General features: G+C 66.5%; 428 protein-coding genes, 4 tRNA genes and 2 pseudogenes (2 of these 434 running past the window's edge). 231 read left to right on the top strand and 203 right to left on the bottom strand.

Features of this window, described 5'->3' with window-relative positions:
• Both Ga0080574_RS20130 and Ga0080574_RS20135 read left to right on the top strand, forming a co-directional pair.
• Positions 1 to 5: the 3' end of an ABC transporter permease gene (locus Ga0080574_RS20130; RefSeq protein WP_076703690.1), read on the top strand. The gene continues 1,378 nt to the left of window position 1, outside the view; 5 of the gene's 1,383 nt are visible here — the last part of the coding sequence; its start codon lies off the left edge, out of view; its stop codon occupies positions 3 to 5.
• Complete coding sequence (locus Ga0080574_RS20135) at positions 2 to 886, top strand: ABC transporter permease (RefSeq protein ID WP_083716912.1); 885 nt, start codon at positions 2 to 4, stop codon at positions 884 to 886. The genes Ga0080574_RS20130 and Ga0080574_RS20135 overlap by 4 nt, the downstream gene beginning before the upstream one ends.
• Here Ga0080574_RS20135 and Ga0080574_RS20140 read toward each other — a convergent pair.
• The 3 genes from Ga0080574_RS20140 to Ga0080574_RS20150 all read right to left on the bottom strand — a co-directional run bounded on the left by Ga0080574_RS20140 (position 864) and on the right by Ga0080574_RS20150 (position 4,127).
• Positions 864 to 1,745, bottom strand: a complete 882-nt coding sequence (locus tag Ga0080574_RS20140; RefSeq protein WP_076703692.1) for a DMT family transporter — start codon at positions 1,743 to 1,745, stop codon at positions 864 to 866. The two genes, Ga0080574_RS20135 and Ga0080574_RS20140, sit on opposite strands and share 23 nt — an antisense overlap.
• A gap of 78 nt (positions 1,746 to 1,823) precedes the next feature.
• The gene (locus Ga0080574_RS20145; protein WP_076703694.1) at positions 1,824 to 2,600 is read right to left on the bottom strand and encodes a DUF533 domain-containing protein; all 777 of its coding nucleotides are present in this window, start codon (positions 2,598 to 2,600) and stop codon (positions 1,824 to 1,826) included.
• 108 nt (positions 2,601 to 2,708) lie between these two features.
• Positions 2,709 to 4,127 (bottom strand): protein adenylyltransferase SelO, encoded by a 1,419-nt coding sequence (locus tag Ga0080574_RS20150; protein WP_076703696.1) that lies wholly within the window; start codon positions 4,125 to 4,127, stop codon positions 2,709 to 2,711.
• Between the two features lie 197 nt (positions 4,128 to 4,324).
• Between Ga0080574_RS20150 and Ga0080574_RS20155 the strand changes: the two genes are divergently transcribed.
• On the top strand, positions 4,325 to 5,257 hold the full coding sequence (locus Ga0080574_RS20155) for a pirin family protein (RefSeq protein WP_076703698.1): 933 nt from the start codon (positions 4,325 to 4,327) through the stop codon (positions 5,255 to 5,257).
• A 9-nt stretch (positions 5,258 to 5,266) separates the two neighbouring features.
• Here the strand turns inward: Ga0080574_RS20155 and Ga0080574_RS20160 are convergent, their stop codons facing one another.
• The gene (locus Ga0080574_RS20160; protein WP_076703700.1) at positions 5,267 to 5,713 is read right to left on the bottom strand and encodes a GNAT family N-acetyltransferase; all 447 of its coding nucleotides are present in this window, start codon (positions 5,711 to 5,713) and stop codon (positions 5,267 to 5,269) included.
• Positions 5,710 to 6,648: a nucleoside hydrolase gene (locus tag Ga0080574_RS20165; RefSeq protein ID WP_076703702.1), complete on the bottom strand. Its 939-nt coding sequence runs from the start codon at positions 6,646 to 6,648 to the stop codon at positions 5,710 to 5,712. Before Ga0080574_RS20165 ends, Ga0080574_RS20160 begins: the two co-directional genes overlap by 4 nt.
• Before the next feature lie 221 nt (positions 6,649 to 6,869).
• Here Ga0080574_RS20165 and zwf point away from each other — a divergent pair, with 221 nt between their 5' ends.
• The 4 genes from zwf to Ga0080574_RS20185 all read left to right on the top strand — a co-directional run bounded on the left by zwf (position 6,870) and on the right by Ga0080574_RS20185 (position 11,459).
• Positions 6,870 to 8,330 carry a glucose-6-phosphate dehydrogenase gene (gene zwf / locus Ga0080574_RS20170; protein WP_076703704.1) on the top strand — a complete coding sequence of 487 codons (1,461 nt, stop codon included), beginning with the start codon at positions 6,870 to 6,872 and terminating at the stop codon, positions 8,328 to 8,330.
• Positions 8,327 to 9,004, top strand: coding sequence for a 6-phosphogluconolactonase (gene pgl, locus Ga0080574_RS20175; RefSeq protein WP_083716913.1), 678 nt, complete (start codon positions 8,327 to 8,329; stop codon positions 9,002 to 9,004). Before zwf ends, pgl begins: the two co-directional genes overlap by 4 nt.
• A 21-nt stretch (positions 9,005 to 9,025) precedes the next feature.
• A complete protein-coding gene (gene pgi, locus Ga0080574_RS20180) occupies positions 9,026 to 10,606 on the top strand; it encodes a glucose-6-phosphate isomerase (protein WP_076703706.1) in 1,581 nt (526 codons plus the stop codon).
• Positions 10,607 to 10,778: 172 nt separating this feature from the next.
• Positions 10,779 to 11,459 carry a PRC-barrel domain-containing protein gene (locus Ga0080574_RS20185; protein ID WP_076703708.1) on the top strand — a complete coding sequence of 227 codons (681 nt, stop codon included), beginning with the start codon at positions 10,779 to 10,781 and terminating at the stop codon, positions 11,457 to 11,459.
• Between the two features lie 92 nt (positions 11,460 to 11,551).
• On the opposite strand, the gene Ga0080574_RS20190 is transcribed toward Ga0080574_RS20185, so the two are convergent.
• Positions 11,552 to 11,986, bottom strand: a complete 435-nt coding sequence (locus Ga0080574_RS20190) for a cupin domain-containing protein (protein ID WP_076703710.1) — start codon at positions 11,984 to 11,986, stop codon at positions 11,552 to 11,554.
• Between the two features lie 106 nt (positions 11,987 to 12,092).
• Here Ga0080574_RS20190 and Ga0080574_RS20195 point away from each other — a divergent pair, with 106 nt between their 5' ends.
• The 6 genes and pseudogenes from Ga0080574_RS20195 (at position 12,093) to Ga0080574_RS20220 (ending at position 17,369) form a co-directional block, all read left to right on the top strand.
• Positions 12,093 to 12,713, top strand: coding sequence for a holin-associated N-acetylmuramidase (locus Ga0080574_RS20195; RefSeq protein WP_076703712.1), 621 nt, complete (start codon positions 12,093 to 12,095; stop codon positions 12,711 to 12,713).
• A complete protein-coding gene (locus tag Ga0080574_RS20200) occupies positions 12,704 to 13,243 on the top strand; it encodes a holin family protein (protein WP_076703715.1) in 540 nt (179 codons plus the stop codon). The genes Ga0080574_RS20195 and Ga0080574_RS20200 overlap by 10 nt, the downstream gene beginning before the upstream one ends.
• A gap of 166 nt (positions 13,244 to 13,409) precedes the next feature.
• Positions 13,410 to 15,379: pseudogene (locus tag Ga0080574_RS20205) on the top strand (heme lyase CcmF/NrfE family subunit).
• On the top strand, positions 15,376 to 15,867 hold the full coding sequence (locus tag Ga0080574_RS20210; RefSeq protein WP_076703717.1) for a cytochrome c-type biogenesis protein: 492 nt from the start codon (positions 15,376 to 15,378) through the stop codon (positions 15,865 to 15,867). Before Ga0080574_RS20205 ends, Ga0080574_RS20210 begins: the two are co-directional and overlap by 4 nt.
• 154 nt (positions 15,868 to 16,021) lie before the next feature.
• Positions 16,022 to 16,522, top strand: coding sequence for a DUF2087 domain-containing protein (locus Ga0080574_RS20215; protein WP_076703719.1), 501 nt, complete (start codon positions 16,022 to 16,024; stop codon positions 16,520 to 16,522).
• A 70-nt stretch (positions 16,523 to 16,592) separates the two neighbouring features.
• Positions 16,593 to 17,369, top strand: coding sequence for an enoyl-CoA hydratase-related protein (locus Ga0080574_RS20220; RefSeq protein WP_076703721.1), 777 nt, complete (start codon positions 16,593 to 16,595; stop codon positions 17,367 to 17,369).
• An 11-nt stretch (positions 17,370 to 17,380) separates the two neighbouring features.
• On the opposite strand, the gene Ga0080574_RS20225 is transcribed toward Ga0080574_RS20220, so the two are convergent.
• Positions 17,381 to 18,595 (bottom strand): MFS transporter, encoded by a 1,215-nt coding sequence (locus tag Ga0080574_RS20225; protein ID WP_076703723.1) that lies wholly within the window; start codon positions 18,593 to 18,595, stop codon positions 17,381 to 17,383.
• 87 nt (positions 18,596 to 18,682) lie between these two features.
• On the opposite strand from Ga0080574_RS20225, the gene Ga0080574_RS20230 reads away from it, so the two are divergent.
• From Ga0080574_RS20230 to Ga0080574_RS20240, 3 genes are read left to right on the top strand one after another with little or no spacing between them, the layout of a single operon-like run.
• Complete coding sequence (locus Ga0080574_RS20230) at positions 18,683 to 19,411, top strand: precorrin-6A/cobalt-precorrin-6A reductase (RefSeq protein WP_076706079.1); 729 nt, start codon at positions 18,683 to 18,685, stop codon at positions 19,409 to 19,411.
• Entirely contained in the window at positions 19,390 to 20,025 is a 636-nt protein-coding gene (locus tag Ga0080574_RS20235) for a DNA-3-methyladenine glycosylase family protein (protein ID WP_076703725.1), read from the top strand. The genes Ga0080574_RS20230 and Ga0080574_RS20235 overlap by 22 nt, the downstream gene beginning before the upstream one ends.
• Positions 20,022 to 20,687 (top strand): alpha/beta hydrolase, encoded by a 666-nt coding sequence (locus Ga0080574_RS20240; protein WP_076703727.1) that lies wholly within the window; start codon positions 20,022 to 20,024, stop codon positions 20,685 to 20,687. The genes Ga0080574_RS20235 and Ga0080574_RS20240 overlap by 4 nt, the downstream gene beginning before the upstream one ends.
• A 285-nt stretch (positions 20,688 to 20,972) precedes the next feature.
• Here the strand turns inward: Ga0080574_RS20240 and mnmA are convergent, their stop codons facing one another.
• A complete protein-coding gene (gene mnmA, locus Ga0080574_RS20245) occupies positions 20,973 to 22,115 on the bottom strand; it encodes a tRNA 2-thiouridine(34) synthase MnmA (protein ID WP_076703730.1) in 1,143 nt (380 codons plus the stop codon).
• A 126-nt stretch (positions 22,116 to 22,241) separates the two neighbouring features.
• Between mnmA and sciP the strand changes: the two genes are divergently transcribed.
• From sciP to recG, 4 genes are all read left to right on the top strand, one after another.
• A complete protein-coding gene (sciP, locus tag Ga0080574_RS20250) occupies positions 22,242 to 22,541 on the top strand; it encodes a CtrA inhibitor SciP (protein ID WP_076703732.1) in 300 nt (99 codons plus the stop codon).
• Positions 22,542 to 22,656: 115 nt separating this feature from the next.
• Positions 22,657 to 23,373 (top strand): response regulator transcription factor CtrA, encoded by a 717-nt coding sequence (gene ctrA / locus Ga0080574_RS20255; RefSeq protein ID WP_076703734.1) that lies wholly within the window; start codon positions 22,657 to 22,659, stop codon positions 23,371 to 23,373.
• 67 nt (positions 23,374 to 23,440) lie between these two features.
• Entirely contained in the window at positions 23,441 to 25,702 is a 2,262-nt protein-coding gene (ligA, locus tag Ga0080574_RS20260; protein ID WP_076703736.1) for an NAD-dependent DNA ligase LigA, read from the top strand.
• Positions 25,699 to 27,789 (top strand): ATP-dependent DNA helicase RecG, encoded by a 2,091-nt coding sequence (recG, locus tag Ga0080574_RS20265; RefSeq protein ID WP_076703738.1) that lies wholly within the window; start codon positions 25,699 to 25,701, stop codon positions 27,787 to 27,789. Before ligA ends, recG begins: the two co-directional genes overlap by 4 nt.
• Before the next feature lie 438 nt (positions 27,790 to 28,227).
• Here recG and Ga0080574_RS20270 read toward each other — a convergent pair whose 3' ends face one another.
• Positions 28,228 to 29,631, bottom strand: a complete 1,404-nt coding sequence (locus Ga0080574_RS20270) for a methyl-accepting chemotaxis protein (protein WP_076706080.1) — start codon at positions 29,629 to 29,631, stop codon at positions 28,228 to 28,230.
• A gap of 54 nt (positions 29,632 to 29,685) precedes the next feature.
• On the bottom strand, positions 29,686 to 30,138 hold the full coding sequence (locus tag Ga0080574_RS20275; protein WP_076703740.1) for an iron-sulfur cluster assembly scaffold protein: 453 nt from the start codon (positions 30,136 to 30,138) through the stop codon (positions 29,686 to 29,688).
• Positions 30,139 to 30,207: 69 nt separating this feature from the next.
• Here Ga0080574_RS20275 and hisI point away from each other — a divergent pair, with 69 nt between their 5' ends.
• Both hisI and Ga0080574_RS20285 read left to right on the top strand, forming a co-directional pair.
• Positions 30,208 to 30,567 (top strand): phosphoribosyl-AMP cyclohydrolase, encoded by a 360-nt coding sequence (hisI, locus tag Ga0080574_RS20280; RefSeq protein ID WP_076703742.1) that lies wholly within the window; start codon positions 30,208 to 30,210, stop codon positions 30,565 to 30,567.
• A 76-nt stretch (positions 30,568 to 30,643) separates the two neighbouring features.
• Entirely contained in the window at positions 30,644 to 30,862 is a 219-nt protein-coding gene (locus tag Ga0080574_RS20285; protein ID WP_156876415.1) for a hypothetical protein, read from the top strand.
• A gap of 19 nt (positions 30,863 to 30,881) precedes the next feature.
• Here the strand turns inward: Ga0080574_RS20285 and gluQRS are convergent, their stop codons facing one another.
• From gluQRS to Ga0080574_RS20305, 4 genes are all read right to left on the bottom strand, one after another.
• Positions 30,882 to 31,739, bottom strand: a complete 858-nt coding sequence (gene gluQRS / locus Ga0080574_RS20290; RefSeq protein ID WP_076703746.1) for a tRNA glutamyl-Q(34) synthetase GluQRS — start codon at positions 31,737 to 31,739, stop codon at positions 30,882 to 30,884.
• The gene (locus Ga0080574_RS20295; RefSeq protein ID WP_076703748.1) at positions 31,739 to 31,957 is read right to left on the bottom strand and encodes a hypothetical protein; all 219 of its coding nucleotides are present in this window, start codon (positions 31,955 to 31,957) and stop codon (positions 31,739 to 31,741) included. The genes gluQRS and Ga0080574_RS20295 overlap by 1 nt, the downstream gene beginning before the upstream one ends.
• The gene (gene trmFO, locus Ga0080574_RS20300) at positions 31,954 to 33,306 is read right to left on the bottom strand and encodes a methylenetetrahydrofolate--tRNA-(uracil(54)-C(5))-methyltransferase (FADH(2)-oxidizing) TrmFO (protein ID WP_076703750.1); all 1,353 of its coding nucleotides are present in this window, start codon (positions 33,304 to 33,306) and stop codon (positions 31,954 to 31,956) included. The genes Ga0080574_RS20295 and trmFO overlap by 4 nt, the downstream gene beginning before the upstream one ends.
• A gap of 189 nt (positions 33,307 to 33,495) precedes the next feature.
• On the bottom strand, positions 33,496 to 33,948 hold the full coding sequence (locus Ga0080574_RS20305) for a type II toxin-antitoxin system RatA family toxin (RefSeq protein ID WP_076703752.1): 453 nt from the start codon (positions 33,946 to 33,948) through the stop codon (positions 33,496 to 33,498).
• Positions 33,949 to 34,029: 81 nt separating this feature from the next.
• On the opposite strand from Ga0080574_RS20305, the gene hpt reads away from it, so the two are divergent.
• The 4 genes from hpt to Ga0080574_RS20325 all read left to right on the top strand — a co-directional run bounded on the left by hpt (position 34,030) and on the right by Ga0080574_RS20325 (position 36,393).
• Positions 34,030 to 34,572: a hypoxanthine phosphoribosyltransferase gene (gene hpt / locus Ga0080574_RS20310; RefSeq protein WP_076703754.1), complete on the top strand. Its 543-nt coding sequence runs from the start codon at positions 34,030 to 34,032 to the stop codon at positions 34,570 to 34,572.
• Between the two features lies 1 nt (position 34,573).
• On the top strand, positions 34,574 to 34,759 hold the full coding sequence (locus tag Ga0080574_RS20315; protein WP_076703756.1) for a hypothetical protein: 186 nt from the start codon (positions 34,574 to 34,576) through the stop codon (positions 34,757 to 34,759).
• 271 nt (positions 34,760 to 35,030) lie between these two features.
• Positions 35,031 to 35,489, top strand: coding sequence for a c-type cytochrome (locus Ga0080574_RS20320; RefSeq protein WP_076703758.1), 459 nt, complete (start codon positions 35,031 to 35,033; stop codon positions 35,487 to 35,489).
• Positions 35,490 to 35,493: 4 nt separating this feature from the next.
• Positions 35,494 to 36,393: a cytochrome c gene (locus Ga0080574_RS20325; RefSeq protein WP_076703760.1), complete on the top strand. Its 900-nt coding sequence runs from the start codon at positions 35,494 to 35,496 to the stop codon at positions 36,391 to 36,393.
• A gap of 121 nt (positions 36,394 to 36,514) precedes the next feature.
• Here Ga0080574_RS20325 and Ga0080574_RS20330 read toward each other — a convergent pair whose 3' ends face one another.
• The 3 genes from Ga0080574_RS20330 to Ga0080574_RS20340 are packed head-to-tail and all read right to left on the bottom strand — an operon-like array spanning position 36,515 to position 38,603.
• Positions 36,515 to 36,994, bottom strand: a complete 480-nt coding sequence (locus Ga0080574_RS20330) for a CinA family protein (RefSeq protein ID WP_076703762.1) — start codon at positions 36,992 to 36,994, stop codon at positions 36,515 to 36,517.
• Entirely contained in the window at positions 36,991 to 37,473 is a 483-nt protein-coding gene (locus Ga0080574_RS20335; RefSeq protein WP_076703764.1) for a phosphatidylglycerophosphatase A family protein, read from the bottom strand. The genes Ga0080574_RS20330 and Ga0080574_RS20335 overlap by 4 nt, the downstream gene beginning before the upstream one ends.
• A complete protein-coding gene (locus Ga0080574_RS20340; protein WP_076703766.1) occupies positions 37,470 to 38,603 on the bottom strand; it encodes a bifunctional 2-C-methyl-D-erythritol 4-phosphate cytidylyltransferase/2-C-methyl-D-erythritol 2,4-cyclodiphosphate synthase in 1,134 nt (377 codons plus the stop codon). Before Ga0080574_RS20340 ends, Ga0080574_RS20335 begins: the two co-directional genes overlap by 4 nt.
• Positions 38,604 to 38,778: 175 nt before the next feature.
• Here Ga0080574_RS20340 and dusB point away from each other — a divergent pair, with 175 nt between their 5' ends.
• The 8 genes from dusB to hflX all read left to right on the top strand — a co-directional run bounded on the left by dusB (position 38,779) and on the right by hflX (position 48,320).
• Complete coding sequence (dusB, locus tag Ga0080574_RS20345; protein WP_076703769.1) at positions 38,779 to 39,762, top strand: tRNA dihydrouridine synthase DusB; 984 nt, start codon at positions 38,779 to 38,781, stop codon at positions 39,760 to 39,762.
• The gene (locus tag Ga0080574_RS20350) at positions 39,759 to 40,844 is read left to right on the top strand and encodes a two-component system sensor histidine kinase NtrB (protein ID WP_076703770.1); all 1,086 of its coding nucleotides are present in this window, start codon (positions 39,759 to 39,761) and stop codon (positions 40,842 to 40,844) included. Before dusB ends, Ga0080574_RS20350 begins: the two co-directional genes overlap by 4 nt.
• Positions 40,844 to 42,217: a response regulator gene (locus tag Ga0080574_RS20355; RefSeq protein WP_076703771.1), complete on the top strand. Its 1,374-nt coding sequence runs from the start codon at positions 40,844 to 40,846 to the stop codon at positions 42,215 to 42,217. Before Ga0080574_RS20350 ends, Ga0080574_RS20355 begins: the two co-directional genes overlap by 1 nt.
• Before the next feature lie 147 nt (positions 42,218 to 42,364).
• A complete protein-coding gene (locus Ga0080574_RS20360; RefSeq protein WP_237219295.1) occupies positions 42,365 to 44,626 on the top strand; it encodes a sensor histidine kinase in 2,262 nt (753 codons plus the stop codon).
• Complete coding sequence (gene ntrX, locus Ga0080574_RS20365) at positions 44,623 to 46,041, top strand: nitrogen assimilation response regulator NtrX (RefSeq protein ID WP_076703773.1); 1,419 nt, start codon at positions 44,623 to 44,625, stop codon at positions 46,039 to 46,041. The genes Ga0080574_RS20360 and ntrX overlap by 4 nt, the downstream gene beginning before the upstream one ends.
• Positions 46,022 to 46,642, top strand: coding sequence for a hypothetical protein (locus Ga0080574_RS20370; RefSeq protein WP_076703774.1), 621 nt, complete (start codon positions 46,022 to 46,024; stop codon positions 46,640 to 46,642). Before ntrX ends, Ga0080574_RS20370 begins: the two co-directional genes overlap by 20 nt.
• 167 nt (positions 46,643 to 46,809) lie before the next feature.
• The gene (gene hfq, locus Ga0080574_RS20375) at positions 46,810 to 47,049 is read left to right on the top strand and encodes an RNA chaperone Hfq (protein ID WP_076703775.1); all 240 of its coding nucleotides are present in this window, start codon (positions 46,810 to 46,812) and stop codon (positions 47,047 to 47,049) included.
• Between the two features lie 17 nt (positions 47,050 to 47,066).
• Complete coding sequence (hflX, locus tag Ga0080574_RS20380; RefSeq protein WP_076703776.1) at positions 47,067 to 48,320, top strand: GTPase HflX; 1,254 nt, start codon at positions 47,067 to 47,069, stop codon at positions 48,318 to 48,320.
• A gap of 58 nt (positions 48,321 to 48,378) precedes the next feature.
• Here hflX and Ga0080574_RS20385 read toward each other — a convergent pair whose 3' ends face one another.
• Positions 48,379 to 49,323: a phosphotransferase family protein gene (locus Ga0080574_RS20385; protein ID WP_076703777.1), complete on the bottom strand. Its 945-nt coding sequence runs from the start codon at positions 49,321 to 49,323 to the stop codon at positions 48,379 to 48,381.
• Positions 49,320 to 51,791 (bottom strand): penicillin acylase family protein, encoded by a 2,472-nt coding sequence (locus Ga0080574_RS20390; protein WP_076703778.1) that lies wholly within the window; start codon positions 51,789 to 51,791, stop codon positions 49,320 to 49,322. The genes Ga0080574_RS20385 and Ga0080574_RS20390 overlap by 4 nt, the downstream gene beginning before the upstream one ends.
• A gap of 116 nt (positions 51,792 to 51,907) precedes the next feature.
• On the opposite strand from Ga0080574_RS20390, the gene Ga0080574_RS20395 reads away from it, so the two are divergent.
• Complete coding sequence (locus tag Ga0080574_RS20395; protein WP_076703779.1) at positions 51,908 to 52,780, top strand: NAD(P)-dependent oxidoreductase; 873 nt, start codon at positions 51,908 to 51,910, stop codon at positions 52,778 to 52,780.
• Positions 52,781 to 52,817: 37 nt separating this feature from the next.
• On the opposite strand, the gene Ga0080574_RS20400 is transcribed toward Ga0080574_RS20395, so the two are convergent.
• Complete coding sequence (locus tag Ga0080574_RS20400; RefSeq protein WP_076703780.1) at positions 52,818 to 53,786, bottom strand: quinone oxidoreductase family protein; 969 nt, start codon at positions 53,784 to 53,786, stop codon at positions 52,818 to 52,820.
• A gap of 105 nt (positions 53,787 to 53,891) precedes the next feature.
• Between Ga0080574_RS20400 and Ga0080574_RS20405 the strand changes: the two genes are divergently transcribed.
• Positions 53,892 to 54,728: a LysR family transcriptional regulator gene (locus tag Ga0080574_RS20405; RefSeq protein WP_076703781.1), complete on the top strand. Its 837-nt coding sequence runs from the start codon at positions 53,892 to 53,894 to the stop codon at positions 54,726 to 54,728.
• A 96-nt stretch (positions 54,729 to 54,824) separates the two neighbouring features.
• Here Ga0080574_RS20405 and Ga0080574_RS20410 read toward each other — a convergent pair whose 3' ends face one another.
• Entirely contained in the window at positions 54,825 to 55,250 is a 426-nt protein-coding gene (locus Ga0080574_RS20410; protein WP_156876417.1) for an OsmC family protein, read from the bottom strand.
• A gap of 514 nt (positions 55,251 to 55,764) precedes the next feature.
• Here Ga0080574_RS20410 and Ga0080574_RS20415 point away from each other — a divergent pair.
• Entirely contained in the window at positions 55,765 to 58,662 is a 2,898-nt protein-coding gene (locus tag Ga0080574_RS20415) for an Rne/Rng family ribonuclease (protein ID WP_076706082.1), read from the top strand.
• Between the two features lie 98 nt (positions 58,663 to 58,760).
• Here Ga0080574_RS20415 and Ga0080574_RS20420 read toward each other — a convergent pair whose 3' ends face one another.
• Complete coding sequence (locus Ga0080574_RS20420) at positions 58,761 to 58,985, bottom strand: sulfurtransferase TusA family protein (protein ID WP_076703783.1); 225 nt, start codon at positions 58,983 to 58,985, stop codon at positions 58,761 to 58,763.
• Positions 58,986 to 59,077: 92 nt separating this feature from the next.
• Between Ga0080574_RS20420 and Ga0080574_RS20425 the strand changes: the two genes are divergently transcribed.
• From Ga0080574_RS20425 to Ga0080574_RS20440, 4 genes are all read left to right on the top strand, one after another.
• Positions 59,078 to 59,830 carry a cytochrome c biogenesis CcdA family protein gene (locus Ga0080574_RS20425; protein ID WP_076703785.1) on the top strand — a complete coding sequence of 251 codons (753 nt, stop codon included), beginning with the start codon at positions 59,078 to 59,080 and terminating at the stop codon, positions 59,828 to 59,830.
• A gap of 164 nt (positions 59,831 to 59,994) precedes the next feature.
• Entirely contained in the window at positions 59,995 to 61,233 is a 1,239-nt protein-coding gene (locus Ga0080574_RS20430; protein WP_076703788.1) for a hypothetical protein, read from the top strand.
• Positions 61,230 to 62,582 carry a cytochrome P450 gene (locus Ga0080574_RS20435; RefSeq protein ID WP_076703790.1) on the top strand — a complete coding sequence of 451 codons (1,353 nt, stop codon included), beginning with the start codon at positions 61,230 to 61,232 and terminating at the stop codon, positions 62,580 to 62,582. Before Ga0080574_RS20430 ends, Ga0080574_RS20435 begins: the two co-directional genes overlap by 4 nt.
• Before the next feature lie 105 nt (positions 62,583 to 62,687).
• Positions 62,688 to 63,581: a fructose bisphosphate aldolase gene (locus Ga0080574_RS20440; protein WP_076703792.1), complete on the top strand. Its 894-nt coding sequence runs from the start codon at positions 62,688 to 62,690 to the stop codon at positions 63,579 to 63,581.
• A gap of 103 nt (positions 63,582 to 63,684) precedes the next feature.
• Here the strand turns inward: Ga0080574_RS20440 and Ga0080574_RS20445 are convergent, their stop codons facing one another.
• Complete coding sequence (locus tag Ga0080574_RS20445; RefSeq protein ID WP_076703795.1) at positions 63,685 to 64,146, bottom strand: RNA polymerase sigma factor; 462 nt, start codon at positions 64,144 to 64,146, stop codon at positions 63,685 to 63,687.
• A 242-nt stretch (positions 64,147 to 64,388) separates the two neighbouring features.
• On the opposite strand from Ga0080574_RS20445, the gene Ga0080574_RS20450 reads away from it, so the two are divergent.
• Positions 64,389 to 64,637 (top strand): EF-hand domain-containing protein, encoded by a 249-nt coding sequence (locus Ga0080574_RS20450; protein WP_076703798.1) that lies wholly within the window; start codon positions 64,389 to 64,391, stop codon positions 64,635 to 64,637.
• A 47-nt stretch (positions 64,638 to 64,684) separates the two neighbouring features.
• Here the strand turns inward: Ga0080574_RS20450 and Ga0080574_RS20455 are convergent, their stop codons facing one another.
• From Ga0080574_RS20455 to Ga0080574_RS20515, 13 genes are all read right to left on the bottom strand, one after another.
• A complete protein-coding gene (locus Ga0080574_RS20455; RefSeq protein WP_076703801.1) occupies positions 64,685 to 65,305 on the bottom strand; it encodes a YitT family protein in 621 nt (206 codons plus the stop codon).
• 215 nt (positions 65,306 to 65,520) lie between these two features.
• Positions 65,521 to 66,735 (bottom strand): NADP-dependent isocitrate dehydrogenase, encoded by a 1,215-nt coding sequence (locus tag Ga0080574_RS20460; RefSeq protein WP_076703804.1) that lies wholly within the window; start codon positions 66,733 to 66,735, stop codon positions 65,521 to 65,523.
• 209 nt (positions 66,736 to 66,944) lie between these two features.
• Positions 66,945 to 68,153, bottom strand: coding sequence for a multidrug effflux MFS transporter (locus Ga0080574_RS20465; protein ID WP_076703807.1), 1,209 nt, complete (start codon positions 68,151 to 68,153; stop codon positions 66,945 to 66,947).
• Between the two features lie 173 nt (positions 68,154 to 68,326).
• Positions 68,327 to 68,698, bottom strand: coding sequence for a potassium channel family protein (locus tag Ga0080574_RS20470; protein WP_076703810.1), 372 nt, complete (start codon positions 68,696 to 68,698; stop codon positions 68,327 to 68,329).
• 18 nt (positions 68,699 to 68,716) lie between these two features.
• Positions 68,717 to 69,370: a DsbA family oxidoreductase gene (locus tag Ga0080574_RS20475; RefSeq protein WP_076703813.1), complete on the bottom strand. Its 654-nt coding sequence runs from the start codon at positions 69,368 to 69,370 to the stop codon at positions 68,717 to 68,719.
• A gap of 76 nt (positions 69,371 to 69,446) precedes the next feature.
• Positions 69,447 to 70,106, bottom strand: coding sequence for a Crp/Fnr family transcriptional regulator (locus Ga0080574_RS20480; RefSeq protein WP_076703816.1), 660 nt, complete (start codon positions 70,104 to 70,106; stop codon positions 69,447 to 69,449).
• 52 nt (positions 70,107 to 70,158) lie between these two features.
• The gene (gene mmsB, locus Ga0080574_RS20485) at positions 70,159 to 71,031 is read right to left on the bottom strand and encodes a 3-hydroxyisobutyrate dehydrogenase (RefSeq protein ID WP_076703819.1); all 873 of its coding nucleotides are present in this window, start codon (positions 71,029 to 71,031) and stop codon (positions 70,159 to 70,161) included.
• A 25-nt stretch (positions 71,032 to 71,056) separates the two neighbouring features.
• Positions 71,057 to 72,088 (bottom strand): enoyl-CoA hydratase/isomerase family protein, encoded by a 1,032-nt coding sequence (locus Ga0080574_RS20490; RefSeq protein ID WP_076703822.1) that lies wholly within the window; start codon positions 72,086 to 72,088, stop codon positions 71,057 to 71,059.
• Positions 72,089 to 72,170: 82 nt separating this feature from the next.
• Positions 72,171 to 73,310, bottom strand: a complete 1,140-nt coding sequence (locus Ga0080574_RS20495; protein ID WP_076703825.1) for an acyl-CoA dehydrogenase family protein — start codon at positions 73,308 to 73,310, stop codon at positions 72,171 to 72,173.
• 215 nt (positions 73,311 to 73,525) lie between these two features.
• Positions 73,526 to 74,671, bottom strand: a complete 1,146-nt coding sequence (locus Ga0080574_RS20500; RefSeq protein ID WP_076703828.1) for a glycosyltransferase — start codon at positions 74,669 to 74,671, stop codon at positions 73,526 to 73,528.
• Positions 74,672 to 74,748: 77 nt separating this feature from the next.
• Entirely contained in the window at positions 74,749 to 75,867 is a 1,119-nt protein-coding gene (locus Ga0080574_RS20505) for a carboxylate-amine ligase (RefSeq protein WP_076703831.1), read from the bottom strand.
• A gap of 63 nt (positions 75,868 to 75,930) precedes the next feature.
• Entirely contained in the window at positions 75,931 to 76,350 is a 420-nt protein-coding gene (locus tag Ga0080574_RS20510; protein ID WP_076703834.1) for a hypothetical protein, read from the bottom strand.
• A 96-nt stretch (positions 76,351 to 76,446) separates the two neighbouring features.
• Positions 76,447 to 76,866 (bottom strand): hypothetical protein, encoded by a 420-nt coding sequence (locus tag Ga0080574_RS20515; protein WP_076703837.1) that lies wholly within the window; start codon positions 76,864 to 76,866, stop codon positions 76,447 to 76,449.
• Between the two features lie 184 nt (positions 76,867 to 77,050).
• On the opposite strand from Ga0080574_RS20515, the gene Ga0080574_RS26050 reads away from it, so the two are divergent.
• Positions 77,051 to 77,221: a hypothetical protein gene (locus Ga0080574_RS26050; RefSeq protein ID WP_156876418.1), complete on the top strand. Its 171-nt coding sequence runs from the start codon at positions 77,051 to 77,053 to the stop codon at positions 77,219 to 77,221.
• A 70-nt stretch (positions 77,222 to 77,291) separates the two neighbouring features.
• Here Ga0080574_RS26050 and Ga0080574_RS20520 read toward each other — a convergent pair whose 3' ends face one another.
• Positions 77,292 to 78,791, bottom strand: a complete 1,500-nt coding sequence (locus Ga0080574_RS20520) for a CoA-acylating methylmalonate-semialdehyde dehydrogenase (protein ID WP_076703840.1) — start codon at positions 78,789 to 78,791, stop codon at positions 77,292 to 77,294.
• A gap of 124 nt (positions 78,792 to 78,915) precedes the next feature.
• On the opposite strand from Ga0080574_RS20520, the gene Ga0080574_RS20525 reads away from it, so the two are divergent.
• The 3 genes from Ga0080574_RS20525 (at position 78,916) to coaD (ending at position 81,019) form a co-directional block, all read left to right on the top strand.
• Positions 78,916 to 79,815: a LysR family transcriptional regulator gene (locus tag Ga0080574_RS20525; RefSeq protein ID WP_076703843.1), complete on the top strand. Its 900-nt coding sequence runs from the start codon at positions 78,916 to 78,918 to the stop codon at positions 79,813 to 79,815.
• Between the two features lie 62 nt (positions 79,816 to 79,877).
• Entirely contained in the window at positions 79,878 to 80,312 is a 435-nt protein-coding gene (locus Ga0080574_RS20530; protein ID WP_076703846.1) for a CBS domain-containing protein, read from the top strand.
• A gap of 215 nt (positions 80,313 to 80,527) precedes the next feature.
• Complete coding sequence (gene coaD / locus Ga0080574_RS20535) at positions 80,528 to 81,019, top strand: pantetheine-phosphate adenylyltransferase (RefSeq protein WP_076703849.1); 492 nt, start codon at positions 80,528 to 80,530, stop codon at positions 81,017 to 81,019.
• Between the two features lie 19 nt (positions 81,020 to 81,038).
• Here the strand turns inward: coaD and Ga0080574_RS20540 are convergent, their stop codons facing one another.
• Positions 81,039 to 81,971: a glycosyltransferase family 2 protein gene (locus Ga0080574_RS20540; protein WP_076703852.1), complete on the bottom strand. Its 933-nt coding sequence runs from the start codon at positions 81,969 to 81,971 to the stop codon at positions 81,039 to 81,041.
• On the bottom strand, positions 81,968 to 83,743 hold the full coding sequence (locus tag Ga0080574_RS20545) for a glycosyltransferase family 2 protein (protein ID WP_076703855.1): 1,776 nt from the start codon (positions 83,741 to 83,743) through the stop codon (positions 81,968 to 81,970). The genes Ga0080574_RS20540 and Ga0080574_RS20545 overlap by 4 nt, the downstream gene beginning before the upstream one ends.
• A gap of 268 nt (positions 83,744 to 84,011) precedes the next feature.
• Here Ga0080574_RS20545 and Ga0080574_RS20550 point away from each other — a divergent pair, with 268 nt between their 5' ends.
• Together Ga0080574_RS20550 and Ga0080574_RS20555 are read left to right on the top strand one after the other, a co-directional pair.
• The gene (locus Ga0080574_RS20550) at positions 84,012 to 84,281 is read left to right on the top strand and encodes a type II toxin-antitoxin system Phd/YefM family antitoxin (protein WP_076706083.1); all 270 of its coding nucleotides are present in this window, start codon (positions 84,012 to 84,014) and stop codon (positions 84,279 to 84,281) included.
• Complete coding sequence (locus Ga0080574_RS20555; RefSeq protein WP_076703858.1) at positions 84,262 to 84,528, top strand: Txe/YoeB family addiction module toxin; 267 nt, start codon at positions 84,262 to 84,264, stop codon at positions 84,526 to 84,528. Before Ga0080574_RS20550 ends, Ga0080574_RS20555 begins: the two co-directional genes overlap by 20 nt.
• 14 nt (positions 84,529 to 84,542) lie before the next feature.
• Here the strand turns inward: Ga0080574_RS20555 and Ga0080574_RS20560 are convergent, their stop codons facing one another.
• On the bottom strand, positions 84,543 to 84,845 hold the full coding sequence (locus Ga0080574_RS20560; RefSeq protein WP_076703861.1) for a hypothetical protein: 303 nt from the start codon (positions 84,843 to 84,845) through the stop codon (positions 84,543 to 84,545).
• A gap of 142 nt (positions 84,846 to 84,987) precedes the next feature.
• Here Ga0080574_RS20560 and tgt point away from each other — a divergent pair, with 142 nt between their 5' ends.
• Together tgt and Ga0080574_RS20570 are read left to right on the top strand one after the other, a co-directional pair.
• Positions 84,988 to 86,115 (top strand): tRNA guanosine(34) transglycosylase Tgt, encoded by a 1,128-nt coding sequence (gene tgt / locus Ga0080574_RS20565; RefSeq protein WP_076703864.1) that lies wholly within the window; start codon positions 84,988 to 84,990, stop codon positions 86,113 to 86,115.
• Positions 86,116 to 86,282: 167 nt separating this feature from the next.
• Positions 86,283 to 87,377, top strand: coding sequence for an alkene reductase (locus Ga0080574_RS20570; RefSeq protein ID WP_076703867.1), 1,095 nt, complete (start codon positions 86,283 to 86,285; stop codon positions 87,375 to 87,377).
• Between the two features lie 75 nt (positions 87,378 to 87,452).
• Here the strand turns inward: Ga0080574_RS20570 and Ga0080574_RS20575 are convergent, their stop codons facing one another.
• Positions 87,453 to 87,659 carry a hypothetical protein gene (locus Ga0080574_RS20575; RefSeq protein ID WP_076703870.1) on the bottom strand — a complete coding sequence of 69 codons (207 nt, stop codon included), beginning with the start codon at positions 87,657 to 87,659 and terminating at the stop codon, positions 87,453 to 87,455.
• Positions 87,652 to 88,698, bottom strand: coding sequence for a hypothetical protein (locus Ga0080574_RS20580; RefSeq protein ID WP_076703873.1), 1,047 nt, complete (start codon positions 88,696 to 88,698; stop codon positions 87,652 to 87,654). Before Ga0080574_RS20580 ends, Ga0080574_RS20575 begins: the two co-directional genes overlap by 8 nt.
• Positions 88,699 to 88,962: 264 nt before the next feature.
• On the opposite strand from Ga0080574_RS20580, the gene lon reads away from it, so the two are divergent.
• From lon to Ga0080574_RS26810, 3 genes are all read left to right on the top strand, one after another.
• On the top strand, positions 88,963 to 91,368 hold the full coding sequence (lon, locus tag Ga0080574_RS20585; RefSeq protein WP_076703874.1) for an endopeptidase La: 2,406 nt from the start codon (positions 88,963 to 88,965) through the stop codon (positions 91,366 to 91,368).
• Positions 91,369 to 91,743: 375 nt separating this feature from the next.
• A complete protein-coding gene (locus Ga0080574_RS20590; protein WP_198039752.1) occupies positions 91,744 to 93,519 on the top strand; it encodes a sensor histidine kinase in 1,776 nt (591 codons plus the stop codon).
• On the top strand, positions 93,516 to 94,127 hold the full coding sequence (locus Ga0080574_RS26810) for a response regulator transcription factor (protein WP_076703875.1): 612 nt from the start codon (positions 93,516 to 93,518) through the stop codon (positions 94,125 to 94,127). The genes Ga0080574_RS20590 and Ga0080574_RS26810 overlap by 4 nt, the downstream gene beginning before the upstream one ends.
• Before the next feature lie 333 nt (positions 94,128 to 94,460).
• Here Ga0080574_RS26810 and Ga0080574_RS20600 read toward each other — a convergent pair whose 3' ends face one another.
• The 4 genes from Ga0080574_RS20600 to Ga0080574_RS26060 form a co-directional block, all read right to left on the bottom strand.
• On the bottom strand, positions 94,461 to 95,303 hold the full coding sequence (locus Ga0080574_RS20600) for a DUF3800 domain-containing protein (protein ID WP_076703876.1): 843 nt from the start codon (positions 95,301 to 95,303) through the stop codon (positions 94,461 to 94,463).
• 325 nt (positions 95,304 to 95,628) lie between these two features.
• Positions 95,629 to 96,600 carry a reverse transcriptase family protein gene (locus Ga0080574_RS20605; protein WP_083716916.1) on the bottom strand — a complete coding sequence of 324 codons (972 nt, stop codon included), beginning with the start codon at positions 96,598 to 96,600 and terminating at the stop codon, positions 95,629 to 95,631.
• Between the two features lie 144 nt (positions 96,601 to 96,744).
• The gene (locus Ga0080574_RS26055; RefSeq protein WP_156876419.1) at positions 96,745 to 97,464 is read right to left on the bottom strand and encodes a hypothetical protein; all 720 of its coding nucleotides are present in this window, start codon (positions 97,462 to 97,464) and stop codon (positions 96,745 to 96,747) included.
• Positions 97,457 to 97,963, bottom strand: coding sequence for a hypothetical protein (locus Ga0080574_RS26060; RefSeq protein ID WP_156876420.1), 507 nt, complete (start codon positions 97,961 to 97,963; stop codon positions 97,457 to 97,459). Before Ga0080574_RS26060 ends, Ga0080574_RS26055 begins: the two co-directional genes overlap by 8 nt.
• 498 nt (positions 97,964 to 98,461) lie before the next feature.
• Between Ga0080574_RS26060 and Ga0080574_RS20610 the strand changes: the two genes are divergently transcribed.
• The 8 genes from Ga0080574_RS20610 to Ga0080574_RS20650 all read left to right on the top strand — a co-directional run bounded on the left by Ga0080574_RS20610 (position 98,462) and on the right by Ga0080574_RS20650 (position 112,172).
• Positions 98,462 to 100,630 (top strand): CHAT domain-containing protein, encoded by a 2,169-nt coding sequence (locus Ga0080574_RS20610; protein ID WP_083716917.1) that lies wholly within the window; start codon positions 98,462 to 98,464, stop codon positions 100,628 to 100,630.
• Positions 100,631 to 100,808: 178 nt separating this feature from the next.
• Positions 100,809 to 101,917 (top strand): IS3 family transposase gene (locus Ga0080574_RS20620; RefSeq protein ID WP_156876303.1). Its coding sequence is split into 2 segments (ribosomal slippage): positions 100,809 to 101,058 and positions 101,058 to 101,917, totalling 1,110 coding nucleotides; the frame shifts between segments, so codons are not numbered across the junction.
• 163 nt (positions 101,918 to 102,080) lie between these two features.
• Positions 102,081 to 102,827, top strand: coding sequence for a sulfate reduction electron transfer complex DsrMKJOP subunit DsrO (gene dsrO, locus Ga0080574_RS20625; protein WP_076703880.1), 747 nt, complete (start codon positions 102,081 to 102,083; stop codon positions 102,825 to 102,827).
• On the top strand, positions 102,827 to 103,936 hold the full coding sequence (nrfD, locus tag Ga0080574_RS20630) for an NrfD/PsrC family molybdoenzyme membrane anchor subunit (protein ID WP_076703883.1): 1,110 nt from the start codon (positions 102,827 to 102,829) through the stop codon (positions 103,934 to 103,936). Before dsrO ends, nrfD begins: the two co-directional genes overlap by 1 nt.
• Before the next feature lie 12 nt (positions 103,937 to 103,948).
• A complete protein-coding gene (locus Ga0080574_RS20635) occupies positions 103,949 to 107,020 on the top strand; it encodes a molybdopterin dinucleotide binding domain-containing protein (RefSeq protein WP_076703886.1) in 3,072 nt (1,023 codons plus the stop codon).
• A gap of 304 nt (positions 107,021 to 107,324) precedes the next feature.
• The gene (locus Ga0080574_RS20640) at positions 107,325 to 108,344 is read left to right on the top strand and encodes an HlyD family secretion protein (protein WP_237219296.1); all 1,020 of its coding nucleotides are present in this window, start codon (positions 107,325 to 107,327) and stop codon (positions 108,342 to 108,344) included.
• Positions 108,345 to 108,348: 4 nt separating this feature from the next.
• A complete protein-coding gene (gene rbbA / locus Ga0080574_RS20645) occupies positions 108,349 to 111,051 on the top strand; it encodes a ribosome-associated ATPase/putative transporter RbbA (protein ID WP_076703889.1) in 2,703 nt (900 codons plus the stop codon).
• A 2-nt stretch (positions 111,052 to 111,053) separates the two neighbouring features.
• Positions 111,054 to 112,172 carry an ABC transporter permease gene (locus Ga0080574_RS20650; RefSeq protein ID WP_076703892.1) on the top strand — a complete coding sequence of 373 codons (1,119 nt, stop codon included), beginning with the start codon at positions 111,054 to 111,056 and terminating at the stop codon, positions 112,170 to 112,172.
• Here the strand turns inward: Ga0080574_RS20650 and Ga0080574_RS20655 are convergent.
• Entirely contained in the window at positions 112,169 to 113,845 is a 1,677-nt protein-coding gene (locus Ga0080574_RS20655; RefSeq protein ID WP_076703895.1) for a chloride channel protein, read from the bottom strand. The two genes, Ga0080574_RS20650 and Ga0080574_RS20655, sit on opposite strands and share 4 nt — an antisense overlap.
• A gap of 73 nt (positions 113,846 to 113,918) precedes the next feature.
• Between Ga0080574_RS20655 and Ga0080574_RS20660 the strand changes: the two genes are divergently transcribed.
• On the top strand, positions 113,919 to 115,292 hold the full coding sequence (locus Ga0080574_RS20660) for an FAD-binding oxidoreductase (protein ID WP_076703897.1): 1,374 nt from the start codon (positions 113,919 to 113,921) through the stop codon (positions 115,290 to 115,292).
• Positions 115,293 to 115,575: 283 nt separating this feature from the next.
• Here the strand turns inward: Ga0080574_RS20660 and Ga0080574_RS20665 are convergent, their stop codons facing one another.
• The 3 genes from Ga0080574_RS20665 to Ga0080574_RS20675 form a co-directional block, all read right to left on the bottom strand.
• Positions 115,576 to 116,157 (bottom strand): retropepsin-like aspartic protease family protein, encoded by a 582-nt coding sequence (locus tag Ga0080574_RS20665; RefSeq protein ID WP_076703899.1) that lies wholly within the window; start codon positions 116,155 to 116,157, stop codon positions 115,576 to 115,578.
• 63 nt (positions 116,158 to 116,220) lie between these two features.
• Positions 116,221 to 116,841 carry a MarC family protein gene (locus tag Ga0080574_RS20670; protein ID WP_076703902.1) on the bottom strand — a complete coding sequence of 207 codons (621 nt, stop codon included), beginning with the start codon at positions 116,839 to 116,841 and terminating at the stop codon, positions 116,221 to 116,223.
• Between the two features lie 112 nt (positions 116,842 to 116,953).
• Entirely contained in the window at positions 116,954 to 118,807 is a 1,854-nt protein-coding gene (locus tag Ga0080574_RS20675; RefSeq protein ID WP_076703905.1) for an ABC-F family ATP-binding cassette domain-containing protein, read from the bottom strand.
• Between the two features lie 220 nt (positions 118,808 to 119,027).
• Here Ga0080574_RS20675 and ndk point away from each other — a divergent pair, with 220 nt between their 5' ends.
• Positions 119,028 to 119,450, top strand: a complete 423-nt coding sequence (gene ndk / locus Ga0080574_RS20680) for a nucleoside-diphosphate kinase (protein ID WP_076703908.1) — start codon at positions 119,028 to 119,030, stop codon at positions 119,448 to 119,450.
• Positions 119,451 to 119,546: 96 nt separating this feature from the next.
• Here ndk and Ga0080574_RS20685 read toward each other — a convergent pair whose 3' ends face one another.
• The 6 genes from Ga0080574_RS20685 to Ga0080574_RS20710 form a co-directional block, all read right to left on the bottom strand.
• Positions 119,547 to 119,894 (bottom strand): TfoX/Sxy family protein, encoded by a 348-nt coding sequence (locus Ga0080574_RS20685; protein WP_076703911.1) that lies wholly within the window; start codon positions 119,892 to 119,894, stop codon positions 119,547 to 119,549.
• A 132-nt stretch (positions 119,895 to 120,026) separates the two neighbouring features.
• Positions 120,027 to 120,422 carry a hypothetical protein gene (locus Ga0080574_RS20690; RefSeq protein WP_076703914.1) on the bottom strand — a complete coding sequence of 132 codons (396 nt, stop codon included), beginning with the start codon at positions 120,420 to 120,422 and terminating at the stop codon, positions 120,027 to 120,029.
• Positions 120,422 to 120,736 carry a hypothetical protein gene (locus Ga0080574_RS20695; protein ID WP_156876421.1) on the bottom strand — a complete coding sequence of 105 codons (315 nt, stop codon included), beginning with the start codon at positions 120,734 to 120,736 and terminating at the stop codon, positions 120,422 to 120,424. The genes Ga0080574_RS20690 and Ga0080574_RS20695 overlap by 1 nt, the downstream gene beginning before the upstream one ends.
• Positions 120,733 to 121,305: an RNA polymerase sigma factor gene (locus tag Ga0080574_RS20700; RefSeq protein ID WP_076703919.1), complete on the bottom strand. Its 573-nt coding sequence runs from the start codon at positions 121,303 to 121,305 to the stop codon at positions 120,733 to 120,735. The genes Ga0080574_RS20695 and Ga0080574_RS20700 overlap by 4 nt, the downstream gene beginning before the upstream one ends.
• A gap of 81 nt (positions 121,306 to 121,386) precedes the next feature.
• Positions 121,387 to 121,692 carry a hypothetical protein gene (locus tag Ga0080574_RS20705; RefSeq protein WP_076703922.1) on the bottom strand — a complete coding sequence of 102 codons (306 nt, stop codon included), beginning with the start codon at positions 121,690 to 121,692 and terminating at the stop codon, positions 121,387 to 121,389.
• A 55-nt stretch (positions 121,693 to 121,747) separates the two neighbouring features.
• Positions 121,748 to 122,164, bottom strand: a complete 417-nt coding sequence (locus Ga0080574_RS20710) for an EF-hand domain-containing protein (protein WP_076703925.1) — start codon at positions 122,162 to 122,164, stop codon at positions 121,748 to 121,750.
• Between the two features lie 218 nt (positions 122,165 to 122,382).
• Here Ga0080574_RS20710 and Ga0080574_RS20715 point away from each other — a divergent pair, with 218 nt between their 5' ends.
• The gene (locus Ga0080574_RS20715) at positions 122,383 to 123,138 is read left to right on the top strand and encodes a heme-dependent oxidative N-demethylase family protein (protein ID WP_076703928.1); all 756 of its coding nucleotides are present in this window, start codon (positions 122,383 to 122,385) and stop codon (positions 123,136 to 123,138) included.
• Here Ga0080574_RS20715 and Ga0080574_RS20720 read toward each other — a convergent pair.
• The 5 genes from Ga0080574_RS20720 to Ga0080574_RS20740 all read right to left on the bottom strand — a co-directional run bounded on the left by Ga0080574_RS20720 (position 123,119) and on the right by Ga0080574_RS20740 (position 128,106).
• A complete protein-coding gene (locus Ga0080574_RS20720; RefSeq protein WP_076703931.1) occupies positions 123,119 to 123,910 on the bottom strand; it encodes a hypothetical protein in 792 nt (263 codons plus the stop codon). The two genes, Ga0080574_RS20715 and Ga0080574_RS20720, sit on opposite strands and share 20 nt — an antisense overlap.
• 113 nt (positions 123,911 to 124,023) lie before the next feature.
• Positions 124,024 to 124,836 (bottom strand): lytic murein transglycosylase, encoded by an 813-nt coding sequence (locus Ga0080574_RS20725; protein ID WP_076703934.1) that lies wholly within the window; start codon positions 124,834 to 124,836, stop codon positions 124,024 to 124,026.
• A gap of 127 nt (positions 124,837 to 124,963) precedes the next feature.
• Positions 124,964 to 125,785, bottom strand: coding sequence for a hypothetical protein (locus tag Ga0080574_RS20730; protein ID WP_156876422.1), 822 nt, complete (start codon positions 125,783 to 125,785; stop codon positions 124,964 to 124,966).
• Between the two features lie 514 nt (positions 125,786 to 126,299).
• Entirely contained in the window at positions 126,300 to 127,706 is a 1,407-nt protein-coding gene (gene glnA, locus Ga0080574_RS20735) for a type I glutamate--ammonia ligase (RefSeq protein ID WP_076703940.1), read from the bottom strand.
• 61 nt (positions 127,707 to 127,767) lie between these two features.
• Positions 127,768 to 128,106: a P-II family nitrogen regulator gene (locus tag Ga0080574_RS20740; RefSeq protein WP_076703943.1), complete on the bottom strand. Its 339-nt coding sequence runs from the start codon at positions 128,104 to 128,106 to the stop codon at positions 127,768 to 127,770.
• 173 nt (positions 128,107 to 128,279) lie between these two features.
• Between Ga0080574_RS20740 and Ga0080574_RS20745 the strand changes: the two genes are divergently transcribed.
• Positions 128,280 to 129,893 carry an NAD(P)H-hydrate dehydratase gene (locus Ga0080574_RS20745; RefSeq protein WP_076703946.1) on the top strand — a complete coding sequence of 538 codons (1,614 nt, stop codon included), beginning with the start codon at positions 128,280 to 128,282 and terminating at the stop codon, positions 129,891 to 129,893.
• Between the two features lie 273 nt (positions 129,894 to 130,166).
• Here Ga0080574_RS20745 and Ga0080574_RS20750 read toward each other — a convergent pair whose 3' ends face one another.
• The 3 genes from Ga0080574_RS20750 to Ga0080574_RS20760 all read right to left on the bottom strand — a co-directional run bounded on the left by Ga0080574_RS20750 (position 130,167) and on the right by Ga0080574_RS20760 (position 133,531).
• Positions 130,167 to 131,594 (bottom strand): TRAP transporter large permease, encoded by a 1,428-nt coding sequence (locus Ga0080574_RS20750; protein WP_076703949.1) that lies wholly within the window; start codon positions 131,592 to 131,594, stop codon positions 130,167 to 130,169.
• A 1-nt stretch (position 131,595) separates the two neighbouring features.
• The gene (locus Ga0080574_RS20755; RefSeq protein ID WP_076703951.1) at positions 131,596 to 132,393 is read right to left on the bottom strand and encodes a TRAP transporter small permease subunit; all 798 of its coding nucleotides are present in this window, start codon (positions 132,391 to 132,393) and stop codon (positions 131,596 to 131,598) included.
• A gap of 76 nt (positions 132,394 to 132,469) precedes the next feature.
• On the bottom strand, positions 132,470 to 133,531 hold the full coding sequence (locus tag Ga0080574_RS20760) for a TRAP transporter substrate-binding protein (RefSeq protein WP_076703954.1): 1,062 nt from the start codon (positions 133,529 to 133,531) through the stop codon (positions 132,470 to 132,472).
• 226 nt (positions 133,532 to 133,757) lie between these two features.
• On the opposite strand from Ga0080574_RS20760, the gene Ga0080574_RS20765 reads away from it, so the two are divergent.
• The 5 genes from Ga0080574_RS20765 (at position 133,758) to Ga0080574_RS20785 (ending at position 138,453) form a co-directional block, all read left to right on the top strand.
• On the top strand, positions 133,758 to 134,246 hold the full coding sequence (locus tag Ga0080574_RS20765; protein ID WP_076703957.1) for a DUF2867 domain-containing protein: 489 nt from the start codon (positions 133,758 to 133,760) through the stop codon (positions 134,244 to 134,246).
• Between the two features lie 176 nt (positions 134,247 to 134,422).
• Complete coding sequence (locus Ga0080574_RS20770; RefSeq protein ID WP_076706086.1) at positions 134,423 to 134,938, top strand: DinB family protein; 516 nt, start codon at positions 134,423 to 134,425, stop codon at positions 134,936 to 134,938.
• Positions 134,939 to 135,060: 122 nt separating this feature from the next.
• Positions 135,061 to 136,053 (top strand): acryloyl-CoA reductase, encoded by a 993-nt coding sequence (acuI, locus tag Ga0080574_RS20775; protein ID WP_076703960.1) that lies wholly within the window; start codon positions 135,061 to 135,063, stop codon positions 136,051 to 136,053.
• A gap of 299 nt (positions 136,054 to 136,352) precedes the next feature.
• On the top strand, positions 136,353 to 136,766 hold the full coding sequence (locus Ga0080574_RS20780) for a universal stress protein (RefSeq protein ID WP_076703963.1): 414 nt from the start codon (positions 136,353 to 136,355) through the stop codon (positions 136,764 to 136,766).
• A gap of 43 nt (positions 136,767 to 136,809) precedes the next feature.
• Entirely contained in the window at positions 136,810 to 138,453 is a 1,644-nt protein-coding gene (locus Ga0080574_RS20785; RefSeq protein ID WP_076703966.1) for a BCCT family transporter, read from the top strand.
• A gap of 132 nt (positions 138,454 to 138,585) precedes the next feature.
• Here the strand turns inward: Ga0080574_RS20785 and Ga0080574_RS20790 are convergent, their stop codons facing one another.
• Positions 138,586 to 139,347 (bottom strand): hypothetical protein, encoded by a 762-nt coding sequence (locus tag Ga0080574_RS20790; RefSeq protein ID WP_156876423.1) that lies wholly within the window; start codon positions 139,345 to 139,347, stop codon positions 138,586 to 138,588.
• On the opposite strand from Ga0080574_RS20790, the pseudogene Ga0080574_RS20795 reads away from it, so the two are divergent.
• The 7 genes and pseudogenes from Ga0080574_RS20795 to Ga0080574_RS20825 all read left to right on the top strand — a co-directional run bounded on the left by Ga0080574_RS20795 (position 139,348) and on the right by Ga0080574_RS20825 (position 148,038).
• A pseudogene (locus tag Ga0080574_RS20795) lies at positions 139,348 to 140,546 on the top strand (aminotransferase class V-fold PLP-dependent enzyme).
• Positions 140,547 to 140,609: 63 nt separating this feature from the next.
• Positions 140,610 to 142,031 (top strand): cryptochrome/photolyase family protein, encoded by a 1,422-nt coding sequence (locus Ga0080574_RS20800; RefSeq protein WP_076703972.1) that lies wholly within the window; start codon positions 140,610 to 140,612, stop codon positions 142,029 to 142,031.
• A 141-nt stretch (positions 142,032 to 142,172) separates the two neighbouring features.
• Positions 142,173 to 142,613, top strand: a complete 441-nt coding sequence (locus Ga0080574_RS20805; protein WP_076703975.1) for a TrgA family protein — start codon at positions 142,173 to 142,175, stop codon at positions 142,611 to 142,613.
• Positions 142,614 to 142,624: 11 nt separating this feature from the next.
• Positions 142,625 to 143,749: an NUDIX domain-containing protein gene (locus tag Ga0080574_RS20810; protein ID WP_076703978.1), complete on the top strand. Its 1,125-nt coding sequence runs from the start codon at positions 142,625 to 142,627 to the stop codon at positions 143,747 to 143,749.
• Between the two features lie 58 nt (positions 143,750 to 143,807).
• On the top strand, positions 143,808 to 144,836 hold the full coding sequence (locus Ga0080574_RS20815; protein ID WP_076703981.1) for a cysteine synthase A: 1,029 nt from the start codon (positions 143,808 to 143,810) through the stop codon (positions 144,834 to 144,836).
• Entirely contained in the window at positions 144,833 to 147,325 is a 2,493-nt protein-coding gene (locus tag Ga0080574_RS20820; protein WP_076703984.1) for a DUF3772 domain-containing protein, read from the top strand. The genes Ga0080574_RS20815 and Ga0080574_RS20820 overlap by 4 nt, the downstream gene beginning before the upstream one ends.
• Complete coding sequence (locus Ga0080574_RS20825) at positions 147,322 to 148,038, top strand: alanyl-tRNA editing protein (RefSeq protein WP_076703987.1); 717 nt, start codon at positions 147,322 to 147,324, stop codon at positions 148,036 to 148,038. Before Ga0080574_RS20820 ends, Ga0080574_RS20825 begins: the two co-directional genes overlap by 4 nt.
• Before the next feature lie 296 nt (positions 148,039 to 148,334).
• Here Ga0080574_RS20825 and typA read toward each other — a convergent pair whose 3' ends face one another.
• Positions 148,335 to 150,155: a translational GTPase TypA gene (gene typA / locus Ga0080574_RS20830; RefSeq protein ID WP_076703990.1), complete on the bottom strand. Its 1,821-nt coding sequence runs from the start codon at positions 150,153 to 150,155 to the stop codon at positions 148,335 to 148,337.
• A 204-nt stretch (positions 150,156 to 150,359) separates the two neighbouring features.
• On the opposite strand from typA, the gene Ga0080574_RS20835 reads away from it, so the two are divergent.
• From Ga0080574_RS20835 to Ga0080574_RS20880, 10 genes are all read left to right on the top strand, one after another.
• Positions 150,360 to 150,929, top strand: coding sequence for a hypothetical protein (locus tag Ga0080574_RS20835; protein ID WP_076703993.1), 570 nt, complete (start codon positions 150,360 to 150,362; stop codon positions 150,927 to 150,929).
• Positions 150,930 to 150,965: 36 nt separating this feature from the next.
• Positions 150,966 to 152,717: a methyl-accepting chemotaxis protein gene (locus Ga0080574_RS26595; protein WP_076703996.1), complete on the top strand. Its 1,752-nt coding sequence runs from the start codon at positions 150,966 to 150,968 to the stop codon at positions 152,715 to 152,717.
• A 112-nt stretch (positions 152,718 to 152,829) separates the two neighbouring features.
• A complete protein-coding gene (locus Ga0080574_RS20845; protein WP_076703999.1) occupies positions 152,830 to 153,954 on the top strand; it encodes an extracellular solute-binding protein in 1,125 nt (374 codons plus the stop codon).
• Between the two features lie 144 nt (positions 153,955 to 154,098).
• A complete protein-coding gene (gene argS, locus Ga0080574_RS20850; RefSeq protein ID WP_076704002.1) occupies positions 154,099 to 155,841 on the top strand; it encodes an arginine--tRNA ligase in 1,743 nt (580 codons plus the stop codon).
• An 85-nt stretch (positions 155,842 to 155,926) separates the two neighbouring features.
• Positions 155,927 to 156,958, top strand: coding sequence for an SPOR domain-containing protein (locus Ga0080574_RS20855; protein WP_076706087.1), 1,032 nt, complete (start codon positions 155,927 to 155,929; stop codon positions 156,956 to 156,958).
• Positions 156,955 to 157,959 (top strand): glycoside hydrolase family 3 N-terminal domain-containing protein, encoded by a 1,005-nt coding sequence (locus Ga0080574_RS20860; RefSeq protein WP_076704005.1) that lies wholly within the window; start codon positions 156,955 to 156,957, stop codon positions 157,957 to 157,959. Before Ga0080574_RS20855 ends, Ga0080574_RS20860 begins: the two co-directional genes overlap by 4 nt.
• Positions 157,960 to 158,757 carry a segregation and condensation protein A gene (locus tag Ga0080574_RS20865; protein WP_076704008.1) on the top strand — a complete coding sequence of 266 codons (798 nt, stop codon included), beginning with the start codon at positions 157,960 to 157,962 and terminating at the stop codon, positions 158,755 to 158,757.
• Positions 158,750 to 159,454, top strand: a complete 705-nt coding sequence (gene scpB, locus Ga0080574_RS20870) for an SMC-Scp complex subunit ScpB (protein WP_076704011.1) — start codon at positions 158,750 to 158,752, stop codon at positions 159,452 to 159,454. The genes Ga0080574_RS20865 and scpB overlap by 8 nt, the downstream gene beginning before the upstream one ends.
• A gap of 71 nt (positions 159,455 to 159,525) precedes the next feature.
• On the top strand, positions 159,526 to 159,732 hold the full coding sequence (locus Ga0080574_RS20875) for a hypothetical protein (RefSeq protein ID WP_076704014.1): 207 nt from the start codon (positions 159,526 to 159,528) through the stop codon (positions 159,730 to 159,732).
• A 134-nt stretch (positions 159,733 to 159,866) separates the two neighbouring features.
• Positions 159,867 to 161,162, top strand: a complete 1,296-nt coding sequence (locus Ga0080574_RS20880) for a diguanylate cyclase domain-containing protein (RefSeq protein WP_076704017.1) — start codon at positions 159,867 to 159,869, stop codon at positions 161,160 to 161,162.
• Positions 161,163 to 161,274: 112 nt separating this feature from the next.
• Here the strand turns inward: Ga0080574_RS20880 and Ga0080574_RS20885 are convergent, their stop codons facing one another.
• The 8 genes from Ga0080574_RS20885 to Ga0080574_RS20920 form a co-directional block, all read right to left on the bottom strand.
• Positions 161,275 to 162,351 carry a 2'-deoxycytidine 5'-triphosphate deaminase gene (locus tag Ga0080574_RS20885; RefSeq protein ID WP_076704020.1) on the bottom strand — a complete coding sequence of 359 codons (1,077 nt, stop codon included), beginning with the start codon at positions 162,349 to 162,351 and terminating at the stop codon, positions 161,275 to 161,277.
• A gap of 131 nt (positions 162,352 to 162,482) precedes the next feature.
• Positions 162,483 to 162,559: transfer RNA gene (locus Ga0080574_RS20890), tRNA-Pro, on the bottom strand.
• A 77-nt stretch (positions 162,560 to 162,636) separates the two neighbouring features.
• Positions 162,637 to 163,734, bottom strand: coding sequence for a MerR family transcriptional regulator (locus tag Ga0080574_RS26600; protein ID WP_076704023.1), 1,098 nt, complete (start codon positions 163,732 to 163,734; stop codon positions 162,637 to 162,639).
• A 6-nt stretch (positions 163,735 to 163,740) separates the two neighbouring features.
• Entirely contained in the window at positions 163,741 to 164,043 is a 303-nt protein-coding gene (gene ihfA, locus Ga0080574_RS20900; protein WP_076704026.1) for an integration host factor subunit alpha, read from the bottom strand.
• 108 nt (positions 164,044 to 164,151) lie between these two features.
• Positions 164,152 to 165,123: a beta-ketoacyl-ACP synthase III gene (locus Ga0080574_RS20905; RefSeq protein ID WP_076704029.1), complete on the bottom strand. Its 972-nt coding sequence runs from the start codon at positions 165,121 to 165,123 to the stop codon at positions 164,152 to 164,154.
• A complete protein-coding gene (gene plsX / locus Ga0080574_RS20910) occupies positions 165,120 to 166,238 on the bottom strand; it encodes a phosphate acyltransferase PlsX (protein WP_076704031.1) in 1,119 nt (372 codons plus the stop codon). Before plsX ends, Ga0080574_RS20905 begins: the two co-directional genes overlap by 4 nt.
• 24 nt (positions 166,239 to 166,262) lie before the next feature.
• Positions 166,263 to 166,469 carry a 50S ribosomal protein L32 gene (rpmF, locus tag Ga0080574_RS20915; RefSeq protein WP_076704033.1) on the bottom strand — a complete coding sequence of 69 codons (207 nt, stop codon included), beginning with the start codon at positions 166,467 to 166,469 and terminating at the stop codon, positions 166,263 to 166,265.
• A 174-nt stretch (positions 166,470 to 166,643) separates the two neighbouring features.
• Positions 166,644 to 167,219, bottom strand: coding sequence for a YceD family protein (locus Ga0080574_RS20920; RefSeq protein ID WP_076704035.1), 576 nt, complete (start codon positions 167,217 to 167,219; stop codon positions 166,644 to 166,646).
• A 128-nt stretch (positions 167,220 to 167,347) separates the two neighbouring features.
• On the opposite strand from Ga0080574_RS20920, the gene Ga0080574_RS20925 reads away from it, so the two are divergent.
• Both Ga0080574_RS20925 and Ga0080574_RS20930 read left to right on the top strand, forming a co-directional pair.
• Positions 167,348 to 167,767, top strand: coding sequence for an outer membrane protein assembly factor BamE (locus Ga0080574_RS20925; RefSeq protein WP_380659261.1), 420 nt, complete (start codon positions 167,348 to 167,350; stop codon positions 167,765 to 167,767).
• A gap of 9 nt (positions 167,768 to 167,776) precedes the next feature.
• Positions 167,777 to 168,544 carry a GNAT family N-acetyltransferase gene (locus tag Ga0080574_RS20930; RefSeq protein ID WP_076704039.1) on the top strand — a complete coding sequence of 256 codons (768 nt, stop codon included), beginning with the start codon at positions 167,777 to 167,779 and terminating at the stop codon, positions 168,542 to 168,544.
• 6 nt (positions 168,545 to 168,550) lie between these two features.
• Here the strand turns inward: Ga0080574_RS20930 and Ga0080574_RS20935 are convergent, their stop codons facing one another.
• The 6 genes from Ga0080574_RS20935 to Ga0080574_RS20960 all read right to left on the bottom strand — a co-directional run bounded on the left by Ga0080574_RS20935 (position 168,551) and on the right by Ga0080574_RS20960 (position 175,535).
• Positions 168,551 to 169,495, bottom strand: coding sequence for a phosphoadenosine phosphosulfate reductase (locus Ga0080574_RS20935; RefSeq protein ID WP_076704041.1), 945 nt, complete (start codon positions 169,493 to 169,495; stop codon positions 168,551 to 168,553).
• 163 nt (positions 169,496 to 169,658) lie between these two features.
• On the bottom strand, positions 169,659 to 170,729 hold the full coding sequence (locus tag Ga0080574_RS20940; RefSeq protein WP_076704044.1) for a glycosyltransferase family 2 protein: 1,071 nt from the start codon (positions 170,727 to 170,729) through the stop codon (positions 169,659 to 169,661).
• Positions 170,730 to 170,843: 114 nt separating this feature from the next.
• Entirely contained in the window at positions 170,844 to 171,539 is a 696-nt protein-coding gene (locus Ga0080574_RS20945) for an FkbM family methyltransferase (protein WP_076704047.1), read from the bottom strand.
• A gap of 2 nt (positions 171,540 to 171,541) precedes the next feature.
• Entirely contained in the window at positions 171,542 to 173,884 is a 2,343-nt protein-coding gene (locus Ga0080574_RS20950; protein ID WP_076704049.1) for a glycosyltransferase family 2 protein, read from the bottom strand.
• The gene (locus Ga0080574_RS20955) at positions 173,881 to 174,513 is read right to left on the bottom strand and encodes a sulfotransferase family protein (protein WP_237219298.1); all 633 of its coding nucleotides are present in this window, start codon (positions 174,511 to 174,513) and stop codon (positions 173,881 to 173,883) included. The genes Ga0080574_RS20950 and Ga0080574_RS20955 overlap by 4 nt, the downstream gene beginning before the upstream one ends.
• Positions 174,513 to 175,535, bottom strand: a complete 1,023-nt coding sequence (locus Ga0080574_RS20960; RefSeq protein ID WP_076704053.1) for a glycosyltransferase family 2 protein — start codon at positions 175,533 to 175,535, stop codon at positions 174,513 to 174,515. The genes Ga0080574_RS20955 and Ga0080574_RS20960 overlap by 1 nt, the downstream gene beginning before the upstream one ends.
• 203 nt (positions 175,536 to 175,738) lie before the next feature.
• On the opposite strand from Ga0080574_RS20960, the gene Ga0080574_RS20965 reads away from it, so the two are divergent.
• Complete coding sequence (locus Ga0080574_RS20965; protein ID WP_076704055.1) at positions 175,739 to 176,647, top strand: AAA family ATPase; 909 nt, start codon at positions 175,739 to 175,741, stop codon at positions 176,645 to 176,647.
• Positions 176,648 to 176,713: 66 nt separating this feature from the next.
• Positions 176,714 to 177,430, top strand: a complete 717-nt coding sequence (locus tag Ga0080574_RS20970) for an RlmE family RNA methyltransferase (RefSeq protein ID WP_076706088.1) — start codon at positions 176,714 to 176,716, stop codon at positions 177,428 to 177,430.
• On the opposite strand, the gene Ga0080574_RS20975 is transcribed toward Ga0080574_RS20970, so the two are convergent.
• A complete protein-coding gene (locus Ga0080574_RS20975) occupies positions 177,427 to 177,672 on the bottom strand; it encodes a hypothetical protein (protein ID WP_076704058.1) in 246 nt (81 codons plus the stop codon). The genes Ga0080574_RS20970 and Ga0080574_RS20975 overlap by 4 nt on opposite strands.
• Before the next feature lie 168 nt (positions 177,673 to 177,840).
• Between Ga0080574_RS20975 and Ga0080574_RS20980 the strand changes: the two genes are divergently transcribed.
• The 4 genes from Ga0080574_RS20980 (at position 177,841) to Ga0080574_RS20995 (ending at position 182,093) form a co-directional block, all read left to right on the top strand.
• Positions 177,841 to 178,476 carry an SGNH/GDSL hydrolase family protein gene (locus Ga0080574_RS20980; RefSeq protein WP_076704061.1) on the top strand — a complete coding sequence of 212 codons (636 nt, stop codon included), beginning with the start codon at positions 177,841 to 177,843 and terminating at the stop codon, positions 178,474 to 178,476.
• The gene (locus Ga0080574_RS20985) at positions 178,473 to 178,922 is read left to right on the top strand and encodes a lipocalin/fatty acid-binding family protein (protein WP_076704063.1); all 450 of its coding nucleotides are present in this window, start codon (positions 178,473 to 178,475) and stop codon (positions 178,920 to 178,922) included. Before Ga0080574_RS20980 ends, Ga0080574_RS20985 begins: the two co-directional genes overlap by 4 nt.
• A gap of 150 nt (positions 178,923 to 179,072) precedes the next feature.
• Entirely contained in the window at positions 179,073 to 180,797 is a 1,725-nt protein-coding gene (locus Ga0080574_RS20990) for a CoA-binding protein (protein ID WP_076704066.1), read from the top strand.
• Between the two features lie 24 nt (positions 180,798 to 180,821).
• Positions 180,822 to 182,093 (top strand): glycerate kinase type-2 family protein, encoded by a 1,272-nt coding sequence (locus tag Ga0080574_RS20995; protein WP_076704069.1) that lies wholly within the window; start codon positions 180,822 to 180,824, stop codon positions 182,091 to 182,093.
• A gap of 37 nt (positions 182,094 to 182,130) precedes the next feature.
• On the opposite strand, the gene Ga0080574_RS21000 is transcribed toward Ga0080574_RS20995, so the two are convergent.
• Complete coding sequence (locus Ga0080574_RS21000) at positions 182,131 to 182,751, bottom strand: nucleotidyltransferase family protein (protein WP_076704072.1); 621 nt, start codon at positions 182,749 to 182,751, stop codon at positions 182,131 to 182,133.
• Positions 182,752 to 183,202: 451 nt separating this feature from the next.
• Between Ga0080574_RS21000 and Ga0080574_RS21005 the strand changes: the two genes are divergently transcribed.
• The gene (locus tag Ga0080574_RS21005) at positions 183,203 to 184,384 is read left to right on the top strand and encodes a histidine kinase dimerization/phosphoacceptor domain -containing protein (RefSeq protein ID WP_076704075.1); all 1,182 of its coding nucleotides are present in this window, start codon (positions 183,203 to 183,205) and stop codon (positions 184,382 to 184,384) included.
• On the opposite strand, the gene Ga0080574_RS21010 is transcribed toward Ga0080574_RS21005, so the two are convergent.
• The 4 genes from Ga0080574_RS21010 to Ga0080574_RS26310 form a co-directional block, all read right to left on the bottom strand.
• Complete coding sequence (locus Ga0080574_RS21010; protein ID WP_076704078.1) at positions 184,341 to 185,666, bottom strand: HlyC/CorC family transporter; 1,326 nt, start codon at positions 185,664 to 185,666, stop codon at positions 184,341 to 184,343. The two genes, Ga0080574_RS21005 and Ga0080574_RS21010, sit on opposite strands and share 44 nt — an antisense overlap.
• A 154-nt stretch (positions 185,667 to 185,820) precedes the next feature.
• A complete protein-coding gene (locus Ga0080574_RS21015) occupies positions 185,821 to 186,747 on the bottom strand; it encodes a site-specific tyrosine recombinase XerD (protein ID WP_076704080.1) in 927 nt (308 codons plus the stop codon).
• Complete coding sequence (locus Ga0080574_RS21020; RefSeq protein WP_237219301.1) at positions 186,744 to 188,321, bottom strand: hypothetical protein; 1,578 nt, start codon at positions 188,319 to 188,321, stop codon at positions 186,744 to 186,746. The genes Ga0080574_RS21015 and Ga0080574_RS21020 overlap by 4 nt, the downstream gene beginning before the upstream one ends.
• Positions 188,311 to 188,460: a hypothetical protein gene (locus Ga0080574_RS26310; protein ID WP_198039753.1), complete on the bottom strand. Its 150-nt coding sequence runs from the start codon at positions 188,458 to 188,460 to the stop codon at positions 188,311 to 188,313. Before Ga0080574_RS26310 ends, Ga0080574_RS21020 begins: the two co-directional genes overlap by 11 nt.
• A gap of 96 nt (positions 188,461 to 188,556) precedes the next feature.
• Here Ga0080574_RS26310 and Ga0080574_RS21025 point away from each other — a divergent pair, with 96 nt between their 5' ends.
• The 3 genes from Ga0080574_RS21025 to Ga0080574_RS21035 all read left to right on the top strand — a co-directional run bounded on the left by Ga0080574_RS21025 (position 188,557) and on the right by Ga0080574_RS21035 (position 190,864).
• Positions 188,557 to 189,126 carry a shikimate kinase gene (locus tag Ga0080574_RS21025; RefSeq protein ID WP_076704082.1) on the top strand — a complete coding sequence of 190 codons (570 nt, stop codon included), beginning with the start codon at positions 188,557 to 188,559 and terminating at the stop codon, positions 189,124 to 189,126.
• A 4-nt stretch (positions 189,127 to 189,130) separates the two neighbouring features.
• Complete coding sequence (gene aroB / locus Ga0080574_RS21030; RefSeq protein WP_076704084.1) at positions 189,131 to 190,243, top strand: 3-dehydroquinate synthase; 1,113 nt, start codon at positions 189,131 to 189,133, stop codon at positions 190,241 to 190,243.
• A gap of 138 nt (positions 190,244 to 190,381) precedes the next feature.
• On the top strand, positions 190,382 to 190,864 hold the full coding sequence (locus Ga0080574_RS21035) for a hypothetical protein (protein ID WP_156876424.1): 483 nt from the start codon (positions 190,382 to 190,384) through the stop codon (positions 190,862 to 190,864).
• 452 nt (positions 190,865 to 191,316) lie between these two features.
• Here Ga0080574_RS21035 and Ga0080574_RS21040 read toward each other — a convergent pair.
• Together Ga0080574_RS21040 and Ga0080574_RS21045 are read right to left on the bottom strand one after the other, a co-directional pair.
• Positions 191,317 to 191,391: transfer RNA gene (locus Ga0080574_RS21040), tRNA-Asn, on the bottom strand.
• An 80-nt stretch (positions 191,392 to 191,471) separates the two neighbouring features.
• Complete coding sequence (locus tag Ga0080574_RS21045; protein WP_076704089.1) at positions 191,472 to 192,386, bottom strand: MBL fold metallo-hydrolase; 915 nt, start codon at positions 192,384 to 192,386, stop codon at positions 191,472 to 191,474.
• A 44-nt stretch (positions 192,387 to 192,430) separates the two neighbouring features.
• Here Ga0080574_RS21045 and Ga0080574_RS21050 point away from each other — a divergent pair, with 44 nt between their 5' ends.
• On the top strand, positions 192,431 to 193,708 hold the full coding sequence (locus tag Ga0080574_RS21050; protein WP_076704092.1) for an ATP-binding protein: 1,278 nt from the start codon (positions 192,431 to 192,433) through the stop codon (positions 193,706 to 193,708).
• A gap of 316 nt (positions 193,709 to 194,024) precedes the next feature.
• Here Ga0080574_RS21050 and Ga0080574_RS21055 read toward each other — a convergent pair whose 3' ends face one another.
• The gene (locus Ga0080574_RS21055; protein ID WP_076704095.1) at positions 194,025 to 194,339 is read right to left on the bottom strand and encodes a DUF1476 domain-containing protein; all 315 of its coding nucleotides are present in this window, start codon (positions 194,337 to 194,339) and stop codon (positions 194,025 to 194,027) included.
• A 159-nt stretch (positions 194,340 to 194,498) separates the two neighbouring features.
• On the opposite strand from Ga0080574_RS21055, the gene purC reads away from it, so the two are divergent.
• The 5 genes from purC (at position 194,499) to Ga0080574_RS21080 (ending at position 199,645) form a co-directional block, all read left to right on the top strand.
• Positions 194,499 to 195,260, top strand: a complete 762-nt coding sequence (purC, locus tag Ga0080574_RS21060; RefSeq protein WP_076704097.1) for a phosphoribosylaminoimidazolesuccinocarboxamide synthase — start codon at positions 194,499 to 194,501, stop codon at positions 195,258 to 195,260.
• Between the two features lie 87 nt (positions 195,261 to 195,347).
• Positions 195,348 to 195,578, top strand: a complete 231-nt coding sequence (gene purS, locus Ga0080574_RS21065) for a phosphoribosylformylglycinamidine synthase subunit PurS (RefSeq protein ID WP_076704100.1) — start codon at positions 195,348 to 195,350, stop codon at positions 195,576 to 195,578.
• A 213-nt stretch (positions 195,579 to 195,791) separates the two neighbouring features.
• A complete protein-coding gene (gene purQ / locus Ga0080574_RS21070; protein WP_076704103.1) occupies positions 195,792 to 196,460 on the top strand; it encodes a phosphoribosylformylglycinamidine synthase subunit PurQ in 669 nt (222 codons plus the stop codon).
• Positions 196,461 to 196,497: 37 nt separating this feature from the next.
• Positions 196,498 to 198,264 carry a sensor histidine kinase gene (locus Ga0080574_RS21075; RefSeq protein WP_076704106.1) on the top strand — a complete coding sequence of 589 codons (1,767 nt, stop codon included), beginning with the start codon at positions 196,498 to 196,500 and terminating at the stop codon, positions 198,262 to 198,264.
• A 46-nt stretch (positions 198,265 to 198,310) separates the two neighbouring features.
• The gene (locus Ga0080574_RS21080; RefSeq protein ID WP_076704108.1) at positions 198,311 to 199,645 is read left to right on the top strand and encodes a sigma-54-dependent transcriptional regulator; all 1,335 of its coding nucleotides are present in this window, start codon (positions 198,311 to 198,313) and stop codon (positions 199,643 to 199,645) included.
• Between the two features lie 327 nt (positions 199,646 to 199,972).
• Here Ga0080574_RS21080 and Ga0080574_RS21085 read toward each other — a convergent pair whose 3' ends face one another.
• From Ga0080574_RS21085 to Ga0080574_RS21095, 3 genes are all read right to left on the bottom strand, one after another.
• A complete protein-coding gene (locus Ga0080574_RS21085; protein WP_076704110.1) occupies positions 199,973 to 202,579 on the bottom strand; it encodes an AAA family ATPase in 2,607 nt (868 codons plus the stop codon).
• Positions 202,576 to 203,706 carry a metallophosphoesterase family protein gene (locus Ga0080574_RS21090; protein WP_076704113.1) on the bottom strand — a complete coding sequence of 377 codons (1,131 nt, stop codon included), beginning with the start codon at positions 203,704 to 203,706 and terminating at the stop codon, positions 202,576 to 202,578. The genes Ga0080574_RS21085 and Ga0080574_RS21090 overlap by 4 nt, the downstream gene beginning before the upstream one ends.
• A 102-nt stretch (positions 203,707 to 203,808) precedes the next feature.
• Positions 203,809 to 203,882 (bottom strand) — tRNA-Gly (locus tag Ga0080574_RS21095).
• A 195-nt stretch (positions 203,883 to 204,077) separates the two neighbouring features.
• Between Ga0080574_RS21095 and tig the strand changes: the two genes are divergently transcribed.
• Complete coding sequence (gene tig / locus Ga0080574_RS21100; protein WP_076704116.1) at positions 204,078 to 205,409, top strand: trigger factor; 1,332 nt, start codon at positions 204,078 to 204,080, stop codon at positions 205,407 to 205,409.
• Between the two features lie 226 nt (positions 205,410 to 205,635).
• On the opposite strand, the gene rplI is transcribed toward tig, so the two are convergent.
• From rplI to rpsF, 3 genes are read right to left on the bottom strand one after another with little or no spacing between them, the layout of a single operon-like run.
• Positions 205,636 to 206,259 carry a 50S ribosomal protein L9 gene (gene rplI / locus Ga0080574_RS21105; protein ID WP_076704119.1) on the bottom strand — a complete coding sequence of 208 codons (624 nt, stop codon included), beginning with the start codon at positions 206,257 to 206,259 and terminating at the stop codon, positions 205,636 to 205,638.
• A 13-nt stretch (positions 206,260 to 206,272) separates the two neighbouring features.
• Positions 206,273 to 206,500, bottom strand: coding sequence for a 30S ribosomal protein S18 (gene rpsR / locus Ga0080574_RS21110; RefSeq protein ID WP_007800837.1), 228 nt, complete (start codon positions 206,498 to 206,500; stop codon positions 206,273 to 206,275).
• Between the two features lie 25 nt (positions 206,501 to 206,525).
• A complete protein-coding gene (gene rpsF, locus Ga0080574_RS21115) occupies positions 206,526 to 206,882 on the bottom strand; it encodes a 30S ribosomal protein S6 (protein ID WP_076704122.1) in 357 nt (118 codons plus the stop codon).
• A 264-nt stretch (positions 206,883 to 207,146) separates the two neighbouring features.
• Here rpsF and Ga0080574_RS21120 point away from each other — a divergent pair, with 264 nt between their 5' ends.
• Together Ga0080574_RS21120 and Ga0080574_RS21125 are read left to right on the top strand one after the other, a co-directional pair.
• Positions 207,147 to 207,386 carry a hypothetical protein gene (locus tag Ga0080574_RS21120; RefSeq protein WP_076704125.1) on the top strand — a complete coding sequence of 80 codons (240 nt, stop codon included), beginning with the start codon at positions 207,147 to 207,149 and terminating at the stop codon, positions 207,384 to 207,386.
• A gap of 137 nt (positions 207,387 to 207,523) precedes the next feature.
• On the top strand, positions 207,524 to 208,099 hold the full coding sequence (locus Ga0080574_RS21125; RefSeq protein WP_076704128.1) for a YceI family protein: 576 nt from the start codon (positions 207,524 to 207,526) through the stop codon (positions 208,097 to 208,099).
• A 176-nt stretch (positions 208,100 to 208,275) separates the two neighbouring features.
• Here the strand turns inward: Ga0080574_RS21125 and Ga0080574_RS21130 are convergent, their stop codons facing one another.
• A complete protein-coding gene (locus tag Ga0080574_RS21130; RefSeq protein ID WP_076704131.1) occupies positions 208,276 to 208,947 on the bottom strand; it encodes a helix-turn-helix transcriptional regulator in 672 nt (223 codons plus the stop codon).
• Positions 208,948 to 209,157: 210 nt separating this feature from the next.
• On the opposite strand from Ga0080574_RS21130, the gene Ga0080574_RS21135 reads away from it, so the two are divergent.
• From Ga0080574_RS21135 to Ga0080574_RS21150, 4 genes are read left to right on the top strand one after another with little or no spacing between them, the layout of a single operon-like run.
• Positions 209,158 to 209,373 carry a twin-arginine translocase TatA/TatE family subunit gene (locus Ga0080574_RS21135; protein ID WP_076704134.1) on the top strand — a complete coding sequence of 72 codons (216 nt, stop codon included), beginning with the start codon at positions 209,158 to 209,160 and terminating at the stop codon, positions 209,371 to 209,373.
• A 3-nt stretch (positions 209,374 to 209,376) separates the two neighbouring features.
• On the top strand, positions 209,377 to 209,859 hold the full coding sequence (tatB, locus tag Ga0080574_RS21140) for a Sec-independent protein translocase protein TatB (protein ID WP_076704137.1): 483 nt from the start codon (positions 209,377 to 209,379) through the stop codon (positions 209,857 to 209,859).
• Positions 209,856 to 210,842 carry a twin-arginine translocase subunit TatC gene (tatC, locus tag Ga0080574_RS21145; RefSeq protein ID WP_076704140.1) on the top strand — a complete coding sequence of 329 codons (987 nt, stop codon included), beginning with the start codon at positions 209,856 to 209,858 and terminating at the stop codon, positions 210,840 to 210,842. Before tatB ends, tatC begins: the two co-directional genes overlap by 4 nt.
• A gap of 41 nt (positions 210,843 to 210,883) precedes the next feature.
• On the top strand, positions 210,884 to 211,681 hold the full coding sequence (locus Ga0080574_RS21150) for an ATP-binding protein (RefSeq protein WP_380659262.1): 798 nt from the start codon (positions 210,884 to 210,886) through the stop codon (positions 211,679 to 211,681).
• Positions 211,682 to 211,834: 153 nt separating this feature from the next.
• Here the strand turns inward: Ga0080574_RS21150 and Ga0080574_RS21155 are convergent, their stop codons facing one another.
• The 15 genes from Ga0080574_RS21155 to alr form a co-directional block, all read right to left on the bottom strand.
• Complete coding sequence (locus tag Ga0080574_RS21155; RefSeq protein WP_076704147.1) at positions 211,835 to 213,040, bottom strand: LysM peptidoglycan-binding domain-containing M23 family metallopeptidase; 1,206 nt, start codon at positions 213,038 to 213,040, stop codon at positions 211,835 to 211,837.
• Positions 213,041 to 213,101: 61 nt separating this feature from the next.
• Positions 213,102 to 213,746 carry a protein-L-isoaspartate(D-aspartate) O-methyltransferase gene (locus Ga0080574_RS21160; protein WP_076704150.1) on the bottom strand — a complete coding sequence of 215 codons (645 nt, stop codon included), beginning with the start codon at positions 213,744 to 213,746 and terminating at the stop codon, positions 213,102 to 213,104.
• A complete protein-coding gene (gene surE / locus Ga0080574_RS21165) occupies positions 213,743 to 214,528 on the bottom strand; it encodes a 5'/3'-nucleotidase SurE (RefSeq protein ID WP_076704153.1) in 786 nt (261 codons plus the stop codon). Before surE ends, Ga0080574_RS21160 begins: the two co-directional genes overlap by 4 nt.
• A gap of 145 nt (positions 214,529 to 214,673) precedes the next feature.
• The gene (locus Ga0080574_RS21170) at positions 214,674 to 215,321 is read right to left on the bottom strand and encodes an SDR family oxidoreductase (RefSeq protein WP_076706090.1); all 648 of its coding nucleotides are present in this window, start codon (positions 215,319 to 215,321) and stop codon (positions 214,674 to 214,676) included.
• A gap of 32 nt (positions 215,322 to 215,353) precedes the next feature.
• Positions 215,354 to 215,617: an amidophosphoribosyltransferase gene (locus tag Ga0080574_RS21175; RefSeq protein ID WP_076704156.1), complete on the bottom strand. Its 264-nt coding sequence runs from the start codon at positions 215,615 to 215,617 to the stop codon at positions 215,354 to 215,356.
• A 154-nt stretch (positions 215,618 to 215,771) separates the two neighbouring features.
• Entirely contained in the window at positions 215,772 to 216,329 is a 558-nt protein-coding gene (locus tag Ga0080574_RS21180; protein WP_076704159.1) for a DUF2199 domain-containing protein, read from the bottom strand.
• Positions 216,326 to 217,795 (bottom strand): amidophosphoribosyltransferase, encoded by a 1,470-nt coding sequence (purF, locus tag Ga0080574_RS21185; RefSeq protein ID WP_076706091.1) that lies wholly within the window; start codon positions 217,793 to 217,795, stop codon positions 216,326 to 216,328. Before purF ends, Ga0080574_RS21180 begins: the two co-directional genes overlap by 4 nt.
• A 243-nt stretch (positions 217,796 to 218,038) precedes the next feature.
• Positions 218,039 to 218,611, bottom strand: coding sequence for a CvpA family protein (locus Ga0080574_RS21190; RefSeq protein WP_076704162.1), 573 nt, complete (start codon positions 218,609 to 218,611; stop codon positions 218,039 to 218,041).
• 39 nt (positions 218,612 to 218,650) lie between these two features.
• Complete coding sequence (gene radA, locus Ga0080574_RS21195; RefSeq protein ID WP_076704165.1) at positions 218,651 to 220,015, bottom strand: DNA repair protein RadA; 1,365 nt, start codon at positions 220,013 to 220,015, stop codon at positions 218,651 to 218,653.
• A 124-nt stretch (positions 220,016 to 220,139) separates the two neighbouring features.
• Positions 220,140 to 220,976 (bottom strand): DNA repair protein, encoded by an 837-nt coding sequence (locus Ga0080574_RS21200; RefSeq protein WP_076706092.1) that lies wholly within the window; start codon positions 220,974 to 220,976, stop codon positions 220,140 to 220,142.
• Between the two features lie 156 nt (positions 220,977 to 221,132).
• Positions 221,133 to 221,564, bottom strand: coding sequence for a paraquat-inducible protein A (locus Ga0080574_RS21205; RefSeq protein ID WP_076704168.1), 432 nt, complete (start codon positions 221,562 to 221,564; stop codon positions 221,133 to 221,135).
• 79 nt (positions 221,565 to 221,643) lie between these two features.
• Positions 221,644 to 222,027 (bottom strand): hypothetical protein, encoded by a 384-nt coding sequence (locus tag Ga0080574_RS21210; RefSeq protein WP_076704171.1) that lies wholly within the window; start codon positions 222,025 to 222,027, stop codon positions 221,644 to 221,646.
• Between the two features lie 7 nt (positions 222,028 to 222,034).
• Positions 222,035 to 222,781: an ABC transporter ATP-binding protein gene (locus Ga0080574_RS21215; protein ID WP_076704174.1), complete on the bottom strand. Its 747-nt coding sequence runs from the start codon at positions 222,779 to 222,781 to the stop codon at positions 222,035 to 222,037.
• A gap of 79 nt (positions 222,782 to 222,860) precedes the next feature.
• Positions 222,861 to 223,643, bottom strand: a complete 783-nt coding sequence (locus tag Ga0080574_RS21220) for an MlaE family ABC transporter permease (protein ID WP_076704177.1) — start codon at positions 223,641 to 223,643, stop codon at positions 222,861 to 222,863.
• Positions 223,640 to 224,677, bottom strand: coding sequence for an alanine racemase (gene alr, locus Ga0080574_RS21225; protein ID WP_076704180.1), 1,038 nt, complete (start codon positions 224,675 to 224,677; stop codon positions 223,640 to 223,642). Before alr ends, Ga0080574_RS21220 begins: the two co-directional genes overlap by 4 nt.
• Positions 224,678 to 224,785: 108 nt before the next feature.
• Here alr and Ga0080574_RS21230 point away from each other — a divergent pair, with 108 nt between their 5' ends.
• The gene (locus tag Ga0080574_RS21230) at positions 224,786 to 225,439 is read left to right on the top strand and encodes a hypothetical protein (RefSeq protein WP_076704183.1); all 654 of its coding nucleotides are present in this window, start codon (positions 224,786 to 224,788) and stop codon (positions 225,437 to 225,439) included.
• Between the two features lie 128 nt (positions 225,440 to 225,567).
• Here the strand turns inward: Ga0080574_RS21230 and Ga0080574_RS21235 are convergent, their stop codons facing one another.
• The 4 genes from Ga0080574_RS21235 to Ga0080574_RS21250 all read right to left on the bottom strand — a co-directional run bounded on the left by Ga0080574_RS21235 (position 225,568) and on the right by Ga0080574_RS21250 (position 230,768).
• Positions 225,568 to 227,052, bottom strand: a complete 1,485-nt coding sequence (locus tag Ga0080574_RS21235) for a replicative DNA helicase (RefSeq protein WP_076704186.1) — start codon at positions 227,050 to 227,052, stop codon at positions 225,568 to 225,570.
• Positions 227,053 to 227,278: 226 nt separating this feature from the next.
• A complete protein-coding gene (locus tag Ga0080574_RS21240; protein ID WP_076704189.1) occupies positions 227,279 to 227,959 on the bottom strand; it encodes an orotate phosphoribosyltransferase in 681 nt (226 codons plus the stop codon).
• Between the two features lie 403 nt (positions 227,960 to 228,362).
• Positions 228,363 to 229,397 (bottom strand): dihydroorotase, encoded by a 1,035-nt coding sequence (gene pyrC, locus Ga0080574_RS21245; protein ID WP_076704192.1) that lies wholly within the window; start codon positions 229,395 to 229,397, stop codon positions 228,363 to 228,365.
• 174 nt (positions 229,398 to 229,571) lie between these two features.
• The gene (locus Ga0080574_RS21250) at positions 229,572 to 230,768 is read right to left on the bottom strand and encodes a cytochrome b/b6 domain-containing protein (RefSeq protein ID WP_076704195.1); all 1,197 of its coding nucleotides are present in this window, start codon (positions 230,766 to 230,768) and stop codon (positions 229,572 to 229,574) included.
• Positions 230,769 to 230,952: 184 nt separating this feature from the next.
• Between Ga0080574_RS21250 and fabD the strand changes: the two genes are divergently transcribed.
• The 3 genes from fabD (at position 230,953) to Ga0080574_RS21265 (ending at position 233,109) form a co-directional block, all read left to right on the top strand.
• Entirely contained in the window at positions 230,953 to 231,897 is a 945-nt protein-coding gene (fabD, locus tag Ga0080574_RS21255) for an ACP S-malonyltransferase (protein WP_076704197.1), read from the top strand.
• A gap of 35 nt (positions 231,898 to 231,932) precedes the next feature.
• Positions 231,933 to 232,670: a 3-oxoacyl-ACP reductase FabG gene (gene fabG / locus Ga0080574_RS21260; protein WP_076704200.1), complete on the top strand. Its 738-nt coding sequence runs from the start codon at positions 231,933 to 231,935 to the stop codon at positions 232,668 to 232,670.
• 205 nt (positions 232,671 to 232,875) lie between these two features.
• Entirely contained in the window at positions 232,876 to 233,109 is a 234-nt protein-coding gene (locus Ga0080574_RS21265) for an acyl carrier protein (protein WP_007800270.1), read from the top strand.
• Between the two features lie 392 nt (positions 233,110 to 233,501).
• Here the strand turns inward: Ga0080574_RS21265 and Ga0080574_RS21270 are convergent, their stop codons facing one another.
• Positions 233,502 to 234,503 carry a Fe(3+) ABC transporter substrate-binding protein gene (locus Ga0080574_RS21270; RefSeq protein WP_076704203.1) on the bottom strand — a complete coding sequence of 334 codons (1,002 nt, stop codon included), beginning with the start codon at positions 234,501 to 234,503 and terminating at the stop codon, positions 233,502 to 233,504.
• Positions 234,504 to 234,584: 81 nt separating this feature from the next.
• Positions 234,585 to 235,397, bottom strand: coding sequence for a nucleoside triphosphate pyrophosphohydrolase (gene mazG / locus Ga0080574_RS21275; protein ID WP_076704206.1), 813 nt, complete (start codon positions 235,395 to 235,397; stop codon positions 234,585 to 234,587).
• Positions 235,398 to 235,460: 63 nt separating this feature from the next.
• Here mazG and Ga0080574_RS21280 point away from each other — a divergent pair, with 63 nt between their 5' ends.
• The 7 genes from Ga0080574_RS21280 to Ga0080574_RS21310 all read left to right on the top strand — a co-directional run bounded on the left by Ga0080574_RS21280 (position 235,461) and on the right by Ga0080574_RS21310 (position 242,322).
• Positions 235,461 to 236,621 carry a M20 aminoacylase family protein gene (locus Ga0080574_RS21280; RefSeq protein WP_076704209.1) on the top strand — a complete coding sequence of 387 codons (1,161 nt, stop codon included), beginning with the start codon at positions 235,461 to 235,463 and terminating at the stop codon, positions 236,619 to 236,621.
• A 39-nt stretch (positions 236,622 to 236,660) separates the two neighbouring features.
• Positions 236,661 to 237,827, top strand: a complete 1,167-nt coding sequence (locus tag Ga0080574_RS21285; protein ID WP_076704211.1) for a M20 aminoacylase family protein — start codon at positions 236,661 to 236,663, stop codon at positions 237,825 to 237,827.
• An 8-nt stretch (positions 237,828 to 237,835) separates the two neighbouring features.
• Positions 237,836 to 238,801, top strand: a complete 966-nt coding sequence (gene speB / locus Ga0080574_RS21290) for an agmatinase (RefSeq protein WP_076704214.1) — start codon at positions 237,836 to 237,838, stop codon at positions 238,799 to 238,801.
• Positions 238,802 to 238,966: 165 nt separating this feature from the next.
• Complete coding sequence (locus Ga0080574_RS21295) at positions 238,967 to 239,371, top strand: DUF1499 domain-containing protein (protein WP_380659263.1); 405 nt, start codon at positions 238,967 to 238,969, stop codon at positions 239,369 to 239,371.
• Between the two features lie 92 nt (positions 239,372 to 239,463).
• Entirely contained in the window at positions 239,464 to 240,513 is a 1,050-nt protein-coding gene (prfA, locus tag Ga0080574_RS21300) for a peptide chain release factor 1 (protein WP_076704220.1), read from the top strand.
• Between the two features lie 55 nt (positions 240,514 to 240,568).
• Entirely contained in the window at positions 240,569 to 241,414 is an 846-nt protein-coding gene (prmC, locus tag Ga0080574_RS21305; protein WP_076704223.1) for a peptide chain release factor N(5)-glutamine methyltransferase, read from the top strand.
• A 224-nt stretch (positions 241,415 to 241,638) separates the two neighbouring features.
• Positions 241,639 to 242,322: a DUF4167 domain-containing protein gene (locus Ga0080574_RS21310; protein ID WP_076704226.1), complete on the top strand. Its 684-nt coding sequence runs from the start codon at positions 241,639 to 241,641 to the stop codon at positions 242,320 to 242,322.
• Between the two features lie 85 nt (positions 242,323 to 242,407).
• Here the strand turns inward: Ga0080574_RS21310 and rsmA are convergent, their stop codons facing one another.
• The 6 genes from rsmA to lptF form a co-directional block, all read right to left on the bottom strand.
• Positions 242,408 to 243,244, bottom strand: coding sequence for a 16S rRNA (adenine(1518)-N(6)/adenine(1519)-N(6))-dimethyltransferase RsmA (rsmA, locus tag Ga0080574_RS21315; protein WP_076704229.1), 837 nt, complete (start codon positions 243,242 to 243,244; stop codon positions 242,408 to 242,410).
• Between the two features lie 84 nt (positions 243,245 to 243,328).
• A complete protein-coding gene (gene pdxA / locus Ga0080574_RS21320; protein ID WP_076704232.1) occupies positions 243,329 to 244,306 on the bottom strand; it encodes a 4-hydroxythreonine-4-phosphate dehydrogenase PdxA in 978 nt (325 codons plus the stop codon).
• Entirely contained in the window at positions 244,303 to 245,535 is a 1,233-nt protein-coding gene (locus tag Ga0080574_RS21325; RefSeq protein ID WP_076704235.1) for a peptidylprolyl isomerase, read from the bottom strand. The genes pdxA and Ga0080574_RS21325 overlap by 4 nt, the downstream gene beginning before the upstream one ends.
• The gene (locus tag Ga0080574_RS21330) at positions 245,526 to 247,712 is read right to left on the bottom strand and encodes an LPS-assembly protein LptD (protein WP_076704237.1); all 2,187 of its coding nucleotides are present in this window, start codon (positions 247,710 to 247,712) and stop codon (positions 245,526 to 245,528) included. Before Ga0080574_RS21330 ends, Ga0080574_RS21325 begins: the two co-directional genes overlap by 10 nt.
• Positions 247,712 to 248,806 (bottom strand): LPS export ABC transporter permease LptG, encoded by a 1,095-nt coding sequence (gene lptG / locus Ga0080574_RS21335; protein ID WP_076704240.1) that lies wholly within the window; start codon positions 248,804 to 248,806, stop codon positions 247,712 to 247,714. The genes Ga0080574_RS21330 and lptG overlap by 1 nt, the downstream gene beginning before the upstream one ends.
• The gene (gene lptF, locus Ga0080574_RS21340) at positions 248,803 to 249,918 is read right to left on the bottom strand and encodes an LPS export ABC transporter permease LptF (protein WP_076704242.1); all 1,116 of its coding nucleotides are present in this window, start codon (positions 249,916 to 249,918) and stop codon (positions 248,803 to 248,805) included. Before lptF ends, lptG begins: the two co-directional genes overlap by 4 nt.
• Positions 249,919 to 250,066: 148 nt before the next feature.
• Here lptF and Ga0080574_RS21345 point away from each other — a divergent pair, with 148 nt between their 5' ends.
• From Ga0080574_RS21345 to Ga0080574_RS21360, 4 genes are all read left to right on the top strand, one after another.
• The gene (locus Ga0080574_RS21345) at positions 250,067 to 251,539 is read left to right on the top strand and encodes a leucyl aminopeptidase (RefSeq protein WP_076704245.1); all 1,473 of its coding nucleotides are present in this window, start codon (positions 250,067 to 250,069) and stop codon (positions 251,537 to 251,539) included.
• Between the two features lie 2 nt (positions 251,540 to 251,541).
• On the top strand, positions 251,542 to 251,949 hold the full coding sequence (locus Ga0080574_RS21350; protein ID WP_076704249.1) for a VOC family protein: 408 nt from the start codon (positions 251,542 to 251,544) through the stop codon (positions 251,947 to 251,949).
• 3 nt (positions 251,950 to 251,952) lie between these two features.
• Positions 251,953 to 252,411 (top strand): DNA polymerase III subunit chi, encoded by a 459-nt coding sequence (locus Ga0080574_RS21355; RefSeq protein WP_076704252.1) that lies wholly within the window; start codon positions 251,953 to 251,955, stop codon positions 252,409 to 252,411.
• A 173-nt stretch (positions 252,412 to 252,584) separates the two neighbouring features.
• Positions 252,585 to 253,136 (top strand): CHAP domain-containing protein, encoded by a 552-nt coding sequence (locus tag Ga0080574_RS21360; RefSeq protein ID WP_076704255.1) that lies wholly within the window; start codon positions 252,585 to 252,587, stop codon positions 253,134 to 253,136.
• Positions 253,137 to 253,357: 221 nt separating this feature from the next.
• Here Ga0080574_RS21360 and Ga0080574_RS25680 read toward each other — a convergent pair whose 3' ends face one another.
• The 9 genes from Ga0080574_RS25680 to cobS form a co-directional block, all read right to left on the bottom strand.
• Positions 253,358 to 254,557 carry a calcium-binding protein gene (locus Ga0080574_RS25680; RefSeq protein ID WP_198039861.1) on the bottom strand — a complete coding sequence of 400 codons (1,200 nt, stop codon included), beginning with the start codon at positions 254,555 to 254,557 and terminating at the stop codon, positions 253,358 to 253,360.
• On the bottom strand, positions 254,443 to 255,882 hold the full coding sequence (locus Ga0080574_RS21375) for an integrin alpha (RefSeq protein WP_076704258.1): 1,440 nt from the start codon (positions 255,880 to 255,882) through the stop codon (positions 254,443 to 254,445). Before Ga0080574_RS21375 ends, Ga0080574_RS25680 begins: the two co-directional genes overlap by 115 nt.
• 363 nt (positions 255,883 to 256,245) lie before the next feature.
• Positions 256,246 to 256,590: a DUF427 domain-containing protein gene (locus Ga0080574_RS21380; protein WP_076704261.1), complete on the bottom strand. Its 345-nt coding sequence runs from the start codon at positions 256,588 to 256,590 to the stop codon at positions 256,246 to 256,248.
• 57 nt (positions 256,591 to 256,647) lie between these two features.
• Positions 256,648 to 258,426, bottom strand: a complete 1,779-nt coding sequence (locus tag Ga0080574_RS21385; RefSeq protein ID WP_076704264.1) for an aminopeptidase P family protein — start codon at positions 258,424 to 258,426, stop codon at positions 256,648 to 256,650.
• A 154-nt stretch (positions 258,427 to 258,580) separates the two neighbouring features.
• Positions 258,581 to 260,458 carry a cobaltochelatase subunit CobT gene (gene cobT, locus Ga0080574_RS21390; RefSeq protein ID WP_076704267.1) on the bottom strand — a complete coding sequence of 626 codons (1,878 nt, stop codon included), beginning with the start codon at positions 260,456 to 260,458 and terminating at the stop codon, positions 258,581 to 258,583.
• Between the two features lie 54 nt (positions 260,459 to 260,512).
• A complete protein-coding gene (locus tag Ga0080574_RS21395; protein ID WP_076704270.1) occupies positions 260,513 to 260,917 on the bottom strand; it encodes a hypothetical protein in 405 nt (134 codons plus the stop codon).
• A gap of 52 nt (positions 260,918 to 260,969) precedes the next feature.
• Complete coding sequence (locus Ga0080574_RS21400) at positions 260,970 to 261,287, bottom strand: hypothetical protein (RefSeq protein WP_076704273.1); 318 nt, start codon at positions 261,285 to 261,287, stop codon at positions 260,970 to 260,972.
• Complete coding sequence (locus Ga0080574_RS21405; protein WP_237219303.1) at positions 261,284 to 261,979, bottom strand: aspartate/glutamate racemase family protein; 696 nt, start codon at positions 261,977 to 261,979, stop codon at positions 261,284 to 261,286. Before Ga0080574_RS21405 ends, Ga0080574_RS21400 begins: the two co-directional genes overlap by 4 nt.
• Positions 261,980 to 261,985: 6 nt before the next feature.
• Positions 261,986 to 262,969, bottom strand: coding sequence for a cobaltochelatase subunit CobS (gene cobS / locus Ga0080574_RS21410; protein WP_076704276.1), 984 nt, complete (start codon positions 262,967 to 262,969; stop codon positions 261,986 to 261,988).
• A 159-nt stretch (positions 262,970 to 263,128) separates the two neighbouring features.
• Between cobS and Ga0080574_RS21415 the strand changes: the two genes are divergently transcribed.
• Both Ga0080574_RS21415 and Ga0080574_RS21420 read left to right on the top strand, forming a co-directional pair.
• Positions 263,129 to 263,686, top strand: a complete 558-nt coding sequence (locus Ga0080574_RS21415) for a sigma-70 family RNA polymerase sigma factor (protein WP_076704279.1) — start codon at positions 263,129 to 263,131, stop codon at positions 263,684 to 263,686.
• Complete coding sequence (locus Ga0080574_RS21420) at positions 263,683 to 264,375, top strand: anti-sigma factor (RefSeq protein WP_076704282.1); 693 nt, start codon at positions 263,683 to 263,685, stop codon at positions 264,373 to 264,375. Before Ga0080574_RS21415 ends, Ga0080574_RS21420 begins: the two co-directional genes overlap by 4 nt.
• A 267-nt stretch (positions 264,376 to 264,642) precedes the next feature.
• Here Ga0080574_RS21420 and Ga0080574_RS21425 read toward each other — a convergent pair whose 3' ends face one another.
• From Ga0080574_RS21425 to Ga0080574_RS21435, 3 genes are all read right to left on the bottom strand, one after another.
• A complete protein-coding gene (locus Ga0080574_RS21425) occupies positions 264,643 to 265,623 on the bottom strand; it encodes an ABC transporter permease (protein WP_076704285.1) in 981 nt (326 codons plus the stop codon).
• Positions 265,616 to 266,653: an ABC transporter permease gene (locus Ga0080574_RS21430; protein WP_076704288.1), complete on the bottom strand. Its 1,038-nt coding sequence runs from the start codon at positions 266,651 to 266,653 to the stop codon at positions 265,616 to 265,618. Before Ga0080574_RS21430 ends, Ga0080574_RS21425 begins: the two co-directional genes overlap by 8 nt.
• A 104-nt stretch (positions 266,654 to 266,757) precedes the next feature.
• Positions 266,758 to 268,464, bottom strand: a complete 1,707-nt coding sequence (locus Ga0080574_RS21435) for a peptide ABC transporter substrate-binding protein (protein ID WP_076704291.1) — start codon at positions 268,462 to 268,464, stop codon at positions 266,758 to 266,760.
• Positions 268,465 to 268,710: 246 nt separating this feature from the next.
• On the opposite strand from Ga0080574_RS21435, the gene Ga0080574_RS21440 reads away from it, so the two are divergent.
• The 6 genes from Ga0080574_RS21440 to Ga0080574_RS21465 all read left to right on the top strand — a co-directional run bounded on the left by Ga0080574_RS21440 (position 268,711) and on the right by Ga0080574_RS21465 (position 275,766).
• Positions 268,711 to 270,531 carry an ABC transporter ATP-binding protein gene (locus Ga0080574_RS21440; RefSeq protein WP_076704294.1) on the top strand — a complete coding sequence of 607 codons (1,821 nt, stop codon included), beginning with the start codon at positions 268,711 to 268,713 and terminating at the stop codon, positions 270,529 to 270,531.
• 257 nt (positions 270,532 to 270,788) lie between these two features.
• Positions 270,789 to 271,955, top strand: a complete 1,167-nt coding sequence (gene argE / locus Ga0080574_RS21445; RefSeq protein ID WP_076704297.1) for an acetylornithine deacetylase — start codon at positions 270,789 to 270,791, stop codon at positions 271,953 to 271,955.
• Complete coding sequence (locus tag Ga0080574_RS21450; RefSeq protein WP_076704300.1) at positions 271,952 to 273,295, top strand: NAD(P)/FAD-dependent oxidoreductase; 1,344 nt, start codon at positions 271,952 to 271,954, stop codon at positions 273,293 to 273,295. The genes argE and Ga0080574_RS21450 overlap by 4 nt, the downstream gene beginning before the upstream one ends.
• Before the next feature lie 79 nt (positions 273,296 to 273,374).
• Positions 273,375 to 274,538 (top strand): M20 aminoacylase family protein, encoded by a 1,164-nt coding sequence (locus Ga0080574_RS21455; RefSeq protein WP_076704309.1) that lies wholly within the window; start codon positions 273,375 to 273,377, stop codon positions 274,536 to 274,538.
• A gap of 160 nt (positions 274,539 to 274,698) precedes the next feature.
• Positions 274,699 to 275,160 (top strand): c-type cytochrome, encoded by a 462-nt coding sequence (locus Ga0080574_RS21460; protein WP_076704312.1) that lies wholly within the window; start codon positions 274,699 to 274,701, stop codon positions 275,158 to 275,160.
• A 9-nt stretch (positions 275,161 to 275,169) separates the two neighbouring features.
• Positions 275,170 to 275,766, top strand: coding sequence for a cytochrome b/b6 domain-containing protein (locus tag Ga0080574_RS21465; RefSeq protein WP_156876469.1), 597 nt, complete (start codon positions 275,170 to 275,172; stop codon positions 275,764 to 275,766).
• Between the two features lie 30 nt (positions 275,767 to 275,796).
• Here Ga0080574_RS21465 and Ga0080574_RS21470 read toward each other — a convergent pair whose 3' ends face one another.
• Positions 275,797 to 276,069 carry a DUF2934 domain-containing protein gene (locus tag Ga0080574_RS21470; protein ID WP_198039754.1) on the bottom strand — a complete coding sequence of 91 codons (273 nt, stop codon included), beginning with the start codon at positions 276,067 to 276,069 and terminating at the stop codon, positions 275,797 to 275,799.
• A 192-nt stretch (positions 276,070 to 276,261) separates the two neighbouring features.
• Between Ga0080574_RS21470 and Ga0080574_RS21475 the strand changes: the two genes are divergently transcribed.
• From Ga0080574_RS21475 to Ga0080574_RS21510, 8 genes are all read left to right on the top strand, one after another.
• Entirely contained in the window at positions 276,262 to 277,062 is an 801-nt protein-coding gene (locus tag Ga0080574_RS21475) for a glycosyl transferase (RefSeq protein ID WP_076704331.1), read from the top strand.
• An 83-nt stretch (positions 277,063 to 277,145) separates the two neighbouring features.
• Complete coding sequence (gene fabF, locus Ga0080574_RS21480; RefSeq protein WP_076704334.1) at positions 277,146 to 278,405, top strand: beta-ketoacyl-ACP synthase II; 1,260 nt, start codon at positions 277,146 to 277,148, stop codon at positions 278,403 to 278,405.
• A complete protein-coding gene (gene mltG, locus Ga0080574_RS21485; RefSeq protein ID WP_076704337.1) occupies positions 278,406 to 279,569 on the top strand; it encodes an endolytic transglycosylase MltG in 1,164 nt (387 codons plus the stop codon).
• Positions 279,570 to 279,686: 117 nt separating this feature from the next.
• On the top strand, positions 279,687 to 280,583 hold the full coding sequence (locus tag Ga0080574_RS21490) for a DMT family transporter (protein WP_076704340.1): 897 nt from the start codon (positions 279,687 to 279,689) through the stop codon (positions 280,581 to 280,583).
• Between the two features lie 210 nt (positions 280,584 to 280,793).
• Positions 280,794 to 282,155, top strand: coding sequence for a cysteine--tRNA ligase (gene cysS, locus Ga0080574_RS21495; RefSeq protein ID WP_076704343.1), 1,362 nt, complete (start codon positions 280,794 to 280,796; stop codon positions 282,153 to 282,155).
• A 147-nt stretch (positions 282,156 to 282,302) separates the two neighbouring features.
• The gene (gene cimA, locus Ga0080574_RS21500; RefSeq protein WP_076704346.1) at positions 282,303 to 283,925 is read left to right on the top strand and encodes a citramalate synthase; all 1,623 of its coding nucleotides are present in this window, start codon (positions 282,303 to 282,305) and stop codon (positions 283,923 to 283,925) included.
• The gene (locus Ga0080574_RS21505; protein ID WP_076704349.1) at positions 283,925 to 284,641 is read left to right on the top strand and encodes a class I SAM-dependent methyltransferase; all 717 of its coding nucleotides are present in this window, start codon (positions 283,925 to 283,927) and stop codon (positions 284,639 to 284,641) included. Before cimA ends, Ga0080574_RS21505 begins: the two co-directional genes overlap by 1 nt.
• A gap of 38 nt (positions 284,642 to 284,679) precedes the next feature.
• A complete protein-coding gene (locus tag Ga0080574_RS21510) occupies positions 284,680 to 285,456 on the top strand; it encodes a squalene/phytoene synthase family protein (RefSeq protein ID WP_076704352.1) in 777 nt (258 codons plus the stop codon).
• A 63-nt stretch (positions 285,457 to 285,519) separates the two neighbouring features.
• On the opposite strand, the gene gltA is transcribed toward Ga0080574_RS21510, so the two are convergent.
• Together gltA and gltX are read right to left on the bottom strand one after the other, a co-directional pair.
• Positions 285,520 to 286,818 carry a citrate synthase gene (gene gltA, locus Ga0080574_RS21515; protein ID WP_076704355.1) on the bottom strand — a complete coding sequence of 433 codons (1,299 nt, stop codon included), beginning with the start codon at positions 286,816 to 286,818 and terminating at the stop codon, positions 285,520 to 285,522.
• Between the two features lie 107 nt (positions 286,819 to 286,925).
• On the bottom strand, positions 286,926 to 288,332 hold the full coding sequence (gene gltX / locus Ga0080574_RS21520) for a glutamate--tRNA ligase (protein ID WP_076704358.1): 1,407 nt from the start codon (positions 288,330 to 288,332) through the stop codon (positions 286,926 to 286,928).
• A 78-nt stretch (positions 288,333 to 288,410) separates the two neighbouring features.
• Here gltX and Ga0080574_RS21525 point away from each other — a divergent pair, with 78 nt between their 5' ends.
• Entirely contained in the window at positions 288,411 to 290,477 is a 2,067-nt protein-coding gene (locus tag Ga0080574_RS21525; RefSeq protein WP_156876425.1) for a ComEC/Rec2 family competence protein, read from the top strand.
• Here the strand turns inward: Ga0080574_RS21525 and lexA are convergent.
• From lexA to Ga0080574_RS21560, 7 genes are all read right to left on the bottom strand, one after another.
• On the bottom strand, positions 290,434 to 291,129 hold the full coding sequence (gene lexA, locus Ga0080574_RS21530; protein ID WP_076704361.1) for a transcriptional repressor LexA: 696 nt from the start codon (positions 291,127 to 291,129) through the stop codon (positions 290,434 to 290,436). The two genes, Ga0080574_RS21525 and lexA, sit on opposite strands and share 44 nt — an antisense overlap.
• Before the next feature lie 83 nt (positions 291,130 to 291,212).
• Entirely contained in the window at positions 291,213 to 292,379 is a 1,167-nt protein-coding gene (locus tag Ga0080574_RS21535) for a molybdopterin molybdotransferase MoeA (protein WP_076704364.1), read from the bottom strand.
• A complete protein-coding gene (moaC, locus tag Ga0080574_RS21540) occupies positions 292,376 to 292,852 on the bottom strand; it encodes a cyclic pyranopterin monophosphate synthase MoaC (RefSeq protein ID WP_076704367.1) in 477 nt (158 codons plus the stop codon). The genes Ga0080574_RS21535 and moaC overlap by 4 nt, the downstream gene beginning before the upstream one ends.
• A complete protein-coding gene (trpC, locus tag Ga0080574_RS21545; RefSeq protein WP_076704370.1) occupies positions 292,849 to 293,652 on the bottom strand; it encodes an indole-3-glycerol phosphate synthase TrpC in 804 nt (267 codons plus the stop codon). The genes moaC and trpC overlap by 4 nt, the downstream gene beginning before the upstream one ends.
• Entirely contained in the window at positions 293,649 to 294,293 is a 645-nt protein-coding gene (locus Ga0080574_RS21550; RefSeq protein WP_076704372.1) for a uracil-DNA glycosylase, read from the bottom strand. Before Ga0080574_RS21550 ends, trpC begins: the two co-directional genes overlap by 4 nt.
• Positions 294,290 to 295,312, bottom strand: a complete 1,023-nt coding sequence (trpD, locus tag Ga0080574_RS21555) for an anthranilate phosphoribosyltransferase (protein WP_076704375.1) — start codon at positions 295,310 to 295,312, stop codon at positions 294,290 to 294,292. The genes Ga0080574_RS21550 and trpD overlap by 4 nt, the downstream gene beginning before the upstream one ends.
• The gene (locus Ga0080574_RS21560) at positions 295,309 to 295,890 is read right to left on the bottom strand and encodes an anthranilate synthase component II (protein ID WP_076706094.1); all 582 of its coding nucleotides are present in this window, start codon (positions 295,888 to 295,890) and stop codon (positions 295,309 to 295,311) included. Before Ga0080574_RS21560 ends, trpD begins: the two co-directional genes overlap by 4 nt.
• A 137-nt stretch (positions 295,891 to 296,027) precedes the next feature.
• Here Ga0080574_RS21560 and Ga0080574_RS21565 point away from each other — a divergent pair, with 137 nt between their 5' ends.
• Positions 296,028 to 297,575: a divergent polysaccharide deacteylase family protein gene (locus Ga0080574_RS21565; RefSeq protein ID WP_076704378.1), complete on the top strand. Its 1,548-nt coding sequence runs from the start codon at positions 296,028 to 296,030 to the stop codon at positions 297,573 to 297,575.
• Between the two features lie 8 nt (positions 297,576 to 297,583).
• On the opposite strand, the gene Ga0080574_RS21570 is transcribed toward Ga0080574_RS21565, so the two are convergent.
• The 3 genes from Ga0080574_RS21570 to Ga0080574_RS21575 all read right to left on the bottom strand — a co-directional run bounded on the left by Ga0080574_RS21570 (position 297,584) and on the right by Ga0080574_RS21575 (position 299,280).
• Positions 297,584 to 298,228: a DUF1638 domain-containing protein gene (locus Ga0080574_RS21570; protein ID WP_076704381.1), complete on the bottom strand. Its 645-nt coding sequence runs from the start codon at positions 298,226 to 298,228 to the stop codon at positions 297,584 to 297,586.
• A complete protein-coding gene (locus Ga0080574_RS26315) occupies positions 298,212 to 298,385 on the bottom strand; it encodes a hypothetical protein (RefSeq protein ID WP_198039755.1) in 174 nt (57 codons plus the stop codon). Before Ga0080574_RS26315 ends, Ga0080574_RS21570 begins: the two co-directional genes overlap by 17 nt.
• 190 nt (positions 298,386 to 298,575) lie before the next feature.
• Positions 298,576 to 299,280, bottom strand: coding sequence for a cobalamin B12-binding domain-containing protein (locus Ga0080574_RS21575; protein WP_076704384.1), 705 nt, complete (start codon positions 299,278 to 299,280; stop codon positions 298,576 to 298,578).
• Between the two features lie 163 nt (positions 299,281 to 299,443).
• On the opposite strand from Ga0080574_RS21575, the gene Ga0080574_RS21580 reads away from it, so the two are divergent.
• A complete protein-coding gene (locus Ga0080574_RS21580; protein ID WP_076704387.1) occupies positions 299,444 to 300,529 on the top strand; it encodes a PA0069 family radical SAM protein in 1,086 nt (361 codons plus the stop codon).
• A 79-nt stretch (positions 300,530 to 300,608) separates the two neighbouring features.
• On the opposite strand, the gene Ga0080574_RS21585 is transcribed toward Ga0080574_RS21580, so the two are convergent.
• From Ga0080574_RS21585 to Ga0080574_RS21610, 6 genes are all read right to left on the bottom strand, one after another.
• Positions 300,609 to 300,839: an N-(5'-phosphoribosyl)anthranilate isomerase gene (locus Ga0080574_RS21585; protein ID WP_076704390.1), complete on the bottom strand. Its 231-nt coding sequence runs from the start codon at positions 300,837 to 300,839 to the stop codon at positions 300,609 to 300,611.
• Between the two features lie 35 nt (positions 300,840 to 300,874).
• Complete coding sequence (bmt, locus tag Ga0080574_RS21590; protein ID WP_076704393.1) at positions 300,875 to 301,891, bottom strand: betaine--homocysteine S-methyltransferase; 1,017 nt, start codon at positions 301,889 to 301,891, stop codon at positions 300,875 to 300,877.
• Between the two features lie 135 nt (positions 301,892 to 302,026).
• Positions 302,027 to 303,094 (bottom strand): methyltetrahydrofolate cobalamin methyltransferase, encoded by a 1,068-nt coding sequence (locus tag Ga0080574_RS21595; RefSeq protein WP_076704396.1) that lies wholly within the window; start codon positions 303,092 to 303,094, stop codon positions 302,027 to 302,029.
• Complete coding sequence (locus tag Ga0080574_RS21600) at positions 303,091 to 303,753, bottom strand: HAD family hydrolase (protein WP_076704399.1); 663 nt, start codon at positions 303,751 to 303,753, stop codon at positions 303,091 to 303,093. Before Ga0080574_RS21600 ends, Ga0080574_RS21595 begins: the two co-directional genes overlap by 4 nt.
• 21 nt (positions 303,754 to 303,774) lie before the next feature.
• A complete protein-coding gene (locus Ga0080574_RS21605) occupies positions 303,775 to 304,698 on the bottom strand; it encodes a methylenetetrahydrofolate reductase (protein ID WP_076704401.1) in 924 nt (307 codons plus the stop codon).
• A 17-nt stretch (positions 304,699 to 304,715) separates the two neighbouring features.
• On the bottom strand, positions 304,716 to 305,024 hold the full coding sequence (locus Ga0080574_RS21610; RefSeq protein WP_076704403.1) for a virulence factor: 309 nt from the start codon (positions 305,022 to 305,024) through the stop codon (positions 304,716 to 304,718).
• A 199-nt stretch (positions 305,025 to 305,223) separates the two neighbouring features.
• On the opposite strand from Ga0080574_RS21610, the gene Ga0080574_RS21615 reads away from it, so the two are divergent.
• Positions 305,224 to 305,922: a sulfotransferase family 2 domain-containing protein gene (locus tag Ga0080574_RS21615; RefSeq protein ID WP_076704406.1), complete on the top strand. Its 699-nt coding sequence runs from the start codon at positions 305,224 to 305,226 to the stop codon at positions 305,920 to 305,922.
• Positions 305,923 to 305,954: 32 nt separating this feature from the next.
• A complete protein-coding gene (locus tag Ga0080574_RS21620; RefSeq protein ID WP_076704408.1) occupies positions 305,955 to 307,067 on the top strand; it encodes a Ppx/GppA phosphatase family protein in 1,113 nt (370 codons plus the stop codon).
• A gap of 87 nt (positions 307,068 to 307,154) precedes the next feature.
• Here the strand turns inward: Ga0080574_RS21620 and ssb are convergent, their stop codons facing one another.
• Positions 307,155 to 307,676 (bottom strand): single-stranded DNA-binding protein, encoded by a 522-nt coding sequence (gene ssb, locus Ga0080574_RS21625; RefSeq protein ID WP_076704411.1) that lies wholly within the window; start codon positions 307,674 to 307,676, stop codon positions 307,155 to 307,157.
• 208 nt (positions 307,677 to 307,884) lie between these two features.
• On the opposite strand from ssb, the gene Ga0080574_RS21630 reads away from it, so the two are divergent.
• Together Ga0080574_RS21630 and Ga0080574_RS21635 are read left to right on the top strand one after the other, a co-directional pair.
• Positions 307,885 to 308,502 carry a lytic transglycosylase domain-containing protein gene (locus Ga0080574_RS21630; RefSeq protein WP_076704414.1) on the top strand — a complete coding sequence of 206 codons (618 nt, stop codon included), beginning with the start codon at positions 307,885 to 307,887 and terminating at the stop codon, positions 308,500 to 308,502.
• Positions 308,503 to 308,614: 112 nt separating this feature from the next.
• Positions 308,615 to 309,763, top strand: coding sequence for a cytochrome-c peroxidase (locus Ga0080574_RS21635; protein WP_076704417.1), 1,149 nt, complete (start codon positions 308,615 to 308,617; stop codon positions 309,761 to 309,763).
• A gap of 232 nt (positions 309,764 to 309,995) precedes the next feature.
• On the opposite strand, the gene Ga0080574_RS21640 is transcribed toward Ga0080574_RS21635, so the two are convergent.
• From Ga0080574_RS21640 to miaA, 3 genes are all read right to left on the bottom strand, one after another.
• On the bottom strand, positions 309,996 to 311,657 hold the full coding sequence (locus Ga0080574_RS21640; protein WP_076704420.1) for an ABC transporter substrate-binding protein: 1,662 nt from the start codon (positions 311,655 to 311,657) through the stop codon (positions 309,996 to 309,998).
• Positions 311,658 to 311,750: 93 nt separating this feature from the next.
• Positions 311,751 to 312,575, bottom strand: coding sequence for a helix-turn-helix domain-containing protein (locus tag Ga0080574_RS21645; RefSeq protein WP_076704423.1), 825 nt, complete (start codon positions 312,573 to 312,575; stop codon positions 311,751 to 311,753).
• A complete protein-coding gene (gene miaA, locus Ga0080574_RS21650; protein ID WP_083716979.1) occupies positions 312,572 to 313,468 on the bottom strand; it encodes a tRNA (adenosine(37)-N6)-dimethylallyltransferase MiaA in 897 nt (298 codons plus the stop codon). The genes Ga0080574_RS21645 and miaA overlap by 4 nt, the downstream gene beginning before the upstream one ends.
• A gap of 99 nt (positions 313,469 to 313,567) precedes the next feature.
• Here miaA and pyrH point away from each other — a divergent pair, with 99 nt between their 5' ends.
• From pyrH to lpxB, 12 genes are all read left to right on the top strand, one after another.
• Positions 313,568 to 314,296 (top strand): UMP kinase, encoded by a 729-nt coding sequence (gene pyrH, locus Ga0080574_RS21655; RefSeq protein WP_198039756.1) that lies wholly within the window; start codon positions 313,568 to 313,570, stop codon positions 314,294 to 314,296.
• 203 nt (positions 314,297 to 314,499) lie between these two features.
• Positions 314,500 to 315,063, top strand: a complete 564-nt coding sequence (gene frr / locus Ga0080574_RS21660; protein WP_076704428.1) for a ribosome recycling factor — start codon at positions 314,500 to 314,502, stop codon at positions 315,061 to 315,063.
• 41 nt (positions 315,064 to 315,104) lie between these two features.
• Positions 315,105 to 315,830 (top strand): undecaprenyl pyrophosphate synthase, encoded by a 726-nt coding sequence (uppS, locus tag Ga0080574_RS21665; RefSeq protein ID WP_076704431.1) that lies wholly within the window; start codon positions 315,105 to 315,107, stop codon positions 315,828 to 315,830.
• The gene (locus Ga0080574_RS21670; RefSeq protein ID WP_076704434.1) at positions 315,827 to 316,615 is read left to right on the top strand and encodes a phosphatidate cytidylyltransferase; all 789 of its coding nucleotides are present in this window, start codon (positions 315,827 to 315,829) and stop codon (positions 316,613 to 316,615) included. Before uppS ends, Ga0080574_RS21670 begins: the two co-directional genes overlap by 4 nt.
• Positions 316,612 to 317,778: a 1-deoxy-D-xylulose-5-phosphate reductoisomerase gene (gene dxr / locus Ga0080574_RS21675; RefSeq protein WP_076704448.1), complete on the top strand. Its 1,167-nt coding sequence runs from the start codon at positions 316,612 to 316,614 to the stop codon at positions 317,776 to 317,778. The genes Ga0080574_RS21670 and dxr overlap by 4 nt, the downstream gene beginning before the upstream one ends.
• A 12-nt stretch (positions 317,779 to 317,790) precedes the next feature.
• Positions 317,791 to 319,134: an RIP metalloprotease RseP gene (gene rseP / locus Ga0080574_RS21680; protein ID WP_076704461.1), complete on the top strand. Its 1,344-nt coding sequence runs from the start codon at positions 317,791 to 317,793 to the stop codon at positions 319,132 to 319,134.
• Between the two features lie 318 nt (positions 319,135 to 319,452).
• Positions 319,453 to 321,816 carry an outer membrane protein assembly factor BamA gene (gene bamA, locus Ga0080574_RS21685; protein ID WP_076704464.1) on the top strand — a complete coding sequence of 788 codons (2,364 nt, stop codon included), beginning with the start codon at positions 319,453 to 319,455 and terminating at the stop codon, positions 321,814 to 321,816.
• Position 321,817: 1 nt separating this feature from the next.
• Positions 321,818 to 322,420 carry an OmpH/Skp family outer membrane protein gene (locus tag Ga0080574_RS21690; RefSeq protein ID WP_076704466.1) on the top strand — a complete coding sequence of 201 codons (603 nt, stop codon included), beginning with the start codon at positions 321,818 to 321,820 and terminating at the stop codon, positions 322,418 to 322,420.
• A gap of 96 nt (positions 322,421 to 322,516) precedes the next feature.
• Positions 322,517 to 322,978 carry a 3-hydroxyacyl-ACP dehydratase FabZ gene (gene fabZ, locus Ga0080574_RS21695; protein WP_076704469.1) on the top strand — a complete coding sequence of 154 codons (462 nt, stop codon included), beginning with the start codon at positions 322,517 to 322,519 and terminating at the stop codon, positions 322,976 to 322,978.
• Positions 322,975 to 323,763 (top strand): acyl-ACP--UDP-N-acetylglucosamine O-acyltransferase, encoded by a 789-nt coding sequence (gene lpxA / locus Ga0080574_RS21700; RefSeq protein WP_076704471.1) that lies wholly within the window; start codon positions 322,975 to 322,977, stop codon positions 323,761 to 323,763. Before fabZ ends, lpxA begins: the two co-directional genes overlap by 4 nt.
• Before the next feature lie 5 nt (positions 323,764 to 323,768).
• A complete protein-coding gene (locus Ga0080574_RS21705; protein ID WP_076704474.1) occupies positions 323,769 to 324,557 on the top strand; it encodes an LpxI family protein in 789 nt (262 codons plus the stop codon).
• A gap of 3 nt (positions 324,558 to 324,560) precedes the next feature.
• On the top strand, positions 324,561 to 325,721 hold the full coding sequence (gene lpxB, locus Ga0080574_RS21710; RefSeq protein WP_076704476.1) for a lipid-A-disaccharide synthase: 1,161 nt from the start codon (positions 324,561 to 324,563) through the stop codon (positions 325,719 to 325,721).
• Between the two features lie 88 nt (positions 325,722 to 325,809).
• Here the strand turns inward: lpxB and purU are convergent, their stop codons facing one another.
• On the bottom strand, positions 325,810 to 326,694 hold the full coding sequence (purU, locus tag Ga0080574_RS21715) for a formyltetrahydrofolate deformylase (protein WP_076704478.1): 885 nt from the start codon (positions 326,692 to 326,694) through the stop codon (positions 325,810 to 325,812).
• A 312-nt stretch (positions 326,695 to 327,006) separates the two neighbouring features.
• Here purU and Ga0080574_RS21720 point away from each other — a divergent pair, with 312 nt between their 5' ends.
• From Ga0080574_RS21720 to Ga0080574_RS21730, 3 genes are all read left to right on the top strand, one after another.
• Positions 327,007 to 328,740 (top strand): sugar phosphorylase, encoded by a 1,734-nt coding sequence (locus Ga0080574_RS21720; protein ID WP_076704480.1) that lies wholly within the window; start codon positions 327,007 to 327,009, stop codon positions 328,738 to 328,740.
• A gap of 732 nt (positions 328,741 to 329,472) precedes the next feature.
• Entirely contained in the window at positions 329,473 to 331,581 is a 2,109-nt protein-coding gene (locus Ga0080574_RS21725; protein ID WP_076704483.1) for an Ig-like domain-containing protein, read from the top strand.
• A gap of 159 nt (positions 331,582 to 331,740) precedes the next feature.
• Positions 331,741 to 332,547 (top strand): class I SAM-dependent methyltransferase, encoded by an 807-nt coding sequence (locus Ga0080574_RS21730; RefSeq protein WP_076704486.1) that lies wholly within the window; start codon positions 331,741 to 331,743, stop codon positions 332,545 to 332,547.
• Between the two features lie 16 nt (positions 332,548 to 332,563).
• Here Ga0080574_RS21730 and trpE read toward each other — a convergent pair whose 3' ends face one another.
• The 4 genes from trpE to Ga0080574_RS21750 all read right to left on the bottom strand — a co-directional run bounded on the left by trpE (position 332,564) and on the right by Ga0080574_RS21750 (position 337,655).
• Positions 332,564 to 334,078 (bottom strand): anthranilate synthase component I, encoded by a 1,515-nt coding sequence (trpE, locus tag Ga0080574_RS21735; RefSeq protein ID WP_076704495.1) that lies wholly within the window; start codon positions 334,076 to 334,078, stop codon positions 332,564 to 332,566.
• A gap of 5 nt (positions 334,079 to 334,083) precedes the next feature.
• Entirely contained in the window at positions 334,084 to 335,931 is a 1,848-nt protein-coding gene (locus tag Ga0080574_RS21740; RefSeq protein ID WP_076704498.1) for a peptidyl-prolyl cis-trans isomerase, read from the bottom strand.
• A gap of 34 nt (positions 335,932 to 335,965) precedes the next feature.
• A complete protein-coding gene (locus tag Ga0080574_RS21745) occupies positions 335,966 to 337,168 on the bottom strand; it encodes an aminotransferase (RefSeq protein ID WP_076704500.1) in 1,203 nt (400 codons plus the stop codon).
• A 67-nt stretch (positions 337,169 to 337,235) separates the two neighbouring features.
• On the bottom strand, positions 337,236 to 337,655 hold the full coding sequence (locus tag Ga0080574_RS21750) for a winged helix-turn-helix transcriptional regulator (protein ID WP_076704502.1): 420 nt from the start codon (positions 337,653 to 337,655) through the stop codon (positions 337,236 to 337,238).
• A gap of 101 nt (positions 337,656 to 337,756) precedes the next feature.
• On the opposite strand from Ga0080574_RS21750, the gene Ga0080574_RS21755 reads away from it, so the two are divergent.
• On the top strand, positions 337,757 to 338,626 hold the full coding sequence (locus Ga0080574_RS21755; protein ID WP_076704513.1) for an NAD(P)H-binding protein: 870 nt from the start codon (positions 337,757 to 337,759) through the stop codon (positions 338,624 to 338,626).
• Positions 338,627 to 338,726: 100 nt separating this feature from the next.
• Here the strand turns inward: Ga0080574_RS21755 and gpt are convergent, their stop codons facing one another.
• Both gpt and fabI read right to left on the bottom strand, forming a co-directional pair.
• Complete coding sequence (gpt, locus tag Ga0080574_RS21760) at positions 338,727 to 339,227, bottom strand: xanthine phosphoribosyltransferase (RefSeq protein ID WP_076704515.1); 501 nt, start codon at positions 339,225 to 339,227, stop codon at positions 338,727 to 338,729.
• Between the two features lie 10 nt (positions 339,228 to 339,237).
• A complete protein-coding gene (gene fabI / locus Ga0080574_RS21765; RefSeq protein ID WP_076704517.1) occupies positions 339,238 to 340,044 on the bottom strand; it encodes an enoyl-ACP reductase FabI in 807 nt (268 codons plus the stop codon).
• A 103-nt stretch (positions 340,045 to 340,147) separates the two neighbouring features.
• Here fabI and pdxH point away from each other — a divergent pair, with 103 nt between their 5' ends.
• The 6 genes from pdxH to Ga0080574_RS21795 all read left to right on the top strand — a co-directional run bounded on the left by pdxH (position 340,148) and on the right by Ga0080574_RS21795 (position 346,828).
• Positions 340,148 to 340,753 (top strand): pyridoxamine 5'-phosphate oxidase, encoded by a 606-nt coding sequence (gene pdxH, locus Ga0080574_RS21770; RefSeq protein WP_076704520.1) that lies wholly within the window; start codon positions 340,148 to 340,150, stop codon positions 340,751 to 340,753.
• Between the two features lie 106 nt (positions 340,754 to 340,859).
• Positions 340,860 to 341,402 (top strand): cold-shock protein, encoded by a 543-nt coding sequence (locus tag Ga0080574_RS21775; protein ID WP_076704528.1) that lies wholly within the window; start codon positions 340,860 to 340,862, stop codon positions 341,400 to 341,402.
• Positions 341,375 to 341,842 (top strand): DUF192 domain-containing protein, encoded by a 468-nt coding sequence (locus Ga0080574_RS21780; protein ID WP_076704536.1) that lies wholly within the window; start codon positions 341,375 to 341,377, stop codon positions 341,840 to 341,842. Before Ga0080574_RS21775 ends, Ga0080574_RS21780 begins: the two co-directional genes overlap by 28 nt.
• 45 nt (positions 341,843 to 341,887) lie before the next feature.
• Positions 341,888 to 341,964 (top strand) — tRNA-Pro (locus Ga0080574_RS21785).
• Between the two features lie 672 nt (positions 341,965 to 342,636).
• Positions 342,637 to 346,284, top strand: a complete 3,648-nt coding sequence (locus Ga0080574_RS21790; RefSeq protein WP_083716922.1) for a vitamin B12-dependent ribonucleotide reductase — start codon at positions 342,637 to 342,639, stop codon at positions 346,282 to 346,284.
• 10 nt (positions 346,285 to 346,294) lie between these two features.
• A complete protein-coding gene (locus tag Ga0080574_RS21795) occupies positions 346,295 to 346,828 on the top strand; it encodes an ImmA/IrrE family metallo-endopeptidase (protein WP_076704540.1) in 534 nt (177 codons plus the stop codon).
• Between the two features lie 157 nt (positions 346,829 to 346,985).
• Here the strand turns inward: Ga0080574_RS21795 and Ga0080574_RS21800 are convergent, their stop codons facing one another.
• Positions 346,986 to 348,497 (bottom strand): class I adenylate-forming enzyme family protein, encoded by a 1,512-nt coding sequence (locus Ga0080574_RS21800; RefSeq protein WP_076704542.1) that lies wholly within the window; start codon positions 348,495 to 348,497, stop codon positions 346,986 to 346,988.
• A gap of 65 nt (positions 348,498 to 348,562) precedes the next feature.
• On the opposite strand from Ga0080574_RS21800, the gene Ga0080574_RS21805 reads away from it, so the two are divergent.
• Positions 348,563 to 349,183 (top strand): helix-turn-helix domain-containing protein, encoded by a 621-nt coding sequence (locus tag Ga0080574_RS21805; RefSeq protein ID WP_076704544.1) that lies wholly within the window; start codon positions 348,563 to 348,565, stop codon positions 349,181 to 349,183.
• A gap of 11 nt (positions 349,184 to 349,194) precedes the next feature.
• Here Ga0080574_RS21805 and Ga0080574_RS21810 read toward each other — a convergent pair whose 3' ends face one another.
• From Ga0080574_RS21810 to Ga0080574_RS21850, 9 genes are all read right to left on the bottom strand, one after another.
• A complete protein-coding gene (locus Ga0080574_RS21810) occupies positions 349,195 to 349,428 on the bottom strand; it encodes a hypothetical protein (protein WP_076704547.1) in 234 nt (77 codons plus the stop codon).
• Positions 349,429 to 349,538: 110 nt separating this feature from the next.
• Positions 349,539 to 350,828 carry a branched-chain amino acid ABC transporter permease gene (locus Ga0080574_RS21815; protein WP_076704549.1) on the bottom strand — a complete coding sequence of 430 codons (1,290 nt, stop codon included), beginning with the start codon at positions 350,826 to 350,828 and terminating at the stop codon, positions 349,539 to 349,541.
• Entirely contained in the window at positions 350,825 to 351,835 is a 1,011-nt protein-coding gene (locus Ga0080574_RS21820; protein ID WP_076704551.1) for a branched-chain amino acid ABC transporter permease, read from the bottom strand. The genes Ga0080574_RS21815 and Ga0080574_RS21820 overlap by 4 nt, the downstream gene beginning before the upstream one ends.
• Entirely contained in the window at positions 351,835 to 352,269 is a 435-nt protein-coding gene (locus Ga0080574_RS21825) for a hypothetical protein (RefSeq protein WP_076704554.1), read from the bottom strand. Before Ga0080574_RS21825 ends, Ga0080574_RS21820 begins: the two co-directional genes overlap by 1 nt.
• Positions 352,269 to 352,631 carry a hypothetical protein gene (locus Ga0080574_RS21830; RefSeq protein ID WP_156876426.1) on the bottom strand — a complete coding sequence of 121 codons (363 nt, stop codon included), beginning with the start codon at positions 352,629 to 352,631 and terminating at the stop codon, positions 352,269 to 352,271. Before Ga0080574_RS21830 ends, Ga0080574_RS21825 begins: the two co-directional genes overlap by 1 nt.
• A gap of 19 nt (positions 352,632 to 352,650) precedes the next feature.
• Entirely contained in the window at positions 352,651 to 353,472 is an 822-nt protein-coding gene (locus Ga0080574_RS21835; RefSeq protein WP_076704565.1) for an ABC transporter ATP-binding protein, read from the bottom strand.
• A gap of 72 nt (positions 353,473 to 353,544) precedes the next feature.
• Positions 353,545 to 354,165, bottom strand: coding sequence for a hypothetical protein (locus tag Ga0080574_RS21840; RefSeq protein ID WP_156876427.1), 621 nt, complete (start codon positions 354,163 to 354,165; stop codon positions 353,545 to 353,547).
• Positions 354,162 to 354,941 (bottom strand): ABC transporter ATP-binding protein, encoded by a 780-nt coding sequence (locus Ga0080574_RS21845; RefSeq protein WP_076704569.1) that lies wholly within the window; start codon positions 354,939 to 354,941, stop codon positions 354,162 to 354,164. The genes Ga0080574_RS21840 and Ga0080574_RS21845 overlap by 4 nt, the downstream gene beginning before the upstream one ends.
• Before the next feature lie 100 nt (positions 354,942 to 355,041).
• Positions 355,042 to 356,229 (bottom strand): ABC transporter substrate-binding protein, encoded by a 1,188-nt coding sequence (locus tag Ga0080574_RS21850; RefSeq protein ID WP_076704571.1) that lies wholly within the window; start codon positions 356,227 to 356,229, stop codon positions 355,042 to 355,044.
• 172 nt (positions 356,230 to 356,401) lie between these two features.
• Between Ga0080574_RS21850 and Ga0080574_RS21855 the strand changes: the two genes are divergently transcribed.
• On the top strand, positions 356,402 to 357,490 hold the full coding sequence (locus tag Ga0080574_RS21855) for a PQQ-dependent sugar dehydrogenase (protein ID WP_076704573.1): 1,089 nt from the start codon (positions 356,402 to 356,404) through the stop codon (positions 357,488 to 357,490).
• A gap of 105 nt (positions 357,491 to 357,595) precedes the next feature.
• On the opposite strand, the gene Ga0080574_RS21860 is transcribed toward Ga0080574_RS21855, so the two are convergent.
• Entirely contained in the window at positions 357,596 to 358,606 is a 1,011-nt protein-coding gene (locus tag Ga0080574_RS21860; protein ID WP_076704575.1) for a GlxA family transcriptional regulator, read from the bottom strand.
• A 196-nt stretch (positions 358,607 to 358,802) separates the two neighbouring features.
• Here Ga0080574_RS21860 and Ga0080574_RS21865 point away from each other — a divergent pair, with 196 nt between their 5' ends.
• Positions 358,803 to 360,176, top strand: coding sequence for a class II 3-deoxy-7-phosphoheptulonate synthase (locus Ga0080574_RS21865; protein ID WP_076706096.1), 1,374 nt, complete (start codon positions 358,803 to 358,805; stop codon positions 360,174 to 360,176).
• Between the two features lie 62 nt (positions 360,177 to 360,238).
• Here the strand turns inward: Ga0080574_RS21865 and Ga0080574_RS21870 are convergent, their stop codons facing one another.
• From Ga0080574_RS21870 to Ga0080574_RS21885, 4 genes are all read right to left on the bottom strand, one after another.
• Complete coding sequence (locus Ga0080574_RS21870) at positions 360,239 to 360,718, bottom strand: GNAT family N-acetyltransferase (protein ID WP_076704578.1); 480 nt, start codon at positions 360,716 to 360,718, stop codon at positions 360,239 to 360,241.
• Between the two features lie 120 nt (positions 360,719 to 360,838).
• Complete coding sequence (gene ggpS / locus Ga0080574_RS21875) at positions 360,839 to 362,356, bottom strand: glucosylglycerol-phosphate synthase (RefSeq protein ID WP_076704580.1); 1,518 nt, start codon at positions 362,354 to 362,356, stop codon at positions 360,839 to 360,841.
• A 3-nt stretch (positions 362,357 to 362,359) separates the two neighbouring features.
• Complete coding sequence (locus tag Ga0080574_RS21880; RefSeq protein ID WP_076704582.1) at positions 362,360 to 363,136, bottom strand: HAD-IIB family hydrolase; 777 nt, start codon at positions 363,134 to 363,136, stop codon at positions 362,360 to 362,362.
• Positions 363,133 to 364,266, bottom strand: a complete 1,134-nt coding sequence (locus tag Ga0080574_RS21885) for an NAD(P)H-dependent glycerol-3-phosphate dehydrogenase (protein ID WP_076704584.1) — start codon at positions 364,264 to 364,266, stop codon at positions 363,133 to 363,135. The genes Ga0080574_RS21880 and Ga0080574_RS21885 overlap by 4 nt, the downstream gene beginning before the upstream one ends.
• 442 nt (positions 364,267 to 364,708) lie before the next feature.
• Between Ga0080574_RS21885 and Ga0080574_RS21890 the strand changes: the two genes are divergently transcribed.
• Positions 364,709 to 365,620: a UTP--glucose-1-phosphate uridylyltransferase gene (locus Ga0080574_RS21890; protein ID WP_076704586.1), complete on the top strand. Its 912-nt coding sequence runs from the start codon at positions 364,709 to 364,711 to the stop codon at positions 365,618 to 365,620.
• A gap of 120 nt (positions 365,621 to 365,740) precedes the next feature.
• Here Ga0080574_RS21890 and Ga0080574_RS21895 read toward each other — a convergent pair whose 3' ends face one another.
• Complete coding sequence (locus tag Ga0080574_RS21895; protein WP_237219399.1) at positions 365,741 to 366,397, bottom strand: PAS domain-containing protein; 657 nt, start codon at positions 366,395 to 366,397, stop codon at positions 365,741 to 365,743.
• Positions 366,398 to 366,693: 296 nt separating this feature from the next.
• Between Ga0080574_RS21895 and Ga0080574_RS21900 the strand changes: the two genes are divergently transcribed.
• Genes Ga0080574_RS21900 through Ga0080574_RS21910 form a run of 3 tightly spaced genes read left to right on the top strand, consistent with a single transcriptional unit; the run spans position 366,694 to position 368,738 of the window.
• Positions 366,694 to 367,572, top strand: a complete 879-nt coding sequence (locus Ga0080574_RS21900; RefSeq protein ID WP_237219305.1) for a YicC/YloC family endoribonuclease — start codon at positions 366,694 to 366,696, stop codon at positions 367,570 to 367,572.
• A gap of 6 nt (positions 367,573 to 367,578) precedes the next feature.
• Positions 367,579 to 368,220, top strand: coding sequence for a guanylate kinase (gmk, locus tag Ga0080574_RS21905; protein WP_076704592.1), 642 nt, complete (start codon positions 367,579 to 367,581; stop codon positions 368,218 to 368,220).
• Positions 368,217 to 368,738 carry a gamma carbonic anhydrase family protein gene (locus Ga0080574_RS21910; RefSeq protein ID WP_076704599.1) on the top strand — a complete coding sequence of 174 codons (522 nt, stop codon included), beginning with the start codon at positions 368,217 to 368,219 and terminating at the stop codon, positions 368,736 to 368,738. The genes gmk and Ga0080574_RS21910 overlap by 4 nt, the downstream gene beginning before the upstream one ends.
• Before the next feature lie 28 nt (positions 368,739 to 368,766).
• Here Ga0080574_RS21910 and Ga0080574_RS21915 read toward each other — a convergent pair whose 3' ends face one another.
• Positions 368,767 to 369,276 (bottom strand): hypothetical protein, encoded by a 510-nt coding sequence (locus Ga0080574_RS21915; RefSeq protein WP_237219306.1) that lies wholly within the window; start codon positions 369,274 to 369,276, stop codon positions 368,767 to 368,769.
• Between the two features lie 409 nt (positions 369,277 to 369,685).
• Between Ga0080574_RS21915 and Ga0080574_RS21920 the strand changes: the two genes are divergently transcribed.
• Positions 369,686 to 370,726, top strand: coding sequence for a sensor histidine kinase (locus tag Ga0080574_RS21920; protein WP_076704600.1), 1,041 nt, complete (start codon positions 369,686 to 369,688; stop codon positions 370,724 to 370,726).
• Between the two features lie 9 nt (positions 370,727 to 370,735).
• Here Ga0080574_RS21920 and Ga0080574_RS21925 read toward each other — a convergent pair whose 3' ends face one another.
• Positions 370,736 to 371,395, bottom strand: coding sequence for a hypothetical protein (locus Ga0080574_RS21925; RefSeq protein WP_076704601.1), 660 nt, complete (start codon positions 371,393 to 371,395; stop codon positions 370,736 to 370,738).
• A 278-nt stretch (positions 371,396 to 371,673) separates the two neighbouring features.
• Between Ga0080574_RS21925 and Ga0080574_RS21930 the strand changes: the two genes are divergently transcribed.
• From Ga0080574_RS21930 to phoB, 6 genes are all read left to right on the top strand, one after another.
• Positions 371,674 to 372,708, top strand: coding sequence for a substrate-binding domain-containing protein (locus Ga0080574_RS21930; RefSeq protein ID WP_076704602.1), 1,035 nt, complete (start codon positions 371,674 to 371,676; stop codon positions 372,706 to 372,708).
• A 91-nt stretch (positions 372,709 to 372,799) separates the two neighbouring features.
• On the top strand, positions 372,800 to 374,272 hold the full coding sequence (pstC, locus tag Ga0080574_RS21935; protein ID WP_076704604.1) for a phosphate ABC transporter permease subunit PstC: 1,473 nt from the start codon (positions 372,800 to 372,802) through the stop codon (positions 374,270 to 374,272).
• Complete coding sequence (gene pstA, locus Ga0080574_RS21940) at positions 374,269 to 375,603, top strand: phosphate ABC transporter permease PstA (RefSeq protein WP_076704606.1); 1,335 nt, start codon at positions 374,269 to 374,271, stop codon at positions 375,601 to 375,603. Before pstC ends, pstA begins: the two co-directional genes overlap by 4 nt.
• 35 nt (positions 375,604 to 375,638) lie before the next feature.
• Positions 375,639 to 376,436, top strand: a complete 798-nt coding sequence (gene pstB, locus Ga0080574_RS21945) for a phosphate ABC transporter ATP-binding protein PstB (RefSeq protein WP_076706098.1) — start codon at positions 375,639 to 375,641, stop codon at positions 376,434 to 376,436.
• A 5-nt stretch (positions 376,437 to 376,441) separates the two neighbouring features.
• Positions 376,442 to 377,179, top strand: coding sequence for a phosphate signaling complex protein PhoU (phoU, locus tag Ga0080574_RS21950; RefSeq protein ID WP_076704608.1), 738 nt, complete (start codon positions 376,442 to 376,444; stop codon positions 377,177 to 377,179).
• A 4-nt stretch (positions 377,180 to 377,183) separates the two neighbouring features.
• On the top strand, positions 377,184 to 377,873 hold the full coding sequence (gene phoB / locus Ga0080574_RS21955) for a phosphate regulon transcriptional regulator PhoB (RefSeq protein WP_076704610.1): 690 nt from the start codon (positions 377,184 to 377,186) through the stop codon (positions 377,871 to 377,873).
• Positions 377,874 to 378,065: 192 nt separating this feature from the next.
• Here phoB and Ga0080574_RS26320 read toward each other — a convergent pair whose 3' ends face one another.
• A complete protein-coding gene (locus tag Ga0080574_RS26320; RefSeq protein ID WP_076704612.1) occupies positions 378,066 to 378,545 on the bottom strand; it encodes a helix-hairpin-helix domain-containing protein in 480 nt (159 codons plus the stop codon).
• A gap of 234 nt (positions 378,546 to 378,779) precedes the next feature.
• On the opposite strand from Ga0080574_RS26320, the gene rpsB reads away from it, so the two are divergent.
• Entirely contained in the window at positions 378,780 to 379,547 is a 768-nt protein-coding gene (gene rpsB, locus Ga0080574_RS21965; RefSeq protein WP_076704620.1) for a 30S ribosomal protein S2, read from the top strand.
• A gap of 96 nt (positions 379,548 to 379,643) precedes the next feature.
• The gene (gene tsf / locus Ga0080574_RS21970) at positions 379,644 to 380,519 is read left to right on the top strand and encodes a translation elongation factor Ts (protein WP_076704622.1); all 876 of its coding nucleotides are present in this window, start codon (positions 379,644 to 379,646) and stop codon (positions 380,517 to 380,519) included.
• Between the two features lie 479 nt (positions 380,520 to 380,998).
• Here tsf and Ga0080574_RS21975 read toward each other — a convergent pair whose 3' ends face one another.
• The 4 genes from Ga0080574_RS21975 to Ga0080574_RS21990 form a co-directional block, all read right to left on the bottom strand.
• Positions 380,999 to 381,766, bottom strand: coding sequence for a LuxR family transcriptional regulator (locus Ga0080574_RS21975; protein WP_076704624.1), 768 nt, complete (start codon positions 381,764 to 381,766; stop codon positions 380,999 to 381,001).
• A complete protein-coding gene (gene aroQ / locus Ga0080574_RS21980; protein WP_076704627.1) occupies positions 381,763 to 382,206 on the bottom strand; it encodes a type II 3-dehydroquinate dehydratase in 444 nt (147 codons plus the stop codon). The genes Ga0080574_RS21975 and aroQ overlap by 4 nt, the downstream gene beginning before the upstream one ends.
• A gap of 72 nt (positions 382,207 to 382,278) precedes the next feature.
• A complete protein-coding gene (locus Ga0080574_RS21985) occupies positions 382,279 to 382,848 on the bottom strand; it encodes a DedA family protein (RefSeq protein WP_076704629.1) in 570 nt (189 codons plus the stop codon).
• Positions 382,845 to 383,171 carry a hypothetical protein gene (locus Ga0080574_RS21990; protein WP_076704631.1) on the bottom strand — a complete coding sequence of 109 codons (327 nt, stop codon included), beginning with the start codon at positions 383,169 to 383,171 and terminating at the stop codon, positions 382,845 to 382,847. Before Ga0080574_RS21990 ends, Ga0080574_RS21985 begins: the two co-directional genes overlap by 4 nt.
• Positions 383,172 to 383,776: 605 nt before the next feature.
• Between Ga0080574_RS21990 and Ga0080574_RS21995 the strand changes: the two genes are divergently transcribed.
• The 6 genes from Ga0080574_RS21995 to Ga0080574_RS22020 all read left to right on the top strand — a co-directional run bounded on the left by Ga0080574_RS21995 (position 383,777) and on the right by Ga0080574_RS22020 (position 390,434).
• Positions 383,777 to 384,670 (top strand): PfkB family carbohydrate kinase, encoded by an 894-nt coding sequence (locus Ga0080574_RS21995; protein ID WP_076704639.1) that lies wholly within the window; start codon positions 383,777 to 383,779, stop codon positions 384,668 to 384,670.
• Positions 384,667 to 385,584: a pseudouridine-5'-phosphate glycosidase gene (locus Ga0080574_RS22000; protein ID WP_076704641.1), complete on the top strand. Its 918-nt coding sequence runs from the start codon at positions 384,667 to 384,669 to the stop codon at positions 385,582 to 385,584. Before Ga0080574_RS21995 ends, Ga0080574_RS22000 begins: the two co-directional genes overlap by 4 nt.
• 80 nt (positions 385,585 to 385,664) lie before the next feature.
• A complete protein-coding gene (locus Ga0080574_RS22005) occupies positions 385,665 to 386,360 on the top strand; it encodes a DUF502 domain-containing protein (RefSeq protein ID WP_076704643.1) in 696 nt (231 codons plus the stop codon).
• Positions 386,361 to 386,534: 174 nt separating this feature from the next.
• Positions 386,535 to 388,151 carry a tetrathionate reductase family octaheme c-type cytochrome gene (locus Ga0080574_RS22010; protein WP_076704645.1) on the top strand — a complete coding sequence of 539 codons (1,617 nt, stop codon included), beginning with the start codon at positions 386,535 to 386,537 and terminating at the stop codon, positions 388,149 to 388,151.
• Positions 388,151 to 388,807, top strand: coding sequence for a cytochrome b/b6 domain-containing protein (locus Ga0080574_RS22015; RefSeq protein ID WP_076704647.1), 657 nt, complete (start codon positions 388,151 to 388,153; stop codon positions 388,805 to 388,807). The genes Ga0080574_RS22010 and Ga0080574_RS22015 overlap by 1 nt, the downstream gene beginning before the upstream one ends.
• A gap of 589 nt (positions 388,808 to 389,396) precedes the next feature.
• Positions 389,397 to 390,434: an extracellular catalytic domain type 1 short-chain-length polyhydroxyalkanoate depolymerase gene (locus tag Ga0080574_RS22020; protein ID WP_076704649.1), complete on the top strand. Its 1,038-nt coding sequence runs from the start codon at positions 389,397 to 389,399 to the stop codon at positions 390,432 to 390,434.
• Between the two features lie 15 nt (positions 390,435 to 390,449).
• Here Ga0080574_RS22020 and Ga0080574_RS22025 read toward each other — a convergent pair whose 3' ends face one another.
• From Ga0080574_RS22025 to Ga0080574_RS22035, 3 genes are all read right to left on the bottom strand, one after another.
• On the bottom strand, positions 390,450 to 390,707 hold the full coding sequence (locus Ga0080574_RS22025) for a YjhX family toxin (protein WP_076704651.1): 258 nt from the start codon (positions 390,705 to 390,707) through the stop codon (positions 390,450 to 390,452).
• 235 nt (positions 390,708 to 390,942) lie between these two features.
• A complete protein-coding gene (locus Ga0080574_RS22030) occupies positions 390,943 to 391,977 on the bottom strand; it encodes a patatin-like phospholipase family protein (RefSeq protein ID WP_076704654.1) in 1,035 nt (344 codons plus the stop codon).
• A 91-nt stretch (positions 391,978 to 392,068) separates the two neighbouring features.
• A complete protein-coding gene (locus tag Ga0080574_RS22035; RefSeq protein ID WP_076704656.1) occupies positions 392,069 to 392,842 on the bottom strand; it encodes a 3-hydroxybutyrate dehydrogenase in 774 nt (257 codons plus the stop codon).
• A gap of 408 nt (positions 392,843 to 393,250) precedes the next feature.
• On the opposite strand from Ga0080574_RS22035, the gene Ga0080574_RS22040 reads away from it, so the two are divergent.
• From Ga0080574_RS22040 to Ga0080574_RS22060, 5 genes are all read left to right on the top strand, one after another.
• Entirely contained in the window at positions 393,251 to 395,083 is a 1,833-nt protein-coding gene (locus tag Ga0080574_RS22040; protein WP_076704658.1) for an extracellular solute-binding protein, read from the top strand.
• A gap of 31 nt (positions 395,084 to 395,114) precedes the next feature.
• Positions 395,115 to 395,228 carry an entericidin EcnA/B family protein gene (locus Ga0080574_RS22045; RefSeq protein WP_076704660.1) on the top strand — a complete coding sequence of 38 codons (114 nt, stop codon included), beginning with the start codon at positions 395,115 to 395,117 and terminating at the stop codon, positions 395,226 to 395,228.
• An 84-nt stretch (positions 395,229 to 395,312) separates the two neighbouring features.
• The gene (locus Ga0080574_RS22050; protein ID WP_076706099.1) at positions 395,313 to 396,014 is read left to right on the top strand and encodes a response regulator; all 702 of its coding nucleotides are present in this window, start codon (positions 395,313 to 395,315) and stop codon (positions 396,012 to 396,014) included.
• A gap of 33 nt (positions 396,015 to 396,047) precedes the next feature.
• On the top strand, positions 396,048 to 397,235 hold the full coding sequence (locus Ga0080574_RS22055) for an FIST N-terminal domain-containing protein (RefSeq protein ID WP_076704668.1): 1,188 nt from the start codon (positions 396,048 to 396,050) through the stop codon (positions 397,233 to 397,235).
• Positions 397,226 to 399,442, top strand: coding sequence for a hybrid sensor histidine kinase/response regulator (locus Ga0080574_RS22060; RefSeq protein WP_076704670.1), 2,217 nt, complete (start codon positions 397,226 to 397,228; stop codon positions 399,440 to 399,442). The genes Ga0080574_RS22055 and Ga0080574_RS22060 overlap by 10 nt, the downstream gene beginning before the upstream one ends.
• A gap of 365 nt (positions 399,443 to 399,807) precedes the next feature.
• Here the strand turns inward: Ga0080574_RS22060 and Ga0080574_RS22065 are convergent, their stop codons facing one another.
• Positions 399,808 to 401,391, bottom strand: coding sequence for a helicase HerA-like domain-containing protein (locus Ga0080574_RS22065; RefSeq protein WP_076704677.1), 1,584 nt, complete (start codon positions 401,389 to 401,391; stop codon positions 399,808 to 399,810).
• 404 nt (positions 401,392 to 401,795) lie between these two features.
• On the opposite strand from Ga0080574_RS22065, the gene Ga0080574_RS22070 reads away from it, so the two are divergent.
• Positions 401,796 to 402,437 carry an invasion associated locus B family protein gene (locus Ga0080574_RS22070; protein ID WP_076704679.1) on the top strand — a complete coding sequence of 214 codons (642 nt, stop codon included), beginning with the start codon at positions 401,796 to 401,798 and terminating at the stop codon, positions 402,435 to 402,437.
• Between the two features lie 69 nt (positions 402,438 to 402,506).
• On the opposite strand, the gene Ga0080574_RS22075 is transcribed toward Ga0080574_RS22070, so the two are convergent.
• Genes Ga0080574_RS22075 through Ga0080574_RS22085 form a run of 3 tightly spaced genes read right to left on the bottom strand, consistent with a single transcriptional unit; the run spans position 402,507 to position 407,457 of the window.
• The gene (locus Ga0080574_RS22075) at positions 402,507 to 403,400 is read right to left on the bottom strand and encodes an endonuclease/exonuclease/phosphatase family protein (RefSeq protein ID WP_076704681.1); all 894 of its coding nucleotides are present in this window, start codon (positions 403,398 to 403,400) and stop codon (positions 402,507 to 402,509) included.
• A 19-nt stretch (positions 403,401 to 403,419) separates the two neighbouring features.
• A complete protein-coding gene (mfd, locus tag Ga0080574_RS22080; protein WP_076704683.1) occupies positions 403,420 to 406,896 on the bottom strand; it encodes a transcription-repair coupling factor in 3,477 nt (1,158 codons plus the stop codon).
• A 33-nt stretch (positions 406,897 to 406,929) separates the two neighbouring features.
• Positions 406,930 to 407,457 (bottom strand): component of SufBCD complex, encoded by a 528-nt coding sequence (locus Ga0080574_RS22085; protein WP_076704686.1) that lies wholly within the window; start codon positions 407,455 to 407,457, stop codon positions 406,930 to 406,932.
• A gap of 102 nt (positions 407,458 to 407,559) precedes the next feature.
• On the opposite strand from Ga0080574_RS22085, the gene hemB reads away from it, so the two are divergent.
• Both hemB and Ga0080574_RS22095 read left to right on the top strand, forming a co-directional pair.
• Complete coding sequence (gene hemB, locus Ga0080574_RS22090) at positions 407,560 to 408,558, top strand: porphobilinogen synthase (protein ID WP_076704688.1); 999 nt, start codon at positions 407,560 to 407,562, stop codon at positions 408,556 to 408,558.
• A 136-nt stretch (positions 408,559 to 408,694) separates the two neighbouring features.
• On the top strand, positions 408,695 to 409,249 hold the full coding sequence (locus Ga0080574_RS22095) for a lipid-binding SYLF domain-containing protein (protein ID WP_076704690.1): 555 nt from the start codon (positions 408,695 to 408,697) through the stop codon (positions 409,247 to 409,249).
• Between the two features lie 167 nt (positions 409,250 to 409,416).
• Here the strand turns inward: Ga0080574_RS22095 and Ga0080574_RS22100 are convergent, their stop codons facing one another.
• Positions 409,417 to 409,686, bottom strand: coding sequence for an usg protein (locus Ga0080574_RS22100; protein WP_076704692.1), 270 nt, complete (start codon positions 409,684 to 409,686; stop codon positions 409,417 to 409,419).
• A gap of 192 nt (positions 409,687 to 409,878) precedes the next feature.
• On the opposite strand from Ga0080574_RS22100, the gene gyrA reads away from it, so the two are divergent.
• The 3 genes from gyrA (at position 409,879) to Ga0080574_RS22115 (ending at position 414,628) form a co-directional block, all read left to right on the top strand.
• Complete coding sequence (gyrA, locus tag Ga0080574_RS22105; RefSeq protein WP_076704694.1) at positions 409,879 to 412,623, top strand: DNA gyrase subunit A; 2,745 nt, start codon at positions 409,879 to 409,881, stop codon at positions 412,621 to 412,623.
• Positions 412,624 to 412,825: 202 nt separating this feature from the next.
• Positions 412,826 to 413,521, top strand: coding sequence for a M48 family metalloprotease (locus tag Ga0080574_RS22110; protein ID WP_076704696.1), 696 nt, complete (start codon positions 412,826 to 412,828; stop codon positions 413,519 to 413,521).
• Positions 413,522 to 413,734: 213 nt separating this feature from the next.
• Complete coding sequence (locus Ga0080574_RS22115) at positions 413,735 to 414,628, top strand: hypothetical protein (protein ID WP_076704698.1); 894 nt, start codon at positions 413,735 to 413,737, stop codon at positions 414,626 to 414,628.
• A 117-nt stretch (positions 414,629 to 414,745) separates the two neighbouring features.
• Here Ga0080574_RS22115 and Ga0080574_RS22120 read toward each other — a convergent pair whose 3' ends face one another.
• Positions 414,746 to 415,075 carry a hypothetical protein gene (locus tag Ga0080574_RS22120; protein WP_076704701.1) on the bottom strand — a complete coding sequence of 110 codons (330 nt, stop codon included), beginning with the start codon at positions 415,073 to 415,075 and terminating at the stop codon, positions 414,746 to 414,748.
• A 198-nt stretch (positions 415,076 to 415,273) separates the two neighbouring features.
• On the opposite strand from Ga0080574_RS22120, the gene thrS reads away from it, so the two are divergent.
• From thrS to Ga0080574_RS22145, 5 genes are all read left to right on the top strand, one after another.
• A complete protein-coding gene (thrS, locus tag Ga0080574_RS22125; RefSeq protein WP_076704703.1) occupies positions 415,274 to 417,223 on the top strand; it encodes a threonine--tRNA ligase in 1,950 nt (649 codons plus the stop codon).
• A gap of 303 nt (positions 417,224 to 417,526) precedes the next feature.
• Positions 417,527 to 417,832, top strand: coding sequence for a BufA1 family periplasmic bufferin-type metallophore (locus tag Ga0080574_RS22130; protein ID WP_076704705.1), 306 nt, complete (start codon positions 417,527 to 417,529; stop codon positions 417,830 to 417,832).
• Between the two features lie 53 nt (positions 417,833 to 417,885).
• Positions 417,886 to 418,734 (top strand): MNIO family bufferin maturase, encoded by an 849-nt coding sequence (bufB, locus tag Ga0080574_RS22135; RefSeq protein ID WP_076704707.1) that lies wholly within the window; start codon positions 417,886 to 417,888, stop codon positions 418,732 to 418,734.
• Entirely contained in the window at positions 418,731 to 419,477 is a 747-nt protein-coding gene (locus Ga0080574_RS22140) for an HvfC/BufC N-terminal domain-containing protein (RefSeq protein WP_076704709.1), read from the top strand. The genes bufB and Ga0080574_RS22140 overlap by 4 nt, the downstream gene beginning before the upstream one ends.
• Positions 419,474 to 420,034 (top strand): DoxX family membrane protein, encoded by a 561-nt coding sequence (locus Ga0080574_RS22145; protein WP_076704711.1) that lies wholly within the window; start codon positions 419,474 to 419,476, stop codon positions 420,032 to 420,034. Before Ga0080574_RS22140 ends, Ga0080574_RS22145 begins: the two co-directional genes overlap by 4 nt.
• Here Ga0080574_RS22145 and Ga0080574_RS22150 read toward each other — a convergent pair.
• Entirely contained in the window at positions 420,031 to 420,351 is a 321-nt protein-coding gene (locus tag Ga0080574_RS22150; protein WP_076704713.1) for an ArsC/Spx/MgsR family protein, read from the bottom strand. The genes Ga0080574_RS22145 and Ga0080574_RS22150 overlap by 4 nt on opposite strands.
• A 224-nt stretch (positions 420,352 to 420,575) precedes the next feature.
• On the opposite strand from Ga0080574_RS22150, the gene Ga0080574_RS22155 reads away from it, so the two are divergent.
• Positions 420,576 to 420,782 (top strand): cold-shock protein, encoded by a 207-nt coding sequence (locus Ga0080574_RS22155; protein ID WP_076704715.1) that lies wholly within the window; start codon positions 420,576 to 420,578, stop codon positions 420,780 to 420,782.
• Between the two features lie 113 nt (positions 420,783 to 420,895).
• Here Ga0080574_RS22155 and Ga0080574_RS22160 read toward each other — a convergent pair whose 3' ends face one another.
• A complete protein-coding gene (locus tag Ga0080574_RS22160) occupies positions 420,896 to 421,801 on the bottom strand; it encodes a LysR family transcriptional regulator (protein ID WP_076704717.1) in 906 nt (301 codons plus the stop codon).
• 130 nt (positions 421,802 to 421,931) lie between these two features.
• On the opposite strand from Ga0080574_RS22160, the gene metF reads away from it, so the two are divergent.
• The 4 genes from metF to eda all read left to right on the top strand — a co-directional run bounded on the left by metF (position 421,932) and on the right by eda (position 425,929).
• Positions 421,932 to 422,798 (top strand): methylenetetrahydrofolate reductase [NAD(P)H], encoded by an 867-nt coding sequence (gene metF / locus Ga0080574_RS22165; RefSeq protein ID WP_076704726.1) that lies wholly within the window; start codon positions 421,932 to 421,934, stop codon positions 422,796 to 422,798.
• A gap of 391 nt (positions 422,799 to 423,189) precedes the next feature.
• The gene (locus tag Ga0080574_RS22170) at positions 423,190 to 423,972 is read left to right on the top strand and encodes an HAD-IIB family hydrolase (protein ID WP_076704728.1); all 783 of its coding nucleotides are present in this window, start codon (positions 423,190 to 423,192) and stop codon (positions 423,970 to 423,972) included.
• Positions 423,973 to 425,193: a glycosyltransferase family protein gene (locus Ga0080574_RS22175; RefSeq protein ID WP_076704730.1), complete on the top strand. Its 1,221-nt coding sequence runs from the start codon at positions 423,973 to 423,975 to the stop codon at positions 425,191 to 425,193.
• 88 nt (positions 425,194 to 425,281) lie between these two features.
• Positions 425,282 to 425,929, top strand: a complete 648-nt coding sequence (gene eda, locus Ga0080574_RS22180) for a bifunctional 4-hydroxy-2-oxoglutarate aldolase/2-dehydro-3-deoxy-phosphogluconate aldolase (RefSeq protein WP_198039757.1) — start codon at positions 425,282 to 425,284, stop codon at positions 425,927 to 425,929.
• 6 nt (positions 425,930 to 425,935) lie between these two features.
• On the opposite strand, the gene Ga0080574_RS22185 is transcribed toward eda, so the two are convergent.
• Both Ga0080574_RS22185 and Ga0080574_RS22190 read right to left on the bottom strand, forming a co-directional pair.
• On the bottom strand, positions 425,936 to 426,352 hold the full coding sequence (locus Ga0080574_RS22185) for a VOC family protein (protein WP_076704739.1): 417 nt from the start codon (positions 426,350 to 426,352) through the stop codon (positions 425,936 to 425,938).
• A gap of 258 nt (positions 426,353 to 426,610) precedes the next feature.
• Positions 426,611 to 427,726: a DUF6456 domain-containing protein gene (locus tag Ga0080574_RS22190; protein ID WP_076704741.1), complete on the bottom strand. Its 1,116-nt coding sequence runs from the start codon at positions 427,724 to 427,726 to the stop codon at positions 426,611 to 426,613.
• 226 nt (positions 427,727 to 427,952) lie between these two features.
• On the opposite strand from Ga0080574_RS22190, the gene Ga0080574_RS22195 reads away from it, so the two are divergent.
• Complete coding sequence (locus tag Ga0080574_RS22195; RefSeq protein ID WP_076704743.1) at positions 427,953 to 428,237, top strand: DUF6477 family protein; 285 nt, start codon at positions 427,953 to 427,955, stop codon at positions 428,235 to 428,237.
• A 42-nt stretch (positions 428,238 to 428,279) separates the two neighbouring features.
• On the opposite strand, the gene Ga0080574_RS22200 is transcribed toward Ga0080574_RS22195, so the two are convergent.
• On the bottom strand, positions 428,280 to 429,824 hold the full coding sequence (locus Ga0080574_RS22200; protein ID WP_076704745.1) for a trimethylamine methyltransferase family protein: 1,545 nt from the start codon (positions 429,822 to 429,824) through the stop codon (positions 428,280 to 428,282).
• Positions 429,825 to 430,134: 310 nt separating this feature from the next.
• Between Ga0080574_RS22200 and Ga0080574_RS22205 the strand changes: the two genes are divergently transcribed.
• The 9 genes from Ga0080574_RS22205 (at position 430,135) to Ga0080574_RS22240 (ending at position 438,531) form a co-directional block, all read left to right on the top strand.
• Positions 430,135 to 431,394 (top strand): OmpP1/FadL family transporter, encoded by a 1,260-nt coding sequence (locus Ga0080574_RS22205; protein WP_076704748.1) that lies wholly within the window; start codon positions 430,135 to 430,137, stop codon positions 431,392 to 431,394.
• A 107-nt stretch (positions 431,395 to 431,501) separates the two neighbouring features.
• Positions 431,502 to 432,359, top strand: a complete 858-nt coding sequence (locus Ga0080574_RS22210) for a delta-class carbonic anhydrase (protein WP_076704750.1) — start codon at positions 431,502 to 431,504, stop codon at positions 432,357 to 432,359.
• Positions 432,360 to 432,515: 156 nt separating this feature from the next.
• On the top strand, positions 432,516 to 433,151 hold the full coding sequence (locus tag Ga0080574_RS22215; RefSeq protein WP_076704752.1) for a DUF2270 domain-containing protein: 636 nt from the start codon (positions 432,516 to 432,518) through the stop codon (positions 433,149 to 433,151).
• Positions 433,152 to 433,161: 10 nt separating this feature from the next.
• Entirely contained in the window at positions 433,162 to 433,440 is a 279-nt protein-coding gene (locus tag Ga0080574_RS26070; protein ID WP_156876429.1) for a hypothetical protein, read from the top strand.
• A 51-nt stretch (positions 433,441 to 433,491) separates the two neighbouring features.
• Positions 433,492 to 435,063 carry a glutamine-hydrolyzing GMP synthase gene (gene guaA / locus Ga0080574_RS22220; RefSeq protein WP_156876430.1) on the top strand — a complete coding sequence of 524 codons (1,572 nt, stop codon included), beginning with the start codon at positions 433,492 to 433,494 and terminating at the stop codon, positions 435,061 to 435,063.
• Between the two features lie 128 nt (positions 435,064 to 435,191).
• Positions 435,192 to 435,464: a putative quinol monooxygenase gene (locus tag Ga0080574_RS22225; protein WP_076704761.1), complete on the top strand. Its 273-nt coding sequence runs from the start codon at positions 435,192 to 435,194 to the stop codon at positions 435,462 to 435,464.
• Positions 435,461 to 436,339, top strand: a complete 879-nt coding sequence (locus Ga0080574_RS22230; RefSeq protein WP_076704763.1) for a DMT family transporter — start codon at positions 435,461 to 435,463, stop codon at positions 436,337 to 436,339. The genes Ga0080574_RS22225 and Ga0080574_RS22230 overlap by 4 nt, the downstream gene beginning before the upstream one ends.
• 105 nt (positions 436,340 to 436,444) lie before the next feature.
• Complete coding sequence (locus Ga0080574_RS22235) at positions 436,445 to 437,593, top strand: OmpP1/FadL family transporter (protein WP_076704765.1); 1,149 nt, start codon at positions 436,445 to 436,447, stop codon at positions 437,591 to 437,593.
• An 80-nt stretch (positions 437,594 to 437,673) separates the two neighbouring features.
• Positions 437,674 to 438,531 carry an ATPase gene (locus Ga0080574_RS22240; RefSeq protein WP_076704767.1) on the top strand — a complete coding sequence of 286 codons (858 nt, stop codon included), beginning with the start codon at positions 437,674 to 437,676 and terminating at the stop codon, positions 438,529 to 438,531.
• A 7-nt stretch (positions 438,532 to 438,538) separates the two neighbouring features.
• Here Ga0080574_RS22240 and Ga0080574_RS22245 read toward each other — a convergent pair whose 3' ends face one another.
• Complete coding sequence (locus tag Ga0080574_RS22245; protein WP_198039758.1) at positions 438,539 to 439,099, bottom strand: hypothetical protein; 561 nt, start codon at positions 439,097 to 439,099, stop codon at positions 438,539 to 438,541.
• A gap of 135 nt (positions 439,100 to 439,234) precedes the next feature.
• Between Ga0080574_RS22245 and Ga0080574_RS22250 the strand changes: the two genes are divergently transcribed.
• The 6 genes from Ga0080574_RS22250 to Ga0080574_RS22270 form a co-directional block, all read left to right on the top strand.
• Positions 439,235 to 440,188 carry a homoserine O-succinyltransferase gene (locus Ga0080574_RS22250; RefSeq protein ID WP_076704771.1) on the top strand — a complete coding sequence of 318 codons (954 nt, stop codon included), beginning with the start codon at positions 439,235 to 439,237 and terminating at the stop codon, positions 440,186 to 440,188.
• Between the two features lie 3 nt (positions 440,189 to 440,191).
• Positions 440,192 to 440,704: an alpha/beta fold hydrolase gene (locus tag Ga0080574_RS26865; RefSeq protein ID WP_335743514.1), complete on the top strand. Its 513-nt coding sequence runs from the start codon at positions 440,192 to 440,194 to the stop codon at positions 440,702 to 440,704.
• A gap of 33 nt (positions 440,705 to 440,737) precedes the next feature.
• Positions 440,738 to 441,142: an alpha/beta fold hydrolase gene (locus Ga0080574_RS26870; protein ID WP_335743515.1), complete on the top strand. Its 405-nt coding sequence runs from the start codon at positions 440,738 to 440,740 to the stop codon at positions 441,140 to 441,142.
• A gap of 51 nt (positions 441,143 to 441,193) precedes the next feature.
• The gene (gene ppk2, locus Ga0080574_RS22260; protein WP_076704773.1) at positions 441,194 to 442,063 is read left to right on the top strand and encodes a polyphosphate kinase 2; all 870 of its coding nucleotides are present in this window, start codon (positions 441,194 to 441,196) and stop codon (positions 442,061 to 442,063) included.
• Positions 442,063 to 442,680, top strand: coding sequence for a TetR/AcrR family transcriptional regulator (locus Ga0080574_RS22265; RefSeq protein ID WP_076704782.1), 618 nt, complete (start codon positions 442,063 to 442,065; stop codon positions 442,678 to 442,680). The genes ppk2 and Ga0080574_RS22265 overlap by 1 nt, the downstream gene beginning before the upstream one ends.
• A 122-nt stretch (positions 442,681 to 442,802) precedes the next feature.
• Positions 442,803 to 442,900, top strand: the start of a protein-coding gene (locus Ga0080574_RS22270) for a sulfotransferase family protein (RefSeq protein ID WP_076704784.1). Its footprint extends 754 nt past the window's final position; 98 of the gene's 852 nt are visible here — the first part of the coding sequence; its start codon is at positions 442,803 to 442,805; its stop codon lies off the right edge, out of view.

Genomic DNA, 442,900 nt, shown 5'->3' on the forward strand with positions numbered 1-442,900 from the left:
AATGAGCGATCTTGCCGACACACGCAGCGGCGCGCCGGCGATCCGCCTGCCGCGCCTCATCAGCGCCGACGGGCTGCTGACGCTCTACACTTGGGCGTTCCTCTGCTTCATGTTCCTGCCGCTGCTGCTCATGGTGCTGTCATCGGTCAACGATGTCTCGCCGCCCTCGGTGACCGACTGGCGCGGCGTCACCGGCAAATGGTACGCGTTCTTCTGGATGCCCGAGGAGGCGCTGCGGGCGGACCCGGTGTTGCGGGCGCTCGACCGCGACCGCTTTGTCGGCTGCTTCGGCAATTCGGTGCTGGTGGCGGCGCTCGTGGTGCCGCTGTCGCTGATGCTGGGGCTGGCCGGCGCGGTGCTGCTGACCCGCTGGCGGTCGCGCGCCAATGGTGTGCTCTGGTGGGTGCTGCTGTCGCCGATGCTGGCGCCGGGGATCGTGCTGGGGCTCTCGGCGCTGGTGTTCTGGGGACGGCTCGGCGTGGATGCGGGGCTCTTCACCATCGTCATGGCGCAGACCACCTTTATCGCCGGCTATCCGATGCTGATCCTGATGGCGCGGCTGCAACGCCAGCCGGTGGAGCTGGAAGAGGCGGCGTTGGATCTGGGGGCGACGCCCTTCCGGGTCTTCCGCCGGCTGACGCTGCCCTATCTGGCGCCGGCGCTGGCCTCGGCGGCGGTGATCGCCTTCATGGCCAGCATGGAGAATTACAACACCACCATGTTCGCCAAGGGCGGCGCCTGCACCTTTGCCACCGAGATCGGCGCCATGGCGCGCAACCCCAACGGCCACCCGCCGGTGATCAATGCGGTGGGCACGGTGATCATCCTGCTGACCGTGGCGGCGGCGGGGCTGCACACCGTCCTCACCCGGCGCGAGGCGCGGTGACCCGCCGGCGCGGCGCGAGGATATAGAGCAGCAGCGCCGCGATCACGATGGCGCCGCCGGCGAGCATGCGCAGGCTCGGCGCCTCGCCGAGGCCGATCCAGACCCAGAGCGGCCCCAGCACCGTCTCAAGCAGCATCAGCAGGCTGACATTGGCCGCCTGCGTGTGGCGCGAGGCGGAGGACAGCGAGAAGAACGAGACCGGCAGGATGGCGAGCCCGGTGACAAGGATCGCCGCGACATTGCCCTCTGTCATCGCCATGGGGCCGGTGAGCGCCACCCCGGTCAGCCCGGCCAGCGCCGCGCCGGTGCCGAGCGCCGGCAGCAGCGGCAGCGCCGGCGCGCGGCGCAGGGTGACGAAGGTGGTGGCAAGGCTCAGCGCCACGCCCAGCCCGCAGAGCGCCCCGGTGAGGGCGGCGCGGTTCACCGCCACATCGCCCTTGCCCGAGACCGCCAGCGCGATGCCTACCAGCACGGCGGCGATGGCGGCCCAGGTGGCGCGGCTGGTGGGCTCGCCCAGCAGCAGCCGCGACAGCAGCGCCGCCCAGACCGGCCCCGTTGCCACCGCCAGCAGCACCACCGCCACCGGCGCCGCCGCGATGCCCAGCGGGAACAGCGTGGCGTTGCAATACTGCGCCAGGATCAGCACCAGCCCGGCGCGGCTCAGCAGGGGACGCAGCGCGCCCGGCGCGCGCCGGCCGAGCAGCCAGCCGCTCCAGAACACCGCGCCGACGCAGAGCCCGCGCCAGCCCAGCATCTGCCAGCCATGCATGCCCGAAAGCCGCATGAGCAGCGCGTCGGGCGTCAGCGCCAGCGCGCCGAACGCCGCGAGCGCGAGGCCGAAATAGGGGGAGCGGGACATGGGCGGTCTCCTGGGGGGTGAACACAAAAAGCCCCGCCCGAAACCGTCCGGGCGGGGGCAAAAGGGCAGGGGATGCCGTCAGGAATAGAGCGGCTGCATCCCCATCTGCATATGGAGCTGATTGACCACCACCTCTGAGAGCCCCATTGCCTTGGCCAGCGTGTCGAGGTAATCGGCCTCCTGCTGGGTGTCGACGCGGATGGTCATCAGCGAGGCGGCATAGACCTGCGGCTTCTGCGCCTCGGGCGTGTCGGCGGCGAGCCCGGCCACATCGACCGGCGCCGCGAGCTGCGCCTTGACGAAGGCGATGTCCTCGGGCGTGGCATCGTCGCCGACGGTTTCGAGGATCTTGGCCTGTTCCGCCTTGTCGATGCCGCCATCGGCCTTGGCCGCCTGGATCATCGCGCGCAGCATCAGGCCGGCGGCCTCCTCTGCTTCGGGCGGGGCGCCGGCGGCGCCCATCTGGTCGAGCATGCCGCCGACCCCCTTGCCGCCGGTCGCCGCCGCGCCGCCCATCATGGCGAGCAGCCCGGCCATGCCGGCGCCGCCCTGACCGCCAAGCGCCGAGAGCAGCCCGCCCTTGTCGCCGCTGCCGCTGCCGGTGCCGCCGAGCCCGGCTCCGGCCATCATCGCGCCGAGCCCGCCCTGCTGCATCTTCTCCATCATCTCCTTAAACTGGCCGCCGCCCAGCATCTGGCCGAGCTGCGCCTGCTGCGCGGTGCCGGGCTCGCTGCCCTTGACCTGCGCGCCGCCGCCGAGCAGGGCGCCCAGGCCCTGACCGCCGGACATCTTGTCGACGCCGCGCGCCGCGGCATAGCCGATGGCGACTTTCGCCAGCGTTCCCATAAGACCCATTTTCCGGTTCCTCCCCTCATCGGTGATCGAGCATCTTGCCGCCACTCTGGCAGAAAGCCGCCCCCCGCGTGAAGGGAAATTTCCCCGCGCCGACGCGGGCTTCGCCGGTCAGGTGCCGCAGAAGGTGGCGGGAACGACTTCGGTAGGCAGCGGCGGGCGGCGCAGCTCCTCGGCCTCTGGCTGATCGTCATAGGGGCGGGCAAGCACGCCGCGCATGTGGTGAAAGGCGCGCTCGTCGCCCTCCACCGCCGCCGAGATCATCTGCTCGATCCGGTGGTTGCGCGGGATGAAGGCGGGGTTGCTGTGTCGCATCAGCGCCTTTGGGTCGTCCTCGCCCTCGATACGGGCACGCCAGCGTGTCTCCCAGGCGTCAAAGGCCGTGGGGTCGGTGAACTGGTCGCGCGCGCCGCCATCGGCAAGCGCGCGGAAGGTATTGGTGAAATCCGCCTGACCCTTGTGCATCAGGTCGAGCAGCTCGCCGATCAGCGCGCCATCGTCCTGCGTCGGCGCGGCGATGCCGATCTTGGCGGCAAAGCGCGTCAGCCATTCGCGGCGCAGCGTGTCGGCCATGCCGTGCACGATCTCGGTAAAGCGTTCGACCGCGGCATCCGCATCGGGCATCAGCGGCACCAGCGCGGTGGCGAGCTGCGCCATGTTCCAGATGATGATATCCGCCTGCGCCGCATAGGCGTAGCGCCCGTGCCGGTCGATCGAGGAATAGACCTGGCCCGGGTCGTAGCTGTCAATGAAGGCGCAGGGGCCGTAGTCGATGGTCTCGCCCGAGAGCGTGCAATTGTCGGTGTTCATCACCCCGTGGATGAAACCGAAGCTCATCCACTGCATGACCAGCGCCGCCTGCCGGTCGCAGACCTGCTGGAGCAGCGCATCGGGGCTGGTGGCGCCGGGATAGTGGCGCGCGGCGGTGTAGTCGAAAAGGGTTTGCAGATCCTCATACTGGCCGCGCGAGGAAAAGACCTGAAAGGTGCCGACGCGGATATGGCTTTGCGCCACGCGGGTGAGGATGGCGCCGGGCAGCGGACGCTCGCGATAGATGTCCTCGCCGGTGCGCACGGCGGCCAGCGCCCGGGATGTCGGTACGCCGAGCGCGTGCATCGCCTCGCTCACCACGTATTCGCGCAGCACCGGCCCCAGCCAGGCGCGCCCGTCGCCGCGCCGGGAATAAGGCGTGGGGCCGGAGCCCTTGAGCTGGATGTCGCGGCGGATGCCGTCGCGCCCCACCACCTCGCCCAGCAGATGCGCGCGCCCGTCGCCGAGCTGCGGAGAGAAGCCGCCGAACTGGTGTCCGGCATAGAGCTGCGCCAGCGGGTCGGCGCCGTCGGGCAGCACATTGCCGGCAAAGACCGGTCCGAGGCGCGGATCGTCGGTGCCGGTGATGCCTAGCTCCTCGGCAAGCGCCTCGTTGAAGGCGATGAGCCTTGGCGCGCTCACCGGGGTGGGTTTCAGCCGCGTGTAGAAATCGCCGGGCAGGCGGGCATAGCTGTTGTCGAAGGGGATGTGCAGGGTCATGGCACTCAGATAATCATGCGTGGCGCGAAGGGAAGGGCGAGGCTTTGGCCTCAGGATACCCGCATTTTCCGTGGCGTCCAATCGGGGGCGGTCACGGCCCTGTGCAAAAACGCGCATATCCCGCGCGAAACCCGGCGGTTTGCGCATGCGCCGATTGCGCTATCTTCAGGTCATAGCCCGAGAACGAGGAGGCAGATATGAGCTGGAACCCCGCGCTTGACCCGCATTGCCCCACCAGAGACGAGGTGGATGCCATCGACACGCTGATCCTGCCGCGCGCCCGCGATCTCGGCGGGTTCGAGGTGCGCCGCGCGCTGCCGGCGCCGAAGCGGCAGATGGTCGGCCCGTTCATCTTCTTCGATCAGATGGGCCCGGCGGAATTCCTGCCGACGCGCGGCATGGATGTGCGCCCGCATCCGCATATCGGGCTCGCCACGATTTCTTACCTGTTCCGGGGGCGCATGCATCACCGGGATTCGCTCGGCACGGACGCCTGGATCGAGCCCGGCGCGGTGAACTGGATGGTGGCCGGAGAGGGCATCACCCATTCCGAGCGCACCGATGACAAGACGCAGGTCGACCCGATGCCGTTCTTCGGCATCCAGACCTGGGTTGCCCTGCCCAAGGATCATGAGGACCGCGCGCCGCTCTTTCAGCATGCGGGCGTGGGTGAGCTGCCGTTTCTCGAAGGCGAGGGCAAACAGGTGCGGCTGGTGCTGGGCGATGCCTGGGGCGCGCGGGCGCCGGTCGAGACCGACTCGGAGATGTTCTATGCCGATGCGGTGCTGGAGGCCGGCGCCGCGATCCCGCTGCCGGACGATCACGAGGATCGGGGCGTCTATGTGGTCGAGGGCAGTGTCTCGCAGGCGGGCACCAGCTATGAGGCCGGGCAGATGATGGTGTTCCGCCCCGGCGACCGGGTGTCGCTGAAGGCCGGGCCGCAGGGCGCGCGGGTGATGCTGCTGGGTGGCGCGACGCTGGAGGGGCCGCGCTATATCTGGTGGAACTTCGTCGCCTCGTCCAAGGAGCGCATCGAGGAGGCCAAGGAGGCGTGGCGCCGGGGCGACTGGGAGAACGGACGTTTTCACCTGCCGCCGGGCGATGACGCAGAGTTCATCCCGCTGCCGTGAGGCCCGGGGTCAGAGGATGCGGCTCATCAGCGTGTAGCCGTCGCGCGGTTTGAAACGGTTGCGCTGATAGAAGCGCTGCAACGGTTCGTCGGTGCGGTCGGCTTCGAGATGCACCGCCTTCACACCGGCGTCGCGCAAACCGGCCACAAGCTGATGCAGCGCCTCGCCGCCCATGCCGCGCCCGCGCACGGCGGGGCGGATGAAGATCTCGTCGAGCACGGCGTCGAGCCCGCCGAATTCCATGCTCCAGCCGAAACTCACGAGGATATAGCCCACCGGCGCCTTGCGCGGCCCGACGAGCCAGATCGCGCCATGCGGCAAGCCGTTCAGAATGGGCTCCAGCGCGGCGCGCACATGTGCCTCGTCGGTGCCGTAGCCTTCTTCCGCGTGAAAGGCCGAGACCATGGGCATCAGCTTTTCGAGATCGCCGCCATCGGCGAGGTGGAGGGTTTTCACAGCCGTGCCAGCCTTTCCGTCAGCAGCGCAAAGAAGCCGTCGGCGTCGAGATCGCCGATGAAGGTGGCGTTGGGGGCGCGGTCGGTGACGCCCCACCAGTCGGCCACGGTCATGCCCCGGGTGAGATCGGAGACGGTCTCGATCTCCACATTGATGAAGCGCCCGGTAAAGAGCTCGGGCGCGAGCAGCCAGGCGGTGACGCAGGGATCGTGCAGCGGGGCGCCGTCCCAGCCGTATTTGTCACGGTCGAAACGCTCGAAGAAATCGGTCATCTGCGCCACCGCCTCGCCCACCGGCGTGCCGAGCGCGCGGAAGGCGTCGTTGCGCGGCTTGGTCACCACCGCCTTGTGGGTCACGTCGAGCGGCATGACGATCAGCGGCGCGCCGGCGCCGAACACGACCGCCGCCGCTTCCGGATCGACATAGATATTGAACTCGGCGGCGGGGGTGATGTTGCCGACCTCGAAATAGGCGCCGCCCATCAGCACGATCTGCTTCACCCGCCCGACGATCTCCGGCGCGCGCTGAAACGCCGCCGCGATATTGGTGAGCGGGCCGAGCGCGCAGAGCGTGACCGTGCCCTCGGGTTCCTGACGCAGCGTGTCGATGATGAAATCCACGCCGTTCTGCGGTTGCAGCGGCATACTGGGCTCGGGCAGCACGGGACCATCGAGCCCGGTCTTGCCATGCACATGCTCGGCGGTGACCAGTTTGCGGGTCAGCGGGCGGTCGCAGCCGGCAAAGACCTTGATGTCGCGCCGGCCGCCAAGCTCGCAGATAATGCGCGCATTGCGTTCTGTCAGCGCCAGCGGCACGTTGCCCGCCACGGCGGTGATGCCCAGAACCTCCAGCTCCTCCGGCGAGGCCAGCGCCAGAAGAATGGCCACGGCGTCGTCCTGGCCGGGGTCTGTGTCGATGATGATACGCTGCGCCATGGTCTTCCCTTCACTCGCTACCCGACAGGGGTGGCACGCAGGCCGGCGGCGTTCAAGCGCCAAGCCCCGACGGCCGCAAAACAGGGCAGCGTCATGCTTTTCCTGCCGCTTGTCATTGCCGGGGCGGGACGGGGTGTTAGACTCGGTCGTGAGATAGGGTTAGGGAAGGGCGCAATTAGCGCTAACATCTGAATATGCAGAGAATCGGAGATACGCCAGAAATGGTTTCCCGCGTCATCCCGGTCGATCCGTTCGACCTCGTTATTTTCGGCGGCACCGGCGATCTGGCGCGGCGCAAGATCCTGCCGGGGCTGTTCCGGCGGTTCTGCGCCGGACAGATCCCCGAAAACAGCCGCATCATCGCTGCCGCGCGCTCCGAGATGGACGATGACGGCTATCGCGATCTGGCCCGCGAGGCGATCGAGGAGTTCGGCCGCAAGAAGGGGCGCGACAAGAAGGCGGTGAAAGCCTTCCTCAAGCACCTTTACTACGTGCCGGTCGATGCCAAGGGCGAGGGCGGCTGGAAACAGCTCAAGGAGCGCCTGCGCGATGACGACGACGTGGTGCGCGCGTTCTATTTCTCCGTCGGGCCGAGCCTCTTCAGCGATCTCGCGGAGGGGCTTCAGGTCAACGGGCTCAGCCACCGCGACGTGCGCATCGTGGTCGAGAAACCCTTTGGCCACGATCTCGAAAGCGCGCGCGAGCTCAACGAGGAGCTGGCCAAGCATTTTCACGAAGATCAGATCTATCGCATCGACCATTATCTCGGGAAGGAGACGGTGCAGAACCTCATGGCGGTGCGCTTTGGCAATATGCTGTTCGAGCCGCTGTGGAACGCGCAATACGTGGATCACATCCAGATCACCGTATCCGAGACGGTGGGCGTGGGCGGTCGTGGTTCCTATTACGACAACGCCGGCGCCATGCGGGACATGGTGCAGAACCACCTGATGCAGCTTCTGTGCCTGATCGCCATGGAGCCGCCGGCGCGGTTCGAGGCCGACGCGGTGCGCGACGAAAAGCTCAAGGTGATCCGGGCGCTCGATCCGGTGGACCCGGACCAGATCGTGCGCGGGCAATATACCTCGGACGGGCAGATGCCCTCCTATCGCGAGGATGCGGAGAACCCGACCTCCAAGACCGAGAGCTATATCGCGCTGAAATGCTATATCTCTAACTGGCGCTGGGCGAATACGCCCTTCTATCTGCGCACCGGCAAGCGGCTGAACGCGCAGGCCTCGGAGATCGCCGTGGTGTTCAAGGACGCGCCGCATTCGATCTTTGGCATCGACGCGGGGCGGCATCGCAATGTGCTGTCGATCCGGCTTCAGCCCAATGAGGGCATGACGCTGGGCGTGACCATCAAGGAGCCGGGGCCGGGCGGCATGCGGCTGGTGGACGTGCCGCTCGACATGTCCTTTGCCGAGGCGCTGGGGCCGGAGGCCGAAGAGGCCGCCGATGCCTATGAGCGGCTGATCATGGATGTGATCCGGGGCAACCAGACGCTGTTCATGCGTGGCGACGAGGTAGAAGCCGCCTGGGCCTGGACCGATCCGCTGATCGAGGGCTGGGAACGGCGCGGCGACTCGCCCAAACCCTATGATGCCGGTAGCGGCGGGCCGGACGATGCGGCCTTCCTGATCAACCGCGACGGCCGGCGCTGGAGGAGGATCCAGACGTGACCTACGAGTTCCGCGATTATCCCGACCGTGAAATGCTGGCCATGGATCTGGCCAACCAGATCGCCGGCGAGCTGCGCGCGGCGCTCGGCCACGAGGAGCGCGCGGCGCTGGCCGTGCCGGGCGGCACCTCGCCCGGGCCGGTTTTCGACGTGCTCTGCGCCGCAGATCTCGACTGGTCGCGCGTCGATGTGCTGCTCACCGACGAGCGCTGGGTGCCGGAAAGCTCGGAGCGCTCGAACACGAAGCTGCTGCGCGAGCGGCTGCTGATCGAGCGCGCGGCCGCCGCCCGCTACCTGCCGCTTTACGCCGAGGCGGCGCGGCCCGAAGATGCCATGGAGGATCTTTGCGCCGCCATCGAGCCGGCGCTGCCGCTGGCGGTGGTGCTGCTCGGCATGGGCGCCGACATGCACACCGCCTCGATCTTTCCCGGCGCCGACCGTCTGCAGGATGCGCTGGCCGATGACGCGCCGATCCTGCTGCCGATGCGGGCACCGGGCGCACGGGAGCCGCGTATCACCCTGAGCGCGCGGGTTCTCGATGGCGCTCTGAAAAAGCATGTGCTTATTTTTGGTCAGGAAAAACGCGATGCGCTGGAAAAGGCGCAGGGCGTGACGCCCGACGAGGCACCGGTGAACGCGGTGCTCGACGAGGCCACCGTGCATTGGGCCGAGTAAAACAATAATGGGATTGTGATCATGTGGGATGAGCTCAAGAGCCTCGCCGCCGAGCGCGACGGGCGCCGTATCGACGCGCTTTTTGCCGAGGATCCGGGCCGCGCGCAGGCGTTCTCCATTGCCAGCGACGGGATGCTCTTCGATTTCTCCAAGACGCAGATCGACGCCGAGGTGAGTGCGGCGCTGGTCGCACTGGCCGAGGGCGCGGAGGTTGCCGCGCGGCGCGACGCGATGTTCGCGGGCCAGAAGATCAACGAGACCGAGGGCCGCGCGGTGCTGCATACCGCGCTGCGCAATCTCGACGGCGCGCCGGTGCTGGTGGATGGCGAGGACGTCATGCCCGAGGTGCTGGAGACGCTCACGCGGATGGAGGCGCTGGCGACGGAAATCCGTAGCTCAGGCATCACCGATGTGGTGAATATCGGCATCGGCGGCAGCGACCTCGGTCCCAAGATGGGGGCGATTGCGCTGGCGCCTTTCCATGACGGGCCGCGCTGTCATTTCGTTTCCAATGTCGATGGCGCCGATATCGCCGACACGCTGAAACGCTGCCCGCCCGAGAGCACGCTCTTCATCATCGCGTCGAAGACCTTCACCACCATCGAGACCATGACCAATGCGAAAACCGCCTGGGACTGGCTTGAAGCGCAGGGTGTGGGCACCGACGGCAAGTTCGTGGCGCTGTCCTCCAATCTGGAGAAGGCGGCGGAATGGGGCATTCCGGAAAGCCGCGTTTTCGGTTTCGAGGACTGGGTCGGCGGGCGTTATTCCATGTGGGGGCCCATCGGGCTCTCGCTGATGATCGCCATCGGTCCGGAGGATTTCCGCACCTTCCTGCGCGGCGGGCAGGCGATGGACAGGCATTTCCGCGAGACGCCGCTGGCACAAAACATGCCGGTGATGCTGGCGCTGGTGGGGATCTGGCACAATCAGATCCTCGGTCATGCCACCCGGGCGGTGCTACCCTATGACAACCGCCTCGCGCGGCTGCCGGCCTATCTCCAGCAGCTCGAGATGGAGAGCAACGGCAAGAGCGTGAGCATTGACGGCGCCGATCTGGCGCGGAATTCCGGCCCGGTGGTCTGGGGCGAGCCCGGCACCAACGGCCAGCACGCGTTTTACCAGCTCATCCACCAGGGCACCCGGGTGGTGCCTTGTGAGTTCATGGTGGCGGCAAAGGGCCACGAGCCCGATCTGGCGCATCACCACGCGCTGCTCATCGCCAATTGCCTGGCGCAGTCCGAGGCGCTGATGCGCGGGCGCTCGCTCGACGAGGCGCGCGACAAGGTGGCGGGCGCGTTCGAGGGCGAGGAGCTGGAACGGCAGGCGCGGCACCGGGTGTTCCCGGGCAACCGGCCCTCCACCACGCTGATCTATCCGCAGCTCGATCCCGAGACGCTGGGCCGCATCGTGGCGCTCTATGAGCATCGGGTCTTTGTCGAAGGCGTGATCCTCGACATCAACTCCTTCGACCAGTGGGGGGTCGAGCTCGGCAAGGAGCTGGCCACGGCGCTGGGGCCGATGGTGACCGGCGACGAGCCCGCCGACGGTAAGGACGGCTCGACCCGGCAGCTTCTGGACTTCGTGCACCGGAACGGCTGAGCGCGCGGTGGGCAAACTGCCCACCGTTCCATACGGTCTCCGCGTTGCGGTTTCACCGAAATTGTTCCCTGACATTAATGTTATGAGCGGGGTTTTGCCCGGGTGGAACGGGTCCGGCACCGGCGTGTTGTGGCTGTATCAAGTCACGAAGACAACACACGGAGGAAAGACCATGAAACGCCTTACCGCAACCGTTGCTGCAATCGCACTCACCGCCGGCACCGCCTATGCGCAGAGTGCCGAGACCGACGAAACCAAGACCATGCCCAAGCAGGAAACCGGGGCAATGGAATCGATGGAGAACAACGCCGACGCCGCGATGGCCGAAGGTGAAGACGCTCTGGAAGAGACCGGCGACGCGATCGCGAACACCGCCGACGCCGCCGGTCAGGCCATCGAAGAAGGCGCCGAAGCGACCGGCGACGCGATGGAAACCGCAGCCGAAGAGACCGGCGATGCCATGCGCAACGTCGCGAGCGACGCGAAAGCGCTCTTCGAAGGTGACGCGGACGGTATGATCCGCACCCGCGACATCACCGGCGGCACCGTCTATGCGATCGACGCCGATGGCGAAATGACCGACTGGGACGACTCGATGGGCTATGACGCCGTGTCCGACCAGTGGGACAATGTCGGTGAGATCGAAGATATCGTGCTGAGCTCCGACGGCGCCTTCGAGGGCATCGTTGCAGAGGTCGGCGGCTTCCTCGATATCGGCGACAAGCACGTCCATCTCACGATGAGCGACGTCAAGCTGGTGCCGGTGGATAACGAGCGTTACGCCGTGGTCACCAACTTCACCAAGGACGAGCTGATGAACATGGAAAATGTCGACGAGTCGGCCATGAACTGATCCGGCGCATCGCCGCAGGATAGAGGCCGGGGCAGCAATGCCCCGGCCTTTTTCGTTGGAATAAGTATTTTATCGCAGGCTATTACGGGGTTTCACGAAATGTCGAAACCAGGCTCGGCGAGGGTGAACCCCTCGAAGCGGAAGCCCGGTGAGACGGTGCAGCTCACCAGCGTCCACTCGCCGGTGCTGCGCGCTGCCTGCCAGTGGTGGTCCGGCACCACGAGCTGCGGGCGCGCGCCGCTCGCCAGATCGGGGCCGAGCATATGGTCGCTGCGCGGGCCGTCCGCGTCCGGCGCCATCGACAGCACCAGCGGCGCGCCGGCATGCCAGAGCCAGATTTCGGCGGCATCCACCCGGTGCCAATGGCTCCGCTCGCCCGCTTTCAGCAGAAAATAGATGCAGGTTCCCGCGGGCCGCGCGCCCTCGGGCGCCTCTGCCACCCAGGTTTGCCGGTAATGCCCGCCCTCGGGATGCGGCGAAAGCTCCAGCAGGGCGATGATCTCCTCGGCGGTGAGGGGCGGGGTCATGGCGGTCTCCGTGCGGTGGTCTGAAACTTGGTTAACCAGTTTCTGGCGAGCTTCGGGAAGGGGGATTTCCCCCGACCCTGAGGCAAAGAGGCGCGAGAGACCAGAGATGACCGCAGAAACAGAGGTTCGGCGGATCGCCGAAGAGATCCTCGCCCGCGAGGGCGGCTATGTGAATGACCCCGACGATCCCGGCGGGGCGACGAAATACGGGGTGACGATCCACACCATGCGCCGGCTGGGGCTGGATCTGGATGGGGACGGCGATGTCGATGCGCGGGACGTGCAGCGGCTGAGCCGGGCGCAGGCGGTGGAGATCTTTATCCGGCATTATTTCGACCGCCCGCGCATCGGCGATCTGCCGGAGGTGCTGCATGCCACGGTGTTCGACATGTATGTGAATGCCGGCGGCAATGCGGTGAAGATCCTGCAACGGCTGCTCAACCGGATGGGCGAGCGCATCGCCGTCGACGGCGCCATCGGGCCGCAGACCATTGCCGCCGCCGGGCGCGCCTATGCCGGCGCGCCGGATCATCTGGCCGACGCCTATGGTATCGCGCGGCGGAATTATTACTTCGCCCTGGCCGATGCCCGCCCGGCGAGCCGCAAATACGCCCGCACCCGCGCCGGCGGCAAGGGCGGCTGGATCCGCCGGGCCGAGGATTTCATCTCGCCACGCTTCCATCTGACGGAGGCGCAGTTCCGCGCCCGGGTGGCGGCATGGGGATGATCGACCGCACCATGGGGCTGCTCTTTGGCGGCGGTAATGTCCTCCGCGACACGGCGGAGGTGTTCCGGGTCAATGCCGAGGCACAGGCGGCACGCGAGGCGGGGCTTCAGGGCAAGGCGCTGGAGCAGTTCGCGGCGGAGTTCCTCGGCCAGCGGCCATCGCGCTTCGACCGGTTCATGGATGCGCTGAACCGCGTGCCGCGACCGGCCATGGCGCTGGGAACGCTGGGGCTTTTCGTCTCGGCCATGGTCGATCCGGTGTGGTTCGCCGAGCGCATGACCGGCATCGCGCTGGTGCCGGAGCCGCTCTGGTGGCTGCTGGCGGCCATCGTGGGGTTCTATTTCGGCGCGCGGCATCAGACCAAGGGCCAGCAGTTCCGCCGCGAAATGGCGGCGACGGTGGCGGCGGTGCCCGAGGTCATGGGGCAACTGCGCGGGCTGGAAGCGCTGCGCGTGGAGGCGGAGCCGGAGGAGCGGGAAGAGACGGCGCCGAATCCGGCGCTGGCGGAGTGGCGCGCCGCGCGGTCCTGAGCGCGGGTCCCGGTCGCCGGAGCGGATTGTGAGTATTTGAGAGAAAGATGAAGGGGCGGGGCGGTTTCAGGGCCGCCCCGTCGCCATATCGGATTGCGACAATGTGAACAGGGCGGTTCCGCGATTTCCGTTGGCCGGGCGGGGGCGGTTCAATATACACAAGGGCATGGTTACCGAACTCGGACATTTCGCCCTGATCCTCGCCTTCCTCGTCGCCTGCGTGCAGGCGGTGGTGCCGATGGTGGGCGCGCAGAAACGCTGGCCCGGCTGGATGGCCGTGGCCGAGCCCGCCGCAACCGCGCAGTTCCTGCTGACAGCGCTCAGTTTCGCGGCGCTGACCCATGCCTTCATCACCTCGGATTTCTCGCTGCGGGTGGTGGTGCAGAACAGCCATTCCGCCAAGCCGATGCTCTACAAGATCTCGGGCGTGTGGGGGAATCACGAGGGCTCCATGCTGCTCTGGGTGCTGATCCTGTCGCTTTTCGGGGCGCTGGCGGCCTGGTTCGGGGCAATCTGCCGCCGACGCTGCGCGCCCGGGTGCTGGGGGTGCAGGCGATGGTGGGGGTGGCGTTTTTCGCCTTTATCCTCTTCACCTCGAACCCGTTTCTGCGCATGGCGGTGCCGCCCTTTGACGGGCAGGATCTGAACCCGCTCCTGCAGGATCCGGGTTTGGCCTTTCACCCGCCGTTCCTCTATCTCGGCTATGTCGGTCTCAGCATCTGTTTCAGCTTTGCCGTGGCCGCGCTGATCGAGGGTCGCGTGGATGCCGCCTGGGGGCGCTGGGTGCGGCCCTGGACGCTGCTCTCCTGGGTGTTTTTGACCGTCGGCATCGCGCTGGGGTCGTGGTGGGCCTATTACGAGCTCGGCTGGGGCGGGTTCTGGTTCTGGGATCCGGTGGAGAACGCCAGTTTCATGCCCTGGCTGCTGGCCGCCGCCCTGCTGCATTCCGCCATCGTGGTCGAAAAGCGTGAGGCGCTGAAGAGCTGGACGGTGCTGCTGGCGATCCTCGCCTTCGGCTTCTCGCTCATCGGCACCTTCATCGTGCGCTCGGGCGTGCTGACCTCGGTGCATGCCTTTGCCACCGATCCCGAGCGCGGCGTGTTCATCCTGGGGATCCTGGTCTTCTTCACCGGCGGCGCGCTGACGCTCTTTGCGGCGCGGGCCAATGTGATGCAGGCCAAGGGCGTGTTCGGCATCGTAAGCCGCGAATCCGCGCTGGTGGTGAACAATATCCTGCTGGCGGTGGCCTGTTTCGTGGTCTTCACCGGCACGCTCTGGCCGCTGGTGGCCGAGATGCTGTTCGACCGCAAGCTGAGCGTCGGGGCGCCGTTCTTCAACATGGCCTTTACCCCCTTCATGGTGGTGCTGGGGGCGATCCTGCCCATCGGCGCCATGCTGAGCTGGAAGCGCGGCAAGCCGGGGCGGGTGATGCGCCAGCTGGCGCCGGCCTTTATCCTGGCACTGGCCGTGGCGGGGCTGTTCTGGGCGATGCAGACCGGGCGCAGCCTGCTCGGGCCGATCGGCATGTTCCTCGGCACCTGGCTGATCGCGGGATCGGTCACCGATATCCTCAGCCGCCTCGGCAAGAGCCGCGATTTCGGCCGGCTGCTGCGCCTGCCGCGCGCCGACTGGGGCAAGGCGGTGGCGCATGCGGGGCTGGGCGTCTGCATGGCGGGCATTGCCGGGCTCATGGCCTGGGAGCAGGAGGATATCCGTGTCGCGCAGCTGAACGAGCCCTTCACGGTCGACCGTTTCGAGATCGAGCTTCTGGGCGTCGAGCGTGTGCAGGGGCCGAACTACATCTCGGATATGGGCGAGGTCGCGGTGCGCGAGGAGGGCAGGGAGATCGCCCATCTCTACCCGGAGAAACGCACCTATCCGGTGGCGCAGATGCCCACCACCGAGGCCGCCATCGACTACCGTTTCCTGCGTGATGTCTATGTGGTGATCGGCGACGCGCAGCAGGGCGGCGGCTGGACCATGCGGGTCTATATCAAGCCGCTGGCCAACTGGATCTGGGCGGGGGCGATCCTCATGGCGCTCGGCGGCGCGCTGAGCCTGTCGGACCGGCGTTTCCGCGTCGCCGCCGGCGCGCGCAAGAGCGCCAAGCTGCGGCAGGGGGTGCCGGCGGAATGAGACGGCTGATTGTCTGGCTGGGCAGATCCCCGGCGCTGCTGACGCTCGCGTTCCTGCTGGTGGCCAATCTGGCTGCCGCCGTGCAGCCCGACGAGATGCTCGACGATCCGGCGCTGGAGGCGCGGGCGCGCGAGATCTCCAAGGGGCTGCGCTGCCTCGTCTGTCAGAACGAGAATATCGACGATTCGAACGCCTCGCTGGCGCGCGACCTGCGGCTTCTGGTGCGCGAGCGGTTGGTCGAGGGCGACAGCAACGAAGAGGTCGTCGAGTATCTCGTTGATCGCTATGGCGAGTTCGTGCTGCTGAAACCCACCTCGGGCGGTTGGAACTGGCTGCTCTGGGCGGCGGGGCCGATCCTCTTCGTGCTGGCACTGATCACGGCGGGATTCTACCTGCGCGGTCGCGCCACCGCGACACCGGCGAGCGAGGCGGGGCTTTCCGACGAAGAGCGCGCGCGGCTGCGGCAGATTCTGGACGAGCAGGGCTGAGCCTGCTAAAGCACGGGCAGGGTCGGCAGTTCACCCAGTCTCCGCCAGTCGCTAAACCTGCATCTTCATCGCTTTTCCTTTCCCCGGCGATACCCGATGGACAAGGGCGGATCTCCACCCCGAGAGGGGCGCGGTATCGGTTCCGGAGGATCTGATGACCCGTGACGTGATATCCCTGACGATCGACGATCTGTCGCATTTCGCCCGCAGCCTGCGCGCCGGGCTCGCCAGCCCGCCCTCGCATCTGGAGATGCTGGGGCAGATCGCCCGCGCGGCGGGCTACCGCAATTACCAGCATCTGCGCGCCAGCCATGCGCCCGCGCCTCAGGCGGATCGCAAGCGGGTCGAGCGCGCGCTGCGGCATTTCGACGGGCAGGGGCGGCTGATGCGCTTTCCCGGGCGCACGCGGATGCAATGGCTCTGCCTCTGGCCGCTCTGGGCGCGGCTCCCCGCGCGGCACGAGATGAGCGAGCGCCAGATCAGCGCCCGTATCGACGCGCTGACCGGGTTCCGCGATGCCGCGCAGCTCCGCCGGTCGATGGTCGAGGCCGGGCTGGTGACGCGCACGGTGGACGGCGCGGTCTATCTGCGCCGCGAGCAGGCGCCACCGCCCGAGGCGCGGGCGCTGATCGCGGCGGTCTCGGCGCGGCTCTGAGGCCGGGTTTGCCTTTGCCAAACCGGTCGGTTCAGTGTTTCATACGCCCGATGCGACAGCGAGGCGGGACATGATTTACGACACGATCAAACTGGAGGAGGCGGAGGGTGTGGCGCTGATCACCCTGTCCCGGCCCGAGGTGATGAACGCGCTCAACACCCAGATGCGCGCCGAGATCGCCGACGCGGTGCGCCAGGCCGGGCGCACGGCCCGGGTGCTGGTGATGACCGGCGAAGGCCGGGCGTTTTGCTCGGGCCAGGATCTCGGCGACCGCGAGACCGCGGCCAATATCGACCTGGAGCGGGTGCTGCGCGACGAATATGCGCCGATGCTGAATGCCATCGTCGATTGCCCGCTGCCGACCATTGCGGCGGTGAACGGCGCCGCCGCCGGCGCGGGGGCCAATCTGGCGCTGGCCCATGACGTGGTGATCGCCACCGAAAGCGCGTTCTTCATGCAGGCCTTTGCACGCATCGGGCTTATCCCCGATGCCGGCGGCACCTGGGCGCTGCCGCGCCAGATGGGGCTTGCCAAGGCGATGGGGGCGGCGCTCTTTGCCGACCGCATCAGCGCGCGGCAGGCCGATGACTGGGGGATGATCTGGGAGGCGGTGCCGGATGCGGAATTCGAGGCCGTCTGGCGCGCCCGGGCGGCGCATCTGGCCAATGGGCCCACGCAGACCTATGCCCGCATCAAGACCGCGCTGCGCGGCGCCTTCGAGAACGATCTCGACACCCAGGTGGAGCTCGAGTCGCGGCTTCAGGGCGAATGCGGCAAGAGCCGCGATTTCAAGGAGGGCGTGGTGGCCTTCCTTGAAAAGCGTCCGCCGAGCTTCGAGGGACGGTAGGCGGCGGCGGGTTACTCCGCCGCCTGTTCCTGCGGGCGCAGCACCAGCCAGATCAGCGCGCCGCCGGCGAGCATCAGGAAGGGCGCCATGGCCATGTTGACCGCCGTCCAGCCCTCCTGCGCGGTGCCGCCCGAGCAGTTCATCAGCCCGCCCGAGGCCAGCGAGGCCATGGTCACGCCGCCAAAGACCAGCAGATCGTTGAGCCCCTGCATGCGGCCGCGCTCATGCGGCTCATGCGCGCCGGCCAGCATGGTGGTGGCGCCGATGAAGCCGAAATTCCAGCCGATGCCCAGCAGCACCAGCGCCAGGAAGAACTGCTCCAGCTCCACGCCCATCAGCGCCACGCCGCCGGCGCAGGCAAGGATGAAGAGCCCCAGTGCGACGACCTTTTCCACCCCGTAACGACCGATCATGTGGCCGGTGAAGAAGGATGGCACATACATCGCCAGAACGTGGGCGGTGACGATATTGGCGGCGTCGCCGGTCTCGAACCCGCAGCCCACCACCGCCAGCGGCGTCGAGGTCATCACCAGATTCATCAGCGCATAGCTCACCATGGCGCAGATCACCGCCACGGCGATGCGCGGCGTGGTCAGCAGCTCCCAGCGGCTGCGGCCCTTGGGCGCGTCATGGGCGGGCACCGGCGGCTTGGGGATGTCGAGGAAGAGGAACATCACAGAGCCCACGAGGTTTACCGCGATCACCGCCGCATAGGTGCCGAGGAAGGGGATGACGAAAGCATTGGCCGTGAGTTTCACAAGCTGCGGGCCGATCACCGCCGCCAGAAGCCCGCCCGCCATCACGTAGGAGATCGCCTTGGGCCGGAACGCCTCCGACGCGGTGTCGGCGGCGGCAAAGCGGTAAAAGCCCTGCGCCGACATGTAGATGCCGGTCAGCAGGCTGCCCAGCAGGAAGATCGGGAAGGAGGCGGTATAGAGCCCCCAGGCGCCCACCGCGCCACCGAGCGCGCCGCCCAGCGTGCCGAGCGCGAATCCCGCGCGGCGGCCAAAGCGCTGCATGAAGGCCGAGACCGGCGTCGCCGCCAGCATCGAGCCCAGCACGATCATCGAGATCGGCAGCGTGGCGAAACAGGGATTTCCGGCAAGCGACTGCCCCGCCAGCCCGCCGATGGTGAAGATCATCGGCATCTGCGCGCCGAGAAGGGCCTGCGCGGCCACCAGCACGGTGACGTTGCGTTTGGCGCGGGAGTCTTGAACGGTATCCATGGAGGCAAGCCGTAGGATGCGGCGCGACCTATCGCAAGGGGGGAATATGTTTGGCAGCGCACAGTCAGGGCGGCTAAGAGGGAGAGGATGAAGGATTTTCACGCCTCTGTTCTGATCGTCGGCGGCTCTGCCGAGGCCCGCGCGCTGGCCATGCGCCTGCCGGGCTGCGCCGTGCGGCTTTCCGCGCCCGAGCGGCTGCCGCGCGCCTGGCCGGTGCCGGTGAGCCACGGGCCGGTGACGCGCGATTGGCTGGCGGCGCAGGGCGTCGGCGCGGTGATCGAGGCGGCGCATCCCTGCGATGACGACACCGCCTTTGCCACCGCGCGCGCCTGCGCCGCGCTGGGGCTGCCGCATCTGCAACTGGTGCGCCCGGAATGGCGCCCCGGGCGCGGCGACCGCTGGGTGATGTTGCGCCATGCCGGCGAGGCGGCGGCCTGCGTGCCGCGCGGCGCCACGGTGCTGGCCTCGCTGGGGCGCGGGCGGCTGGCCGGGCTGCGCAATCTCGACGGCTTTGTCTATGCCCGGACCCTGTCGCCGGCGATGGGCGGATTTCCGCTGCGGCGCGGACGCTTTCTGCCGGGGCGGGGGCCGTTCACGCCGCGCGGCGAGGCGGCGCTGATCCGGCGGCTGGGAATCGGCTGGCTGATTCCCCACAATGCGGGCGGTGCCGGCGGCTGGCCAAAGCTCGCCGCCGCGCGGGCGCTGGGGCTGCCGGTGGCGATGCTGGCACGCCCGCGCCGCCCGGACGGCGCGCGGGTCGAAACGGTGCGCGAGGCAATGGACTGGGCGGGGCGATGGCTGAGATTGGACGCATAATCGAGGGCGACGCCTGCGTCGCCGAGGGCGCGAGCTGGCTCGCCGAGGCCGAGCCGCGCTTTGCCCGGGCGCTGGAGCGCACAGGCCCGCTGCCGCTGCGCCTGCGCCCGGACGGGTTCGGGCAGCTTCTCTCGGCCATTGTCAGCCAGCAGGTCAGCGTCGCCTCGGCCCGGGCGATCTGGGCCAAGCTGGAGGCGTCGGGCATGACCACGCCCGACGCGATCCTTGCGACCGACGAGGAGAGGCTGCGCGCGCTCGGTCTCTCGCGGCAGAAGGCCGGCTATGCCCGCGCGCTGGCCGAGGCCGGCATCGACTTCGACGCGCTGCGCCGCGCGCCCACGGGCGAGGTCGTCGAGACGCTGGTCGCGGTGAAGGGCATCGGCATCTGGACCGCCGAGATCTATGCCATGTTCTCGCTCGGCCGCGCCGATGTCTTCGCGCCCGGCGATCTGGCCTTGCAGGAATCCGCCCGGCTGCTCTTCGATCTGCCGGAGCGGCCGAAGGAGCGCGCGCTGCGCCAGATGGCCGAGGCCTGGAGCCCCTGGAGATCGGTTGCGGCACGGGCGCTCTGGGCCTACTACCATGTGGCGAAACAGCGAGAGGGGATCGTATGACCCGCGTTCTGCAAACCGGCCGCAAGGAGCCCGTCTCGGGCGAGAAACGCTCCTGCGTGGTCTTTCTGCACGGCTATGGCGCCAACGGGGCCGATCTTCTGGGGCTGGCCGAGCCGCTGGGCGAACATCTGCCCGACACGCTCTTTGTGGCGCCCGACGCGCCCGAGAGCTGCGCCGGCGCGCCCTTCGGCTATCAGTGGTTCCCGATCCCCTGGCTCGACGGCTCGTCCGAGGAGGAGCAGGAATCCGGGATGGCGCGCGCGGTGGAGGATCTCGACGCCTTTCTCGACGCACTGATGGTCGACGAGGATCTGCTGCCCGAGCAGGTGGCGCTGGTCGGGTTCTCGCAGGGCACGATGATGGCGCTGCATGTGGCGCCGCGCCGCGAGGACGAGGTTGCCGGCGTGGTGGGATTTTCCGGGCGCCTGTTGCAGCCCGAGCTGCTGGCCGACGAGGTGGTGAGCCGCCCTCCTGTGCTGCTGGTGCATGGCGATGCCGACGATGTGGTGCCGCCGCAATCGCTGCCCGACGCGGCGGAGGCCTTGCAGGAAGCGGGCTGGAAAGAGGTCTATGCCCATATCATGAAGGGCACCGGCCACGGCATCGCGCCCGACGGGTTGTCGGTGGCGCTGGCCTTCTTGCGGGACAAGTGCGGGTTCTGAAGGGCCGGTGGGCAGAGTGCCCACCCTACGGCGGAGCATTGCCTGGCGCGGAACAAGGCCGAGGGCCGCCGCGCCATCGCCATGCCGAAAAGGCATGCCTTTGGCATGACCCGTTCGGGCGGGCTGGCGATTTGGTGACGTCAGCGCAGCGTGTCGAGGTCTTTCGAACTTGGCCGGGATAAATCGAGTAGCTCAGAGGTGAGGTCGCCAACCCACGAGCCGGCGACGGCACGGCTCACCGGATGTAGGGTGGGCAATCTGCCCACCACTCCCGTCAACCGCCGCTCAATACCCCCGCCAGATCCAGCCGCCGCCAAAGATGCGGCTGCCGTTCGGGTCGTAGAACACGCAGGCCTGGCCCGGGCTCACGCCTTCCTCGGCGACGATCAGCTCGACCTCCGCCTCGGTCTCCGAGATCGGCCGGATCACCGCCTCGCGCGGCGGGCGGGTCGAGCGGACCTTGACCGAGAGCGGCCATTCCGCCTGCGAGGTGAAGGGCGCGTCGCCCAGCCAGTTGATCTCGCGCACCGGCACCTTGCGGGTCGCCAGCATCTCTTTCGGGCCCACCACCACGCGCTTGTTGTCGACATCGAGCTTGACTACATAGAGCGGCTCGCTCAGCCCGCCGATGCCGAGCCCGCGGCGCTGGCCGATGGTGTAATGGATGACGCCCCGGTGCTCGCCCAGAACACGCCCGTCCGCATGCACGATCTCGCCCGGCTCGGCGGCGCCCGGACGCAGCTTTTCGATCACCGACGCATAGTTGCCGTCGGGGACAAAGCAGATGTCCTGGCTGTCGGGCTTGTCGGCCACGCTCAGCCCGTACTTCGCCGCCAGCGCCCGCGTCTCGGCCTTGCTCTTCAGATGGCCCAGCGGGAAGCGCAGAAAATCGAGCTGCTCCGGCGTGGTGGAGAACAGGAAATAGCTCTGGTCGCGATTGGCGTCCGCCGCCGAATGCAGCTCGGCGCCGTGATCGCCCAGCATGCGCTGGATGTAATGGCCCGTCGCCATGCAGTCGGCGTCGAGATCCTTGGCGGTGCCCAGCAGATCCTTGAACTTCACCCGCTCGTTGCAGCGGATGCAGGGCACCGGCGTGGCGCCGCCGAGATAGCTCTCGGCGAACTCGTCGATCACCGCGTCGCGGAAGATGTTCTCGTAATCCAGCACGTAATGCGGAAAGCCCATCTGCTCGGCCACACGGCGCGCGTCGTGAATGTCGATCCCGGCGCAGCAGGCGCCTTTCTTGGCTAGCGCCGCGCCGTGATCGTAGAGCTGGAGCGTCACGCCCACCACGTCATAGCCTTCCTCGGCCAGCATCGCCGCCACGACCGAGCTGTCGACGCCGCCCGACATGGCGACGACCACGCGCGTCTCCGACGGCGGTTTCGGCAGGCCGAGCGAGTTCAGAGTCTGGGCGTCGAGGGGCATTGGTCTCTCCTGGGGAATACCGCCGGAATATAGGAAAATGCGAAGCACTCTCAAGGGGCGGTTTTAGACAGCGTTAAATCGTGCGCGGTCAAATACGTCTCAGCCGGAACGACTGGGACAAGAACAATGTATTTGAAGAAAATCGACGGGCCGCGCGCGGTGACCCTCCCGGACGGCACAATCATGACCCGCGCCGACCTGCCGCCGCCGGAAACCCGCCGCTGGGTGGCCTCGCGCAAGGCCGCGGTGGTCAGGGCGGTGCGCTACGGGCTGTTATCTGAAAAACAGGCGCTGGATCGCTACGGCCTCAGCTCCGAGGAGCTGAGCGAATGGATGCGCGCGGTGGCCTGCCATGGCGAGGAGGCGCTGAAGGCGACGCTGGTGCAGCGGTTCCGCGCGCCGGGGCAGGGCGTGACCGAAGGTTAACTTCCGATGAAAGCAACCTGCGATTGAAATGACTCCGCGTTTGTCTACAGTAAAGAAGCATTAACCTATTTCCGACAGGGTCGGCATAAGGGACAGAACAAGCGGAGAACAGCTTATGCGCATCCTTCTGGTGGAAGACGACCCGACCACATCGAAAAGCATCGAGCTGATGCTGACGCATGCCAATCTCAATGTTTATGCCACCGACCTCGGCGAAGAAGGCATAGATCTCGCGAGGTTATACGATTACGACCTGATCCTTCTCGATCTCAACCTGCCCGATATTCATGGCCATGAGGTGCTGCGCCAGCTGCGCTTGTCACGGATCAACACGCCGATCCTGATCCTCTCGGGTGCCGACGATACCGAGAACAAAATCAAGGGCTTCGGCTTCGGCGCCGACGATTACCTCACGAAACCCTTCCATCGTGACGAGCTGGTGGCGCGCATTCACGCGATCATCCGCCGCTCCAAAGGCCATTCGCAATCGGTGATCCGCACCGGGAAAATCTCGGTCAATCTCGATGCCAAAACCGTGGAAGTGGGCGGAAAGCCGGTGCATCTGACCGGCAAGGAATATCAGATGCTCGAACTGCTAAGTCTGCGCAAAGGCACGACTTTGACAAAGGAAATGTTCCTCAATCATCTTTATGGCGGCATGGATGAGCCGGAATTGAAAATCATCGACGTGTTTATCTGCAAATTGCGGAAAAAACTTTCCGAAGCGACGGGCGACGAAAATTACATCGAGACGGTCTGGGGGCGCGGCTATGTGCTGCGCGATCCGGAGCCGCGCTCGGACGAGCCGCCCGCCATCGCCGCCAACGGCTGAGCGGCTGGACGCCGCCGCCCCCGCGCCCTATCACTTGCGCCAGATGGCGTGATACGGGGGCGCTTCCATGGCGGATGAGGCAATAGCGGAACTTGCGGTCGAGGCGCTGACCGAGGCGCAGGCGCGCGACGAGCTGGCACGGCTCGCCGATCTGCTCGCGCAGGCCAATCGCGCCTATCACACCGAGGACGCGCCCGAGATCAGCGATGCGGAATACGATTCGCTGAAACGGCGCAATGCCGCGATCGAGGCGCGCTTTCCCGATCTGAAACGCGAGGACAGCCCCTCCGAACAGATCGGCGCGCCGCTGGCGGAGGGATTCGCCAAGGTCCGCCACGCGCAGCGCATGATGTCGCTGGGCAATGCCTTCGACGCCGGGGAGGTGCGCGAATTCGACGCCCGCATCCGCCGCTATCTCGGTCTCACCGATGACGCAGCGCTGGCCTTCACCGCCGAGCCCAAGATCGACGGGCTGTCGCTGTCCCTGCGCTATGAGGACGGCGTGCTGATGCAGGCGGCGACCCGCGGCGATGGCAGCGAGGGCGAGAACGTCACCGCCAATGCCCGCACCATCGAGGACATTCCCGAACGGCTCGACGGTGCGCCGGCGCTGCTCGAGGTGCGCGGCGAGGTCTATATGAGCCACGAGGATTTCGCGGCGCTCAACGAGCGGCAGGAGGCGCAGGGCGGCAAACGCTTCGCCAACCCGCGCAACGCCGCTGCCGGCTCCCTGCGCCAGCTCGATTCGGAGATCACCCGCGCCCGCCCGCTGAAATTCTTTGCCTATGGCTGGGGCGAGCTCTCGGCGCCGCTGGCCGAGACCCAGAAAGGCGCCATCGACCGGTTGCAGGCGCTCGATTTCCAGACCAACGACCTCACCCGCCTCTGCGACGGGCCGGAGGAGATGCTGGCGCATTATGCCGAGATCGAGGCGCAGCGCGCGACGCTCGGCTACGATATCGACGGCGTGGTCTACAAGGTGAACGACCTCGCGCTTCAGGCGCGGCTGGGCTTCCGCTCGACCACCCCCCGCTGGGCCATCGCGCATAAATTCCCCGCCGAGCTTGCCTGGACCCGGCTCGAAGCCATCGACATCCAGGTGGGCCGCACCGGGGCGCTCTCGCCCGTCGCGCGGCTGACGCCGGTCACCGTGGGCGGCGTCGTGGTCTCCAACGCCACGCTGCACAACGAGGATTACATCGCCGGGCGCGACGCCTCCGGCAACCCGATCCGCGACGGCAAGGATATCCGCATCGGCGACTGGGTGCAGGTCTATCGCGCCGGCGACGTGATCCCCAAGGTCGCCGATGTCGACCTGTCGAAACGCCCCGAGGATGCGCAGCCCTATGCCTTCCCTGGCACCTGCCCGGAATGCGGCTCCGAGGCGATCCGCGAGGAGGGCGACGCCGTGCGCCGCTGCACCGGTGGGCTGATCTGCCCGGCGCAGGCGGTTGAAAAGCTGAAGCATTTCGTCTCGCGCGCCGCTTTCGACATCGAGGGGCTGGGCGCCAAGCAGGTGGAACAGTTCTACCGCGACGGCTGGATTAAGGAGCCTGCCGATATCTTCACGCTGAAGGAACGCTACGGCGCCGGCATGCAGCAACTGAAGAACCGCGAGGGCTGGGGCGAGAAGAGCGCGGCGAACCTGTTCGACGCAATCGACGAGCGCCGCCGCATCGCGCTCGGTCGGGTGATCTTTGCGCTCGGCATCCGCCATGTGGGCGAGGTGGTCGCCAACGACCTGGCGCGCCACTACCTGCGCTGGGACGCGCTGATCGCCGCCGTCGACGCCGCCGGTCCCGCCGCCGCGCGCCACCGCCAGGCCGAGGCCGCGGTGGAGGCCGAGCGCAAGACCGCCGCCGCCGAAGAGCGCCGCGCCCGCATCAAGGAAACCCGCGATGCGGTCTGGTCCGAGGCGCCGCAGGTCGCGCCCGAGGCCCGCGCCGCCTGGGAGGATCTGGTCGGCGTCGATGGCATCGGCATGACCGTGGCGGTGGCGCTGGTCACCTCCTTCGGGCAGGAGGCCGAACGCGCCTCGATCGACCGGCTCGCCGCCCATCTCGACATCCAGGAGGCCGAGCGCCCGGCCACCGAGGGCTCGCCGGTGGTCGGCAAGACCGTGGTCTTCACCGGGTCTCTGGAAAAAATGACCCGCGCCGAGGCCAAGGCGCGGGCCGAGGCGCTGGGGGCCAAGGTCTCGGGCTCGGTCAGCAAGAAGACCGATATCGTCGTGGCCGGGCCGGGCGCCGGCTCGAAGGAGACCAAGGCGCGCGAGCTGGGGGTGGAGATCATGGACGAAGACGCCTGGCTGGCGCTGATCGGGGCATGACCCAGCGGCCCGAGGCGCTCTGGCCGCTCTTTGCCGAGTTGAAGACGCTCGACGGGGTGGGCCCCAAGACCGCGCAGGCGCTCGAGGGGCTGGAGATCGCCGCGCCGCGCGATCTGCTGTTTACCCTGCCGCATTCGGTGATCGACCGCCGCCCGCGCGCTACGGTGCAGGGCGCCGATCTGCCCGGGGTGGTGACCGTCGAGGTGACGGTGGGCCGTCACATGAAACCCGCGCAGCGCGGCCGGCCCTACCGCATCCATGTGGAGGATGCGCATATCGGCTTTCAGCTCGTGTTCTTCCACGGGCGTGAGGACTACCTCACGCGGCTGCTGCCCGAGGGCGCGCGGCGGCTGGTCTCGGGCCGGGTCGAGCTTTTCGACGGCATGGCGCAGATGGTGCATCCCGACCATATGCTGCCCCCCGAGGAGGCCGCGAGTCTGCCGGAGTATGAGCCGGTCTATCCGCTCACCCATGGCGTGACGCAAAAGCTGATGACGCGGGCGGTGGCGGATGCGCTGTCGCGCGCGCCGGAGTTCGAGGAATGGATCGACGGGCCGCTGAAGGCGCGCGAGGGCTGGCCCGACTGGCGCGCCGCGATCGCGTCGGCGCATGCGCCGCAGGGCGCGGGCGATCTCACCCCCACGGCGCCGGCGCGGGCGCGGCTCGCCTATGACGAGCTGATGGCGCATCAGCTGACCCTGGCGCTGGCCCGCGTGCATCGTCGCAAGGGCAAGGGGCAGGAGACCATGGGCGATGGGGCGCTGCGCCGCAAGGTTCTGGCATCGTTGCCGTTTCGCCCGACCGGCGCGCAGGCCCGGGCGATGGACGAGATCGCCGGAGACATGGCCAGGCCCGAACGCATGAACCGGCTGTTGCAGGGCGATGTCGGCGCCGGCAAGACGCTGGTCGCCTTCATGGCGCTGCTGATCGCGGTCGAGGCCGGCGGGCAGGGGGTGATGATGGCGCCCACCGAGATCCTCGCGCGGCAGCATCTCGACGGGCTGAAACCCTTTGCCGAAAGCGCCGGCGTGGTGCTGGAGCTGCTCACCGGGCGCGACAAGGGCGCCGAGCGCCGCGCCAAGCTGGCGGCGCTGGCGCGCGGCGATATCCAGATCCTGGTGGGCACCCATGCGGTGTTCCAGGCGGATGTGGAATTCGCCGATCTGCGGCTGGCGATTGTCGACGAGCAGCACCGTTTCGGCGTGCGCCAGCGGCTGGAGCTGGGGCGCAAGGGGGCGGCGGCGGATGTGATGGTGATGACCGCCACGCCGATCCCGCGCAGCCTGGCGCTGGCGCAATATGGCGATATGGACGTCTCGCTGCTCGACGAGAAACCGCCCGGGCGCAAGCCGATCCGCACCGCGCTGATCTCGTCCGAGCGCATGGAGGAGGTGGTTGCCCATCTGCGCAAGGCGGTGGCCGAGGGGCGGCAGGCCTACTGGGTCTGCCCGCTGGTCGAGGAGAGCGAGGCGGTCGACCTGACGGCGTCCGAGGAGCGCTTCAAGCATCTGCGCGCGGTGCTGGGAGAGGGTGTCGTGGGGCTGGTGCATGGCCAGATGCCGCCCGCCGAGAAGGATGCCGCCATGGCGCGGTTCGTGGCCGGCGAGACCAAGGTGCTGGTGGCGACCACGGTGATCGAGGTCGGGGTGAACGTGCCCAATGCCTCGATCATGGTGATCGAGCGCGCCGAGTGGTTCGGGCTGGCGCAGCTGCACCAGCTGCGCGGGCGCGTCGGGCGGGGCGAGGCGGAGAGCACCTGTTTGCTGATGTATCAGCCGCCGCTGGGCGAGGCGGGCATGAAACGCCTGACCACCCTGCGCGAGACCGAGGACGGGTTCCGCATCTCCGAGGTCGATCTGGAGATGCGTGGCGCCGGCGATCTGATCGGCACGGCGCAATCGGGGCTGCCGCGATTCCGCGTGGCGGATCTGGAGCACCAGGCCGGGTTGATGGCGATGGCGCAGAGCGATGCGCGCAAGCTGCTGGCCGAGGATCCGACGCTGCAAAGCGAGCGCGGGCAGGCGGCGCGCATGCTGCTCTGGCTGATGCGGCAGGACGAGGCGATCCGTTTGATTTCAGTGGGTTAGCCGCGCGCACCTCTGCTGAAACCTGTTTTGTTCTCAAATGTTCTCAAAAAGTTCTTTACAGATCGTAAAAGACATGAGAACAAAAGGGTAACAAAACGCCAGACAGGGAATGCCACCATGATCGACACGCTTCGCAAGGTTCTGACCCGCGCCGAATCCACCCTTCTTCAGGATATGATCGGCGGCGTGTCTTTGGTGGTCATTCTTCTGGGGGCGTTGCACCTGCCCAGCTTCTGAAAGGTTTTTCGTTTCTGCCTGCGGTCTTTTCCCGGACCGGTCCCGCATCACTGTCCCGATGCAAGGCGACTGTCCCCGCTGATGTGCCCCCGGCCTGCCTGAAACCCGGCGGCACGCACCGGTCCGTTTCCCCAAAAAGACACGCTACTCGCCGCCGCCTCCTCCCCCGGAGCGCGGCGGCTTTTTCTTGTGGGGCGGTGTTCAGAACCGGTAGGCGAGCCGCAAGCCGCCCCAGTGCTTGCCGCGCACGGTGATCGGGGCGGAGAGATCCTTCATCATGACGAAATTGCCGCCGCCCATGTCGCGGCGATAGACCTGAAGCAGGAAGGGTCTGGTGTTGCGCCCGGCCTTGAGCCCGACCCGGTCGTCAAAGATCCGGCGGTTGCGGCTATTGGCGGCGTTCCAGACCGGATCGCTGCCCTGGGGCTGGGAGAATTTGCGGTTATGCGTCGGCAGATAGCCGTTCCGGTCGACCGCGGCGCAGAACACGATGCGCGGATCCTGCGACAGCACCGGCTCCTGGATCGGCGGCAGCAGCGTGTCGGTGAGCGACGTGAAAGCGGTCAGCATCTGCTGCGGATCGGTGCCCGGCACCGGCTTGTAATCGCTGTCGAAAAGCGCCGCGCCCGAGATCCGGCCCGCCTCCAGCGCCGCCTCGAAGCTTTGCGAGACGCGGAGCGCCAGCTCCTTGACCTGCGTAATCATCGCCGCATCCTCGCCGGTGCCGCCGATGGCCACCGCATGTTGCAGGATCGCCTCTGACCCGTCGACCAGCCGCTCGCAGCGGCGCGACGCCTCGTCGACCCCGCGCGTCACCTCGCCGACGGAGCCTTGCAGCCCGGCGACGGTGGGGCGCAGCTCCTCCACGGCGCTGCTCGCGCGGTCCATATCCATGGCGATGCGGGCGGTGGCGCTTTGCAGCGTGCCCATGCGCTCGCGGATTTCCGATAAGGCGGCATCGGCGGCCTCGGCGCCCGAAAGCACGGTCTCCGCCTCCTGCGAGGTGTGCAGCGCACCGGAGTTCAGCGCCTCGATCCAGTCGGACATGCGCGCCACGGTGGCGGATATCGCCTGCACCGCCGCGCCGGTCTGCTGGCTGAGCTCGTTGATCGCCTCGGCGACGATGGCAAAGCCGCGCCCGGCATCGCCGGCGCGCGCCGCCTCGATCTTGGCATTGACGGCGAGGATGTTCACCTGGCTGGCGATGGAGGCGATCTGACCGTTGGAGGTTTTCACCGCGCCCAGCATCTCCTCCACCGCGTCGTTTTCCGCATGCACCGATTTCACCCAGCGCGCCAGTTCGCGCGCGGCGGTGCCGGAACGCGCCAGCGTACCGATGGAGGCCTCGACCTGCGCGCTGGCCTCCTCGGCGCCCTGCGCCACGTCGCGGATATCGGCGGAGACGCGGGCATTGGCGGCGGCGACATTCTCTGTCGCCTTGCCGACCTCTGTCAGGGTGGAGAGCTGGCTGCGGCTGCGCGCGTCGAGCGCCTGGAGAAAGCCCGAGATATCGACAACCTCGCGCCCGAGCGCGGTGGCGCCCCGGGTCAGGCTGGTCAGTTCCCGCGCCGCGCCCGGCGCGCCAAGTGAGGGATCGTGTTGCATGCTGGCCCTGCGCTGTTGCAGCACCGGCATAAACCGCAAAACCTCAATATGAGCTTAAGCGCTCTGCGCCTCGCGCGCCTGTTCCGCCGCCTCGCTGGCGGCGTCGAGCGCCAGCAGGATCGAGGCGTGACGGTTCTTGTAGGCCTGTGCCGGGCGCAGCACCTCGAGCCCGTCGAAGGGCGCGGGCGGGGTGGGGCCGTCTTCCTTCAGCATGGCGCGCAGCGCGTCGCGCGCCGCAACGATCTCTTCAGGGGTGCAGCCGACAATCGCCGCGCCCACCACCGAGGCGGAGGCCTGACCCAGCGCGCAGGCCTTCACGTCCTGCGCGTAATCGGCGACCTTGCCGTCCTGCATGCGCAGATCCACGGTGACCGTCGATCCGCAAAGCGGCGAGCGCTTCTTGACGCTGGCATCGGGCGCCTCCAGCCGGCCTGTGCGCGGGATATCGGCGGCCAGTGCGAGGATGCGCTGGGAGTATAGCTTTATCAGGTCGGTCTCGGCGGACATGGCTTTCCCTTTCGGATCGTCTCCCATAGATAGGGGGCGTTTTCGCGACTGCAAAAGGGTTTTTGCGCAATGAGCTTCGATCCCGCCACTTTGGTCTATGATGCGAACGGCCTCATCCCCTGCATCGCGCAGGCGGCGGAGACCGGCGAGGTGCTGATGATGGCCTGGATGAATGCCGAGTCGGTGGCAAAGACGCTGGAGACCGGGCGGGTGACCTACTGGTCGCGCTCGCGCAAATCCTTCTGGATTAAGGGCGAAAGCTCGGGCCATGTGCAGGAGCTGGTCGAGCTGCGGGTGGATTGCGACCGCGATTGCCTGCTGGCGCTGGTGAACCAGACCGGGCCGGCCTGTCACACCAACCGGCGCTCGTGTTTCTACACGGCGCTGCGCGAGGGCGACGAGGTCGAGATCATGACGCCGATGGCATAGGCCTCACGGCTGCGCGAGGGGCGGAACGCCATCGCGCGCGGGCGCGTTTCCTCCGGAGAAACCCGGGAGGTTTACCATGCCTATCATGCGACTTTCATCCGCCGTTCTCATCCTCGGCCTGGCGATCGTGGCGGTCTATCCGCTGCTCGGCCCGGCCTTCGGCACCGCGCCGGTGGACGCGACACAGGTTGCCGATGCACCCTGGTGGCTGATGCCCGTGGGCTATTTCGCGGCCTTTATCGGCGCGGCGGGGCTGTTCATCGGCTGGGCGCGGAAAAAGGAAAAAAATCGCTGAACGTGAGCGCCCGCGCCGGTCAGAGACCGACCATGGCGCGGATTTGCTGCGGGCTCTTGCCCTCGGATCGGTAGAGCGCGATGGCGCGGGCGTCGTCGCGCTTGGCCAGCCGCTTGCCATGCTCGTCGCGGATCAGCCGGTGATGATGATAGACCGGCGTGGGCAGATCCAGCAGGCGTTGCAGCAGCGCGTGGATGCGCGTGGCGTCAAAGAGATCGCGGCCCCGGATCACATGGGTGATCGCCTGCGCCGCGTCGTCCACCACCACAGCGAGGTGATAAGAGGCGCCCATATCCCTGCGCGCCACCACCACATCGCCGATGTCGCGGATCATCTCGTCGTTCGAAGCGGAGATCGTGCCGCTCTGGCCATCGGGTCCGGCGCCGGTTTCGGCGAAGGTGAGCGGCGCCGTGAGCTTTGCGCAGGCACGCGCCATGTCGAGCCGCAGAGTCACATCCTGCGGGCGCGGGCCGGTGGGCGGCGTGTCCGGGCGGCAGGTGCCGGGATAGATCAGCCCGTCCGGCCCGGTGAGCGGGGCGCCTTCCTGCGGGGCAGAGAGCGCCTCGCGGATGTCGCGGCGGGTGCAGGTGCAGGGGTAGAGCAGGCCCATCTGCCAGAGCCTGTCCAGCGCCGCTTCGTATTCGCCGAGGTGCTCGGATTCCCGCCGGCAGGGCTCTGGCCAGTCGAGACCCAGCCAGTGCAGATCGTCCTTGAGCTGCACCTCCCATTCCGGGCGTGCGCGGCTTTGGTCGAGATCGTCGATGCGCAGCAGAAATGTGCCGCCCGCCGCCCGCGTCATGTCCGAGGCCAGCAGTGCCGAATAGGCATGGCCCAGATGCAGCGGGCCGGTGGGCGAGGGCGCAAAGCGGCTGCGCATCACTCGTCGCGATAGCTGCGCTCGATACGGCGGGTGCGGCGTTCTTCGCCGGATTGATAGATCAGCACCCAGGCCAGCAGGATGAACATCGGATGTGTCAGCCCGCCGGAAAAGATGATCGCCGGGATCCAGATCACGAAGACCACGATCGACAGGATCGGACGCCCGGTCAGCAGGATCGACAGCGGCGGCAGGAAGAGCGCGAGCACATAGTTCATGCGGGCACCTCCTGCGTGGCCAGCCAGCCCGACCAGGCCTCCTTGGCGCGGTCGGTATAGGCCTTGTAGCGGTCGCGCCGGCCCCGGCGCCCGCCCTTGAGCCCCTCGACCGGGCGGAACAGGCCGAAATTCACGTTCATCGGCTGGAAGGTCTTGGCCTCGGCGCCGCCGGTGATGTGGTGGATCAGCGCGCCATGGGCGGTGTCCTGCGGGATCTGCGGCAGCGGGTGGCCGAGGAGCTCGGCAGCGGCCATGCGACCGGCGGCCAGCCCCATGGCAGAGCTTTCCACATAGCCCTCGACCCCGGTGATCTGCCCGGCAAAGCGGATATTCGGGCGCGCGCGCAGGCGCATCTGCGCATCCAGCAGCGTCGGCGAGTTGAGGAAGGTGTTGCGGTGAATGCCGCCGAGCCGGGCGAAGCTGGCATTCTCCAGCCCCGGGATCATCCGGAACACATCCGTCTGGGCACCGTATTTCATCTTGGTCTGGAAGCCGACGATATTGAACAGCGTCCCCAGCGCATTGTCGCGGCGCAGCTGCACCACCGCATAGGCCTTTTCCTCGGGCTTGTGCGGATTGGTGAGGCCCACGGGCTTCATCGGGCCGTGGCGCAGGGTCTCGCGACCGCGCTCGGCCATGACCTCGATGGGCAGGCAGCCGTCGAAATAGCCGGCGGTCTCTCCCTCGTGGAACTCGGTCTTGTCGGCGGCGAGCAGGGCGTCGATGAAGGCCTCGTACTGGGCCTTCGTCATCGGGCAGTTGATATAGGCCTTCTGCTCTTCCTCGGTCTCGCCCTTGTCGTAGCGCGATTGCAGCCAGGCGACATCCATGTCGATGCTCTCGGCATAGACGATGGGGGCGATGGCATCGAAGAAGGCGAGGCTCTCGGCACCGGTCTCGGTGGCGATGGCGCGCCCCAAAGCGTCGGAGGTGAGCGGGCCGGTGGCAAAGATCCACTGGCCGTCCTCGGGCAGTTCGGCGATCTCCTCGCCCGAGACCTCGATATTCGGATGCGCGGCCAGCGCGTCCGTCACCGATTGCGAGAACGCCTCGCGGTCGACCGCCAGCGCGCCGCCGGCGGGCAGGCGATTGGCATAGGCCTGACGCATCACCAGCCCGTTCGCTTGCAGCATCTCCCAATGCAGCAGGCCCACGGCGTTCTGTTCGTGATCGTCCGAGCGGAAGGAGTTGGAACAGACCATCTCGGCCAGCTTGCCGGTGCGGTGGGCGAAGGTCTCCACCTTGGGGCGCATTTCGTGGATCACCACGTTCACGCCCATCTGCGCCGCCTGCCAGGCCGCTTCGGATCCGGCCATGCCGCCGCCGACGATATGCAATCTCTGTGTCATGACCGGGCAGATAGGGGATTGGAGGAGCGGTGTTAAGGGGGAAAGCGGCGGAAGTGCGGGCGCCGCGGCACGCAGCACGTTGGCTCTGCGCCAGAAGGGCAGGGATTTGGCCACCCGATGACAGGATCGACACGCTCTGGAAAGCCCGCGCTTTATGTACGGATCAGGTCCGGGGCGGGGAGAAAAACCTCAGGCCGTGCCGTAAAGATCCGCTGCGCGGCGTTCGAAGGCGCGCACGATGCGCTGCATCGCCTCGTAGAAGAACATCCCTGCCGCGCCCTGGAGAATGCGGTTCTTGAACTCGAAATCGACGAAGAAATGCACGTCGACGCCGCCCTCCGCCTTGTCCTCGAACTGCCATTTCGAAATCATGTGGCGGAACGGCCCGTCGAGATATTCCGTGTCGATCCGGCTTTCCTGCGGATAGAGCGTCACCCGGCTGCCAAAGCGTTCGCGGAACACCTTGAACGAGATCACCAGATCCGCCAGCATCACCTCGTGATCGCCATGCTCCTCGCGCGAGCGGATGCGCGCGGCGGCGGTCCAGGGCAGGAATTCCGGATAGCGGCCCACATCGGCCACGAGGTCGTACATCTGCTGTGCCGTATAAGGCAGGTGCTTGGTCTCGGAATGGGTCGGCATGTCGCTGGTCCGGCGTCCCTTTATCGCGTGACAGTGGGTTCCCATTTCGTATGCTGGGCGCGGCTTTGCAAGGGGGGCGGGATGACAGAGCGGCCATATGTCGTAGACGAGATGATCTCGGCCAAATCCATCGCCGCGCGGATCGAGGCGCTGGCCCGCGAGATCGGTCGCGATTTCGGCGGCACCGACAAGCTGGTCGTCGTCGGCCTGCTGCGCGGCAGCTTCGTCTTCATCGCCGATCTGGTGCGCGAGCTCGACCTGCCGGTTGAGGTGGATTTCCTCGAAGCCTCCTCCTATGGCGACGCCATGCAGTCGAGCCGCGAGGTGCGCATCCTCAAGGATCTGCGCTCGCCCATCGAGGGGCGCGACGTGCTGGTGGTCGAGGATATCGTCGACACCGGCTTCACCCTGCATCACGTGCTGAAACTGCTGGCCTCGCGCAGCCCGCGCAAGCTGCGCACCATCGCGCTGCTCGACAAGCCGGCGCGCCGCGAGGTGGCGCTCAAGGCCGACTGGACCGGGTTCGAGATCCCCGACGAATTCGTCGTCGGCTACGGCATCGATTACGCACAGCGCAACCGCAACCTGCCCTTCATCGGCAAGGTGCGTTTCCCCGAGGGCTGAGATGAATCCGTTCTGGTTGCTCCGCATGGCGAAATGGGCGCGCAACCCGCCCTCGTCGGGGCGTGTGAAACTGGTGCTGGCGGTGATCGCGTTCTGCCTCGCGCTCTACGCCGTCGAGCGCTGGGTCGGCTGGCCCGACGCGCTGAGCACCGAACGGATGCGCGTGCCGACCCGTGTCATGCCCTGACGCGCCTTCACATATGCGCGAGGAGTGCGACAGACATACGCGTCAGGATTGCAGCTTACCGGCCTGAGAATTTCTTTTTAATAATATGTTTTAAAAAGGAAAAGTTTAGTCGGGCCTTCTCGCCTTTCCTTGCGTCATGCCCTTGCGTCAACGGTCGCGCGGAGACCGGCGTCGATGCGGGGTGTTGTCAGATTGCTGCGGAACCGCACACTCTCAGGCAGCTCAGTTGGGTGTCCGTTCCGGGGCCCGCGTTTGCCAAGGGAGGAGTTTCATGAATCGTTTTGTCACCGGCCTCGCGGCCCTTTCCGTCTGCGCCGCGGGCGCGGCCTATGCCCAGGATCACAGCGCGCAGCTCAAGGCGCGGCAGGGCCAGTTCCGCATCCTCGCGATCAATCTCGGCACGCTGGGCGGCATGGCGCAGGGCAAGATCGACTACGATGCGGAGGCCGCGCAGATGGCCGCCGATTCCGTGGTCGCCGTGTCGATGATCCATCAGGGGCCGCTCTGGCCCGAGGGCAGTTCGGAGATGGATATCGACGGCACCCGCGCCAAGGTCGAGATCTGGGACGATTTCGACGATTTCTCCTCCAAATGGTCCGCGCTCGGCGAGGCCGCGCTGAACATGCAGGCCGCCGCCGGCACCGGGCAGGAGGCGCTGGGGCCGGCGCTGGGTCAACTGGGCGGCGCCTGCAAGGCCTGCCACGACACTTACCGCGCGCCGGAATCCTGACATCATGCGCAGGCTGATCGGCGGTCTTGTCCTGGCGGGGCTCGCCGCCGCCGGGGCGGGCTGGCTTCTGACCGCCCCCGACCGGCTGCCCGAGGGCAGTTTCGCCGGTGTCGAAGGCGATGCGGAGCGCGGCGCGCGGGTTTTCACCGCCGCCGGCTGCGCCTCGTGCCACCACGCGCCGGAGGCCGAGGGCGAGGCCAGGCTGGTGCTGGCGGGCGGGCAGCGCTTCGCTTCCGATTTCGGCACCTTCCTCGCCCCCAATATCTCGCCCGATCCCGGACAAGGCATTGGCGGCTGGAGCCAGGAAGAATTCGCCAACGCGGTGATGCGCGGCGTCGCGCCCGGTGGCGCGCATCTCTACCCGGCCTTTCCCTACACCGCCTATGCGCGCATGGACGACCGCGATCTGGTGGATCTCTGGGCCTATATGCAGACATTGCCCGCCTCGGACACGCCGAGCCAACCGCATGAGCTGGGCTTTCCGTTCAATATCCGCCGGGGTCTGGGGCTGTGGAAGCTGCTCTATTTCGATGATGGCTGGGTGATGGACGATGCCGAGGGCCAGGAGCTGGTGCGCGGTCGCTATCTGGTCGAGGCGCTGGCCCATTGCGCGGAGTGCCACACCCCGCGCGACGCGCTTGGCGGGCTCGACACCGGGCGCTGGCTGACCGGGGCGCCGAACCCCAACGGGCGCGGCACCATCCCGGGCCTGACGCCGGATCACCTGAGCTGGGAGGCGAGCGACATCGCCTATTATCTCGAAACCGGCTTCACCCCGGAGTTTGACAGTGTCGGCGGGCATATGGTCGAGGTGGTGGAGAACTTCGCCAGTCTCGCGCCGGAGGATCGCGCGGCGGTGGCCGCCTATCTCAAGGCGCTGCCGGACGGAGGGGCGATGGAATAGCGCGCGGCTCGGCGAAGCGCTTGTCCGGCTCAAGACGATCCAGCAAGCGCAGGCCCGCGCAGAGGCCCCCGATCAGGTCCGGGGCGTGTCCCGTAGGGTGGGCAATTCTGCCCACCGATCGCTAATCTTCCGCCAGCGCGTCGTGCAGCAGTTCCAGCGCGTGGTGAGTCGCTGCCATGCGCACATTGGCGCGGCCGAGCGCACCGAACTCTACCGTCTCTGTCAGCGTCTCGCCGTCGCGGGCGAGCGCGAAACACACCATGCCCTCGGGCTTTTGCTCCGATCCGCCAGGGCCCGCCACGCCAGAGACCGCCACCGCGAAATCGGCCTCCGCCGCGCGCCGCGCGCCCTCGGCCATCTCGCGCACCACCTCTTCGGAGACCGCGCCGTGCACCGAGAGTGTCTCCGCATGCACGCCCAGCATCTCCTGCTTCGCGGCGTTGGAATAGGTGACGACTCCGCGATGGAAGATGTCCGACGAGCCCGCCACATCGGTCAGCGCTGCCGAGACCATGCCGCCGGTGCAGCTTTCGGCGGTGGTGACGGTGACGCCCCGGTCGCGGGCGCGCATCAGGATATCGCGGGCGAGGACTTCGGTCACATCAGGACTCCATGGGCAAGGGCGGCGAGTATGATCGTGACAATAGCAGAAAACACGCCGGCAATCACGTCATCCAGCATCACCCCCAGCGCATCGCCGCGCCGGTCGGCCATGCCCACCAGCCAGGGCTTCCAGATGTCGAAGAGCCGGAAGAACACAAAGGCCGAGATCCAGCCGGGATAGAGCCGCCAGAGCTCCACCCCCATCATCGCCGCGCCATAGCCCACCGGGAAGAGCGCGATCCACTGGCCGACCACCTCGTCGATGACGATCCAGGACGGGTCGTGATCGCCGCTCTGGGTCAGCGCTTTCGTCGCCACCAGACCCAGCGCATAGGCCAGAGCCGTGGCGATCAGCAGCAGCCAGAACCCGCCGGCGAGCAGCAGCGCATAGGCGACGGGCAGGGCGGCGAGCGAACCCCAGGTGCCCGGGGCGGGCTTCAGGAAGCCGATATAGAGGAAGGAGGCGATGGCTTTCATGGTTTCACCAGCGTTGCGGTTGCAATGGCGGCGATGCCTTCCTCGCGGCCGGTGAAACCCAGCCGTTCCGAAGTGGTCGCCTTGATCGAGATACGGTCCGGGGCAAGCCCGGTGATGCGCGCCATTTCCGCTGTCATCTCAGCGGCATGCGGGCCGATCTTGGGGCGCTCGCAGATCAGCGTCAGGTCGATATTGGAGATCGCGAAGCCCTTCGAGCCCGCCAGCTCTACCGCGTGACGCAGGAAGATCTCGGAGGCGGCGCCTTTCCATTGCGGATCGGAGGGCGGGAAATGCCGGCCGATATCGCCCTCGGCCATGGCGCCGTAAAGCGCATCCGTCACCGCATGCATGCCGACATCGGCGTCGGAATGGCCCTGAAGCCCGCGCCCGTGCGGAACCTTGATCCCGCAGAGCACAACGTGATCGCCCGCGCCGAAGCGGTGCACGTCATAGCCATTGCCCAGACGGATATCCATCGCGTCTCCCTTCAGCAGCGTTTCGGCCCGGGCGAAATCCTCCGGGCCGGTGATCTTGAGATTGCGTTCCTCGCCCGGAACGATGGCGACGTCCAGCCCTGCGGCGCGGGCAACCTGCACATCGTCGGCGGCGGCATCGGTCTGTGCCGCATGGGCGGCGGCGATTTCGGCATAACGAAAGCCCTGCGGCGTTTGCGCGCGGTAGAGCCCGGTGCGGTCGCGGGTGCCTGTGACCTGGCCGTTTTCGCCGGTCCAAAGCGCATCTGTCACCGCCAGCGCCGGTGCGGCGCCGGGATGGGTGGCCAGCGCGGCGACAACCGCGTCGATGTTGGCGCGGCTGACGCAGGGGCGGGCGACATCGTGGATCAGCACGCGCTCTGGCGGTGCATCGGCCAGCGCCGCAAGCCCCGCGCGGACCGAGCCCGCCCGATCCTCCGCGCCATCCACAAGCGTCACCGGCAGCCCGGCGGCGACCGCCTCGGCCAGCGCGCGGTCGTCGGGGTGAATCACCAGAACGAGGCGCGGCAGATGGGCAAAGGCCTCCAGCGTCCAGCGCGCCACCGGCTTGCCGGCAATCTCGCGCCATTGCTTGGGCAGAGCGCCCCCGGCGCGGGTGCCGCGCCCGGCAGCAACGATGATGACAGCAGTGTCCATGGGCCTCGCTCCTTCCCGGCTTCTCTAGGCATTGCCCCGGGGCGGCGCAATGCGCTCTGGCGCCGCGATTAAAAATTAGGCAAACTGCATTGTGATGGGGCGGGGCAGTGCCCAAACAATTGAATATACTTGGGCCTCAGGTTACCTCCCAAGCATCTGCACAAGGAATAGGCGCTTGAAACTCCCTCTGGGCGACCGGTCGATCTCCCCTCCCGTCCTGCTGGCCCCGCTGGCAGGCATTACGGACCTGCCGTTCCGCTCTCTGGTGGCGCGCTGGGGGGCGGGGCTTGTGGTCTCCGAGATGATCGCGAGCGGCGAGTTTCTCACCGCGCGCCCCGGCACGCGGGAAAAGGCCGAGCTTGGGGCGGGAATCGAGAACACCTCCGTCCAGATTGCAGGCCGCGCGCCCGAGCCGATGGCCGAGGCCGCGCGCATGGTGGCCGATATGGGCGCGCGCGTGATCGACATCAATATGGGCTGCCCGGCCAAGAAGGTGACCGGCGGCTATTCCGGCTCGGCGCTGATGCGCGAGCCCGACCACGCGCTGCGGCTGATCGAGGCGGTGGTGGGCGCGGTCGACGTGCCGGTGACGCTGAAGACGCGGCTCGGCTGGGATGGCGACACGCTCAACGCCGCCGATCTGGCGCGCCGGGCCGAGGCGGCAGGGGTGCGGATGATTGTGATCCACGGTCGCACGCGCTGCCAGTTCTACAAGGGCCGCGCCGACTGGGCGGCAATCCGCGCGGTGAAAGAGGCGGTCTCGGTACCGGTGGTGGCCAATGGCGACATCGTGGACGCCGCCAGCGCCCGCGAGGCGCTGCGGCTTTCGGGTGCCGACGGGGTGATGGTGGGCCGTGGCGCGCAGGGCGCGCCCTGGCGGCTGGCTGAGATCGCGCATGCGCTTTACGGCGCGCCGGCGCCGGTGGTGCCGCGCGGGGCGGATCTGACGGAAATCGTGCTGGAGCATTATGAAGCGATGATCGCGTTTTACGGCGCCGACCTGGGTGTGAGATGCGCCCGAAAACATCTCGGCTGGTATATGGATGCCGCCGGCACCGCGCCGCAGATGCGCCGCGAGATCCTGACCGAGCGCGACCCCGCGCAGGTGCGGGCGCGGCTGCGTGCGGCGCTCGAAGACGCGCTGGCGGAGGCGGCATGAACAGCGAATTGCAGATGCAGCTCTGGTCCTCGCTGCCGGTGCCGGCCATCCTGCTGGATGCCGAGGAGCGTATCGCCGACATGAACCCGGCCGCCGAGGGCTTCATGAACAATTCGGCGAAATGGCTAATCGGCCAGCCGATCTGGGACCGGCTGGCGGTCGACGCGCCGCTGGAGGAAAGCCTGGCGCGGGCGCGCGAACACGGCACGCCGCTTTTCGTCAACGATGTGGATGTTGGCACCGGCGCGCGCGCGCCGCTGGTCTGCAACCTCCAGATCGCGCCGGTGCAGAACTATCCCGGCTGGTTCATCATGCTGATTTCCCCGCGCGAGCTGGCGGGGCGCATGACCCAGAGCCATTCGGTGAAATCCGCCGCGAAATCCGCCATCGGCATGGCCGAGATGCTGGCGCATGAGATCAAGAACCCGCTCGCCGGCATCACCGGCGCGGCGCAGCTTCTGAGCATGAACCTGTCGAAAGAGGATCTCGAGCTCACCGACCTCATCGTCGCCGAGACCCGCCGCATCGTGAAGCTGCTCGAACAGGTCGAGCAGTTCGGCAATCTCTCGGCGCCCGAGAAGAAGCCCGTCAACATCCATGACGTGCTCGACCGCGCCCGCCGCTCGACCCAGCTCGGCGTCGGCGCGCATATGAAATTCATCGAGGATTACGACCCCTCGCTGCCGCTGGCCTTCGGCGATCCCGACCAGCTGTTGCAGGTGGTGCTGAACCTCCTGAAGAACGCGGCAGAAGCCGCCGACCCGAAAGAGGGCGGAACGATCCGGCTGCACACGTTCTATGAACATTCCTTCCGGATGCGCCGCGCCGACGGCACCACGCAGAAGCTGCCCCTTCAGGTCGAGGTGATCGACGACGGCCCCGGTCTGCCCGACGACATCAAGGGCGATGTGTTCGACCCCTTCGTTTCGGGGAAGGAGAACGGCACCGGGCTGGGGCTGGCGCTGGTCTCCAAGATCATCTCGGACCATGACGGCTGGATTTCCGTGGATTCCGTTCCCGGCCGCACGGTCTTTCGCATTTCGCTTCCGCGCGCCCCGCGCGAGACAGAGGAGAAGAGATAATGGACGGCACGGTTCTAGTCGCAGACGACGACCGCACGATCCGGACGGTTCTGACCCAGGCGCTGACCCGCGCGGGCTGCAAGGTGCATGCCACCAGTTCGCTGACCACGCTGATGCGCTGGGTCGGCGAGGGCAAGGGCGACGTGGTGATCTCCGACGTGGTCATGCCCGACGGCAACGGGCTCGAGATGCTGCCCAAGATCCATCAGGACCGGCCCGATCTGCCGGTGATCGTGATCTCGGCGCAGAACACCATCATGACGGCGATCCAGGCGGCCGAGGCCGAGGCCTACGATTACCTGCCCAAGCCCTTCGACCTGCCGGACCTGATGAAGCGCACCGCCAAGGCGCTCGACAATCGCAACCGCGCGCCCAAGCGCGACGAGGTGGCGACGATCGGCGCCGACGGACCGGACGAGCTGCCGCTGGTGGGCAAGACCCCGGCGATGCAGGCGCTTTACCGCCTCGTGGCGCGGGTGATGAACACCGATCTGCCGGTGCTGATCTCGGGCGAGAGCGGCACGGGAAAATCGCTCATCGCCCGCGCGGTGCATGATTTCTCCGACCGCCGCACGCTGCCCTTCATCACCGTGACCGGCGCCGACCTGTCCGATCTCGAAGGCCCGGCGCGGGTGCTGGCGCGGGTCAAGGGCGGCACGCTTTTGATCGACGAGATCACCGACATCCCCGACGAGATCCAGGCGCGCGTGGTGCGCATGATGGATATCCCGGGCGAGCATGTGCCGCGCTTCATGGCCACCTCGCAGGGCGATCTGGCCCAGGCGATGGAGGAGGGCCATGTCCGGCAGGATCTCTATTACCGGCTCTCCGGCGCCACGATCAACGTGCCGAGCCTGCGCGAACGGGTCGAGGATATCGCCCTGCTGACCGAGCATTTCCTCGCCCGCTCCGAGCGCGAGGGCGCGCCCAAGCGCTGGCTTTCCAAGGATGCCGCCGAGCTTTTCCGCGCCTATAGCTGGCCGGGCAATGTGCGCCAGCTTGAAAACGCCGTGCGCCGGCTCAGCCTGACCTCGCGCGCCGAAGAGATCAGCCGCTCCGAGGTCGAGGCGGTGCTGGGCAATCAGCCCGATACCGGCCCGATCCTGCGCGGCGGCGATGCCGAAAAGCTCGGCACCTCGGTGGCCCGCCACCTGCGCCGCTATTTCGACCTGCACGGCAATATGCTGCCGCCGCCGGGGCTCTATGCCCGCATCCTCAAGGAGGTCGAGGCGCCGTTGATCGAGATCGCGCTCGAGGCCACCGGCGGCAATCAGGCGAAATGCGCCGATCTGCTGGGAATCAATCGCAATACTTTGCGCAAGAAGATCACCGATCTGGATATTCGCGTGACACGCCGCCGCAAACTGATGTAAAAGGGTCACATAGATGTGGCCGCGCTGCTTCGTTTTCGGACGGGGTGGCGAAGAAGCCACAGGATATGGCGGTCCGCTGCTTCGAGCAGCACATCCTGGTGAGGTATATCTGTGGCCACTCGGGCACGGAAATCTATGGCGCGTAGCATGACCTGGACGCGGCTGAGCCGTCTGCGGCGTCAGCGGCGGGTGCAGAACGTGGCGACGCTGGGGCTCGTGCTGCTGGGGCCGGTGCTGGCCTTTGCCACCTTCATGGTGCTGGGGCCGCTCGACAGCGGCAAGGGCACCGAGATGAGCCTGCGGCTCGTGCTGCTGGCCGATCTGGTCTATGTGCTGCTGCTGGCGGCGCTGGTGCTGTTCCGCGTGGCGCGGATGATCTCGGACCGGCGGGCGCAATCGGCGGGGTCGCGCCTGCACCTGCGGCTCACCGGGGTCTTTGCGCTGATGGCGCTGCTGCCCACGGTCACCGTCGCGGTTTTTGCGGTGCTCACCATCAATATCGGTCTGGAAACCTGGTTCTCCAGCCGCGTGCAGAACGTGGTGGGCGCCTCGCTCGCCGCCGCAGAGGCCTATGAGGCCGAGCAGCGTCGCGGGCTGAGTGAGGACGTAGAGGCGCTGGGGCGCTTTCTAGATGCCGCGCGTCGGGCGAATTTCGCTTTGGATGACGGGGATATACGGCAGATTCTTCAACAAGGGCAGGGGCAGATCCAGCGCGGGCTGCGCGAGGCCTATGTGATCGACGGCAGCGCCGAGATCCGCGCCCGGGGCGAGCGCTCCTATCTCTTCGATTATGAACAGCCGACCATCGCCCAGATCGCGCAGGCCGGCGAACAGGGGCTGGTGCTGATCCCCGATTGGGACAATCACGAACTGCGCGCGCTGGTGCCGCTCGATGCCTTTGCCGACCGCTTCTTGTACGTCAGTCGAGAAGTGGACGGCAACCTCCTGAATTTGCTGGATGAAACGCAGGCGACCGCGCAGTTCTACCAGCAGCAGGAAAGCGAACGGGGCCGGCGGCTCTTCGATTTCGCGCTGCTCTATCTGGGCTTTGCGGTGCTGCTGATCCTCGCCGCCACCTGGCTCGGCCTGTGGTTCGCCGAACGCCTCGCGCGCCCGGTGGGGCGCCTCACCGGCGCGGCGCAGCGGGTCGGCGGCGGCGATCTCGACGTGCAGGTCATCGAGGACGAAGGCGACGACGAGATCTCCATGCTCGGGCGCTATTTCAACCAGATGACCCGGCAGCTCAAGGCGCAGCGCGAGACGCTGCTGGAGAACACCCGCCAGATCGAGCGCCGGCAGCGGCTGTTCGATTCCGTGCTGTCTTCGGTCACCTCCGGGGTGGTGGGGCTCGACGATAGCGGGCGGGTGACCTTCGTGAACCGTTCCGCGGAGCGGTTGCTGGGCTGGCACGAGACCAAATCCGAGCTGCCGATCACCGTCGCGGTGCCGGAATTCGGCGCGCTGTTCGAAAAGCTGCGCGGCAGCGGGCAGGAGACGGCGCAGGAAGAGGTGAAGGTCAGCCGCGAAGGCCGGCTGGAGCACCTGCTGGTGCGGCTCTCTGTGCGCCGCCGTCAGGACGGCTCGCTCGAGGGCTATGTGATCGCCTTCGACGACGTGACCGATCTGGTCAGTGCGCAGCGCATGGCGGCCTGGGGCGACGTGGCGCGCCGCATCGCGCATGAGATCAAGAACCCGCTGACCCCGATCCGGCTCTCGGCGGAGCGCATCAAGCGCAAGTTCGGCCGCATGGTCGAGGGCGAGGATGCCGAGAAGCTGGGCCAGATGACCGAGGTCATCGTGCGCCAGACCGAGGATCTGCGCCGCATCGTCGACGAGTTCAGCAAGTTCGCCCGCATGCCCGAGCCCGAGCGCCGGCCCGAGGACGTGGTGGCGCTGCTGCGCGGCGCGGCGCTGTTGCAGGAGACCGGGCAGCCGGATGTGCGTTTTGTCATCGACCTGCCGGAGGTGGAGATGCCCGCCGAGCTCGACGCCACCATGATCGGCCAGGCGTTGACGAACCTCATCAAGAACGCCGGAGAGGCCATTGAATCGCTTCAGGAAAAAGGCGTGCCAGAGGGCTATGTTCCAGAGATCCGCGTGAGCCTTGTCGAAGAGGACGGGCGCGCGCTGATCCGCATCATGGACAATGGCATCGGCCTGCCGGAGGACCGCGCGCGGCTCTTCGAACCCTATGTGACCACCCGCGACAAGGGCACCGGGCTCGGCCTGCCCATCGTGAAGAAGATCATCGAGGAGCATGGCGGCAGCCTTGCCCTTGAGGATGCGCCGCTATTCGACGGCGCCACCCATGCCGGCGCGATGGCGGTGATCCGCCTGCCGCTCGGGCTCACGCCGGCACGGTCGAGCCATATGAACAGAGTGATTTCAGAACTAGAGGGGCAGACATGAGCGATATTCTGATCGTGGACGACGAGCGCGACATTCGCGAGCTGATCGGCGACATCCTCGAGGACGAGGGCTACACCACGCGGCTGGCGGCGAATTCGACCGAGGCGATGACAGAGGTCAATGCCGAACCCCCCGGGCTGCTGATCCTCGACATCTGGCTGAAGGACAGCAAGATGGACGGGATCGACATCCTCAAGACCGTCAAGCGCGACAATCCCGATATCCCGATCATCATCATCTCGGGCCACGGCAATATCGAGATCGCGGTCGCGGCGATCAAGCAGGGCGCCTATGACTTCATCGAAAAGCCCTTCAATATCGACCAGTTGCTGGTGGTGATCCGGCGCGCGATGGAGACCTCGCAGCTGCGGCGAGAGAACAGTCAGCTCAAGCGGCGCGAGACCGAGGTGGCGCAGATGGTGGGCGAAAGCGCCGCGTTCCGCGCGCTGGTCAGCCAGCTCGACAAGGTGACGAAATCCAATGGACGCGTGATGCTCACCGGGCCCGCGGGCAGCGGCAAGGAGGTGGCGGCGCGCTACATCCATGCCCATTCCGGCCGTGCGCAGGGGCCGTTCGTGACGGTGAACTGCGCCGGCGTCGCGCCCGAGACCATGGAAGAGGTGCTGTTCGGTCGCGAGACGCCCGAGCGCGGCATCGAACCGGGGCTGCTGGAGCAGGCGCATGGCGGCGTGGTCTATTTCGACGAGGTCGCCGACATGCCGCTCGGCACCCAGTCCAAGATCCTGCGCGTGCTGGTCGACCAGAGCTTTACCCGCGTCGGCGGCGCCGACAAGGTGCGGGTCGATCTGCGGGTGATCTCCTCGACCAACCGCGATCTCGACGAGGAAATCGCGGCGGGCCGCTTCCGTCAGGAGCTTTATCACCGGCTCAACGTGGTGCCGATCGCGGTGCCCTCGCTGGAGGACCGCCGCGAGGATATTCCGATGCTCGCCGGCTATTTCATCGAGGCCTGCAACAAGTCGCAGGGCCTGCCGGTGCGGCCGCTTTCCGAGGATGCGATTGCGCTGATGCAGACGATGATCTGGCCGGGCAATGTGCGCCAGCTCAAGAACCTGGTGGAGCGGGTGCTGATTTTGGGCGAGGGCACTGGCCCCATCGAGGCGCGCGAGCTGCCGCAGGAGGCGCCCGCGGGTGGCGACGAAGAGGGGCGCGTGGTGCTTTCGGGCACGCTGGCGACCCTGCCGCTGCGCGAGGCGCGCGAGGCCTTCGAGCGGGAATATCTGCTCACCCAGATCAACCGGTTCGGCGGCAATATCTCGCGCACTGCGGCCTTTGTCGGCATGGAGCGCTCGGCGCTGCACCGCAAGCTGAAATCGCTGGGCGTGGTGACCGGCTCGAAATCCGGCGGGCGCATCGCCTATGTGGACGAGGATCATGTTCAGCAGGCGGGGTGAGCGGCGGCATCTGCGCGCAGTTGCGCTGAGCATGCTGATCGCGGCGCTGGCGGGATGTTCGGCGCCGGTGGTCTCGACCCAGGCCTCGGAGACAAGCGCGAGCGCCAGCGCACAGGAGGCGCGGATTGCCGAGGTCGCGGCGGAGCTGCGCGCGCTGGGGCCAGGGGTCGACCCGGCAGAGGCGGAACGCGCGGCGCGCATCGCTGTGTTGAAGCCGCTCGACTGGGCGCGCGAATGGCGCGTGGTCGATCCGCCGCTGGTGCATAATTTCAAGGTGGTGAACGGGTTCCGCGACAAGGGCGTCTGCCAGGACTGGGCCGATGCGCTGGAGATCGCGCTGCATGCGGAGGGCTTCCGCACGCTGGAGCTGCACCGGGCCATCGCCAATGCCCGCAATCTCAGCCTCGAACACGCGACCGTGGTGGTCACCGCGCGCGGCCAGAACTGGGAGCAGGGGCTGATCCTCGATCCCTGGCGTCTGGGGCAGGGCCGGCTCTGGTCGGCGCGGGTGCAGGAGGATCCGCGCTACATCTGGGAATCGCGCGAGGCGGTACGGGCCTGGCATCGCGACTGGAAGGCGCGCACGCCGGCAGCGGGCTAGCGCGCTCCGCGCCGTCCTGCCTGCCGCGCGGGCAGTGAGCGGCACGCCGCCCGGCTTTCGGGCAGCGACCGGATTTTTGCACTGGAAGTTCCGGAACCCGCGATACATACTCGGCCGGAAGAGGGAAAGCCGCAAAGCGGCAAAAGGCAAGAACAAAGGCAATTTCAATGGCTTCGGACAGACAAAACCTTCAGGACGCGTTTCTCAACCATGTCCGCAAAACCAAGGTTCCGGTCACTGTATTCCTCATCAACGGCGTGAAATTGCAGGGTGTCATCACCTGGTTCGACAATTTCTGCGTGCTTCTGCGCCGCGACGGGCAGTCGCAGCTGGTCTACAAGCATGCGATTTCGACGATCATGCCGTCGCAGCCGATCAACCTGTATGACGGCGACGGCAGCGATTGAAGGAACACGCAACGCATGTGACCCGCGCCTGGGTCCTGCATCCTGACATCCGCTCGGATCGCGACCGACGCGATGCCGAGATGGCTCTGGAAGAGGCGATGGCGCTGGCTGCCGCGCTCCCCGACCTGGAGGTCGCGGGGGGTATTGTCGTGCCGTTGCGCGATCCGCACCCGGGCACGCTCTTCGGCTCCGGCAAGATCGCCGAGCTGAAGGCGCAGCTCGAGGAGGACGAGATCGAGCTGGTGCTGGTCGACGGGCCGGTGACGCCGGTGCAGCAGCGCAATCTGGAAAAGGAATGGGGCGTTAAGCTGCTCGACCGGACCGGGCTGATCCTCGAGATCTTCTCCGACCGGGCGGCGACGCGCGAGGGCGTGTTGCAGGTCGAGATGGCGGCGCTTTCCTATCAGCGCACGCGGCTGGTGCGGGCCTGGACCCACCTTGAGCGTCAGCGCGGGGGGCTGGGCTTTGTCGGCGGCCCCGGCGAGACGCAGATCGAGGCGGACCGGCGCGCCATCGACGAACAGCTCGTGCGGCTGCGCCGGCAGCTCGATAGGGTGGTCAAGACCCGCGATCTGCACCGCAAGGCGCGCGCCAAGGTGCCGTATCCCATCGTCGCGCTGGTGGGCTATACCAACGCGGGAAAATCCACGCTGTTCAACCGGCTGACCGGCGCCGAGGTGATGGCCAAGGACATGCTCTTTGCCACGCTCGACCCGACCATGCGGGCGGTGCGGCTGCCCACGGGAATCGAGGTGATCCTGTCGGACACGGTGGGGTTCATCTCTGACCTGCCGACCGAGCTGGTGGCCGCCTTCCGCGCCACGCTCGAAGAGGTGCTGGCGGCCGATATCATCCTGCATGTGCGCGATATCTCGCATCCCAATACCGAGGAGCAGGCGCGCGATGTCGCGGCGATCCTGAGCTCTCTGGGCGTGCGCGAGGAGGTGCCGCTGCTGGAGATCTGGAACAAGACCGACCGGCTGGAGCCGGAGGCGCGCGCGGCGGTCGCAACGCGGGCCGAGCGCGAGGAGACGGTCTTTGCGGTCTCGGCGCTGACCGGCGACGGGCTCGACCCGATGTTGCAGGCGGTGACCGGGCGGCTTCAGGGCGAGACCGTGGAAGAGGCGCTGGTGCTGGGCTTCGACGACGGGCGCCGGCGGTCCTGGCTCTTCGGCAAGGGGCTGGTGCAGGACGAGCGTCAAGAGGAGGACGGGTTCCACCTCACAGTGCGCTGGTCGGCGAAGGATCGGGCGCAGTTCGAAACGCTCTGAGCGGGGCCAAGCGTTTTTGAAAACGCTTGCAAATTCCTTGGAAGGAATTTGTGGCGCCTCAGGCGAAGAGCGGCGCTTCGGCGGCCAGGATTTCGCGCGCGGCAAGGTAGCGTGCGCTCTGCCGCAACGACGGCGCGTCCGGCGTGGCGGCCCAGATCCCCAGCGCAAAGAGCCTCTGCAGGACAAGCGACACCTGCGGGTCGGTTCCGGTCTCGCCATAGCCGCGACGCAGCGCCTCGGCGCTGCGGTGGAGATCTTCCGCTGTGCCCGGCTGCGCCATGGCATCGACGAGCAGCGCCACCAGATCGCGCAGCGGCTCGTCCGGCCTGTCATTCTCGAAATCGAGCCCGACCAGCCCGGTGTCCGTGGCGACGAGATTCGACAGGTGCAGGTCGCGATGGGTCACCGCGCGCCGTGCCGGCCTGCCGCGCAGTTCCAGGGCCAGCGCCTCCAGCGCCGCCACCTCGGCACGAAACGCCGCGATCTCGGGGATGGCGCGCTTGCCCTCCGCATGCCAGCCGAGCAGCCGGTGCAGCCAGGCGATCTGGCCCTTGGGCCGGAACGGATGCGCCTCGGCGCTCAGATCATGCAGCGCCGCCAGCCAGCGCCCGGCGTCTTCAAGCCGCGCTCTGGCCTCATCGGCGCTCAGATGCGGCCAGAGCGCGGCGAGGCTCGGTCCGTCCGCATAGGTCATGCCCAGCACCAGCCGCGCCTCATCGAAGAACAGCACGTCTGGCGCCCGACCGGGCAGGGCGCCGGCCACCGCCGCCTGCCGCGCCGCCTGGGCGCGGGCCTTCTCGGCCCCGGCGGGGGCGAAGACCTTGACCGTCAGCCGCTCTTCGGGATGGGCCGCGCAAAAGACCTGTGCGCGCAGCGGCTTGTCGATGTTCTTGAGACAGCCCAGCCCGTAATCGCGCCCGGGCCGCCGCTCCGCCAGCGCCGCGCGGGCCAGCGCCCGCGCCTCGGGCTTGTCGAGATGCGTGGCGCCGGCGGGGCCGGTCATTGCGCGCTCGGAACCAGTTGCGTTACCCCGATCGAGGCTGCCCGCGCCAGCCCGGCATCGAGCGACATCGGGATATATTCGCCGCGCCGCCAGAGCGTGCCGAGATCGTCGTAATGGCGCGACAGGAAATGCCCCGATTGCCCGGTGGAATTGATAAAGACCGAGCTGTCGGGATCGGCGAAATCGTAGACGCCGCGATATGTGGCGCCATGCACGCTGAGGAAGGGCTCGGGATCGCGGCCCGATGTGCGCCCGCGCTCCAGGGTGAAATCGCCGCCCGAACTGCTCTGGCGGATATTGACGAAATAGCGCAGCAGCGGGATGTCGCCCAGCACCGTATGCTTGTGCATCGCCTGATGCGCATCGCCCCAGCGCAGGCTTTCCAGCGCCGTGCCATACTGCTCGCCGATCCAGACCAGCGCGTCGTCGAGCGCCATGCGCGAGATGTCCGAGCAGCTCTCCACCGCGACCGAGCGGATCACGTCGCACCAGACCCCGGCGCCGTCCACATTGCGATAGACCCGCTCGATGAACAGCGGCTCTACATGGTCGAAGGCATCGGCCAGCGGCCCCAGCTCGTCGCGGATCAGCCGCTCCTGAAGCGCGCGCAGCCAGGCGGCGTAGATCAGCGGCTCGGGCAGATGCTCGTTCATCTCGCCGTTCCAGTTCGCCAGCAGCTCCAGCGCGCGCTGGCGCTGACGCTCCGGCGTGCCGGCGGGGGCGGCCTCTCCGGTATACCAAAGATCGCGCCCGATCAGCGGCAAGAGCGTGCGCGCGGCGGGCGACACGGTGTCGAGCTGGGCCTCGATGAAACTGTCGCGCGTGTGCACCTGACGGCCCTGCATGAGCTGGGTCCAGCGCATCACCCGCTGGCTGTCGCCCCAGTCATAGCTCACATGCAGCGGGAAGGGCCGGTCGATGATCTTGTTGTTGGTGTTGCCGACGATGCCGCCCGCCGGGTCGGTCCAGACCGGGTTGGAGGCGTCGGGCAGCATGCCCTGCCAGCGATTGGCCTCGATCCAGCCGGGCGAGGGCAGGCGGCCCTGGCTCTGATGCGCGGCGTCGCGGCGCGGCATGGCGCCCACCAGTTTCAGCCCGATATGCTCGCGGTCGATCACCGTCAGCATCTGCGCGGGCGCCACGTAGAGCGGTGCGGCCTCCAGCGCCTCCTCGACGCTGCCCGCCCGCATCAGCCGCAGCGCGCCGCTGAGCGAGCTGTCCTCACCCGAGAGCGCCGTCCAGCTCATGCTGACCACATGGCCGGGCGGGGTGATCGCCTCCAGATCGAAGCGGCTTTTCGGCAGCACGGGGCCGTTGTCGGTCCAGCGCAGGGTGACGGTGACCGGGGCCTCGTCCTTGATCTCGACGATGGTGCGGCGGGTCTCGAAGCGTTTCCAGCCGTCGGGCGTGCGGTATTCCTGCGGATTGTCGGGGTTCAGCTCTTCGATATAGAGATCCTGATCGTCCAGATAAGACGAGGTGATCCCCCAGGCCAGCCGCTGCGAGCGGCCCAGCATCACCGCCGGCACGCCGGGAATGGTGCCGCCGATCACGCCGCCCCCCGCCAGTTGCAGCCGTGCCAGATACCAGGTCGAGGGCGCGGTAAAGCCCAGATGCGGGTCGTTGGCCAGCAGCGTGCCGCCGCCCGCCGAACGCGAGGGCGCCGCAGCCCAGGCGTTGGAGGCGCCGGCAAAGCCGCGCTCGGGAACCGGCGAGAGCGGGCCCTCCGGATGCGGCGTGCCGGCATAGCGCGGCATGGTCTTGCCGGGAAACAGGCTGGCATATTCGGGCAGCGCGGCGGTGCCGCTGCCCGGCGCGTCGGGCAGGATATCGGCCAGCCGGTCGGGATCGGGCAGCAGCAGCGAGGTACGGGCGCGCAGGATCTCGTCGCGGAACTGGCCGGAGAGTTGCAGCGCCATGAGCTTGACCAGCGCGATGCTGTCGGCGGGCTGCCAGGGGGCCACCGGCGCGTTGAACAGGAAAAACTCCGGCGCGCCGCGCCCGAGGCTCTCGGCATTGATCTCGTCGATGCGCGTGTTCACACCGGCGGCATAGGCGCGCAGCGCCGCCATTGCCTGCGGATCCTGCGCCGCCACCGAACGCACCGCCAGCGGATAGAGATCGAGCCGCCGCATCAGCAGGTCGGTGTCGAGCGTGCGCCGTCCGAAGATCTCCGACAGCCGCCCCTGCACCGTGCGCCGCATCAGCACCATCTGCCAGAGCCGGTCCTGCGCATGGGCATAGCCCAGCCCGAAAAACGCATCCGCGTCGGTTTCGGCAAAGATATGCGGCACCGCGGAATTGTCGCGCACGATCTCGACCCCGGCGCCGATACCGTCCACCGCCAGCTCCTTGTCGTAATCGGGCAGCGAGCGCGAGGCGAGGTAATAGACCAGCGCCACCACGATGACGGTCAGAAAGATCGCCGCCGAGGCGAGCCTGAGAAGCCATCGGAAGAGTGTCGCCATCAAGAATGCCCCGCGGTTTCCGGTTTTCCGGGGCTTAGCGCGCCACCGCCCCCTTGCCAAGGGGCGGGGCAGGCGCGACAACGGGTTGGACGTCAGCGATAACGGGAGGTTGAACCATGGCAAAATGCGCGTTTCTGGGGCTCGGCGTGATGGGCTATCCGATGGCGGGCCATATGGCTGCGGCGGGCCATGAGGTCACGGTCTACAACCGCACCGCCGCCAAGGCGGAGAAATGGGTCGCCGAGCATGGCGGCAAGATGGCGCCGACCCCGCGCGAGGCCGCCGAGGGCGCGGAGTTCGTCATGGCCTGTGTGGGCAATGACGACGATCTGCGCGCGGTTTGCCTCGGCGCCAGCGGCGCGTTTTCCGGCATGACCGAAAGCGCGATCTTCGTCGATCACACCACGGTCAGCTCGATGGTCACGCAGGAGCTTTATGCGGTCGCCAAGAAGAACGGCGTCGGCTTTGTCGACGCGCCGGTCTCGGGCGGGCAGGCGGGGGCGGAAAACGGCCAGCTCGTGGTGATGTGCGGCGGCGATGCGCCCGATTACGCCATGGCCGAGCCGGTGATCGACGCCTATGCCAAGCTCTGCAAGCGCATCGGCGACAGCGGCGCCGGGCAGAAATGCAAGATGGTCAACCAGATCTGCATCGCCGGGCTGGTGCAGGGGCTCTCCGAAGGGCTGGCCTTTGCCGAGAAGGCGGGCATCGACGGGCGCGCGGTGGTCGAGGTGATCGGCGGCGGCGCGGCGGGCTCCTGGCAGATGGTTAACCGCTACGAGACCATGCTGGACGACAAGTTCGAGCACGGTTTCGCGGTCGACTGGATGCGCAAGGATCTGGCGATCTGCCTCGCCACCGCCGAGGAAACCGGTGCGGCGCTGCCGGTCACCGCGCTGGTCGATCAGTTCTACAAGGATGTGCAGGCGATGGGCGGCGGCCGCTGGGACACGTCGAGCCTGATCAAGCGGCTGAAATCCTTCGGATGAGCCGGGCGGCGGGGCCGCGCCCGGCTCACGCTGCCGCTCAGGTGGTCAGGATGCTCGCCCCGGTGCCCTGGCCGCTTTCCAGCGCCGCCAGCGCCTCTGCGGCTTCGGCGAACGGGTAGATCCGCGCCGGCGCCACCGCGATGCCGCGCCCGATCATCTCGAACACCGCCGCACCCGCCGCGCGATAGGCCTCCGGATCGGCGGCGAAGGCCATGATGCTCGGTCGGGCAAAGCGGATCATGCGCCTCGGCGCGATCTCGGCCACGGCGAGGGCCGGGCTCTCGCCCGCCGCCTGGCCGATGCTTGCCACCGTGCCGTCCGCGCGGGTGCAGGCGATACTCTGGCGCAGACGGTCGCCGCCGACCCCATCGATGGCGAAATCCACCCCCGCGCCCTCCGTCAGCGCCCCGATCTCCGGCTCCAGCGCCGTATCGCGCCCGGTGATGACGTGATCCGCCCCCAGCCGCGTCGCGATCTCTGCCTTCTCGGGCGTGCTCACGGTGCCGATCACCGTCGCGCCGAGCGCCTTTGCCCATTGCGTCAGCAACCCGCCGAGCCCGCCCGCCGCCGCCTGGATCAGCACGGTGCCTTGCGGCCCCACCCGATGGATCCGGCTCAGCAGCATATGCGCCGTCATGCCGCGCAGCATCGAAGCGGCGGCGATCTTCGCGCCGATGGCATCGGGCAGCGGCAGCGCCCGCCATGCCGGCAGCAGCCGCTGCGTCGCAAACCCTCCGGGCTGGGCGCAATAGGCGACGCGCTGGCCGATGGCAAAACCCGACACGCCGTCACCGACCGCCTCGACAACGCCGCAGCCTTCAACGCCGGGAATCGCCGGATCGGGCAGCGGATAGAGCCCGGTACGGAAATAGCTGTCGATGAAATTGACACCGATCCGCTCCTGCCGGAGGCGCAGCGTGCCGGGGCCGGGCGCACCGGGCTCCCAATCGATGCGCTGCAAACGCCCCTCGCGGCCCGGGGTCACCAGTCTGAATGCCTGTTCCATTGATCGTCCTCACTTTCCCGGCCGATCATAGGGCTTGCAAAATGTGCGTAAATTATCGAAATATTTAAGATATATGGGAATAAATTCACATCATCCGGCAAAGCCATGAACTGGGACGATCTCCGCCATTTCGCCTGTTTCGCCGAGGCCGGTTCGCTTTCCGGCGCGGCGCGGCATCTGAAGGTGGAACATGCCACCATCGCGCGCCGGATTGCGGCGCTCGAAGCAGAGCTGAACCTGAAACTGGTGGACCGGCGCGGGCGCAGACTTGTGCTGACGCCGGCGGGCAAACGCATCGCCGCGCTCTCGGCGCAGATGCAGGGCGAGGCGGAGAGCGTGCTGCGCTACGCCCGCAGCGCGACGATGACGGTGAGCGGCGATGTCACGATCAGCGCGCCGCCGGCCTTTGCCGCGGCGCTGATGGCCGCACCGCTCACCGGCCTGCGCATGCAGCATCCCGAACTGAATGTCTTTATCTCCGGCGACATCCACACCGTCTCGCTGGAGCGCCGGGAGGCCGATATCGCGATCCGCCTGCACCGGCCCGAGCGCGGCGCGCTGACGGCGGTAAAACTGGGCGAGATCGCCTTCCGCCTCTATGCGCGTCCCGATTATCTGGGCGACAGGGCAGAGACCGACTGGGACTATATCCGGCTGGGCGGCGCGCTCGCGCAGGCGCCGCAGCAAAGCGCGCTTGGCGATCGGGCCACGGGCGGGGGGCTGGCCGCGGATCAGATCGAGATGCAACTCGCCCTGGCGCGCGCCGGCGCGGGCGTCGCCATGCTGCCCGATTTCCTCGCCGCCTCCGATCCGGCACTGACGAGCGCCGCAGCGGGCGCACCGCCGCTGACGCGCGAGGTCTGGCTGATCTGTCACACAGACATGACAGCATCGGCCCCGGTGCGCGCCGTGTTCGAGACGCTGAAGACCATGCGCGTCTGAGACGCGGCGCTTTGCCGGTTTCCATTGGCTGAAAATATCCCGGAGGTGAAGCGCGCCCCGGCGCGCGAAGGGGGCAGCGCCCCCTCCTGCCGGCCCTCAGCCAAGCAGCGCGTCCATGGTGATCTCGGCATCGAGCAGCTTCGAGATCGGGCAGTTTTCCTTGGCGGTCTGCGCCGCCTTGGCGAAGTCCTCTTCCGAGGCGCCCGGCACCTTGGCGGTCACATCGAGGTGGCTCTTGGTCACCGAGAACCCGTCACCATCCTTCTCCAGCGACACGGTCGCGGCGGTCGAAATGTCCTTGGCGGTGAAACCGGCTTCACCGAGGATCTTGCTCAGCGCCATCGAAAAGCAGCTCGCATGGGCGGCGCCGATCAGCTCCTCGGGATTGCTCCCCGGTTCGCCCTCGAAGCGCTTGTTGAACCCGTAATTAACGGCGCTCAAAGCGCCCGACTCCGTAGAGATCGTGCCCGTGCCGTCCTTGAGGCCGCCCTTCCAGTTCGCGGATCCCGTCTTGCGGATCATGTCGTACTCCTTCGCGGTTTGTGTCACCTGACGCCGTTGCGGCGCCTTCCCAAGCCAACGCGCATGCGGGCGCAGGGTTGCATCGGCGGCACGCCGTCGCCGCCGGCAAGGGCATATTCATGCTGGCTTCACATTCCATATTGTCTTTTCCACACCCGTTCCCTTATGCTGGCGGTCAGGCCTCCCAAGATCCGGGGCCGACAGAGTTTCGCTGCACCGGCGATGTCCTTTTTTCCCGGGGACCCGGCGCAGACCGATCGGGCCGCAAGGCCACCCGAAGACCGCCCGCACCGCACAGACGCGACGGGCCGTAAACAGGCGCAGCACGGGCAGTCCCGCGCATGCGTCGGAGAAGAACCGCGATGAAGCGTGCGACGCAGACGAGGCACCAGGGCGAAGGCAGACCGTCTTCCCGTGCCTGCGCGCCGCAACTCGCCCAGACAAGCCACGCCGCAACACCTCTTCGTCCCCCTCCTGGAGGAGCAGGGGCGCTTGCGCCGTGCAGACGGACAACATGGCAAAGAAAATGCTCATCGACGCCACCCACGCGGAAGAAACCCGCGTTGTGGTGGTCGACGGAAACAAGGTCGAGGAATTCGACTTCGAATCGGAGAACAAGCGGCAGCTAGCCGGCAATATCTATCTCGCCAAGGTCACGCGGGTAGAGCCCTCGCTCCAGGCGGCCTTTGTGGATTACGGCGGCAACCGCCACGGTTTCCTCGCCTTCTCCGAGATCCATCCCGATTATTACCAGATCCCCGTCGCCGACCGTCAGGCGCTGATGGAGGAAGAGGCCGCGCTCGCCGCCGAGGCGGATGACGAGGACGAATCCGACCGCGAAAAGTCGCGCGCCCGCAATTCCCGGTCGCGGTCGCGCCGGTCGCGCTCGCGCTCCAAGGCGGAAAAAACCAAGAGCGACGACAAGACCACATCGGCGGATGTCTCCGAAATCAAGGGGATGGAAACCATCGACCTCGACGCGGAGTCGCAGGGCGAGGGCAGCGCGGGCGACGACACCGCCGAGGGGCTCTCCCCCATGGAGCTGGTCGCCGAGGCCCCGGTCGCGGAACCTGCCGAAACCGCCGAAGAGGCGGGCAGCGCCGATGAGGCGCCCGCCGCGGCCGAAGAGGCGTCGAAACCCGATGCGGCAGAGGCTGCGCCCGTCGAAGACGAGGCGCCCGCAGCCGCGCCTGCGGCCGACGAGAGCGACGACGACGACAGCGACGACGATACTGACGACGACGCCCCGCGCGACGACAGCATCGAATCCGTCGCCGATGACGACACCGAGGAAGACATCCGTCCCAAGCGCAAGCCGCGCCCGCGGAAATACAAGATCCAGGAAGTCATCAAGGTGCGCCAGATCATGCTGGTGCAGGTCGTCAAGGAAGAGCGCGGCAACAAGGGCGCGGCGCTCACCACCTACCTGTCGCTGGCGGGCCGCTACTGCGTGCTGATGCCCAACACCGCCCGGGGCGGCGGCATCTCGCGCAAGATCACCAACGCCACCGACCGTTCCAAGCTCAAGCAGATCGCGCAGGAGATCGACGTGCCCAAGGGCGCGGGCCTGATCATCCGCACCGCCGGCGCCAAGCGCACCAAGACCGAGATCAAGCGCGACTACGAATATCTCCAGCGGCTCTGGGAACAGATCCGCGAGCTCACGCTCAAAAGCATCGCGCCCGCCAAGATCTATGAAGAGGGCGACCTGATCAAACGCTCGATCCGCGACCTCTACAATCGCGAGATCGACGAAGTCCATGTGGAAGGCGAAAAGGGCTACCGCATCGCCAAGGACTTCATGAAGATGATCATGCCGTCCCACGCCAAGAACGTGAAACACTATGTCGATCCGATGCCGCTCTTCGCGCGCTATCAGGTCGAGAGCTATCTCAGCTCCATGTTCAACCCGACGGTGCAGCTCAAGTCGGGCGGCTATATCGTGATCGGCGTCACCGAGGCGCTGGTCGCCATCGACGTGAACTCGGGCCGCGCCACCAAAGAGGGCTCGATCGAGGAAACCGCGCTCAAGACCAACCTGGAAGCCGCCGAGGAGGTGGCCCGCCAGCTCCGCCTGCGCGACCTGGCCGGTCTGATCGTGATCGACTTCATCGACATGGAAGAGCGCAAGAACAACGCCGCCGTCGAGAAGAAGCTGAAGGACAAGCTCAAGACCGACCGCGCCCGCATTCAGGTGGGCCGGATCTCGGGCTTCGGCCTGCTCGAAATGTCGCGCCAGCGCCTGCGCCCCGGCATGATCGAGGCGACGACCCAGCCGTGCCCGGCCTGCCACGGTACCGGCCTGATCCGCTCCGACGACAATATGGCGCTCAACATCCTGCGCCAGATCGAGGAGGAGGGCACCCGCCGCCGCTCGCGCGAGGTGCTGGTGAAATGCCCGGTGGGCATCGCCAACTACCTGATGAACCAGAAGCGCGAACATGTGGCGCAGATCGAGGCCCGCTACGGCATGGCGGTGCGGATCGAGGGCGACATGCATCTGGTCTCGCCCGATTTCTCCATGGAGAAATTCAAGACCGCCACCCGCAACGTCGCCGAGGTGCTGGCGCCGGTGGTCTCGGTCGATACCTCGCTGATGGATCAGATCGACGAGGACATCCCCGCCGAGGAGGAAGAGGACGAGGCCACGGGCGAGGTCACGCCCCCCGAGGCCGAAAACGGTTCGGACGAGGACAGCAAGCCCAAGAAACGCCGTCGTCGTCGCCGCCGCTCGCGCTCCAAGAACAAGGAGAACGGTGAGGACAATGGCAACGGCTCCGGCGACGAGGGCGATTCGAACGACGCCTCCGACAAGCCCGCCGAGACCAAGGCAGAGCCCGCGCCGGCCGAAACCGCCGATGACGCCGCACCCGCGGCGGAAGAGGCGGCCCCCGCGTCCGAGGAGGCCGAGCCCCCGGCCAAGCCGAAACGGACCCGTTCGCGCTCGCGCTCGAAAACCCCGAAAGCGGCCCCTGCCGAGGACAGTGCCGAGGCAGCCCCCGCCGCGGAGCCGACGCCCGCCGAGCCCGCTGCCGAACCCACCGAGGCACCGGCCTCCGAAGAGATGCCCGCCACCGAGCCCGTCGCCGCAGAGCCGGCCCTGGAACCGGTCGCGGAAGCGCCTGTTGCCGAGCCGGTGACCGGGGACAGCCCCGCAGCGGAACCGGTCGCGGAAGAGGCCCCGGCGCAGGAGCCTGCTGCTCCCGAAGCGCCCGTCGCGGAAGACAGCCCCGCCGAGGATACGCCCGCTGCCGAGGCGCCGGCCCCGTCCGAGGAATCGACTACCGAGGCGCCGGCAGAAGAGCAGGCCGAAGCGCCCGCCGAGCCGGAACCCGTGGCCGAGACGGTGGAGGCCGAGGACGATGGCGAGGACAAGCCCAAGCGGCGCGGCTGGTGGTCCATCGGCCGCTGAGCCAGCCCTCGACGAACGAAAAAGCCCCGGATCCGCTCCGGGGCTTTTTGCATCGAAACGCGACGTAGGGTGGGCAATCTGCCCACCGTCCCCCGCGTCTACATATCGCCCCGGCGGATCACCCAGATCGTGACGCTGCCCTCCTCCTGCTGCGCCTCCAGCGCATGCCCGGCCTCGGCGCAGAAATGCGGCATGTCCACCACCGCCACCGGATCGTCCGTGCGCACGCGCAGCACCGCGCCGGGCGCCAGCGCCAGCATGTGCTTGCGGGTCTTCAGAACGGGCAGGGGGCAGAGCAGCCCCGTGGCATCGAGCTCTTCCATGCGCCCCGATTACGCGCGCCGGCACCGCCTGTCCACGGGGATGTGACCCTGCGCCGCGTGACGGCGCCGCCGTTATCTTCTATGAGCGGCATATGTTCGGAATCGACCTCATCGACGCCAGCCTCTGGCCGGCCATGTTCGTGGCGCTCGCCGCCGGGATCGTCTCGTTCCTGAGCCCCTGCGTGCTGCCCATCGTGCCGCCCTATCTGGCCTTCATGTCCGGCGTCAGCATCGCCGAGATGGAGGCCGGTGGCCGCGCCCGGCTGCGCGCCTTCCTCGCCGCGCTGTTCTTTGTGCTGGGGCTCTCGACGGTCTTTGTGCTGCTCGGCTTCACCGCCTCCTGGCTGGGCATGTTCTTCCTGCAGAACCAGCTGCTTCTGGCGCGGATCTCCGGCGTGGTGGTGATTGTCTTCGGGCTGCATTTCCTGCATGTCTTCCGCATCCCCTTCCTCGACCGCGAGGCGCGGATCGAGACCGGCGAGACCGGCGGCTCCGCCTTCGGCGCCTATATTCTCGGGCTCGCCTTCGCCTTCGGCTGGACCCCCTGCATCGGTCCTCAGCTCGGCGCGATCCTGTCGATGGCCGCCTCCGAGGCCTCGGTGGCGCGCGGCACGGTGCTGCTGGCGGTCTATGCGGCAGGGCTGGGGCTGCCCTTCCTGCTGGCGGCGGTGTTCCTCAGCCGCGCCAGGGGGATCATGAACCGGCTCAAGCGCCACATGGCGCTGATTGAAAAGGTCATGGGCGGGCTGCTGATCGTGGTCGGGCTGATGCTGCTCACCGGTGCCTTCTCCGCCTTCTCCTTCTGGCTGCTGGAAACCTTTCCGGCGCTGGGGGAACTGGGCTGATCCGGGCTTCACCTTTCCCGAAATACTCAAAAAACCGCGCCCTCGGGCGTGCCTCCGGCGGGAGTATTTGGAGAAAGATGAAAGACAGTCCGCTGTCCGATACGCGCCACACTCTTGCCCTCAGGGCCTGATAACGACAGGATCGAGGCAAAGAAGGCAGAGAGATGGGCAACGATCCCGTGACGGAGCAGGAGGTGGCGCGGCGGCGGGTGTTCTACATCCCCGGCTACGACCCGATTCATCCCCGACGTTATCGCGAGCTCTACCGCAAGGAGGGCGCGGCACAGGCGGAGATATCCGGCTACGAGATCGGGCTGAAACCCAAGACCACCAGGGGCCCCTATGGCTGGCATGTCGCGGCGGAAATGGAGGGCGCGGCTGTCGAGGCGGATGTGGAGGTGCTGGTCTGGTCGGATATCGTGCGCGACAGCATGTCGACCTCGATCCCCGCGACCTATCTGCAACTGATCCGCACCGCCTGGGAATATATCGCCACCGGCGCGCTGCGGCGGCTCATGCGGCTGCGCAAGGGGCCGGTGATCGCGGCGCTCTATCCGGTGGGGATGCTGCTGGCGCAACTGCTGGTGGCGCTGCTGGCGGGATGGGTCGTTTATGCCGGGGTGCAGCTCCTCCGCCCCTGGCTGGGCGTCGTCGCGCTGGGGCTCGGTGCCGTGGCATGGGGGACGGTGGCGGTGCTGCTGCTGCGCTGGTTCAAGCGCAAGGACGGCAAGCTCTTCGCCTATTACCTGATGCATGACTACGCCTATTCGGCGCAGTATCGCGGCGCCAACCCGCCGGAGCTGGAGGCGCGCATGGCAGCATTCGGCGACACCATCGCCGAGGCGCTGCGCTCGGAGGCCGACGAGGTGCTGGTGGTGGGTCACAGCTCGGGGGCGCATCTGGCGGTGTCGATCCTTGCCGACCTCATCCGGCAGGGCCGGGTGCCCGCACGCGGCCCGCGCCTGGCCTTCCTGAGCCTCGGGCAGGTGGTGCCCATGGTCTCCTTCCTGCGCGACGCCTACCGGCTGCGCGCCGATCTCGCTTATCTCTCCATGCGCAACGAGCTGACCTGGGTCGATGTCACGGCGCCGGGCGACGGCTGCGCCTTTGCGCTCTGCGATCCGGTGGCGGTCTCGGGTGTGGCGCCGGCGGGCAAGCGCTGGCCGCTGGTCTTCTCGGCGCAGTTCACCAGATCGCTCAGCCCGGCGCGCTGGAAGGCGCTGCGCTGGCGCTTCTTCCGGCTGCATTTCCAGTATCTCTGTGCCTTCGACAATCCGCTCGATTACGACTATTTCCGCATCACCGCCGGGCCGCTCAGCCTCGCCACGCGCTATGCGGAGCGCCCGCCCTCGAACAGCCGCATCGACGTGCCGGTGTCGAAATTCACGTCGGTCGCGCCGTGACCCCGCCTAAGCCAAGATCGCGCCCCGACAAGGTGTCGCTGCGCCGCTATGTGAAGCTCTTCCGCGCCGATATTCTCTCGGCGCAGCCGGCGCGGCTCTATCGCGCCTGGATGGCGGAGTTCAAAACGCCGTTTTTCCGCTCCTATCTGATCAACCAGCCGGATCTGGTGAAGACCGTGCTGAAGGATCGACCGCTGGATTTCCCCAAGTCGGGACGCATCTCCGAAGGGCTGCGTCCGCTGCTCGGCGACTCGGTCTTTCTGACCAATGGCGCGCTCTGGCAGAAGCAGCGGCGCATCATCGACCCGGCCTTCGAGGGCGGGCGGTTGCGCGAGACCTATCCGGCGATGTGGGAGGCGGCGCAGGCGGCACTGGCGCGGCTGACGGCGCGCACGGGCGAGGTGGTGGAGATCGAGGAGCAGACCTCCCATGCCGCCGCTGACATCATCTTTCGCACTCTGTTTTCCATCCCCATCGAGGATGCGCTGGCGCAGAAGGTGTTTCACGAGTTCCGCGCCTATCAGCGCACCCAGCCGATCCTCAACCTCGCCGCCTTCCTGCCGCTGCCGCGCTGGATGCCGCGATTTTTCCGCGCCGATACCAAGGCGGCGGCGAAACGCATTCGCGGCCTCATCACCGAGCTGACCGAACGGCGCCGGGCGGAGATCGCGGCGGGCCGCGCGCCCGACGATCTGGCGACCAAGATCATGACGACGCGCGATCCGGAAACCGGCGAGCGGTTTTCGACCGAAGAGATGGTCGATCAGGTGGCGATCTTCTTTCTCGCCGGGCACGAGACCTCTGCCTCGGCGCTGGCCTGGGCGCTCTATCTCGTGGCGACGCATCCGGAGTGGCAGGAGCGGCTGGCGGAGGAGGCGCAGGCCCTGGGCGATGCGCCCGATTTCGCCGATATCTCGAAACTGAAACTCTCGCGCGACGTGTTCCGCGAGGCGCTGCGGCTTTACCCGCCGGTGCCGATGATGGTGCGTGAGACGACCTGTCCGGAGCGCTTTCGCGACCGCGATCTGCCCAGGGGCGCGCAGGTCGTGCTGAGCCCCTGGCATCAGCACCGGCACGAACGGCTCTGGGACAATCCCGACGGGTTCGACCCGGCGCGCTGGAGCACCGAGAACGGCCGGCAGTGCATGCGCGAGGCCTATATGCCGTTCTCTGCCGGGCCGCGCGTCTGCACCGGGGCGGGGTTTGCCATGGTCGAGGGGGTGCTGATGCTCTCGCTCATCCTGCGCGATCTGAAGCTCACCGCGCTGCCCGACAAGGTGCCCGAGCCGGTGGCCTTTCTCACCGTGCGCGCCCGCGACGGGATCCACTTGGCGGTGGACCGCCGTTAGCGGCGGACGTTAGCGTTAAACCCGGCGCGGCCACCTATCCAACCCCGTGGCCTTGGTTTATGCCTGTCGCAACAGGCATTTTCAGCATGGGAGAGAGGGTTCCTCATGAGCGTTTTCGACGAACAGAAACAGAAGATGGCGACGGGCCAGGGCTTTATCGCCGCACTCGATCAGTCGGGCGGATCGACCCCGAAGGCGCTGAAGCTCTACGGCGTGGAAGAAGACGAATACAACGGCGAAGCCGAGATGTATGGCGAGATCCACAAGATGCGCACCCGCATCATCACCGCGCCGGACTTCACCGACGCCAAGGTGCTGGGCGCGATCCTCTTCGAGCGCACCATGCGTGCGGAGATCGAAGGCATCCCGACCGCGCAGTATCTCTGGGAAAAGCGCGGCGTCGTGCCCTTCCTGAAGATCGACAAGGGGCTGGCCGACAAGGCAGACGGCGTGCAGCTGATGAAGCCGATGCCGGGGCTGGAAGAGCTGCTGGCCGAGGCCAAGGCCACCTTTGGCATCTTCGGCACCAAGGAGCGTTCGGTGATCCACGAGGCCAATGAGGCCGGGATCAAGGCCGTGGTCGCGCAGCAGTTCGAAGTGGGCAAGACCGTGGTCGCCGCCGGTCTGGTGCCGATCATCGAGCCCGAGGTTGACATCAATTCGCCCACCAAGTCCGAGGCCGAGGAGATGCTGAAGGCGGCGATCAAGGCCGAGCTCGACGCGCTGCCCGAGGGCGACGACGTGATGCTGAAGCTGACGATCCCCTCGGTGGACGGTCTTTACGACGAGCTGGCCGATCATCCGCGCGTGGTGCGCGTGGTGGCGCTGTCGGGCGGCTATTCGACCGATGTGGCCTGCGAAAAGCTCGCCAAACAGCCGAAGATGATCGCTTCCTTCAGCCGCGCGCTGGCCGAGGGCCTGTCGAAGAAGCAGTCGGATGACGCGTTCAACGGTCTGCTCGGCAGCAATATCGACAAGATCTATCAGGCCTCGCTCTGAGGCGGTGCGCCCGGTCGGGCGCGGAATGTGATTGCAGGGAAGCGCGCCGGGTTTACGGCGCGCTTTTTTTCATGTTTCGGGGGCGGTGGGCAGATTGCCCACCCTACCATGCGTCCTCCCCAAGTGCGGCACGCAGGCGGCGGCGGGCGCGAGCCAGGCGCGACATCACCGTGCCCGGCGGCAGCCCCATGTCGCGTGCCAGGGCCGCCGGCTGTGTCTCGCCCGCGATGACCCGGCGGAGCAGGGCGCGGTCGGGCTCGGGCAGCCGCTCCACCGCGCGCAGCACCTCACCGGTGAAGCAGGGCAGCTCGGCATCCCCGGTCTGTGGCTCGCCGGCGCTGTCGAGCGGCGAAAGACGCTCCGCCCGGCGTCGCTGCGCCCGGGCGCCGTGGCGCAGTGCGGTCATCATATAGGGCAGCGGCGCCGCGATCTCGGCGCCGTGCTCAGATCGTTCGAGATAGCCCAGGAGCGCGTCCTGGACGAGATCCTCCGCCTCGGCGGAGCAAGGGATCAGGCGGCGGGCGCGGGCGCGCAGGCGGCTGAGCGTGTCACGGGTCATATCCATGCAAGGCACTATGACGGCGGGAAAATCCCCGGCCAGAGGGGGGAATTCCGCCGAGCGGCTTTCCCCCGCCTTGTTTGGGCGATGCGCCGCGCAGCTGGCGGCCGGTTTCGGCGGCGGGCCGCGCGTTTCGGGGCGGGGCGCGAAACAGGGGAACGCAAACCGCCGCTCGCGCCTCTTACCTTGTGAAAGCCGCCGGGAGTGGCGCTTTCGTCATCAACCACGACCCTGAAGGGAGTACTCACATGACCAAGCAGATCCTGACCGCCGTCGCTTTTGCCGCAACCGCCGCCACCGCCGCGCTGCCGGCCTTTGCGGCCGAAGAGGCGGATGTGAACGGTGACGGCATGCTGACGGTGAGCGAGGTGCAGGCGGTCTGGCCCGAGGTCTCGACCGACGGGTTCATGTCCATGGATACCGATGGCGACGGTCTTCTGAGCGAAGAGGAGGTCGCGGACGCCCGGGAACTGGGGTCGCTGCCCGAAGAGGGCTGACCCCGGGGTGGCGCCGTCCCCGGTTCCCCACGGGGGCGGCGCGCCAGTCAGGACCGCGCGATATAGCGGTCGCGGCGGTGATTGACGGTGATCAGCAGGTTCAGCACCACCGCGCCGAAGAGCGACCAGAGCACCTGTTCCCAGTCGAAGAGGAACAGCGCCAGCGCGAAGACGCAGAGATCGAAGCCCAGCTGCACATGCCCGGCCTTGATGCCGCGCGTGTCCTGTGCCCAGAGCGCCACGATGCCGACGCCGCCGAGCGTGGCGCCGTGCCGGAACAGCAGCAGCAGACCGACCCCCGCCAGCATGCCCGAGAGCCCCGCGCCGAGCGCCGGGTGCAGACGGTTGATCGTCAGCACCAGCGGCAGGCTTTCGGCGATGCTGGCCATCAGTGCCACCGAGAGGAAGCTCTTGATGGTGAAGCGCCAGCCGAGCTGGCGGATCGCCAGCAGGTAGAAGGGCAGGTTGAGGATGAAGAAGATCGCGCCGAAGGGCAGGCCGGTCGGATAGGAGAGCACCAGCGACAGGCCGGCGATCTGCCCGGTGAAGAGCTCGGAGGCGCGCAGGAACTGGATCGACAGCGCCACCAGCGTGGTGCCGGTGACGATGGCCTGGATGTCCTCCCAGAGCGTGTGCCGGTCCGGCGGGGGATTGTCGAGAAGCAGCATGTCATGAGCCATGACGCGGGCAAGCAGACCGGTCAAGCACCTTCACGCGTAACCCCGCGTCGCGCGGATATATGGCGTTGCCGAGGGCGATCTGCGGGGCAGGTGGGCAGACCCGCCCACCTGCGTCGCGCCGGATACCTTTGCCGGATCTGGTCGCCCGGCGCAAAAGTCTTCGAAGACTTGTGCAAATTCCTTCGAAGGAATTTGTCGCCGGCTCAGCCGGCCAGCGCCTTGTTCAGGTTCTCGTCGATCTTTTCGAGGAAGCCCATGGTGGTCAGCCATTTCTGATCCGGCCCCACCAGCAGCGCCAGATCCTTGGTCATCCAGCCCGCTTCCACGGTGTCGACGATGACCTTTTCCAGCGTCGTGGCAAAGGTCATCAGCGCCTCGTTGCCGTCGAGCTTGGCGCGGTGCTTGAGCCCGCCGGTCCAGGCGAAGATCGAGGCGATGGAGTTGGTCGAGGTCGACTTGCCCTCCTGATGCTGGCGATAATGCCGGGTCACCGTGCCATGCGCCGCCTCGGCCTCGACGATCTTGCCATCCGGCGTCATCAGTTGCGAGGTCATCAGCCCGAGCGAGCCGAAGCCCTGCGCCACGGTGTCGGACTGCACGTCGCCATCGTAGTTCTTGCAGGCCCAGACAAAGCCGCCATTCCACTTCATGCAGCAGGCGACCATGTCGTCGATCAGCCGGTGTTCGTACCAGATGCCTTTGGCCTTGAACTTGTCGGCGAATTCCTCGTCAAAGATCTTCTGGAAGGTCAGCAGGAACTGACCGTCATATTGCTTGAGAATGGTGTTCTTGGTCGAGAGGTACAGCGGCCAGCCCAGATCCAGCGCATAGTTCATCGAGGCGCGGGCGAAATCCGCGATGGACTCGTCGAGATTATACATCCCCATGTAGACGCCCGAGGACGGCGCCTTGTAGACCTCTTCCTCGATCTCCGTGCCGTCGTCGCCGACGAATTTCATCGTCAGCGTGCCGGGCCCGGGGAATTTCATGTCGGTGGCCTTGTACTGGTCGCCAAAGGCATGGCGGCCGATCACGATGGGCCTGGTCCAGCCGGGCACCAGACGGGGCACGTTCTTGCAGATGATCGGTTGCCGGAACACCACGCCGCCGAGGATGTTGCGGATCGTGCCATTGGGCGATTTCCACATCTTCTTGAGGCCGAACTCCTCGACTCGCGCCTCGTCGGGGGTGATCGTGGCGCATTTCACCGCGACACCGACCTCCTTGGTCTTTTCGGCGGCGTCGATGGTGATCTGGTCATTGGTCTCGTCGCGGCTCTCGATGCCGAGATCGTAGTAAAGCAGGTCGATGTCCAGATAGGGCAGGATCAGCTTTTTCTTGATGAAATCCCAGATGATACGGGTCATCTCGTCCCCGTCCATCTCGACGATCGGGTTCTCGACCTTGATCTTCGACATGCGGTGCACCTTTCATGGCGATTGCTGTGGATGCCCATGCTGTAGCGCAGAAATCGCCATGCGAAAAGGTGTGTATGCCTTTGTATACCAAATTGTCATGACTTTGCTACGAAAAGCCCGGCGCCCGTCCGGGTGAGACGGGGCCGGGCGGTGATTTTCGCGTCACATCGGCTGAGATTTGCGCAGCCAGTCGACCGGCGCGACCCACTTCAGGCGGGCTGGGCCGCCTCGATCCGTGCCAGCCAGCGCATCAGCAGCAGCGCCAGAACCGCCTCGACAAAGATGCCGGAGGCCAGCGGCACCGGCGTGCCGTCGAACATCAGCGCATTGGGCACCGCGATCAGCACCGCCAGCACGGTCGAGACCGCGCCGATGATCGAGGCGGCGAGCCCGGCAATATGGCCCACCGGCTCCATGGCCAGCGCGTTCACATTGCCCACGACCAGCCCCATCTGGAAGAACAGCGAGAACTGCCAGATCAGGAACACCGCAAAGCCGATATTCCCGGGCACGCCGCCGACGAAAAGCAGCAGCGCCAGCCCCGAGGTGACGACCTGAACAATCAGCATCGCGGTGATCAGAAAGCGCATGCCCAGCCGCATCACCAGCCTTGCGTTCAGCACGCTGCCGCTGGCGGCCAGCACCGCGATGGCGCCGAACCAGATCGGAAAGCTGTCGCCGCGTCCGAAGCTGATATCGTAGATCTGCTGTACGTTGGAGATCAGCGAGAACAGCATCGCCATGACCAGCGACTGCACGGTGATCGAGATGCGTACGATCGGGTGGCCCACCAGCTCGCGCGTTGCCGCCCAGAGCACGGAGAACCGGAACGGGCGGCGGTTTTCGCGCGGCAGCGTCTCGGGCAGGCGGATCATCAGCCAGAGCGAGGCGACGGAGGAGAAGATCACGAAGGCGACAAAGATCCCGCGCCAACTGGAAAGCTCGATGATCACCGCGCCCATGGAGGGCGCGAGCGCCGGGAAGAGGGTGAAGACCGTCATCACAAAGGACATGATCCGCGCCATGGCCCGGCCCGAATGCAGGTCGCGGACGATGGCCAGCGCCACGACGCGCGGCCCGGCGGCGCCCAGACCCTGCACCAGTCGCGCCAGCAGCAGCATTTCCAGCGTCTCCGCGCGCGCCGCGACCAGCGACATGGTGATATAGAGCGCCGCGCCGCCGAGGATCACCGGCTTGCGCCCGAACGTGTCCGAGAGCGGCCCGGTAAAGAGCGTGCCCAGCCCCATGCCCAGCACGAAACTGGTGATCACAAGCTGCGCGCGGTTGATATCGTCGGGTGTCAGCTCCTGTCCGATCTCGGGCAGGGCGGGCAGCATGGCGTCGATGGAAAACGCAATGGTGGCAAACAGCATCGCCAGCAGTGCGATGAACTCAACTCGTCCTGGAACTGAACGCATGAAATCTGCAATCCTTGGTGAAACGGACCCGCCGGCTAGGATTTTCGCATGGCGTGGGGAAAGCGGTTTATCGCTATCAACCGGGCTATCGGAAATCGGTTCCGCAACACAAGCGTGTTTCACCCGATGCCAGGCGGAAGTCCGCTATGCGCCTGACGCATGGCTTGGTCGGATCACTCGTCGGTGCCGGGTCGTTTGTGTGCGTCCGGTTCTGGCTCCGGCACATCCTCGTTCGCTGCCTCCCGGCCGAGCTTGGCGATCAGCCACTCGGTATGCTCCTCGCGCTTGCGCATGGCAAAGAGGCCGAACTGCTGCACCGCGACGGCAAAGATGCCGAGCCCGAGCAGGATAAAGACGGTGGTGCCGATCTTGCCCGCCACCGTCACCGGGATGTGATTGCCATATCCCACGGTCGAGAGCGTCACCACGGTGAAGAAATAAGAGTCGAGCCAGCTCCAGCCTTCGATGAGGTGAAAATAGACCGTGCCGATGGCGATGATGCCCAGCACCGTCGCCACGAGCGTCAGGATGCGCAGCCGTTTCATCCCCGCCGCGCCTCTTCGTCAGGCCAGCGCCGCCGCCTGCGCGCCGCCCTCCTTCAGCTCGGCGATCACCCGCGCCCAGAGATCGGAGGGCTGCGCGCCCGGCACCGCGTGCTGGCCGGCAACCACGAAGGTCGGCACCGAGGTCACCCCCATGCCGCGCGCCGCCGCGTCCATCTCGACCACTTCCTTGCGGTCGGCATCGGAGGCCAGCAGCCGCAGGATCAGGCTTGCATCCAGCCCGCAGCTATCGGCGATATCGCCCAGCACCTCGCGGCTGCCGATATCGCGGCCGTCGACGAAATAGGCGCGGAACAGCGCCGAGACCACCGGCGTCTGCACGCCTTCGATGCCCGCCCAGTGGATCAGCCGCTGCGCGTCCAGTGTCGAGGGCGTGCGTTCGATGGCGTCGAGATTGATCTCCACCCCCGCCTGCGCGGCATGTTCGGCCACCGGCATATAGGCCTCCACCGCGCCCTCCTTGCCGCCGAACTTGTCTTCGAGATAGGCGCGCCGCTCCATGCCCTCGGCGGGCATTTGCGGGTTCAGCATGAAGGTGCGCCAGCGCAGGGTGAACGGGTGGTCCGGAGCGTCCTGCAAGGCGCGGTCGAGATAGGCCTTGCCGATATAGCACCAGGGGCAGATCGGATCGGAGAAGATGTCGAGCGTGACCATGTAATACGTCCTTTTCCGGCCTTCCTAACAGGGTCGCGCGGCGGAATCGACTGCTGAAAGGGTCTGTCTTGCGGGGTCAGCTCGCGCTGGATTCGGCCAGAATGCGCAGCGTGTCCATGTCGAGCAGCCGCACCGCGCCCCGGTCGAGCGCCACGATACCGCGCCGCGCCAGCGCGTCGAGCCGGCGCGAGACCACCTCGCGGGCGGAGCCGATCGTGGTGGCGATCTCGGCATGGGTGGCGCGCAATGTGCCATCGGTCGCGCCGTCGAGAAGCGCCTGCGCCAGCCGGCATTCGACCCGCTGAAACGCCACCTTTTCAAGCAGATGCATCATGGTCTGCATGCGCTCCGCGAAGGCGCGGAAGACAAAGCTGCGAAACGCCGCGTCGCTCTCCATGAGCCGCAGGAACAGCGCGCGGGGGATCATCACCAGCCGGCAGGCGCGGCGGGTGACCGCCTCGCCGGAATAGGTCTCGTCGCCGAGCAGCCCCAGCGTCGACTGCACGCAGCTCTGGCCGGGCTCGACCGCGTAAAGCAGGATCTCGCGCCCGCTGGGGCCGGTCAGGAAAACCTCGACCCGGCCCGAGAGCACGATGACAAACCCCTGCACCGGATCGCCGGGGCGGAACAGCACGCTGCCCTGCGGCAGTTCGGCGACGGGAAGCCGGTCGAGCGCCGCGAGGGTCTCGGGCGCAAGCGGCGGCAGGTGGGCTGCGACGGGGCTGGTCTTGGACATGCGCGCAGAGTGTCAGGCGATGCGGGCAGGGTCCAGAGCCCGCAGGTGCGGCTTAGCCGCGCCCGCGTTTCTCGAACCTCGGCAGCATGGCCGAGAAATCCATGCCCTTGCCGCCCTCGTCCTCGACGAAGCTCTTGTAGAGCGACAACGCCGCGGCGCCCATGGGGGTGTCGGCATCGGCGGCCTCGGCGGCCTGCTGCGAGAGGCCCAGATCCTTCAGCATCAGCTCGGCGGCAAAGCCCGGTTTGTAGCCATTGTCCGACGGCGATTGCGGCCCGACGCCCGGGGCGGGGCAATAGGCGTTCATCGACCAGCTATAGCCCGAGGAGGTGGAGACCACGTCGAACATCGCCTCGCGCGAAAGCCCCAACTTGTCGGCCAGCGCAAAGGCCTCGCAGGTGGCGATCATGGTGACGCCGAGGATCATGTTGTTGCAGATCTTTGCCGCCTGACCATTGCCCGAGGGGCCGCAATGCACCGCCTTTTGCCCCATGATGTCGAAGAGCGGCTTGGCGGTGGCAAAGGCCGCCTCGGAGCCGCCGACCATGAAGGTCAGCGTGCCGCCGGCCGCGCCGCCGATGCCGCCGGAGACCGGCGCGTCGAGCGCGCCGAGCCCTGCGGCCTCGGCCTCTTCGGCCACCGCGCGGGCGCTTTCCACATCCACGGTCGAGCAGTCGAGGAACACCGCGCTCGGCGCCATGGCGGGGATCAGCTCGGAGGCGACATCGCGCAGGATGGCGCCGTTGGGCAGCATGGTGATGACCACCTCGGCGTCTTTCACCGCCTCCGGCCCGCTGGCGGCCTGTGCCACGCCTTCCGCCGTGGCGCCCGCCACGTCGAAGCCGGTGACCTCATGGCCGGCTTTCGCCAGATTGGCGGCCATCGGCGCGCCCATATTGCCCAGCCCGATAAATCCGATCTTCATGTCTTTCTCCTCCCTCGGCGGCGCGTCACAGCGCCAGTTCGTCCGCGCCCAGCGGCGCCAGGAACCCCGCGATCAGTTCGGGGGTGATCTCCTCCAGAGCGTAGCGCCAGCGCGGGTTGCGGTCCTTGTCGATGATCTGCGCGCGCACGCCCTCGAGGAAGTCGCCCATCTCCGCCGCGCGGTGCGAGACCCGGTATTCCTGCCGCAGCGCGCTGCGGATATCGCTCTCTTGCGCGCGCAGCCGGTCGAGCATCTCCAGCGTCAGCGCCATGGAGAGCGGCGAGTTGCGCGCCACCGCCTTGCGCGCGGGGTCTGCGATCTCGCCCTCCGCCTGGTCCAGCCGCGCGGCGATCTCCGCCAGCGGGCCGGCGGCGAAAAGCGTGTCGATCTCCGGCTGCGCGGCGGCGAGCGGACTTGCGGGCAGGGTGTCGGCGGCGGCGTCCAGCGCGGCCACGTCGCCGGTTTCCGCAAGCGTCTGTTTCAGTGCCGGCCAGCGGGATTCGGGGATGAAGCAATCGGCAAAGCCCGCATGCAGCGCGTCTCCCGGGCCCATGCGCGCCGCCGTCAGGCCGAGATAGGCGCCGAGCCCGCCCGGCGCGCGCGCCAGCAGCAGCGAGCCGCCGACATCGGGCACGAAACCGATGCCGCATTCCGGCATGGCGATCTGCGCGCTCTCGCCGACCACGCGGTGCGAACAATGCCCGCCGAGCCCGACGCCGCCGCCCATGACGAAGCCGTGCAGGAAGCTGATCACCGGCTTGGGATACTCGGCGAGCTTGGCGTTCATGCGATATTCGTCGCGCCAGAAAGCCCGTCCGGCCTCGTAATCGCCGGCAAGCCCGGCGCGGTAGACCGCTGCGATATCGCCGCCGGCGCAGAAGGCGCGCTCGCCCTCGGCGTCGATCATCACCAGCGAGACCTGCGGATCGTCGCGCCAGGCGTCGAGCGCCGCCTCGATCGCGAGGCACATGTCGTGGTCGAGCGCGTTGAGCGCCTTGGGACGGGTGAGGGTGATGCGCCCGGCGCGGCCCTCGATGTCTGTGCGAATGTCGGTCATGAACAGGTCTTTCCGTTGGCGGCAAAATCCTTCGAAGGATTTTGCAAATCTCTTCGAAGAGATTTGGTGCGCGCCCCGCCGGTCATCGTGCGACCAGCGTGCGGGCCACGATCAGCCGCATGATTTCGTTGGTGCCTTCGAGGATCTGGTGCACGCGCAGGTCGCGCACGATCTTCTCGATCCCGTAATCGGCGAGATATCCATACCCGCCATGCAGTTGCAGGCATTGATCGGCAACCCTGCTGCCCGCCTCGGTGACGAATTTCTTTGCCATGGCACAGAATTTCGTCGCATCCGGCGCGCCTTGGTCGAGTTTCCACGCCGCCTGACGCAGGAAGGTGCGCGCCGCCTGCAACTCGATCTCCATATCCGCCAGCCGGAATTGCAGCGCCTGGAAGCGGTCGATGCTCTGCCCGAACGCCTCGCGCTCGGCCATATAAGCCAGTGTCGCGTCGAGCGCCGCCTGTGCGGCGCCGAGGCTACAGGCGGAGATATTGAGCCGCCCGCCATCGAGCCCGGCCATGGCGTAATTGAACCCCTTGCCCTCCTCGCCGAGCAGGTTCGCCGCCGGCACCGCCACCGCGTCGAACTGCACCTGCCGGGTCGGCTGCGAGCGCCAGCCCATCTTGTCCTCGAGCCCGCCGAAGCTGAGCCCCGGCGCGTCGTCCTCGACCACGATGGCCGAGACCCCGCGCGGGCCCTCGCCGCCGCTGCGGGCCATGACCACATAGGCATCGGAATAGCCGCCGCCGGAGATGAAGGCCTTGGTGCCGGTCAGGCTGTAGCCCGTGTCGGTCTTTTCCGCGCGGGTCTTCAGCGCCGCCGCGTCGGAGCCGGCGCCCGGCTCTGTCAGGCAATAGGAGAGCACGGTCTCCATGGTCAGCGCCTTCGGCAGGTAGCGCGCGCGCAGGTCGTCAGAGCCGTAGGCGTCGATCATCCGGGCGCACATATTGTGGATCGACAGGAAGGAGGCGACCGAGGGGCAGGCCATGCTGAGCGCCTCGAAGACCAGCGTCGCATCGAGCCGGGTGAGCCCCGAGCCGCCGTTCGCCTCGCTCACATAGATCCCGCCGAGCCCCAGCGCGCCAATCTCGGGCCAGAGCTCCTTCGGAATGCTGCCCTGTGCCTCCCAGTCGCGGGCATAGGGCGCGATATGCTCCTGCCCGAACCCGTAGGCCATATCGAAAATGGCCGTTTGCTCTTCGCTCAGTGCGAAATCCATATGGGCTCCTCCCCGCCAAGATGGAAATTGAACGATTGTTCATAATGTGCCGGGAGTCGCCACGGGATGCAAGGGCAAGCGGCAGGGATTGCGCCGAGGCGGGGCCTCGTCGCCAGGCGCGCGCGCCTGCGGCGCGCGCGGCGCGGGTGGCAGCGGCAGCGCGGCGGGATTTTTTGAGTATTTTCAGAAAGATGAAGGGGCGGGGCGCGCGGAGGTCAGGCGCGGGCGCGGGCGGCGAGCCGGTCGCGGATCACGGTTTCGACCTTCTCGAGCAGCACCGCATTGTCGAATTTCGCCACCGCCGTGTCGCGGGCGGCGCGGGTCATGGCGCTGCGGTCGGACATGTCGAGCAGCTGCGCGATGCGCGCGGCAAAGCCCGCCTCGTCCCATTCCGGCACCAGCAGCCCGTTGACGCCGTCCTCCACCGCCTCGGGGATGCCGGCATGCCAGGTGGACAGCGTGATGCAGCCGCAGGCCAGCGCCTCCTGGATGGCGGTGGGCAGGCCCTCGGTATTGCCGTTCGCGGCGGTGACCGAATGCTGGAGGAAGGTCTCGGTGGTGGCGAGATGTTCGCGCACCGCGTCATGCGGCAGGGCGCCGGTGAAGGTCACCTGCGCGGCGATGCCGAGCTCGGCGGCGAGCGCCTTGCAGGGATCGAGCAGCGGGCCGTCTCCGATGAAGGTGAGATGCGCCTCGCGGCCCTGCGCGGCCTTGGCAAAGGCGCGCAGCGTGACCTCGGGGGCCTTTTTCTCCACCATGCGACCCACGGCGAGGAAGGAGCCGGGGCGTTTCTCGCCGGGGGTGAAGCGGCGGATATCGACGCCGGAGGGCACCACATGCGCATTGTGATGGGTGACGCCGTGGCGGGCGAGATTGTCGAGCAGGAACCGGCTGACCGAGAACACCCCGTCGAGCCGGGGCATCATGCGCCTGTAGGCGCGCACGATCTGGCGCGAGCGCAGGGCGAAGCTGGCATCGGTGCCGCGGAAATAGGTGAAGACCGGCAGGTTCAGCTCGGTGGCGAGCCTGGCCACCACCAGCGCCTGGGTGCCGAATTCGGCGAGGATCACCTCGACCTTCTCCGCGCGCAGCCAGTCGGCGAGGCGGCGGCGGTTGTCGCCGAAGGGCAGGCGGCCGGTGCCTTCCAGCGCGGCGTTCCAGCCCATGGCGAAGGGCGCGCGCAGCCTGTCGGCGGGGCTGAGGGGGGCGCGGCGCACGAAGAGCGGCTTGCCCAGCGGATCGGTGCCGTTGAACCGGCCCGTCAGAACGCAGGTGTCGCCGCCGAAGATGTGTTCGATATGGCGGTTGATGAAGGTCTCGCCCGGAACGAAGAAATCGGAGGTGACGATGCAGGTCTTCATGGCGGTCTCCGCTAGCGCTGGCCGGCGCCCTTGTGCCCCGGCGGGGCGGGCCTTGCAAGGGAGCCGCGCGCCGCGCCTCAGATCCCTTCGTGGAACTCCTCGATGAGATGGCCGACCACGGCGCGCATCCGGGCCTCGCCGTCGCCGCCCGCCGCCTCGGCCGCCGCGCGCTGGCGGATCGAGGAATTGCCCTCGGCCACGATGCGGCGCATGCGCTCGATCTCGGCCAGGCAGCCGAGCGCCTCGGCATCCTCGGCCAGCAGCGCGATCAGCTCTTCGGCGAGGTCGGCGAAGGGCACGATCCGCGCCGCGCCGAAATCGATCAGCCCCTCGGTCACGCCATAACGCTGCGCTCGCCAGCGGTTTTCGCCGATCAGGAAGTTCTCGTAGATCCGCCAGCGCTGGTTGCGTCGCCTCAGCCGCCAGAGCATGCGCATCAGGCACTGGTTCACCGCCGCCAGCATCAGCGTGTCCTCGAGCCGCGGCTGCACATCCATGATCCGCGTCTCCAGCGTCGGAAAGCGCGAGGAGGGGCGCAGATCCCACCAGATCTTGGAGGCGTCCTCGATCAGTCCCAGATCCACCAGCACCTGCACCGAACGCGTGTAATCCTGCCAGTTGGTGAAATTCGGCGGCAAGCCGGTGCGCGGCAGGTTGTCGAAGACGGAAATGCGGTAGCTGGCAAGCCCGGTATCCTGCCCCTGCCAGAACGGCGAGGAGGTGGAGAGCGCCAGCAGATGCGGCAGGAAATAGCTCGCCTGGCGCATCAGATCGGCGCGCAGGCTGTCGTCGCCCAGCCCCACATGCACATGCATGCCGCAGATCAGCATGCGCCGCACGACGCCGCCGAGATCGCGGCGCAGGTCGTTATAGCGGTCCTTGTCGGTGTGATGCTGGTTTTTCCAGTCGGCCAGCGGATGGCAGGAGGCGGCGATGGGCGTCAGGTTGAACCGCGCGGCCTGTGTCGAGACGGTGCGGCGCAGGCGGCGCAGATCCTCGCGCGCGGCGGCGATATCGGCGCAGGGGCGGGTGCCGATCTCGATCTGGCATTGCAGATATTCGGGGCTGACCTGGCCTTCGAGCTCTTCGGAACAGGCGGCAAGCAAAGCCTCGGGCGCCTCGGCCAGCGCCAGGCTGTCGCGATCGACGAGAAGATATTCCTCTTCGATCCCGAGGCTGAATTCCGGCGCATCCATCCGCGTCTCCTCGCCCATGCGCGACCAGCAAAGCAGAGAGCGGCGATTGCGGCAAGGCCCGGGCTATTCGGCGGCGATCAGGAAATCCGAGATCGAGCGTTCGGGCTGGCGCAGATGCGCGAGCGCCGGAGCTTCGCGGCGGAACACCTCGATCTGATAGGGCAGCGCGGTCTCGGCGATCTGGTGAAACATCCGCGCGGCGCCAAAGGTGAGGTCGTCGGGGGCGAAGACCGCGTATCTGGTGCCGGGCAGCACGCGCCCGGTCAGCCGGGTCTGGGTGGCCACGAGCGAGAGCGTTTGCAGAAAATCCGCCTCCATGTCGTTGACCGCCGACAGGTCGGCAAGGTGGGAGGTATCGGAGCGCGTGCGGGGGTCCATCAGGATGCTGTCGAAGGCGCGCAAATTGTCCACAGGGGTGACGTTGCCGTGAAAACGGGCATACGCAAGATTGCGGCTTTCGAAGACGGAGACGTCTACAGCCATAATGCACCACACCAAAACAGGTAGGTGAAATGTATCTTTTCTGGCGGATTCTGACAAGGCTTGTGCAGGCAGGGTCCGGCGCTCCGGTCTGCCGGCTCAGTCGGTGCCTTCGAGCAGCGCCGCGAAACTCGGCAGGCCGACGCCGAGCAGGGAGAGCGTGCCGGTCTCGCTTTGCTGGACCAGCGGGACGACGGCGTCGATACCGTCCCAGGAACGCAGGATCACCTTGGACACCTCGAAGGCCAGCGGGGTCGGGGCATAATAGACGATCATCGTCTGCGCGCCGCCGCCGATAAAGGCGTCTGCCTTGAGCGCCTGGATCTGCATCAGCTTGACGAAATCCTGCTCGATCCCGGTGATGCGCGACAGGTCGACCAGATGTTTCTGCCCCGGGCTCGACTCTGGATGCTGGGTATAGGCGCCGACCGCGCGGATCGTATCGTCGAAGAGGGCAAAGCCCTCGTAGCGGATATAGACGATGCCATGCTGGGGCAGGATACGGAACGAGACGGACATGCGGGAACGGCCTGTGGAACGGAACTGCCGGACGTGACCTTGGCCCGACCGGTTTGGTCAAAATGTCTGCAATATGTCGAAAAAGGCAATCCCCGAAAGGGTCTGGTTTTCCGGAATAGGACGAGACGCGGACCTGCGGCACACTGCTGGCCAGATTGAGACCCGCCATTTTGGAGACCGCATCATGACCCGCATCGCATTTTTCTCGCTGATCCTCGCCGCGCTGACGCTGGTTGCCGCATCGGGCGCCGAGGCGAAAACAACGTCCGAGCGCGGCGAGCTGAGCGGTCGGGGCATGGACAAGAGCCCGCGCGACGGCTTTGCCAGCGATGGCGGGCTGGGCGGCACACGCTAACTGCCCTGAAACGCAACGCCCCGGGCCGTCGAGGCCCCGGGGCGCGCAGCGATTTAACAGGCGGAAGAGGTCAGTCCATCGCCTTGAAGTTGAACTCGCCGCCTTCCTTGATGCCCGAGAACCAGCGCGCGGTGACGGTCTTGGTCTTGGTGTAGAAGCGGAAGGCGTCGGGGCCGTACTGGTTGAGATCGCCGAAGGCGGATTTCTTCCAGCCGCCAAAGGTGTGATAGCTCAGCGGCACCGGGATCGGGAAGTTGATGCCGACCATGCCGACATTCACCCGGTTGGCGAAATCGCGCGCGGTGTCGCCATCGGCGGTAAAGATCGCCGTGCCGTTGCCATAGGGGTTGTCGATCACGAGGTTCAGCGCGTCTTCGTAGCTGTCGGCACGCACCTGGCTTAGCACCGGGCCAAAGATCTCCTCCTTGTAGATCTCCATATCCGGGGTCACGTTGTCGAACATCGACGGCCCGACAAAGAACCCGTCCTCATAGCCCTGAAGCTCGAAGCCGCGCCCGTCGACCACCAGATCGGCGCCCTGATCGACACCGGACTGCACCAGCTTTTCGATGCGGTCCTTGGCGGCGGAGGTGATGACCGGGCCGTAATCCACGTCGTCGCCGGCGGTGTAGGGGCCGACCTTGAGCTTTTCGATGCGCGGCACCAGCTTTTCGACCAGCGCGTCGGCGGTTTCCTTGCCGACCGGCACCGCCACCGAGATCGCCATGCAGCGTTCGCCCGCCGCGCCGAAGCCGGCGCCCACCAGCGCATCCGCCGCCTTGTCGAGATCGGCATCGGGCATGACGATCATGTGGTTCTTGGCGCCGCCGAAGCATTGCGCGCGCTTGCCGTTATTGGCGGCGCGGCCATAGATGTACTGCGCGATCGGGGTGGAGCCGACAAAGCCCACGCCGGCCACGGTCTCGTTGTCGAGGATCGCGTCGACCACCTCCTTGTCACCGTTCACCACCTGAAGCACACCGGCGGGCAGACCGGCCTCGATCACCAGCTCGGCGAGGCGCAGCGAGGTCGAGGGGCAGCGCTCGGAGGGTTTCAGGATCATCGCGTTGCCGCAGGCCAGCGCCGGGCCCATCTTCCACAGCGGAATCATCGCCGGGAAGTTGAACGGGGTGATGCCGGCCACCACGCCCAGCGGCTGGCGCATGGAATAAAGGTCGATGCCCGGGCCGCCATCATTGGTGAACTCGCCCTTGAGCATATGCGGCGCGCCCATGCAGACCTCGATCACCTCGAGCCCGCGCTGCACGTCGCCGCGCCCGTCGGGCAGGGTCTTGCCATGCTCCATCGAGACCAGCTCGGCCAGCTCGTCCATATGCTCGTTGATGAGCGCGCCGAATTTCATCATCACGCGCGCCCGGCGCTGCGGGTTGGTGGCGCCCCAGGCCTTCTGCGCCTCGGCGGCCTTGGCGACGGCCTCGTCGAGCTCGGCGGCGGTGGCCAGCGGCACCTTGGCGATGGCCTCGCCGGTGGCGGGGTTGAACACCTCGGTAAAGCGGCCCGACGTGCCCTTGACGTGCTGGCCGTTGATGAAATGGGTGAGCTCTTTCACGGTCGATCCTCCGGAGTCTTTCATGATTTGGCGGCAGGTTAGTCTTGCATAAATGCCGATCACAGAGGTAATAGGGCAAAAAGGTTTTGCAAAAACGCAAAGGATACCCTGCGGGAGGGATGCCATGCGGGAGAACTGGGACGACCTGCGGATTTTCCTTGCCGTGGCGCGGGGCGACAGCCTGTCGGGCGCGGGCCGCGCGCTGCGCATGGATCCGGCGACGGTGGGCCGTCGCGTGGCGCGGCTGGAGGAGAGCCTTGGCCAGCCGCTCTTTGCCAAGAGCCCGCAGGGCTATGCGCTGACCGAGGCGGGGGCGCGGCTGCTCTCTCATGCCGAGACCGCCGAGCGGGCGCTGGGGCAGGGCACGCAGGCGGTGCGCGGCGCGGCGGGCGAGGGCATGTCGGGGCAGATCCGCATCGGCGCGCCGGATGGCTGCGCCAATTTCCTGCTGCCGCAGGTGGTGGCGGAGATCGCCGCCGAAAACCCCGAGCTGGAGGTGCAGATCGTCGCCCTGCCGCGGATCGTCAACCTGTCGCGGCGCGAGGCGGATCTGGCCATCGGCGTCTCGGCCCCCACGGCGGGGCGGCTGGTGGTGCAGAAGCTCACCGATTACCGGCTGCATCTGGCCGCCTCAGAGGCCTATCTGGCGCAGCACCCGCCGATCCGCACGCTGGAGGATCTGCGCGATCACCGCATCGTCGGCTATATCCCCGATATGATCTTCGACAAGGAGCTGGATTACCTCGCCGATATCGGGCTCGAACGGGTCGGGCTGGCGTCGAATTCGGTCTCGGTGCAGTTCCACTGGCTGCGCCAGAGCGCCGGGCTGGGAATCGTGCACGATTTCGCGCTGCCGGCAGCGCCGGGGCTGCGCAAGGTGCTGGCCGACCGGGTGGAGCTCACGCGCAGTTTCTACCTCATTCGCCATGCCGATGACCGAAGATTGGGCCGGCTCGACACGTTTGCCCGCGCACTGGTGCAGGGGGTACGGCGGGAATTGACCCGGCTCGAAGGTCTGACTTGACAGATTGTCGCAGTGCGGGGACGCTGAATGCACATGCAGAGACGCGATTGGAGGAGAGCCGAATGCAGGTGCAGCAAATTCTCAAGGACAAGGCCGATGACGGTGTCGTCACGGTGGCTCCGGGCACAAGCGTCGCGGCTGCGGCGCAGGTGCTGGCAGAGCGCCGCATCGGCGGCGTGGTGATCTCCGAGGACGGGCAGACGCCGCTGGGCATCCTGTCCGAGCGCGACATCGTGCGACAGGTCGCGGCGGTGGGGGCAACCTGCCTGGAAAGTCGCGTCGAGGAACTGATGACCAAGACGGTCAAGACCTGCACCTGCGCCGAGGACAGCGACGTGGTGCTGGCACGGATGACCGAGGGCCGCTTCCGTCACATGCCGGTGGTCGAGGACGGTCTCATGGTCGGGATCATCACCATCGGCGACGTGGTCAAGGCGCATATCTCCGAACTGGCGATGGAGAAAGAGGCGCTCCAGGGCATGATCATGGGCTATTGAGCCCAGCCAGCCACGCCGCCGGATCCGGCGGCGCCCGGCCGGCATGGCGCGGGCGTCGGAGGCGGGGATCCGGCGGGTTATGCGGGGCCAGCCCCATGTTTGCGCTGCCAATTTCCCTGGGCGCGGTGTCTGGCGCCAAATCTGCCGCCTTTCGGGGTTGCATTCATTTGGGCAATATTGTTGCGTGCCGGGAATTGGGAAACTGAGGAGGCCCCATGCGCATCGGTCTTTACCCCGGCACCTTCGATCCGATCACCCTGGGCCACATGGACATAATCAGCCGCGCCGCCGCGCTGGTCGACCGTCTGGTGATCGGGGTGGCCATCAACCGCGACAAGGGGCCGCTCTTCTCGCTGGAGGAGCGCGTTGCGATGATCGAATCCGAATGCCGCGCGCTCTCCGAGCAGACCGGCACCGAGATCGTGCCACATCCGTTCGAAAACCTGCTGATCGACTGCGCCCATGACGTCGGCGCGCAGATCATCGTGCGCGGGCTGCGCGCGGTGGCCGATTTCGAATACGAGTTCCAGATGGTCGGCATGAACCGCGCGCTCGACGACAGTGTCGAGACGGTCTTCCTCATGGCCGAGGCGCGGCATCAGGCCATCGCCTCGAAGCTGGTGAAGGAGATCGCCCGGCTTGGCGGCGACGTGAGCAAATTCGTCACCCCGCCGGTGCATGAGGCGCTGAAGGCGCGCTTCGGATAAGCGCCGGTCGCCGCCGCGCTCAGACCCCGGGGAAATGCTTGTCGCGCAGCGCGGGCAGATCCATGCGGTGGCGCCGCAGCAGCCCGTGCGCCGCGAGCCGCTCGGTCAGCGCCGGCGTTGCGGTGCAGACCTCGTCGTAAAAGCGCCGCAGCGCCGTCTCGCCGCCCTCCGCCTCGATCATCGCAAAGAGATCGTGCAGGTTGACTGCGCCGCTCTGGCGGACCTGCGGTTTCAGCTCGGCCCGGTAGGAGCCCTGCACCAGCCGGAAGCGGTAGAGGCGCAGGAAATGCGCCCAGTCGGCGGCGTGGAAATGGCCCAGCTCGGTCTCGGGCAGCGGCTCTTCGCCGGGGTTCGATACGCCGTCGAGCTGCACATTGTGGATCTTGATCTGCAACCCCTTGGTGCCGGGGCGGAAGAACAGCTTGCCGGCCACATGGCTGAGGAACCCGCCCGAGAGATGCCGGCCCCATTCGGCAAAGCAGGCCTCGGCGGCGCGCTGGCGGGTGCTCTGATCGAGATGGAAGGCCTTGAAGGCCACCTCCTCGCCCGGGGCGGTGGCCAGCGCCTCGACGGGCCTCACCCGGGCGCAGAGGCAGGTTTCGGGCAGGGCGGCGAGCTGCTCGGCCAGCGGTCGGTCGGGCAGCAGGAACTCGTCGGTGTCGATATGGGCGAGCCAGTCCACCTCCGGCTTGCGGTTGTTGGCGTGGCGGGCATTGGCGCCCTGACGCACCTGATGTTTCTTCGGACGCCCGTTGCGCTTTTCCCACCAGGCGTCATCGGTGCGGAAGACCCGCAGCTTGGGATGGGCGGAAAGCACCGCCTGCGCCTCGGGCATGTCGACGTCGAGATAGAGATAGATCCGGTGCGCGCCGAGCTCCAGATGCCAGGCGGCGAAGTCGAGGATCTCGGGCAGGGCGGCATTGGTGGTGGTGACGGTGCCCCAGCGGATCATGGCCGCGCCCCGAAGACCCGCGCCACGGCGGCGTCGGGATCGAAATCGCGGCTCAGCAGCATGTCATGCGCGGCGAGTTTTTCGCGCAGCTCCGGCGTATCGGCGCAGACCTCGTCAAAGAGCAGCCGCAGCCCGGCCTCGCCCTCTTCCTCGGCGAGAAACCCGATGAGATCGGCCTGTCCCATCTCGGGCCGTGAGGAGCGCGCGCGGTAAGAGCCCTTGTCGCGGCGAAAGGCGAGATGGGTGAGGAAATGTTCCCAGCTCGGCGCGTGCAGATGCGCGAGGTGGATGTCGGCGGGCTTGGCGCGGTTGCTGGCCTCCTCGCCGCGATATTTCAGCGTGTGGATGCCGAGGCGCGTGTCGGGAATGCCGGTGCGGGCAAAGACCTTGCCCGAGCTGTGGCTTAGAAACCCGCCATAGAGATGCAGCCCGAAGGTGGGGTAGATCTCCTGCAACACCGCTTTCGGCTGGCCGGCCTGGCGGTGGGTCAGCTTGAAATGCTGCGGCGGGCCATCGTCCCGCGCCAGCGCCTCGGCGGGGGCGATGCGGGCCAGCGCGTGGCGGGGAGAGATATCGGCGAGGATCCCGGACACGGGGCGGTCGGGCAGCAGGAACTCGTCGACATCGATATGGCCGAGCCAGTGCAGGCTGTCTGCGGTCTCGCGCAGGGCGCGGGTGGCGTTATGCGCCTGGCGCAGTTGGTGCGCCTCCATGCGCGGCTTGCCACTGGCCTGCCAATAGGCGGCGTCGCATTGGGTGACGTGGATGCGGGGGTGGCGCGAGAGGAACGCCACGGTCTCGGCCTCGGGCGCGTCGAGATAGATATGCAGCGCCTCGGCGCCCAGCTCGATGTGATGCGCGGCGAAACGGGCGATCTGCGGCAGCGGCGCGCGGATGGTCGAGACGAGGCCCCAGCGCAAGGTTTCGGGCGTGAGGCCGCGCTGCGCCGCGGGCACCGGCGCGGGGTTGTCGCCGCGCTTGGGCGTCGCGGGCGCCTTGCGCGCATCGGTGCGGGATTTGCGGGCGCGCATGGTCATGAGGCGGCGGAACAGCGTGCGCTCGTCATGGATCAGCAGATCGAGCAGGTGATGGGCGAGAGGGCGGATCACCGGATCGTCCTCGGCCTCGGTCCAGAGCCGCCCGATCATGTTCACGTCGAGCCCGCCATTGGCGATGGCATAGGCGTCCATCTCCATCGGCAGCGGGCCGCGCGCCTTCTGGTCGAGCGCAAAGGCCCGGTCGGCGTTGAGGCCGGAATAGAGCCGCTCGCTCTCGTAGAGCTTCATCGTGCCGAAGAGCACGGTGAGCGCGAGCCCGACCGAGCGCTGCGTCGGCGTGGTACCGTGATCGCCGAAAGTGGTGATGGCAGAGACCAGCCAGCGCTGGTTGAGGTGATCCAGCAGATGCGGGCCCTGTTCCGCCCAGAGCCGCTGGAACAGCGCGGGGATATGCGCGGGGAAGTCGCGCTTGCGCAGATGCGCGACGAGGAGTGCGTTCAGAAACACCAGCTCGCTTTCGCCGGTCAGTTCCTTGCGCAGCGCGTGGCGCTTGCGGTGATAGGAGGAGCGGAAGGGCGGCGCCTCGGCGGGGTCGTCATCGGGATCGGTGACGATGCGCGCGGCCAGCGGCGCGAGGTCGAGATCGGCGGCGGGTGGCGCCTCGGTCTCGGCATAGGTGAAGGCGTCGCGCCGTCCCTCCATTTGGGTCAGCACGGCGGCGATCCCGCCGGGCCAGGTCGGGCGCTTGCCGCCCGTATCGTTGTTGCTGCTCATGGCGTGGAGAGTGGCGCGTCGCGCGCGCCCGCGCAATCGGGCAAGGCGCGTTTGTCGCGCGGTGGTGCAGCGGCGCCGCTCCTTGCCCGTTGCCGGGCGCCTCGCGGGGGTTGTGGTGGAGTTGATCGGGGAGGGGGGAGGGCGGAACGGTCTGAGCTGCGGTGAAATGGTCTTTCAGACGACTGGCACAGACAAGAACAACATTGACTTGTACCGGAAATTGTACATATTGGAGGCACCCAAGCACCCAAGCACCCAAGCACCCAAAATGAACATCCTGACCTATACGGATGCCCGTAAGCATCTAAAAGCAGTTATGGATCATGCGATCCACGACAAAACCGAAACCGTCGTCACGCGCGCGGGGCAGGAGGCTGTGGTGATCGTTGGAAAAGAAGAGTGGGACTCGATCCAATCGACGCTGCACCTTCTTTCCTCGCCCCGGAACGCCGCCCGGCTGCGGGACGCTATTGCCCAGCTCGACGCCGAGCAGGGCAGAGATCGAGACTTGATCGACGATGAGGCTGATATTTTCTGATGCAGCCTGGGAAGATTATCTTCACTGGCACCACACCGATCCGAAGCTCTTCCAACGGATCAACGCGCTGATAAAAGAAGCGCGCCGATCTCCCTTTCATGGCGCGGGCAAACCCGAACCGCTGAGGGGAGATCTCTCGGGATGGTGGTCGCGTCGCATAACCCGCGAACACCGCATGGTGTACCGTGTTCGCGGGGCGGGCGAAGACCAATCTCTGGAAATCGCGCAGCTTCGTTATCACTACTGACGCCTGCGAAGGCTTCAAAGCCGTTCGTAATCGCCCAGCATGGTCGGGCAGCGGCGGTGGGCGTTGGTGAGCCCGATCTCGGCGCCATTGAGGATCAGGTGCCAGGTCGGTTTGTAGCCGGGCACCTGGGCGCGGGAATAGGAACAGCCGCCGGGGGTGACATAGGTCTGCCCTTGATAGCCAGCGCCGGGGCTGGGATTGCGGGCGTTGGATTGCAGGCTCTTGTGTTTGCCGCCGAAAAACCCGTTGCCGGCCTCGGCTGCGGGCAGGGCAAAGAGCGTGGCGGCGGCGAAGGCGAGCGCGAAAACACGGATCATCTCGGATACTCCCAAAGGTTGCGGTTACACTCAGACTCCGCCTGAAACGTGAACGCGGGCTTCAAATTTCAAATGCGCGGCATTTTCGGGCTGCCCGCCTCCGGGCTTGGCAAAGCCCGCGCTTTGCGGCAGAGGGACGGCCATGAGCACCGCATCCTTCAGCCTCACCGCCACCGATGGCGCCGCCCGCACCGGCGTGATCTCGACCCCGCGCGGCGAGATCCGCACGCCCGCCTTCATGCCCGTGGGCACTGCCGCCACGGTCAAGGCGATGCTGCCCGAGAATGTCCGCGCCACCGGTGCCGACATCCTGCTGGGCAACACCTATCACCTGATGCTGCGCCCGACCGCCGAGCGCATCGCGCGGCTGGGGGGGCTGCACAGGTTCATGAACTGGGAGCGCCCGATCCTCACGGATTCCGGCGGTTTTCAGGTGATGAGCCTCGCCGGGCTGCGCAAGCTGACCGAGGAGGGGGTGAGCTTCAAGAGCCATATCGACGGCTCGAAACACATGCTCTCGCCTGAGCGCTCGATGGAGATCCAGCGGCTGCTGGGCTCGGATATCGTCATGGCTTTCGACGAATGCCCGGCGCTGCCCGCCGACCGCAAGCGCATCGAGGAGAGCATGCGGCTGTCGATGCGCTGGGCGCAGCGCTCGCGCGATGCCTTTGGCGACCGGCCCGGGCATATGCTTTTCGGGATCATGCAGGGCGGGCTGGAACGCGACATGCGCGAGGAGAGCGCCAAGGCTTTGACCGCCATTGGCTTCGATGGTTACGCGGTGGGCGGTCTGGCGGTGGGCGAGGGGCAGGAGGCGATGTTCTCCTGTCTCGATTACGCGCCCGGGTTCCTGCCGCAGGACAAGCCGCGCTATCTCATGGGGGTGGGCAAGCCCGACGACATTGTCGGCGCGGTCAAGCGCGGCATCGACATGATGGATTGCGTTCTGCCCACGCGCTCCGGGCGCACGGGGCAGGTCTTTACCCGCCACGGTGTGGTGAACATCAAGAACGCCCGCCACGCGGACGACCCGCGCCCGCTGGACGAAAACTGCTCCTGCCCGGCCTGCACCAGCTATTCCCGCGCCTATCTGCACCATGTGTTCCGCGCGCAGGAGATGATCTCGGGCATGCTGCTGAGCTGGCACAACCTGCAATATTTCCAGGACATCATGGCCGGCATGCGCGAGGCCATCGCCGGCGGGCGCTTTGCCGAATGGGAGGCCGATTTCCATGCGGGCCGCGCCGAGGGCGATATCCCGCCGCTCTGAGGCGCGGAATTCCGGCGGCAACTGCCCGGATTATGGGCGACAAGGCGGGTTTTCGAGGGAAATGCGCGGGAAGCGGCGGCCCGTGTCATTGCGGCGGCGCAGAAAGCGCCTAGGTGACTTGCCCAGTGGTGTCCCGTCGCGGACCTGGAAAGAAAAGGACGTCAGTCATGACCGAAGCACTCTTTACCCCCTTTGCCGCCGGAGCGATTGCGTTGCAGAACCGCATCGTCATGGCCCCGCTCACCCGCAACCGTGCCGATGACGAAACCGGCTGCGTCAACGACCTGCATGTGGAATATTACCGCCAGCGCGCCGGCGCCGGGCTGCTGATCACCGAGGCGACGCAGATCTCGCCGGTGGGCAAGGGCTATATCCAGACCCCGGGCATCCACAGCGAGGCGCAGGTGGCGAGCTGGAAGCGCGTCACCGATGCGGTGCACGAGGCCGGCGGCAAGATCGTCGTGCAGCTCTGGCATGTGGGGCGGATCTCGCACAATTCGCTGCAACCGGACGGGCAGGCGCCGGTGGCGCCCTCGGCCATCGCGGCCGACAGCATGACCTTTACCCAGGCGGGGTTCGAGAAGACCTCCGAGCCGCGTGCGCTGAGCGTCGAGGAGATCGCCGCCACCGTCGCCGATTTCCGCCATGCCGCGGCGCTGGCCATCGAGGCCGGCTTCGACGGGGTCGAGGTGCACGGTGCCAATGGCTACCTGATCGACCAGTTCCTCAAGACCGGCGCCAACCAGCGCGAGGATGACTATGGCGGGTCCATCGAGAACCGCGCGCGTTTCCTCTTCGAAGTGCTGGATGCGGTGACCGATGAGATCGGCGGCGACCGCACCGGGCTGCGCCTTTCGCCCTTCAGCCCCGCCAACGGCATTTCCGACGAGGATCCGCAGGCGGATTTCGAATATGTGGTGCCGAAGCTCAACGCCTACGGGCTGGCCTATCTGCATGTGGTCGAGGGCGCCACCGGCGGCTCGCGCGAGCTGCCCGAGGGCCAGAGCTTTGCCGCGCTGCATGCGCTCTACGAGGGGCCGTATATGGCCAATAACGGCTATGACCGCGCCATGGCCATCGAGGCGGTGCGCGACGGTGCGGCGGATCTGGTGGCCTTTGGCCGGCCCTTCATCGGCAACCCGGATCTGGTCGACCGGCTGTTCCGCGACGCGCCGCTGAACGAGCCCGACCGCGACACGTTCTATGGCGGTGGCGCCAAGGGCTATGTCGACTACCCGACGCTGGAAGACGAAACCGCCTGAGCGCGGCTGTCTGCTGTGCAGGAATTCCCGGCCGACGCCTCACGGTGCCGGCCGGTTGCGTTTCAAAGGCCCGTCTCAGGAGCTGGCCGGGGAGCTGCCGCCAAAGAGCCGGCCCGCCAGCCAAAAGAGGCCGCGAAAGATCAGCACGCCCAGCAGCCCGGCGACCACCACCACGGCGATATCGCCCTCCGGTGTGAACGGGTCCACATAGATCAGCATGCCGAGCGCGAAGAGCGCTGCCGCGATCAGCGCCGAGGGCAGGGAGTTCAGTTTCTCAAGCATCGCCGCTCTCCTTTCCGCCGAGACCGAAGAACAGCTTGGCGCCGCGCCAGATCGCCGGCCCATGGGTGTCGGCGGCGTCGCGCAGAGTGCGGCGGATGCGCTCGTGCAGGGGCATGCCGGTCCAGAAATCCTCGCGCCGCTCGACCTGGCGCATCCAGCGGCGGAACCGCTCGCGCGCGGCGCCGGCGCTGGAGACATCGCTGAGATCGGCCATCAGCACCCGCGCGTTCTCCTTGGGAAAGCCCGATCCCGGCGCCCAGGCCAGCAGGAAAGGGCCGGGTTCGTCGGCGATGTCGATGCCCGCGGCAATGGCCGCCTTGATATGGCGCTGCGCTTCGAAGAGCCCGTAATTCGGCACCGCCTTTTCGCAGGTGCGCGACCGGGCGATGCGGTTGGCCTCCGCCGCCTGACCGCGCGTGCGCATCGGCCAGATCGTCACCACCTCCTGCTTTTCGCTGTCGACCGGCACCGCGATTTCGGAGCTGTGCGGGATCGTGCCGAGGAAGGCGTTGCAGAACATCATGCCGCGCGCCAGCCTATCGCCCTCCGGACGCTCGGGAAACGCCAGGATGCCATAGGCGAGATAGCCCTCGGGCGGCACCTCACCGGGGCCGACAAAAAGCCGGCTGGCGATGATCTCCAGCCGTTCGCCGCCGCCGCTACTGGCGCTTGCGACCTCTTCCTCGGGGGCCGGCACCAGGATCGGCTCTTCTGTGCCGGGCGCGGGCAGCATCACCGGTGGTGGCGGGTCGTCATCCACCGAGGCGATCGCGCCGCCGGAATAGCTGTAGGTCTCGTAGGAGCTGCCGCCTCCTACGGAGTTCGCATAGCTGTTGCCGCTTTCGGTTCGCAGCTCGCTCAGCACCGCCGGGTCGCTCCAGTCGATGGATCCCGGGTCGCGGGCGGCCTCTGTTTCGGGGGCTTCGGTCTGCAACTCGAAGCTTCGGGTCGGGCGCATCACCTCGGCGGCGGTGGCCAGAAGGGCGAGCATGACGACGACGATCGCGGCGGTTCGGAAAAATGCGGGGGCTTTGGTCATAAAAAACTCCCATAGGGTGCAACGAAATAAATATTTGCCCTTATAGCACGAGGCCTTCCCTTGCGGAAGGCGCAATGCCCCTCTGCGGCGCTGAGCCAAGTGGCGCTTGCGCCCGGGTCACCGTTTCGCCATGCTCGCTTGAACCGGAGTCGGGTCAGGTTGATTTCGCGTCACGGTGACCCCACTTTAACCTCCGAGACAGGGGATGGCGGGTGCTGCCGGAGAACCGGGGCCGGGCCGTCCTGCCAAGACGAAGGAATGCAAATGCAACAGGCTCTTAATTCCTCCTATCCGGTGCTGCCGCTGCGCGACATTGTCGTGTTCCCGCATATGATCGTGCCGCTCTTCGTTGGGCGCGAGAAATCGGTGAAGGCGCTGGAAGAGGTGATGGCGGACGACAAGCAGATCCTGCTTGCCGCGCAGATCGACCCGGCGGTGGACGATCCCGCATCCGAAGGCATCTATCGCGCCGGCGTGCTCGCCAATGTGCTGCAACTGCTCAAGCTGCCCGATGGCACCGTGAAGGTGCTGGTCGAGGGGCAGGCGCGGGTGCGTATTACCGAATACATTGAAAACGATGTGTTCTTCGAGGCGAAGGCCGAATACATCACCGAAATGCCGGGCGATCCGGCGGCGATCCAGGCGCTGGTGCGCACGGTGGGCGAAGAGTTCGAGCGCTACGCCAAGGTGAAGAAGAACATCCCCGAAGAGGCGCTCTCGGCGGTCTCCGAGACCACCGAGCCGGCAAAGCTCGCCGATCTCGTCGCCGGTCATCTTGGCATCGAGGTGGAACAGAAGCAGGAGCTTCTGGAGACGCTCGCCGTGTCCGAGCGGCTGGAGAAGGTCTATGGCCTGATGCAGGGAGAGCTGTCGGTTCTCCAGGTCGAGAAAAAGATCAAGACCCGCGTCAAGAGCCAGATGGAGAAGACCCAGCGCGAATATTATCTGAATGAGCAGATGAAGGCCATTCAGAAGGAGCTGGGCGACGGCGAGGACGGCCAGAATGAGGTCGCCGAACTCGAAGAGCGCATCAACGAGACCAAGCTCTCGAAAGAGGCGCGCGAAAAGGCCGATGCCGAGCTCAAGAAGCTGCGGAACATGTCGCCCATGTCCGCCGAGGCCACGGTGGTGCGCAACTATCTCGACTGGATGCTGAGCATCCCGTGGGGCACCAAGAGCCGGGTGAAAAAGGATCTGGGCCGCGCCCAGGATGTGCTGGATCACGATCACTATTCGCTTGAAAAGGTGAAGGAGCGGATCGTCGAATATCTGGCGGTGCAGGCGCGCTCGCAAAAGCTCAAAGGTCCGATCCTCTGCCTCGTCGGCCCTCCGGGTGTCGGTAAGACCTCGCTTGGCAAGTCGATGGCCCGGGCCACCGGGCGGGAGTTCATCCGCATCTCGCTTGGCGGCGTGCGCGACGAATCCGAGATCCGCGGCCACCGCCGGACATACATCGGCTCGATGCCGGGCAAGATCATCCAGGCGCTGAAAAAGGCCAAGACCACGAACCCGCTCATCCTGCTCGACGAGATCGACAAGATGGGGCAGGATTTCCGTGGCGACCCGGCCTCGGCGATGCTGGAGGTGCTCGACCCCGAACAGAACGCGACCTTCGTGGACCACTATCTCGAAGTGGAATACGACCTGTCTAACGTGATGTTCGTGACCACGTCGAACTCCTACAACATGCCGGGCCCGCTGCTCGACCGGATGGAGATCATCCCGCTCTCGGGCTATACCGAGGACGAGAAGCTCGAAATCGCCAAGCGTCACCTGCTCGACAAGCAGATCAAGGCGCATGGGCTGAAAAAGGGCGAGTTCTCGGTCACCGATGGCGCGCTGACCGACATCCTGCGCTATTACACGCGTGAGGCCGGTGTGCGGAACCTCGAGCGCGAGATCGCGCGGCTGACCCGGAAGGCGGTTACCAAGATCGTCAAGAAGGAGGCCGAGAAGGTCGAGGTCACCTCCGAGAACCTCTCGGATTTCCTCGGCGTGCGGAAGTTCCGCTACGGTCTCGCCGAGGACGAGAACCAGGTCGGTGTGGTCACCGGGCTTGCCTATACCTCGGTGGGCGGCGACCTGCTGCATATCGAGGCGCTGAAACTGCCCGGCAAGGGGCGGATGAAGACCACCGGTAAACTCGGCGACGTGATGAAGGAGAGCATTGAGGCGGCCTCGTCCTACGTGCGCTCCATCGCGCCGCAGATCGGGGTCAAGCCGCCGCGCTTCGACAAGTGGGATATCCACGTCCACGTGCCCGACGGTGCCACGCCCAAGGACGGCCCCTCGGCGGGTCTGGCCATGGTCACGGCCATCGTCTCGGTGCTGACCGGGCTGCCGGTGCGCAAGGACATCGCCATGACCGGCGAGGTCACCCTGCGCGGCAATGCCTCCGCCATCGGCGGGCTGAAGGAAAAGCTGCTCGCGGCGCTGCGCGGCGGGATCAAGACCGTTCTCATTCCCGAAGAGAACGAGAAGGATCTGGCCGAGCTGCCCGACAATGTGAAGGAGGGGCTGGAGATCATCCCCGTCAAACATGTGTCGGAGGTGCTGGAGATCGCGCTGATCGGCAAGCCCGAGCCGGTGGAGTGGGACGAGGAGGCCGAAGAGGCCGCCGCTGCCCTCGCCAAGTCCGAGGGCAGCGCGGCAGGGGCCGTCGCGCACTGAGCGCCCGCATCTGATCGGGAGAAGGCGCCGCAATCGCTTGCGGCGCCTTTTTCTTTTGCAGCGATGGTTGGGACGTCGCTGGGTGCAGAGCCATTGCCTCGCGGTCGCAGAACGGGAGCCGGGCAGGGGCGCGAAAGTGACCTCCGGTTGCGGAACATCGCGGGTGATACGATCCTCGACAGCGCAAGCGGTGAGGTCCCGGATCAAGTCCGGGGCGGGTCGCGCATGACCTATAGGCTGTGCAATCGGCCCACCGCACGGGCCCCGGCACCGAACCTTGCGGCATCGCCCCGACAGGCCCTCTCTGGACCCTCCCGCGCCGACCGCCTAACCTGGCATCCAAACCTGCACGACGCTCCCTCTCACGGATCCCCGGTGCCGCCTCTCCTCCGCCCCTTCCTGTTGCTGCTGGCCCTCGCGGCGCTGCCCGCCGCTGCCGAGCCCGAGCGCGCGCTGAAGATCGGCGTGCTCGACTTCATGGGAGAGGACGCGGCGCTGGCCCGCTGGGACGCCACCGGGACGGCGCTGAATGCAGCCCTTCCCGAGCATCGTTTCGAACTGGTCGCGCTCGACATCCCCGCGCTGGAAACCGCACTGGAGGCGGGGGCGCTGGATTTCGTTATCACCAATCCCGGCCATTACGCGGCGCTGGAATATCGCTTTCATATCAGCCGCATCGCCACCGCCGAGACTGGCGATCCCGTGGCCTCGACCCTCGTGGCAAAGGCGCCCATGGCGGGGATCGGCGCGCTGGCGGGCAAACGGCTTGCGGTGGTCTCGCCCGAGGCCTTTGGCGGCTTTCAGGTGATCTGGGACGAGATGGTTTCGGTCGATGCCGGCCTGCCGGGACGGGTGGAGCTGGTGGTCACCGGCTTTCCCATGCAGCGCGCCGCCGATGCGGTGCTCGCCGGCGAGGCCGACGCTGCGGTGCTGCGCGGCTGCCTGCTGGAGACGCTTCGCAGCGCGGATCCCGCGCGCTACGGCCCGCTGCACGCGGTGGCCACCAGGCCCGCCGCCGAGACCGCCTGCGCGGTCTCCAGCGCCGTCTATCCCGGCTGGCCCTTCGCCAAGGCGCCTGGAACCTCACCTGGACTTGCCAAGCAGGTCGCCGTGGCGCTGCTCAGCATGCAGGAGGGCGATCTCTGGACCGTGCCGCTGGACTACCAGCCGGTGCACGATCTGCTGCGCCGGCTGCGCATCGGCCCCTACGCCCGTAACGGCCCGGTGAGCCTTTCGGATTTCATCGCCGATTACCGCGACTGGCTGATCGCGCTCGCCATCGCGCTGGCCTTCTGGGCGCTCTATTCCGTGCGCATCGAAACGCTGGTGCGCCGCCGCACCCGGGCGCTCGACGCCGCCAATGCGGGGCTCAAGCGCGAGATGGCCGAGCGCCGCCGCGCCGAGGAGGCCGACCGGCTGCACCGGCGCGAGCTGGAACATGTTGCCCGCCTGTCGATCCTCGGCGAAATGGCGTCCTCCATCGCGCATGAGCTGAACCAGCCGCTCTCGGCGATCTCCAACTACGCGCAGGGTCTGCGCATGCGGCTGCAAACCGGCAATGGCGCACCGGAGGATCTCGGCCGCGCGGCGGGCGAGATCGCCGGGCAGGCGGACCGCGCCGCGCTGGTGATCAAGCGCATCCGCGCCTTTGTGCGCAAGCGCGAGAGCCAGCGCGCCCCGGTCTCCCTTGGAACGCTCCTGCGCGAGACCGAGGCGCTTTACGAGGGCGTGCTGCGCCGCGCGGGCGTGTCGGCGGATATGCAGGTGGAGAAGGATCTGCCCGAGGTCATGGCCGACCGGGTGCAGCTCCAGCAGGTGCTGCTGAACCTGGTGCAGAACGCGGTGGATGCCATGGAAGACACGGTGCCCGACGAGCGCCGGATCACCCTGCGCTGTGCGCGCCATACGGATCCAACGCGCGGGCCGGGGATCTGCCTTTCGGTGCGCGACCGGGGCTGCGGGCTGGGGCCGGAGGCGCTGGACCGCTTCGCCGAAGCCTTCTACACCACAAAGCCGGAGGGCATCGGTCTGGGGCTGGCGCTCAGCCGCTCCATCGTCGAGGCGCATGGCGGCTGGATGCGCGCGGAGACGCCGGAGCAGGGCGACGGTTTGCGTGTGCTGGTCTGGCTGCCGGAAAGGGACGAGACATGAGCGACGCGGTGATCCATATCGTCGACGACGACCGCGCGGCGCGCGAGGGGCTGGGCTTCCTGCTCTCCTCTCTGGGGCTGAGCGTGGCCGATCACGGCTCGGCGGCGGATCTGCTGGCCCGGCTCGATGACAGTGTGCCGGGGGTGATCCTCGCGGATGTGCGCATGCCGGGCATGACCGGGCTCGAGCTGCTGGACGAGTTGCAGCGCCGCGGCTGCCTGATGCCGGTCATCATGATCACCGGGCATGGCGACGTGCCCATGGCGGTGCGGGCGATGCGCGCGGGGGCGATGGATTTCTTCGAGAAACCGGTGAACGGCATGGCGCTGGTCGAGCGCCTCAACGAGGCGCTGCGTCTGGCGCGCGAACGTCAGGCGGCGGCGCGGGCGCGGGCGGGGGTGCTGGCGAAGGTCGCCAGCCTGACCGCCCGCGAGGCCGAGGTCGCCCGCGCGGTGATGGCCGGGCGTCAGAACAAACAGATCGCGTTTGAGCTGGGGATCAGTCTGAAGACGGTGGAGATCCACCGCCACAACGCCATGGACAAGCTCGGCGCGGGCAGCGCGGCGGAGCTGGTCCGGCTGCTGGTTGCGGCGGGTTGGGGGGAGTGAGGGCCGGACGCCTGGCGCCAGGCCCCGGCGTAGTCTCGCAGGGTAACCATTCCTTTTCTGCGCGAAACTGCTTGACCGGAACCAAGCCGAGACTGGCTGTTAGGCTCGATCATGGAGGCGTTGCGGCCGCTCTGACGCATAGAGGAAGCTCTCCTTCCTTTCCTGAAGCAAGCAGATAACCTGTTGAGTTTGTCAAATCTCACAGCTACCTTGGCAAGCGCGGGGGCGCCGGGGCCTTGGTGAGCTACACGATAGCTGAAGCTCGGGTTTGCTGACGGTCGGGCATCGGATTTCGGCCTTTAGCGGCAGATCAACACAAGCCGGGACCCGCACCTAACTCCTGAATTTATAGCCATAGTGTTCGAATATCGATCGCTGATCGCGTGATAGGCCAATCCTATCGATCGCATGTGGTTGAAGAACAAGACCGACATCACAGACCTCACCTTCATGTCTTGCCATGCATGGCGACAGTGCCTTGGCTGGCTCGGGAGACCATCTGGGCGAGCTGGTTTCAACGGCTTGATAGAAAGCGCTTGCCGCAACGTCAGCGAGTTGGAGGCCCGCATGCATGTAGTGCGGGACGTAGTCCACCAAGTCGAAACTGAGCACTTCGTGGTTCATAGTGTGCCAATTGAGGTAAGTTCGTCCGGTCATCTCCTGGAAGCGTAGGAGCTCCCAATAAGCCTTCGTTTGCCCGTAGGAGTGTCCGCCTCTAGCGCTGAAGACCACTTTCATCTTGGTGTGCTTCCCGAGCTTTCGGAAGGAGTTGTCAGCGCAATAATTCGTGGAGCGTTCCATCATGATCCTGACAACCCAGTTATAAAACCACTGCTTTCCTCCTGCCTGAGAGGCGCGCTGATTATTGTATCCGCGCATGTTTTTCTTGTTCGAGCAGACGGAAAACACCCTGATCGGAAACGTCGCGAGCATTTGAGCCGCGCGTCGTTGTTTCGATGGACTTAACTTTCGGAAGTGCAGTGTTGGTGATTGCGTAGCAGCAATGTCCTGGCGAATCTGATCAAGCCATTTTCGGCAGTTGCCCTCATCATGTGCCCGGATCATCAATCCACTTATGACGAGCCACTCGCTCGCACCGTTCTGGTCAATCGGCTTGACCTTTGTGAGCCCGTCATCACCAGCCTCATCAACATAAAGCACATATTCATAATCCATGGAGAAATCAGCCGAGTGCAACGGGGATTCGTCAAGTAGTAAGAATGCGCTTTTGCTCCGCTTTGCGTTCTTTTCCGTCTTCGAGCGAGCGGCTGCTTTCCTGGCGCTCCGGCCCTCCCGCTCTCGGCAGGGTTTGCAAGCGCAGCGAATGGCGGGTTCGGTGAATGCGGTGCAGCACTGACGGTCGCGCTGGAAGACCGCTGTGGGCCGGAAGCGCCGGCCCTGCACGAGCGGGCGGATTTCGGTCATCCGCTGTGGAATGGACGAGTGGCAGCTTTGCGGAAAGGGCAGACTGTACGAAATCCGCCAACTCAACACTAATTGCTTAGAGCCTCTCAACAAAGTCTGCGTAGGAAATATGACCAAGTACAGACTTCAAATCTTCCTGAGATATCTTTCCTTGGCTCAGTAGGTGGCGGTAGGCTCGAACTCTATTCCTATACCCCTTCGTTAAGCGAACAGAAGGACCATGGACCAGCAGACCATGAACCTTCAATCGAGCAGGCAGGGAACTAGAATAAACCTTGTCATTTGCGACAGTCCATCCATCCGATGCGATCTCTGTGAGAGCATTTCCCAAGAGATCATCTGGTAACTTACCTTTGCCTGAGAAAACAATATCATCAGCGTACCGGGTAAATACAGCGCCTGCTTCCATAGCAAGTGCAGTTAACCTTTCATCGAGTGATCTTAGCACCACATTGGATATGACGGGGCTTGCGGGCGATCCTTGGGGTAAGGCGCCATCTAGACACAGCAATTTGGTCAAAAGGTTCGTGCCTTGGCCAGCTGCATAACCAAGGATCAATAGTGCCTGCAGAACTCTTTCTTCGTTAATAGAGGGGAAGAAGTTCTCGATATCGACGGAAATCACCCACTCCGCGCCTACATGGCATTTGGCGGCATGGGCGTGAGACTTTCCAGGTATGAACCCAAAGGAGTTTGGGTGATGGTCATATTTTGCCACCCAGTGCAGCGAAAGCCATGACTGGATGGCTTTAAGCCCAACCTTGGGAGCATTTATCATGCGAGGCGGGGAGCCATTCCCCTTCGGTATTGGGAATATTCTATAATGTTTTCGAGTCCTGGTGCAAATCGACCAAATAAATCCCGGATTCAATCCGGTCATAACTGACAGCGACGCTACTGACGTAACTGGAGGAAGGCCTTGTGCGTAATAATCTCTTATTATCTGAGGCTCATCATCCTCAGCCCACCCGCCAAGACCTTTAATAAGGATATCAGGAGACTGCGCGAACAGGCAAACTTCAGAGAAATCGGGGTGTGGGAACCTCATTAGCAAAGTAACCTTTCGTAAGTACCGCCATCTTCAATTGGCGATCTGAAGGAGCGCCAATTGAAGATGGCGGAACCTTCTATCGTCTAGCCTCGGCAAGCAGGTGTGATACACACCTTCGCCCGAGGTTCCCACGACGCCAACCTAAGCACCAAGACGGCGCAAGGCAAGAGCCCGAGATACGTCTGGGCTAAAGCGATTTCGGCTGCTGCCCAAATCCATAAGGCACTGCAAAGTAAGAATATACTTTCCATCCTCTCTTCGTATGACCTGGCCTTTCCGTCGCGCGGTGTCGAGGAGGCGGCGAACCTCTGACAAAGTCATCGCATCAAAACCTGGTAACTGCAGAAGCTCGGTGAGTGCCTCCGGACTGCAAGGCGCGTGTCGCCTCAACACACGCAAGCATGCTGTCGGCGATGGAAGATTTTTTTCCGCCTTAAATGTTACTATTTGGTCTTCGATGCCCAACTGGCTCAAGAATCTGTGGATCGCATCAGCGACTGCTACTTGATCTTCAGCCAGAGTCCCAACAGGCAAGCCAACCCAGATTGCGGCCTGACCATGACCTGCAGCGACTGTCAAATCTAAATTGAGATGAGGAAGGCGTGCCTTGATCGATGCAGAAAGGAAAGACTCGATCTGCGCACCGTTTGGTTTTGGCTCAACAATCTTTACCTGTTCACCCTCGGCGATGAACCTTTTTTGCAACTTAGCGATCAGCCCCGGTATCAAAGCGGGCGTTTGCCCAGTTGCTTTGACAAATACAATAAAGCCCCCAGAAACGTCGGGATCATCAACGGGGTCACCGATAAGCGACAGACCGCTCTGCGTGATCAGTGAGGTTAGCTTCTCAGTCTTAGACATTGACTTGAACCCATGCCGAATATATCGCCGCACAGAAGGTATCACACTTTGGTCGCCAGTCGTGCGCAGCGGTGATCTCAACTTCTTTCAAAGAAAATCTATCACCACTTTGAAAATCGACCTCCTCTTCGGGGTTATAGTCCGCCACCACTCGAATTGCATAAGCCTGTTCAAGCAGCTTACTTAACGCGTCAACAGCCCTCAGTGCAGCTTCCGTATCCTTTACGAGCTTAGTGTCTCCGTCCTTCCTGGCGCGTGACCAAGCAATTCTCAGCTGTTTTCGCACAGTCGCCCTTAAAGTTACAGGATAGTCAGCATGGGGCATACGGGACCAAGAGGGATTTATGGACCTAAAGAGATCACGTGTTTTTAGAAATACGCTGTAGTAATACCTGTTAAATGCAGAGCGCGCATATGCGTCGCGCTGACCTCCTCCCAAGCCATGCGCATGGGTTTGCAGGTGATGCCCAACCGCATGAATGCCGTCCTCGAATGCCATTACCCACCTTTACCCATATCTTGAGTTGGCGTACCGCTGATCAAATGGCAACAGCCAATTTCTGCCATGACTGCATAGACGCTCAAAGATGCAACCATCCCGGCTACATCTTTGCGTCGTACTTGCTTATGTTCTGAGCTTTATGAGGCTGTTGTCAATGCTGCAAGGCCATCAGGTTTGATCGACGGCGTCTTCTGCCTCGGGCCATCCGCCGAGCGCTGCACGAATGTCCGCTCAGGGCGGGGAGCGGTCATTCGCTGCGCCCCGGACGAACGGCAGCGATGCGCAGGAAGCCAACCACTAATCAGAACTTGAAGCGCAGATTTTTTGGCAGCGGCGACGTTATCCCTCCCGGCATGCCACGCCGGCATTACTTGGAACCGCGTTTGTCGAGAAAGCCCTGTCTGTGTCGACAACTTCAAGAAGATCACGTTCATAGACAGTCTAGCAATTCAGTGACTATGGTGAGTGGCATAGTTGATTGAGTTGAGGTCCGTGATGCGTCGAATTCCCATTGCGATCTTTTGTGCCGCAGTATTGATGGGTCCGGTGTCCGCGCAGGAGGACACTCCGGATTATAGCGCCCTGAATGCCAAGGTGGTGACGGCTTACAATGAGGGCCGATATGCGGACGCAATAGAGCTTGCGAAGGCCGCGCTGGACGTTGCCGAGACAGCCTTGGGCCCGGAGCATCCCGACACCCTCACCAGCGTGAACAACCTCGCCGTTCTCTACCGAAGCACCGGCCGCTATGGCGAGGCGGAGCCGCTCTACCGCCGGGCCCTGGAGGCCCGCGAGCGCGTCCTGGGCCCGGAGCATCCCGACACCCTCAGAAGCGTGAACAACCTCGCCGCTCTCTACGAAAACACCGGCCGCTATGGCGAGGCGGAGCCGCTCTTCCGCCGGGCCCTGGAGGCCAGTGAAGAGGCCGACGGCTACGGCCCCATGCACCCGACGACCGTGGTCTACAATGGCAATCTTGCCTTTCTCCTGGCCAACAGTGATCGTCCCCAGGACGCCTTGCGCGCCTTTCGCCAGATCGATCAGCGGCTCGATCAATGGCTGCGCGTCGAGGTCTCCAACGCTCGAAGCGCCGCCATGCGCCGCGAGCTGCTGACCCTGAACAGCAACTATCAGGACGCCAGCTTCAGCTTCGTGCTGCAAAACCCCTCGCGGGCCGGAACCCGCTTTGCCGCAGATCTTACCCTCAAGTGGAAGAAGCGGATCGCGCAGGAGGACGCGGTGCTCAACAATCTCGTGCGCGAGACGGATGACAGCGCGGTCCTCGACCTGATCGCAAAGGTGAAGGCGGGCCGCGCCGGACTGTCGCGCATTGCCTTCGATCCCGCGATTTCCACGGAGGACAAGACCCGCAGGCGCGAGACGCTCGAAGCCGCCGAGGCGGAGCTGCGCGCCGCCTCCGAGAAGTTCCGCCGCTTCCAGCGCGTGAGCGCCGCCAGCGCGGATGACGTCAGCCTCGCCCTGCCGCGCAACAGCGCCCTCGTCGAATACAAGCTATTTGATCCGTTTGACTTCGAGACCGGAGACTTCGGCGAGCAGCGCCTTCTGGCGGTGGTGCTGCGCCCGGATGCCGATCCCGCGCTGGTCGATCTGGGCGAGGCAGGCGTCTATTTCACGAGCCAGGCCCTGATCGCGAACAGCGAATTGCGCGCCGAGCACGAGGTGCCTTTTGACGCCGTCATGCGCCACAGCTTCAACACCCTGATCGCTCCGCTCGCCGATCACCTCAGCGGCGCGGGCACCCTCTACATCTCGCCGGATGGCCCCCTCGGCGCGCTGCCCTTCGAGGCCTTCCTGACCGAGACCGGCACACGCCTGATCGAACGCTTCGACCTGCGCACCCTGCAGACAGGACGGGACCTGGTCGCCCGTGACCGTCCCGCCACCGGCAAAGGTCTTGTGGCCTTTGGTGGCATCGACTTCGACGCCATCGCCTTGGCGGGCGACTTCAGAGACACGAACGATGATTTCCGCGCTGCGCTCGACAGCACGCGCCAACAGTTCAGCGGCTTCAAAGCCCTGGAGCAAAGCGCCTCAGAGGTCACCTACATCGGTGACCTCTACGGTGCCCTGCGCACCGATGAACCGAGCCCGAAAATCTTCACCGGTCAACGGGCCACCGAGGCGGCGCTGAAGTCGCTGCAGTCGACCCCGCGGGTCCTGCATCTCGCCACGCATGGCTACTACCTCCAGAGCGGCAGCATCGACGGGCGGCCTCTGCTGCAGTCCGGGGTGACTTTCGCGGGTGCCAACAACGCGCTGGCCGGCAAGCTGGGCGCGGATGGTGAGAACGGCATCCTGCACGCGCTGGAAGCCCAGACCCTGAACCTCTACGGCACGGAACTCGTGGTGCTCTCGGCCTGCGAAACCGGCCAAGGTGCGCATGATTATTCAGAAGGTCTCGAAGGCCTGCCACGCGCTTTCTACGTCGCCGGCGCCCAGAACGTGCTCGCCGCTCTCTGGCCGGTTGGTGATCGCTCCGCGAAAGAGTTCATGCAGCGCTTCTACGACAATTGGCTCGCCCAGACCGGAGCCAGCAAACCCGCCGCCGCGCTTCGCAAGACGAAGCTTGAGTACCTGGCCTCAACCGACGCCCAGGACCGCGACCCCGCCAACTGGGCCCCCTTCGTCCTGTTCGAGGGGTAAACCCTACGGGCACAGATCCGTTACTGGCAAAGTCTGGATCATGGCCACCTCGGACAAGGGGATGATCAGCACCTGCGGTCGGCCCTGCGTCTGGCCATTCGATGCGTGAGAAATGACCTGCTCCCCTGAAAAGTCCGCGTTTTGAAGTTAGCCTGTTCTCCAAACGAGGAGACAGACAATGCGGAAAAGCCGTTTCAGCGAAGAGCAGATCATTGGCATTTTAAAGGAGCACCAGGCCGGGATAGGTGCCAAGGAGCTGTGCCGGAAGCATGGCATCAGTGACGGCACGTTCTACAAGTGGCGCTCGAAGTATGGCGGCATGGAGGTGTCGGAGGCCAAACGGCTGAAGGCGCTGGAGGCTGAGAATGCGAAGCTCAAGAAGATGCTCGCGGAGCAGATGCTGGATGTGGCCACGCTCAAGGAGATGCTGGGAAAAAACTTCTGAAGCCCGGTGCAAGGCGACGAGCCGTGGACTGGGCCATGACAGAGAAGAACTACAACCAGCGGCGGGCCTGTGCCCTGGCCGGGATCGACCCGCGTGTGTATCGACGTGGATCAATTAGACCTGTAGACGCCGAGCTGCGGGAGAGGCTGAAGGCGATTTCCAGCGAACGGCGTCGCTTCGGCTATCGAAGGCTGCACCTGCTTCTTGGTCGCGAAGGCTGGAAGGTGAACTGGAAGAAGCTTTACCGGATCTACCGGGAAGAGGGCCTGACAGTGCGCAAGCGCGGCGGTCGCAAGCGCGCGATCGGAACGAGGGCCCCGATGGCGATCCCACAAGGGCCGAACCAGCGATGGTCCCTGGACTTCGTCTCGGACAGCCTCTCAGACGGGCGCCGGTTCCGGGTGCTGTGCGTCATCGACGACTTCAGCCGGGAATGCCTGGCGACGGTCGTGGACACTTCGCTGTCGGGGCAACGTGTCGGCCGTGAGCTCGACAGCATCGCCCGGGTGCGCGGCTATCCATGTATGGTGGTCAGTGACAACGGAACGGAGCTGACATCGAATGCCATCCTGAAATGGCAGGAGGACCGCAAGGTCGAGTGGCATTACATCGCGCCAGGAAAGCCCATGCAGAACGGCTTCGTCGAGAGCTTTAATGGCCGCCTGCGCGACGAGTGCCTGAACGAGCACCTGTTCGCCAACCTGCGCCACGCCCGGGAGCTTATCTCGGCCTGGCGCGAAGACTACAACCACCATCGCCCCCACACGAGCCTCGACGGGCTCACACCGTGGGAGTATCACCAACGGTCAGTAGAGGACCAAACCCTGAACAGAGCGAACTAAAAAACGCGGACTCTATGGGGAGCAGGTCAGAAACAAACGGCAGGTTTGGGCCGTTCCCCCCCTAAGGGTTAACCCCTAACCCCTCCGGGTTTCCTCCAATACCGGGCCGGGCCGCGCAGGCGTAGTCTTCGGGGCAGACAGGAACCCGAAGAGGATCAGCTTTATGGACACGAACCGCCGCGGCTTTCTGGGTGCGATGGGGCGGGTGACCATCGGTGCCGTCGCCTCCATGGCGGGCGCCGGTCAGTCCGCGCAGGCCGCCATCGACAAACCGCACATCCCGCATTGGGGCATGGTGGTCGATCTGCGCAAATGCATCGGCTGCCAGGCCTGTACCGTCGCCTGCATCATGGAAAACGACGTGCCCGAGGACAGTTTCCGCACCCATGTCAGCGTCTACGAGGTGCTGAAGGAGGGTGGCGATCCGGCGATGGTCATGCTGCCGCGCCTCTGCAATCATTGCGACGATCCGCCCTGCGTGCCGGTCTGCCCGGTCGAGGCGACCTTCAAGCTGGAGACCGGCGAGGTGGTGGTGGACAACACGAAATGCGTGGGCTGCGCCTATTGCGTGCAGGCCTGCCCCTATGACGCGCGGTTCATCAACCACGAGACGCAGACCGCCGACAAATGCACCTTCTGTTTCCACCGCACCAGCGCCGGGCTCTTGCCCGCCTGCGTGGAGACCTGCGTCGGCGGCGCGCGCAATTTCGGCGATCTCGACGATCCCGAAAGCGAGGTGTCGCGGATGCTGCGCGAGAACGAGGTCTCGGTGCTGCGCCCCGAGATGCACACCAATCCCAATGTCTACTACATCGGGCTCGACGCGGTGCTCGACGGGCGCGTGGCCGGGGAGGCCGCTTATCGTCCGCCGCTGACTGTGGAGACCCAGCCTCACGGGGAGGATGCGTGATGCAGATCCATGAACTTGTCGGTGCCGTGTACGAGGCCGCCTGGCTGCCCTGGGCGGTGCAGTATTTCTTCCTCATCGCGCTCTCGGCCACGGCGCTGCTGATGGCGCTGCCGGGGCTGGCGCTGGGGCGCGTCGCCGCGCTGCCGCGCGCAAGGCTGGCGCTCATGGTGGCGGTGACCACCGGCATCACGGCGCCCATCGCGCTGCTGGCCGATCTGCACCAGCCGGGGCGGTTCTGGGAATTCTTTCTCTATACAAACAGCAGCTCCTGGATGGCCTGGGGGGCGTGGTTCGTGCCCTCCTATGTCGGGCTGACCGTGGCCTTCGCCTGGGCGGTGCATCGTCCGGGGTTCCATGCGCTGGGGCAGGAGAGCTGGCGGTTCAACTGGCTCTTCCGCTGGCTGTCGCTGGGCGGTGCGTCCAACGGTTTTGCGAGGCCGCTGGGGATTGCCGCCGGCGCGGCTGCGCTGCTGGTGCTGATCTATACCGGCGCCGAGGTCTATGTTGTGCGCGCCCGTCCGCTCTGGAACACGCCCTTCCTGCCGCTGCAATTCGCCGCCACCGGCTTTGTCGGCGCGCTCGGGCTGATGCTGGTGCTGGAGCGGGTGCTCTGCCGCGACGCGGCGCTCGAGGCGCGGCTCAACCGGGCGCTGGCCGCGGCGCTCGGGGTCGTGGCGGTGCTGGGGGCGGCCTGGTTCGCGCTGGCGCTGTCGGGCCTCTCGCCCCGGCACAGCGAGGCGCTGGCCTCGGTCGCGGGCTTCCCGGTCTGGCAGAAGATCGCGCTCTGGGGCGCTGTTTCGGTCGCCGTGCCCTTCGTGCTGGCGCTGGTCTCGCCGTCGCGCACCGGCTTGGTGACCGGGCTCATCGCCATTCACGCCGCCTGGATGTTCCGCTGGACCGTCTTCATGGGCGGGCAGGCGGTGCCGAAAGTGGGCTCCGGCCTCTATGACGCGCTGCTGCCTGCGGGGCTCGACGGGCTGATGGGGGTGATCGGCACCTTCGGGCTCTGGCTCTTCCTGCTCATCGCCTACACCACCTTCATTCCCTGGACCGAGGCAAGCGCGCCCGCCGATGGCGCAGCGCCCGCCCGTCCCGCAACCTCGCATTGAGGAGAGACAGCCATGTCCACCCGCCGCAACATCCTGAAAGGCGCCGCCGCCACCGGTGCGCTCGCCACCTTCGGTGTGGGCTATGCCGACACGCTGAAGAAGCTCGCCAAAGGCCACTGGTCCGGCGAGAGACCCGACAAGGCGCTGGCCGGCAATGCGCCCGACCCGGAATACCGCATCGACCCGGAGACCGGCGATCTGGCGCTGAACTCCGACCAGGCGCTCAGCTACACCATGTGCATCGGCTGCACGACCATGTGCGGCGTGCGCGTGAAGGTCGACAAGACCCGCAACGAGGTGCTGCGCGTCGCGGGCAACCCTTATTCGCCGATGAGCACCGATCCATTCATCCCCTACGAGACCTCGGTGCGCGACAGCTTCAGAGCGATGGCGCAGACCGGCGCGGGGCAGGGGCTGACCAACCGGTCCACCGCCTGCGGGCGCGGCAATGCGGTGCTGCAACAGGTGACCAACCCGCGCCGGGTGCTGAAACCGATGAAGCGGGTGGGGCCGCGCGGCTCGGGTCAGTGGCAGACCATCAGCTTCGAACAGCTTGTCGAGGAGGTGGTCGAGGGCGGCGATCTCTTCGGCGAGGGCCGGGTGGCCGGTCTGCGCGAGATCCGGGATCTGGAGACCCCCGCCGTCGAGGGCGCGCCGGAATACGGGCCGCGCGCCAACCGTCTGGTCTGGATGAACTGCGTCGATGACGGGCGGGACAATTTCGCCCTGCGCTGGCTCAAGCAGAGCTTCGGATCGAACAACTTCACCCGCCACGGTTCCTATTGCGGCGGGGCGTATCGCTCGGGCTCCGGCGCGCTCTTTGGCGATGTGAAGAAGATGCCGCATGCCAAGCCGGATTTCTCGGAGGCCGAGTTCATCATCTTCGCCGGCACCGCGCCGGGCAATGCCGGCAACCCGTTCAAGCGGGTGGGGGCGCTGGTCGCCCAGGCCCGCGCCACCGGCAAGCTGACATATGTGGTGGTCGATCCTGTGCTGAACAATGCGCAGAACGCGCCCTCGGGCGACCGCGCGCGCTGGCTGCCGATCAAGCCGGGCACGGACGGGGCGCTCGCCATGGGCATGATGCGCTGGATGTTCGAGAACGACCGGATCAACGCGGCCTATCTCGCCCAGCCCTCGCAGGCCGCCGCCGACGCGGCGGGAGAGGCCAACTGGACCAACGCCACCCATCTCGTGGTGGTCGAGGACGGGCATAAACGCTTTGGCCGCATGCTGCGCGGTTCCGACATGGGGCTCGCTGTCGCGGGTGAGCCTTATACCGACGCCGACCCCTATATGGTGGCGTCGGACTCCGGCCCCGTCCCTGCCGGAGACTCGGCCGCGCCGCTCTTTTTCGACGGCGTGGCCGGGACGGCGGGCGGCCCGGTCGCGGTGAAGACCGCTTTGACGCTGCTGCGCGAGGAGGCCATGGCGCAGAGCCTCGAGAGCTATGCGCAGGATTGCGGCATCCCCGCCGAGACCATCGCCGGGCTGGCTGACGAGTTCACTTCGCACGGGCGCAAGGCGGCAGTGAACAGCCATGGCGGCATGATGAACGGCTCGGGCTTTTACAACGCCTGGGCGCTCACCATGCTCAATACGCTGATCGGGAACCTGAACTGGAAGGGCGGCACGATGATCGCGGGCGGCGGCTTCCCCGAGACCAAGGGGCCGGCCTACGATCTCGCGAACTTCCCCGGCGCGGTGAAAGCCAGGGGGCTGCCTTATGGGCGCAATGCGCCCTATGAAAAGACCGCCGAGTTCAGGGCCAAGCAGGCGGCGGGCAAGCCCTATCCGGCGGACGGGCCCTGGTATCCGCAGGCGCCGGGGCTTGCCACCGAATGGATCAGCTCGCTGGTCAACGGCTACCCGTACCACGCCGAAGCGCTGATATTCCGCAACACCAACCCGGTTTACGGCATTCCCGGCATCGCCCATGTGATGGACAAGCTTAAGGATCCGGCGGTGGTGCCGCTGATCATCTCGGTCGATCCGTTCATCAACGAAAGCTCGGCCATCGCCGATTACATCGTGCCGGATTCGGTAATGTACGAGACCTGGGGCTTCACCAAACCCTGGGGCGGGGTGGCGACCAAGGCCACCACCGCGCGTTGGCCGGTAATCGAGCCGCGCATGGCGCAGAACGCCGAAGGGCAGCGTGTGGGGCTGGAGAGTTTCCTCATCGCCACCGCCAAGCGTATGGGGCTGCCGGGCTTTGGCGATGCCGCGATCCCGGACGCCGAGGGCAAGCTGCACCCGCTCAATCGCGCCGAAGACTGGTATCTGCGCGGCGCGGCCAATGTGGCGCTGCTCGGCACGCCGGTGGGCGACGCCAGCGATGACGATATCGAGCTTTCCGGCGTCTCGCGCATCCGCGCCGATCTGGAGGCGGTGTTGAAGCCCGGGGAATGGCGCAAGGCCGCAACGATCTATGCCAAGGGCGGGCGCTACGAGAATATCGAACGGACCTATACCGGCGCGCGCGCCACCCATGCCTATGCCGCGCCGATGCAGATCTGGAACGAGGGGGTGGGCAGCTTCCGTCGCGCCGCCACCGGTTCGCGCATGCCCGGCACTGCCTGCTGGCGGGCGCCCGAGTTCGCCGACGGCTCCAGGGTGGCGGAGCATTACCCGGAGGCCGACTGGCCGGTGAAGCTGGTGAGTTTCAAATCGCCGCTTCAGAACTCCTATTCGGTGGGGGCAAAGGCGCTGCTCAGGATCGTGGCCGCCAACCCGGTGATGGTCGGGCGCGACGTGGCCGAGCCGCGCGGCATCGCGACGGGCGATATGGTGCGGCTCACCACGCCGGGCGGGCAGCTCGACAGCGTGGCGGTGGTGCGCGACGGGCTGGCGCCGGGCACGGTGGCGATCGAGCACGGTTTCGGCCATCGCGGCTTTGGCGCCGAGGACATCACCATCGACGGCCACACCACGCCCGCCGACCCGCGCCTCGCCGCAGGGGTGCTGCTCAACGATCTCGGCATGATGGATCCGACGCGCGAGAAAGCCGGCGTCTGGGTGGATCCGGTCTCGGGCACCGCGGTGCGCCAGGGCCTGCCCGCGCGGGTCGAACGGATCGGCTGAGCCGATGGAAGACGCCCCGCCGCAGGCACTGCGGCGGGGCTTTTCGATTTGGAGCACTGCGCGCAGAGGCACATCTGTGGATATCTCAGGTGTCGCATCAGGAGTGACTTATAAGATATTATTTTAAATATATAATACTTCTTGATTTCTGATGTTTCTGTCCCGATGGCGGGCGCTCATGCCTGCGTCATCTCGGCATTTTTTGCGCTCTTTGGTTTCGGGCTCTGGTGTCTGCCGTGTATGAAACTAGACTGCGCCGTACAGTGCCGAGTCTGCCCGACACATCCACAAGGAGGCCCCGCAAGTGATCCGTTCGAGCCGCTTTTTCCTCTCTCTCGCGCTTGCCGCGGCACCCCTTGCCCTGATACCCGCGCGCGCCGCGATGGCGGAAACCAAATTCGAGGCGCTGCTGGCGCGCTTTGGCGGTGAGGACCGCTATGAGGGCATCGCCAGCTCCAATGGCAGGATCGAGGCGCAAAGCGTTGACGTGGCGACGAAATATGCCGGGCGTGTGACCGAGGTTCTGGCCGATGAGGGCGATGTCGTCGAGGCCGGCGCGGTGCTGGCACAGCTCGACGACCGCGACACCCAGGCGCAGCTTCTGGCGGCGCAGGCGGCGGTGATGCAGGCGCAGGCGGGCAAGCAGGTGGCCGAGGCCAGCGTCATGCAGGCGCAGAGCGCGCTGGACGTGGCGCAGACGAATTTCGACCGGGTCACCCAGCTTCATACCGACGGCCATGCCAGCCAGAGCGCGCTCGACGATGCCACCAACGCGCTCAATTCGGCCAAGGCCTCGCTGGCCTCGGCCAAGGCGCAGGTCAGCAATTCCGACGCGCAGATCGCCGCCGGTGAGGCCGAGGTCGAGCGGCTCAAGATCGCGCTCGACGATCTCACCATCCGCGCGCCGATCCGGGGCCGGGTGCTCTATCGCCTGCGCGAGCCGGGCGAGGTGATCTCGGCGGGCGCGCCGGTGATGACCATGCTCGATCTGGCCGATGTCTACATGAACCTCTACCTGCCGGCGCCGGTGGTCGGCACCCTCGCCGCCAATGACGAGGCGCGGCTGATCCTCGATCCGGTCCCGCAATACGTGATTCCGGCGCGGGTCACCTTCATCTCGCCGCAGGCGCAGTTCACGCCGAAAAGCGTCGAGACGGCGGAGGAGCGCGAGGAGCTGGTGTTCCGCGTCAAGCTGACCATCCCCCGCGACCTGCTGGAGAAATTCGAGAACCGGGTGAAATCCGGGGTGCGGGGCCTGGGCTTTGTGCGCGCGGAGCCGGGGGCGGAGTGGCCCGAGGATCTGGCGGTCAACGTGCCGGAGTAAACCCATGGCATTCGTCGCGGAGCTGGACGGCGTCAGCCATCGCTACGGCGCCACCACGGCGCTGGATGCGGTGTCGCTGAAGATCCCCGCCGGCTGCATGGCCGGGCTGATCGGCCCGGACGGGGTGGGCAAATCGACCCTGCTGGGGCTGGTCGCCGGCGTGCGCAAGCTTCAGGAGGGCGGTGTCACCACGCTTCGCGAGGACATGGCACAGGCCTCGGCCCGCGTGCGGGTGGCGCCGCGCGTCGCCTATATGCCGCAGGGGCTGGGGCGGAACCTCTCGACCACGCTGACGGTGCGCGAGAATCTCGATTTCTTCGGGCGGCTCTTTGGCCAGCCCGCCGACGAGCGCGCCGCCCGGATCGAGATGCTGCTGGAGGCCACCGGGCTGGCGCCGTTTCCGGACCGTCCGGCGGGCAAGCTCTCGGGCGGGATGAAGCAGAAACTCAGCCTCTGCTCGGCGCTCATTCACGACCCCGACCTGCTGATCCTCGACGAGCCCACCACCGGTGTCGACCCGTTGTCGCGGCGGCAGTTCTGGGATCTGATCGACCGCATCCGCGACCATATGCCGGGCATGAGCGTGATCGTGGCCACCGCCTATATGGAAGAGGCGGAGCGGTTCGACTGGCTTGCGGCGATGGATAGGGGCCGGGTGATTGCCGAGGGCAGCCCCGCCGCGCTGCATGAGCAGAGCGGCACGGAGACGCTGGAAGAGGCCTTTTTGCACCTGCTCCCCGAGGGCGCCGATCACAGCCCCGTGGTGCTGCCACCGCGCGAGGCGCGGGATGGCGAGGTGCCCGCCATCGAGGCGCAGGGGCTGACCAAGCGGTTCGGCGATTTCACCGCCGTGGACAATGTCGGGTTCACCATCCCCGAGGGCGAGATCTTCGGCTTTCTCGGCTCCAACGGCTGCGGCAAATCCACCACGATGAAGATGCTCACCGGGCTTCTGGAGCCCAGCGAGGGCACGACGCGGCTCTTTGGCGAGGAGCTCAAGGCGTCGGACATGCAGAGCCGGCTGCGCATCGGCTACATGTCGCAGAGCTTTTCGCTCTATACCGAGCTGACCGTGCGCCAGAACCTGACGCTGCATGCCGAGCTTTACGGCATCCCCGCCGAGCGCCGCGCGGCGCGGGTGGAGGAGGTGCTCGACGCCTATGAGCTGCGCGACGAGGCCGACGCGCTGCCCGACGGGCTGCCGCTCGGTCAGAAACAGCGCTTGCAGCTCGCGGTGGCGGTGATCCACGGCCCGCGCATCCTGATCCTCGACGAGCCGACCTCGGGCGTCGATCCGCTGGCGCGGGATGCGTTCTGGCGCCGGCTGATCCGGCTCTCGCGCGAGGACGGGGTGACGATCTTCATCACCACCCATTTCATGAACGAGGCCGAACGCTGCGACCGCATCTCGCTGATGCATGCGGGCAAGGTGCTGGAGATGGGCGCCCCCGACGAAATCGTCGCGCGGCGCGGCGCCGAGACGCTGGAAGGCGCCTTTATCGACGCGCTGGAGGAGGAGATGGGCCGCGACGATCACGCGGCGGCGCCGGTCTATGAGGCGACGCCGGCGAAGCGCGGCGCGCTGCGGCAGGCGCTGACGCGGCTCTGGGCCTATAGCTGGCGCGAAACGCTGGAGCTGGCGCGCGACCCGATCCGCCTGTTCTTTGCGCTGGTGGGGCCGGTGCTACTGCTGCTGACCATGGGCTACGGCATATCCTTCGACGTGGACGAGCTGAGCTTTGCGGTCAACGATCAGGATCACAGCCCGGAGAGCCGGGCGCTGATCGACGAATTCGCGTCGATCCGGCAGTTCCGCGAAGGGCCGCCCTTCGACTCGCTCGACGCGCTCAACGACCGGATGGAGCGCGGCGATCTGACCGTGGCGCTGGAGATCCCCGAGGGCTATGGCCACGATCTGCACCGGGGCGCGGTGCCCGAGGTCTCGATCTGGATCGACGGTGCCATGCCGTTCCGCGCCGAGACCACGCGCGGCTATGCCATGGGCGTGCTCGACGCCTATGCCGCGCGTCAGGCCGCCGAGACCGGCAGCGCCGGCGGCGTGCCGCTGGAGATCGAGACGCGCTATCTCTTCAATCAGGCCTTCCGCAGCGCCAATGCCATGGTGCCCTCGCTGCTGATGCTGATCCTGATGCTGATCCCGGCGATCATGTCGGCGGTCAGCGTGGTGCGCGAGAAGGAGACCGGCACCATCGCCAATTTCCGCTCGACTCCGGTGCGGCGGGCGGAATTCCTGATCGGCAAGCAGCTGCCTTATGTGGCGCTGGCCTGGGTCAGTTTCTGGATCCTCGCGGCGATGGGGCGCTGGCTGTTCCAGGTGCCGTTCAGCGGCAGCATGAGCGCGCTGGCGGCGATCACCGTGTTCTATGTGATGGCGACCACCGGCTTCGGTCAGCTCATCTCCACCTTCACCCGCACGCAGGTCTCGGCTGTGTTTGCCACGGCGGTGCTGGCGATCATCCCGACGGTGAATTTCTCCGGCCTGATCGTGCCGGTTTCGTCGATGAGCGAGACCGGGCGGATCTTTGGCTTGGGCTTTCCCGGCGGCTGGTATCAGCCGGTGACCGTGGGCACCTTCGTCAAGGGCTTCGGCTGGCCGGATGTGGCGCTGAACGGGCTGATCCTCGCCGGGTTCGGGCTGGCCTATCTGCTGATCGCGGTGCTGGCCCTGAGAAAGCAGGAGGCTTGAGGATGCAGGCGCTGTTCAACACCCTCCGTCTGACGCTCAAGGAGCTGCGCGCCATCCGTCGCGACACGGTGATGCTGGTGCTGATGGTCTATGTCTTCTCGGTGGCCATCGTCATGGTGACCAATGCCGCCTCGACCGAGGTGCGCGACCTCTCCGTCGCGGTGGTGGACGAGGATCATTCGCAGCTCTCGCGGCGCCTGACCGATGCCATCCAGCCGCCGCTCTTCGCGGCGCCGGTGCCGCTCTCGCCCGAGGCGGCGGCCAAGGCGCAGACCGCCGGGGAGTATGTGCTGGTGCTGTCGATCCCGCCGGAATTCGAGCGCAACCTGCGCGCCGGCGAGGCGGCGACGCTTCAGGTTCTGGTCGATGCCACGGCGGTGGCGCAGGCGGGCAATGGCGCCTCCTTCCTCCAGCAGGCGGTGGCGCAGGAGCTGACCGATTACCTGAGCCCGGGCGCGAGCGGCGCCGAGCTGGTGGATGTGGTCTTCCGTACGAGGTTCAACCCGAATTTCACCGCGAGCTGGTTCACCTCGGTGATGCAGCTCATGAACAATGTCACCATCCTGACGCTGATCCTGTCGGGCTCGTCGCTGATCCGCGAGCGCGAGCACGGCACCATCGAGCATGTGCTGGTGATGCCGATCCGCCCGGTCGAGATCGTGCTCTCCAAGATCCTCGCCACCGGCGCGGTGATCCTGCTGGGCTCGGTGCTCAGCCTGGTGCTGGTGGTCGAGGGGGTCATGGGCGTGCCGGTGGCGGGCTCGCTCGGGCTCTATGTGCTGGGGGCGGGGATCTATGTGGTGGCGATTGCCAGCCTCGGGCTGCTGATGGCGAGCTTTACCAGCAATATGGGCCAGTTCGGGCTGCTGGTGATCCCGGTGATCATCGTGATCTTCATGCTGTCGGGGGGCATCACGCCGCTGGAATCCATGCCCGGCTGGCTGCGGCTGGTGATGCAGATCCTCAGCCCCTCGCCGCATTTCGTGGCGTTTTCGCAGACCGTGCTCTATCGCGGCGGCGGGGTCGATCTGGTGACCGGCGATCTGCTGGCGATGGCGGTCATGGCCTGCGTGGCGCTGGCCATCGTGCTGGCACGGTTCCGCAAGGTGCTGGCGGGCTAGGAATGCTCCTCCGCCGCCGTCGCCGCCAGCGCGCGGTTATAGGCCTTGAGCGCATCCACATGGAACAGCGCGCCCTGAAGAAGCGGCGTTTGCTCCTCACCCTCCAGCACTACCACCGGCAGGAAGGCCACGCCGGATTTCTCGAAGCGCGGCAGCGCGGTCTCCAGCGTCGCCGTGACCTGCACGTAAAGCCCCTGGTCGATCATCCGCAGGCAGGCCTCCTCGTCGGCGGCGCCGGGATCGTCGGGCTTGCGCATGACGCCCGCCACCCGGAACATCGCCAACAGATAGGCCTGCGGCCCGGCTGCCAGATGCACGTTGCGGCGTTCCAGCTGGGTGAGAAAGAAGCTGCGGTCGACCAGCCGCGAGGCCACCGCCGTGGACATCGACACCGAGACCATCACCGCGAGCCCGGTCTGCCAGTCGCCGGTCAGCTCGAAAACGATCAGCGTGGTCGAGATCGGCGCGCCCAGCACCGAGGCCGCCACCGCGCCCATGCCGGCCAGCGCATAGAGGGTGAAGGCCGAGCTCTGCTCGGGGAAGATCCCGGTGGCGATATGCGCAAAGGCCAGCCCGGTCAGCGCGCCGACCATCAGCGAGGGCGAGAACACCCCGCCGCCCATGCGCCCCGCCATGGTGACCGACACCGCCGCCACCTTGACGGCGGCAAAGATCGTTGCCTGGCTCAGCAGCAGCGTACCGGTGAGCGCGCGCGAGGTGGTTTCGTAACCCACGCCGATGATATGCGGAAAGCGGATCGCGACGACGCCCAGCAGCAGCCCGGCCACGGCGGGGCGCAGCCAGTGCGGCAGGCTCAGCCATTTCTGGATGCGGTTGCCGATGTTTTCCGACCAGAAGATCGCCTGCATCATCAGCACCGCCACCAGCCCGCAGACCAGCCCCATCAGGAAAAAGGCGGGCAGTTCGAGATAGAACTCCACCGTGGTGGTGCCGGGCAGGATGAACTCGGTGACATCGCCAAAGGCCAGCCGGTTGATCACCGTGCCGGCGGCGCTTGCCACCACGATGGGGGCGAAGGCGTGCAGGGCGAAATGGCGCAGCACCACCTCGAGCCCGAACAGCGCGCCGGCAATGGGCGCGTTGAAACTCGCCGAGACGGCGGCGGCCACCGCGCAGCCCAGCAGGTCGCGCCCGGTGATGCCGTCGACGCGCAGCAGGTTCGACACCCAGGAGGCGATCATCGCGGCGATATGCACGACGGGGCCCTCGCGGCCGGTGGAACCGCCGGTGGAAAGGGTGATCCAGGAACACAACGCAGAGGCGATCCCTGCCTTTTTTTCCACCCGCCCGTCATTCAGTGCCGCGCCCTCGATCACGTCGGAGACCGAGCGCACCCGCCCGTCCGGGGTAAAGAACTGCACGATGAGCCCGACCGCGAGCCCGCCGCAGACCGGGATCACCAGCACCCAGATCCAGGGCAGGGTCTGGGCAAAGCTGGCCAGCGTGTTGACATCCTCCGTGCCATAAAGCGCGGCCTGTAAGCGGTTGATCGCGAAGCGGAAAAGGATGGCCGCAAAGCCCGAGGCAACGCCGACGAATAATGCGATCAGCCAGAAGGTGACCTGTCCCGGCGCCTTGTGGCGCAGCTGATCCCAGCCGCGCCCGCAGACGGCGCGGGTGTCCTGCCATTGCCGGGCCAAGCCCCTTGACATTCCCTGTCCCCTTTGGCTTTCGCAGGGCTTGTGGCGACGCTAGTGTCGCCCCCGGACGATCCGGAGGTTCTTAATGTCCATCGCAACAGCCCTCGACGCTATCGCCTTACTCCTAGGCGAACGGCTCAGCAGGTCCAAGTCCGAACTGACCGCGCATGGTCGCTCGGAATCCTATTTCCCGCTGACGCCGCCCGACGCGGTGGCCTATCCCGAAAGCACCGAAGAGGTGCAGGCGCTGGTGGCGATCTGCGCCGAACACGGCTGCCCGGTGACTGGCTGGGGCGCGGGCACCTCGCTGGAGGGCCACGGGCTCGCGGTTCGGGGCGGCGTGGTGGTGGATTTCACCCGCATGAACAAGGTGCTGGAAATCCGCCCCACGGATATGGATGTGACGGTGCAGCCCGGCGTGACCCGCGAGGCGCTGAACGAGGAGCTGCGCGCCACGGGGCTGTTCTTTCCGGTCGATCCCGGCGCCAACGCCTCGCTCGGCGGCATGGCGATGACGCGGGCCTCGGGCACCACCACGGTGCGCTACGGCACGATGCGCGACAATGTTCTGGGGCTTCAGGTGGTGCTGGCGGACGGGCGGGTGATCCGCACCGGCACGCGGGCGCGCAAGAGCGCTGCGGGCTACGATCTCACCGCGCTGATGGTGGGCTCGGAGGGCACGCTGGGTCTGGTGACCGAGCTGACGCTGCGGCTGTATGGCGTGCCCGAGGCCACCAGCGCCGGCATCTGCGCCTTTCCCGATATGGGATCTGCTGTGACGGCGGTGATGGAGGTGATCCAGATGGGCATCCCCATGGCGCGGATCGAGTTCGTCGACGACGCGACAGCGCGTGCCTTCACCGCCTATTCCGGCATGGAGATGGCCGAGGCACCGCATCTGCTGGTGGAGTTTCACGGCTCGCCGGAAAGCGTGGCGCAGGATGCCGAGCGCTTCGGCGAGATCGTCGCCGATCACGGTGCCTCGCCCTTCCGCTGGTCGGCGCGGGAGGAGGAGCGCCGGGCGCTCTGGGCGCTGCGGCACAATGGCTATTACGCCATCCTCGCGGCGCGCAAGGGCAGCCGCGCGGTGGTGACGGATATGTGCGTGCCGATCTCGCAGCTTGCGCGGGCGGTGGAGGAAACCCAGGCCGATATCGCCGCCAGCGGTATCCCGGGGCCGATCCTCGGCCATGTGGGCGACGGCAATTTCCACGCGGTGCTGCTGGTCGATCCCGAGCAGCCCGCCGAGCTGGAGACGGCCAAGCGGCTGTCGCACCGCATGGCCGAGCGCGCGCTGGCGCTTGGCGGCACCTGCACCGGCGAGCATGGCGTGGGCCAGGGCAAGATGGGCTTCATGGAGGCCGAGCACGGTGCCGGCTGGGACGTGATGGGCGAGATCAAGCGCGCGCTCGACCCGCAGGGGCTGATGAACCCGGGCAAGCTGGTGCGGCAGGGGTAGCGCCGGTCCTGTTGGCGGGAGGTGGAGCGGTGGGTAGGATTGCCCACCCTACGGTGACGCCCCTGCATGATGCGGTACGCCGTCAAGAAGGATACCTCGCCCCGGACTTGATCCGGGGCCTCTGCGGTCGCAGCGAAGAGCGCTCGGTCGTCTGGCTTGGTGCAGGCATTACAGGCGCCGGAGCGCCAGAACGGCGACTGAACAAAAGAACGACAAAAGGGACCGCCCAGAGCAACCGCAGAGGCCCCGGATCAAGTCCGGGGCGGGGACACGCGCCCGGCGCTCAGCGCTCCAGAATCAGCCGACCGCCGGAGATCTCCAGCCGTTCGAACCGTTGAAGATAGCTCATCCCGAGCAGCGAGGTCCGCATGGTGCCGCCATTCACATAGGCGCGCACGCCACGGTCGGTGAACGGCCCCAGTGCCACCTCGTCGAGCCGCACCGGTGCGGTGCGCACGATGCCGTTCGCGGTGCTCGCCTCGCCGTGGAACATCAGGCCCTCGGCGTCGAGCCCGGCGCGCTCGGCGTCCTGCTGGGTCAGCACCATGCCGGTGGCGCCGGTGTCGATGACAAAGCGCGTCGGCACGCCGTTGATGTCGAGCGAGACATAGTAATGCCCGTCCGGCGCGCGCGGCAGTTCGACCCGGCCCTCATCGGCAAACACCGCCTGGCTCGGCATCACCGTCTGGCGGATATCGCCCCAGAGCCCGACAGCGGCGATGGCGCCCAGAAAGATCAGCCCCCAGATAGCGAGATATTGCAGCTTTTGACCCAGCCTTTCGCGATTCTGGATGAACATCCAGATCACCAGAACGGCGCCGAGCAGGCCGAGATAGGCGAGATTTCCGTAATCGAACTCTGTCAAGGCCCGTGCTCCGCTGGTTCCGCTATGCTGTATGTAGGCATGGGTGGCGGGCGATAACAGGGGTCAGACCAGCGCACCGATATTACGCAGCCCGTCGATGACGAACTGCACCGAGAGCGCCGCCAGTAGCATGCCAAGCAGACGCGTCACCACCACGATGCCGGTATGGCCGAGCGCCCGCTCGATCATCCCGGCGCTAAGAAACAGCGTCAGCACCACCAGCAGCACCGCCACCATCACGCCGAGCACCGCCGCCATTTCGAGGCCGGACGCCGTCTGCCCGGTGAGCAGGATCATCGTGGCGATGGCGCCGGGGCCGGCAATCAGCGGGATGGCGATGGGAAAGACCGACGGGTCGGGCAGGGACTCCTCTTCGCCGGCCTTGTCCTCGCGTCGCTTGGAGCGGCGTTCGAACAGCATGTCGAGCGCGGTGAGGAACAGCAGGATGCCGCCGGCGATGCGGAACGCGGGCATGGAGATGCCGATGAAGCCCAGCACCGCCTCGCCGAAGAAGGTAAAGAGCAGCAGGATCAGCGCCGCGATGATGCAGGCCCGCAGCGCCACCGCGCGGCGATGGCGGGCATCGGCGCCCTGCGTCAGCGCGATGAAGATCGGCGTCAGGCCGATCGGGTCGATCACCACGAAGAGCGTGGCAAAGGCGGTGACGAGAAAGGCGGGCTCCATGCCTCAGGGGTAGGGGCTGGCGGGCAGCTTGTCCAGCGCGCCGGGCCTGAGGGCGGCGCGGGGCGGCAGAGCGCGCGACGGAGTATTTGCCGGAAAGATGAAGGGGCGGGGCTCAGCGCGCCTCCGCCGTCTCCAGCTTTTCCAGTGCCGTTTCCCAGAGCGCCTCGGCGCGGTGCAGCCCGTCCATGACCTCGGCGTATTTCTTGTTCCAGGTCTCCAGCTCGCCGGCGCGCCCGTCTTCGTAGAGCGCCGGGTCGGCGAGTTTTTTGGCGAGCTTCTCGCGCATCTCCTCGATCTTTTCCACCCGCGCCTCGCATTTGCGGACCTCCGAGCGCAGCGCCAGGATCGCGTCGCGCGAGGGTTTCGGCGGTTTCGGCGCGGCGGGTTTCTCGGGCCTGGCGGGTTTGTCCTGCGTCAGCAGCAGGGAGCGGTAGGCGTCGAGATCGTCCTCATAGGGCTTCACCGTGCCGTCCTTCACCAGCCAGAGCCGGTCGGCGACGAGGCTTAGCAGGTGCATGTCGTGGCTGACGAGGATCACCGCGCCGGAATATTCCGTCAGCGCCTCGACCAGCGCCTCGCGGCTCTCGATATCGAGGTGGTTGGTGGGCTCGTCGAGGATCAGCATATGCGGCGCATCCAGCGTCGCCAGCAGCAGCGACAGCCGCGCCTTCTGCCCGCCCGAGAGCCGGCCGACCTCGGTCTCCGCCTGCGCCGCCATCAGCCCGAAGCCGGCGAGCTGGGCGCGCAGCTTCGCGGGCGCCGTGTCGGGGCGCTCGCGCTGGAGATGTTGCAGGGGCGTTTCGTCGAGATGCAGCTCGTCCACCTGATGCTGGGCGAAATAGCCGATGCGCAGCTTGGAGCTGCGGGTCATCTTGCCCGCCATCAGCGGAAGGCGGTCGGCGAGCAGCTTCGACAGCGTCGACTTGCCCTGACCGTTGCGGCCCAGGAGCGCGATGCGGTCGTCCTGGTCGATGCGCAGATCCAGCCGTTGCAGCACCTGGCGCTCGCCATAGCCCGTGGCGCCGCCCTCCAGCGCCACGATGGGCGGCGAGAGCTGGTCGGGCTGCGGGAAGCTGAACACCCGCTTGGCGGCATCCTCGGGCGCCGTGATGGTCTCCATCCGCGCGATCATCTTGAGCCGCGCCTGCGCCTGCTTGGCCTTAGAGGCCTTGGCGCGGAACCGGTCGACAAAGCTTTGCAGATGCGCCCGGCGCTCGTCCTGCTTGCGGGCGGCGGCGGCCTGCACCGCGCGACGCTCGGCCCGGGTGCGCGCGAAGGTGTCGTAGCCGCCCTGATAGAGCGTCAGCTTGCGCGCCTCCAGATGCAGGATCGCGCCCACCGCGCGGTTCAGCAGCCCGCGGTCGTGGCTGATCACGATCACCGTATGCGGGTAGCGCGTCAGATAGCTTTCCAGCCAGAGCGCGCCTTCGAGGTCGAGATAGTTGGTCGGCTCGTCGAGCAGCAGGAGGTCGGGCTGGGCAAAGAGCACGCCGGCCAGTGCCAGCCGCATCCGCCAGCCGCCGGAGAAATCCGAGCTCGGGCGCTGCTGATCCGCCTCGCTGAAGCCCAGACCCTTGAGGATCGACGCGGCGCGCCCCTCCGCTGACCAGGCGTCGATATCGGCGAGCCGGGTCTGCACATCGGCGATGCGATGCGGGTCGGTGGCGGTTTCGGCCTCGGCCATCAGCGCGGCGCGCTCGGCATCGGCGGCCAGCACCGTCTCGATCAGCGACATGTCGTTTGCCGGCGCCTCCTGCGCCACGCCGCCGATGCGGGCGCGCTCGGGCAGGGAGATCTCGCCCCCGTCCAGCGTCAGCTCGCCCCGGATCAGCCGGAAGAGCGTGGTCTTGCCGGCGCCGTTCGGCCCCACGAGCCCGACCTTGTGGCCGGCGGGAATCACGGCGGAGGCGCCCTCGAACAGAGGCCGGCCCTCGATGGAAAAGGAAATATCGTCGATCCGTAGCATGGGGGCGCTCTAGCAGAGCGCCGCGCCGGCGGAAATCCCCCATGGTCTTCCATTGGCAGGAAATATCCCGGGGTGCGCGAGGGGCTGGCCCCTCGCCGCGGGCGCGCAGCGCCGCGCGGGTCGGCAAGCGAGGTCTTCCCAATCTTGCGCCTGCATGCTAACGCCCACGCCAGCGAATACCGGCCGGGCCTGACGCCCGGCTTTTCAATGGAGACCAGACATGGCCGTCGAACGTACCCTTTCGATCATCAAGCCCGATGCCACCCGCCGCAACCTCACCGGCAAGATCAACGCCAAGTTCGAGGAAGCGGGCCTGCGCATCGTCGCGCAGAAGCGCATCCAGCTGACCAAGGCGCAGGCCGGCGAGTTCTACAAGGTGCATGCGGAGCGCCCGTTCTATGACGAGCTCTGCGAGTTCATGGCCTCCGAGCCGGTCGTGGTGCAGGTGCTGGAAGGCGAAGGCGCCATCGCGAAGAACCGCGAAGTGATGGGCGCCACCAACCCGGCCGACGCCGCCGAGGGCACCATCCGCGCCGAATTCGCCGAGTCGGTCGGCGAGAACTCGGTGCACGGCTCCGACGCGCCGGAAACCGCCGCCGTCGAGATCGCCTATTACTTCTCCGGTCTGGAGCTGGTGGGCTAAGCGCCGCCTTTCCAGGTCAGAAACACGAAACGGGCGCCGGAGAGGGCGCCCGTTTTCGTTTGCCGCAGCGAGACGCCCCGCAAGGGGCACCGAGCGTCACCCGCCTTGCAGGCGCTCGCGCGGCACGACGCCGATCTCGTCCAGCACCGCCTCGATGCCGCTCAGCGCCGCCACCCCGGCGACCTCCGCGCAGAGCGCGTCGAACCGCAGCCGCAGCGCCTCTTTCTCCTTGCCCCGGCAATCGTTCCAGGGCCGGCCCTGAAGCGCCATATGCATCACGTAATAGCCGATGAAATGCGCCTTCGTGCCCGCCCGCAGCATCCGCGCATAGGCCTCATGCGCACCGATCTCGCGCAGCGTCTCCGCGTCGGGCACGCCGGCGCGGGCCAGCGCCGCCTCGACCGCCGGGCCGAGATTGCGGATCGAGGAGACAGGCGTGCCCATCGCGCTCAGACCTCGCCGCCGCGACGCAGGCCCGGCAACCGGATCAGAAAGGCAATGTGCGGCATGAGGGCTCTCCCAAGGCTTCGCCAAAGATTTTGCCACCCGCGCGGGCGGGGAACAAGCCCGCCAGGTTCACTCGGACCCGGCGCGGGCCGCCAGCACTTCCAGAACCACAGCCTGCACCTGCGCGATGGTGGCCTCCGCCTCATCACGGAAGATATCCATCGCCGCCTCGACCTCGGCGCGGTCGAAGGGCTCCGTCATGCCCGCCGTCACGATTGCGGCGCGCGCCCGGGCAAGATCGTGCAGCGCCGGGCGCAGCGTGTCGGCGTTCTCCGCCAGCGCGGCGCGCAGATCGCGGCGGACCTCTCTCGGGAACACCGCCGCCTCGGCGACCGGGCCGAGCAGCTCGCTGCGCATCGCCTTGAAGCGCAGCAGCGCGCCGGCGGTCAGGGCGTTGCCCAGCAGCGAGACGGCAAGCACCGCGATCAGCGCGATACGGCCGGAATTGCGTCGGATCCGTCCCATCACAGCCCCCCCGGAAAGCCGAGAAGCTGCGCGATGGCGCTGGCAAAGACCAGATCGTCGCCGCCAAGCGCCGGCAGGGCGGCATAGCCCAGCACCGCGGCGCCCAGCAGCATCAGCCCATAGCCCGCCGCGACCGGGCCGGGATGGCTCAGTACCTCGGCCAGTCCCTCCGCCCGGTGAGGGCCGGTTTCCTCCTCGGCGAGCCGGCTCAGCACCGCGCGCGCCAGCATCGGGGTTTCCACCGGCATCTCGTCTTTCAGCGCCGCCGCCAGCGCGGCATCGAAGGCGCGGTCCTTGTCGTCGTCTTCCATCATGGCCTCCTCTCCTCCATTTCGTCCGGGTCGAGCTGGCGGCGCAGCGTGTTGCGCGCCCGCACCAGCAGTTGTTCCACCGCGCCGGGGCTCACCCCCATCGTGGCGGCGATCTCGGCGGTGCTCATGTCGCCGGCGGCGCGCAGAAGGATCGCGCGGCGCTGGCGGTCGGGGAGCTCCGCAATGGCAGCGCGTGTATGCGCCAGCCGGTCGCGGCTCTCATGGATGGCGGCCGCTCCGGGGCCGTCATCGCTCATCTCGTCGGTTGCTTCCAGGCCGATGAAGCGGCGGAAGCGGGTGCGGCGGCTGCGGTCGATACAATGGTTGACCGCGATCCGGTAGAGCCAGGTCGACACGGCGGCCTTGGCGGGATCGTAGCGTCCGGCGTTGCGCCAGGCCTTGAGAAAGACCTCCTGCACCACGTCTTCAGCCTCCGAGGGCGCATCGAGCATCTGCGCGGCATAGCGCGTCAGCCCCGGCCCGTAGAGCGCAACGAGCCGCCCCAGCGCCTGCCGGTCCCCCTGCGCCATGGCGGCCATCGCCGCCCGCGCGTCTTCTGCACGTTGATCCATCTCTGTCAGCTTTGGCACCGGTCCGGCGCGGGGCAAGGGCCGGCAGCCCGTCACCTTACGGCACGGGCTGCCGGAGGATCATTACTTCGTCACCAGGCGGGTGCGGGTGCCGCTCTGGCCGCCGGGGCCGGTGTTGGTGACCGTGGTCGCCGAGGCGCCGTTGCCGCTCACACGGGTGCGGTCCTTGCCCCAGGTGGCCGACTTGCCGCCGGCAGTGGTTGCCGTGGTGCTTGTCGCGCAGTTCGCGGTTCCGGCACTGCGGTCGCAGTCGCGCGATTTCTGCACAGTGCCGCCGTTGCCATTGGTCACGGTGATATTCTGCGCGGGCAGGGCGGTGGCGGCCATCAGCGGCAGGGCGAGGATGGCGAAGAAGCGAACGGTTTTCATAATGATGGTCCTTTCAGTGGGGAATAGGTTGACGTGTTCGAGGGTCTTGGTTGGGTTACGGGCGGTAGGCGGCGAGGAAACGGGCGATGCGGTTGTATTCCGCACTGCTGATCACGCCGTCATTGTTGCGGTCGGCCATGTCGAAACCGCGCGTCTGCGCGGTGTATTCGGCCAGGGTGAGCATGCCGTCGTCATTGGCGTCCTGATCCCAGATCCGCTTGTCGGACTGCATGGTGCGCTTGCCGGGCAGCGCCTGGCGGGCGGTCTCGATCTCGGCAGCGGTGATTGTGCCCGAGCGGTCGGCGTCGATCCGGTCGAACATGCTGATCCGCAGTTGCAGGAACTCATTGCCGTCGATCACGCCGTCGCCATTGGCGTCGAGCTGCATGAAGAGGCTGTCCTGCGCCAGCGCCGCGCCGGGGAACAGGGCCAGTGCAAAGGCGGCCCGGGTTATGATCTGTCTCACTGTCATCAATGTCTCCGACTGAGTGTGTTTTCACATGGGAGTACGGCGCCGGAGCGTCCCCCTTACGGGCCGTTCGATAATTTCTGCGTCGGGGTGGTTTTTTCTCTCGCGCCACAGCCAAGGCGCCTGCCGGGCGCCCGGCTTTCGGGCGGCCCATGGGGCAGGGTGCCGCGTTTCACCCCCAGGCTCTTGCGGCGACGGCGGGGCGGCTCTAGGCAAAAGGCATGATCCTGCAAAACCGTCTTCCCTACGATCTCGCAAGCGTGCGCCCGCTGCCCAATATCGGGCCGGTGCACATGGCCGACTGGCTGCTGGTGGACGAGGCCTATGGCGCGCAGATGGCCGAGCGCGCGCGGCTGCTCGACACCGACCGCGCGGCGGTGCTCCAGCTCGATCCCGACGCGCGGCCTGCCGCCGAAGAGCTGCTGGAGATGGTGCTTGCCAATCTGCCCGAGGGCTTCGTGCGCGAAAGCGAAACGGTGACCCGGCCCGATGCCGTGCAGGTGCCGCTCGACCGCGACGATCCCATGGGCACGCTGGGACGGCTGGTGCAGGAGGATCTCTGCCTGCTGGAAAAACGCCCGGGCAGCGATGAACATGTGCTGACCGGCGCGGTGCTGTGCTTTCCGGCGGGGTGGCGGCTGGCGGAGAAGATGATGCGCCCGCTCACCGCGATCCACATCCCGATCCCGGAATACGATGACGGCATCGCAAAGCGTGTGCAGCGGCTTTTCGACGGGGTGCAGCCGGGACGGCCGCTGATGCGGTTCAACCGGCTCTGGCAGGACGATCCGGCGCTGTTCCAGCCTGGGCCCCGGCACGACAACAACGAGCGCGCCGATCCCGCCACCGCGCCTTATTTCCGCTCAGAGCGGCAATGCCTGGTGCGGCTGCCGCAAACCCGCGCGGTGGTGTTCTCGATCCACACCTATGTGCTGACGCGCGCGGCGACCGAGGCGCTCAGTTCAGCAGCCCGGTGAGCGACATGTCGACCAGATCGGCGTTCTGAAGCACCACGAAGAGTGAGGTCATGGTGAGGGCCTGGGTGGCGAGGCGGAAATCCATGCCGCGCCCGAGCCCGAAGACCACCAGCGCCGAGGCGATGGGAAAGGACATGATCCCCAGAAGCCCGGTCATCAGCCAGCCGGCGAGCTTCAGGCGGCGCTCTTCGGGGGGCTGCTCGGCGATGCGGTCGCGCACCGTCTCCACGGCCTTGCCGACCACGGTGCCTTTGCGGCTGTAGATCGACATCGGCTCCGGCTCGATGCCCTGCTGCGCCATCGCCTTGCGGACGCTTTCCGACAGGGCGAATTCCTCTTCGTCTTCCAGCGGCGCCAGGCGTTTGCGCCGGGGCGAGACATAGGTGTGCAGGCGGATGAAATCCTCCGAACCTATCACCGTGTCGGGCGAGAACCACTCGATCCGGTCGACCCTGCAATATTCGAGGATCGCCAGAACCGTCTGCGCGAGGATGGTGGCGACCAGCTCGCCTTCGAGTCGTCCGCGCTGCCGGGCGATCAGCCGGATCGCCACATGCGGCGCGGTGCTCTCGTCTTCCGGGGTGCTTATGGCGATGCCGAAGCGGTCGGCCATGATGGCGCTGCGCCGGTTGGAGCGCAGGATCGGGCGACCGGAGGCCGTGTCGAGGCGCTTGAGCGCCGCCGCGGCAGCGCCGAGCGCCTTCTGAATGTCGAAACCTGTCGCAGCGGGAAGGATCAGCCCGGCATAGGGCTGGTCGGGAACATTCATCATCGCAACTTCTCTCACCTGTCTGGGTCATGAAGATGCAAATCGAATGCGTAAAAAATAGGGCTGAACCGGGCCAGCTTGTGGGAGTTTGCGTGGCCCGGTCCCGCTGCCCGTTGTCAGCCGTCGATTTTCGCCGCCACCAGCGCGATGGCCTGCTGATAGACGGTGGCCGCGTTCCACTCGTTCAGGACGCGGAAATTCGAGGTGCCCTCATTGTAGGGCTGCCCCGGGCGCCAGCCTTTCTGGCGCAGGAAATTTGCGGTCGAGGCCAGCGCGTCGGCCTCGTTGTAGAAATCGACACGCCCGTCGCCGTTGGCATCCACGCCATAGCGCAGCGCGTTGCCGGGCAGGAACTGGGTGTGGCCCAGCTCGCCATGGAAGGCGCCTTTCTGCGAAGGGGCCAGCATGCCCCGGTCGACCATCTTCAGCGCGGCGATGGCATGCGGGGTAAAGAAGGACGAGCGGCGGCAGTCATAGGCCACGGTGGTGATCGACGAGACCACCGGCGTGCTGCCCATGGTGCGGCCAAAGCCCGTCTCCATGCCGTGGATCGCCAGCAGGATCCCGGCGGGCACGCCATAGCGTTGCTCCAGCGCGGCATAGAAATTCGGATTGCGGTTCATGCGCTTGCGGGCGGTGGCGGCAAAGCCGTCGACCGAGCCGAGGCGGATACGGATGAAATCGTTCAGCGCGTATTTCACGCCCTTCTGATTGCGGTCTGCATTGATCGTGCCGGTGGAATACTGCGCGTTCATCAGCGCCTGGATGCCCCGCTGTCCGACGCCGGCGCGTTGTGCTTCGGCGGCGAATTCCCGCTTCCAGGCATCAAAGCCGCTGGCGGTATTGCCGCAGCTTGCGGCCTGCGCGGCGCTGGCGGTGGCAAAAGAAAGCGCGGCGGTCGCCACGAGTTTGAAAATGAAGCGGGGCATTGGTTCGCTCTCCGAAATTCTTAGCTTGGGAGCAAACGTTAGCTCACGGGCCGTGCGCGGCAAACTGCAAATCGGCGATAGTCCGCCGCCCGGTGGATCCGGACGGCGGCCTTCTGCTTGTGAGCGTTCAGAAGGAAGAGAGAAGCGTTTCCGCTGCGCCGCTGCCACCGAGAGCCAGCATGAAGACGGCTGCAAGGGCGACGGAGATGGTTGCGCTCGATCCGATGCCGCTGCGCGCCAGGCTTTGCAGCATCGCGGGGTGGGCGAGTGTGGTGAGAGAGAGAGTGGTGTCAGACGCCTCGCCCGACGTCTGGGCAGTGGTTTCCGCATGGATCTCGATGATCTCGCGCGCTGCGACCGGCGAGGTCAGCGCCGCGCGCATCTGGCGGCTGTGCGCCTGCTGATAGGCGTCGCGGCGCGAGCCGCCATTGCCGTCCGACATCGGCACCGAGCGCGCCGCGTCGATCACCGGCAGCATCCGCGCGAGCAGCGCGTCGCCGGCGAGGCGCGGACGCGACTGACGGCGCGGGTCGCGCTGCACGCGGCGGGGCGCCGGGGCCTTGGTCTTGGCGTCGCAATCCGGTGCCAGGTTGTCGAGAAACAGCGCGCGGGGCAGGCGGCGTTCGCAGTCGTTCCAGATCAGGTGCGTGGCCGGCAGCGCTTTGACCAGACGATACAGGATGCGCGCCAGTTTCGCCCGGTAGTCGGAGCCGGTGCTGTCGACGGTCAGCGAGACCAGAGTCTCTTCGTCATCGCGCGCGGTTTCGAGACAGCAGACCGCATCTTCGGTGGTCAGGAACAGCATTTCGGTCGAGACGGCGTGGCTGGCCGTGACGGGGCATTTCTGGCTGGCAAGCGCGTCGCTCAGAAGGGCGACAATTCGGTCGAACGCAACATGCGTTTCAGGGGCAAACACAAGACGGGCGGTACAACTGGTGACAGTGGTCATTCTCCGGCTCCTACACTTGGTTTTTACATTTCGTTAAGAACAACTTTCCCGGGAATTGGGGAGAGATTCTGGTCGATAAAAGGTCTCGGCATGGGCGGTTTGCCCCAATCCTGTCGTTCTGTGGTGAAACCGTGCCAGAGAGGGGTGAAACGTGGCGAAACCGCCATTTTCTCCCACTGGTTGAGCGCATCATGCCTTAATCGCGGGCGTCAATCGCGTCGATATGATGCTGAATGGCGTCAGGGGGCGTAAAATCTGACACGAAATTACGGGCGGATTTTCTCATATCGTGATCGGATGGATCCCGCCTGGGAAACCGTCCCCGCCGTTTGCAGCGATCTTTTCCTGCGGCTGGACAATGCCTCGCAAAACCCGGTCCGAATCTGCGCAAATCTGGCAGGGAACGGGTTTTTACGTGTCTGATTTGGACAGCGCGCACAAAGAATTCGGGCAGTGCGACACAGAAAAAGGGCGCCCCGGGGGGCGCCCTTTCGATCCCTGTCGGATCTTCGGATCAGCAGCTGTAATACAGCTTGAACTCGACCGGGTGCGGGGTCATCTCGTATTGCTCGAGCTCTTCCATCTTCAGGTCGATATAGCCTTCGATCTGGTCCTTGGTGAACACGTCGCCGGCCAGCAGGAAGTCCATGTCGGCCTTCAGCTCGTCGAGCGCCTCGCGCAGCGAGCCGCAGACCGTCGGGATGCCTTCGAGCTCTTCCGGCGGCAGATCGTAGAGGTTCTTGTCCATGGCTTCGCCCGGATCGATCTTGTTCTTGATGCCGTCGAGGCCGGCCATCAGGAGCGCCGAGAAGCACAGATACGGGTTTGCCGAGGGGTCGGGGAAGCGGGCTTCCACACGCTTGGCCTTGGGGGATTCCGCCCACGGGATCCGCACGCAGCCGGAGCGGTTGCGGGCGGAGTAGGCGCGCAGAACGGGGGCTTCGAAACCCGGGACCAGACGCTTGTAGGAGTTGGTCGAGGGGTTGGTGAAGGCGTTCAGCGCCTTGGCGTGCTTGAGCAGACCGCCGATGAAATACAGCGCTTCCTGGCTCAGATCGGCATATTTGTCGCCGGCAAAGAGCGGCTTGCCGTCTTTCCAGATCGACATGTTGACATGCATGCCGGTGCCGTTGTCGCCAGCGATGGGCTTCGGCATGAAGGTCGCCGATTTGCCATATGCCTGCGCCACGTTGTGGATGATGTACTTGTATTTCTGAAGCTCGTCCGCCTGCTTGGTGACGGTGCCGAAGATCAGGCCCAGCTCGTGCTGACAGGACGCCACCTCGTGGTGGTGCTTGTCGACCTTCATGCCGATGCGCTTCATGGTCGAGAGCATCTCGGAACGCAGGTCCTGCGCGTCGTCCACGGGGTTGACCGGGAAATAGCCGCCCTTGATGCCGGGGCGGTGGCCGGTGTTGCCCATCTCGTATTCGGTGTCGGTGTTCCAGGAGGCGTCGAGCGCGTCGACCTCATAGGAGACCTTGTTCATCGCGACCGAGAACTTCACGTCGTCGAAGAGGAAGAATTCCGCTTCCGGGCCCATGAACGCCGAGTCGCCGATGCCCGAGGAGATCAGGTAGGCTTCGGCCTTCTGCGCGGTGCCGCGCGGGTCGCGCTCATAGGGTTCGCCGGTGTCGGGCTCGACCACCGAGCAATGCACGCAGAGGGTCTTCTCGGCGTAGAACGGGTCGATATAGACGCTGGCGGGATCGGGCATCAGTTTCATGTCCGAGGCCTCGATCGACTTCCAGCCGGCAATGGACGAGCCGTCGAACATGAAGCCTTCTTCGAGGAAGTCCTCGTCGACCTCGTCGGCGATGACCGTTACGTGCTGGAGCTTGCCGCGCGGATCGGTGAAGCGGATGTCGACATAGGCGACCTCCTCGTTCTTCATCAATTCGAGAACGTCCTTAATGCTCATTCCCTTCTTCCCTTTCTGTGACGTGATACTTTTTTGGGTCCGGTTGGTTGGGTGCGGCCGCTCAGAGCGCGTCCGAGCCGGATTCGCCGGTGCGGATCCGGATGGCCTGTTCCACGGGGCTGACGAAGATCTTGCCGTCGCCGATCTTGTCGGTCTTGGCGGCCGAGATGATGGCTTCGATGGCGGCGTCGACCTGATCGTCGTCCAGAACCACCTCGATCTTCACCTTGGGCAGGAAGTCGACCACGTATTCGGCGCCGCGATAGAGCTCGGTATGGCCCTTCTGGCGGCCGAAGCCCTTCACTTCGAGGACCGAAAGACCCTGGATGCCCGCATCCTGAAGTGCTTCTTTCACTTCGTCGAGCTTGAACGGCTTGATGATCGCCTCGACCTTTTTCATGGTCCCTGTCTCCTCGTAATCCCGTGTCGGACCCTGCCAGATCACTTCTGTTCGGCGCCCACAATCGGATAGGCTACCGGGGCAGGGGGTGCATAGGGGGATTCCTACATCCCGCATAAATTTTGTGCAATCCGCCATTTCGGCGGGCAAAATGAAAACACGGGGAAACGGGCATGGCAGAGCTTCTGACGGCGGCGCAGATGCGGGCAATCGAGACGGCGGCGATGGCCTCGGGAGAGGTCAGCGGGCTGGAGCTGATGGAGCGCGCCGGCGCCGGGGTCGTGGCGGCGATTATGCAGGAATGGCCGGAGCTTGAAGCCGCAGCGCAGCGCGCGCTGGTGCTCTGCGGGCCGGGCAATAACGGCGGCGACGGCTTTGTGATCGCGCGACTTCTGGCAGAGCGCGGCTGGGAGGTCGAGGTCTATCTTTACGGCGATCCCGGGCGTCTGCCGCCCGATGCGCGGACGAATTACGAGCGCTGGCGCGAGATCGGGACGGTTCAAAGATACGAGGACGACGGCCCGGAGGCGTTCTGGCTCGATCCCGAACTGTGTCGCGAGCAGACGGTTTTGATCGACGCGCTGTTCGGCACCGGTCTGACGCGCCCCGTAGAGGCGTTCAACGCCGTGGGGTGGGCTACGCAGATCTCGGAATGGCGGCTGCCGCGGGATCAGCGCCGGGGGGCGTATCCGGCGGTGCGGGTGGTCGCGGTCGATCTGCCGAGCGGGCTCTGCGCGGATTCGGGACGGCGTCTGCGCAGCGCCCGGCCGCCGCAGGAGCTCGAAGAGATCCGCGCCGATCTGACGGTCACTTTTCACGCCCGAAAGCTGGGTCATGTGCTGGCCGAGGGGCCGGCGCTGTGCGGCAAGGTCGTGGTCGCGCCGATCGGACTGGAAACACTGCGCCGGCCGCGCGCCGCGCGCGAGCAGCGCGCCACTCTGGTCGGGCCGCCCGACGGGCTGGGCAAGGCGGGCGGCGGGCACAAATACAGCCACGGCCACGCGCTGGTGCTGAGCGGCGGCTTCGGGCGCACCGGGGCGGCGCGACTGGCGGCGCGCGCGGCGCTGCGGGTGGGGGCCGGGCTGGTGACGCTGGGCGCGCCGGGGGCGGCGCAGATGGAGGTGGCGGCACAGATCACCGCGCTGATGCTGCGCCGGGTGGAGGAGGCCGAGGATCTCGCCGCGCTGCTTGGGGATGCGCGGCTCAACGCGCTCTGCCTCGGGCCGGGGCTGGGGCAGGACCGGGCGCGCGATCTGGTGCCGGTGGCGCTGGAGGCGGGCCGCGCGGTGCTGCTCGACGCCGATGCGCTCTCGGCCTTTGCCGGAGATCCCGACGAGCTGTTCGACATGCTGCACGAGGGCTGCGTTCTGACCCCGCATGGCGGCGAGTTCGCGCGGCTCTTTCCGGATCTGGCGGAGCAGCTCGCCGCGCGGCCCGAGAGCGGCCCGGCATTTTCCCGCGTCGATGCGGCGCGCGAGGCGGCGCGGCAGGCGGGCTGTACGGTGCTGCTCAAGGGGCCCGACACGGTGATCGCGGCGCCGGACGGGCGCGTCTCGGTGCATGCGGCGGTGGGGGCGCGGTCGGCGCCCTGGCTGGCCACGGCAGGGGCGGGCGACGTGCTCGCCGGGCTCATCGCCGGGCTGATGGCGCGCGGGCTGTCGCCGTTCCAGGCGGCTTGTTCCGGCGCCTGGCTGCATGTGGAGGCGGCGCTGGCCTTCGGGCCGGGGCTCATCGCCGAGGATCTGCCCGAGGCGCTGCCGGGGGTGCTGCGAGGGTTGGCTGGGTGAGCGACGGGTGCGGTGGGCAGATTGCCCACCCTACGGGGTGTGAACGCGCCGCGCTATCGCCGGCCCGTGGGTTTGCGAGCCGCGCTTTGACCCTCTCGATTTATCCTGGCCAAATCCGAATGACCTCAACAGGCGGCGCTAACGTCACAAAATCGCCAGCCCGCCCGAACGGGCCGGCGATGGCGCGGCGCCCTTCGGGCTTGTTCCGCGCTCGGGCACCGTTCGTAGGGTGGGCAATCTGCCCACCGCACCGGTGCCACACACGCGAGTCACTCAGTCCCCATAGGCCACCGATGGCAGCCAGGTTGTCAGCGCCGGGAATTCGAAGACGATGAACAGTCCCAGAAGCTGCAACAGCACAAAGGGGATGATCCCGCGATAGATATGTGCCAGCGACACGCCCGGCGGGCAGACGCCCTTGAGGTAGAACAGCGCGAACCCCACCGGCGGTGTCAGGAACGAGGTCTGCAAGGTCACCGCCACCAGAATGGCGAACCACACCACCTGCGGGTCGCGCACCTGATCGAAGCCCGGCACCGCCAGCTCCAGCCCCTGAATGATCGGCAGCATCAGCGGCATGATGATGATGGTGATCTCGATCCAGTCGAGCAGGAAGCCCAGACAGAACACGATGAGCAGGATGAAGGTCACCGTCAGATAGGGGTTGTCGAAGGCCGAGAGCACCAGTGTCTGCACGATCTCGTCGCCGCCATAGCGCCGCAGCACATAGGCGAAGAAATTCGCCGCCAGAAAGATCCCGACGATGTAGCCGGAGGTGTTCAGCGTCGACCGTGCCACCTCGCGGAACACCTTCCAGTTCAGCTTGCGGGCAAAGACCGCCAGCAGCGTCGCACCCATGGCGCCCAGCCCCGAGGCCTCGGTCGGTGTCGCGAGCCCGACAAAGATCGAGCCGAGCACCAGCAGGATGAGGAACATCGGCGGCACCACCGCCACCAGCACCTCGCGGACCTCCGCCCAGCCGACACGTTCGGTGCGTTCCGGCGCCGGCATCGCGTCGGGCGAGATGATCCCGTAGATCACGATAAAGACGATATAGAGCGCCCCCAGGATCAGCCCGGGAAACAGCGCTCCCATGAAAAGATCGCCCAGCGAGATCGCCAGCTGATCCGACATGATCACCAGCATGATCGAGGGCGGGATGAGAATGCCCAGCGTGCCGGCGCTGGCGATGGTGCCGGTGGCGATGGGCTTGGAATAGTTCTGCGCCATCATCGCGGGCAGGGCCATGACGCCGAGCAGCGTGACCGAGGCGCCGATGACACCGGTGGAGGCGGCGAGGATGATGCCGATCAGCATGACGGTCAGCGACAGCCCGCCGCGCAGGCTGCCAAAGAGCTTTTGCATCGCATGCATCATGCGCTGCGCCACGCCGGACTGATCCAGCATCAGCCCCATATAGATGAACATCGGCAGCGCCACGAGCACCGGGTTCTTGATCGTGTTGCCAAAGATCCGGCCCGAGAGCGCCTGCAACTTGCGGTAGTCGATGCCGGTGCGGTCGAACTCGATGATGCCCTTGAAGACATTGCGATAGGGGTCGAGCGCGATCTCGGCCACCAGCACAAAGATCAGGCTGACGCCGACCAGCGCAAAGGCCACCGGAACGCCGCGAAAGAGCAGCCAGATGAAGGTTGCGAACATCGCCGCGACGGCGATCTCGTTGATCGTGAGCCACTCCATCTCAGGCCTCCCTGCGGGCGAAAAGCCGCGCGATGAGGATCGCGGCGACGGTCAGGAGCAGTGCGACAAGCACCGTCCAGCGCATCTCCTGCTGGCCGAATTCGAGCGCGCCAAAGACCGGCAGGCGGCTGACATCGCGGGCGCTCATCTCCGGGTCGCGGGTGGCGTAAAGGATACCGAAGAGGCTGTAGTAGAACGCGAGGTTGATCGCGTAAGCCACGGAAGGGAAAGCGAAAAGCATCTGCTTCCAGAGCGCGGGGCGGGTGAGTTTCGACAGCAGCCGCAGATAGACCGACCAGACCGCCACGGCGATGAAGACGAAGCTCACATTCATGAAGCTCTTGAGTATCCAGAGATTGTGCAGGCCGTTGGGGCTGTCCGACCCCTCATCGGCGCGGATCGAGGTCAGCGCGTAATCGAGCGTCACGTCCCAGCACAGGATGATGAAGGGCAAAAACAGCCAGACCAGCGCAAAGATATCGGTGGCGATGCGTTTTCGCTGCGCGAAATTGTCGTAGAAGATATCCACCCGCACATGGCTGTTGGTGGTGACCGCGTAACCGATCCCCATCAGCACGGCGGCGCCGTAGAGCCACCATTGCAGATCGTCGAGCCAGGCCTGATTGTGCCCGGCCTGGCGCAACACCACCTGCGCGCAGATCGCCACCATCAGGACCGGAAACAGCCAGGCGGCCAGATTGGAGATCTGGATGACGGCCCGGTCGCCGCGATTCTGCTCGTTCCGCCCGATCTCTCCCGGATCGGAGATCGCGGCCACGACCTCGTGTTGCTCGGCCATCGCGCCTGCCTCCCTCGCGCAAGTCAAGAAACCGGGGCGGATGCGCCGCCCCGGCCGGTGTCAGAATCGCTGCGGCTTACTGCCCGGCGACCGAGAGATAGGGGCGCGGCAGGTAGATATTGTTGCCCCAGAGCTTGTAGCCCTCGCGGAATTCCTGAAGGTCGGCCCAGACCTCGGCAAAGAACTCATCCTCCGCCGCCAGCTCGTCGGCCACCTCCAGCCAGGCACGCTCGAACTGCTGAAGCTGCTCTTCGTTCCAGTTCTTGATCTGCACGCCGTGTTCCTCGACGTTTTCCTTCATCGCCGGGAAGTTCTTGGCCTCGCCCTCGGCGAAGTTGTCGGCGAGGTTGGCCATGCAGGCGATCTCGATCTGGTTCTGCGCGACCTCGTCGAGATCCTCCCAGCGGTCCTTGTTGATCAGCAGCTCGAACATGGTCGAGGGCTGGTGCCAGCCGGGGAAGTAGTTGTATTTCGCGATGTTGTAGAAGCCGAGATTGGCATCGACCAGCGGCATCGAGAATTCGGTCGCGTCGATGGCGCCGCGCTCCAACGCCGGGAAGATGTCGCCCCCCGCCAGCAGCGAGGTCGAGACGCCCAGCTTTGCCATGACCTCGGCGCCGAGCCCGAAAAAGCGCATGTTGAGCCCCTTGAGATCGTCCATCGAGTTGATCTCTTTCTTGAACCAGCCGGAGGTCTCGGGCGCGTACATGCCGCAGAGGATGACCTTCACGTTGTAGCCGTTGTCGTCGTACATCTGCTGGAAGTACTTCATGCCGTCATCGTAGAGCATCCAGGCCAGCATCTCGCCCGGCTCGGGGCCGAAGGGCACGGCGGCGAAGAGGCCGGCGGCGTTCATCTTGCCCTGCCAGTAGCCGGAGGTCGAATAGGCCGCATCGACGGACCCGTTCGAGGTGGCATCCAGCATCTCCAGCGCCGGCACCAGTTCGCCGGGGTTGAAATGCTCGAATTCCACCTCGGTGGAGATCGAGTTGATCTTTTCGACGAAATTGACGGATGCGGTGCCAAGGATCGGCAGGTTGTTCGCATAGCCGCTGGTCATTTCGAACAGCTCCTGTGCCGAGGCGGCGCCCGACATGGCGAACGAGGCGGCAAGGGCCGCCGCGAGGGTCGTTTTCATTGTGGTCTCCTCCCTGATGAGCACCCCCTCCCAAGGGCGCGTGGCGGGCCGGGGCCTGCCAGTGTTCGGACGCTAACGGAGCCGTGATCGGCTGTGAATACCCAATAATGCGTAATCCCGCGCCGATGCCGCTACGTCGGGCAGTGTGTCGCATGTCGCCGCCGGGCGGCCCCGGCTAGCGTCTGGCGCGGGCCTTGCGCGCGCTGTGGCGAGGGAAGGAAAGACCATGATCCTGCACGGGGACACCCATCTGCTGCGGCCGCCCGAGGAGCTCGACTATCATGACACGCGTGTGCTGGCGCTGCCGCATCCGCTCACCGCGCTCGAGGCGTGGAACCTTATGGTCGCGGAGCCACTGCCGGTGATGCGGACGGCCTTTGCGCTGCGCGATGCGATCTCCGCGCGGTTCGGCGTGAAGCGGATCGGCGGGTTTTCCGGCCGGCAGGCGCAGACCGTGCAGGTGGGGGACCGGCTGGATTTCTTTCTGGTCGAACATGTCTCTGATGAGGCGTTGGTACTGACCGAGCGCGACCGGCATCTCGACGTGATGACCACGATCACCACGAGCGGCGCGCGCCTGACGGTCACCTCGTCGGTGGTGACGCATAATCTCTTCGGACGGGCCTATATGCTGCCGGTCGGCTTTGCGCATAAGGTGATCGTCAACGCCCTGCTGCGCCGCGTCGCGCGGCGGCTGCGGGCCGGGAGCGCGTGACAGGCGCGCCCGCGCGGCGGACCGGGGGCTGGCGCACAAAGCGGCGCGCGTGCTCCGCCGAGATGTGCCCGGGGCCGGGACGCTTGCAGAGCGATGGGGTTTCCGTTTCAGTGACAGGGAATTGGATGTCCTGCGCCGCGCGGCGCGGTGCCGCCGAACCACCGGAGCCGGAAACGATGCTGAGCCCTGATCTTGCGCTGAGCCTGGCGCGCTACAACGCCTGGCAGAACCGTCAGATGAAGGACGCGCTCGAAGCCTTGCCCGAGGCCGAGCTGCGCGCCGAGCGCGGGGCATTTTTCGGCACGATCTTCGCCACGGTGAACCATCTGCTCTGGGGCGACCGGATCTGGATGAGCCGCTTTGCCGGATGGCCGGCGCCGGAGGGCGGGATTCCTCAAAGCACCGAGATGACGCCGACCCTGTCGGTCTGGAGCGCCGAGCGGTTCCGCGTGGATTCGCGCCTGATCCTGTGGGCGGAGGAACTGGGGGCGCTCGATCTCAAGGGCGATCTGCGCTGGTATTCCGGCGCCACCGGGCGCGAGCAGGTCAAGCCGCTGGGGCTCTGCGTGGCGCATATGTTCAATCACCAGACCCATCACCGCGGCCAGGTGCATGCCATGGTGACGGCGGCGGGCGGCACGGGCTGGACCAGCGATCTGGCCTTCATGCCGGAAGAGGGCCCCTGGCTCTGAGCGACGGCCCTCCGGCGGGGTTTGGGGGCGCTGCCCCCTCGGCACATGCGTGCCTTCCCCCGGAGGTATTTGGAGAAAGATGAAAGCCATGCGGGCATGTCCCGTGGCGAGAGGAGGATCGGATGTTCAAGGCGCTGATGGTGGAAAAGGATGCCGAGAGCGGCAAGACCTCGGCTTCGGTAACGGAGATCGGGCTGGAGGATCTGCCCGAGGGCGAGGTGACGGTCGCGGTCGAGTATTCGACGCTGAACTACAAGGACGGGCTCTGTATCGGGCCGGGCGGCGGGCTGGTGCGGAACTATCCGCATGTGCCGGGGATCGACTTTGCCGGCACCGTCGAAAGCTCGCAGGATCCGCGCTATGCGCCGGGCGACAAGGTGGTGCTGACCGGCTGGCGTGTGGGCGAGGCTCATTGGGGCGGCTACGCCCAGAAGGCGCGGGTCCGGGCCGACTGGCTGGTGCCGCTGCCCGAGGGGCTCGACACGAGGCAGGCGATGGCGGTGGGCACGGCGGGGTTCACCGCCATGCTGGCGGTGATGGCGCTGGAAGATCACGGGCTCACCCCCGGCCGGGGGCCGGTTCTGGTTACCGGCGCCGCGGGCGGCGTCGGCTCGGTGGCGACGGCGCTGCTGGCGCATCTGGGCTATGAGGTGGCGGCCGTCACCGGGCGACCGGAGCAGGAGGGCTATCTGCGCGATCTCGGCGCCGCGCGCATCGTGCCGCGCGAGGAGCTCGCCGAGACCGTGAAGCGGCCGCTCGAGAGCGAGACCTGGGCCGGCTGCGTCGATGCGGTGGGCGGCGCGATGCTGGCGCGGGTGCTGGGGCAGATGGCCTATGGCGGCTCGGTCGCGGCGGTGGGGCTTGCGGGCGGTGCGCAGCTGCCCGCAACCGTGGTTCCCTTCCTGCTGCGCGGGATCAGCCTGCTGGGCATCGACAGCGTGATGCAGCCCTTCGACAACCGCCTGCGCGCCTGGCGGCGCATCGCGGGCGACCTGCCGATGGACAAGCTCGAGGAGATGATCCGCCCCGCGACGCTCGCCGAATTGCCGGCGCTGGGAGAGGCGATCCTCAAGGGGCAGGTCAAGGGCCGGGTCGTGGTCGACGTGAACGCCTGAGCCACGGGGGGCAAAAGCGACGCATTTTCGTCGGAATGCGTCGCAACCCGCTGCAAGACTTTGGTTTTACCGACCTTGAAATGTCGTTTTCGGGCGTTTTACCGGCGTGTCGGTTTGCACCTCCCCTCACTTTCGCGTTAGCTTTGTGTTAATGCGGGGTGACTGTGACCGCGCAGGACAGACAGGGCGAAGGCCCGGTTCTTGCGCGGGCCATGCCCGCATCTTTCTTTGCCGGAAGCCGGTCTTTGCCTGAAGAACGTGCCGGGACGAACCCGGCGGTACAGGAAAAGGAGGGATCCTTGTTCGAACGTATTATGGTGCCGGTGGACCTGGGCCATGCGGAAAAGCTGGAAAAAGCCCTGCTCTGCGCGGCAGATCTGGCGGCGCATTACGGCGCGACGGCGGTCTATGTGGGGGTGACCACGGAACAGCCTTCGGCGATCGCGCGCACACCGGCGGAATATGCCAAGAAACTTGCGGCCTTCGCCGCGGAGCAGGGCGAGCTGCGCGGCATTGCCACCGACTCCAAGGCCTATGCCAGTCACGACCCGAGCATCGACCTCGACCCGACGCTGCTGAAGGCGGTGAAGGAGACCGAGGCGGATCTGGTGGTGATGGCAAGTCACATTCCCAATGTCGCCGACCGCTTCTGGCCCGCAAACGGGGGCAGCATCGCCACCCATGCGGATGTGTCGGTGATGCTCGTGCGCTGAGGCGCGCGAGACCAACAGAACAAAAAATAGGGAGTTTCGTGCCATGAGTGACACGAGCGACGACCAGGGTATTCCCGCGCCGGAAGGCACGGCGGATATCATCGACACCGATTACACAATCGGTCAGGACAATATCGAGACCCAGATCGGCCCGTTCGGGATGGACATCCACAACCCGGTCTTTCTGATCTCGGGTCTCGCGATCATTGCCTTTACCTTTTACACGCTGGCGTTGCCGGAGCAGGCAGGCACTGTCTTCAGCTGGCTGTTCGACAGCGTGACCAAGGGCTTCGACTGGTTCTTTCTGGGCGCGGCCAATATCTTCGTTATCTTCTGCCTGCTGCTCATCGTGACGCCGGTGGGCAAGGTGCGGCTCGGCGGGGCGGATGCGACGCCGGATTACAGCTATATGGGCTGGTTTGCGATGCTCTTCGCCGCCGGCATGGGCATCGGCCTGATGTTCTATGGCGTGTCCGAGCCGATGAGCCATTTCTCCTCTTCCTTCGGTGGCACTGCCGTGGGTGAGGACGGGGTGCGCACCGACTGGGCGCCGCTGGGCGCCGCGGCGGGCGACGAGCTGGGTGCGACGCGGCTGGCCTTTGCCGCGACGATCTTCCACTGGGGGCTGCACCCCTGGGCGATCTATGCGGTGGTGGCGCTGGCGCTGGCGCTGTTCTCCTACAACAAGGGGCTGCCGCTGACGATCCGCTCGGCCTTTTACCCGGTGCTCGGCGAGCGCGTCTGGGGCTGGTGGGGCCATATCATCGACGTGCTGGCGGTGTTCGCGACGCTCTTCGGTCTGGCGACCTCGCTGGGCTTCGGGGCGACGCAGGCGAATGCCGGCCTGAACGAGCTGTTCGGCATTCCGGTGGGCTCGACCACCGAGGTGATCCTGATCTCCTGCATCACCGCCGTGGCGCTGGTCTCGGTGCTGCGCGGCCTCGACGGCGGCGTCAAGGTGCTCTCCGAGATCAATATGGGCCTCGCGTTCCTGCTGCTGATCTTTGTGCTGCTGGTGGGGCCGACCGTGGCGCTGCTGACCGGCTTTGTCGATTATCTGGTGGCGTATCTCGAATACCTGCCGGCGCTGTCGAACCCGGTCGGGCGTGAGGACGTGAACTTCATGCAGGGCTGGACTTCGTTCTACTGGGCTTGGTGGATTTCCTGGTCGCCCTTCGTCGGCATGTTCATCGCGCGGGTCTCGCGTGGGCGCACCGTGCGGGAATTCGTGGTTTGCGTGTTGCTGATCCCCTCGCTGGTCTGCGTGCTGTGGATGAGCATCTTCGGCGGCGCGGCGATCCATCAGGTGCTGGCCGACGGCTACACCGCCGCACAGGACGCCTCGCTCGAGCTGAAGCTCTTCAAGATGCTCGACGCGCTGCCGCTGACCTCGATCACTTCGATCGTGGGCATTGTGCTGGTCATCGTGTTCTTCGTCACCTCGTCGGACTCCGGCTCGCTGGTGATCGACACGATCACGGCAGGCGGCAAGGTCGATGCGCCGGTGCCGCAGCGGGTGTTCTGGTGCATCTTCGAGGGCGCCGTGGCCATCGTGCTGCTGCTCTCGGCGGGCGGTCTGTCGTCGCTGCAATCCATGGTGATCTCGACCGGGCTGCCGTTCACGGTGGTGCTGCTGATCATGTGCTTTGCGATCTGGCGCGGGCTGCTGGCGGAACGCCGGGCCTGACACCTGTCAGCCAGGTTTGATCTGAATGAGCGCGGGCCCTCGGGCCCGCGCGCTTTTTTGTGGCGCAGGGTGGTGAGTCACATTACCGCGCATCGGGCCTCTGCCTGACAGTCTTTGCATCTTGGCGACGTGTCAGAAGTTCAGCACGCCGCGCTGAATTCGTGAGATGCAGAACTTTCGGAGTGAGATTTCATAGACGTCTTCCGGACTGTTGCCTTCTCGAAGGATAAGTGCCTCCCAGCCATGTGAAAGCAACTCTTCACGGGTGCTGAATGTGAGACCGTTTGCCGGCGTCAGCCCTTGCGAACTGGCTTCGGAGGTAAACTGCATCGGGGTGAAGCGAAAGACTTCTTTGGTTCGGGCCACGCATCTGTCTATTGGATCGAAACCGAGGACCCGTCTGATCTCGGACGCGGTATTGCGCACGAGACCTGCGACGAAATCCTCATATGAAACCCCAAAGGCGAAGAGAAACCCTAGGGCGACGACACTTCCGATCAAAAAGCCCCGCACGTTGTTAGCGATGAACTCCAGACGATCTCCGGCCCGCCCGAATACGCGTTGCGCGACTTTATAAAGTCCCTCCGGGATCAGATAGATCAGGGCGCCGGCAACCAGGAGTTCCAGTATCGGCAGATAGAACTTAGACATATTGCGATCTCGGAAGCAGTGATTGGTGTTTTGTATCAACACGCGATATCTCCGCCAAGGGCCGGATCGGGTGGGATCGTGTCCGATGTCGATAGAGATGTCGTGCATCTGTGCCGACCGGGCTCGGTGTCCGTGATGCGAGCGCGTGTCGGCATTCACCTCACGCAATGTTCGCCCCGCCGATCCTTGACGCTCCGCGCATTCGCCGGTTTTCTCCGCCGCAATCTCAGGGGAGTCGGACATATGCTGGATCTGGAGTTCGTGCGCGGGCAGTTTCCCGCCTTTGCCGAGCCGTCGCTGGAGGGCTGGGCGTTTTTCGAGAATGCGGGCGGGTCCTATACCTGCCAGCCGGTGATCGACCGGCTGACGCGCTTCTATCATCAGCGCAAGGTCCAGCCCTATGCGCCCTATCCGGCCTCGGAGGCGGGCGGGGCCGAGATGGACGAAGCGCGCAGCCGTCTGGCCGGGCTGCTGGGGGTCGAGACCGATGAGCTGAGCTTCGGCCCCTCGACCACGCAGAACACCTATGTGCTGGCCCAGGCCTTTCGCCAGCGGATGATGCCCGGCGAGGCGATCGTCGTCACCAATCAGGATCACGAGGCCAATTCCGGTCCCTGGCGGCGGCTGGCCGATGACGGGATCGAGATCCGCGAATGGAAGATCGACCCGGAGACCGGGCATCTCGACCCGGCGGCGCTGGAAAAGCTGCTCGACGAGAAGGTGCGGCTGGTGTGTTTCCCGCATTGCTCCAACGTGGTGGGCGAGATCAACCCGGTGCGCGAGATCACCGCGCTGGCCCATGCCGCCGGTGCCTGGGTCTGTGTCGACGGGGTGAGCTATGCGCCGCACGGCTTCCCGGATGTGGGCGAGCTCGGCTGCGATATCTACCTGTTCTCGGCCTACAAGACCTACGGCCCGCATCAGGGCATCATGGTCATGCGCCGCGCGCTCGGAGAGGCGCTGCCGAACCAGGCGCATTTCTTCAATGGCGACACGCTTTACAAGAAATTCACCCCCGCCGGGCCGGATCACGCGCAGGTCGCGGCCTCCGCCGGCATGGTGGATTATATCGAGGCGCTGGCGGCGCATGAGGGCGTCGCCCCGCGCGAGGTGGCGGGGCTCATGCATGCGCATGAGGTGACGCTGATGCAGCCGCTGCTCGACTTCCTGGGCAACCGGAATTCGGTGCGCCTCCTTGGCCCGCGCGATGCCGCGCACCGCGCGCCGACCGTGGCGGTGGCCTTGCAGGGCCGGCAGAGGCGGCGGCGCGGGCGCTGGCGGAGCACGGGATCATGGCAGGGGGCAGCGATTTCTACGCGGTGCGCCCGTTGCAGGCCATGGGCGTCGATCCGGCGATGGGCGTGCTGCGGCTCTCCTTCGTGCATTACACCGCGCAGCACGAGGTGGAAAAGCTCATCGAGGCGCTCGACCGGGTGCTGTGACGCCGGTGGCTTGACCCTGCCGCGCGGGCGCTATCTGTCTGCCGGGCAACAAGGAAAGCCGCCATGTCAGAGCCATCCCCCGTCATCGTCTGGATCCGCCGCGACCTGCGGCTGAGCGATCACGCTGCGTTGCACGCGGCGGGGCAGGCGGGGCGTCCGGTGATCCCGGTCTTCATCCGCGACCACACGGTCGATGCGCTCGGTGCCGCGCCGAAATGGCGGCTGGGGCTGGGGCTGGAGGTCTTTGCCAAGGCGCTGGCGGAGAAGGGCAGCCGGCTGATCTTTTGCGCGGGGCCTGCGCGCGAAGTGCTCGACGCGCTGGTGGACGAGACCGGCGCGGGCGCGGTCTGGTGGCAGCGCGCCTACGACCCGGCGGCGGTCGAGCGCGACACCGATGTGAAATCCGCCCTCAAGGAGCTTGGCGTCGATGCCAGGAGCTTTGCCGGCCATCTGCTTTTCGAGCCCTGGAGCGTCGAGACCAAGCAGGGCGGGTTCTACAAGGTCTATACGCCGTTCTGGCGGGCGGTCTGCGGCACGGATGTGCCCGAACCGCTGCCGGCGCCGTCAAAGCTGCCTGCTCCCGCACGCTGGCCGGAAAGCGATGCGCTGGAGGATTGGCAACTCGGCGCTGCGATGCGGCGGGGGGCTGCGGTGGTGCGTCCCTATGTCCAGCTCGGCGAGGCGGCGGCGCAGGGGCGGCTCGGCGGCTTTGTCTCGGGGCGCATCGCCGAGTACAAGGACGGGCGCAATATGGTGGCCGAGGACGGCTGCTCCAACCTGTCGGAAAATCTCAGCCTGGGCGAGATCAGCCCGGCGCAATGCTGGCACGCCGGCAAGCGCGCGCAGGCGGCGGGCAAGCCCGGTGCCGAGACCTGGCTGAAGGAGCTGGTCTGGCGCGAATTCGCCTATCACCTGATGTGGCACACGCCGCATCTGCTGGAGGACAACTGGCGCGAGGAATGGCGGGCCTTCCCCTGGAACGAGGACGAGCGCCGCCGCGAGGTCATCGCCTGGAAACGCGCCCGCACCGGCATTCCCTTTGTCGATGCGGCGCTGCGCGAGATGTATGTCACCGGGCGGATGCACAACCGCGCCCGGATGATCGTCGCAAGTTACCTCACCAAGCACCTGATGTGCCACTGGAAAATCGGCATGGACTGGTTTGCCGACTGCCTGATCGACTGGGATCCGGCGGCGAATGCACTCGGCTGGCAATGGACCGCCGGCAGCGGCCCGGACGCGGCGCCCTATTTCCGCGTCTTCAACCCGATCACCCAGCGCGAGAAATTCGACCCCGACCGCGCCTATGTCTCGCGCTGGATCGCCGAGGGGCAGCGCCGCCCGCCCGAGACCGCGCTGAGCTATTTCGACGCGATCCCCGAGAGCTGGGCGATGGCGCCGGGCGATGCCTATCCCGAGCCGGTGGTCAGCGCCGAGGACGGGCGCAAGGCGGCGCTGGCGGCCTATGAAGCGCGCGATTTCTGAGCGTGGGCAGCCCGTTGATGTTTCTGAAGCGCCACATGCGCAGCCTAGCTTTGCAGCGGCGCGGTATGGCGCTTGCAGATTGCCGCGCAGCAGAGTTACCTCTAGGTCAACCAAAAATCATGATCTTGAGGCTCGTCGCAGATGTTCACCGCCGCCCGCCTGGTCGCCGCGCTTTGCATGCTGGTGCTGGCCTATTTCGGGTCGCAATACATCAAGACGCTGCCGGAAGAGTCCATTGATTTTGGCATCTTCACCCCGGTGAACTGCGTGATCGGGTTCCTCTGCGGCTGGATCATCGTGGGTCCGCGCGCCGGCCGAGGCACGGCATCGGCGGTGTCGCATGGCATCACAGGCGTGGCGGCGATGATCCTGTGGGGACTACTGGTGCAGTCGGTCAACGAGATGGTACGGCTGGCGATGCGGCATCGTTACGACGACCCTATGGAGGCCTTTGCGGCGATCTTCGAGATCGGGATCGAGTTCAGCTATATGCTGCTCGACACGGGCTTTTTCACCATGATGCTCGCGGGAGCCATTGTTACCGGCCTGCTGTCGGAAACCGCATCGCGCAACTGGCGCTGAGAAAGGACGGCATGGCCGATCTGTTTGTTTTCGGAACGCTGCGGCACGCGCCGCTGCTGGAAAAGGTATTGGGCCGCGAGACTGTGGCCGAGACGGCGCGGCTGCCGGATTATGCCGTCTATCTGTCGGGCGAAAAGGGCGCGCCCGGAACGGTGCTCTGTCGTGCGCCCGGCGCCGCCGCCGAAGGGCTGCTGCTGCGCGGCGTCTCTGACGAGGATCTGGCGCGGCTGGCCTATTACGAGGGCGAGGGCGCGGAGACGCTCTGCGAGATGCCGGTCACGCTGGCCGATGGGAGTGCGGTGCCGGCGCTGCTGCGCGCGCCGGCAGGCGTGCCGGAGGGCGAGCGGCTTTTCGATCTGGCGGACTGGGTCGCCGAATGGGGCCGGCTGGCCTGCGGCACGGCGCGCGAGATCATGGCGCAATACGGCCAGACCAGCCCCGAGGTGATGGACGGGCTGCGCCCCTTCCTCGCCGCGCGCGCCTGGGCACGCGAGCTGGCCCGGCAGGGCGCCCCGCACGAGCTGCGCTCGGACCGCGGGCTCGACACGGTGGAGATCGTGCGCGACCGACCGGGCTTCGAGGGCTTCTTTCGCATGCGCGCCTATGACCTGCGCTATCGCCGCTTTGACGGCAGCATGTCGGACACCTTCGGCCGCGAGGGGTTTGTCACCTATGACGCGGCGCTGGTGCTGCCCTATGACCCGGTGGCGGATCGTGTCCTGCTGATCGAACAGCTGCGCTATGGCCCGGTGCTGCGCGGCGATCCCAACCCCTCGGTTCTGGAGCCGCCGGCGGGGCTGGTGGATGCCGGCGAAAGCCCGGAGGTCTGCGCCCTGCGCGAGGCCGAGGAAGAGGCCGGCGTGCAGCTCAGAGAGCTGCGCCCGATGATGCGCGTCTATGCCTCGCCCGGCTATACGACCGAGTTTTTCCATTGTTTCCTTGGGCTTTGCGAGCTGAGCGAGGCCGATAACGGCCTGGGCGGGCTGGACGAGGAGAACGAGGATATCCGCAGCCATGTGATCCCGTTCGAGCGGGCGATGGAGCTGGTCGACAGTGGCGAGGTGAATGCCGGTCCGCTGGTGATGATGCTCTACTGGCTGGCACGTCATCGTGAGGAGCTGCGCCGCAGCGCTTGAGTTCCCCAGAACGCCGCCCTAAACCTGTATCCCAGACCGTGAAAGAGGGAGGGCACCCATGCGGGTCGCACAGGATCTGGCGCAGGCCATCGGACATACGCCGCTCATCAAGCTGCGCAAGGCCAGCGAGATGACCGGCTGCACCATCCTCGGCAAGGCGGAGTTTCTCAACCCCGGCCAGTCGGTCAAGGATCGCGCCGCGCTCTACATCATCCGCGATGCGGTGGAGAAAGGGCTTCTGGAGCCCGGCGGCACCGTGGTCGAGGGCACCGCGGGCAATACCGGGATCGGGCTGGCGCTGGTCGGCGCGTCGATGGGGTTCAAGACCGTCATCGTGATTCCCGAGACGCAGAGCCAGGAAAAGAAGGACATGATCCGCCTGGCCGGCGCCGCGCTGGTGCAGGTGCCCGCCGCGCCCTATGCGAATCCCAACAACTATGTGCGCTATTCCGGCCGTCTCGCCGAAGAGCTCGCCAAGACCGAGGCGCATGGTGCGATCTGGGCCAACCAGTTCGACAACGTGGCCAACCGTCAGGCGCATATCGAGATGACCGGCCCCGAGATCTGGGAGCAGACCGACGGCAAGGTCGACGGCTTCATCTGCGCGGTGGGCTCCGGCGGCACGCTGGCCGGCGTCGCGGCGGCGTTGCAACCCAAGGGCGTCAAGGTCGGGCTCGCCGATCCCGAGGGCGCGGGGCTCTACAAGCTCTATACCGGGCAGGAGAATCCCGGCGACTCGATCACCGAGGGCATCGGGCAGGGGCGCATCACCGCCAATCTCGAAGGCTTCACCCCCGATTTCACTTATCGCATTCCCGATAAGGAAGCGCTGCCGGTGGTGTTCGATCTGCTTCAGGACGAGGGGCTTTGCCTCGGCGGGTCTTCGGGCGTGAACGTGGCGGGCGCGATCCGCATGGCGCAGGAGATGGGCCCGGGTCACACCATTGTCACGGTGCTCTGCGATTTCGGCACGCGCTATCAGTCGAAACTGTTCAATCCCGCCTTCCTGAAGGACAAGGGGCTGCCCGTGCCGGCCTGGCTGGACCGCGCCCCCGCTTCCATCCCGGGTGTTTTCGAGGACGCATGACCGCCTTTACGCGCTGGTTCGCCGCCGTCGGCCTGGCTCTCCTCCTGGCGCTGAGCGCCGGGGCGCTCCGGGCGCAGGACGGAGATCTGAGTTACGAGTCCTGGGAGACCGTCGCCGCACGGGCCGAACAGGTGATCGAGAACGGGCAGGCGTCGGACGCCGCGCTCGAAGATCTGCGCAGCACCGTCGCGGGCTGGCGTGAAACCTTCCTCCAGGCCGAAAGTACCAACGCCACGAGGATCCAGACGCTGCAATCGCAGATTGCCGCACTGGGAGAGCCGCCGGCAGAGGGCGAGAGCGAGCCCGAGGAGATCGCCACGCGGCGCGCCGAGCTGAACGACGAGCTCGGGCGCCTTCAGGCACCGGTGCGTCAGGCCGAAGAGGCCTATACCCGCGCCGACGGGCTGATCCGGGAGATCGACGAGATGATCCGCGCGCGGCAGGCCGATGAGCTGCTGTCGCTGGGACCGTCGCCGCTCAACCCGTCGCTCTGGCCGGACGCGGCGCATGCGCTTGCGGATTCCTGGCACAGCCTGTGGTCGGAACTGCGCCAGAACGTGCAATCCGAGGTCACGCTGCGTGAGGCGCGGCGCGATCTGCCGGTGATATTGCTGCTGGTCGGGCTGGCGCTGCTGCTGGTGATACGCGGCCCGGCGTGGATGCGCATGGCGATCAACTGGCTGCGCCGCAGCACCCGGCGCGGGACCGGCGTCTGGGGCTTCCTGCTCTCGCTCGGCGGCATCGTGCTGCCCTTTGCCGGGCTGGTGCTGCTCACCGCCGCGCTTCAGGCGACGGGGCTTGCGGGCGTCAAGGGCCGGCTGATGCTGGAGCAGCTTCCCGCCTGGGGCGGCGCGCTGCTGCTGATCGGCTGGCTGGCCGATCAGAGTTTCCATCAGAACGACGATATCGCGACGCTGCCGCTGCCGCAGGCACAGCGCCGCGAGGCACGCTACTATTCCAACTTGCTGGCCGTCCTGTTCGTGCTGCGCTCGGCCGGGCTCACCACCGCCGAGATCTTTTCCTATTCGGATACCACCCGGGTGGTGCTGGATTTCCCCATCCTGCTGCTCTGCGCGCTGATGCTGTCGCGGCTGGGCCATATCCTCTCGGGGCTCACCCCGGAACGGGCCACCGAGGGCACGCTGCTCGAAGGCTCGCATTTCCGGCTGCGGCTGGCGCGGATCATCGGCCGCGCGGCGGTGGTGCTGGCGGTGGTCGGTCCGGTCATGTCGGCCATCGGCTACGATGCGGTCGGTCAGGCGACCGTCTACCCGGCAGTGGCGACGTTGGCGGTGCTGGCGCTGGTGCTGGTGCTCCAGCGCGTCGTCAACGACTTCTATGAGCTGGTCACCGGCAAGGGCGCCCAGGATGCGGACGGGCTGATCCCGGTGCTGGCCGGTCTGGCGCTGCTGATCGGCGCCTTGCCTCTGCTGGCGCTGGTCTGGGGTGCGCGGGTGGCCGATCTCACCGAGGTCTGGGCGCGGTTCCGCGAAGGCTTCACTTTTGGCGACACGCGCATCTCGCCCGCCGATTTCTTTACCTTCCTGGTGGTTTTCGTCATCGGCTACGCGCTGACGCGGCTGACCCAGAGCGGGCTGCGCAGCTCGATCCTTCCCAAGACCAAGCTCGATCCGGGCGGACAGACCGCCATCGTCTCGGGGCTGGGCTATGTCGGCATCTTCCTCGCGGCGCTCATCGCGATCACCGCCGCCGGGCTCGACCTCTCGTCGCTCGCCATTGTCGCGGGTGCGCTTTCTGTCGGGATCGGTTTCGGCCTCCAGAACATCGTGTCGAATTTCGTTTCGGGCATCATCCTGCTGATCGAGCGGCCGATCTCCGAGGGCGACTGGATCGAGACCGGCGGCACGCATGGCATCGTCAAGAGCATCGCGGTGCGCTCGACCCGGATCGAGACCTTCGACCGCACCGAGCTGATCGTGCCGAACTCCGATTTCGTGTCGGGACGGGTGACCAACTATACCCGCTCGAACGTGCTGGGCCGGGTCGTGATGAATGTGGGTGTGGCCTATGGCACCGATACGCGCAAGGTCGAGGAGGTGATCCTGCGGGCGGTGCGCGAGCATGACATGGTGCTGCTGAACCCCGAACCGATGGTCACTTTCGAGGAGTTCGGTGCGGATTCGCTGAATTTCGTGATCCGCGCGGTGATCCGCGATGTCGGACATATCCTAGTGGTGAAATCGGATTTCCACCACGAGATCGCCCGCCGCTTCAAGGAAGAGGGGATCGAGATCCCGTTTGCGCAGCGCGATGTCTGGCTGCGCAATCCCGAGGTGCTGTTCGACCGCGATGGTGGCAAGGCTCCCAAGCTCGCCGCCGACAAGACCGATACGGCACCGCAGGACGAGGCGGCCCGCGCCCGCACGGAGGCGCAGTTGAGCAGCCGCTCGGAGGCAATGCCCACAGGTCGCGCGGGCGATGACGACCCGGGTGGATCGCCGACCGGAGAGGGAGGAGACGGGCGGTGACCGAAGCGCTGTTTCGAGACGACGCCTATCTGCGCGACGCGCAGGGCGTGGTGGCGGCACAGACGCCGGAGGGCGGGCTGGTGCTGGATGCTACGGTCTTCTACCCCAAGGGCGGCGGCCAGCCGGGCGATAGCGGGCGCCTCGACTGGTCGGGCGGCACGCTCTCCATCGCCACGGCGGTGCCCGGCGAGGACGGCGCGGTGGTGCTTGTGCCCGCCGAGCCGGTGCCCCTGCCGCCGGTAGGCACGCCGGTCGCGCAGCGCATCGACTGGGACCGGCGCTACAAGCATATGCGGGTGCACACCGCGCTGCATCTGCTCTCGGTGGTGATCCCGCTGCCGGTGACCGGCGGCGCGGTCTCGGCGGGCAGCGGACGGCTCGATTTCGCCATGCCGGAACCGCCCGAAGACCGCGACGCCATCGAGGCGGCGCTCAACGATCTGGTGGACCGAGATCTGGTGGTGAGCGCGGATTGGGTCGAGGAAGCGGTGCTCGACGCCAACCCCGGTCTGGTCAAGACGATGACGGTGCAGCCGCCGCGCGGTAAGGGGAGCGTGCGGCTGGTACGCATCGGCAGCGGGCGCGATCAGGTCGATCTGCAACCTTGCGGGGGCACCCATGTGGCAAGGACGGGCGAAATCGGACGTATCCGTCTCGGCAAGATCGAGAACAAGGGCCGCCAGAACCGGCGGGTTCACTTGGTGCTTGAGTGAGAGCGCTTCGTGGCGCTCGCGGAACGGTGGGCAGAATTGCCCACCCTACGGTCGAGCAGCGCTCTGGCGCGGGACAAGCCCGAAGGGCGCCGCGCCATCGCCGGCCCGTCCGTCTGGCTGGCGATTTGGTGACGATCGCGCAAAGTGTCGAGATCCTTCGGATCTGGCAGGGATAAAGTAAGAGGTTCGTCGGTCAGATCGCCAACCCCCGGGCCGGCGATGGCGCGGCTCGCGCATATATGCCTCTTGTAGGGTGGGCAATTCTGCCCACCGTTCCCTGCGAATTTCGCGCCGCCTTACTGCGCCGATTTCGCCATCCGCTTGCGCTCATGCGGATCGAGATAGCGCTTGCGCAGGCGGATCGCGTTGGGCGTCACCTCGACGAGCTCGTCGTCGTTGATATAGGCGATGGCCTCTTCCAGCGACAGCGTCACCGGCGTGGTCAGGCGCACCGCCTCATCCGTGCCCGAGGCGCGCACGTTGGTCAGCTTCTTGCCTTTCAGCGGGTTCACTTCCAGATCGTTGTCGCGCGAATGCTCGCCGATGATCATGCCGGTGTAGACCGGCGCCTGCGCACCGATGAACATCTTGCCGCGATCTTCGAGGTTCCAAAGCGCATAGGCCACCGCCTCGCCGTTCTCCATCGAGATCAGCACGCCGGCGCGGCGGCCCGGGATCGGGCCCTTGTGCTCGGTCCAGCCGTGGAACACCCGGTTCAGCACACCGGTGCCGCGGGTGTCGGTCAGGAACTCGCCGTGATAGCCGATGAGCCCGCGCGAGGGCACATGCGCGATGATCCGCGTCTTGCCCGCGCCCGCCGGGCGCATCTCGACCAGCTCGCCCTTGCGGGTGCCGGTGAGCTTTTCGATCACCGCGCCGGAATATTCGTCATCGACGTCGATGGTGGCCTCTTCGACCGGCTCCATGGTGACGCCGTTCTCTTCCTTCATGATCACCTGCGGGCGCGAGATCGACAGCTCGAACCCCTCGCGGCGCATGTTCTCGATCAGCACACCCATCTGGAGTTCGCCGCGCCCCGAGACCTCGAACGCCTCGCCGCCGGGCGTGTCGGCGATCTTGATCGCGACATTGCCCTCGGCCTCTTTCATCAGCCGCTCGCGGATGACGCGCGACTGCACCTTCTTGCCGTCGCGGCCCGCCAGCGGGCTGTCATTGATGCCGAAGGTCACGGTGATGGTCGGCGGGTCGATGGGCTGGGCGTCGAGCGGCTCGTCCACCGCCAGCGCACAGATCGTGTCGGCCACGGTGGCCTTGGACATGCCGGCGATGGAGACGATATCGCCCGCCAGACCCTCTTCGAGATCCGCCTGGCCAAGGCCGCGGAAGGCCTGCACGCGGGTGATGCGGAACTGTTCGATCTTCTGGCCGATGCGGCTGATCGCCTGCACCGTCTGGCCGACCTTGACGCGGCCGGTCTCGATCCGGCCGGTGAGCAGACGGCCCACGAACGGGTCCGAGCCCAGCGTCGTGGCGAGCATCCGGAAATCCTCGTCCTGATGCTTGATCTGCTTGGGGGCGGGGACGTGGTTCACGATCAGGTTGAACAGCGCCGAGAGATCCTTGCGCGGCCCGTCGAGCTCGGCATCGGCCCAGCCGTTGCGGCCCGAGGCATACATATGCGGGAAATCGAGCTGGTCCTCGTCGGCGTCGAGCGAGGCGAAGAGGTCGAAACACTCATCCAGCGCGCGGTCGGGCTCGGCATCGGGTTTGTCGACCTTGTTCAGCACCACGATCGGGCGCAGCCCCAGCGCCAGCGCCTTGGAGGTCACGAATTTGGTCTGCGGCATCGGGCCTTCGGCGGCGTCCACCAGCAGCACCACGCCATCGACCATGCTCAGGATCCGCTCCACCTCGCCGCCGAAATCGGCGTGGCCGGGGGTGTCGACGATATTGATCCGCGTGCCTTTCCACTCGACCGAGGTCGGCTTGGCAAAGATGGTGATGCCGCGCTCGCGCTCCAGATCGTTGCTGTCCATGGCGCGCTCGGCCACGGCCTGGTTCTCGCGGAAGACGCCCGACTGTTTCAGCAGTTCGTCGACGAGCGTGGTCTTGCCGTGGTCCACGTGGGCGATGATCGCAATATTGCGCAGGTCCATTGTCCAGCCTTTCGGGAAGTGTTGCGCGACCGCCTAGCCGGGTACGGGGCAAAAGGCCAGACCTATAATAGCGCTTTCCCGGCCTGTGATGCCTGAATCTGCGCGGTTCGGGCAATGCGGCCGCGTCTTAACCTGCCGTGAGGATTTGCCCTCTAGAGAGAAGGGGCGTGCCTCCGGATCGGGGGTGTTCCGAAGGAGGAGTGAATGAAGACGTTTATCTGCGCGGCCCTGCTGGCCGTGTCCGCCGCGCCGGCCTTTGCCGTCGATGCCCGCACGGCGATGGAGGCTTTTCTGCAAAGCGGCATTCAGCCCTGGGCCAGCGATCCGGCGCTGATCGCGGCCATCGAGGCGCAGAATGTTCAGACGGCCGGGTATGATGCCGCGCGGATCGAGGCGCTGGACAGCGCCTGGCAGGCGGAAATCGGCGCCTCTGCCACGCCGACGATCGCCGCCGTGGTCGAAAGCGATCTGGCAGCGGTGCTGCGCGGCCATGTGGATGCGGCCCAGGGCGCCATCACCGAGATCTTCGTGATGGATGCGCAGGGGCTCAATGTGGCGGCCTCGGCGATCACCTCGGATTACTGGCAGGGCGACGAGGCGAAATTCACCGAGACTTACGGGCAGGGCGCCGGCGCGGTGCACTACGGCGAGGTGGAGTTCGACGAATCGAGCCAGAGCTATCAGGCGCAGATCTCGCTCACCCTCAGCGATCCCGAGACGGGCGCGCCCATCGGGGCGATGACCGTGGGCGTGAATGCCGATCTGCTGATGTAACCCTGCTGATCCAACCTGGCCGGGAGGTCCGATTTCATGCAACTCGCCGCATTCGGCGCGCGGCTGCGCAGCCTTTTCCATTCGGTGTTCGTCCGCGCGGCGCTGCTGCTGGCGGTGACGACCATTGCCGTGGCCTCGGTCATGGCCTGGCAATCCTGGCACCTGACCATGCGCATCGCGCGCGACGGGGTCGTCTCCATGGCGCACAAGACCGTCGAAAGCCAGGCCGGTGCCATGGTGCAGCCGCTGCGCTTCAAGGACGAGGGCAAGCTCAGCGAGCAGTTGTCGCTCGCCTTGCAGAGTGGCGGCGCGGATGCGCTTGGCGGGGCTGTGGTGCAGGCGGACGGCACAGTGCTTGCCGATGCGGGCGTGGCCGCCGGCGATCGTGCCGCGCTCGCGGCGCTGGCGGCGCGTGCGGTCGCGGAAGCCTCGGTGCAGAGCGCGCAGGACGGGCTCTGGGTCGCGGCGCCGATCCTGGTGCCGGGACGCGCGGATCCCGCCGGCGCGGTGGCAATGATCTGGACCGATCAGGCGGTGCTGGCCAGCGCCGCCGGCGACAAGCGCGAGATCCAGATGACCGCGCTGGCGGTCTTCGTCGTCATGATGGCGCTCACCGTCTTCCTGCTGCGCCGGATCATCGCACGCCCGCTTGGCGGGCTCGACGCCGCCATGGCGCGGGTGGCGCGCGGCGATTACGACAGCGCGGTCGACCAGTGCGAGCGCTCGGACGAGTTCGGCGAGATCGCCCGCCATCTCAGCGATCTCGCCGCCACGCTGGCGCAGGGCCGCGCGGCGGAGGAGGCGCGCATGGAGGCGCATGCGGCGCAGGACCGTGTCGTGCGCCACCTGACAGAGGCGCTCGACCGGCTCGCCGATGGCGGTCTCGCCGAGGGCATCCAGGAGCGGTTTCCCAGCGAATACGAGGCTTTGCGCGAGAATTTCAACCGCGCCGTCGACAGCCTGCGCGACGCGATCAACGAAGTGCGGGTGAGCGCTCAGAACATTCACAGCAACGCCGAGGAGATCGCGAGCGGCTCTGACGACCTGTCGCATCGCACCGAGACCCAGGCCGCCACGCTGGAGCAGACGGCGGCGGCGCTCGAGCAGCTTCTGGGCAGCGTGCGCGACGCCGCCCGCACCACCAAGGAGGTCGAGGAAAACGTGCGCGGCGCCGCCCGCATGGCCGACGAGAATGGCGAGATCATGCGCTCGGCGGTCTCTGCCATGGCGGGCATCGCGCAAAGCTCCGACCAGATCGGCCAGATCATCGGGGTGATCGACGACATCGCCTTCCAGACCAATCTGCTGGCGCTGAATGCCGGGGTCGAGGCGGCGCGCGCCGGCGAGAGCGGGCGCGGCTTCGCGGTGGTCGCCTCCGAGGTGCGGGCGCTGGCGCAGCGCAGCTCGGACGCGGCGCAGCAGATCAAGACGCTGATCAGCGGCTCGGCGGATCAGGTCAAGGACGGCGTGCAGCTTGTCGAGCGCGCGGGCGAGGCGCTGGGGGATGTGGTGCATCAGGTCGGGCAGATCTCCGATCTGGTCAGCGGCATCGCCAGCGTCTCCACCGATCAGGCGCAGGGGCTCAACGAGATCAATGTCGGTGTCGGCAATCTCGACCGGGTGACGCAGCAGAACGCCGCCATGGTCGAGCAGTCCACCGCCGCCGCCCATATGCTGCGCAGCGATGCCGGCGCGCTCTCGGAGCTGGTGGCGCGGTTCGATATCGGTCAGCCGGCGGGCGGGCAGGGCGGGCCGGCGCCGCGCGCCGCACCCGGTCGCGCGGCATAGGAGGGGCGTCATGAAGCTGTAACCGAACCGTCATCAAGCTGAGTCCATCTCCCTTTACCCGGCGGTCAGTCATTTTTTCTGACACATCCGGACTCTCCGAAGGGATACGACCATGAAGCTCACCCGCCGTACCGCCATGCAGCTGACCGCCACCGCCGTGGCCGCGCCCGCCATCCTGCGCGCCCATGACGCGCTGGCCGCGTCGGGCAGCGTCAAGGTTCTGGCCTGGCAGGATTACGTTCAGCCGAACATCGCCGAGGCCTTCGAGGCCGAGACCGGCATCACGCTGGATCTCACCACCTTTGGCTCGAACGACGAGGCGCAATCCATCGTGCGCGCCTCCAATGGCGGCGATTTCGACGTGGTCTTCCCCTCCATCGACACGGCGGTGAACTATCTCGACGAGAATGGCGACAGCTATTTCGCGCCCGTCCCCGAGACCGTGAACATGGACGCGATCTACCCGAGCTTCCTGCGCGACAGCGTTGCGCTCGGCGCCACTCATGCCGGCAAGCAGATCCTGCTGCCGCATGACTGGGGCACCGAGGGCCTCACGCTGAACCGCGCCGCGCTGCCGATCGCGGATGCCGATCTCTCCTTCGGCGATCTCTTTACCCAAGAAGCCGCCCGGGGCGCCGCCGCCTTCCGCCAGAAATCGGTGATCATGGGCGCGGGGCTCTATCTCGACGCCACCGGCGAGGTGCCCTCGAACCGCATGCTCGACGTCTACAAATCCGAGGACGACGCCCGCCGTGTCTGGGGCGCCATCACCCAGTGGATCCTGGCGCATAAGGAAAATATCGGCGCCTTCTGGAACAACGCCACCGAGGCGACCGCTGCCTTCAAGGATGCCGGCTGCGTCATCGGCCAGACCTGGGACACCACCGGCCTGCTGCTCAACCGCGAAAACCCCGATTACGTCTATCGTGCGCCCAAGGAAGGCATCATCACCTGGATGGACACGATGGGCATCCTGCGCGACGCGCCGAACCCGGAGCAGGCGGTGGCCTTCATCAACTTCATGCTGAAGCCGGAGACCGGTGGCATGTTCGCCAACAACACCGGCTACAATTCCGCCGTGGTCGGCGCCGCCGATTACGCCAGCGACGAGTTCAAGCGCCAGTTCAACGAGGTCTATACCGAGGAGGTGCTGGGCAATATGTGGTGGTGGCAGGCCTCGACACCGTTCTTCGACCCGATCCGCAACGAGTATGTCGAGATCCTCACCAACGCCTGACCGGCGGTCGCCCGGCGGCCAGCCACCAAACACGAGCAGAGCGGGCCCGCGCGGTCCGCTCTTTTCGTCAGGGCCGCCGCCGGGGCATTTGACCCCAACCGCCAAAGTGGTAGAGGGATCGCCGACCGTATGGAGACACGACCGATGAACCTCTTCACCGACATTCGCGCGCTTGTGCTACAGGCGATCGAGGCGTTGCAGGCCGAGGGTGCACTGCCCGTCGACCTCAACACCGCCCCCGTGACGGTGGAACCTCCGCGCGACCCGCTGCATGGCGACATGGCGACCAATGCCGCGATGGTGCTGGCCAAGCCCGCAAAGCAGAAACCGCGCGACATCGCCGAGGCGCTGGCCGCCAAGATCGGCGCCGACGCGCGCATCGTCAGCGCCGAGGTCGCGGGGCCGGGCTTTCTCAACCTGCGTCTGGCGCCGTCGCTCTGGCAACAGCTTCCCCAGGCGATCCTGACGGACGGCACGGCTTTCGGGCGCTCGCATATGGGGCAGGGCGAGAAGATCAACGTCGAATATGTCTCCGCCAACCCCACCGGCCCGCTGCATGTGGGCCATACCCGCGGCGCGGTTTTCGGCGACGCGCTGGCCAGCCTGCTGGATTTCGCGGGCTTCGACGTGACGCGGGAATATTACATCAACGATGGCGGCGCGCAGGTCGATGTGCTCGCCCGCTCGGTCTATCTGCGCTATCTCGAAGCGCAGGGCCATGAGGTGGAATTTGCCGACGGCACCTATCCGGGCGATTACCTCATCCCGGTGGGCGAAAAGCTGAAAGAGCAGGTCGGCGACAAATATGTCGGCAAGGGCGAGCAGGTCTGGCTCGAAGAGATCCGCAACTTTGCCACCGAGGAGATGATGGCGCTGATCCGCGAGGATCTGGCGCAGCTCGGCGTGAAGATGGACCGGTTCTTCTCGGAGAAATCGCTCTACGGCACCGGTCGGATCGAGGCGGCGATCGACAGCCTGAACGACAAAGGGCTGATCTATCGCGGCGTGCTGGAGCCGCCCAAGGGCAAGACCCCCGAGGATTGGGAGCCGCGCGAGCAGACCCTGTTCAAATCCACCGAGCATGGCGACGATGTGGACCGGCCGATCAAGAAATCCGATGGCAGCTGGACCTATTTCGCCCCCGACATCGCCTATCACTATGACAAGGTGAGCCGCGGCTACAACCAGCTCATCGACGTGTTCGGCGCCGATCACGGCGGCTATGTCAAGCGGATGAAGGCGGCGGTCTCGGCGCTCTCCGAGGGCAGGGTGCCGCTCGATATCAAGCTCATCCAGCTGGTGAAGCTCTTCAAGAACGGCGAGCCCTTCAAGATGTCGAAACGGGCAGGGACCTTTGTCACCCTGCGCGACGTGGTCGATGAGGTCGGCCCCGACGTGACCCGCTTCGTCATGCTGATGCGCAAGAACGACGCGCCGCTCGATTTCGATTTCGCCAAGGCGGTGGAGCAGTCCAAGGAAAACCCGGTCTTTTACGTGCAATACGCCCATGCCCGCGTCTGTTCGGTGATCCGCAAGGCCACCGAGGCGGGGATCGACGTCTCCGACGGGGCGCTGGTGCAGGCGGATCTGGCGGTGCTGGATCACGAGGCCGAGCTCGGGCTGATGAAAAAGCTCTCCGAATGGCCGCGCCTGGTCGAGATCGCCGCCAAGGGGCACGAGCCGCACAAGGTGGCGATCTGGCTCAACGAACTGGCCTCGGATCTGCATGCGCTGTGGAACAAGGGCCATGACGAGCCGGCGCTGCGCTTCCTTCAGGACGATGCCGCCACCAGCCAGAGCAAAATCGCGCTGGCGCGGTCCGTCGCGGTTGTCATTTCCGCCGGCCTTGGTATCTTGGGCGTAACCCCGGCGGAAGAAATGCGCTGAGCCCAAACGCCGCGCCGCCCCGGGGAAGAACGGGCAGAGCAGACACCGCGTGACGGGGAATCCGGCGCGGGGCAGCGAGGCAAATATGGCAGATTTCACCTATGACGGTCCTGCGGAGACGCAGGCGCCGGCGGGGGCAAAGGTCGCAAATATCGCCAACTGGGCCGGCGCGGCGGTATCGCTTGCGCTGGTGATCGGCGTTGGCGTCTGGGGCTACAAGCTGCTGGTGCGCGATGTCACCGGCATTCCGGTGGTGCAGGCGATGGAAGGCCCGATGCGCATCGCGCCCGAGGATCCCGGCGGCACGCTGGCCGATCACCAGGGGCTGGCGGTGAACGAGGTGGCGGGCAATGGCACGGCGGCGCCCGTGCCCGACCGGCTGCTGCTGGCGCCCGAGCAGGCCGGGCTGTCCGACGAGGATGTGCCGGTGGCGGCGCTGCCGGCCTCGGTCCGCAAACCCTCCGACAAGATCGCGCCTGCGGTGATCGCGCCGCAGGACGAGACCGCGCTGGCCGAGCCGGGTGCCGAGGGTTCGCCCGGTGACACCGCCGGGCTCATCAGCTCGCTCGCCGATCAGATTGCCGCCGGTGCCGAGCCGCTCTCCGAGCTCGAACCCGGCGCCGATGCCGAGCTCGAACCCGGCGCCGATGCCGAGGTTGAGACCGCGCTTGGCGACGCCGCCGATGAGGGCTCGCAAGAGACCGAAGAGGCCGCCACCCCGGCTCCGGCGGGCGCGCTCGTGCGCTCGCTGCGCCCGCATCAGCGCCCGGCCTCGCTCTCCACCAATCCCGCCCCCGAGGCGATGCTCGCGGCTGCGCTCGAGGCGCAGGCCGGCCCGACCGAGATCGACCCGTCCAGCCTGCCTGCCGGCACCCGCCTGGCGCAGCTCGGCGCCTATGACAGCCCGGAAACCGCCCGCAAGGAATGGCAGCGCTTCTCCGCGCGCTTCGGCGAGTTCATGGAAGGCAAGGACCGGGTGATCGAGCGCGCCAGCTCCGGTGGCCGGGTCTTCTACCGCCTGCGCGCCCATGGCTTCGCCGATCTCTCCGATGCCCGCCGATTCTGCGCCGCCTTTGTCGCCGAGAATGCCGACTGCATCCCGGTGACCACGCGGTGAGCGGGCGGTTCGGGGCGGCGATCCTCGCGCCTTTGGGGCGTCAACTGTCCGGCGAGGAGCGCCGGTTTTTCCGTGATTCCAACCCGTTCGGCTTCATCCTCTTCGCGCGCAATCTCGACACGGCCGATCAGATCCGCGCGCTGACCGCCGATCTGCGCGATAGTGTGGGGCGTGACGCGCCGGTCTTCATCGACCAGGAGGGCGGCCGGGTACAGCGTCTGCGCCCGCCGCTGGCAACCGACTGGCTGCCGCCGCTCGACGATGCCGCGCGCTTTGGCGCCCATGCGCCCCGCGCCATGTTCCTGCGCTACGCCATCATCGCCGCCGAACTGCGCGCCCTCGGCATCGACGGCAATTGCGCCCCGATGCTCGACGTCGCCCGGCCCGAAACCCACGCCTTCCTGCGCAACCGCTGCTATGGCGAGACGCCGGAGCGCGTCGCCGAGATCGGCCGCGCCGTCGCCGAGGCGCATCTTCAGGGCGGTGTTCTGCCGGTGATCAAGCACCTGCCGGGCCACGGTCTCGCGCGGCTCGACAGCCATCTCGACCTGCCGCGCATTTCCGCCCCGCGCGCGGAGCTCGACGCGGTGGATTTCGCCGCCTTCCGCCCGTTCCACGACCTGCCGCTCGGCATGACCGCGCATCTGGTCTTCGAGGGGCTCAACACCCGTCCGGCCACCATCGACCGGGCAATGATCGCGCTCATCCGCGAAGAGATCGGCTTTGCCGGGTTCCTGATGACCGACGATATCTCGATGCAGGCGCTCTCGGGCAGTGTTGCCGAACGCGGCGCTGCCGCGCTGGCGGCGGGCTGCGATTGCGTGCTGCACTGCAATGGCGAGATGACCGAGATGGCGCCGCTCATGGCCGGCGCCGGCGAGATGAGCGAGGCGGCACAGGCCCGCGCCGAGGCGGCGCTGGCGGCCCGCAGACCGGCGCCCGAGCTTGACATCGCCGCGCTCAGCGCGGAACGTGAGGCGCTTCTGCCGGAGCGTGCCTGAATGAACGACGAGGTCGAGAGCAATGTGCAGACGCTCAGCGTCGCCGAGCGCCTTGCCGCCGAGGCGCTCATCGTCGATGTGGACGGGTTCGAGGGGCCGCTCGATCTGCTGCTGACGCTCTCGCGCACGCAAAAGGTCGATCTGCGCAAGATCTCGGTGCTGCAACTGGCGCGGCAATATCTCGCCTTCGTGGACAAGGCCAAGGCGCTGCGCATCGAGCTCGCCGCCGATTACCTCGTCATGGCCGCCTGGCTCGCCTTCCTGAAATCGCGCCTGCTGCTGCCGCCCGATCCCACCGAAGAGGGCCCTTCGGGCGAGGAACTGGCCGCGCATCTGGCCTTTCAGCTCGAACGGCTTCAGGCAATGCGCGATGTCGCGGCGCGACTCATGGCGCGCGACCGGCTGGGGCGCGACTTCTTTGCACGCGGTCTGCCCGAGGGCATGGAGCGCGTGCGCAAGGTCCAGTACACCGCCACGCTGCTGGATCTCATGCAGGGCTATGCCCGCATCCGCACCCGCGACGAGTTCCGCCCCTTCGTGATGGACCGCGACAGCGTCTACACCATGGAACAGGCGCTCGACCGCATGCGCGGGCTGCTGGGCTTTGCCGGGCAATGGACGGATATCGCCTCCTGGCTGCCCGAGGGCTGGGACGGCGATCCGGTGAAATGGCGCTCGGCCACGGCGGCGACCTTCGCCGCCTCGCTGGAGCTGGTGAAGGAGGGCCATGCCGAGATACGGCAGTCTGAAACCTTCGCGCCGATCCAGCTGCGCAAACGGGAGACACCGCATGACTGACGCCGAAGACACCGCCCCCGAGGCGCCGGAAACCGGCACCGTCGCAGAGGCAGAGGCGCCGCGCGAGACGCTGTTCGAGGCGCCGCCCATCGCCGAGCAGGAGCGCATGGTCGAGGCGATCCTCTTCGCCTCCGCCGAGCCGGTGACGGTGCGCGAGCTCGAGGCGCGCATGCCGCATGGCTGCGACCCGGCGGAGGCGCTGGTCTATCTGCGCAAGCGCTACGACGGGCGCGGCGTGCGGGTGGTGCGCGTGGGCGATGCCTGGGCGATCCGCACCGCGCCGGATCTGGGATTTCTCATGCAGAAAGAAACGGTTGAGACCCGCAAGCTCAGCCGTGCCGCGATCGAAACCCTGGCGATCATCGCCTATCACCAGCCGGTCACCCGCGCCGAGATCGAAGAGGTGCGCGGCGTCTCGGTGTCGCGCGGCACGGTGGATCAGCTGCTCGAAATGGAGTGGATCCGCTTCGGGCGCCGCAAGATGACCCCGGGCCGCCCGGTGACCTTCGTGGTGACGCAGGATTTCCTCGATCATTTCGGGCTGGAGAATGCCCGCGACCTGCCCGGGCTCAAGGAGCTGCGCGCGGCGGGGCTGCTTGATAACCGCCCGCCGCCCGGCGCGGTGCCGCTCGCCGGCGAGAGCGAGGCCGGCGACGAGGACGAGGCGCCCGGGCAAAGCGAACTCTTCGAGGATTGACCGCGCGACGGCCCTGAAATCTTCGCAATTTGCGCTATTCTGTCGGAGCGCAGGCAAAAGGAGCGCGACGGATGCACGGCAATCAGATCATCAATATGGTGCTGCGCATGGTGATGCGCCGATTGGTCGGTCGCCGCGTGAACGCGGGCCTGAACAAGACGCTCGGGCGCACCCAGACCCCTCGCGACGGTGCACAAGGGGGCACGGGAAACGCGCGTGGTTCCATGCGCCGCGCACGGCAGGCGGCGCGGCTGGCGCGCCGCATGGGCCGGTTCTGAGCCCGCCGAACCTTAACGAAGAATCAACGCTCCGCGCGTAGGCTGACCCTCTGATGCGTACCGTCACGGTCGCATCCGAAGAATGGAGGGAGCGTCTCATGCCGGCACAAATCCAGCGGTCAACTGGTCTGACAATGGGTGGTCTCCACCATCGCCGGTCGCCGTCGCTGCGCGGCATGGTCTGGATCCGGGGCGCGTGTCTCAGCCTTGTGGCGCTGCTCTGCGTCATCGCGATCGAGGGGCATGTCTATGCCATTCCGCATTTCTATGCGCCGGTCGGTCAGGCGGTGTTTTCCATCCCGACCGTCGTCGCGGCGCTTCTGAGTTTTGGGGCGGTGCTGCTGCAACGCCCGCTCGGACTGCCGGGGCGTGCCGAAATGGCGATCTGGGCGATGGTGATCGTGGTCTGTATCGCCGCGCGCTACCTTCATCTGCGCGGGCTCACACTCGGTGCCGGCGAGATGGGGTTGAATACCGCTGTCGGTTTCGTCCTGCTCGCGCTGGCGCATCTGAGCTTCGGGCGGCTGCAAACCGCGTCCTTCGGTCTGGCGCTGCTGGCGCTGGCGCCGCCATTCGTGGCGCTGTTCGGGTATCTCAACGGCCATGAGGGCTTTTTCGGCGCGATGTCGTTGCCCACCAGCGCGATGCTGCTGGCGCTCGGTATGGCGGGCATGGCGCGGTTCGTGCGCCGCCCGCTGCTGCGCCCTCTGGTCAGCTCATCTCCGGTGGGCCGAGCAACCCGCATGACGGTGCTGCTCTGGGTCGGTTGGCTGATGGGCGAGGCGCTGATCATGAAGGCGGTGGCTTTGCCCTACCGCTCCGCAGCGCTGATGGTCCTGCTGATGGCGATGGCTGTCTGGGCGCTGGGGGTGATGCTGTATCTCGGGATGAAGGCCGAGGCGCGCAGCCAGCGTCGGCGCGAGGATGCGCGCGATCTTGCAGCGGCGCTGCGACTAGACCCGCCAAGCGGGCTGCAATCGACGGCCATGGCCGCGATCTATATGCGCGCTTTCGGGCAGATCGGGCCGGTTGGGCTGATCATGCTCGGTATCGACCATTGCGACCGGCTGAACGAGCGCCATGGCGAGGACACGAGCGCGCGTATCCTCGATCTGCTGAGTGCACGGGTGGCTGGCACGCTCGGGCCGGGCGAGGTGCTGGTGCGCCGCGACGACGGCACGCTGCTGGCGCTGACCCATGGGCTCGACCAGGACGCGCTCGAGGCGCGGGCCGAGGCCTTGCGCAAGCTCGGCACAGGGCTCACCGGGCAGGGCGCTGAGCAGCTCCCGGCCTTTACCCTTTCCGCCGGCGCGGTGCGTGCCCGTCGCGGCGATCTCTCGCTGTCGCCGGCGGCGGCCCGCGCCGAAGCCGCGCTGCGCGAAGCGGAGCGGGCGGGCTGCAATCGCGTGGTTCTGAAGGTCGCCGCCTGAGTGGCCCGCTGCAAGACGCGGCAGAGCGGTGCGCTTCAATCCCTGAGCGTCAGGTTGTCGGACCCGTTGGACGCATGCAGGGCCTTGATCGACCCTCTGCGCGGGCGGCGCCTCAGCCTCGGAAATGCTTGGAGAGTTTGAGCCCCTGGCCCTGATAGTTCGAGGCAATCCCAGCGCCATAGAGCTGCTCGGGGGCTTCATCCATGCGCTCATAGACCAGCCGCCCGACGATCTGGCCATGTTCCAGTACGAAAGGCGCCTCGTGGCAGCGCACCTCCAGCACGCCGCGCGAGCCGGTGCCGCCGGCGCCCGCATGGCCGAAGCCTGGATCGAAGAACCCGGCGTAATGCACCCGGAATTCCCCCACCATGGCGAGATAGGGCGCCATCTCGGCGGCGTAAGCCGGCGGGATATGCACCGCCTCGCGGCTCACCAGAATATAGAACGCGTCCGGGTCGAGGATCAGCCGGCCCTTGTCGCTGTGCAGCGGATCCCAGAATTCCGCCGGGTCGTAATGTCCGATCTTGTCGAGGTCGATCAGCCCGGTATGCGGCTTGGCGCGCCAGCCGACCAGCATGCCCGCATCCGGTTTCAGATCGACCGAAAAGCCAAGGCCCTCGCCAATCACCGCCGGCCCCCCATTGACCAGCGTTTCCGCCTCGTGCAGCGCGCTCAGCTCGGCATCGCTCAGCACCGACTGGCCGCGGCGAAAGCGGATCTGGTTCAGCCGCATGCCGGTGCGCGCCAGTACCGAAAAGCTGCGCGGGCAGATCTCGGCATAGAGCGGCCCGTCATAGCCGCGTGGCACCCGGTCGAACTCGGTGCCGCCATCGGTGATGGTACGGGTCAGCAGGTCGAGCCGGCCGGTGGAGCTCTTGGCATTGGCGACCGCGGTCAGGTCATCGGGCAGGGCGAGCCGCTCCAGCAGCGGCACCACATAGACACAGCCCTTTTCCAGAACAGCCCCTTGGGTGAGATCGACGCGATGCATCTCGAACTCGTCGAGCCGGTCGGCGACGCGGCGCCCGGCGCCGGCGAGAAACGAGGCGCGTACTCGGATCGCCTCGGTGCCGAGCCGCAGGTCGAGGCTGGCGGGCTGGATCTGGCCGGGCGCGAGATCGGCGCCGGGCAGAATGGCCCCCGATGCGATCATCGCCGCGATTTGCTGGCTTGCGAGCACCCCTGTCATGCCTTGCTCCTCTGCTTCGGACGTCCTTAGCAAGCGCGTGCGCCGATGGGGAGGGGAAAAACGCCCGCCGCAGGTCGCCGCGCCGCATGCCGCGCGGGCATGCGTTTGCATTCAACAGGTTAGGGGAAATTTGGTCGGGCTAGCAGGACTCGAACCTGCGACCTTCCGTCCCCCAGACGGACGCGCTACCAGGCTGCGCCATAGCCCGACTTGATGGACCTGTGTCATACCGTTTTTACCGGCGGGGGCAACCCCCATTTGCACGAAAATCGGGCGGCAGGCCGGTTAACGGCGCGGACGGCGCGCATGGTTCGCGACCAACTCGCGCAGCGCGGCCATGTGCGGTACCAGCGCGCGCGCCTGTTCCGGGCTGAACCGTTCGATCCGCGCCAGGTGGGTCAGAATGCCCGGCGGTGGCGGTGGCAAATCTTCGAGGCGCGGAAGGTCCGGGATAGTGGGGGGAGACGATGCGGATGTTGCCTCTTCGGCGGGGTCCTCCGCCATGGGCGGGGCTTCCGGTGCCGCGATGAGCTCGGGCTCCGGCTCGGCGATTGGCGCTTCGGGCTCGGTCGAGGCGGGCGATTCGTCTGCCACGATGTTTTCCGGCGCGGTGGCCGGTTCGGCCTCCGGCGCGTCGGCGCGCTCCTCCAGCGAGTGGCTGAGAAAATCGGGCAGATCGGCGCCGGCGTCTTCCAGCACCGGTTCCGCCGGGACGTCGGCGGTAAAGAGTTCGGCCTGGTCGCGCGCGTCCTCTTCGGTCTCTTGCGAGCCCTCATCGGCAAGGTCGTCTTGGGGCACCTGCGGAGCCGTTTCGGGCTCGGGCGGCTGAACCGCTGCGGGCGTCTCTTCCGGGGAGCCTTCCGGAACGGCCGCATCGTCCTCGGCGGGCAGGGGATCTGTCAGAGCCTCGACCGTGTCCGCGGGCGCGTCGCTGGCGAGGGTCTCCAGTTCCGAAGTGACCTCGCCCGACATCTCTACGGGCGCCGGCTCCGCAAGGGGCGGCGCGGCGGGTTCGACCGGGGCGAAGGGCAGAACGGTGCCGGTTTCCGGCTCAGCCTCGGTATAGGGCGCGTCCTCGACCAGCTCGGCCATCTCCTCATCGTCTTCCAGCGGCAGCGGCGCCAGCATGGAGACGTGTTTCACGCCCTTCTCGCGCAGCACTTTCTGCACGCCCTTGATGGTCATGCCGTCGTCATGCAGCAGCTTCTTGATGCCGGAAAGCAGGGCGATATCGCCGGGCCGGTAATAGCGCCGCCCGCCGGCGCGCTTGACCGGTTTCACCTGGGTGAACTTGCTTTCCCAGAACCGCAGCACATGGGCGGGCGTGTCCAGCAGCTCCGCCACCTCGCTGATGGTGCGGAAGGCATCGCGGGACTTGCTCATGGTTTCTTATCCCTTGTTGCCCGCGGCAACGCGCTCTTTCATCAGATGCGAAGGCCGGAAGGTCAGCACGCGGCGCGGCTGGATCGGCACCTCTTCGCCGGTCTTGGGGTTGCGCCCCACGCGCGCCGCCTTGTCGCGCACCGAGAAGGTGCCGAACGACGAGATCTTGACCTGTTCGCCGCTCACCAGCGCGTCGGACATGTGCTGAAGCACCGCCTCGACCAGCTCCGCGCTTTCATTGCGCGACAGGCCGACTTCGCGGAACACCGCTTCGCTCAGATCCATACGCGTCAGAGTCTTTTCGCTCATACCCGTCCCTCCCGGTTTGCAGGCAGCATAGGCCCGGGGAATTTTCCGAGTCAATATCAAGCACTTGCGACAGCGTATTCAGAGCGTGAAAACACGCCTTTGCAGGGATTACCAGCGCAGCAGTACCGAGCCCCAGGCCAGACCGCCGCCAATCGCCTCGGTCACGACGAGATCGCCGGGCTTGATATCGCCCTGCGCCTTGCCCACCGACAGTGCGAGGGGAATCGACGCGGCGGAGGTGTTGCCGTGATCCTGAACCGTCACGACGACCCGGCTCATCGGCAGGCCGAGCTTTTTCGCTGTACCGGCGATGATGCGGATATTGGCCTGATGCGGCACGATCCAGTCGATCTCGGACGGCTCGACCCCGGCCTTTTCCATCGCCGTCTCGGCGGTGGCGGCGAGCTTGGCGACCGCGTGGCGGAACACCTCCTTGCCCTCCATGCGCAGGTAGCCGATGGAGTTGGTGCTCACCCCGCCATCGACATAGAGCAGCTCACGGTAGCGCCCGTCGGAATGCAGATCGACCGAGAGCACGCCACGATCATCCTTGCTGCCGTCACCCTCGCCGGCCTCCAGGATCAGCGCGCCGGCGCCGTCGCCGAAGAGCACGCAGGTGCCGCGATCGGTCCAGTCCATGATGCGCGAGAAGGTTTCGGCGCCGATCACCATGATGCGCTTGGCAGCACCCGAGACGATCAGCGCGTTGGCATTGGCCAGCGCAAAGACGAAACCGGCGCAGACCGCCTGCACGTCGAAGGCAAAGCCGGTTTCCATGCCCAGCCGCGCCTGCACCATGGTGGCGGCGGAGGGGAAGGTGAGATCGGGGGTCGAGGTGGCGACGATCAGCGCGTCGAGATCCGACGGCTCCAGCCCTGCATCGGCCAGCGCGGCCTGCGCGGCGCGGGTGGCGAGATCGGAGGTCGTCTCGCCCTCGGCGGCGAAATGGCGGCGTTCGATGCCGGAGCGGGTGCGAATCCACTCGTCGGTCGTGTCCAGCGTTTTCTCGAACTCTGCGTTGGGGACGACGCGCTCGGGCAGATAATGCCCGACCCCTGCCACCTGCGCCCGTATGGTCATGGATCCGTTCCGTCTTTTTTCTGCTCGTCGCCGTCATCCGCGGCGGTGTCTTCCGCCGTGCTTGCGGCAGAGGCGATGCGGGCGGCGAGTCTGTCGCCAAATCCCGATTGCGCCAGATCGTAGGCCAGTTCGACGGCGGCGGCTACACCTGTCGCATCCGCCGCGCCGTGGGATTTCACCACCGTGCCATTGAGGCCTAGGAACACGCCGCCATTCTTGCGACGCGGGTCGATGCGGGCCTGAAGCCGCTTGAGCGAGGTCAGCGCCAGCAGCGCCGCGACGCGGGAGAGCGGCGAATAGGCAAAGGCCTCGCGCAGGAACTGGCCGATCAGCGAGGCGGTGCCTTCGCCGGTCTTGAGCGCGATATTGCCGGTGAAGCCGTCGGTCACGATGACATCGCAGCGGTCGCCGGGGATGTCGCCGCCTTCGGCAAAGCCCACGAATTCGAAATTGCCCTGTTCGGCCTGTGCGGCGATCAGGTCATGCGCCTGTTTCAGCTCGGCGCGGCCCTTGTGCTCTTCGGTGCCGACATTCAGCAGGCCGATGCGCGGGCGGTCGAGTGCCAGCCCGTTGCGGGCATAGGAGGCGCCCATCAGCGCGTATTTCAGCAGATCCTGCGCGTCGGCGCGGATATCGGCGCCCACGTCCAGCATGACATTGAAGCCCTGCGGGTTCTTCGACGGCCAGAGCACGGCGATGGCGGGGCGGTTGACGCCCGGCAGCTTGCGCAGCCGCACCATCGACAGCAGCATCAGCGCGCCGGTATTGCCGCAGGAGACCGCCACGGTCGCCTCGCCATTGCGCACCGAATCGAGCGTGGACCACATCGAGGTGTCCTGGCCGTTGCGCATGACGTGGCTGGGCTTGTCCTCCATCGAGACAACGCCCTGCGCGTCGCGAATTTCGCAACGTCCCGCAAGGCGGCGCTTCTTCTGGACGAGAGGGTCGAGCTGCGCGGCGGGGCCGTGCAGCAGGAATTGCGCGCTGCGGTTGCGGCGCGCAAAGATATCAAGACCGGCAACAATCGTTGCCGGCCCGCGATCGCCGCCCATGGCGTCGATGGAAAGGACCAGAGGCCCGTTTGCCGGCCGGTTATCCTGTGCGGAGGAACTCATGCGGCGCCCGGGCCTTCAGGACATTCAGGCTGCGTCTTCGTCCAGCTCGATCTCGTCGGCCATGGCGACGACTTCGCGCTCGCCGTAGTGACCGCAGGAGGGGCAGACGTGATGCGGGCGCTTGAGCTCGCCGCAATTGTCGCATTCGTTGGGGTTGCCGGCAACGAGAGCGTCATGCGCCCGGCGGTTGTTGCGGCGCGATTTGGATACTTTGTTCTGTTGGACGGCCATGTCTCAACCTCGATCTTTCGCGTGATGGGGGGCATTTCGATGCCCGGTTCCGTTCGGGCGTGCCCGGCCTCATAGTCGCAAGCAGAGGGCCATGGCAACCCGGAATCCCGATGAAGGCGCGAAAATAGGGGTTTATTGCAAAACCGCAAGCGCAATTTCGCCACGCAGGCAGGGCTAGGCACCGTTTTCACCATCGTCCGTGTCGCCGGCGAGCTTGTCGCGCAGGCCCGAGAGCGCGGCAAAGGGGTTGGGGCGTGCCTCCTCGGCCTCTGGCGCGGCCTCCTCGGCCAGGGCAGCGGCGGCCTCTGCCGCGCCCTCGCTATGGGGATAGAGCGGCAGCGCCAGCGTCAGCGCCTCTTGCAGCACCGCGCCCAGGTCGATCACGTCGGGCAGCGGATCGGCGTCGTCCTCGGGCGTCTCGATCTCGGAGCCTTCGGCGGGCGTGGCGATCTGCTCGTCCGGGCGCCAGAGCCGCTCGACGGATTCGTCGATGCGGTTGGTCACCGGGTCGAGCGTGACCACGCAGGGCTGCGTCACCGTGGCGCCCAGCTCGGCCACAAGCCGCCAGGAGCCGCGCCCCTCGGGGCGAATCTCTCCGGCCAGCCGCAGCTTGCGCAGCGCCAGCAGCCCCAGCGAGTCGGCGAGCGCGGCGCGCTTATGCTCGTCGGGGCGGATGTCGAAGGCGGTCGGTGCGTTGTTGCGCAGTGCCGCCACCCGCAGTCTGTCGTCGCTCTTTCCGCTTCTGCTCATCGGCCCGCCTTTCCTTTGCTTGAACGGCTTGGCTTGGTTATGTAATCCGGGATAGAAACCCGCAAGGGCCAAGACAAGAGGGCAGGGCGCAGTCCATGGCAATACCCGGAAGACACGTGATGGCGGCGATGCTGGCCGTGCTGGCGCTGACCGCCTGCACGGCACAGTACCGGAGCCACGGCTATGCCCCTTCCGAAGACGAGCTTCAGCAGATCGTGCCCGGGGTCGATACCCGCGGCACCGTCGAGGATGTGATCGGCGTGCCGACCACCTCGGGCGTTCTGAACGAGGGCGGCTTCTACTATATCGAGTCCGAGATGCGGCAGTTTGCCTGGAAAGCACCGGAAGTCGTCGACCGGCAGGTGCTGGCTATCACTTTCGACGAGGCAGGCGTGGTCGACAATATTTCGCGCTACGGCCTGGAAGACGGCAATGTCGTGCCGCTGTCGCGCCGCATCACCCGCACCACAGATGGCGAATTGAGCTTCATCCGCCGACTCTTCGGCAATATCGGCGGGCTGGCGCTCGGCGATTTCATGGAACAGTAGGACCGGGACATGAGCCCCCGTCAGGACAATGGCGCCGCGGGGGAAGGGCCGGTTATCCTGTTGCGGCGCGGGCGTTATCGCGTCCGGCTGGCCGAGAGCGACGCCGATCTGGCCGCCGCGCAGGCACTGCGCGGGCGGGCGTTTTTCGGCGAAACCGGGCCCAGCGATGCCGATGGCTTCGATCCGCTCTGCCGGCATGTGCTGGTCGAGGACGATGCCGGCGGCGCGCCGCTCGCCTGTTTCCGCTATCTCTGGCTGGAGGATGGCGCGGCGATCACCGAGAGCTATGCGGCGCAGTATTACGATCTGAGCCGGCTCGACGGGTTCGGCGGGCCGATGCTGGAGCTCGGGCGCTTCTGCATCCGTCCCGGCCCCAGCGATCCCGATATCCTGCGGCTGGCCTGGGGGGCGATCACCGGGCTGGTGGATTCGGGCGGGGCAAAGCTGCTTTTCGGCTGCGCGAGCTTTCAGGGCACCGATCCGGCGCGCTATGCTGCCGCCTTCGCCCATCTGCGCGCCCGTCACGCGGCGCCGGAGCGCTGGCGGGTGGGCGAAAAGGCGCGTGAGCGGGTGCGATTCCCCGAGGAAGGCGCGGATGCGCGCGCGGCGATGAAGCTGATTCCGCCGCTGCTGCGCACCTATCTGGGCATGGGCGGCTGGGTCAGCGACCACGCGGTGGTGGATCGCGCGATGAACACGCTGCATGTCTTCACCGGCGTCGAGGTCGCGGCGATTCCCCCCGCGCGGGTGCGGGCGCTGCGCGCAATCACCGACTGAGCCGGATCAGGCCTCGACTTTTGCCTTGGCGTGGCCCGCGCGGAGCGCTTCGAGATGCCGGGCAAAGCGCGGCGCCTCGAGCCGGGCGGTGACATTCGCGCAAAGCGCCTCGGCCAGTGCCGAACGACCGTCGCCCTCGACCCGTGCGAGCAGTTTGCGCAGATAGGGCATGTGATCGCGGCGCTTGCGCAGCATCCGCGCGAAACTGAGCGCGTCGAGCCTGTCCTCGGCGGCGGCTTCGAGAATCGGTACGAAGAGTTCGAGATCCAGCAGATCGCTCTGAAGCGCGCTGCCCATGAAGGGCAGACGGAACCGGGTCACGTTGCGCCGCTCGAACAGCGCCGAATGCATCGCGTCGAGCCGTTCGCGCGGGTCGAAGAGCACATAGGCCCGCTGCGCCGCGTCCAGCATGTCGGGCGCATAGCCGTAGCGCGCGGTGAAGTTCAGCCGCCGCATGTCGGCGAAACGGTCGTCCCAGTCGGTGACGCGCGGATCGAGCGTCGCCTGCGGCTGGAGCATCACCACCCGGGCGCCCGGCGCGGTCACCGAATAGGCGCCGGCGGCATAGCCGCACGGGCCGGCGCCATAGAACACGACGGTTTCGAAATCGTCGAAGAATCCGTCATCGAGCAGCTGGTCGAAAAACCCATAGACCTGCGCGTCGCGAAACCAGGTGTCGCCGGCAGAGATCACCGCGAGCGAGGACCAGCCCTTGGTATTGGCCAGCTCCCAGCCCAGCGGCGTCGCGGTTTCCGACAGCGCCTCGATGCCGGGCAGGGATTCGAAACTCACCAGAAGCGTGTCGCCGCGCTCGACAAACACCGCCTGATGCCGCTTGCCGAGCGGTTCGGAAAACCCTTCCGCCTCGCCGATCTCGGAGATCGCCTTGATCCACTGACCCCGCCGGTAACCGGTGAGATCGACCGCTGAGAGGTCTGTCTGATCCTGCATTGTCACCTGCCATCCTGCATATCGCGCATTTGCACGTCTCTGTTTAACGAAACAATGCCCGGGGTTTGAGGCGGAATTATGCTGAAAGCTGGGAAAGTTCACGGGCCATTAGGTACGCGCCCGTAAGCTGGGCGGCGGTGGGGCGCGCAATCGACAAACGGCGCTACTCCTGGTCCTTGCCGGCGTCGTTTCCGGACGCGGCGCGCGCGCTGTTCGCATATCCGTGCAGGAGCCGGGCGCCCTGCGGTGACAGCGGCCGGCTCGGCGGCGTCATCATCAGCCGTCCCATGAGGGCACGATAGGGCTCGTCCAGCATCAGCGCCTCGAACCGCGCCTTGCGCCAGGCGACGGCGGCCGCGTGCAACTCTGCAAGCTGCGGATCCGCCGCCAGCGCCGCGCGCCGCTCCGCCACCTGCGGTGCCAGCGCCAGGATCGAGCGGTCCTCGTCGCTGTTGAAATTGCGCTCCACCCAGTAATCGAGCCCCAGCATATGGTCGGAATGCACCGCGCGGCCCCGGTCGGCCTTGAGCACATAGCTCTCCATCGCGCCCAACGGATAGTGGTTGAGCTGCGCCAGCGCATAGTTCGAGCGGCCGTAGTTGGAGAAGATCCGCCGCGTGCGGAACTGCGCGTCGAGCGCGCGCCCCTCGCCATCGAACCAGCGCGCCCCGTCCACGCGCGCCGGATCGGGGTTGCGCGGGCGGTGGACGCCGAGCTTCCGGTAGATGCCGTTGTTGCGGTAGAGCGTCTTGAACATCGCCGAGCGCCAGGGCCAGACCATGCGCACCGGCGCGGCGCGGGTGAACTGTTCGGGGACGGGGCTGTCCTGATAGCGCAGCACGCCGGCATTGCCGAAGAGCCGCCAGGTGAGCGTGATGGCATCGGCATCGGGCAGGGCGGCGATGAGGTCGGGCAGGCTGCGCGCGCCCACATGCACATTGACGAACTCGTCCACATCGAGCGGCAGCAGCCACTCGGCGGCGCGCACCGCCTCGCAACGATCGGCGCGCTTCAGCCCGGTGAACTGGATGCCGCCGCGATCGTAGGGGCCATCATTGCGGATATGGGTGACATGACCGAGTTCGGCGAGCCGGTCGAGCAGCGTATCGGTGCCGTCGGCGCAATCGTTCGACAGCGCCACCACATGGTCGATGCCGCAGCTCAGATGATGCGCCAGCCAGTCGAGCAGGAAGGCGCCCTCGTTGCGCACGCAGAGAATCGCCGTGATTCTCATGCCGCGACCGCCACCGGGATACGCGCCCCGGCCTCCGTGCCGAGGCCTCCGGGCCGGAGATGAGGCCCCGGACCGCGTCCGGGGCAGGCGCAGGGGCGGCGCGCGATCATCGGCCTACCAGCCCTTGCGGAAGGTGACGACCTTCGCCTCGGAGGCCTTGGGGAAATAGGTCAGCCCGGCGCGCTGCATGGCGTCGAACACCGCCTGCACGCCGCTTTGCCCGATCCATTGCGGATGCAGCTCGATCACCGCGCAGCGCAGCGACGACCAGTCGCCCACCGGCAGCAGATCCGCCTCCGCGCCTTCGATATCGCAGACCAGCACGTCCGGTTTCAGCTCGGCCAGTGTCTCGTCGAGCCGGTGCTGCGCGATCTGCACGGTTTCGACGATGCTGTCGGGATCCGCCTCGCGGTCCATCGAGGAGCCGAGGAAATTCTGCCGGACGTGAAACGCCACCGGCGCGCCGCCTTCCGCCGTGAGCAGCGCGTTGCGCACCTCGACATTCTCCACCGCATTGGCGGCATGAACGCTGGCGATATAGGGGATCAGCGCCGGGTTCGCCTCGTAGCTGACCACGCGCGCAACCTTGCGCTTCACCGACATCAGCGTCGACATATAGCCGATGCCGCCGCCCAGCTCGAGCACCGTGTCGCCCGCATGCACCACGCGGCTGACCGCGTCGCATTCCTTGCGCTCATAGGTGTCTTCGCGCAGCGCGCCGCGCACCCGTCCGGTGGTGATCCAGGGATGCTTGGGAATCCGCAGCCCGCGCGAGCGGATATACGGGTTCTTGGGGCCGGTTGCCTCCATGATCAATTCTCCAGATCGAGGGCGAGCGCATAGGCCACCCGCTCGGTTTCCGTCAGGCGCAGGGCGAGCGCCTGCTGGTAGAGATCTTCGAATTCCGGCGTGGCGTGCAGCGCGTCGGCCTTGGCGCGGTGCCAGTCCAGCCCGTGATCGTGCCATTTGCGCAGCTCGGGATCGGCGAGCAGCCTGTCATATTCCGCGCGGACCCGGGGGATATTGCGCTTGATGGTGAGATCGCGCGCGCCGGTCCAGTCCATCCGCACCCAGTAATTGAGCCCGATGGAGCGATCCACATGCAGCGCGCGGCCGCGCTGGCGCTTGATCAGAAAGCTCTCGGCGCTGCGCAGGGCGTAATGGTTGAGCTGCACCAGATCGTAGCCGATGCTCTTGCGCGAGCTGCGCCAGCCGTTGCGCAGCGCCTCGCCGGTCATGTCAGCGCCGGAGCCGTTGACCCATTTCACTTTGTCATCAAAGCCTTGCAAGAGCTTGTTCGGGCGATGGCAGGAGAGTTTGCCATAGGCGCCGATATTGCGGAACAGCGTCTTGAAGCCCCAGACCGTATGCGGCTTGGGGCAGTATTTCGGGGCGCAGCGGTCGAACTGGTCGATCACCAGCTTATCCTCGAGCCGCGCCACGCCGTTATGGCCGAAGAGCCGCCAGGTCATGGCGATATTGGTGGCGTCGGGCACGCGCTGAAACAGATCCGCCAGCGTGCCGTTGCCGCAGCGCACGTTGATGAACTCGTCCACGTCGATATGGGCGATCCATGCGGCGTTTTCGACCACTGGTTCTGTCAGCGCGCTGTCGAGCGCATGTTGCTGCGGCGACTTGCCCGTCCAGTCGTCATTGTCGCGATGGGTGAGCACGTCCATCTCCTGCAACCGGGTGAGGATTCCGCGCGTGCCGTCCTCGCAACCATTTGTATAGATGAGGAAATGATCCACCCCGATGGCGCGGTGATAGGCCACCCATTCGACGATATAGGGCGCCTCGTTCTTCATGCAGCCGACAATGACCGCGCCGCTGCCGCCCTCGGCGCGGGTATAGGGCGCGGCCTCGGCCTCCTCATCGAGATCGCCCAGCCGGTTATGCGGCGCAAAGACCGAGCCTTGCAGCTTCGCCAGCGCCTGGATCGCCTGCGGCGGTAGATGCGCCTTTGCCGAGGGCGAAAGTGTCAGGGTTTTCTCGATACGGGGCGTTGCCGCCGGGTCGAGCGCCGCGAGATCTGCGGTCTTGGCGGCGAGTTCCTCTTTGCTCGCCTGCTCTATGCGCCAGCGGAAGGCGAGCAGGTATTGCGTGGCGCGAAAGCCCCGCGTCGGATCGGCCTCCTGCCAGTCTGCGGTGGCCGGCTCCGGGGTCAGGTGATCGGGATCGAGCCCGGGATGGGTGGCGCAGAGCGCGGCGAGATCCTTCGCGAAGCGCTGCGAGATGGCCGACAGGCTTCCCGCGTCAATTGGCGAGCCGGATACTTTGATTTCATTCAGGAATTTCCGCCATAGCGGACGCGGGAGAACGGCCTCGTGCCGCGCCAGATAGCGCAGAAGCACATCGTTGAGTTGCCGGCAGCGCGCCAGCCAGGCGGCGGAAGGCGCGGTTGGCGGCGTCGCGGGGTCGGCCTTGCCGATGGTGTCTGCGATGTCGAAAGCGGCGCGCAGCTCTTCGGTGGTCGCCTCGCCATGGAGCCGCTCCGGAGAGATGCTGCGGAAGATCACCGATCCCGGCCCGAACACCGCCTCCCATTCCTGCTGTAACCGCTTGTAATCCAGACATAAAACCGCGCCCTGCGTCTCCGGGAACCGGCCTGCGCGCGGGTCTGCCGCCGGGCGTGTGTCGAGCGCCGACCGCCACCAGTCGGGCGCATCGGCAAGACCGAGGTCCAGTGTCAGCGGCGCCGCGCGCCCGTCCATGACCTGCGCCGCATAGCGCCGGGCCAGCATACGCGCCGGATCGTCGAGATGCGCCACGATCCGGATGTCTTCGGAGATCGGTGAAAGAATGTCGCGTAGAGACTTGATTTCGCGTTGAGATATCAGGCAGGAGCCGAGCTGATGTGCAGTCAGGATCAGCGTGACGGGCCGAGCCTGCTCTACCTCCTGCGCAAGCTGTGTCATCACCGCCTGACGCAGCGCCGCCTGTTTCTCCGGCGCGATGAAGCCGCGGTTGAAGCGCAGCGAATCCACCGCCTCGGGATCGGTGACCGCCATGAAGAGCCGGGTGTGGTTCTTGGTGCCGGGCGAGCGGGGATAGAGCACGCCCTTGCCGCGGAGCTGGTCGCGTTTGGCCTGCAATACCCGTTGCAGACGGTCGGTCACCGTCGCGTCGGGGCCGATATGAACATGGATCCTCATGCCGAGCCGGGTGCTTTCAGGGATCTGTTTTCATTCGCTTTTCCCCACCAGGGCAGCTCCAGCCCCAAAAAGTCGGAGAGCTTATTCGGCGCCTCCGGATCGGCGGTGTCATATTCTAGAAAGCGCGGGTCGCCGGCAAAGATCCGGCGCAGGAAGGCGTAATGCTGCGCCACCCATTGCGCCCGTTGCAGCCGCGTCTCGCCATAGCCGGCGGGCAGGCCGGGGATATTGCCCTCGGGTAACCGCCGCGTGCCGAGATCGGACCAGCGCAGGATGGAATGGGCGGTCTCGTCCGGATCGCGCCAGGAGGCGACGAAGCGCAGCTCCGGATAGCGGCTGCGGATCGCCTCGATCAGGCCGAAATCGGTCTGCGGCCAGAGGCAAAGCTTTGGATTCAGGACCGAAATCTCGCTCAACGCATCCAGCGCGCCGAGATGCTCCAGCGGGTCGCCCGAGCCGAAATAGCCGTCATAGAGCTGCCGTGCCACATAGCTGCCGGCGATGGCCTTGTCCGGGCAACTGCCCCGGCGCAGCTTGAAATCCGCCACCGAAAGCCCGGCGCGTTGCAGTGCCACGCCCAGCGTCGTCGTGCCGGTCTTTGGGAGGCCGAGATTAATGATGCGAACCATCAGCTTATCAGTCCAAGTTCATGTCGAAGCTCAAGTTCTCCGGGCGGGTAGGGCGGCAGCCCGCGCAGATGCTCCCACATCTCCGCATAGGCGGGCTTCCCCTTGAGTTCCCTGATTTTTTCGCGATGGAGGCGCACCGCCTCGTCATGCAGCGCGCCGATCTTTCCGCGCTTCATCTCCGCCAGAGCCGCCTCAAGCGCGGGCAGGTGGCGGTGGATCGAGCGCTCCTCCCAGGCGCGGTCGTTGCGCTCGCGCCAATAGCTGTCGTCAAAGGCCCGGCCTTCGCGGTTGACGTCGCCACGGTCGTTCTTGACCAGATAGCTGTCGAGCGAGCGCAGGGCATAATGGTTGAGCGTCGCATAGTGCCGCGCGCCGGCGGCGGGAAAGCGGCGGATGCGGCGGGTGTTGGCGGCAATGTGGAACTTGGGCGGCACCGGGCGGCCCGAGCCGTCGGTCCAGCGCGGCAGGTCACGCGCGTCGGTCTCGCGGAAAAACGGTCGGTGCGCGCCGAAATAATGCAGCGGAAAATCTTTTCGCACCAGTGTCTTGACCTCGATGGCGCTGTCCGCGCACCACAGATCGGGATTGTGGGTGCGGGTGAACTGGCCGATCACCGGGCGGTCTTCGAAGCGCTCGATCCCGTCATTGGCAAAGAACTGGAAGGTCACGGAAATCGCCTGCGGATCGCCGCAAGCCGCGATCAGCGCGGGGATCGTGTGATCGCCCGTGTGGATATTCAGGAACTCGTCCACATCGGCGATCCAGACCCAGTCCGCATCACGCACCACGGGCTGTTTCGCCGCATGTTTCAGCGCCTCCATCTGGTAGTTGCGCCCCCTGGCGGGGTTGGGCAGGTGCACCACGCCATACTCGCCGAGCGCGTCGAGCAGCCGGTCGGTACCGTCGGTGCAATCGTTTGAATAGATTAGGAAATCGGTGACGCCGATCAGACGGTTGAAAGCGATCCATTCCAGCAGGAAGGGGCCTTCGTTTTTCACACATGTCACAGCGGTTATGCGCATCGTTGCGCCCCCGCGAAATCGTTGCTCATGGGTCTGCCCGCTGCGCCCGTCCGCCCGGCGGTTGCTCCGCCATGGCCTTAATAACCTCTCGAAATCATCGCATCTCGCTGCCGTGCCGTCAATCTGCGCCCGGGGCTCTGCGACCTTGTGGGTATTGACCGGACGGGTCCGGACGGGCAAGCCGGAGGGCAGGAGGAGGCCCCATGCAAAACCCCAATTCCATCGACGATGTGCAGGCGATGCTGTCCGATACGGGCTATGTCTGCGGCCGGGCGCTGGCCACGGTCGTGTTCCTGTCGCTGAAGCTCGGCCGGCCGCTGTTTCTCGAAGGCGAGGCCGGCGTCGGCAAGACCGAGATCGCCAAGGCCTTGGCCGCGTCGCTGGGGCGCCGGCTGATCCGGCTGCAATGCTATGAGGGGCTGGACGCGGCGAGCGCGGTCTATGAGTGGAACTTTCCCGCGCAGATGATCGCCATCCGCACGGCGGAAGCGCAGGGCGATGCCGACCGCGAGATCCTCCAGAAGGAACTGTTCGGGCCGGATTACCTGGTCGAGCGACCGCTCTTGCAGGCAATGCGGCCCGATGCCAATGGCGCGCCGGTGCTGCTGATCGACGAGCTCGACCGCACGGATGAGCCCTTCGAGGCGTTTCTGCTGGAGGCGCTCAGCGATTTTCAGGTGACCATCCCCGAGCTCGGCACGATCACCGCGCCCGAGCCGCCCATCGTGGTGCTGACCTCGAACCGCACGCGCGAGGTGCATGACGCGCTCAAGCGCCGCTGCCTCTATCACTGGGTCGACTACCCGGATTTCGCCCGCGAGGTCGAGATCCTGCATGCGCGCGAGCCGCATCTGGCCGAGCAGCTCAGCCGCGAGATCGTCGCCTTTGTGCAGGCGCTGCGCACCGAGGACATCTTCAAGAAGCCGGGCGTGGCGGAGACCATCGACTGGGCGAAATGCCTGCTGGCGCTGGATGTGGTCGATCTCTCTCCCGAGGTGATCTCGGACACGCTGGGGGCGATCCTGAAATATCAGGACGATATCGCGAAGATTCAGGGCTCGGAGGCGGCGCGGCTGCTGAAAGAGGCGAAAGCGTCATTGGAACCGGGCTGATCTGGTTGCAGAATAGCCGCGATGGGGCCATGTGACCCCGAAGAGTTGCGGAAAGGCGGCATGGCCATGGCAAAGCCCCCATCGGGAAAGAACACCTCCGGGCGCGGTCAGCGCGACCTGAAGGTCAAGGTCAAGACGGCGCGCGGGCGCAAGCTCAGCTCGACACGCTGGCTGCAACGGCAGTTGAACGATCCTTATGTGAAGCGCGCCAAGGACGAGGGCTATCGCGGGCGCGCGGCCTTCAAGATCCTGGAGCTGGACGAGAAATTCCATTTCCTGAAGCCCGGCGCGCGGGTGGTCGATCTCGGCTGTGCGCCGGGCGGCTGGTGTCAGGTGGCGGTGCCCCGGGTGAACGCGCTGGGAGAGAAGAAGAACAAGCCGCAGGGCTATGTTCTGGGGGTCGATCTGCAAGAGGTGCTGCCGGTGCCGGGCGCCGAGATCCACCAGCTCGATTTCATGGAAGACGGCGCCGACGACAAGGTGAAGGCCTGGCTCGGCGGCAAGGCGGATGTGGTGATGTCGGACATGGCGGCATCCTCCTCCGGACACAAGCAGACGGATCACCTGCGCATCGTGGGGCTCTGTGAGGCGGCGGCGGAGCTCGCCTTTGACGTTTTGGAAGAGGGCGGCACCTTTGTCGCCAAGGTGCTGGCGGGCGGCGCGGAACAGGGGCTTCAGGCGCTGCTGAAGCAGCGCTTCGACAAGGTGGCGAATGTGAAGCCGCCGGCAAGTCGGTCGGATTCTTCGGAAAAATTCGTGGTCGCGACCGGCTTCCGCGGTTAGTCTTGGCTCAGGGCCGGCGGATGGCGGAACGAGGCCGCCGCCTGATCCTGAAAGGCCCGCGCGAAATGCGGTGAGACAACCCGCTCCTCGACAAACCCAGCGGCGGCGCGCTGGGTCTCCCTCTGCCGCAGCAGCGCGAAGAGCCGCGCATGCGGGGTCGGAACCGTTTCAGGCGGTGTTTCAGGATGCGGAAAAGCGGCGACGGGAAAGGCCGTCACGGTCGCTGATATCTGCCTGGTCATGGCGTGTCTCCTCCCTTGCCACTATGGCCGGGAGAGGTTTTCTATTTGGTAAATGAGGCGCCGATTGAGCGAAATTGCAGCGGAAATCAGGCTGCTATCCCTCTTGCACCTGCCGCCACTGTCAATCACTCTGACCGCTGACAGGCGGGAACGGGGCGGACGGACGGCATGACTGTGATCCTTTGTTATGGCGACAGCAACACCCATGGCACGCGGCCGATGCGTGTCGCGGGCGTCTCTGAGCGGCATGCGCGCGCGCAGCGCTGGCCAGAGGTCATGGCGCGCGCCCTGGGCGCCGGGCATGAGGTGATCTCCGAGGGGCTGCCGGGGCGCACCACCGTGCACGACGATCCGGTCGAGGGCGGAGAGCGGAACGGTATCAAGGTGTTGCCGGCGATTCTTCACAGTCACAAGCCGATCGACCTGATGATCCTGATGCTGGGGACGAACGATCTCAAACACCGGTTTTCGGTCGGCGCCTATGAGATCGCGCGCTCGGTCGAACGTATCCTGCTGGCCACCCGCGCCGAGGCGGTGACAAGGGGCGAGCTGATCGTCTGCCCGGCGCCGGCGCGCGAGACCGGCACGCTGACGGATGTCTTTGCCGGGGCCGAAGCGCGGCAGGCCGGGCTCCAGGCGCATATGCGCGCGGTGGCCGACCGCCATGATTGCGGTTTTGTCGAGGCCGGCGCGCATGTCGCGGTCTCGCCGGGCGACGGTGTGCATTGGGAGGCAGACCAGCATGAGAGATTCGGTGCCGTGATGGCAGAGCAGGCGCGCATCGCGCTGGGGCGGTTGCGGTGAGGCGCGGGCTCGCGGCGCTGCTGCTGCTCGCCGCCTGCGCCGGGACGCCTGACCTGCCGCAGGTGACGATTCCGCTGCGCAACCCCACCGCGCCGGTTGCGAGCCAGGCTGATGCCACGGCTGCACGGCTCTCGGGCGATTGGGTCGTGGTTCAGGGCGCGGGCATGGCGCCGGGCACCCGGCTGCGCTTTTCCGACCGCGTGATGGCGCTCGACGGCGTTTCCATGCCGATGGCGGCACGGGGCGCGGGCCGGTTCGAACTGGCGGGGCAGACGGTCTGGGTGCACTGGCTGGACGCCGACAACCGGACGGCGGCGATGGGCGATCCCGCCGGCGCGCGCGTCTGGATCATGGACCGCAGCGGCGCCCCGGGCGAGCGGCTGCGCGCGGCGCGCGAGATCCTCGACTGGTACGGCTATGACCTGCGCCGTCTCGACCGTCTTTGAGCCGGCGTAGGGGCTTCTCGCTGAATTATGCGGCAGGCTGGTCTTTCCCTCGCGTCAATGGCATGAAAAGGCTCGCAACCACTTGCGGTTTCACGCAAAACTGACCCGCAGGATGCGGGGAGAGGCATCTTTGAATCTGAAACTGGCCGTATGACGCGAGATTTTTCACGCCTTTTGACGCCGCGCTCGATCGCCTTGATCGGGACGGAGCTCTGGTGCCGCGGGGTGATCGACAACCTGCGGGCCATGGGCTTTGTCTGGGATATCTGGCCGGTGGTGCCAGGCTGCCGCGCCGTGGCGGGCATGCGCGCCTTCGAGTCGATCGAGAGGCTGCCGGCACCGCCGGATACCGGCTTTGTCGAAGCCGACGGGGATTCGGCGGTCGAGGCTGTCAGGGCGCTTGCGGCGCGCGGCGCCGGCGCTGCGCTCTGCGCCGGGCGGGCGGATCCCCGGGCGCTGGCGGCGGCGGCGGCGGCGGGGCGGATGCCGGTGCTGGGGCCGGGCTGTCAGGGCATCATCAACGCGCTGGAGCGGGCGCCGGTCTGGGATGGCACGCATGGGCTGCGCCCGGTCAAGCGCGGCGTGGCGATTCTGACCCGCAGCGCCAGCCTGGCGCAGACCCTGTCGATGCAGCGCCGTGGCCTGCCCATCGCCTGCCTGGTGGCGGCGGCGCCGGGCGCTGCGCAGACCGGGATCGCACGGCTCGGCGAGGCGCTGCTCCAGGACGACCGTATCACCGCTCTGGGCATTCAGGCCGAGGAGCTCGGCGATCCGGAGGCGTTTCTGGCGCTGTCGCAGACGGCGGAACGGCTGGGCAAGCCGGTCGTGGTGCTGCGTGCCGGAGACGACCCGGGCGCGGAGGCGCTGATCGCACGCGGCGGCATGGCGCGGCTGCGCAGCCCCGAGGCGCTGCTGGAGGCGCTGAAGGTGCTGCATGTGGTGGGTGCGCTGCCGGCCAATGCGCTGGCTGCGTTGGCCTGCACCGGCGGCACCGCGCAGATGGTGCGCGATCTGGCAGCCCGGCACGGGCTGCGTTTCGCGCCGTTTTCCGAGGCGCAGCGCCATGCGTTGGCGCAGGATCTCGGTGCCGGCGACACGCTGGAAAATCCGCTCGATTGCAGCCCTGCGCTCCGCCGCTCTACGCCACGCCTGGCGCGGGTGTTTTCCGAGGTGATGTCGGGCGCGGCGGTGCTGACGCTGGTAGTGCTCGATTGCCCGCGCGAGGATCTTTGCGACGACGAGAGCTGGCAGCATGTGGCTGAGGCCGCGGTCGCGGCGCGGACCCGCGTCGGCATGCCGCTGGCCATCGTCTCGACCCTGCCCGAAGGCATGCCTGAAGCCCGCGCCGAGGCGCTGATCGGGCAAAAGCTGATCCCGCTGGCGGGGCTTGCGGCGGGGCTCGAGGCGCTCGCCGCCTGTGTCACGCTGGGCGGCCCGCTGCGCCACCCGGCGCCGCTTTTCATGCCCGCAGCGCCGGGCACGCCGCCACAGCCCGGTGCGGACCCTGCTGTCGCGCGGGCGACGCTGGCGGCGAAGGGCCTCCATCTGCTGCCCGCCGATGCCGAGCCGGAGGGGCCGGCGCTGCTGCTGCACCTCACGGCCGATCCGGCCTACGGCTATGTCATGACCTTCGCGGTCGGCGCGGCGCGGGTCTCGGGCCTGTTGCCGCTGCGCGAGGGCGAGGCGCAGGCGCTGCTCTCGGCACTGCCGCTAACGCGTGAGGAGGTGGCGGCGGTTGTTCCCGCGCTGCTCTCGGTGCAGGATTACGTCATCGCTCAGGGCGGGAGCGTGGCCGAGCTGGAGCTCGGCTTTCGACCGGGAGGGCCCGGGCGGGCGCTGGCCAGCGGGCTGCGCATCCGCGCCGGGGGCGGCTGAGGACGAAGGCAAGGGACATCGCGCATGCAGGACAAACGGCTTTTCCTGACCGGGCTCTTCGAGGCTGCGGTCGCTGCCGCTGACCCCGAGCTGGCGCTGCGCGCGGCGCTGCCGGAGCGACCGAAGGGGCGCACGGTGGTGATCGGGCTCGGCAAAGGGGCGGCACAGCTTGCCGCCGCCTTTGAGCGGCTCTGGGACGGGCCGGTCGAGGGGGTGGTCGTCACCCGCTACGGCTATGCGGCGCCCTGCGCGCAGCTCCGCGTGATGGAGGCCGCGCATCCTGTTCCGGACGCGGCGGGGCTCGACGCCACGGCGGCGCTGTTCGAGGCGGTCTCGGGGCTCACGGAAGACGATCTCGTCGTGGCGCTGGTCTGCGGCGGCGGGTCGGCACTGCTGCCGGCGCCGCCCGAGGGGCTGACGCTGGAGGACGAACAGGCGCTGAACCGGGCGCTTCTCGGGTCGGGCGCGCCCATCGGCGTGATGAATGCCATCCGCAAACACGCGAGCCGGATCAAGGGCGGGCGGCTGGCGGCAGCCTGCGCGCCGGCGCGGGTGGTGAGCCTGATCGTCTCGGACGTGCCGGGCGACGATCCCGCTCAGGTCGCCTCCGGGCCCACGGTGCCCGATACGGTGGATGCAAGGATGGCGCTCGGCATGGTGGAGGCGTGGAATATTGCGCTGCCCGAGCGCGTGCTGGCGCATATCCGCAGCGCAGCCTCGGAGGCGCCGATGCCGGACGACCCGGTCTTTGCCCGCAATGAGGTGCATGTGGTGGCCTCGGCCCGGTTGTCGCTGGAAGCCGCCGCGCGCAAGGCCGAGGCGGCGGGGGTGCCGGCGGCGATCCTGTCGGATTCGGTCGAGGGCGAGGCGCGGGATGTCGGGCTCGTGCATGCGGCCATTGCCCGCGAGGTGGCGGCGCGGGGCCGGCCTTTTGCGCCGCCGGTGGTGCTGCTCTCGGGCGGCGAGACCACGGTGACGCTGCGCGGCGAGGGCGGGCGCGGCGGACGCAATACCGAGTTCCTGCTGGCCTTTGCCCATGCCATCGACGGGGTGGCGGGCGTGCACGCGCTGGCCGCCGATACCGACGGGATCGACGGGTCCGAGGACAATGCCGGCGCCTTTGCCGATGCTGGCACGGCGGCGCGCCTGCGCGAGACCGGTGAGGATGCCATGACGCTGCTCTCGCGCAACGATGCCTGGAGCGCCTTTGACCGGGTGGGCGCGCTCTTCGTGCCCGGTCCGACCGGGACGAATGTCAACGATTTCCGCGCCATACTAATCGCGGCGCCCGAATAGCGCGCGTCTGGCGGGCGATCCCGCCCACCGGTCACCCTTATGGCTGCAAGCCGCAGACTGCGGCCTGCGCCGCCTCCCAGTCGCGCCAGGCTTCCGGCGTGTCGAGATCGGTGAGCGCGCGTTTGCCCGGCAGGGCCACATTGCGCACCCGGTGCGCATTGGCCGCCAGCACCGCCTTGGCGCCCATGTCGCCGCTCAGCGCGAGCAGCGCCGGAAAGCAGTCGGCGGGGAACAGCACCGGATGGCCCGGCGTGCCGTCCTCGGCGGTGGCGCGCTGGATCGTCGGGCGCGGCACCGCGCGGAACGCGGCGATGACGCGGGCCATGTCCTCGGTGGCGATCTCCGGCATGTCGGCCGGCAGGATCATCACCGCGTCGAGCCCGCGCGGCAGCAGACCCACCCCGCGACGCAGCGACGAGGACATGCCGAGATCGGCATCGGGCACCTCGACGACCTGCACCGGCAGCCCGCTCAGCGCCCCGGCGCGCGGATGGTCATGGCCCGGCAGGGCCACGGCGACGTGATCGGCAGCGGCAAGCGCTGCGACAGCCTGACGGCGCAGGAGCGGCTGGCCCCCGACATCCATCAGCAGCTTGTCGGTCCCGCGCATCCGGCGACTGGCTCCGGCGGCGGGAAGCAGAATAGCGATTCCTCCCATGGCGCCCTTATAACGAAGTTTCGCCAACCTGTGCGTGTTTTTTCCAAATCTGTCGGAAAAGCCCCTTTGGCGAACTGTTAACCTTTGTTAATTTTTCCGGGGACATCGCGAAAGGGGAAGGGCCATGGCGTCGCTGTTACTCTCGTTGTTCGCAGCCTCGGCGCTTGCACTGTCGCCGATCTCGGGCGCGGGCGCGGCAGAAAGCGGTCTGAGGCAGCGTATCGAGGCGTTGCAGCCACAGGCGCTACATCCCGTTGCGTGCTGCAAAACCTGCCGCAAGGGCAAGGCCTGCGGTGATAGCTGCATCAGCCGCGACAAGACATGCCGCAAGGGGCCGGGCTGCGCCTGTGACGGGTAACTATCCCGTTAACCATTAAGAATTGTTGACGGCGCCGGCGCCGAGGTTAAATAGCATTCTCGGATTTCTCAGAACCTTACGGGACGTAATGGCATGGTCTTGGCGCAGACGCCTGAAGACGAACACGCGCGGCTTGCCGAACTGAAAAGCTTCGGCGTCCTGGACAGCGCTCCGGATCCGGCCTTCGACGAGGTGGTGGACCTGCTCGCGCAGATGCTCGACATGCCGGTGGCACTGGTCAGCCTGCTGGACGAGCGCCGGCAATGGTTCCGCGCCCGCCACGGGATCGAGCTGGCGGAGACGCCGGTCGATCAGGCGATTTGCTCCCATGCGATCCTGTCGGATGAGCTTCTGGAGATCGAGGACACGCTGGCCGACCCGCGCAGCGCCGAAAATCCGTTTTGCTGCGGCGTGCTGGGGGATATGCGCTATTACGCCGGTGTTCCCCTGATCACCCGGGCCGGGCACCGCATCGGCACGCTCTGCGTGCTGGATCACAAGCCGCGCAAGCTCACCCCGCCACAGCGGCAGTTGCTGACGGTGATGGCGCGGCAGGTCATGCGGCAGCTCGATCTCCAGCGTGCGCTGCGCAACAAGGAGGTGCTGCGCGAGGAAATCGACCACCGGGTGAAGAACTCGCTTCAGACCGTGGCCTCGACGATCCGTCTCTATCGCGCGCGCATCGATTCGCCCGAGGCGAAGGAGGCGCTGAACGCGGTGGAGCGCCGGGTCGACGCCATTGCGCAGCTGCATGCGGAGCTGAACCTGACCTCCAAGATGCATCACGTACAGATCGATTCCTATCTCGAGCGCGTCTCGCTGCTTTTGCAGCGCCATGTGCCGCAGGGCATGCGGATCCGCTCCGAAGCGGCGCCGATGGAGGTGGATTCGCGCATCGCTGCGGCGCTCGGGGTGATCGCCAACGAGTTCGTCGCCAATGCCGCGAAATACGCCCGCCCGGCGGAGGGGAACGCGGTGGAGATCCGGTTCGAGTTGCTGAGCAGCGGTCCCGGTCAGGTGCAGTTCCTGTGCCGCGACAACGGCGCGGCACGGCCCTCCGATCCCGCCGCCGACATGCTCGGCTCGACCGCACTCGGCGCGCGGCTGATGGAGGCGGCGGCGGCGCAGGCGGGCGGCAGGCTCACCCATGGCCGCGAGGATGACGGCTATGTGCTGCGCGCCGAGCTGCCGCTGGATCCGGGCGCAGAGCTGAGCCCGTCAGAAGCCTCGGTCACTCCGCAACCGGCGCCAGGGGGCGCACCCGCAGCCGGGTAATCCGGTTGTGCTCGCGCTCCATCACCTCGAAGCGGAAGCCGTGAAAGCTGAAGCGCTGGCCCGGGGTGGGGATCATCTGCGCCTCGTGAATTACCAGCCCGGCGATGGTGTTGGCCTCGTCGTCGGGCAGCGACCAGTCGGTGGCGCGATTGAGATCGCGGATCGTCATGGCGCCGTCGAGCCAGTACCAGCCATCGTCGCCCGCCTTGACCTGATGTTCGGCATCCGGGTCGTGCTCGTCGGTGATCTCGCCGACGATCTCCTCCAGGATGTCCTCCAGTGTCAGCAGCCCTTCGAGCGAGCCGTATTCGTCGACCACCAGCGCGAAATGCGTGTGCTTGCGCAGGAAATTGCGCATCTGATCGGCCAGCGTGGTGGTGTCGGGCACGAAATAGGGTTTCATCATCACATCGGCGATGCGGAAATCGTCCAGCGCTTCGAAGCCGCGGTCGCCGGCCTTGGCCATGGTCTCGTACATGGCGCGCATGAGATCCTTGGCATGGGCGACGCCGATGATGTTCTCGGGATCGTCGCGGAAGATCGGCAGGCGGGTGTGGTTGCTCTCCAGACATTGCTGGAGGATGGCGCGCGGGTCGTGCGCCGCGTCGATCATCTCGATATTGGAGCGGTGCAGCATGATTTCCTCGACCGTGCGCTCGGCGAGATCGAGCGCGCCGAGGATGCGGTCGCGATCCTCTTTCTCGACCACGCCCTCGGAATGGCCCAGTTGCAACGCGCCGGCGATCTCCTCGCGCACGGCGAGGATCTGGCTGTCCGGATCGGTCTGCACCCCGAAGATCCGCAGCATCAGCCGCACGAAGGCCCGGATGGCCGCCACGACGGGCGAGAACACCAGAATCACCATGGAGATCGGGCCCGAGACGCGGCTGGCGGCGAGCTCGGGATTGGTGATGGCGTAGGTCTTGGGCAGCACCTCGGCAAAGATCAGCACCAGCAGCGTCATGATCAGCGTCGCCAGCGCCACACCGCTGTCGCCGAAGAGCGAGGTGAAGAGCGCTGTGGCCAGCGAGGTGGCGAGGATATTGACCAGGTTGTTGCCGAGCAGCACCGAGCCGATCAGCCGTTCATTGTCCTCGGTGATCCTGAGCGCGGTGTCGGCGCCCTTGGAGCCGCGATCCTGGGCGGCGCGCAGCTTGCCGCGCGAGGCGGCGGTGAGCGCGGTCTCCGAGCCCGAGAAGAAGGCGGAGAGGAGGATCAGCACGACGATGGCGCCGGCGGTGATCCAGAGGGCTGCGTCGGTGGCGGCGGTGGTCGCGTCCATGGTGCTCGTGTTTTTTATGACGGTCCCGGTGGTTATGGGGGCGGGGCCGGCCGGGATCAAGGGCGCCCTCCGCCCTGGGGCGTTACGGCGGGACGGGGCGGCAAAAGTTTTCGAAAACTTTTGCAAATTCCTTCGAAGGAATTTGCCGCGCGGTTCAGTCGCGGGCCATCGGGTGGTGATCGAGCACCAGCTCCTTCAGCCGCTCCTCCAGCACATGGGTGTAGATCTCGGTCGTGGCCACATCCGCATGGCCGAGGAAGGTCTGGATCGCCCGCAGATCGGCGCCGTTCTGCAACAGATGCGTGGCGAAGGCGTGGCGCAGCGTGTGCGGCGTGACCTTGGCGGGCGAGACCCCGGCGCTGACGGCGATGTCCTTGATCAGCAGATAGAAGGCGTGGCGCGTCAGATGCCCCGCCTTGCCGCGCGAGGGGAAGAGATGCGGCGAGGCGGGCTTACCCCTGGCGCGGCCCATCTCGTCCAGCGCGTCGCGGCGGGCGAGCCAGGTGGCCAGCGCTTCGCGTGCCGGCGGCGACAGCGGCACCATGCGCTCCTTGCCGCCCTTGCCGCGAATGAGCAGCATGCGCGGATCGCCCCGCGCCGCCGAGACGGGCAGGGTGACCAGCTCGCTCACCCGCATGCCGGTGGCGTAGAGCAGCTGCATCAGGCAGGCATTGCGCAGCCGGTCATCGGCGTTGCGGCCCTGCGTCTCGGCGGCGGCGAGCAGCCGGTCGACCTCTTCGATGGAGAGCGTCTTGGGCAGGCGCTTGGATTTGCCGGGCCCGGCGATCTGCACGGCCGGATTGTCCGCGCGCAGCCCCTCCTCGAAGGTGAAACGGTAGAGCTGCTTGATCGACGAGAGCCTGCGCGCGCGGGTGGAGACCGCCAGCCCCTGCGCCTCGCAATGCACCAGGTAATCCTCCACATCGTGGCGCTGCGCCGCATCGAGCCCTTGCCCGCGCGCCGCCAGCCAGCCGGAGAAATCGGCGAGATCGCGGGCATAGGCGGCGGTGGTGTTGTCGGCGGCACCGCGCTCGGCGGCCTGCGCCTCGAGAAACCCGCCGATCCAGTTGCGATCGCTCATCGCAGCGCCCCCTCGTCGTCGAGAATCAGCAGCTGGATCGCGGCGCGCCGGGCGGTGTCCTCCAGCCCGACGGCGCGCAGCGTCGCCAGCGCGTCGGTGAGATCCGCGTGGTTGCCCTCGGCGCCGTCCGAAAACAGCGCGATGGCGTGCAGGATCGCCTCGCCGAGCCGGCCCTCGCGCAGCATCTCGGTCAGCGCCGGCGGTGGCGCTGCATCGGACCAGGCACGCGCCACGGCCTGCTGCCGGGCGGGAACGGGCGGGCTCGCGGGCGCCTCGCCCTGGGCGATGGCGGCAACCGTGCCCATCAGCCCGGAGGGCGCGGTCAGCTCGCGTGCCGCGACCTCGTACTCGTCGGAAAGCAGTGCCGCGCGCCGTGCCAGCGCGGCGGCGCGCCCGTCGAGCGCGAGCCCCGAGAGCCGGTCGCCGAAGAGCTTGGCCAGCGGCACCAGCAGGCCGGCGCTGCGCATCTGCGGCCAGGCCTTGAGCAGCGCCGGCCCGGCGAGATCGGCACGACCGCTGTCCAGCGCCGCTTCCAGCGCCTGCACCGCCGCGACCCTGTCCCAGACACCGCCCGAGGCGGCGGGTTTGCGGTCGGAATAGATCCCCAGCAGCCGGTTTTCCGACAGCGCGCCGCGCTGCGCCAGCCGTTCGGCGGCAAGGAGCTGCGCGCGCCAGCCGCTCATGCCGGAAAGATCGGCGGCGGCGAAGGCGCGGGGCAGGGGCTGGGTGGGCAGCGCCTCGCCCACCGCCTCGAAGAGCCGGAATTGCAGTGGCGTGGGGCGCGGCGGCACCGGCACCGGGCGCGCGCCATCGGCCAGCGCCGGATCGAGAAACCGGCTCAGCAGCTCGGTGTCGCGCGCATCGAGCTGCCCCAGCGCGCGGGCGGTGCCCAGCACGGTCACCGCGTGATCCCAGCTGCCCTGGCGGGCGTCGCAATAGATTCGCGTGGCGAGATCGTCGGAAAGCTCCGGCTGCCGTTGCAGCGCCTGGCAGGGGGCCTCGGACGTGCCGGCCAGCAGCGACAGGTCGAACCAGCGCGCGAAAAGCGCCGGGCTGGTGGCGGGGCCGGCCCGGTCGAGCAGCGCCAGCGCCGGATCGACGGCGCCCTCGGCGAGCAGCCGGTCGAGCCGCGCGGTGAGCAGCGGCGCGCCGCCGCCCGCGCCCCGCGGCGCGTCGGCCTCGGCCAGCAGCAGCGTGAAGAGCAGCGCCGAAAGCGCCGGCACCGCCGGATCCACCTCGCCGATCAGCGGCACCAGCCGCCGCGCCTCGCTGGCCGACCAGAGGCTGCGCGGCAGACCCGTGGCCGACATCGGCAGCAGCCCCACCGCCTCGGCGGAGGGCGCGCCCAGCGGCATGACCTCGACCTCGGGGCTGGCGCCGGAGCTGGCCACCGGCGGCTCGACGCGACGCGGCGATGCCATGCCGCTGCCGCGATCGGGCAGCGGCCGCAGCACGGCGGGCGCATTGGTGCTGTTGCCGGCGTTCAGCCAGTCGATCGCCGACATCGGCGCCTGCGCCGAAAGCGGCGCGGCGGCGAGGCTCAGACAGGCGAGAAGGGCGGCTTTATTGCGCATCGAGCTCCACGGGCTCGCGAATCTCTGTCTGGGGCGGAGAGAAGTCGGCGCCGAAGAACGGCCCCAGATAGGCATAGCCCACCAGCGCGATCCCGCCCAGGATCAGAAGGATGAACAGCCATTTGATGATACGTCCCATACGGTCGTGTGTCCTGCCTCATGTGTTTTTCAGAACTTATACCTAGCCTTTTCGGTAAACTCACGTCATTCACGGCCCCGAAAAGAAGAATTGGCGATGGATGGCCGAGATACAAGCGTGCAGGCGTTGAAGCTCAAGAAGACCGTGGTGATGGTGGGCATGATGGGGGCGGGCAAAACCGCCGTGGGACGGGCGCTTGCCTCGGCCCTCCGCGTGCCCTTCCGTGATTCGGATGCCGAGATCGAGCGGGCCGCCAATATGAGCATCGCCGAGATCTTTGCCCGCGATGGCGAGCCGTTCTTCCGGCAGAAGGAAAGCCAGGTGATCGCGCGGCTGCTCGACGGCGCGCCGGCGGTGCTCTCGACCGGGGGCGGCGCCTATATGCGCCCGCAGAACCGCGCGATGATCACCGAGCGCGGGGTGGCGGTCTGGCTCGATGCCGAGCTGCCGGTGCTGTGGAACCGGGTGAAGCACAAGAACACCCGCCCGCTGCTGCGCACCGCCGATCCGAAGGCCACACTGCGCGAGATCTACGAACAGCGGGTGCCGATCTATGCGCTGTCGGATCTTTCGGTGAAATCCGAACAGGGGATTGCCGTCGAGGCGATGGCGGCGCGGGTGATTGCGGCGCTGAAGACGCGCCCGGACGTTTTGACAGAGGACTGAGCGAATGACCGAAACCGTGCATGTGGCGCTGGGAGAACGGGCCTATGATGTGCGCATCGGGGCGGGGCTTTTGGCGGACGCCGGGGCCGAGATCGCGCCGCTGCTGCGCCGCAAGCGCGTGGCGGTGGTGAGCGATGCCACCGTGGCCGCCGCGCATCTGGAGGCGTTCCAGGCGGCGCTGGCGGCCGAGGGCGTCGCTTCGGAGGCGCTGCAACTGCCGCCCGGCGAGGCCACGAAATGCTGGCGCGAGCTGGAATATGTGGTCGAATGGCTGCTGGCGCAGAAAGTTGAACGCCGCGACGTTGTGATCGCGCTCGGCGGCGGTGTGATCGGCGATCTGGTGGGCTTTGCCGCCGCGATCCTGCGGCGCGGCGTGCGCTTCGTGCAGGTGCCGACCTCGCTTCTGGCGCAGGTCGACAGCTCGGTCGGCGGCAAGACTGGGATCAACTCTCCCGCCGGCAAGAACCTCGTGGGCGCCTTTCACCAACCCTCGCTGGTGCTCGCCGATATCGGCGTGCTCGACACGCTGACCGATCGCGATTTCCGCGCGGGCTATGGCGAGGTCGTGAAATACGGGCTGCTGGGCGATGCGGCGTTTTTCGACTGGCTTGAGGCCAATGCCGGGGCCGTGGCGGGGCGCGACCGCGCGGCGCTGTCCTATGCGGTCAAGCGCTCGGTCGAGATGAAAGCCGAGATCGTGGTGCGCGACGAGACCGAGCAGGGCGACCGCGCGTTGCTGAACCTGGGCCACACCTTCTGTCACGCGCTGGAGGCCGCCACGGGCTATTCCGACCGCCTGTTGCATGGCGAGGGGGTGGCCATCGGCTGCGCGCTGGCCTTCGAGCTGTCCTCGCGGCTGGGGCTCTGTTCCCAGGAAGACCCCTCGCGCCTGCGCGCGCATCTGCGCGCGATGGGCATGAAGGCCGATCTCGCCGACATTCCCGGCGATCTGCCCGGCGCTGAGGCGCTGCTCGACCTTATGGGGCAGGACAAGAAGGTGCTCGACGGCGCAATCCGTTTCATCCTGGCGCGCGGCATCGGGCAGGCCTTTGTGACGTCGGACGTGCCGCGCGACGCGGTGCTGGGTGTGCTGCGCGACGGTCTGGCCGGGCGCTGATCCGCCTTTTCAGTCTTTCCAATGGCTTGGCCGGTCCGCAAATCGCCCCGGCCTCGCCGTGGAGACTCCCCCGGTTTGCCGCATTTTCTCCTTCATTCCTAACGACAAAGAGCCGTCCATAAGGAAAGGTTCATCTTGATGTTAGGTTTGATCACGGGCGGATACGGCGGATCGGGCGCGTCCTCCGGCAGCGGCTCGACCCAGAACAGCGGCGCGAGCCAGAACACTGCGACGCCCGAGGAGAGCGAAGAAACACAGGCGCCCGCCGCGAGCAAAGAGACGCCCTCCGCCGCGTCCGAAGAGACCGGCACAGCGCCTGTCGCCGCAAGCGAAGAGAGCAACGCCACACCGGCGCGCACCGCGCCCGAAACACCCGCCGCGTCTTCCTCTGTCTTGGTTGAAACGCCAGAGTCGCGGGAGCCGGCGGCTTCCGATGCACGGGCGCAGGCGATCGCCGCGCAACAGGCGTTTCTTTCCTCGCTGATCGTGGCGCAGCTCGAACGCGGTAGCGAAGAGGAGGATCTGCCCACCCGCATGCGCCGTGGCGCTGAAAGCTATGCGGCCGCGCAGGCCTCTGCATCGCAGGCGTCAGAGACCGCACGCACGAATGTCGAGCTCTGAGCGGCGCGCCGCGACCTCACATTTGTCTGCAATTGAGGCCCCGCCTGGCGGGGCCTTTGGCTTTCAGTGGTGCCTTTTGCGGAGCAGTTCGAAGGGCTTTCGGAGGCATGGCCGCATTGGCGCGCTGCCGCTCGGTCAGGTCTGCGTCATGTCACTTTCGCGTGCTCGGCATGAATGCAAGCATACGGATAGACCGTCGTTGCAAAGCGCGCTCGACCGGGAATAGAGGCCACGGTCGATGTCGCCTGAGATGGCGGAGCGGTGATCACCCCCGCGTGGTCAGTCGTCGCGTCGTCCAAATGCCCGATCGCCTTGACCGATGTTTGACCGGTTGGACAGCGATGACCTGGATCCTGTCGGACTGGCTCAACCGCAAGTATCGGTCACTTTCACGGATTTTGAGTATATAACCAAGATCTTGTCAGAAGCCATGGCAATGGCTGCAAGATTTTTGGCTCCGGCGGTAGGGATCGAACCTACGACCAATTGATTAACAGTCAACTGCTCTACCGCTGAGCTACGCCGGAACACGGCGCTCATATAGCAATGGGATTCCGGGGCGTCCAGAGGATTTTGTCACATTTCTTATGGTTTTGTGAAAATCGCCTCAAACCCTTTGAAATACAGCGTTTTCCGTGAGGGTGCCGGGGGTGGAGGCATGGCCCCGGGCATGCAGATCGATGAGATGGGCAAGGACGTTGCGGGCGGCGGCAGGGCGCAGGGCCGGCGGGATATCAGTGTAGATTCTGGCCATCAGCTCTGTCGCATCCGTAGGGCCGTCGTCGAGCGCCGCGAGGATCTGGCGCTCGCGCATCAGGCGGTGATCGCGCAGCGCGGCGAGGCGCTTGGCGGGGGCGTCGACAGGGGCGCCGTGGCCGGAATGCAGCACGCGCCAGGGATGCGCGGACAGACGCTCCAGCGAGGCCATGAAATCGGTGAGATCGCCGTCGGGCGGAGAGACCAGCGACGAGGCCCAGCCCATCACCAGATCACCGCAGAACAGCGCGTCGTCCCAGGCGAAGGCGAGGTGATTGCCGAAATGGCCCGGCGTGTGCAGCGCGTCGAGCGTCCAGCCGTCGCCGGTGACATGGGCACCGTCGGCAAGGATCTCGTCGGGCGCAAAATCCGCATCGACGCCTTCGCCGCCGCCCATCATGCCGCTTTCCGCCAGCGCCTGCATCGCCTCGGAGCGGCCGGCGGTGGCGTCACCGAAGGCCAGGACCGGTGCGCCGGTGGCCTCGGAGAGCGGGCGGGCGAGGGGCGAATGGTCGATATGGGCATGGGTGACGAGGATATGGGTGATGCGCTGGCCCGGGCGCAGCGCCGCCAGCAGCGCGTCGAGATGGGCGGGGTCGTCGGGGCCCGGGTCGATCACCGCGAGGCCGCGCGTACCCAGCAGATAGCTGTTGGTGCCGCGCAGGGTCATCGGCGAGGGGTTGGGCGCCAGGATCCGGCGCAGGCCGGGGGCGAGTTCCTCGGGCTGGCCGGGACGGGGGCGAAAATCCGGTTGCGGGTCCTGCATCTTTCGGGGCTTTCTATGGGCAATCGTCACCAGAGGTAGCCAAGATGTTCCAGTGGCTCAAACGCTATATGCCGCGCGGGCTTTACGGACGGGCCGCGCTGATCCTGCTGTTGCCGGTGGTGACGCTGCAACTGGTGGTCTCGGTGGTCTTTGTGCAGCGGCATTTCGAGGATGTTTCGCGCCAGATGAGCCGCGATCTGTCGCGCGAGATCAATCTCGCTGTGGCGCAGCCGGAGCTCGCGGAGCCGTTGGCGCTGGGGTTGCGGACGGTGCAAGAGACGGCGCTGCCCGAGGCGGATGAGCGGCGCTGGTATGATTTTTCCGGGCTGGTGGTGACGCAGACCCTGCAGCGCTTTGTGACCGGGCTCGAACGGGTGATGCTGCCCGATGACAACGATGTCACGCTTTATGTGCGCAAGGGCGATGTGTTGCAGGAGGTGAGCCTGGCGCGGCGGCGGGCCTCGCCGACCAATGCGCATCAGCTCTTTGTCAATATGATGGTGTTCGGCGTGGTGATGACGGTGATCGCGTTCCTGTATCTGCGCAACCAGCTGCGTCCGATCACCCGGCTGGCGCAGGCGGCGGAGGCGTTTGGCCGGGGCCGCCACGCGCCGTATTCGCCCGCCGGGGCGGTGGAGGTGCGGGCGGCGGGGCACGCCTTTCTCGACATGCGCAACCGCATCGAGCGGCAGATCGAGCAGCGCACCATGATGCTTTCTGGGGTGAGCCACGATCTGCGCACGCCGCTGACGCGGCTGCGGCTGGGGCTGTCGATGCTCGACGATGCCGAGCGCGAGCCGCTGGAGCGCGATGTGGAGGACATGCAGCAGCTCATCGACGCGTTTCTCGATTTCGCCCGCGGCGATGCCCATGCGGGTACGGCGGAGCCGGTCGATCCGCTGGCGCTGGTCGAGACCATCGTCGCCGATGCGCAGCGCGCGGGGCGGGCGGTCAGCGTCGCGGCGCTCGAAGGCGCGGGGGAGGTCTCGCTGAAACCGGCGGCGATGCGGCGGGCGCTGGAGAACCTGATCGGCAATGCGGTGCGCTACGGCACGCGCTGCGAGGTTTCGGCGACGCTGACCGACAAGAGCCTGCGGCTGCGGGTGGAGGATGACGGGCCGGGGATCCCGCCGGAGCGGCGCGAGGAGGCATTGCGCCCCTTCGTGCGGCTGGATCCGGCGCGCAACCAGGACAAGGGGCCGGGGGTCGGGCTGGGTCTCGCGATCGCGGCGGATATCGCGCGGGCGCATGGCGGGGTGCTGCGGCTGGGGCAGAGCGAGACGCTGGGCGGGCTGCGCGCCGATATCGTCATCGCGCGCTGATCCGGCGGATTTGTCTCGAATTGATGGCGAAGGCCATGAAGGCGCCGGATTGCCGCCCGAACAAGGCACGGGCGGGCGGCAAGGCTGGCCGCGCCGGTGCGGATCGAGCGCCCATCGGTGTCTCTCTCTCTCGCGGAGCGCGGCGCAATGTGTCGCGCTCCGGGCGGGTTTGCCGGGGCGCCGCTCCTCGCGCCCTTGCGGCCGCTCCTCGCCGCGCGGGGCGGGTCGCAATAAATGCGCGGGGCAAAAAAGCTGGGTACAAAAAACGCGCCCGGGCGGGGCGCGCTTGCTTGGTCTGCTTGAATTGCGGGCGGGCTCAGCCCTCGAGCAGGATCTGGCCCTTGGCCTCGATCAGCAGCTCGGCGCGCTTGGTGCGGATCGCGGCGGTATCGACCTTGCCCACCAGATCGGCGGCGAGCTTGCGCACCACGTCCTCGTGGCCGGCCTCTTCGAAATCGGCCTTGATCACCTCGCGGGCATAGGCCTCTGCTTCGGTGCCGCTTTTGCCCAGCAGCTCCGCCGCCCAGAGGCCCAGCAGCTTGTTGCAGCGGGCCTCGGCCCGGAAGGCCATCTCCTCGTCATGGGCAAACTTGGTTTCAAACGCTTTCTCGCGCTCTTCAAATGTGGACATGGCGCCGGCTCCCCCCGCTAAAACGATCGTCAGGTTTAATATTCCACACCCAGCCGCCGGCGCAACCCCAAGCGTCCGCTTGCGACGGGGCAAGGCATGATTTATAGGGCCTCGCAGGACGCGGGCGCGATCCCCGCCCGGCCCGGTGAAAGGATTCCCATGGCACGCCGCAAGAAGATCTATGAAGGCAAGGCGAAGATTCTCTATGAAGGCCCCGAACCCGGGACCATCGTTCAGTATTTCAAGGACGATGCCACCGCCTTCAACGCCCAGAAGAAGGACGTGATCGAGGGCAAGGGCGTGCTGAACAACCGCCTGTCCGAGTTCTTCATGACCGGGCTGAACAATATCGGCGTGCCGACGCATTTCCTCAAGCGGCTGAACATGCGCGAGCAGCTGGTGCGCGCCTGCGAGATCGTGCCGCTGGAGATCATCGTGCGCAACTTCGCCGCCGGCTCGCTGGCCAAGCGGCTGGGGATCGAGGAGGGCACGCCGCTGCCGCGCCCGATCGTGGAATATTGCTACAAGGACGACAAGCTGGGCGATCCGCTGGTCACCGAGGAGCATATCGCCGCTTTCGGCTGGGCCAGCCAGCAGGACATGGACGACATCCTGAGCCTGGCGCTGCGCGTCAACGATTACCTCTCGGGGCTGATGTACGGCGTCGGCATCAAGCTCGTCGATTTCAAGATCGAGATCGGCCGGGTCTATGACGGCGATTTCCAGCGCCTGATCGTGGCCGACGAGATCTCGCCCGACAGCATGCGGCTGTGGGATATCGAGAGCGGGCAGAAGCTCGACAAGGACGTGTTCCGCCGCGATCTGGGCTCGCTGACCGATGCCTATACCGAGGTGGCGAAGCGGCTGGGCGTGATGCCCAAGCAGGCCACCCATGTGGCCAAGCCGAAGCTCATCAACTGAGGCGCCGCGCCCCCGGGCGGGCGTGGCGTGTGAGTATTTGAAGAAAGATGAAGGGCCGGACCCTTCGCAGCGAACGGAGTGGACGCCATGAAGGCACGGGTGCATGTGATGCTCAAGGACGGCGTGCTCGACCCGCAGGGCGAGGCGGTGAAACACGCGCTGCACGGCATGGGGTTCGATGCGGTCGGCGGTGTGCGCCAGGGCAAGGTGATCGAGCTCGATCTGGCCGAGGGCACCAGCGAGGCGGATGTGACCGAGATGTGCGAGAAGCTGCTCGCCAATACGGTGATCGAGAGCTATCGCGTGGAGCTGCTCTGAGCCTGTTATGAGGGCAGGGCGGGGCCGCCCGGCCGGCAAAGCGCGGGGCCTCGTCGCAGCGCGATTGATCGCGCGGCAAAACGCGGCTATGAGCCCGATATCGTCCCGCAGCCCCGCCTGACAGCGGCGGGCCGGGGCGGAACCGGCGGGCGCTCCTCCGGAGGGCCGCCACCAGTGATGCCACCCGCCGCGCGCGGGAGAGGGAGTGCGCCCATGAAAGCCGCCGTAATCGTCTTCCCCGGATCCAATTGCGACCGCGATCTTGCCGAGGGGTTCCGCAAGGCGGGGCTCAATGTGCAGATGGTCTGGCACAAGGACACGGCGCTGCCGGAGGGCATCGACATCGTCGGCATTCCCGGCGGCTTTTCCTTTGGCGATTACCTGCGCTGCGGCGCCATCGCGGCGAACTCGCCGATCTGCCACGAGGTCAAGGCGCATGCGGAACGCGGCGGTTATGTGCTGGGGATCTGCAACGGCTTTCAGGTGCTGACCGAGACCAAGATCCTGCCCGGCGCGCTGCTGCGCAACGCCAATCTGAAATATATCTGCCGGACGGTGGGGCTGAGCGTGGCGGAGAGCCAGTCGGTCTTTACCCGCGGCTACGAGGCCGGCGAGACGATCCGCATCCCCATTGCGCATCACGACGGCAATTACACCGCAGACGCCGCGACGCTGGACATGCTCGAGAGCGAGGGCCGCGTCGCCTTCCGCTATACCGACAACCCCAATGGCGCCGACCGCGACATCGCGGGCATCCTCTCGGCCAACCGCCGGGTGCTGGGGATGATGCCGCATCCGGAGCGCGCCTGCGAACCGGCGCAGGGCAACGAGGACGGTGCGCGTCTTTTCGCCCATCTGACCGATGTGCTGGCCGAGGCCTGACTTGAGCGCCTGAGCGCAGCCGCGTACTCTGCGCCCCATGTCTGAGGGTGTGACAAAGACGGAACGGGGCAACCGGCGCTCGGGGCCGCTGAGCTGGCGGGTCCGGCTGGCGCTTGTCCTGCTCATCGTGCTGGCGGTGAGCACGGTCTGGGTCACCAATGTGCTGCTCACCGACCGCTTCACCGAATCCACCCGCAACCGGGCCGAGCTGCGGCTGGCGCTCTATTCCGGCAATATCCTGTCGGAGCTGCGCCGCAACGCCATCGTGCCGCAGCTTCTGGCCCGCGACCCGGCGCTGATCGGGGCGCTGAACTCCGCCGATTTCAGCCAGTCCTCGCAGCGCCTGATCTCCTATGTGGACGAGATCGGCGCCGCCTCGCTGATGCTGCTCGACCGCGACGGGCGCACCGTGGCCGCGACCGACCGCAACCGGCTGGGCGAGCAGCACCGCAACGCGCCGCATTTCGTCGATGCGCTGCGTTCGAACACCACGGTCTTTACCACACAGCCGCGCGAGGCGGGGGGCTATTCCTTTACCTATAGCCGCCGGGTGGAGAGCCAGAACACCGTGATCGGGGTGATCGTGGTCGAGGTGGATCTCGCCAAGTTCGAACGCGCCTGGTCGGGCATCACCGATGCGGTCTCGGTGCTGAACTCCGAGGGCACGATCATTCTCGCGACCGAACCGCGCTGGCGCGGCCGCACCATGGAGGAGGCGCTGGTCCGGCAATCGCCGGAAAGCGCCATCGAACGCGCCATCAAGGCCACCGCCGACTGGACCGCGCTGCCGCCCGACGCCTATCTGCGCGGCGAGGCGGTGATGCGGGTCGACGGGCGTATCCCGTTCCGCGGCTGGACCATGGCGACCTTCACCACCTATGCCTCGGTGCGCGAAAAGGTGAACGCGGTGCTGGCGCTGGAGATCATGGGCTTTGCGCTGCTGGCGGCGCTGGCCTTTTACGCGCTCAGTCGCAAGACCGCGCTGCGCATGGCGCTGTTTCAGCGGGAATCGGCGGAGCTGCGGCGTCTGAATGCCCGGCTCCAGCGCGAGATTGCCGAGCGCGAGAAGGTGCAGAAGGATCTCGCCTCCGCCGAGCAGACGCTGGAGCAGAGCTCCAAGCTCGCAGCGCTCGGCGAGATGTCGGCGGCGGTGAGCCATGAGCTGAACCAGCCGCTGGCGGCGATGAAGACCTATCTCGCCGGCGCGCGGCTGCTGTTGCGCCGCAACCGGCCCGAGGAGGCGATGACCGCCTTTCACCGCATCGACGACCTGATCGAGCGCATGGGCGCCATCACCCGGCAGCTCAAGAGCTATGCCCGCAAGGGACAGGATCAGCTCAGCCCGGTGGATATGGGCGAGGCGCTGGCCTCGGCGCTGTCGATGATGGAGCCGCAGCTCAAGGCGCGGCGGGTGCGGATCTCCAAGATCCTGCCGGATGAGCCGGTGCGGGTGATGGGCGACCGGATGCGCATTGAGCAGGTTCTGGTGAACCTGCTGCGCAACGCGCTCGACGCCACCAAATCGGTGGCCAATCCCGAGATCGAGATCCTCCTGGCCTCCGGCGAGACGGCGACGCTTTCGGTGCGCGACAATGGCCACGGGATCGAGGATTTCGACGCGCTCTTCGAGCCGTTCTACACCACCAAGCAGCCCGGCGACGGCACCGGTCTGGGGCTGGCCATCAGCTCCGGCATCGTCGCGGATCTGGGCGGCAGACTGACTGCGCGGAACGGTGCCGAGGGTGGGGCTGTTTTCGAGATGCAGCTTCCTATCTTGAATGAAAGCCCGCAGGCTGCGGAATAGCCCGGCGGGACAAGCCGAAGGCAGAAGAAAAAGGCGAAAGACCAAAATGACAAAAGCCATGAAAATCGCCATCGTCGACGACGAGAAAGACATGCGCCAGTCGATCAGCCAGTGGCTGGCGCTGTCGGGATACGATACCGAGGCTTATGCCAGCGCCGAGGAGGCGCTTGGGGCGCTCGGGGCCGATTACCCAGGGATCGTGATCTCGGATATCAAGATGCCGGGGATGGACGGCATCCAGTTCCTGAAAAAGCTCATGGGCAATGACAGCGCGCTGCCGGTGATCATGATCACCGGCCATGGCGATGTGCCGATGGCGGTGGAGGCGATGCGCATCGGCGCCTTTGACTTCCTCGAAAAGCCCTTCAACCCCGACCGCATGTCGGAGCTGGCCAAGAAGGCCACCAATGCACGCCGGCTTACGCTCGACAACCGGGCGCTGCGCAAGGAGCTCTCGGACGGCTCGCAGATCATGTCCAAGCTCATCGGCCAGAGCCCGGCGATGGAGCGGCTGCGCGAGGATGTGCTGGATCTGGGCCAGGCCGACGGCCATGTGCTGATCGACGGCGAGACCGGCACCGGCAAGACGCTGATCGCCCATGCGCTGCATGCGGTCGGCTCGCGCGCGGGCAAGAAATTCGTGCTGATCTCCTGCGCGGCGATGGACGAGGACGCGCTGATGCGGCGGCTCTTCGGCCCGATGCAGCCCGACGAGACGCGGCTGCCGGCCATCGAGGAGGCGCGCGGCGGCACGCTGGTGCTGGAGGATATCGAGGCGCTGTCGGATTCCGCGCAGGCGCGGCTGCTCTCGGTGATCAACGATCAGGGCACGCCGCCGGAAACCCGCATCGTGGCGATCTGCAACCTTCAGGACGAGGGCAATACCTGCGAAAGCAAGCTGCGCCCGGATCTCTATTTCCGCCTCGCGGCGCTCAAGATCACCGTGCCGCCGCTGCGCGCGCGCGGCGAGGACATCCTGACGCTCTTCACCCGGCTTTCCGAGCAATATGCCGACGAATACGGCTGCGACGCGCCCAAGGTCTCGGCGCAGGAGGCGGCGCAGCTCCTGCAAGCGCCATGGCCGGGCAATGTGCGCCAGCTCATCAACCTCGCCGAACGCGCGGTGCTTCAATCGCGGCGCGGGCAGGGCACCATCGCCTCGCTGCTGATGAGCGATCACGAGGAGATGCAGCCGGTCATGACCACCGAGGGCAAGCCGCTGAAGGAATATGTCGAGGCGTTCGAGCGCATGCTGATCGACAACACCATGCGGCGGCACAAGGGCTCGATCTCGGCGGTGATGGACGAGCTCTGCCTGCCGCGCCGGACGCTCAACGAGAAGATGGCGAAATACGGGCTTCAGCGCGCCGATTACATCTGAGCGCGTTCTCTGTCGCAGGATTGTGCCGGAACCGTCACGGAATCGATTCCGGGGATCTCTAGCGTAAGGGCCAGGCCGGGCCGGCATCGTCCCGGTCCGCCGCCGCTATCCGCTTTCAGAGAGATCTTCGCCATGATGATCATCGACCCGTTCCGCTTCGTCCTCGCCTGCTGTTTCCTGCCGGCGAGGAACGGCATGCTGGCCCATCTGCTGCGCGGCAAGCGCGTTTATTGATATGTGATGAGCGGTGGGCAGATTGCCCACCCTGCAGGCCGCCCGCCCTGGACGTGATCCGGGGCCTCTGCGGTCAGGCCGGGCGCACCGGTCTCACAATCCGCCCGGACGCTGCCCTTCCAGCCGCAGCGCGGTGCCGCCGAGATCGCGAAAGGCGCGCTGGCGGCAGGTCAGCACGAGGATCTGTAGATCGCCCGCCTGACGGTGCAGCGCGTCGAACATGCGCTCGATCCGGTCGTCATCGGTAAAGACCAGCGCGTCGTCGAGGATCACCGGCGCCGGGCGTCCCGCCGCCGAGAGCATGCGCGCAAAGGCCAGCCGGACCAGCAGGGCAAGCTGCTCCTGCGTGCCGCCGGAGAGGATATCCACCGGCTCTTCGGCGCCGGCGCGGATCAGCGCGTGCGGCAGCAGCGTGTCCTGGCCCCAGGTCAGCTCCGCCTCGGGCCAGAGCAGTTGCAGGAGCGGTTTCAGCTCGGTGGCGACCGGGGTGAAATAGCGCTCGCGCGCGTCGTTGCGGGCGGATTCGAGCGCGGATTCGAGACGGCTCAGCACGGCAACCTCATGGGCGATGCGGTCGCGGTCGTCGCGCGCGGTGGCAAGCGCCTGCTCGGTCTCGGCCAGCCGCTCCTCCACCGCCTCGCCGGAGCCGCGCGCGATGCGCTCATCGAGCGTGGCGAGCAGCGGGGTCAGCCGGGCGATCTCGTCACGGGCGCGTGTGTCGACCGATTGCGCCCGTTGCAGCGCAGCCCGGGCGGAGGCCATGTCGGGGGCGTTGCGCGCGGTCTCGTCGCGCTGCGCCTCGGCGGCATCGCAGGCGGCGAGCGCCCGTTGCAGTGCCTCAGTGAGGGCGTCTTCTCCGGTTTCGCCGGCGCGACTCTGCGCCTCGGTGGCGCGCCGGAGGCGGTCGCGCAGACCGGCGAGCGCCGCGGCCTGTTTCGCGGCCTCGGCGCGGGCATCGGCGAGCCGTTCGGCGGCGCTGTCGCGCTGCGCCTGCGCCAGCTTGGCCGCGTCCTGCGCGGCGCGCAGCGCGGCCTCGGTTTCGGAGGGGTCGGCGGCGGGGCCGTCATCGTCCGGGGCCGGGATGCGGGCGAGAGCGGCGCGCAGCGGGTCGAGCCCCTCGGGCGCGAGGCTGCGGAACACCGCCTGCGCCGAGTCGAAATTCTGGCTGGCCTCCGCGCGCGTCTCGGCCGCCCTGCGGGCGTTCTCGACGCTCTCCACTTCCAGCGCATCGAGCGCCTTGCGCAGGGCTGTTTCGGCGCGCTCCAGCCCGCCGACATTGGCGCTGCCGTCACCGGGCTGGATGTCGAGCGTGCCGATGCCCTCGATTTCCAGCCGCTGCGAGCGGGTCAGGGGCAGGGGCATACCATCGGGCAGCGGTTCGCCATCGCGGCGCACCGTGCCGGCCTTGCCCGGCGCGTACTGCATGCTGATCCGCGTCGCGGTGGCGTCACGGGCGGCGAGGGCGGCAGCGCGCTCGGCGACCAGCGCCTCGATCCGCCGCAGGGCGGCGGCGTCAGGGCCGTTGCGCATGGCGCCGCTTGCCGTCTCCATGGTGGCGCGGGCCTGCTCGGCGCGGGCGATGCGGTCCGCCAGCTCGTGGCGCCGTTCGGCCCCCTCGCGGGCGGCCTGCGCGCGCTCGGCGCGGCGATGCGCGTCCGCGGCCATGGTCAGCGCGGCCTGTGCCGTCTCAAGTGCGGTATCGGCGGCGTCCTTGTCCTTTTGCCGCGCCGCCTGTGTCTCCGCGGCGGTCGCTGCGCTGGCTTCGGTCTCCGACACCAGCGCGCCCGCCTCCTTTGCCTCCTGGGCTGCGGCGCGGAACCGCTCCAGCCGGTCGCGTGCGGTGCCCAGGGTGAGCTGCGCCGTCTCCAGCCGGCGGTTGGCAGTCTCCAGCGCCTCCGCATGGCGCTCCGCTTGGCGCATGGCCTCGCGCGCGCTCTCCAGCCGCGCCTGTCGTGCCGCCACCGCGTCGGGATCCTCCAGCTCGGCCAGCGCGCGGCGCGAACGGCTGCGCTCCGCCAGCGCCTCGTGCAACGCGTCCACGGTGGTGGAGAGCGCCGCCTGCTCCGCCTCCAGCGCCGCCACCGCGTCCTGCGCCTCTTTCCAGGGGCCGCGCGGGCGGCGGGTCTTGCCGCTGGCATAGCGCTCCAGCTCCTCGCGGCAGCGCGCCAGCGCCATATCCATGCGCCGCCCGCCGGTCATCGCCTCGACCTCCTCGCCGATCGAGGACATCAGGTCGCGCCGCGCCTCCAGCGCCGCCTTCTGCTCGCGCGTGCTGCCGCCGCCGAGATCGGTCACCCCTTGGCGCACCCAGATCAGGCCGGACGGCCCGCCCTCGGGACCGCCGAGCAGATCGGCAATCCAGGCCTCGGCGGCGTCGGACTGCGCCACGAGGCGCTCGCCCTGATGCACGGTTGCCATGGCTTTGGAAAACCAGCGCTTGGCGATGGTGAAGCGGCCCGCCTCGGTCTCCACCTCGACCGCGATCTCGGGCGCGCCGCCGGCATGCGGGCGCAGCGACGAGACCTCCTTGTCGCGCGAACCGTGTGGCTTGAAGAACAGCGCCTGAAGCGCATCGAAGAGCGTGGATTTTCCCGACTCGTTGGGCTCGCTCAGCACGTTGAGCCCGTCGGCGATGCCCTCGACCGTCACCGGCGTGGTGAAGCGGCGGACGTTTTCCAGTCGGATGGCGCGCAGTCTCATGGTTCGCCCTCGCGCATATAGGCGTAGAGCCGGACCAGCGCGTCACCCGCGACGCGGCGCTCGGCCTCGGCGCGGGCCGGATCCTCGGCCTCGTCCTGCAGGGCATTGGCGGCGAGGCGCAGCGCGCCGGCATGGTCGATCTCGTCGAGATCGGCGGCATCGTATTGCGTGCCGAGCGCATCGCTGCGCAGCTCGAAATGGGCGAATTCCGGACCGAGCCGCGCCACCGCCCGGCGCAGCGCCAACTGATCGGAGAGCCCGGCCCAGCCATCGGCCACGACGCGCAGCAGGATGTCGCGCCGCCCGCGCGCCGGCAGCAGCGCCTCGAGCGCCGCGCCCGCATCCTGACGCGGATGCAGGGTGAGCGCGGCCTCCTCCCAGAGAAAGGCGCCGGTCTCGATCTCGCGCAGCTGCGGCGTGGCGCCGGGGCCGTCGAGCGCCACGCTCAGGCAGACGCCCCGGCGGTTGTGCTTGAAGCGGTCCTGCTCGGGCGTGCCGGGATATTGGGTGCGCGCAGAGACCGCCATGCGCCCATGCCAGTCGCCGAGCGCCAGATAGTCGAGCCGGGCGCTGCGCTCGCGATCCGGCGCGATGGCGCCGCCGCTCTCGGTGAAATCGGTGATGCCGCCATGGGCGAGCGCGATGCGTAGATCGCCTTCGGGGCTCTCCATCGCCGGCAGGGAGGCCGTCGGGTCGCTGCCGGTGGCGCGCCAGGCGACCGGGCAGGGCAGCAGCGTGGCGCCCGGGGCGAGCGGTACCGGCGCCGCCTCGGTCAGGGCGCGGAGATTGCCGGGGGCATCGCGGCGCAGCGTTTCCCAGAGCGGCTCGGCATCACGGAGGTTGTCGTGGTTTCCGGGCAGCAGCCACCAGGTGATCTCCGCCGCCTCACCCATGGCGGCGAGGCTCTGGCGGATCAGCGTCGGCGAGGGGGTGGCGGTGTCGAACGTGTCGCCGGCGAGCAGGATATGCGCCGCGCCCTCGGCCCGGGCCGCGTCGGCCAGCCGCGCGATGGCGGCGTGACGCGCCTCCATCAGGCGGCCACGGATATTGCCGTCGGGCGGCTCGGGGATATTGGCGAAGGTCCGGCCGAGATGCAGATCGGAGCTGTGCAGGAAGCGGAGTGTCATGACGGCCCAATCTGTGCCCGTCCGCCGGGCGCTTGGCAAGGGCGCGCCACGTCGCGCAACAGCGGTACTGTGTGCAGGCGAAATCGGACCGGGCGGGGGGATTGGAGCGGGTGAAGGGAATCGAACCCTCGTCGTCAGCTTGGGAAGCTGCTGCTCTACCATTGAGCTACACCCGCGACAGGCGTTTGATTACTGCACGGATCGGGCGCTGGCAAGGGAGTCTTTTACCCGGCGCGCGGGCGGGTGCCCATGCCGCGCCGCGGCACGCAAATGCGCCTTGCACGCAAGGGCGCGGACGCATAGAAGACCGCAAATTCGACAGAGAGAGGCGGCACTGCGACGAGGGCCGCGCAAGAACCAAGGAAGATGGTATGCAGGTCACCGAGACGCTGAACGAAGGGCTGAAGCGGGCCTATGAACTGATCCTCACCGCCGAGGAACTGGACGCGAAGGTCAATGCCAAGCTCGCCGAGGCGCAGCCCGAGATCGAGATGAAGGGCTTCCGCAAGGGCAAGGTCCCGATGCCGCTGCTGAAAAAGCAGTTCGGCCAGCGCCTGATGGGCGAGTCGATGCAGGAAGCGATCGACGAGGCCATGTCGAAGCATTTCGAGGACAGCGGCGACCGTCCGGCGCTCCAGCCCGAGGTCAAGATGACCAACGAGGACTGGAAAGAGGGCGACGACGTCAATGTCGAGATGTCCTATGAAAAGCTCCCCGAGGTGCCCGAGGTCGATTTCTCCGGCGTCGAGATCGAGAAGCTGGTGGTGAAGGCCGACGATGCCGCCGTCGAGGAGGCGCTGGCCTCGCTCGCCGAGACCGCGCAGGATTTCAAGGACCGCCGCAAGGGCACCAAGGCCAAGGACGGCGATCAGGTCGTGATCGACTTTGTCGGCAAGGTCGACGGTGAGCCCTTCGAGGGCGGCGCCGCCGAGGATTACCCGCTCGTGCTGGGCTCCAACTCCTTCATCCCGGGCTTCGAAGAGCAGCTTGTCGGCGTGAAGGTCGAGGAAGAGAAATCCGTCGAGGTCACCTTCCCCGAGGAATACGGTGCCGAGCATCTGGCCGGCAAGGCGGCTGTCTTCGACGTGACCGTCAAGGCCGTCAAGGAGCCGGTGGCCGCCGAGGTCGACGATGAGTTGGCGAAGAAATTCGGCGCCGAGGATCTCGAGTCGCTGAAAGGCCAGATCCGCGAGCGCCTGGAGGCCGAATACACCGGCGCCGCGCGTCAGGTGATGAAGCGCGGCCTGCTCGACAAGCTCGACACGCTGGTGAGCTTCGAGCTGCCGCCGTCGCTGGTCGATGCCGAGGCCAAGCAGATCGCGCATCAGCTCTATCACGAAGAGCACCCGGAGGATCACGGCCACGATCACGGCGAGATGGAGCCGACCGACGAGCACAAGACCCTCGCCGAGCGCCGCGTGCGTCTGGGCCTGCTGCTGGCCGAGATCGGCCAGAAGGCCGAGGTCGAGGTCACCGATGCCGAGATGACCCAGGCGATCATGGCGCAGGCGCGCCAGTACCCGGGCCAGGAACGCGCCTTCTTCGATTTCGTGCGCCAGAACGCGCAGATGCAGCAGCAGCTCCGCGCGCCGATCTTCGAGGACAAGGTGATCGACCACATCGCCGAGCAGGCGACCGTGACCGAGAAAGAGATCACCAAGGAAGAGCTTCAGACCGCCGTCGAAGCGCTCGACGACGAGTGATAACCCGGCCGGGGGCGACCCCGGCAGCGCAGAATAGAAAGAGCGGGCCATGCGGTCCGCTCTTTTTCGTTTGGGAGGAGCCTGTTGGCCGGCTCCGCCAATTCCGGCGATGCTGATCCCAGGCCCTCGCTCCCGGGCACTTTTCCTCACCCGCGCACAACGAAAAACCGCGCCGGAGATCCGGCGCGGTTCATCATGTCTTGGATGAAAAAACGAACGCGGGGGCTCAGTTTTCCTCGGCTTCTTCCGCGGCGCGGCCCTCGGGGGTCTCGACCAGATCGGAATCTTCCGACGAGGCGGCACCGATATCGTCGAAGAGCTCGGCGATCTCGAATTCGGCCTGGGCCTCTTCCTCGGCGGCGAGTTCCTGGATCGACTTGCCCGACGCTTGCAGCTCGGCCTCTTCCGGCGAGCGCGCGACGTTCAGGCTGATCGTGCACACGACCTCGGGGTGCAGGTGCACCTCGACCTCGTGCAGACCCAGCTCTTTGATCGGCTGGCGGATGATGACCTGCTTGCGGTCGATCGAGAAACCTTCCTCGGTGGCCACGTCGGCGGCGTCACGGGTGGTGACCGAGCCGTAGAGGTTGCCGCCGTCGGAGGCCTGGCGAATCACGACGAACTGCTGGGCGTCCAGCTTCTCGGCGAGGGCTTCGGCCTCTTTCTTGGTTTCCAGGTTGCGCGCTTCGAGCTGCGCTTTCTGGGTCTCGAACTGCGCGATGTTCTCTTTCGAGGCGGTCAGCGCCTTGCCTTGAAGCAGCAGGTAGTTGCGGGCATAGCCGGGCTTGACGTCGACGACATCGCCCATCTGGCCGAGCTTGGCCACGCGTTCCAGAAGGATGACTTGCATGGGTCCGATCTCCTTACTTCACGACGTAGGGCAGCAGGGCGAGGAAGCGGGCGCGCTTGATGGCACGGGCCAGCTCACGCTGCTTCTTGGCGCTGACAGCGGTGATCCGCGAGGGCACGATCTTGCCGCGCTCGGAGATGTAGCGCTGAAGCAGCTTGGTGTCTTTGTAGTCAATCTTGGGTGCATTGTCGCCCGAGAAGGGGCAGACCTTGCGGCGGCGGAAAAACGGTTTTGCAGCCATGGTTTAACTCCTCTTCTTCAGGGTATCAGTTGCGCCGGTCGCGACGGTTGTCACGTTCGTCGCGTTTCTGCATCTGGATCGACGGGCCTTCGGCATGCTCATCGACCTTGATGGTCAGAACGCGCATCACGTCGTCGTGCAGCCGCATCAGGCGCTCCATCTCCTGCACCGCGGTCGCGGGGGAGTCGGTGCGCAGGAAGGCATAGTGGCCCTTGCGGTTCTTGTTGATCTTGTAGGCCATCGTCTTGACGCCCCAGTACTCGGATTCGACGACCTTGCCGCCATTGTCCGAAAGCACGGTGCTGAAATGTTCGACGAGGCCCTCGGCCTGCGCGTTGGACAGATCCTGACGCGCGATAAAGACATGCTCGTAAAGCGGCATGTGAGCTCCATTTCTATCAAGGCGCATTTCATAGGGCAGGCGATCCCTTCGCTCCTGCCCACGAGAGACTGCGCGGTTCATACGGTCTCGCAAAGGGATGCGCCCGTATACACGCTGGGGCGACGAGATCAAGCCTTGTGGCCAAAGGGCGGAAATGAGGCCGTGGCGCCCGCGATTTTCCCGGATCGCGCCGAAATATGGCCGGGTTTGTTGGCAAGGGTAAGCACATTCCTGTGATCCCCTGCTGCCGGAGGAGCCTGCGTCATGACCGCCTATACCACACCGATCCCGCCCCGTACCCCCGCCGCCGGCCTGGCGCTCGGGCTTTTTCTGCGCGCGGTGCTGCTGGTCGTCGGCAGCGGTCTCACCATGGCGGCCTTCGGCCTCTGGCTCATGCCTGGCGCGTCTCAGCTGCCGGAACTGGCGCTGATCAAGCTGGGCCTGTCGCTGTTCTTTCTGATCGGCGGGCTGTGCTGCATCACCGGGGCGCGTGGCGGCCACTGAGCCGCAATCGCGCAATGCCGCGCAAGGCAATGTTCATTTTTCAACAGTATCTGTGGGAGCAGCGGTAATTGCCGCGGCGCGGCAAACCTCCATCTTTCGGGCATTGACCAACGTCATCCAACTCACGGAGCCCGAGTATGAAAACCATCCTTTTCGCCGGCCTGCTGGCCGCTGCCCCGCTGGCCGCTGTCGCAGCCCCCGAAAACTATGTGCTGGACTCCAGTCACAGCCAGATCGTCTTCTCCTACAACCACCTCGGATACTCGACCGGCTACGGCATGTTCTCGGGCTTCGAGGGCGAAATTGCCTATGATGCCGAAGACCCCGCCGCGTCGTCGGTCGAGGTGTCCTTCCCCGTGCGCTCGATGCTGACCGGCTGGGAAGCGCGTTTCGAGCACTTCATGAGCGACGATTTCTTCGGCGCCACCGATGACAGCGAGATGGTCACCTTCACCTCCACCGGCATCGAAGTGACCGGCGACGACACCGCGCTGATCACCGGTGACCTGACCCTGAACGGCGTGACCAAATCCGTCGTGCTCGACGCCACGCTGAACCAGGCCGGCGAGCACCCGATGGAGGGCAAGCCCTGGCTCGGCTTCTTCGCCACCACCACGCTGGTGCGCTCGGAGTTCGAACTCGGCATGTTCGCCCCCTATGTCAGCGACGAGGTCGAGGTCGAGATCTCTGTCGAGGCGATGAAAGCCGAATGAACCCAGGTTCGTAGGTAACGAGTACCTCGTTTTATGTAGCTGACGAGTACCGCCTTTACCTCTTTTGACGAGTGGTTTGGGTATTTCGTTAAGACTTTTGGGTTTTTGAGTGAGCCCCCCGGACAGCCCCGCGCGTCCGGGGGGCTTTTTGCACTCCGGCATGTCGGTGGCGGCGCTCAGCGCTTGTGGTCGCGGTAATCCGAGAGGCGCTTGCCCGGCTCGTCGACAAACAGCCCCGGCAGCGGCGTGAGCTGCGTCACCCGGTCGATGCGGAAACTGTCGAACGCGCCCCGCGTCTCGTTCCAGGCGGTGCAGGTCCAGACCCGGCCCCAATAGTCGATCTCCAGCGGGCGGATCTCCTGCACGCCGTCGCGCCCCTTCAGCGTCACGCGCAGCTTTTGCCGGGCGCGGATCGCGGCACGAAACACCGGCATGTGGCGAAACCCCTGCGCCGCCTCGCGATAGGCAGCGCCGGCAAAGCCGAAGCTCGCGGGCTCGGGGCTGGCCTCCTCCGGCAGCACCGCGTCGATCTTGGCCGAGAGGCTCTCTGCCGCCTCCGCCAGCTCCGGCAGCTCGCCGGCGCCCGCGCCCACGGCGGCCAGCCCCAGATGCAGCACCTCAAGCTCCGTCTCCGTCAGGTTCAGCGGCGGCAGGGTGATGCTGGCCTCCGCCGCATAGCCCCGACCGCGCCTGCCCGTCACCGGCACGCCCGAGGCGGCAAGCGTGTCCATGTCGCGATAGATCGTGCGCACCGAGACGCCGAATTCCTCCGCCAGCACCTCCGCCGTGTGCAGCCGGCCATCCTTGAGCCGCTGGAGCAGGGCAAAGAGACGGTCGGATTTCCTCATGCGATTCGGCGCCTTGCTGCTGCGGGTCGGGATGCGTGCGGCACTCTCGGGCAACTGACAGAATAATGTCAATGAAGCGGGCGAAATATCCCGTCCGGCAGGCCCGCCGATGCGGTTGGCCGCTTTTCGCGCCCCGGGAAAGCGCCTAGAGAAAGACAGGAGACGTTCAACGCCGGGCGCCCGGGCGCGCCCGCGAGATGGAGAAGAGACATGCTCAACAATATCGGCCTTCCCGGCCTTCTGCTGATCGCCGTCGTGGTGCTGGTGCTGTTCGGCCGCGGCAAGATTTCCAACCTCATGGGAGAGGTCGGCAAGGGCATCACCGCCTTCAAGAAAGGCGTGAACGAGGGCGGCAAGGAACTCGAGGACGCCAAGGCCGACGAGGCCAAGGACGTGACCCCGGAAGACGAGAAAGACAAGGCGTAAGCCATGTTCGATCTGGGTTGGTCGGAGCTTATGGTCATCGGCATCGTGGCGCTGATCGTCGTCGGGCCGAAGGACCTGCCGATGCTGTTCCGCAATGTGGGCCGCTTCATGGGCAAGGCGCGCGGTTTGGCGCGTGAGTTTTCGCGCGCGATGAACGACGCCGCCGACGAGAGCGGCATGCGCGACGTTGCCAAGACCTTCAAAAGCGCCACGAATCCGGTGGGCTCGGCCTTTGACGGGGTCAAGGATGCGGCGCGCGCGATGACCGATCCGACGCCGGAGCGCAAGGAAACGGGCCTCAAGGAAGACCCCGGCGCGCTCGATGCCGAGCGCTCGGACGCCAAACGCCGGATCGAGGCGAGCGCTGCGCGCTCGGCGGCGGACCGGCAACGGCGCGAAGCGGAGCAGGCGGCGAAACGTGCCGAGGAGGCCGCCACAAAGGCTGCCGAGCTGGAAGAGGCGCTGAAAAAAGACGGTGAGGCATGAGCCAGGCAGAAAATGACGAGATCGAAGACAGCTCGGCCCCGCTGATCGAGCATCTGGCCGAGCTGCGCACGCGGCTCATCCGCTCGGTGATCGCCTTCATCATCGGCATCGTGCTGGCCTTCACAGTCGCCGAGCCGATCCTGCAATTCCTGCTGGGGCCGATCGAGGCGACCCTGCGCGAGCTCGGCGACCCGTCGCCGACCATGCAGTACACCTCGCCGCAGGAATATCTCTTCACGCTGTTCCGGATCTCGATGGTCTTCGGCTTCGCGCTGGCCTTCCCGGTGATCTCCTACCAGCTCTGGCGCTTCGTGGCGCCGGGGCTCTACAAGTCGGAGAAGGGGGCGTTCCTGCCCTTCCTGATCGCCTCTCCGGTGATGTTCCTGCTGGGCGCAAGCTTTGCGCATTTCGTGGTGACACCGCTCGCCATGGCGTTCTTTCTGGGCTTTGCCGATGTCTCCTCGATCTTTGCCAACCTGCTCTCGACGGCGGCGGATCGGGTGAGCGACGGCGTCGCCGGTGTCGCGGCCTCCGAACCCGCCATGGTGCCCGAGACCAGCGAGGGCATCCGCATCACCTTCTTCGGCAAGGTGAACGAGAGCCTCGACATCACGCTGAAATTCATCATCGCCTTCGGCCTCTGCTTCCAGCTGCCGGTGCTGCTCACGCTGATGGGCAAGGCCGGTCTGGTGACCTCCGAGGGGCTGGGTTCGGTGCGCAAATACGCCGTCGTGGCAATCCTGGTGCTGGCCGCGCTGGTCACGCCGCCGGATGTCACCACCCAGGCGATCCTGTTCACCGTGGTTTACGGGCTCTACGAGATCTCGATCTTCCTCGTCCGCCTGGTCGAGAAGAAGCGCGAGAAGGAGCTGAAAGAGCAGGGGCTCTGGTTCGAGGACGAGCCGGATACCGAAAACGACCCGATGTTCGACGAGTTCGATGAGGACGACGGCGAGCCGGACGACGAGGACAAGACCAAGTGACTAAATCCGCATTGAAACGCATCGCGGCGGCGCTGGAGCGTATGGCTCCGGCGCCGCTCGCCGCTCCCGATTTCGACGCCGCCGAGGCTTTTGTCTGGCATGTCGATCCCGACCGGCTGCAACCGGTCGGGCAGGTCAACCGCGTGCCGCTGCGGCTGTTGCTGGGCATCGACCGCACCCGCGATACGCTGTTGCAGAACACCGCCCAGTTCGCCCGTGGCATGCCCGCGAACAACGCCCTGCTCTGGGGTGCGCGTGGGATGGGAAAATCGAGCCTTGTCAAAGCAGTATGCGCCGAAATTCGCGCACAGGGTGAAGATCTGAAGCTGGTCGAGCTGCAGCGCGAGGATCTGGGCTCGGTGGCGCGGCTGCTGACCCTGCTGCGCGCCTCCGACAAGCGGTTTGTGCTGTTCTGCGACGACCTGTCGTTCTCCCATGACGACCAGCATTACAAGAGCTTGAAGGCCGTTCTTGACGGCGGGATCGAAGGCCGCCCGGACAATGTGCTGTTCTACGCCACCTCCAACCGCCGCCACCTGATGCCGCGCGACATGATCGAGAACGAGCGCAGCTCTGCGATCAACCCCTCCGAGGCGGTCGAGGAGAAGGTTTCGCTCTCCGACCGGTTCGGGCTCTGGCTGGGCTTCCACCCCTGTTCGCAGGACGAATATCTCGCGATGATCCGGGGCTATTGCGCCGCCTATGGCGTCACGGCGGAGGAAGACGAGCTGCGCGCCGAGGCCATCGAATGGCAGGCGACGCGCGGCGCGCGCTCGGGCCGCGTCGCCTGGCAGTTCTTCACCGATCTGGCGGGCCGCAAGGGCGTGGCGCTGGGGTGACCTCGCCGCGCCGCGGTTCCCGACGCCGCATGAGTATTTGAAGAAAGATGAAAGCGCCTCCGGGAGCGCCCTGATCCTTCATCTTTCTGAAAATACTCAAAAAAAGTCCGGCCACCGGGGCCGGACAATCCTCTCGGGAATGCGCTGTGCGTATCAGCGCAGATAGGTCATCGGGTCGACGCTGTCGAAGCCCTTGCGCACCTCGAAATGCAGGAAGCTCGGGTCGCCCGCGCGCACCTTGCCGATGCTCTGGCCACGGCTCACCGCATCGCCCTTCTGGACGCTGAGCTGATCCACATGGGTGTAGATCGACAGCACCTCGTCGGGATGGCGGATCACCAGGATCTGCACATTGTCGGTATTGGTGGTGATCGCCGCCACGGTGCCGCTGGCGGCGGCCTTGACGGTGGTGCCGGCAGAGGCCGAGATGTCGATCCCCTCGTTCTTGCCCTTGGCATATTCGCGGATGATGCTGCCATTGACCGGCATGGACATCTTTGCCGAAGAGCTGCTGCTCTGCGCGCTCTGGCTCTGACCGATATCGGCCACGGGCTCCTCCGTCGCGGTTGCCGCGGCGGCGGCGCTTTCGGCGACCGAAGGCTCGTCCTGCGGCAGCGGCTGCGAGGCCGAGGGCGGCTGGGGCGTCTGCGAGCCGGTGCCCGGCGGCGGTGTGACGGCGGAGTCGCTGGGGCTGGCGGCGGGTTTCTCCACCACCGGGATCAGCAGATACTGACCTTCCCGCAGGGAGTAGTCGCTGTCGAGCGCGTTCCACTCGGCCAGCGAACGCGGGGTGACATTGTAGAGCCGGGCGATGGTAAAGGCGGTTTCGCCGCGCGCCACCTTGTGGCGGATGGGCTCAACGCCGCTTTGCATGCGCACCTCTGGCTGCTGCTGTGTCTGTGCAGGGGTGGCCGGGGCGCTCTCGATGGCATTGCCGGCGAGCGTGGTGATATCGACCTCTGCCGGGCGGATCGGGCCTGTGGCCGCAGCGCCTGTGGCGGGCGAGGGTTCCGAGACGCGGCGGGGCAGGGCGATGATCTCGCCATCACGCAGCCGGTCGTCGGGCTGGATGCCGTTGTAGCGGGCAAGCTCGCCGGCGGGCAGACCGATGCGGTTGGCCAGGTCGGTGGCGGTATCGCCGCGCCGCGCCACCGCGACCTGATAATTCGGATAGGAGATGATACCGCGATCGTCGGGCTGCGGGCGCTCCGTCACCGCCGCCAGTGCCGCCTGGCTGGTATCGACCTGGCCGCCCATGCGGCCGCGCATGTCATAGTCGAACGGTCCCGAGCAAGCGCCGAGCGCGGCGGCGAAGGCCAGCGGCGCGCCAAAGCGAAGGGGGAGGGATCTGCTGTCCATCTCGATATCCTCAGATGCGCCCCTTGTCTCCGGGACGTCACGTAAAACAACGCCGGCGGCTCTAGCTGTCCTTGGCCAGACCTTCCACCAGCGGTACGAAGCGCACGGGGCGCAGCTCATCGTAGTCATAGCCTTCTTCCGTGCGCGTGACACGGATGAGATGCTGAACGGCGTCGGACTGCCCCACCGGCAGCACCATGATACCGCCAATCCGCAGCTGGGCCAAGAGCGGGCTGGGCGGATCCTCGGCGGCGGCGGTGACCAGAATCCGGTCGAACGGCGCCTGATCGGGCAGGCCGAAGCTGCCATCGGCGGTAAAGGCGGTGATGTTTGCCAGATCCAGCGCCTCGAACACCGCGCGCGCCTCGGCCACCAGCCGGCGGTGGCGGTCGACGGTATAGACGCGGCGGGCGAGCTGGCTGAGGATCGCCGCCTGATAGCCCGAGCCGGTGCCGATCTCGAGCACCTTCTCGCGCCCGCTCAGTTTCAGCGCCTGGGTCATCAGGCCCACCACCGAGGGTTGCGAGATGGTCTGGCCGCAGGGGATCGGCAGCGGCATGTCCTCATAGGCGCGTTCGGTGAAATAGCCTTTGACGAAGGCGCCACGGTCGATCTTTTCCATCGCCTGAAGCACGGGCCGCTCGGTCACCCCGTGCGAGCGGAGCGCGAAGAGGAACTGCATCTTGGCGTCGGCGTCAAAGCTCATGCGAAGCTGTCCTTCAGCGCGGACAGGGTGTCGTGGGCGGTGAAATCGGCGCGCATCGGCGTCACCGAGATATGGCCGGCGAGATTGACATCCGCATCGCTGCCGGCGGAGGCTTCGGCGCGCTGGTCGCCGCCACGGATCCACAGGAAGCGGCGGCCCGAGGGCGACAGGTGCGGCTCGGTGGTAAAGCCCGTGCCCTGCCGCTTGCCCTGCGGCACGAGGCGGGTCTCCCGCACGCGGTCGGCGGGGACGGGCGGGAAATTCACGTTCCAGAAGAGACGATAGCCGGGCTGCGCCTCGTCCTGCGCGGCGAGGATCCTGCGCAGGACGCCGGCGCCATGGGTGGCCGCCGCCTCGAACGGGTTCTCCAGCCCGCGCGTCTCGGGCCCGAGATATTGCGACAGCGCGACGGCGGGGATGCCCTGGAGCGAGGCTTCGAGCGCGCCGCCCAGCGTGCCGGAATAGAGCGCGTTCTCGGCGGAGTTGTTGCCCCGGTTGACCCCGGAGAGCACCAGGTCGGGGCGCGCGTCCTTCATCACGTCATGGATGCCGGCGAGCACGCAATCGGCGGGGCTGCCCTCGGCGGCCCAGCGGCGCGGCCCCATCTCGACGATCATCATCGGGTGGGTGTAGCTGATGCAATGCGCGACGCCGGACTGCTCGAAAGCGGGTGCCACGGTCCAGACCTCACCCTCCGGGCCGGCGATCTCGGCGGCGATGCCTTCGAGCACCTTCAGCCCGGGGGCGTTGATGCCGTCGTCATTGGTGATGAGAATGCGCATGAAAGCCCCTGTCTTTCCGCCTGAATAGGGAAAGTCCGCGCGCGGGGCAAGCGGCGGAGGCCGGATCGCCCGGCTGCCGGGGCGATGCGCGCGCTGGCGTGGCTTTTTTGAGTATTTACGGGAAAGATGAAAGGGCCGGGGCCGCTCAGGCGAGCCCGGCCTCGGCGAGCAGGCGGGCGGCCTCGGCATAGGGCGTGGCCAGCGCCGCCTTGTCCTCGCCGGGGTGAAAGCGCATGCGGGTGGTGGTGTTCATCGGCTGCGGCGCGAGGATCTGCACGCGCGGGCCGGTCTTGACGCTTTCCGCCTGCCAGCTGCGCGCCAGCGCGATCTGGGCGGATTTGGTGGTGCCGTAATGGGCATAGAATTTCTCGCCCGCGTGCTCGTCCTCGAAGAACAGTGCCTGGCCATGCTCGCCCAGCAGCGGCGCCATATAGGGGATGAGATAGCCCATAGGGGTGAGGTTGGTGGCGACCGACCGCTCCCAGTCCTTCACATCCATATGGCTGGCGGGGGCCAGCGGGGCTGCGTGGATCGCCGTGTGCACCCAGAGCGCGGCACCGCCCCAGCGGTCATAGACCGCGCGGCAGAGCTGCGCCATGGCCTCGGGTTTGGTGATGTCCATCGGTGCCAGCGTGGCGTCGCCGCCCCTGGCCTTGATGCGGTCGTCGAGATCCTCGAGCCCGCCCACGGTGCGGGCGACGGCAACGATGTGATAGGCGGGCGCGAGCGCCTCGGCGAGGGCGAAGCCCAGGCCGCGCGAGGCTCCGGTAACGATGGCGATCTGATCGGTCATGCCCGCCCCATTGCCGCGCCCGGTGCGCTTTGTCAACGCGTGCCCGGCAGCTCCAGCCAGGCGGCCTTGCTGCCCCGTGCCAGCGCGATGCGTCCGGTGTCGATGGCGACGACCCGCAGACCGGCCACGCGGTCGCCGACGCTGACGGTCTCGGTGCGCCCGCCGGGCAGGCGGATCAGCGCTTCGGGGGCGCTGTCCTTGCCGAAGGTGCCCAGCAGCAGCGGGCCGCGATTGGGGATGCGGGCGGAGGTGGTCGCGCTTTGCGCGACGGCCTGAGGGGTTTGTGCCTGTGCCATGATGGCGCGTGTCTCATGCGTTGTTGCAAATGGAGACAGGCGGATATTGGGTCGCCGGGTTACAGAAAATAGCGCCGCTGGTCACGGTCGCGTGTATGGCGGGAAGTGGCTTAGAGAGATTTCACGGTAAGCGCAGTGGCGCCGATTGGGACCATTAGAGGTGCGGTCTGATATCTTGCCCAGTAGCCGCATAGATATCGAGAAGGCGGTCGAAAGAGATCCCCGTCTTCTGAACGGCGGCAATCGGTCCCTCATGAGCTTCAAGTCGGGGACGCAACCTGCCGCCTTGCGGGATCATATCACAGGGCACGGGGGCGTCGGTGTCGAAGGTTGGCAGTGCGTTGGAAAGCCAGGAAAAGGCTCCGGTGAATGTACCGGCAGAGGTTTCTTCTTCAAGATATCTCTGGAAAGACTCTTGCGACAGGCTGCCCCAGACACCAAAGTGGAACACCTGCTCGCTAAAACGGATCGGTAGTGGAAGAACGCATCGGACAAGGTGGTCATCTCCACAGCAGCAGACGTCCGGGGTCAGGAAGTCGTTGCCAACCTTCATGGCTTCGACGCCTCGCTCCAGGCGGTTGCCATGCGGCCAAATGTCGGGGTGGTCCATGGAGATGTCGAAGACGCCGGAAAACGTCTTTCCGCAGCATGGGCAGGCGCGGCGGGCATTGTTGAAGCGCCGCCAGCGTCCGTCCAGCCAAAGCAAGTTCATTCCGCAGCGGTCTTGAGCTTGAAGCCCTTCTCGATCATGTCCGCCGGCTCCACCGGGTATTCGCCCGAGAAGCAGGCGTCGCAATATTGTGGCGCCTTGTCGTTGCGGCCCTCGGCCTCGCCGGCGGCGCGGTAGAGCCCGTCGAGCGAGATGAATTTCAGCGAGTCGACGCCGAGATGCTCGCACATCTCGTCCTCGGACATGGTTGCCGCCAGCAGCTTCTCGCGCTGCGGCGTATCGACGCCGTAGAAACACGGCCAGGCGGTGGGCGGCGAGGCGATGCGGAAATGCACCTCTGCCGCGCCGGCATCGAGGATCATTTCCTTGATCTTGCGCGAGGTGGTGCCGCGCACCACCGAATCGTCGACCAGAATGACCCGCTTGCCCTTGATCAGCGCGCGGTTGACGTTGAGCTTGAGCCGAACGCCCATGTTGCGGATCTGCTCGGTGGGCTCGATGAAGGTGCGGCCCATATACTGGTTGCGGATGATCCCCATGCCATAGGGGATGCCGCTCTCATGCGCATAGCCGATGGCGGCCGGCGTGCCGCTGTCGGGCACCGGGCAGACCAGATCCGCCTCCACCGGCGCCTCGCGGGCCAGCTCCACACCGATCTGGCGGCGCGTCTCATAGACCGAGCGGCCGCCGATGATCGAATCGGGGCGCGAGAAATAGACATGTTCGAAGATGCAGAAGCGCGATTTGCGGCTGCGGAAGGGGCGGGTGCTTTCGACGCCCTCATCGGTGATCACCACCATCTCGCCCGGCTCGATCTCGCGCACATATTCGGCGCCGATGATGTCAAGTGCGCAGGTCTCCGAGCTCAGGCACCAGCCGTCGCCGATCTTGCCCAGCACCAGCGGACGCACGCCGAGCGCGTCACGCACGCCGATCAGCTTGGTGCGGGTCATGGCGACGACGGAAAACGCCCCCTCGACGCGGCGCAGCGCGTCTTCCATGCGCGAGGGGATATCGCGCTGAAGGCTCCGCGCCATCAGATGGATGATGCATTCGCTGTCCGAAGAGCTCTGGAAGATCGAGCCGCGCTCGATTAGCTCGCGGCGCAGCGCCTCGGCATTGGTGATATTGCCGTTATGGGCAATCGCCGCGCCGCCCATGGAGAACTCGCCGAAGAAGGGCTGCACGTCGCGGATCGCGGCGCCCTTGGAGCCGGCGGTGGAATAGCGCACATGGCCGATGGCCAGCGCCCCGGGCAGGGTTTCCATCAGCGACTGCTTGGTGAAATTGTCGCGCACATAGCCGAAGCGGCGGGCGGAGTTGAACCCCTCGCCGGGCGCGTAGGAGACGATGCCGCCGGCCTCCTGGCCGCGATGTTGCAGCGCGTGCAGCCCGAGGGCCACGAAATTCGCCGCATCGGTCACACCGATGACACCGAAGATCCCGCATTCTTCATGCAGCTTGTCCCCCTCGATTGCGTCGAAATCGAAGGGATGGGCGGGTGGCATCTGGCGCTCGGACAAGGGCAGCTCCGAATCCGGTATTGGGGAAGTCGCCTCCTCATACTGACATGACGAGGGTATGTCACGGAAGGATCACATTGGCCCGCTGCATTGCAGCGTTGCATTTGTGTCAGCCGCGATCCGGAGGTGGGGGGCATCGGCCCGTAAATCAAGGGGACGCGGCTATATCAAAGAAAAACGCGCCCGGAAGATCCGCGCGCGTTTCGTGATCCGGATCGGAGCCGGAGATCAGGCGTCGTTGCCGGCGGGGGCCTGGCAGACCGAGACGAGCTGCTCGTATTGCCGGGTGATCCAGCCGAGCGCCTGTTCGGGATTCTGCTCTTCGATCCGGTCGGTGAAGCGCGAGAACACCGCCGCCGAGCGGGAATCGTCGATCATCGCGATATCCTGCGCGGTGATCACCGTGTCGTAGACGAAAAACGCGATGGCGACGAGCAGGATGCCCCGCGCCACGCCGAAGAGAAAGCCCAGGCCCTGGTCAAGCCCGCCGAGCGCCGAGCGCTGCACCAGGCTGGAAAAGACCGGCGTGAAGAGCGAGATCACCACCAGCGCCAGCGCCAGCACCGCGGCAAAGGCGGCGATCAGCGACAGCTCGCAGCTGTCGGTGAGGAACTCGCCGATCACCGGCACTTCCTTGACCAGCGGCTGTACCTGCGGTGCGAAGACATAGGCCAGAAACGCCGCCGCGACCCAGCCGGCGATGGCCAGCGTCTCGCGCACGATGCCGCGCGAATAGGCCAGCAGCGCCGAGAGCACGATGACCACGGCCACCACGCCGTCCACTATAGTGAAACCTTCCATCCGTTCCCGTCCCTTGCCGATCCTGTCTGCCCGCGCGCCTCAGCCGGCGCCGAATACCTCGCCCACCACGCTGGCCAGATCGGCCATTTCGGTGAGCGTCATGTCGCCACTCTTGGCCTTTCCACCCTTCGGGAGAATGGCCGTGGAGAAACCAAGTTTTTGCGCCTCTTTCAACCGGTTTTCGGTCTGGCCCACCGGGCGCAGCGCGCCGGAGAGGCTGATTTCGCCGAATACCACGGTTTCCGGCGGCAAGGCCACATCCTCGCGCGCCGACAAGAGCGCCGCCGCCACCGCCAGATCCGCCGCCGGCTCGCCGACCTTCATGCCGCCGGCGACATTGAGGTAGACGTCGAGCCCGGCAAAGGGGATGCCGCAGCGCGCCTCCAGCACTGCGAGGATCATCGCCAGCCGCCCGCCGTCCCAGCCCACCACCGTGCGGCGCGGCTGCGAATGCGGCGAGGGGGCGACAAGCGCCTGAAATTCCACCAGCACCGGGCGCGTGCCCTCGATGCCGGAAAACACCACCGAGCCCGGGGCGGGCGTGCCGCGCTCCGACAGGAACAGCGCCGAGGGGTTGCCGACCTCCGACAGCCCCGCGCCGGTCATCTCGAAGACGCCGATCTCGTCGGCGGGGCCGAAGCGGTTCTTGACCGAGCGCAGAATGCGGAACTGATGGCCGCGCTCGCCTTCGAAATAGAGCACCGTGTCGACCATGTGCTCGACCACGCGGGGGCCGGCGATCTGGCCGTCCTTGGTGACATGGCCCACCATGATCACCGATGTATTCCGTTTTTTCGCAAAGCTCGTCAGCTCATGGGCGGCGGCGCGCACCTGTCCCACCGAGCCGGGGGCAGAGCCCACATTGTCCGCCCACATGGTCTGGATCGAATCGACGATGGCGAGCGCCGGCTTTTCCTGCTCCAGCGTGGTGAGGATGTCGCGCAGATTGGTCTCGGCGGCGAGTTTCACGGGCGCCTGTGCCAGATCCAGCCGCTGTGCGCGCATGCGCACCTGGGCGCTGGCCTCTTCGCCGCTGGCATAGATCACCTTGAGCCCGGCATTGGCAAAGGCCGCCGCCGCCTGCAACAGCAGCGTCGATTTGCCGATGCCGGGATCGCCGCCCACAAGGATGGCGGAGCCCGGCACCAGCCCGCCGCCCAGCACCCGGTCGAGCTCGCCGATGCCGCAGGCGGTGCGCGGCGGCGGGGCCTCGGGATGGCTGAGATCGGTGAGCTTGGCGGCGCGGCCTTTGGCTTGGCCCAGCGTCTTGCCCGCGGGCCCGTCCGAGAGGGGCGCCTCTTCGACGATGGTGTTCCACTCGCCGCAGGCCTCGCAGCGCCCCGACCATTTCGAAGTGCTGTTGCCGCAGGACTGACAGACGAAATTCGAGGATGCGCGCGCCATGCCGCCTTCTAGGCCCGCGCGACCGCCGGGCGCAAGCGTCTGGCTTTCATCTTTCCGCAAATACTCAAAAAGGACGCGACGCTCTGGCCGGGCGCACCCTCAGGTCTTGGCACTGGCCCCAGGCCTATTCCGCCGCCCGGCGCGAGAGCATGGCGACGATGCGGTCGTCCCGGGGTTCAGCGTCGCTCTCCTCGAAATCGCGGTTGCTGACCCAGCCTGAGGGCTCCTCCGCTTCGGGTTCGGCCTTTGCCGCTTCGGGAACGATCTCGGGCAGGATTTCCTCCAGCTCCTCGCAGAGCCGGGCGAGCTGCGCCTCGGCCACGTCCTCCTCGAGCTCGACGCGCATATGCCATTGCCGCATTTCGGTGGCGATGCGCTTGGCCTCTTCGAGCCTGGTGTTGAAATCCTCGATCTCCTGCTGCCGTGCGGTCAGGAAATCGCGCGCCCGCTGCACGTTGCTGTCGGAATAGACCTGCGCCAGCTCGCGCGAGATATGGCTCATCTGCGCCGCCACCTCGAGCACCGAGGGTTCGAGATCGGCGAGATCGGGGTGATCGCGCAGGAAGGCGATGCGCTCGCGCACCGAGTCGAATTCCGAGCCCATGGTGAAGACGCCGTCGCGGTCGGCGCGGTGGGCCGCGGCATAGGCGCGGGCCACATCCTTCATGCCGATATGAAAACGCCGATGCGAGGTCTCCAGCGCCATCATGCGGGCATTGGCGGGCAGGAAGAACAGCAGCCCGCAGGCCAGCGCCGTGAGGCCGAGCTGCACATAGATGCCCGCCTCGGGCAGCAGCGTGTCGCCGAATTGCAGCGGCAGGGTGAGCCATGGCGCATATCCCAGCGCGCAGGCGGCGGTATAGGCGGAAAGCCCCAGTGCCAGTGACAGAATCGCCATGAGGGCCAGGCGCTGCATGAGAAATTGCACGAGCTGACCCGTCGCGCGCAGATGCGTGATCATCAAAATGCCCCCCGGCAATTCACCCACGTCAAAACAGACGATGGCAAGAATACGCCGAAGCCGCCTCATTTACATAGACTTTTTTCCAAACACCCCGTCAGGCGCGGTGTGGCGGCCTAATGGACGGGGATTCGCGCGGTTGTTTCCGATGCGGCATCAATGCCCGCGCCGCGCCTCGATGAGCGAGATCGCCAGCGAGGCGAGAATGCAAGTGGTGAAGAGGTATAGCCCCCAGGCGGTCTCGATCCGGCCGACGCCGATGCCCTTCGCCAGTGTGATATAGAGCGCGATGAGGAAGATATCGGCCATGGCGAGCTTGCCGAGCAGCGTCACCGCCGGCAGCGCGCGGCGGTCGAGCAGGCCGAACTGTATCAGGCTCAGCGCCAGCGTCTTGAGCCAGGGCGCGGCGAGGGCGAAGAACGCCACCAGCAGGGCGAGCAGCAGATCGCTCTGCCAGAGTGCCCGGAGCCCGGTGAGCACGCTGATCTCCTCCATGCCGAAGAGCGGCAGCAGCCCCGCGCGCAGCAGCGGCGCCGACCAGGCGACCGGGTAGAGCAGCAGCAGGGCGAGATTGGCGGCTTTCAGCATGGCGCGGTTGTTTCGCGGGCGGGGCGAGGGGGTTCCACCCCCTCGTGCTCCCCCGGCGTGGCGCGGGCGGGCCGGGCGCTCAGAGGAAGATCGAGGTGAGCCACAGCCCCACCAGGATCCAGAGCAGCGCGATATGGGCGAAATCGAGCCCGCGCATGCGGCTGCCGGGCAGGTAGGCGCTGAGCGCCAGGAAGGCCGAGGGCAGGAAGAGCGGCAGCATGCCGTTGCCGAGCGCCATGAACCGCGCGGCGGCACCGTAGACCGGCCCGCCGGTGATGCCGGCCATGGGTGCCAGCAGCACCGCCGCGCCGGCCAGCGCCAGCAGCAGCGCGACCAGCGCCGCAAGCCGTGCCGGGGCGGCGGCGCGGATCACCCGTGCCAGCGCCAGCGCCGCGATCAGCTCGAGGAAGACGAAGCGCTTGAAGACCAGAAAGGCGAGCAGGACGGGGCTGGGTTCGAACATGGTTTCCCTATCTCACGGCGGCGATCGGGCCCTCGGCGCGCCCGTGGATGAACTGTTGCAGATACGGGTCTTCGGCGGCATCCATCTGCGCCACCGGCCCCGTCCACTTGATCACCCCGTCATGCAGCATCGCCACGGTATCGGCAATGGCGCGCACCGAGGACATGTCATGGGTGATGGTCATCGCCGTGGCGCCCATCTCGGTGACGATCTCGCGGATGAGATCGTTGATGACGCCGGCCATGATCGGGTCGAGCCCGGTGGTGGGCTCGTCGAAAAAGATGATCTCGGGATCGGCGGCGATGGCACGGGCGAGCCCCACGCGTTTCTGCATGCCGCCCGAAAGCTCCGCCGGCAGCGCATCCGCCACATCCGGAGTAAGTCCGACACGGCGCAGCTTTTCGATGGCGATCTCGCGTGCCTCGACTTTGGGGCGTTTCAGCGCGCCGCGCAGCAGCCGGAAGGCGACGTTCTGCCATACGGGAAGCGAATCGAAGAGCGCGCCGCCCTGAAACAGCATGCCGAAGCGGGCGAGAAAGGCGTCGCGGTCGCCCTCGTGCACGTCCTGGCCATCGACGGTGATGGTGCCGGCATCGGGCTCCACCAGCCCGAGGATGCATTTCAGCGTGACCGATTTTCCGGTGCCGGAGCCGCCGATGATCACCATAGAGGTGCCGCGCGCGACATGCAGATCGACGTCGCGCAGCACGGTCTTGGGGCCGAAGGATTTTTTGACGCCGGAGAGGGTGATCATGGCGCGATCCTCCCGGCCTTTGCGCGGGCGGCGGGGGCGGTGTGGCGTATTTGGAAAGAGAAGATGCTGCGGGTGCGGGTCATATGGAGAAGAACACCCCCGTCAGCAGGAAGTTGGCGGCGAGGATCAGCACCGCGGCGGCCTCGACCGAGCCCTTGGTGGCGCGGCCCACGCCCTGGGCGCCGCGCCCGGATTGCATGCCGTAATAGCAGCCCATCAGCGCCGCGATTCCGCCGAAGGCGCAGCCCTTGGCCAGCGAGGAGATCACATCCAGCGGTTCGAGGAAATCCAGCGTGTTCTTGAGATAGGCGGCGGGGTTGAAGCCGAGCGAGCCGGTGGCGACGAAATAGCCGCCGAAAATGCCGATCACATCGCCGACGCCGACCAGCAGCGGCACCACGATCAGCGCCGCCAGCAGGCGCGGCGCGGTGAGGTATTTCATCGGATGGGTGGAGAGCGTCACCAGCGCGTCGATCTGCTCGGTCACCTTCATGGTGGCGATCTCGGCGGCGATGGAGGAGGTGACGCGGGCGGCGATCATCAGGCCCACCAGCACCGGGCCCAGCTCGCGCACCATGCCGATGGCGACGATCTGCGGCACCACGGCCTCAGCGTTGAAGCGGGCGCCGCCGGAATAGATCTGGAGCGCCAGGGCGCCGCCGGTGAAGACCGCCGTGAGCCCCACCACCGGCAGCGACAGCCAGCCGATCTGCAACAGCGCCTGGAGCAGCTCGCGCCCGTAGAAGGGCGGGCGCAGGATATGGCTCAGCGCGTCGCCGGCAAAGAGCGCCACCCGTCCGGCGGCGGCGAGCACGCGCAGCACCGCGCGTCCCAGCAGCGCGAGGGGGGCGGCGGGGCTCATGCGCCGAGATAGCTGCGCGAATAGCGCGCCCCGAGCGCGGTGAGAACCTCGTATCCGATGGTGCCGATGGCATCGGCGACCATGTCTACGGTCTGGTTGCGGCCCAGCAGTTCGAGATGCTCGGGCAGCTCCGAGAGCGCGGTGACGTCGACTGTGATCAGGTCCATCGACACCCGGCCGAGGATCTTGCAGCGGGTGCGCCCGGCCCAGAGATAGCCCTTGGGGGCCAACGCGCGGTGGATGCCGTCGGCATAGCCGGCAGCGACCGTGGCGACGCGGGTCGGCACGCGGGCGACGAAGGCGTTGCCATAGCCCACCGCCTCGCCCGGGGCGACGTCGCGGGTCTGGATCACCGGCAGCATCAGCTCGACCACCGGCTGCGCCTCGGAAAAGGGCATGCCGCCATAGAGCCCGACGCCGGGCCGGGTCACCTCGAAATGATAATCCGGCCCGAGCAGGATGCCGCCGGTCGCCGAGAGCGAGCGCGGCGCCTCGATGCCGTCGGTCATCTCGCGGAAACTGCGGAGCTGGAAGGCGTTCATGCCGTGATCGGGCGTGTCGGCGCAGGCCAGGTGCGACATCACCAGAACCGGCGATTGCGCCAGCGCGATATCGCGCAGGGCCGACCATTCGGCGGGCTCCATGCCCAGCCGGTTCATGCCGCTGTCGAGCTGGATGCCGAAGGGGTGGCCGGGCAGCGCCTCCACATGGCGCAGCATCTGGTCGATGGAATTGACCATCGGCACCAGCTTGTGATCGCGGATGATCTCGGCATCGCCCTGCATATGGCCCGAGAAGACGCAGATCTCCGGCCCGGGGCCGAGCGCGCGGCGCACCGCGACGCCTTCCTCGGCGACGGCGACGAAGAAGCGCCGTGCGCCTTCCTCGGCCAGGGCCGGGGCGACGCGCTCGACGCCGAGCCCGTAGGCATTGGCCTTGACGACCGCGCCGGCCTCGCCGGTGGTGAGATTGGCGAGTGCGCGCCAGTTGGCGCGGATCGCTGCGAGGTCGATGCTGAGCTGTGCCTGTGCCATGCCCTGCTTGAAAGCCAAGCCCGGCGGAGGGTCAAGAGGGAAAGACGCCGTTGCCATCTTGCCGCGCCCGCCGCGCCATGCTGGAATGCATGAGAACGGGGGAACGGCGTGGACGATATCGACATTCGGTTCTTTCTGGCCTTCCTCGCGCCGACGCTGGGTTTTGCCATCTGGTTCGTCAAGCGTGTGATGGACGAGCGCGCCGCGGAAGGCGAGCGCGAGACCGCGCGGGACAATCTGGTGCGGGCGCTCTTCGCCGAGATCGACTTCAACACGCGCGATATGGAGGTGTTTCTCGAATATTCGCCGTCGCGCGCCTATCTGGAAAAGCGCTTTGCGCAATATCCCGATCTTATTCCGCATATCACCGATGCGCGTCACACCGAGATCTACCGCAACCGGATTCGCGAGGTGCACGGCATCACCGACGGTGCCCTGCATCTGACGGTGAATTTCTACGGTCTGCTGGAAAAGATCCGCGTGCAGGTGGAAGGGGTGCAGAAGCCCAGCTTTGCAACTCTGGCGCCGGATGCGCGTGTCCGGGCGGTCGATGTGATCGTGCGCACGGCGTGGGAGGCCAAGCTCTGCGGGATCAAGCTGCTCGACGATCTCGACAGGGATCACAGAGCGCTGAAGCTGAAACGCTTCGAGGGGATCGGCACGGTTCCGGGAGAGGAGCTGTCACTGCGGATGACGGCGCTCGAAGAGGCCATCAGGGCAGCGAAGGCCCGGCATGACATCCGGCCCGGCGAAGCGGGCTGACGATGCTCAGACGATGATCGGATCGGGACCGGTCATGATGTTCCTCAACAGGATGTCTTTGTGACGTGAAGATAGCGACGCTCCGGCCTGAAATCAAGCATGCGGGCCGGAGCGTGGGGAAGCCCGGCTCAGAACGCTTCGCCGTCCTGCTGCCAGGGTTTGACGAGGTTGCCGAAGCGGGTGAACTGGCTTTCGAAGGCCAGCTCCACCGTGCCGATGGGGCCGTGACGCTGCTTGCCGATGATCACCTCGGCCTTGCCGTGCAGGCGCGACATTTTCTCCTGCCAGGCGGCCATCTCGTCGAGCCGGTCGTCGGAGGGTTTCTCGCGCTCGACATAGTATTCCTCGCGGAACACGAACATCACCACGTCGGCATCCTGCTCGATCGAGCCCGATTCGCGCAGGTCCGAGAGCTGCGGGCGCTTGTCGTCGCGGCTTTCGACCTGACGCGAGAGCTGCGACAGCGCGATCACGGGGATGTTGAGCTCCTTGGCGATGGCCTTGAGACCCATGGAGATCTCGGCGATCTCCTGCACCCGGTTGTCGGCGGTGCCGCGCAGCAGCTGGAGATAGTCGACGATGATCAGGTCGAGCCCGTGGGTCCGCTTCAGCCGCCGGGCGCGGGCGGCGACCTGCGAGATCGGCAGCGCCGGCGTGTCGTCGATATAGAGCGGGCACGCCTCCAGCTCCTTGGCGGCGTCGACGAAGCGGCGGAATTCCTTTTCGTCCATGTCGCCCTGACGGATCTTGTGGCTGGAGATCTCGGAGGCTTCGGCGAGGATCCGGCTGGCGAGCTGCTCGGCGCTCATTTCGAGCGAGAAGAACCCCACGACGCCGCCGTCGATGGCGCCCTCGCTGCCGTCGTGTTTCTGGCCGCGCTTATAGGCCTTGGCGATGTTGAAGGCGATGTTGGTGGCCAGCGAGGTCTTGCCCATCGACGGGCGCCCGGCGAGGATCAGAAGGTCGGAAGGGTGCAGCCCGCCGAGCTTCTTGTCCATGTCGACGAGGCCGGTGGAGATGCCGGCCAGTCCGCCATCGCGCTGATAAGCGGCGTTGGCGACGTTGACCGCATCGGTGACGGCGCGCAGGAAGCTCTGGAAGCCGCCTTCGGTCTGGCCCTGCTCGGCAAGCTTGTAGAGCGCCTGTTCGGCCTCGACGATCTGCTCGCGCGGCTCGGATTTCACATCGACCTTGGAGGCTTTCGACGAGATGTCGCGCCCCAGCGCGATCAGGTCGCGGCGCACCGCGAGATCGTAGATCATCTGCGCATAGTCGCGCACCGCAAAGCTGGAGACGGCCGCCCCCGCGAGGCGCGCCAGATAGGCCGGCCCGCCCAGCTCCTTCAGCCCGTCATCGTCCTCCATGAAGGCCTTGAGGGTGACCGGCGAGGCGAGGTTGTTCTTGGCGATGCGCGCCGCCGCGATCTCGAAGATGCGGGCATGTACCGGCTCGTAGAAATGATGCGGGCTGAGAATCGCCGCCACGCGGTCGTAGATGTCGTTATTGGTGAGGATCGCGCCCAGGAGCTGCTGCTCGGCCTCGATCGAATGCGGCATGGTCTCGGCCTGCTCGACCTCGACGCCGGCCGGATTGAAGACGCTGTGATCGTTCATTGCTCTGCCCCGTTTTCCCGTCTGTCGCGCGGTTTGTGCGTCATAGCCAATGCGCGTGCCGGAACCAATCGGGATATCTCTGTGGAGAACCGCCGGGAAAACCCGGTGGAGAGTCCGGCGAGGCGCATTTACCCCGCCGATATCGTAGCAGATCGCAGCTTTGCCGCAACATATGGTTGCGAAAGTGCGATTCGTGCGGGCTTATCCCCGGGCGGTTGCTGCGCGCTTACGCGCCGTTTTCCGCCTGCCACTTGCGCGGGTCGGCAAGAAACGCCTCGACCGCGTTCAGCGTCTCGGCATCGAAGCCGCCGCGCGCCTTGGCCTCGGCCAGAACGTCGTGCCAGGTGCAGAGGTAATGCAGATCGACGCCGTGATCGCCGAGCGTCTTGGTGGTCTCGGGGAAGATGCCGTAATAGAAGATCACCGCCGTATGGGCGCAGGTGGCGCCGGTCTCGCGGATGGCATCGACAAAGCTCAGTTTCGAGCCACCATCGGTGGTCAGATCCTCCACCAGCAGCACCCGCTGGCCCTCGGTCATCACGCCCTCGATGCGGGCATTGCGCCCGTAGCCCTTGGGTTTCTTGCGCACATAGGTCATCGGCAGCGCCATGCGCTCGGCGACCATGGCGGCAAAAGGGATTCCGGCCGTCTCGCCGCCGGCGATATTGTCGAAGGCCTCGAAGCCGGCGTTGCGCATCACCGTGACGGTGAGGAAATCCATCAGCGTCGAGCGCACGCGCGGGAAGGAGTTGGGCTTGCGGCAGTCGATATAGACCGGCGAGGGCAGGCCGGAGGCGAGCTTGAACGGCGTGCCGTTCTCCATGAAATGCACCGCCCCGATCTCCCACAGCATCCGCGCGGTCAGCCGGGCCATTTCTTCGGGCGAGGGGTAGGACGAGGGGATCATGGGGCGCACTCCTTGCAGATATGCGCCCGCTCTAGCCGGATTTCGCGCCTGCTTGAAGCCCCGGGATGTGTGTCGGCGCGAAATGTGCCGGCCCCGGCACGGCCCGATCTATGCCCGGTGCGGAAACGAGCCCGAAGGGCGCCGCACCATCGCCGGCCCGCCCGACCGGGCTGGCGATTTGGCTGTGCCTGCTGTGTCGTTGAGAGGTGCTTCGGACTTGGCCGGGATAAATCGAGAGGATCGACCCCTCGGATCGCCACCCAGCGGGCCGACGATGGTGCGGCTTTTGCCGATCCGTTCAGGATACGCGCAGAGCATTCGGTTGGGCATCGGTTGCCCGATGCCCCGCACGGTTATCTGGCGCCGTCGCGCTGTTTGCCTCGATATTGTGCCGCAGCGGCGGTCATTCCACGCGCCAGTGCAGCGGGAATCCCGGATCAAAGACCGTGACCGGGCCCTCGCCTGTCTCGATCTTCGGCGGATATTGCACCGGCGCGCCTTTGGTCAGGGTCAGCGTGTCCTCATTGGCGGGCAGCCGGTAGAAGCGCGGCCCGTTCAGCGAGGCGAAGCCCTCCAGCCTGTCCAGCGCGCCGGCCTGTTCGAAGACCTCGGCGAGGATCGACAGGGTGTTGGTGGCGGTGAAGCAGCCGGCGCAGCCGCAGGCGCTTTCCTTGTTGGGATCGGTATGCGGCGCGCTGTCGGTGCCGAGGAAGAAACAGGCCTCGCCACCGGTGGCGGCAGCCAGCAGCGCCTGGCGATGGATCTCGCGCTTGGCCACGGGCAGGCAGTAGTAATGCGGCTTGATACCGCCGACGAGGATGTGGTTGCGGTTGATCACCAGGTGATGCGTGGTGATCGTGGCGCCGAGATCGGCGCCGCCCGCGCGGGCGTAATCGGCACCGTCCTTGGTGGTGATATGCTCCATCACCACCCGCAGCCCCGGCGTGCTGCGGCGGATCGGGTCGAGCACCCGGTCGATGAACACCGCCTCGCGGTCGAAGATATCCACCTCCGGATCGACCACCTCGCCATGCACGCAAAGCGGAATGCCGCGATCGGCCATGGTCTCCAGCACCGGGCGCACCTTGTCGAAATCGCGCACGCCGGAGGCGGAGTTGGTGGTGGCGCCCGCCGGGTAGAGCTTCAGCGCGGTGATGAGCCCGTCCTCATGCGCCTTGGCCACATCCGCCGGATCGGTGGTTTCGGTCAGATAGAGCGTCATCAGCGGGGTGAAGCCGCTGCCCTCGGGCAGGGCCGCAAGGATGCGCTCGCGATAGGCGGCGGCCTGATCGCCGGTCACCACCGGCGGTACCAGATTGGGCATGATGATCGCCCGGCAGAAATGGCGGGCGGTTTCGGGGGCCATGGCCCGCAGCATCTCGCCATCGCGCAGATGCAGGTGCCAGTCGTCGGGGCGGCGAAGCGTGATCTGGGTCATGGCCGAGCCGATAGCACGCGGCGCGGCGCCGGGCCAGAGGCAACGGGCGGCACATTATGCCGAAACGGCGCGCCTCGCCGCGATGCCTCAAGGTGAGTATTTATCGGAAAGATGAAGCACAGGCCGCGCTTTCATCTTTCCGCAAATACTCCCGCCGGAGGCGTCCTGTCCGATTCACTCGGCGCTGCGGGTCGCGGTCAGCTCGACGATCACCTCGACCTCATGGCTGAGCTGCCCGGCATCGGCCATGTTCTCGCCGATGCCGTAATTCATCCGGTCGAGCGTGGTGCGCCCGCTCATCTCTGCCGTATCGCCGTCGAGCGTCAGCGAGAAGGGCAGCGAGACGGGGACTTCGGCGCCTTTCAGGGTCAGCGTGCCTTCGGCGACATAGCCATCGGCGGCGTTCATCAGATCCGCCTGGAAAGTGGCGGTCGGGTGGGTCTCGGCGGCAAAGAAATCCGGCCCCAGCGCCTGCGATGTGACAGAGCCCAGCGTCAGCGACGGGATCGAGATCGTCACCGTGACCTCGCCGGTCTTGCCCGGCGCGGCCTGCGGCTCGAAGGCGATGGCGGCGGTCCAGTCGGCAAAGCTGCCGGTGACCTCGGAGCCCATCTGCACGAGGCTGATCGACAGCGTGCCTTCCTGCACCTGCCAGTCGCTCGCCGCTTGTTCCAGCGCCGGGCTCTCCGCGCGCTCGTCCTGCGCGAAATAGCCCGCCGCCGCGCCGCCGCCCAGCACGCCGGCCCAGACCAGCAGGGCCAGCGCCAGCGGCAGGGCAAAGCCGTGGCCATGGCCCTCGCCGCCGGCAGGGGTGCCGCGCGCCATGCGTGCCAGCGTCGCGTCGCGGTCGATCAGCGTGTGTTTCAACGCGCCCACGATATGCAGGACCAGCGCGCCCACCAGCGCCCATTGCGACAGGAAATGCACCGTGGCGGCGGTCTCGGCCAGCTGCGGCGAGGTCGGCACGAAGGGCAGGTTCTGCCCGAGGGGCCAGAGGATCGGCGCAAACCCGTCGGTCGCCGCGTGCTCGACCCAGCCCGAAAGCGGCACCAGCACCAGTGCCGCGTAAAGCACCCAGTGGATCGCCTCGGCGAGCAGCGTCTCGCCCTTGCGATGCGGATGCAGCGGCACCGGCTTCGGCTGCACCAGCGCCCAGAGGATGCGCCCCAGCGCCAGCAGGAACAGCGCCACGCCCAGCGTCTTGTGGACCGAGAACAGCGTGGTCTTGAGCGCGATCTGATCCGCGTCCTGCATCGGCGCCAGATGCGCGATCCAGCCCAGCGGGATCATCAGCAGAATGCCGAGCGCGATCAGCCAGTGAAAGGCGCGCGCGACCGGGCCGTAGGTGGTGGGCGAATTGGCGAGGGGCATCTTGCGGCTCCTGAGGGTTGTGCTCCAGCTTCGTCCCTACCTAGCGGTGCTGCGCTGCGGCGCAATTGCGAAGCTGCGCACATTCAGCGTGCATGAGCGTTGCGAAAGCGTTGAGAGACCGCTATGGGAGGCGCCCAAACCGCCGTGTTACCGCAGAAACCGCATCCGATGGGAGGAGCCGTCCATGTCCCGAGCATTCATTTTCCCCGGCCAGGGCGCCCAGGCGATCGGCATGGGCCGGGCGCTGGCCGAGGCCTACCCGGCGGCGCAGGCCGTGTTCGACGAGGTCGACGCGGCGCTTGGAGAAAAGCTCTCGGCGCTGATCTGGGAGGGCGATGCCGAGACGCTGACGCTGACCGAGAACGCGCAGCCGGCGCTGATGGCGACCTCGATGGCGGCGCTGCGGGCGCTGGAGGTCGAGGGCATCCAGGTGGGCAGCGCAAGCTTTGTCGCCGGCCATTCGCTCGGCGAGTATTCCGCGCTGACCGCCGCCGGCGCGCTGAGCATCGCCGATGCGGCGCGGCTGCTGCGCACGCGCGGCCTTGCCATGCAACAGGCGGTGCCGGTGGGCGAGGGCGCCATGGCGGCGCTGCTGGGGCTCGATCTCGCCGCCGCGCGCGAGGTGGCCGAGGCCGCCGCCGCACCGGGCGAGGTCTGTGCCGCCGCCAATGACAACGATCCGGGCCAGGTGGTGATTTCGGGCAGCAAGGCCGCCGTCGAGCGCGCCGTGGAACTGGCCAAGGAGAAGGGCGCCAAGCGCGCGCTGATGCTGCCGGTGAGCGCGCCCTTCCATTGCGCGCTGATGGCGCCCGCCGCCGAGGTCATGGCCGAGGCGCTGGCGGGGGTCGAGATCAAAGCCCCCTCGGTGCCGCTGGTGGCCAATGTGCGCGCCGCCGCGGTGACCGATCCGGCAGAGATCCGCGCGCTGCTGGTCGAGCAGGTCACGGGCTCTGTCCGCTGGCGTGAATCGGTGGAATACATGGTGGCGCAGGGCGTCACCGAGTTCTGGGAAATCGGCGCCGGCAAGGCGCTCTCGGGCATGGTCCGGCGCATCCACCGCGCCGCCGCCGTGCAGGCGGTGGGCACGCCCGAGGACGTGGCCAAGGTGCTCGAGGCCGCATCGGCCTGAGCGGCACGGGAAACGAGGCAGGGAGTTATACGGACATGTTCGACCTTACGGGAAAATGCGCGCTGATCACCGGCGCGTCGGGCGGCATTGGCGGGTCCATCGCCAAGGCGCTGCACCAGGCGGGCGCCACGGTGGGGCTGTCGGGCACCCGCGAGGCGCCGCTTCAGGCGCTGGCCGAAGAGCTGGGCGAGCGTGCCTTCGTGCTGCCCTGCAACCTCTCGGATGCCGAGGCCGTGGCGGCGCTGCCGAAACAGGCGGCGGAGGCCATGGGCAGCGTCGACATTCTGGTGAACAATGCCGGCATCACCCGCGACAACCTCTTCATGCGGATGTCGGACGAGGAATGGCAGTCGGTGCTGGACGTGAACCTCACCGCGACCTTCAAACTCTGCAAGGGCGTGCTGCGCGGCATGATGAAGGCGCGCTGGGGCCGGATCGTGAACATCTCTTCCATCGTGGGCGCCACCGGCAATCCCGGCCAGGGCAACTATGCCGCCGCCAAGGCCGGCATGGTGGGCATGTCGAAATCGCTCGCCTATGAGGTCGCGTCGCGCGGGGTGACGGTGAATGCCGTCGCGCCGGGCTTTATCGAGACCGCGATGACCGACAAGCTCAACGACGACCAGAAGGCCGCGATCATGGGGCAGATTCCCGCCGGGCGCATGGGCTCGCCCGAGGAAATCGCCGCCGCCGTGCTCTACCTTTCGAGCGCCGAGGCCGGTTACGTGACGGGCTCGACCCTGCACGTAAACGGTGGCATGGCGATGCTGTAAGGGCAGGGGCGGAAAGCATTTGCCAAGCGGTCGCCTTATGGTATAGGCGCGCAAGGAATGAGGCCGGGGGGCGCGGTTTACCGCGTTGCAAGGCCGGTCCCGGGCATCCGGGAAGAGCCGCCCGTCTCGGGCGTGAAAAGCCTCCACCCCGGTGGGGCAAGGGCAGAACGGGGCCGCGGGCCCGGAGAAATGTGAGGACGGAATAATGAGCGATATCCCTGATCGCGTGCGCAAGATCGTTGTCGAGCATCTCGGCGTGGAAGAGGACAAGGTGACCGAGAGCGCGTCGTTCATCGACGATCTGGGCGCAGACAGCCTCGACACCGTCGAACTGGTCATGGCCTTCGAGGAAGAGTTCGGGATCGAGATTCCGGACGATGCGGCCGAGACCATCCAGACCTTCGGCGATGCGGTGAAGTTCATCAAGGAAGCGTCGTAAGGCGCTTTCCGGAGCCTCCGGACTATTGTAGCGGCGTCCCTTGCGGGCGCCGTTTCGCGTTTTTTGGGGGGAGTGTGGTGGTCGGAACTACAGATCGCCGATTTATGGGCGCCATGCTAGGGCGAGCCGCGCCATCGCCGGCCCGTGGGTGGCGATCTCAGCTCTGAACCTCTCGATTTATCCCGGCCAAGTCCGAAAGACCTTAACACGCAGCGCTGTTGTCACCAAATCGCCAGCCCGGGGGACGGGCCGGCGATGGCGCGGCGGCTTCGCCTTGATTCCGCGCCAGGGCACCGCTCAAATGTAGGGTGGGCAAGTGGTCACCAGCCATCTTCGGAAGGGGTCAGACGTGAAGCACATGGGCCGCACCCCAAGAGCGCGGCCCACCACGATCACCCGTCGAAATCGACCTCTTCGATGAGCCGCAGCGCCTCGGCGCGGTGATCGGCGAGCTCCATCAGGTTCACGTCATCGGCGGTGAAGCTGCCCCAGCTCTTCACCAGATCGTCCGCCTCGGTGCCCGGCGCGACGGGGTATTCATAGTTGGCATGGGCATAGATCTCCTGCGCCTCGGGCGAGGTGAGGAATTCCATCATCTTCAGTGCGTTCTCGCGGTTCGGCGCCGCTTTGGTCATCGCCACGCCCGAGATATTCTCATGCGTGCCGCCGCCCTCGAAGACCGGGAACAGCACATTGACCGATTCCGCCCATTCCACCTGCTCGGGATCGTTCAGCATCTGGCCCATGTAATAGGTGTTGCCGAGCGCGATATCGCATTCGCCGGCCCAGACCGCGCGGACCTGCGCCCGGTCGTTGCCCTGCGGCTTGCGCGCCAGATTGGCCTTGAGCCCTTCGAGCCAGGCCTTCGTCTCTTCCTCGCCATGGTGGTAGAGATAGGCCGCCGCCAGCGCGACGTTATAAGGATGCGTGCCCGAGCGGGTGCAGAGGCGCCCGCGCCATTTCGGATCGGCAAGATCCTCGTATGTGGTCACCTCGGAGGGATCGACCCGCTCCTTGGAGGCATAGGCGATGCGCGCCCGCGTCGTCAGACCGAACCACTGGTTGCCCGGGTCGCGATATTGCGCCGGCACGTTTTCCTCCAGCACGGCGCTTTCCACCGGCTGGGTCACGCCGGCATTCACGATGGCCGAGAGCCGCGCGATATCGACGGTAAAGACCAGATCGGCGGGCGAGCGGTCGCCCTCGGCCTGCAACCGTTCCACCAGACCGTTGCTGAGATAGGCGACATTGACGTCGATGCCCGTGGCCTCGGTGAAAGCGTCGGTCAGCGGCGCCAGCAGCTCCGGCTGGCGGTAGGAATAGAGGTTGACCTCTTCGGCCAGGGCCGGGCTGGCGGCAGCGAGCAGGGCGATGGCGGTGGATGCAAGGCGCATAAGGTTGACTCCGGTCTTGCGGTTACAATTGCCGGATAGAAACCCGATTAAAACTGTCAGGTCAATCTTTGTGCACAGCTTTCAGGCGTTTTTCTCTTTTTCCCGGCGCTTTTCCGCATCCCAGAGCGCGTCCATCTCCTCCAGCGTGCTGTCCTCCGGGCGGCGGCCCTTTTTGGCCAGCGCTGCCTCGACCGCGCCGAAGCGGCGGGTGAACTTGGCATTGGTGGCGCGCAGCGCGGCCTCCGGGTCGATCTTCATATGCCGTGCGAGATTGGCCATGACAAAGAGCAGATCGCCGAATTCCTCCTCGATATGGTCCGGCTCGGTGGCCTCGCGCAGCTCCTGCGCCTCCTCGACGATCTTGTCGATCACCTGATCGGTCGACGGCCAATCGAACCCCACCCGTGCCGCACGCTTTTGCAGCTTCACCGCGCGCAGCAGCGCCGGCAGGCCCATGGCCACCCCGTCGAGCACGCCCTTTTCCGCCTTGGCCGCGCGCTCCTGCGCCTTGATCGCCTCCCAGTCGGCGGTTTGCTGCTCCGGCGTCTTGGCGTTCGACTCGTCGCCGAACACATGCGGGTGCCGCGCCACCATCTTGTCCGACATGGTGTCGGCCACCTCGTCGAAGCTGAAAAGGCCCTTTTCGCTCGCCATCTGCGCGTGAAACACCGACTGGAACAGCAGATCGCCCAGCTCGCCCTTCAGCTCGCTCCAGGCCTCACGCTCGATCGCATCGGCGACCTCATAGGCCTCTTCGATCGTGTAGGGCGCGATGGAGGCGAAATCCTGCTCGATATCCCAGGGACAGCCGGTTTCAGGATCGCGCAGCCGCCGCATGATCTCCAGCAGCCGCGGCATTCCGCCCTTGGGGTTGTGGATCAGATCGTCGCTCATGGACTTCCCCCGCATTTCGGTATTGGGTTCTGTCCTGCGACATGCATCTCCCGGAGTCCACCCATGCCCATCGTCAACCGCATCGCCGATTACGCCGGAGAGATGAAAACCTGGCGCCGCCATCTGCACCGCCACCCGGAGCTGAGCCTCGATTGCCACGAGACAGCCGCCTTCGTGGTCGGCAAGCTGCGGGAATTCGGTATTTCGGATATACACGAAGGGATCGCGCAAAGCGGCGTCGTGGCGGTGATCGAGGGGCAGGGCGACGGGCCGGTGACCGGGCTGCGCGCCGATATGGACGCGCTGCCGATGGAGGAGGAAACCGGGGCGGACTACGCCTCCGAAGTGCCGGGGCGGATGCATGCCTGCGGTCATGACGGCCATACGACGATGCTGCTGGGCGCGGCGAAATACCTCGCCGAGACGCGGAAATTCGCGGGTAAGGTGGTGCTGATCTTTCAGCCGGCGGAAGAGACCATCGGCGGCGGGCGCATCATGGTCGAGGAAGGCATCATGGAGCGTTTCGGCGTCGAGGAGGTCTATGCGCTGCATACCGATCCCTCGCGCCCGCTGGGCGAGATCGCCACGCGCACCGGCCCGCTGATGGCGGCGGTGGACGATTTCGAGCTGCACCTCACCGGGCGCGGCGGCCATGCGGCGCATCCCGACACCTGTATCGACCCGATCCCCTGCGCGCTGGCCATCGGTCAGGCGCTGCAAACCGTGCCCGCGCGCAACACCGATCCGCTGGAATCGCTGGTGGTGTCGCTGACCGTGGTGCAGACGGGCTCGGCCACCAATGTGATCCCGGAAACCGCCTATCTGGCCGGCACCGTGCGCAGCTTCGATCCCGGCATTCGCGACATGGCGGAAAAGCGCATTCGCGAGATCGTTGCCGGGCAGGCCATGGCCTATGGCGTCACCGCCGAGCTCGATTATCAGCGCAATTACCCGCCCACCATCAACCACGCGAAACAGACGGAGTTCGCGGTTTCCGTCGCGCGCGGGATCGTGCCGGAGGTGGAGGACGAGTCCGTGCCCTCGATGGGGGCGGAGGATTTCTCTTACATGCTGGAGGCGCGTCCCGGTGCCTTTCTCTACATGGGCCAGGGCGAGGGGCCGTTTTGCCATCACCCGAAATTCGATTTCAACGATGAGGCGGCGCCCATCGGGGCCAGCTTCTTCGCCCGGCTGATCGAGACCCGCCACCCCTTGAAGGGCTGAACGCTTTCGCGTTTTCATGGCCCGCATAAGGAGACCCCCATGCCCGTGATCAACTCCATCGCCGCCGAGGCAGACACGCTGACGGAATGGCGCCGCCATCTGCACCGACATCCCGAGCTGCTGTTCGACTGTGTGAAGACCGCCGCCTTTGTCTCTGAAAAGCTGAGATCTTTCGGTATTTCGGAAATACACGAAAGGGTCGCGCAGACCGGCGTCGTCGCGGTGATCGAGGGCCGCGCGCCGGGTCGCACCATCGCGCTGCGCGCCGATATGGACGCGCTGCCGATGGAGGATCTCTCGGGCACGGATCACGCCTCCACCGTGCCGGGCATGGCCCATACCTGCGGGCATGACGGCCATACGACGATGCTTTTGGGGGCTGCGAAATACCTCGCCGAGACGCGCAATTTCGCGGGCCGCGTGGTGCTGCTGTTCCAGCCGGCCGAAGAGGGCGGCGGCGGTGGCAAGGTCATGGTCGAGGAAGGCGTGATGGACCGGTTCGGCGTCGAGGAGGTCTATGGCATCCACAATTCCCCGGGCGAGCCCGAGGGCCATATTCTGACCGCCCCCGGCCCGCTGATGGCCTCGGCGGACGAGTTTCGCATCGAGATCGCCGGGCAGGGCGGCCATGGCGCCGAGCCGCATATGAGCACCGATCCCGTGCCCGCCGCCGCCGCCATGGTCGGCGCTTTGCAGACCATCGTCAGCCGCAATGTCAGCGCCATCGACCGGCTGGTGGTTTCGGTCACCGAGATCCATGCCGGCACCGCGCATAATATCATCCCCGGCACCGCCTGGCTGGGCGGTACGGTGCGCAGTTTCAGCCCCGAGACCCGCGATCTGGCCGAGCGCCGGCTGCGCGAGATCGCCGAGGCGCAGTCCGCCGTCTATGGCTGCACGGCGCAGGTGATCTATGATCGCGGCTATCCACCCACGGTCAATCACGCGGCACAGGCGGCCTTTGCCGCAGAGGTGGCGCGCGCGGTGGTGGGCGACGACAAGGTGCGCGACGATATCGACCCGATCATGCCGGCGGAGGATTTCTCCTACATGCTGGAGGCACGCCCCGGCGCCTATCTCTTCCTCGGGCAGGGCGACACGCCCAATTGCCACCACCCGAAATACGATTTCAACGACGCCATCGCGCCGGTCGGCGCGTCGTTCTTCGCGCGGCTGGTGGAAACCGCGCTGCCCCTGAAAAGCTGAGGGATCTCATGGCACTGGAAGACGCAAAAACCCAGATTGACCACGCTTTCACCCGCGAGGACCTGAAGGGGCCGAGCTTTGAGAACGTGTTCGGCGGCGCCACCTCCTTCCTGCGGCGCAAATACACCAAGGATCTGCGCGGGGTGGATATCGCCGTGACCGGCGTGCCCTTCGACCAGGCGGTGACCAATCGCACGGGCACGCGGCTCGGGCCGCGCGCGATCCGCGAGGCGAGCGCGCTGCAACCCTGCGACGCGCCCTATGGCTGGGGCTACGATGTGCTGAGCGAATTCGCTATCGCCGATTACGGCGATCTGGCCTTTGACTATGCCAATGTTTCGGCCTTTCCCGAAACGCTGGAAAAACATATTTCGGGAATCCTCGAACAAGGCGCCGCGACGGTGACGCTGGGCGGCGATCACTCGATCACCCTGCCGATTCTCAAGGCCCATGCGGAGAAATACGGGCCCCTGAGCGTGATCCAGTTCGATGCCCATACCGACACCTGGGCCGATGACGATTTCAGCCGCATCGACCACGGCACCTTCATGTATAAGGCGGTGAAGCTCGGTTATGTGGACCCGGCGCGCTCGGTGCAGATCGGCATCCGCACCGACAATCCCGACACGATGGGATTTCACATCCTCGACGCCCGCGAGGTGCATCGCGAGGGGCCCGAGACCGTCGCCGCCCGCATCCACGACATCGTCGAGCGTCACCCGGTCTATCTTACATTCGACATCGACGCGCTCGACCCGGCTTTCGCGCCGGGCACCGGCACGCCGGTCTGGGGCGGGCTCAGCAGCCATCAGGCGGCGGTGATGCTGCGCGGGCTTGCCGGGATCAACCTCAAGGGCGGCGACGTGGTCGAGGTCTCGCCGCCCTTCGACACCACCGGTGCCACCGCCATCGCGGCGGCGCATGTGGCGACCGAGCTGCTTTGCCTCTGGGGCTGGACGCGACGTAAAGGTTGAATGCGCTTCGGCGGATTCCCGCGATTGTGAGCGCAACGGCCTTTTCCCGCCGGGCAGAATCATGTGAACAGGAGAGCGCGCGGCCCGGGCAGGGATTTGCTGTGCCCGGATTGCCCGGCGCTGCCGGATCGCGATGTTCAAACGAAAGGGCCGTTCGTCTTGCGGATTCTGTTCTGGATCATTCTGCTCGCCGTGATCGGCGGGCTCGCCTGGATCCGTCTTGCCCCGTCCGATCCCGCCGTCTGGCATGTGGATCCCAAGGTGAGCGCGGATCAGGATCTGGCCAGCGGCGTGCGGCGGCGAATCTCCGGCGGCGAGGCGGTCTTTGCCGCGCTGCATCGCATCATCCTGGAAACGCCGCGCACCGAGGTGCTGGCCGGCACGCCGGATGAGGGGCGGGTGACCTATATCACCCGCTCGCAATGGATGGGCTTTCCCGATTACACCACGGTGCAGCTGGGCGAGGGGCATCTGGAGCTTTACGCACGCCAGCGCTTCGGTCAGTCGGATCTCGGCGTGAACCGGACCCGGGTCGAGGGCTGGCTGGACCGGCTCGGCGCCGCGGAGTGACGGCAAATTCCTCAAAAGGAATTTGCAAATCTCTTCGAAGAGATTTGTGCCGCCCTTGACGCCTGCGCGGTTTCGGGGAAGACAGTGGCGCCATGATCCCCGCAGACCGTCTTCAGCAGATCCGAGAGCGTTTCGAATATCTTGAGGCCCGCATGGCCGAGGGATCGGGCGATATTGCCGCTCTGGGCCGCGAATATGCCGAGCTGAAACCGGTGGTCGAGCAGATCGCGGATTGGGACCGGCTCCAGACCGATCTCGCCGAGGCCGAGGCGATGCTGACCGATCCCGAGATGAAGGCGCTGGCCGAGGAGGAACTGCCCCTGCTGCGCGCGCGGCTGCCCGAGGCGGAGCAGGCGCTTCAGCTCTCGCTGCTGCCCAAGGATGCCGCCGATGCGCGCCCGGCAATCCTCGAGATCCGCCCCGGCACGGGCGGCGAGGAGGCGGCGCTCTTCGCCGGCGATCTCGCCCGCATGTATCAGCGCTATGCCGAGGCGCGCGGCTGGCGCTGGGAGGTGATTGAGGAGCAGCCGACCGAGCTTGGCGGGCTGCGCGAGCTGGTGGTGCGGATCGAGGGCGACAATGTCTTTGCCCGGCTGAAATTCGAATCCGGCGTGCACCGCGTGCAGCGCGTGCCCGAGACCGAGAGCGGCGGCCGCATCCACACCTCCGCCGCCACCGTCGCCGTATTGCCCGAGGCCGAGGCGGTAGATATCGACATCGCCCCTGGCGATATCCGCATCGACACGATGCGCAGCTCCGGTGCCGGCGGTCAGCACGTCAACACCACCGACTCGGCGGTGCGGATCACCCACCTGCCCACCGGTATCGTGGTGACCAGCTCGGAAAAATCCCAGCACCGCAACCGCGAGATCGCGATGAACGTGCTGCGCGCCCGGCTCTTCGACATGGAGCGCCAGAAGGCCGCGCAGGACCGCGCCTCGGACCGCCGCAGCCAGGTCGGCAGCGGCGACCGCTCCGAGCGCATCCGCACCTATAACTTCCCCCAGGGCCGCATGACCGATCACCGCATCGGGCTGACGCTCTACCGGCTCGACCAGATCCTCGGCGGCGATATCGACGAGATCGTCGATGCGCTCACCGCCGATGCGCAGGCGGCGCAGCTCGCGGAGATGGGCGCGTGAGGCGCGCCGGGGCGGGGGGAAAAGAATTTTCGGAGGAAAATTCTTGGGCGCGCCGATGACGGGCACGGCGCTTCTGGCCGAGGCGGTGCGACAGCTCGCAGAGGCGGGCATCCCCGATCCCGCCCGCGATGCGCGCCGGCTGCTGGCGCATGTGCTCGGCATCGCGCCCGGACGACTGACGCTGGTTCTGCCCGATCCGGTCTCTCAGGACCATGCCGCCGCCTTCGCCGCCCTGATCGCCCGCCGCGCCGCCCGGGCGCCGGTCTCGCATCTGACGGGCCAGCGCGCCTTTTACGGTCGCAGCTTTCGGGTCACCCCCGATGTGCTCGACCCGCGCCCGGAGACCGAGATCCTCATCGCTGCGGCGCTGGAGCAGCATTTCACACATCTGCTCGACCTCGGCACCGGCTCCGGCTGCATCCTGCTCACGCTGCTGGCGGAGCGCTCCGAGAGCCGGGGAATCGGCACCGATCTCTCGGACGCCGCGCTCGCCGTCGCCACCCGCAACCGCGACGCTCTGCACCTCACCTCACGCGCCACACTGAGGCAGGGCGACTGGTATGCCGCGCTTGGGCAGGTGCCGGAGCGCTTCGACCTGATCGTCTCGAACCCGCCCTATATCGCGCTGGCCGAAATGCCGGGGCTGGAAGACGAGGTGCGCCTACACGAGCCGCGCCTGGCGCTGACCGACGAGGGCGACGGGCTTGGCGCCTATCGTGCCATCGCCGCCGGCGCGGCGCGGCATCTTGTCCCGGGCGGGCGGATTCTCGTCGAGATCGGCCCCGATCAGGCCTCGGCGGTCGGCGCCCTGATGAGGCAGGCCGGGCTGGGCGATGTCGCGGTGATCCAGGATTTCGACGGGCGCGACCGGGTGGTTTCGGCCCGTCTGCAAACGCTTTGAGTCGAATGAGACGCGGATTTCTGCCGGATTTCCGGTCACCTTCACCGATTTTCCCTTGTTTCCGGGCCCCGGACATGGTTAGTCATGAGAGATCGGAGCGGTGGATGCCTTTCGGCGGTCCCGCCCGACATTAACCCTACATAAGTGTGACCCCGCATTGGATGGCGCCCTAAGCGCCGCAGGGTCACAGGGACAGTCAGACACAAGGCTGATAGCAGAACAACATGCGATCCTCGAAATCCCGTTCGCGGTCGAAGAACAACCGCAACCGCAACTCGCTGGGCAATGTCGTCAACCGGGTGTTCGACAGCTCTGGCCCCGAGGGCAAGGTGCGCGGCACGCCGCAGCAGATCATCGACAAGTACAACCAGCTGGCGCGCGACGCCTCGCTGGGCAATGACCGTGTCGCCGCCGAGAACTTCCAGCAGCATGCCGAGCATTACATGCGCATGCTGTCCGAGGCGCAGCGCGAGGTCGATGCCCGGCGCGAGCAGCAGGAGCGCGAGAACCGCGAGCGCCAGTCGCAGCGTGACCGGGAACGTGCCGAGCGCGATGCGCAGAAATCCTCCGATCGCGAGGAGGGCGACGCGCAGCCGCAATCGCAGCCGACGCCGCAGGACACGCCGCGCGCTCAAGAGGGCGGCGCGCCGCAGTCCGACGTGATCGACATGGGCGGCTCCGAAGATGCCGGTCTGGTGGAGACGCCGGAAAATCGTGAAACCCCGCCGCCCGCTGCGGAGGAAAAGCCCAAGCGCCCGCGCCGTCCGCGCAAGAAGGCCGAGCCGGCCGCCGAAGAGGGCGCAACTGCGGAGGAAAAGCCCGCCCGCAGCCGCGCGCCCCGCAAGAAAGCCGATAAGACCGACAAAACCGATAAGGGCGAGGCTCCGGCACCAGACGCCGCTGAGTAAGCTCTTGTAACAAGATACAGAAACGCCGCACCCCGGTCTCTCCGGGGCGCGGCGTTTCCGTGTCAGGTCAGGGTCAGGTCAGGTGTCAGGCCAGCGCCCGGGCCAGCGCGCAGAACTGCTCCAGCGAGACCTGCTCGGCCCGTTCCGTCGGCGCGATGCCTGCCGCCTCCAGCCGGTCCTCGATATCCGGCGCCAGCCCCTTCAGCGCGGCGCGCAGCATCTTGCGGCGCTGGTTGAAGGCGGCGGCGACCACGCGCTCCAGCACCGCGCGCTCGGCGGGAAAACGCGGCTCGGGCAGGGCGCGCAGATGCACCACGGCGGACGAAATCTTGGGGGGTGGGGTAAAAGCCGAGGGCGGCAGGCTCAGCACGATCCGCGCCTCGGCGCGCCACTGCGCCAGCACCGCGAGACGCCCATACGCCTTGCTGCCCGGCTGCGCCACGATGCGCTCGGCCACCTCGCGCTGGAACATCAGCGTCAGCGTGGTCCAGAACGGCGGCCAGGCCTCCGGCGTCAGCCAGCGCACCAGAAGCTCGGTGCCGACATTGTAGGGCAGGTTGGCACAGATCGCGATAGGCGGGGTCAGATGCGCCAGCGGATCGACCTGCAACGCATCGCCCGAGATCACCTCCAGCCGCCCGGGATAGGCTTCGGCGATCTCGGCCAGTGCGGGCAGGCAGCGCGTGTCCTTCTCGATGGCCAGCACCTTGCGCGCGCCCTCGGCCAGAAGCCCCCGGGTCAGCCCGCCGGGGCCGGGGCCGACCTCCAGCACATCCATGCCCGAGAGATCGCCCGCCTGCCGCGCGATCTTGGCGGTCAGGTTCAGATCCAGCAGAAAGTTCTGCCCCAGCGATTTCTTCGCCGAGAGCTCATGCGTCGCGATCACTTCGCGCAGCGGCGGCAGCCCGTCGATCCCGCTCATGTCTTCATCTTTCTCAAAATATTCACCGCGACGCGGGACGCCTTCGCGGCGCCCGGCATGGGCCGCGACCCGTCCGCCCGCCGGTCAAACCGTCCCACCGGCCATGCGCCAGGCGAGCGTCAGCGCCGCCACCGTCGAGGAAGGGTTGGCGATGCCCTTTCCGGCGATGCCGAAGGCGGTGCCGTGATCGGGCGAGGTGCGGATGAAGGGCAGGCCCAGCGTCACGTTCACGCCCTTGTCGAAGCCCAGCGTCTTGATCGGGATCAGCGCCTGGTCGTGATACATGCAGACCGCCGCGTCATAGCCCGCCCGCGCCTCCGCATGAAACATCGTATCGGCGGGCAGCGGGCCTGCCAGATCCATGCCCTCGCCACGCAGCCGGTCGAGCACCGGCACGATCAGCTCGATCTCCTCGCGGCCCATGCGCCCGCCTTCGCCCGCATGCGGGTTGAGCCCGGCCACGGCGATGCGCGGCGCGGCGATGCCGAACTGCGCGATGAGCGCCGCATGGGTGATGCGCAGGCGCTTTTCCAGAAGCTCGGCGGTCAGCGCGCGCGGCACTTCGGAGAGCGCGATATGGATGGTGGCGGGCACGACGCGCAGCTCGTCGGAGGCGAGCATCATCACCACCTCGTCAGCGCCGGCGAGGGCCGCGAGATATTCCGTATGGCCGGGATAGGCAAAGCCCGCACCCTCGGCCAGCGCCTGTTTCGAAATCGGCAGGGTACAGAGCGCCGAACAGGCGCCCTCCTGCACCAGCGCCACGCCGTGCGCGATGGCCTCGATCACTCCGGCGGCCTGTGCGGGTTGCGGCGTGCCGGGCTCGCGCGGGCCGGGCAGGGCGAGCGGCAGCACCGGCAGCGCCTCCTCGGCCGCTTGCGCCGCCTCCTCGGGGCTGCTCACCAGCACATGCGGCACGCGGCCCGGCAGATGCGCGGGCTCTCCGATCCAGACGAAAGGCAGCGCCGCGCCGAGGATCTCCCAGGCGCTTTCCGCCAGTTCCGGGCCGATCCCTGACGGTTCCCCGCAGCTCATAGCGACGGGTGCGGGGGCGGCGCTCATTTCTCGACGATGCGAGCGTTGGCGCGCAGCTGCGCGAGATAGGCATCGGCCAGAGCGCCGACGCGGCGATTGCGCAGCCCCATCTCGACCTCCGCGCGGTCGGCCTCCTCGGAGACGGCGGCGGTGCGGCCGCAGAGCATCAGGAAGACCAGCGTCTGCCCGTCCGAGCGCGTCAGCGCGGTCGAGACCTCGCCGGGATCGAGCTTGGAAAGCTCATAGGCGATGTCGGTGGGGATCTCGGCGGGCGGCAGCGTGCCGCGGTCCAGCACGTTTTCCGGCTGGCCCTTGGCGACGCCGTAAAGATCGTCGCAGCGGTCCACCCGCTCCGCCAGCACCCGCGCCTTGGCCAGCGTCTCGGGGCTGCGCCCGCCCGGCATGTAATAGGCGGCGTATTCCACCGCCGCGATCTCGGCCGGGGTATAGCCGGTCTCTTCGATATCGCGCAGCTGGAACAGGGCGATGGCGCCGGGGATCGGCAGCGGGTCGGTCACTTCGCCGGGCGCCAGCCCGAGCAGCAGCGGACGCAGTTGTGGCGGCAGGTCGGTCAGTTCGCGCCACGGCAGGCGCCCGCCGGCGCCGCGCGTCGCGGTGGCGGAATAGCGTCGCGCCTCGGCGGAGAACTCGGCCAGCGAGGTGAGCTGAGAGATCCGCGCGGCGCGGGCGCGCACCTCCTCGGCGTTCTGCGGCGTCATCGGCATGATCAGCTCGGAGAGCAGCACCCGCACGTCGGAGCCCCCGCCGGCGCCCGCGAGCGCGCGGTCGATCTCGTCGGGCGAGACCTGCGCGCGTTGCGCGAACCTGCCTTGCACCAGCGTCCGCCAGGCGGTGCCGGCGCGGATGAAATCGCGGAACGTCTCTTCGGCGACGCCGCCGCGCGCCAGCTCGGTGATGAACTCCTCGCGGCTGAGCTCTGCGCGGCCGGCGAATTCCTCCATGCCGTCGAGAATCTCCTGCTCGCTGGGCTCGATCCCGGCCTCGCGGGCGGCCAGCAGCCGCAGCCGGTCGTCGATGAGCTGCTCGCGGGCGAGCTCCGCCGGATTGCCCGGCGCGTTGAGCAGCGTCAGCATTTGCGCGCGCTGGTCGATCTCGTATTGCGTGATCACCATTTCATCGACGGTGATCGCCGGTGCGAACAGCCCCTGCGCCGGGGCCGTTGCGGGGGTCACGGCCAGCGCGAGCCCCGTGGCGAGAACGAGCGAGCGGAAAAGGCGGGCAGGGGTCAGTTGCATGTGCGTCGGTACTCCTTGGCGCTGCCTGTGGTGCCAAAGCCTGTCAGCGCCACTGTCAGGCCGAAATCTGTGGACGGTTCGAGGTTGGTCGAGGAGGCAAATTTGCGCATCACCGAGAAATCCACCTGAACGCATTCATTGCGGTATTGCAGCCCCAGCCCGGTGCGGTCAAGCCGCTGGTCGGCAAGGTCATAGCGCCACTCCGCCGAACCGGTCCAGTGGCGGTTGATCCGGTAGGAGCCGTCAAAGCCCCATTCGGCCTGCCCCTCGTCGCGGTCCTCGTCGGCATCCTGCACCATCATCACATAGGTGGCGCCCAGATCCATGCGCGCATTCGCCCAGCTGGCGCGGGCCTCGGCCTTGCTGAACTCGGCGCTTTCGTCGAGCAGCCCGCGCGCCGAGATGCGCAGACCCAGCGGGTTGGTGAAGCCGCCGGCGATCAACCAGTCCGAGGCCTCGCCCTCGAGGCCCGAAGAGCGGCTGAAATCATCGTCCACCCGGTCGCGCCAGACCCGGCCGAGGGTCAGCGCGGCGGTCCAGCCCGCCGGCGCCTCGTGCAGCCAGCGCAGCCCGGCGGCGAGTAGCCGGCCGCGCTCGTGCCGGTCGTCGGCGGGGAAGCGCGACAGCGACAGCAGGTTGGCCTCGTCGAACTCGACCCGGGTGCTTTCGTCGTTGGGGATGTCCGGGCGTTCGCCGCCGACCCAGCCATATTGCAGCACCGGCTCCAGCAGGGTGCGCTCGCCATAAGCGCCGCGCCGGATCAGCGGCCAGCGCAGCTCCAGCGCCGCGCCGGGGGTGAACTGCGAGGCCTCGCTGTCGGAGGCGGCGTCGTCGCGCACCGCGTAGCGGTCGGCCCAGAGATACCCCGAGACACCGGCACGGATGCCTCCCGCCAGCGTCCAGCGCCGTTGCCAGCTCGCCTCGGCCGAGAGCCGCGCCATGTCGCGCCCGTCGACGACGCTGTCGTCGTCATTGCTGTCGATATCCAGATCCGAGCGCCGGTAATGCGAATGCACCATCGCCCCGAGCCGCAGCTCGCCGCCCATGCGCGTGGGGAAGAACCGCCGCTCGTACATCGCGTTGATCATGGTGGAGGGCTGGGTGTCGTTTTCCTCGGCGGCGCGCAGCGTCTCGTAATAAAGCAGATCGCCCTGGATATATTCGTCCCTGCGGGCGCGGCTCACGGTCAGCGCGCTTTCCAGCCGTTCGCTGGGGCCGTAATCGTATTCGTTGAAATAGGCGTCGTCCGAAACGCTCTGGATATCGAATTCGAGCTTGAAATCGTCGCGCAGATCGAAGTCGCCCTCGATGAAGAGATAGCCGCGGGTATCGTCAGGCCGCAGCGTGTCCTTGGTCACCGCGCCGTTCACCTCGATCGTGCCATTGGCAAAGGCGCGGCGGTAACGTGCCTCCAGCGTGCGGGTTTCCGAGGAGACATAGGGCGTCAGGGTGATGTCCTGATGATCGCCGAGCGGAATGAAATAGGGCACGCGCAACCCGGTGCCGAGCAGCGTGGTGCTGCGGATCGTCGGCGTCAGGAAGCCGCGTGCGCGCTTCAGCGACGGGTCGGGCAGGCGCATATGCGGCAGCCAGAAGATCGGCACGTCGAGCAGGCGGAACTGCGCGCCCTCGAAATAGAGCTGGCGCTCGTCCTGATCGTGGATCACCCGGTTGGCGCGGATCTGCCAGAGCGGCACCTGATTGCGGCCGCAGACCTGGCAGGAGGTCACCGCGACGCGCGAAAGCTGGGTATAGCGACCCTCGACCCGCTGCGCCTCGACCGCCGCCAGTTGCAGCTGGTCGTCCATCACCATGCGGGCGCCCTTCAGCAGCCCGTTGCGCAGGCCTTCCTCCATCTCGGCGGCATCGGCGAGCAGCAGGTTGCCGGCCTCGTCGGTGATCCGGATCGGCCCCTCGATGGTCAGCGTGCCGTTCTCCTGATCGAAGAGGATGCGCGTGGCGGTCATCCGCATGCCGTCATGCAGCGCCTCGACATTGCCGGAGGCGACGAGCCGCGTGCCGTCCTCGACAAAGACCGAATCCGCGATGAGCAGCGCGGGCTCGGTGCTTTCGTCCTGCGCATCGGCGGCGATGGTGGTGGTCTGTGCGAGCACCGGCAGCGGCGCCGAAAGCGCGAGCAGGGCGGCGAGGCAGAGCGGGCGGGCGAGGCGGATCATCAGCCGTCCTCCATCTGAAGGACGAGTCCCAGCGCCAGCAGCAGCGATGCCACCGGCGGGATCCAGGCGGCGAGGATCGGCGGCAACTGGCCGTTCTCACCCATGATCTGCGCGAAATTGCGCACGTAGTAGAGGCCGAAGCCAAGCAGCACGGCGGCCAGCACATGCAGGCCGGTGCGTCCCAGCCGCGCCGGGCGCATGGTAAAGCCCGCGGCGACGAGCACCATGGCGATCAGAAAGACAGGCCGCGCCAGCTCCATCTGGAACCAGACCACATGGCGTCGCGCGGAAAAGCCCGCCTGTTCCAGCCCGCCGATGAACGCCGGCAGATCCCAGATCGCGATGGCCGAGGGCTTGCCGAAACGGTCGCGGATGCCGTCCTGCGTCAGATCCGACTCGATGCGCAGCACGTCGTGGCGCTCGGCGGAGCTTTCGGGGTTGAGCCCGGCGGCGAGCGGCCAGGCCTTGGCGTCATGCAGCACCCAGGCGCCGTTTTCCAGCGCCGCCTCGGCGGCCTGGATGCGGCGCACCGGCCCGCCATCGGGGGCATAGGCGAGAAAGCTCACGTCATAGAGCACCGTGGCATCGGGATTGGCGCGGTCGGCGCGGATCACCGTCTGACCGCGCGCGCCGCCCTGACGCAGCCACAGCCCTTCCTTGCCGATGGAGATCACCGAGGCGCCGTCGCTCTCGTAGCTTTCGGTCAGGTCGCTGGCGCGTTTCGAGGTGGCGGCGACGAGCGGGTTGAGCATCGCCACGGTAATGCCGCTGATCACCAGCGCCACCAGCACCGGCCCCAGCAGCGCGGTGAGCCCGGCACGCCCGGCGGCGCGCACCACCACCAGCTCGGAGCTGCGCGCCAGCATCAGGAACAGCGCCGCCGTGGCGAGGATCATCACCAGCGGCAGGATCTCGTAGAGTCCCTCGGGCAGTTTCAGCAGCGTCACCTGCACCACCTGGCCAAAGCTCACGTCACTGTCGAACTTGCGCAGTTGTTCGACCAGATCGACGAGGCCGAGGAACAGCGCGAAGATGCCGAGGATCGACATGAACATCCAGAAGAAGCGCCGGGCGAAATAGCGGTGCAGGATCATGCGGGCGCCGCCTCCGTCTCGGGGGCGGGCTTGCCGGGGCGGAAGGGCCGCGAGGCGCGCCAGAGCAGCACGCCGGCGATGCCGGTGCCGGTCACGCTCGGCAGGTAGATCAGCGGCCAGAGCGCGGCATTGGCGCGCACCGGATCGCTCACCGCGCTTTCCACCAGTTTCACCAGCACCAGCAGAAAGATCGCCCCGACGATTTGCCGGGTGATGCCAAAGCGCGAGAAGGTGCCGGTCATCAGCGCCGCATAGCCGATCAGCGCCGCCACCACGCAGAGCAGCGGCTGCTCGAAGCGCATATGCGCCTCCTCCAGCACCTCGCCGATGCTGTCATCGACCTCTGTTGCCACGGCGTTCGTCTCGGTCAGCAGCTCCCAGGTGGAGATCTGCCGGCTGCGCCGTCCGGGCTGGTTGCCGGCGGAGACCAGCTCGCTGATATCGTAGGTGAGATCGGTGAAATTGGTGGTCGAAAGCGTCTCTTCGGCGCGCAGGAAGGTCTGCGCGATGCCCGATTTCATCGCCAGTTTCGGCCCGGAATCGTCGCGCAGGATATAGGCGGTCTCTGCCGTGTAGGTCATCGAGCGCCGGGAATCGCGGCGGTCCGACAGGTAGACATCCTTCAGCTCGCCCTCGGGGGTGATGTCGCGGATATAGAAGGTCACGCCACGGGTCGGGTGCAGAAAGGTGCCCTCATGCAGCAGCCTTGCCGAGACCGAGCCGGAGATCTGCGACTCGCGCAGGCGCAGCTGGGCGATGGAGGCGGGCACCAGCAGGTGGCTGAGAATCGCCATCATCGCACCGATCACCAGCCCGAAGATCAGCACCGGGCGCGCGATGCGCCATGGCGAGTAGCCCATGGTCTTGATCACCGTCAGCTCGGATTCGTTCGACATGCGGTTGGTGACATAGACCGCCGCGCCAAAGGCCGCGATGGGCAGCACGATGGCGATGACGCCCGGCAGGCTCAGCAGCGTGAATTCGAGAAAGATGCCCGCGGTATGGCCGTCGGCGATCAGCTCGTCGAACAGGCTCACCGACCGGTTGACCCAATAGACCATCACCAGCACAAGGGCAAAAAACCCAAAGACCACCATGAGTTGCGACAGCATATATCTGTCGAATCTCTGCACGCCCGCGTTCCCCCCAGAACCTATGTTTCGGCTGACCCTAGTTGATCGGTGTTTGGGGGAAAAGGTGCCTCTGGTCAATGCCGCCGCGCGGCTCTACCACTTGGGGCAGAAAACACAGGAGACCACGATGACCGACCTGCGCAAGATCAGCTTTGCCGAGACCGACCTGGACGCTCTGAAAGACGCGGTGGGCCGCGTCGCCGTCTTTGTGAACGGCGAGGGCCAGCTGGGGCGCGGGGCGCGGCGGCTGAACCGGCTGACCAAAGGGGCGGTGGCGCGCGCGGTCGAGGGCGAGGGCTGGGAAAAGCGCGCCTCGGGCGATGTGCTGAGCCTGGCCTTCCCGGCGGGCATGGCCGCAGAGGCGGTGGATATCGTCAAGCTGGAGCGCCGCCCCGACGTGGCCGCGGCGCGCAAGGCCGGCGCCGCCATCGCCAAGGTCGCGGGCAGCAGCGCGGTGACGGTGCTGGGCGACACCCAGACGCGTCTCGCCGAGACGGTGATGGGGCTGGCGCTGCGCGGCTACACCTTCACCGATCACAAGAGCGACAAGGGCACGCCGCTCGCCCCCGCGCTGGTCTATTGCACCAAGCCCGAGACGGTGGAGGCCGAAGCCGCCGCCGCGCTCGCCGTGGCCGAGGGCGTGTTCTTCACCCGCGATCTGGTCAACGAACCCGCCAATGTGCTGACCACCAGGGAATTCGCCGCCCGGCTCGAGGCGCTGCGCGATCTCGGCGTCGAGGTCGAGGTGCTGGAGGAGGACAGGCTCGCCGAGCTCGGCATGGGCGCGCTGCTCTGCGTCGGGCAGGGCTCTGCCGCGCCGTCGAAAGTGGTGGTGATGCGCTGGAAAGGCGCCGAGGCCGCGCCGCTGGCTCTGGTCGGCAAGGGCGTGGTCTTTGACACCGGCGGCATCTCGCTGAAGCCGGCGGTGGGCATGGAGGACATGACCATGGACATGGGCGGCGCGGGCGTCGTCTCCGGCGTGATGAAGGCGCTGGCGCTGCGCAAGGCGCCGGCGCATGTGGTGGGGCTCGTCGGGCTGGTCGAGAACATGCCGTCGGGCGAGGCGGTGCGCCCGGGCGATGTGGTGACCTCGATGAAGGGCGACACGATCGAGGTGGTCAACACCGATGCCGAGGGCCGGCTCGTGCTGTGTGACGTGATGTGGTTCGCGCAGGAGCACATCAAGCCCGCCGCGATGGTCGATCTCGCCACGCTCACCGGCGCCTGCATCGTGGCGCTGGGGCATGAGAACGCCGCCGTCTATTCCAATGACGAGCCATTCGCCGGCGCCTTCCTGAAATCCGCAGGGACGGAGGGCGAGGGCGCCTGGCGCATGCCGATGGGCAAGGCCTATGACGACATGCTGAAATCGCCGGTGGCGGATATGAAGAACATCGGCGGCCGCCCGGCGGGCTCGATCACCGCCGCGCAATTCCTCGGCCGTTTCGTGAAGCCGGACGTGCCGTGGATCCATCTCGATATCGCCGGCGTCGCGCATGTAAAGAGCGACGGCACGCTGGCGCCCAAGGGCGCGACCGGCTGGGGCGTGATGGCGCTCGACCGGCTGGTGCGCGACCGCTTCGAGACGAAAGAGGGCTGAGCATGATCGTTCCGGCCACGCGCTACCGGGATTGCGACGCGGCGCTCGCCTTTCTCACCGGCGCCCTGGGCTTTGCCGAGCATGCGGTCTATCGCGATGCCGACGGGAAGATCATGCATGTGGAGCTGAGCCAGGGCGGCGGCTTCTTCATGTTCGGCCCCGAGCATCGCGACAGCCCGTTCGGGCGGCACATGCGCAGCCCCGCCGAGGCGGGGGGCGAGACCACCTCGGTCTATGTCTGCGTGACCAATGTGGCGGGGCATTTCGCCCGCGCCGTGGCCGCCGGGGCCGAGATCCTGATGCCGCTGGAAGAGCAGCCCTATGGCGGGCAGAGCTATTCGGTGCGTGATCCGGAGGGGCATCTCTTCACCTTCGGCGAATACCATCCCGAAGGCGACCACGGAGGCTGAGCGATGGGCGCCGCCTATTTCTACCACCTGACCCAGCGCCCGCTGGAGGCGACCCTGCCGGTGCTGCTGGAGAAATCGCTGGCCGCCGGCTGGCGCGTGGCGGTGCGCGGCACCGATCCCGCGCGCATGGACTGGCTCGACCAGCGGCTCTGGCTGGGCCCGGAGGAGGGTTTCCTGCCGCACGGGCTCGCCGGCGGCAAACACGACGCGCTCCAGCCGGTGCTGCTGACCGTGCAGACCGCCATGCCTAACGATGCCGCCTGCCTGATGGCGGTGGACGGCGCCGAGGTCGCGCCCGACGAGGTGAGCCGGCTGGACCGGGTCTGCATCCTATTCGACGGGCATGACGCCATGGCGGTGGAGGCGGCGCGCGGCCAGTGGCGCGCGCTGACCGGCGCGGGCTGCAAGGCGCAGTACTGGTCCGAAGAAAGCGGGCGCTGGGAGAAGAAGGCCGAGGCCTGAGCCAGCGTCATCGCCCTTGGATTGAGCGCTCCGCAGGGACAATCGCCCGGAAATGCGCGGATTTCTGCCGAGGCCTGTAACATACCCTTTGCAAACCCCGTGAGATCGTCAAAAACTTTTGACCATCCCCGGGGACAGCGGGGCTGGGCAGAACGATACGAAACGAGGGACGAATGAGCGTGACCGGTGCGCGTAAAGCGCGGCTAGGCCTGCCGCTACTCTGTGCAATACTTCTGACAACCGCCGCGTGTTCGACCAAGGGTCCGGACATCGCCTATTCCTCGGACGGGATCGATCTCGACCGCCGGGCGATGGCGCTGCGCGAGGTGGATATCCTGCAATCGAAGGGCCAGCGCGTCTGGTGCGTGCCCTTCGCGCGCAATGCCAGCGGCATCCAGATCCGCGGCAATGCCGAGACCTGGTGGGGCAAGGCGCAGGGGCTCTACGATCGCGGCGCCAAGCCGGTGGTGGGCGCCGTGATGGCCTTCGCCTCGACGCGCGGCATGCCGATGGGCCATGTGGCGGTGGTCTCGGATGTGGTTTCCGAGCGCGAGATCCGCGTCGACCACGCCAACTGGACCCGCAACGAGGTCTCGCTGGGCATGTCGATCAAGGACGTCTCGGCGCGGAACGACTGGTCGGCTGTGCGGGTGGAAAGCAACCCCGGCGCCTATGGGCAGACCTATCCGATCAGCGGGTTCATCTATCCTTCGCGGATGAACTGAGCTTTGTCGCGGCGGTGGGCAGGATTGCCCGCCCGACCAAAGCCACCAATCAAGCTTTTGCCTTTCGATCCGTTGCGGCGATGCGGTCACGCCCCCGGCGCCGCCGCCGGTTCACCGGTCCAAAGCCACGTATCCCGAACATCCGCCTGGCCCGACAGCAAACGCCCCGCATGGCGATTTGAGCGACATGCGGGGCACTGATGTGCCGAGAGGATGAGATCTCAGGCGAGGAGATCGTATTCCGTGCCCCCGACCGAAAGCATGATGTCCGTCTGCGCCGCGCCATCGACCAGCGCCCAGAGGATCTGGCCCGTGGGGCGGTAGATCACGAACGCCTCCTCGACACCCGCCGCACCGGCGCCGGCGGTTTCGGTGAAATTGACCTGGAAGTCGTCGACTGAGGCGCCGCCGCCGCCGAAGACCAGAAGATCGCCCTCCGCATCGGAGAAATCCTGGATCCAGTCCGAGCCGTGGCCCTCGACGCCGAGATGGTAGAAGCGGTCGGCATCCGCGCCACCATTCACCCGGTCATGACCGAAGCCGCCATTGATGAAATCGGCGCCCGCGCCGCCAAGGATCACATCCGACCAGGTCTGACCTGTCAGAACGTCGTCACCCGTCCCGCCGAGGATCGTGTCGACGCCGGAGCCGCCGGTGACCGTGTCGTTGCCTGCATCGCCGCGCAGCTCGTCATTGCCGTAGCCGCCGTCGATGCTGTCGTTGCCCTCGCCGCCATAGATCACGTCGCGCAGGTCGGCCGCGGTGTCACCACCGAAGATGATGTCGTCGCCTTCGGCGCCGATCAGCGTGTCGGCGCCGTCCAGCCCGCGGACCGTATCGTTCCCGGCCAGCGCGTCGATCCTGTCTGCGCCGGATGTGCCGATCAGCAGATCGGGACCGGAGGTCGGCCCCTCCGATTGCGCCGCGGCGCTGCCCGAGAGCACATAGACGCGGCCATCGCTCAGGAAGGTCCCTGACGCGGTCAGCTCGCTCGGCGCGCCGATGATAATGTCGGGAATGCCGTCGCCGTCGATATCGCCACCGCCGTCGAGCGCATACCCGGCATTGTCGCCGGGTGCGCCCACCAGGCGCAGGATCCCGTCATCCTGTTCGCCCGTTTCGGGAGAGTCTCCGAACCGTCCGAGCCGGTCAAACGGCAGCAGCGGCGGCGTCTCGCCGGGGGTGGTGTCTTCGCGCCCGAGCACCAGAAAGGCGTTGCCGGCACCGTTATGCGCCCCGGCGAAGCCGACCATGAAGTCGTCGATCCCATCGCCGTTGACATCTCCGACGCCGGCCAGACCGGAGGTCAGGATGTCTTCTGGCGTGTCTTCGACACCGCCGATATTGTCGAGCGCGGGATCGGCGGCGTCGCCGGCCTGATCCCCCATGATGCGGAAGTCGGCCACCGCGTCGAGCGACATGCGTCCCTCGAGACCGCCGGCACCGAGCAGGGAGGCGCCCCCATCAGCCCCCATACAGCGCCGGTGTTGGTTTCCATGCCGTCGTCCATCAGCGGCGCCATGATCGCGACGTCTTCGAACCCGTCATTGTTGATGTCGCCGAGATTGGCCAGGCTGAAGCCGGTCGCAAGCAGCTCGCCGGTTGCGGGCCCCTCCAGAAAGATCGCTTCGCTGAGGTCGATCTCGCCGGGGGCATCCGCCGCGCCGGGGATCACGAAGACACCGCCGGAGACATATTCGTTGCCCTCGATATCGTCGTACCCGTTGTGGAGCTCGCCGGCAAAGCTGGCACCGATCAGCAGATCGTCATGACCGTCGCCGTCGAGATCCGCGAAGGCGAGCGACTCGAACAGCCCGATGGCACCACCGAAGAAATCCGCCTGCATGGAGCCGTCGACCATGCTGGTCTCGACAAAGCCCTGTGTCATGAAGCCGGTCGAGCCGTCACCGGCGACGACGTCAGCGGCGAGGTCGATCGTCGCGGGACGATCGGCGCTGCCATAGATGGTGTAGACCCGGCCCATGAACTGCGCCGGAGAGGGGATGCCTGCGGGGAGTTCCATCACCGAGCCGTCCGGCTGGTAGAACAGACCTTCGGCCTGCGGCGTGCCCACGACAATGTCGCGATAGCCGTCACCGTTGAAATCGCCTTCGCCCGCGACCGCGAGGCCAAGACGCAGGGCATCCGATTCGCCGTTGATCACCGTTGCAGCCGGCGTGCCGGCGCCTCCGCCGGGAAGATCGGCGAGGTCGATCCGGTTGGTCGTGGGTTCGAACAGGCTCGCGACGGAGTCGCCACCATAGATGATATAGCCCGTGCCCGGACGGTGATCGTAGGTCGGAAAGGGCAGTGCCGGATCGTCAATTTCGACGAAGCTGGGTGCGGCAAGGAACAGGTCGTCATAGCCATCGCCGTCGACGTCCCCGGCGGCGGTGCCGTGAAGCTGATCATGCTCGAGCGCGCCCTGCACGAAGAACCCGTCGCCCGGAAGCTCGCCGAACGTGCCGAAGGCACGGGTGATGTTGAATGTGCCATCGGCGATGTCGTCGGCCAGGTCCGAGCCGCCATAGATGACGAACACGCCGCCGGCATCCTGACGCGCACCGAAGCCGTCAAGCCCCGGGGCCGAGATTGCCAGGTCGTCGTGACCGTCACCGTTGAAATCGCCAATATGCGAGACGCGCACGCCAAGTCCGGCGCTCTGGCCAGAGGCATCGATATCCCCTTCGACGCTGAAGCCGAAGGTGTCCGGGTCTGAAATCAGTGTTTGCAGGTTGAGCGACATGGCGCCTACCTCCCTTGAATTTGAACCTGTCCGGGCGCGGGTCGGGCGCCTGTTTCAGGGTATTGAAATCGTGGTCATGCCGCCGCTGTCCGCGCGACGGAGCGTTTTGACCCGTGCGCACCCTAACAACACAGACACACACGCCAATGGTGGAATTCCGGACGCGCCGCTTCGGGCCCGGACACGCGCAGACAGCATGTGCGGCCTTTATTGGGCCTCGAGGGCGGATACGGGATGTCGGACGCGCTGGCGCTGCGAGGGCTCAACGCCCCGGAAAAGAGACGGGGCGCCGCAGGTCCGAAACTGCGGCGCCCCGTGGGCTTTGGCCCGACCGCCGGGGCCGGGTCCATGATGAGCGGGCGCTTACACCTGCTCGACGGCGACGCCGTCCTGGACCTGGAAGGCCAGATAGCCCGCGAGCTCCTGCGCCTCGTCCTTCGGCGCCTCATAGGACCAGACGGCATTTTCGTAGCTGCGGCTCTTGGAGGCGATGTTGAAATAGGTGGCCTCGCCCATCCACTGGTTCACCGTGCGGTACTCGGTGGGCTCCAGAAAGGCCATGGCGATGTCGTCGCGCGGAAAATAGATGACGCCGGGCATATCGCCCTCGGTCAGCTCCAGTGCGTTGCTGCTTTCTCCCAGAACCGCGCCACCGGCACGGATAACCCAAGTGCCCGCCGCCGGGCGGATTGCGATATGTCTCAGCATCTGTTTCTCCCCGTATGATCGCGGATCATATACCAGCCGCTTTACGACACTCCTGTGTCAAAGCGGCGCGCAGGCCCTTTCGAGCCAATCCGCATCCTCTCCCTCCACCAGCGGGCCGATCCGCGCCAGCACCTGCGCGTGATAGCCGTCGAGCCAGTCGCGCTCGGGCCGTGACAGCTGATCGGTCACGATCAGCCGCCGGTCGATCGGCACCCATGTAAGGGTCTCGAACCGCAACATCTTCGGCACGACTTGCCCCGGAAGGGGCGGAGCTGGCTCGACCGCGATGAGGTTCTCGATCCGGATACCATAAGCGCCCTCGCGGTAAAAGCCCGGCTCGTTGGAAAGGATCATGCCCGGGGCAAAGGGCACGGTGCCGGTGCGGGCGATGCGCGCCGGCCCCTCATGCACGCTGAGATAGGCGCCGACGCCATGGCCGGTGCCGTGGCCGTAATCGAGCCCCGCCTCCCAGAGCGCGGCGCGCGCCAGCACGTCGATATCGCGCCCGGCGAGCCCCTCGGGAAAGCGCAGCCGCGAGAGCGCGATCATGCCCCTGAGCACGCGGGTGAAATTGGCGCGCTCCTCGTCGCCCACTTCGCCCACGGGAACGGTGCGGGTGATGTCGGTGGTGCCGTCGACATATTGCCCGCCGCTGTCGACCAGCAGAAGCTGCCCGGCCTCGACGGTCCGGTCGGTGTTTTCGGTCACGCGGTAATGCACGATGGCGCCGTTGGGGCCGGTGCCGGCGATGGTCTCGAAGGAGATGTCACGCAGCGCGTTGGTGGCGCGGCGGAAATTTTCCAGCGCGGTGACCACGCCGGTCTCGGTCAGGCTGCCCGGCGGCTGGCGGTCGAGCCAGGCGAGAAAGCGCACCATGGCGGCGCCGTCGCGCAGATGCGCGGCGCGGGTGCCGTCGAGCTCGGCGGCGTTCTTGCAGGCCTTGGGCAGAAGGCAGGGGTCGGGCGCCTCGGTGATCTCGCGGCCCTCCAGCGCGTCGGCCACCGCCACCGGGCAGCTTGCCGGGTCGATCTGCACCGGGCCCTCCAGCGCACCGAGCGCCTCCAGAAAGCGCGCGGGCGGGGCGATCTCGACCTCGGGGCCGAGATGATCGCCAAGCCCTTCGAGCTTGCGAGCGTCCATGAAGAGCGTGACGCGCCCGCCCGCATGAAGGATGGCAAAGCCATGCGGCACCGGGTTGCGCGGGATATCGGTGCCGCGGATATTGAGCAGCCAGGCGATGCTGTCGGGCAGGGTGATCACGCAGGCCGCAGCACTGCCGAGCCCTCTGGCCAGCCGCGCGATCTTGTCGCCATGCGCCTCGCCGGCGAGCTCCACCGGCTGGGCAAAGACCGCCCCCAGCGGCGGTGCCGGCTGATCGTGCCAGATCCGATCCACCAGATTGTCGACCCGGCGCAGCGCCACCTTGCCGAGCTTTTCCTCCAGCCCGCGCATCTGCGCCACCGGGAAGAGCCAGGGGTCGATGCCCACCGTGCCGCCCTCCGGCAGCTTGGCCACGATCCACTCCGCCAGCCCGGTTTCGGGCCAGTCCACCGGGGTGAACTCGCTCGCCACCTGCGCCTTGACCTGCACCCGGTAGCGCCCGTCGACAAAGACCCCGGCCTCGCCGGTCAGCGCCACGCAATAGCCCGCCGAGCCGGTGAAGCCGGTGAGCCAGGCCAGACGGTCGTCATGAGGGGCGACATATTCGCCCTGATGCGCATCGGCGCGCGGCACGATAAAGCCGTCGAGCCCCTCGCGTGTCAGCTCCTCGCGCAGCGCGGCGAGGCGGGGCGGGCCCTGTTCGGGGCGGGCGGTTTCCTGAAAGCTCTGGAACATGGCGATGCGCTCCTGTCTGCGGCGGCACGCCCGGCCGCGCGGTCGTGTTGGCGTATGTCCGAAAGAGAGGACGCATCGGGCGCGTCTTCTCTTGGCAAATAGGCAAAAAAATCCCCGGCCATCCGAGATGAGGGCCGGGGTGTCTTGGGGTCGGTCAGCTGGCGCGCTTGATGCCCATGAAACGCGCGCGTGCGCGCGGGTCGCTGTCGAAGAGCGCCGCGAGCTGTTCGGTCATGGCCCCCGCAAGCTGCTCGACATCGGTGATCGTCACCGCGCGGTCGTAGTAGCGGGTGACGTCATGGCCGATGCCGATGGCCAGCAGCTCGACCTGCTTCTTTCGCTCGACCATGGCGATCACGTCGCGCAGGTGCTTTTCGAGATAGTTCGCCGGGTTCACCGAGAGCGTGGAATCGTCCACCGGCGCGCCGTCGGAGATCACCATGAGGATCTTGCGCGCCTCGGGGCGGCCGGCCATGCGGCGATGCGCCCATTCCAGCGCCTCGCCGTCGATGTTTTCCTTCAGCAGACCCTCTTTCATCATCAGCCCGAGATTGTCGCGCACCCGGCGCCAGGGCGCATCGGCGCGCTTGTAGATGATGTGGCGCAGATCGTTGAGCCGGCCCGGCTGCTGCTCGCGGCCTTCGTTGAGCCATTTCTCGCGCGCCAGCCCGCCTTTCCACGCCCGGGTGGTGAAGCCGAGGATCTCGACCTTAACCGAGCAGCGCTCCAGCGTGCGCGCCAGCACGTCGGCGCAGATCGCCGCGATCGAGATCGGGCGGCCGCGCATGGAGCCGGAATTGTCCAGAAGCAGCGTCACCACCGTGTCGCGGAACTCGGTGTCCTTCTCGATCTTGAACGACAGCGGCGTGGTGGGGTTGGCCACCACTCGCGCCAGACGGCCCGCATCAAGGATGCCTTCCTCGCGGTCGAATTCCCAGCTGCGGTTCTGCTGCGCCTGAAGCCGGCGTTGCAGCTTGTTGGCAAGCCGCGAGACCGCGCCTTTCAGCGGGTCGAGCTGCTGGTCGAGATAGGCGCGCAGGCGCTCCAGCTCGGCGGGCTCGGCCAGCTCCTCGGCGGGGATTTCCTCGTCATGGGTGCTGTCATAGACCTTGTAGGCGGGATCGGCCTCGGAGACCGGCGCGGGGGTGGGCGGCTCCATCGGCGCCTCGCCCTCGGGCATCTCGGTTTCCTCACCGAGCTCCTGATCGGCCATGTCGTCGGCAGAGACCTGCGCCTGGCTGGCATCCTGCGTTTCGTCCTGGCTCTGCTCGGGCGAGGCTTCGGCCTCGTCCTGATCGTCCTGATCCTCGCCGGTGGAGTCGGGCTGTTCCTCTTCGCCGCTTTCGGGTTCGGCCTCGTCCTGGCTCTCGTCATCGAGCTGGTCCGGATCCTCGCCGAGCTGATCGCCATAGCCCAGATCGGTGATCATCTGGCGGGCGAATTTGGCAAAGGCGGCCTGATCGGCAAGCGTGTCTTCGAGCCCGTCCAGCGTGCCGCCGGCCTGCTCCTCGATGAAGCCGCGCCACAGGTCCATCACATGGCTGGCGTCCTTGGGCAGCTCGCGCCCGGTGGCGAGATGGCGGATGAGATAGCCCGCCGCCACCGGCAGCGGCGCCTCGGCGGCCTGGGTGATCTGGCCATAGCCGCGCCGCGCCGCCTCGTGGCCGATCTTGGCGTCGATATTGCCGGCGGTGCCAGGCATGTCGCGTGCGCCCATCGCCTCGCAGCGGGCGGTTTCCATCGCCTCGTAGAGCTCGCGCGCCATGTCGCCCGGCGGGGCGTAGCGGGCATGGGTGGCGCCGTCATGGTAGCGGCGGTGCAGCGCCAGCGCATCGGCGGTGCCGCGGGCCAGCAGCACCTCGTCGCGGGTCATCCGGCGGCTGACCTGCGGCAGTCGCATGATGTCGCCGGAGACGCCCGAGGGGTCCACGGTGTAATTGACCGAAAGCTCCGGGTCGTCGGCCATGACCTTGGTGGCCTCGGCCAGCGCCTTCTTGAAGGGATCTGCGGGGTTGTCGTCATTGCGCGCCATGGCCACAGGTTTCGCGCCCCGCGCGGCGATTGGCAAGGGGCAAAAATGCCTGCGTCAGCCCGGCAGCAGTGCGGCGCAGGCGGCACGGTGGCGGCTGGCCAGCAGGCGGGCACGGGCGGCGCGGCGCGGATCGGTGCCGAACTCCGCGTCATGCAGCAGGCGCGCCTGCGCCGCCTTGGCCGCGAGGCGGCGATGCAGCAGCGCACGCCCGTCGAGCCCGGCGGCGCGCGCATCCGGCAGGATCGCGGCAATCAGCGCCTCGAACCCGCTGCGCAGCGCCTGATCGCGGGCGCCGTCGCCGCGCTGCATCAGCCAGGTGAATTCCACGCCCGCCGAGAACCGACCGGCACAATCTGCAAAGAGCCGCGCGCGGTCTTGCACCCGCGCCGGCGCCTCGCCGGGAGGGGCGGCAGCAAGCGCCAGCATGGCGGCGCAGAGGATGCCCTGAACGATGCCCATGCCGCCGAGGCTGGCACGGAAAGCTTGCGAAAGGATGAGCGTGGCGGGCGGCTCAGGGGCGCGGCAGCAGGGCGTCGCAGCGGGTGGCGATGCGGGTGAAGAGATCGCTGCTCTGGGAATCGCCGTCGATCAGCCCGCGATAGAGCAGCCGGTAGCCGGCGACATGCGCCTCGGCCACGCCGGTCTCGCTCAGCGCCGCGAACTCCGCCACCAGCGCCAGCGCTTCGTCGGGTGCCACGCCAAGCCCCGGCATGGCGCGCTGCTCGGCGGCGACGCCACTCCAGAACGCGGCGCATTCGGCAGGGGTTTCGGAGAGGGCCGGGCTCGCCAGCCCTGAAAGAAGCAGGAACGCGGCGCACCGCGCGCTCACAGTGCCGCCTGACCGGTGGCAAGCCGCGCGAGCAGATCCACATGCACGTCGAGCGCGTCGATCACCCGGTAGCCGGGATCGCTGGCGCCGTCGAAGGCAAGGTTGAGATCGGTGCCGGCCAGAACCACCGCCTCGGCGCCCCGATCCTCGACCAGCGCGCGGCCCGCGTCATAAAACAGCGCGCGCAGCCTGGGCGTGCAGTGCCCGGCGACCGCCATGTCCTGATAGCTCTGGCCCAGCTCTTCGGTGCGCTCGTCGAGCGCCACGGCCTCGGTCTTTGCAAGCTGGCCGTAGAGCCGGGTGCGCATCACCACGCGGGTGCCGAGCAGGCCGACACGTTTCAGCCCCTCGGCGGCGAAATAGTCATCGAGGGGCGTCACCGCCGAGACCAGCGGCAGCGGCGACCGCGCCGCCGTCTCGTCATAGCAGAAATGCCCGCCGAGCGAGGTGATCGCGGCGCAGTCGCAGCCGGCGGCCTTCAGGCGGTCGAGCAGGCCGAGATAGATCTCGGCCTGCTCTTCGCGATTGTCTGCGAGATTGTTGCGGATCAGCTCATGCACATCCGCATGCACGATGGTCAGCTCCAGCCTGCCGCCAAGCCGCTCCACGGCGGCGGTCAGGCGCTGGTAATAGACCACGGTCGCGGCCACGCCGATGCCGCCGATCAGCCCGATATGCAGCGGCGCGGGCATCGCGGATCAGACGAGGCTCAGGCTCGCCGCGCTTTCCGGCAGCTCTTCGTCAAAGCAGCGCTGATAGAACTCGGCCACGGTCTGGCGCTCGAGCTCGTCGCATTTGTTGAGGAAGGAGACGCGGAAGGCGTAGCCGACATTGCGGAAGATCTCGGAATTGGTCGCCCAGGCGATCACCGTCCGCGGCGACATCACCGTCGAGAGCTCGCCGTTCATGAAGGCGCGGCGGGTGAAATCGGCCACGGTGACCATCTGGCGGATGGTCTTGCGGCCTTTCTCGTTGTTGTAATGCGGCGCCTTGGACAGCACGATATTCACCTCGGCGTCGATGCTGAGATAGTTCAGCGTCGCCACCAGCGACCAGCGGTCCATCTGACCCTGGTTGATCTGCTGGGTGCCGTGATAGAGGCCCGTCGTGTCACCGAGGCCGACGGTGTTGGCGGTGGCGAAGATGCGGAAATACTTGTGCGGCGTCAGCACCTGGTTCTGATCGAGCAGGGTGAGCTTGCCGTCGGTTTCCAGCACCCGCTGGATCACGAACATCACGTCGGCGCGGCCGGCATCGTATTCGTCGAAGACGATGGCGGTGGGGTTGCGCAGCGCCCAGGGCAGGATGCCTTCCTGGAACTGGGTGGTCTGCTTGCCGTCCACCAGCTTGATCGCGTCCTTGCCGATCAGGTCGATCCGGGAGATGTGGCTGTCGAGGTTGACCCGCACGCAGGGCCAGTTGAGCCGCGCGGCGACCTGTTCGATATGGGTGGATTTCCCGGTGCCGTGATAGCCCTGGATCATCACCCGGCGGTTGTTGCGAAAGCCCGCGAGGATGGCCAGCGTGGTGTCGGGGTCGAACTTGTAGGTGCTGTCGAGATCCGGCACCCGGTCGGTGCGGTCGGGAAAGCCATGTACGACCATGTCGGTGTCGATGCCGAAGACTTCGCGGACCGCGATCTCTTCGGTCGGTTTCGCATTGACGTCGATCTCGCTGCTCATGGCGTGCCTCTGTACGGTCGTGAACTCTGTTGGCCCCCGTGGTGCCCGATATCTTCGGGAAGGGCAAGAGCACGGGCGGGCTGCGGATAGGGTTTGCCCCCGCTGCGCTGCCGCGATAGGCTGACGCGACGAAACGACCCTGTTCAGGCGCCGCATCCCGTGACCACCCCGCAAGCCGAGATCGAAGATCTGATCGCCCGCATCGCCATGGGCGACCGCGCCGCTTTTCGGCTGCTCTATGATCGGACGGCGGCGAAACTCTTTGGCGTCTGCCTGCGTGTCTTGGATGACAGGGCGCTGGCGGAGGAGGCGCTTCAGGACGTTTACTGCAAGATCTGGGCACGCGCCGGGCAGTACCGGGTGAACGGGTTTTCGCCGATGACCTGGCTGATCACGCTGGCGCGCAACGCCGCCGTCGACCGGCGCCGCCGGCGCGATGCCGGGGCAGGGCGGGTGACCGACCCGATCGACGCGGCGGATCTGATCGCCGATCCGGCGCCGGGCCCGGCACAGCATGCCGAGGCGCGCGGCGAAGCGCAGGCGCTGGCCGCCTGCATGTCCGAGCTGCCGCCGGAACGCGCCGAGATGGTGCGCCGCGCCTATCTCGACGGCGACACCTATGCCGAGCTTGCCACCGCCACCGGCGTCAAGCTGAACACCGTGAGAACCTGGCTGCGCCGCAGCCTGATGCAGTTGAGGGAGTGCCTGAGCCGATGAGCGGGCGAGAGGAAACAGATCTTCCGGGCGGCTGGGAAGCCGCGGCGGCGGAGTATGTCCTCGGGCTGCTGTCGGAGGACGAGGCCGCCGCCTTCGAGGCGCGGCTGGCACAGGACCGCGATCTGCGTCAGGACGTGGAGGCGTGGGAGGAATATTTCGCCACGCTCACCGATCCGATTGCCGAGGTCGCGCCGCCGCCGCAGGTGCTGCGACGCACCGAGGCAGAGCTCTTCGGACGCCGGTCGCAGCCGGCCTGGCGGCAGTTGCTGCCCTATCTGCTGGGCGCGGTCACCGCGGCGGCGATTGCCTGGGCGGTGAGCTTCAGCGGGCTGCTCGATACGCGCGACGCGCCGCATCTCTATGCGGATCTCGAAACGCCCTCGCGCGGGCTGGTGATGCTGGCGCATTATGCGCCCGACAGCGGCACGTTCATGGTGCGGCGCGATGCGGGCGCCTATCCGGAGGACCGCTCGCTGGAGATCTGGCTGATCGCGGATGAGGACAGCGCGCCGATGTCGCTGGGGCTGGTCGATCGCGAGGGGCTGACCGAGATCCCGGTGCCGCGCGCCATCGCCCGTCAGATCCCGGGCGCGGCGGTGGCGATCTCCGAAGAGCCCGAGGGCGGTTCGCCCACCGGTCAGCCGACCGGGCCGGTGTTGGCGCTCGGGCAGATGGCGCCGCGCGGATAAGCGGATTTTGGGTGCGTGAGCGGTGGGCAGATTGCCCACCCTATGGTGAGCCGCGCCATCGCCGGCCCGTGGGTTGGCGATATGCCTTGCGAACCTCTCGATTTATCTCGGCCAAATCCGAAAGACCTCGACACGTTGCTCTAACCTCACCAAATCGCCAGCCCGGGGCGCGGGCCGGCGATGGCGCGGCGGCCTTCGGCCTTGTCCCGCACCCGGGGCAACGTTCTGGTGTACGGTGGGCAATCTGCCCACCGCTCGCGGCATCCCTTACCGCCCGCGAATCCGCGGATCGAGCGCGTCGCGCAGCCCGTCGCCGAGATAGTTCACTCCCAGCACCGTCAGCGAGATCGCGATCCCCGGCAGCATGACGCGCTCGGGGAAATCCTCCATCCGCGCCACCGCGTCGGCCAGCATCTTGCCCCAGGTCGGGAAATCCGACGGGAACCCCACGCCGAGAAAGCTCAGCGCCGACTCGGTGATGATCGCCGTCGCCAGACCCAGCGTCGCCGAGACCATGATCGGCGACAGCACATTGGGCAGCAGATGCCGCCTGATGATCTGGAAGGGCCGCGTGCCGATGGACCGCGCCGCCAGCACGAATTCGCGCTCCTTGATCGCGAGGATGTCGCCGCGCACGATCCGCGCCGTGGGCATCCAGGAGGTGATCCCCACCACCGTAACGATGAGGATGAACATGCCGCCCTCGGGGCCGAAATTGGCGCGCAGCGGCTGGCGGAACAGCGTCACCGCCACCAGCAGCAGCGGCAGGATCGGCAGCGACAGGAACAGGTCGGTGAGCCGCATCAGCGGTCCGTCGAGCTTTTTGAAGAACCCTGCCATCACCCCCATGCCGGTGCCGATGATCAGCGACAGCAGCATCGCCGCCCAGCCCACCGCCATCGAGGCGCGGCCGCCGGCGATGAGCTGCGCGAGGTTGTCGCGGCCGAGCTGGTCGGAGCCCAGCGGGTGGTTCCAGCCGGTCTTGGCGGTGGAATCCCACAGCGCCGTATAGATCGGCCGCATGTCCTTGGAGCGGATGTCCAGCGCCTGCGGATCCAGCGTCCAGATATACGGCCCGAACAGCACGCCGAGCGTGATGAAGATCAGGAAGAACGCGCCCAGCATGGCGCCCTTGTGCTTGCGGAACTGCTCCCAGACGTCGCGCCATTTCGAACGCGGCGGCGCCTGCGGGCCCTTGTCCTTGAGCGCTTCGATGGGGGCGGGCGAGGAGGGGACGGGCTCAGTCATAGCGGATCCTCGGGTCGAGAAGGCCGTAGAGGATATCGGCGATCAGGTTGAAGAGCACGATCAGGAAGGCGAAGATGAAGGTCAGCGTCATCACCATCGGCAGATCGTTGGCAAAGAGCGCGGTGATCAGAAGCTGGCCGATGCCGTTCACCTTGAACACGTTCTCGGTGATGATGGCGCCGCCGAAAATGGCCGGCACGCCGAGCGCGATCACGGTGACCACCGGGATCATCGAGTTGCGCAGCACATGCACCATGACCACCACCGCCTCCGAGAGGCCCTTGGCCCGGGCGGTGCGCACGTAATCCTGGTTGAGATTGTCGAGCATCGAGGCGCGCATATAACGGCTGAGCTGCGCGGTGGTTTGCAGCGCCAGCACCATCACCGGCATGATCATCTGGCTCAGCTGATATTTGAAGCTCTCCCAGTCATTGACCACATGGGTGGTGTCGTAGATCGACGGGAACCAGCCCAGATAGACCGAAAAGATCACGATGAGCAGCGGCCCGGTAAAGAAGGGCGGGATCGAAAAGCCCACCATGGTGATGAAGGTGCCCGCCTGATCGAAGACGGAATACTGCCGGTAGGCGGAATAGATGCCGATGGGCAGCGCGATCAGCACGCCGACGATATAGGACATGCCGACGACCCAGAGCGTCTGCGGAATGCGTTGCAGCACGATATCCATCACCGGCGAGCGGGTCTGCCAGGAGATCACCCGCAGCTCGTCCTGATAGAGCGCGGTATCGGGCAGCCAGCCCAGGAGGAAGCTGTCGCGGGTCAGCCAGTCGATGAAGATCTTGGGCTCGGTCCAGAACACCTGAACCAGCCATTTCCAGTATTGTACCAGCGGCGGCTCGCCGAGGCCGAGCGCCTGGCGCATCTTCTCCTTCACCTCCGGCGGCACGGTGAGCGGCACCTGCGCCATGGGATCGCCGGGGGCGAGCTGGAGGAGCATGAAGATCACGAAACTGATGAACAGAAGCGTCGGGATCGACAGGACCAGTCGTCGGGTTGCATAGGTCAGCATGCGGCGCCTCGGGTCATGAGTTCAGCTATCCTCCGGTTGGGGACTGGCGGGGGACGGGGCGGCAAAGCGGCCGCCCCGTTTTCGTCAGAGGTGTCAGGTGGCGATCAGCCGTCGATGCGGTACCAGTCGGCGGCGTTCCAGAGCTCGGAGTCCCAGGTGTTCAGGACCACGCCGCCCAGCGTGTTGGAATGCGCCGAGACGCGGCCACGGTCGACCAGCGGCACGATTGTCATCGTCTCCTTGGTCAGCATCTCGTTGAGCTTCTTGGCGATCTCGCCGCGCTTTTCCAGCTCGCCGGTCTTGGCCAGCTCGTCGAGCAGCGCGTCGTATTCCGGGTCGCAGAAACGGTTGATGTTCTCGCCCTGCCACTGGCTCGACGGCTTCGGCTCGTTGCCGCAGCGATACATCGACAGATACGATTGCGGGTCGGTGCCGTCGAAGTTGTTGGCGTACATTTCCACGTCCGCATAGAACTTCTGGAACGTGTCGGGCGAGCCCGGGTCGCCGCCGAAGAACACCGAGCTGTCGACATTGCGCAGTTCGGTTTCGACGCCGATCTGACTCCACCAGTCCTTGATCAGGGCCTGGAAGTCCTGGCGCACGGCGTTGGTCGAGGTCTGATAGAGCAGCGACAGTTCCATGCCGTCCTTCTCGCGCACGCCGTCGCCGTCGGTGTCGGTCCAGCCGGACTCTTCCAGCAGCGCCTTGGCGCCTTCGAGATCCTGCGTCAGGCATTCCTCGTTGGGCGAGGCGTAGAGCTCCGGCGCGGGGACGAGGTTACAGGTCGGACGACCGGCCTGGCCATAGCCGATCTCGGTCAGAAGGCCGCGGTCGATGGCCATGGAGAGCGCCTTGCGCACGTTGAAATCCGACAGGATCGGGTGCGGATGCGCAACGGTGGAGCGCTCGCCCTCGGGCAGATCGGGCGAGGGATCGGTGAGGTTCATCTCGATCCGTTCCACCAGAGTACCGAAGGCCGAGACCGGCGTGCCGGTGCCGCCCTCGGACATCGAGGCGAGCACATCGGGGGCCAGCTGGAGGTTCCAGGCGTAATCGAACTCGCCGGTCTGAAGCACCGCGCGCGCCGCCGATTCCGCATCGCCGCCGCCTTTCAGCGTGGCGGTGGCAAAGGCGGGCTTCGCCGGATCACGGTAATTGGGGTTTGCCGAGAGCGAAATCACGTCGTTCGGCTTGAACTCGTCGACCACGAAGGGGCCGGTGCCGATCGGATAGAAATTCGCGTCGGTGCAGGACGAGGCATTGGCGCCGAGGCACTCCTCGAACTGCGCTTTCTGAAGGATCGGCGACTGGCCGCCCATGAAGGGGCCGTAGGGGTTCGGCATCGGCTTGTCGAAATTCACCACGACGGTCAGATCGTCCGGGGTTTCGATGCTTTCGACGCCGGTGAACTTGGCGAGCTGTGCGCAGCCGCCTTCGGGATGCATGCAGTATTCGCCGGTGAACTTCACATCCGCCGAGGTGACGGGGCTGCCGTCGGACCAGACGAGCCCGTCCTTCAGCGTCCAGGTGATCGAGGTCAGATCCTCGGACACGCCGCCGTTTTCGACGGTGGGGATCTCGGTGGCGAGATAGGGCACAAGCGCGCCGGTCTCGGTGTAACGGCCCAGCGGTTCCAACACCAGCGAGGCGGCCTCGATGTCCTTCGTCCCGCCCGAAAGATAGGGGGTCATGATGGACGGCGCCTGCCAGTAGATGATGTTCACATGCCCGTCCTCGCCGCGCTCGGCAAAGGCGGCGGGGGCCAGCGCAGATGTGGCGACCGCCCCGAGCAAGAGGGTCTTGAGCGTCATGAGTCTCTCCTTGTTGGGCTGCCGGCCACGGGGACCGGCTTTTGGTTTTTATGGAGGGGAATCACCCGAGCCCCGGCCGCGTTTCACAAGCGTCCTGAGCGCCGCGACGATCCCCGTCGTGCCAATCATCGAAACAGAACCCGTCAAAATTGCAAGCGCTGCCTTGGCGGAAACCATCGCGGGGGTTTGACAGTTTGACGGGCCTGCCCGTAGCGTTTGCATTCATACATCTTCAGGAGTGCGCGCATGCTCGACAACCCCATCGCCCGGATCGACCGCCTTCGGGTCGAGTTCGAAACAAAGGACGGCACCGTCGCGGGCGTCGAGGATGTGAGCTTTGACGTCAATGCGGGCGAGACCGTCTGCATCGTCGGCGAATCGGGATCGGGCAAATCGGTCTCGTCGCTGTCGCTGATGCGGCTCATCGAGTTCGGCGGCGGCGAGATCGCCAATGGCCGCCTGCTTTTTGATCGCAAAGAGGGCGGAGAGCTGGATCTCGCCACCGCCGATCAGGATCTGATGCGCACGATCCGCGGCAATGAAATCGGCATGATCTTTCAGGAGCCGATGACCGCGCTGAACCCGGTCTTCACCGTGGGCCGGCAGCTCACCGAAGGGCTGCGCGTGCATCGCGGCATGACCCGTGAGCAGGCCGAGGCGCGGGCGCTCGAACTCTTGCAGCAGGTGCGAATCCCCGAGCCCGAGCGGCGGCTGAAGCAATATCCGCACGAGCTCTCGGGCGGCATGCGCCAGCGCGTGGTGATTGCCATGGCGCTGGCCTGCAAGCCGCGCCTGCTGATCGCCGACGAGCCGACCACGGCGCTCGACGTGACGATCCAGGCAGAGATTCTGGCACTGATGGACCGGCTGAAGCGCGAGACCGGCACGGCGGTGATGTTCATCACCCATGACATGGCGGTGGTGGCGCAGATGGCCGACCGCGTGGTCGTCATGTTCCGCGGCAACAAGGTCGAGGAGGGCACCGCCGAGGAGATCTTCGAGCATCCGCAGCACCCCTATACCAAGGCGCTGCTGGCGGCCGTGCCCAAGCTCGGCGAGATGAAAGGCAAGGCGCTGCCCGAGCCGATGCGGCTGCTGGGCCGCGAGCAGGACGAGGTGAAGCCGATCCCCGGCACCGATAAGCCGCTGCTGACGGTCGAGGGGCTGACCACGCGCTTTCCGGTCAAGGGCGGGTTCTTTCGCCGCACCATCGCCAATGTGCATGCGGTCGAGGATCTGAACTTCGTGCTCAACAAGGGCCAGACCCTGAGCCTCGTGGGGGAATCGGGCTGCGGCAAGTCGACGGCGGGCCGCTCGATCCTGCGGCTGGTGGAGCCGATGCGCGGGCGCGTCGATCTCGATGGCACCGATATCATGGGGCTGGGGCCCAACATGCTGCGCGACGAGCGGCGGCAGATGCAGATGATCTTTCAGGACCCCTTTGCCTCGCTGAACCCGCAAATGAACCTCGCCGATCAGGTGGCCGAGCCGATGCGCAATTACGGCACACATTCGGGATCGGAGATGATGGACCGGGTGGCGATGCTCTTCGACCGGGTGGAGCTGCCGCGCAGCTTTATGCGGCGTTTCCCGCACGAGCTGTCTGGCGGGCAGCGGCAACGGATCGCCATCGCCCGGGCGCTGGCGCTGAACCCAAAGCTGATCGTCTCGGACGAGGCGGTCTCGGCGCTGGACGTGTCGGTGCAGGCACAGGTGCTGAACCTGATGATGGAATTGCAGGCGGAGATGGGGCTCTCCTATCTCTTCATCAGCCACGACATGGCGGTGGTCGAACGGGTGAGCCACAAGGTGGGGGTGATGTATCTCGGGCGCATCGTCGAGATCGGCCCTCGCGCGGCGGTGTTCGAGAATCCGCAGCACCCCTATACCCAGGCGCTGATGAAGGCGGTGCCGATTGCCGACCCGCATATGCGGAAATCCGAAAAGGATCTGAATTTCAAACCGATTCCCTCTCCGATTCACCCGGTGGGATATGAGCCCGAGCCCAATGTCTATGACGAGGTGTCGCCCGGGCATTTCGTTCTGACTTCGGATAGCGGCTATTAAGCGGGCAGGCGCGGGGGCTCCGCCCCCGCGACCCCCGTTACGGTCGCGCTCGTTGACCGGGGCATCACCTGTGAAAAGGGGGGCGTTGCCCCTCGCGCGACGGGGCGCGCTCCCCCGAGTATTTGCGGAAAGATGAAACTGTCTTTTGACGGAAATTTGGGCGCGGCATGCGGTCGGGTGCCGGCTTTGCGCGCGGCGGGCTTGCGGGCCACTGCGGGCGGGCTTAGGTCATTGGTGAACGAACGAAGGACCCCAAAATGCCGACCCGCCTGTCCCCGCGCGAGATCCTCGCGCATCTGGTGAGCTTTCCCACCGTCAGCCGCGACACCAACCTGCCGCTGATCGACTGGGTGGAGGGCTATCTGGGCGGCCACGGCATCGACAGCCACCGCCACTACAAGGAGGCCGAGCCCGATCTCAAGGCGGCGCTCTTTGCTCATGTGGGGCCGGAGGAGGAAGGTGGCGTGGTGCTCTCTGGGCACACGGATGTGGTGCCGGTCGACGGGCAGGAATGGACCTCCGATCCCTGGGCACTGACCGAGCGCGACGGCCGGCTCTACGGTCGCGGTTCCACCGATATGAAGGGCTTTGACGCGCTGGCGATCTGGGCGCTGGTCGAGGCGAAGCATCGCGGCGTGACGCGGCCCCTGCAACTGGCGCTGACCTATGACGAAGAGATCGGCTGCACCGGCGCCGCCGATCTGGTGGCGGCGATGCAGGGGGTGGTGCCCAAGGCGGCCTCGGCGATCATCGGTGAGCCGACGATGATCAAGGCGGTGACTGGTCACAAGGGCGGGGTGAATTTCTGGATCCATGTGCACGGGGTCGAGGTGCACAGCTCGATCCTGCATACCGGCGTCTCGGCGATCATGTGGGGCGCGAAGCTCATCGAATGGGCCAATGCGCAGAACGCCGCCAATGCCGCCGCCACACCCGGCGAGATCGCGGCGCTTTTCGATCCGCCCTATACCAATGTGCATGTGGGCCAGATCCATGGCGGCACCGCGCACAACATCACCGCCAAGGATTGCGCGTTCGGCATGAGCTTTCGTGTCATCCCCGGCGAGGATCCGGAAGACTGGGCGCGGCGCCTGATGGAGGCGGTGACCGCGCTGGAGGCGGAGATGAAAGCGGTGCATCCCGATGCCTGGATCGAGGTCACGCGGATGTTCGATCTGCCGCCGCTGAGGCCCACCGAGGGCAACAGCGCCGAAGAGCTGGTGCGTCAGGTGACCGGCGACAACGGTGTGATGCAGGTGAGCTACGGCACCGAGGCCAGCCATTTTCAGGCCGGTGGCTATGACGCGGTGGTCTGCGGACCGAGCGACATCACCATCGCCCACAAGCCCGACGAATATATCGAAATCTCGCAGCTCGACGCCGGGCAGCGCTTTATGGACGGTCTGCTGGAGCGGTTGCGATGATCTTTCCGTTCCGCGACGAGGGGCCCGTCGAGCACGATGGCCCGCTGCCCGAGGCATGCGATCTCGCGGTGATCGGCGGCGGGGTGATCGGCGTCTCGACGGCGCTTTACGCGGCGCGGGCGGGGCTGAACGTGGTGCTGCTGGAAAAGGGTCGGGTGGCCGCCGAGCAGAGCTCGCGCAACTGGGGCTGGATCCGCGTGCAGGGCCGCGACATGGCCGAGATCCCGATTGCGCTCGAGGCGCAGGATCTCTGGCCGCAGCTCGACGCGGAGTGCGGCGGGCGGCTCGGCGTGACGCAGGTGGGCGTGAGCTATCTCGCCCGCAGCGACAAGGAGATGGCGGGCTTTGCCGGCTGGCTGGAAGAGGCCAGACCGCTCGGCGTGTCCTCGCATCTGCTGGATGCCGATGAGACCAAAACGCTGCTCGGCGCCGGGGACAGCCCCTGGGTCGGCGCGCTGCATACGCCCACCGATATGAAGGGCGAGCCCTGGGTGGCGGTGCCGGAGCTGGCGCGGCTCGCAGTCTCCGAGGGCGCCACGATCCGGGAGCGCTGCGCCGTGCGCGGGCTCGACATGCAGGGCGGAAAGGTCGCCGGGGTCGTCACCGAGAAGGGCCGCATCGCCTGCACGCAGGTGGTTCTGGCGGGTGGGGCGTGGTCCTCGCTCTTCCTGCGCCGGCACGGGGTGCGCATCCCGCAACTCTCGGTGCGCTCCACCGCGATGGCGACGGAGCGGCTGCCGCAGGGGGTGAACACCGCGGCGGTCGACGATGCGCTGGCCTTTCGTCCACGCGATGACGGTGGCTACACGCTGGCGCCGGCAGGGTTTGCCGAGCTCTTCATCGGGCCGGATGCGTTTCGCGGGCTCAAGACCTATCTGCCGCTGGCGTTCACGGGCGATTTCGACGTGCATCTGCGCGCGCCGGCGCCGGCAGGCTATCCGGATGCCTGGGGCACGCCGCGCCGCTGGGGTGACGGTGACGAGACGCCTTTCGAGCGCATGCGCATTCTCTCGCCCGAGCCCAACGCCGCCAAGGTCGCCGAGATGCGCCGGCGGTTCGGGCAGCATTTCCCGCAGATGGGCGAGGTGCCCCTGCAGGCCGCCTGGGCCGGGATGATCGACGTGATGCCCGATGTGGTGCCGGTGGTCGACCGGGTGCCGGAGCTGCCGGGGCTGATCGCGGTCACCGGCATGTGCGGCCACGGTTTCGGCATCGGTCCCGCCTTCGGACGCATCGCCGCCGATATGGCGCAGGGGCGCGATCCCGGCCACGATCTGAGCCGCTTCCGCATCACTCGCTTTTCCGACGGCTCGAAACTGATCCCCGGACCCAATATCTGACATTCAGTCCGGCCGCGCTTGCCGCCCGCACCGGGCGGTGGCAGGCTTTTCACAAGATACGAGAACAGGAGCCACCGACATGCCCGTCAAGAACCGTTTCGCCGAGTTGCAGGACGAAATCACCGCCTGGCGACGCGATTTCCACGAAAACCCCGAGATCCTCTTCGACACCCACCGTACCGCCGGCATCGTCGCTGAAAAGCTGCGCGACTTCGGCTGCGACGAGGTGACCGAGGGCATCGGACGCACCGGTGTGGTCGGTGTGATCAAGGGCAAGGCCAATGGTTCGGGCAAGGTGATCGGGCTGCGCGCCGATATGGACGCGCTGCCGATCCACGAGGCGACGGGGCTCGACTATGCCTCCAAGACGCCCGGCGCCATGCATGCCTGCGGCCATGACGGCCACACCGCCATGCTGCTGGGGGCGGCGAAATACCTCTCCGAGACGCGCAATTTCGACGGCACCGTGGTGGTGATCTTCCAGCCCGCCGAAGAGGGCGGCGCCGGCGGGCGCTTCATGTGCGAGGATGGGCTGATGGAGCGCTGGGGCATCCAGGAGGTCTATGGCATGCACAACTGGCCCGGCGTGCCCACCGGGCAGTTCGCCATCCGGCCCGGCGCCTTCTTTGCCGCCACCGACCAGTTCGAGATCACTGTGCATGGCAAGGGCGGCCACGCCGCCAAGCCGCATCAGGCCACCGACCCGCTGGTCGCGTCCGCGCATGTGGTGACCGCGCTGCAAAGCATCGTCAGCCGCAATTCCGACCCCGACGATCAGATGGTGATCTCTGTCACCTCGATCGAGAGCTCGTCGAAGGCCTTCAACGTGATCCCCGCCGCCGTCACAATGCGCGGCACCATGCGCACCATGTCGAAGACGAACCGCGACCTCGGCGAGGAGCGGATCAAGGCGCTGGCCGCCGCCACTGCGCAGGCGCTCGGCTGCGAGGCCGAAATCAAATGGATTCCGGGCTATCCGGCGATGGTCAACAGCGAGGCGCAGACCGAGTTCGCCGCCGATGTGGCCGAGGCCATTGCCGGCGCCTGCGAGCGCGATGCGCCGATCACCATGGGCGGCGAGGATTTCGCCTATATGCTGGAGGAACGCCCCGGCGCCTATATCCTCGTGGGCAACGGCCCCTCTGCCGATGTTCACAACCCCGAGTATAACTTCAACGACGAGGCGATTCCCGCAGGCTGTTCGTGGTGGGCCGAGGTCGTGGAGCGGCGCATGCCTGCCTGAAGCCTGTGCAGATGACGCTCGCTCACGAAAAGGTCAAAAAGATTCTGTAGGTTACATTTTTATTCTCACATTCAGATGTGTACCATCCTAGGGACCGGCGCGGCGTCACACCCGCGCCGGTTCTGTGTTCAACCCATGTAAAACAGGGATCTCATCCGACATGCGCAAGGTTCTCCTCTCAGCTTTGATCGCTGCCGTTCCCGCCACGATGGCACTGGCGCAAACCGCCGAAAACGAAACCGTCAAGGCGCGCCGCGCCTTCTACACCATGCTTGGCTTTGAAATGGGCGGTCTTGCCGCCATGGCGCAGGGCAAGGTCGATTACGACGCCGAGGCCGCACAGGCGCATGCCGCCGACATGGTCACGCTGACCGGGCTTCACACGGCGGATTTCTATGCGCCGGGCACGTCGAAAGACGATCTGCCGGGCGAGACACGGGCGCTGCCGGTGATCTGGGAAGACATGGGCGCGTTCCAGGAAAAGGGTCAGGCCTTTGGTGCCGCCCTGGCAGAGCTCAACACCGCCGCCGGTGAAGGGCTCGACGCGCTGCGCCCCGCCGTGGGCAAGCTCGGCGGCGCCTGCAAGGCCTGCCATGACGATTTCCGTGCCGCGGATTTCTGAGCCGTGAGCATCGCGGAAAACACCGGCCGGGGGGCAGCGCCCTCCGGTTCCGGAGACCGGCTCTGGGATCCGGTCGTGCGCGTCCTGCACTGGGCGCTGGTGATCGCCTTTGCCGCCGCCTGGGGGCTGGGCAAGTTCGGGCCGTCGCAGATGACGCTGCATTTCTATGCCGGCTACACCGTCGCCGGGATCGTGCTGCTGCGCGTGGTCTGGGGCTTTGTCGGGCCGCGCACCGCGCGGTTTGCGAGCTTTGTGAAGGGGCCGCGCGCGGTGCTGGCTTATGCCCGCCAGATGCCCGCGCGCAAGCCGTCCAATAGCTGGGGGCACAACCCGGTGGGCGCGCTCTTTGTCGTGGGCGTGCTGCTGGTGCTGGCCTTGCAGGTGCTCTCGGGGCTGCTGGCCGATCCGGAGGATTACGTCAATGTCGGGCCGCTGGCGCAATATGTCTCGGCGGATATCACCCGCAAGGCGCTGGCGCTGCACGAACCGCTCTCGACACTGCTGCTGATCATGGTGATCGGCCATATCGCCGCCATCGGCTTTTACCGCCGCTGGAAAGGCGAAGACCTGATCACGCCCATGATCACCGGTCGCAAGAAAGGGTAAGGCGGGGTTTCCCGCCGCCCGTTTTGCCGCTCAGCCCTCGGATTTCGCCTTGGCCTTGCGCGGCTTGGGAGATTTTTTCTCGACGGTTTTCGCCTTTGCCTTGGGCTTTTCGGTCGCCGCCTTCGCCTTGGCGTCGGCCTTCTTCGCCGCCGGCTTGCGCTTGGGTTTCGGCGCGGCGTCGCTCAGGCTGGCGCTGGCCTCGGCCCAGTGCAGGGCCTGCTTGCCCTCCGGGCAGCCTTCGTTGAGCCACAGGAAATAGGCCGCTTCGGCGATCTGGGCCTCGGTGGGGGCGGCAGTGCTCATCCGCATCTTCCTCATCTTTAAAGTGAGTCGTAAGCCCGGCGCAAAACCGGAGAGTGTCAGTGTGCCACAGCCGTGTCGCGGGGCAATGACGCGGCGGCATCCTTGCTGCGCCGCGTGACGATTTGCCCAACGGGATGGCACAGCCCGGCGCTTTGGGCTAAAGCCCGGGCAAAGCCGTTCGGAGACTGAGGCGTGACGCAAAGAGCCAATATCATCTGCATCAAATGGGGCACGGCCTTTGGCCCGGAATATGTCAACCGCCTCTATTCCGGGGTGCGGCGGCACATGTCGCGCCCGATCCGGTTCTTCTGCATGACCGAACAGGCCGAGGGTCTGCACCCGGATGTGGAGATCCTGCCGCTGCCGGTCGAGCCCTTTGCCGAGCCCATGGCCGCCGCGCTCGCCGTGGCGAACCGGCAGGGGGCGATGCGCAAGGTGTCGCTCTTCCGGCCCGGTCTGGTGCCGGATCTGGAGGGGCCGTTCCTCGGCTTCGATCTGGATGTGGTGATCACCGGATCGCTGGACGAGATCCACGATCTGGCGCCCGGCACCGTGGCGATGCGCCACGACTGGACGGAAAAGCGCAAGGGCCGGCCCACCGGTCACGGCTCGGTCTTCCGCTTCGATCCGGCGCAGCACGGGTTTCTCTACGACGATCTGGCGGCCAATGCCTATGCAGAGGTGGAAAAGGCGCGCGGCTCCGAGCAGCGCTATACCAGCCACAAGGCGATGGATCGCGGCGTTTTCACCTATATCCCCGAGCCCTGGGTGGTGTCGTTCAAGTATGACTGCAACCCGTTCCCGGGCAACTGGCTGCACGCGCCGCGCCTGCCGGGCGATGCTCGCGTCGTCTGCTTCCACGGGCATCCGAAAATGACCGAGGCGCTCGACGGCTACAATGGCAGCGTCATACGCCATTCCAAGCCCTGCGACTGGCTGCGCGAGCACTGGATAGAGCGGGCGGTCGCCGATCTCGGCACGGACTGGGCCTGAGCGGGCTTCGAAGGCTTGCCCCGCCCCGCGCGGGCAGGGTAAGAGCGTGGCCACGAAAGAAGTCTGAGGGAAGGGCAGTGCGCATGCGTCGCGTCGTTGTTACCGGGCTGGGGCTGGTCACACCCCTGGCAGACGGTGTGGAAAAGAGCTGGGAACGGATCCTTGACGGGCAGTCGGGCGCCGGCCCGATCACCGGGTTCGATCCCGAGGGGCTGGTCACGACCTATGCCTGCGAAGTGCCGCTTGGCGACGGGTCGGACGGCACCTTCAATGCCGACACCTACATGGAGCCGAAAGAGCAGCGCAAGGTCGACACCTTCATCCTCTTCGGCATGGCCGCCGCCGATCAGGCGGTGAAGGATTCGGGCTGGATGCCCACCGACAAGGAAGAGCTCGAACGCACCGGCGTTCTGATCGGCTCCGGCATCGGCGGGCTGAATTCCATCGCCAACACCGCCGTGATGATGGAGGCCAAGGGCCCGCGCCGCGTGTCGCCCTTCTTTGTGCCCGGTGCGCTGATCAACCTGATCTCCGGTCAGGTCTCGATCCGCTACGGCTTCAAGGGGCCGAACCATTCGGTGGTGACCGCCTGTTCCACCGGCGCCCATGCCATCGGCGACGCGATGCGGCTGATCAAATACGGCGATGCCGACGTGATGGTCGCGGGCGGCGCCGAGGCGGCGATCTGCAAGATCGGCATCGCCGGCTTCAACGCCTGCAAGGCGCTCTCGACCAAGCGCGCCGACGATCCGCAAAAGGCCAGCCGGCCCTATGACGCCGACCGCGACGGCTTCGTGATGGGCGAGGGCGCGGGCATCGTCGTGCTGGAGGAATACGAGCACGCCAAGGCGCGCGGCGCCAAGATCTATGCCGAAGTGCTGGGCTATGGCCTCTCGGGCGACGCCTACCACATCACCGCGCCCTCCGAGGATGGCGAGGGTGGCGAGCGCTCCATGCGCGCGGCGCTGAAGTCGGCCGGCCTGAGCCCGGAAGACATCGACTATATCAACGCGCACGGCACCTCGACCATGGCCGACACGATCGAGCTGGGCGCCGTCGAGCGGCTGCTGGGCGATCACGCGGCCAATGTCACCATGTCCTCGACCAAATCCGCCACCGGCCACCTTCTGGGGGCGGCGGGCGCGATCGAGGCGATCTTCTCGATCCTGGCGATCCGCGATCAGGTCGCGCCGCCGACGATCAACCTCGACAACCCGGCGGTGGAAACCCCCATCGACCTGGCGCCCAACGCCAAGCGCGAACGCAAGATCACCCATGCGCTGTCGAACTCCTTCGGCTTCGGCGGGACCAATGCCAGCGTGATCTTCGGAAAGGCCGAATAAATGTGGCGAAGCGTCGCCTCCAACGCGCTGACCTTTCTGGTGGTGCTGGTCTTCCTGTTCGGCGGTGTGCTGATCTGGGCGCAGAACGAGTATTCGGCGGAAGGCCCGCTGGATGCGCCGATCTGCCTTCAGGTCAATCGCGGCAGCAACTTCACCCGCGTCTCCGAGGATCTGGAGGGGCAGGGCGCGATCTCGTCGGGAACGATCTTTCGCCTCGGCGCGGATTACGCCGACAAGACCAGCGATCTCAAGGCCGGCTCCTATCTGGTGCCCGAGCGCGCCTCGATGTCGGAGATCACCGAGATCGTCACCCGGGGCGGCGCCTCGACCTGCGGTACCGAGGTGGTCTACCGCATCGGTGTGACCCGCGCCGAGGTGCAGGTGCGCGAGCTCGACCCGTCCGTCGGGCGCTATGAGGAGGTGCTGGAATTCGATCCCGGCGCGGAGGAGATCCCGGCGGCCTATGAGGATTTCAAATCCGCCGTCGGCACCCGCTTCCGCATCGCGCTGGCCGAAGGCGTGACGAGCTGGCAGGTGGTCGAAGAGCTAAAGCAGGTCGATGTGCTGGAGGGCGAGGTGGCAGAGCTGCCTGCCGAGGGCTCGCTGGCGCCCGACAGCTACGAGGTGGTCGTGGGCGACGACCGCGCCGGGTTGATCGAGCGCATGCAGAACGCGCAGGAGGTCATCCTCGCCGAAGCCTGGGCCAACCGTGCCGAGGGGCTGCCCTACGCGACGCCGGAGGAGGCGCTGACCATGGCCTCCATCGTCGAGAAGGAGACCGGCGGCGCCGAGGAACGCCCGCTGGTGGCCAGCGTCTTCGTCAACCGGCTGGAGCGTGGCATGCGGCTGCAAACCGACCCGACGGTGATCTACGGCATCACCCAGGGAGAGGGGCCGCTGGGGCGCGGTCTGCGCCAGTCGGAGCTGCGCCGCGAGACGCCCTACAACACCTATGTGATCGCCGGCCTGCCGCCGACGCCCATCGCCAACCCGGGCCGCGCCAGTATCGAGGCGGCGCTGAATCCGGCGGAGTCCGACTACATCTACTTCGTCGCCAAGACGCTCGATCCGGCGGACGGGCACAATTTCGCGGAAACGCTCGACGCGCATAACCGCAATGTCGCCGCCTATCGCCGGCTCGAGGCGGAGCAGGCGAACCAGTAAGGCATCTGCCTGCATTCAGGGCAGCTCAGAGAACGGCGGGCGGGATCGGGCAACCGGTTCCGCCCGTTGCCGTTTCTCCGGCTTGGGGGCGCGCGCAGGCTCTGCTAAGGCAGGGCGATGTCGCAGGATCGGATCGTTCTTATCGCCACGCTGATCGTGGCCGTGACCGGGGTGCTCTGGGGGGTCTACTGGCTGCCGGTGCGCGCCATGGTGGCGCGTGGCCTGCCCGGCGCCTGGGGCACGGTGCTGGCCACCTCGGTGGCCTGTCTGGCGCTGTCGCCGTTCGTGCTGTGGCGCTGGCGCGATGTGCTCCGGGCAGGGCCGGTGGCGCTCGGGTCGATTGCGCTCGGAGGCGCGGCCTTCACGCTCTATTCCATTGGGCTGGTCTATGGCCGGGTGGCGATCATCATCCTGCTCTATTTCCTCACGCCGGTCTGGAGCACGCTGATCGGTCGCTATGTCATGGGCTGGCACACGCCGGCGCTGCGCGTCGTGGCGATCGGTCTGGGGATTCTCGGCCTCGTGGTGATGCTGAGCGCCGGCGGCGAGGCGCCGCTGCCGCGCGGCGCGGGCGAATGGATGGCGCTGATCGCGGGGGTGATGTGGGCGCTCGGCACCACCGGCATCCGCGCCAGATCGACGCTGGGGCCGGGACCGGCAACCTGCGTCTTCGCCGCCGGGGCGACGGTGACCGGGCTGGTGCTGGCGCCGTTCTTCGATCCCTGGCCGGCGGGGCTGTCGCTCTGGGGTGATGCCGGGCTCATCGGGCTGGGGCTGGTGACCGGCATTGTCTGGTGGGGGCTGTCGCTGGCGATGCTGATGTGGGCGACGCTGCGGCTCGATCCGGCGCGGGTCGGCATCCTGATGCAGACCGAGGTTCTGGTCGGCGCGCTCTCGGCGGCGCTGCTGGCGGGAGAACACCTGCACCCGCTGGAGATCGCCGGCGGCGCGCTGGTGGTCGCGGCGGGTCTGCTCGAGGTCTGGCCGGTGCGGCGGCGGGCGCGGGCGCTGTAGAGCCGGCCGGCACCGGGGGATACGACTGGACAGGGCGGGCACGATGCCGCTATAGAGCCGCCATGACCACGCAAGCGACCCTCATCCGGATTTGCTGCATTACCTGCTGACATCTGTCGGGTCCTCCCGACAAACGGCGGGCCGGTCTTCTATTCCCATCCAGAACCGAAGTTGCTACTCCCGCCGCGACCCTGTGCCAAGGAGCGCGCTATGGACATCTGGCTGACCAATTCCCGCACCCGCAAGAAGGAGCGCTTCGAGCCCATCGATGCGGAGAACGTGCGGATCTATGTCTGCGGCCCCACAGTCTATGACCGGGCGCATCTGGGCAATGCCCGGCCCGCCATCGTCTTCGACGTGCTGTTCCGGCTGATGCGGCAGGTCTACGGGCCCGATCACGTCACCTATGTGCGCAACTTCACCGATGTGGACGACAAGATCAACGCGCGGGCCGAGGCCTCGGGGCGCAGCATCGGCGAGATCACCGCCGAGACCACGCAATGGTATCTCGACGATATGGCCGCCGTGGGGGTGATGCAGCCCACCCATATGCCGCGCGCCACCGAATATATCTCTCAGATGATCGCGATGATCTCGGATCTGATCGAGCGCGGCCATGCCTATGAGGCCGAGGGCCATGTGCTCTTTGCGGTGGAGAGCTACACGCAATACGGCGCGCTGTCGGGCCGTTCGGTCGACGATATGATCGCCGGCGCAAGGGTCGAGGTGGCGCCCTACAAGCGCAACCCGATGGATTTCGTGCTGTGGAAACCGTCTTCGCCGGAGCTGCCGGGCTGGGACAGCCCCTGGGGCCGCGGGCGTCCGGGCTGGCATATCGAGTGCTCGGCGATGAGCTACGAGCTGCTGGGGGCGAGTTTCGACATTCATGGCGGCGGCAACGATCTGATGTTCCCGCATCACGAGAACGAGATCGCCCAGAGCTGCTGCGCCCATCCCGAGGGCGGCTTTGCCAGGGTCTGGCTGCACAATGAGATGTTGCAGGTCGAGGGCAAGAAGATGTCCAAATCCCTGGGCAATTTCTTCACCGTGCACGATCTGCTGGAACAGGGCGTGCCGGGTGAGGTGATCCGTTTCGTGATGCTCTCGACCCATTATCGCCGGCCGATGGACTGGACGGCGGAAAAGGCGGCGCAGGCAGAGGCGGTGCTGCGCAAATGGCGCGGGCTGGTGGACGGTGTCGAGGCTGGGCCGGTGCCCGAGGCGGTGCTGGCGGCGCTGGCCGACGATCTCAACACCGCCGGCGCGATTGCCGAGCTGCACCGGCTGGCGGGTGCCGGTGAGGCCCCGGCCCTGAAGGCCGGGGCGGGTCTTCTGGGGCTGCTGACGCCGGAGCTGGGCGCCTGGGCCGAGGCCTCGGTGGATCTCTCGGAGCTGGCGGCGCGGCTGGCGGAGCTGCGTGCGCAGGCGATGCAGAGCAAGGATTTCTCCGAGGTGGATCGGATGAAGACGGCGCTGATCGAAGCGGGCGTCGAGGTGCGTATGTCGAAAGCCGGGGTGGAGCTGCTGCCCGGTGCCGGGTTTGACGCGGCGAAGCTGGAGGGCCTGTCGTGAGGCCGGGCAACTCTTTTCGAAAAGAGTTGCAAATTCCTCTCAAGGAATTTGCTGCGATGTTGGTGCTGGTGACGCCAGCTACCGCTGCTGCGCCTGGTGGCCTGGCCAGCGGGGAGTATTTGCGGAAAGATGAAAGGAGGGGGCGTCATGGCTAAGGAGCGCCTCTATCTCTACGACACCACCCTGCGCGACGGGCAGCAGACCCAGGGCGTGCAGTTCTCCACCGGGGAGAAGCTGCGGATCGCCGAGGCGCTTGATGCGCTCGGGGTCGATTACATCGAGGGCGGCTGGCCCGGCGCCAACCCCACCGACAGCGCGTTTTTCGACACGGTGGAGGCGACGCGCGCCACCATGACCGCCTTTGGCATGACCAAGCGGGCCGGGCGCTCGGCAGAAAATGACGACGTGCTGGCCGCCGTGCTGAATGCCGGGACTCCGGCGGTCTGTCTGGTGGGCAAGACCCATGATTACCACGTCACCGCGGCGCTGGGGATCACGCTTGAAGAGAATATCGAGAATATCCGCGCCTCGCTTGCTCATATCGTGGCGCAGGGCCGCGAGGCGCTGTTCGATGCGGAGCATTTTTTCGACGGCTGGAAGGCCAACGCGTCTTATGCGCTGGACTGCCTGAAAGCCGCCCTTGAGGCCGGTGCGCGCTGGATCGTGCTTTGCGACACCAATGGTGGCACGTTGCCGCATGAGATCCATGACATCGTGAAAGAGGTGATCGCCGGCGGCATCCCCGGTGCGCGGCTGGGCATCCACACCCATAACGACACCGAGAACGCGGTTGCGGGGTCGCTCGCGGCGGTGGATGCCGGCGTGCGGCAGGTGCAGGGTACGCTGAACGGGCTGGGCGAGCGCTGCGGCAATGCCAATCTCACCTCGCTGATCCCCACGCTGCTGCTCAAGGAGCCCTATGCCAGCGCCTATGAGACCGGCATCGCGCATGCGGCGCTGGAGGGGCTGACCCAGACCTCGCGCATGCTCGACGAGGTGCTGAACCGCGTGCCGATGCGGCAGGCGCCCTATGTCGGCTCCTCCGCCTTTGCCCACAAGGCGGGGCTGCATGCCAGCGCCATCCTCAAGGATCCGACGACCTACGAGCATATCGACCCGGGCGCGGTGGGCAATCGCCGCGTCATCCCGATGTCGAACCAGGCCGGCCAGTCGAACCTGCGCCGCCGGCTCGCCGAGGCGGGGCTCGAGGTCGAAAAGGGCGATCCGGCGCTGGCCCGCATCCTCGAAACCATCAAGGCGCGCGAGGCCGAGGGCTATACCTACGACACCGCGCAGGCGAGTTTCGAGATCCTCGCGCGCGAGGCGCTGGGGCGGCTGCCGGACTTCTTCGAGGTCAAGCGCTACCGGGTCACCATCGAGCGGCGCAAGAACAAGTACGACAAGATGGTCTCGCTCTCCGAGGCCGTGGTCGTGGTGAAGGTCGACGGGGTGAAGAAGCTCTCGGTCTCCGACAGTCTCGACACCGACGGGCACGACCGGGGGCCGGTCAACGCGCTCTCCAAGGCGCTGGCCAAGGATCTCGGCCCCTATCAGGCGGTGATCGACGACATGCGGCTGGTGGATTTCAAGGTGCGCATCACCCAGGGCGGCACCGAGGCGGTCACCCGCGTGATCATCGACAGCCAGGACGGCGCGGGCCGGCGCTGGCAGACCGTGGGGGTGAGCGCGAACATAGTGGATGCGTCTTTCGAGGCGCTGCTCGACGCGGTGCGCTGGAAGCTGATCCGCGATTGCGGAGAGACCGCGTGATGGATCTGCCGGCGGAGTTCCTGACGCTGTACAGCCGGCTCGACCGGCAGGGGCCGGGCCTCTCCGGCGATGCGATCTGGGCGCTGGAGCGGCTCGGGCTCTCGGGTCCGCTCGCGGTCTGCGATGCGGGCTGCGGCACCGGCGCCGATTGCGAGACGCTGGCCCGCGCGCTGCCCCGGGCGCGGATCGAGGGGGTGGAGGCGGTGCCGGCCTTTGTCGCGGCGGCGCAGCCCCGGCTGGCGGATCTGCCCAACGCCACCGTGCGTCTGGGCGATATGGGCGCGCTGGAGGGGCCTTACGATCTGATCTGGTCTGCCGGCGCGATCTATTTCCTCGGTGTGACCGAGGGGCTGCGCGCCTGGCGCGAGGCGCTGGCGCCGGGCGGGGCTGTGGCGTTTTCGCAAGGCGTTCTGCTCAGCGAGGACGAGCCGCAGGCGGTGCGCGATTTCTGGGCGCCGGAGCCGGAAATCATCACCTGCGAGGGCGTTCTGGACCAGGTCTCCGACGCGGGCTTCGAGGTGATCGACAGCAAGCTGCTCATCGGCGCGCCCTGGGCCGCCTATTACGACAGCCTTTCTGTGCAGATCGCGGCGCTGCGCCCGGGCGCAAGCGCGGCGATGGCAGAGGTGCTGGACGGCGCGGAACGGGAAATCGCGCTCTGGCGGCAGGCACCCGAGCGCATCGCCTATCTTCTGGTGCTGGCGCGGCCCCGCTGACCCTTTCCTTTGCAGCGCAAGCGGCTTAGGTGCAGCGCATGGAATTCGATGACGATCTGACCGCCTGCGCCAGCCTAGTGGAGCGCGGCGACCCCGACCGCTTCGCCGCCGCCATGGCGGCGCCGGTGCCGGCGCGCGCGGTGCTGTTCCCGCTCTATGCCTTCAATCTCGAGGTCGCCCGCGCGCCCTGGGTCACGCAGGAAAGCACCATCGCCGAGATGCGGCTGCAATGGTGGCGCGACGCGCTGGAGGAGATCCGGGGCGGCGGCAAGGTGCGGCGGCACGAGGTGGTGACGCCGCTTTCCCGGGTGCTCGATGCGGAAAGCGCGGCGCTGCTCGACCGGCTGGTCGGCGCCCGGCGCTGGGACATCTACCGCGATCCGTTCGAGGATGCGGCGCATTTCACCCGCTATCTCGAAGAGACCTCCGGCCATCTGTTGCTTGCCGCCGGTCGCGCGCTTGGCGGCATGCCGGAGGCGGTGGCGCGGGATGCGGGCTATGCGGCGGGGCTGGCGCAGTTCCTGCGCGCGGTGCCGGAGCTCGAAGCCAACGGGCGCGTGCCGCTGGTCGATGGCCGCCCGGAGGCGGTGGCGGCGCTGGCGCAGGAAGGGCTGGCACGGCTGGCGCGGGCGCGCAAAGGGCTGAGGGACGTGGCGCGCCCGGCGCGGGCGGCGCTGCTGGCGGGCTGGCAGGCCGGGCCGCTGCTGCGGCAGGCGGCGCAGGCGCCGGGCAGGGTGGCCGAAGGCACGCTTCAGCTCTCGGAATTCCGCCGCCGCGCCCGGCTTCTGCGGCTGGCGGCGACCGGCGGGATCTAAGACACCGTCCCACGAAAAAGGCCGCCCCGGGAGGCGGCCTTTTGTCTGTGCCGTGAGCGGCGCTCAGCGGTTCTCGATATCCACGTATTCGCGGATGGTGTTGCCGAGATAGAGCTGGCGCGGACGGCCGATCTTGTGCTGCGGATCGGCGAGCTGCTCTTTCCACTGCGACACCCAGCCGACGGTGCGCGACAGCGCAAAGATCGGCGTGAACATCGAGGTCGGGAAGCCCATCGCCTCGAGAATGATGCCCGAATAGAAATCGACATTCGGGAACAGTTTCTTCTCGGCGAAATAGGGATCGGCCAGCGCCTGCTGTTCGAGCTCCTTCGCGGTGGCGAGGATCGGGTTGTTCTCGATCCCCATCAGGTCGAGCACCTCGTCGGCGGATTGCTTCATCACCGTCGCGCGCGGATCGAAGTTCTTGTAGACGCGGTGGCCGAAGCCCATCAGGCGGAACGGGTCGTTCTTGTCCTTGGCGCGGGCGATGTATTCCGGGATCTTGTCCGGCGAGCCGATCTCTTTCAGCATCTCCAGGCAGGCCTGGTTGGCGCCACCATGGGCGGGACCCCAGAGGCAGGCGATGCCGGCGGCGATACAGGCGAAGGGGTTGGCGCCCGAGGACGAGGCCAGACGCACCGTCGAGGTCGAGGCGTTCTGCTCGTGATCGGCGTGCAGGGTAAAGATCCGGTCCATGGCGCGGCTCAGGATCGGGTCGACGTCGTAACGCTCCGCCGGCACCGAGAAGCACATGTGCAGGAAGTTCGCCGCGTAATCGAGATCGTTGCGCGGATACACGAAGGGTTGGCCGATGGAGTACTTATAGGCCATCGCCGCGATGGTCGGCATCTTGGCGATCAGACGGTGGCTGGCGATCTCGCGCTGGCGCGGGTCGCTGATATCGGTGCTGTCGTGATAGAAGGCCGACATGGCGCCGACCACACCCACCATGGTTGCCATCGGATGCGCATCGCGGCGGAAGCCGCGGAAGAAGTTGTGCATCTGCTCATGGATCATGGTGTGGCGGGTGATGGTGTTCTCGAATTTCTCGAGTTCCGCCGCCGAGGGAAGCTCGCCGTAAAGCAGCAGGTAGCAGACTTCCAGGTAGTGCGACTTTTCCGCCAGCTGGTCGATCGGATAGCCCCGGTGCAGCAGCTCGCCCTTGTCACCGTCGATGAAGGTGATGGTGCTGTCGCAGCTTGCGGTCGAGGTGAAGCCGGGATCGTAGGTGAAGACGCCCGCCTGGGCATAGAGCTTGCGGATGTCGACCACGTCCGGGCCGGCGGTCGGCGAGTAAACCGGCAGCTCGACGCTCTTGTCGTCGATTGTCAGCGTTGCGGATTTCGTCGGAGTGTCAGCCATGCTTCTGCGTTCCTTTCGAAAAGGCCTGGGCGCAGGGTGCGCCGCGGCGGTCTATTTCTTTCTCACATGGCCTAACGAGCCGTTTCAGGAAACGCTCTTTCAGGCCTTTACCCCGTCTCAGAGGTCGCTGCGTGCTCAATCCGGCGAAGCGATTCATCCTTCCCGAGCACAAGCATCATGTCGAAAACGCTCGGAGTCACCGCGCGCCCCGCAAGCGCAGCGCGCAGGGGGCCGGCAAGCTTGCCGAATTTGGTCCCCTGATCCTCTGCGAATGCGGCCGTGGCAGCTTCGAGCTCTTCCCGCGACCAGCTAGCATTTTGCAGATGCGGCGTCAACGCAACCAGTATACCACGGGATACAGGATCCAGCGCCTTCCGCGCCTTCTCATCCGGCTCAACCGGCGTATCCGTCAGGATAAAATGCGCTTTTTCAAGCAGTTCCGGGAAAGTCTTGGCGCGCTCTTTCAGACAGTACATGCCGCGCGCCATACCGTCGCGCTGACCTTCGGTCAGAGGCGTTTCACCGGTCACCGAGAGATAGGCGTCGATTTCTTGCAGCAGCGCAGCATCGTCCGAGGCGGCGATATGCTGGCCGCAGAGATTCTCCAGCTTCTTGAAATCGAACCGCGCCGGAGACTTGCCGATTCCCCCCAGATCGAACCATTCGGTCGCCTGTGCGTCGGTAAAGAATTCGTCATCGCCATGGCTCCAGCCGAGCCGGGCGAGGTAATTGCGCATGCCCGCTGCCGGGTAGCCCATCTTCTGATATTCGTCGACACCGAGCGCGCCGTGGCGTTTCGACAGCTTCTTGCCGTCCGGCCCGTGGATCAGCGGGATATGCGCCCAGACCGGCACGTCCCAGCCCATGGCGCTGTAGATGCCCATCTGCCGTGCCGCGTTGTTCAGGTGATCGTCCCCCCGGATCACATGGGTCACGCCCATGTCGTGGTCGTCGACGACGACCGCCAGCATATAGACCGGGGTGCCATCGGAACGTAACAGGATCATGTCGTCGAGCTGATCGTTGCGGATCACCACGCGGCCCTGCACCTGATCCTCGATCACCGTCTCGCCCTCCTGCGGCGTCTTCAGCCGGATCACATAGGGCGCATCGGGGTGGGTCGCGGGATCGGCATCGCGCCAGGGGCTCTGGAACAGGGTCGAGCGGCCCTCTTCCTTCGCTTTTTCGCGAAATGCCGAAATCTCCTCCTGGGTGGAGAAACACTTATAGGCCGCACCCTTGGCCAGCAGCTCCTGGGCCACCTCGGCATGGCGGGCGGCGCCTTCGAACTGGCTGACCACATCGCCGTCATGGTCGAGCCCGAGCCAGTCGAGCCCTTGCAGAATCGCCGCGGTCGCCTCGGGGGTCGAGCGCGCGCGGTCGGTGTCTTCGATGCGCAGCAGGAATTTCCCGCCGCGGCCACGGGCGTAGAGCCAGTTGAACAGCGCCGTGCGCGCGCCGCCAATATGCAGAAAGCCGGTGGGCGACGGCGCGAAACGGGTGACGACGGACATGCGGATTAACCTCTCGGTAACCATGGAGGGGGTAGCGTTTGCGGCGTTCCTTAACCAGCGGACGGGGCAGGGGCAAGTATGCGGCAGATCGCAGCATGGCTCGCGGCAGGGCTTATCCGGCAGCGCGGGCATCTGTTTTCCTGGGCGCCGGTGGCGCTTGGTGGCGGGATCGGCCTGTACTTTGCGCTGCCCGCAGAGCCGCCGGTCTGGGGTCTGGTGCTGGCGGGCGGGGTCGGGGCGGCCCTGCTGGCGCTGTCGCGGCGGCTGGGGGTGGGGCACGCGCCCCTGGCCGTCGCCGCAGGGCTGATCGCGCTGGGGCTGGCGCTGGCCGGCGCCCGCGCCCATCTGCTGGCCGGGCCGCAGCTCGGCTTTCGCTATTACGGCCCGATCGAGGGGCGCATCACCGCCATCGACCGCTCCGCCTCGGACGCGCTGCGCCTCACGCTCGACCGAGTGGTGCTGGAGCGCATGGCGCCCGGCGACACGCCGACGCGCGTGCGCGTCTCGCTTCATGGCACACAGGGCTTTCACAGGCCGTTTCCGGGCGAGACGGTGATCCTGACCGGCCATCTCTCGCCGCCCGGCGGCGCAGTGGAGCCCGGCGGCTTCGATTTCCGCCGCCACGCCTGGTTTCTGCGCCTGGGCGCGGTCGGCTACACCCGCACGCCGCTGCTGCTGCTGGACCCCGCGCAGGGCGGTCAGCATGTGCTGCGCGCCCGCATGTGGCTCTCGGCGCGGGTGCAGGCGAAACTGCCGGGCGAGGCCGGTGCCTTTGCCGCCGCGATCATGACCGGCGACCGCTCCGGCATCGGGCAGGAGGCGCTGGACGCGCTGCGCCACAGCAACCTGGCGCATCTTCTGGCGATCTCCGGCCTGCATATGGGGCTGCTCGCGGGCTTCGTCTTTTCCGCCACGCGGCTGGGCCTGCTGCTGCACCCGGTGAGCCGGCATTTCTGGCCGGGAAAAAAGCTCGCCGCCGGCGTCGCACTTGTCGCCGCTGCCGGCTATCTGGCGCTCTCGGGCGGAAATGTCGCGACAGAGCGCGCCTTTGTCATGGTGGCGGTGATGCTGATGGCGGTGATCTTCGACCGCCGGGCGCTGTCTCTGCGCGCCGTAGCGCTGGCGGCGCTGATCGTGCTGCTGCTGCGCCCCGAGGCGCTGCTCGGCCCGGGCTTCCAGATGTCCTTTGCCGCCACCGTCGCGCTGGTGAGCGTCTTCGGCCTGCTGCGCCGGCTCACAATCGAGCGCCGGGCGCCGGGCTGGGCACGGCCCGTCATGGCGCTGGTGGTGTCCTCGGTCACCGCCTCACTCGCCACCGCGCCCGTCGCCATGGCGCATTTCAACCTGCTGTCGCATTACGGGCTGGCGGCAAACCTTGCGGCGGTGCCGCTGATGGGTCTGCTGGTCGTCCCGATGGCGGTGGTAGCGGCGCTGCTCATGCCGCTTGGGCTCGACGGGCTGGCGCTGGCGGTGATGCGCCCCGGGCTCGACTGGATCCTCGCGGTGGCGCGCACCGTCTCGGGATGGGAGGAATCGCTCGGCCATATCGTCGCGCCGGGGCCCTTGGTGTTGCCGCTGCTGGCGCTCGGCGGGCTCACGCTCTGCCTCTGGCAGGGGCGCGGCCGCTCGGCCGGACTGGCCCCCATGGTGCTGGCGGCGGCGCTCTGGAGCCTCGCCGTGCGGCCCGACATCCTGATCGCCGATACCGGCACGCTGGTGGGCGCGATGACGGAGCGTGGCCGGGCACTCTCGCGTGAAAGCGGGTCGGGCTTTCTCGCCGGGGTCTGGCTGGAGAATGACGGGCAGGCGGGCGGGCAGGAACAGGCCGCGGCGCTCTGGCCCGGCGGGCGCGAGAACCGCACGGCGCGGATCTCGCTGGCGGGGTTGCGCCTGACCCATCTTCAGGGCAAACGCGCGGCGGGCGGCTTTGCCGGCTGCGACGGGCCGGAGCTGGTGGTCTCCAGCGTCGATCTGCCGGCGATGCCCGGCTGCGATGTCTACGACCCGAAACGCCTGCGCGGCACCGGCGCCGTGGCGATCTGGCTGGAGCCCGAGGGCCGCGCGTGGTCACCGCCGCAGGGCGGCGGCTCTGGCACGGCACTCAGTAGGTGCGGATCAGCCCGACGAGCTTGCCCTGAACCTTGACGGCCCCCACGGGCAGCACACGCGATTCATAGGCCGGGTTGGCGGCCTCAAGCACGATCATCTCGCCCTTGCGGCGAAAGCGCTTCAGCGTCGCCTCATAGCCCTCGACCTGCGCCACCACGATATCGCCGGCCTCGGCAGAGGCGGCTTCGCGGATGATCACCACATCGCCATCGTTGATCCCGGCCTCGATCATGGAATCGCCTTTGACTTCAAGCGCATAGTGGCGGGCATTGCTGGAGAGCATGGCGCCGGGCACGGCGATGTTGGGCGGGTTGTCGGCGATGGACTGGATCGGTTCGCCGGCAGCGATGCGGCCCAGCAGCGGCAGTTCCAGCGCCTCGATGGTCGAGACCGGCTGCGCATTGCCGGGGCGGCTGTCGGGCCGGTCCCCGTCGATCACCTGAGGCGCGAATCCCGAGCGCTTGCCGCCGAGGCTTTCCGGCAGCTTCACGATTTCGATGGCGCGCGCCCTGTGTGCCAGACGGCGGATGAAGCCGCGCTCCTCCAGCGCGGTGATAAGCCGGTGAATGCCGGATTTGGAGCGCAGATCCAGCGCCTCCTTCATCTCGTCAAAGCTCGGCGGCACGCCGTCGCGCTGCATCCGCTTGTTGATGAAATCGAGTAGATCAAGCTGTTTCCTGGTCAGCATGCGCGCCGCTCCCCGCCGGTTTACCTCCCTTTTGTTCTACGCATGTTCTCTTTTTGTGTCAACATGCTGAGGGGACCTCCGGATCAGATGCGCACGATCTCCACCAGCTCGCCGGCGGCCCGGGCCGGATCGTTCGGCGGGCGGACAACCAGCGCATCGGCGGCGCCGAGCACGCTCAGGAGCGAGCTGTCCTGGCGCTCGAAAACGCTGACGCCGGCAGTGCCGAGCCGGGCGCGCATGTAATGCTCGCGCGGGCCGTTGGCGGGGATGGCGCGGGCCAGCGGCAGGCTCTCGCGCGGCGCGGGTTCGCTGCCCAGCCCGAGCATGGCGCGGATCACAGGCGCCATGAAGATATGCCCGCAAACCATTGCCGATACGGGATTTCCCGGAAGACCAAGCATCATCGCATCGCCCAGGCGGCCCGACATAAGCGGCTTGCCCGGGCGCATGGCGACCTTGTGAAAAGCGCGCTCCAGCCCGAGATCGCCTGCCACCTTGGCAACCAGATCGCGGTCGCCCACCGAGGCGCCGCCGATGGTGATCACCAGGTCCGCGTCATCGGCCAGCCCCAGCACCGTCTGCAACGAGGCTTCGCTGTCGCGCGCGATGGGCAGGAGACGCGGCTCGGCGCCCAGCTCCTGCAACAGCGCATAGAGGCCGAAGGTGTTCGAGGCGATGATCTGGTCGGGACCGGGCGTCTCTCCCGGCATCACCAGCTCGTCGCCGGTGGAGATCAGCGCCACTTTCGGGCGCCGCGCGACGGGAACCTGCGCGATGTTCATCGCGGCCAGCAGAGCGATATCCTGAGGCGTGAGGCGGCGCGGGGCGGAGACGGTCTCGCCGGCGCGAAAATCATTGCCGTAAGGGCGGATATTGTCGCCATTGCCGAGCCGGTCGGTGATCAGGATTTCGTCGCCGTTGCGATCGACATCCTCCTGAATGACAACGGTTTTCACACCGTCCGGTACCGGCGCACCGGTGAAGATACGCACAGCCTCGCCAGGCCCGACCGAGCCGGTGAAGCGTTCCCCGGCGGCGGCCTCGCCGATGACGCGCAGGCGCATGCCCGGCGCGGCTTCGGTCACGCCATAACCATCCATGGCGGAGGCGGCGAAAGGCGGCTGGTCGCGCTGCGCGGTGACGGGGCGGGCAAGCACGCGCCCGGCGGCCTGCTGGAGCGGCACCTCTTCGGCCTCCAGCGGTGTCACCAGAGCGAAAAGCCGGTCGAGCGCTTCGGAGACAGAGATCATGTCGCCTCGTACCGGCCTGATTTTCCACCGTCTTTCAGGATCACGCGGATGCCGCCGATCTCCATCGCCTTATCCACCGCCTTGGCCATGTCATAGACCGTCAGCGCCGCGGTCGAGACCGCCGTCAGCGCCTCCATCTCGACACCGGTCTGGCCGGTGGTCTTGACCGTCGCCTCGATGCGCAGCCCGGGCAGCGCGGCGTCGGGGGTCAGCTCGACCGAAACCTTGGTGACCGGCAGCGGGTGGCAGAGCGGGATCAGCTCGGGCGTCTTCTTGGCGCCCATGATGCCGGCGAGCCGTGCGACGCTGACGACATCACCCTTCTTTGCGCGGCCTTCGGTAATGATTTCAAAGGTCTCCGGCGCCATCTTTACCCATCCCTCGGCGGTGGCGATGCGCGCGGTCACGGCTTTGTCGGAGACATCGACCATATGCGCGTCGCCCTTGGCGTCGAAATGGCTGAGCCCGCTCATGCCGCCACCGGATCCCTGAGCAGCGCGCGGGTGGCGGTCTCCACATCGGCCTGCCGCATCAGGCTCTCGCCGATGAGGAAGGTGCGGGCGCCGCAAGCGGCCATATCGGCAAGATCTGCGGGCGTGTTGAGCCCGCTTTCGGAGATCAGCAGACGCGCGCCCGGCACGGCTTTGGACAGCTCGCGCGTCGTCTCAAGAGTGGTCTTGAAGGTTTTGAGATTGCGGTTGTTTATCCCGATGAGAGGAGACTTCAGATCGAGCGCACGGTCCAGCTCGGCGGCGTCATGCACCTCGATCAGCGCGTCCATGCCCCAGCCGAACGCGGCGTCTTCGAGTTCCGCCGCCTGCGCGTCGGAGACGCTGGCCATGATGATCAGGATACAGTCTGCCCCGAGCGCGCGGGCCTCGGCCACCTGATAGGTGTCGTACATGAAATCCTTGCGCAGCGCCGGCAGCGCCGTGGCCGCGCGGGCCTCGGTCAGGAAGGATTTGGCGCCTTGAAAGGAGGGGGTATCGGTCAGGACCGAGAGGCAGGTGGCACCGCCCAGCTCATAGGCGCGGGCCAGCGTCGCGGGATGAAAATCTTCTCGAATCAATCCCTTGGAGGGCGAGGCTTTCTTGACCTCGGCGATCAGCCCGTAGCCGCTGGCCGATGCCTCGCGTAACGCCTTGGCGAAGGGGCGCACCGGCGTGGCGGCGCGCGCCTCGGCCTCGACCTCCGCCAGCGGTTTTGCGGCTTTGTCGGCGGCGATCTCTTCCAGCTTGTAGGCCTTGATCTTGTCGAGGATCGTCTGGGTCATGGCGTCGTCCAGTTTATCGGCGTGTCGCCCCTTGCAATAAGCCACTCGTTGACGCGGGAAAAGGGGCGCGATCCGAAAAAGCCGCGCCGTGCGGAAAGCGGCGAGGGATGAGCCGAGCGCAGGATCAGGTGATCGGGCCCGTGGATATGTTTGGCAAAGCCCTGCGCATGGTTGCCCCAGAGGATGAAGGCGCGGGGATGTTCGGAAAGGCTTTCAATCACTTGCGCGGTGAGTTTCGACCAGCCGAGCCTGGCATGCGCACCGGCGCTGCCGGCGGGCACGGTGAGCGCGGTGTTGAGCAGCAGCACGCCCTGCGCCGCCCAGAAGCGTAGATCGCCATTCGGCGGGCAGGCGCCGAACTCCTCCTGCAACTCCTTGTAGATATTGCTCAGCGAGCGCGGCAGCGGGCGCACATCGGGCGCGACGGAAAAGGCCAGCCCATGGGCGTGGCCGGGGGTCGGGTAGGGATCCTGACCGAGGATCACCACGCGCACCGCCTCAGGCGCGCAGGCGTCGAGCGCGGCAAAGATCTGCGGCGCGGGCGGCAGGATCTGGCGCCCGTCCTCAGCCAGCGCGGCCTCGATACGCGGCAGATCCTGCGTAAAGAAGGGCAGATGCGCCCAGGCCGGCGGCGGGGTCATGCCGCCTGTTGCGTGGCCTCGGCGAGCGCCGTGACCTTGGCCTTTGCGGCGCCGCTGTCGATGCTCTGGGTGGCCATGGCGACGCCTTCGCGCAGATCGGCGGCCTTGCCCGCCACCACCAGCGCGGCGGCGGCGTTGAGCAGCACCGCGTCGCGATAGGCGGTCTTGGCGCCATCGAGCAGGGCGCGAAAGGCCTCGGCGTTCTCGGCCGGCGTGCCGCCGACGATCTCCTCGAACGGGTGTTCGGGCAGGCCGGCATCCTCGGGATGCAGCTCGACCTCGCGCACGGAGCCGTCCTCTTCCAGCGACGAGACCCAGCTCATGCCGGAAATCGCCAGCTCGTCGGTGCCGTCGGAGCCATGCACCAGCCAGGCGCGTTCGGAGCCGAGCCGGCCCAGCGTTTCGGCCATGGGCCGCAGCAGGTCGCGGGAAAACGCGCCCGTAAGCTGGCGTTTAACACCCGCCGGGTTGGTCAGCGGCCCGAGAATGTTGAAGATCGTGCGCGTGCCGAGCTCCATGCGCACCGGCGCCACATGTTTCATCGCCGGGTGATGCATCGGCGCCATCATGAAGCAGATGCCGACCTTGTCGAGAATCGGCGCGATGGCGCTGGCGGGCAGCATCACCTCGATGCCCATCTGCCCGAGCGCATCCGCGGCGCCGGATTTCGACGACAGGTTGCGGTTGCCGTGCTTGGCGACGGTGACGCCGGCGCCGGCCACCACAAAGGCCGTGGCGGTGGAGATGTTCAGCGTGCCCTTGCCGTCGCCACCGGTGCCGACGATGTCCATGGCGTCGGCGGGGGCGGCGACCGGGTTGCACTTGGCGCGCATCACGCCGGCGGCGGCGGCGTATTCGTCCACCGTTTCGCCGCGCGTGCGCAGGGCCATCAGCAGCCCGCCCATCTGCGCCGGGGTCGCTTCGCCGTCGAACAGCACTTCAAAGGCGGCCTCGGCCTCCTCGCCGGTCAGCGGACGGGTGGCGGCGGTGCCGATCAACGGCTTCAGGCGGTCGCTCATGCGGGGACTTTCATCGTATTCAGGAAGTTCTGGATCAGCGCGTGCCCATGCTCCGAGGCGATGCTCTCGGGGTGGAACTGCACGCCGTGGATCGGCAGCTCGCGGTGGCGCAGCCCCATGATGGTGCCGTCCTCGAGCCAGGCATTGACCTCCAGCGTCTCGGGCAGGCTGTCGCGGTCGACCACCAGCGAGTGATAGCGCGTCGCGTCGAAGGGCGAGGGCAGGCCGGAGAACACGCCGGTGGCGTCGTGATGTACGCGGCCCATCTTGCCATGCACGATCTCGGAATGCTGCACGACCTTGCCGCCAAAGGCCTGGCCGATGGCCTGATGGCCGAGACAGACCCCGAAGAGCGGCGTGCGCGTCTCGGCGGCGGCCTCGGTCAGCGCCAGGCAGATTCCCGCCTGATCCGGATCGCAGGGCCCGGGGCTCAGCAGGATGCCCGCCGGTTTCATCGCCATGGCCTGCTGCACATCCAGCGCGTCGTTGCGCCAGACCTGCACATCGACGCCCAGCTCGCCCACATAGTGCACGAGGTTGTAGGTAAAGCTGTCATAGTTGTCGATGAGCAGGAGCATGGTATTCTCGGGGCTGGAAGGCAGGTCGATCTCGGGGCTATACATGCGCCCGGATACGGTGCAGCGTCAAGGGCATGCGCCGCGGCAAAGGTCCGGAAAACGGGCCGCTGTGCAGTTGGCAGAGAAGGGCAGAGGCGATGGCACGAGGGTTTCTGGCAGGCGCGATCTGGGGCGTTGTGGTCTCGGCGGTCGGGGCCGGGGCGCTGTCGGTGGCGATGGGGCCGCCGGAGCGCAAGATTGCGCCGGCCGCGCCGGTGACCGAGGCGCCGCTTCCCGGGACAGAGAATGCTGCCGCCGGGGACGGACTGCCGGAGGCGGCGCCCGAGATGGACACGCCCGTATCGGGGCCCGCGCCGGAGGAAAGCGGCGGCGAGGATATGCTGGCCGGGGAGGCCGCGCCCGAGCTGGAGAGCGAGGATTCGGTTGCGTTGAGCGATCCGGCGCCGGCGCCGGCCCCTGTCGCGCCCGCAGAGACCGACACCGTTCTGAAGCCCGACACACCCGCCGGCATGGCGGAGGTGGAGGCCGAGCCTGCCCCGGCGCTGCCCGAGGCGGACAACACGCCGCCAGAGGCAGCCACCGAGCTCGACACACCCGCCGCGCCGGAAACGCCCGCCGATGCCGCGCCGGTCGCCGGCGCCGGAATGAGCGAGAGCCCGCAGCGCGCCGACGCCACCCCGCCGGGCTCTCCGGCGCAGGAGGCGGCGCCGGAGATGGAAACCAGCAGCGCCGAACCGCCGCTGCCGGCACCGCTCGATGATCCGGAAAACACACCCGCAGAGGTGGATTCGCCCGAGGTCGAGCCAGAAGCGCCGGAGTCCGAACCGTCGCAGATCGCCACGGACGATGATGCCGAAGAGGACGCGGAAACGCGCCCCTCGGTCGGTACGCCCGCCGGCTCTCTGATCGGCCGCGAGGGCGCGGTGCCGACCGGACGGCTGCCCAGCGTCGCGGATGAGGCCGCAGAGGGTGACGACGCGCCTGCCGCAGCGTCCGGAGACCTGCCGCCGCTGGAGCGCTTTGCCGCCGATCCCGGCGCTGTGCCGGACGGGCCGCGCATGGCGATTGTGCTCATCGACGACGGCAGCGGCCCGCTCGGGCCCGATACGGTGGGCGAATTCCCGTTTCCGGTGAGTTTCGCGCTGACGCCCTCGCATCCCGACGTGGCGGCGACGGCGGTGGCCTATCGCGCCGGCGGCTTCGAGGTGCTGACCATGGCCGGCGTGCCCGAGGGCGCGCGCGCCGCCGATGTCGAGGTGTCGCTCGAAGGCGCGCTCGGTGCTGTACCCGAAGCAATCGGCGTGCTCGAGGATCCGGAAGAGGGGCTGCAAGCCTCGCGTGCGGTCTCGGAGCAGGCGGCGCAGTTCCTGCAAGCGTCGGGCCACGGGCTGGTGATGCTGCCCAAGGGGCTCAACACCGGCCAGGCGCTGGCGCAGCGCGAGGGCGTGCCCGCGGTGACCGTGTTCCGCGATTTCGACGGCGAGGGGCAAGACCCGCGCGTCATGCGCCGCTTTCTCGACCAGGCCGCCTTCAAGGCGCGGCAGGAGGGCGCGGTGGTGATGCTGGGACGGCTGCGCGCCGATACGGTTTCGGCACTGTTGCTCTGGGGGCTTCAGGACCGCGCCAGCAGCGTGGCGCTGGTGCCGGTCTCGCTGTTGCTGCAAGAGAGCGTCGCGGCGGAGTAGGGCGTGGCTTAGTGCCCGCCGGCCCAGCGTGCCATCCGGGTTTCGAGATCGCCGTAGCCGGTAAACCGGCGCTCGAAGCGCAGGCCCAGCCGTGTTGCATGCGCCTCTGCCAGCGCGGTCAGCGCCGGATCGTCGGTCTGCGCCTGATAGACCAGCGTTTCGTAATTGCCGAAATACATCTCGCGCAGCTGCGGGTGGCGGTCGAGCCCGAGCGGCTTCCAGACGAAGGCGTCGAACTGGCGCACCAGGAAATCGGTGAGATAGAAGCTCGTCGGCTCGTCATATTGCGCGAAACGGTCGAGCCCCTCGTAGAAGGCATAGCAATGCGGGCCGGGCACCATCTCGACCCCCAGCGCGTCGCAAGCCGTCTGCAAGCGCCCGCCGGTGCCGCAATCGGCATAGACCACGCAGATGCGCGCATAGTCGTCGCGATGCGCCTCGACCGCGTCGCGCACCGCATCGGTGATCTTTTCGGGATGGTTGTGCAGGATCGCGGGCAGGCAGGTGAGATCGAGATGGTCCCAGCCGTGCCGGTCGCGAAGCGCGAGAATCTCGCGGGCGAGGGCGCCGCAGGCAATCAGCAGGATACGGCCCGCACCAGAGGCGGCAAGGCCCCGATGCGTCAGCCCCGTATCGTCAGGCGTGCCCGTCATCCGCAGTGACCGGTGCCATGGCCCAGCGCAACACCAGCGCCAGAACCAGAAGCATCGGGATCACCGTACCGGCGCCCCAGGAGAGCAACGCCCAGATGGTCAGCCCGGCAAGCGCCAGAACCGCGATGATCAGGGTCACGAGATGTGTCACTGGCATTATCGACTCCTTTGCCCCATAGAAGATAGGGGCTTGGGGCTTGAGAATAAAGCCAATTCCCTGCGGATCGGTGAATTCTGCCGAGATTCTGCGCGGGCGTCGGGGCAAAAGGGCTCATTTCGGAGGCAACCGGAGCGTGTATGCACTGCGCGAAAGGCCGGCCATGGCGGCCGGCCCGGGGCCTGGCGTTTCAGCCGGCGGCGCGCTGGTTGTGGCGCCGCGTGATCAGGTCCTTGGCGGTTTCCACAGCCACGGCGGCGTCGCGACAATAGGCGTCGGCGCCGATGGCCTTGCCGAACTCCTCGTTGAGCGGTGCGCCGCCCACCAGCACCAGGTAATCCTCGCGGATGCCCTGTTCGATCATCGCGTCGATCACCACCTTCATATAGGGCATGGTGGTGGTCAGCAGCGCCGACATGCCGATGATGTCGGGCTTTTCCGCCGCCGCCGCCTCGATATAATTCTCCACCGGGTTGTTGATGCCGAGATCGACCACCTCGAAACCGGCGCCCTCCATCATCATGGCGACGAGGTTCTTGCCGATATCGTGGATGTCGCCCTTGACGGTGCCGATCACCATCTTGCCAATCGTCGGCGCACCGGTTTCGGCCAGCAGCGGTTTCAGGATCGCCATGCCGCCCTTCATCGCGTTGGCGGCCAGAAGCACCTCGGGCACGAAGAGGATGCCGTCGCGGAAATCGTGGCCGACGATGGTCATGCCGCCGACCAGTGCCTCGGTCAGGATGCGGTAGGGGGCCCAGCCGCGTTCGAGCAGGATGTTCACAGCCTCCTCGATCTCGTCCTTCATGCCGTCATAGAGATCGTCGAACATCTGTTCGACCAGCTCTTCGTCGTTCAGTTCGCTGAGGATGATGTCGTCTTCCTGATCGGACATGCGCGATTCCCTGCTGCTGTCGTGGCGTGCCACGGGGGATGATCCCCAAGTCCTGCGGCCTGAGAGACCAGCGCGCTTGGATATTTGCGACACGCGCCGCGCCGCCTGCGACCTTGGCGCGCATGCCTTGCCAGTGTTCATGATATGTTCTAATATTTTCTTTATGACCGACAGCCCCCGATCCGTCGCGCCCGAGCGCCGCCGCGCCCGTGGCGCCGCCAGCCGCGAGACCGGGCGGTTCGAGCGGCTGCATTACGAGGACACGCATGACGGCTGGGAGATCGAGGAGGAGCTGGTGCCGCTGCGCACCGAGATCCGCGAGGAGCGACCGCGCAGCCTGATCAATTATGTGCGCTCGCCGGATCTGCCCTTCGACCGCACGATCAACCCCTATCGCGGCTGCGAGCATGGCTGCATCTACTGCTTCGCGCGGCCCAGCCACGCCTATCTCGGGCTCTCGCCAGGGCTCGATTTCGAAACCCGGCTGGTGGCGCGACCAGAGGCGCCGCAAATGCTCGAGCGTGAACTGCGGGCGAAGCGTTACAAGGTGGCGCCGCTGGCAATCGGCACCAATACCGACCCCTACCAGCCGGCGGAGCGCGACCGGCGCATCATGCGCGGCTGTCTGGAGGTGCTGCGGGACTTCCGCCACCCGCTGGCCATCGTCACCAAGGGCGCGCTGGTGGAACGCGATATCGACATTCTGGGCGAGATGGCGGCAGAGGGGCTGGTGCGGGTGGGAATCTCGGTCACCACGCTGGATGCGGATCTGGCGCGAAAGATGGAGCCGCGTGCGCCCTCGCCGCGCCGGCGGCTGGCGGCGATCCGGCGGCTCAGCGCAGCGGGGATCCCGGTGCGGGTCATGGCCTCGCCCATCGTGCCGGCGCTGAGCGATCCCGAGCTTGAGCGTATCCTGGAGGCCGGGGCGGAAGCGGGGGCGACGGCGGCGAGCTGGATCATGCTGCGGCTGCCGCTGGAGGTGGCGCCGCTCTGGCGCGCCTGGCTGGAGGAGCATTATCCGGGCCGTGCGGCGCGGGTGATGGCGCGGCTGCGCGAGATGCATGGCGGGCAGGACTATTCATCGCGCTGGCATCACCGGATGCGCGGCGAGGGGCCTTATGCAGAGATCGTGGCGCAGCGCTTCGACAAGGCGGCGCGGCGGCTGGGGCTCGATGCGGAACAACCGCGCCTGCGCTGCGATCTGTTCCGGGTGCCGGCGCGGGCAGGGGATCAGCTGAGCCTGTTCTGAGCGCTGTACTGAGCGCGGCCAAATCTCTTCGAAGAGATTTGCAAATTCCTTCGAAGGAATTTGGTTCCGAGCACCGCCGTCAGCGCAGAATCCTCACCGCATCGCGGTTGCAGAAGACGATGATCTGCCCGGCATTCTCGACCGCGCGAAAGCCGCGCCGATCGAGCTCGGCCAGGAACCTCTCGCGCCCGACGATCCGCTCGATATCCCGGGTGCTGCGCCGCACGACACCGCCCGAGGCCGCCGCGCGCGAGGCGAAGAGATGGCCGAGCCAGCGGTCGGGCGAGATCGGAAGCGGCATGTCTTTCATGCCGCCAGCCTTGCACATGGATGGTAAAATAAACCTTACCCGCGACGCCGCCCCCGGCGCTCGCGTTTCGGCGCGCCGCTGGTATCGCCGGTGCCATCGCTTTCCGAGCTGAACCCGCCCAGCGCCTCCGCCACGGTCTCCAGCGTCGGACGCGGGCCTTTGGGGCGGGTCTCCAGCGCGTGGCGCATGGCGCGCAGATGCTCCGGCATGGTGCCGCAGCAACCGCCGATGATCCGCGCCCCGGCATCGCGCGCCAGCACCGCATATTCCCCCATCAGTTCCGGCGTGCCGTTGTAATGGATATGCCCGTCCTCGTAGCGCGGGATGCCGGCATTGCCCTTGGCGATGATCGGCCGTTCGGTGCCGGTGGCGGCAAAGCCCAGCACCGTGCGCATCAGATCCGAGGCGCCGACGCCGCAATTGGCCCCGAAGGCGATGGGTGGGTTCGGCAGGGCCTCGACCAGATTCACAAACGCCTCCGAGGTCAGACCCATCATCGTGCGCCCGGCGGTGTCAAAGCTCATGGTGCCGCACCAGGGCATGCCCACATTGGCAAAGGCCTCGGCGGCGGCGCGGAACTCCTCGGGCGCCGAGATCGTCTCGACCCAGAGCACATCGGCGCCGCCCTCCTTGAGCCCGGTGGCGGTCTCTTCGAACATCTCCACCGCCGCCTCGTGGCTGAGTGTGCCGACGGCGCCCATGATCTCGCCGGTGGGCCCGACCGAGCCCGCCACCACCACCTTGCGCCCGGCGGCATCGGCCACCTCGCGGCCCAGCTCCGCGGCCATGCGCGACAGCTCGCGGGCGCGGTGGGCGGCATCGTGCAGCTTCAGCCGCGAGGCATTGGCGCCGAAACTGTTGGTCAGGAACAGGTCAGAGCCCGCCTCCACCGCGTCGCGATAGAGCTTGCGGATGCGGTCGGGGTGATCCTCGTTCCAGAATTCCGGCGCATCGCCCGAGCTCAGCCCCATATTGAAGAGGTTGGTGCCGGTCGCCCCGTCGGCCATCAGCCAGTCGCGGGTGGAGAGCATCTCGGTCAGTGCGTCGGTCATCGTGTCTGCCTCTGGTCTGTTTTTCCGGCGCCGCCCGGGCGGGCCGCGCCCAGCGCCGTCATACTGGCGCGGGTCTGAAGGAAAGGCAAAGACGGGGCGCAGATCCGCCCCGCCTCTGCGATCCTCTTGCTCTGCTCAGGCGCGGCGGCGGCGTCCACCGCCCCGGCGCCCGCCGCGACCGCCAGCCGCTGCCTCGCCGCCGGCCTCCAGCGCCTTGTTGAAGGCGATCCAGGCGCCGCCATGCGGATCCTGGTTGACCAGCAGGTTGGCAGCGCGGATCGCGGCCATTTCCGAGCCCGGTTTCGAGCGGGTGGAGCCCATGCCGAACAGCGTCACGAAGGTCTCGTCATCCATGTCCTCCGGCAGGATCACCCCCGCCGCCGCAACCTCTTCGCGCTTGGCGGCGATCTTGCTCTGGGCGACGGGCAGGGCGACCGGGTTCATGATCGCCGAGGTCATGCCGGCGCCGATGGCCATGGGCAGGAAGGCGTTGTTGACGCCATGCCGGTTGGGCAGGCCGAAGGAGATGTTCGACGCGCCGCAGGTGGTGTTCACCCCCAGCTCCTCGCGCAGGCGGCGCACGAGGGCAAAGACCTGCTGGCCGGCGGTGGCCATGGCGCCGATGGGCATCACCAGCGGGTCGACCACGATGTCATGCGCGGGAACGCCGAAATCGGCGGCGCGCTCGACGATCTTTTTCGCCACGGCAAAGCGCACGTCGGGATCTTCGGAAATGCCGGTGTCGTCGTTGGAGATCGCCACCACCGGCACGTTGTATTTCTTGACCAGCGGCAGCACCAGCTCCAGCCGCTCTTCCTCGCCGGTGACCGAGTTCAGCAGCGGGCGGCCATTGGCGGCCTCGAGCCCCGCCTCCAGCGCGCCAGGCACTGAGCTGTCGATGCAGAGCGGCACATCCACCAGCCCCTGCACCAGCTCGACGATGGAGCGCATCAGCGGCGGTTCGGTCTCGTTCGGGTTGGGATTGGAGTTGTAGACCACGCCCGCATTGATATCGAGCACGCCGGCCCCGGCGGCGACCTGCGCCAGCGCGTCCTTTTCCACGGTCGAGAAATCGCCGGCCTCAAGCTCGGCTGCGAGTTTCTTGCGGCCGGTGGGGTTGATGCGCTCGCCGATCACGCAGAACGGCTCGTCAAAGCCGATGGTGACGGTCTTGGTCTGGGACTCGAGAACGGTCCTGGTCATGATGTGGTCTCTCCCTCAATACGTGCCAGAAGCCCCGGCAGCGCGTCATCCCTGAAATCGGTGATCGTGGCCTTTGCGCCCGCCTCGCGCAGCCGGTCGGGCGCCAGCCCCGAGCAGATGCCGATGGCGAAGGCGCCGGAGCGCGACGCGGCGCGCATGCCGCTCTGGCTGTCCTCGAAGGCGATGCAATCCTGCGGCCGCACGCCCAGCCGCCGCATCGCTTCGAGATAAGGCTCCGGATCGGGCTTGCCGCGCGCGCATTCGTCGCCGATCACGAGCACGTCGAAATAGCCGTCGAGCCCGATGGCGCGCATCATATGCTCGGCATTGTCGCGCGGCGCGTTGGTCACCACCGCCACCGCCCAGCCCTCGCGCGCCGCCCGGTCGAGCAGCTCTTTCGCGCCGGGCATCGGCGGCGTGCCGGGGCTCAGCCGGGCGCGAAACCGCGCCTCCTTTTCGGCGGCCAGCGCCTGCGCGTCCTCGCCCGGAAAGAGCTGCGGAAAGATCTCGGCATTATGCGCGCCGTGGATCTTCCGGTGATAGATCTCTTCGGAATAGGGCAGGCCACGCTCGGCAAAGAACTCGCCGAACACCGCGATATGCAGCGGATCGGAGACCAGCAGCGTGCCGTCGAGATCGAAGAGGAGCGCTTTGGTCATGCCCGTGCCGCTCCCCGCCGCTCAGACCGCGCGCGCGGCGGGCAGGGCGGAGGCGCCGCCGTGATCCGACGCCCAGGTCGCACAGGTCTTGATCCCGCCGAGCGGGAAGAGATGCGCCTGCTCGATGGGGAAGTCCGGATCGGCGGCCTTCTTCGCGGCGAGCTCGGCGGCGAGTTCGGTGGGCTCATAGGGCAGCAGCAGCTTGCCGACATCGAGCGCGCGTTTCTGGAGCACGCGCAGCGACGGACCGACGCCGCAGGCGACGGCGAACTTGATCAGCGTCTGAAGCTTGGCGGGGCCGGCGAGCCCGATATGGATCGGCAGGGTCACGCCCGCGTCGCGCAGCCGCTGGCCCCAGGCGAGGATCGGCTCAGCCTCGAAGGCGAACTGCGTCACCAGCGCCATGCGCGCATCGGTGCGCTCGGAGAAGTCCTGCTTCCAGCGCGCCGCCTGCATGACGGTGTCGTCGCCGCCATCGGGGTCGATATCGCGGTTGCCCTCGGGGTGGCCCGCCACATGCAGCCGGTCAAATCCCGCCTTGTCGAAAAGCCCGGTCTCCAGCAGCTGCATGGAGGAATGGAAATCACCTTTGGGCGTATCGACGCCGCCGGCGAGGATCAGCCCTTGGTGCACGCCGGCCTCGCCCTGATAGCGGGCGATCCAGTCGGCCAGCATCGCTTTGTCCGAGATGATCCGGGCGGGGAAATGCGGCATGACCTCAAAGCCTTCGCCGGCCAGCCGTCTGGCGGTATCGACCATCTCCTCGATGGGCGTGCCGTCGATATGCGCGATATAGACCCGGGTGCCCCGGGGCAGGAGGGCGCGGAAATCCTCGACCTTGGCGGCGGTGCGCGGCATCACCTCGATGGAATAGCCCGCAAGGAAGCTTTCCAGCGAGGCACCGGGCACGGCCGGTTTCGGTTTGCGGAAGTTCAGAAGGGCCATCCAGCGGTTCCTTATGCTCATCTCGGGGCGTGCGCCCAACCGTCATTGCCGATCAGGGCCTTCAGCCGGTCCCGATCATACTCAGTGTCGATCCGTGCGGCCTCGGCCTCGGCCAGCGCCTGCGGATCGCCCTCCGCCGAAACGGGATCGCCCTTGCGCCATTCGGCGAGATAGGCGTCGGTGTCCGACGCGCCCACCTTCATCGCCGCGCGGTCGATCGCCTGCTCGAACCGTTCGGGCAGCGCGGCCTTGGCGCCCCGGCGGCCGCGGCCGACGATGACCTGCGCCGGGATGTCGCGCCAGTAGACAATGGTGACCTCGGGCATGATCTGCGATTCCCCTGATCCGGTCCTTCCTGTTTAGCGGCGCAGGACCGCCTGTCAGGGTCGGATTTCGACACAAGCGGCATAAGGAGCGACGTCGCAGCCCTTCGCCGCGCGGGCCGGTGGCCGCGATTGTGCGCGTTTGCGCGATCATGCTAGGCTGAGATCGTTAAGCTTTCGGAAAGAAAGGCCGGGCAGGGGTATGGTTATCGCGGTCGATGCGCACAGGATCGCCTATATGGCGCTGCCCAAGGCCGGCTGTTCCACCGTCAAGGCGGCGCTCGCCAAGATCGACCCCGCCGTGACCCTGCCGCCCGAAGATCAGCGCGACGTCACGACCTGGCACCGGATCTATCCGACCCGGCGCTTTCGCCCGCATCGCTGGGAGCGCTACGAGACCTACTGGCGGTTCTGCGTCGTGCGCGACCCGCTCAAGCGGCTGCTTTCCGTCTACACCAACCGGGTGGTGGAGTTCCGCGATCTGCACAATTGCCGCAAGATCCTGCGCGGGCGCGTCGATCTGCCCAAAGACCCCGATCCGGATTTCTTTTTCCAGAACCTGCGCGCCTACGTGCAGGCCTCTTCTGCGATCAAGCATCATGCCATGCCGGCCTGGCTGTTTCTCGGGCCGGATCTGCGCCGCTACGACCGGATCTACCGCACCGCCGAGCTGAGCCGGTTCGGGCTAGATCTGGCAGAGCGCACGGGGCTGCCGGTCGACATCGCGCAGGAGAATTCCAGCACCGCGAGGCTCGGCCTGGCGGATCTGCGCCCCGAGACCCACGCGGCGATCCGCGACTATCTCGACGACGAATACGGCTATCTGTCGGATTTCTTCGACAATCCCTTCGCCCGGGACCAGCATGTCTCTTGCACGGTGCCGCGCCCCCGCGTATCCTAGAGCCAACTTAAAATTCGGAAAGGCGCACGAAAATGGCGCCCAGGCGTCCCAGAGGTGCGGGCGCTTTCCCGAAACCGGTCGAGAGCCCCGCGCCGATACCGCCCGATCCAAATGCGCTCTATGCCGCGCTGGATCTGGGTACGAACAGTTGCCGCATGTTGATTGCCCAGCCAAAGGGCAGCCAATTCCATGTGGTCGACTCATTCTCGAAATCCGTTCAGCTCGGGCATGGCCTTGAGCGGAGCGGGCGGCTTTCGCGTGCCTCGATGACGCGCACCATCGGCGCGCTGCGGGTCTGTCAGCAAAAGATCAGGCGGCATAATGTGACCCATATGCGGCTGGTGGCGACCGAGGCCTGCCGCCGGGCACAGAACGCGCGCGATTTCATCCGGCAGGTGCGCCGCGAGACCGGGCTCTCGCTCGAAATCATCCAGCCGGAGGAGGAGGCGCGGCTTGCGGTGATTTCCTGCGCGCCGCTGGTCTCGACCCGGACCGAGCAGCTTCTGGTGGTCGATATCGGCGGCGGCTCGACCGAGCTGGTCTGGATCGACCTCTCTTCCGTGCCCCGGCGCGACCGTCCGGCGGCGATCATGCGGCTGCATGCGGGTTTTCACCCGCCCGAAAGCCCGTTTCCGGCGGCCAAGGTGGTCGACTGGATCTCGGTGCCGCTGGGGGTGGCGACGCTGCGCGACCAGTTCTCCGATGTCGAGGACGATGCGGCGCGCTATGCGCTGATGAGCTGGTTCTTCGAAGAGCAGCTCTCGGAATTCGCCCCTTACAAGGATGTGCAGGCGCGCGAGGGCTTCCAGATCGTCGGCACCAGCGGCACGGTCACCACGGTGGCGGCCTCGCATCTCGGGCTGCGGCGCTACGACCGCACCAAGGTGGACGGGCTGCGCATGTCGTCGGACCAGATCGAGGCGGTGATCCAGCGCTATCTCGATCTGGGGCCGGTGGGGCGGCGGCGCGATCCGCGTATCGGCCAGGACCGGCAGACGCTGATCATGTCCGGCGCGGCGATCCTCCAGGCGCTGCTGCGGCTCTGGCCGACCGACCGGCTGTCGGTCGCCGACCGGGGGCTGCGCGAGGGGCTGCTTTATGCCCAGATGTCCGCCGATGGCGTGCTGGAGGACGGGCCGCTCTGAGCCTCTCCGGCGCATGTCAGGCAAAAGAAAAGGCCCGGGCTCCATGAGGAGCGCCGAGCCATTCTTATCTTGCCGGAGTGGTCTGGCTCAGAACGGGATCTCGTCGTCGAGATCGCGCGAGGGCGCCCGCGACGGGCCGGAGCCGCCGCCGCCCGAGTAATCGTCGCGACCGCCGCCGTAACCACCGCCGCCGCCGCTACCGCCACCGCTGTAGCCGCCGCCCGAGCCACCGAAATCACCGCCGCCGCCACCGCCGCCACGGCTGTCGAGCAGCGTCAGCTCGCCGCGATAGGGGCGCAGCACCACTTCGGTGCTGTAGCGGTCCTGACCCGACTGGTCCTGCCATTTGCGCGTTTCGAGCTGGCCTTCGAGATAGACCTTGGAGCCTTTGCGCAGATATTGCTCGGCGATGCGCGCCAGCGGTTCCGAGAAGATCGCCACCTGATGCCATTCGGTGCGTTCGCGCCGCTCGCCGGTGTTGCGGTCTTTCCAGTTTTCGGAGGTGGCGATGCGCAGGTTGCAGACCTTGCCGCCATTCTGGAAGGTGCGCACCTCCGGGTCCGCGCCCAGATTGCCCACCAGGATCACCTTGTTCACAGAGCCGGCCATGTCATCCTCGCTGTCTCGTCCGATTCTTTCCCCGCAGGGTTTCGACGAGCCTTACACAGCCCCGTCCCGCTGCGCCACCGCATCCTGCCGGAAACTTGATTAACAAGCGGTAAGCGACGGATTGCCCGCGCTTCGGGCAAAGGCTGGCACATTCCTGCTCAGTCTGTATAGTCGCGCGAAGGGAAAAAGGGACAGGATTGGGTACCTCATGCGGGTTCTGCAACGTCATGCGCTGCCGGCACTGCTATGCGCCGGGATCTTTGCCACGGCCGCACAGGCGGATACGATCTCAACCAAGAACCGGGTCAAATTGTTCCGCAAACAGACCAGCGTTCTCGATACGCGCGCTTCGGAACAGTATCGCAGCTCGGTGCGGCTCCAGCCGCCGTCGGTGGTCACGCCGACGAAATGGGGCCCGATGGGCGGCGACGAGGGCCGCGTGCCGGTCTATCGCGGGCGCTATGACGGGCCTTACGCAGATATGGCCCGGGTCGCGGCGCGGCGCCATGGTGTGCCCGAGGATCTCTTTTTGCGGCTGGTGAAGCAGGAATCGAATTTCAACCCGCGCGCAAAATCCCACAAGGGCGCCATCGGGCTGGCGCAGCTCATGCCCTTCACTGCCCGCCAGCTCGGGGTGAACCCCAACGACCCGGCGCAGAATCTCGAAGGCGGGGCGCGCTATCTCAAGGCGCAATATGCGAAATTCGGCTCCTGGCGGCTGGCGCTCGCCGCCTATAACGCGGGGCCGGGCGCGGTCGAGAAACATGGCGGCGTGCCGCCCTATCGCGAGACCCGCAACTACGTGAAGATCATCTGGGGCAGCTGAGGCCGCCCCCGGTCGATCACAATTTCCGACTAAAACCCTCTGAAAAATTGACCGAGGTCAAGGAGGGGTATAGGAGGGCGTGCATTCTTGCTCCCGAATTGGAGACGCATGCATGAAACCCGCCCCGATCCTCAGCCTCGCCGTTCTTGCCGCGCTTACCGCCGGGCTCAGCGCCACGGCGCTGCGCTCGACCGAGCCGGGGCCGCCGCAGAGCATCGAGGCACTTGGCGAGGCGTTGTTCTTCGACACCGATCTCTCGGCGAACCGCACCCAGAGCTGCGCGACCTGTCACGATCCGGCCTTTGCTTTTGCCGATCCGCGTGGCGCCGCCTCGACTGGCGATGACGGCAGCTCTTTCGGCGACCGCAACGCGCCCACCGCCACCTATGCCGCCTATGCGCCGGCCTTCGGGCAGGATGAGGACGGGCAATGGATGGGCGGGCTCTTTCATGACGGGCGCGCCGCCACGCTGGAGGAGCAGGCCGGCGGGCCGCCGCTCAACCCGATCGAGATGGGCATGGCCGACAAGGGCGCGGTGCTGGCGCGGCTGCGCGAAAAGCCCGAATATCAGGCAGCCTTTCCGGCGCTCTTCGGCAAGGGCGTGCTGGAGGATGAAGAGGCCGCCTATGACGCCATGACCCGCGCCATCGCGGCGTTTGAACGGCAGCCGGAATTTGCGCCCTTCGATTCGAAATACGACCGGTTTCTGCGCGGCGAGGCAGAGCTGACGCAGGAGGAAGAGCTGGGGCGGCTGCTGTTCTTCTCGCAGCAATTCACCAACTGCAATCTGTGCCATCAGCTGCGCCGCAGCGCCATCGACCCGGAAGAGACCTTCTCCGACTACCATTATTACAATCTCGGGGTGCCGGAGAACACCGATCTGCGCGCGCTCAACGGGGTCGAGATCGCCGATGCCGGGCTGCGCGCCAATCCCGGGGTGGAGGACAGGCCCGATACCGCGGGGCGCTACCGCACGCCGACGCTGCGCAACGTCGCGGTGACGGGGCCTTACATGCATAACGGCGTGTTCGAGGATCTGCGCACGGTCATCCTGTTCTACAACAGCTACAACACCCGCAACGAGGCGCGGAAGATCAACCCGGAGACCGGGGAGCCCTTTGCCGCGCCGGAGATCGCCGAGAACATCGCCATGGAGGAGCTGACCGAGGGGCCGGCGCTCGACGACAAGCGCATCGACGCGCTGGTGGCGTTTCTCGAGACGCTGACGGATGCGCGCTATGAGGGGTTGCTGGAGGAGTAGGCCAAATCCCCGCACCCAGGCCCGGAATCAAGCCGAAGGCGCCGGGCCCAGCGGCTGCCCGTCCGGGCGGGCTGCCGCTTTGGCGACGTCAGCGCTGAGTTGCGAGGTCTTTCGGACTTGGTGGGGATAAAGTACTGGATTCTGCGGCCATTGCGGCACCCCACGGGCAGCCGCTGGGCCCGGCTCCCGTTGCGCGGAAGTCAAAGGGTTGGCTGGAACGATGTTTACCGCCTCACGACAGGCCCAGCTTGTAGAGATGGATCTCGAAGGACGGATGCATCTCGGCGCCGGTCACGCCGGGCCGGAAATGGCGGTAGAGCGAGCGCCAATAGGGCTGCACGATCACCGCATCCTCCTGCAACAGCCGTTCGATCCGCGCCATCACCTCGCGGCGCGTCTCGGCATCGGCGACGGTCAGCGCCTCGGCGACCAGCGCGTCGAACGCGGGATTGGCATAGCCGCTCTCGTTCCAGGGCTCGCCGGAGCGATAGGCCAGCGCCAGCACCTGAATGCCGAGCGGGCGGTGGTTCCACTCGGTGACCGAGAGCGGATAGGCCGTCCAGTCGGACCAGAAGCGTGAGCCGGGCAGCACCGTGCGGCGGACCTTGAGCCCGGCATCGCGCAGCATTGCCGCCGCCGCATCGCCGCTGCGCATGGTCAGCCCGTCGTCGAGCGTGATCAGCTCGTGTTCGAAGGCTGCCAGCCCGGCCTCTTCCATCAGCGGCAGGGCGGCGGCGGGGTCGTATTCCGTTGGGCCGATATCGGCGTAATCGGGATGCACCGGGGCGACATGATGGTTCTGCGCCACGGTGCCGAGGCCGGAATGGCCGAGCTCCAGACAGATTTCATTGTCGATGGCCAGTTGCAGCGCCTTGCGGACGCGGCGGTCCGCATAGGGCGCGCGCCCATCCACGAGTGCGGTCTGGTTTGCGCGCAGCACCACTGTGGAGCCTGTAGAGACCTCCGAGCGCTGCCAGCCGATCTGATCGCCCAGCGCGATGAAATCGCCGATATTCTCGTAGAGCATGTCGATCTCGCCGCGCTCGGCGGCAGCGAGCCAGCTTGCCGGATCGGTGCCGTAATCGAGAAACTCGATGCGCTCCAGCGTGGCGCCGCCAAAGCCCTCGGCCCGTGCGCCCCACCAGTCATGGGCGTGATTGCGCACCAGCACCGCGCGCTCGCCGGGCCGCACGGTTTCCGGCAGGTAGGGGCCGGTGCCGATGGGGGTGTCCAGCATGGTCTCGGGGCTGTGGCTGGCATGAACCACCGCGGCGGGATAATCGGCGAGGTTCACCATCAGCGCCACATCCGGGGCGGCGAGGCGCAGGCGCAGGGTCAGGTCGTCCTCGACGGTGACCGCGCCGTCGCGCAGCTTGCCGGTCTCGCGGTCGACCAGCGCCGCCAGCCGCCCGGCCATGGAATTGCCCTCGGCATCGCGGTCGCACCAGTAGTGGAACATGCGCGCGACATCGGCGGCGGTGAAAGGCTCGCCGGTGTTCCAGGTCACGCCGGGGCGGATATGCAGCCGGTACTCGGTGGCGTCGTCATTGGCCTCCCAGCGCTCCAGAAGCATGCCGCGCACGCTGCCGTCGCGATTGTACTCGACGAGATATTCCAGCCAGCCCCGGGTGATATTGGCGATTTCCGACCAGTCGGCGGTGCGCGGATCCTTGAGCGGGCGCACCTCCGTCTGGATCCGCAGCACCGCGTCCTCGGCCCCTTGCGGCGCCTCCTCCGCGCGGGCCGGCGCCGCGAGCCCGCCCAGCGCATAGGCGCTCGCGGTCCCGAGCCCCAGCGCGGTGACCCTTGTCAGGAACTCGCGCCGGCCGAGCTTTCCCTCGGCCAGCTCGCGGGCATAGAGCGATGCGGCCGGGTGTATCTCCGGTTGCGTCATGCGGTTCTCCTCCTGGCCACGCAGGACCGATCTGCCACCCGCGCCGATGAAAGCCCGGATCGGGCTTTCGGGGCAAGGGGTTTTGCGCGGCGCTCAGCGGTGATGGGCGACGCGGCTGCCGGACGCGCGGGTGCCGCGGCGGATCTCGGTCGGCGAGAGGCCGGTATGGCTGCGGATGAAGCGGGTGAAATAGGGCGCGCTGTGAAAGCCCAGATCGCTGGCGATGCGGTTCACCGGCGGCGCCGGATGGCTCAGCAGCCGGTGCGCCTCGTGCAGCTTGCGCTCGGCCAGCATGGCGGCGGCGGTCATGCCGCAGGCGGCGCGGGCGGTGCGGGTGAGATGGGTCGCGGTGACGCCGAGCGCCGCCGCGTAATCCGACACCCCCCGGTCGCTGCGGAATCCCGCACAGAGCGCGCCGCTGAAGAGCCGCATCAGCCGCTGCCCGGCGCTGTCGCGCCGCGTGTCCTGGGTGCCGGCGGCGATCTGGCGGTGCAGCCAGACCGCGACCAGCCGCGCATGCGCGTCGAGCGCCTCGGTCAGCATGGCGCGGCCCTGACCCGCCTCGCGCAGCATCGCGTCGAGCTCGGCGGTGAGCTCGGCCTGGGCGAATCCCTCGCGGATGCGCAGATGCAGCGGCTCGCCGGGGAAAAACCCGGTGAGCCCTGCCGGGCAATGCATCAGCATGCCGAGGCTCTGCGGCCCGGTCTCCAGCGAAAACAGCGTCCCGGCGGGCAGGAAGAGCGCATTATGCGGCCCGAGCCCGCGCCGCGTGCCGTCGACGATCACCCGGCCCTGGCCCCGCGTCAGCCAGAGCAGCGTATGCTCGGCCCGGTCGTGCAGCAGCCGGTATTGCCAGCCCGAGACCTGACCCAGCGAGACGACGCGCGCCGGCGCCCCGGTCTGGGCGGCGGCGCTCATGCGCCCACCTCTGCCGGGCTGAGCGTCGGCCAGCCCTTCATGCGGGCGCGGAACCAGGTGCGCTGGCGCTTGGCGAATTGCCGTGTGAGCACGGTGGCGCGGGTGGTGACCTCGTCCAGTGGCATCTCGCCGCGCAGATGCGCCATCAGCTCCGCCGCGCCGATGGCCTTGGCCGAGGGCAGGGCGGGCGACCAGTCGGGGAGGTTGGCCCGCGCCTCGTCGAGCGCGCCGCTGCGCAGCATCTTGCGGAACCGCGTCTCGATGCGGGTGTCGAGCCAGTCCTTGGGCGCATCGAAGAGGATGGGCTGCGCCTCGGCGAGCGGCAGCAGCGGCGGCGGCGTCTCGGCCTGCCAGGCGGCAATGCCGCGCCCGGTGGCGCGCAGCACCTCCCAGGCGCGCTGCACGCGCATGGGGTTGGCCAGGTCGATGCGGGCGCGGGTCTCGGGGTCGAGTTCGGCCACCATCGCCGCGAGCTCGCCGGCCTCGAGCCGCGCCATGGCCTCTGCGCGGATTTCCGGCGGGGTGGCGGGGATCTCGGCCAGCCCCTCGGTCAGCGCGGTGAAATAGAGCCCGGTGCCGCCGACGATAATAGGCCGCTCCGGCCCCGCCAGCAGCGGCACCAGATCGCGCAGCCACTCGCCCACCGAATAGGCATGATCGCCCGGCACATGACCGTAAAGCCGGTGCGGTGCGCGCAATTCCTCGGCCTCCGAAGGCCGCGCGGTCAGCACCCTCCAGTCGGAAAACACCTGGATCGCATCGGCATTGACGATCACACCGCCCTGATTTTCCGCGATTTCCAGCGCGAGCGCGGATTTGCCGCTGGCGGTCGGTCCCGCGATCAGCACCGGGCGCCGGGGATCGGGCGCCAGCCGGGTCAGAATATCGGCCACCGCGCCCTCCTTCGCGCCCTCCGCTGCGGCATTGCAGCCGCAGAGGTTTTCCGCCACATATGGCGCCGATCCTAGACCCCCTCGCCGATGGAGCGCAACATGACCGACACCTCGCAGACCACCTTCAAGCGCGTGTTGCTGAAAATCTCGGGCGAGGCGCTGATGGGCGACCAGGGCTACGGGCTGCATCCGCCGACCGTGGAACGCATCGCCCGCGAGGTGAAATCGGTGCACGACATGGGCGTCGAGATCTGCATGGTCATCGGCGGCGGCAACATCTTTCGCGGGCTTGCGGGCTCGGCACAGGGGATGGAGCGGACCACCGCCGATTACATGGGCATGCTGGCCACCGTGATGAACGCGCTGGCGATGCAGTCGGCGCTGGAAGAGCATGGCGTCTTCACCCGGGTGATCACTGCCATTCGCATGGACGAGGTGGCCGAGCCCTATATCCGCCGCCGCGCGGTCCGCCACCTGGAGAAGAAGCGGGTCTGCATCTTTGCCGCCGGCACCGGCAACCCCTATTTCACCACCGATACCGCCGCGACGCTGCGCGCCAACGAGATGGCTTGCGAGGCGATCTTCATGGGCAAGAACGGCGTGGACGGGGTCTATGACAAGGACCCGATGAAGCATGACGACGCGGTGCGCTTCGACAAGATCAGCTATGACGACGTGCTGGCCAAGCATCTCAAGGTGATGGACGCCTCGGCGATTGCGCTGGCGCGGGACAACCACCTGCCGATCATCGTGTTCTCGCTCGACGAGCCGGGCGGGTTCAAGGGCATTCTGGCGGGCGAGGGCACCTATACCACCGTGCATGGCTGAGCAGCGGAGACGGTAGCGGCACCGGCCCGGCGCCGGTGCCTCGGCAGATGTTGTTTTTTGAGTATTTTCAGAAAGATGAAGGGTGAAGGGCTGCGCGCTTGCCCGCTGCGAGGCGGCGGAGCCGAGGCAAAGCGCTATACATCCGGGCGCGCCTGTCCTAGAAAGCGGGCGGAACGACAAACACCTGAGCGGGCAAGACCAACATGTCAGAAGATTTCGAACTCGACACCGACGATCTCAAGCGCCGCATGGATGGCGCCATGTCGAACCTGCGCACGGAATTCGCCTCGCTGCGCACCGGGCGGGCCTCGGCCTCGATGCTGGAGCCGGTGATGGTCGACGCCTATGGCGCGATGACCCCGATCAACCAGGTCGGCACGGTGAACGTGCCCGAGCCGCGCATGGTGACGGTCAATGTCTGGGACAAGGGGCTCGTCGGCAAGGTCGAGAAGGCGATCCGCGAGAGCGGGCTCGGCATCAACCCGCAGCTCAACGGCACCATCATCATGCTGCCGATCCCCGAGCTGAACGAGGAGCGCCGCCGCGAATTGGGCAAAGTTGCCGGGCAATATGCCGAACACGCGCGTGTCGCGATTCGCAACGTGCGCCGCGATGGCATGGACCAGATCAAGAAGGCCAAATCCGACGGCATGTCGGAGGACGACCAGAAGTTCTGGGAGACCGAAGTGCAGGAGCTGACCGACACCTATATCAAGAAGGTGGACGAGGCGCTCGAGCACAAGCAGGAAGAGATCATGCAGGTCTGATCCGGACCGGCGGTGCCAGAAGGTAAAGGGAGGGGCCGGGTATGCCCAAACCGATCCGCGACGGCGCCGGTCCGCGCCATGTGGCGATCATCATGGACGGCAACGGCCGCTGGGCGCAGCGCCGCGGCCGGCCACGGCTGTTCGGCCATCACGCCGGCGCGAAGCGGGTGCGCGAAATCGTCGAGGCCTGCCCCGATATCGGCGTGAAATACCTGACGATCTTCGCCTTTTCGACCGAGAACTGGCGCCGCACGCAATCCGAGGTGGCGGGGCTCATGAGCCTGTTTCGCCGCTATATCACCAAGGAAGCCCGCGCGCTGCGTGAAGAGAACGTGCGGGTGCGCTTTATCGGCGACCGGGTGCGGCTCGACGACAAGCTGGTGACGCTGATGGACGAGCTGGAGCTGATGACCGCCGATTGCACCGGCGTGAATCTCACCATCGCGATCAATTACGGCGGCCGCGACGAGGTGGCGCGCGCCACCAAGCGGCTGGCCGAGGACGTGGCGGCGGGCAAGCTCGACCCGGCGTCGGTCAACGAGGAGACGCTGCCGAAATATCTCGACACCTGCGTGCTGCCCGACCCCGATCTGGTGATCCGCACCAGCGGCGAGGCGCGGATCTCGAATTTCCTGCTCTGGCAGTCGGCCTACGCGGAATACGAGTTCGTCGATACGCTCTGGCCCGATTTCGGCGCCGGCGAGTTCGGCAAGCTGGTCGGTGCCTATGGCACCCGCGACCGCCGCTACGGGGGCGTGAAGGCATGACCGCGTCGCGCTGGACGGATCTGCGGCCCCGGGTGATCTCGGCGGCGGGGCTGATCGTCATCGGCCTCGGCGCGGTCTGGCTCGGCGGGATCTTCTGGCGCGGGCTGATCGCGCTCAGCTGCGGCGTGATGGTCTGGGAACTGGTGCAGATGCTCGACACAGCGCGGCAGCGCTCGTCCCGGGTGCTGGCGCTGGTGGCCGGCAGCTGCGCGCTGGCGGCGATCTACCTGCCGCCGGCGCTGGCGCTGCCACTCTTGCTGCTGCCCTCGATGGCGGGTTTCGGCCAGATGGAGCGCGGCGGCGTGACCTATTCGGTCTTTACCGCGCTGATCATGCTGGCGGGGTACGGCATCATGGCGCTGCGCTCGGATTTCGGCCTGACCTGGATGCTGTGGATGGTGCTGGTGGTCGTGGTCACCGATGTCGCGGGCTATTTCGCCGGGCGCGCCATTGGCGGGCCGAAGCTCTGGCCGCGCGTCAGCCCGAAGAAGACCTGGTCGGGCGCCGTGGCCGGCTGGACCGGCGCCGCCGTGGTCGGGCTGCTCTTTGCCGGCACGACGCATGCGGGGCCGGGGCTGGCAGGGGTCTCCATCGCGATCTCCATGGCCAGCCAGATCGGCGATATCGCCGAGAGTGCCATCAAGCGGCGGGCAGGGGTCAAGGACAGCTCGGCGCTGCTGCCGGGCCATGGCGGGCTGCTCGACCGGTTCGACGGCATGCTGGGCGCGGCGCTGTTCCTGCTGATCGCCGGGCAGATCGTGGATTTCCCGCCGGGGGTGGAATGAGGCGCATCAGTATTTTCGGCGCCACCGGGTCGATCGGACAAAGCACCATCGACCTGATCGCGCGCGACCCGGAAACTTATCATGTCGTCGCGCTGAGCGGTGGCAGGAACGTCGCGCAACTGGCGGAAGACGCACGCAAACTCAACGCCGAGATCGCGGTGACCGCCGAGGTGGCACGGCTGTCCGAGCTGCGCGAGCGGCTGGCCGGCAGCGGTGTCGAGGCGGCGGCCGGAGAGGCCGCGCTGATCGAGGCGGCGCGGCGCCCTGCGGATTGGGTGATGTCGGCCATCGTCGGCGCGGCGGGGCTGCCGCCGGGGCTCGCGGCGCTGGAGCAGGGCGCAACGCTGGCGCTGGCCAACAAGGAAAGCATGGTCTGCGCCGGACCGCTGGTGATGCAGACCGCGCGCGCCCATGGCGGCGCGGTGCTGCCGGTGGACAGCGAGCATTCGGCGGTGTTTCAGGCGCTGATCGGCGAGGATATCGCCGCGGTCGAGCGGGTGATCATCACCGCCAGCGGCGGCGCCTTCCGCGACTGGCCGCTGGAAAAGCTGGCCGGCGCGACGCCCGAAGAGGCCGCGACCCATCCCAACTGGGACATGGGACAGCGGATCACCATCGACAGCGCGTCCATGTTCAACAAGGCTCTGGAAGTTATAGAGACCAAAGAGTTTTTCGATATCGACCCGGCGCTGATCGAAGTGCTGGTGCATCCCGAATCGATGATCCACGCGCTGGTCGGTTTTCGCGACGGCGCGCTGATGGCCCATGTCGGGCCGCCCGATATGCGCCACGCCATCGGCTTCGCGCTGCATTACCCCGAGCGCAAGACGCTGCCGGTGGCGCGGCTCGATCTCGTCAAGCTCGGTCAGTTCACCTTCCGCAACGCCTGCGAAACGCGCTGGCCGGCGCTGCGGCTGGCACGCGAGGTCATGGCGGCTGGCGGGCTCGCAGGGGCGGTGTTCAACGCCGCCAAGGAGCGCGCGCTCGACGCGTTTATCGCGCGGCGCATCGGGTTTCTGCGCATGGCGGAGGTTGTTGAAGAAACACTTAACCGTGTTTCGGCGCAAAGCGGCCTCATTACTGCCGGCATCACCCTTGATAACGTGCGTGCCGCAGACCATTTCGCCCGTGTGACCGCGGACGAGATCATTACCCAAGATTGAGAGGCAGAGCTTTTGGACATCACCCAAATGATCCCGCAATTCGGTGGCGTGCTCTACACGCTGGTCGCTTTCGTGATCGCGCTGTCGATCATCGTGGCCATCCACGAATACGGTCATTACATCGTCGGGCGCTGGACCGGGATCGAGGCGGATGTCTTTTCGCTGGGCTTCGGGCCGGTGATCTGGTCGCGCCATGACAAGCGCGGCACGAAATGGCAGATCGCGGCGCTGCCCTTTGGCGGTTACGTAAAGTTTCGCGGCGATTCGAATGCCAGCGGCGGGGCCGATCTCGACGCCATGTCGCATATGTCGGACGAAGAGCTGCGCCACACGATGAACGGTGCGCCGATCTGGGCGCGGGCGGCGACCGTCGCCGCCGGGCCGGTGTTCAACTTCATCCTCACGATCCTGATCTTTACCGGCATCTTCATGGTGCAGGGCAAGGTGACCGAGCCCTTCACCGTGGGCGAGCTGCGCGCGCTGCCGGTGGCGCAGGATCTGCGCGAAGGCGACGTGATTCTCGAAATCGGCGGTGAGCCGCTGCCCGATTTCACCGATAGCGAGGCGTTCGGGGACTTCATGGAGGCGCTGCCGCATCAGGCGGTACTGCCTTATACGGTAGAGCGCGACGGGCAGGCGACGGAGGTCGATGGCCCCTATGTCTATCCGCCCATCGCCACGCAGATCGTGCCGCGCTCGGCGGCCTACGAGGCGGGGCTGGAGCCGGGCGACATCATCACCGCCATCGACGGCGACGAGGCCTATGCCTTTGACCAGCTCAAGGAAAAGGTCGAGGGATCCGAAGGCGCGCCGCTTGCACTGACCGTCTGGCGCGACGGCGAAGAGCTGTCCGTCGAGATGACCCCCAAACGCACCGACGAACCGCTGCCCGAGGGTGGCTATCAGACCGTCTACCGCATCGGTATCGTCGGCGGGCTGGCCTTTGAGCCGGCGACCGGCATGGTCGGCCCCGTCGAGGCCTTTACCGGCGGGGTGGAGCGGACCTGGTCGATCATCACCGGCTCGCTCTCGGGGCTGTGGAACATGATCGTCGGCAATATCTCTTCCTGCAACCTCTCCGGCCCCATCGGAATCGCCCAGACCTCCGGCGCCATGGCCAGCCAGGGCGGGCAGAGCTTCATCACCTTCATCGCGGTGCTCTCCACCGCCGTGGGGCTGCTCAACCTGTTCCCGGTGCCGGTGCTCGATGGCGGGCATCTGGTGTTCCACGCCTGGGAGGCGGTGCGCGGGCGCCCGCCGTCGGACCGTGCGCTGAACGTGATGATGTCGATCGGTCTGGTGCTGATCCTGGGGCTCATGGCCTTTGCCCTGACCAACGATCTGTTCTGCCCGTAACCGGTCCCGGCGCGCTGGCGAATGCCCAATTGCCAGCGCGACGATGCCGCAATTCAGCCACATTGGACCTCTATTTTAGAGACTGGAAACCACCAGCTACCAGTGTGCCAATATGCAAACGATTCAGTCCGGATATCATAGCCTCGGCCTCCTGCTCAGCATCAACTGGGACCGTCTGCTTTACGTCTTCACGATCATCGCGGCGTTGTATTTCGGTGCCTTTCTGGGATCGCTTTAAAGACAGGGCGCTTCGGCTTTTGACAAGCCGCGCCGATCCCGATACTCACGTTGAAAAATACGGCGGAGTGGATCGGCAGTATGACCAACGGGCTTTGGGGAAACCGTTCCCCGCGTTTTAAGCGCATTTTCAAAACCAGTACCTCGCTCGCGGCGGTTTCTGTCGCGATTTCAATGGCTTTCACGGCGCTTCCGGAACCGGCAGAGGCACAGACCTTCTCGTTCAGCAATGTCTCGATCGAGGGCAATCAGCGCATCGAGCCGGGCACCATTCTGAGCTATGCCGGCATTGCGCGCGGCGCCCCCGTCAGCGCCGCCCAGCTCAACGATGCCTATCAGCGTATTTCCGCCTCGGGCCTCTTCGAAACCGTGGAGATCCTGCCGCAGGGCAACACGCTGGTGATCCGGGTCGTGGAATACCCGACGATCAACCGCATCGCCTTCGAGGGCAACAGCCGCATGAAGGACGAGGATCTGGCGCAGATCGTGCGGTCGCAGTCGCGCCGCGTCTACAGCCCGAGCGTCGCCGAGCAGGACGCGCAGTCCATTGCCGAGGCCTATACCCAGCAGGGCCGTGTCTCCGCCCGGGTGACGCCCAAGCTGATCAAGCGCTCCGAGAACCGCGTCGATCTGGTCTATGAGATCTTCGAGGGCGGCGTGACCGAGATCGAGCGCATCGGTTTCGTCGGCAACGACGCCTATTCCGACCGGCGCCTGCGCCGGGTGCTGGAAACCAAGCAGGCCGGCCTGCTGCGCGCGATCATCCGCTCCGATACGTTCATCGAGGACCGCATCGCCTTCGACCGCCAGCTGCTTCAGGATTTCTACGCCTCGCGCGGTTATGTCGATTTCCGCATCACCGGTGTGAATGCCGAGCTGGCCGAGGAGCGCGACGGCTATTTCGTGACCTTCAATGTCGAGGAAGGGCAGCAGTTCTCCTTCGGCGACGTGACGGTGTCGTCCGATCTGGCCGAGGTCGATCCCGAGCTGTTCCAGAGCGTCGTTAAGCTCAAATCCGGCAAGACCTATTCGCCCTCGCTGGTCGAGAACGAGATCGCCCGGCTTGAGCGGCTCGCCGTGCAGGAGGGGCTGAACTTCGTCCGCGTCGACCCGCGTGTCACCCGCAACGACCGCGACCTGACGCTCGATGTGGAATTCATGCTCACCCGTGGCCCGCGCGTCTTTGTCGAACGCATCGACATCGAGGGCAACACCACCACGCTCGACCGCGTGGTGCGCCGCCAGTTCGACACCGCAGAGGGCGACCCGTTCAATCCGCGTGCCATTCGCGAGGCTGCGGAACGCATCCGGGCGCTGGGATATTTCGCCGACGCCAATGTCGAGGCCCGCGAAGGCACCACGCCGCAGCAGGTGGTGATCGACGTGAATGTCGATGAACAGCCCACCGGCGCCATCGGTTTCGGTGGCTCCTATTCGACAACCAGCGGCTTCGGCGCGGCGATCTCCTTCCGCGAGACCAACTTTCTGGGCCGCGGCCAGATCCTCTCGCTGGGCATCAACACCGCCTCCTCGGCGTCGAGCTACAATTTCAACTTTGTCGAGCCGGCCTTCCTGGGCCGTGACGTCGCCTTCGGTCTCGCACTCGGGTATACCGAGACGGACAACGAATACGCCGAGTTCGACACAGCCGAGGGCGAGTTCCGCCCCAGCTTCAGCTTTCCGATCTCGGAAAACAGCCGTCTGAGCCTGCGCTACACCGCGCGGTACACGGATATTTCGAATACCGACGACGACGATGCCGGCCAGGTCATCCGCGCCGAAGAGGAGGATGGCAGCCGCATCGACAGCAGCATCGGCTATACGTTCAGCTATGACACGCGGCGCACCGGGTTGAACCCGAATGCCGGTGTGCTGCTGGAGTTTGGCCAGGATTTCGGCGGCGTCGGCGGCGACACCAGCTTCATCAAGACCAACCTGCGCGCGGTCGCGCAGACCAAGGTCTGGAACGAAGAGGTCACGCTGCGCGCCTCTTTCGAGGCCGGGGCACTGCATTATTCCAGCGGCGAAAGCCGGGTCACCGATCGGTACCTGCTGAGCGATTCCACCATGCGCGGCTTCGAATACGGCGGCATCGGCCCGCGCGAATACGATTCCACCACCGATGTCGATGACGGCCTTGGCGGCAACTATTTCGCCGTGGCGCGGCTCGAGGCGGAATTCCCCATCGGTCTGCCTGAGGAATACGGTATCTCTGGCGGTGTCTTCTACGATATCGGCTCGGTCTGGGGGCTGTCGGATTCCACCAAGGATTCGACCACGAACAAGATCCTCTATGACGAGTTCAAGGCCCGACAGGTGGTTGGCGTCTCGGTGTTCTGGGACTCTGCCTTCGGCCCGCTGCGGCTGAACTTCTCGCGCCCGGTGCAAAAGGAAGAGCACGACCGCGAACAGAATTTCAGCCTGTCGATCTCGACCGAGTTCTGAGATGGCAGGGCTGTTTCGGCTCTGGGCGCTGGCGCTTGGGCTGAGCTTTTCCTGCGTCGCGGCTGCGGCGCAGGACAGCGTGCAGCCCGGCGTCGTACAGAGCCAGATTCTGACGGTGGAGATCGACCGGCTGTTTGCCGAGAGCGCCTATGGCCAGCGCATCACCCGCATGCTCGAGGCCGAAGGCTCTGAGATCGCGGCGGAAAACCGGCGCATCGAGGCAGAGCTTACGGCCGAGGAAAAGGATCTCACCGAAAAGCGCGCGACGCTGAGCCCGTCGGAGTTCCGCGCGCTGGCCGAAGCCTTCGACCAGAAGGTGCAGGAGCTGCGCCGCGAGCAGGACACCAAGGCACGCTCGCTCGGCAATCTCTCGGAAGAGCGCCGCCGCCAGTTCCTCGCCGCCGCCGAGCCGGTGCTGGCGCAGCTCATGCGCGAGGCCGGCGCGGCGGTGATCCTCGACAAGCGCACGGTGTTCCTGTCCGCCGGGGTGATCGACATCACCGACACAGCCATCGCCAGGATCGACGCCGCCATCGGCGACGGTGCGCCGCAGGGCGAGACCGGCGGCACGGCCACCGAAGAGGCGCCCGCCGCGCAGGAATAGCGCCCCGCGCGGTGTGGCGGCAGCCACGGCGCAGCTTGCCCCAACGCCGCGCTATTGCTAGGGACGTCTGCGATAAATGGAGTTGAAAGGCCAAGAATGACCGAGCCCCTGCTTTCCGCGGATATCGATCTTATCCTGCGCATCCTGCCGCATCGTTACCCGTTCCTGCTGGTGGACCGGGTGGTCGATATCGACGGCTACAAATCCGCGGTCGGCATCAAGAACGTCACGATGAACGAGCCGCATTTCCAGGGGCATTTCCCGGGTCAGCCGATCATGCCGGGCGTCACCATCGTCGAGGCGATGGCGCAGACCACAGCGGTGATGGTGGGGGTCGCGCTGGATCTCGCCGACAAGGATCTCAAGGTCTATTTCATGTCCATCGACAAGTGCAAATTCCGCCGCATGGTGCGCCCCGGCGACCAGCTCCGCATGACGCTCAATACGCTGCGCGGGCGCCCTGGCGGCAAGATCTGGAAATTCGGCGGCGTGGCCGAGGTCGATGGCGAGATGGCCACCGAGGTCGAATTCACCGCGATGATGGACCTGCCGACGTGACCCAGCCGGAGATCCATCCCAGCGCCTATGTCGAAGAGGGTGCGCAGATCGGCGACGGCTGCCGCATCGGCCCGTTCTGCCATGTCGGTCCGCAGGCCGTCCTGGGCAAAGGCGTCGAGCTGAAATCGCATGTGGTGGTCACCGGCGAGACCGAGATCGGCGACGAGACGATCATCTTTCCGTTTTCGGTGATCGGAGAGATCCCGCAGGATCTCAAGTTCAAGGGCGAAAAGACCCGTCTGGTGATCGGCAAGCGCAACCGCATCCGCGAGCATGTCACCATGAACTGCGGCACCGAGGGTGGCGGCGGCGTCACCCGCGTCGGCGACGACGGGCTGTTCATGGCGGGCTGCCATGTGGCGCATGACGCGCAGGTGGGCGACCGGGTGATCCTGGTCAACCACGCATCGGTCGCCGGCCATTGCGTGCTCGAGGACGACGTGATCGTCGGCGGTCTTTCCGGCGTGCACCAATGGGTGCGCATCGGGCGCGGCGCGATCATCGGCGCAGTCACCATGGTGACCAACGACGTCATTCCCTACGGTCTGGTACAGGCGCCGCGCGGCAAGCTCGACGGGCTGAACCTCGTCGGCCTCAAGCGCAAGGGCGTCAGCCGCAGCGACATCACCGCGCTGCGCGCCGCCTTCCAGATGCTGGCACAGGGCGAGGGCGCCTTTGCCGACCGCGCCAGACGGCTCGGCGACGAGACCCAGAGCGCCTATGTGCGCGAGATCGTCGCCTTCATCCTCGGCGACAGCGACCGCCACTTCCTGACGCCGGGCTGAGCCCGGTGCTGGCGCTGATCGCCGGGCAGGGCGCCCTGCCGCGCGCGGTGGCCGAGGCCGCGCCCGAGCCGCCGCTGATCTGCGCGCTGGAGCCCTACCGCCCCGAGGGGCTCGACGTGGACAAGAGCTTCCGCATCGAGCGTCTGGGCGGCTTCCTGCACTGGCTGAAGGCGCGCGGCGTCACGCGGATCTGCATGTGCGGCCGGGTGCGCCGCCCCGAGATCCGGTTCACGCGGCTCGACTGGCGCACGGCGCTGATGCTGCCCGCCATCCGCCGCGCGATCCGGCGCGGCGATGACGGCGCGCTGCGCATCGTCATCAGCCTGCTCGAAGAGGCGGGATTCGAGGTGGTGGGCGCGCATGAGGTGGCGCCGGCGCTGCTGATGCCGGAGGGCGTGGCGACCCGCGCGCAGCCGGGGCCGGATCTGGCGCGCGACATAGCGCTGGCCGACCGGATCAGCGTCGATCAGGGCCGCGCCGATCTCGGCCAGGCCTGCGTGATCCGTGAGGGTCGCGTGGTGGTGCAGGAAGACGATGCCGGCACCGACGCCATGCTGGCGCGCCTGCCCGAAGCCGCCCCCGGCACCGGCGGCATTCTCTTCAAGGGGCCGAAATTCCGCCAGGAGCGCCGCGCCGATCTGCCGGTGATCGGGCCGAATACCGCCAAAGGCGCCATTCGCGCCGGGCTTTCCGGCATCGTCATCGACGCGCGCGGGGTCATGGTGCTCGACCGGCCCGCGCTGCTCCGCCGGCTGGATGAGGCCGGTCTCTTTCTTCTGGCACGGAAGGTCTGACCCATGCATGTCTTCGTGATCGCGGGCGAGCCTTCGGGCGACAGGCTGGGGGCTGCGCTGATGGCCGGGCTCAGGGGCAGGGTGCCCGATATCCGCTTCACCGGCATCGGCGGCGAGCGCATGCTGGGCGAGGGGCTCGACAGCCTGTTTCCCATGGACGAGATCTCGATCATGGGCATCGCCGAGATCCTTGCGCAATACCGCCACCTCAAGCGCCGCATCCGCGAGACCGCCGAGGCGGTGATCGCCGCAAAGCCCGATGTGTTGGTCACCGTCGATCTGCCGGAATTCTCGCTGCGCGTGGCCAAGCTGGTCAAGGCGCGCTCCGATATCCGCGTGGTGCATTACGTGGCGCCCACGGTCTGGGCTTGGCGCCCGGGGCGTGCGGCAAAGATGGCGCGTCATGTGGATCAGGTGCTGGCGCTGCTGCCGTTCGAGCCGCCCTATATGCAGGCTGCCGGCATGCGCTGCGATTTTGTCGGCCACCCGGTGGTGACCGACCCGCAGGCGAGCGCCGCCGAGGTGGCGGCGTTCCGCGCCCGCCACGGGCTGGGCGAGGCGCCGCTGGCGCTGATGCTGCCGGGCTCTCGGCGCTCCGAGGTGACGCGGCTGGCGCCGGTCTTCGGCGAGGTCGCCGCGCGGCTGCACCGCGACCGCCCCGATCTGCGGTTGGTGCTCCCGGCGGCGGCGGCGGTGGCGGGGCTGGTGCGCGAGCTCTGCGCCGGCTGGCCGGGCGCACCGCTGATCCTCGATCCCGCGCGCCTGGGCGACGCGATGGCGACAGAGAAACGCGCGGCCTTTGCCGCCGCGGATGTGGCGCTGGCGGCCTCCGGCACGGTCTCGCTGGAGCTGGCGGCGGCGGGCACGCCGATGGTGGTGGCCTACGATATGGGCTTTCTGTCGCGCCAGATCATCGGGCGGCTGCTGCGCGTCGACACGGTGACGCTGGTCAATCTGGTCTCCGAGACCCGCGCGGTGCCGGAATTCATCGGCGAGGCCTGCCGCCCCGATCCCATCGCAAAGGCGCTGCTAGGCGTGCTCGACGCGCCGCAGGAGCAGGCCCGCGCCATGCAGCTCACCATGGAGCGGCTCGGACGCGGCGGCCCGCCGCCGGGCGAACGCGCCGCCGACGCGGTACTCTCCGGCCTCGCAAACGCGACCTGACCGAAAAAGGCGCGGCCCCTTATGAGGTGCCGCGCCCGCATCTTCATCTTTCTGCAAATACTCAACCCCGGCGCCGCAGGCGCCGCGCTCAGCCCATGCGCTCGGAGGCGTAGCTGCCCGGCGAGGCCGGGAACACCACCGTCTTGTTGCCGTTCAGGAACACCCGCCGGTGGATATGCGCGTGGATCGCCCGGGCCAGCACCGAGGCCTCCACATCGCGCCCCAGCGACACGTAATCCTCGGGCGACTGCGCATGCGTCACCCGCACCGTGTCCTGCTCGATGATCGGGCCTTCGTCGAGATCGGCGGTCACGTAATGCGACGTCGCGCCGATGAGCTTCACCCCCCGCTCGAACGCCTGCTTGTACGGGTTCGCGCCCTTGAAGGACGGCAGGAAGGAGTGGTGGATATTGATGATCCGTCCCGACATCTTCTGACACATTTCATCCGAGAGGATCTGCATGTAGCGCGCAAGCACCACCAGCTCGGCGCCGGTTTCCTCGACCACCTCCATGATGCGGCGCTCGGCCTGCGGCTTGTTCTCCTTGGTGACCTTGATGCAGTGGAAGGGGATGTCGTGGTTCACCACCACCTTCTGATAGTCCATGTGGTTCGAGATCACCGCCACGATGTCGATCGGCAGCGCGCCGATGCGCCAGCGATAGAGCAGGTCGTTGAGACAATGGCCGAAGCGCGAGACCATGATGATGACCTTCATCTTCTGGCTCTCGTCGTGGAAGGCGTAGTCCATGCCCAGCGTCCCGGCGACATCGGCAAAGGCGCTCTCCAGCATGGCGAGATCGGCACCGGTCTCGCTCTGGAAGCTCACCCGCATGAAGAAATTGCCGGTCTCCAGATCGTCGAACTGGGCGCTGTCGGTGATATTGCAGCCCTGTTCGGCGAGGAACGTGGCGATGGCGGCCACGATGCCGCGGGTCGAAGGGCATTTGACGGTCAGGGCGTAGGAGCTCATCCGGCGGATCCTGTAAAAGGGTGGGTTGTCGCTGCGGGTCTGGGTGGCGCGCGCGGCGTCCGGCGTCAAGCCCGCTCTCTGCCTCTAGCCGGTATTCCGCGCAGCGCGCGGCCCGGGCGCGACCTGATCCGGTCAGCCAGCGACATGCTGCACCGCAACGGCGGGGTGACGGGGACATTTGACTTGTGAAAGCGCTTTGAACGTCTTAACCGGAAAGGAGCGGCTTGCCGCAAAAGGGTCGCGGGGGCAAAATTCTCCGCCTCGCCGGGCCGAGCGGCCTCCGTCAGACCACCCTACGCCAAAAGAGATTTCATGACCGAGAGCTCCTTCAGCGCCAGATTGTCCGAACTGCTCCGCTTCATCTATCCCGAGCTGGACGCCCATATTCTCACCAGCCAGGTGATCGAGGCGTTCTGGCCCGAAGAGAAGCACCGCCGCAAACAGCCGCGCAAGCCGGGCAACAATCTCTGGACGCAGAACGACGCGGTGCTGATCACCTATGGCGACAGCCTGATCGACGGTTTTCACAAGCCGCTCGACCTGATGCATGATTTCCTGCTCACCCATATGAAGGGCGTGGTGAACGGGGTGCATATCCTGCCGTTCTTTCCCTTCACCTCCGATGACGGGTTCGCGGTCACCGATTACCGCAAGGTGAATCCGCAGCTCGGCGAATGGTCGGACATCACCCGCATCAGCTCCGAATTCCACCTGATGTCGGATCTGGTGCTGAACCACGTTTCCAGCCAGGGGGTGTGGTTCAACGCCTACCGGCAGGGGCAGGCGCCCTATGACAAGTTCTTTTTCGAGGCCGATCCGTCCGACGATGTCTCGATGGTGGTGCGCCCGCGCACCACGCCGCTCCTGCAGGAGGTCGAGACGGCGATGGGCACCCGGTATGTCTGGTGCACCTTCAGCCACGACCAGATCGACCTGGATTTCCGCAATCCCGAGGTGCTGTTGGAGATCATTCGCATCATCCGGCTGCATATCGACATGGGGGTGCGGATCATCCGGCTGGATGCGGTGGCCTTCCTGTGGAAGCAGCTCGGCACCAACTGCATCCACCTGCCGCAGACCCATGCGGTGATCCAGCTCATGCGGCTGCTGATGGATTACACCACCGAGACGGTGATCCTGCTGACCGAGACCAATGTGCCCAAGGCCGAGAACCTCAGCTATTTCGGCCGGCGCAACGAGGCGCATGTGGTCTACAACTTCCCGCTGCCGCCGCTGATCCTGCACGCGATGATGTCGGGCAGCGCGAAATACCTGATCGACTGGCAGCGCACCATGCCACCGGCGCCGCTGGGCTGTGCCTATCTCAACTTCACCGCCAGCCATGACGGCATCGGCATGCGCCCCGCCGAGGGGCTGCTGCCGCCGCCCGAGATCGGCCAGGTGATCGACACGATACGCGAGATCGGCGGGCTGGTCTCGATGCGCTCGCTGCCCGGTGGCGGCGAGGCGCCCTATGAGCTCAACTGCTCGTATTTCGAGGCGATGGGGCGCACCTTCCAGGGCGCCGACGATCATCACTTCGCGCGCTTCCTCTGCTCGCAGACCATCATGATGTCGCTGGAGGGGATCCCGGCCTTCTACATCCATTCCATGCTGGCCACGCCCAACGATCTCGAGGCGGTGGAGCGGCGCGGCATGAACCGGGCGATCAACCGCCACCGCTGGAACTATCCCGAGCTTCAGGAGCGGCTCGCCGATCCGGAAAGCTTGCACGCACGGGTGCTGGCGGCGCTGTCGGAGCGGCTGAAGCTGCGCGCCGAGCAGCCGGGCTTTCACCCCAACGCGACGCAGTTCACGCTGAATCTCGACCAGCGCATCTTTGGCCTCTGGCGTCAGTCGCTCGACCGCGCGCAGTCGATCTTTGCGCTGCACAATGTCAGCGGCGAGACGATCGAGATCCCGGCGGGCGATCTCAACCTGATCGCCGACGAGAAGTGGGTCGACCTTTTGAGCGGCGAAGAGGTCACGGCAGGCGCGGTGGAGATGGCACCCTATCAGTGCCGCTGGATCACCAACTTGGTCTGACTCGTCAGGCGGTGCCGCATTTCCGCCTTTCTGCTCGAAGGTTTCGCCAGAGAATCCGATTCGCGTCTTTTTTTCGTCGAATGATTCGCATTTTTTGGACGGCGGGCCGTGGCATTGGCGTCCAATCCCTTCCGCTAGGGTAGATTGACCACGCTGCCGGAACAGAGATCGCCACATTTTCCGCAAAGGTCCTAAGAAATCGCGTCACGGCACGGCGCCCGCGAACTGTTTCCCACGCCCCGACAATATGCCGCGTATCGGCCGTGACGGCGATGCCAGACGGCCTTGTTTTATTGAGGAAGAGGCAGGGGCAACCCCTCCGAAACCGGAAACAATGCTCTCAAATGCGCCCCGGAACACCTTTGAAAATTTGGTGAAAACTTGCCGATCATCCGACCGATACGCCCCTTTTGCGCCATTTTCCGCTTTGAGTGGATGCGCAGCGGCCTTATTAATTCCTCAAGCCCAACTGGGGGGTGAAGACTGCTGGCCACGGGGGCGGCCGCTGAACTGTCTTGCATCCGCATGGATGCGTTAGGGACGCGCAAGGGGAGAAGCCCCGCCGCCGCCACGGCGTTCTTTGTCCACGTAGAATGTGGGTTGAGGCACGCGATCCCGACGCAGACCTTGCAGGCATGACGAGCGACGAAACCAGGCGGCACAGTGCTGTGCTGCCACCGTGGAAGCGGTTCGGGGGCCTGTCCCCGTCTGACGTAATGAGGGTCGAAAACAATGGCTGATCTGGTTCTGGATTGGAGCGCGCTCGGCGCTTACGGCACCAACCTTGACGACACCGCGCCCGATGGGGTGAGCGCCACCGTCGATACCGGCGGCGTGGCCGTCGACATCACATTTACCGCGCAGGACGACGAGGCCCAGGCCTTTACCGTCACCTATGACGGTTACGTGCCCGAGGGATCCGACTTCGATCCCAATTCGCACCTCAAGCTGTTCGGCACCGGCGGTGACGGCGGCGGCACCGTGTCCTCGACCTCAACCACCGTGCTCGATTTCCGCGCCAGCAACGACACTTACGGCGATTCGGTTGAGAATGTTTCGTTCCTGCTGAACGACGTCGATGGCGGCACGGGCGGCGATCTCGGCGATCTGGCCGAATATGCCCGCCTGCTTGGCGGCGAGGGCGAAAGCTTTCAGGACAATGTGACCATTCTCGCCTACGACGCCGAGGGCAACCCGGTCGAGGTGAACATGACCGCGCTCGGCGGCGGCACCAGCCTGAGCGGCGATACGGCCACCGGCGACGAGGTCACGTCCTTCGCGGAGCAGGACGGCACCGTTCAGGTGAACATCGCCGGGCCGGTTTCGCGCATCGAGGTCGTTTACGAGAACGGTGGCAACTCCACGCAGGGTGTGCTGATCTCCGACGTCAACTTCTCGACCACCGACAGCGGCGACGACATGCCGGTGGCGGTTGACGATGCGGTGACCACCGATGAGGACGTGGCCGTCGTGATCGACGTGCTGGCCAATGACAGCGATCCGCAGGGCGATCCGCTGACCGTGACCGGCGCCACCGCGACCAACGGCACCGTGACGGTCAACGATGACAACACGCTGACCTTTACGCCCGATGCCGATTACAACGGCCCGGCGGATATCACCTACACGGTCCAAGATCCCGACGGCAACTCTGCCTCGGCCAATGTCGCCGTGACGGTGACCCCGGTGAACGACGCGCCGGTCGCAAATGACGACACCGCCGACACCACCGAGGACACGCCGGTCACCCTCGACCCGACGCTCAACGACACCGATGTCGATGGCGATCCGCTGACCATCTCCGATCTCGGCGATCCGGAAAACGGCACCGTGACGCTGAACGAAGACGGCACCGTGACCTATACGCCCGACAGCGGCTATACCGGCAACGACACGATCCCCTACACCGTCGATGACGGCAATGGCGGCACCGATGACGGGCAGATCGTCGTGACCGTCGGCGAGGACACGACGCCGGGCGAGAACGGCGCACCCGACGCGGTGAACGATCTCTATGCCACCACGCAGACCTCGCCGGTCACCTTCGACCCGACCGAGAACGACAGCGATCCCGATGGCGACCCGCTGACGATCACCTCGCTGGGCGACGCGCCGAACGGTACCGTGACGCTGAACGAAGACGGCACCGTGACCTTCGTCGCGGACGAGGATTTCACCGGCTACGACTCGTTCACCTATACGGTCGATGACGGCAACGGCGGCAGCGACAGCGCCTTCGTCACCGTCGAGGTGCTGCCCTGCTTCACCCCCGGCACGCTGATCGCAACCCCGCAGGGCGAGCGTCTGGTCGAGGATCTCGAGGTCGGCGACCGGGTCATCACCCGCGACAACGGCATCCAGGAGATCCGCTGGATCGGTCGCAAGGATCTCACCGGCCACGAGCTGGCGCGCAAGCCGCATCTGCGCCCGGTGCTGATCCAGCAGGGCTCGCTGGGCAAGAGCCTGCCCGAGCACGACCTGCTTGTCTCGCCGAACCACCGTGTGCTGGTGGCCAACGACAAGACCGCGCTTTACTTCGAAGAGCGCGAGGTGCTGGCCGCAGCCAAGCACCTGACCGGTCTCGACGGGGTGGACGAGGTGGAGACGCTGGGTGTGAGCTATATCCACATGATGTTCGACAACCACGAGGTGGTGCTGTCGAACGGCGCGTGGACCGAAAGCTTCCAGCCGGGCGACCAGTCGCTGAAAGGTGTCGGCGATGCGCAGCGTCAGGAAATCTTCGAGCTCTTCCCGGAGCTTGAGCACGAAGAGGGCCTCAAGGCCTATGGCGCGGCGCGCCGCTCGCTGAAAAAGCACGAGGCGCAGCTCCTGACCAAGTAAGGGCCCGCTCCGGAACGGAATATGCAGCTCGTTCCGGTGCGTCTCGACCCTGCGCCGGAACGATCAGGGGAAACGGGGCGGTATTCACCGCCCCGTTTTTCTGTTTAATACCATCTGCCGCGGCCTGTCTTTTCGGGCCGACAGAGGAGGGGACCGAGTATGGCTGAGGACACATGGCAGGCCATCACGGCGGCCAACCGGGCCGCATGGAATGCCTCGGCGCCGCTGCACGGGCGCGGTGCGGATTGGGACGCGCTGCTGGAGCGCGCGGCGCAGCCCGGCTTTTCGGTGCTCGACGCGCAGCTTACGGAGACGCTGACGGCGCTGGAGCTCGCCGGCAAATCCGCCGTGCAGATCGGCTGCAACAATGCCCGCGAACTGATGTCCCTCGCCGCGCTCGGCATCCGGCCCGAGCTGGGCATCGACCAGGCCGGCGCGTTTCTGGCGCAGGGCCGGCAACTCGCCGAAGCCGCGGGGCTCTCGCCGCAGCTTCTGGAGGCGGATATCTATGCCTTGCCCGACGATCTGGGCCGGTTCGATCTGGGGCTGATCACCATCGGCGTGCTCAACTGGATGCCCGATCTGGCGGGCTTCTTCCGTGCCGTCGCCGGGCTGCTGGCGCCGGGCGGTCATCTGGTGATCTACGAGACCCATCCGTTCCTGGAGGTCTTCGACCCCGACAGCGCCACACCCTTCGAGCCGGCCTTCAGCTATTTCGAGCGCCAGCCGCAGGCGGTGACTGAGGCGATCACCTATGACGGCAAGAGCCACGGGCAGGGCGAGACCGGCTACTGGTTCATCCATCCGCTGGGCGAGATCGTGACCGCCTGCGTCCGGTCCGGGCTGAGCCTTGTCGAGCTGAAGGAGTTCGGGCACACGATCCGCGAACCCGAATACGACATCTACGAAGGCCGCGCCGCGCAGATCCCCATGAGCTTTTGCCTCGTGGCACAAAAACCCGCCTGACCGGCGGGCGACGGCCTCAGCTATTGCCCGTTCCGGTGAACCGTGCCGCATCCGCCGCCGCGCGGCGGATGGCGTTGGATTTGTGCACGGTCTCCATATATTCCGCCTCGGGGTCGCTGTCATAGACGATGCCGCCGCCGGCCTGGATATAGAGCTTTTCGTCCTTCACGATGGCGGTGCGCAGAGCGATGCACATATCCATGTCGCCGCCCGCCGAGAAATAGCCCACGCCGCCGCCATAGACGCCGCGTTTTTCCGGTTCCAGCTCGTCGATGATCTCCATCGCGCGCACCTTGGGCGCGCCCGAAACGGTGCCCGCCGGCATGCCGGCGAAAAACGCCGACAGCGCGTCCTGATCCTCGGCCAGCTCGCCCACCACGTTCGACACGATATGCATGACGTGGCTGTACCGCTCGATGATGAATTTCTCGGTCGGGCGCACAGTGCCGATCTTCGACACCTTGCCGGTGTCGTTGCGGCCCAGATCGAGCAGCATGAGATGCTCCGCCAGCTCTTTCTTGTCGGCCAGCAGATCGGCCTCGAGCGCGCGGTCCTCCTCGGGCGTGGCGCCGCGCGGGCGGGTGCCGGCGATGGGCCGGATGGTGACCTCGCGGCCAAAGACCCGCACGAGGATCTCGGGCGAGGCGCCGATCACCTGGAAGCCGCCGAAATTGAAATAGAACATGAAGGGCGAGGGGTTCGTCCGCCGCAGCGAGCGGTAGAGCGCGAAGGGCGGCAGCGGGAAGTCCTGCGTCCAGCGCTGCGCCGGCACCACCTGAAAGATATCGCCCTTGCGGATATAGTCCTTGGCCTTCTCGACGGCGGCCTTGTAGCTCTCGCGGGTGAAGTTCGACACCGGCTCGCCGGTCTCATGCGCCTCGCCCAGCTCGCGGCCCGCCTGCGGCAGCGCGCGTTCGAGATCGCGCACCGCGTCCATCACCCGCTCGGCGGCCTGCGCATAGGCGGCGCGTGCCGAGAGCCCCGCATTGACCCAGGCCGGCGATACCACCGTGACCTCGCCCTTGACCCCGTCGAGCACCGCCACGACCGAGGGCCGCAGCATTAGCGCGTCGGGCAGGCCGAGCGGATCGGGGTTCACATCCGGCAGATGCTCGACCAGCCGGATCATGTCATAGCCGAGATAGCCGAAGAGCCCCGCCGCCGATTGCGGCAGATCGTCGGGCAGCTCGATGCGGCTTTCCTCGATCAGCGCGCGCAGCGCCGTCAGCGGATCGTCCTCCAGCGGCGTGAACGCCTCCGGATCGAAGCGTGCCTGCCGGTTGATCGCGGCCTCGGTGCCGTGGCATTTCCAGACCACATCCGGCTTCATCCCGATGATGGAATAGCGCCCGCGCACCTCGCCGCCGGTCACCGATTCCAGCATGAAGGCGTCCTTGGCGGCGCCCGTCAGCTTCAGCATCAGCGAGACCGGCGTGTCGAGATCCGCCGCCAGCCGGGCATAGACCACCTGGTTCTGCCCGGCCTCATAGGCGCGGGCAAAGTCTTCGAAAGCGGGGATGAGCGTGGCCATGGTCTTTACTGCAAGTTGCTGAGGACGGCATTGACCGCCGACTGGTCGATATTGATGCCGGCGCGGGACTGGATATCGGCGTTGAGCGCGCGGAAGAGATCCTGCGCCACGCTGTTGGCGGCGCGGTCGCGCAGCAGCCCTGAGAGCTGCTGGACCTGATCGCTTTCCATATCCACCGGGCTCACGCCGTCGAGCCGGACCACCAGCGCCACACCGTCGCCGGGCAGGGCGCGCGCCTCGCCCTCTGCCATGTCGAACACCGCCTCCAGCACCGCTGCCGGCAGGTCGGCGACGCGGGCGTCGCGGGTCAGGCCGCTTTCGGCATTGGGATCGAGCCCGGCCTCTTCGAAGCTGGCACCGTCGGCCACCTGCGTGGCGAGGCTTTCGGCCTGCGCGACCAGCGCCTGCGTTGCCTGCTCCTCTTCCCAGAGCGTGGCGACGCGCTCGCGCACCTCGTCGAAGGGCTGCGGCGCCGGGGCGCGCAGCTCATCGAGCCGCAGCGCAAAGATGCCGCCATCGCCCAGATCCTCGATCGCCGGGTAATCGTCGGCGGTGACCGCCTCCGCCGCCTCGCGGAACGCGGCATAGCCAGCGATGCCCACATCGCTGGTCTCGGTCCAGTCGATCTGGTCGAGCGCCATGTCGGTCTCATTGGCAAGGTCTTCGAGCGTGGCGCCGCCGGCCAGCTCGTCGTCGAGGCTCTGCGCCATGCCCTCGATCACCCGGCGGGCGCGGTCGAGCACCAGCGCATCGCGCAGATCCGGCACGGCCTCGTCATAAGGCACCTCATGCGCCTCCAGCACGCCGTTCACACGGTAGAGCGCCGGGCCGAGCGAAGAGGGGGCGGGCCCCACCACCGTGCCGACCTCGGCACCGAACACCGCGTCGCCGGCCTCGCCGAGCTCGTTCCTCGGCAGATCGCCCAGATCGGTATCGGCCAGTGCCAGCCCGCGCTCTTCCACCAGCGTCTCGAAATCCGCCTCGCCAGCGGCGATCCGGTCCATCGCGGCCTGCGCCGCCGCCTCGTCGGCAAAGACCAGCCGCTCGACCAGCCTCCGCTCGGGCATGTTGAACTCCGCATGCCGCTCCTCATAAGCGGCGCGCAGCGTGTCCTCGTCGACCTCGACCGTGTCGACGATCATGTCGGGCGTCAGCCAGGCATAGCTGATGACCTTGGTCTCTGGCAGGGTGAAGAGATCTAGATGATCGTCATACCAGGCCTGAAGCTCCTCGTCCGAGGGCACCGGCAACCCGGTGCTCAGCGCATCGCGACCGAGCGCCGCCCAGGTAAAGGCGCGGGTCTCGCCGGCATAGCCCAGCAGCGTCTCGACATAGGTGTCGGGCAGGGCGGTGCCCGAGAGGATCGCCGCCTGAAGCAGCGAGCGGGCGCTGTCGCGGCGCAGGCTCTCCTCGAACTCGGTCTCCTGAAGCCCGGCATTCTGCAACGCATAGGCATAGGCCGAGCGGTCGAACGTGCCGTCAGAGCCATTGAAGGCCTGGATATTGCGCAACTCTTCGGCCACGCGTTCGTCGCCCACGGAGAGGCCGATCCGCGCCGCCTCGTCATCCATGGCGGCACTGGTGACCACCTGCGCCAGCACCTGATCGGTGAGGCCGAGCTGACGCGCCTGTTCCACGGTCATCGGCTCGCCGGTCTGCGCCTCGTAGGCGCTCATCTCGTTGCGCAGGGCGCGGGCGTAATCGTTGGTGGAAATCTCGGTGTCGCCCACCGTGCCGATGCTGCCGACGCCGCCGGAGAAATTCACCGTCCCGAAGGCGCCGAATCCCACGAAGGAGGCAATCAGGATTGCCCAGACGATGTATTTCGTGATGCCGCCTTTGCCGCGCGCCATGACTGCCCTTCCCCTTGCTCTCTGGCGCCCGTGTCTACGCCGGGCCGTCCGGCCCCGCAAGGGGCCAGTCCAGCGCGGCGAGCCGGTCGAAAAGCTCGGCGATGCCAGCACGGTCGATATTGGCGAAGGCGAGGCGGAAATGCCGCGCGCCGGCGGGGTCGGTTGCCGGCACGAACATGGTGCCGGGCAGGGCGAGCACTCCCGCATCGCGCACCATGCGCGGCCCCAGCACGTCCGAGGACTCGGCAAAGGGATGTTCGAGATAGGCGAAATAGGCGCCGAGCCCCTTCAGCCGCCAGCCCTTCGCTTCGAGCTTCGGCATCTGCTCGGCGATGGCGCGGCCGCGGTCGAGGATCTCGTCACGCTCCTGCGCCACCCATTGCGAGAGATTCTCCAGCCCCCAGAGCGCCGCGATCTGGCCGAGCTGCGGCGGGCAGATCGCCACCGTGTCCTGGAATTTCTCGATCTCGCTCAAAAGCGCCGGATCGGCGAGCAGCGCGCCGACGCGGTGGCCGGTGAGCCGGTAGGCCTTGGAAAAGCTGTAGAGCTGGATCAGCGTGGTCTCGTGCCCCTCGCGGCTCAGCAGATCGTGCGGCGGGCCGGAACGGCTGTCGAAATCCTTGTAGGTCTCGTCGACGATCAGCCGCAGCCCATGCGCGCGCGCCAGATCGTAAAGCGCGCCGACGGTCTCGGCGGGATATTCCACGCCGCCGGGATTGTTGGGCGAGACCAATACGATGGCGCGGGTGCGCGGGGTGATGAGCGCGCGGGCGGTCTCGGCGTCGGGCAGCAGCGCGTCATCGGTGGGCAGCGGCACGGTGACCACGCCCTGCATGTCGAGCCACATCTTGTGATTGAAATACCAAGGCGTCGGCAGCAGCACCTCGTCGCCCTCGCCGCAAAGCGCCGCCAGCGTCGCGGCAAAAGCCTGGTTGCAGCCGGCGGTGATGGCGACGCGCCCGGGCGACACCTCGGCGCCGTAATGCGCGCTCCAATCCTTTGCCAGCGCGGCCCGCAGCGCCGGCAGGCCCAGAACCGGGCCATAGAGATGGGTTTCCGGGCGCTCGATGGCCTCGGCCATCGCCTTGCGCAGCGCCGGCGGCGGCGGATCCACCGGCGCGGCCTGGCTGACATTGAGCAGCGGGCGCCCGGGCGGGAAGGTGACACCCTCGATCCAGCGTTTCGCCTCCGGAACGGGCGGGGTGAAAGTGGCTTCGGTGCGGCTCTGATGAGGCATGTGCTGGGGCTCCCGCGACAGGTCGCGGCACGCTAGCAGCATGATCCGGCGGCGAAAAGGGGCGCGCTCACGCCGTGGCGTCAAAGGCGGTGCGGGCGGCGCGGATGCGGTCGTGATTGCGGTCGGCCCAGTCGGTCAGCACCGCGATCGGGTCGAGCGCCGATTGCCCCAGCTCGGTCAGCGCGTATTCCACCGAGGGTGGCTTGGTCGGATAGACCTGACGCGAAATCAGCCCGTCGCGTTCGAGCTGCCTCAGGCTCTGGGTCAGCATGCGTTTCGAGATATCGCCCACCTGCCGTTGCAGCGCCGAGAAGCGACGCGGCCCGGGGGTGAGCGCGATGAGGATGAGCAGCGTCCATTTCTGCCCGACGCGGTCGAGCACGTCACGGATCGGGCAGGCGGCGGGATTGTCCGGTGCTCCGTGCAGCGCCGCCATCTGTATCAGCGTGTCGAAGGCGGGGCGGTTACCTGACTGTGCCCTGGTCATGAAAAAGTGCCTCCTTTACGGGTCTCGGTTGGCGGTCTACATCCGAGACCATATCGCGGAAATAGACCAGACAGAGACAAAAGAAAAGGAAGGAGATCCCAATGTCCGGATCGTTGAAATATCTCGTCACCGGCGCCTCGGGTCAGCTCGGCGCGCTCGCCATCGACGCGCTGCTCGACCGCGTGCCCGCCTCCGAGGTCGGCGCGCTGGTGCGCCGCGCCGAGGCCGCAGCTCCGCTGGAGGCAAAGGGCGTGACCGTGCGCATCGCGTCCTATGACGATTCGGCGGCGCTGGAGGCGGCCTTTGCCGGCGTCGAGCGGCTGCTGCTGATCTCCTCCAGCGAGGTCGGCCAGCGCGCCACGCAGCACGCCAATGTCATCGCGGCGGCGAAGGCGGCGGGGGTGGGCTTTGTCGCCTACACTTCGATCCTCAGGGCCGACAGCTCGCCGCTGACCGTGCTGCCGGGCGAACATGTGGCGACCGAGCAGGCATTGGCGGCGTCGGGCCTGCACTACGCGCTGCTGCGCAACGGCTGGTACACCGAGAATTACACCATGGGCGTGCCCACGGCGCTGGAGCATGGCGGCATGATGGGGGCTGCCGGCGAGGGCCGGATTTCCAGCGCCGCGCGCGCCGATTACGCCGCCGCCGCTGCTGCCGTGCTGACGGGCGATCTGCCGGCCTCGGGCACGATCTACGAACTGGCCGGCGACAGCTCCTACACGCTGGCGGAATTCGCGGCGGCGCTGTCGGAGCTGTCCGGCAAGGAGATCGGCTATACCGATATGACGCCCGAGGCCTTCGACGCGGCCTTGCAGGGCGCGGGGCTGCCGGCGCCGGTGGCGGGCATGCTGGCCGACAGCGAGAAGGGCGCGGCGCAGGGCGGGCTCTATAGCGACGACACCACGCTGTCGCAGCTCATCGGGCGCCCGACGACGCCCTGGCGCGAGACGCTGAAAACGGCGCTCTGACGTAAACCGCCCCGCGCCATGATCGGGCGCGGGGCGGGCAACTTCCTTCGAAGGAAGTTGCAAGAGTTTTCGAAAACTCTTGCGGTCTCAGACGGTTGGGTCAGGTGCCGCGATAGGGCTCGACATATTGCAGCGCCATGTCCCAGGGGAAGAAGATCCAGGTGTCCTGGCTCACCTCGGTGATATAGCTGTCGACCATCGGCTTGCCCTTGGGCTTGGCATAGACCGTCGCCACATGCGCCTTGGGCAGGTGGCTGCGCACCACCTCCAGCGTGCGGCCGGTATCCACCAGATCGTCGACGATCAGCACGCCGGTGCCGTCGCCCATCACCTCCATATCGGGGAATTTGATGACCCTGGGGGCGCTCTGCGTCTGGTGATTGTAGCTCTTCACCGAGATCGTATCGACCATGCGGATGTCGAGCTCGCGCGCCACGATCATCGCCGGCGCCATGCCGCCCCGGGTGATCGCCACCACCGCACGCCATTCGCCGCCCTCGTCGGGGCCGTGCCCCTGAAGCCGCCAGGCCAGCGCCCGCGCATCGCGGTGCAGCTGGTCCCAGCTGACGTGAAAACCCTTCTCGTGCGGCAGCCGGTCCATGCGCGTCCCCTCAGCCCTTGGTGATGTCGGGCGCGTCGACGGCCTTCATGCCGACGACGTGATAGCCCGCATCCACATGGTGGGTCTCACCGGTGACACCGCCGCCCAGATCCGACAGCAGGTAAAGCGCCGAGCCGCCGACATCTTCGATGGTCACATTGCGGCGCAGCGGCGAGTTGTACTCGTTCCACTTCATGATGTAGCGGAAATCGCCGATGCCGGAGGCGGCCAGCGTCTTGATCGGGCCGGCGGAGATCGCATTGACGCGAATGCCGTCCTTGCCCAGATCCTCGGCGAGATAGCGCACCGAAGCTTCCAGCGCCGCCTTGGCCACGCCCATCACATTATAGTGTGGCATGATCCGCTCGGCACCGTAATAGGTGAGGGTCAGCGCCGCGCTGCCCGGGCTCATCATCTTCTCCGCCCGCCGCATCACCGCGGTGAAGGAATAGACCGAGATATCCATGGTCGTGATGAAATTGCCGCGCGTCGTGTCGACATAGCGACCGCGCAGTTCGCTCTTGTCAGAGAAGCCGATGGCGTGGACGATGAAGTCCAGTCCGTCCCATTTCTCCTTGAGCGTATTGAACAATTCGTCGATGGACTCTTCGCTGCCGACATCGCAGGGCAGCACCAGATCGGAGTCCAGCTGCGCCGCCAACGGCTCGACGCGTTTCTTCAGGGCGTCCCCCTGATAGGAAAAGGCAAGCTCGGCGCCTGCACCATGCAACGCTTTTGCGATGCCCCAGGCAATCGACTTGTCGTTGGCGAGTCCCATGATCAGGCCGCGCTTGCCCGCCATCAGAGTGTTTGACATACCCTTCCTCCACCCGGCATTGGTGTTTCCGAAACCCTTTAGGCCAAGCCCGGGGGGGCTTCAAGGGTTAGCGCCTGTCATCGTGCAGCAAGGAGACACGAACATGTCCGACCGGACGGGGATTTTTGCGGGCGAGGATCCTTTCGCCCTGGCGCGCAGCTGGCTCGCCGAAGCGGAAAAGGCAGAACTCAACGATCCCAACGCCATCGCGCTCTCCACCGTCGACGCAGAGGGGCTGCCAAATGTACGCATGGTGCTGCTGAAGGAGATCGAGGACGACGCCTTTGTCTTCTATACCAATTACGGCTCGGCCAAGGCGCAGGAGATCGAGAGCGCCGGCAAGGCGGCTTTTGTGATGCACTGGAAATCGCTGCGCCGGCAGATCCGGGTGCGCGGCACCGTCACCCGCGAAGACGGGCCGCAGGCGGATGCCTATTACAACTCGCGCTCGCTCAAATCGCGCATCGGCGCCTGGGCCTCGCAGCAGTCGCAGCCTTTGTCTTCGCGCGCGGCGCTGATGGCCGAGGTCGCCAAGGTCACTGCCTCCCACGGACCCTCGCCCAAGCGGCCGCCGTTCTGGGGAGGCTATCGGATCACCCCAGAGGAGATCGAATTCTGGGCAGATGGTGCCTTCAGGTTGCATGACCGTTTTCGCTGGCGGCGGCGGAACCCCGCCGATTCCTGGTCGATCTCACGGCTGAACCCGTGAATTTCACGTCACGTGAACTGCAAACAGTCACAAAATACAGGTTGCGAAGGCTTGCATTTCCTCCTCGCCTTATCGCAAGAGGGTCTGGGGATACGCTAGACGATCAATGGAAACGCAGTTGACACAGCAAGACGAAGAGACGCGTCGCGTTCTCGGGAAGGTGAAGTGGTTCGATCCTGTGAAGGGGTTCGGATTCGTAATCGCTGACGAGGGCGGACCGGACATCCTGTTGCACGCGAACGTGCTGCGCAATTTCGGCCAGAGTTCCGTGGCCGATGGCGCGCGGATCGAGGTCTCGGTGCAACGTACGGATCGGGGCATTCAGGCGACCGAGGTGCACCGCATCGACCCGCCGGAGCTTCCGGCGGGGGCGCCGCTTGCGGATTTCGAGGGCATCGACCCCGAAGTGATGCGCGCCGCACGGCTGGAGCCTGCGCGGGTGAAATGGTTCGACAAGGCCAAGGGGTTCGGCTTTGCCAATGTGTTTGGCAAGGCCGAGGACGTGTTCATCCATATCGAAGTGCTTCGGCGATCGGGGCTTGCCGATCTGCAACCGGGCGAGGCGCTGGCGATCCGGGTGATCGACGGCAAACGCGGTCTGATGGCCACCGAGGTGAACGCATGGGAAGCCGCGCTTACGGCCTCGTGATCCTTGCCGCCGCGCTGTTCGCGGGGCCGGCCGTCGCGCAATGTCGCGACGATACGGTCTGGCTGCGCGGCGACTGGGGCAGTGCCCGGTTTCGCGTCGATCTGGCCGACGACGCGGAGGAACGCGCCCAGGGGCTGATGTTTGTCGAGGAGATGCCCGCATCCGCGGGCATGCTCTTTGTCTACCCGTCGGAGCGGGCGGCGACGTTCTGGATGAAGAACACGCTGATCCCGCTCGACATGATCTTTGCCGACGCTCAGGGCAGGGTGGTGACGGTCCATTCCCGGGCCGTGCCGCATGACACCACGCCCATTCCCAGCGGCGAACCGGTGCAATTCGTGCTCGAAATCAATGGCGGTCTGGCCGAGCGGCTGGGCATCGTGCCCGGCAGCGAGATGCAGCATCCCGCGATTGCCGATCCGGTCTGGCCCTGCGAGTGAATTGCCTCTTTTCAAACCGGAGGCCAGATTATATGCGAGACCCGTCGGGGCGTGGCGCAGCCTGGTAGCGCGTCTGTTTTGGGTACAGAAGGTCGTGAGTTCGAATCTCGCCGCCCCGACCATCCGAGTTTTCATGTTATTTCGTTTGCCGCGCCGTGCCACATCGCCGGCTGCTCTCCGGGGCCACCGTTATCCCTGCCGCCGATGGCAGTCGGAGCGCCGGCGCGGCGCGGTTCACACGACCCAGCCACCGCCAGGCGTGTGGCCCGAGGGCGGCTGTGACTGCGATGACTCCGCACAAGATATGGTGGCCGCGCGGCGCATGATTTCTCAGATCGGCCGGATTGCCTGAATTTTCAGCAGCGCCGCTGGCTCACGGTAACGGCCTTTCGACTGACGCGCTGGCCGCGCCGCCCGGTTCAGGCATTTTATGAACAGCTGTGGATAACTTGCGCCGAAACCGGCGGTTTTCCCTTTGGTCCGTGCGACGCCGCACAGGCGGGTGTCATGTGGATGAATCGCGGATAAGCCATAGCTCTTGTGTGCACCTGATACGTCAACACAAAATATACGGGGTCGCCCCCAAAAAAGCCGTTGACCCTCAGGCGGATTTTGCGCCAATTTGTGCGGGCCGGACGGCATACCACTAGATATAGTGATGCTCGGCGGGGACACACAGAACGCACATCGAGATATCGCATGACCGCAGCGGGCGTATCGCTTGGCTGCTTTGGGTAACGCTGTCCCTGCATCGCCGACAAAGAATTTGGGCACCAGCTGAAGCAGAGGCAGCGATGAAGATCGAAAGAAAATACACCGAGGCAGGCCAGGACGCATATGCGAATATCGAATTCGTCACCACGAGTTCGGAGATCCGCAATCCCGACGGCACCACGGTGTTCAAGCTCGACACGCTGGAAGTGCCGGCGAAGTGGAGCCAGGTCGCCTCGGACGTCATCGCGCAGAAATATTTCCGCAAGGCCGGCGTGCCGACCGCGCTGAAGAAGGTCGCCGAAAAGGGCGTGCCGGAATTCCTCTGGCGCTCGGTTCCCGCCGACAAGGACACGCCCCGCACCGGCGAAACCTCTGCCAAGCAGGTCTTTGACCGTCTGGCCGGTGCATGGGCCTATTGGGGCTGGAAGGGCGGCTATTTCTCGACCGAGGCCGATGCCCAGGCCTATTACGACGAGATGCGCCACATGCTGGCCAGCCAGACCGCCGCGCCGAACAGCCCGCAATGGTTCAACACCGGCCTGCACTGGGCCTATGGGATCGACGGCCCGGGCCAGGGCCACTATTACGTCGATTACAAGACCGGCAAGCTGACCAAATCCAAATCCGCCTATGAGCATCCGCAGCCGCATGCCTGCTTTATCCAGTCCGTCGCCGACGATCTGGTCAGCGACGGCGGCATCATGGACCTGTGGGTGCGTGAGGCGCGGCTGTTCAAATACGGCTCGGGCACCGGCACCAACTTCTCTTCGCTGCGTGCCGAGGGCGAGCGCCTGTCCGGCGGCGGCAAATCCTCCGGCCTCATGGGCTTCCTCAAGATCGGCGACCGCGCCGCCGGCGCCATCAAGTCCGGCGGCACCACCCGCCGCGCCGCCAAGATGGTGATCGTCGATGCCGACCACCCGGATATCGAGGATTTCATCAACTGGAAGGTCAAGGAAGAGCAGAAGGTCGCCAGCATCGTCGCCGGCTCCAAGATGCACGAAAAGATGCTCAACGGCATCTTCGAGGCAATCCGCAACTGGGACGGGCTGGAGAGCGACGCCTATGAGGCCAATGCCAACGCGGGCCTGAAAAAGGCGATCCGCGAGGCGAAAAAGGTCGCGATCCCCGAGACCTACATCAAGCGCGTGCTGGATTACGCGCGTCAGGGCTATGCCAGCATCGAGTTCCCGACCTATGACACCGACTGGGACAGCGAGGCCTATGCCACCGTCTCGGGCCAGAACTCCAACAACTCGATCCGCGTCACCGATGCCTTCCTTGAGGCCGTCCGCGAGGGCAAGCCCTGGGAGCTGATCCGCCGCACCGACGGCTCGGTAGCCAAGACCGTCGACGCCAAGGAGCTGTGGGAACAGATCGGCCACGCGGCCTGGGCCTGCGCCGATCCGGGCATCCAGTTCCACGACACCGTCAACGCCTGGCACACCTGCCCGGCGGATGGCGAGATCCGCGGCTCCAACCCGTGCTCGGAGTACATGTTCCTCGACGACACGGCCTGCAACCTGGCCTCGATGAACCTGCTGACCTTCCTGCATGACGGCAAGTTCGACGCGGAAAGCTATGTGCATGCCACCCGCCTGTGGACGCTGACGCTGGAAATCTCGGTACTGATGGCGCAGTTCCCTTCCAAGGAGATCGCGCAGCTTTCCTATGATTTCCGCACCCTTGGCCTCGGCTACGCCAATATCGGCGGGCTGCTGATGAACATGGGTTACAGCTATGACAGCGACGAGGGCCGGGCGCTCTGCGGTGCGCTGACCGCTATCCTGACCGGCGTCTCCTACGCCACCTCCGCCGAGATCGCCGGCGAACTCGGCGCCTTCCCGGGCCATGAGCGCAACGCCGAGCACATGCTGCGCGTCATCCGCAACCACCGCAGCGCCGCCTATGGCAAGACCGAGGGCTATGAGGGCCTCGCGGTCAAGCCGGTGGCGCTCGATCACGCCAACTGCCCCGATCAGACGCTGATCGAGCTGGCAAAGTCGAGCTGGGACGAGGCGCTGCGCCTCGGCGAACAGCATGGCTACCGCAACGCGCAGGTTTCGGTCATCGCGCCCACCGGCACCATCGGCCTGGTGATGGATTGCGACACCACCGGCATCGAGCCCGATTTCGCCCTGGTGAAATTCAAGAAGCTCGCCGGCGGCGGCTATTTCAAGATCATCAACCGCTCCGTGCCCGGCGCGCTGGTCAAGCTGGGCTACAGCTCCAGTCAGATCGAAGAGATCATCAGCTACGCGGTGGGTCATGGCAGCCTCGGCAACGCGCCGGGCATCAACCACACCGCGCTGATCGGCCATGGCTTCGGCCCGGCGCAGATCGAGAAGGTCGAGCGCGCGCTCGCCACCGCCTTCGATATCCGCTTTGTCTTCAACCAGTGGACGCTGGGCGAGGAGTTCTGCCGCGAAACCCTTGGCATCCCTGCGGAAAAGCTCAACGATCCGAGCTTTGACCTGCTTCGCCACCTGGGCTTTACCCGCGCCGAGATCGAGGCCGCCAACGACCATGTCTGCGGCACCATGACCCTCGAAGGCGCGCCGCATCTCAAGGACGCGCACCTGTCGATCTTCGACTGCGCCAACCCCTGCGGCAAGAAGGGCAAGCGCTTCCTCTCGGTGGAAAGCCACATCCACATGATGGCCGCCGCGCAGAGCTTTATCTCGGGCGCGATCTCCAAGACCATCAACATGCCGAACGCGGCGACGGTCGAGGATTGCCAGAAGGCCTATGAGCTGAGCTGGTCGCTGGGGGTGAAGGCCAACGCGCTGTACCGCGACGGCTCCAAGCTCAGCCAGCCGCTGGCCGCCGCGCTGGTCGAGGACGATGACGACGCGATGGAGGTGCTGGAAAGCGGCTCGCCGCAGGAAAAGGCCCAGGTCATCGCCGAGAAGATCGTCGAGAAGGTGGTGGTCAAGGAAGTGGTCCGCGCCGGCCGCACCAAGATGCCCGAGCGCCGCAAGGGCTATACCCAGAAGGCGATTGTCGGCGGTCACAAGGTCTATCTGCGCACCGGCGAATACGAAGACGGCAATCTCGGCGAGATCTTCATCGACATGCACAAGGAAGGCGCCGGCTTCCGCGCGATGATGAACAACTTCGCCATCGCCGTCTCGGTCGGCCTGCAATACGGTGTGCCGCTGGAGGAATTCGTCGATGCCTTCACCTTCACCAAGTTCGAACCGGCGGGCATGGTGCAGGGCAATGACAGCATCAAGAACGCCACCTCGATCCTCGATTACATCTTCCGCGAACTGGCGGTGAGCTATCTCGACCGCACCGATCTGGCGCATGTGGCCCCGCAGGGCGCCACCTTCGACGATCTCGGCCGTGGCGAGGAAGAGGGTGTGTCGAACGTGCAGGAGCTGTCTGAAACCGCCGCGTCGCGCTCGCTGGAGGTGCTCAAGCAGATCTCTTCCACCGGCTATCTCCGCAAGCGTCTGCCGCAGGAGCTGGTGGTGCTGCAAGGCGGCCAGACCGGCGGCGCGCTGAGCGGGCTGATGCCGGAGACTGCCGGTGTGGCCACCGCCGAGACCACCGTCGCGACGCTGAGCACGTCGAGTTCCTCGCTGGCCATGGATGCCCGCGCCAAGGCGCGCATGCAGGGCTATGAGGGCGAGGCCTGCGGCGAATGCGGCAACTACACGCTGGTGCGCAACGGCACCTGCATGAAGTGCAACACCTGCGGCTCGACGAGCGGGTGTAGCTGAGGAGAGTACAATGAAGAGCCTTCGCGATCTTTTCCTACGACTACCGCACGACGGCAAAGCGCGGCAGATCCTAAGAAGTTTTAATCTTGGGATGATGCGGCCGGGTAAGGTACAGTCGGTGAAGGAGCTCGCGGAGGCGCTCGGCATTGACGTTCATCAAGTCGATCTGCCTGCTCGAATGGGCGGACGGTTGGTGTCGGATCCGTTCACCGAGTCCGGATATGCGATCGAGGTGAACCGAGCACATTCGGTGGTCTCGAGGCGCTTCACTGTTCTTCATGAAATCGGTCACTTTCTGCTGCACGTTAACCACAAGGATCCGTTGTTCGATGGTTTGAACCTCAACCGTGGCGATGACGAGTTCTATTTTGAACTCTCTCAAGAACAAGAAGCAAACGCAGTGGCAGACGTTTTGCTCTTTGGGGACGGTGCGCTCGAAGCCGCATCTTCGCTGCATGGCGGAGATCGCGTCAAGCTAGCGAAATACTTCGGGGTTTCTGTGGCGATGATCGAGGTCGCTATGAAGAAGTTCGGCGTTAAATAGACGATGGAACACGGGATGGGTGCGCTCATCCCGCGCAGACAAGGCCGCAGGCAGAGACAACGGGCGGTATCATAAGTGAGCCTTGTCGGCGAGACTTCAGGGCCCCCAGTGCGGGGCCCTTTTTTCTTGCGCAAAGCTATTTCGGGGTTTCCCGAAATTACGAAAGGACGTGATCTTTCAGCGCCTTGCGGATGAGTTTTCCGTTCGGATTGCGCGGCAGCGCATCGACGCGGACAAAGGCGCGGGGCTGCTTGTAGCGCGCCAGACGCTCGGCGGCGCGGGTCTTGAGCAGGTCTTCGTCCAGCTCTGCCTCGGCCACGTAGAAGGCGGCGATGACAGAGACGCCCTCCTTCACCGCCACATCGGTCACGCCGATCTCCGTCACGCCGGGCAGATCGGCCAGCGCGGCCTCGACCTCCAGCGGCGAGACGCGGTAGCCTCCGGCATTCATCATGTCGTCGTCGCGGCCCAGATAGGCGATCTGCGCGTCCTCATCCATGATCCCCTGATCGCCGGTCAGGAACCACTCACCGGCAAAGCGCGCCGCCGTGTCCTCGGGCGCACCGACATAGCCCAACATCAGCCCCGGATCGGTACGGTGCACGGCGATCATGCCCGGCGCGCCGCGCGGCACCGGCTTGTGATCCTCCCCCAGCAGGGCGATGCGCCGCCCGGTCTGCGGCCGCCCCAGCGCGCCCGGCGCCGCCGGATGCGCAGGAGAGGCCGAGATGAAGGTGGAGCATTCCGACATGCCATAGGCCTCGTAAATCGCGGTGCCGGTGGCCTCGCTCCAGGCCTCGCGGATCGGGGCGGAGAGCTTTTCGCCCGCAGCCAGCCCGTGGCGCAGCTTTGGCATCGGCGGTAACGGATATTTCAGGATCTGCCGGTAAACCCCGGGGGCAGCGGCGAACACCGTCGCATCGTTGCGCTTGAGCAGCAGCGCGAGCTGCGCCGGATCGGTGCTCGCCGCCGGGATCAGCGCCGTGGCGCCCATGGTCCAGGGATCCATGAGCCCGGTGCCCAGCGTATAGGTCCAGTTGAAGGCGCCCGCATGCAGCAGCCGGTCGGAGGGCGTGAGCCCGTACCAGCCGTCCATCATCATCTGCCGCGCCCAGATCGCGCGATGCGCATGACCCACGGCGCGCGGCACGCCCGACGTGCCGGAGGTGTAGATGATATAGGCCAGCCGCTCCGGATCGCCCATGGCGTAACCGGCGGGCGGCAGCCTGTGCCAGCCCTCATAGGTCGCGCGGTCGAAAACCGGCAGCGCGGTCTCGGGGCAGGCGATGCCGTCGCCGCGCAGGATCGCCGCCGGGCGCAGATGGGCGATCATCGGCGCGACCTCGCGCGCGGTGAGCTGCGAGGAGGTCGGCACCGGCACGATCCCGGCGGCGATGGCGCCGAGATAGGCGATGGGGAAATCCACCGTGTTGCCCAACCGCATGAGCAGGATGTCCCCCGGAGTCAGCCCCGCCTGCAAGAGTCCGGCCGCGGTGCCGCGCACCGCCGCCGTCAGCCTTGCATACGACCAGCGTTCGGCGCCCGTCGGTTTGACGATGGCCAGCGCGATCTTGTCGGGCGTGGCCTCGCCCGCCGCCAGCACATGGGCCGCGAGGTTGAAGGGCGCGGGGCAGGGCGCAAAGGCGCCATCGTCGAATTCCGAAAGCATGCTCCGGGCTTAGGGCCGCACCGGCGCCATTGCAAGGGCCGGGCGCCGGCCCTATAGCATTGCCCATGTCGCGCGACCCAAAAACCCTGATCCGCCTGGCGCGAGAAAACGGCGAAGAGGCCTTTGCCGAACCGCTCGATCTCGGCGCGCGGGTGCGCGAGCTGCGCAAGGAGCGCGACTGGACGCTGGAGCAGGCGGCAAAGCAGGCCGGGCTGGCGCGCTCGACGCTCTCGAAGATCGAGAATGGCCAGATGTCGCCCACCTATGACGCCCTGAAAAAGCTCGCCGTGGGGCTGGGGATCGGTGTGCCGCAGCTCTTCACCCCACCGAAGCGCGAGCAGATCTCGGGCCGGATGATCCACACCCGCGAGGGCGCCGGGCTGCATCAGGCGACGGTGACCTATGAGCATGAGCTGCTCGCCGAGAGCCTCACCAAGAAGAAGATGCTGCCCTATCGTGCCCGCGTGCGCGCGCGCAGCATGGAGGAATTCGACGGCTGGGTGCGCCATGACGGCGAGGAATTCCTCTACGTCCTGACCGGCATCGTGCGGCTCTATACCGAGTTCTACGAACCCATCGAGATGAAGCGCGGCGACAGCGCCTATTACGACGCCACCATGGGTCATAACGTCGTCTCGGTGAGCCCCGAGGATGCGACGATCCTATGGGTTACCTCGCTGGAATAGTCCGCGCCGGGCTAACCGGCGGCCATGCGGTCGAGCTGGTAAGACGGGATATCGGCGAACAGCAGCAGCTCCACCTCGTCGCGCGCCTCGTAAAGCGTCAGCTCGTGGCGTTCCGCCACCTGACGCGCCAGCAGCTCGATCCGCGCCGGCGGGCGCCGCAGCGCCGCCGCCGACAGATGCGGAAACCGTTTCAGAAGGCGATCCGAGGCCGCCTCCCAGTTGCGGGTGACTTTCGACCAATCCATCCGTTCCGTCCCTGACAATCCGCCCCGAAGGGCCCCTGCGATCCGGGCCCGAGGCCCCCGCCAGGCCGGATCGTCCGCATCATGCGGCGCGAGACTTTAAGAAACGGTTATCAGCGCTCCGGCAGCAGGCCGCGCGGCGCAAAGCGCAGCACCAGCAGCAGGATCACCCCCATGGTCAGCAGCCGCATATGCTGCACGCTGTCCAGAAGATGCGCCTTGAGCCAGGAGCTCTCCGCCATGCCCGACGTCACCGCATTCATCAGCCATTGCCCGATGGGCTCCACCTGCACCCAGAGGAACCAGATCAGGAACCCGCCCAGCACCGCGCCGAGATTATTGCCCGAGCCGCCGACGATCACCATCACCCAGATCAGGAAGGTGTAGCGCAGCGGCTGGTAGCTCGACGGTGTGAGCTGGCCGTCCAGCGTCGTCATCATCGCCCCCGCCATGCCGCAGAGCACCGAGCCGAGGATGAAGATCTGCAAATGCCGCGCCGTCACGTCCTTGCCCATGGCCTCGGCGGCCTCCTCATTGTCTCGGATCGCCCGCATCATCCGGCCCCAGGGCGAGTTCAGCGCCAGCTGCGCCAGCACCAGCACGATCACCAGCACGGCGGTGAACATCAGCGAATAGCCGAGCTTGACGTAAAGCGTCGAGGCGGTGGTCGGGTCGAGCCCGAGCCCGGCGGCGCGGTCGACAAAGCCCGGATCGTTCTGGAGGTCGATCTCATAGGGCAGGGGCCGGGGCAGGCCGATGACGTTCTTGACGCCGCGCGCCATCCAGTCCTCGTTCTTCATCACCGCGATGATGATCTCGGCAATGCCCAGCGTGGCAATGGCGAGATAATCCGAGCGCAGCCCCAGCGCAGTCTTGCCGATCACCCACGCGACACCGGCGGCGAGCAGCCCGCCCACCGGCCAGGCCAGCACCACCGGCAGGCCGAGCCCGCCGAGAAAGCCCGTGGCGGCGGGATTCACCGCCTCCACCGCCTCGACGCCGGGATCGAGCACCGCGCGATAGAGGAAGAAGCCGCCAATGCTCAGCACGGCCACGGCCCAGCCGCGCCGCCCGCGCGGCAGGCGCTTCCAGGCCAGCACGCAGGCCGCGATGGTGACAAAGCCCAGGACCAGCGCGCCCATGATGCGGGTGCCGCCGGCCGCCCAGGCCTCAGGCACCGGCGCGACCGAGGTCAGCACCACCGCCAGCCCGCCGAGCGCGACAAAGCCCATGACGCCCACATTGAAGAGCCCCGCGAGTCCCCATTGCAGGTTGACCCCCAGCGCCATGATCGCGCTCACCAGCCCCATATTGAGGATGATCAGCGCCGAGTTCCAGCTTTGCAGAAAACCGGTGCCGAGGATCAGCACCGCCACAAGTGCAAACAGCCCGAGCGTCCTCATACGGATTTCCCCCTGAACAGTCCGGTCGGCCGGAACAGCAGCACGATGATCAGGATCACGAAGCTGACGGCGAATTTGTAATCGGTCGAGAGCAGCTGCACGAGCCCCGAGGGCTCAAGGCTCTCGGGCATCAGATAGCCCAGCACCTTCTTCCAGGCATAGGTGATGCCGACCTCGGAAAAGGCGATGATGAAGCCGCCGGCAATAGCGCCCAGCGGCGAGCCCAGCCCGCCGACGATGGCGGAGGCGAAGATCGGCAGCAGAAGCTGGAAATAGGTGAAGGGCTTGAAGCTCTTGTCGAGCCCGTAAAGCGTGCCCGCCACCACCGCCAATGCGGCGACGATGATCCAGGTCACCATCACCACGCGCTCGGGGTTGATGCCCGAAAGCAGCGCCAGATCCTCGTTGTCGGAATAGGCGCGCATGCTCTTGCCGGTGCGGGTGTGGTTGAGGAACCAAAAGAGCAGCGCCACCACGATCACCGCGGTGATCACCGTGAGGCCCTGGGTCGATTTCAGCGCCAGCCCCTCGTCGAGCCCGGTCATCTCCTTGAACTCGCGCGCGGTGATCAGGAACCGCTCGCCATCGGCAAATCTCTGATCGTCCGGTCCGATGATAAAACGGGTGACGCCGTTATAGACGAACATCACCCCCATGGAGACGATGACGAGGATCACCGGCTTGGCCTTCTGCTCGCGGTAGAAGCGATAGACCAGCCGGTCGGTCAGCAGCACCAGCGCGGCCGCCCCGGCGATCCCCACCGGGATCGCCAGCAGCGCGGTGGGCAGCGGCCCGAGGCTGACGCCCAAAGCCTGCAAGCCCCAGGTGGCGAGGATCGTCACCATGGTGCCGATCGCCATGGTGTCGCCATGGGCGAAGTTGGAAAAGCGCAGGATGCCATAGATCAGCGTCACCCCCAGCGCGCCAAGCGCCAGCTGGCTGCCATAGGCGATGGCAGGGATCAGCACGAAGTTGGACAGCGCAACGAGCGCGTTGAGAATCTCCATCAGAACATCACCTGCTGGCATGTGTAGTCGGCGCGCACCCAGTCGCTGCGATGCAGCCCCGGAACCTCTCGGCCGGGTCGATAGACATGGGCAGTCCAATGGCCCTGTTCGTCACTGCTTAGCATCTGTGCCCGCCCGATCTCCGCCGAAGGCGCCGGAAGGCCACCAAGGCTCCAACGCCAATCCTGTTCGAAAAACAATCCGCCACGCGCTTCAGGCACGAGCGGACCGATGCTGAAATACGGTCCGGCCGCCATACCGTCGCGCTGTGCGACGAACACACGGGTCCGGGCCGTCACGCAGCTTCCCGCCCCATCGCATGATTGCCTCTCGCGGCACTCATGGATGGACAGGCTGGCCGGCGGGGCTGCGCAGGCGCCCCCGGCAGAGCAGAACACCAGCGCAGCCATCGTGGAAAAGAGCGCGCGCGCCATCACAGCATCCCCTCACAGGTTCCGCTAAAGCGCTTGCCCCGGTTGCCGCGATAGATGAACGCGCCGTCTGCCTGCACCTGCATCCCGTGGCCGCCGCCGAACCCCTCGACCGCCAGCTCAAGCCCGTCCGCGCCGCGTGTCACAGAGGCCGGGTACGGCCCCTGACGGTCGATCCAGAGATGCGCTCCGCCGCCCGCACGCTCGGCCTCGATGCTGAGGGTGGAGGGCGCGCACATGGCTTCCGCATCGCCGCGGCATTGCAGCTCCGCCACGCAGGTCAGCCCCTGCGCCGCGACCGGCCCGGCAAGACCGCAGGCCGTCAGCGCGGCACAAAGCCCTTTCATCTTTCCAGAAATACTCAAACCGGATCTCTCCATCCGCTCAGCCGCCCAGAAAACTGCGCCGGACCTCGTCATCGGCCAGCAGCTCGCGTCCGGTGCCGGTATGAGCGTTGCGCCCCTGCACCAGCACATAGCCCTTGTCGGCGATCTCCAGCGCCTGACGCGCGTTCTGTTCCACCATCAGCACCGGCAGACCGGTGCGCGCCACCTCGATGATCCGGTCGAAAAGCTCGTCCATCACGATGGGCGACACCCCCGCCGTCGGTTCGTCGAGCATCAGCACCTTGGGCCGCGTCATCAGCGCCCGGCCCACGGCGACCTGCTGGCGCTGCCCGCCCGAGAGCTCACCCGCCGCCTGCCTGTGCTTTTCCTTGAGGATCGGGAACAGATCGTAGACCTGCGCCATGGTCTCCCGGAAATCGTCACGCCGGATAAAGGCGCCCATCTCGAGGTTCTCCTCCACGCTCATCGAGGTGAAGATATTGTGGGTCTGCGGCACAAAGCCCATGCCCCGGCGCACCCGCGCCTGCGGGCTGAGCTCGGTGATGTCCTCGCCATCGAGCCGCACCGCGCCCTCGCGCAGATTGAGCATCCCGAAGACCGCCTTCATCGCTGTCGACTTGCCGGCGCCGTTCGGCCCGACGATCACCGCGATCTCGCCGCGCTCCACCGCGATGGTGCAGGCATGCAGGATATCCGCGCCGCGCCCGTAGCCGCCGGTCATCGCCTCGCCGATCAGGAACGGCCCGCCGGGCGCGTCATGCGCGTGCCCGCCCTCATGCACCGGCTGCGCCTCGCCCATGCCCTGCGGGTTGGCGATGCTCGCATCCCGGTTGCCCCGGTCGTCATAACCACCGCTCATCGTGTGGTCTCCGACACGCACCGCTTTTGCGACCAGTATCTGGAGTACTGACGCTTGCTCGGACAGCAGAAGTCAGTGCGCATCGGTGGCTTCCTTTTCGTAGCGGGTATTCGCCAGAAAATCTGCATGCATGTTGGAATGCTTCTCAGTGTAGTCCCGTGTGATTTCCCAGGTCAGGATTTGTGTGACGTCGTTTTCCCGTATGACAAAGGTGTTGGCATAAACCACGCCCAGATTGTTGACCTTACCCGCGTAGATGATCGTCTGGGCCGGCAAATCGCTCACTTCGATGTCCATGATGTCAAGGATAGGCACCATATCAGGCGACGTACCGGCCGCATGTGCCACATTGTCCAGTGCAACCGAGATCATGTAATCATAGTCGATGCCGGCCAGGCTCCCGACCTCCTCGTAGATCATCCCGCCATATAGCCGATCGGAGTGCCGAAACATTGCATCAAAGTCGGTTGCCGCTGAATTTGTCGGGCGCCAGTTGCGATAGCTGCCGCAAAAGAAGATGTCGGCAGCGACGTTCGCGCATCCCGCGGACGGCGAAGGCTCGGAAAAGCGCCACGTTCCATCGCTCAGCAATTCGACACGACGCCCGTCAATCATTGACCGACCGAGAACATCCTGCGCTGCCGCAGGAGTGCACAGCATCAAAAGCGCAAGCAAAGCGGCAATAGCTTTCATCCCGCCGCCTCCTTGTTCTTGAGGCCGGTGCCGAGATAGGCCTCGATCACCGCGTCATTCGCCTTGATCTCGTCCAGCGTGCCCTCGGCCAGCTTCTTGCCCTCGGCCATGACGATGACCGGGTCGCAGATGCGGCCGATGAAATCCATGTCGTGCTCGATCACGCAGAAGGTATAGCCGCGCTCCTGGTTCAGCCGGACGATGGTGTCGGCGATGGTGTTCAGCAGGGTGCGGTTCACGCCCGCGCCGACCTCGTCCAGAAACACGATCTTGGCATCCACCATCATCGTGCGCCCGAGCTCCAGCAGCTTTTTCTGTCCACCGGAGAGGTTCCCGGCCTTCTCGTCCTTGAGATGCGAAATCGTCAGGAAATCAAGCACCTCATCGGCTTTTTTTAGAAGCGCCGCCTCTTCCTGCGCAATCCGTCCGCGCCCGAACCAGGCGTTCCACAGAGTCTCGCCCGCCTGACCGCCCGGCACCATCATCAGGTTCTCGCGGCAGCTCATCGACGAGAATTCATGCGCGATCTGAAAGGTGCGCAGCAAGCCCTTGTGAAACAACGCATGCGGCGGCAGGCCGGTGATGTCCTCGCCATCCATGATCACCGTGCCGCTGGTCGGCGGCAGCGCGCCGGCGATCACGTTGAACAGCGTCGTCTTGCCGGCGCCGTTCGGCCCCACCAGCCCGGTGATCGAGCCGGTGGCGATCTCCAGCGAGGCACCGTCAACGGCACGAAACCCGCCGAAATGGCGGTGAAGGTTCTCCACCCGGATCAAATCTGTCTATCCCCTCGGCGCCTTTTCGCGGCGCGCTTTATGTGGTTGCGGACAGCCCGGGCGCGCGGCCCGGACTGTCCGATCTCATGCGCGTAGGCGCTTACTTGACCGAGACGGTCTCGAACTCGCCGTCGGTGATCTCGTAATAGCGATAGGTGCCCGAAGCCTCGCCGGGGCCCACCAGCTCCACATTGGTGGCGCCGACATAGTCCACGTCGCCGCCCTCGGCGAGGATTTCCAGCGCCTTGCCAAGCTCGCCGGGCAGGATCGGCTCGCCCGGCGCATTGGCCACGTCGAGAATGTTCGCCGCAACGGAGGCAGAGGAGACCTCGCCGCCCTTCATCATCGCCAGCGCGATCAGCGCCGCCGCGTCATAGCTTTCGCGGGTATAGGCGCCTTCGCTGTTGATGCCGGCCTCTTCTGCCATCGTCATGAAGGTCTCGGCGCCATCGCCCTCGGCCCAGGGCACCGAGCCAAAGCTGCCGTTCAGTGCCGAGCCCAGATCCTCCAGCAGCGCGTCGGCATACATGCCGTCGCCCAGGGCGAAGATGTCGAAGGCGCCGGTGTCGAGCGCCGACTGGATCATGCCCTTGCCGCCCTGATCGGAATAGCCCAGCACAACCAGCGCGTCACCGCCGGCCGAGGCCAGCGCGCCGATCTCGGCGGAGTAGTCGCCCTTGCCGTCCTCATGCGGGGCCGACAGCGTGACTTCGCCGCCCTCCGCCTCATAGGCCGCGATGAAGCTGTCGGCAAAGCCCTTGCCGTAGTCGTTGTTGGTATAGGTCACGGCGACGGAGCTGATGCCGCGCTCGCCCAGGATGCCGGCGAGAATCTCGCCCTGACGCGCATCCGACGGCGAGGTGCGGAAGAACAGCCCGTTGTCCTCGACGGTCGAGAGCGCCGGCGAGGTCGCCGAGGGCGAGACCATCGGCACGCCGTTCGGCACCGCGACATTCGAGAGCACGGCGCCGGTCACGCCGGAACAGTCGGCGCCCATGATCGCGACGATGCCGTCGGTGGTGATCAGGCGCTCTGCGGCGGCGGTGGCGGCGGCGGCATCGACACAGGTGCTGTCGGCGCGCACCGGGGTCAGCGTGACGCCGTCGAGGAAGTTGCCGCTGTCATTGACCTCTTTCATCGCCAGTTCGGCGCTGTCGGCCATGGCCGGCGTCAGCGATTCGATGGGGCCGGTATAGCCGAGGATGACGCCGATCTTGGCCTCCTGTGCCTGCACGGCCCCGGTTGCGAGCAGCGTTGTGGCGGCGGATGCCAGAAGCCACTTTTTCATAACAGGTTCTCCCTTGCTGGAACGCGTTGTCCTGCGCGGAGCCTATGATCGGCATCACAAAAAGAAAAGACCGCACGCGCATGGTTGCCGCTGCGGCGTGCCGACCGGCCCAGCTTGCCCCACAGGGCTCAGGCCCCATATCAGCCGGAGAGACGTGAGACAGGAGACGACGATGCGCCAGAGCCTTTTCGCCAGCCTCATCGCGCTAGCGCCCGCAGCCCCGGTGTTGGCCCAGGATATCGACAGCAGCCTCGGCGCGCTTCAGGTGGCGCCGGTGGTGCAGGGGCTGAACGATCCCTGGAGCTTTGGTTTCCTGCCCGGCGGCACCGTTCTGATCACCGAGCGCGGCGGGCGGCTGCTTGCCGCGACCCCCGAGGGGGTGAGCGCCGTCTCCGGTGTGCCGGAGGTTTACACACGCGGGCAGGGCGGCCTGCTCGACGTGCTTGTCCCGCGCGACTTCGCGCAGAGCCGCGAGATCTTTCTGAGCTATTCCAAGCGCCAGCGCGGCGGCGCCGGCACGGCGGTGCTGAAGGCGCGGCTTTCCGAGGACGGATCGCGGCTGGAAGACACCGAGACGATCTTTGAGATGGCGCCGGGCTCCAGCGGCGGACGGCATTTCGGCTCGCGGCTGGTCGAGGCGCGCGACGGCACGCTCTTTGTCACTCTCGGCGAGCGCGGCGACCGGCCGGCGGCGCAGGATCTGTCGCGGCACAACGGCTCGGTGATCCGCATTACGCGGGACGGGGCGGTGCCCTCCGACAATCCCTTTGCAGGCCAGTCCGGGGCGCAGCCGGAAATCTGGTCCTACGGTCACCGCAACCCGCAGGGCGCGGCGCTCGACGCGCAGGGACAGCTTTGGGTGGCCGAACACGGCGCCAAGGGCGGCGACGAGGTGAACCGGGTCGAGAAGGGCGCGAATTACGGCTGGCCGGTGATCTCTTACGGGCGGCACTACTCGGGCGCAAAGATCGGCGAGGGCACGGCAAAGCCGGGCATGGAGCAGCCGGTCTTTTACTGGGATCCCTCGATCGCGCCCTCCGACATGAGCTTCCTCGCGGGCGGCGCCTGGGACGGCGACCTGCTCGTGGGCTCGCTCAAGTTCGACTACATCTCGCGGCTCTCGGGCACGCCGCTGCGCGAGGTCGAGAAGCTGGAATCCGAGGCAACGTTGCGGGTGCGCGACGTGGATCAGGGGCCGGACGGGCAGATCTGGTTTCTCAGCGAGGTCAACGGCACGCTGTATCGCGCAACGCTTCCGTAAGAGAATATCTTAATTTTATCAATAAAATACGGAATATATTTCACGCGAAACATGAATCGTTAAGCGAAGGTTAAACGCGTTACCGGATCACATTCGGTTCGCCGCCTAATCCTCTGATTTCAGATCTTTTCCCGCCTGGGAGCCACGCTCCCGGTATGGCGTTGTCTGATAATGCGCGCGGTAGCATTTGGAGAAATGCGACGGGCTGGCGAAGCCGCAGGCCAGCGCCACGTTGATCACGCTCATATCGGTCTGCATCAGCAGGTTGCGCGCCTTTTGCAGCCGCAGCTCCATGTAATAGCGCTTGGGCGAGCGGGTGAGGTAGCGGCGGAACAGCCGCTCCAGTTGCCGGGTCGACATGCCCACCTCCTTGGCCAGCAGCGCCGGCGAGATCGGCTCTTCGATATTGGCCTCCATCATCTTGATGACCTGCGCCAGCTTGGGGTGGCGCACGCCGATGCGGGTGGGGGTGGAGAGCCGCTGCGTGTCCTGATCGGTGCGGATCGCCGAATAGATCAACTGATCGGCCACCGCATTGGCAACCTCTTCGCCGTGATCGTCGGCGATGAGCTTCAGCATCAGGTCGATGGAGGCGGTGCCGCCGGCGGTCGACAGCCGGTTGCCATCGACCACAAAGACCGATTTGGTCAGCGTGACCTCGGGGAATTCCTCTTCGAAACTGTCCTGGTTCTCCCAGTGGATCGTGGCGCGCTTGCCGTCGAGCAGCCCGGCCTGCGCCAATGTCCAGCTCGCGGTGCAGAGCCCGCCCATCATCAGCCCGCGCCGCGCCTCGCGCCGCAGCCAGTTCATCAGCCGCTTGGTGGTGGCACCCGCCACATTGATGCCGCCGCAGATCAGCACCACGTCGTCGCGCGTCAACTCGGGCAGATCACTGTCGAGCCGGAATTCGGTGCCGGCGGAACAGCGCATCATGCCGCCGCCATCGCCGGTCAGCAGCCAGTCATAGACCGGCGCGCCGGCCATGCGGTTGGCGATGCGCAGCGCCTCGAGTGCCGCGGCGAAACTCAGCAGGGTGAAGTCCGGCAGCAGGACAAAGACAAAACGGCGGGGAGCGGCGTGCGGGCCCCCATCGACGGCATTGCGCGGCACCGGCATTCCAGACCTCATAAGACACGAGTTTCGTCAATTGTTCCAAGGCACTCGCCCGTATTTCGCGAGAGCCTATCCGCCCACAAGGGCAGAGATGGCGGAAAGCGTCAAGAGAGGTCGTTTATTTCCTATGGTCATGCATGCGCGGGTTCTGTATATGCGCAAGACGTTTTCGCTAGCGGACATTGTCTGGGAGAGAGCCATGAGCGAGTGGAGCAAATCGAGCTGGAGAACCCTGCCGCGGATCCAGATGCCCGAGTACCAGGACGCGGCAGCGCTGACCTCTGTCGAGGCACAGCTGTCGAAATATCCGCCGCTGGTGTTTGCAGGCGAGGTGCGGCGCCTCCGCAATGAGCTGGGCAAGGCATCGCGCGGCGAGGCCTTCCTGTTGCAGGGCGGCGACTGCGCCGAGGCCTTCGAACAGTTTTCCGCAAACGCGATCCGCGACACCTTCAAGGTGATGCTGCAAATGGCGATGGTGCTGACCTATGGCGCCAAGGTGCCGGTGGTGAAGGTCGGCCGCATGGCCGGCCAGTTCGCCAAGCCGCGCTCCGCACCCACCGAGACGGTGGATGGCGTCGAGCTGCCGAGCTTCCGTGGCGATATCATCAACGAGCTGGCCTTCACCCCCGAAGGCCGCCAGCCGAACCCGCAGAAGATGTTGCAGGCCTACACCCAGGCGGCGGCGACGCTGAACCTGATCCGCGCCTTCTCGACCGGTGGCTATGCCGATGTGCATCAGGTGCATCAGTGGACGCTGGGCTTTACCGAGGGCGAAAAGGCCGCGCGCTACCGCGACATGGCCAACCGCATCTCGGACACGCTGGATTTCATGAAGGCGGCGGGTGTCGATTCCAACCGCTCGGCGGCGCTGCACCAGGTGAATTTCTACACCTCGCACGAGGCGCTGCTGCTGGAATACGAAGAGGCGCTGACCCGTGTCGACTCGACCTCCGGCAACTGGCTGGCGGGCTCGGGCCACATGATCTGGATCGGCGACCGCACCCGGCAGCCGGACGGGGCGCATGTGGAGTTCGCCCGCGGCGTGATGAACCCGATCGGCCTGAAATGCGGCCCCTCGATGACGCCCGAGGATCTCAAGGTGCTGATGGCCAAGCTGAACCCGCAGAACGATCCGGGCCGGCTGACGCTGATCTCCCGCTTCGGCGCGGGCAAGGCTGCGGAGCATCTGCCGCGCCTGATCGAGACGGTGCGCAGCGAAGGCGCCAATGTGCTCTGGGTCTGCGACCCGATGCATGGCAACACGATCAAATCGGCCTCGGGCTACAAGACCCGGCCCTTCGACGCGGTGCTGCGCGAGGTGCGCGAGTTCTTTGCGGTGCACAAGGAGCAGGGCACGATCCCCGGCGGCGTGCATTTCGAGATGACCGGCGATGATGTGACCGAATGCACCGGCGGCGTCTATGCTGTGTCCGAGGACAGTCTGAGCGACCGTTACCACACCGCCTGCGATCCGCGTCTGAACGCGTCGCAATCGCTGGAGCTGGCCTTCCTCGTCGCCGAGGAGCTGACCGCCCTGCGCGAGCGGCATCCGGCGGCGGCTGCCGCGGTCTGATCCGCGACGACTGCCCCATGAAACGGCCGCCGGATCATTCCGGCGGCCGTTTTCTTTTGCGCTCAGGCAGTGTCGAGGCGGAATTTCAGAAAGGTCTCGCCGTCATAGGCGATCTCCCCCAGCGGCGTAGCACCCAGCCTTGCCAATCCGCCGAGATGGCGCCGTGACGGCGGCAGCAGGAAGGTGACATAGGGAATGCGCGGATCGGCGCGGGCGAAATCCAGCGCCTTGCGGGTGATCCGCGCGCCGAGGCCAAAACGCTCCGGTCTCAGCACCAGCCCGTAATCCCATTCGGTGCCCTCTCTCTGGAACCCGCCCCAGCCGACATATTCGCCGCCATGCAGGATGGCCCAGTGACCGAGACCGTCGCGCATCCAATACGCTTCCTTCGCCTGCACGAAGGAGGCGCAGCTGTCGTCGGTCCATGGCGTGCGCCCCAGAAGCGGCATGTGCTCGGCGAGCCTCGGGTCGGACATATGCGCGTTGATATGCCCGGGCGCGATATCGGTGAGCCGGGCAAAGGCGATTTCGGAGCGGGACATGGTCAACCTGACGGAAAGGGCATCTTCCCCTGCCTTATAGGCTGTCACATGGACGGGTCAGCGGCGAAAATCGCCGGCTGACAGAGGTTTGATCGCTCGGTGAGAGACGCCGTGGCGTTCTCAGGCCGTCTCGACCTCGGGTGCGTCGCTGGAGGCGGCACCGAAATCCTTGGGCGAGAGCAGGGTGAGCTGATCCTCGGCCCAGTGCCGCGTGTCGCGCTTGGCCACCGAGGCGTTCAGCAGCTCCATGCGGGCGCGGCGCTCCTCCTCGGGCATGTCCAGCGCCATGTCGATGGCGAAATCCATCGCGCGGGAGGAGAACGGGTTGGTCAGAACGGCGGCGCCAAGCTCGACCGCGGCGCCGGCGAATTCCGACAGCACCAGAACGCCGTCGCCATCCTTGCGCGCGGCGACATATTCCTTGCAGACGAGGTTCATGCCGTCGGCCAGCGGCGTGATCCAAGCGACATCGGCCACCTGATACCAGGCCACCAGCTCGTCGAAGGGGATGGCGCGGGAAATCAACGCGATGGGCTGGAAGGTAAAGCTGCCGAAGCGGCCATTGATGCGACCGGCGATCTCTTCCAGCTCTTTCTGGATCGGCTCGTAAACCGTCATATTGCGGTTGGCGGGCACCGAGACATGCAGCAGCCGGACCTGTCCGCGCAGCTCGGGCCGGCGTTCCAGCAGACGCTCGAAGGCCAGGAGCTGGTCGGCGCCGCCCTTGGTGTAATCGGTGCGGCCCACCGAAAGCAGCACGCGGGTGTCGCCGATCTCGGAACGGAAGCGCGCGGCGAGCTTGTCGGTCTCCTCCGAGGCGGCGAGGCTCTTGATATACTCCACATCGACGCCCACCGGGGTCACGCCGAGCTGCACCACATGGTCCTCCACATGGATCTCGGTCGGGGTGGTGCGGTCGGAAAGCGCCGAGCCCTCCGACATCATGTCGTCCTCGACCTTGATGCGGGGCACATTGCCCACATCCCGCAGCGAGCGCACGCAGGAGACGAAATTCGACGCGTAGCGCGGAATGTGGAAGCCCACCACATCGGCGGCCAGCAGCGATTCGATGATCTCGCCGCGCCAGGGCAGCACGTTGAACATGTCGGCGGCCGGGAAGGGCGTGTGATGATAGAAGGAGATGCGCAGATCCGGGCGCATCTGGCGCAGATAACCCGGCACAAGCCAGAGATTGTAATCGTGCACCCAGACGCTGGCGCCCTGCGCGGCCTCGGAGGCGGCGGCCTCGGCAAAGGCCCAGTTGACCTCCTTGAAGGTCGGCCAGTCGACCGGATCGTAGTTATATTTTTCCTTGAACCCGTGCAGGATCGGCCAGAACGCCTCTTTCGAGGTGACGTGGTAAAAGCTCTTTACCTGCGACGCTGTCAGCGGCAGGCGCGAGACGGTGTATTTGCCAAAGGGATCGTCGATCTCGATCACCCGCTCGAAGCCGGGGTCGGAGGGATCCTCGGCCTCTTTCCAGGCCACCCAGGCGGCATTCTCGACCTTGCCGAAAAAGCTCTTCAGCGTGGGGACGATGCCGTTCGGGCTCTTGTTGGCGACATATTCGATTTTCCCGTCCACCTCGACCTCGTCGTAGGGCTGACGGTGGTAGACGATCACCAGATCGCTGGACATGGCTCACACTCCTTTCGGGAGGGGATGCAGGTTGAAGGCCTCGACCGCCTCGAGAATGCCCGCCGCGCCGATGGCCTCGGCTGTATGGACATGAGGCAGGTTCGACACCTGATCGAGAAGCTCCTGCTCGGCGCCGCCGACGGCGACCGCCTGGAGCCCGCATTGCAGCATCGACAGGTCGTTGAGCGTGTCGCCGGCGGCAAGCACGCGGCCTTCCTCGATGCCGAGATGTTTGACGAGCCGGCGCAGCGACGGGCCCTTGGAGATTCCGCGCGGCAGCACGTCGAAATAGCGGTTGTCCGAGACCAGCGGGTCGTGACCCATCTCGCGCACGATATCATGCGCGCTGTCGTCGAATGCGGTATGGTCGAGATCGTAGCTCACCCGGTATCGGAAATCGGTCGGTTGCAGGGTCAGGCCGGGATGGCCGTCGAGCGTTTCGCGCACCTTGTCGCCGGCATCGCCCCAGGTCTCGGCGATCTCTACCTCCAGCGGTTCGATGGGGTGGATCTTGCCGTCCTCGACGCGGGCGATGGTGGTGCCCACGTCGCCCACCACATATTCCGGCCAGGGCACGCCGCCATCGCAGAGCTCACCGATGAATTTCGGGTCGCGCCCGGTGACGAAGATCAGCCCGATCGTGTCGCGGTTGGCCTCGATCCAGTCATAGAGCCGGGCGCGGTCCTCTTCGGAGCCGCCCAGGAAAGTACCGTCGAGATCGGTGGCCAGCACGAAGCGGCAGCCGGCGATGTCGCGGTTATGAGGATGATCGAAGCTCATGCGGGGTCTCCCTGATGCGGGTGCAACGTAATGTCGAGCGCGCGCGGTTCGCCCTCGATGGGGCGCATCCACAGCGCCTGGAAGGTTTCGGCCAGCGGCGCGCCTTCGTGCAGGATGGCATGCACCGCCTCGCAGATCGGCATCTCGACACCGACGCGGCGCGCCAGATCGACCACCGAGACCGCGTTGACCTCGCCCTCGACCACCGTGGGTTTGCCGTCGAAACAGGATTCGCGCGGAATGCCCTGACCGAGCTGCGTGCCCAGCGACATGTTGCGCGAGGTGGTGGAGGAGCAGGTCAGCGTGAGATCGCCGGCACCGGCGAGGCCGGTCACCGTCTCGCGCTTGCCGCCGAGCGCCTCTGCCAGAGCCTTCATCTCGTCCATGCCCCGGGTAATCAGCGCCGCGCGGGTGTTCTCGGCAAAGCCGGCGCCGGTCATCATGCCGCAGGCGATGGCGATCACGTTCTTGACCGCGCCGCCGACCTCGACCCCGATCAGATCGTCCGAGACATAGGGGCGGAAGGCCTGGGTCTGCATGGTCAGCGCCAACCGCGCCGCCGGTGCGCTTTCCGGCGCAATGCGGTCGTGATGGCGGAAGGGGAAGGCCACGGTGGCCGCCGTCGGATGCCCCAGCGCGGTCTCGCGCGCAAAGGTCGGACCGGAGAGCGCGCCGACCGGATGGCCCGGCAGCTCTTCTTCGACCACATGGCTGAGCAGGAACCCAGTGCCGCGCTCGATGCCCTTACAGCAGAGCGCGATGGGGATGCCCTCGGGAAGATGCGGCTTCATCGCCCGGGTCATCTCGCGAAGCGTGTGCGACGGCGTGACCAGAAGCACCGCTTCGGCACCGTCCAGCGCAGCGGCGAGATCGGAGGTCGGATGGATCCCCGCGGGCAGATCAATACCGGGCAGGTGGTCGGGATTCTGACGGGTCTCGGCCATCGTCCTGGCGAGGCTGTCCCGTCGGCCCCAAAGCCAGGTTTCGCAACCGGCCGAGGCCGCAACTGCGGCCAGGGCGGTGCCCCAGCTCCCCATGCCGATCACGGCAATCCGAGTATAAGGTTCAGCGCGGCGGGGTGGTTGCCCGTCGTTGCGCGTGGGCGGGATGTCGACTCTCTGTCCGTCCATAACAATGTGCCTATCTGGCCCGTTTCGGGGGCCTCCGGCCAATGTGGCTCACTCCGTGTTGTGTTAGGTTGGTAACACATACACTAGGGTTTGGGTTCCAAGGAACCAAGGCGCTGCGGCAAATTTTCTGCATCCGCGAGGCCGAGACCGAAATTGCATCGTTTTTGAGCGGATATTCCCGCCCGACGCCCTGTTTTTGGTCGCGGATCATACAATTTTTACGCGAAATCAGGATTTTTTCGTGGCCGCTTTCGCACTGCTCTACAAGCTGTTGAATTAAAGCGGTTTTGTGAAAATGACTGACTCCAGAGACTTGCGCGCTGTTTCTCGCGCATCACGCCGCAGCGGCGGCTGCCGGTTTTGATTTTTCCAGGAAAGGACATACTCTCTTACGCATATGCCGCACTGCGGCGCCCGAGATCAGGCAAAAGGAGAGCCCACCGTGACCACCCCCCGACTGAAGACAAGCCAGCCCGTGCGCACTGCGATCTTCCCCGTGGCGGGGCTCGGCACGCGCTTCCTTCCGGCGACCAAGGCCACGCCCAAGGAGCTGCTGCCGGTGCTCGACCGCCCGCTGCTGCAATTCGCCATCGACGAGGCGCGGGCGGCGGGGATCGAGCGCATGATCTTTGTCTCGCACCCGTCGAAATCCGCCATCGAACGCTATGTGCATGCTGATGAAGAGCTTTCCGCCACGCTGCGCGAGAAGGGCAAGCATCAGATCGCCGACCATCTCGACGACGCGGCCATCGACCCGGAGGCCGAGCAGGCGCATTTCGTCATGCAGCCCGAGCCGCTGGGGCTGGGCCATGCGGTGCTCTGCGCGGCGGACGAGGTTCTTCCCGGGCCGGTGGCGGTGATCCTGCCGGACGATCTGATCATGGGCGAGCCGGGTTGCCTGAGCGAGATGCTGGACGCTTATGCCGAGGCCGGCGCCGGCCACATGGTGGCGACAATGGAAGTCGCGCGGGACGAGGTTTCCGCCTATGGCGTGCTCGATCCGCTCGGCGATGCCGAGGGCCAGATGGTGCGCGCCTCGGGCATGGTCGAAAAGCCGGATGCCGAGAAAGCGCCGTCTCTTCAGGCGGTTGTCGGGCGATATGTGCTCGATGCCTCGATCTTCGACGACCTGCGCAACCAGGAACCGGGGCTGGGCGGCGAGATCCAGCTCACCGATGCCATCGCCAAGGGCGTGGAACGGGTCGGGCTCTGCGGCTTCCGCTTCAGCGGGCAGCGCTTCGATTGCGGCTCGAAGGCGGGCATGCTGCGCGCGACCCTGGCCTATGCCGGCATGCACGAAGAGTTCCACCCGGTTTTGCAAACCGAAGCACCGCTTGCGATGGCGGCTGAATAACACCTCGCAAGATACTGTTCGAAAAAGAAAACCCCGGCCTAACACGCCGGGGTTCTTCATGTTTTGGATCATAATTTCTCCGTAATAAATTGATATTACGAAGAAATATACACTATAACACTAGTCGTTCGAGACGATCAGCCGAAGATGCGGGTGCTTGCGGTCGGTTTTCTTCGGCGCCGGTGTGAATGCGGCGCCCGGTTCCGAAAGCTCGGTCTCGCGGCGCGGCTTCGGCGCGGGCGCGGTGGGCACCGGCGCCACGGCGCCGCGCAGTGCCGGTTTCAGATCGACCGTATCAATGGTGAAGCGGCGCGGCGTGCGCCCGATGGGTCCGGAGGTGGTGAGCACCCCGATCATCCGGCTCATATCGCCCATATCCGAGCGCAGCGGCAGCATCAGCAGATGCCCCGCCATGGCGCCCTTGCCAAAGCCTTGCTCGGCCCGCAGCTCGATCCGCGCCGCAGCGCCCTCGGAAAACACTTGGGCGACCGCATCGGAGAGCGTTTCGCGTGCGGAAGGGGCGAAGAGCGCCGAAAGCGGCATGCCGGCGGTCTCCATCCCCATGAGATCGTTGAGATGGGTGCCGGCGACGCGCAGCTTGGCCAGGGTCGGGGCAATGCGTTCGGCCAGAAAGGCGTATTCCAGCGCGCTTTCGATGCCGCGCGGGTCGATCTGACTGCGCAGCGGCACCGCGCCGGTCTCGCCCACCAGCCCGTGCCAGTAGCTTTCCAGCAGCCGTACTGGCGCCAGCCGTTTCTGCTTTTCGCGATCGGTCATCGACACGATACCCCGTCCGTTTCCACCCGTTCCCAACATCTCGCGCGCTCCTTTACCTGTGCTGCGCGGCGCGGTCGGAGCCCCCGTTCCAACTTGCCTGCCATTCTCATCATGTTGAGTCTCAAGTTACCTCAAATGCGGTCGAATTTCGCCCCAATTGTGACCCAAAGGTTAACGCCCGGCGCGCTGCCGCCGATGCTTGCCATGCGGCAATCCAGCCTGTAGGCCCTTGAAAACCGTGGGCTTCGGGGCATCCCGCCCAGCCTTAAGACAAGGAGGCGGAAATGCGGCAATCCATGACCGGATTTGCATCGCGCAGCGGCGAAACCGAGGGGCTCCGCTGGGCCTGGGAGCTGCGCGGCGTCAATGGCAAGGGGCTGGAGCTGCGGCTGCGGCTGCCCGACTGGATCGAGGGGCTGGAGCCGCTGGTGCGCAAGGCGGCGCAGGCGCGGCTGGCGCGCGGCAATGTGCAGATCTCGCTGCGCGTCACCGGCGACAGCGACGAGGCGGCGGCGGAGCTCGACGAGGCGGCGCTGGCCCGCGTGCTCGACGCCATGGCGCGGATCGAAGGCGCCGCCGGAGGCCGGGGGCTGGTGCTGTCGCCCTCCAGCGCGGCGGAGATCGTGGCGTTGCGCGGGGTGATGGCGACGGGGCAATCCACGCGCGACATCGCCGCGCTGCGTACGGCGCTGCTGGCGGAATTCGAGACCGCGCTGAGCGAGTTCGCGGAGATGCGCGGCCGCGAGGGCGCGGCGCTGGCGCAGCTTCTCTCCGGGCAGCTCGACGAGATCGCGGCGCTGGTGGCCCAGGCCGCCGAGATTGTCGAGGCGCGGCGCGACGAGCAGGCTGACAAGCTGCGCACGGCGCTCGCCCGGGTGATGGAGAACACCGACGGCGCCGACGAGGCGCGCATCGCACAGGAACTGGCGCTGATCGCGGTGAAATCCGACATCACCGAAGAGCTCGACCGGCTGACCGCCCATATCGCCGCCGCGCGAGCGCTGCTGGCCGACACCGGCGCCGTGGGGCGCAAGCTCGACTTCCTGATGCAGGAATTCAACCGCGAGGCGAACACACTCTGCTCGAAATCCGGCTCTTCGGCATTGACGCAGGCCGGGCTGGCACTCAAGACGGTGATCGACCAGATGCGCGAACAGGTACAGAATGTGGAGTGAGCGAGCATGAACCGCCGGGGCCTGCTGATCATCCTGTCCTCGCCCTCGGGCGCGGGCAAATCGACGCTGGCGCGGCGCCTGCGGGATTGGGATCCGTCGATCATCTTTTCGGTCTCGGCGACGACCCGCGCGCCGCGACCGGGCGAGGTCGATGGCGAGGATTACCATTTCATGACCGAGGCCGCCTTCAAGAAGGCGGTGAACAACGGCGAGATGCTCGAGCATGCGCATGTCTTCGGCAATTTCTACGGCTCGCCCAAGGGGCCGGTGCGCGATGCCATCATCGGCGGCAAGGATGTGCTCTTCGATGTCGACTGGCAGGGCGCGCAGCAGATGACCAATTCCGAGCTGGCGCTGCACACGCTGTCGATCTTCCTGTTGCCGCCCTCCATCGCCGAGCTGAAACGCCGGCTGGAATCGCGCGGCCAGGACGGCGCGGAGGTCATCGACCGGCGGATGCAGAAGAGCTGGGACGAGATCTCGCACTGGGGCTCCTATGATTTCGTGCTGGTGAACGAGGATCTGGACGCGACCGAGGCACGGCTGAAGAGCATCGTGACGGCCTCGCGGCTGCGGCGCACGCAGCAGCCCGGTCTGCTTGACCATGTGCGCGGCTTGCAAACGGAATTCGAGGAGGGCGAGGAATGACGATCTATGCGCTGGACGGGGTGGCCCCCGAGATCGCGGCGGATGCCTGGGTGGCGCCGGATGCCAACCTGATCGGCAAGGTGGTGCTGGAAGAGGCCGCCTCGGTCTGGTTCGGCTGCACGCTGCGCGGCGACAACGAGGAAATCCGCGTCGGCGCCGGCAGCAACGTTCAAGAGAACGTGGTCTGCCATACCGACATGGGCTATCCGCTGCTGATCGGCGCGGGCTGTACGATCGGCCACAAGGTCATGCTGCATGGCTGCGTGATCGGAGAGAACACGCTGATCGGCATGGGCGCGACGATCCTCAACGGTGCAAAGATCGGCCGCAACTGCCTGATCGGGGCAGGGGCGCTGATCACCGAGGGCAAGGAAATCCCCGATGGCAGCCTTGTGATGGGCATGCCCGGCAAGGTGGTCCGTCAGCTTGACGAGGCCGCCATTGCCGGGTTGCGCAAATCGGCGCGGCATTATCAGGACAATGCACGCCGGTATGCAGCGGGCCTGACCGCGCTGTGACACGCGGCCGGCCCGCCCGGGCCGGTCATCAGGCCTGTTCCAGAGCGCGCTCGACGCGGTTCTGCACCACCGGCGCCAGCTGTTTGGTCAGCATGGCGGTCGGGATGTGGCGCAGCGCCGGCTTGCGGTTCGGAGCCCGCTTGCGCTCGCGCAGATAGGCCAGGATCATCTGGGCGTGTTCGCGGTTGCGCGCGACGAGTTCATAGCCGTCGATATTCCACTGCCAGTAGGCGTCTTCCGGCCAGGAAATCGTTGCCTTTTCAAGCGTGCCGCAGCTCTGGCATTCAGCCATGCCGCGGTGGTTCAGCCGATAGCCCGGCCCCGGTTCCTTGCCCTGATGGAAGGTCGGTTTCGGCGTGTCGGGCTGTTGCCAGCTAAAGTGTTCCGGGAACAGTTCTTCAACAACGACGCGTCCCCAGAGGTGCGAATTCTTCGGCAACTCTGAGTGACGGATCACACAGGTAAAACGGAACGGCTCGTGAAAATGCGCAACGTGCCCACATTTCGGACAACGAATGTCGATAGGGTCGTTCTGCATCGGAGTGATGCTCCTGTGGTTGTAGGCGCCCCCACCTAACAACCCTATGAAGCGATAAATTTCCCTTAAAAGCAATGCGAGATGAGGGTGTCTAAGGCCCTTGAGCCGAAAAGCGCAAATACAACCTCAGGTTCATCCCCATAAATGGTGAGGAGCGAAATTGCACATTTTTGACGCAGGAAACGGATTTTACGAAAAATCAATACGTTAGGCTTTTGCCTCATTTCTGCACCATTTCGGCGAAAATCCGCCGATTGGGGCGCAATCCGGGCGCGGTCTTGCAGTTTCGCTTGCAATCGATTCGGTTTTTGCTCTCTGCAACGCCTGTCGCAGCAGCATGTGGGGCCGCCATGAACCCGTCTGAGTCGTTCCTTTTTGTGGTCCGAATTGAACCGGCAAGGACATTGTAATGCAGGCGGACTCGCGCCAGTTCGTTGCGGCGATACCGCTACCGGCCGTGCTGATCCGGTGGGATGAGCGCATCGCTGCCGCCAATGCCGAAGCGCAGTCTTTCCTGGGCGACGGGCTGGAAGGGCGACATTTTATCACCGCATTGCGCCAGCCGGCTTTGCTCGACGCGATCGAAGGCACCTTTCGCGATGGCGCCCCGCGTCTCACCCGGTTTCTGACGACAGATGGGCGTCAAAATACAACCTATGAGGTATCGTGCCGCCGGTTGGATCTCGAAGGCGGGCGGGGTGTGATGCTCACCTTCCAGGATGTGACCCATCTCGAACAGGCCGGGCAGATGCGCCGCGATTTCGTCGCAAATGTCAGCCACGAGCTGCGCACACCGCTGACCGCGCTACTGGGCTTCATCGAGACCCTGAAGGGGCCGGCGCGTGACGATCCCGCGGCGCGCGACCGCTTTCTCAACATCATGGAGGCCGAGGCCGGTCGCATGGAACGGCTGGTCGGCGATCTGCTGTCGCTGAGCCGGGTCGAGGCCGAGGAGCGCGTGCGCCCGACCGATCCGGTGGATCTGCCGGGGCTGCTGCGCTCGGTGCTGAGCGGGCTGGCACCGCTGGGCGACGAGGCGGGCGTGCGGCTCGAGGCCGATCTGCCCGAGGGCGCTCTGGAGGTTCCGGGCGATGCCGACCAGCTCCGCCAGGTGATGGTGAACCTGATCGAGAACGGCGTGAAATATTCCGGGCGCGGCGCCGAAGTGCGGGTGAGCCTGTCGGCGCCCGCCTATCAGTCACGACTGCGCGGCGAGGGCGTGGTGATCACGGTCAGCGACAGCGGCCCGGGCTTCGATCCGCTGCATATTCCGCGCCTCACCGAACGCTTCTACCGCGTCGACAGCCATCGCTCGCGCGAGAAGGGCGGCACCGGGCTGGGGCTCGCCATCGTCAAGCATATCGTGAACCGCCATCGCGGCCGGCTGCGGATCGAAAGCAAGCCGGGCGAGGGGGCAAGTTTCCAGGTGGTGCTGCCGACCACCGCCTGAGCGGCGTCGCTAGGCCCCGGCGGCGAGCGGCTCGGGCGCCCGGTGGCGTGCCTCGATCTCGGGCAGCGCGGCCAGCACCCCGTCAAGCACCGGTTGCGTGCCGATGCGGTCGCGCACCCAGTCCTCATGCGCGCCGACAATGCGCAGCGGAAAGCGGGGCAGGCCCAGCAGGCTGGCAATGCAGAAGCGGTGATTGCCCGAGCCGGTCTTGCACAGCGTACCCTCGGCAGTGATGACGGCGGTGGATTCGAACCCGGTGGCGCCGGCATCGAACCCGTTGCGGCGCAGGCTGTCGATCAGTCCCAGCACATAGTCGCGCAGGAAGCCCGCGATTTCCGCCTCGCTACGCAGGGGGCGCGTCTTGTAAAAGGCCGCGCCGCGCTCCGAAAGCTCGCGCATCAACTCGTCATACCAGCGGCTGGCGCGCACGTCGTCTTCATGCGCCATGAGATCCGCGAGGCGCTGGTAGCGCCCGGTCTCGCTGATCCGTGCGGTCTTTGCGAAATGCTCCGCCGGGATGGTAAATGGCTCGGCGCGTTTGACCGGCGCCCGCAGCAGCCCCACCACCGGCTTCGGCAGCACCCGGCCAAGCTGGCGCAGCCGGGCGCGCCCGACCGGCCATTTCGAGCCGAGCTGACGGTCGATCCGCGCCGGGCTCACCCAGATCACCGCGCGATCCCCCGCCGAATCTATGAAGTCCCGTTGTCGCAAGCGCTTACCCCATGCAATCATGCCGGGAATGCCGTTGCCGCATCGCAGCGCAGACGGTGCCGCGCGGCGCGCCGAAGCAGGCCGGATTCCGGCGTTCCGCGATAGATTTGCACATCTCCGGCGCGCTGTCATGAAACTGTTACGTGACTGTCACAAAAGCATCGCGGGCGGGGCCTAGGGCTGCCCGCGAGGTCCCCGAGGGGAAGGGGATCGTAACCAACGACAGGAGCATTCATATGCAATCCGTGAAACTCGCCGCTTCGGCTCTGGCCATCGCCGCCGTCTCGGCCTCCGCTGCCGCTGCCCGCGACAACGTGCAGGTCGCCGGTTCGTCCACCGTGCTGCCCTATGCCTCGATCGTCGCCGAAGCCTTCGGCGAAAACACCGACTTCCCGACCCCGGTCGTGGAATCGGGCGGCTCCTCGGCCGGCCTCAAGCGCTTCTGCGAAGGCGTGGGCGAAAACACCATCGACGTCGCCAACGCCTCGCGCGCCATCCGTCAGAAAGAGATCGACGCCTGTGCCGCCAACGGCGTGACCGACATCATCCAGGTCCGCATCGGCTATGACGGCATCGTCTTCGCCTCGCAGCAGGACGGCCCGGCCTTCACCGCCTTCGAGCCCACCGACATCTTCAACGCCATCGGCGCCAAGGTGCTGGTCGACGGCGAAGTGGTCGACAACCCCTACAACACCTGGTCCGAGTTCAACTCCGAGCTGCCGGATGCTGAGATCGCGATGTTCATCCCGGGCACCAAGCACGGCACCCGCGAAGTCTTCGAGGAAAAAGTCCTGCTGATCGGCTGCGAAGAAACCGGCGCCTATGAGGCCATGGTGTCCGGCGGCATGTCGGAAGACGAGGCCGAGGACGCCTGCCTCGACGTGCGTCAGGACGGTGGCAAGTCGGTCGACATCGACGGCGACTACACCGAGACCCTGGCCCGCATCGACGCCAACCCGAACGGCGTGGGCGTGTTCGGCCTGGCGTTCTACGAGAACAACCAGGACAAGCTGAAGGTCGCCACCATGTCCGGCATCGCGCCGTCGACCGAGACCATCGCGTCGGGCGAATACCCGGTGTCGCGCCCGCTGTTCTTCTACGTGAAGAAAGCCCATATCGGCGTGATCCCCGGCCTGAAAGAATACGCTCAGTTCTTCGTCGCCGACGAGATCGCAGGCCCGTCCGGCCCGCTCGCCAACTATGGCCTCGTCGCCGACCCCGAGCTGGCCGCGACCCAGTCCATGGTCGCCAACGAAGAGACCATGCAGTAATCGGCGCCTGCCGGGACTGCACGAGGGGGCAGCAGCAACCGCTGCCCCCTTTTCCTTTTAGGTTCTAGTCCAGAAGACGAACGGGGGGCACATGCCTTTACTCTGGCTCTTTCTGATCGTGCTGGCGATTGCCGCGGTCGGCTTTGTGCTGGGGCGCGCCCGCGCGCTGGCCAGCGCCGGCGGCGACGTCCGCAATCTGCATTCGCTGCCGAGCTATTACGGCAACAATGTCGCCATCAAGACCGTCGTGCCCGCCATTCTGGTCATGCTGATCTGGCTGATCGTGCAGCCGATGATCGTGAATTCCACGATCTCCGGCATGATCCCGGAAAGCTCGGTCGCCGAGAATTCCTCGCTGGGTCTGGTGATGTCCGAGGTGCGCCGCACCGCCGACGGGCTCGACAACGCCGTCGCCAACGGAGACATGACCGAGGCGTTCGCCCGCGACGCGCGCGCCGATTTCACCGATGTCACCCAGCGCCTGAAGGATGCCGGCCAGATCGTCACCTCCGACGTCACCCAGCCGATCCTGCGCGCCGCGCAAAGCTACCGCATCATGAATGCCACGGGCAATCTCATCATGTCGGGCATTGTGCTGGCGCTGGCGCTGGCCGGGCTGCTCTGGGGGCTGCGCGACTCGCATGCCGCCTTCCGCGCCCGCAACACCGTCGAGGCCGCCGTCCGCGCGCTGCTGATCGGTGCCGCCTCCATCGCCATCCTGACCACCATCGGCATCATCCTGTCGCTGGTCTTCAACACCGTCGAGTTCTTCCGACTCTACCCGGCGACCGATTTCTTCTTCGGCACGAGCTGGGCGCCGAGCTTTTCGGGCCGGGGCGGCTCCTCGGATCTGGGCGTTCTGCCGCTGCTCTGGGGGACGTTCTACATCTCCATCGTGGCGCTGGTCGTGGCCGTGCCCATCGGGCTTTTCGCCGCTGTCTACCTGTCGGAATACGCAACCCCGCGCGTCCGCGCCGTCGCCAAGCCGATGCTGGAAGTGCTCGCCGGGATCCCGACCATCGTTTACGGCCTTTTCGCGCTGCTGACCGTCGGGCCGCTGCTGCTGGGGATCTTCGGCGATGACGGGCTGGGCTGGATGCAGGCCGGCACCGCGGTGATGACCGCCGGTCTGGTCATGGGCATCATGCTCATTCCCTTTGTCTCCTCGCTCAGCGACGACATCATCAACGCGGTGCCGCAGGCGATGCGTGACGGCTCCTACGGGCTGGGCGCCACCCAGTCCGAGACCATCAAGCAGGTGATCCTGCCGGCGGCGCTGCCGGGCATCGTCGGCGCCATCCTTCTGGCCGCCTCGCGCGCCATCGGTGAGACGATGATCGTCGTGCTGGGGGCAGGGGCCGCGGCCAAGCTCAGCCTCAACCCGTTCGAGGCGATGACCACGGTGACCGCCAAGATCGTCAGCCAGCTGACCGGCGACGCCGATTTCTCCTCGCCCGAGGCGCTGGTCGCCTTTGCCCTGGGCATGACCCTCTTCGTCCTGACGCTGGGGCTGAACGTTCTCGCCCTCTACATCGTGCGCAAATACCGGGAGCAGTACGAATGACCGACGCGAGCATCGGAGGCGCGGCCGAACCGCGCAAGAAGAAGTCTTCGATCCACGAGCTCGACGCCCGCACCCGCAAGCGCAACGCCTCCGAGGCGCGCTTCAAGGCCTTCGGGCTGGGCGCCATCCTGATCGGGCTGTTCTTTCTGGTGACGCTGGCGGTCTCGATCGTCCGCTCGGGCCTGCCGGCCTTTACCGAGACGGTGGTGGATGTGGAATTCACCCTGAACCAGGCGCAGTTCGACGAGGCGGAAGCGACGCTCTTCAAGACGGCGGCCTATTCCGATCTCTTCATCGCCGATCTGCGCGGCACGCTCGAAGAGCGCGGCGTGCAGGTGGCCTTTGACGAGGCGGCCATCGAGCGGCTTCTCGGCAAGGTCGGCGGCACGCTGCGCGAATTCTACCGCGCCAACCCCGAGCAACTCGGCCAGCCGGTGGCGTTCCAGCTTCCCGCCTCCTCGCGCGTCGACGGCTATTTCAACGGCCGGGTGACCCGCGAGACGCTGGAGGACACGCGCTTTCTCCAGGGCTCCGACCTCGATCTGGTCGATGCGCTGCACGAGGCCGGCGTGATCCGCCAGGATTTCAACTGGACCTTCCTCACCGGCGCCGATTCCGGCGTGGACAACCCCGGCGGGGCAGGGATCGGCGCCTCGGTCGTGGGCTCGTTCTTCATGATGCTGGTGGTGCTGGTGCTGGCGCTGCCCATCGGGGTGGCCGCGTCGATCTATCTCGAAGAGTTCGCGCCGCAGAACAAGTTCACCGATCTGATCGAGGTGAATATCTCCAACCTCGCGGCGGTGCCCTCCATCGTGTTCGGTATCCTCGGTCTCGCGGTGTTCATCCAGTTCATGCACCTGCCGCAATCGGCGCCCCTGGTGGGCGGTCTGGTGCTGACGCTGATGACGCTGCCGACGATCATCATCTCGACCCGCGCCGCGCTCAAGGCGGTGCCGCCCTCGATCCGCGACGCGGCACTCGGCGTGGGCGCCTCCAAGATGCAGGCGGTGTTCCACCACGTCCTGCCGCTGGCCATGCCCGGCATCCTGACCGGCACGATCATCGGTCTGGCGCAGGCGCTCGGCGAGACCGCGCCGCTGCTGCTGATCGGCATGGTGGGCTTTGTCGCCCGCGGCTATCCCGAGGGCTTCCTCGGCGGCTTCACCGAGCCCAACTCGGCGATGCCGGCGCAGATCTACACCTGGGCGGCGCGCGCCGATGTGAGCTTCTATGAAAAGGCCTGGGGCGGGATCATCGTTCTGCTGGTGTTCCTGCTGCTGATGAACGTGATCGCAATCATCCTGCGCCGCAAGTTTGAACGGAGATGGTGACGATGGATGCCAATTTCGCTAAGGAAAACGAACCCATGTATGACGCACCGCTAGGGAAAAACGACGTGGACGCGAAAGACACCAAGATCGCTGCCAAGGACGTTCAGGTCTATTACGGCGACACCCACGCCATCAAGGACGTCTCGGTCGATCTGCTCGACAAGACGGTGACCGCCTTCATCGGTCCCTCGGGCTGCGGCAAGTCGACCTTCCTGCGCTGCCTCAACCGGATGAACGACACGATCGACATCTGCCGGGTCGAGGGGCTGATCGAGCTCGACGGCGAGGATATCTACGACAAGCGCGTCGACCCGGTGCAGCTTCGCGCCAAGGTGGGCATGGTGTTCCAGAAGCCCAACCCGTTCCCCAAGTCGATCTATGACAATGTCGCCTACGGCCCCAAGATCCACGGGCTGGCCAAGAACAAGGCCGAGCTCGACGAGATCGTCGAGAAGGCCCTGCGCCGCGGCGCCATCTGGGACGAGGTCAAGGACCGGCTCGACGCGCCGGGCACCGGGCTCTCGGGCGGACAGCAGCAGCGTCTGTGCATCGCCCGCGCCGTGGCCACCGAGCCCGAGGTGCTGCTGATGGACGAACCCTGCTCGGCGCTCGATCCCATCGCCACCGCTCAGGTAGAGGAGCTGATCGACGAGCTGCGCTCGCAATACTCGGTGGTCATCGTCACCCACTCGATGCAGCAGGCCGCGCGCGTCAGCCAGAAGACCGCCTTCTTCCATCTCGGCAATCTCGTCGAATACGGCGAGACCAGCCAGATCTTCACCAACCCCGTGGACCCGCGCACCGAGTCCTACATCACCGGACGGATCGGATAAGTCTCATGAGCGACGAACTGAAACAGCATATCGCTTCCGCGTTCGACCGCGATCTGGAAGGCATCCAGGCGCAGATTCTCAAGATGGGCGGGCTGGTCGAGGTGGCCATCCACGACGCCGCCAAATCGCTGGAAACCCGCGACGAGGAGCTGGCCGGTCAGGTCGTCACCGGCGACGAGGCCATCGACGCCATGGACGAGGCGCTGAACGAAGAGGCGGCACGGGTGATCGCGCTGCGCGCGCCCACCGCCACCGACCTGCGCGTGGTGCTCTCGGTGATGCGGATGTCGGCCAATCTGGAACGCATCGGCGATCTGTCGAAAAACCTCGCCAAGCGCACCACGGTGCTGGCGCAGATGACGCAGATCAACGGCTCGACCACGGCGCTGCGCCGCATGGCCCGCGACGTGGAGCTGATGCTCAAGGATGCGCTCGATGCCTATATCAAACGCGACGAGGCGCTGGCGCTCGACGTGCTCGACCGCGACCGCGATGTCGACCAGATGTACAACACGCTGTTCCGCGAGTTCCTGACCTTCATGCTGGAGGATCCGCGCAACATCACCTCCTGCATGCATCTGCATTTCATCGCCAAGAATATCGAGCGCATGGGCGACCATGTGACCTCGATCGCCGAGCAGGTGGTGTTCCTGGCGACCGGCTCGACGCCGGACGAGGCGCGCGTCAAGGAGGACCGCACGTCCTCCGACCCTTCGCTGAGCACGGATATCGAACTGGAGTAAGCCCATGCCGGCGGATCAGCCCACCGTTCTGGTCGTCGAGGACGAAGCCGCGCAGCGCGAAGTGCTGCGCTACAATCTGGAAGCCGAGGGCTTTCGCGTCGCTGCCGCAGGCAATGGCGAGGAAGCCCTCATGATGATGGACGAGGAGGCGCCCGATGTCGTCGTCCTCGACTGGATGCTGCCCAATCTCTCGGGCATCGAGGTCTGCCGCCAGATCAAGACGCGGCCCGGCACCCGCGGCGTGCCGGTCATCATGCTCTCGGCCCGGTCCGAGGAGGTGGACCGGGTGCGCGGGCTGGAGACCGGCGCCGACGATTATGTCGTGAAACCCTATTCCCTGCGCGAGCTGATGGCGCGGGTCCGCGCGCAGCTGCGCCGGGCGCGTCCGGCGGCGGCGGGGCTGCGGCTGGAATACGAGGATATCATCCTCGATGCCGAGACCCACCGCGTGACCCGCGACGGGCAGGAGCTGAAGCTCGGCCCGACCGAGTTCCGGCTGCTTTCCACCTTTATGGAAAAGCCCGGCCGGGTCTGGTCGCGCGAGCAGCTGCTCGACCGGGTCTGGGGCCGCGACATCTATGTCGACACCCGCACGGTCGACGTGCATATCGGGCGGCTGCGCAAGGCGCTCGGCGTACATGGCGGCGGCGACCCGCTGCGCACCGTGCGCGGGGCAGGGTACGCGCTGGGGTGAAATCCCGTACCGGGCCTCTGGCCCGGCAAACGCTCCGGGGGAGCGTTTGGGGATTTCACGGGCGGAGCCCCGGGGACATCGGTTTCTTGCCCGGTGCGGTGGGCAAATTGCCCACCCTACGACACGCCCCGGACTTGATCCGGGGCCTCAGCGGGAGTGACCAGGAGGCCTCGGATCAAGTCCGGGGCGGGGTCATTTCCCGGATTTTTTCTTCTTTTTCCCGCCCTTGGACTTCTTGCCCTTCACGGATTTTTTCTCCGCCTTTGCCGCCTTCTTCGCGGCTCTGGCGGTGGCCTTCTTGTCCTTGCCCTTCTTCTTCGGCTTGTCGCTCTTGGCCTTTTTCTTCTTGGCCTTCTTGCCCTTGGGCTTGTCCTTCTTCCGCGTCGGCGCCATCTCCGTCACCGCTGCGGCCTCAGGCGCGGAGGTCTGCGCGACCTCGTCCGGCACCGTCTCCTCCGCCGGCGCATCGGCTTCCGACGCCTCTTCCATCCCGCGCAGGATCTCTTCCGCCGCCGAGATCAGCATGCGCGCGCGCAGCAGCTGCACGCGGGGCAGGGAGGTCAGGCTCTCCGGCGCGGCGCTCGCCAGATCGGCGGGGCTCTCGATGCCCATCTCGCGCATCTTCATCGCCAGAACGGGGCCCACCCCCCGGATGGAGGTCAGATCGGTCAATACACTCTCCCTGTTTGTGTTATGCGTGGCGCGCAGGATGCGGTGAAACCCGCCGCGCTGTCCAGCAAAACCGCAGCAGGGGTTGCGCCCGGCCCGCTTTGCCCTTATAGGCGCGCCACACGAACCCCGCAGGCGGGGTCGGGCCGTTGGGGGAGACATCCCCTTCGTGTCCACCGGTTGCCCCATCAGGGTCAAGCCCCCGCCGAGGATATGAAACCGGAAAGGATATAGGACATGGCTCTTCCCGAGTTCACCATGCGCCAGCTGCTCGAGGCAGGCGTTCACTTCGGCCACCAGACGCAGCGCTGGAACCCCCGTATGGGCGAGTTCATCTACGGTGCGCGCAACGGCATCCACATCATGGACCTGACGCAGACCGTGCCGATGCTGGACGCGGCGCTGAACGCGATCCGCGAGACCGTCGCCAAGGGTGGCCGCGTGCTCTTTGTCGGCACCAAGCGCCAGGCCGCGCAGCCGATCGCCGAAGCCGCCGAAAAATGCGCGCAGTATTACATGAACCACCGCTGGCTGGGCGGCACGCTGACCAACTGGCAGACCGTGTCCCAGTCGATCAACCGTCTGAAATCCATCGACGAGCAGATGGAAGCCGGCGCCGAGGGCCTCACCAAGAAAGAGCGCCTGCACATGGAACGCGACCAGGCGAAGCTTCAGGCCTCGCTGGGCGGCATCCGTGACATGGGCGGCGTGCCGGACATGCTCTTTGTCATCGACGTCAAGAAAGAGCAGCTCGCCATCGCCGAAGCCAAGAAGCTGGGCATCCCGGTCGTGGCCGTGGTCGACACCAACTGCTCGCCCGACGGCATCGACTACATCATCCCCGGCAATGACGACGCCGCCCGCGCCATCGCGCTTTACTGCGATCTGGTGAGCCGCGCCGCTCTGGACGGCATGACCGGCCAGATGGAAGCCGCCGGCGTCGATCTTGGCGCGCTGGAAGAGGCTCCCGCCGAGGAACTGCTGGCCGAAGCCAAGGACGCCTGAGGCACGCTGTCGCGAAAGCGTCACGCAGACATGACATGAGCGGTCTGGCCCGGGGCAGGGCCGGCCGCAAACACCATTCGAGAGGAGAGCCGAGAGATGGCGATCACTGCTGCACAGGTGAAAGAACTGCGCGAGATGACCGGCGCGGGCATGATGGATGCCAAGAAGGCGCTGACCGAGACCGACGGCGACATGGACGCCGCCGTTGACTGGCTGCGCACCAAGGGCCTGGCCAAGGCCGCCAAGAAATCCGGCCGTACCGCCGCCGAGGGCCTCGTGGCCGTCGAGGTGAACGGCGGCACCGGCGTTGCCGTCGAGGTGAACGCCGAGACCGACTTCGTCGCCAAGAACGCCGAGTTCCAGGAAATGGTCGGCGGCATCGCCAAGACCGCGACCGGTGTCGACAGCGTCGAGGCACTGGCCGAGGCCGATCTGGGCGGCAAGAAGGTTTCCGAAGTCCTGACCGACAAGATCGCCAAGATCGGCGAGAACATGACCCTGCGCCGCATGGCCAAGGTCGAGGGCGACGTCGTGGCGAGCTATGTCCACAACGCTGCCGCGCCGGGCATGGGCCAGATCGGCGTTCTGGTCGCGCTGAAAGGCGGCGACGAGGCGTTCGGCAAGCAGGTCGCGATGCACATCGCCGCCGCCAACCCGGCCTCGCTGTCCGAAGCCGATCTCGACCCGGAAGTGGTCGAGAAAGAGCGTCAGGTGCAGATCGACATCGCCAAGGAATCCGGCAAGCCGGACGCCGTGATCGAAAAGATGATCGTCGGCCGCATGAAGAAATTCCTCGCCGAGGTGACGCTGCTGGGTCAGCAATTCGTCATCAACCCCGACCTGACCGTCGAGAAGGCCGCCGAAGAAGCCGGCGCGACCATCGTGGGCTTTGTCCGCATGCAGGTCGGCGAAGGCATCGAGAAGAAAGAAGAGGATTTCGCCGCCGAGGTGGCCAAGGCCGCTCAGGGCTGATCGCTCTTTTCCATCTTCTGAAATGCGACGGAGCCGCCCCTCGGGGCGGCTCCGTTTCCTTTCCTGAACCCCAACCGAATGTTGGGGATGAGGCCGGGATCCAGGGCAGGGGATACCGAACCGGCCCGCGCGAAAATTGCACGGGTCCGGCCCGGCTCCGGCTTGCACCGGGAGCGGCCCAGAGCCCCCGAAAATCGCGGAGGATACGCCCCTCATGTTCCAATGGCCAAAGCCACCACTCACGGAACGCCGTAACACTGACAATTTACGTGAGGTCATGAAAGTGGGGTATACCCGACCCGCTATTTTTTCATGATCAACCGCGTCTGACAGGGCACAATTTCAGCTTTTCGAAATCGAAAAAGAAGAAATTCCAAAATCCACCACCGCTATCGCCGAAAAACGCGGCATTCGCGCGCAAGACAGGCGACTCGACTGGACGGTTCAGATTTCGGGTGTGTCGCGGCGCGACGGCAGGCTCAGATGTCGATGACGAACATCTGGTTCTGGAACGCCGCCTTGGCCACCGCCTGCGCCGTGGTCTCGACATTCAGCGCCTCGCGCGCCAGCCGCAGGTGTTTCTCGATGGTGGCCTGGGTCAGCCCCATGATCGCGGCGATGTCCTGCATGGTCTTGCCGTCGCCAACCCATTCCAGCGCCTCGCGCTGGCGCTTGGTCAGCGTCTGGTTCGGCGGCACATAGGGCAGGGTGAGGATCTTGAGATGCAGGAGGTTGTTCATCAGCACGATATCGGCGCCGTGCTCTTCCCACATCGCATCGACCGCCTCCTGGCTCATTCCGGGCTTTGCCGTCAGCGCGATGGCGCCCTTGGCGCGGCTCGACACCGACCGGAAACTGATCGAATAACCGGCGCAGACCCCCTTGCCGAGATTGAACTCGATCACCCGGCGCTCGGCCTCGGTGAGATTGCCCTGCGCCATCATCTCGCCGAGCACCCGCCAGGAACAGGCGCCTTCGTGCTCCAGCGCCCAGCGGACCATGGGCGCGTGATGATAGAGGCCTTCGCCGACGAAGACATCGGTATAGTCGGCGCTGTGATTGGTCAGCAGCACGAAGTCGTTGGGATCGCCCAGGGAATTCGGCGTGCGGTAGCGCGTGAACCCATAGAGCAGCCGGTCGAACCCGTAGCCCGCCATGCGCTCGGCGTGCATGGCCCAGAGCTCTTCGACAATGGCGGCATTGGTCATCTCTGTGAGATAGGCCCGAATATCCCGCGAAACGGTCATGACCGGCCCTCCAGATGGCTCTGGAGCGCGTCCATGGCCAGCGTGTAGCCGCGCGCGCCGAAGCCGCAGATCACACCCACCGCGACCCGGGCGATATAGCTCACATGACGGAACTCCTCGCGGGCATGCACATTCGACAGGTGCAGCTCGATGGCGGGGATCTCGGCAGAGCTGATCGCGTCCATCAGCGCGACAGAGGTGTGGGTATAGGCGCCGGCGTTGAGGATGAGCCCGTCGAGCCGCCCGCGCGCGCCGTGGATCGCGTCGATCAGCGCGCCTTCGTGGTTGCTCTGCTCGAACTCGACGCTGACGCCGATGCGCTCGCCATGAGCGCGGCACATGGTCTCGATATCGGCGAGCGTGGTGCGACCGTAGACCTCGGGCTGACGGGTTCCCAGAAGGTTGAGGTTCGGACCGTTCAGGATCAGGAAGCCGGGCATGTGAAATCCTCCGAAACAATGGCATCACTTACCGCCGGAACGGGCTGTTTGTCCAGAAACGAACGCGGGTTTTCACCGATGCCGCCGCCGCAGCAGCCGCCATGAGAGCCAGGCGACCGCCAGACAGGCGAAGAGCCATGTGAGAGTGCCCGCCATGTCGGAGATCTGCGGCACGAAGGGCGCAAAGCCAGCGCCGAGCGTCATATAGGACGAGACCCAGACGATCTCGCCGGCCAGATCCCAGAGCAGGAAGCGCCGCCAGCGCATCCCGGCGGCACCGGCGATGAGGTTCATCGGCGGACCCAGCGGTGCCAGAAGCCAGCGGCTGAGAAACACCGCCACGGCGCCGCGCCGGTGCAGCAGGGTCTGAGCCTGAACCAGCGCCGCGCTGCGCCGGTCGAGCACGCGGCCACGGGCGCCGCGACCCAGCGCATAGCCGAGATTGTCGCTGAGAAACGCAGCGCAAAGCGCCGTGACGGCGGTGGGCAGCAGCGGCAGGTCTCCGGCGGCCACCAGCGTGCCCGCGACCAGCAGCATCAGCGAGGCCGGCATCATCGGCACGCCGAGCGCGCCGAGCCCGATCACCAGCGCCAGCACCGGCAGGCCCAGCGACGGCAAGGCGGCGAGCAGCGTCTCGCTCATTGCACGCGCTCCAGCGCGGAGTCGATCTCGGCAAGAAAGCTCTCGACGCTCTGGTCACGCATCGCGGCGATCTCGGCGAGGCTGCGATGTTCGGCGCCGGAGCCGGGCGCGATGCCCAGCAGCGGCCCGAGGCTGCGCGGCGGCAGACGGTGCGAGCGTTCCACATAGCCCAGGGTCATCCAGCCCTCGGGCGCTTGCTCGTGATGCTGCGGATCGGCCCAGTAGAGCGCGCGCCGCACGGCCTTTGTCGTGAAGAAGCCGGCGCCAAGCAGCGCCAGCACGAGAACGGTAAGAAGCAGTTTGCGCGGGATCCGGCGGGGCATGGGCAAAGGGTGCCCGGAAAAACACAGCGGGTCAAAGGCTTGCCAGCATATTTAAAGCGCTTGCGGCATCTCTTTTATTTACATAATACTGATTATAAGATAAATATGCGCCAGTTGGGCACGTTCTAAATTCGGTTGCGACAAATCCCCTGTCTTGCCGGCGCGCATGAGATCAAAGCGGGTTCGCGCATGATCATGCATCCTCGGCGAGACCGCAACTTTCCGACACCGGGACGCAACTCCGCATCGCAGCGGCCACAACACCAATCCGCAGCCAGATCTCTGCGCGAAGGCCAGCGCCGCGCGGTGTCTGTGACGCGCGGAGGCCCCCTCTACGGACACGCGGACAGATAAACACGCAATCGCAGGCGGTTGCGATGCATAGCTTATTCAGCGCATGCGCCGCCGCGACACCGTTTTCACAGATCTCGCATTCCGCATTCCGCGTTACGATTCTCCGAAGACCTCCTGAATTCACAGGGAAATATGTTCGGATCATCCTCCCTCACGCGCCAATGCGCTTGATTCCCGGCGATTGTCTGGCGGGCGCAACGGAATGCGCGCCGGGCCTTGCCCGATCTGCACCGCTCGGTCACAAATCCGGCATGAACGAAACACCGGATATTCTCTGCATCGGCTCCGTGCTCTGGGACGTCATCGGCCGCTCGAACGGTCACATGCGCCAGGGCTCCGACATGCCCGGGCGCATCACCCGTCTGCCCGGCGGCGTGGCGCTGAACATCGCGATGACCTTTGCGCGCTTCGGCCTGAAACCGGGGCTGCTCAGTGCCGTCGGACAGGATCCCGAGGGCGACGAGCTGATGGAGGCCTGCGCGCAGCTCGGGTGCGACACGCGCCATCTCTACCGCTCCGAGGATCTGCCAACCGACCGCTACATGGCCGTCGAGGGCGCCAACGGGCTGATCGCGGCGATTGCCGATGCGCATTCGCTGGAACGTGCCGGGTCGCGCATTCTGCGCCCGCTCTCCGACGGCACGCTGGGCAGCGCGGAAACACCCTACCCCGGCCCGGTCGCGCTCGACGGCAACCTGACCGAAACGCTGCTCGACGAGATTGCCCGTGACCCGTGTTTCGCCGCCGCCGATCTGCGCATCGCGCCGGCGAGCCCGGGCAAGGCCGAGCGGCTGCTGCCGTTCCTGCGGGCGCATCGCGGCGTGCTCTATGTCAATCTCGAAGAGGCCGGGATCCTCTGTCAGGCGCCGTTCGACAGCGCGCCGCAGGCGGCGGCCAAGCTGGTCGAGCGTGGTGCCGCGCGCGCAGTGGTGACCAATGGCGGCGAAGCGGCCTGCGACGCCAGCGCCGAGGGGCTGATCGCCGAACGCCCGCCCGAGGTGCTGGTGACCCGCGTGACCGGTGCCGGAGACACTTTCATGGCGGCGCATATCGTGGCAGAGCTGCGCGGCGCGGGCCGCGCCGAGGCGCTGAGCCTCGCGCTCGACGCCGCAGCCGCTTACGTATCCGGAGATATCGCCTCATGAGCCTCTTCACCCTCTCCGCCCCGGTCGCCGATGCGCTGGCCAACGGCACGCCCGTCGTGGCGCTGGAATCGACCATCATCACCCATGGCATGCCCTGGCCGCAGAATCTCGAAATGGCGCGCCGGGTCGAGGACACGGTGCGCGCCGAGGGCGCCGTGCCGGCGACCATCGCGGTGCTCGACGGCAGGCTCTGCGTCGGGCTCGACGATGCGCAGCTCGAAGCGCTGGCGCAGGCGCGCAACGTCGCCAAGCTCAGCCGCGCCGATCTGGCGGTCTGCATGGCCGAGGGCGGCACCGGCGCCACCACCGTGGCCGCCACGATGATCGCCGCCGCCCGCGCCGGCATCGCCACCTTTGCCACCGGCGGCATCGGCGGCGTGCATCGCGGCGCCGAGAGCAATTTCGACATCTCCGCCGACCTTCAGGAACTGGCGCAGACGCCGGTCACCGTGGTCTGCGCCGGCGCCAAAGCGATCCTCGATCTGCCAAAGACGCTGGAAGTGCTGGAAACGCTCGGCGTGCCGGTCATCGCCTATGGGCAGGACCAGTTGCCGGCCTTCTGGTCGCGCGACGCGGGCCTTCGCGCACCGCTGCGCATGGACACGCCCGGCCAGATCGCCCGCGCCCAGGCGATGCGCGTGGCGCTGGATCTGCCCGGCGGCCAGCTCGTCGCCAACCCGATCCCGGCAGAGGCCGAGATCCCCCGCGAGGTTCTGGCGCCGGTGGTGGCGCGCGCGACGGCGGATGCAGAGAGCCACGGCATCCGCGGCAAGCAGCTCACGCCCTATCTGTTGCAGCGGATCTTCGAGTTGACCGAGGGCCGGTCGCTCGACGCCAATATCGCGCTGGTGCTGAACAATGCGCGGCTCGGGGCCCGGATCGCGACGGAAATGAGCGCCCTGCCCGGCAATTGAGCTTGCGGCGGCGCAGCGCCATTGTAGACATGTCCGGGAATGCCTAGGTTTACAGGCAGTCAACGCGCTCCGGGATCCAGATGAACACGCCCTTCGACGACAAACCGCGCAGGCCCGGCCTGCTGGCCTCCCTGCGCGCGAGCTTTCTCACCGGGCTTGTAGTGATCATGCCCGTGGGCCTGACCATCTGGCTGATCTGGACGCTGTTCGGCTGGGTCGACGGGTTCGTGCTGCCGCTGATCCCGGCGCGGTTCAACCCGGAAGAGTATATCGGCATCAACCTGCGCGGCGTCGGCGTGATCTTTTTCCTGGTCTTCACCATCATGGTGGGCTGGGTCGCCAAGGGGCTGATCGGGCGCTCGCTGATCCGCTTTGCCGAAAGCCTCGTGGAACACACGCCGGTGGTGCGCTCGATCTATTCCGGCATCAAGCAGATCGCCGAGACGGTCTTTGCCCAGACCGAGCGCAGCTTCGACAAGGCCTGTCTGGTGCAGTATCCGCGCAAGGATATCTGGGCCATCGGCTTTATCTCGACCCAGGCCAAGGGCGAGGTGGCGCGGCGCGCGGAAACCATGGGCGATCTGGTTTCGGTCTTTGTGCCGACCACACCGAACCCGACCTCGGGCTTCCTGCTGTTCTTCCCCAAGGACGATGTGATCGAGCTCGATATGAGCATCGAGGAAGCGGCCAAGCTGGTGATCTCCGCCGGGCTGGTCTATCCGCCCGACCGCCCGGGCGGCAAACCCCGGGTCGAAGAGGTGCGGCAGGTGTCCTGACCTGCCCGCCCGACGCAGGATCGCATCCCGGGCAATCTGCCCGTAAAAGATGCGGAGAAAACATTTTTTCGCCTCAGCCGCGCAGATATTCCGAATTTGAGATAGATCAAAGCCCGCCCTGCCCGCGATTGTATTCCATGATGTGAATGCCATCGAACGCGACGGGAGGAGACCATGCGGCGCGTCCTGACAGCCCTTGCCCTGATCGCCACCGCCGCCCCGGCGCTGGCTCAGCAATCCAGCGTGCCGGAGATCCCCGGCTCGGACAGCACGGCGGATCACTCGAAATTCGAAGTGCTCCAGAAGGCGTTCACCTCCGGCCCCGAGGTCACCGAAGCCTGCCTCTCCTGCCATACCGAGGCGGACGATCAGGTGATGCACTCGATCCATTTCAACTGGGAATTCGAGAACCCCAGGACCGGCGAGCTTCTTGGCAAGCGCAATGTCATCAATGCCTTCTGCGGCAACGTGGTGGGCAACGAGCCGCGCTGCACCTCGTGCCACGCGGGCTATGGCTGGGACGATATGCACCAGCCGCCACCGCAGCAGAGCACGGCGGTGGATTGCCTCGTCTGCCATGACCGCTCCGGCCAGTATACCAAGCTTGCCACCGGTGCCGGCCATCCGCCGATGGAGGCAAAGGGCAAGACCATCACCGGTGCCGATGCCTGGGCGGTGGATCTGTCCAAGGCTGCCATGTCGGTGGGCATGCCCGGGCGCGAGAATTGCGGCCAGTGCCATTTCTACGGTGGCGGCGGCGACAATGTGAAACACGGCGATCTCAGCTCGGCGCTGGTTATGCCGGACGTGCACACGGATGTGCATATGTCGCCCGACGGTGCCAACATGGTCTGCACCGATTGCCACGTCACCGAGAAACATCAATGGGCTGGCTCGCGCTATGATGTGCATGCCACCGACCCCGAGGGCACCGGCCGGCCCGGCGAGCGCCGCCGCGTCGCCACCTGCGAAAGCTGCCACGGCACCGAGCCGCATCCGGTCGATATCAAGGGCATGAAGCTCAACGACCACACCGATGTGGTCGCCTGCCAGACCTGCCACATCCCCACCATGGCCAAGGGCGGCGTCGCCACCAAGACCTGGTGGGACTGGTCGACCGCCGGCAAGCGCGATGCCGACGGCAATGCCTATTCGGAGGAGGAGTTTGTCCAGTCCGACGGCAAACACCTGCACACCTATCTCTCGATCAAGGGCGATTTCCGCTGGGAGGAAGAGGCACAGCCGATCTACGAATGGTTCGACGGTCAGGTCAGCTATGCCTCTGCCGCGCAGGGCGGCAAGATCGACCCGACGCAACCGGTGGGCATCAACGAGATCGAAGGCGATGCGCATGACGGAAAGTCGCGCATCTGGCCCTTCAAGAAGATGGAAGGCCGTCAGGCTTACGACTCGGGTAACGACACGCTGGTCTATTCCCATGTCTGGGGGCCGGACACCGACACCGCGCTCTGGACCAATCTCGACTGGGGCAAGGCCATCGCCGCGGGCATGAAAGCCGCCGGCAAGGAGTATTCCGGCGAATACGGCTTCATCGACACCTATATGTACTGGCCCACTACCCACATGGTCGCCCCCGCCTCCGAGGCGCTCGACTGCCAGTCCTGCCATGCCGAAGACGGGCGTCTGGCCAATATCGCCGGTGTCTTCATGCCCGGCACCGGAGGCAGCGCCATGGCCGGGCTGCTGGGCAAGATCCTCTTTGCGCTGGCGCTGCTGGGGGTTCTGGGCCACGCGCTGCTGCGCCTCTTCAGCCGGAAAGGAGAGCACTGATGTCGAGCCGCATGGTCAAGGTCTATCCGCGCTTTGAGCGGCTCTGGCACTGGACGCAAATGACGCTGATCTTCGTGCTGCTCTTCACCGGCATGGGGCTGAACGGGGTGCATGGGCTGCTGCCCTTCGGGCCTGCGGTGATGCTGCACACGATCGCGGCGCTGGTGCTGCTCTGCGTGTGGATATTCGCCACCTTCTGGCTCTTCACCACCGGCACCTGGCGGCAGTTCATCCCGAAGATGCGCGGCATGACCAAGGTGGCGCGGTTCTATGCCTGGGGGATCTTCAGGGGCGAGAAACACCCCTATCACAAGCTGCTCTGGCGCAAGCACAACCCGCTTCAGGCGATCACCTATTTCGGGCTGAAGATCCTGGTGTTTCCGGCGATCTGGATCACCGGCATCCTCTATCTGACCTACAATCTCTGGGAAGAGGTGCCGAACGCCACGCTGTGGCTGACGGTGATCGCCAACCTGCATGTGCTGGCGGCCTGGGTCATCGCCTCCTTCGTGGTGGTGCATGTCTATCTGCTGACCGTCGGCCACGGCTTTCGCCAGCATGTGGCGCCCATGGTCACCGGCTATGACTGCATCGACCTGACGCCCGAGCAGGAAGCCTATCTCGAGACAAACGAACCCTGGCGGCTCCAGTCCTGACGGGCTGATTTTCCCTCCTGAGCCGCCAGCCCTCGCCGCGCCGGACCCCAAACCGGCGCGGCGCTTTTGTCTGGAGAAGCAATGCGTTGCCGCCAAAACCTGGCGGCTCACACAAGCGCAACACAAGTCGGGCCAGCGGCTGCCCGTGGGCTGCCGCACCGAGTTTGGAATCCCTCGATTTATCCCAGCCAAATCCGAAAGACCTCGCAGCGCAACACTTGCGTCATCAAAGCGGCAGCCCGTCACGCCACAGGCGTGCCAACTATGATCGGCGCACCTCTGGTGCGACGGAACGGGCAGCCGCTGGCCCGGCGGGCTACGCCCTTGATTCCGGGCCACGAGCGCGGGGATTGAGGGAAGACAGAAGTCGCCGCCGGACCAAGCGACGAGGCCCCGGATCAAGTCCGGGGCGGGGCCTCCTGAGCGGCGGGCCAGGGGTGCCGGTGACGCAAGCGTCGCGGCTTGTCCTGCCCGTTTGGTCCGCAAACCGCCCGGGATCGCCGGTGGCGACGCAGCCGCCCCTACCCAACACGTGCAACCTATGAGAGCATGGGCCCATAGTTCCAGTTCATTTCACGAGGCACAAGCCATGCTCCCTCCGTTCCTGCCCCGCCTCGCCGTGCTGCTGACCCTCGCGCTGCCCACCGCCGCCCCGGCGCTCGAACGCATCTCGGCCTTTGGCGACAATCCCGGTGACCTCGCCATGTGGATCCACCGCCCCGAGGGCCATGAGGGCGCCACGCCCCTTGTCGTCGCCTTGCATGGCTGCACCATGAGCGCCGAGAGTTTCGACGACGAGACGGGGCTCACCGCGCTCGCCGATGCGCAGGGGCTGATGCTGCTCTTTCCCGAGCAGACCGAGGAGAACCAGCCGCGCAAATGTTTTCGCTGGTATGACGAGGCCGACAACCGCCCGGGCGACGGCGAAAGCGCCTCGATCCGCAACATGATCGACCATCTGCTCGACAGCGAGGATATCGACCGGTCGCAGATCTTCGTCATGGGCCTTTCCGCCGGCGGCGCGATGTCGGCGGCGTTGATGGCGAATTACCCCGATCTCTTCGCCGGGGGCGCCATCGTCGCCGGGCTGCCCTATGACTGCAACCGCCCGCGCTCGTTCTTCACCTATGCGGTCTGGCAATACTGGCGGATGATGCGCCACGTTCAGGGCGGCACCTATGACGGCTGGGACGCCTCCTATGCCTGCGGGATCATTCCGCCCAACACGGCGGTCGACCGCGCGCCCGACGACTGGGCGCGCTATGTCGCGGAGCTCCACGACAGCGCGCCGGCAGGCTGGCCACGCGTGTCGATCTGGCAGGGGGAGGAGGACGAAACCGTCGATCCCGACAATCTCGAAGAGCTCGCCGACCAATGGACGGCGCTTCACGGGCTCGACCCGGAAGCCCCCGATGCGGAGGAGATGATCGCGGGCGCCACCCGCAAGCGTTATCTCGACACCCGGGGCGTGATCCAGGTCGAAACCTGGGATCTGCCCACCCTGCCCCATGCGGTGCCCGTCGACGAGGATGGCGCGCCCGCCTGCGGGATCGCGGACGGCGCCTATATGGAGGAGGGCGAGATCTGCGCGGTGCGCGAGATCGCGCGGTTCTGGGGGCTGCTCTGACGCAGCCCCCGCCGCTCATCGGTTGTCGAGCTGGGCGCGCACGCTTGCCAGCCCGGCGCGGGTGATGCGGTAGGGCCGCCCGCCCTGCGAGCGGATCAGCCGGCGTTTGCGCAGACGGTCGAAGACCGGCAGCGTGCAGTCGGTCAGAACGTGACCTTCGCGGGTAAAGCAGGTCACCTCAAAGACCTTGCCGTTTTCGGCGCGTTCGAACTGAATCGCGCCACCCTGCGCCAGCGCGTGCAGCACGCGCTGTTCGTGTTTCGAGATATTCATGGAGATGTTCCGGAGAGAAAACGCAAAGCGTCGCTCCGTCCGGCCATCGCGCGGACGGGGCTTTGGGTTTACTGTCCCGCAGCGCGGGACATGCGGCTTGCCGCAATCTCCAACATCAAGGCTCCATCATTCGGGCCGTTGGCCCGTTGGTCTGAAACCAAAATAGACACGCAGCAGCGCCGGATCAACCGCGCCGCGTCAGTCCCTGCGCCGATTGTGTCGCCGGGGCCGCAGCCTACGCGAACATCTGACGCAGATCGGCGGTCTGTTTCTCGCCCAGATGCTCGTGGTGATCGGTGAGGAAGGCCCCCGCCGCGCGCCGCCCGGCCTGCTTGAGCTGCGCGATGACCGAGGGCAGCGGCACCGTCTTGGTGGCCACCGACAGCTCGTTCATCAGCGTATCGTCGGCGATCATATGCACCCGCAGCTTCTTCATCGAGCCCTCCTTGACCATGCCGGCCTCAAGCAGGCGCTGCACGAATTCGATGGCGCGCAGCTCGCGCAGGAGCGAAGCGTTGAAACTGATCTCGTTGATGCGGTTCTGGATCTCCGGCGGCGTCACCGGCACAGCTTCGCGATCGAGCGGGTTGATGTTGACGATCACCAGATCCTGCGGCAGCTCGGGCTTGAACAGCGGGAACAGCGCCGGGTTGCCGGTATAGCCGCCGTCCCAGAACGCCTCTGTCACGCCGGTCTGCGGATCCTCCAGCTCCACCGCCTGGAACAGAGTCGGCAGACAGGCGGAGGCGAGGATCGCGCCGGGGCAGAGCTTGTCGCCCTCGAAGATGCGCACCTTGCCGTCGCGCACCGAGGTGGCGCAGACAAAGAACTCCGGCCCCTCATGGGCGCAGATCGTGCCGAAATCGAGCTTGTCGACGATCCGTTGCAGCGGGTTCTGGTAGAGCGGCCCCCAGGCATAGGGCGACAGCATGCGGGTGACACTTTCGCCCGCCGCATAGGGCAGCGAATACTGCACCGCACGGCTGACCATGCCGGGATCGGGCAGCCAGGCATGCATCCAGTCCGGCACCGACATGTCGCGCAGCCCGGCGATCTCGTGCCAGACCCAGTCGAGCATCTCGCGCGCGCCCTCGCGCCCCCCGCGCACCAGCCCGGCCTTGAGCGCGGCGCCGTTGAGCGCCCCCGCCGAGGTGCCCGAGATCGCGGCGATCTCGATCTCCTCGTCTTCCAGCAGCCGGTCGAGCACTCCCCAGGTAAAGGCGCCATGCGCGCCGCCGCCCTGAAGCGCCAGATTGATGCGCTTGGTCATGATCCGTCCTCACACAAGTTGACCCGGCGCAGAATGATTGCGGCATCGCGCACGACCGCGATGCCGCATCGGGCCGGGTCTGTTTCGCCGATTAGAGCGCCGTCCAGCCACCATCCACGGAAATGGTCGTGCCGGTGATCTGCTCGGCCGCGTCCGAGCACAGGAACACGGCCGTGCCGCCGATCTGCTCGGTGGTGGCGAATTCCTTGGAGGGCTGGCGGGCCAGGATGACCTGCTCGATCGCCTCTTCCTCGGTCATGTTGTATTCCTTGGCGGTGTCGGGGATCTGCGCCTCGACCAGCGGGGTTTTCACATAGCCGGGGCAGATCGCGTTGGCGGTGATCGGCTCTTTGGCGGTCTCCAGCGCCACCACCTTGGTCATGCCCACGACGCCGTGCTTGGCCGTGACATAGGCGGATTTGAAGGGCGAGGCGGTGAGCCCGTGGGCGGAGGCGATATTGACCACCCGGCCCCAGCCGGCCTTGCGCATCATCGGCAGCGCGGCGGCGGTGCAATGGAAGGTCGAGCTCATGTTGATCGCGATGATCGCATCCCATTTCTCGGTCGGGAACTCGTCGATCGGCGCGACGTGCTGGATGCCGGCATTGTTCACCAGGATATCGCAGGCACCGGCCTGTTCGATCAGCGCGCGGCATTCCTCGCCCTTGGACATGTCGGCCTTGATATAGCGCACATCGACGCCGAATTCGCGCGCCATGTCCTCGGCCAGCTTGTGATCCTCGTCGTTGTCGGTGAAGGAGTTCAGGACGACCGAGGCCCCTGCCCGCGCCAGCTCCCGCGCGACGCCCAGCCCGATGCCGGAATTCGACCCGGTGACGATGGCGGTCTTGCCTTTCAGTGACATGATGGAAATCTCCTCAATGATTTGCGGTCAGCATATCATGCTGCACCTGCAAGATAAGGGGGCATTTGGCGCGCGGGTTCCCGCCTGCGCATCACGGTTTCGGGATTGGACGCCCGCGCACGAAGCGCTTACACGCAGCTGGCATCGCGGCGTGACCGGCCCCGGATCGGGGCAGCTCCACCCGATTCCCAAACCGGTTCCTCCATGGCGCAGAGCCAAAAAAAACGCCGGCACAAGGCCGGCGTTCAGTCATTGAGGCAGGTTTCATACAGGCAAGAAACCTATCGAGCAGTGCCCTCTTTATACGCGCTTCTCCGCCGGAGTCCAAGCTAAAAGTTTGAAAAGACGTAAAAGCCCCGATACGCTCCGTAGCCAAGAAAACAAGGGCAGTTCAGGATTGTTTCACAAATGATGGCCGATTTTTTCCGCCGCCGCACGTTCCGCAGCGCCATTTTCGCGGCGGCACTCGTCCAAGCGGGATTCGCCTGGGCCGCACCGCAGCACGGCATAGCTATGTATGGCGAGCCCGCCCTGCCCCCAGATTTTGATCATCTGCCCTATACCAATCCCGACGCGCCCAAGGGCGGGCGCCTCGTCACCGGCGAGACCGGCGGCTTCGACAGCCTCAATCCGCATATCCTCAAAGGCACCGTTCCCTGGCAGCTGCGCTTTCTCGCTTATGAGAGCCTGATGGGCCGGAGCTGGGACGAACCCTTCACGCTTTACGGGCTTCTGGCCGAAAGCGTCGAGACCGGACCGAATCGCGGCTGGGTGGAATTCACCCTGCGCCCGGAGGCCAAATTCTCCGATGGCAGCCCGGTCACGGTCGAGGATGTGATGTGGAGCTATGAGATTCTCGGGACCGAGGGCCACCCGCGCTATCGCGGCACCTGGCAAAAGATCGAAAAGATGGAACAGACCGGCCCGCGCTCCGTCCGTTTCACATTCACCGAAGACGACCGTGAGCTGGCGCTGATCATCGGCATGCGCCCGATCCTCAAGAAGGCGCAATGGGAGGGCAAGGATTTCGCCTCCAGCGGGCTCGACGTGATCCCCATCGCCACCGCGCCCTATGTGATCGACGATTTCGAGCCGGGCCGCTTTGTCTCGCTCAAGCGCAACCCCGATTACTGGGGCAAGGATCTGCCCTTCATGAAAGGCCAGGCCAATCTCGACGAGATCCGCATGGAGTTCTTCGGCGACGGCACAGTGCAGTTCGAGGCCTTCAAGGCCGGCGCGCTGACCGCGATCCGCGAGAACAATGCCGAGAAATGGCAGACGCAATACGATTTCCCCGCCGTCGAACGCGGCGATGTGGTGAAATCCGAGATCGCCCATGGCCGGCCCACCGGCATGACCGGCTTTGTCATGAACACAAGGCGGGGCGCGTTTTCCGACTGGCGGGTGCGCGCGGCGATGCTGCATGCCTTCAACTTCGAATATATCAACGAGACGATGACCGGCTCGAAACAGCCGCGTATCGACTCATATTTCTCGAATTCCGAGCTGGGCATGAAGGCCGGCCCCGCGACGGGCCGCGTGCGCGCGCTGCTGGAGCCCTTTGCCGACACGCTGCTGCCCGGCGCGCTCGACGGCTATGCCCTGCCCGAAGGCGACGGCAGCGCCCGCAACCGCCGCAACCTGCGCGCGGCCATGGCGCTGATGAACGAGGCCGGCTGGAGCGTGCAGGACGGCGTGATGAAGAACGCCGAGGGCCGGCCCTTCCGCTTCGAGATCGTGCTGGCGCAGGGATCGAGCGAGGAACAGTCGATCATCGACATCTTTGTGCAGGCGCTCACCCGCATGGGCATCGCGCCGCAGGTCACGGTGATCGATTCCGCGCAATATAACGAGCGGGTCAACGCCTTCGATTTCGACATGACGTTCTTCCGCCGCGGGCTGTCGCTCAGCCCCGGCAACGAGCAGCGGCTCTACTGGGGCAGCGAGGCGGCGGATCAGCCGGGTTCGCGCAACCTCATGGGGATGAAATCCCCCGCCGCCGACGCGATGATCGACGTACTGCTGAACGCCACCAGCCAGGAGGAGTTCATCGCCGCGAGCCGCGCGCTCGACCGCGTGCTGACAACCGGGCGCTACGTGATCCCGATCTATCAGTGGAACATTTCGCGCATCGCCCATGTTAAGGAGCTGCGTTACCCCCCGCATGTGCCGGTTTACGGCGACTGGATCGACTGGATGCCGAATGCGTGGTGGTGGCAGGACGAAGACCAAGAGCAATAAGCAAAATCAAAAGCAAGAAAGAGCAGACATCATGAAACAGGCACTTCTCCTCGGCGTTCTGGCGCTTCTGGCGGGCTGCGGCACCGTCGACGGTGTCGGGCAGGACATCTCCTCGGCCTCGCGCACCGTGCAAAGCTGGTTCTGACGCGTCTCCGACTTTTTGGCACGTTACGCGGGCGCTCTGCCGTACTATCCTGAGATCCGGGAGAGGAGGAGCAGAGCCGCCATGATGAGAGACCGTGTCCAATTGCTTTCGGAAGGCGGCCAGAACCGCGCGCTGGTCGTTGACGACCATCCGCTGTTCTGCGACGCGCTGACGCTGACCCTGCAATCCATCGCGGATTTCGAAGAGATCCGGGCCGCCGGAACGCTGGAAAAGGCGCTGGAGATCGTCGGTCAGGGCGAGCCTCCCGACCTGATCATCCTCGATCTGAACCTGCCCGATGTGAACGGGCTGGACGGTCTGGTGCGCCTGCGCAACGCGGCGCCCCGGGCCGCGATCCTCATCGCCTCGTCGATGGCCGACAACCGCATGATCAGCCATGCGCTCAAGGCCGGCGCCGACGGGTTCGTGCCCAAGCATTCGCAGCGCTCGGTGTTCCGCCGCGCCTTCGAGGCGCTTTCCGGCGGCCAGCCCTTCGTGCCCGACGGCTATATCGACCCGCACGGCCCCGGCATCGAAGGCCCCGGCGACGCGCTGGCGCGGCTGGCGACGCTCACCAACCAGCAGGCGCGCATCCTGTCGCTGATCTGCGAGGGCAAGCTGAACAAGCAGATCGCCTATGACCTTTCGATCGCCGAGACCACGGTAAAGGCGCATGTCACCGCGATCATGCGCAAGCTCGGGGTGCACAGCCGGACGCAGGCGGTGTTGATCGCGCAGGAGGCGAGCTTTACGCGGGTCTTGCCAAGCGAGGGCACGGCGACGTAACCTGCCGGCCACCTCGGCGAAAAGGACGAGCGATTGGACGGAGCACAGACCGGCTCCGCAGGGGAGGAGACATATCGGGCCGGTGCCCTGCGCGTCGCGCAGGTTGTCTGCGGCGCCCCGGACCCGATCACCGCGATCTCGGACCAGCTTGGCCCCGGGCCTTTCGAACTCGTTTGCCTCTTTGCCTCCCCCCAGGCGGATTTCAGGGCGCTGAACAGCGCGGCCATCGGCGCCTTCGGCGGCTCCGATGTCTTTGCCTGCACCACCGCCGGCGAGATCGGCCGCGCCGGCTATGAGGAGGGCCAGATCATCGCGGTGGGCTTTCCTTCCGAGCTGTTCTCGGTCGACGCCTTCGCCATCGACGGGCTGGACGCGCTCGACGACCGCAAGATGACCGAGCAGATCATCCAGCGTCGCATGGCGCTCAACATCGCCGCGCCGGACAAGGGCTCGGAATTCGCCTTTCTGATGGTCGACGGGCTGTCGCTCCAGGAGGAGAATGTCGCCTCGATCCTCGCCTCGGGCATGGGGCCGATGCCGCTTTTCGGCGGCTCCACCGGCGACGGGGTGGATTTCGCCACCACCTGGCTCTCCCATAACGGCGTCGTCCGGCGCAACGCGGCGCTGCTGGCGCTGGTGCGCTCGCGCTGCCCGGTCAAGGTGTTCAGCCTCGACCACCTGATGCCCACCCGCACCCGCATGGTGGTGACCCGCGCCGATCCCGACCGCCGTCTCGTGCAGGAGATCAACGCCGAACCCGCCGCCGCCGAATATGCGCGTCTGCTCGGCAAGGATCCCAACCAGCTCGACACCTTCACCTTTGCCGCGCATCCGGTGGTGGTGCGGCTCGGCGACAGCCACCATGTGCGCTCGATCCAGCGCGTCGACGAGCATGGCAATCTGGTGTTCTTCTCGGCGATCAATGCCGGCATGGTGCTGACCCTTGCCGAACATCAGGACATGGCGCGTCATCTCGACGAGGAGCTGGCGGCGCTCGGTGCCGACCGCGCACCCAGCCAGATCCTCGGCTGCGACTGCCTGCTGCGCCGCGTCGAGGCCGGGCAGTTCCAGCAGACCCGCGCGATCTCGGACATCCTGAGCAAGCACAATGTCGTCGGCTTCAACACCTATGGCGAGCAGTTCGGCGCGCTGCATGTGAACCAGACCCTGACCGGCGTGGCCTTCTACCCGCCCGAGGAGGAGGCGCCCGAATGTCGCTGATAAACCCGGCGGATTCGCTCGAACGGCAGAACGAAAAGCTGCTGCGCATCGCCGAAGCGCTGATGGAGCATGTGGAGCACGGCCCGGCCCAGTCGGGCGAGGCCTATGCCCAGTTCGAGCGCGCGGCGCTGCTGGAAAAGCGGGTGCGCGAGCGCACGCTGGAGCTCGAACGCACGCTCGATCTTTTGCATGAGTCGAACGCCCAGCTCGCCCGCGCCAATGACGAGACCGAGGCCGCGCGCCGCAACCTCGCCGACGCCATCGAGACCGTATCGGAGGGCTTTGCGCTTTTCGACGGCGACGACGTGCTGGTGATGTGCAACTCGCGCTTCTGCCGCGATTTCCGCGACACGGTGCGCGATCTGCGCCCCGGTCTCGCCTTTGCCGGATATGTGGAGCGGGTCAGCCGCTCGCGCTATCTCGCCCTGCCCGAGGGCATCAGCTCCGAGGCCTGGGCCGCCGACCGCATGCGCAAGCACACCGACCGCCGGGTTCTGTTCAACGTGCGCCACGGCCAGGACCGCTGGTTGCAGGTCTCCGAGCATCGCACCGCCAATGGCGGCACCGTGGTGCTCCAGACCGATGTGACCGACATCATCCGGCTGGAGCGGCAGGAGCGGCTGAAGCTCAAGGACAAGCAGACGCGGATGATCCGCGCCACGCTCGACCATCTCGACCAGGGCGTCTGCATCTTCGACGAGAACGCCCGGCTGGTGGCGTGGAACGAAAAGATCGGCACGCTGCTCAACCTCACCGCGCGGCGGCTGCATCTGGGCGCCTCCTTTGCCCGGCTGCTGGAGCGGCTGGAGCAGGAGCTGACCTTTTCCTACTCCAGCGACCGCGACTGTTTCCGGCGCTGGGCGGCGGAGGACGGGCTGCGCGGGCCGATCAGCTTCGAGCTGACGCGCGATACGAATGTGGTCCTGCAGGTCTTCCGGCGCGGCATGCCCGATGGCGGGTTCCTGTTCTCCTGCACCGATGTCACCGCCGAGCGCGAGGCGGCGCGGCGGCTGACCGAGGTCAACGAGATGCTGGAACAGCGGGTGATGGAGCGCACGCTGGAGCTGGAGGATGCGCTCTCGGCCGCCGAGCGCGCCAATGCGTCGAAATCGCGCTTTGTCGCGGCGGCGAGCCACGATCTGCTGCAACCGCTCTCGGCAGCGAAGCTCTTCGTCTCTTCGCTGGCCGACCGCTGCGGCAATGCCGCCGACCGCGCGGTGCTCGACAAGACGGAGTCCGCGCTGACCTCCGCCGAGCAGTTGATCGACGCGCTGCTGGATATCTCCAAGCTGGAATCCGACGGGCTGAATTTCGACATCCGCCCGGTGGCGCTGCGCGAGATCTTCGCGCCGCTGCGCGACGAGATGGAGGTGCTGGCGGCGCGCAAGGGGCTGAGCCTGCGGATGATCGACAGCGGCCTGACGGTGGAGACCGACCCCGCCTATATGCGCCGCGTGGTGCAGAACCTCGTCGCCAATGCGATCCGCTACACCGAAGCCGGGCGCGTGGTGGTGGGCGTGCGGCGTCAGGCCGGCACCGCGCGCATCGAGGTCTGGGATACCGGGCCGGGCATCGCCGAGGAGGATCAGTCGGCGATCTTCGAGGAGTTCCGCCGGCTCGACACCCGCGCCTCCAGCAATGACGGGCTGGGGCTGGGCCTTGCCATCGTGGAGCGCGCCTGCGCCCGGCTCGGCCATCCGCTGGGGCTCTGGTCGGAGCCCGGGCGCGGCTCGTGTTTCATGGTCAGCCTGCCGGTGGTGGGCGCCGCAGCGCCCGCGCGGCCTGTAAGCCTCGGCCCCGCGCGCCCGGTGGGGCTGGCGCAGGCCGGGCTGATCGCGCTTCTGGTGGAGAACGAGCCGCAACTGCGCCGGGCGATCACCGTGCTGATGGAAAGCTGGGGGGTTAGCGTGATCGAGGCGGAGGATGCGGAGAGCGCGCTCGACCTGCTGGCGGATCTGGAGCTGACGCCGGACGCGCTGCTGCTGGATTACCAGCTCGGGCCCGGCATGACGGGCACGGAGCTTTTCCGCGAGATCACGGGACGCATGGGCCGCCTGCCCTGCGCCATCGTCTCCGCCGACCGCTCCGAGGCGCTGCGCGAGGCCTGCGCGGCGCTGGAGATCGAGCTGCTGAGCAAACCGGTGGACCGCCACCGGCTGGGCCGGTTCTTCGACGCCGTGGCGCGCGGCGTGCTGGCGGCGGAGTGACGGCACCCCCGCCAGTGATGCGGCCCCCGCCCCGGACTTGATCCCGGGCCTCTCCCTTCCCGTCGGGCATTACCAGAAAACGCGACGCACGATCCCGAAACCAAAGGCCCCGGATCAAGTCCGGGGCAGGATTTCTGGAGCCGCGATATCGCATAAGCGAAAGCCGCGCCATCGCCGGCCCGTGGGTTGGCGATCTTCCCTCTGAACTTCTTACTTTATCCCTGCCATGTCCGAATGACCTCGAAACGCAGCGCGGGTGTAAACAAATCGCCAGCCCGGGGGGCGGGCCGGCGATGGCGCGGCGCCCTTCGGGCTTGTCCCGCGCCAGGGCGTTGGGATGACCGAGGCAAAAGACAGGAACCCCCTCACCGCGCCTTGAACAAAGACCCCAGAATGCCCCGCACCAGCCGTTTGCCGGTGGTGCCCGAGAGCTCCTTGAGCACCGCCTGCCCCAGCGCCTCACCAATGGAATTGGGCGCCGAATAGCGCGTCGAGCTGCGTTTCGGTGCGCTCTGGCGCGTCGTGCTGGCGCGCGGGGTCGGATCGTAACGCCGGGCGCGGTTGTATTCGCGGATGAGATCGCCCGCGTCGTCGGTCTCCGGTGCGCCCGCCTCCTTGCGCTCCGCCTCTTCGGCGGCCTCTGCCGCCGCCTTTGCCCGGGCCGCCAGCATCTCATAGGCCGACTGCCGGTCGACCGTCACATCGTATTTCGCCCCAAGCTGTGAGGCGGCGATCACATCCGCACGCTCGGCCTCGGAGATCGGCCCGAGCTGTGACGAAGGCGGACGGATCAGCGTGCGCATCACGATGCCCGGCACGCCCTTCTTTTGCAGCATCGAGGTCACCGCCTCGCCGGTGCCGACCTCGCGGATCGCTGCTTCGGTGTCGAATTCCGGGTTGGGCCGGTATGTCTCGGCGGCCATGCGCAGCGCCTTCTTGTCGCGCGCGGTGAAGGCGCGCAGCGCGTGCTGCACCCGGTTGCCGAGCTGACCGAGAATGTCCTCTGGGATGTCGTCAGGGTTCTGGGTGATGAAATAGACCCCCACCCCCTTGGAGCGGATCAGCCGCGCCACCTGCTCCACCTTGTCGACCAGCGCCCCGGGCGCATCATCGAAGAGCAGATGCGCCTCGTCGAAGAAGAAGACCAGCTTCGGTTTCTCCGGATCGCCCACCTCCGGCAGCTCTTCGAAGAGCTCCGAGAGCAGCCAGAGCAGGAAGGTCGCGTAAAGCCGCGGCGCGCCCATCAGCGCATCGGCGGCAAGGATATTGACCTGCCCGCGCCCCTCGGCATCGACCCGCATCAGATCGGCCAGATCCAGCGCCGGCTCGCCGAAAAGCTTTGTGCCGCCCTGGTTCTCCAGCACCAGCAGCCGGCGCTGGATCGCGCCCACCGAGGCGGTGGAGATATTGCCGTAGCGCAGGCCTAGCTCCTTGGCGTTCTCGCCGACCCAGACCAGCAGCGCCTGAAGATCCTTGAGATCGAGCAGCGGCAGCCCCTGCTCATCCGACAGCCGGAAGGCGATGTTCAGGATGCCCTCCTGCGCCTCGCTCAGCTCCAGAAGCCGCGCCAGCAGCAGCGGCCCCATCTCGGCCACGGTGGTGCGCACCGGATGGCCCTTTTCGCCGAAGAGATCCCAGAACACCGCCGGAAAGCCCTGATAGGCGAAATCGTCGAAACCGATCTTGCCGTTGCGCTCGGTAAACGCATCGTGAAGCTTGCCGGTCTGCGAGCCCGCGCGCGCCAGACCGGAGAGATCGCCCTTCACATCCGCCAGAAACACCGGCACGCCGGCGTTGGAAAAGCCTTCCGCCAGGATTTGCAGCGTCACCGTCTTGCCGGTGCCCGTCGCGCCGGCCACCAGACCGTGGCGATTGGCGTATTTCAGCGCCAGATACTGCTTTTCGCCGTAGCCAGCCCCGCCACCGCCTATAAAAACGCCGTTTTCCATCCCCGCCCTCCAACAACGCGCGCAGCGGAGCATACATTCTTAACCATTTGATGCCAGTATCAATTTTGTCCGGGGCAACATGTCCTCTCCTGCTCCGGGCTGACTTCCTCCCTGTCAGACTGGCCGCGCCCTTCGGGTGCGGCCTTTTTCCTTGGAAAGTGATCGCGGAACTGTGAGAAACCCTGTTGACCGTTGCAAAAGAGTTTCGTAGCGTTCGCCCAATGACAAAGCCGGCCGGTCCGGCAGGGAGCAAGGGGGAAGGGACCATTTGGTCCCTTTTCTCTTTTTGCATCCTGTCTTGCGGCTTTCCGCCGCCCTGTCGAGGCATGGTTTTTCCGGCCTGACACTGCCGCGGCGCCGTGCTACTCGGGCGGTGAGAACGATCAGAGTTTAGGGGAGTTTCCATGACCAGACCGCTTTCCGTCCTGTGGGCCCTGCCGCTTCTGGCGAGCCTTGCCGCCGCTCCGGCGCTGGCCCAGGAGGACGCAGGCCAAGAGACCGGCGAAGAAAGCACAACGTCCGGAGCGAGCGCCACCATCGGCGGCGATCTGACGATGGGCGAAACCGAGGGCGAAGCCGGGCAACAGGCCGAGACTTATGTCAAGGCGACCCATGGCGACTGGGCGCTGCAATGTCTGCGCGCGCCCGAGGGTTCGGAGGCCGAGGATCCGTGCCAGATGTACCAGCTGTTGAAAGACGGCAATGGCGGCAATGTCGCCGAGGTCAGCATCTTCCGCCTCGCCAATGGCGGCCAGGTCGCCGCCGGCGGCACCTTTGTCGTGCCGCTCGAAACGCTGCTGACGCAGAAGCTGACCATCGCCGTCGATGGCGGCCAGGCCAAGCGCTTCGATTTCTCCTTCTGCACGCAGGTCGGCTGCTATGCCCGCGTCGGCTTTACCGCCGATGACGTGGCGCGCTTCAAGGCCGGCAGCGTGGCGAAGGTGAGCATCGTTCCGGCGCTGGCCCCCGATCAGCGGGTCGAGCTGGACATGTCGCTGTCGGGCTTCACCGCCGCGTTCGACGAAAGCTCGGCGCTGCGCCAGTAATCCGTCAGCTTTACCGTCTTCGGCGGCCGCGGGGGTTCACCTCTGCGGCCGTTGTCGTTTCCGGGCACATCAGAGCCCCGGCAGATCGACCACCAGCGCCGCGTGATCGCTGGCATGGGGCCGGTGATGACCCACCCCTTCCAGCCGCGCGCCCTGCCCCGGCCCCGCCTCATGCCCGAGCCCGCGATGCAGCACACGCGGCACCGCATCGGGGCAGCGCGCCGCCAGCGCCGGCGAGGCGATCAGCGCATCGGGCCGGTGATGCGCGCCGATATGCGGCTCGTAATAGGTCCAGCGCGCGTGCTCCGGCAGGCGCAGCCCCAGATCGACCCCGGCGGCCTCAAGCGGCGCAATGGCGCGCGCACCACCCTCGCGCGGCTCGTTGAGATCGCCGATGACCAGCCAGAGCGCATCGCGCCCCTTGGGCAGCAGGCGCAGCACCGCCTCCGCCTCCAGCCGCCGCAGCGCCCAGGCGCGCGCCGGATCCGGCGCCGGCGCCTTGAAATGAACCACAAATAGCGTCAGCGCACCGAACTGCGCCTCAAGACAGTCGCGCCGAAACACCGGCTGATCCGGCGGCATGCCCCCGGGCGCGCTCAGCCCGAGATCGGTGGCGGTGAGCGCCGCATGGCTGCGCGCCACGTCCCAGCGCCGCCGCGCCATCAGCGCCACGTCGAGCCCGCGCCCGTCATTGCCCGGCAGGCAGAGCCGGTGGCGATAAGGCCCCGCGCGCGGGGCAAGATAGCGGTCGTGGAAGAAATCGAGGCTCTCGGCGTCGAACACCTCCTGCAAGGCGACAACATCGGCCTGCGTCGCCGCCAAGAGTTCCGCCGTCAGGCGCCGGTCGGCGTCGTCATGCTGCGGCGCCGGCGGCTCGTCACGGTCGCGCGCGCCGTGCAGATGCCCGCCCGCCTCGTCGGGCAGCAGCCGCAGGTTCTGCATATTGAGCGAGGCGATGCGCATCCGCCGCCTTCCCGGCCCCTCAGGCCTCCTTCTTCAGCCGGATCGCGCCGGCCTTTTCCGCCAGATCGCGGGCGATGGCATAAGCGCCCTTGATCTTGTCGCTGTCCTTCTTCCAGTCGCGCCGCACCACGATCTTGTTGTCCTTGATCTTGGCAAGCCCGTTCTGGTCCTGGATGAAAGAGACCAGCCCCTCGGGCTTGGCGAACTTGTCGTTGTGGAACTGGATCGTCGCGCCCTTGGGCCCGCCGTCGAGCTTGGCGATGCCGGCGCGCTTGCACATGTCCTTGATGCGCACCACCAGGAGCAGCGTGTTGACCTCCTTCGGCAGCTTGCCGAACCGGTCGATGAGCTCGGCGGCGAAACCTTCGAGCTCGACCTTGGTGGAAAGCTCGCTGAGGCGCCGGTAGAGCCCCAGCCGCACGTCGAGATCGGGCACGTAATCCTCGGGGATCAGCACCGGCACGCCGAGATTGATCTGCGGCGCCCATTGCCCGTCGTCTTCCAGCAGCCCCTCGGTCTCGCCCGACTTGATCTTGGCAATCGCCTCTTCCAGCATCGACTGGTACAGCTCATAGCCCACATCGCGCATCTGGCCCGACTGCTCCTCGCCGAGCAGGTTGCCGGCGCCGCGAATGTCGAGGTCCTGGCTGGCCAGCGTGAAACCCGCCCCCAGCGTGTCGAGCGAGCCCAGCACACGCAGGCGTTTTTCGGCGGTATCGGTGAGCCGCGCGCGCGGTTTCGTCGTCATATAGGCATAGGCGCGCGTCTTGGAGCGCCCGACCCGGCCGCGGATCTGGTAAAGCTGCGCCAGCCCGAACATGTCGGCGCGGTGCACCACCATGGTGTTGGCGGTGGGAATGTCGAGCCCGCTCTCGACGATGGTGGTAGCCAGCAGCACGTCGAACTTGCCGTCGTAAAACGCGTTCATCTTGTCGTCGAGCTCGCCCGCCGCCATCTGACCGTGGGCCACGACATAGCTCACCTCAGGCACCTGTTCGCGCAGGAATTCCTCTATTTCGGGAAGATCCGAAATACGCGGCACCACGTAGAAACTCTGCCCGCCCCGGTAATGTTCACGCAGCAGCGCCTCGCGGATGGTGACCGCGTCGAATTCGCTCACATAGGTGCGGATCGCCAGCCGGTCGACCGGCGGCGTGCCAATGATCGACAGATCCCGCACGCCCGAGAGCGACAGTTGCAGCGTGCGCGGGATCGGCGTGGCGGTCAGCGTCAGCACATGGATGTCGGAGCGGAGCTGCTTCAACCGCTCCTTGTGGCCGACGCCGAAATGCTGCTCCTCGTCGATGATCAGCAGGCCGAGATTCTGGAACCGGATGTTCTTGGCCAGCAGCGCATGGGTGCCGACCGCGATATCGACCATGCCCTTGGCGATGCCGTCGCGGGTCTTGGCCGCCTGCCCCGACGAGACAAAGCGCGACAGCGGCGCCACGTTGATCGGGAAGCCGCGGAAACGCTCGGCAAAGCTCTTGTAATGCTGCCGGGCGAGCAGCGTGGTGGGCGCGATCACCGCCACCTGCACGCCGGACATGGCAGCGACAAAGGCCGCGCGCATGGCGACCTCGGTCTTGCCAAAGCCGACATCGCCGCAGATCAGCCGGTCCATCGGCTGGCCGCTGTCCATATCCGCCAGCACATCCTCGATGGCGCGGATCTGGTCGTCGGTCTCGGTATAGGGGAAGCGCGCGCAGAAGCTCTCCCAGGCGCCCGGCGGCGGGTCGATGACCGGCGCCTTGCGCAGCGCGCGCTCGGCGGCGACGCGAATGAGCTTGTCCGCCATCTCGCGAATGCGCTCCTTGAGCCGCGCCTTCTTGGCCTGCCAGGCACCGCCGCCGAGACGGTCGAGCAGCCCGTCCTCATGGCCGTAACGGCTCAGCAGTTCGATATTCTCCACCGGCAGGTAAAGCCGCGCGCCCTCGGCATATTCCAGCAGCAGGCATTCATGCGCGGCCCCGGCGGCGGTGATCACCTCCATGCCCTGATAGCGCCCGATGCCGTGATCCACATGCACCACCAGATCGCCCGGGCTGAGCGACTGAGTCTCGGTCAGGAAGTTCTCGGCCTTGCGGCGCTTTTTCGGCGCGCGGATCAGACGGTCGCCCAGCACGTCCTGCTCGGAAATCACCGTGATCCGCTGCCGGTCCTTCGGATCGCCCCAAGGCGCCTCGAAGCCGCTTTCCAGCGCCCAGACCGCCAGATGCAGCCCGCGCTTGCCGATGCGGGTACCGTTCGAAACCGGGATCGCCTCGGCCAGCCCCTCATCCTCGATGAGCCCGGTCAGACGTTCGCGCGCGCCCTCGGACCAGGAGGCGATGAGCACCGGCCCGTCCTGAAGTTTCTTGCGAACATGGTCCGCCAAAGCGCTGAAGAGGCTGATGTTTTCCTGCTGCCGCTCAGGCGCGAAATTGCGCCCGATACGCCCGCCCGCATCCACCACACCGGGCCCGCTGGCCTGTTGCAGCGGGTGGAACTGCACCGCGCGGCGGCCCTCCAGCGCCGCCTCCCAGGCGGCATCGTCGAGATAGAGCTGCCCCAGCGGCACGGGCTTGTAGACCGAGTCCATCCGGCCCTTCTGCGCCATGGCATGGCGGCGGGTCTGGTACTGATCCTCGATGCTCTCCCAGCGCGCCAGCCGCGCCGGCGTAAGCTGGTCGTCCATCAGTACCGGCGCGCCGGGCAGGTAATCGAACAGCGTCTCCAGCCGCTCGTGGAAGAACGGCAGCCAGTGCTCCATGCCCTGCTGCTTGCGCCCGGCACTCACCGACTCGTAAAGCGGATCGTCGGTGCCGCCGGCGCCGAACTCGATCCGGTAATTCTGCCGGAACCGGGTGATCGCCGCCTCATCGAGAATAACCTCCGAGACCGGCGCCAGCTCGATCATGTCGAGCTTTTCGGTGGTGCGCTGCGAGATCGCGTCAAAGCGCCGCGCCCCGTCCAGCACATCGCCGAAGAGGTCGAGCCGCACCGGCCCGCCCTCGCCCGGCGGATAGATGTCGATGATGCCGCCGCGAATGGCATAATCGCCCGGCTCGGTCACCGTGGGCGCCTGCGAAAAGCCCATGCGCACGAGAAAGGCGCGCAGCCCGGCCTCGTCGATCCGGTCGCCGACGCGGGCGGAAAAGGCCGCCTCGCGCAGCACCTCGCGCGCGGGCAGATACTGCGTCGCCGCCGAGAGCGTGGTCAGCAGGATGAAGCGCTGCGGCATCCCGTGCACCAGCCCCGCCAGCGTCGACATGCGCGCCGCCGAGATATCGGGATTGGGCGACACCCGGTCGTATGGCAGGCAATCCCAGGCGGGAAAGCTCATCACCGGCATATCCGGCGCGAAAAAGGCCAGCGCCTCGCGCAGCGCAGCCATGCGCTTGTCGTCGCGCGCGATGTGAATGACGGGGCCGTGCGATTTCTCGGCCTCGGCCAGAACCAGCCTGGCGTCGAAGCCTTCGGGCGCGCCGCCCATGGTGATGCGGGTGTGTGACATGGAAAAGGGATGTGGCGCGGGCGCGCGCCGCCGTCAACCGCCCAGAACGGTGTGGGACATATTCTGGAACATTCCCCAGAGCGCGGTGACGAAGATCGAGACCATGCCGATCACCTGCGTCCAGAAGCGGTGGCTGGTCAGCCGCTTCCACAGATCCGGCCCGCTCAGCGCGTCGCGGTGGATGCGGGCCGCCGTGGCGACGCTCATCAACCCGACCATCGACATCGGAAAGCCCAGCAGGAACAGCGCCTGCATCAGCTCCACGCCATAGACAAAGCCCGAGACCGCCAGAATGCTCAGCACCGCCGAGCCAAGCGCCACGATCCACAGCCCCGCCCCCTCGGCGATGAACAACAGCCGGTTCACATTGATCCGCGTCATGTCCTCGAGATCCTCCGCCGCCTGCTCGCCATGTCGGCGGGCGCGGGTGACCATGTCGAAAGGCACGCCCAGCACCCAGTGGCTGGCGGTGGACCAGACCACCGCCAGCGCGATCCAGAACCACAGGTTCGAGAACGAGCGCATGTCGATGGTTTCGAAAACGATGAGATACCAGTCCAAGGCGGCCCGATGTCCTTATGCAGAGGGCCCGCGTGTCCGGGGCCTTGTGAGAGCCGTCTTTCCATGCCACCCAAGGAACGCGTTTACAAGAGAGGCCCCCCGATGAAACCCACGATTGCCGCCTTCCCGGCCACACGGCTGCGCCGTCTTCGCAAATCCCCCGCGATCCGCGCGCTGGTCGGCCAGTCTGTCGTGACGCCCGGCGATTTCATCTGGCCGGTCTTCGTGCGCGACGGCGAGGGCGTGGTCGAGCCCATCGCCTCGATGCCCGGCGTCAACCGGCTCTCGGTGGACAAGGTGGTCGAGGCGGCGCGCGAGGCGCATGCGCTGGGCATCCCGGCGATCTGCCTGTTTCCCTATACCGATCCGGCGAAGAGGACCGAGGATTGCGCCGAGGCCTGGAACCCCGAGAACCTGTCGAACCGCGCCACCCGCGCCATCAAGGACGCGGTGCCCGATCTCGCGGTGATGACCGATGTGGCGCTCGACCCCTATAGCAGCACTGGCCATGACGGCTTTGTCGTCGATGGCGAGATCGTCAATGACGAGACCGTCGAGGCGCTGGTGAAACAGGCGATGAGCCAGGCCCGCGCCGGCGCCGATATCATCGGCCCCTCCGACATGATGGACGGCCGCATCGGCGCGATCCGCAACGAGCTGGAGCGCGAGGGCTTCCGCAACACGCTGCTGCTCTCCTATGCCGCGAAATATGCCAGCGCCTTCTACGGGCCGTTCCGCGACGCGGTCGGCGCCTCGGGCGCGCTCAAGGGCGACAAGACCACCTATCAGATGCAGCCGGGCAATTCCGACGAGGCCATGCGGCTGGTGGAGCGCGATCTCTGCGAAGGCGCCGACATGATCATGGTCAAACCCGGTATGCCCTATCTCGACATCTGCCGCCGCGCCAAGGAGATGTTCGGCGCGCCGACCTTCGCCTATCAGGTCTCGGGCGAATACGCGATGCTGGCGGGCGCCGCCGAGCGCGGCTGGCTCGACCACGACCGGATGGTGCTCGAAAGCCTGACCGCGTTCAAACGCGCCGGCTGCGACGGCGTGCTGACCTATTTCGCCCCGGTCGCGGCAAGGCTGCTCAACGGCTGAGGCGGATTGCCGCGCGCCCTGCCCGTTGCGGCGTGACAGCCGCGCCGGGCGCCGCTATACTGCGGCGCAACCGGCGAAACAGCCGGGTTTCTAGAGGCACCGGCACAATCGGCAATACAGGACATTGAGCAGACCCATGGATATGACCCGACGCACGCTCACCCTCGGCCTGGGGGCAATGGGCGTTTTGAGCGCATGTGGCAACGGTATCGGCAGCCCGGGCAGCGCCAAGATTGACGCCCGCGTGAACGCCACGCTGAGCCAGATGTACAGCCAGTTTCCCGGCACGGTGAACCTGTCGGAAAAGGCGGCGGGGCTGCTCGTCATGCCGCTGGTCACCGAAGCGGGGCTCGGACTCGGCGGCGCCTATGGGCGCGGCGCGCTGCGCGTCGGCGGCGCCACGGTGGATTACTACTCGATGGTGCGCGGCTCCGGCGGGCTTCAGATCGGCGCGCAGCAATATGCGCATGTGCTGTTCTTCATGACCGACGAGGCGCTGATGAATTTCCGCCGCTCGCCGGGCTGGGCCGCCGCCGCCAATATCGAATATGCCACGCCCGAGAAAGGCGACACGCTGGCCGCCGAGACCACGACCTCGCTGTCGCCGGTCATCGCGGTGATCTTCGGCCAGTCCGGCCTGCGTGTCGGCGCGACGCTGGAAGGCACGAAATACACCCGCATCATTCCCTGACAGGACCGCAGGAGGGGCCAGCCCCTCTTGTCCCGGATCGTTGATCCGGCCCAATTCACCCCGGGATATTTAACTGCCAATGGAAACCCCCTGCGTTTCCATTGGCCTTCAAATATCCCGGGGGATGCGCGCCCCGGCGCGCGAGGGGCAGCGCCCCCAAGACGACCTCAGTGATAGCGGAACTCGCCCACCACCTGACGCCATTCCCCGGCAGAGACCATCTTGCGGTGGGTATAGCGGATCGAGTGCAGCGGCCCCTCGATCTCGTCCTGCCAGAACTCGATGAATTCGAAGAGCTTCGGATGATCCGGCGCCAGATCGTAATCCTGCCAGACGAAGGTGTTGAGAACGTTTCGGTAATCCGGCATCCGGTAGAAGATCTCGGCGGTGGTCAGACCGTAGCCCCTGAGCATGAGTTCCGTCGGCGTTTCCTGCATCGCTTTACCTCATCATGGTTCCATGTTTATAAGCCTGCGCGCCGAGTCGTTATTTTTCAACAAAAACAGATTGTTAGCAGGCAATCCCGGTGGCTGCCAGATTTGTAGTGCCGCTGCCATTGCGCCCCATATCCTGTCTCTGATATAAGCGTTCTCAACAACATATAGCATAACGACGGACAGGCGAGCATCGTGACCGACACGCCGGAACCCCCTGATAACGATGACGAAATGAGCGGACCGGAGCGCCCCGCGCCGAGCGGGCCGGCGATTTCGATCATCGACGAGATGAAGTCGAGCTATCTCGACTACGCCATGAGCGTGATCGTCAGCCGCGCGATCCCGGATCTGCGCGACGGGCTAAAACCCGTGCACAGACGCATCCTTTATACGCTCTGGGAGAACGGGCAGACCAAGTCCAAGGGCTATCGCAAATGCGCCACCGCCGTGGGCGACGTGATGGGCCGCTATCACCCGCATGGCGACTCGGCGGTCTATGACGCGCTGGTGCGCATGGCGCAGGATTTCTCCATGTCGCTGCCGCTGATCGACGGTCAGGGCAATTTCGGCTCCATGGATGGCGACCCGCCCGCCGCCTACCGGTATACGGAATCGCGGCTGGAGCGCTCCGCCGAGGCGCTGCTGGAGGATATCGACAAGGAGACCGTCGATTTCGTTCCCAACTACGCCAACGAGCGCAACGAGCCCGTGGTGCTGCCGGCGCGTTATCCCAATGTGCTGGTCAACGGTGCCGAGGGCATCGCCGTCGGCATGGCCACGCGCATCCCGCCGCACAATCTGGGCGAGGTGATCGACGCCACGCTGGCGCTGATCGAGAACCCCGATCTCAGCTCGGAGCAGCTTATCGAGTACATCCCCGCCCCGGATTTCCCCACGGGCGGCGTGATCCTCGGGCGCTCCGGCGCGCGCAAGGCCTATCTCGAAGGCCGCGGCTCGGTGATCATCCGCGCCAAGACCCGCGTCGAGGAGATCAAGCGCGACCGCTATGCCATCGTCATCGACGAGATCCCCTATCAGGTGAACAAGGCGACGATGATCGAGCGTATCGCCGAGGCCGTGCGCGACAAGAAGATCGAGGGCATTTCCCATGTGCAGGACGAATCCGACCGCTCCGGCGTGCGAGTCGTCGTCGAGCTCAAGCGCGACGCCACCGCCGAGGTGGTGCTGAACCAGCTCTTCCGCTTCACGCCGATGCAGACAAGCTTTGCCTGCAACATGCTGGCGCTGAACGGCGGGCGGCCCGAGCAGCTCACGCTTCGCGGCTTCCTCACCGCCTTCGTGGATTTCCGCGAGGACGTGGTGGCGCGCCGCACCGCCTATCTGCTGCGCAAGGCGCGTGAGCGGAGCCATATCCTCTGCGGTCTCGCCGTGGCGGTCAGCAATGTCGACGAGGTGGTCGCCACGATCCGCGCCTCTCAGGATGCGTCGGAAGCGCGCGAAAAGCTGATGACCCGGCGCTGGCCGGCGCATGACATCGCCGCCTATATCCAGCTCATCGACGATCCGACCCACAAGATGAACGAGGACGGCACCTATAACCTGAGCGAAAGCCAGGCCCGCGCCATCCTCGAGCTGCGCCTGCAACGGCTGACCCAGCTCGGCGTCAAGGAAGTGACGGACGAGCTCGAAGAGTTGGCGAAGAAGATCAAGGAATATCTCGAGATCCTCGGGAGCCGCGAGCGCATCATGGAGATCATCACCAACGAGATGGTCGCCGTGAAGGAGCAGTTCGCCGTGCCCCGCCGCACCGAGATCGCCGACTGGGCCGGCGACATGGACGACGAGGACCTGATCGAGCGCGAGGACATGGTCGTCACGGTCACCGCCGGCGGCTATATCAAGCGCACGCCGCTGGCCGAGTTCCGCGCCCAGAAGCGCGGCGGCAAGGGTGTCTCGGGCGGCTCGCTGAAGGAAGACGACGTCGTCACGCAGCTCTTTGTGGCCAATACCCACACGCAGCTTCTGTTCTTCACCACCGCCGGCATGGTCTACAAGCTCAAGTGCTGGCGCCTGCCGCAGGGCGGCCGTACCTCCAAGGGCAAGGCCATCGTCAATATCCTGCCGATCCCGCAGGGCGTCTCGGTGGCGGCGATCATGCCGGTCGACCGCGACGAGGAGGATTGGGACGATCTGCAAATCGTCTTCGCCACCTCCAAGGGCTCGGTGCGCCGCAACCGGCTGTCGGATTTCACCAATGTCATGCGCAACGGCAAGATCGCGATGAAATTCGAGGGCGAGGACGAGGCCACCCGCCTGATCAACGCCCGCATCTGCTCCGAAGACGACGACGTCATGCTGGTCACCGATTCCGGTCGCGCGATCCGCTTCCCGGTGCCCGATGTGCGGGTGTTCAACTCACGCAACTCCACCGGCGTGCGCGGCGTCAAGCTGAACAATGGCGACGAGGTCGTGTCGATGTCGGTGATCCGCCACTTCGAAGCCGAGTCCGACGAACGCGCCTCCTATCTCAAGATGCGCCGGCTGATGGCCGGGGTGACCGAGGACGAGGGCGCCGACGAGGAAGACGGCAATGCCGACAGCCTGCTGCCGTCCGAGCGCTATGCCGAGATGTCGGCGGCGGAAAACCTGATCCTGACGATCACCGCCAAGGGTCTGGGCAAGCTGTCCTCGTCGCATGACTACCCGATCCGGGGCCGTGGCGGCATGGGCGTGACCGCCTGGGAAAAATCCATGCGCGGCGGGCCGATCGTGGCCTCCTTCCCGGTCGAGATGGACGACCAGATCATGCTCGCCACCTCCACCGGCCAGTCGATCCGCGTGCCGGTCGAGGGCATCTCCTTCCGCTCGCGCAGCGCCGGCGGCGTGAAGGTGTTCAACACCCGTGCCGGCGAGACGGTGGTTTCCGTCGCCTGGATCGCCGATCAGGGCGACGAAGAGGACGAGGCGGAGAGCTGATCTCTGCCAAAGCGCGAAACACATGCATCCCGGCCCAGGCTCTTGGCCGGGATGTTTTTTGAGTATTTTCAGAAAGATGAAAAACCATCTGCATTCATCTTTCCGATAAATACTCACATTGCGACATTGCGGGCCGAGCGCGACGCTCCGGTGACAGCGCGGCGCTCTTGGCCGGCGGGGGCTGAGACCCCATATTGCGGATATGTTGAAGTTCACGCCGATTCTGCTCGCCCTGCTCTATGCGATTGCGATGTATCGCTTTTCCGTCTGGCGCACCGCGCGCGAGCTGGACGCGAAATCGAGCGAGCTGGCCGATGCGCGGCTCAAGGCGCTGACCGACCGCATGGCCCGCGCGCTCGACCTGCCGCGCATCCGGGTGAATATCTACGAGATCGAACCGGTGAACGGTCTGGCGGCGCCGGATGGGCGGATCTTCATCACGCGGGGCTTTTACAACCGTTACCGCGCCGGCGAGGTCAGCGCCGAGGAGATGGCCAGCGTCATCGCCCATGAGCTGGGCCATGTGGCGCTGGGGCATTCGCGGCGGCGGATGATCGATTTTTCCGGCCAGAACGCGCTGCGCACGGCGCTGGCCATGGTGCTGTCGCGCTTTCTGCCGGGCATCGGGCCGTGGCTCGCCAATATTCTGATGTCGCTGCTTGCGGCCCGACTGTCGCGCGGCGACGAATACGAGGCCGACGCCTATGCCGCCGCCCTGCTGCACAAGGCCGGCATCGGTGTCGGGCCGCAGAAGTCCTTGTTTTCCAAGCTCGAAGCGCTCACCGCAAATCGCGGCGGCGCGATGCCCGCCTGGCTGCTCTCGCATCCCAAGACGCATGAGCGCATCGCCGCGCTGGAGAAACTCGAAGCCCGCTGGTCGGCCACGCAAGGCGGCTGAGTCCGGCACGCCCTGCCCGGTCTTCGCCTTTCCGCTCTCGCCCCTGACCCCGTCGATGGAAACGATGTGTTTCCTCCGCACCGGGATTTTCCATGTCTAAAATGCGGCCCTTACATGCTATTCTCGCCACATTGTGGCGTTGACGCGACGGTATCCACGGCCTGTTCAGGCCCAGACAAATCGGAAGAATTCCGTTCACGGGAAGGGAAAGTAATGCCTGATTATTCGAAAATCTTTACCTACGAGGTGGAAGGCCTGTCCTACACGGTCTCGCTTTACGAGCAGGACGGCGCCTTTCTGGCGGATATTTCCGTCCTCGAAGGCGGCATGGATGTAAACGCGCTCTATTTCGGCGATGACGAATTCTCCGGCGAGAGCGTCTCGCTGGACGGCCCGCTCAACATGAACGGCACCCGGCTCGACGGCGAGAAGATCCAGTGGGACGATGCCGAGGCGCTCAGCGATCCGGGCCTCGGGCCGGAGGGCGAGGACAAGGAAACCTATGTTTCCGAAGGCGACACGCTGACCGTCGAGCTCGATATCGAGAGCCTCGACGAGATCGACGTGTTCGGCATCCGCGCGACCTCGACCACCACCGAATCCGGCTCGATCAAGGCAGTCTCGGACGACCCCGAAGAGCCGGAAGAGCCCATTGAGCCAACCTTCGAGAAGGTGCTGTTCGGCACCGATGTCTCGGACAGCGGCGAGGTGTTTGACGGTGTGTTCATCGTCGACGAACCGCGCGAGGGCTATGAGTATTCGCTCCCCGAGGGCGAAGAGCCGACCTTCGAGAACTACCTCACCTATTACGAGGAAGAGGTGGACGGCTACGACATCCCCTCGCTCGACTCGATTGTTTTCTATTCCTTCCACGAGGACGGCTACCCGGTCGAGCAGTTCCGCATTGACGCTCCGGAAGGCGGCTTCCAGAGTGCCGACGAGGTGCTCGAGGCCTATGACGCCGCCATCGAGGCGGGCGCACTCGATCCCGAGGAGGTCGCCAGCGGCGACCTGATCGCGGCGCTCAGCCTCGGTGAAGAGGACGACACGCCGGAAGACGTCGTTGAAGCCGGCGACGAGGCCGAGGACGACCTCGAAATGATCTGATCCATAGGGCGGGCGCCACGGCGCCCGTCTGTCCCTGCGGCCCGGAGGATACGCACGCAGGGCGTAATTTCAGCCCGCCCTTCGCGCCCACCGCGAAGCGTCACAGCCCCTCCGCCTTCAGCGATCAATCAGCCACTTTATGCGCCGGCGCTTTTCGGAATCGGTACGGTCGCTGTAAATCACATCGCGCAGCCGGGCGCTTTGCCCCGCCGGGATCATCGCGGGGTCGAGCCCCGGCACCAGGAACATGAGCTGCCGCTGCTCCGCATAGGTCAGCGGAATCGGGCGTCCGAAGGTGAGCGGCAGATCGCGCGTGTTGGGCCGCGACCCGCTATCGGCAGAGGCCGCGACCGGCGCCAGGAGCGCGGTTGCAAGCCCGAGACAGAGCGCGGTTGCAAGCCCGAGACAGAGCGCGCCGCAGAGCTTTGCCGAGACAGTTGTCTTCATTGCACAGACCTTTCCCTTTCCTAAGAGATATTCCGCTATTGCGCCGCCGCAAGCCCCCGAAGCACAGACCGGGCACAGGTTTTCGCCCTCCGCAGCGGGGTTCTTGACACCCCTGCCCCCGCGCGCCACAAGGCGGCACCGACATAACCCGCAACCGGGCGTTCCGTGGGCGCCAAACTGACGAGGAGAGCCAGACACATGGCCCAAATCTCTCTTACCTTTCCCGATGGCAATGCGCGTGAATTCGACAAGGGCGTGACCCCTGCCGAGATCGCCGCGTCGATCTCGAAATCGCTCGGCAAGAAGGCCATCTCGGCCATGGTCGACGGCCAGCACTGGGATCTGCAATGGCCGATCGAGGCCGATGCCGCCATCGCCATCAACACCATGCAGGACGAAGCCCCGGCGCTGGAACTCATCCGGCACGACATGGCCCACGTCATGGCCCGCGCCGTGCAGGAGATCTGGCCGGAGACCAAGGTCACCATCGGCCCGGTGACGGAGCATGGCTGGTTCTACGATTTCGACCGCGAAGAGCCCTTCACGCCCGAAGATCTCGGCCAGATCGAGGCGAAGATGAAGGAGATCATCAACGCCCGCGAGCCGGTGACCACCGAGATCTGGGAGCGCGAGCGCGCGCGTAAGTTCTATGAGCAGAACGGCGAGCCCTATAAGGTCGAGCTGGTGGACCGCATTCCCGAGGACGCGGCGATCCGCATGTACTGGCATGGCGGCTGGCAGGATCTGTGCCGCGGCCCGCATCTTCAGCATACCGGCCAGCTTCCGGCGGATGCCTTCAAACTCATGGGCGTCTCCGGCGCCTACTGGTTCGGCGATGTGAATCGGCCGATGCTTCAGCGCGTCTCGGGCGTGGCCTTCCGCAACCGCGACGATCTCAAGAAATACCTCAATTTCCTTGAGGAAGCCGCCAAGCGCGACCACCGCAAGCTCGGCCGCGAGATGGATCTCTTCCACATGCAGGAAGAGGCGCCGGGCCAGGTCTTCTGGCACCCGAACGGCTGGTCCATCTACACCACGCTGCAAGACTATATGCGCCGCCAGCAGCAGCGCGGCGGTTATGTCGAGGTGAACACGCCGCAGGTCGTCGACCGCAAGCTGTGGGAAGCCTCGGGCCACTGGGAGAAATACCAGGACAATATGTTCATCGTCGAAGTGGACGAGGAGCATGCGCGCGAGAAATCGGTGAACGCGCTGAAGCCGATGAACTGCCCCTGTCACGTTCAGATCTTCAACCAGGGGCTCAAGAGCTATCGCGACCTGCCGCTGCGCATGGCCGAATTCGGCTCCTGCAACCGCTACGAGCCCTCGGGCGCGCTGCACGGTATCATGCGGGTGCGCGGCTTTACCCAGGACGATGCGCATATCTTCTGCACCGAAGAGCAGATTGCCGAGGAGACCGAGAAATTCATCGGCTTCCTCGCCGGCATCTACCGCGATCTCGGCTTCCCGACCTACAAGATCAAGTTCTCCGACCGGCCCGATACCCGCGCCGGCTCCGACGAGGTCTGGGACCGCGCCGAAAAAGCGCTGATGGATGCCACGCGCGCGGTCACCAACGATGTGGAGCTGAACCCGGGCGAAGGCGCCTTCTACGGGCCCAAGCTGGAATTCGTGCTGACCGACGCCATCGGGCGCGACTGGCAATGCGGCACGCTCCAGGTGGATTTCGTGCTGCCCGAGCGGCTGGATGCGACCTATGTGGGCGCGGATGGCGACAAGCACCGCCCGGTGATGCTGCACCGCGCGACGCTGGGCTCTTTCGAGCGCTTCATCGGCATCCTGATCGAGGAACACGCGGGCAAGCTGCCCTTCTGGCTGGCGCCGCGTCAGGTGGTGGTCGCTTCGATCACCTCGGAGGCCGACGAGTATGTTTATGAGGTCGTCGCTGCCTTGAAGGCCGCCGGGGTCCGCGCCGAGGCCGATACGCGCAACGAAAAGATCAACTACAAGGTGCGCGAGCATTCCGTGGGCAAGGTGCCGGTGATCCTCGCCGTGGGCCATCGCGAGGTCGAGGAGCGCACCGTGACCGTGCGCCGGCTTGGCGAGAAACAGACCCAGGTGCGCCCGCTCGATGAGCTCGCCGCCGAGCTGGCTCTGGATGCGACGCCGCCGGACCTGCGCGACTGATCGCTGAGCATTGTAACAATTCTCACGCCCGGCCCCCGCAGCCTCTGCGGGGGCCGGTTGCGTTGTAACATCCGTGATCGCGGGCCGGCCCTGACGTAACGGAATGTTTCAGCCCTGCGAAAATCTCCCATTCTTTCAATCCCCTGCGCCCCACCATCCGGGCGGAAACGCTGACGCGACCTGACACACGCGTGAAGAACGGCGCCGTGAATGGCCCGTGGCGACGTGTCGCGGCACCCTATGAGAGCCCGAGGGAGGACCCGCCGGGCTCAACGGGACAAACCAGATTAGGGAAGTCAAATCATGTCGAACAAAGTGAAATCCGCCGCGCTTATGGGCGCTGTCGCCGCCGCTCTGACCATGACCGCGCATGTGGCTCAGGCTCAGGAGAAAGAGAAATGCTTCGGTGTCGCGCTGGCCGGCCAGAACGACTGCGCCGCCGGCCCCGGCACCACCTGCGCCGGCACCTCCAAGGTCGATTATCAGGGCAATGCCTGGACGCTGGTCGATGCCGGCACCTGCATGGAGGTCGAGCTGCCGGCGATGATGGACGGCACCGAGCGCATGGGTTCGCTCGAAGCGCTCGACCGCGATCTGCCGCAATCGTGACGGCTGCGCGGGGCGGTGCAGGCCGCCCCGCGCCTTTACGGGAGGACAGGCCCATGACACGTACCATTCTGCCCGCCGCGCCGGGCGTCGGCTACAAGCCGCAGCATTTCGACGACATCCTTGCCGGTGCCGCGCCGGTGCAATGGCTGGAGATCCATGCCGAGAACTACATGGGCGACGGTGGCCGCCCGCTGGCGCAGCTCCGCGCGCTGGCCGAGCGCTTTGCCATCTCGGTGCATGGTGTCGGCCTCTCCATCGGCGGCGAAGGCGCGCTCGACCCTGACCACCTCGCGCGGCTGACGCATCTCATCGGCTGGCTGAACCCGGCGAGCTTTTCCGAACATCTCGCCTGGTCCACCCATGACAGCGCGTTCCTGAACGACCTGCTGCCGCTGCCCTATACCGACGCCACGCTGAGCCGGGTGGTCGCGCATATCGACCAGGTGCAGGAGGCGCTGGGCCGGCCCATGCTGCTGGAAAACCCCTCCTCTTATCTCGCCTTCGCCGAGAGCAGCTGGGAAGAGCCCGCATTCCTGCGCGAGATCGCCCGGCGCAGCGGCTGCGGGTTGCTGCTCGACGTCAACAATGTCTTTGTCTCCGCCACCAATCTCGGTTTCACGCCGCAGAGCTATATCGACGCCTTCCCGCTGGAGCTGGTGGGCGAGATCCATGTCGGCGGCCATGACACGGATGAGGACGACCACGGCGCGCCGCTGCTGATCGACAGCCACGGGCGCGAGGTGGCCGATCCGGTCTGGGCGCTGCTCGATTACACGCTGGCGCGCTCGGGGCCGAAACCGGTTCTCATCGAATGGGACACCGACGTGCCCGACTGGTCCGTGCTGGCCGAAGAGGCCCGCAGGGCGGATGAGGCGCTCTCCCGGCTGAGGATCGCCGCATGAGCCAGACCGCATTCCATAACGCGCTGCTCGACGCCACGCGCCCGGTGCCGCAGAACCTCACCGACGGCATGGGCCGCCCCGCCGGGCGCCGATATGCGGTCTATCGCAACAATGTCGCGGTCTCGCTGAGCGAGGCGCTCGCCACCGGCTTTCCCGCAACCGCCGCGCTGCTGGGCGAGACGAATTTCGCTCGGCTATCCGCCCGCTTTCTGCGCCAGCACCCGCCCACCTCGCCGCTGCTCCTGCATTACGGCGCCGGCTTCCCAGCCTTTCTCGACGGAATCGACGGGCTGGGCCGCCTGCCCTTCCTCTCCGATATCGCCCGGCTCGACCTCGTCCTGCGCCGCGCCTATCACGCCGCCGATGCGCAGCCCATCGCGCCCGAGGCGCTCGCCGCGCTCGATGCCGAAACCTTGCCTGCCGCCCGCCTGCACCTCGTACCCGCCGTGCAGCTCCTCGCATCGCGCTGGCCCCTCGTGGAGATCCGCGCCTATGCGCTGGGTGAGCGCACCGCGCCGCCCGCAAGCGCCGCACAGGATGTCATCGTCACCCGGCCCGGCTTCGACCCGCGGCCACACCCCCTGCCCGCACAAGGCTTTGCCTTCGCCACCGCCCTGCGTTCCGGCATGCGGCTCGGCGATGCGGTCACGCAATGCGGCCCCGGCTTCGACCCCGCCGCCACCCTCGCGCTGCTGCTGGCCAATGGCGCCATCGCCGCCATCGACACCGGAGGCGCAGAATGACCCCGCGTCTCACCCTCTATGACCGCGCGACCCAGAGGCTTGCGCTCTATGGCGACGGCGCGCTGCCACTGCTCGCCCGCTTCACCTTCGCCGCCACGCTGCTGGTCTATTTCTGGGCCTCGGCACGCACCAAGATCGGCGACGGGGTCTTGGGCCTGCTCCGCCCCTCCACCGGCGCCTATGCGCAGATCTTTCCCAGACAGTTCGAGGCGGCGGGCTACGATGCCAGCCAGCTCGGCGCGCTGCACTGGCTGGTGACCGTCGCCGGCACCTGGGCCGAGATCCTGCTGCCGCTGCTCATCGCCGCCGGGCTCTTCACCCGGCTCGCGGCACTCGGCATGGCGGGCTTTGTCGCGGTGCAGAGCCTCACCGATCTCTACGGCCATGGCGGCATCGCCCATGCCGAAACCCTCGGCGCATGGTTCGACCGCATGCCCGATGCGCTGATCCTCGATCAGCGGCTGCTTTGGCTGCTCTGCCTCGCGGTGCTGGTGATGAAAGGCGGCGGCTGGCTCTCTGCCGACCGGCTGCTGCTCCGCCGCCGCGCGACCGCCTAGACCTGCGCCGAAAGCGCCGCCTGCACCGTCTTGTCCCAACCCAGATAGAGCCGCCCGCCATCCTCGATGAGCGGGCGCTTCATCAGCGCCGGATACTGCTGCAAGAGCTCCAGCGGCGGCGTCGCGCGCTCCGCCTCGGAAAGCCCGCGCCAGGTGGTCGAGCGGGTGTTCACCAGCTTTTCACCGAAGGTTTCATAGGCCCGCGCCAGCAGATCCGGTGAAATCCCGTCTGCCCGCACATCCACAAGCTCCGCCTGCGGCAGTGCTTTCAGCGCCTTGCGGCAGGTATCGCAGTTCTTCAGCCCGTATAGTCGCATCTCGCCCTCTCCATCGGCTCCAAAGCTCAATTTAACGCCGATTGCTGCGACAGCGAAGTGTTTCGCTTGATTTTTACATCACCTGTGCAACCCTTTTTTCCGTGACCTTCGACGATCAGCAACGGAAATCCCTTGTCGGGCTGACCTCCCCTGAAAGGCGAATGTGACGGGGCGCCCGGCCTTGCCGGGGTAAACATTAGGAAGACTGGAAGGAGCACGGGAACATGCCGAACGGCACCGTGAAATGGTTCAACACGACCAAAGGCTATGGCTTTATTGCGCCGGACGAAGGCGGCAAGGACGTATTTGTACATATCTCGGCGGTCGAACGCTCGGGACTGACCGGCCTCGCCGACAATCAGAAGGTGAGCTACGAGCTCAAGGAAGGCCGCGACGGTCGCATGATGGCCTCCGATCTCAAGACCCTCTGAAACAACCCGAATTCCGTGCCCCGGCCCTTGTCCTGGGGCCGGGGACAGATGCTGCCCGCGCATCCTCTATCGACGGGTTTCCGCGCGCCGCCGGTGTCGCGACAGGTTCTTGTTCACTGCGATTGCAGCCGACGCGCCTCTTCGCCCGCGAGGCGGACGAGATCCCGCATATAGGGCTTTTCCAGATCCTCGCTGCGCGCCGCCGCATAGAGCCTGCGGGTCAGCCCGTGTTCGGTCAGCGGTCGCGTGACGTAATCGGAATTGTATTTCACCTCGCGCACCACCCAGTCGGGCAGCACCGATACACCGCGATTCGACGCCACCAGCAGCAGAATCACCGCCGTCAGCTCGACCTGCCGGATGGCGGCGGGCTCGACCCGCGCCGGGGTCAGAAGCTGCGAGAATACATCGAGCCGCGAGCGCTCCACCGGATAGGTGATCAGCGTCTCGCCGCGAAAATCCTGCGCGTCGATCCAGGGCTTGGCCGCCAGCGGATGCACCGCCGCCGCCACGAAAACCGGGCTGTAATCGAAGAGCGGGGTAAAGGTGACGCCGGACAGCTCCTCCGGATCGGAGGAGATCACAACGTCCACATCCTCTTTCTGAAGCGCCGGCAGCGCATCGAAGGCCAGCCCCGGGCGGATGTCCACATCCACATCCGGCCAGCTCTTGCGGAACGCCTCCAGCACCGGGAACAGCCATTCGAAACAGGCGTGGCATTCAATCGCGATATGCAGCCGCCCCGAGCGCCCGGCGCGCAGCCCGGCAAACTCCGCCTGCGCCGCCTCGACCTGCGGCAGCACCTGCTCGGCCAGCCGCAAAAGCCGCAGCCCCGCCGCCGAAAGCCGCATCGGTTTCGACCGGCGCACAAAGAGCTCGACCCCGGCCTGATCCTCCAGCCCCTTGATCTGATGGGACAAAGCCGATTGCGTGATATTGAGCTGATCCGCCGCGCGGGCCAGACCGCCCGCGTCGTGGATCGCCTTGATGGTGCGCAGATGGCGGAATTCGAGGTGCATCCCTAAGTATCACTCATGTTGTTCTTGAGATTTATGAGTTTGTCTCACAATGCGGTTTCTGCGACAAGAGCCTGAACGAGAGGACGTCCCTGGCACCGCCAGGCGGTCTTGGAACATAAGGACGCTGGCCATGAAACGCCCCGAAATTTCTTTCGAATTCTTCCCGCCCCGCAATATCGAGGCGACCTTCCGCCTGTGGGACACCGTGCAGGCGCTGGCACCGCTGGATCCACGCTTTGTCTCGGTGACCTATGGCGCCGGCGGCACCACCCGCGAGCTGACCCGCGATGTGGTGGCGACCCTGCACAAGCATTCCGGCCTGAACGTCGCCGCGCATCTGACTTGCGTCGATGCCACCAAGGAAGAGACGCTGGCCATTGTCGAGCAGTTCCGCGCCTCCGGCGTGACCGATATCGTGGCGCTGCGCGGCGACCCGCCCAAGGGCGCCACCGGCTTCACCCCGCATCCCGACGGCTTTGGCAGCTCGGTCGAGCTGATCGAGGCGCTGCGCGAGACCGGCGATTTCAATATCCGCGTCGGCGCCTATCCCGACGTGCATCCGGATGCGGTCTCGGCCCAGGCGGATATCGAGTTTCTCAAGCGCAAGTTCGACGCTGGCGCCACCGAGGCGCTGACGCAGTTCTTCTTCGAGGCCGAGACCTTCTTCCGCTTCCGCGACGCCTGCGAGAAGGCGGGCATCGACAAGCCGATCGTGCCGGGCATCCTGCCGATCGAGAACTGGAAGGGCGCGCGCCGCTTTGCCGAGAATTGCGGCACCAAGATCCCCGCCTGGGTGATCGAGGCCTTCGACCGCGCCGAGCGCGACGGACGGCAGGATCTGCTGGCCACGGCGATCTGCACCGAGCTCTGCTCGGAACTGATCGAGGGCGGGGTGGACAAGCTGCATTTCTACACGCTGAACCGGCCCGAGCTGACCCGCGACGTGTGTTTCGCGCTCGGTGTGGCACCGGATGTGAAGCTCGAACACGTCGCGTGAGCTGCGGTGGGCAGATTGCCCACCCTACAGCGCCACGCTGGGAGAGCCGCGCCATCGCCGGTCCGCGGGTTGGCGAGCCAACCTACGAGGCTCTTGATTTATCCCGGCCAAATCCGAAAGACCTCGACACGCGGCACTGACGTCACCAAATCGCCAGCCCGGGGGGCGGGCTGGCGATGGCGCGGCGGCCTGCGGCCTTGTCCCGCGCCAGGGCATCGCTCGACCGTGTAGGCTGAGCAATCTGCCCATCACCCCATCGCCCATTTTCGCGCCTCTCGCCACCCGATGCGCCAATGTGACCCCGCGCCACCCGCAAAGAATCTCGCGCCCGCGCTTCCCTCTGCCTGCGATACGGTTACTGTGAGCGAAAACGGCGAGGGAAGAGCAACGCGTGCGGCTCATCGTATTCACGGATCTGGACGGCACCCTGCTGGATCATTCCGATTACAGTCATGACGCGGCGCAGCCCGCGCTCGACGCGCTGCAAGAGCACAAGATCCCACTGATCCTCGCCAGCTCCAAGACCGCCGCCGAAATCCTGCCGCTTCATCAGGAGCTTGGCCTCGGCGACTGGCCCATCATCGCGGAGAACGGCGCCGCGCGCATCGCCCCAGGCGCGGCGGAAACCGACCGCGCGGCCTATGCCCGGCTCCGCGAGATCCTCGCAACCCTGCCCGACGATCTGCGCGCGCCGTTTCGCGGCTTTGGCGATATGAGCGACGCCGAGGTCGCCGAAATCACCGGCCTGCCGCCCGCCGCCGCCGCGCTTGCCCGGCAGCGCAATTTCTCCGAGCCCGGGCTCTGGCAAGGCCCGCCCGAGCGGCTCGACGCCTTCCTCGCCGCGCTCAAGGCCCATGGCGTGACCGCCCGGCGCGGCGGGCGCTTCCTGACGCTCTCCTTCGGCGGCACCAAGGCGCAGCAGATGGCGGGCATCATGGCCGATCTCGGCGCCAATACCGCCATTGCGCTCGGCGACGCGCCCAATGACGTGGAAATGCTGGAACAGGCCGATCACGGTGTGATCATCCGCAACGATCACGGCAAGGGCATCCCCACCCTGCCCGGCGAAACCGCCGGGCGCATCACGCGCAGCGCGCAACCCGGCCCCGAGGGCTGGAACACCGCGATGCTCGCGCTTCTCGACAGGCTCGGAATGAACGGGAGAGCTAAATAAATGGCCGATTTTCACCAGAACGGCAACATCGCCCAGTTCCACAACCTGCGCTCGCGCCCGCAGGAAGAGCTGATCTACGAGCTCGACACTTTCGCGCAGAGCCGCAAGATCTCGCTGATTCTGCCCTCGCTCTATTCCGAGCTCGAAGGCGACGCGCTGCCCAATATCCTCGCCGAGCTCTCCAGGGTCAGCTATCTGCACCGCATCATCATCGGGCTCGACCGCGCCGACGAGGCGCAGTATCGCCACGCGCGCGAGTTCTTCTCGGTGCTGCCGCAGCTCACCACGGTGATCTGGAACGACAGCCCGCGCATGCTCGACATCATGGCCCGGCTCGACGCGCTGGGGCTGGCGCCGCAGGAGGCCGGCAAGGGCAAGAACGTCTGGGGCTGCATGGGCTATCTGATCTCCTGCGCCGACAGCGCGGTGATGGCGATCCACGATTGCGACATCGTCACCTATACGCGCGAGATGCTCGACCGGCTGGTCTATCCGGTGGCCAACCCGACCTTTTCCTACCAGCTTTCCAAGGGGTTCTACCCTCGCGTCGGCCAGGGCAAGCTGAACGGGCGGGTGACGCGGCTGCTGGTCTCGCCGCTGCTGATCGCGCTCAAACGCACCATCGGCGACCGCGATTACATCGACTATCTGCGCGCCTTCCGCTACCCGCTCTCGGGCGAGATGGCGCTGCGCACCGGGCTGTTGCCCGACCTGCGCATCCCCTCCGACTGGGGGCTGGAGATCGGCGTGCTGTCGGAGGCCTGGCGCAATCTCGGGCCGCGGCAGGTCTGCCAGGTCGAGATCGCCGACCAGTACGATCACAAGCATCAGGATCTCTCGGCCGAGGATGCCAATCAGGGCCTGTCGCGCATGTCGACCGATATCTGCAAGGCGATCTACCGCAAGCTGGCCGCCGACGGCACGGTCTTTACCCCGCATGTGTTCCGTACGCTGAAGGCGACCTACTACCGCTCGGCGCTGGATCTGCTGGAAGCGTATCACGCCGATGCGAAGATGAACGGGCTGACCATCGACCGCCACGCCGAGGAGCGCAGCATCGAGATGTTCGGCGAGAATATCACGCGCGCCGGGCAGCTCTTTATCGAGAACCCGCAGGAGACGCCCTTTATCCCCACCTGGAACCGGGTGCATTCCGCCGACCCGACGCTGCTGGCGGATTTCCGGGCGGCGGTGGCGGCGGACGAGGCGGAATTCGGCTGACGCGGCGCGATGTTAGCGCCTTACATTTCACTGACGGACTGTGCTAGAGCGTCTTCAGACACGCCGTTTTGATCCGGAAGGGCCCGACATGATCACTCCCGAGACCGCAAGCCAGAAAGCCGAAACCCTCTGCCGCCTGGCGCCGATCATCCCGGTTCTGGTGGTCGACGATGCCGCCCATGCGCGCCCGCTGGCCGAGGCGCTGGTGCGCGGCGGGCTGCCGGCGCTGGAGGTCACCCTGCGCACCCCGGCGGCGCTCGAGGTCATCGCCGAGATGGCGGCGGTCGAGGGCGGCATGGTCGGCGCCGGCACGCTGCTGAGCCCTGCCGATGTGGCGGCGGCGGTCGATGCGGGCGCGACATTCGGCGTCTCTCCGGGCGCCACCGACCGGCTGCTCGATGCCTGCGAAGAGGCCGGCCTGCCGCTGCTGCCCGGCGCCGCCACCGCCACCGAGGCGATGGCGCTGCTGGAGCGCGGCTATACGGTCCAGAAATTCTTCCCCGCCGAGGCCTCCGGCGGCGCTCCGGCGCTCAAGGCCATCGGCGCGCCGCTGCCGCAGATCCGCTTTTGCCCGACGGGCGGGGTCAGCATGAAGAACGCCGGCGATTACCTGAGCCTCGGCAACGTGCTCTGCTGCGGCGGCAGCTGGGTCGCGCCGAAGGACAAGGTGACAGCGGGTGACTGGGAGTCGATCACGGCGCTGGCGGCAGAGGCGGCGGCGCTGCCGCGCGGCTGAGGAGCGCTATCCGTCACGCCCCGGTTCGTTCGGATCGTTGGAGAAAATCGCGATCTTGTTGCCTTGCGGGTCGCGAAGGTAGCCCACATAGAAATGCGCCCCGTAAGAGGCGCGAAATCCCGGCTGACCCTCGTCAGAACCACCTGCGGAAAGCCCGGCGGCGTGCAGGTCACGCACCTGCTTCTGGCTACGTGCCTCGAATGCGACCATGGAGCCATTGCCCGCGGACGCCGGACGCCCGTCAAAGGTTGGTTTGACATAGAACTCGGGTGGGATGAGAGACTGCCCGGGTTGTGCGGGCAGTGCGTAGCTCAATCCCTCGGGCCCCTCTTCAAGCCCGTAGCCAAGCGCGGGCAGAAGCGCGGAATAAAACCGTTTTGCGCGCATGATGTCATCTGCGCCGACCGTGACATAAGCAATCATGCGTCCTGTTTCTTTTCAGACGGTTTCTCAGTCATCCGAGACTGGTGCATCTTCGTAAGGGAACAATCAGCGTAAAACAAACGCCTCCTTCACGATCCCCCCAGATAAACAGCGGTGCAATTTCAGTTTGCCCGTACTGTCGGCAGGCCCACGCCGCCGCCTTGCGACCCATTGCTGTCCGAACCCCGCCTGACGGGCCCTTTCGGCCCGTCAGCGATCATACGCGGGCCCTTTCCGGCGGATCTCCGGACGCCGCCCTTATCCGATCAGCCCGCCGCCCGGTGCGACCGTCTCGTCGTAGTGGCGGCGCAGCCGTTGCAGCGCGATCCGCAGCACCACCTTGCCCGAACGCGCGGCCCAGCCCATGCGGCGCTCGGTGGTCTCCAGCCCCTCCAGATAGCAGCAGCATTGCAGCGCCACATCGCCCAGCCCCGGCCCCAGCTCGCGCAGCGCCGCGACGACACGGGCGCGCGCCGCCTCGGGGCCGCGCGCAATCTCGGAGCCCCGCCCGCCGTCGACGGCGCCGGTCAGGAACTGGTCCCAGTTCTGCGCCACGCGCGGGCCGATCTGCGCCAGCTCGAAATCCTCGCGCAGCCGCTCACCAGCGCGCACCAGATCGTCCGAGAGGAACGGCGCACCATCGCGGTCGCGCCGCCGTGCCAGCAGCACCAGCGGACTCTCGGTCACCAGGTTGCGCCGCCGTGCCTGCGGATCGGCATCCGCCGCCTGCATCGCCGCCTCGGCCTCGGCCGTGCTGCCAAAGCCCTGCTGCGCCTCGGCAAAGCCGCGCAGCTTGCTCTCCTGCTCGGCCAGAAGCTTGCTCAGCGCACCGCGCCCGGCGGCGGTGATGCGGTAGCGCGAGATGCGTCCGGGCGCGTCGCAGGCGATCCAGCCTTTCAGTGCCATCGCCTGGGCAATCGGCGCGTCCACCACGGCAGTGCGCCTTGAGCCGCCCTCGCCGGTGTCACGCACCACCACCGCCTTGTCCATTTCCGCTGCCACCGCCAGCACCGCGCCGCTTTCGCAAAGACGCCGCAGCACCCGCCGCGCCTCGCGCGCCAGCATCGCCGCATCGGGCGTCAGCTCATCCCGCAGAGGCTCTTTCATCCGCTTGAACTCCTTCTTGGGGTCTGTCCCCGCCGCGCCGGCGCGCAACCGGCCCAGTTGCCGCAGCGCGCCGTCCACCAGCGGGTCGTCGCGCAGGGTTTCGATCCGGCGCACCTGACGCAGCACCGTCGACGCGTGGCACCCCGCCAGACGCGCCAGTTTCCGAATGGCTTCACCGCCTTCGGTATGCGCGAGATAGTGTTTTGCGTCTTCCGGCACCCATGCGGGCAAACGCGTCGTAACATCTCTATTTGATTGGCAAATCATCTTTCCATGTCCCCTAGGTCAGTCGTGTTTTGCAGAGTTATCCCCAAGACCGCACAACCTTCGCGAGTGCCAGTTACCTGTTCGTTAACGTTTCCGTCGGAGCACCCAAATTAGCGACAATTTATAAACAATCATAAACGAACCGTTCTCATCGCCCGGGCGCCCCGCAACACCCTGAAAACCCGTGCAAGCATGGGCTCAGTTTCACCACTGGGGACCGGAAAACATGCAAGACATTCTCAGCCTGATGCAGACCCTTCGCCGCCCGCGCCTGCTTGTGCGCGCCGCCCGGATCGGGGCAGACGACTATCGCCGCGAGCAGCATCTGGGGCGCATTCTCGGAGTCGCGCCGCCCGCGCGCCACGCGCCGACAATCCTGAAACTGATGGAGATCGAGGCAGTGCTCGATGAACGCCGCCGCGCCTCGGATGGCGGCTATTCAGCGGCGCGCCATGTGGAGGTGCTGGCCGCGATGATGGGCGAGGCGCGTCAACTGCACGCGCATGCCTGATCCAGCGCCCCGCACGCATAAACGCGCGGGGCTGCCGAGATACTACATGAAGCTGTCGGGCACAGCGGCCTTTTTCTCTGCGACGAATGCGGCCAGCGCCTCGGCGGTGGCCGGGTCCATCTCCGGCTTCTGGTAGCTGTCGAGCAGCTTGCGCACTCGATCGGAGGCAAGCTGCATCGTGTCGCGCCCGCCCTCCTCGCTCCAGGTCTCGAAGGGCTTGTAATCGAGCAGCTCGGAGCGCCAGAACGCGGTCTTGAAATGCGCCTGAGTGTGCGCACAGCCAAGGTAATGCCCGCCCGGCCCCACCTCGCGCAGCGCGTCCATCGCCTGGGCGCTTTCGTCCACAGACACCCCCGCCGCCATCTTGTGCAGCACGCCGAGCTGATCCGCGTCCATGACGAATTTCTCGTAGGAGGCCACCAGCCCGCCTTCGAGCCAGCCGCAGGAATGCAGCATGAAGTTCACCCCCGCCAGCAAGCCGTTGTTGAGCGTGTTGGAAGTCTCGTAGGCGGCCTGCGCGTCGGGCAGTTTCGAGCCGTTGAACGAGCCCGCCGAACGGTACGGCAGCCCAAGCCGCCGCGCCAGTTGCCCCGCGCCATAGGTGATCTGCGCCGCTTCCGGCGTGCCGAAAGTGGGCGCGCCCGAATTCATGTCGATCGAGGTCACGAAGGCGCCGAAGATCACCGGCGCGCCCGGCCGCACAAGCTGGGAATAGGCCACGCCCGCCAGCACCTCGGCCAGCACCTGTGTCAGCGTGCCCGCCACCGAGACCGGCGCCATGGCCCCGCCGACGATGAAGGGCGAGATGATGCAGGCCTGATTGTTGGCGGCATAGACCTCCAGCGCGCCCATCATCACATCGTCGAAGGTCAGCGGCGAGTTGATATTGATGAGCGAGGTCATCACGGTGTTCTGCTGCACGAACGCCTCACCAAAGAGCACGCCGCACATGTCCACACTGTCCTGCGCCCGGCTCGGCTCGGTTACCGAGCCCATGAAGGGCTTGTCCGACAGCGTCATATGGGAATGCAGCATGTCGAGATGACGCTTGTTCACCGGAATGTCGGTGGGCTCGCAGACCGTGCCGCCGGAATGGTGCAGCCAGCGCGACATCTGCCCGAGCTTCACGAAGTTGCGGAAATCCTCCAGCGTGGCGTAGCGGCGCCCGCCCATGGCGTCATGCACGAAGGGCGGGCCGTAAACCGGCGCCAGCACCAGATTGCGCCCGCCGATCTCGACATTCTTGGCGGGGTTGCGCGCCACCTGGGTAAAGCGCGAGGGCGCCGTGGCGCAGAGCTTCCGCGCCAGGCCGCGCGGGATGCGCACGCGCTCGCCCTCGATCTCGGCACCGGCTTCCTTCCAGCGGGCCAGAGCGCCGGGGTTGTTGACGAAATTGACGCCGATCTCCTCCAGCACGATCTCGGCATTCTCTTCGATGACCTGCAAGGCCTCTTCGGTGAGCAGCTCGAAATCGGGGATATTGCGCTCGATATATTTCGCCGTCTCCACGACCGTCGAGCCACGCTCCGCGCGCCGTGCCGCGCCTCCGCCGCTTCTGCTCCGTCTGCGCGCCGATGCTTCCGCCATATGCCAACCTCGTCAGAATCCGGGCGCCCTCTGCCCCCGGCTTTCGCTGAGTCTAACCCGCCATGCGCCGCCGGATAGGCGCGATTGCGGCGCATGACGTGAAAAAGCGACATCCCCGGCGCCAGGGCGGCTTTGGGCGCTAACGAAAACAGGTGACACGAGACATTCCGAACATTTAATATAATGATTCTAGAATATCACTATTCCGCATCACTATTTCGCACAGGGCGGCGGGCCTCCGTTACGGGCCAGGAGGAGAACAAGAGACCACCCGCCGAGGGAGACGGCGGAACAGGGAGGGACATCCGATATGAGTTTCGATTTCACGCGCGGGCCGCTGGCCGGGGCGCTGGTCTTCTGCGCGCTTGGCGCAGGTCCGGCGCTGGCCACCAACGGCTATATCGCCAATGGCTATGGCGGCGCTTCCAAGGGCATGGCGGGGGCCGGCGTGGCGGTGCCCTCGGGCGTGCTGGGGCTGGCGCAGAACCCGGCGATGGGCCACAAGGTCGGCAATCAGGCGGGGCTCTGCCTCACCAATTTCTGGCCCGACCGCGAGGTCGAGGTGGCGCCCGGCGGGCCGCTCACCCCCGGCACGCATAAAAGCCGCAACGACTATTTCCTGATCCCCTGCGGCGGCGCCAACTGGGTGCTGAACGACCGCGTCGCCTTTGCCGCCTTCATGTTCGGCAATGGCGGCATGAACGCCGAATACGACACCAATTTCTTTGCCGGGCTCGGCGCCGGCTCCGCGCCGGTCGGGGTCAATCTGGAACAGGCCTTCATCAGCCTCAACCTGTCCTACCGGGCGAGCGAGACGGTCTCGGTGGGCCTCTCTCCGATCCTCGCGGTGCAGCGGTTCAGCGCCACCGGGCTCGAAGCCTTTGCCGGCATGTCCATCGACCCGGGCAATGTCACCGACCGAGAGGACGACTGGTCGACCGGGCTCGGCTACAATATCGGCGTGCTGTGGGAGCCCACGCCGCAGCTTGCCTTCGGTGCGGCCTACCGCTCGAAGATCGACATGGAAGCGTTTGACAAATATGCCGGACTCTTCGCAGGCGACGGCGATTTCGACGTGCCCGCCGTGGCCACCATCGGCATGGCCTGGACCCCGCAGACAGCGCCGAAATGGACCTTTACCGGAGAGTTCCAGCGCATCTTCTACAGCGACATACCCGCCATCGCCAATCCAAACGCCCCGCCCGACGGGCCGCTCGGCGCGGGTAATGGCGTGGGCTTCGGCTGGAAGGACATGGATGTCTGGCGCCTCGCCGCGATCTACCGGCATGACGAGAGATGGACCTTTCGCGGCGGCATCAGCCATTCCAGCAAGTTCATCGACGACAGCTCTGCGGTGATCAACGCGCTGACCCCGGCGACGCCGCAATGGCACGCCTCGCTCGGCGCCTCTTACCGCGTCAACGAGCGCTGGGGCATCACCGCCTCCTGGACCCACGCCTTCGAGAACGAGATCGAGGGCAGCAACCCGGCGCTCACCGGCGTGCCGCAGCCGGTGAAAATCCGCATGTCGCAGAACGAATTCGCCATCGGCGCCACCTATCGCTGGTGAGCGGCAAAGCCCCCGGCAGGACAAGCCGGGGGCGGCCTTAAGACGGTCTTCACGCCTGCCGGGGCATGATCCGCCCGGATTGCAGCCATCTGCGCACAGGAGAGATCATGCACCGATACCGCAAGGCCCTGGCGGCGCTCGCTCTCGCGCTCAGCGCCACCGGCGCGCTGGCGGAATCGGACCACGCCCCGGCCTCCCATGGCGCAGCACCCGGGACAACGCCGCAGGCCGCGAGTGGCGGCGAAATCTGCCAGGGCTTCGGCCCGCAGACCCCGCGCGACATCTCCAACCCGCACGGGCGCAACCCGGCGCGGTTCGAGCTGGCGCCGCCGCCGGAGAATCTCAACCTCTGCAACATCCACACCCATACGAATGCTGAACATATGGGGCCGGGCTTTTCGATCTACGCCGGCGCGGGCGAACATGGCGGGTTCAGATGCGCGGGCTCGGCGCGGCTCACCCCGGCAGAGCTCAGCCGCCCGCGCGGCGGCGCCCGGGTGTTCGAGGGCGTCGCCCCCGGCGACACGATCGAGGTGCACTGGGTCTATTCCTCCTGCGACGTCGCGCCGGGGCCGGGGCTCGGCGCCTGCCTGTCGGAGCGTTGCCAGAACCCGCAGCTGCGCGTCGAATCGCAGGTGTTTCTGGTGGTCAACGACCCCAATGCGCTGGATTTTCGCGATTTCATCTATTTCGGCACCATGCGGCAGGGGCTCTATCAGCCGCGCGCCCTGCCCACCGGCACCGGCCGCCCGGTAGAGTTTCGCGGCTCGACCACCGGCACGAGCTACAGCCAGCAGGTCTGTTCGCCGCTTCAGGTCACATGGTCGGTGCGCCCGCGCTGCGCCCGGCTCGACATCGCCACGCTCGACGCCTGGGCGGCGATGGGCAACGTGTTCGAGGAAAGCCACAGCCACGGCGTGCGCGCGCTGGTCACCGCCCCCGCGCTGCTGAGCCCGATGGACTGAGCGCCGCGCCGGGGTTTGACCGGTGCTGCGACACGTTGCACAATACCGCCGGAGGAGGCGCGCCGCAGCATAAGCGGCGCCCGGCGGGGAGGACGGACCATCGCACAGCAGAGCACCGGCGCACCCGCGCCGCGCAAGGATCTCGACAGTTCCGAAATGGGCGCCATCGCGCATCTCTACCGGGGCGAGGTCTATCGCAGTACCATCTGGCGCACCCGGCTCGACACCACGACCAACTGGGCGGTGGTGACGCTGGGCGTGGCGCTGTCGATCTCCTTTGCCTCGCCCGAGGCCTCGCCGCTGCCGCTGGTGCTGGTCGGCGTGCTGATCGTGTTCTTTCTCGTGCTCGAAGCCCGGCGCTACCGCTATTTCAACGTCTGGCGCGCCCGCGCGCGCTGGATGGAGACGCATTTCTACGCGCCGATGCTGTCCGAGGGCGATCTGCACATGGAGGACGACTGGCAGCGCGTGCTCGCCAACGACTACCTGCGCCCGCGTTACCATGTGCCCTTCATGGTCGCCATCGGCCGCCGCATCCGGCGCAACTATTTCTGGATCCTGCTGATCCAGACCCTCGCCTTCGCCGGCAAGATCGCGGTGCATCCCACCGAGGTGCAGAGCTTTGACGAGGCCATGCGCCGCGCCGATGTCGGCCCCCTGCCGGGCGAGCTGATGATGCTCATGGGCGTGATATATGTCTCGGTCTGCGGCGCCATCGCACTCTGGAGCAAGCGCGACGATCTGCGGCGCGGGCGGGCACGCGGGCGCGAAAAATCCGACTCCATGGGATAAGAATCATTGCATGTTAGCGCAATCAGTCATACCGAGCATCATCCTGAGCCAGATCAAGGCGACCGCGGCGGTTCCGCGGCATTATGTGGCTGGACAGCGTTCGGAGGATTCGGAAATGCACGCAGATGCCCCCATCGACATGCGCACCACACGGCTGATGGATTTCATCATGGACGCCGCGCTCGGCGGTGCCCTGGCCGCGTTCGTTCTGTCCGGCTCCGTTCTGCTGACGCTCGGCGTGCTTTGTGCCCTCTGGGCCGGCGGCATGACAGTGCTTGATCATATCTGATCACGTCGACACGCCGCGCCTCTTGCGCCGGCGCAAAACCGCCCCTAAAGCGTGCGCATGACCCAGCATGATCGCCTTCTCATCATCGATTTCGGTTCGCAGGTAACCCAGCTCATCGCGCGCCGCCTGCGCGAGCTGAATGTCTATTGCGAAATCCACCCCTATCAGAACGTCACCGACGCCTTCCTGAAAGAGTTCGCGCCGCGCGCGATCATCTTCTCCGGCGGGCCGGACAGCGTGACGCGCGAGGGCTCGCCGCGCCCGCCGCAGGCCGCCTATGAGCTGGGCGTGCCGATCCTCGGCATCTGCTATGGCCAGCAGGTGATGATGCAGGATCTCGGCGGCAAGGTGGAGGCCGGCCAGAGCCACACCGCCGAATTCGGCCGCGCCTATGTGACCCCCAAGGAAGAGCGCATCGACCTGCTCACCGGCTGGTTCCTCGACGGCACCGGGCGCGAGCAGGTCTGGATGAGCCACGGCGACCACGTCTCGGAACTCGCCCCGGGCTTTGCGGTCTACGCCACCTCGCCCGGCGCCCCCTTTGCGATCACCGCCGATCTGGGCCGCCGCTTCTACGCCGTACAGTTCCACCCGGAGGTGCACCACACCCCGAACGGCAAGACGCTTTACGAGAATTTCGTCCGCGATGCCGGGTTCAAGGGCGACTGGACGATGGACGCCTATCGCGAGGAGGCGGTGGCCAAGATCCGCGAGCAGATCGGCGACAAGAAGGTGATCTGCGCGCTTTCGGGCGGTGTCGACAGCTCGGTCGCGGCGGCGCTCATCCACGAGGCGGTGGGCGAGCAGCTCACCTGCGTCTTTGTCGATCACGGGCTGCTGCGGCTCAACGAGGCCGAAGAGGTCGTGGGCATGTTCCGCGATCACATGAACCTCTCGGTGATCCACGCGCAGGAGCAGGATCTGTTCCTCGGCGAGCTCGAAGGCGTTTCCGACCCCGAGACCAAGCGCAAGATCATCGGGCGGCTCTTTATCGACGTGTTCCAGAAATACGCCGACCAGATCGAGGGCGCAGAGTTCCTCGCCCAGGGCACGCTTTATCCCGATGTCATTGAATCGGTGAGCTTTTCCGGCGGACCCTCGGTCACCATCAAATCGCACCACAATGTCGGCGGCCTGCCCGAAAAGATGGGGCTGAAGCTGGTCGAGCCGCTGCGCGAGCTCTTCAAGGACGAGGTGCGCGCGCTGGGGCACGAGCTGGGCCTGCCGGCAAGCTTCATCGGCCGTCACCCCTTCCCCGGACCGGGCCTCGCCATCCGCTGCCCCGGCGAGATCACCCGCGACAAGCTGGAGATCCTGCGCAAGGCGGATGCGGTCTATATCGACCAGATCCGCAAGCATGGGCTTTACGACGAGATCTGGCAGGCCTTCGCCGCCATCCTGCCGATGCGCACCGTCGGCGTGATGGGCGACGGGCGCACCTACGATTACGCGCTGGCGCTGCGCGCGGTGACGAGCGTGGACGGCATGACCGCCGACTACTACCCGTTCAGCCACGAGTTCCTGGGCGAGACCTCGACCCGGATCATCAACGAGGTGAAGGGCATCAACCGGGTGTTCTACGATTGCACCTCGAAACCGCCGGGCACCATCGAGCTGGAGTGACCCGGGCGCCGCTTCGGGATCATTTGCACACAGACAATCCAAAAGCGCCTCGCACCCCTGGTGCGGGGCTTGTGATTCCCGCCTCGCCGACGCAAGGTCGCGCCGGCCCGAAAGGGCGAGGAGGAGCCATGGCCGAAATCCGACTGACAGGCACGATGACCTGCCCGCCCGAGCGGGCCGAGGCGGTGCGCGCCGCCCTGCCCGAGCATATTCGCCTGACACGCGCCGAACCGGGCTGCCTGCATTTCGACGTGACCGAAACCGCGCCCGGCCGCTTTGAGGTCTTTGAACGTTTTGCCGACCGCGCCGCCTTCGATGCGCATCAGGCCCGCGCCGGCGCCAGCGACTGGGCCCGCGTCACCGCCGGCTGCCCGCGCGACTACGAGATCACCGAAGCATGAGCCCGACCCTGAAAGCCGTGCTCTGGATGTCCGGGGCCATCGTCTCGTTTACCAGCATGGCCGTGGCCGGGCGCGAGGTCAGCCTCGATCTCGATACGTTCGAGATCCTGCTCTATCGCTCTCTGATCGGCGTGCTGATCGTGACCTCGGTGCTCTTTGCCACCGGGCGGCGGGACGAGATCTCCACCCGGCATTTCCGGCTGCATGTGATCCGCAACCTCAGCCATTTCGCCGGCCAGAACTTCTGGCTCTATGCGGTCACGGTGATTCCGCTGGCGCAGGTCTTTGCGCTGGAATTCACCTCGCCGCTCTGGGTCATCCTGCTGTCGCCGCTGGTGCTGGGCGAGCGGCTGACACCGAGCCGCGCCCTAGCGGCGGCGATGGGGTTCGTCGGTGTGCTCATCGTCGCGCGGCCCACGCCCGAGACCATCAATGCCGGGCTGATCTGCGCGGCGCTGGCGGCGGTGGGCTTTGCGGGCTCGGCGGTCTACACGCGCCGGCTTACCCGCAGCGTCAGCATCGGCTGCATCCTGTTCTGGCTGGCGGTGACGCAATCGGTCTTCGGCCTGATCTGCGCCGGGTTCGACGGCGATATCGCGTTGCCCGCCGCCACAAGCTGGCCCTGGGTTCTGCTGATCGCGGTGGCCGGGCTGGTGGCGCATTTCTGCCTGACGACCGCGCTCAGCCTCGCGCCGGCGCCGGTGGTGATGCCCATCGACTTCACCCGCCTTCCCGTTGTTGCGCTGGTGGGAATGGCACTCTATGGTGAGGCCTTGGATCCGTATGTTTTCATAGGTGCCGCCGTTATTTTCGGCGCCAATTACTACAACATCCTTCGCGAAACGCGCCCGCACTTCGCCGCGCCCGGTCAGTGACGTACCAGCGGCCAATGTATTTTATTGCGAGCGCACCCGCAGGCCGGTGAGACCCCGCGCCTGTGACGGTCCCGACGGGGGAGCGACGTTCTGGGAGAGGGCAGAATGAAATCGTCACTGATCGGGGCCGCAGCACTGGCTGTCGCGGGAAGCACGGCGCAGGCGGGCGGAATCGAGCGGTCGCCGCAATCTGCGATGATCCTTTACGAGACAGGCAATCTGCTGCAATTCAGCCTGGCTTATATCGAGCCGGAGCTGACCGGCGAGAACGTCTCGCCGCCCTTCCCGCCGCAGACGCTCGGCACGCTGACCGACAGTATCGTGCTGCCCACCTTCGCACTGAAATTCGATCTGTCCGAGCGGCTGGCACTGGCCTTTCGCTATGAAAAACCCTTTGGCGCCGATGTGACCTATGAGGACGGCAACGTGCCCTTCGGCGGCACCGTCGCGCAGGCGCATACCCAGTCACTTACTGCGCTGATGCGCTACCGGTTCAACGAGAATTTCAGCGTGTTCGGCGGGCTGCGCATGCAGCAGGCGGGCGGCAATATCGACCTGCGCGGCGCCGCCTATGGGCCGCTCAGCGGCTATTCGGTGGATCTCGACGATGCGGTGGGCCATGGCTACGTGCTTGGCGCCGCGTATGAAATTCCCGATATCGCACTGCGCGTGGCGCTCACCTACAATTCCGCGATCTCCCATGACATGAAATCGCACGAGACAGGGCCGCTGGTGGACCCGGACGGGCCCGGCCCGCTGCCGCCGATGCCACTGCTCAACGGAGTCAGCACCACCGAGGTGAAGACACCGGAAAGCTGGAACCTCGAATTCCAGACCGGCATCGCGCCCGATACGCTGCTCTTCGGCTCGGTGCTCTATGTCAAACACACGCAGTTCCGCGTCGATGCCGAAAGGTTCGTCGCGGTCGCGCAGGAAGGTCTGATCGACCTCGACGACACCACCACCTATACGCTGGGCCTCGGGCGCCGCTTCAACGACCGCGTGTCCGGCGCGGTGAGCGTGATCTACGAGGCGCCGGGCGACAAGCTGCTCTCGCCGCTCTCGCCCACCATCGGCTTTACCCAGCTGCGGCTGTCGGGGTCTTATGCGGTCAACGACAAGGTAACGCTGTCCGGCGGGCTCGGGCATATCTGGCTCGGCGACGGTCAGCCGCAGACCGGCGACACCGCCCGCGCCGATTTCACCGACAACACCGCATGGGCGCTGGGACTGCAACTCTCCTATCGTTTCTGACAGGGCGGGCACGGCCTGTTTGACGCCGCCTGTCCGCATGTTTACCTGTGTGGCCCGGACGAGTCAGAGGAGCCCCGCCGATGCGTTACGAAACCGCGAAGGATTGGCGTGCGGCCCCGCGCAAGCGCGTCGTGCTGTTTGCCATGTCCGGTCTGGGCAAAACCCATGTCTCCTCGATCCTGCGCGAGGGCGGAGACTGGTTCCACTACTCGATCGATTACCGCATCGGCACCCGCTACATGGGCGAATACATTGCCGACAATGCCAAGCGCGAGGCGATGAAGGTGCCCTTCCTGCGCGAGCTGCTGCTGACGGACTCGATCTATATCGGCGCCAATATGAGCTTTCACAATCTCAAGCCGGTTTCGGCCTATCTCGGCAAGCCCGGCGACCGGGACAAGGGCGGCCTGCCGATGGAGACCTATCTCCAGCGCCAGGAACAGTTCCGCCGCGCCGAAGAGCAGGCGCTGCTCGACACCAGCTTTTTCATCAACCGCGCCGAAGAGCTTTACGGCTATCCGCATTTCATCTGCGATACCGGCGGCTCGATCTGCGAATGGGTCGATCCCGAAGACCCCGAAGATCCGATTCTGACCGATCTCAGCAGCGAGGCGCTGATGGTCTGGATCCGCGGCAGCGAGACCCATACCGAAGAGCTGGTGGCACGGTTCGACAAGGCTCCCAAGCCGATGGCTTACCAGCCGGAATTCCTTGCCGACGCCTGGGCGCGCTATCTGCACGAGACCGGCGTGGCCGAATCCCGGGTCGACCCCGACGCCTTTATCCGCTGGGCCTATGCCCAGGCGCTGGCCCACCGCCAGCCGCGTTACGAGGCGATGGCGAAGAACTGGGGCGTCACGGTCGATGCCGCCGACATGGCCAGCGTGCGCGACGAGGCCGATTTCGTCGAGGCAATTGCCGCAGCCATGCCCGCCTGAGGCGCCCTCAGCAGGAGGAGATCACCTGCGCCAGCGCCCGCGACGAGCCGCGTAGCGTCGCATCTACCACCGCGATGCCGTCATAGGTCATCACCCGCACCCGCGACCCGCTTTGCAGCGCCTGAATCACCGGGGCGGAAAACGGCTGTGCCGATTCCGGCTGGTTGCGGCTGTTGGGGGCGAAACTCAGCGGAAAATCCTTCCCGTCCACCTCGACGATCATGCCGCGTTCACCCCCGTCGATGCCGATCACCCGCAGAAAGCTCTGCCCGCCGCCGCAGAAATAGTAGAGCCCGGTCTGTCCGCGGACGCCGTCGACCCCGGCATAGCCGACGCCCGCACCACTGCGCCCGGTCACCCATGCCTGGCTCGCATCCTGCGCCGGCTGTTGCCCGCCGCCCCCCGTGCAAGTGTCTCTGACACAAGCATTATACGCGGCACTGGCCGGATCGCCCTGCCCCGGCCCATAGAGGCAGGACCAGACACAGCGCTGTTCGTCGGAAATCTCGATCTGGGCGGCAACCACCGCCGGATAAATCAGACACATAGACAGAATGAACGGTTTCAACACCGGAGAACCTCCTACATTTCGTGCAATACATCCTGAGAGCCTAGCAGAGTTCCCGCGTCGCGTCCTGCCCCCTTGAGCCCTCACCGGCACGGGTCTACACCATGCATTCCGCAACCAGTGACAGAGACCTCCATGCCCATCATGCTGCCCTCCGACCTGCCCGCCTATGACATCCTCGACCGCGAGGGCGTCATGGTGATGTCAGAGGACAGCGCCTCGCGGCAGGATATCCGGCCGATCCGCATCGCGCTGCTCAACCTGATGCCGAAAAAGATCCAGACCGAGACGCAGTTCGCCCGGCTGATCGGCGCGACGCCGCTACAGATCGACTTTTCGCTGATCCGCATGACCGAGCATCAGACGCGCAACACCGCGCCCGAGCATATGGATGCGTTCTACCGCCCCTTCTCCGAGGTCGAGGCGACAGGCGAGACATTCGACGGGCTGATCATCACCGGCGCGCCGATCGAGCTGCTGGAGTTCGACGAGGTGAATTACTGGGACGAGCTGGTCCGCATCTTCGAATGGACCCAGACCCATGTGCATTCGACCTTTGGCGTTTGCTGGGGTGGCATGGCGATGATCAACTATTTCCACCAGGTGCCCAAGCATGCGCTCGATCACAAGGCGTTCGGCTGCATCAAGCACCGCAATCTCGATCCTTCCTCGCCCTTCCTGCGCGGCTTTTCCGACGAGTTCGTGATGCCCGTCTCGCGCTGGACCGAGATCCGCCGCTCCGAGGTCGAGGCTGCCGGGCTCTCGGTGCTGCTCGAGTCCGACGAGACCGGCCCGGCGCTGGTCGAGGATGCGTGTCACCGCGCGCTCTATATCTTCAACCATCTGGAATACGATTCCGGCACGCTGAAGGAAGAGTACGACCGTGACGTGCTGGCGGGCAAACCGATCAACGTCCCGGCGAATTACTACCCCGACGACGATCCCAGCCGGACGCCGCGCAACCGCTGGCGCAGCCACGCGCATCTGCTTTACGGCAACTGGATCAACGAGATCTACCAGACCACGCCCTTCGACCCCGCCCGCATCGGTCTGGAAAAGACCGACTGGCGCCGCATCCTGGCGCCCTGAGCGGTGGCGCTGAAGCTGCTGATCGGCTTTGTCGCGCTGGCGGTCCTGCTGGCCGCCGCCACGCTCTGGACCGCCGCGCGCCGTGAGGCGCAGGCCGAGCGCAGCCACCCGCCCGAGGGCCGCTTTGTCGAGGTCGACGGCCACAAGGTCCATTACGTCATGCGCGGCTCCGGCCCCGATCTGGTGCTGATCCACGGCGCCAGCGGCAGCCTGCGCGACTGGAGCTTCGAGGCCATCGACCGGCTCAGCCGCGACTACCGCGTCATCGCCTTCGACCGCCCCGGCCTCGGCTACACGCCGCGGCTGGACGCGGACGGCGCGTCGCTGCGCGAGCAGGCGGCGCTGCTCGCGGCGGCGGCGGACAGGCTCTGCGCCGAGCGGCCCATCGTGCTCGGCCAGTCCTATGGCGGCGCGGTGGCGCTGGCCTGGGCGGTGCAGCGGCCGAAACGGGTCGCGGCGCTGGTGCTGCTGGCGGCGGCCTCGCATCCCTGGGACACGCCACTGCCGCGCTTCTAAAAACTAACCTCCGGGCCGCTGGCGCCGGTGCTCGTGCCGCTGCTCACCGCCTGGGTGCCCGACCGCGTGGTCGAGGAGGCCATCGCCGAGGTCTTTGCGCCGCAGGCACCGCCGCCGGGCTATGCCGAGCATATCGGCGCAGGCCTCACCCTGCGCCGCGACAGCCTGCGCGAAAACGCCCTGCAACGGGCCGGCCTGCTGGGCGAGATCGAGGAGCTGCACAAGCAGTACCCGCGCCTCACCCTGCCCATCGAGGCGGTGCATGGCAGCGCCGACACCACCGTCGGCCTGCCGATCCATTCCGCGCCACTCGCCCGCCGCGTGCATGCCGCGCGGCTGACCATCCTGCCCGGCATCGGTCACGCCCCGCAGCATGTGGCCAGTGCCGAAATGGATGCCGCCATCGCCCGCGCCGCCACACGCGCGGGTTTGCGTTAATCGCTTTCACATCCCATATTGCAGTACAAAACAACGAGTAGGACCTTCACCTTGACCCTGCCCTTCGACGGCGCCATCAGCGCCTTTTTCGAGAACGACGCGCCGGAAGAGATCCGCAACACGCTGAAGCGCGCCGACAAGGACGAGATCCTCTCCAGCTCCTACCCCTATTCCGAGGAGATGAAGAAAAAGGCCTATCAGAAAGAGATGGATGCGCTCCAGATCGAACTGGTCAAGATGCAGCGCTGGGCCAAAGCCACCGGCCAACGCGTCGCCATGGTCTTCGAGGGCCGCGACGCCGCCGGCAAGGGCGGCACGATCAAGCGCTTTCGCGAAAACCTCAACCCGCGCGGCGCCCGGGTGGTGGCGCTGTCGAAACCCTCCGATACCGAGGCGACGCAATGGTATTTCCAGCGCTATATCGACCATCTGCCGGCGGGCGGCGAGATCGTTTTCTACGACCGCAGTTGGTACAATCGCGGCGTGGTGGAAAAGGTCTTCGATTTCTGCACCGAGGCGCAGCGCGAGCATTTCTTCGCCCAGGTGGTGGAGTTCGAGAAGATGCTGGTGGAGGAGGGCATCCGCGTCTTCAAGTTCTGGCTCAATGTCGGCCGCGCCGAACAGCTCCGCCGCTTCATGGACCGCGAACGCGATCCGCTGAAACAGTGGAAACTGAGCTGGATCGATGTCGAGGGGCTGAAGAAATGGGACGCCTACAGCGCCGCGATTTCCGAGACGCTCTCGCGCTCGCATTGCCCCGAGGCGCCCTGGACGGTGATCCGCTCCGATGACAAGAAACGCGCCCGACTGGCGGCGATCCGCCATGTGCTGAGCCATCTCGATTACGAGAACAAGGACGAGAAGGCGGTGGGCGCGACGGATACCAAAATCGCCGGGGGCCCCGAGCTCTGGGAAAGCTGATGGGCAAGCGCGGCTATCATCACGGCAATCTGCGCCAGGCGCTCGTCGATGCGGCGCTGGCGCTGATCGAGCAGAAGGGGCCGACCGGCTTCACCCTGTCCGAGGCGGCGAAACAGGCCGGCGTCACCCCGGCGGCGGTCTATCGCCATTTCGCCGGGCGCGAGGATCTGATCGCCGAGGCCGCCCGCCAGGGCTATGCGATCTTCGCCGATGTGATGCAATACGCCTATGACAAGGGCCAGCCCTCGGCGCTGGCCGCCTTCGAGGCCACGGGCCGCGCCTATCTCGCCTTCGCGCGCAAATATCCCGGCCATTACATCGCCATGTTCGAAAGCGGCATCTCGGTGAACCATTCGCCCGAGCTGGCCGCGGTCTCGGCCCGCGCCCGCGGCGTGCAGGAACGCGCCGCCGCCGAGCTGTCGCAACATATCCCGCCCGGCAAACGCCCGCCGCCCACCATGGTCTCGGCGCATATCTGGGCGCTCTCCCACGGCGTGGTCGAGCTTTTCGCCCGCAACTCGCCCGGCACCCAGTCGCCTTTCCCGCCCGAAGCGCTGCTCGAATCCGGCATCGGCATCTATCTGCGCGGTCTCGGACTGCTGCCGCCCGACACCTGAGGGCTTGGCGCCGCGCCCGGACGCCTGTAGGTCTTCCATTGGCCCTGAAATATCCCGGGGAGTCACGGCCCCGCCGTGACGGGGCAGCGCCCCAACCCGGCCCGACCGTCAAAGCCCGCGACATGCCCCAGAAGACCTTCCTGCTCTGCCCCGGCGCCTCGAAATCCGGCACCACCTGGATCCGCACCTATCTCGGCGCTGCCGAAGGCGCCGATATGGG

It is taken from the genome of Salipiger abyssi (assembly GCF_001975705.1).
Classification (GTDB): domain Bacteria; phylum Pseudomonadota; class Alphaproteobacteria; order Rhodobacterales; family Rhodobacteraceae; genus Salipiger; species Salipiger abyssi.

Excerpts from the sequence above, each read along its gene's own strand:
- Ga0080574_RS20135 (WP_083716912.1), top strand. The coding sequence starts at position 2 with ATGAGCGATCTTGCCGACACACGCAGCGGCGCGCCGGCGATCCGCCTG.
- Ga0080574_RS20140 (WP_076703692.1), bottom strand. The coding sequence starts at position 1,745 with ATGTCCCGCTCCCCCTATTTCGGCCTCGCGCTCGCGGCGTTCGGCGCG.
- Ga0080574_RS20145 (WP_076703694.1), bottom strand. The coding sequence starts at position 2,600 with ATGGGTCTTATGGGAACGCTGGCGAAAGTCGCCATCGGCTATGCCGCG.
- Ga0080574_RS20150 (WP_076703696.1), bottom strand. The coding sequence starts at position 4,127 with ATGACCCTGCACATCCCCTTCGACAACAGCTATGCCCGCCTGCCCGGC.
- Ga0080574_RS20155 (WP_076703698.1), top strand. The coding sequence starts at position 4,325 with ATGAGCTGGAACCCCGCGCTTGACCCGCATTGCCCCACCAGAGACGAG.
- Ga0080574_RS20165 (WP_076703702.1), bottom strand. The coding sequence starts at position 6,648 with ATGGCGCAGCGTATCATCATCGACACAGACCCCGGCCAGGACGACGCC.
- zwf (WP_076703704.1), top strand. The coding sequence starts at position 6,870 with ATGGTTTCCCGCGTCATCCCGGTCGATCCGTTCGACCTCGTTATTTTC.
- pgi (WP_076703706.1), top strand. The coding sequence starts at position 9,026 with ATGTGGGATGAGCTCAAGAGCCTCGCCGCCGAGCGCGACGGGCGCCGT.
- Ga0080574_RS20185 (WP_076703708.1), top strand. The coding sequence starts at position 10,779 with ATGAAACGCCTTACCGCAACCGTTGCTGCAATCGCACTCACCGCCGGC.
- Ga0080574_RS20190 (WP_076703710.1), bottom strand. The coding sequence starts at position 11,986 with ATGACCCCGCCCCTCACCGCCGAGGAGATCATCGCCCTGCTGGAGCTT.
- Ga0080574_RS20195 (WP_076703712.1), top strand. The coding sequence starts at position 12,093 with ATGACCGCAGAAACAGAGGTTCGGCGGATCGCCGAAGAGATCCTCGCC.
- Ga0080574_RS20200 (WP_076703715.1), top strand. The coding sequence starts at position 12,704 with ATGGGGATGATCGACCGCACCATGGGGCTGCTCTTTGGCGGCGGTAAT.
- Ga0080574_RS20210 (WP_076703717.1), top strand. The coding sequence starts at position 15,376 with ATGAGACGGCTGATTGTCTGGCTGGGCAGATCCCCGGCGCTGCTGACG.
- Ga0080574_RS20215 (WP_076703719.1), top strand. The coding sequence starts at position 16,022 with ATGACCCGTGACGTGATATCCCTGACGATCGACGATCTGTCGCATTTC.
- Ga0080574_RS20220 (WP_076703721.1), top strand. The coding sequence starts at position 16,593 with ATGATTTACGACACGATCAAACTGGAGGAGGCGGAGGGTGTGGCGCTG.
- Ga0080574_RS20225 (WP_076703723.1), bottom strand. The coding sequence starts at position 18,595 with ATGGATACCGTTCAAGACTCCCGCGCCAAACGCAACGTCACCGTGCTG.
- Ga0080574_RS20230 (WP_076706079.1), top strand. The coding sequence starts at position 18,683 with ATGAAGGATTTTCACGCCTCTGTTCTGATCGTCGGCGGCTCTGCCGAG.
- Ga0080574_RS20235 (WP_076703725.1), top strand. The coding sequence starts at position 19,390 with ATGGCTGAGATTGGACGCATAATCGAGGGCGACGCCTGCGTCGCCGAG.
- Ga0080574_RS20240 (WP_076703727.1), top strand. The coding sequence starts at position 20,022 with ATGACCCGCGTTCTGCAAACCGGCCGCAAGGAGCCCGTCTCGGGCGAG.
- mnmA (WP_076703730.1), bottom strand. The coding sequence starts at position 22,115 with ATGCCCCTCGACGCCCAGACTCTGAACTCGCTCGGCCTGCCGAAACCG.
- sciP (WP_076703732.1), top strand. The coding sequence starts at position 22,242 with ATGTATTTGAAGAAAATCGACGGGCCGCGCGCGGTGACCCTCCCGGAC.
- ctrA (WP_076703734.1), top strand. The coding sequence starts at position 22,657 with ATGCGCATCCTTCTGGTGGAAGACGACCCGACCACATCGAAAAGCATC.
- ligA (WP_076703736.1), top strand. The coding sequence starts at position 23,441 with ATGGCGGATGAGGCAATAGCGGAACTTGCGGTCGAGGCGCTGACCGAG.
- recG (WP_076703738.1), top strand. The coding sequence starts at position 25,699 with ATGACCCAGCGGCCCGAGGCGCTCTGGCCGCTCTTTGCCGAGTTGAAG.
- Ga0080574_RS20270 (WP_076706080.1), bottom strand. The coding sequence starts at position 29,631 with ATGCAACACGATCCCTCACTTGGCGCGCCGGGCGCGGCGCGGGAACTG.
- Ga0080574_RS20275 (WP_076703740.1), bottom strand. The coding sequence starts at position 30,138 with ATGTCCGCCGAGACCGACCTGATAAAGCTATACTCCCAGCGCATCCTC.
- hisI (WP_076703742.1), top strand. The coding sequence starts at position 30,208 with ATGAGCTTCGATCCCGCCACTTTGGTCTATGATGCGAACGGCCTCATC.
- Ga0080574_RS20285 (WP_156876415.1), top strand. The coding sequence starts at position 30,644 with ATGCCTATCATGCGACTTTCATCCGCCGTTCTCATCCTCGGCCTGGCG.
- gluQRS (WP_076703746.1), bottom strand. The coding sequence starts at position 31,739 with ATGCGCAGCCGCTTTGCGCCCTCGCCCACCGGCCCGCTGCATCTGGGC.
- Ga0080574_RS20295 (WP_076703748.1), bottom strand. The coding sequence starts at position 31,957 with ATGAACTATGTGCTCGCGCTCTTCCTGCCGCCGCTGTCGATCCTGCTG.
- trmFO (WP_076703750.1), bottom strand. The coding sequence starts at position 33,306 with ATGACACAGAGATTGCATATCGTCGGCGGCGGCATGGCCGGATCCGAA.
- Ga0080574_RS20305 (WP_076703752.1), bottom strand. The coding sequence starts at position 33,948 with ATGCCGACCCATTCCGAGACCAAGCACCTGCCTTATACGGCACAGCAG.
- hpt (WP_076703754.1), top strand. The coding sequence starts at position 34,030 with ATGACAGAGCGGCCATATGTCGTAGACGAGATGATCTCGGCCAAATCC.
- Ga0080574_RS20315 (WP_076703756.1), top strand. The coding sequence starts at position 34,574 with ATGAATCCGTTCTGGTTGCTCCGCATGGCGAAATGGGCGCGCAACCCG.
- Ga0080574_RS20320 (WP_076703758.1), top strand. The coding sequence starts at position 35,031 with ATGAATCGTTTTGTCACCGGCCTCGCGGCCCTTTCCGTCTGCGCCGCG.
- Ga0080574_RS20325 (WP_076703760.1), top strand. The coding sequence starts at position 35,494 with ATGCGCAGGCTGATCGGCGGTCTTGTCCTGGCGGGGCTCGCCGCCGCC.
- Ga0080574_RS20335 (WP_076703764.1), bottom strand. The coding sequence starts at position 37,473 with ATGAAAGCCATCGCCTCCTTCCTCTATATCGGCTTCCTGAAGCCCGCC.
- Ga0080574_RS20340 (WP_076703766.1), bottom strand. The coding sequence starts at position 38,603 with ATGGACACTGCTGTCATCATCGTTGCTGCCGGGCGCGGCACCCGCGCC.
- Ga0080574_RS20350 (WP_076703770.1), top strand. The coding sequence starts at position 39,759 with ATGAACAGCGAATTGCAGATGCAGCTCTGGTCCTCGCTGCCGGTGCCG.
- Ga0080574_RS20355 (WP_076703771.1), top strand. The coding sequence starts at position 40,844 with ATGGACGGCACGGTTCTAGTCGCAGACGACGACCGCACGATCCGGACG.
- Ga0080574_RS20360 (WP_237219295.1), top strand. The coding sequence starts at position 42,365 with ATGACCTGGACGCGGCTGAGCCGTCTGCGGCGTCAGCGGCGGGTGCAG.
- ntrX (WP_076703773.1), top strand. The coding sequence starts at position 44,623 with ATGAGCGATATTCTGATCGTGGACGACGAGCGCGACATTCGCGAGCTG.
- Ga0080574_RS20370 (WP_076703774.1), top strand. The coding sequence starts at position 46,022 with ATGTTCAGCAGGCGGGGTGAGCGGCGGCATCTGCGCGCAGTTGCGCTG.
- hfq (WP_076703775.1), top strand. The coding sequence starts at position 46,810 with ATGGCTTCGGACAGACAAAACCTTCAGGACGCGTTTCTCAACCATGTC.
- Ga0080574_RS20385 (WP_076703777.1), bottom strand. The coding sequence starts at position 49,323 with ATGACCGGCCCCGCCGGCGCCACGCATCTCGACAAGCCCGAGGCGCGG.
- Ga0080574_RS20390 (WP_076703778.1), bottom strand. The coding sequence starts at position 51,791 with ATGGCGACACTCTTCCGATGGCTTCTCAGGCTCGCCTCGGCGGCGATC.
- Ga0080574_RS20395 (WP_076703779.1), top strand. The coding sequence starts at position 51,908 with ATGGCAAAATGCGCGTTTCTGGGGCTCGGCGTGATGGGCTATCCGATG.
- Ga0080574_RS20400 (WP_076703780.1), bottom strand. The coding sequence starts at position 53,786 with ATGGAACAGGCATTCAGACTGGTGACCCCGGGCCGCGAGGGGCGTTTG.
- Ga0080574_RS20405 (WP_076703781.1), top strand. The coding sequence starts at position 53,892 with ATGAACTGGGACGATCTCCGCCATTTCGCCTGTTTCGCCGAGGCCGGT.
- Ga0080574_RS20410 (WP_156876417.1), bottom strand. The coding sequence starts at position 55,250 with ATGATCCGCAAGACGGGATCCGCGAACTGGAAGGGCGGCCTCAAGGAC.
- Ga0080574_RS20415 (WP_076706082.1), top strand. The coding sequence starts at position 55,765 with ATGGCAAAGAAAATGCTCATCGACGCCACCCACGCGGAAGAAACCCGC.
- Ga0080574_RS20420 (WP_076703783.1), bottom strand. The coding sequence starts at position 58,985 with ATGGAAGAGCTCGATGCCACGGGGCTGCTCTGCCCCCTGCCCGTTCTG.
- Ga0080574_RS20425 (WP_076703785.1), top strand. The coding sequence starts at position 59,078 with ATGTTCGGAATCGACCTCATCGACGCCAGCCTCTGGCCGGCCATGTTC.
- Ga0080574_RS20430 (WP_076703788.1), top strand. The coding sequence starts at position 59,995 with ATGGGCAACGATCCCGTGACGGAGCAGGAGGTGGCGCGGCGGCGGGTG.
- Ga0080574_RS20440 (WP_076703792.1), top strand. The coding sequence starts at position 62,688 with ATGAGCGTTTTCGACGAACAGAAACAGAAGATGGCGACGGGCCAGGGC.
- Ga0080574_RS20445 (WP_076703795.1), bottom strand. The coding sequence starts at position 64,146 with ATGGATATGACCCGTGACACGCTCAGCCGCCTGCGCGCCCGCGCCCGC.
- Ga0080574_RS20450 (WP_076703798.1), top strand. The coding sequence starts at position 64,389 with ATGACCAAGCAGATCCTGACCGCCGTCGCTTTTGCCGCAACCGCCGCC.
- Ga0080574_RS20455 (WP_076703801.1), bottom strand. The coding sequence starts at position 65,305 with ATGCTGCTTCTCGACAATCCCCCGCCGGACCGGCACACGCTCTGGGAG.
- Ga0080574_RS20460 (WP_076703804.1), bottom strand. The coding sequence starts at position 66,735 with ATGTCGAAGATCAAGGTCGAGAACCCGATCGTCGAGATGGACGGGGAC.
- Ga0080574_RS20465 (WP_076703807.1), bottom strand. The coding sequence starts at position 68,153 with ATGCGTTCAGTTCCAGGACGAGTTGAGTTCATCGCACTGCTGGCGATG.
- Ga0080574_RS20470 (WP_076703810.1), bottom strand. The coding sequence starts at position 68,698 with ATGAAACGGCTGCGCATCCTGACGCTCGTGGCGACGGTGCTGGGCATC.
- Ga0080574_RS20475 (WP_076703813.1), bottom strand. The coding sequence starts at position 69,370 with ATGGTCACGCTCGACATCTTCTCCGATCCGATCTGCCCCTGGTGCTAT.
- Ga0080574_RS20480 (WP_076703816.1), bottom strand. The coding sequence starts at position 70,106 with ATGTCCAAGACCAGCCCCGTCGCAGCCCACCTGCCGCCGCTTGCGCCC.
- mmsB (WP_076703819.1), bottom strand. The coding sequence starts at position 71,031 with ATGAAGATCGGATTTATCGGGCTGGGCAATATGGGCGCGCCGATGGCC.
- Ga0080574_RS20490 (WP_076703822.1), bottom strand. The coding sequence starts at position 72,088 with ATGACCGACATTCGCACAGACATCGAGGGCCGCGCCGGGCGCATCACC.
- Ga0080574_RS20495 (WP_076703825.1), bottom strand. The coding sequence starts at position 73,310 with ATGGATTTCGCACTGAGCGAAGAGCAAACGGCCATTTTCGATATGGCC.
- Ga0080574_RS20500 (WP_076703828.1), bottom strand. The coding sequence starts at position 74,671 with ATGAAGACCTGCATCGTCACCTCCGATTTCTTCGTTCCGGGCGAGACC.
- Ga0080574_RS20505 (WP_076703831.1), bottom strand. The coding sequence starts at position 75,867 with ATGGATGCGCCGGAATTCAGCCTCGGGATCGAAGAGGAATATCTTCTC.
- Ga0080574_RS20510 (WP_076703834.1), bottom strand. The coding sequence starts at position 76,350 with ATGGCTGTAGACGTCTCCGTCTTCGAAAGCCGCAATCTTGCGTATGCC.
- Ga0080574_RS20515 (WP_076703837.1), bottom strand. The coding sequence starts at position 76,866 with ATGTCCGTCTCGTTCCGTATCCTGCCCCAGCATGGCATCGTCTATATC.
- Ga0080574_RS26050 (WP_156876418.1), top strand. The coding sequence starts at position 77,051 with ATGACCCGCATCGCATTTTTCTCGCTGATCCTCGCCGCGCTGACGCTG.
- Ga0080574_RS20525 (WP_076703843.1), top strand. The coding sequence starts at position 78,916 with ATGCGGGAGAACTGGGACGACCTGCGGATTTTCCTTGCCGTGGCGCGG.
- Ga0080574_RS20530 (WP_076703846.1), top strand. The coding sequence starts at position 79,878 with ATGCAGGTGCAGCAAATTCTCAAGGACAAGGCCGATGACGGTGTCGTC.
- coaD (WP_076703849.1), top strand. The coding sequence starts at position 80,528 with ATGCGCATCGGTCTTTACCCCGGCACCTTCGATCCGATCACCCTGGGC.
- Ga0080574_RS20540 (WP_076703852.1), bottom strand. The coding sequence starts at position 81,971 with ATGATCCGCTGGGGCACCGTCACCACCACCAATGCCGCCCTGCCCGAG.
- Ga0080574_RS20545 (WP_076703855.1), bottom strand. The coding sequence starts at position 83,743 with ATGAGCAGCAACAACGATACGGGCGGCAAGCGCCCGACCTGGCCCGGC.
- Ga0080574_RS20550 (WP_076706083.1), top strand. The coding sequence starts at position 84,012 with ATGAACATCCTGACCTATACGGATGCCCGTAAGCATCTAAAAGCAGTT.
- Ga0080574_RS20555 (WP_076703858.1), top strand. The coding sequence starts at position 84,262 with ATGAGGCTGATATTTTCTGATGCAGCCTGGGAAGATTATCTTCACTGG.
- Ga0080574_RS20560 (WP_076703861.1), bottom strand. The coding sequence starts at position 84,845 with ATGATCCGTGTTTTCGCGCTCGCCTTCGCCGCCGCCACGCTCTTTGCC.
- tgt (WP_076703864.1), top strand. The coding sequence starts at position 84,988 with ATGAGCACCGCATCCTTCAGCCTCACCGCCACCGATGGCGCCGCCCGC.
- Ga0080574_RS20570 (WP_076703867.1), top strand. The coding sequence starts at position 86,283 with ATGACCGAAGCACTCTTTACCCCCTTTGCCGCCGGAGCGATTGCGTTG.
- Ga0080574_RS20575 (WP_076703870.1), bottom strand. The coding sequence starts at position 87,659 with ATGCTTGAGAAACTGAACTCCCTGCCCTCGGCGCTGATCGCGGCAGCG.
- Ga0080574_RS20580 (WP_076703873.1), bottom strand. The coding sequence starts at position 88,698 with ATGACCAAAGCCCCCGCATTTTTCCGAACCGCCGCGATCGTCGTCGTC.
- lon (WP_076703874.1), top strand. The coding sequence starts at position 88,963 with ATGCAACAGGCTCTTAATTCCTCCTATCCGGTGCTGCCGCTGCGCGAC.
- Ga0080574_RS26810 (WP_076703875.1), top strand. The coding sequence starts at position 93,516 with ATGAGCGACGCGGTGATCCATATCGTCGACGACGACCGCGCGGCGCGC.
- Ga0080574_RS20600 (WP_076703876.1), bottom strand. The coding sequence starts at position 95,303 with ATGGATTATGAATATGTGCTTTATGTTGATGAGGCTGGTGATGACGGG.
- Ga0080574_RS20605 (WP_083716916.1), bottom strand. The coding sequence starts at position 96,600 with ATGAGGTTCCCACACCCCGATTTCTCTGAAGTTTGCCTGTTCGCGCAG.
- Ga0080574_RS26055 (WP_156876419.1), bottom strand. The coding sequence starts at position 97,464 with ATGTCTAAGACTGAGAAGCTAACCTCACTGATCACGCAGAGCGGTCTG.
- Ga0080574_RS26060 (WP_156876420.1), bottom strand. The coding sequence starts at position 97,963 with ATGGCATTCGAGGACGGCATTCATGCGGTTGGGCATCACCTGCAAACC.
- Ga0080574_RS20610 (WP_083716917.1), top strand. The coding sequence starts at position 98,462 with ATGCGTCGAATTCCCATTGCGATCTTTTGTGCCGCAGTATTGATGGGT.
- dsrO (WP_076703880.1), top strand. The coding sequence starts at position 102,081 with ATGGACACGAACCGCCGCGGCTTTCTGGGTGCGATGGGGCGGGTGACC.
- nrfD (WP_076703883.1), top strand. The coding sequence starts at position 102,827 with ATGCAGATCCATGAACTTGTCGGTGCCGTGTACGAGGCCGCCTGGCTG.
- Ga0080574_RS20635 (WP_076703886.1), top strand. The coding sequence starts at position 103,949 with ATGTCCACCCGCCGCAACATCCTGAAAGGCGCCGCCGCCACCGGTGCG.
- rbbA (WP_076703889.1), top strand. The coding sequence starts at position 108,349 with ATGGCATTCGTCGCGGAGCTGGACGGCGTCAGCCATCGCTACGGCGCC.
- Ga0080574_RS20650 (WP_076703892.1), top strand. The coding sequence starts at position 111,054 with ATGCAGGCGCTGTTCAACACCCTCCGTCTGACGCTCAAGGAGCTGCGC.
- Ga0080574_RS20655 (WP_076703895.1), bottom strand. The coding sequence starts at position 113,845 with ATGTCAAGGGGCTTGGCCCGGCAATGGCAGGACACCCGCGCCGTCTGC.
- Ga0080574_RS20660 (WP_076703897.1), top strand. The coding sequence starts at position 113,919 with ATGTCCATCGCAACAGCCCTCGACGCTATCGCCTTACTCCTAGGCGAA.
- Ga0080574_RS20670 (WP_076703902.1), bottom strand. The coding sequence starts at position 116,841 with ATGGAGCCCGCCTTTCTCGTCACCGCCTTTGCCACGCTCTTCGTGGTG.
- Ga0080574_RS20675 (WP_076703905.1), bottom strand. The coding sequence starts at position 118,807 with ATGCTACGGATCGACGATATTTCCTTTTCCATCGAGGGCCGGCCTCTG.
- ndk (WP_076703908.1), top strand. The coding sequence starts at position 119,028 with ATGGCCGTCGAACGTACCCTTTCGATCATCAAGCCCGATGCCACCCGC.
- Ga0080574_RS20685 (WP_076703911.1), bottom strand. The coding sequence starts at position 119,894 with ATGGGCACGCCTGTCTCCTCGATCCGCAATCTCGGCCCGGCGGTCGAG.
- Ga0080574_RS20690 (WP_076703914.1), bottom strand. The coding sequence starts at position 120,422 with ATGGGACGGATCCGACGCAATTCCGGCCGTATCGCGCTGATCGCGGTG.
- Ga0080574_RS20695 (WP_156876421.1), bottom strand. The coding sequence starts at position 120,736 with ATGATGGAAGACGACGACAAGGACCGCGCCTTCGATGCCGCGCTGGCG.
- Ga0080574_RS20700 (WP_076703919.1), bottom strand. The coding sequence starts at position 121,305 with ATGGATCAACGTGCAGAAGACGCGCGGGCGGCGATGGCCGCCATGGCG.
- Ga0080574_RS20705 (WP_076703922.1), bottom strand. The coding sequence starts at position 121,692 with ATGAAAACCGTTCGCTTCTTCGCCATCCTCGCCCTGCCGCTGATGGCC.
- Ga0080574_RS20710 (WP_076703925.1), bottom strand. The coding sequence starts at position 122,164 with ATGACAGTGAGACAGATCATAACCCGGGCCGCCTTTGCACTGGCCCTG.
- Ga0080574_RS20715 (WP_076703928.1), top strand. The coding sequence starts at position 122,383 with ATGATCCTGCAAAACCGTCTTCCCTACGATCTCGCAAGCGTGCGCCCG.
- Ga0080574_RS20720 (WP_076703931.1), bottom strand. The coding sequence starts at position 123,910 with ATGATGAATGTTCCCGACCAGCCCTATGCCGGGCTGATCCTTCCCGCT.
- Ga0080574_RS20725 (WP_076703934.1), bottom strand. The coding sequence starts at position 124,836 with ATGCCCCGCTTCATTTTCAAACTCGTGGCGACCGCCGCGCTTTCTTTT.
- Ga0080574_RS20730 (WP_156876422.1), bottom strand. The coding sequence starts at position 125,785 with ATGACCACTGTCACCAGTTGTACCGCCCGTCTTGTGTTTGCCCCTGAA.
- glnA (WP_076703940.1), bottom strand. The coding sequence starts at position 127,706 with ATGAGCATTAAGGACGTTCTCGAATTGATGAAGAACGAGGAGGTCGCC.
- Ga0080574_RS20740 (WP_076703943.1), bottom strand. The coding sequence starts at position 128,106 with ATGAAAAAGGTCGAGGCGATCATCAAGCCGTTCAAGCTCGACGAAGTG.
- Ga0080574_RS20745 (WP_076703946.1), top strand. The coding sequence starts at position 128,280 with ATGGCAGAGCTTCTGACGGCGGCGCAGATGCGGGCAATCGAGACGGCG.
- Ga0080574_RS20750 (WP_076703949.1), bottom strand. The coding sequence starts at position 131,594 with ATGGAGTGGCTCACGATCAACGAGATCGCCGTCGCGGCGATGTTCGCA.
- Ga0080574_RS20755 (WP_076703951.1), bottom strand. The coding sequence starts at position 132,393 with ATGGCCGAGCAACACGAGGTCGTGGCCGCGATCTCCGATCCGGGAGAG.
- Ga0080574_RS20760 (WP_076703954.1), bottom strand. The coding sequence starts at position 133,531 with ATGAAAACGACCCTCGCGGCGGCCCTTGCCGCCTCGTTCGCCATGTCG.
- Ga0080574_RS20765 (WP_076703957.1), top strand. The coding sequence starts at position 133,758 with ATGATCCTGCACGGGGACACCCATCTGCTGCGGCCGCCCGAGGAGCTC.
- Ga0080574_RS20770 (WP_076706086.1), top strand. The coding sequence starts at position 134,423 with ATGCTGAGCCCTGATCTTGCGCTGAGCCTGGCGCGCTACAACGCCTGG.
- acuI (WP_076703960.1), top strand. The coding sequence starts at position 135,061 with ATGTTCAAGGCGCTGATGGTGGAAAAGGATGCCGAGAGCGGCAAGACC.
- Ga0080574_RS20785 (WP_076703966.1), top strand. The coding sequence starts at position 136,810 with ATGAGTGACACGAGCGACGACCAGGGTATTCCCGCGCCGGAAGGCACG.
- Ga0080574_RS20790 (WP_156876423.1), bottom strand. The coding sequence starts at position 139,347 with ATGTCCGACTCCCCTGAGATTGCGGCGGAGAAAACCGGCGAATGCGCG.
- Ga0080574_RS20800 (WP_076703972.1), top strand. The coding sequence starts at position 140,610 with ATGTCAGAGCCATCCCCCGTCATCGTCTGGATCCGCCGCGACCTGCGG.
- Ga0080574_RS20805 (WP_076703975.1), top strand. The coding sequence starts at position 142,173 with ATGTTCACCGCCGCCCGCCTGGTCGCCGCGCTTTGCATGCTGGTGCTG.
- Ga0080574_RS20810 (WP_076703978.1), top strand. The coding sequence starts at position 142,625 with ATGGCCGATCTGTTTGTTTTCGGAACGCTGCGGCACGCGCCGCTGCTG.
- Ga0080574_RS20815 (WP_076703981.1), top strand. The coding sequence starts at position 143,808 with ATGCGGGTCGCACAGGATCTGGCGCAGGCCATCGGACATACGCCGCTC.
- Ga0080574_RS20820 (WP_076703984.1), top strand. The coding sequence starts at position 144,833 with ATGACCGCCTTTACGCGCTGGTTCGCCGCCGTCGGCCTGGCTCTCCTC.
- typA (WP_076703990.1), bottom strand. The coding sequence starts at position 150,155 with ATGGACCTGCGCAATATTGCGATCATCGCCCACGTGGACCACGGCAAG.
- Ga0080574_RS20835 (WP_076703993.1), top strand. The coding sequence starts at position 150,360 with ATGAAGACGTTTATCTGCGCGGCCCTGCTGGCCGTGTCCGCCGCGCCG.
- Ga0080574_RS26595 (WP_076703996.1), top strand. The coding sequence starts at position 150,966 with ATGCAACTCGCCGCATTCGGCGCGCGGCTGCGCAGCCTTTTCCATTCG.
- Ga0080574_RS20845 (WP_076703999.1), top strand. The coding sequence starts at position 152,830 with ATGAAGCTCACCCGCCGTACCGCCATGCAGCTGACCGCCACCGCCGTG.
- argS (WP_076704002.1), top strand. The coding sequence starts at position 154,099 with ATGAACCTCTTCACCGACATTCGCGCGCTTGTGCTACAGGCGATCGAG.
- Ga0080574_RS20855 (WP_076706087.1), top strand. The coding sequence starts at position 155,927 with ATGGCAGATTTCACCTATGACGGTCCTGCGGAGACGCAGGCGCCGGCG.
- Ga0080574_RS20865 (WP_076704008.1), top strand. The coding sequence starts at position 157,960 with ATGAACGACGAGGTCGAGAGCAATGTGCAGACGCTCAGCGTCGCCGAG.
- scpB (WP_076704011.1), top strand. The coding sequence starts at position 158,750 with ATGACTGACGCCGAAGACACCGCCCCCGAGGCGCCGGAAACCGGCACC.
- Ga0080574_RS20875 (WP_076704014.1), top strand. The coding sequence starts at position 159,526 with ATGCACGGCAATCAGATCATCAATATGGTGCTGCGCATGGTGATGCGC.
- Ga0080574_RS20880 (WP_076704017.1), top strand. The coding sequence starts at position 159,867 with ATGGGTGGTCTCCACCATCGCCGGTCGCCGTCGCTGCGCGGCATGGTC.
- Ga0080574_RS20885 (WP_076704020.1), bottom strand. The coding sequence starts at position 162,351 with ATGACAGGGGTGCTCGCAAGCCAGCAAATCGCGGCGATGATCGCATCG.
- Ga0080574_RS26600 (WP_076704023.1), bottom strand. The coding sequence starts at position 163,734 with ATGAGCAAGTCCCGCGATGCCTTCCGCACCATCAGCGAGGTGGCGGAG.
- ihfA (WP_076704026.1), bottom strand. The coding sequence starts at position 164,043 with ATGAGCGAAAAGACTCTGACGCGTATGGATCTGAGCGAAGCGGTGTTC.
- Ga0080574_RS20905 (WP_076704029.1), bottom strand. The coding sequence starts at position 165,123 with ATGACCATACGGGCGCAGGTGGCAGGGGTCGGGCATTATCTGCCCGAG.
- plsX (WP_076704031.1), bottom strand. The coding sequence starts at position 166,238 with ATGAGTTCCTCCGCACAGGATAACCGGCCGGCAAACGGGCCTCTGGTC.
- rpmF (WP_076704033.1), bottom strand. The coding sequence starts at position 166,469 with ATGGCCGTCCAACAGAACAAAGTATCCAAATCGCGCCGCAACAACCGC.
- Ga0080574_RS20920 (WP_076704035.1), bottom strand. The coding sequence starts at position 167,219 with ATGAGCAGAAGCGGAAAGAGCGACGACAGACTGCGGGTGGCGGCACTG.
- Ga0080574_RS20925 (WP_380659261.1), top strand. The coding sequence starts at position 167,348 with ATGCTGGCCGTGCTGGCGCTGACCGCCTGCACGGCACAGTACCGGAGC.
- Ga0080574_RS20930 (WP_076704039.1), top strand. The coding sequence starts at position 167,777 with ATGAGCCCCCGTCAGGACAATGGCGCCGCGGGGGAAGGGCCGGTTATC.
- Ga0080574_RS20935 (WP_076704041.1), bottom strand. The coding sequence starts at position 169,495 with ATGCAGGATCAGACAGACCTCTCAGCGGTCGATCTCACCGGTTACCGG.
- Ga0080574_RS20940 (WP_076704044.1), bottom strand. The coding sequence starts at position 170,729 with ATGAGAATCACGGCGATTCTCTGCGTGCGCAACGAGGGCGCCTTCCTG.
- Ga0080574_RS20945 (WP_076704047.1), bottom strand. The coding sequence starts at position 171,539 with ATGGAGGCAACCGGCCCCAAGAACCCGTATATCCGCTCGCGCGGGCTG.
- Ga0080574_RS20950 (WP_076704049.1), bottom strand. The coding sequence starts at position 173,884 with ATGAGGATCCATGTTCATATCGGCCCCGACGCGACGGTGACCGACCGT.
- Ga0080574_RS20955 (WP_237219298.1), bottom strand. The coding sequence starts at position 174,513 with ATGGTTCGCATCATTAATCTCGGCCTCCCAAAGACCGGCACGACGACG.
- Ga0080574_RS20960 (WP_076704053.1), bottom strand. The coding sequence starts at position 175,535 with ATGCGCATAACCGCTGTGACATGTGTGAAAAACGAAGGCCCCTTCCTG.
- Ga0080574_RS20965 (WP_076704055.1), top strand. The coding sequence starts at position 175,739 with ATGCAAAACCCCAATTCCATCGACGATGTGCAGGCGATGCTGTCCGAT.
- Ga0080574_RS20970 (WP_076706088.1), top strand. The coding sequence starts at position 176,714 with ATGGCAAAGCCCCCATCGGGAAAGAACACCTCCGGGCGCGGTCAGCGC.
- Ga0080574_RS20975 (WP_076704058.1), bottom strand. The coding sequence starts at position 177,672 with ATGACCAGGCAGATATCAGCGACCGTGACGGCCTTTCCCGTCGCCGCT.
- Ga0080574_RS20980 (WP_076704061.1), top strand. The coding sequence starts at position 177,841 with ATGACTGTGATCCTTTGTTATGGCGACAGCAACACCCATGGCACGCGG.
- Ga0080574_RS20990 (WP_076704066.1), top strand. The coding sequence starts at position 179,073 with ATGACGCGAGATTTTTCACGCCTTTTGACGCCGCGCTCGATCGCCTTG.
- Ga0080574_RS20995 (WP_076704069.1), top strand. The coding sequence starts at position 180,822 with ATGCAGGACAAACGGCTTTTCCTGACCGGGCTCTTCGAGGCTGCGGTC.
- Ga0080574_RS21000 (WP_076704072.1), bottom strand. The coding sequence starts at position 182,751 with ATGGGAGGAATCGCTATTCTGCTTCCCGCCGCCGGAGCCAGTCGCCGG.
- Ga0080574_RS21005 (WP_076704075.1), top strand. The coding sequence starts at position 183,203 with ATGGTCTTGGCGCAGACGCCTGAAGACGAACACGCGCGGCTTGCCGAA.
- Ga0080574_RS21010 (WP_076704078.1), bottom strand. The coding sequence starts at position 185,666 with ATGGACGCGACCACCGCCGCCACCGACGCAGCCCTCTGGATCACCGCC.
- Ga0080574_RS21015 (WP_076704080.1), bottom strand. The coding sequence starts at position 186,747 with ATGAGCGATCGCAACTGGATCGGCGGGTTTCTCGAGGCGCAGGCCGCC.
- Ga0080574_RS21020 (WP_237219301.1), bottom strand. The coding sequence starts at position 188,321 with ATGCGCAATAAAGCCGCCCTTCTCGCCTGTCTGAGCCTCGCCGCCGCG.
- Ga0080574_RS26310 (WP_198039753.1), bottom strand. The coding sequence starts at position 188,460 with ATGGGACGTATCATCAAATGGCTGTTCATCCTTCTGATCCTGGGCGGG.
- Ga0080574_RS21025 (WP_076704082.1), top strand. The coding sequence starts at position 188,557 with ATGGATGGCCGAGATACAAGCGTGCAGGCGTTGAAGCTCAAGAAGACC.
- aroB (WP_076704084.1), top strand. The coding sequence starts at position 189,131 with ATGACCGAAACCGTGCATGTGGCGCTGGGAGAACGGGCCTATGATGTG.
- Ga0080574_RS21035 (WP_156876424.1), top strand. The coding sequence starts at position 190,382 with ATGTTAGGTTTGATCACGGGCGGATACGGCGGATCGGGCGCGTCCTCC.
- Ga0080574_RS21045 (WP_076704089.1), bottom strand. The coding sequence starts at position 192,386 with ATGCAGGACCCGCAACCGGATTTTCGCCCCCGTCCCGGCCAGCCCGAG.
- Ga0080574_RS21050 (WP_076704092.1), top strand. The coding sequence starts at position 192,431 with ATGTTCCAGTGGCTCAAACGCTATATGCCGCGCGGGCTTTACGGACGG.
- Ga0080574_RS21055 (WP_076704095.1), bottom strand. The coding sequence starts at position 194,339 with ATGTCCACATTTGAAGAGCGCGAGAAAGCGTTTGAAACCAAGTTTGCC.
- purC (WP_076704097.1), top strand. The coding sequence starts at position 194,499 with ATGGCACGCCGCAAGAAGATCTATGAAGGCAAGGCGAAGATTCTCTAT.
- purS (WP_076704100.1), top strand. The coding sequence starts at position 195,348 with ATGAAGGCACGGGTGCATGTGATGCTCAAGGACGGCGTGCTCGACCCG.
- purQ (WP_076704103.1), top strand. The coding sequence starts at position 195,792 with ATGAAAGCCGCCGTAATCGTCTTCCCCGGATCCAATTGCGACCGCGAT.
- Ga0080574_RS21075 (WP_076704106.1), top strand. The coding sequence starts at position 196,498 with ATGTCTGAGGGTGTGACAAAGACGGAACGGGGCAACCGGCGCTCGGGG.
- Ga0080574_RS21080 (WP_076704108.1), top strand. The coding sequence starts at position 198,311 with ATGACAAAAGCCATGAAAATCGCCATCGTCGACGACGAGAAAGACATG.
- Ga0080574_RS21085 (WP_076704110.1), bottom strand. The coding sequence starts at position 202,579 with ATGAGACTGCGCGCCATCCGACTGGAAAACGTCCGCCGCTTCACCACG.
- Ga0080574_RS21090 (WP_076704113.1), bottom strand. The coding sequence starts at position 203,706 with ATGACACTCCGCTTCCTGCACAGCTCCGATCTGCATCTCGGCCGGACC.
- tig (WP_076704116.1), top strand. The coding sequence starts at position 204,078 with ATGCAGGTCACCGAGACGCTGAACGAAGGGCTGAAGCGGGCCTATGAA.
- rplI (WP_076704119.1), bottom strand. The coding sequence starts at position 206,259 with ATGCAAGTCATCCTTCTGGAACGCGTGGCCAAGCTCGGCCAGATGGGC.
- rpsR (WP_007800837.1), bottom strand. The coding sequence starts at position 206,500 with ATGGCTGCAAAACCGTTTTTCCGCCGCCGCAAGGTCTGCCCCTTCTCG.
- rpsF (WP_076704122.1), bottom strand. The coding sequence starts at position 206,882 with ATGCCGCTTTACGAGCATGTCTTTATCGCGCGTCAGGATCTGTCCAAC.
- Ga0080574_RS21120 (WP_076704125.1), top strand. The coding sequence starts at position 207,147 with ATGACCGCCTATACCACACCGATCCCGCCCCGTACCCCCGCCGCCGGC.
- Ga0080574_RS21125 (WP_076704128.1), top strand. The coding sequence starts at position 207,524 with ATGAAAACCATCCTTTTCGCCGGCCTGCTGGCCGCTGCCCCGCTGGCC.
- Ga0080574_RS21130 (WP_076704131.1), bottom strand. The coding sequence starts at position 208,947 with ATGAGGAAATCCGACCGTCTCTTTGCCCTGCTCCAGCGGCTCAAGGAT.
- Ga0080574_RS21135 (WP_076704134.1), top strand. The coding sequence starts at position 209,158 with ATGCTCAACAATATCGGCCTTCCCGGCCTTCTGCTGATCGCCGTCGTG.
- tatB (WP_076704137.1), top strand. The coding sequence starts at position 209,377 with ATGTTCGATCTGGGTTGGTCGGAGCTTATGGTCATCGGCATCGTGGCG.
- tatC (WP_076704140.1), top strand. The coding sequence starts at position 209,856 with ATGAGCCAGGCAGAAAATGACGAGATCGAAGACAGCTCGGCCCCGCTG.
- Ga0080574_RS21150 (WP_380659262.1), top strand. The coding sequence starts at position 210,884 with ATGGCTCCGGCGCCGCTCGCCGCTCCCGATTTCGACGCCGCCGAGGCT.
- Ga0080574_RS21155 (WP_076704147.1), bottom strand. The coding sequence starts at position 213,040 with ATGGACAGCAGATCCCTCCCCCTTCGCTTTGGCGCGCCGCTGGCCTTC.
- Ga0080574_RS21160 (WP_076704150.1), bottom strand. The coding sequence starts at position 213,746 with ATGAGCTTTGACGCCGACGCCAAGATGCAGTTCCTCTTCGCGCTCCGC.
- surE (WP_076704153.1), bottom strand. The coding sequence starts at position 214,528 with ATGCGCATTCTCATCACCAATGACGACGGCATCAACGCCCCCGGGCTG.
- Ga0080574_RS21170 (WP_076706090.1), bottom strand. The coding sequence starts at position 215,321 with ATGACCGATCAGATCGCCATCGTTACCGGAGCCTCGCGCGGCCTGGGC.
- Ga0080574_RS21175 (WP_076704156.1), bottom strand. The coding sequence starts at position 215,617 with ATGGCACAGGCACAAACCCCTCAGGCCGTCGCGCAAAGCGCGACCACC.
- Ga0080574_RS21180 (WP_076704159.1), bottom strand. The coding sequence starts at position 216,329 with ATGAACTTGCTTTGGCTGGACGGACGCTGGCGGCGCTTCAACAATGCC.
- purF (WP_076706091.1), bottom strand. The coding sequence starts at position 217,795 with ATGCCACCCGCCCATCCCTTCGATTTCGACGCAATCGAGGGGGACAAG.
- Ga0080574_RS21190 (WP_076704162.1), bottom strand. The coding sequence starts at position 218,611 with ATGGAAGGTTTCACTATAGTGGACGGCGTGGTGGCCGTGGTCATCGTG.
- radA (WP_076704165.1), bottom strand. The coding sequence starts at position 220,015 with ATGGCGCGCGCATCCTCGAATTTCGTCTGTCAGTCCTGCGGCAACAGC.
- Ga0080574_RS21200 (WP_076706092.1), bottom strand. The coding sequence starts at position 220,976 with ATGATCACGCATCTGCGCGCGACGGGTCAGCTCGTGCAATTTCTCATG.
- Ga0080574_RS21205 (WP_076704168.1), bottom strand. The coding sequence starts at position 221,564 with ATGCTGAAAGCCGCCAATCTCGCCCTGCTGCTGCTCTACCCGGTCGCC.
- Ga0080574_RS21210 (WP_076704171.1), bottom strand. The coding sequence starts at position 222,027 with ATGTTCGAACCCAGCCCCGTCCTGCTCGCCTTTCTGGTCTTCAAGCGC.
- Ga0080574_RS21215 (WP_076704174.1), bottom strand. The coding sequence starts at position 222,781 with ATGATCACCCTCTCCGGCGTCAAAAAATCCTTCGGCCCCAAGACCGTG.
- Ga0080574_RS21220 (WP_076704177.1), bottom strand. The coding sequence starts at position 223,643 with ATGAGCCCCGCCGCCCCCCTCGCGCTGCTGGGACGCGCGGTGCTGCGC.
- alr (WP_076704180.1), bottom strand. The coding sequence starts at position 224,677 with ATGGCACAGGCACAGCTCAGCATCGACCTCGCAGCGATCCGCGCCAAC.
- Ga0080574_RS21235 (WP_076704186.1), bottom strand. The coding sequence starts at position 227,052 with ATGAACGATCACAGCGTCTTCAATCCGGCCGGCGTCGAGGTCGAGCAG.
- Ga0080574_RS21240 (WP_076704189.1), bottom strand. The coding sequence starts at position 227,959 with ATGATCCCCTCGTCCTACCCCTCGCCCGAAGAAATGGCCCGGCTGACC.
- pyrC (WP_076704192.1), bottom strand. The coding sequence starts at position 229,397 with ATGACCCAGATCACGCTTCGCCGCCCCGACGACTGGCACCTGCATCTG.
- Ga0080574_RS21250 (WP_076704195.1), bottom strand. The coding sequence starts at position 230,768 with ATGCCCCTCGCCAATTCGCCCACCACCTACGGCCCGGTCGCGCGCGCC.
- fabD (WP_076704197.1), top strand. The coding sequence starts at position 230,953 with ATGTCCCGAGCATTCATTTTCCCCGGCCAGGGCGCCCAGGCGATCGGC.
- fabG (WP_076704200.1), top strand. The coding sequence starts at position 231,933 with ATGTTCGACCTTACGGGAAAATGCGCGCTGATCACCGGCGCGTCGGGC.
- Ga0080574_RS21265 (WP_007800270.1), top strand. The coding sequence starts at position 232,876 with ATGAGCGATATCCCTGATCGCGTGCGCAAGATCGTTGTCGAGCATCTC.
- Ga0080574_RS21270 (WP_076704203.1), bottom strand. The coding sequence starts at position 234,503 with ATGCGCCTTGCATCCACCGCCATCGCCCTGCTCGCTGCCGCCAGCCCG.
- mazG (WP_076704206.1), bottom strand. The coding sequence starts at position 235,397 with ATGAGCGACGATCTGATCCACAACCCCAAGGGCGGAATGCCGCGGCTG.
- Ga0080574_RS21280 (WP_076704209.1), top strand. The coding sequence starts at position 235,461 with ATGCCCATCGTCAACCGCATCGCCGATTACGCCGGAGAGATGAAAACC.
- Ga0080574_RS21285 (WP_076704211.1), top strand. The coding sequence starts at position 236,661 with ATGCCCGTGATCAACTCCATCGCCGCCGAGGCAGACACGCTGACGGAA.
- speB (WP_076704214.1), top strand. The coding sequence starts at position 237,836 with ATGGCACTGGAAGACGCAAAAACCCAGATTGACCACGCTTTCACCCGC.
- prfA (WP_076704220.1), top strand. The coding sequence starts at position 239,464 with ATGATCCCCGCAGACCGTCTTCAGCAGATCCGAGAGCGTTTCGAATAT.
- prmC (WP_076704223.1), top strand. The coding sequence starts at position 240,569 with ATGACGGGCACGGCGCTTCTGGCCGAGGCGGTGCGACAGCTCGCAGAG.
- Ga0080574_RS21310 (WP_076704226.1), top strand. The coding sequence starts at position 241,639 with ATGCGATCCTCGAAATCCCGTTCGCGGTCGAAGAACAACCGCAACCGC.
- rsmA (WP_076704229.1), bottom strand. The coding sequence starts at position 243,244 with ATGAGCGGGATCGACGGGCTGCCGCCGCTGCGCGAAGTGATCGCGACG.
- pdxA (WP_076704232.1), bottom strand. The coding sequence starts at position 244,306 with ATGAGCGCCGCCCCCGCACCCGTCGCTATGAGCTGCGGGGAACCGTCA.
- Ga0080574_RS21325 (WP_076704235.1), bottom strand. The coding sequence starts at position 245,535 with ATGCAACTGACCCCTGCCCGCCTTTTCCGCTCGCTCGTTCTCGCCACG.
- Ga0080574_RS21330 (WP_076704237.1), bottom strand. The coding sequence starts at position 247,712 with ATGATCCGCCTCGCCCGCCCGCTCTGCCTCGCCGCCCTGCTCGCGCTT.
- lptG (WP_076704240.1), bottom strand. The coding sequence starts at position 248,806 with ATGATCCTGCACCGCTATTTCGCCCGGCGCTTCTTCTGGATGTTCATG.
- lptF (WP_076704242.1), bottom strand. The coding sequence starts at position 249,918 with ATGCTGTCGCAACTCATGGTGGTCTTTGGGTTTTTTGCCCTTGTGCTG.
- Ga0080574_RS21345 (WP_076704245.1), top strand. The coding sequence starts at position 250,067 with ATGACCGACCTGCGCAAGATCAGCTTTGCCGAGACCGACCTGGACGCT.
- Ga0080574_RS21350 (WP_076704249.1), top strand. The coding sequence starts at position 251,542 with ATGATCGTTCCGGCCACGCGCTACCGGGATTGCGACGCGGCGCTCGCC.
- Ga0080574_RS21355 (WP_076704252.1), top strand. The coding sequence starts at position 251,953 with ATGGGCGCCGCCTATTTCTACCACCTGACCCAGCGCCCGCTGGAGGCG.
- Ga0080574_RS21360 (WP_076704255.1), top strand. The coding sequence starts at position 252,585 with ATGAGCGTGACCGGTGCGCGTAAAGCGCGGCTAGGCCTGCCGCTACTC.
- Ga0080574_RS25680 (WP_198039861.1), bottom strand. The coding sequence starts at position 254,557 with ATGTCGCTCGACGCGGTGGCCGACTTCCGCATCATGGGGGATCAGGCC.
- Ga0080574_RS21375 (WP_076704258.1), bottom strand. The coding sequence starts at position 255,882 with ATGTCGCTCAACCTGCAAACACTGATTTCAGACCCGGACACCTTCGGC.
- Ga0080574_RS21380 (WP_076704261.1), bottom strand. The coding sequence starts at position 256,590 with ATGCTGAGACATATCGCAATCCGCCCGGCGGCGGGCACTTGGGTTATC.
- Ga0080574_RS21385 (WP_076704264.1), bottom strand. The coding sequence starts at position 258,426 with ATGTTCCAGAGCTTTCAGGAAACCGCCCGCCCCGAACAGGGCCCGCCC.
- cobT (WP_076704267.1), bottom strand. The coding sequence starts at position 260,458 with ATGGCGCGCAATGACGACAACCCCGCAGATCCCTTCAAGAAGGCGCTG.
- Ga0080574_RS21395 (WP_076704270.1), bottom strand. The coding sequence starts at position 260,917 with ATGGGCATCGTTCAGGGCATCCTCTGCGCCGCCATGCTGGCGCTTGCT.
- Ga0080574_RS21405 (WP_237219303.1), bottom strand. The coding sequence starts at position 261,979 with ATGCCCGCGCCGCTGCATATCGGGCTGATCGGCGGCATCGGCGTGGCC.
- cobS (WP_076704276.1), bottom strand. The coding sequence starts at position 262,969 with ATGAGCAGCGAGATCGACGTCAATGCGAAACCGACCGAAGAGATCGCG.
- Ga0080574_RS21420 (WP_076704282.1), top strand. The coding sequence starts at position 263,683 with ATGAGCGGGCGAGAGGAAACAGATCTTCCGGGCGGCTGGGAAGCCGCG.
- Ga0080574_RS21425 (WP_076704285.1), bottom strand. The coding sequence starts at position 265,623 with ATGACTGAGCCCGTCCCCTCCTCGCCCGCCCCCATCGAAGCGCTCAAG.
- Ga0080574_RS21430 (WP_076704288.1), bottom strand. The coding sequence starts at position 266,653 with ATGCTGACCTATGCAACCCGACGACTGGTCCTGTCGATCCCGACGCTT.
- Ga0080574_RS21435 (WP_076704291.1), bottom strand. The coding sequence starts at position 268,464 with ATGACGCTCAAGACCCTCTTGCTCGGGGCGGTCGCCACATCTGCGCTG.
- Ga0080574_RS21440 (WP_076704294.1), top strand. The coding sequence starts at position 268,711 with ATGCTCGACAACCCCATCGCCCGGATCGACCGCCTTCGGGTCGAGTTC.
- argE (WP_076704297.1), top strand. The coding sequence starts at position 270,789 with ATGCCGACCCGCCTGTCCCCGCGCGAGATCCTCGCGCATCTGGTGAGC.
- Ga0080574_RS21450 (WP_076704300.1), top strand. The coding sequence starts at position 271,952 with ATGATCTTTCCGTTCCGCGACGAGGGGCCCGTCGAGCACGATGGCCCG.
- Ga0080574_RS21455 (WP_076704309.1), top strand. The coding sequence starts at position 273,375 with ATGCCCGTCAAGAACCGTTTCGCCGAGTTGCAGGACGAAATCACCGCC.
- Ga0080574_RS21460 (WP_076704312.1), top strand. The coding sequence starts at position 274,699 with ATGCGCAAGGTTCTCCTCTCAGCTTTGATCGCTGCCGTTCCCGCCACG.
- Ga0080574_RS21470 (WP_198039754.1), bottom strand. The coding sequence starts at position 276,069 with ATGAGCACTGCCGCCCCCACCGAGGCCCAGATCGCCGAAGCGGCCTAT.
- fabF (WP_076704334.1), top strand. The coding sequence starts at position 277,146 with ATGCGTCGCGTCGTTGTTACCGGGCTGGGGCTGGTCACACCCCTGGCA.
- mltG (WP_076704337.1), top strand. The coding sequence starts at position 278,406 with ATGTGGCGAAGCGTCGCCTCCAACGCGCTGACCTTTCTGGTGGTGCTG.
- Ga0080574_RS21490 (WP_076704340.1), top strand. The coding sequence starts at position 279,687 with ATGTCGCAGGATCGGATCGTTCTTATCGCCACGCTGATCGTGGCCGTG.
- cysS (WP_076704343.1), top strand. The coding sequence starts at position 280,794 with ATGGACATCTGGCTGACCAATTCCCGCACCCGCAAGAAGGAGCGCTTC.
- cimA (WP_076704346.1), top strand. The coding sequence starts at position 282,303 with ATGGCTAAGGAGCGCCTCTATCTCTACGACACCACCCTGCGCGACGGG.
- Ga0080574_RS21505 (WP_076704349.1), top strand. The coding sequence starts at position 283,925 with ATGGATCTGCCGGCGGAGTTCCTGACGCTGTACAGCCGGCTCGACCGG.
- Ga0080574_RS21510 (WP_076704352.1), top strand. The coding sequence starts at position 284,680 with ATGGAATTCGATGACGATCTGACCGCCTGCGCCAGCCTAGTGGAGCGC.
- gltA (WP_076704355.1), bottom strand. The coding sequence starts at position 286,818 with ATGGCTGACACTCCGACGAAATCCGCAACGCTGACAATCGACGACAAG.
- gltX (WP_076704358.1), bottom strand. The coding sequence starts at position 288,332 with ATGTCCGTCGTCACCCGTTTCGCGCCGTCGCCCACCGGCTTTCTGCAT.
- Ga0080574_RS21525 (WP_156876425.1), top strand. The coding sequence starts at position 288,411 with ATGCGGCAGATCGCAGCATGGCTCGCGGCAGGGCTTATCCGGCAGCGC.
- lexA (WP_076704361.1), bottom strand. The coding sequence starts at position 291,129 with ATGCTGACCAGGAAACAGCTTGATCTACTCGATTTCATCAACAAGCGG.
- Ga0080574_RS21535 (WP_076704364.1), bottom strand. The coding sequence starts at position 292,379 with ATGATCTCTGTCTCCGAAGCGCTCGACCGGCTTTTCGCTCTGGTGACA.
- moaC (WP_076704367.1), bottom strand. The coding sequence starts at position 292,852 with ATGAGCGGGCTCAGCCATTTCGACGCCAAGGGCGACGCGCATATGGTC.
- trpC (WP_076704370.1), bottom strand. The coding sequence starts at position 293,652 with ATGACCCAGACGATCCTCGACAAGATCAAGGCCTACAAGCTGGAAGAG.
- Ga0080574_RS21550 (WP_076704372.1), bottom strand. The coding sequence starts at position 294,293 with ATGACCCCGCCGCCGGCCTGGGCGCATCTGCCCTTCTTTACGCAGGAT.
- trpD (WP_076704375.1), bottom strand. The coding sequence starts at position 295,312 with ATGAGCGACCGCCTGAAGCCGTTGATCGGCACCGCCGCCACCCGTCCG.
- Ga0080574_RS21560 (WP_076706094.1), bottom strand. The coding sequence starts at position 295,890 with ATGCTCCTGCTCATCGACAACTATGACAGCTTTACCTACAACCTCGTG.
- Ga0080574_RS21565 (WP_076704378.1), top strand. The coding sequence starts at position 296,028 with ATGGCACGAGGGTTTCTGGCAGGCGCGATCTGGGGCGTTGTGGTCTCG.
- Ga0080574_RS21570 (WP_076704381.1), bottom strand. The coding sequence starts at position 298,228 with ATGACGGGCACGCCTGACGATACGGGGCTGACGCATCGGGGCCTTGCC.
- Ga0080574_RS26315 (WP_198039755.1), bottom strand. The coding sequence starts at position 298,385 with ATGCCAGTGACACATCTCGTGACCCTGATCATCGCGGTTCTGGCGCTT.
- Ga0080574_RS21575 (WP_076704384.1), bottom strand. The coding sequence starts at position 299,280 with ATGTCCGATCAGGAAGACGACATCATCCTCAGCGAACTGAACGACGAA.
- Ga0080574_RS21580 (WP_076704387.1), top strand. The coding sequence starts at position 299,444 with ATGACCGACAGCCCCCGATCCGTCGCGCCCGAGCGCCGCCGCGCCCGT.
- Ga0080574_RS21585 (WP_076704390.1), bottom strand. The coding sequence starts at position 300,839 with ATGAAAGACATGCCGCTTCCGATCTCGCCCGACCGCTGGCTCGGCCAT.
- bmt (WP_076704393.1), bottom strand. The coding sequence starts at position 301,891 with ATGACCGACGCACTGACCGAGATGCTCTCCACCCGCGACTGGCTGATG.
- Ga0080574_RS21595 (WP_076704396.1), bottom strand. The coding sequence starts at position 303,094 with ATGACCAGGACCGTTCTCGAGTCCCAGACCAAGACCGTCACCATCGGC.
- Ga0080574_RS21600 (WP_076704399.1), bottom strand. The coding sequence starts at position 303,753 with ATGACCAAAGCGCTCCTCTTCGATCTCGACGGCACGCTGCTGGTCTCC.
- Ga0080574_RS21605 (WP_076704401.1), bottom strand. The coding sequence starts at position 304,698 with ATGGCCCTTCTGAACTTCCGCAAACCGAAACCGGCCGTGCCCGGTGCC.
- Ga0080574_RS21610 (WP_076704403.1), bottom strand. The coding sequence starts at position 305,024 with ATGCCCGAGGTCACCATTGTCTACTGGCGCGACATCCCGGCGCAGGTC.
- Ga0080574_RS21615 (WP_076704406.1), top strand. The coding sequence starts at position 305,224 with ATGGTTATCGCGGTCGATGCGCACAGGATCGCCTATATGGCGCTGCCC.
- Ga0080574_RS21620 (WP_076704408.1), top strand. The coding sequence starts at position 305,955 with ATGGCGCCCAGGCGTCCCAGAGGTGCGGGCGCTTTCCCGAAACCGGTC.
- ssb (WP_076704411.1), bottom strand. The coding sequence starts at position 307,676 with ATGGCCGGCTCTGTGAACAAGGTGATCCTGGTGGGCAATCTGGGCGCG.
- Ga0080574_RS21630 (WP_076704414.1), top strand. The coding sequence starts at position 307,885 with ATGCGGGTTCTGCAACGTCATGCGCTGCCGGCACTGCTATGCGCCGGG.
- Ga0080574_RS21635 (WP_076704417.1), top strand. The coding sequence starts at position 308,615 with ATGAAACCCGCCCCGATCCTCAGCCTCGCCGTTCTTGCCGCGCTTACC.
- Ga0080574_RS21640 (WP_076704420.1), bottom strand. The coding sequence starts at position 311,657 with ATGACGCAACCGGAGATACACCCGGCCGCATCGCTCTATGCCCGCGAG.
- Ga0080574_RS21645 (WP_076704423.1), bottom strand. The coding sequence starts at position 312,575 with ATGAGCGCCGCCGCCCAGACCGGGGCGCCGGCGCGCGTCGTCTCGCTG.
- pyrH (WP_198039756.1), top strand. The coding sequence starts at position 313,568 with ATGACCGACACCTCGCAGACCACCTTCAAGCGCGTGTTGCTGAAAATC.
- frr (WP_076704428.1), top strand. The coding sequence starts at position 314,500 with ATGTCAGAAGATTTCGAACTCGACACCGACGATCTCAAGCGCCGCATG.
- uppS (WP_076704431.1), top strand. The coding sequence starts at position 315,105 with ATGCCCAAACCGATCCGCGACGGCGCCGGTCCGCGCCATGTGGCGATC.
- Ga0080574_RS21670 (WP_076704434.1), top strand. The coding sequence starts at position 315,827 with ATGACCGCGTCGCGCTGGACGGATCTGCGGCCCCGGGTGATCTCGGCG.
- dxr (WP_076704448.1), top strand. The coding sequence starts at position 316,612 with ATGAGGCGCATCAGTATTTTCGGCGCCACCGGGTCGATCGGACAAAGC.
- bamA (WP_076704464.1), top strand. The coding sequence starts at position 319,453 with ATGACCAACGGGCTTTGGGGAAACCGTTCCCCGCGTTTTAAGCGCATT.
- Ga0080574_RS21690 (WP_076704466.1), top strand. The coding sequence starts at position 321,818 with ATGGCAGGGCTGTTTCGGCTCTGGGCGCTGGCGCTTGGGCTGAGCTTT.
- fabZ (WP_076704469.1), top strand. The coding sequence starts at position 322,517 with ATGACCGAGCCCCTGCTTTCCGCGGATATCGATCTTATCCTGCGCATC.
- lpxB (WP_076704476.1), top strand. The coding sequence starts at position 324,561 with ATGCATGTCTTCGTGATCGCGGGCGAGCCTTCGGGCGACAGGCTGGGG.
- purU (WP_076704478.1), bottom strand. The coding sequence starts at position 326,694 with ATGAGCTCCTACGCCCTGACCGTCAAATGCCCTTCGACCCGCGGCATC.
- Ga0080574_RS21720 (WP_076704480.1), top strand. The coding sequence starts at position 327,007 with ATGACCGAGAGCTCCTTCAGCGCCAGATTGTCCGAACTGCTCCGCTTC.
- Ga0080574_RS21725 (WP_076704483.1), top strand. The coding sequence starts at position 329,473 with ATGGCTGATCTGGTTCTGGATTGGAGCGCGCTCGGCGCTTACGGCACC.
- Ga0080574_RS21730 (WP_076704486.1), top strand. The coding sequence starts at position 331,741 with ATGGCTGAGGACACATGGCAGGCCATCACGGCGGCCAACCGGGCCGCA.
- trpE (WP_076704495.1), bottom strand. The coding sequence starts at position 334,078 with ATGGCCACGCTCATCCCCGCTTTCGAAGACTTTGCCCGCGCCTATGAG.
- Ga0080574_RS21740 (WP_076704498.1), bottom strand. The coding sequence starts at position 335,931 with ATGGCGCGCGGCAAAGGCGGCATCACGAAATACATCGTCTGGGCAATC.
- Ga0080574_RS21745 (WP_076704500.1), bottom strand. The coding sequence starts at position 337,168 with ATGCCTCATCAGAGCCGCACCGAAGCCACTTTCACCCCGCCCGTTCCG.
- Ga0080574_RS21750 (WP_076704502.1), bottom strand. The coding sequence starts at position 337,655 with ATGACCAGGGCACAGTCAGGTAACCGCCCCGCCTTCGACACGCTGATA.
- Ga0080574_RS21755 (WP_076704513.1), top strand. The coding sequence starts at position 337,757 with ATGTCCGGATCGTTGAAATATCTCGTCACCGGCGCCTCGGGTCAGCTC.
- gpt (WP_076704515.1), bottom strand. The coding sequence starts at position 339,227 with ATGGACCGGCTGCCGCACGAGAAGGGTTTTCACGTCAGCTGGGACCAG.
- fabI (WP_076704517.1), bottom strand. The coding sequence starts at position 340,044 with ATGTCAAACACTCTGATGGCGGGCAAGCGCGGCCTGATCATGGGACTC.
- pdxH (WP_076704520.1), top strand. The coding sequence starts at position 340,148 with ATGTCCGACCGGACGGGGATTTTTGCGGGCGAGGATCCTTTCGCCCTG.
- Ga0080574_RS21775 (WP_076704528.1), top strand. The coding sequence starts at position 340,860 with ATGGAAACGCAGTTGACACAGCAAGACGAAGAGACGCGTCGCGTTCTC.
- Ga0080574_RS21780 (WP_076704536.1), top strand. The coding sequence starts at position 341,375 with ATGGGAAGCCGCGCTTACGGCCTCGTGATCCTTGCCGCCGCGCTGTTC.
- Ga0080574_RS21790 (WP_083716922.1), top strand. The coding sequence starts at position 342,637 with ATGAAGATCGAAAGAAAATACACCGAGGCAGGCCAGGACGCATATGCG.
- Ga0080574_RS21795 (WP_076704540.1), top strand. The coding sequence starts at position 346,295 with ATGAAGAGCCTTCGCGATCTTTTCCTACGACTACCGCACGACGGCAAA.
- Ga0080574_RS21800 (WP_076704542.1), bottom strand. The coding sequence starts at position 348,497 with ATGCTTTCGGAATTCGACGATGGCGCCTTTGCGCCCTGCCCCGCGCCC.
- Ga0080574_RS21805 (WP_076704544.1), top strand. The coding sequence starts at position 348,563 with ATGTCGCGCGACCCAAAAACCCTGATCCGCCTGGCGCGAGAAAACGGC.
- Ga0080574_RS21810 (WP_076704547.1), bottom strand. The coding sequence starts at position 349,428 with ATGGATTGGTCGAAAGTCACCCGCAACTGGGAGGCGGCCTCGGATCGC.
- Ga0080574_RS21815 (WP_076704549.1), bottom strand. The coding sequence starts at position 350,828 with ATGAGGACGCTCGGGCTGTTTGCACTTGTGGCGGTGCTGATCCTCGGC.
- Ga0080574_RS21820 (WP_076704551.1), bottom strand. The coding sequence starts at position 351,835 with ATGGAGATTCTCAACGCGCTCGTTGCGCTGTCCAACTTCGTGCTGATC.
- Ga0080574_RS21825 (WP_076704554.1), bottom strand. The coding sequence starts at position 352,269 with ATGGCGCGCGCGCTCTTTTCCACGATGGCTGCGCTGGTGTTCTGCTCT.
- Ga0080574_RS21835 (WP_076704565.1), bottom strand. The coding sequence starts at position 353,472 with ATGAGCGGTGGTTATGACGACCGGGGCAACCGGGATGCGAGCATCGCC.
- Ga0080574_RS21840 (WP_156876427.1), bottom strand. The coding sequence starts at position 354,165 with ATGAAAGCTATTGCCGCTTTGCTTGCGCTTTTGATGCTGTGCACTCCT.
- Ga0080574_RS21850 (WP_076704571.1), bottom strand. The coding sequence starts at position 356,229 with ATGAAAAAGTGGCTTCTGGCATCCGCCGCCACAACGCTGCTCGCAACC.
- Ga0080574_RS21855 (WP_076704573.1), top strand. The coding sequence starts at position 356,402 with ATGCGCCAGAGCCTTTTCGCCAGCCTCATCGCGCTAGCGCCCGCAGCC.
- Ga0080574_RS21860 (WP_076704575.1), bottom strand. The coding sequence starts at position 358,606 with ATGCCGGTGCCGCGCAATGCCGTCGATGGGGGCCCGCACGCCGCTCCC.
- Ga0080574_RS21865 (WP_076706096.1), top strand. The coding sequence starts at position 358,803 with ATGAGCGAGTGGAGCAAATCGAGCTGGAGAACCCTGCCGCGGATCCAG.
- Ga0080574_RS21870 (WP_076704578.1), bottom strand. The coding sequence starts at position 360,718 with ATGTCCCGCTCCGAAATCGCCTTTGCCCGGCTCACCGATATCGCGCCC.
- ggpS (WP_076704580.1), bottom strand. The coding sequence starts at position 362,356 with ATGTCCAGCGATCTGGTGATCGTCTACCACCGTCAGCCCTACGACGAG.
- Ga0080574_RS21880 (WP_076704582.1), bottom strand. The coding sequence starts at position 363,136 with ATGAGCTTCGATCATCCTCATAACCGCGACATCGCCGGCTGCCGCTTC.
- Ga0080574_RS21885 (WP_076704584.1), bottom strand. The coding sequence starts at position 364,266 with ATGGACGGACAGAGAGTCGACATCCCGCCCACGCGCAACGACGGGCAA.
- Ga0080574_RS21895 (WP_237219399.1), bottom strand. The coding sequence starts at position 366,397 with ATGACCGATCGCGAAAAGCAGAAACGGCTGGCGCCAGTACGGCTGCTG.
- Ga0080574_RS21900 (WP_237219305.1), top strand. The coding sequence starts at position 366,694 with ATGACCGGATTTGCATCGCGCAGCGGCGAAACCGAGGGGCTCCGCTGG.
- gmk (WP_076704592.1), top strand. The coding sequence starts at position 367,579 with ATGAACCGCCGGGGCCTGCTGATCATCCTGTCCTCGCCCTCGGGCGCG.
- Ga0080574_RS21910 (WP_076704599.1), top strand. The coding sequence starts at position 368,217 with ATGACGATCTATGCGCTGGACGGGGTGGCCCCCGAGATCGCGGCGGAT.
- Ga0080574_RS21915 (WP_237219306.1), bottom strand. The coding sequence starts at position 369,276 with ATGCAGAACGACCCTATCGACATTCGTTGTCCGAAATGTGGGCACGTT.
- Ga0080574_RS21920 (WP_076704600.1), top strand. The coding sequence starts at position 369,686 with ATGCAGGCGGACTCGCGCCAGTTCGTTGCGGCGATACCGCTACCGGCC.
- Ga0080574_RS21930 (WP_076704602.1), top strand. The coding sequence starts at position 371,674 with ATGCAATCCGTGAAACTCGCCGCTTCGGCTCTGGCCATCGCCGCCGTC.
- pstC (WP_076704604.1), top strand. The coding sequence starts at position 372,800 with ATGCCTTTACTCTGGCTCTTTCTGATCGTGCTGGCGATTGCCGCGGTC.
- pstA (WP_076704606.1), top strand. The coding sequence starts at position 374,269 with ATGACCGACGCGAGCATCGGAGGCGCGGCCGAACCGCGCAAGAAGAAG.
- pstB (WP_076706098.1), top strand. The coding sequence starts at position 375,639 with ATGTATGACGCACCGCTAGGGAAAAACGACGTGGACGCGAAAGACACC.
- phoU (WP_076704608.1), top strand. The coding sequence starts at position 376,442 with ATGAGCGACGAACTGAAACAGCATATCGCTTCCGCGTTCGACCGCGAT.
- phoB (WP_076704610.1), top strand. The coding sequence starts at position 377,184 with ATGCCGGCGGATCAGCCCACCGTTCTGGTCGTCGAGGACGAAGCCGCG.
- rpsB (WP_076704620.1), top strand. The coding sequence starts at position 378,780 with ATGGCTCTTCCCGAGTTCACCATGCGCCAGCTGCTCGAGGCAGGCGTT.
- tsf (WP_076704622.1), top strand. The coding sequence starts at position 379,644 with ATGGCGATCACTGCTGCACAGGTGAAAGAACTGCGCGAGATGACCGGC.
- Ga0080574_RS21975 (WP_076704624.1), bottom strand. The coding sequence starts at position 381,766 with ATGACCGTTTCGCGGGATATTCGGGCCTATCTCACAGAGATGACCAAT.
- aroQ (WP_076704627.1), bottom strand. The coding sequence starts at position 382,206 with ATGCCCGGCTTCCTGATCCTGAACGGTCCGAACCTCAACCTTCTGGGA.
- Ga0080574_RS21985 (WP_076704629.1), bottom strand. The coding sequence starts at position 382,848 with ATGAGCGAGACGCTGCTCGCCGCCTTGCCGTCGCTGGGCCTGCCGGTG.
- Ga0080574_RS21990 (WP_076704631.1), bottom strand. The coding sequence starts at position 383,171 with ATGCCCCGCCGGATCCCGCGCAAACTGCTTCTTACCGTTCTCGTGCTG.
- Ga0080574_RS21995 (WP_076704639.1), top strand. The coding sequence starts at position 383,777 with ATGAACGAAACACCGGATATTCTCTGCATCGGCTCCGTGCTCTGGGAC.
- Ga0080574_RS22000 (WP_076704641.1), top strand. The coding sequence starts at position 384,667 with ATGAGCCTCTTCACCCTCTCCGCCCCGGTCGCCGATGCGCTGGCCAAC.
- Ga0080574_RS22005 (WP_076704643.1), top strand. The coding sequence starts at position 385,665 with ATGAACACGCCCTTCGACGACAAACCGCGCAGGCCCGGCCTGCTGGCC.
- Ga0080574_RS22010 (WP_076704645.1), top strand. The coding sequence starts at position 386,535 with ATGCGGCGCGTCCTGACAGCCCTTGCCCTGATCGCCACCGCCGCCCCG.
- Ga0080574_RS22015 (WP_076704647.1), top strand. The coding sequence starts at position 388,151 with ATGTCGAGCCGCATGGTCAAGGTCTATCCGCGCTTTGAGCGGCTCTGG.
- Ga0080574_RS22020 (WP_076704649.1), top strand. The coding sequence starts at position 389,397 with ATGCTCCCTCCGTTCCTGCCCCGCCTCGCCGTGCTGCTGACCCTCGCG.
- Ga0080574_RS22025 (WP_076704651.1), bottom strand. The coding sequence starts at position 390,707 with ATGAATATCTCGAAACACGAACAGCGCGTGCTGCACGCGCTGGCGCAG.
- Ga0080574_RS22030 (WP_076704654.1), bottom strand. The coding sequence starts at position 391,977 with ATGACCAAGCGCATCAATCTGGCGCTTCAGGGCGGCGGCGCGCATGGC.
- Ga0080574_RS22035 (WP_076704656.1), bottom strand. The coding sequence starts at position 392,842 with ATGTCACTGAAAGGCAAGACCGCCATCGTCACCGGGTCGAATTCCGGC.
- Ga0080574_RS22040 (WP_076704658.1), top strand. The coding sequence starts at position 393,251 with ATGATGGCCGATTTTTTCCGCCGCCGCACGTTCCGCAGCGCCATTTTC.
- Ga0080574_RS22045 (WP_076704660.1), top strand. The coding sequence starts at position 395,115 with ATGAAACAGGCACTTCTCCTCGGCGTTCTGGCGCTTCTGGCGGGCTGC.
- Ga0080574_RS22050 (WP_076706099.1), top strand. The coding sequence starts at position 395,313 with ATGAGAGACCGTGTCCAATTGCTTTCGGAAGGCGGCCAGAACCGCGCG.
- Ga0080574_RS22060 (WP_076704670.1), top strand. The coding sequence starts at position 397,226 with ATGTCGCTGATAAACCCGGCGGATTCGCTCGAACGGCAGAACGAAAAG.
- Ga0080574_RS22065 (WP_076704677.1), bottom strand. The coding sequence starts at position 401,391 with ATGGAAAACGGCGTTTTTATAGGCGGTGGCGGGGCTGGCTACGGCGAA.
- Ga0080574_RS22070 (WP_076704679.1), top strand. The coding sequence starts at position 401,796 with ATGACCAGACCGCTTTCCGTCCTGTGGGCCCTGCCGCTTCTGGCGAGC.
- Ga0080574_RS22075 (WP_076704681.1), bottom strand. The coding sequence starts at position 403,400 with ATGCGCATCGCCTCGCTCAATATGCAGAACCTGCGGCTGCTGCCCGAC.
- mfd (WP_076704683.1), bottom strand. The coding sequence starts at position 406,896 with ATGTCACACACCCGCATCACCATGGGCGGCGCGCCCGAAGGCTTCGAC.
- hemB (WP_076704688.1), top strand. The coding sequence starts at position 407,560 with ATGAAACCCACGATTGCCGCCTTCCCGGCCACACGGCTGCGCCGTCTT.
- Ga0080574_RS22095 (WP_076704690.1), top strand. The coding sequence starts at position 408,695 with ATGGATATGACCCGACGCACGCTCACCCTCGGCCTGGGGGCAATGGGC.
- Ga0080574_RS22100 (WP_076704692.1), bottom strand. The coding sequence starts at position 409,686 with ATGCAGGAAACGCCGACGGAACTCATGCTCAGGGGCTACGGTCTGACC.
- Ga0080574_RS22110 (WP_076704696.1), top strand. The coding sequence starts at position 412,826 with ATGTTGAAGTTCACGCCGATTCTGCTCGCCCTGCTCTATGCGATTGCG.
- Ga0080574_RS22115 (WP_076704698.1), top strand. The coding sequence starts at position 413,735 with ATGCCTGATTATTCGAAAATCTTTACCTACGAGGTGGAAGGCCTGTCC.
- Ga0080574_RS22120 (WP_076704701.1), bottom strand. The coding sequence starts at position 415,075 with ATGAAGACAACTGTCTCGGCAAAGCTCTGCGGCGCGCTCTGTCTCGGG.
- thrS (WP_076704703.1), top strand. The coding sequence starts at position 415,274 with ATGGCCCAAATCTCTCTTACCTTTCCCGATGGCAATGCGCGTGAATTC.
- Ga0080574_RS22130 (WP_076704705.1), top strand. The coding sequence starts at position 417,527 with ATGTCGAACAAAGTGAAATCCGCCGCGCTTATGGGCGCTGTCGCCGCC.
- bufB (WP_076704707.1), top strand. The coding sequence starts at position 417,886 with ATGACACGTACCATTCTGCCCGCCGCGCCGGGCGTCGGCTACAAGCCG.
- Ga0080574_RS22140 (WP_076704709.1), top strand. The coding sequence starts at position 418,731 with ATGAGCCAGACCGCATTCCATAACGCGCTGCTCGACGCCACGCGCCCG.
- Ga0080574_RS22145 (WP_076704711.1), top strand. The coding sequence starts at position 419,474 with ATGACCCCGCGTCTCACCCTCTATGACCGCGCGACCCAGAGGCTTGCG.
- Ga0080574_RS22150 (WP_076704713.1), bottom strand. The coding sequence starts at position 420,351 with ATGCGACTATACGGGCTGAAGAACTGCGATACCTGCCGCAAGGCGCTG.
- Ga0080574_RS22155 (WP_076704715.1), top strand. The coding sequence starts at position 420,576 with ATGCCGAACGGCACCGTGAAATGGTTCAACACGACCAAAGGCTATGGC.
- Ga0080574_RS22160 (WP_076704717.1), bottom strand. The coding sequence starts at position 421,801 with ATGCACCTCGAATTCCGCCATCTGCGCACCATCAAGGCGATCCACGAC.
- metF (WP_076704726.1), top strand. The coding sequence starts at position 421,932 with ATGAAACGCCCCGAAATTTCTTTCGAATTCTTCCCGCCCCGCAATATC.
- Ga0080574_RS22175 (WP_076704730.1), top strand. The coding sequence starts at position 423,973 with ATGGCCGATTTTCACCAGAACGGCAACATCGCCCAGTTCCACAACCTG.
- eda (WP_198039757.1), top strand. The coding sequence starts at position 425,282 with ATGATCACTCCCGAGACCGCAAGCCAGAAAGCCGAAACCCTCTGCCGC.
- Ga0080574_RS22185 (WP_076704739.1), bottom strand. The coding sequence starts at position 426,352 with ATGATTGCTTATGTCACGGTCGGCGCAGATGACATCATGCGCGCAAAA.
- Ga0080574_RS22190 (WP_076704741.1), bottom strand. The coding sequence starts at position 427,726 with ATGATTTGCCAATCAAATAGAGATGTTACGACGCGTTTGCCCGCATGG.
- Ga0080574_RS22195 (WP_076704743.1), top strand. The coding sequence starts at position 427,953 with ATGCAAGACATTCTCAGCCTGATGCAGACCCTTCGCCGCCCGCGCCTG.
- Ga0080574_RS22200 (WP_076704745.1), bottom strand. The coding sequence starts at position 429,824 with ATGGCGGAAGCATCGGCGCGCAGACGGAGCAGAAGCGGCGGAGGCGCG.
- Ga0080574_RS22205 (WP_076704748.1), top strand. The coding sequence starts at position 430,135 with ATGAGTTTCGATTTCACGCGCGGGCCGCTGGCCGGGGCGCTGGTCTTC.
- Ga0080574_RS22210 (WP_076704750.1), top strand. The coding sequence starts at position 431,502 with ATGCACCGATACCGCAAGGCCCTGGCGGCGCTCGCTCTCGCGCTCAGC.
- Ga0080574_RS22215 (WP_076704752.1), top strand. The coding sequence starts at position 432,516 with ATGGGCGCCATCGCGCATCTCTACCGGGGCGAGGTCTATCGCAGTACC.
- Ga0080574_RS26070 (WP_156876429.1), top strand. The coding sequence starts at position 433,162 with ATGTTAGCGCAATCAGTCATACCGAGCATCATCCTGAGCCAGATCAAG.
- Ga0080574_RS22225 (WP_076704761.1), top strand. The coding sequence starts at position 435,192 with ATGGCCGAAATCCGACTGACAGGCACGATGACCTGCCCGCCCGAGCGG.
- Ga0080574_RS22230 (WP_076704763.1), top strand. The coding sequence starts at position 435,461 with ATGAGCCCGACCCTGAAAGCCGTGCTCTGGATGTCCGGGGCCATCGTC.
- Ga0080574_RS22235 (WP_076704765.1), top strand. The coding sequence starts at position 436,445 with ATGAAATCGTCACTGATCGGGGCCGCAGCACTGGCTGTCGCGGGAAGC.
- Ga0080574_RS22240 (WP_076704767.1), top strand. The coding sequence starts at position 437,674 with ATGCGTTACGAAACCGCGAAGGATTGGCGTGCGGCCCCGCGCAAGCGC.
- Ga0080574_RS22250 (WP_076704771.1), top strand. The coding sequence starts at position 439,235 with ATGCCCATCATGCTGCCCTCCGACCTGCCCGCCTATGACATCCTCGAC.
- Ga0080574_RS22265 (WP_076704782.1), top strand. The coding sequence starts at position 442,063 with ATGGGCAAGCGCGGCTATCATCACGGCAATCTGCGCCAGGCGCTCGTC.